This window comes from Streptomyces sp. NPDC088350, from assembly GCF_044753545.1.
In the GTDB taxonomy this organism is placed as follows: domain Bacteria; phylum Actinomycetota; class Actinomycetes; order Streptomycetales; family Streptomycetaceae; genus Streptomyces.
Genome location: NZ_JBIVNL010000001.1, coordinates 439,989 through 894,474 on the forward strand (window position 1 = coordinate 439,989; position 454,486 = coordinate 894,474).

Sequence of the window (454,486 nt, forward strand, 5' to 3'; positions counted from 1 at the left end):
GACCTGCGCGCCAACACCCGCCTCGCCACAGCGCAACTGCTGGCCGCAGGCCTGGACCCGGACCGCTGCACGCTCTTCGTGCAGAGCCATGTCCCCGAGATCGCCCAGCTCGCCTGGATCATGAACTGCCTGACCGGTTTCGGCGAGGCGTCCCGCATGACCCAGTTCAAGGACAAGTCCGCCAAGCAGGGCGCCGACCGTGCCTCCGTCGGCCTCTTCACGTACCCGATCCTCCAGATCGCCGACATCCTGCTGTACCAGGCGCACGAGGTGCCGGTCGGCGAGGACCAGCGCCAGCACGTCGAGCTGACCCGCGACCTCGCCGAGCGCTTCAACAGCCGCTTCGGCGAGACCTTCACGATCCCGAAGCCGTACATCCTCAAGGAGACGGCGAAGATCTACGACCTTCAGGACCCGTCGATCAAGATGAGCAAGTCGGCGTCGACGCCGAAGGGTCTCATCAACCTGCTCGACGACCCGAAGGCGACCGCGAAGAAGGTCAGGAGCGCGGTCACCGACACGGACACCGTGATCCGCTACGACGCCGAGCACAAGCCGGGCATCAGCAACCTCCTCACCATCTACTCCACCCTCACCGGCAAGTCGGTCGCCGAGCTGGAGCAGGAGTACGAGGGCAAGATGTACGGCGCGCTCAAGACGGACCTCGCCGAGGTCATCGTCGAGTTCGTGACGCCGTTCCGGGAGCGCACCCAGCAGTACCTGGACGACCCGGAGACGCTGGACTCGATCCTGGCCAAGGGCGCGGAGAAGGCGCGCGCCGTCGGGGCCGAGACCCTGGCGCAGGCGTACGACCGGGTGGGTTTCCTGCCCGCCAAGCACTGAGGCGTACGACCGCACCGAAGTACCACTGGACAGAGCGCTGCACATCACTACGGTTGCGCCTGCCCACAACTCGGGTGTGGCCGTACAGTCGATAGCCGAGTGGCCGCGCGCGGGGCGCCCCGCTCACCATCAGGACCGTCATCAGGACCACCGACAGGACGACAGGAGACGACGTGGGGACCGTAACGATCGGTGTGTCGATCGCGGTCCCGGAGCCTCACGGCAGCCTGCTCCAGGAGCGGCGCGCGGGCTTCGGCGACGTCGCGGCTCACGGTATCCCCACGCACGTCACGCTGTTGCCGCCGACCGAGGTGGACTCCTCGGAGCTGCCCGCGATCGAGGCCCATCTCGTCGAGGTCGCCGCCTCCGGTCGCCCCTTCCCGATGCGGCTGTCCGGCACCGGCACGTTCCGGCCGCTGTCCCCGGTCGTCTACGTCCAGGTCGTCGAGGGCGGCGAGGTCTGCACCTGGCTGCAGAAGCGGGTCCGTGACGCCTCCGGGCCGGTGGCACGTGAGCTGCACTTTCCGTACCACCCGCACGTCACCGTCGCGCACGGCATCGACGACGAGTTGCTGGACCGCGCCTTCGCGGCGCTCGCCGACTACCGTGCCGAGTGGCCCTGCACCGGCTTCGCGCTCTACGAGCAGGGTGCCGACGGCGTCTGGCGCAAGCTGCGCGAGTTCACCTTCGGCGGCGCGGTCGTGCCGCCCCAGGCGGCCCACACCGAGCGCGGCACGATCCCCAGTCACTGACTCCCTGACCGACTCCCTGACCAACTCCCCTCACCGCGAGGCGGTGGACAGGGCAGGACAGGGCAGAATCGGATCATGGACTGGCTGAAGAAGCTCCCCTTCATCGGGCCGCTGTGGGTGCGCCTGACGGCCACGCACGTGTGGCGGTCGTACGAGCGCCTGGACCGGGTGAAGTGGTCGCAGCTGTCCGCCGCCATGACGTTCATCAGCTTCATCGCGCTGTTCCCGCTGCTGACCGTGGCCGCCGCGATCGCCGCCGCCACTCTCAGCACCGACCAGCAGCACGAACTGCAGGACAGGATCGCCGAGCAGGTCCCCGGCATCTCCGACCAGCTCAACATCGGTTCCCTGGTGGACAACGCGGGCACTGTCGGTCTCATCGCCGGTGCCGTCCTGCTGTTCACCGGCATCGGCTGGGTCGGCTCGATGCGGGAGTGCCTGCGCGCGGTGTGGGAGCTGCCCGACCGTGACGAGAACCCCCTCTGGCGCAAGCTGATCGACACCGGTGTGCTGGTCGGTTTCGGCGGCGCCGTCCTCGCGACGATCGCCATCTCGACCGTCGCCTCCGCCCTGGTCGACTGGATCAGCCGCGAACTGGGCCTGGTGCAGGGCGGCTGGGGCGGCATCCTGCTGCGGATCGCCGCGTTCGCCGTCGCCGTACTCGCCGACTTCCTGCTCCTGCTCTACGTCCTGACCCTGCTGCCCGGCGTCGAACCCCCGCGCCGCCGCCTCTTCGTGGCCGCGCTGATCGGCGCGGTCGGCTTCGAACTGCTGAAGCTGCTCCTCAGCGGCTACATCCAGGGCGTGGCCGCGAAGAGCATGTACGGCGCGTTCGGCGTCCCCGTCGCCCTGCTGCTGTGGATGAACTTCACCTCGAAGCTGGTCCTGTTCTGCGCCGCCTGGACGGCGACGCCGAGCAGACCCGAGGACGACGACGACTACGTCCCGGCCGACGACACCGGGAACCCGAAGGTCAGGGACGAGGGCGACGGCGGACCAGATCCGGCAGCGGCCAGCGCCGGTTGACCAGGAAGACGGCACCGGCGAGCAGCACCAGCAGCCCGCCGACGATCGCGAGCGCGATCCCGACCCCGCTCGAACCGTCCTCCTCGGCGGCCACAGGGGTGGAGGACGCGGCAGGCTTCGTGCCCGCCGTGTCCCCGCCCGCCTCCCCGCTGGCCGTAGCGCCCGGCTGTGCGCTCGACTGCGCCGCGTTCCTCGGCGCGACCAGCTCACCCACCGGCCGTACCTTGCCGGACGCCTGGAAGCCCCAGTCGAGGATCTTGGCGGCCTCCTTGTAGACCTCGTTGTGCTCGTCCTTCTCCGGGTTCATGACCGTCACCAGCAGCACCTTGCCGTTGCGCTCGGCGACCCCGGTGAAGGTGGCGCCGGCGTTGGTGGTGTTGCCGTTCTTGACACCCGCGATGCCCGGGTACACGGAGACGTCCGAGTCGCCGCTCAGCAGCCGGTTGGTGTTCTGGATCTCGAAGGTCCCGCGGACCGACTTGCCCTTCTTCTTCGTCGTCCCGCCCGGGAACTTCGCGCTCACCGTCGAGCAGTACTCGCGGAAGTCCTTCTTCTGCAGCCCGGAACGCGCGAACAGCGTCAGGTCGTACGCCGAAGAGACCTGCCCCGCCTCGTCGTAGCCGTCCGGTGTCACCACGTGCGTGTCCAGCGCCTGGAGGTCCTGGGCGTGCGCGTTCATGTCGGCGACGGTCCGGTCGACGCCGCCGTTCATGTGGGACAGGACGTGCACGGCGTCGTTGCCGGACCGCAGGAAGACACCGAGCCACAGATCGTGGACCGTGTAGCTCTCGCCCTCCTTTATCCCGACCAGGCTGGAACCGGTACCCATCCCGGCCAGGTCGGACGCGACGACCTTGTGCTCGGTCGTCTTCGGGAACTTCGGCAGCACGGTGTCGGCGAACAGCATCTTCAGGGTGCTCGCCGGAGGCAGCCGCCAGTGCGCGTTGTGCGCGGCCAGCACATCGCCGGACTCGGCGTCGGTCACGATCCACGACCGCGCGGTCAGGTCCTTCGGCAGTACCGGCACGCCGGCCGCCTGATTGACCTGCGTCCCCGCCAGGGCGAGCCGGGTGCCGCCCACCGACGACATGTTCGCCGGGGGAGTGGCCGTAGGACTCGTCGACGGGGTCGGAGTCGAGGCCGGGGTCGGACTCGGGGCCGCGAGGGCGACGGGCGCGGTGAGCGCGAGGGACGACAGGGCGGCGGAAAGCACCAGCAGGGATCGCCTGATGGTCTGCTGTGGAGCGGGCACGGACGAGAACGTACATGCCCGGCGACCCGAAGTCCCGTCACCGTCCCCACCCCGGACACGGGCCCCCGGGGACGACGGCGATACTGGACTCATGAAGCTCAGCCGCCCCGTCTCCTGGTTCCTGCTCGCCTTCGGGGTGTGGAGCTGGGTCATCTGGGTCACTTTCGTCAAGAATCTCGTTCAGGACAGCAGCGGGCAGGCCTTCGACGACGGCCGGCCGACGGCGTTCTTCTGGGTGCATCTGACGCTCGCCGTCGTGTCCTTCGTATTGGGGACGGTCATCGGGGGCCTCGGGTTGCGTGGACTGCGCGCACTGCGCGAGACGTCATAGAGAAGTGGCCATCGTCGTCATCGCCCTCGTCGCCCTGGTCGCGATAGCCGTCCTGGGCGGTGCGCACTGGTACGTCTGGCGTCGCCTGGTCCGCGACACCACGCGCGCGTGGGGCCCGGCCCGAGTCACCGGCACGGTCGTGTTCATCGCCGGTCCGGTCCTGATGATCGCGGCCCTGGTCGCCGAGCGAGGCGGCGCCCCCTTCTGGCTCCAGCGCGCCCTGGGCCGGCCCGGTTTCCTCTGGATGGCCCTGGCGGTCTACCTGCTGCTGGCCGTCCTCGCGGGCGAGGTCCTACGGCCGCTGCTGCGCCGGCTCGTCGAACGGCGTGGGGACGCCGGGACGGTCGTGGAAGAGACCGAGCCCCCGGCCCCCGAAGCGGCCCCCTCCCGCCGGCTCTTCGTCTCGCGGGTCGTCGGGGGCGCGGCTGCCGCCGCCGCTGTGGGGACCGTCGGGTACGGGACCTACGGTGTGCTGCGCGGGCCCGGCGTCAAGCGGGTCACCGTGCCGTTGGCCAGGCTGCCGCGGTCCGCGCACGGATACAGGATCGCGGTCGTCAGTGACATCCATCTGGGGCCGGTCCTGGGGCGGGGGTTCGCGCAGAAGGTCGTCGACACGATCAACGCGACGCAGCCCGATCTGATCGCGGTCGTCGGCGACCTGGTCGACGGGAGCGTGAAGAACCTGGGGCCCGCGGCGGCTCCGCTGGCCCGACTGCGGGCGCGGCACGGGTCGTTCTTCGTCACCGGCAATCACGAGTACTTCTCCGGCGCCCAACAGTGGCTGGAAGAGGTCCGCACGCTCGGGATCCACACCCTGGAGAACGCCCGTACCGAACTGCCCTGGTTCGACCTCGCCGGGGTCAACGACCTCCAGGGCGAGAGCGAGGGCCAGGGGCCCGACTTCGGGAAGGCGCTCGGCGACCGGGACACCACGCGCGCGTGCGTGCTCCTCGCCCATCAGCCGGCGCAGATCCACGAGGCCGTCCAGCACGGCGTCGACCTCCAGCTCTCCGGGCACACCCACGGCGGCCAGCTGTGGCCGGGCAACTTCATCGCGGCGGCGGCCAATCCGACGGTCGCCGGCCTGGAGCGCTACGGCGACACCGAGCTGTACGTCAGCAGGGGTGCGGGCGCGTGGGGACCGCCGACGCGGGTGGGGGCGCCGTCGGACATCACGGTCGTCGAACTGGCGTCGAAGCAGGCCTAGTTGGTGGTCTGCGGGCAGGTCCGCGAAGTGGCTGGGAGTCGCCTGTGAAACCGGTGGTTAACACCCGTCGGTAAGTTCTTTCTCATCTCGGCAGAACTCTCTTCCCCCGGATGAAACTCCTGTGGTTAGGTGATCCGCGCCACTAGGGGAGTGGCATATGCGCAGGGGCCCGGGAGGGTCCTGGGGAGGGCATACCGATGCGGTCGGTTCGCATACGGATTCTCGCGACGCTGCTGGTTCTGGCCGCCGTGGGAGTGGGCGGCTGGCAGTTGCTGCCGTCGAACGGGAACAAGGACAAGACGATCACGGTGGGCACGACGGACGCCGTCACGTCGCTCGACCCGGCCGCCGCCTACGACGCCGGTTCCTGGGCGTTGTACAGCAACGTCTTCCAGACACTGATGACGTTCGGCTCGGGCGGGACGACACCCGTGCCGGACGCGGCCAAGAGCTGCGCGTTCGTGGGCGGGGGGCTGAAGACGTACCGCTGTGTGGTGCGCGAGGGGCTCACCTTCCCGAGCGGGCGCGCGATGACCGCCGCGGACGTGAAGTACTCCTTCGACCGGGTCAAGAAGATCAACTCGGATGTCGGCCCGTCGTCCCTGTTCTCCACGCTCGGCTCGGTCACCGCCTCCGGGATGACCGTCACCTTCCACCTGTCGTCGCCGGACGCCACGTTCCCGTTCAAGGTGGCCACCGGCGCCGGTGCGATCGTGGACAGCACCAAGTACCCGAAGGACGCCCCGCGCAACGGCTACCGGGCCGACGGCACCGGGCCGTACACCCTGTCGACGTATACGAAGGACAAGAAGGCGGTCCTGACGCCCAACACCCACTACAAGGGCGCGATCAAGAAGACCGGGAGCCCGGTCGAGCTGTTGTACTACGCCGACTCGGACGCGCTGCAGAAGGCGTACGAGGCGAAGCAGGTCGAGGTCGCCACCCGCCAGCTGCCGCCGAAGATGCTCTCCGGGCTCTCCGCGAGCGACCCCAGCCAGCGGGTGTCCGAGGCCGACAGCTCCGAGACCCGCAACCTGTACCTCAACACCCACAAGGGCACACCCCTGCACGACGTCCTCGTCCGGCAGGCCATGGCCTGGCTGATCAACCGCGAACAGCTGGCCGCCACGGTGTACGACGACACCGTCGACCCGCTGTACTCGCTGATCCCCACCGGCATCCTCGGCCACACGACGTCCTTCTTCGACGCCTACCCCACCCAGAGCGCCAAGAAGGCCAAGGCCCTCCTCGAAGAGGCCGGTGTCTCCATCCCGGTCCACTTCACCTACGGCTACGGCATCGGGCACGGCTCCGGCGCCGAGGAGGCCGCCGAGCTGAAGAGGCAGCTGGAGGCGAGCGGCCTGTTCAAGGTGGACGTCAAGGGCTACGAGTGGACCGACTTCCAGAAGCGCTGGGCCACCGGCAAGATGGACGCGTACGCGGTCGGCTGGGTCGCCGACTACCCCGACCCGGACACCTTCGGCTCCCCGCTCGTCGGCACCGGTTCCACCATGAACACCGGCTACAGCAACAAGCTCGTCGATCAACTGATCCTCAACAGCCAGCAGTTCGCCGACCGCAGCCGCGTCGACCAGGACTTCCGCGATCTGCAGGTGGACGTGGCCCAGGACGTGCCGCTGATCCCGCTGTGGCAGCGCAAGGAGTACGTCGTGAGCAGCGAGGACGTCGGCGGGATCTCCTATCTCTCGGACGGCACCGGCGTGTTCCGGCTGTGGGCCCTGGACTGGATCTGACCGGCCCGTGTCGTTGACCTTTGTTCGAGCTTTGTCCGAGTGACACCGGACGGCTCTCGCACGCAGCACCATGTGACGGAGGCGTGCGCGGGGTGAGGAGCCGACGTGGTCAGACGCAACTCCTTCCGGCTGCCCCGGCACCCGGCGTCCGTGGGTCTCGCCCGGCGCCGGGTCCGGGACCACCTGGCGGACTGGGGGCACGGGAGCGACGATCCGGCGCTCCAGGACGCGGTGCTGCTCGTGTCCGAGCTGGCGACCAACGTCGTACGCCACGGGCCGCTCCTGGAGCGGGAGTTCGAGGTGGCGGTGACGGCCCTCGCGGACGGCTCCTGCCTCATCGAGGTGTCGGACGAGGGCCGGCTGGAGCCCCGGCTGCGGGTCGTCACGGACGTCGAGGAGGCCGGTCGCGGACTCCTCCTCGTGGAGGGCATCGCGGCGGCCTGGGGCGTGTGGAGCCGAGGCGTGCACGGCAAGACGGTGTGGGCACTCGTCCTGCCCGACACCCCGTGAGACCCCGGCTGTCCTACGACGGCACGGGCGTCCGTGTCGGCAGGGTCACCGTCACCGCGAGCCCCTCGCCCGGCGCCGTCCGCACCGCCACGTCGCCGCCGTGCGCCTGGACGACGCCCTGCACGATCGCCAGCCCCAGACCGCTGCCCGCACCGCCGCCCGCCCGGAAGAACCGGTCGAAGATGCGCGCCGCGTCGTCCTGGCAGAGCCCCGGACCCTGGTCCGCGACACACAGCCGTACGACCCCGTCCTCGCGCTCCAGACCGAGCCGCACGGGCACGTCGGCGGGGGTGTGGGTGCGCACGTTGGTGACCAGGTTGCCGAGTATCTGGCGCAGGCCCGACTCGTCGGCCCGCACCAGCAGGGAGCCGTCGGCGCCGACCGTGACGGGCCGTTCCGGCTGCTGCACGCGCAGGTCCTCGGCGGCGTCGCGCACCAGGCGGCTCAGGTCGACGTTCCGGAAGCGCAGTTCGGGCCGCTGGTCGAGGCGGGCCAGGGTGAGCAGTTCGTCGACGAGGCGGCCCATGCGGTCCGCCTCCGCGTTCATCCGGTCCCAGGCCCGTCTGCGCTCCTCGGGCTCGGTCAGCATGCCCTTGTCGTACAGCTGGAGGTAGCCGCGTATCGCAGACAGCGGCGTGCGCAGCTCGTGCGAGGCGTCGGCGACGAAGCGGCGCAGCTGGGCCGCCGTACGCTCGCGCGTGCGGTACGCCGACTCCACCTGGTGGAGCATGGAGTTGAGGGCGACCCGCAGCTGCTCGACCTCCTGTGTCGGATGGTGGCTGGAGGGCACGCGCCGGGTCAGATCGCCCTCGGCGATCGCCGACGAGGTCTCCACCATGTCCTCCAGGGGCAGCAGCCGGCGCCGCACGCTGAGCATCGTCAGACAGGCCAGCAGCACGATCAGCAGGCTGCCGAAGGCCAGGTCCAGCTTGAGGGCCTTGGCCATGCCGTTGTGGAAGCTGCCGGTGGAGGCGGCGATGAGGATGTACGTGCCGTCGGCGAGCCGGATCCCGGTCGCCCGGTAGGGGGCGCTGAGCAGCGAGATGTCGCGCGGTGTGCTGTCCCGGGCGAGGGCGGCCGGGTCGGGGAAGGCGTCGGCGAGCGCCCGTTGGCTGTTGGTCGGGGCGTATCCGGCGATCGTGAGCACCCGGCCCCGGCGGTCGATCGCCGCGAACACCGTGTCCGGCTTCGGGGAGCCGCTGCTCTGCTGCGGCATCAGCCGGTCGCCGATGCCGGCCAGGGAGCTCAGCACGTTGATCTGCCGCATGGTGAGCTTCGAATCGCTCAGCGAGTCACGGGACTTGGTCAGTTCGGCGTCGACCTGGGCGAGCAGATAGTGCCGCATGCCCATCAGGCTGACGGCGGTGGCCATGACGATGCCGAGCGCCAGCAGCGCCACGTTCGCCAGGGTCAGCTTGGCGCGCAGGGAGTGGACCCCGCGCTCGCAGTTCGGGAGGTGCAGTTTCCTCATGCGAGCCCGTATCCGACACCCCGCCGGGTGGTGATCACCGGCGCTCCCAGGGTGTCCAGCTTGCGCCGCAGATAGCTGATGTAGGTCTCGACGACGGTCGACTCCGGCGGGGTGTGCTCGTACTGCCAGACGTGGCGCAGGAGTTGCTCCTTGGGCACGATCCGGCCGCCGTTGCGCACCAGGAAGCGCAGCAGGGCGTACTCGGTGGGGGTCAGCTCGACCGAGTTGCCCGCGCGGTGCACCGAGTACGTCGTCTCGTCCAGCTCCAGGTCGCCGTAGCGCAGCGGCGGGCGCTGGGGGAGGACGTCGTCCGGGCGGGTGCGGCGCAGGACCGCCGTGATGCGGGCGACGACCACGTCGATGTCGAACGGCTTGGTGATGTAGTCGTCGCCGAAGCCGAGGGCGCCGACGATCTCCGCCGGCGCGTCCCGCGCGGTGAGGAAGACGAGCGCCAGGTCCGGCCTGCGGGCGCGCAGTTCGTGGCCCAGGGCGCGGCCGTCGCCGTCCGGGAGCATCACGTCGAGCAGCGCGCAGTCCGGGCGGGTGCGCTCGGCGAGGGCGAGCGCCTCGCGCACGGTGCCGGCGGTCATCACCTCGAAGCGGTGGTAGCGCAGCGCGATGGCGAGGACGTCCGCGATGCTCGGTTCGTCCTCCACCACCAGCACGGTTCCTGGAGCCGTCATGCCCCCAGTATCGGCCGGGGCACTGACAGCGGGGCCGGTTCGGTCTTTGGAGTTCCTTGAGAGTCATGCCCGGAACATGTCCACGCGTGCGTGCCGCCGCCAATTCTGTTGCCCAGGACCTGGGGGACCAACCGACCGACAGACCGATTCGGCACCGGCTCGACTCGGTTTCGATTAAGGAGCGTTGAGCGTGGCGGCATTGGCACGGTGGTGCTATCGGCACCGGCTGGTGGTCCTGTTGCTGTGGGTGGGGGCACTGTTCGGTTTGGGCTTCTCGGCCTCCACGGCGGGCACGGACTACGCGAACGTGTTCTCCCTCCCGGACACGGACTCCAAGAGCGCGTACGACCTGATGCAGAAGGCGTTCCCGAACAGCTCGGGCGACACCGACACGGTGGTCTGGAAGGTCGACTCGGGCTCGGTGAAGGACCAGTCCGTACAGACCCGCATCCAGCCCGCTCTCGACAAGATCGGCGCCATGAAGGGCGTCGGCGGGGTCACCGGCCCCTACTCGGGCGCCCGGGGCGCGACCCAGATCAGCTCCGACGGGACGATCGCGTACGCGCAGATCACCTTCGCCGAGCAGGCCAACGCCGTCCCCAAGGACCTCGTCCAGAAGGTCGTCGACACCGCACAGGCCGCCAAGCGCGACGGCCTCCACGTCGAACTGGGCGGCCAGGCCGTCCAGCGGGTCGAGGAACCGCCGGGCGGCATAGCCGAGGGCGTCGGCATCCTCGCGGCGGCCGTCGTCCTGTTCCTGGCCTTCGGCTCGTTCTACGCGGCCCTGCTCCCGATCGGCATCGCGATCTTCGGCGTCGGCACGGGCCTGTTCTCCACCCAGCTGCTCAGCCACGCCACCGACATCCCCGACCTGGCGCCCCTGCTGGCCACCCTGATCGGCCTCGGCGTCGGCATCGACTACGCCCTGTTCATCGTCACCCGGCACCGGCGCGGCCTGCAACGCGGCCTCGATCCCGAGGAGTCGGCGGTCATCGCCCTCAACACCTCGGGCCGCGCGGTGCTGTTCGCGGGCGGCACGGTGTGCATCGCGCTCGCCGGCATGCTGGTGACGAACCTGCGCTTCCTGGACGGCGTGGTCGTCGGCACCTCGCTCACGGTCGTCCTGAGCGTCCTCGCGGCCACGACCCTGCTGCCCGCCCTGCTCGGCTTCCTGGGCCCGCGCGTCCTCAGCCGCAAGCAGCGCCGCAAGCTGGAGAACGGCCCCGAGCCGGAGCGCACCGACAACCTCGCGGTCCGCTGGTCGGCCGCCGTGCAGAAGCGTCCGCGCCGGATCGCCGCCTTCGCCCTCGTCGTCATGGCCGTCCTCGCCTTTCCCGTGCTGTCGCTGCGCCTCGGCGCCACCGACCAGGGCAACGACAACGCCTCGACGACCACCAGGAAGGCGTACGACCTCCTGGCCGACGGTTTCGGCCCCGGCTTCAACGGCCCTCTCCAGGTGGTCACTTCGAGCGGTGACACGACCACTCTCGTCAAGGACATCCAGGGGACGAAGGACGTGGCCCAGGTCGCCGCGCTGCCGCCCGCGGGCGGCGTGACGGTGATCCAGGTCGTCCCGAAGACCTCACCGCAGTCCGTGCAGACGGACGACCTGATCGACACCCTGCGGGACAAGGTGATCCCCGGGGCCGGCGCGACCGGACACGTCGGCGGGGTGACGGCGATCTCGAAGGACTTCGCGTCCGTCACCGGTGACCGCCTCCCGCTCTTCGTCGCGACGATCATCGGCCTGAGCTTCCTGCTCCTGCTGCTCGCGTTCCGTTCCCTGGTGGTGCCGTTGACGGCCGCCCTGATGAACCTCATCGCGGCGGCGGCCTCCTTCGGTGTCCTGGTGGCGATCTTCCAGTGGGGCTGGGGCCTGGACATGCTCGGCCTCGGCAAGGAGGGCCCGATCAACGCCTTCCTGCCGGTCATCATGCTGTCCCTGCTGTTCGGCCTCTCCATGGACTACCAGGTGTTCCTGGTCAGCCGGATGCACGAGGAGTGGGTCCACACCAAGGACAACGCCCGCGCGGTCCGCGTCGGCCTCGCGGAGACCAGCCGCGTCATCAACAGCGCGGCCCTGATCATGGTCTGCGTCTTCCTGGCCTTCGTCCTGAGCGGCAACTCCGGCGCGGCGACGGCGGGCGTCGGCCTGGCCGCCGCGGTGGCCCTCGACGCCTTCATCCTCCGTACGGCCCTGGTACCGGCCGCGATGCACCTCCTGGGCGACTCCAACTGGTGGCTGCCGGCCTGGCTCGACAAGAGCCTGCCGCACCTCGCCGTGGAACCCGCGGAGGAGCCCGCACCGGCCCCCGTGGAGGGCCCGGCCTCGGCCGTCCACGGCTTCGTCCGTACGACCGAGGGCGACCCGGTGGAGGGTGCGTCCGTCACGCTGCTGTCGAAGGGCGGACGCCAGCTGGACCGCGTCGAGTCCCTCGCGGACGGCTCGTACATCGTGTCGGTCCCGGCGCCGGGGACCTACCTCCTGGCGACGACGGCGACGTCGTACGGCTCGACCGCCCGGCACGTGGTCGTGACGGACGGTCCGCTGGTTCACGACGTGGAGCTCGCGGAGGGCGAGGTGGACGCCGTCAACTGACCGAAGAGCTCAGGGGCGTTCGTCGTCGGCGGACGCCCCACGCTTCTCCTTGCCCTCCGCCTTCTCCTTCTTCTTGGCCGGGTCGGGCAGCGCGTTGGTCATGCCGGGCAGGAAGTCCGTGAACAGTTCGTGCACCTCCAGGACGAGGGGCCGCAGCACCCGGAAGCGCGCGAGGGACACACCGCGCGCGGTGAGGCGGGCGCCGCGCTCGGCGAGCCGGTAACTGCGCTCGCGTCCCTCGGTCCGGTCGAACACCCAGTACAGGACGAGCCCCATCTGGGAGAGCCACATCAACTCGGGGAGCACGTCCCGCAGTTCGGGCGCCACCTTGGTCTTCGCCCCGAACAGCACCTCCTTGTGGACGCTGATGGCCTGCACGCGCGCGTGCTCGCTCTCCGGGGAGAACGGGCTGAGCGGGCTGTCCGGGTCGGCGGCGTTCTTGAAGAACTGCACCGCGAACTCGTGGTAGGGCGTCGCGATGTCCAGCCACACCCGCAGCACGCCCGCGAGCCGCGCCTCCAGATCGGTCTCCCGGTCCAGCACCTCGCGGACCGCGAGCCGGTGCTCCTCGGCGATACGGTCGTAGAAGCCCTGGATCAGGTGCTCCTTGCCGGCGAAGTAGTAGTACGCGTTGCCGACCGAGACGCCCGCCTCCTTGGCGATCGCCCGCATCGTCGTCTTGTCGTACCCGTGCTCCTGGAACAGCCGCATGGCCGTCTCCAGGATCAGCGCACGGGTCTGCTCGGACTTGCTGGGGGTGGCGCCGTCGTCGGGGCCGTCGTTGTTCGCGGGCACGGAACCAGAGCCTAACCACTGGCACAGGTGCCGCTGTCGCAGCCCGGCGCGGTGTAGGTCCACCCCTGGTGCGGGTCGTACGACCACCCGTCGCCCCGCCGATACACCCGCCCGCCCCACTGCCGGGCGTTCGACCGCCCGGCGCCCCACTGCGCCCCGCGCCACTTGGCGGCGGTGAGCGCGGCGCCCCTGGCGATCCTGGCCCCGGCCGGAGTGCTCAACCGGTGGGCCAGCGGCCGGTGTTCGCGCAGGGCCCACAGGGTGACGATCCAGGCGGCGGCGCCCTGGTAGACCTGCCCCGAGTCGCCGACGACGGTGATCTCGTCGAGGGTGGCGCGATGGTCGAGACCGGGGAAGCGCTGCCGCGCCTCTTCGGAGGACGCCGGTACCAGCTCCAGGGGCACCAACTGCGACTGCCGTACGAGCCAGTCACGCAGGAAGGCGCACAGGGCGCAGTCGGCGTCGTACAGGACGGTGAGCCGGCGGACCGGGACGGCCCGGTCCGCCGGGGCGGCTGCCACCGTGCTCACGCCCCGACCCAGTCCTGCGGCGCGACGGGCGGCACCTGCTCCCGCTCCATGACCCCCCGGCGCCGGATCTTGTTGAGCACGTACACGTTGCCCAGGTGCATGACTCCGAGCACCAGCAGCACCACACCCACCTTCGTGGACAGGGCCTCGAAGATCCCCCGGGTGTCGTCGATGGTGCCGTCCCCGCTGAGATAGAGCGCGACGAACCCGAGGTTGACGAGGTAGAAGCCGACCACCAGGAGGTGGTTCACGGCCTCGGCGAGCTTCTCGTTCCCTCGCAGCACATCCGCGAGGAAGATCCGCCCGTTGCGGCTGAGCGTCCGTGCCACCCAGATGGTGAGCCCGATGCTGACGATCAGATAGATGACGTAGGCGACGACCGTGCGGTCCATGCGCCTCCCCCTTCTTGAACGCGTTCAAAAACGCTGACAGGGGAAACTGTAGGGCTGTTTTTGAACGCGTTCAACTCACTCCTGCTGGGACCTGCGTCACACCCGCCGCGCCAGCTCCGGCCGCTTCGAGTAGTCCGTGAGCCCGATGACGTTGCCCCAGGGATCGGCGATCTCGACGGTCCACCCGGTCGCCACGGAGAAGGGCGGATCGAGCAGCGCGATACCGGCGGCGCCGAGACGCCGGGCGGCCTTCCGCGCGTCCGGCACCTCCAGCCACACGCGCGGCGAGGGCCAGGGCGGCGGCCGGTGCCCCAGCCCGTCTTCCTGCCGCAGCAGAACACCCGGCGTCTCGCCGCCGACCTTCAGGATCGCGATCCCGGCCTCGTCGAGCCGGAACCCGACGGTGAACCCGGCGCGCTCGTAGAAGGGGACGGCCTCGGCGAGGTCCCCGACGGGGAGGAGGAGGTTGTCGAAACCGAGCAGTTCGTACGACTCTTCGTCTGACATTCCGTCAGGTTAGGGTGATGATCGGCGCGGGCCCGGGATTGGCGAGGGTGCGGGATTGTCAGTGCCGCCTCGTACTGTCGGAGGCATGGGAATCGTGACGTTCGTCGACGGGACGATCAGGCGGAGCGCTACCAGGAGACGGTGGACGATCTGGATCCTATGATCCTCAGCCGGCTGTGGGAGGGCGCCTTCAGTACCCTTCAGGCTGATCGCGGGGAGGAGGGGCCGGTGGGCCGTTTGCGCACAGCCTTCGGGCTGCTGGTGGTGATCGTCGGCATGGTCTGGCTGGTGGGCGGAGTGCCGGCCGTCCGATCGGGCGGGCGATGGGCGTTGTCGGCGTTGCCGTACGTGCTGGCGGTGCTGGGACTGCTGCTCATACTCCGTGCTGCCGTGCCCAGAGGGCTCCTGGTGGGTCCCGTGGTCCTGGTCGCGGGCGGCGGCTTGTGGGCCGCGTACAACGCGGGCGTCTTCGAAGGGGAGACGGCCGACCGCATCTGGCCGTCCGCTGTGATCGCCCTGGGAGTGGCGTTGTCCCTGGGGGTACGGACGGATCCCGGGGGTCGTGACGCGGAGCAACCGCTGCGGCAGTACCGGAGCGTGTTGGTTCCCGTGGACCGACGCGTGGTCACGTCGTCCGTGCCGCTGCAGAACCTGACGGTGGGGTCGTACTTCGGGAACGCCGTCATAGACCTGTCCGGTGCGCGGTTCACAGAGGACTCCGCGCCCAACGACCGCCTGGGGGTCGTCTACGTCGACGTCACGGTGTTCTTCGGGCGGGTCGAAATCATCGTTGGGCCGAACTGCGCGGTGGTGAAGGGAAACGTGGAGAGCACACGTGCCGTGCGCTTCGCAGACCAGGTCGTCGTGTACGCCGACGTGGACGAGTACCTCCGGGTCGACAGCGGCGGCCCGCGCCGGACTCACCGGATGGTCCTGAACGTCCTAGGTCTCGGCGGGGCCGTTGCTGTTCGCTCGATGTAGGGCGTCATCACTCTCGGGCGGGTGTTCCAGCGGCCGGTCGTCCATCTCCTCGTCGAGCCGGGCCGTGTCCTGGGTGATGAAGTCCGAGATCTTCTTGTTCAGGACGGTCAACTGCTCGGCGGATCGGGGCAACTTGTAGTGGAATGCCTTGGCCAGGTCGAAACGGTGTACGTCGAAGACCGTGGCCAGGAGTGTGCCGTGGAAGTCGGCAGCCGCTGTCGCGCCCCGGTAGGCGAGGACGGTCAGGATCGCCGGAGCCAAGGGAAGCACCGACCAGACATCCCAGCGAAGCAGCAGGGGGAGCATCGCCAGAGTCGTGATCCCGAGGGACACGGCAAGCGATGCGGTGGCGGCGATGAGGCTGAGCTGCTGGGTGACGGCGCTCTCCAACCGCGGAGCGATGAAAGGGTAGATCCGCGGATAGACCACCATCATGTCGAGTCCGTAGCGGTCGCCCGAGAGCCGTTCAGCCCTCCGCAGCATGTTTCCCAGCGTTGTCGGCATGAGTTCTCCGTCAGGATCCCGTTCGTCCCCCGGTACCTCCGGACGCACTTCGGTGGGGTATACGGAACGGACGCGCTCCGCCTGCTCGGCGACTCGACGCCGGCGGGCCGCGCGGCGGTCCCGATCGACGAGTTCACTCAATGAAACCGACCCGGCGGGGGGCCGGTTGCCCGTCGGAAGGGACGCGGCCTGCCGTTCCGCCTGAGCTACCTCCTCGGAGTGCTGGATCACGATCTGAGCCCGGTCCCTGCGGCGCCGGTGACGCTCGACCGCTGCCCCACGCAGGGGCGCCAGTGGCGAGGGCCTCTCCCAGTAGCCCTCCAGCAACTGGACGACAGCGGCCTCGAAGGGGCGCAGAAGCACGCCGACCACGAAGGCGAAGAAGACGAAGAGGGCTACGGCCGAGACGTCTTGCCCACGTGGCGCTACGTCGGAGAAGTCCGGCTTCGCTCCGACGTCGTACAGCCCCGCACGGGCTACGGCGGTGATGACGGTCACCAGCAGAACGCCGGGCATGACGCTGGTCAGGCTGAAACGGGCGCCACCGATCGCCTTGCCGCCGGCATCGGCGAGTGCTCTGAGCATTCCTCAGCCTCCGGAGCGTTTTTCGGCGTAGAGCTTGAAGACATGGCCCGCAGTTCTCTGCCGGGGCGGAGGCGGGTCCGCGTCGCGTTCCGGAGGTTCCTCGCACCGTACGCACACCCAGATGTTGTCGTCCTGATCCGGGATGGGGAGGAAAGCCGATCCCACCTGCTCGTTGCAGAGCACGCGGTAGGTGCCGCAACACCGGATGCTGGTATCGCGATTCACGGAATGGAGACGACGGATCTTCGCGGAGCAGCCCGGCCGGGTGCAGACGTAGACGTACGTCTTCTGTGGACGTCTGGAGGACGTTTTACCGAAGGAACCGCGCGGCGGTGGCGAGGGCCGGCCCGGAAGCACCCACCCCAGGGCCAGCAAGCGCCACCCGAACCTCACTCCGCCGAACCGCAATCTCGCCATCCGTGCCCCCAATTCGGTGGATCGAGTATGCCGTCAACTCCCTTTCCCGCACAGCATGTTCACGGCGAGAGCCCGATACGGCGGCTGTGCGGGTGGGTCGGGGGGACGGGCGGCGGCGACGGTGTGGAGGGCTACCTCGCCGTGGTGGCGTCCGGCTCGGGTCTGAAGGCGGATATCAGTGCGGCGAGTTGGCAGGGGCTGGTGGTGAGGGTGGTTTGTGTCCGGTCGTCGGATTCGCGGAGGAGGATCGCTCCGGTGGGGGCGGTGGCGACGTACACGCAGGAGGAGGCTTCCTCGCTGTAGGTCGACTTCTGCCAGTTGAGTGGGGTCACGACTCGGCTCTCAGGTGTCTTGGGTGATGCGGTGGATGAGGTCACGGGATGCGGCGGGTTCCAGGGTGGCCTCCTCCATGCGGTCCAGGATCAGTCGGTACTTGGTCAACTGTGCGGCAGCGTCGATGAGTTCGCTGCCGTGCGCGGCGTCGAGCTGGGCCGTGTCGAGGGCGGGCACCGGCCCGTGGGCGTAGTCCAGGCCATGTCCGACCGTGGGGAACGCGGTGCCGTCGAAGGGAATCACCCGGACCGTGACGTGCGGCTGTTCGCTCGTCCTGCCGAGGTGCTCCAGCTGGGCGCGAGCCACCTCGCTGCCGCCGAACCTCATGCGGAGCGCGGCTTCGTGAATGATCGCCGTGTACTGCGGCGGCCGCTCCCGGTGAAGGATGGCCTGGCGCTTGATGCGATGCGAGATGCGGTACTCGATCTCGTGCGGGCGGAGCGCCGGGACCGCCTGGCGGAAGAGGGTCCGTGCGTGTTCCGGGGTCTGGAGCAGCCCGGGGATGTTGATGACCTGGGCCACGCGTAGCGCGACGGCGTGGTGCTCCATTTCCGCGACGTCCAGGAAGCGGGGCGGGAGTGTGTCCCGGTACTCCTCCCACCAGCCGCGCTCGCGGTGCGCCGTCATGTCCACGAGCGCGTCGACCAGGGCTTCGTCGGTGCAGTCGTAGTTCTGGGCGAGGGTACGGACGCGTTGTTCGCTGAGACCGAAGCGGCCCGTCTCGATGTTGCTGATCCGCGCCTGGTTGGCGCCGAGCATCTCGCCGGCCTCGCGAGCGGTGAGGCCCGCGTGCTCACGCAGTTTCCGCAGCTCGGCGCCCAGGCGGATCTGGCGTGCCGTGGGTGTCTGCCGTGGTGGCATGCTCTTCCGCTCCCTCGTCCTGTGGTCACCCACACGAGTGGACCGTCGGATGTATTCGCAGTTTCCGTAGAAACTATTCTACGTGGGCGTACGCCCTCCAACTGCCCCACGATCCCCGCGCCGCACGCATCGCCCGCGCCACCGTCCGTGCCGTACTCGTCAGCAACGCCTATCGCCACGCGGGCGCCGCCGCCACCCTCCGCCTGCGGTGCCTCGACTCCCGGCGCCTCCGTGTGAGCGTCTGGGACGCCAACCCGGACATCCCGCCGCCGTTCGACAAGCGGTCCGGTCCCCTTCGTCCGGTTCCGGTCGACGCCGATGGCGGGCGGGGGCTGTTCCTCGTCAGTCACTACGCCGTGGCGTGGGGCGGGTATCCGCTCGGGGACGATCTCTTCGGGATGGGCGGGAAGTCGCTGTGGTGCGAGTTGGCGGCGGCCTGAGCCTCAATCGCCCTTCGGCTGACCTGCCTTGAGGATCTCCGCGACGTCCAGGGTGACCTTGGCGCCGATGGACTTGGGTAGGGTGACCACTTCGCCGGGGGAGTGCGGGCGGTGGCTCTCGTAATCGTCCCCGGTGGGGTTGGTCAGGACGTGGAGGCGCTGATGCTTGCGGTCGATGATCACGTAAACCGGGATCTTGGCGGCGGCGTACGCCTTCACCTTGTCTCGCAGGTCCGTCCGATAGTTGCTGGAGGTGACCTCCAGGACCAGGCGGAAGCAGACAGGGTCGTAGCAGTTGTTCTCGACGTAGTGATCCCGGTAGTCGGCGTCGACCACCAAAAGGTCGGGGATCGCGTAGTCCTCGGTCCCGGTCGGTAGCCAGAGGCCGACGCCTTGGAGCACCTTCGATTCCGTCCCGTGGAGACCGGAAGCCATGAAGGGCAGCATGAGGTCGGTCAAGGCCTCGGCGTGCGGGCCGTCCGGTGGCGGGGACACGAGGATCTGGCCTCCGATGATCTCGACGCGGTAGCCCGGGAGGCGATCCATGATCCGGTTCGCCTCCGCGATCAACGGACGGTCCTCATGCGGCCGCTCAACCGCTGCTGCGGACATCAGGTGCCTCCTGTGGGCCGGTGTCGAGAGCATCATCGTAGGCCGGACAGCGCCGGTACGTCCTTGACGATCACGTTCACCCAAACGGGGTGCCGCACGCCAGAAGGCCCCGCTCCCAACCGGAAACGGGGCCCTCGCAGCCGTACAGAAAACAACCTCAGAAGCGGCGCGTGATCAGCGCCCGCTTGACTTCCTGGATCGCCTTCGTGACCTCGATGCCTCGCGGGCAGGCGTCCGTGCAGTTGAAGGTGGTGCGGCAACGCCACACGCCGTCGCGGTCGTTGAGGATCTCCAGGCGCTGTTCGCCCGCCTCGTCACGCGAGTCGAAGATGAAGCGGTGGGCGTTGACGATGGCGGCCGGGCCGAAGTACTGGCCGTCGTTCCAGAAGACCGGGCACGAGGACGTGCAGGCCGCGCAGAGGATGCACTTCGTGGTGTCGTCGAAGCGCTCGCGGTCCTCGGCCGACTGGAGGCGTTCCCGGGTCGGCTCGTTCGTGTCCTTCGTGATGAGGAAGGGCATGACGTCGCGGTACGCCTGGAAGAACGGGTCCATGTCGACGACCAGGTCCTTCAGGACCGTCAGACCCTTGATCGGCTCGACCGTGATCGGCTTCTCGGGGTTGAGGTCCTTGATCAGGGTCTTGCAGGCGAGACGGTTCTTGCCGTTGATCCGCATCGCGTCCGAGCCGCAGATGCCGTGCGCGCACGAGCGGCGGAAGGTCAGCGTGCCGTCGATGTCCCACTTGATCTTGTGGAGGCCGTCGAGGACGCGCTCCTTGGGGTCGATCTCCAGCTGGAAGTCCTCCCACGTCGCTTCCGCCGAGACCTCGGAGTTGAAGCGGCGGACGCGGAAGGTGACCGTGATGTACGGGGAGTCGGCGAAGCCGGGCTCGGGCTGGCCGGCCGCTTCCGCCTTGTCCAGAACAGGGGTAGCCATCAGTACTTACGCTCCATCGGCTGGTAGCGGGTCTGGACGACCGGCTTGTAGTCGAGACGGATGGACTCGGTGCCGTCGTCGCCGACCTCGCGGTACGCCATGGTGTGGCGCATGAAGTTGACGTCGTCGCGGTTCGGGTAGTCCTCGCGGTAGTGACCGCCGCGGGACTCCTTGCGGGCGAGCGCGGAGACCGCCATGACCTCGGCGAGGTCGAGCAGGTTGCCCAGCTCGATGGCCTCAAGGAGGTCCGTGTTGAAACGGCGGCCCTTGTCCTGGATCGAGACGTTCCGGTAGCGCTCGCGCAGCTCCGCGATCTTCTCGACCGCCGTCTTGATCGTCTGCTCGGTGCGGAACACCATGACGTTCGCGTCCATGGTCTCCTGAAGCTCGCGCCGGATGACCGCCACGCGCTCGGTGCCCGTGGAGTCGCGCAGGTGCTCGACCTGGTCGATGACCTGCTGCGCCGGGTTCTCCGGCAGCTCGACGTACGACGCCTTCTGGCTGTACTCCGCCGCCGCGATGCCCGCCCGGCGCCCGAACACGTTGATGTCCAGGAGCGAGTTGGTGCCGAGGCGGTTGGCGCCGTGGACCGACACGCACGCGACCTCGCCGGCCGCGTACAGGCCCGGGACCACCGTGGTGTTGTCCGTGAGGACCTCACCCTCGACGTTCGTCGGGATGCCGCCCATGGCGTAGTGCGCGGTGGGCTGGATCGGGATCGGGTCCGTGTACGGCTCGATACCGAGGTACGTGCGCGCGAACTCCGTGATGTCGGGCAGCTTGGCGTCCAGCTGCTCCGGCGGGAGGTGGGTGAGGTCCAGGTACACGTGGTCGCCCTCGGGACCGCAGCCGCGGCCCTCCCGGATCTCCGTGTAGATCGAGCGGGAGACGACGTCCCGGCTCGCCAGGTCCTTCATCACCGGCGCGTACTTCTCCATGAAGCGCTCGCCGTCCTTGTTGCGCAGGATGCCGCCCTCACCGCGGGCGCCCTCCGTCAGCAGGATGCCCATGCGCCAGATGCCGGTCGGGTGGAACTGGAAGAACTCCATGTCCTCCAGCGGCAGACCCCGGCGGTACACGGCGGCCTGGCCGTCGCCCGTCAGCGTGTGCGCGTTCGACGTCACCTTGAAGAACTTGCCGCAGCCGCCGGACGCGTAGATCACGGCCTTCGCCTGGAAGACGTGGATCTCGCCGGTCGCCAGCTCGTACGCGACCACACCCGCCGACGTCTTGACGCCGTCGACCTCGGTGATCAGCTGGTCGAGGACGTAGAACTCGTTGAAGAACTCCACGCCCTCCTTCACGCAGTTCTGGTACAGCGTCTGGAGGATCATGTGGCCGGTGCGGTCGGCCGCGTAGCAGGACCGGCGGACGGGCGCTTCACCGTGATTGCGGGAGTGGCCGCCAAAACGCCGCTGGTCGATCGTGCCGTCCGGCGTGCGGTTGAACGGCAGGCCCATCTTCTCCAGGTCGAGGACCGAGTCGATGGCCTCCTTCGCCAGGATCTCGGCGGCGTCCTGGTCGACCAGGTAGTCGCCGCCCTTGATCGTGTCGAAGGTGTGCCACTCCCAGTTGTCCTCCTCCACGTTGGCGAGCGCGGCGGCCATACCGCCCTGCGCGGCGCCCGTGTGGGAGCGGGTGGGGTAGAGCTTCGTCAGGACCGCGGTGCGGCTGCGCTTCGTCGACTCGATCGCGGCGCGCATACCGGCGCCGCCGGCGCCGACGATGACGGTGTCGTATTTGTGGATCTTCATCAGAATTCCTCAGTCCCTCAGCCCGGTGGCCTAGCGGATGTTCGGGTCGAAGGTGAAGATCACCAGCGTGCCCAGCAGGATGGTGAACACCGTGGCGGTGTAGAGCAGGCCCTTGAGCCACAGCCGGGTGTTCGCGCGCTCCGCGTAGTCGTTGATGACCGTGCGCAGGCCGTTGGCGCCGTGCAGCATCGCCAGCCAGAGCATCAGCAGGTCCCAGACCTGCCAGAACGGCGAGGCCCAGCGGCCGGCCACGAAGGCGAAGCCGATCTTGGAGACGCCGCCGTCGAGGACGAGCTGGATCAGCAGGTGGCCGAGGACCAGGACGACCAGCACGACGCCGGACAGGCGCATGAAGAGCCAGCCGTACATCTCGAAATTGCCCCGGGTCGACTTCGGGGTCTTCTTGGTGCGCTTGCGGGGGGCCTCGATGAGGGGCGCGGGGTTGTCCACGGTGTAGACGGACGCGCTCTCCACGGGGCCGATGCCCGACGCTGCGGTTTCAGTCGTAGACATCTGTGTCAGCTCCCGAAGAGAACACGAGCGGCGTGGCCGAGCACGGGGTAGATCGCCCCGAGCATGAGCACGACCCACAGGCCGACGACGGACCAGAGCATCTGCTTCTGGTAGCGCGGGCCCTTCGACCAGAAGTCGACGGCGATGACGCGCAGGCCGTTGAGGGCGTGGAAGAGGATCGCGGCGACGAGGCCGTACTCCAGCAGTGCGACGATCGGCGTCTTGTAGGTGGCTACGACCTTGTCGTAGTCCTCGGGGGAGACACGCACAAGAGCGGTGTCCAGCACGTGTACGAACAGGAAGAAGAAGATGAGGACGCCGGTGACTCGATGAGCCACCCAGGACCACATTCCTTCCCGGCCGCGGTACAGCGTTCCAGCCGGCACGGAAGAACCCTCCGGGAGCGGGGATTTAGGGCCGCGCCGGCTTCTCTGTCGGTCGGGCCCGGCCGGGTACGGTCCTCCGGCCCTCAGCATCGTAGCGAGGCGCTGACGTGAGCCTTACGGCGGGCCTGTCTGTGTGATCAAACTGGCACGCAAAGGGGCACGTACGGGCTAGCGGTGGGTGGGTTTGTGTGGATTGCCGGGTGCGGCGCCGTCGTGGCTGGTCGCGCAGTTCCCCGCGCCCCTAAAAGCAAAAGACCCCGGCGAGCCGTCCTCTTGCCAGGCGCCGCAACTCTTCCGCAACCACAACCCGTTCCTCCTCCGGATCGTTCGTCAAACGTGATCGGATGCCTGCCAATACGTGGTCCAGGACCTCGTTCTGGGGGAGGCCGTCCACGCAGATGACGAACACGTGGCCGAAGCGGGCCTCGTAGGCGGCGTGTGCCGCGTCCAACGCCATGTGGGCCGCCTCGTACGTGTCGTCCGGCAGGACCGGGAGGGACTCGCCCGCCAAGGCCTCCGCCAGGTCTCCCGCCGTGAGGTCGTACGCCGCCTCGTCGGACGCGGCGAGCAGGGCGTCCAGGTCGGGGTAGGGGCGGTGGTCGGTGAGGCGGCGGGACCAGCGGAGGCTGTGGAGGCAGGTGAGGAGGGTGTGCCGGGCCTCGTCGGTGGGCGCGGTGTTGAACGCGTCCAGTGTTTTCGGGGACGGTGAGGTGCGGGACTGCTCGGGCAGCGCCGGTATGGCCACTCGGCCGGGGAGGTGGGGAAGGCGGTGCGCAGGCAGTGTGGATCCTCGCGTCACGGACGGTGCGGCAGGGGATGCGGTGAGAGGTGCGTCACCACGTTATCGGGAGTGGTCAGGACCTGTCCGAGGGATGCCCGAATTTCACCCGGACGGGAGAGTTTCGGAACGCGTGGTGGACACCTGCGGTCCGCCGGGGGCCGTAGGTTGGCGCCGTGAGCCAGCACAGGCGCCGCTCGTCGGCGAAGCAGGTGAAGCAGCGCAGGCAGCGGTGGGGGCTGATCGCCGTCGCCGCGGCCACCGCCGTGGTCGGGGCCGGCGTGGGCCTCGGACTGTGGGCGGGGTCCGGGGACGACGGGAGTCCCGTGGGCGCGGCGCTGAGCCCCGCCGACGGCACCTCCTCGTCCTCCCGGGCCGCCGCCGCACGGACCCCCACCCCCACACCGAGTCCGACCCGCGTCTATCCGCTGTCGCGGACACCCCGCACCATTCCCGCCGTCCGCGCGCACACCCCCGCGCGCGGCCCCGGCTGGCGGCCCGCCAAGGGGTACCGGGTCGTCGTCGACGACGCCGACCTCGTCGACGAAGGGCGGCTGATCGCCGGGGAGTTGGGGCTGACGTACGCCGGCGAGGCGAGTGACGTGCGCGCCGGGGACGTACGGCTGGCGCTGAACGACGACGAGGGCGCGAACCCGGAGTCGTACGCGATGACCGTGCGCGGCGGGCGGGTCAGCATCAGCGGGCCCTCGGACTCCGGTGTGTTCTACGGCACCCGCACGCTCAAGCAGGAAGTGCACGGCGGCGGTACGGCGCCGGAGGGCGTCGTGCACGACCAACCGGCCAAGCCGCGGCGCGGGTTCATGCTGGACATCGCGCGCAAGCCGTTCACCGCGTCCTGGATCGAGGACCGGGTACGGGAGTTGGGCGACCTCAAGTTCAACGAACTCGGGCTGCACTTCTCGGACGACCAGGGGTTCCGGATCGAGTCCACCAGCCATCCCGAGGTCGTCTCCGCAAACCATCTGACCAAGGCCCAGGTGAAGGCGATCGTCGATCTCGCCGCCAGTCGCCACATCACCGTCGTGCCCGAGATCGACTCGCCGGGGCATCTGGGCGCGGTGCTCGCGGCCCATCCGGATCTGCAGCTGCGGAATGCGGCGGGTGTCGCCAGGCGCGGTGCGATCGACATCTCCAAGGACGCGTCCGCCGCGATCGTCGACGAACTCCTCGACGAGTACGCCGGGTTGTTCACCGGCGACCAGTGGCACCTCGGCGGCGACGAGTACCAGGCGCTGACCGTCGCCAACCCCCAGGCGTCCTTCCCGCAGTTGGCCGCCGCCGCGACGAAGGCCTACGGCTCCGGCGGCACCGTCGCCGACCTCACCACCGGCTGGCTCAACGACCGCGCGGACACGGTCCGCAACCACGAGCGGACGATGCGGGTGTGGAACGACGGCTTCTTCGCGGGGACGTCCGTGCAGGCCGCCAAGGACCTCCAAGTGGCGTACTGGACGGGCAAGGAGATCGGCGCCCGGCAGCCCGTCGCCTATCTGAGCGCGGGGCGCAAGGTCCTCAACTACAACGACGAGTACCTGTATTACGTCCTCGGCGAGCCGCAGACCTTCGTCTATCCGACGGGACGGCGGATCTACGAGCAGTGGAACCCGCGCGTGCTGCGCGGCACGCAGGCCGTCCCGGCGAAGTACGACGGCCAGATCCTCGGCGGCTCCTTCGCGGTCTGGTGCGACCTGGCCAACTCGCAGACGCAGGCGCAGGTCGCGGCCGGCATCCGGATGCCGCTGCGGGCCACCGTCCAGAAGCTGTGGGACCCGGGGACACCGGCGCTGACCTGGACGCAGTTCAAGTCCCTTGCGGACAAGGTGGGTTGAGGTGGAGGCCGACATGTCCGCATCCATAGCGACGTCATGGGCGGCGCGGGCGGCGAGGCGGTGGTCCGGCGGGTGTACGCGGCGCATTCGCTCTACTCGGTGTCCGGTGGTCTCCGGACGGGCTCGCTGGTCGTGTGTGTGATCGGATACCTGTGCTGGTTTGTGCGGGTGCGGGCCAATGCCGGGGGTTCGATCCGGGCGAGCAGAGCATGCAGGCATGGTGGGCGGTCGTCGGCTGGCTCGGAGACCTGCGCTACGAGAGCGACGTCACGCCCGCCGACAACGGCGCCGTCCTCCTGCTGTCGCTGCTCGCCGACACCGTCGAGATCGTGGCGGCTGTTCTTGCGATCCTCGTCGTGCTGCGACTGACCCGCATGCAGCACGCGAAGGTCCTGGCGGGGCCGGGCATGCCGCTCGCGGTCTGACCACTGATTGGCCGGAAATCTCTTCTTCCGCTTTCTCGACCTGATCGGGGCCGTCCCGTGTGACACTCCCGGGGTGTAGCACGCCGTCAGGGGAAACGCGGGCTCCGTAGGGGAGGGGTCCCGCCGAGGGAGGTTCGGATGAGTCTGGTGGAACTGATCGCGCAGGCCGACGAACGCGCACTGGCCGTCAGTGCGCTGGCTTGTTTGGATCGGTGCGTGCCGTTGCTCGGCGGCGACGACGAGGTGCTGCGGCCCCTGTGGGCCGGCCTGGCGGACGGGGCCGACGGGGAGACGTGGGGCGAGTGTCTGGAGCAGGCGCGGGCCAAGCTGCCCGCCCTCTTCGACGAACCCGGCGAGGACCGGGCCGTACGGCTGGCCCGCACGATGCTCGCGACCGCGCCGGCCGTTCCCGTCGGCACTGCGGTACGGGAGTGGGCCGATACCTGCTCGCTCGCCTCGCTGCGGATCCACCGGCTCCTGGAGGTCGTGGCCCCCGCCGACGACGCGGACACGGACGCGGACACGGACGCGGTCGACTCGCGCCGTGCAGGTCGTACGGACGGCATGTCGCCCCTCGTCGCCGCCGAACTGCGGCGCCAGATCACCGTCCTCGAACTCCTCGCCGGAACCGGCCCGGGCGGACTGCGCCGGGTGCTGGCGGTGTCGACGGAGGGGCGCCGGGTACTGCGCGCGGTGGTGTCGCGCCGGGCGCGCGGGCGGGTCTGAGAGCGGGGTCTGTGACCCGCCTGCGGGGGAGGTGGGGCGGAGGCGGGTCGGTCCCGCGCCGGTCGGGGGAAATGCCCGGATCGGGGTGCACCGGGACGCGGCGAACGGCAAAATCGCCGTAATAAGAGACGGTGGCGTTCCCAAGAGGTGAGGGCGGGAGGACGATGAGAGCGACCGCCGGACCCGGGGAGGATCCATGGCCGACAACCGTCGTTGGTGGGCGCTCGTCGTCATCGCGCTCGCGCAGTTGATGGTCGTTCTCGACATGACCATCGTCAACATCGCCCTGCCGTCCGCCCAGACCGACCTCGGTATGTCGGACGGGAACCGGCAGTGGGTCATCACCGCCTACACGCTCGCCTTCGGCGGACTGCTGCTGCTCGGTGGCCGGATCGCCGACCTCGCCGGGCGCAAGAACACGTTCATGATCGGGCTGATCGGCTTCGCCGCCGCGTCCGCGCTCGGCGGCGCCGCCGCCAACCAGGGGATGCTGTTCGGCGCCCGCGCCCTCCAGGGCGTCTTCGCCGCGCTGCTCGCCCCCTCCGCGCTGTCGCTGCTCACGACGACGTTCACCGACCCCAAGGACCGCAGCAAGGCCTTCGGCGTGTTCGGCGCGATCGTCGGCGCGGGCGCGGCGGTCGGCCTGCTCGCGGGCGGCTTCCTCACCGAGTACCTGAACTGGCGCTGGTGCCTCTACGTCAACGTGCCCATCGCGCTGGTCGCGTTCGCCGGCGCCTGGATCCTGCTCAGCGACAGCTCCCGGCACCCGGACGCCCATCTCGACATCCCCGGCGCACTCCTCGGCTCCCTCGGCATGCTCACCCTGGTGTACGGCTTCTCCGAGGCGGAGTCCCGGAGTTGGGGCGACGGCCTGGTGCTGACCCTGCTCGCCGCCGGGGTCGCCCTGCTGGCCGCCTTCGGGTTCTGGCAGACCCGGGCGCGCGTCCCGCTGCTGCCGATGACCGTGGTGAAGGACCGTCAGCGGGTCGGGGCGTTCCTGACCATCCTGTTCGTCACCATCGGCATGTTCGGTGTGTTCCTCTTCCTCACCTACTACATGCAGCGCGTCCTCGGATACTCGCCGGTCAAGACGGGCGTCGCCTATCTCCCCATCACCGTCGGCATGATCACCGGCTCCACGCAGATCGCGGCCCGGTTCCTCAACCGGGTTCCGCCACGCGCCCTGATGGTCCCGGGCCTGCTGGTCGCGGCGGGCGCGCTCGCGCTGATCGCCCAGGTCGGCGTGGAGCCCGCGTACGCCACGTACATCCTGCCCGGCATGCTGATGCTCGGCCTCGGCATGGGTACGGCGATGATGACCTCGGTGTCCCTGGCCACCGGAGGCGTCGCCCCGCGCGACTCCGGCGCGGCCTCCGCCACCTTCAACACGGCCCAGCAGGTGGGCGGTTCGATCGGTACGGCCCTGCTGAACACGATCGCCGCCACGGTCACCGCGCGCTACGCCACCGCCCACGCCGGCCCCGGCGCGAACAAGCAACTCCTTGCGGCCAAGGCCGCGGTGCACGGCTTCAACGTCGCCACCTGGTGGGCGATGGGCTCGATCCTGCTCGCCGCGCTCATCGCCGGCGTCCTGGTGAACACGGACCGGGTGCCCACACCGGCCGCCGCCCCGACGGAGACTCCCCAACAGCCGGTGGACACCACCATTTAGGGTCTACGGCTACGGCCATTTACGGGCTGTGGATGGATGGCTACGGCGTCTGGCCGCGATGGCTACGGTGTCTGGCCGCGCTCGAAATAGGCGACCAACTCCGGGTCCAGGGGCGGCACCTCGCGCGGGGTGCCGCCGTCCCGCAGCGACTCCGTCGCCCCCGCCCCGGCGGCCACCGCCATCCGCGCGGCGACCGGCGAGGTGTCGGTGCGCCCGCCGTGCCGTGCGAACCGCAGGAACTCGTCGATCAACAGCGGGTCGGCGCCGCCGTGTTCGCCGTCCCGCTCGGCGGCGATGTCCGGCACCGCGTACTCGGCGTCGGGCCGCTCCCGGTACCCCGAACGCCGGCTGTTCCAGACCCGCACCACCGCGCCCGGCCCGTCGCCGAAGTTCTCCAGCCGGCCCGCGTCGCCGACGACGGTGTAGTTGCGCCAGTAGTCGGGGGTGAAGTGGCACTGCTGGTAGGCGGCCAACACCCCGTTGTCCAGGCGCATGTTGACCAACGACACGTCCTCGACGTCGATGACCGGGTTGAGCGCCCGCTGGGTGTGCGGCGGCCAGTGTCCGTCCTCGGTGTACCAGTCGGCGGTCTTCGGCTCGCCCGGCGCCCGCCGGTGCGGACTGCCGCCGTAGACCATGAGGTCGCCGAACGCCTGCACGCGCCGCGTGTATCCGCCGGCCAGCCAGTGCACCACGTCCAGGTCGTGGGCGGCCTTCTGCAGCAACAGGCCTGTGCTGTAACGGCGTTCGGCGTGCCAGTCCTTGAAGTACCAGTCACCGCCGAACCCGACGAAGTGCCGTACCCACACCGTCTTCACCGTGCCGACCGCACCGCCCTCGACGAGGTCCCGCATCAGGCGGATCACCGGCATGTGGCGCATGTTGTGGCCGACGTACAGCCGGGTGCCGGTCTCGTGGGCGGTGCGCAGGACACGGTCGCAGCGCTCCACGGTGATGTCGAGCGGCTTCTCGACGAGGACCGGCTTGCCCGCGCGCAGCGCCTCGCAGGCGAGGTCGGCATGGGTGTGGTCGGGGGTGAGGACGAGGACCGCGTCGATGTCCGGATCGTCAATGACGGTACGGTGCACGGCAGTTGCCGCCACACCCGGGAAGTCCCCGGCCGCCGCCGCACGGGCCGCCGGGTCGGGGTCCGCGAGCGCGGCGACCCGGGAACCCGCGCCGGGACGATGGGCGACCCGGGCGAGGCTGCCGCGCAGGCCGTAACCGAGGACACCGATACGGAGGTCGGACATGGGTCTCCTTCAATCACGGTGATTTCACGGCGAGTTGAAGGAGCGTGCCCCCGGGGACACGCTGTGACACTTCTGTGGGGCCCGGCGCTGATGGCCATGGGGGGTGCGGGGGACCGCCGCGCCCGGTACGGATTCTTCGCGAACTCGGTACGGACGAGGACAGTCCTTGGGCCAGACAGGCGAGCCCCGCCGCGGGCACGCGCACGACGGGGAACTCGGCGCGGCCGTCACGCGGGCCCAGGAGGGCGACGACAGCGCTTTCGCGGTCGCGTACCGGATCGTGCAGCCAGGGCTGCTCGGATACCTGCGCGGCCTCGTCGGCGACGAGGCCGAGGACGTGGCGTCCGACGCCTGGCTGGAGATCGCCCGCGACCTCGGCCGGTTCCGCGGCGACGGGGCGGGCTTCCGCGGCTGGACGGCGACCATCGCCCGGCACCGGGCACTCGACCACCTGCGCAGACAGCGGGTGCGTCCCCGGTCGGCGACGCTCGAACAGGACGTACTCGAACTCCCCGCCCCGCACAACACCCACGACCAGGCCCTGGAGTCCCTCTCCACCGAGTACGCCCTCGACCTGGTCCGCGGCCTCCCCCGCGAACAGGCAGAAGCCGTACTGCTCCGCGTGGTCGTAGGCCTCGACGGCCCCGCCGCGGCCCGCGTCCTCGGCAAACGCCCCGGCGCGGTACGCACGGCCGCCTACCGGGGGCTGAAGCGGCTCGCGCGTGAACTGGGCGGCGGCGAGGGTGTGACGGATACCGGGCCCGGGACGCTGGGGGAGTCGGACGACGGTTCGCACACGGATGGACACGGGCATGGCTGAGCGGCAGAACGGCGGCGAGTTTCCTGCCCTGCTCGGCGCGGCCTTGCGCGGAGTCGTCGTAGACGACGAGGCGGAGCGAAAGGCGGTGGCCGCGTTCAGACTGGCCAGAGATTCCGGCACTCACGCGACAAGGCCCCGGCGCGAAGACGACTGGCGCCCCGGGGCAGCGCCCCCGTAAGGGGCGCGGGGCAGTGTCCATATGCGGCTCCGCCGCGTGGGCGCGACAACCCCCCACCGGGCCCGCACCAAAAATCCGCCCAACCAGCGGAGCGTCGTGGTGCCCCGGCAACGACCGGAGCCGCCACCCCCCACAGGAGAGGCCCCGGCCGTCGCGCGGCACGGGCCGCGCGGCGGCCCGTACTTTTTACAGCGCCATGAGTGCGTTTTCTGTCACACCGCACCCCCGAACCAAGTAGTTGAGCCTTGTACGGACATGGACGAGGAACAGTTTCAGGTCGTAACGTGCTTTTCGCGCCGGAGTGAGGCCGCGACCATCAAATTCGAGGGACCACGTGCTGGGGGACGACGCGGAGCTGACCGCCGCGGTGCTTGCGGCACAGGACGGGGACGAGACCGCGTTCCGGACTGTGTACCGCACGGTGCACCCACGGTTGCTCGGATACGTACGGACGCTGGTCGGCGATCCGGACGCCGAGGACGTCACGTCCGAGGCCTGGCTGCAGATCGCCCGTGACCTGGACCGGTTCAGCGGGGACGCGGACCGGTTCCGCGGCTGGGCGGCCAGGATCGCCCGCAACCGCGCCCTGGACCACATACGGATGCGCGGACGCCGCCCCGCGATAGGCGGCGACGAGACCGAACTGACCGGCCGTGCCGCCGAGTCCGACACGGCCGGCGAGGCCATCGAGGCGCTGGCCACCGACAACACCCTCTCCCTCATCGCGCAGCTGCCGCAGGACCAGGCCGAGGCCGTCGTCCTGCGGGTCGTCATGGGCCTCGACGCCAAGACCGCCGCGGAGACCCTCGGCAAGCGGCCCGGCGCCGTCCGTACGGCCGCGCACCGCGGGCTGAAACGGCTCGCGGAGCTGCTCGGCGGGGACCCGGAATCGGCGGCGGCGCTCGGCGCCCTGCCGCCCCAGCGAGAGCCGCGCGACCGCGCGGTGACGTCCGCCACTGTGACGGATACGCGCACGCGGACGCAGAAGGACATGTGATGGCCGACGAGCGCTGTGCTTTTCCGGGGGACACCGAATCCGCCGGCGGCTCCGCCGCGGGCCGCTCCCCCGGCCGATGGCTGGACCGCGAGACCGCCGAGCTTCTACTGCGCGGCGAGTCCCTCGAAGCCGTCGACCCGGCCGTCCGCGACCAGGCCGAGCGGCTCGCCAAGACCCTCGGCGCGCTGTCCGTGGAACACCCGCTGGGCACCGCCGAACTCCCGGGCGAGGAAGCCGCGTTGGCCGCTTTCCGGGCCGCGCGGGCCGACGCCGGGGCCGCGCGGGCCGCCCCCGGCGGGCGCGGCCGGGCGCAGTCCTCCGACGCCGGTCTCGTCCGTATCGGACGGCCCGGCCCGAGCGCCGAGGGTTCCCGCTGGGGCAGACCCGTACGGCTCGGGCTGACCGCCGCGCTCGCCGCCGGCATGCTCGGCGGGGTCGCGGTCGCGGCCGGTACCGGCGTGCTGCCGACGCCGTTCCACGACGACCCGGCGCCCGCCGCCTCGATCTCCGCCGCCGCGACGCCCGACCGCCCCCTGATCTCGCCCCCGCCGAGCGGCACCGACGGCTCGGGTACGCCCTCAGCGGGCGGCGGTTCCGACGACTCCTCCGGCGAGGCCGCCGGGAGCGGCACCGGTCCCACGTCCTCCGCCGGCGCCGGTGACGACAAGACCGTCGGCTCCCGCGGCTGGTGGAGCGGTGTCACCTCGTCCTGCCGCGCCGTGCGCGACGGCAAGCCCCTGGACTCCGGCCGCGAGCGCACCCTGGAGGGCGCGGCGGGCGGTACGTCCTACGTGTGGACGTACTGCAAGGGCCTCCTCCAGCGCGGCGGCGCCGGCACGGACGGCAAGGGCGACACGGGCACCGGTACGGGTACCGGCACCGGCAAGAGCGGTGGCGGTCAGGGCGGCGACCAGAAGGGCGGCCAGGGCGGCAGCACGGGCGCCGCCGACGACGGCCACATAAGCCCGATCGCCCCGGGCGGCGGCAGCGGTGGCAGCGGCAACAGTGGTGGCAGCGGTGGTGGCGGTGGCGGCGGGCACAAGGACAACGGTGCCGCCGCCAGTCCAGCCCCCTCCGTCTTCGCCCCGATCGCCCAGCGCGGGTCGTCGTCGACCCCGTCCCCGGCGCCCACCGAGACCCTCCGGACACCGGACCCGAGTCCGACGTACACCGCGCTCTGAACTCGCCGCACCCCGCTGACCTGCGCTTCCACAACTCGTGGAACTTTTTTCGCGCGGGGTGTGACGTTTCCGGCCGCCGTGGCGCAGTACTGAGTGAGCCGACTGGTCATCGGCCATCGCACAGAGCCGGGGGTTCCCCCCGTACCTACGGCTCGTGCACATGGCGCGGGCGGGACACGTTCCCCCGGTCCCGCCCGCGCCTCGCACATCACCCCTCGCGTGTCACTCCTCACTCCTCGCACCTCACCAGTGGACGACGACCTTGTCGCCGGTCCGCACCTGCGCGAAGAGGCTCGCGATCGCCGCCTCGTCCCGTACGTTGACGCAGCCGTGCGAGCCGCCCGCGTACCCCCGGGCCGAGAAGTCGTACGAGAAGTGCACCGCCTGGCCGCCGCTGAAGAACATCGCGTACGGCATGGGGGAGTGGTAGAGCGTGGACACCCACTTCCGCGACTTCCAGTAGACGTGGAACACACCGTCGCGGGTCGGGGTGTACTGCGCGCCGAACCGTACCGACATCGTCGACACCGTCCGCCCGTCGATCATCCAGCGCAGGGTGCGGGTCGTCTTGTCGATGCACAGCACCCGGCCGGTCAGACAGCGAGGGTCGGGCGCGCCGGCCGGCTGGCCGCCCATCAGATACAGGTCCCACTTGCCCGGCGCGTGCGTCATCCTCAGCAGCCGCCGCCAGGTGACGGTGTCGGTCTCGCCGGTCTTCGGCAGCCCGCGCTTGCCCTGGAAGCCGGCGACGGCCTGCTCGGTGAGATCGTCGTAGGTCCCGGTCGGCCCGTCGAACAACCAGTCGACCTGCCGCAGCCGCGCCTGCAACTCCCGCACGTCCGTACCGCTGTCACCGCGCGACCAGAGGACGCCGGCGCCGGAGGCGGTGCTCGGAACGGCGGAAGCCTTGCTGTCACCGCTACTGCCACTGCCACTGCCACTGGTACCGCTACCGCTGCTGTCGCTGCCGGGAAGCTTGATGTGCACGGGCAGATGGTGTTTGCCGTCCGAGTCCGCGCTCTGCACAGTGCAGCCGGACACCGCCACCAGAGCCGACAGGGCCGCCGCGGCGGCGATCGCTCTCCCCATGCCCGTACTACGCATCGCGGACCCCCGTCGTCTCACCAACGTCACCGGCCTCGTACCCCGGAGACGTACCCCCGGATGACGGGCCGCGAACGGCGCGGCATGGTGGTGACCGGAGGTGCACACCATGGTGCGCGAGTCGAGCAGTGTTCGATCCACCGAGAGTGGTACACCGATCGAACCCGTCTACGGTCCAGAGGCCCTCGCCGGCTGGGACCCGGCCGAGCGGCTGGGCGAGCCGGGGACGTACCCCTTCACGCGGGGCGTGTATCCGTCGATGTACACGGGTCGGCCGTGGACGATGCGCCAGTACGCCGGTTTCGGCACGGCGAGCGAGTCCAACGCCCGCTACCGGCAGCTGATCGCCCACGGCACCACAGGCCTGTCCGTCGCCTTCGACCTGCCCACCCAGATGGGCCACGACTCCGACGCGGTCGTCGCGCACGGCGAGGTCGGCAAGGTCGGGGTCGCGATCGACTCGGTGGACGACATGCGGGTGCTGTTCGACGGCATCCCGCTCGACCAGGTCTCCACCTCGATGACGATCAACGCCCCCGCCGCCCTCCTCCTGCTGATGTACCAGCTCGTCGGCGAGGAACAGGGCGTACCGGCAGGGCAGTTGACGGGCACGGTCCAGAACGACGTACTGAAGGAGTACATCGCGCGCGGGACGTACATCTTCCCGCCGAAGCCCTCCCTGCGGCTGACCGCCGACATCTTCAAGTACTGCGGGGCCGAGATCCCGAAGTGGAACACCATCTCGATCTCCGGCTACCACATGGCCGAGGCCGGCGCCTCGCCCGCGCAGGAGATCGCCTTCACACTCGCCGACGGCATCGCGTACGTCCGTACGGCGGTCGCGGCCGGCATGGACGTCGACGACTTCGCGCCCCGGCTGTCGTTCTTCTTCGTGGCGCGCACGACGATCCTCGAAGAGGTCGCCAAGTTCCGTGCGGCGCGCAGGATGTGGGCGCGGGTGATGCGGGACGAGTTCGGCGCGAAGAACCCCAAGTCGCTCATGCTGCGCTTCCACACCCAGACCGCCGGCGTCCAACTCACCGCCCAGCAGCCGGAGGTGAACCTCGTCCGGGTCGCCGTCCAGGGACTGGCCGCGGTGCTCGGCGGCACCCAGTCCCTGCACACCAACTCCTTCGACGAGGCGATCGCGCTGCCGACGGACAAGAGCGCGCGCCTCGCGCTGCGCACGCAGCAGGTGTTGGCGTACGAGACGGACGTGACCGCGACCGTCGATCCCTTCGCGGGTTCGTACGTCGTCGAGTCGATGACGGACGACGTGGAAGGGGCCGCCGTCGAACTGATGCGGCGGGTCGAGGAGTTGGGCGGCGCGGTCGGCGCCATCGAACACGGCTTCCAGAAGGGCGAGATCGAGCGCAGCGCCTACCGCGTCGCCCAGGAGACCGACTCCGGCGAGCGGGTCGTCGTCGGCGTCAACCGGTTCCGCCTCGACACGGAGGAACCGTACGAGCCCCTCCGCGTCGACCCGACCATCGAGGCCCAGCAGGCGCAGCGCCTCGCGAGACTCCGCGCCGAACGGGACCAGAAGGCGGTGGACTCGGCACTGGGCGCGCTGCGGGAGGCGGCGGAGGGTACGGCCAACGTGCTGTATCCGATGAAGGAGGCGCTGCGGGCGCGGGCGACGGTGGGGGAGGTGTGCGGGGCACTTCGGGAGGTGTGGGGGACGTATGTGCCGGTGGACGTGTTCTGAGCTACGCCGTCGTCCAGAAGGACTGCTACGCCCCGAACGTCTTCCGTCTGGTCGTCGAAGTGACCTCGTCGAACTGGGCCGACGACCTCCACGTCAAGGTCGAGTGCTACGCCCAGGCAGGCATCCCCGCGTACCTCGTCGCCGACCGCAAACACGGCGAGGTGCTTCTCTGCACCGACCCGGTCGACGGCAGGTATCCCGACCCGCAGGTCTACAAGCGGGGCCAGGGCGTCCCGGTCCCGGAGTCCGTCGGTGTCTCCCTCGACGGCGAGGACTGGCTGTCGTACCCCCGTGGGACACTCGATTCCATGTTCGGTGTCATCGATCTCCCCACCTACCTGGCCGGCCTGGTCCTGATCGTCCTGCTGCCCGGTCCCAATTCGTTGTACGTCCTCTCGGTCGCCGCCCGGCGCGGCACCCGTGCCGGGTACACGGCCGCCGCCGGTGTGTGGTGCGGGGACACCGTGCTGATGACGCTCTCCGCGGCCGGGGTCGCCTCGCTGTTGCAGGCCAACGCCGTGCTGTTCGGGATCGTGAAGTACGCCGGGGCCGGATATCTGACCTGGCTGGCGTTCGGGATGCTCCGGGCCGCGTGGGCGATGTGGCGCAGCCGCAAGGAGCGGGCGGCCACGGAGCCGGGTCCCGCCGCGGAGGCCGCCGACGAGCGGCCGTACCGCCGTGCCTTCGTCGTGAGTCTCTTCAACCCGAAGGCGATCCTGTTTTTCGTCGCCTTCTTCGTTCAGTTCGTGTCGGAGTCCAACCCGGTCATGGGCTTCGTGACTCTGGGCGTACTCGCCCAGGCGGCAAGCGTGTTGTACCTCTCTGCGCTCATCTTCGGCGGGTCTCGTCTGGCTGCTGCGTTCCGTCGTCGGAGGACGCTCAGCGCAGGTGCCACCACGGCCGCCGGGGTGCTCTTCCTGGGGTTCGCCGTCAAGCTGTCTCTGGCAAGCGTGTAGGGGCTGGCATGTCTCAACTTGACGATGCTGCGGCCCTGTTCGCCCGCATGAGCCTCCAAGAGCAGCAAGAGGCACTGGGAGCCCTCGGCGTGCCCGAGAGACTCCCGAAGGAGTCCCAGGAGCCCTCCGAGGTCACCCCGTTCTCGGCCCTTGTCAGCACGCCCAGCAGGCGAAAGCGACAGCCACTCACCGTCAAGGCAGTGAGTAGCCCCGAAACGTCCTGAGGTTCTCAGGCCGCAGGATGTATGTACCCGTGCCTTTCCGGGACCGTGTGAGCCCCTGCGCGTCCACCTGCCCGTACCCGACAACGCGAATATTGGCGATGCCGCATAGACGACCCTGAGCGACCCCCGTACGGTCGTGTTCAAGGGCCCCAACTGGGGCCGGACACAAGGGGGTTTCGGCATGGCCCGCGAAGAACTGACCCGCCTTACCGGCAACGGCAACGGTGAGTGCAATCAGAACGACTGCCCCAACGTGTACCGAACCGCAAGCGGCTCCATCATCGTCCAGGGCGACCTGTCCGAGGCTTTCAGGCCCCCGCAGGGTGAGGCCCTGGTAGAGATCCCGGAATCGGTACTCAGGGAGGCTGTTCGTGCTCTTGGATGGTGAAGCGTGGCAAGCCAAGTTCCGGGACTTTCAAAGCGAGGCATGGCGACTTGAGACCCTGCCCGAATACAGGGTCCCTCAGGAAGAAGAAGAGATCCGGGCCTTTCTGGCGGGCGATCGCATCGACCCCCACACGCACTCGAACTCGTACACAGAAGACCTCAAGAGGGTAAGTCGAGAAGGAAAGAGCAAGGGGCGCGTACACATCGTGACTCGCCCCCTGTCGGCATACCTCCGGTACGAGTTCATGTATTACCGACCGCATGTATGGGCCGGAGAAGACATCCGAATCTTGGATGTGACCGATCGGGAAAATCCTCTGGCGGGCGTCCAGGACTTCTGGATGTTCGACAAAACAGAAGTCGTCCTCATGAACTATGGGGACGACGGCACACAGATCGACCGGGCAGTGTACGAGGGTGACGTGGCGCGGTACGTCGAATATCAGCGCATTGCGCTTGCCGCGTCGGTGCCTTTTGAGGAGTACGTGAAGGGCCTTGACGTTTGAGCCAGAGGAGATGGGGCAGTCCAAGGCGGACCTGGCCGAAACTCTCAAGATGCTCCGAAAGCGAGCCGGGATCACACAGACCCGGCTCGCTCGGCTATGCAACATGAGTCAGACGAAGATCAGTAATATCGAAGGAGGGAAGCTGACTCCCACCCTAGTTGATGTTGAGCTAATCCTTAGAGCACTGGACGCGCCTCCGGAACTCGTTTCGCGAGTCGCGGCCCTGGCGCGTAACGCAAACAGCGAATGGCAAGATGTTTGGAACCAGCGTCGAACAGGTCTGGAGAAGAAGCAGAACGAGCTAGCCGGGTTCGAGCAGTCGTCTACAGAGTTCCGATACTTCCTGTTGTCGATGATTACCGGGCTGCTGGCGACGCCCGAGTATGTGAGAGCAAGTCTCGCCCACATCCCTGGAGACCACAGTAAGGCGATTGCCAAGAAACTAGAGCGACAGGCCGTTCTCTACGATACGTCGAAACGGTTCACATTCATTCTCACCGAGCAAGCCGTTAGATGGCCATTCCTGCCCCCGGCAGCCATGGCCATGCAGGTTGACCGACTGGCATCGATTTCCTTGCTGCCAAACATCCGTCTCGGAGTCATCCCGCTTGAAGGTCATGTGCCCGTGGGGCCGCTGAATACATTCACCGTATATGACACGCGGATTGTGACCGTCGAGACGCAAACGGGTGCCATGGTTTTCAAGGACCACCGGGATGTATCGGCGTACCTAGATGAGTTTGCCGTATATGAAGGCTTGGCCCTGTTCGGGGACCAATGCAGGGAACGGCTGTCCGAGTGGGCTGATAGGTTCCGCTCATGATTCCTACCCGACAACGCGAATAAAACTCGTTCGACTGCACGCTTCGCGGCACCATTACGTGACAGACATGGAGCCGAGGGGCGATCGATGCTGGACGACAAATCGCACGCTGAATCCCGTTCCGGACCGGTAGTTAAGACCCTTCCCGGCCTGGAACCCGTGGGAGCCGAGGGATGCATGACGTGTGTCGCACTCTCTCATTCTCGCGAAATGGCCCGTGAAGCAAGCGTGCCGGAAGCTGTGGCGAGTGCCAATCGAGAGATCAGTAACCATCCCCATAGCGCCGTTGGTCAGGGGAGAACGCTTCCTGTCGCGACGGTGTGGGGAGTGGCTGTATGAGCCCGCCGACCTATCCGGGCGAAGCCGTCGACCTGCCCCTAGACGATTGGCTGTACGAAGCCAAACCGCGCGATGGGTGCCAGCAGTGCGCGGACGCCCTTGCGGAATTGAAGGCGGCCAAGGAGTCCGGGAATGCCTCCGCGCGCTTCGAAGCGGCCCGTAGGATTCGGCAATGCCCTCACGGAGGTTAGGCCGTGGCTACGGCTCCCGAAAGGCCGAGAGCGGGCCGCCGGGGATACGACAACGGCCGCCCTTCCCTTATCGAGTGGCTGAACGGCGTAGCCACGATCTGCGGAGAATGCTTCGGGAGTGGCGAAGTCTGGTGCCCTGAATGCTGCGGGTTCGGCGGGTGCAACACCTGCAATAACCGGGAAAAGGTTCTCTGCTCATTGTGTGCTGGCGGGCATCTTTTGCCCCGTGCGTGGTGAGTGGACTCGACATCTGCAAGGAGTCTTGCAATGAGTGTTGCCGAAAACCCGTTGAAGTTCGCGTGGTTGGAAGTCACGGGACTGTGCAATGAGTTCTGCACCCACTGTTACGCGGACTCGTCGCCGAAGGGCACGCACGGAACCCTGACCGTGCAGGACTGGCTACGCATCATCAGTGAACTGTCGGAAAATTGATCCACCACGCCCACGAACTCGGGCTCACAGTCGAAGTGTTCTCCATCTGCCCATCGGCGTCCGGCCAAACGGGGAGTCGGATGAACGACAGACCAATTCCTGTGCGTCACTTGTGCGAGTGGGTGGAGTCGGGGTGCGGAGCGGAGCGTCCAGGTGTCTCCCGGATGCCCCGCTTCCGCCCGAGGGTTTTACCTCGGGTATTGGGTCACGAGTAGAAAGTCCACAGCTGGCTGGAGTCCGTGGTGCACGTCCATTGGATGACTTCGGTTCCGTTGGTCGTGCTGGCGTTGGGGATGGCGAGGCACTTGCCGCTGCTTCTGTTCTTGCAGACATCCGTCGGACGCGTGGTTCCTGATGATCTGAGGGACGCCGTCCTCCGCGTTGGCCGGGGTCGAAAGGGCCAGTACGGATACGGCCGTCACGGCGACCGCGAAGAGTCGCGTGATCGCTTTGTTCCGAGTGTGTTTTCTCGATGATGCGAGCCTGAGGCCTACAGATCATTGGGAAATGAACAATGAACAATGAGCAATGAATGAAGATGGAACAGGCGAAGACTCTTTGTCGGCCGTGGCGGGAATCGGCAGCCGTACGGATGGAGCCCCGGCGAACCGTCAGCCGCGTGGAGTCGACAGCAGCGAGCGCAGCCGTGGGGTCAGCCGGTTCTCGACGAAACGGTTCAACAGCCATGCCAGGACGAGCATCGTGATGACGGTCAGGAGGAGCGTCGCGTACGACGGGATGCCCAGGGTCCGGTGGTACGCCTTGATGACGACCCAGCCCAGGTGTTCGTGGACGAGGTAGAACGGATACGTCAGCGCGCCCGCGACCGTCAGCCAGCGCCAGTTCGCCCAGCGCAGCCAGCCGAGGGCGATCGCTGCGACGGCGACGTAGCCCAAGGTGACGACCAGGACGATGCCCCAGACGGAGCGGTTGGAGAAGGCCGCCGGGTCGGGCGCGTGCCACAGCTTGGCCACCGCGTAGTGCTGGCCGATCAGCCAGCTGACGGCGACGATGCCCCAGGCGTAGGCGTCCTTGCGGTCGCGGTGCACGAGGTAGAGGCCGACGCCGCCGATGAAGTACGGCGCGTACTCGGGCATCAGGACGATGTCGAGCAGCGGTGACTTCGCGCCCTGCGTGATCGCCGCCGCGAGCGTCCAGCCGGCGCAGAACAGGATCACGCGGCGCCGGTTCGCGCCGGGCAGCACGATGCACAGGGCGAAGAGGGCGTAGAAGCGGATCTCCGCCCACAGGGTCCAGCACACGCCCAGCACCCGGTCGACACCCAGCGGCTGCTGAAGCATGGTCAGGTTGACCAGGGCGTCACTCGGCGCGACCGCCTTGTACGCCACCATCGGCAGGGCGAAGACGGCCGTCACGAGGATGACCGCCGCCCAGTACGCGGGCAGCAGCCGGGAGGCGCGGGAGGCGAAGAAGGAGCGCAGCGGGCGGCCCCAGCCGCTCATGCAGATGACGAAGCCGCTGATCACGAAGAACACCTGCACGCCCAGGCAGCCGTACGAGAACAGCGAGTGCAGGGTGGGGAACTGCTCCTTCGGTGAGGTGCCCCACGCTTTTTCGACCTCGCCGCCGCGTCCGCCGTAGTGGTAGCCCGCCACCATCAGCGCGGCGACCAGGCGCAGCCCGTCCAGCGCGCGCAGGCGGCTTTCCCGGGGCTTGGGCGGCGTCGGCGGGCCGGACGGGGGAAGCGTGTCGGCTGTCGGCGGCGGGACGTCGCGGACCACGGTGCCCGTCGGGTTTCCCCGGGTGTCCGCGGGCGTGTCGATCACAGGTTTCCCCTCGGTCTGGCTCAGGTGGGTCACAGCACACTAGTCCGACATCCGGGCGGGTTTGCGCTCCGGCCGAGACCCTTCGTCACCCCGTCCGCGGCCGTTCACCCAGGCTTCGCCTCCGCGTACGCAACCTCGGGGGTCCACCGCAACGGCCTGCGTGTACGGAGCTCCGCCGGCGCCGGCAGGCAGTGCGGGCCGGCCCACGAGGAGCCGGCCCGTCGGGAGTCGCGTCGTCAGCCGGTCACGGTCCGCTTCAGCAGGCGCGCGCGGCGGGCGACACGCCGCACGGTCGCATTGCGCGGGATGAACGCCAGCTGGGCCGGGACCGCGCCGGGCAGGGCCAGCGAGGTGAGGCGCTTGCGCTTGAAGTAGCGCCAGGTGTGGGTGCTCAGGTGCCGGGTCAGATAGTCCTCGGCGGCCGTCCGCAACTCCGGGTAGATCTTCGGCTGCATCGCGTAACCCACCGCGCGGACAAGGGAGTTGAGGGCCTTCACCTCCATGCCTGGACGCTGCGTCTCCACTGCCTGGCGGTCGGACAGCTCCGGCAGCAGCGCGTCGACGATCGTCACCGGCACCCGGTTGCTGTTCTCGTACGGCGTCAGCCGGTCCAGGAGCGTGCCGGTGCCGACACGGGCGACGGGCAGGCCGTAGAGCGCGGAGGCGGTCAGGAGGGCCGTGGAGAAGCAGCCGACGACCAGGGCGGGCCGCATCCGCTGGTAGAGGACCTCGGCGAGGACCGGGGTGTCGAGGACCGTGAGGTCGACGCCCAGCTTCTCCGCCTCCTTCTCCAGCGCGCGCGACCAGCGGGCCGGCGCCGAGGGGTGCGGCTTGAACACCGCACGCCGGTGGCCGAGTTGGACCACGCCCTTCAGCATCCGGACGTGCAGGTCCTCCTCCTCCTCGGCGGTGAGGATGCCGAGCGCGGAGAGGTACTGGCCGAGCAGCAGCGCCCCTTCGTCGGGGAGGGCGGGCAACTCGTCGCCGGTGTCGAGGAGTTCGCCGAGCACCTTCACGAAGGCGTCCGTCGGGACGAGCTCCGGCGCGACCCCGAACTCGGTGAGCAGCAGCGGGGTGAGGTCCGGGACCAGGTCCAGGTGGAGCAGCCGGTCCACCCGGGTGCCGACCAGCGGGTCGATCTTGTTGCGGGTCGGGCCGTAGCTCATCAGGCCGTCCGCGTAGACGGTGACCGGGGCGCCGGTGAAGATCTGGGCGATGCCGAGCGCCGGGTTGACCTGGATGGACTCGACGGTGAGTTCCACCGGGTCCTCGCCCAGCTGCCACAGCAGCCGCAGGTGCCGCTCCCACAGCGGGGCGTCGTCCGGGCGTGGGGCCCAACCGCCCGGGTGGAAGGGGGAGATGGTCTCGTTCCACGACACCACGTCGTCGAAGCGTTGGCGCAGTCGCTCGAAGCCGGGCATTTCGTCGAGGCCCGGGGTCGTCTCCGGTGTCGCCGCGTTGTTGCAGACCAGCAGGATGCGCCGGTCGGCCGGGGTGAAGGCGGCCGAGTCGAGGGCGGCGGCCAGGGTGGCGACGCCGTACAGCGTCGACGCCTGGAAGATCTGGGTCGTCACGCGGCGACCCCCGCGCCGGCGGGACGGCGGCGCAGCCGGCGCAGCCTCGTCGCACGCTGTATGTCCATGGAGTCGAGCGCCTCGTCCAGCACGTCCTGCGGCATGCGCCGCAGGGCGACGGCGCTCATCGACTTCAGTTTTCTCGCCACCGCCGGCTCGAACCTTTCGATGGATCCCAAATGGTGGGAAATGATTGCGCAATAGGTGCGAACAGCCTTGGGGAGTAGTTTCGCCGCGTCCCGGTCCTGCGCGGTTTCCTCGATGACCTGGTCGAACGCGCGAATGAAATCGAGTTGGCGTACGTCACCGATCTGGGTGAGTGAGGAGGCGACCCCGCGCCGGTAGAACACGCCGAGCAGGCTGACCGCGGCGAACGATTCCGCCTCCCGGTGCAGCTTCCAGATCCACGGCCGGTCCTCGGCCGTGCGCAGCCCGTCGGTGAAGTGGAGCAGGCCGCGGTCGACCAGCCGGCGGTGGTAGACCCCCGCCCAGGCGTACGCGTAGTCGACGGAGGTGGACCGGTCGGTGGGCAGGATCGCCTCGCGCGGGTTCATCACGACCCCGCGCCGGCCGTGCGGCACCCGGTGGATCGTGCGGGCCCGCGCGGTGCACTGGACATGGTCCGTGCGCACGAAGTCGCAGCCCAACTCCTCGATGGCGTCCACCAGTTGGGGGTAGTAGCCAGGGGAGAGCCAGTCGTCCCCGTCGAGGAACGTCAGATACTCCCCCCGGGCCTTGTCGATCCCGGTGTTGCGCGCGGTCGCCAGTCCTCCGTTCTTCTCGTGTCTGACATACACCGCACCTGGCAACTCGCGCTCCGCGCGCGCGAGAATGTCGGGTGTCTCGTCGCGAGAGCAGTCGTCGACGAGAATGAATTCGAAGTCCGCGTGCGCGTTCGCTCGCAGACTCTTCAGGGTGTCTGGCGCGTATTGCTGCACGTTGTAGAACGGCACGATGACGGAGAGCTTGACCACGAGAGCGACGTTAGGCGGCGGCCCGGCATCCGTCTTTACTGTCACCTTGATTTTGGGTGAACGACGCATGGCGAACCTATGTACCAGGCTTTTTTGAGGGCTGTTCCTGCGCGGGTTCGCCATTCGGCGTTGTGGTGTTAACCGTTTGTTGCCTTCGGGTTGGGCCGCCCAACCCAATCGCTTCCTAGCGTCTTCGGTGTGCCAGCAAGTGCAACGCAGACCCTGCGAGTCGCCGTTCTCGCGGATTCCGACACCCGGTGGAAATGGGGTTCGCTCACCGCGAACCGCATCGCTCCGCCGCATTCGGACATCTCTTTGGACGGATATCTCCTGCGGGGCCGTGCCACCCCAACAGCCCGCCAGCTGACGGAAGTCGGCGTCACCGCGGACTCCCTCCGCGAGGTGACCGCCGTCGAGTTCCTGCGCGCCATGGAGAAGGAGTCCTACGACGTCCTGATCCTCTCCCTCGTCGGCGGCGGGGTCCAGGCGATGCTGCACGGTCTGGCCCGGGTCTGGGACGGGCGGACCAAGCGGCCCGTCGTCGTCACCGGCTATGTCGGCGTCGTCTACGAGAAGCTCACCGACGGCCTCCTGCTGCGCCACGGCGCGGACCTCGTCCTCGCCAACTCCCGCCAGGACGCGGACCGTTTCAAGGCGGTCTACGACGGCGTCGGCGCCGACTCCTCGTCGGTGACCGAGGTCGCCCTGCCGTTCCTCGGCGGGGACACCTACACCGGCGAGCACGACCCCTACACGGTCGTCTTCGCGGTGCAGCCCTCGGTGCCCGACAACCGCAGGGACCGCAACTACCTGCTCGACAGGGCGATCCAGCACGCCCGGTTCCACCCGAACCGCGAGGTCCTCCTCAAGCTGCGCTCCAAGCCCGGCGAACACACCACGCACATCGAGGAGTTGCCCTACCAGAAGCTGGTCCAGGGCAAGGACCTCCCCGCCAACTTCCGCCTGGTGTACGGGCACATGGGCGAGGTGCTCGACCGCACCGACCTCCTGGTGACCATCAGCTCCACGGCCGCCCTGGAGTCCCTGCACCGTCGTATCCCCACCGTCGTGCTGACCGACCTCGGCGTGCGCGAGGGGCTCGGCAACCACCACTTCGTGGGCTCCGGGTGCCTCGCCTCCTGGGAGCAGCTCGACGCCGGGTACCGGCCGGTGCCGGACGCGGAGTGGGTGGCCCGGCAGGGGGTGCTCGCCGACGGGTCGTACGAGACGGCCTTCGACGCGGCCCGGGAGCGCATCGCCAAGCTGCTGGCCGGGGGCGACTTGCCCGCCCTGAAGCCGTACTACACGCCCGAGACCGCCCCCGGCTATCTGCCCGGCATCCTCGCCCGCCACCACCTCGGCCCCGACGGCACCCCGCTGCCGGGCGCCCCGGCCGCGGACAAGGAGCCCGGTCCCGTCCGGCAGATCGTGCGCCGGGCCGCGCGCGGCGCCTACCGCCACGGCGTGCAGCGCGTGGCGCCCGTCATCCGCCGGATGGGGGAGCTGTGAACGCCAGAGCCGCGAACGCCAGAGCCGCGAACGCCGAGATTCCCGCTCAAGGAGCACATTCCATGGGAGTAGAGCCCATGTCCAACTCGCAAGCAGGCCAAGGCGCTTCGCTGCGCCGGGTGCTCGCGGTGATCCCCGCGCGGGGCGGTTCCAAGGGCGTCCCCGCCAAGAACCTCGCGCCCGTCGGCGGAGTGCCGCTGGTGGCCCGCGCCGTCCGCGAGTGCCGCGCCAGCAGGCTGGTGACGGACGTGGTCGTCTCCACCGACGACCAGGCCATCGCCGCCGCCGCCCGCCTGGCCGGCGCCGAGGTCGTGCTGCGGCCCGCCGCCATCGCCGGTGACACCGCGACCTCCGAGGCCGCCGTCCTGCACGCCATGGACGCCCACGAGGCGCTGCACGGCTCCGCGGTCGACGTCGTCCTCCTGGTGCAGTGCACCAGCCCCTTCATCGTCCGCGAGGACGTCGACGGCATCGTCGACGCGATCGTCGCGAACGGCGCCGACACCGCCCACACCGTCGCCCCCTTCCACGGCTTCGTGTGGCGCGACGCCGACGACGAGGCGACCACGGTCGTCGAGCCGACCCGTACCGGCGAGCTGGGCGGCGCCACGAAGGTCGCCAACCCGCCTGTCACCAGCGGCGGTTACGGCGTCAACCACGACAAGTCGTTCCGCCCGCGCCGCCAGGACCGCCCCCAGGACTTCCTGGAGACCGGCGCCGTCTACGGCATGGACGCGGCCGGCTTCCGCAAGGCCGGCCACCGCTTCTTCGGCCGCACGGAACTCGTACGGACCGACCCCGCCCGCGTGTTGGAGATCGACGACCCCCACGAGCTGGCCAGGGCACGGGCGTTGGCCCCGCTGTTCGACGCGGACCGCCCCGGCTCGCTCCCGACCGCCGACGACATCGACGCGGTCGTACTCGACTTCGACGGCACCCAGACCGACGACAGGGTGCTGATCGATTCCGACGGACGGGAGTTCGTCTCCGTGCACCGCGGCGACGGACTCGGCATCGCGGCGCTGCGCAAGAGCGGCCTGAAGATGCTGATCCTGTCCTCGGAGCAGAACCCGGTCGTCGCCGCCCGGGCCCGGAAGCTCCAGCTCCCGGTCCTGCACGGCATCGACCGGAAGGACCTCGCACTCAAGCAGTGGTGCGAGGAGCAGGGCATCGCGCCGGAGCGCGTGCTCTACGTCGGCAACGACGTCAACGACCTCCCGTGCTTCGCCCTCGTGGGCTGGCCCGTGGCGGTCGCGAGCGCCCACGACGTCGTACGCGGCGCCGCACGCGCGGTCACCACCGTGGCCGGTGGCGACGGCGCTGTCCGAGAGATCGCCAGCTGGATCCTCGGCCCCTCTCTCGATTCCCTCACCAAGTAAGGAAACCCGCTGTCATGAGCAACAACTCCCGTCTGCGCCAGTTCGGTTCGAAGACCGCAGGTCCCGGCCACCCCGTGTACGTCGTCGGCGAGATCGGCATCAACCACAACGGTGAGCTGGAGAACGCCTTCAAGCTGATCGACGCCGCCGCCGAAGCCGGCTGCGACGCCGTCAAGTTCCAGAAGCGCACCCCGGAGATCTGCACCCCGCGCGACCAGTGGGACATCGAGCGCGACACCCCCTGGGGCCGCATGACCTACATCGACTACCGCCACCGCGTGGAGTTCGGCGAGGACGAGTACCGCCAGATCGACGACTACGCCAAGTCCAAGAACATCGACTGGTTCGCCTCCCCGTGGGACACCGAGGCCGTCGCCTTCCTGGAGAAGTTCGACGTCCCGGCCCACAAGGTCGCCTCCGCCTCCCTGACGGACGACGAGCTGCTCCGCTCCCTCCGCGCGACCGGCCGTACGGTCATCCTCTCCACCGGCATGTCGACCCCGAAGCAGATCCGCCACGCGGTAGAGGTCCTCGGCTCGGACAACATCCTGATGTGCCACGCCACTTCGACCTACCCGGCGGTGGCCGAGGAGCTCAACCTCCGCGTCATCAACACCCTCCAGGCCGAGTACCCCAACGTCCCGATCGGCTACTCCGGCCACGAGACGGGCCTGCAGACCACCCTCGCCGCGGTCGCGCTGGGCGCCACCTTCGTCGAGCGCCACATCACCCTCGACCGCGCCATGTGGGGCTCGGACCAGGCCGCCTCCGTCGAGCCGCAGGGCCTGACCCGCCTCGTCCGCGACATCCGCACCATCGAGGCCTCCCTCGGCGACGGCGTCAAGAAGGTCTACGACTCGGAGCTCGGCCCGATGAAGAAGCTGCGCCGCGTCAACGGCGTGATCGCCGAGGCGGAGATCGCGGCGGCGGCGGGCGAGCCGGTAGCGGTCTGAGTTTGAGTCATTGAGCGCCAGCGCCACTCACGGTCACGGGACGGTCGTACGACGATGAGCCCCCACGCCGGCACCGCCGGCTTCACCCCCCACACTCTCGCGTTCGTGGAGAGTCCGGTACAGCTTCTGAACGTGCTGGAGTGGGCGCACCTCGGTGCGCTCCGAGCCGAGGAGGCACCCGGCGGGGGGCTCACCCTCGTGGTCCTGTCGCCGACCGACCCGATGACCCGTGGCCAGCTGCGCCGCATGGCCGACCTCGCCCGCGACGAGGGCCACACCGTGCGCTGGGAGGAGGCGCGGGGCGGACCCCTGGCCCCCTTCCAGACCATCGGCGGCCTCACCCGGCTCCTCCGCAAGGCGGACCGGATCGTCATGGGCGACCCGTTCTCGCGATACGTCCAGTTGTTGCTGACGATCACCAGGGCCCGCGACCTCGTCGTGGTCGACGACGGCACCGCCACGATGGAGTTCGTCGCCCAACTCGCCAGCGGCGAACGCCTGGTGCGCTGGCACCGCAAGGGCGGCCGACCCGGCCCCCGCGACCTGATCTTCGCCCCGGTGTCGTCGGCGGCCCGCCGCCGCCTGACCCCGGGCAAGCGCCGCAAGGTCGAGGTCTTCTCCTCCATGCCGATCGAGACCACCCCCGAGGGCGTCACGATCACGGCGAACGAGTTCACCTGGACCCGCGCCACCTTCGGCCCGCCGCGCATCACGAAGGGCGCGGACATGGTCGGAACGTCGTTGGTGGAGACGGGAGTTGTGGACAACGACCGCTACCTGGAGGCGGTCGCCGCCCTCGCCAAGACCCACGGCGCGACCCGCTACTTCGCCCACCGCCGCGAATCCACGGAGAAACTCCACCGGCTGGCGGTCGAGACGGGCCTGGAGATCGTCCGCCCGGACCTCCCCCTGGAGTTGATCGCCCGCCGCGGCCCCATCGGCCGCACGATCCTCAGCTTCCCGTCGACGGTGGTCCACACCCTGCCGTTGGCACTGGTGGGCACGGAGGTCCGGGTCGCCGTGTGCGACATCGACCCGGCCTGGCTTACGGAGAACGCCTCGCCCCGGGCGCAGGGGTTCCTGTCGGGGGTCACGGGGACGGCGAAGGATGTGCATCGGTTGTCGGCGGTGAGCGCGGTCTGACGTTCCGCTTGCGTGAGGCCGGCGCTTCCCGCCCACGGCGAACCGAACCCGTACGCCGGTGACACACGGTCACATCGCCGCGCTCCCGGCCGGCGGGTGAGGGCTGGATCGAGGAGCTGTCCCCGCGTCCGGAAAGCGGTACGCGTGGAGCGATTGGTGCTGGTAGAAGGCGTGTTGTGTGGAGTGGCGCCCTCCGCGACGAGCGAGATTGAGCCTGCCCGGGATGAGGGACACCGCTGCCTTGACCTGTCCCGCACGGTGACGAAGGGTGGAGGCCACCCAACCCGCCGTCATCGGTCTCCGTGCACCCGGCGGATCCCGATGGGCCGGGCCCGCACGTCCGAACCGTCGCGGAAGGAACAGCCATGGCCACAGCACCGAACCCCGGCGTCCAGAACCAGATGGACCCGCTGCCCAACGGCACCCGGATACGGCTTCAGAACGGCACCAAGACGGTCCTGGATCACCGCTACCACGGCCCGGACAAGGTGCTGCAGTACCTGGTCGACAAGCAGACAGGGGACTGGCAGTCGGCCAGGTTCTGTACCCGCGTCCAGCCCGAAGTCACCGCGCCGGCCGTCGTGCCGCAACCTCCGCAGCAGGCCCAACCGCTGCCCGGCGGGCGGCTGGTGGCCCAGACGACCAAGCACGTCATCGCCACCGACGCCGACCACCCGAGCGTCAGCGACCAGCAGATCTACCGCACCCCCGGCGGACTGCGGGCGATCCAGTCAGCCGACCGGACCCGCCTCTTCGGGCCCAACGTCGCCGACCATCCGCAGATCCTCAACCCCATCACCGCCACCGATCCCGGCTTCACCAGCCAGGCGCGGCTGACCATCGGCGACTACCAGCAGAACGACAACGGCCTGCGCGTCAATGTGCTGATCGAGGGCGTACTCGACATGGTCGCGGACCCGTACGACCTGATCGAGATCGTGCTCACCAAGCCCCTGCTGATCCCGACCAAGCCGACCGAGGACACCGCGCTGGAGACCATGCTGGTGCTGACCCCGCCGGTCAACGAGAACCGGATCCAGTTCGACGCCTTCTACACCTGGGCGCAGCTGGCCAGGCTGCTGGGCCTGCCGACCGCCGGAGGCGACCTGCGCCACAGGGTGTGCACGGCCTTCCCGCAGTTGGGCGTCGAGGCCCGCTGGTACGACCGGCTCGCCTCCGGCGCCAACGGTGTGCTCCACACCAGCGGCGGCAACAAGCTCAAGGACGGCTCGGGACAGATCGCCATGCGGCCGATCACCCAGGACGACCGCAGGGACTCGGAGGTGGTCCGCAACACCGACTGGAACCTGAGCGAGGTCCTGCGCGCCTCCCGTCCCGTCTACGTGACCTACAGGGACCTGCTCCAGCCGGGCAAGGAGATGGCCACCACCCTGGAGGCCGAGTCCGAGTTCCTGGTCGGCGCCGGCCAGTATCAGCTCGTACTGAGCAGGCTGACCGAACTGCTGCACACCCCCGGCCTGTGGCACAAGCTCGGTATCACCGACCTGAAGTGCGACGACCTCGACAAGGAGACCAGGGAGGTGGAGCCGCGGGTCTCGAAGGACTCCTACTTCGACGTCCCGGGGCTCCCGCTGCTCACCGAAGGAGTGGTGCTGCGCCGGCGCGAGGTGCCCAAGAAGGACAAGCCCGGGGTGTACCTGTTCGCGGTCAAGGGCCGTACGGTCTCGCTCGGGAAGGAGCGGATCAGGCTGGCGTCCCAGGTGCACCTGATCGAGCCCGTCCAGCAGCAGCTGCTGGAGAAGTTCCTGGCGGACACCTCGGTCGACAACGCGTTCGCCCGGGTGCTGAACGACGCCCTGCCCGGTTTCGATCCCAAGGGCGTGGTGGTCCAACTGATCGTCAACTCGAAGCGGGTGAAGTACACCTTCACCCTGGAGAACAGCACGACGGTCGAGTTCAGCGCGGACGAGGCGACCGCCACCTTCAAGGACCATTCCAAGACGCTGTACTGCATCGAGTTCGGCGTCGGGCACCCGGGCCTGTTCATCGGCCAGGAATCCGGGGCACAGGGCTCCGGCGCCCGGGCGTCCGCCGTTCCGGCGCAGCAGCAGCCCCTGGTCGGTACGCCGCTGATCATGCGGCCTTACCACGTGCCGGAAGACCTGGACAACCCGGAGCTGTTCAAGAAGCGGGACTACCAGCAGTACCAGATACTGCGGGGCACCATGCTGAACTACCTGTTCGGGACCCCCGAGCCGGGGCTTGAACCGGCCGGCAACAAGGCGCAGCGGCTGGCCAACCTGCTGGGGATGACCAAGGAGAAGTAGGCCGGCCTGTGGGCTGCGGCGCTCCGTTGCACTCAGCCGCAGTGCCTCGGGCCGCTGACCTCTCAGCCGACGACGCCTACGGTCATCACCTGCGCCGAGCGCACCCGGACCGGCACCATTCCGGGTGCGCCGTTGCGTTCGGCCGACTGCGCTGTCGGCCGTCATGCCGATCGGCCGATGCTCAGGACCGGTCGGGCCGAGGACCGCTCTCCGGAATCTCGACGTCCTCCACGGACAGGTCCTCCGCCCGCTCGACCGTGCGGAAACGCTCCAGCCAGGCGTCCATGCGGTCGAGGTCCGTGCAGGCGGTGATCCGCTCACGCACGCTGTCCGGTACGGGGATGCCGCGGACCTCCAGCACGGACAGAATGCCCTTGGCCTCGCCCGCGGCCCTGCCTTCTGCCCTGCCTGCGGCTTCGCCCTCGGCCTTGCCTTCCAGGTAGATGGTCTCTCGGACGGTTCCCCGGCCGGGGAAGCAGATGACGACCGACCGGCAGGTTGTCCGGCCCGGCGACGAGCGGATACGTCCGCAGGGCCGTCCATTCGCTCGTGCCGCATTCGAAGGGGCCGACCGCCCACTTGGCCGTGGCCCGGTCCTGGCAGACCACGAGGAGCAGCACGGGCAGCCGGTACTTGGCCTGGAGGTAGGCGATGTAGTACGCCCAACTCGCCGCTTTCGCCTCCTTCTTGTCCGACTGCGCCTCAATGGCGAGCAGGAAGTCCTCACCGTCGATTCCCTTCGACCTGAACGGCTTTGGCGGGGCGGGGAGTGCCATGGTGTACGCGGGTGGCCCTGTCTCCACGATGGACACCGTGGTGCGCGACGGCCCCAACGGCCCCGTTTTCATTGACTCCGAGGCCCAGCTCAACCGCTACCGAGCGCTCTTCCGCAGGGCGCCTGCGTAGAGGTCGTCCATCGGCACCCCTGCATATCCGGCCGGGACTCCAAAGTCCCGGCCGGCGCCCTCCTTACCGTCCCCGCCGCAGCCTTTTCTGCCTTCGTCGACGCCCTGAAAGGCGACCGCTACCCCGCAACCTCCACCGGCTTGTGAGCCAGCGCGAAAGCCCGCCCCCACCTCTGAGCCCCCCGCGGCTCCACCCGCACCTGCGCGTCCAGCGTCAGCCCCGCCTCCGTGAGGAACCCGGCGACCTCTCCCGGAGTCCGGAAGTAGTAGTCGAGGGAGATGTCCAGGCCGTAGCGCTCCGTCATGTGGATGTGCTCGCCGTCCGAGGCCTGGAAGGCGAGGAGTACGTGGCCGCCGGGACGCAGGACCCGGAGGAACTCGGCGAAGACGCCGGGCAGGCGGTCGTCCGGGATGTGGATCGTCGAGTAGAGGGCGAGCACGCCGCCGAGGGTCTCGTCCGGTATGTCCAGGGCCGTCATCGAGCCCACCTGGAACCGGAGTCGGGGATGCGCCTCGCGGGCCAGCGCCACCATGTGCGGGGAGATGTCGATGCCGAAGGCCGGGAGGCCGAGGGCGTTCAGGCGCGCCGTCACATATCCGGGGCCGCTGCCCACGTCGGCCACCGGTGCCGTGCCCGACGCCGTACGGACGAGTTCCGCGAAGGCGTTCAGCAGGGCGCTTTCGAGAGGGCCGTCGCCCAGGCCGTCGGGGTGCTCGGCGCTGTACGCGGGCGCGATCGCGTCGTAGGAGGAACGGGTGGTCTCGATGAAGTCCGCGGCGAGATCCGCGTTCGGGTCGGTCACGGCGGCGGACCTTAGCAAGGGCTCGCGGGTCGAGGGGCCGCTTCCCGCCAGTATCAGATCCGGACACGCTGTGTAGCCGTACCGTCGCGTGGCCGTGAGGATTCCGGGATGCGGACGGTGCAGGCTGGACTGTGGTGGGGCGTGGTATTCCAGAAGGAGCGGGAAGTTTACCCATCTCAGCATGCGGCTATGCGGTCGGCGGTCAGATTTTCTTCGACTAACGGGTTGAACTTTTGTTGATCGAGGGTCAGTTGACCACCCGGGCGCCCTACCCTTCAGAGGGTGAAGCAATTGATGTCACCAGAGTCCGAGGCAGAGTCCGAGGGCGAATCCGCCGGGAATGTGCTCCCGGGCACCCTGCCCGAGGCCCTGCGTGCCGAACTCGTCGCGTTCCGGCGCGACTTGCACATGCATCCCGAGCTGGGCAACCAGGAGTTCCGGACCACCGCCGCGATCAAGGCACGGCTGGAGCAGGCCGGTCTCGCGCCGCGCGTCCTCGCCATCGGCACCGGGCTCGTCTGTGACATCGGACCCCGCGACACGGGCGTACCCGTGCTCGCGCTGCGCGCCGACATCGACGCGCTGCCCATCCCGGACACGAAGAGTGAGTGCGCGTACCGCTCCACCGTGCCCGACCGCGCCCACGCCTGCGGTCACGACATCCACACCACCGTGGTGCTCGGCGCCGGTCTCGTGCTCGCCCGGCTGCACGAGCAGGGGCTGCTGCCCCGGCCGGTACGGCTGCTCTTCCAGCCCGCCGAGGAGGTCCTGCCCGGCGGTGCCACCGACGCCATCGAGTGCGGGGTGCTGGAGGGGGTCGGGCGGATCATCGCCGTGCACTGCGACCCCAAGGTGGACAGCGGGAGGATCGGGTTGCGGGTGGGGCCCATCACCTCCGCCTGCGACCGGCTGGAGGTCTCCCTGGACGGGCCCGGCGGGCACACCGCCCGGCCGCACCTCACCACCGACCTGGTCACCGCCGCCGCCCGGGTCGCCACCGACGTACCCGCGCTCGTCTCGCGCCGCATGGACGCGCGGAGCGGGGTCTCCGTGACCTGGGGCCGGATCGAGTCGGGCCACGCCCCCAACGTGATCCCGCAGCACGCCGAGCTGTCGGGCACCGTACGGTGTCTCGATCTCGACGCCTGGCGGCAGGCGCCCGACATCGTGCACGCGGCGATCGACGAGGTCGCCGGGATGTACCGGGCCAAGTCCGAGATCAACTACGTGCGCGGGGTGCCGCCCGTGGTCAACGACGCGCTCGTCACCGAGCTGCTGCGGGACGCCATGGTGGCGCGCCGCGGGCCGCTCTCCGTCGAGGACACCGCGCAGAGCCTGGGCGGCGAGGACTTCTCCTGGTACCTGGAGCACGTGCCCGGCGCCATGGCCCGGCTGGGCGTGCGGACCCCGGGGGAGCGGACCGTGCGCGACCTCCACCAGGGCGACTTCGACGCCGACGAGTCCGCGATCACCGTCGGCGTGGAGCTGTTCACCGCCGCCGCGCTGATCGACGCGGCGCTCTGACCGGAACGCGTCGGCCCGGGCGGTCGTAGGGGTGCCCGTTCGGTACCCCTACGTCCCCCTGTGTCACCCGGGTGTAACCGCTGGCGAGTGAACGTAACGCGGCGGCGGCACGATCCGGTAACGGCGCGGAGAAACCCCGTTCCCCTCCCCGTCTACGCGCGTTACTGTGCGCGGAAATCGCCACCAGAGGCGGCGCGTTGGGGAACGGTCCGGTGACGGTGCCGTGGGGACGAAGGAGTGCTTGCTGTGCGTCAGACATCTCGGAGGACGAAGTTCTCCCAAGCAGCGGTGGCCGTCACTGTCATCGCCCTCGCCGCTACCGCGTGCGGTAGTTCCAGCAAGGATGCCAACAAGGCCAGTGGCAGTTCGTCGTCCTCGTCCGGCAAGTACACCGGCAAGGGCATCGGCCTCGCCTACGACGTCGGCGGCAAGGGCGACCAGTCCTTCAACGACGCGGCCTACGCCGGTTTCCAGAAGGCCGAGAAGGAGTTCAACCTCACCGGCCGTGACATCGAGCCGCAGGACAACGAGTCCGACGCGGACAAGGTGCAGCGCCTGGAGAGCCTCGCGCAGGCCGGCTACAACCCGGTGATAGGCGTCGGCTTCGCCTACGCGCCCGCCGTCAAGGAGGCCGCCGCGAAGTTCCCGAACATCACGTTCGGGATCATCGACGACGAGCAGGACCAGGCCGCCAACGTGGCCGACCTCGTCTTCCACGAGGAGCAGTCCTCGTACCTCGCGGGCGTCGCCGCGGCCAAGGCGACCAAGAAGAACCACATCGGGTTCATCGGCGGCGTGGACGTACCGCTGATCCACAAGTTCGAGGCCGGTTTCGACCAGGGCGCCAAGTCCGTCAACCCGAAGATCAAGATCGAGTCGCAGTACCTGACGCAGACCGCGGCCCAGGGCGGTTTCTCCAGCCCCGACAAGGGCAAGGACGCCGCGAGCGGCCAGATCGACGCGGGCGCGGACGTCCTGTACGCCGCCGCCGGTCTGTCCGGCCAGGGCGTCATCTCCGAGGCCTCCGCCAAGGGCGTCTGGGCCATCGGTGTGGACTCCGACCAGTACCAGCAGGCGGCGCTCGCCAAGTACAAGGACGCCATCCTCGGCTCGGCGCTCAAGAACGTCGGCGGCGCGGTCTACGACCTGGTGAAGTCGGTCTACGAGGGCAAGCCCAAGACCGGCGTCATCCGCTACGGCCTCTCCAACGACGGCGTCGGCTTCTCCGACACCAACCCGAAGTACAAGGCCATGACCGCCGCCGTCGCCGCGGTGAACAAGGCCAAGCAGGACATCATCGACGGCAAGATCACCGTCAACACCAAGTAGGACTACGCCCTTAGGGCATCGTTCCAGCGGTACGCCCCTTGCCTCCCGCAAGGGGCGTACCGCTGTCCGTAGTCTGGCCACCATCTGTGGCCACAGCTCTATAACGGACCGGACAGATGGGGTTTTCCGTCTGGTCTACGCGCGTTACGCTGCGGCGGAACCAGCGCCTGGTTTGGGCGCTTGCACGAAGGAGTCTCGTTCCATGCGCCGGGTGTCCCGAATCGCGGTTGCAGGCGTTGCAACCGCAGCTCTTGCAGTAACCGTCTCCGCCTGCGGCAGCTCGTCCAGCGAGTCCAGCTCCAGCAGCAGCTCCTCCGGCACGTCCAAGGGCATCGGCCTTGCCTACGACGTCGGCGGCAAGGGCGACCAGTCCTTCAACGACGCGGCCTACGCGGGTCTGCAGAAGGCCGAGAAGGACTTCGGCGTCAGCGGCCGTGACGTCGAGCCGCAGGACAACGAGTCCGACGCGGACAAGGTGCAGCGCCTGGAGACCCTCGCCAGGTCCGGCTACAACCCGGTGATCGGTGTCGGCTTCGCCTACGCCCCCGCCGTCAAGGAAGCCGCCGCGAAGTTCCCGAAGATCACCTTCGGCATCATCGACGACAACACCATCACGGCCTCCAACGTCGCCGACATGGTCTTCCACGAGGAGCAGTCCTCGTACCTGGCCGGCGTCACCGCCGCGCTGACCACCAAGTCGAACACCGTCGGCTTCATCGGCGGCGTGGACGTCCCGCTGATCCACAAGTTCGAGGCGGGCTTCGAGCAGGGCGTCAAGGACACCAAGAAGGGCGTCACGGTCAAGGCGCAGTACCTGACCCAGACCGCCGCGCAGGGTGGCTTCTCCAGCCCCGACAAGGGCGAGGCCGCCGCCGACGGTCAGATCGAGGCCGGCGCGGACGTCGTCTTCGCGGCCGCCGGTCTCTCCGGCCAGGGCGTCATCAAGTCCGCCGCCGCGCACAAGGTGTGGGCGATCGGCGTGGACTCCGACCAGTACAACCAGGCGGCGCTGGCGAAGTACAAGCCGTACATCCTCACCTCGGCGCTGAAGAACGTCGCGGGCGCGGTCTACGACCTCTCCAAGTCCGTCATCAAGGACAAGAAGCCGCTGAGCGGCGAGATCCGCGGCTCGCTGAGCAACGGTGCGGTCGGCCTGGCCGACTCCAACCCGACCTTCAAGAACAACGCCACCCTCCAGGCCGCGCTCAAGAAGGCCGAGGCGGGCATCAAGGACGGTTCGATCACGGTCAAGACCTCTTGATCCGAGGGTCTTAGGCCAGTCACGACCATGGCCAAAAGAGCGCTGTAATGACAGCGTTACGGCCACGGAACGGGGTGTGGGGAGGATGTCTCCCCGCGCCCCGTTCGCGCGGCAGAATGCTCGGAACGGATCGGATGCCGAACAGAGCCGATCAGGTCCGGGCACTATTTAAAGCAGGGGCGCTACGCGCGTAGAGAGGCCCCTTTCCACGAGGAGAGTTCGCCATCGACGCGTCCAGCAGCCCTCCGCTCACCGCACAGTCGACCGCGGTCGAGCTGGCCGGGATCACCAAGCGCTTCCCCGGCGTCGTGGCCAACCACGACATCCACCTCAGTGTCCGAAAAGGCACCGTGCACGCCCTCGTCGGCGAGAACGGCGCCGGCAAGTCGACCCTGATGAAGATCCTGTACGGCATGCAGAAGCCGGACGAGGGAACCATCGCCGTCGACGGCGAGCACGTCACCTTCTCCTCCCCGGCCGACGCCATCGCCCGCGGTATCGGCATGGTCCACCAGCACTTCATGCTCGCCGACAACCTCACCGTCCTGGAGAACGTCGTCCTGGGCAGCGAGAAGCTGCACGGCATCGGCGGCGGCGCCCGCAAGAAGATCAAGGAGATCTCCGACCGCTACGGCCTGAACGTCCGCCCGGACGTCCTCGTCGAGAGCCTCGGCGTCGCCGAGCGCCAGCGCGTCGAGATCCTCAAGGTCCTCTTCCGCGGCGCCCGCACCCTGATCCTGGACGAGCCCACCGCCGTCCTGGTCCCGCAGGAGGTCGACGCCCTCTTCAGCAACCTGCGCGAACTGAAGTCCGAGGGCCTCGCGGTCATCTTCATCTCGCACAAGCTGGGCGAGGTGCTCTCCGTCGCCGACGAGATCACCGTCATCCGGCGCGGCACGACCGTCGGCACGGCCGTCCCCTCCGCGACGACCCCCCGCCAGCTCGCCGAGATGATGGTCGGCAGCGAACTCCCCACCCCGGAGACCGCCGAGTCGACGGTCACCGACAAGCCCGTCATCGAGGTCAACGGCCTCACCGTGTACGCCGCCGGCGCCTCCCTCGGTGCCGAGTCCGAGCCCGCGGGCGGCGGACTGCTCGGCGACCTCGCCGTCGGCGGCGCCGCCAAGCGCGTCCTGGACGACGTCACCTTCACCATCCACGCCGGTGAGGTCATGGGCATCGCCGGCGTCGAGGGCAACGGCCAGACCGAGCTGATCGACGCGCTGATCGGCCTGAAGAACGCCGACTCCGGCAGCATCGGCTTCCTCGGCGAGGACATCACGCCCTGGGCCACTCGCAAGCGCCGCGAAAAGGGCATCGGCTACATCCCCGAGGACCGCCACCGCCACGGCCTCCTCCTGGAAGCCCCCCTCTGGGAGAACCGCATCCTCGGCCACGTCACCGAGAAGCCGAATGCGAAGGGCATCTGGCTCGACATCAAGGGCGCCCAGGACGACACCCGCCGGATCGTCGAGGAGTACGACGTCCGCACCCCCGGCATCGACGTCACCGCCGCCTCCCTGTCCGGCGGCAACCAGCAGAAGCTGATCGTCGGCCGCGAGATGAGCCACAAGCCGAAGTTCCTGATCGCCGCCCACCCCACCCGCGGTGTGGACGTCGGCGCGCAGGCCGCGATCTGGGACCAGATCCGCGAGGCCCGCCGCGAGGGCCTGGCCGTACTGCTGATCTCCGCCGACCTGGACGAGCTGATCGGCCTGTCGGACACCCTGCGCGTGATCTACGACGGCAGGCTGGTCGCCGACGCCGACCCGGCCACCGTCACACCGGAGGAGCTCGGCTCGGCCATGACCGGCGCCGCGTCCGGTCACCTCGAACACGTCGAAGAGTCCGCAGAAGACGGCGCCGACGACACCGCCCCGGAGGACGAGGCCCGATGAAGAAGTTCGACAAGGAGCGCGTGCTCCTCGCCGTGGCCGGCCCGGTCATGGCGCTTGTCGCGGCGATCCTGCTGACCTCGGTCGTGCTGCTCGCCTCGGGCAAGAACCCGATCGAGCCGTACAACCTGATGCTCCAGCAGATCGGGTACTCGGACGTCCAGGTGCTGATCATCAACCAGGCGTCGATGTACTACATCGCCGCCCTGGCGGTCGCCCTCGGCTTCCGGATGAACCTGTTCAACATCGGCGTCGACGGCCAGTACCGCCTCGGCGCCGTGATGACCGCGGTCGTCGGCGCGCACGTGGGCCTGCCGGCCGTCCTCCAGGTGCCGCTGCTGCTGCTCGTCGCGATCCTCACCGGCGCCTTCTGGGCCGGGATCGCGGGTCTCCTCAAGGTCACCCGGGGCGTCAGCGAGGTCGTCGCCACGATCATGCTCAACGCGATCGCGACCAGCCTGATCCTCTACCTCACGCAGACCAACACGTGGGGCGTCCAGGTCGGCAACAACATGACGACCGGCATCATGAAGAAGTCCGGCTGGATCCCCGGCATCAACCTGGGCTCGGACGTGGGCGAGATCTACGGCCTGGTCTTCCTCGCCGTGATCATCGGCGTCCTGTACTGGCTCGTCCTCAACCGCACCCGCTTCGGCTTCGACCTGCGCGCCACCGGCGAGTCCGAGTCCGCCGCCGCGGCCTCCGGCGTCGACGCCAAGCGCATGACGCTCACCGCGATGCTGATCTCCGGCGGTGTCGCCGGCCTCGCCGGTCTGCCGCTGCTGCTCGGCGACAGCCACACCTACAGCCTCACCTTCCCCGAGGGCCTGGGCTTCACCGCGATCGGCATCGCCCTCCTCGGTCGCAACAACCCCGGCGGCATCGCACTCGCCGCCCTCCTCTGGGCCTTCCTCGACAAGGCGTCTCCCGCCCTGGACTACGCGACCCCGGTCGCGTACCAGAAGGAGATCGCGACGATCATGCAGGGCCTGATCGTCTTCGCGGTCGTCATCTCGTACGAGGTCGTCCGCACCTGGGGTCTGCGCCGCCAGCAGAAGCGCGTCGGTGAGGAACTCGCCGCCGCCGCGATCGACAACTCCGAGAAGAAGGAGGTGGCGGCCTGATGTCCACCGCGACCATCGCCAAGCCCCAGGCGCAGCAGCCCGGGAAGGGCGGGCGCCGTTTCTCGCTCCCCGTGCTCCTGCTGATCATCGCGGGCGCGCTGATCCTCACGTCGGTCGTCCGCCTGATCACGGGCGCGGACGGCATCACGTCCACCGGCCAGATGTCCACCGCCCTGCGGGCCGCCGTGCCGATCGGCCTCGCCGGTCTCGGCGGGCTGTGGGCCGAGCGCGCGGGCGTCGTCAACATCGGCCTCGAAGGCATGATGATCCTCGGCACCTGGTTCGGCGCCTGGGCCGGCTACCAGTGGGGCCCGTGGACCGGTGTCGTCTTCGGCATCATCGGCGGCTGCCTCGGCGCGCTGCTGCACGCCGTCGCCACGGTGACGTTCAACGTCAACCACATCGTCTCCGGTGTCGCCATCAACATCCTGGCGCTCGGCACCACCCGCTATCTGTCGAAGTTCACCTTCGCCAACACCGAGCAGGGCTCCGCCAAGCAGTCCCCGCCGATCGACTCGCTGGGCACCTTCGACATCCCCGGCCTGTCCACCTGGCTGGACAAGCTCAACGAGAAGCACTGGTTCCTGCTCTCGGACCTCGCGGGCCTCATCGGCGGTCTCATCACCGACCTCTCCCCGCTCACCGTCGTCGCGGTGGCCCTCGTACCGGCCACCTGGTGGGTCCTGTGGCGCACGGCCTTCGGCCTGCGCCTCCGCTCCTGCGGCGAGAACCCGGTGGCCGCCGAGTCGTTGGGCGTCAACGTCTACAAGTACAAGTACATCGCCGTGATCATCTCCGGCGGCTTCGCCGGCCTCGGCGGCGCCTTCCTGTCGATCGTCGCCTCGAACGTCTACCTCGACGGCCAGACCGGCGGACGCGGCTACATCGGCCTCGCCTCGATGATCTTCGGCAACTGGATGCCGGGCGGACTCGCCCTCGGCGCGGGCCTGTTCGGCTACACCGACAGCCTCAACCTGCGCGGCGGCTCCACCAACGTCCACGCGCTGATCCTGCTGCTCGGCTTCCTGCTGGTCGCGGGCTGCGCCTACATGGTCTGGAAGAAGCGGTACGTCCCGGCCGGCATCACCGCCGTCCTCGCGGCCCTGATGTTCGTCTGGTACGCCACCACCGACTCCGTCCCGGCCCAACTGGTCGGCGCCAGCCCGTACATCGTCACCCTGCTGGTGCTCTCGCTGTCCGCGCAGCATCTGCGGATGCCGAAGGCGGACGGCCTGCCGTACCGGAAGGGACAGGGCAAGTGACCTCGCCCGCCGCCGAGTTGGCCGTCGACTGGGACGAACTGCGCGCCGAGGCACGGGAGGCGATGTCCCACGCCTACGCGCCGTACTCGGGCTACCCCGTCGGGGTCGCCGCCCGCGTCGACGACGGCCGCACGGTCTCCGGCTGCAACGTCGAGAACGCGTCCTACGGCCTCGGCCTGTGCGCCGAGTGCGGGCTCGTGTCCGACCTCCAGCGCACCGGAGGCGGCCGGCTGACGCACTTCACCTGTGTCGACGGCAAGGGCGACATCCTCGTCCCGTGCGGCCGTTGTCGCCAACTGCTGTACGAGTTCGGCGGCCCGGGTCTGCTGGTGGAGACACCGGCGGGCGTCCTGCCGCTCTCGGAGATGCTCCCGCAGGCCTTCGGGCCGGACCATCTCACCAGGTAACTCCCGTGCGGCCCCTCTGAGTTGTCCTGTGTGACGCGCTCAGGGGGGCCGCGCACTTTCTGAACGTCCGGAAGGAAATCCAAGCCATGGCCATGGACGCCATCTCCGTCATCCGTACCAAGCGGGACCGCGGTGAACTGAGCGACGAGCAGATCGACTGGGTCATCGACGCGTACACCCGGGGGGAGGTGGCCGACTACCAGATGGCCGCCCTCAACATGGCGATCCTCCTCAACGGCATGAACCGCCGGGAGATCGCCACCTGGACCGCCGCGATGATCGCCTCCGGCGAGCGCATGGACTTCTCGTCCCTGTCCCGCCCGACGGCCGACAAGCACTCCACGGGCGGCGTGGGCGACAAGATCACGCTCCCCCTGGCGCCCCTGGTGGCAGCCTGCGGCGCGGCCGTCCCCCAGCTCTCCGGCCGCGGCCTCGGCCACACCGGCGGCACCCTCGACAAGCTGGAGTCGATCCCCGGCTGGCGCGCCCTGCTCTCCAACGAGGAGATGCTGTCCGTACTGGAGGGCACCGGCGCGGTCATCTGCGCGGCGGGCGACGGCCTGGCCCCGGCGGACAAGAAGCTGTACGCACTCCGGGACGTGACGGGAACGGTGGAGGCGATCCCGCTGATCGCCTCGTCCATCATGTCGAAGAAGATCGCCGAGGGCACGGGCTCCCTGGTCCTGGACGTGAAGGTCGGCACGGGCGCGTTCATGAAGACGATCGAGGACGCGCGGGAGCTGGCGTCCACGATGGTGGGCCTGGGCACGGACCACGGCGTGAAGACGGTGGCGCTCCTGACGGACATGTCGACCCCCCTGGGCCTCACGGCGGGCAACGCCCTCGAAGTCCGGGAATCCGTCGAGGTGTTGGCGGGCGGCGGCCCGTCGGACGTGGTCGAGCTGACCATCGCCCTGGCCCGCGAGATGCTCGACGCGGCCGGCGTGAAGGACGCCGACCCGGCGAAGGCCCTGGCCGACGGTTCCGCGATGGACGTGTGGCGCCGGATGATCGCGGCCCAGGGCGGCGACCCGGACGCGAAGCTGCCCGTGGCACGCGAGCAGCACGTCGTGACGGCCCCGACCTCCGGCGTCCTCACCCGCCTCGACGCCTACGACATCGGCATCGCCGCCTGGCGCCTCGGCGCGGGGCGTGCGCGCAAGGAGGACCCGGTGCAGGCGGGCGCGGGAGTGGAAATGCACGCCAAGCCGGGAGACACGGTGACAGCGGGCCAGCCCCTCCTGACCCTCCACACGGACACGCCGGAGCGCTTCGAGTACGCCCTGGAGGCGACAGAGGGCTCCTACGACATCGCCGCCACGGGAACGTCGTTCACGGCGTCGCCGGTGGTGCTGGAGCGCATCGCCTGACCGGTGGTTGGGGTGGGACAGGGGGCTGGGTTGTTGATCCCGGCCCCCTTACTGCCCTTGGGGGCGCGGGGAACTGCGCGCCCAGCCACAACGCACCCGCAGCCAAAAAACGACCGCACCTACCCAAGCAGCGCAGCCACCACCACCAACACCGGCACCGACAGCACCGTGGACAGCAACACCGAGTCCCGAGCCAACCCCTCCCCCACGCGATAACGACTCGCGTACGTGTACAGGTTCTGCGCAGCCGGCAGCGCCGAGGTCACGACCACATCGAGCAGCCGCGCCCCGTGCAGGCCAAAGACACCCGCGGCCAGCACCCACGCCACGGCCGGCTGCCCCACCGACTTGAGGGCGACCGACAGCAGCACCGGCCCCCGATCCGCACCGCGCCCCGGCATCGCGCTGCCGCACAGGGAGATCCCGAACGCCAGCAGAACCGCCGGTACCGACATGTTCCCGATCAGCGTCAACGGGTCCATGACCGGATCCGGTACGTGTACACCGCTCGCCGACACCGCCACCCCGGCGAGCGAGCCGAGGGCGACCGGGTTGCGCAGCGGCGTGAGGAGCCGTAGCCAGAGGGGGCCCTTCTCGCCCCCGCCGGACAGGTCGAGGATCGTGAGCGCGAGCGGCGTGACCCCGATGAGCTGGAACAACAGCACCGGCGCGACCAGGGACGCGTCACCCAGCACGTACACCGCGATCGGGATGCCGAGGTTGCCCGAGTTGACGTAACTGGAGCAGAGCGCGCCGATCGTCGTCCTGCCCACACCCCAGCTGCGGACGACGCCCACCGCGACGAAGACGCCCGCCACCGCGGCCGTGCTCATCGCGGTGACCAGGAGACGGCTGGAGAAGACCACCGACAGATCGGCCCGCGCGAGGGTCGTGAACAGCAACGCCGGGGACGCGACATTGAAGGCCAGCTTCGTCAGGACGTCCCGCCCGTGTTCGCCGAGGGAACCGCGCAGCCCGATCACATACCCGACCGCGATGACCACACCGATGACCGCGAACCCGGTCAACACCCCTTGCACGGCACCCCCTCGGCGGCTGCCGTAGCGCGCGGGAGGCCGTCGGGTATCCAGGGCGGAGCTGATCCGTGGGGCATACAGCAAACCTAGGCGGTCGCCCCCGATGAGTTACGCCCACCCACCCGGTCTACCGATTGTGGACGCCAAGACACCCGCTGTACTCGTGCCGGCCCGCCCCGTCACCCCTGACGAGGCGGCGGGGCTGTGTGCCGAGGCGCGGGCGCTGCTGGCGGCGACCGGTGCGGGAGTGGTTCTCGTCGAGGTCGTGGGGCCGGGGCCGCCCACGCTCGGCACCGTCGACGTCCTGGCCCGCCTCGAACTCACCGCCCGGCGGGCCGGCGGCCGGATCCGGCTCCGCGAGCCCGCCCCCGGACTAGGCGCCCTCCTCGACCTGGTCGGAATCCGCTTCGAGATGGAGGGGCAGGTCGAACAGCGGGAACCAGCGCTTGGTGTCCAGGAAGAAGTGGAACCCGGTGAGCCGGCCGTCTGAGATCTCCAGCACCTGGACCGACCAGGGGCTGAAGCCGCCCGCCTCCGGGTCCGGCTTGTACTGGGCGAAGCCCGGCAGACCGTTCACCCGCACCGGGATCAGGCGCGAGCCCTCGCAGGCGGCGCCGAGCGTCGTCATGAAGCCCGTGATGTCCGCGTGGCCGGTCAGCCACAGGTCGAACGGCGGCATCGTCATGATGGCGTCCTCGTGCAGCAGCGCCGTCAGCGCCGCCATGTCGTAGCCCTCGAAGGCCGCGACGTACCGCTCCAGGAGTTTCCGCTGCTCCTCGTCGAGCGGGTCGGACACGGCCGCGTCGGCCGCCTTCTCGTGCCGCTCGGCGAGGGTCGCGCGGGCCCGCTGCAAGGCGCTGTTGACCGACGCGACCGAGGTGTCGAGCAGTTCGGCCACCTCGGTCGCCCGCCAGGCCAGCACCTCGCGCAGGATCAGCACCGCCCGCTGCTTGGGCGGCAGTTGCTGCAGGGCGGCCATGAACGCGAGCCGCACCGACTCCTTGGCGACCGCGGCCTCCGCCGGGTCCTCGACGGTCGGCAGCACGCGCGCGTCCGGCATCGGCTCCAGCCATGTGTTGTCCGGCCGGGGCGACAGCGCGGCCTGCGCCAGCGGGGTGGAGTCGCTCAGGTCGACGGGGCGCGCCCGCTTGTTGCCGGCGGACAGCATGTCCAGGCACACGTTCGTGGCGATCCGGTACAGCCACGAACGCAGACTGGACCGTCCCTCGAACTTCTCGTAGTTCCGCCAGGCGCGGACCATCGTGTCCTGCACCGCGTCCTCGGCCTCGAAGGAGGAGCCGAGCATGCGATAGCAGTACCCGGTCAGCTCGACGCGGTGCTTCTCCAGCCTGATGTCGAGGTCCGTCGTCGTAGCAGTGCCGTCACTCATGGTCTCGCCCACCCACCCCTGTGGCCGTTGTTCCCTTGTCCCGAAACGTAGCGCAGCCCACTGACAATGGCGCGAGGAGTGGATGAAAGTGCAGGTCAGGGTGTTTACAGGTCACCCGGTACGGGTGCGGGCGTCCTCTGGGGGCTCCGCCCCCAGACCCCCGATCGGCCCCGAAAGGGCCTCGTCCTCAAACGCCGGACGGGCTGGAGTGCCGCGCCCTGTACCGGACAGCGCCCGGTACGACAGACCCCTCAGGCCGCCGCCCCCTCCAGCCCCCGCCGCTCCACCCCGGCCGCCCGCGACCCCAGCACAGTGATCGTCACGACTCCCAGCACCGCCAGGACCCCCACGCCCACCGTCCCGGCCCAGCCGCCCGCGTGGAACGCCAGCGCGCCGACCGTACTGCCGGTGCTGGACCCGATGTAGTACGCGGACTGGTAGAGCGCCGACGCCTGCGCACGCCCCGTCGTCGCCGTCTTGCTGACCGCCGAGGACGCGACCGCGTGCCCCGCGAAGAAACCGGCCGTGATCAGCACCAGGCCGAGCAGCACCAGGGGCAGCGAGTCGGAGAGGGAGACCAGGAGGCCTGTCGCCGTCGTACCGCCCGCAAGGTACAGGGCGCCACGTCGCCCCAGCCGACCCACCAACCGGCCCGCCGTGGACGCGGACACCGTCCCCACCAGATACACCAGGAAGATCGAGCCGACGATGCCCTGGGGGAGGGAGAAAGGGGCCTCGGTGAGGCGGTAGCCGATCACCGTGTAGACGCCGCCGAAGACCGTCATGAACAGGGCGCCGATCGCGTACAGGCGGCGCAGCAGGGGGTTCGCGAGGTGGTCGCGGACCGTGCGGGCCAGGACGCGCGGGCGCAGCGAGCCCGGGGTGAAGTGCTTCGGGGCGGGGAGCAGGAGGCGGAAGGCGACCGCGCAGCCGACCGCGATCACGCCGATCACCGCCACGGCGGCCCGCCAGCCCCATTCCTGCGCGACCCAGCCGGTGATGACCCGGCCGCTCATCCCGCCGACGCTGTTGCCGGCCACGAACAGGCCGATCGCCGTGACCAGCGCCTTCGGCCGGACCTCCTCCGCCAGATACGCCGTAGCGGAGGCGGGCAGCCCCGCCAGCGCGGCCCCCTGGAGGAACCGCAACGCCACCAGCGCGCCCAGCGAAGGCGCGAAGGGGACGAGGACCCCGATACTCACCGCGACGACCAGCGACCCGGTCATGACCGTACGACGTCCGAAACGCTCCGACAGCGCGCTCATCGGGAGGACGAACAGCGCGAGTCCGCCGGTCGCCGCCGCCACCGTCCAGCTGGCCGCGCTCGCGCTCACGCCGAAACCGGAGGAGATCAGCGGCAGCAGGGCCTGCGTGGAGTAGAGGAGCGCGAAGGTCGCCACGCCCGCGAGGAACAGCGCGAAGCTCATCCGGCGGTAGCCGGGACCACCCGGTGTCAGCCGTGAGTCGGAGGCGGGGACGGGGGTCGTGGCGGCCACGAGGGTGGACGCCCCGGTATCGGCGGGAGACATGTTTCGAAGCTACGTACGCTCCCGTTGATCCGTCCAATGCACGGAAACGCCATAATCGTTCCCATGGTGCATCAGTACAGCTCACAGGCCCGACTGTCGCCGTCCGGTGACACAGAAGACATCGTCGCGCTGCTCGCGCCCCGCCTCGCGTACTTCGCCGGCGTCGCCCGCACCGAACACGTCACCCGGGCCGCGCAGGAGATGCAGGTTCCGCAGTCCACCCTGTCGCGCGCGATGGTCCGCCTCGAACAGGACCTGGGCGTGGACCTGTTCGCCCGCATCGGCCGCACGGTCTCCCTGACTCCCGCCGGCCGCACCTTCCTCACCTCCGTCGAACGCGCCCTCGCCGAGATCGAGAAGGCCGCCGACGAGGTCCGCGCCGACGCCGACCCCACCACCGGCAAGGTCGCCTTCGGCTTCCTCCACACCCTCGGCTCGGAAACCGTCCCCGGCCTCATCCGCGCCTTCCGCGCCGACCACCCCCGCGTCCGCTTCAGCCTCGTCCAGAACTACGGCGAGGCCATGCTGGAGCGGCTCCGCGCGGGCGAGCTGGACCTCTGCCTGACCTCCCCGGTCCCCGACGCCCCCGACCTGGTCGCCCGCCGCCTCGACGAACAGAAACTCCGCCTGGTCGTCCCCGCCGACCACCGCCTCGCGACGAGAAGGAGAATCCGCCTCGCAGAAGCAGCCGACGAAACCTTCGTCACCCTGGAACCGGGCTACGGCCTCCGCCGCATCACCGACGACGTCTGCAAGGAGGCCGGCTTCAAGCCCCGGGTGGCCTTCGAGGGGGAGGAGGCCGAGACCCTGCGGGGCTTGGTGGCAGCGGGCCTGGGCGTAGCCCTCCTACCCCCACCAGCCGTACCCCGCCCGGGAGTTGCAGAACTGACGGTCACGGCTCCGAGGGCCGTAAGAGAGATCGGAGTGGCATGGCTGGACGGCCACCCGGACACACCCCCGGTGGCAGCTTTCAAGCAGTTCCTGTTGTCAAGAAGGGGCAACTTGCTACCCACGTAGGCGCATCCCCCCTAGGGGCGCGGGGCTGTATCTATTTGCGGCTCCGCCGCGTGGGCGCGCCCAGCCCCACGCACCCGCACCCCGCAACGAACCCTCAACCCCTACGAAGCGACCGCCCAAACCCCGCAGCCAAGGGCATCCTCAACCCCAAAGGCGGCGGAGCCTGAAGCGCATCCTCAACGGGACGGGAAAACGCCCGCCCGAACAACGCCCCCATCACGAAGTCCTCAGCCAGCGCATGCACTTCCTGCCGGTGCTGATGCAACCCGTGCCCATCGGAATGCACTTCGAACCGGCAGATGTCCCGGTTCGCCTTCTTCGCCCGCGCCGCCAGCCGGAACGACAGTTCGGGATCGGTCCGTTCGTCGTTCGTGCCGTGCACGATCAGCACCCGCCGCCCCGCGAGCTGTTTCACCGGTTCGGGTGGCGCGGCCACATCCTGTTCGGGCAGCCAAGGAGCCAGCGCCACCACGGAGTTGACCGCCTCGTGCCCGGCGGAACGCAGTGCGGCACGGCCGCCCATGTCGACCCCGGTGAGACACACGGGCACGTCCCCGTACCGTCGTACGACCTCGTCGACCGCCCAGGTCGCGTCGTGCGCGAGATACGCCTCGCTGCCGTTCCAGCCGCGCACGCGGTAGTGGACGACATGCGCGGCGAGCCCGTCGTCCGCGCCCGCACGGGCCAGCCGGCGCCCCAACGTCCGTACGGAGGCCGTCGCCATCATGGGGGACGGCCGGCGCGCGGAGACCTCGTCACCGCCGGGAAGCAGCAGCACCACGCCGCTCACCGAGGTCGGTTCGGGGCCGAGCGCCCTCCCCAGCCGGGCCGTCCTGACCGGCGTCGCTTGCTGTGCCATGACAGAACAGTGTCAGAAGAGAGCGTGTACGCCACCCTTCCGCGCGGTCACCGTTACGTATCGGCGGATTCGTACAACGGGTGATCTACGCGCGTAGGAGTTAGAGTGCGGAAATGACGAGCCAGAGCACCCCGAACACCCCGACGCCGGACCAGATCCGCCGGGCGCCGAAGGTTCTGCTGCACGACCACCTCGACGGCGGTCTCCGCCCGGGGACGATCGTCGAACTCGCCCGGGACGCCGGGTACACCGAACTCCCCGAGACCGACCCGGACAAGCTCGGCGTGTGGTTCGCCGAGGCCGCCGACTCCGGTTCGCTGGAACGGTACTTGGAGACCTTCTCGCACACCGTCGGCGTGCTGCAGACCCGGGACGCGCTGATCCGGGTCGCCCGCGAGTGCGCCGAGGACCTCGCCGAGGACGGCGTCGTCTACGCCGAGGTGCGGTACGCGCCCGAGCAGCACCTCGAAGGCGGGCTGAGCCTCGAAGACGTCGTCGAGGCGGTCAACGAGGGCTTCCGGCAAGGGGAGTCGCTGGCGCGGGAGAACGGCCGTCGCATTCGCGTCGGGGCCCTGCTCACCGCCATGCGGCACGCGGCCCGCGCCCTGGAGATCGCCGAACTCGCCAACCGCTACCGCGACTTGGGCGTCGTCGGCTTCGACATCGCGGGCGCGGAGGCCGGGTTCCCGCCCACCCGGCACCTGGACGCCTTCGAGTATCTGAAGCGCGAGAACAACCACTTCACGATCCACGCCGGTGAGGCCTTCGGGCTGCCGTCGATCTGGCAGGCGCTCCAGTGGTGCGGCGCCGACCGGCTCGGACACGGGGTGCGCATCATCGACGACATCCAGGTCCAGGAGGACGGCTCGGTCAAGCTCGGCCGGCTCGCCTCCTACGTCCGGGACAAGCGCATCCCGCTGGAGCTGTGCCCCAGCTCCAACCTCCAGACCGGTGCCGCCGACTCCTATGCCGAGCACCCCATCGGGCTGCTGCGCCGGCTGCACTTCCGGGCGACGGTCAACACCGACAACCGTCTGATGTCCCACACCAGCATGAGCCGGGAATTCGAGCACCTTGTCGAGGCGTTCGGTTATTCGCTCGACGACATGCAGTGGTTCTCCGTCAATGCTATGAAGTCAGCATTCATTCCTTTCGATGAACGACTCGCCATGATCAATGACGTGATCAAGCCCGGATATGCCGAGCTGAAATCCGAATGGCTGTTCCGGCAGACCGCTTCCACCAGCGGTTCTTTGGCCGAAGAGGGCTGAACGGGGCGGAGCGGAAGGCGGGAAATGCGGGCGGGTGTTCACAATCCGTCCGCATTTCGATGTTTGCGGCGGGCGCCCTCGCGTGTTTACGGTCTTGGACCGCTCACATCCCCGTCATCCCATTCAAGGACGCATTCACCATGAAGCAGTCTGCTGCCAAGACCCTCGGTGTCGCCGCCCTCGGTGCCGCCTTCGCCGCCGTCGGCGCGGGTGCCGCGAGCGCGGCGCCGTCGGTGCCGGACGCCACCCAGGCGCTGGGCTCCGTGACCCACACGCTGCCCGCGGAGAACGTCACCAAGGCGCTGCCCGGTGCCGGCGAGGCGCTGAGCCAGGCGCAGCCCGCCCTCGCGGGTGGTCTGTCCGCCGTGCAGCCGGCCGCCGAGAAGCTCCTCTCCGACGGCCCGACCGCGCCCGTCGCCGGACTGCTGGGCGGCCTCCCGCTGTCGCAGACGGGCCTGCCCACGCACGGCCTGCCGGTGAACGGCATCCCGCTGGGCTGAGCCCGCCCCCGAACGCGCCGACGGGGCGCACCCCTGGACAAGGGGTGCGCCCCATCGGCGTACGCGGGCGGTGTGCGGAGGCGGGGGCCGGAGCCTCACCAGGCCTCGGTGCGCACCTTGTCCTCGGACGGGAACAGGATCCACAGCGCGATGTAGAGCAGGAACTGCGGCCCGGGCAGCAGACACGAGAGCAGGAAGATCACCCGCATCGTGGTCGCGGAGGTACCGAAGCGCCGCGCCAGCGCTGCGCACACTCCGCCGATCATGCGGCCTTGGGTGGGGCGGGCAATGGCGGCCATGGGTGGCTCCTTCGTGAGCGTCTCTCCGAGGCCTCCCCTGCGGCTGCCTCATCTGTCCTCAACGGTACGGAGCCGCAGGCCGCCCGGCGTCGCTCTACGGTGCGATGCCGACCCTGGGAATCGTCGGGGTCCGTCCCTGAGCCGCTTCCTCCTGGAGGACGGCTGCGGGGCGCCCGCTCTCGCCCCTGCGGCGGAGCCGGGCGCGGGCCGCCGGGACGATCGCGGCGTGCGCGAGGGCCACGCCGACCGTGTTCATGAGCAGCGAGTCGATGTCCACGACCTGGCCGGGCACCCCGGTCTGGAGCAGTTCGATGCCCAGGGAGATCAGGGCGCCCGCGGCGACCGTACGGACGAAGGACGCGAGCGGGGAGACATGGAGTCGGCCGCTGACCGTCGGGAGCAGGACACCCAGCGGGGCCAGCAGCGCGAGGCCCTCACCGATCCGCTTCGACGCCTCCGGCCAGCCCATGGCCAGATCGGCTCTGATGCTGGCCAGCGGGTGCAGATTCGGGGGCATCACCCAGGGGACGTCCCTTGGTCGCAGCGTGACCCAGGCGACGAGCACGAGATGTGCGACGAGGAGGACACCTCCTGCCACACGGACGCGAATCGCGGCACTGCCGCCGATGGAGCCTTGACGCTGCACGCCCCACAAGACGCCCCCTCCGGCACGATCGGTTCCGGGTGACGGCCAAGCACCGGGGTGAGGCTTCCGCCACATCGCCCTTTTGCGGCTCGTTCACCCCCGGGGCGCTTTCAGCCGCCCGTCACCTCGCTGGAAGGCGGTGTCTTGGTGCCCGGGTCGGAGCGGACGTCGTCCGTGCACTCGTAGCGGCGCAGGGGGGTGGTGTCCGGGCCGCCGAGGATCACCGAACCGTCGCCCTCGGCCGCGGCCGAGTCGGAGAACGTGCAGACGATCTGGGCGAGCGCGTACGACGTCAGGTCGGCCGGTGCGTTGCTCAGCCGCAGCGCGTCCTTGGGGTCCTTGGGGCGCGGTCCGCTGACCGTCATGCCGCCCCGCACGTCGGTCGTGTACCGGGCGTCCTTCTCGCCCGGCGACGGCGACTGCGCGAGCTGGTCCAGCAGCCCCTGCGCCACGATCACCCGCCGCTGCACGTCCGCCGTGCCGTCCGGCACCTGTACGGCCCGGTCGACGGTCACCAGCGACGACCCGCACAGCAGGAACACCTGCACGGGAACCCCGTGCGCGGCCTGCGGCGACACGTCCGGCTCGGTGAGCGTGCAGGGCACCATCGAGGGCGCGGCCCCGAAGTCGGTCGGCACCTCCGTGGCCCGGATCCCGCACCCCGCCAGCAGCAGCCCGAGCAGGGGGAGAGCCGTCAACCGGCGTACGGCTGCGGCCCGTTCCCCGGGCCGAGTCGTCAACTGTCGTACGGTCATGGCGTGTTCCCCTTGGAGCCGTCCGAGCCGTCGCCCTCGCCCTTGTCGGTCTCCTCCATGAGCGCGGAGGCGTCCCTGGGCAGCCGCAGCGTGAACACCGCGCCGCCCTCGGGGGAGTTGGCGGCGGTGATCTCGCCGCCGTGGATGTGGGCGTTCTCCAGGGCGATGGAGAGGCCGAGGCCACTGCCCTCGGAGCGCGGCCGGGAGGCGCTCGCCTTGTAGAAGCGGTCGAAGACGTGCGGCAGGACGTCCTCGGGGATGCCGGGGCCGTGGTCGCGGACCGCGATGACGAGGTCGTCGTCCTCAAGGCGGACCGACACCCTGACCGGCGAGCCGCCGTGCTTGAGGGCGTTGCCGATGAGGTTGGCGAGGATGACGTCGAGGCGCCGCGGGTCGAGCCGGGAGTGGATGCCGCGCTCGGCGTCCAGGTCCACGGCGTCCAGCCAGGCGCGGGCGTCGATGCACGCGGTGATCTGGTCGGCGAGGTCGACGTCGTCCAGGACGAGCCGGGCGGTGCCCGCGTCGAAGCGGGTGACCTCCATCAGGTTCTCGACGAGATCGCCGAGCCGCTTGGTCTCGCTGACGACGAGCCGTACGGCGGGCTCGATCATCGGGTCCACGCTGCCGGTCTCGGCGTCGAGTTCCTCCTCCAGCACCTCCACCACGGCGGTGATGGCGGTCAGCGGAGTGCGCAGCTCGTGGGACATGTCGGCGACGAAACGGCGCGAGGCGTCGTCCCGGGCCGCCATGTCGGCGACCCGTTTCTCCAGCGCCTCGGCGGTCTGGTTGAACGTCCGTGACAGTTCGGCGAGTTCGTCGGTCCCGGAGACCCGGAGCCGGGTGTCGAGCTTGCCCTCGCCGAGCCGGCGCGCGGCGATGCCGAGCCGGTGCACGGGCTTGAGGACGGTCGTCGCGGCGGCCTGCGCGAGCAGCGCGGAACCGATCAGCGCCAGCCCGGTGGCGATACCCAGCGACCAGGCAAGGGAGTTGAGGTCCTTGGCCTCCGGCTCAAGGGACTTGAGCATGTAGCCGGTCGGACCGCCGCCGATCATCCGCGTACCGGCCACCAGGAACGGTGTGCCGTGCTCGGTGACCCGCTGCCAGTACAGGTGGTACGGCTCCTTGTTGCCGTCGGTCACCGACTGCTGCTTGTTCACCGCCGTGCGCAGCGACTTGGGCACGTCCTCCAGTGAAAAGCCGTTCAGGCCGCCGGAGTTGCCGTAGACCGTCTTGTTGTTCGCGTCCTCGGCGACCAGCAGGACGCTGAAGCGCTGGCTGCTGTTGGCCATCTGGCCCGCGGTGCGCAGCAGTTCGTCCTGGGTGGGGTGGGCGGGGAGGGCGCCCGCGCGGTTCTGCATCTCCTGGCGGAAGTCGCGCAGTACGGCGTCCTGGGCGCGGGTGAGGACGGCCTCGCGGTTGAGCCAGTAGGCGATGCCGGACGCGGAGACGGCGGCGGTCAGCGCGACCAGACCGAACACGACGACCAGCCTGAGGCGCAGGCTGGTGAACCGCAGCCGCCACAGAACTCCCTTACGACCCGGGCGCCAGCCGCGGATCCCCCCTGGTGCGTCGGTCACTGAGGTGAGTCCAGGCGGTAGCCGACGCCGCGCACGGTACGGATGAGGGTCGGGGACGAGGGGATGTCCTCGACCTTGGCGCGCAGCCGCTGGACACAGGCGTCCACCAGGCGCGAGTCGCCGAGGTAGTCGTGCTCCCACACCAGCCGCAGCAACTGCTGCCGGGACAGGGCCTGTCCGGGCCGCCGGCTCAGCTCCAGGAGCAACCGCAGCTCGGTGGGCGTGAGTTGGAGGTCCTCGCCGTTCTTCGTGACGGTCATCGCGGCGCGGTCGATGACGAGCGAACCGAAGGTCGCCGCGTCGTTGGCCTCGCGCTCGCCGCGCCGCAGCACGGCCCGGATACGGGCGTCCAGCACGCGCCCCTGCACGGGTTTGACCACGTAGTCGTCGGCGCCGGACTCCAGTCCGACGACGATGTCGATGTCGTCGCTGCGCGCGGTGAGCAGAATGATCGGCAGCTGGTCCGTGCGCCGGATGCGGCGGCACACCTCGAAGCCGTCGATGCCGGGCAGCATCACATCCAGCACGATCAGGTCCGGCCGCTGCTCACGCAGCAGTTTCAGACCGTCCTCGCCGCTGGCAGCGGTGGCTACCCGGTGTCCCTGGCGCGTCAGCGAGAGCTCCAGGGCCGTCCGGATGGCGTCGTCGTCCTCGATCAGCAACAGGGAAGGCACGGGGCTCATTCTGGCCCATGGCGGGGTGCGGTTTCGACACCCCGCACGGGTGGGCCCCGTAGCGTCCCTTTCTGTGACCGGACTGTCCCTTTTCTGAGGGCAGCCGCAGAGACCCACCCCTGTGACAGGTCTGTGACAGTCGGGGGACACGTCCATGAAGTGGCCCCGGCAGGATTTTCGGCACAGGCAAGGAACCACGAAGGAACCGAGCCGGAAGATCCGAACACCGGGCAAGTCCACTACGGGGGGCGCGAGATGAACACGCTGCACAGCACCAGCAACAACGCAGTCATCACGCGTCTGCACGACGTCACCCGGGGTTCAGAGAAGTCCGGCGCTGATGGGGGTCCCTCCCGCGCGAGTGGGTTCGAGCGTGGGGGAGGGCGGGGGTGCGTTCGCGGTGCCGGGCGTCAGCACACCGGTTACATGACGGTGGTTGACGCGCACACGGGGGAAGCGCACGGGGGAAGCGCGTACAGGGAGGACACGGGGGAGCGTCGCTCGCTGTCGGAGGCGGAGTTCACCGCCTACGTCCAGGAGCGCCGCGCCTCCCTGTACGCCACCGCGTACCACCTGACCGGTGACCGCTTCGAGGCCGAGGACCTGCTGCAGAGCGCGCTGTTCTCGACGTACAAGGCGTGGGACCGGATCAGTGACAAGGCCGCGGTCGGGGGCTACCTCCGCCGCACCATGACGAACCTGCACATCAGCGCGTGGCGCCGCCGCAAGCTGAACGAGTACCCGACCGAGGAACTGCCGGAGACGCCCGGCGACACGGACGCGATGCGCGGCACCGAACTGCGCGCGGTCCTGTGGCAGGCGCTGACCCGGCTGCCGGAACTCCAGCGCACCATGCTGGTCCTCCGCTACTACGAGGGCCGCACGGACCCGGAGATCGCGGAGATCCTCGACATCAGTGTCGGCACGGTGAAGTCCAGCATCTGGCGGTCACTCCGCCGCATGCGCGAGGACGAGGTCCTCAGCTTCGGCCGTGACGAGGAGGACGCCTTCGGGGAGCTCGTCGCCTGAGGGTCGGGGGGGAAGTAGGTAACGGGGGAAGCACAAAGGGGACCACGGGGGATCGGTACCGGGGGGTGCCGACGGGGTCACGGGGGATACGGGGGGACACGGGGGAAGCACCACGGGGGAAAAGGGGAGAGCGGGACTGGAGGGCCGGGGGGTCCGTCCAGTCCCGCTTTTCCGTGTGCGCTCAGCGGACCGCCCGGTGGAACCTCATGAGCGTCGCTTCGGCAGGCGCGTCACCGACGGCGATGGCGACGTCCGGGTCCATCCCCTTGACCGCGTAGGCGGTGATCTTCCCTTGCGGTACGGCGACCTCGGCGTCGTCCGGGGTGTCGTCGCACTCCGGGACGGTGGCGGTCCCCAGCCGCTCGCCCACGGCGAAGTCCTCGTCCTCGGCGCCGAGATAGCTGCGGTCCCCGTACGTCACCAGATACGCGCAGGAGGCCGCCGAGGGCCCCTCGTCCGAGCATCCGACAGCGGCGGCGAGCAGCGCGGTCGTCACGATCAGCCGTCGGCCGGTCTGGAGGGCGGTCGTCATCGGCGTCCTTTCCGTCAGCAGGTCCTGGACCTACGACGGAGTGGGCGCCGGATTCGTTCGGGCCGGGCGCCGGCCGACCGCCGCCGCGGCGAGTCGGCCCAGGGCCTCGTCCTTGTCGCAGGCGTGTGCGCCGAGGCCGGTCTGGCGGGCCACGATCGAGCGCTCCAGCCGCATCAGCCGCCAGCCGCGCCGCAGCAGGAAGGGCACGGACTTGCGGCCCTCCTTGAGATCCCGCAGGAAACGGCGGCGGAAGGTGCGCACCGGGCCGCGGCTCAGGCACAGCGCGTCGGCGAGGACACCCAGTTCCTGGCAGCGGGTGATGACCTCGGCGGCGAAGATGCCCTCCGCTATGAACAACGGGGTCCGCCCGACGTCGACCGCCTCCGTACCCGTACGGGCGCTGAGCGAGATGTCGTAGACCGGCACGTCCGTACGGCCCGTGCGGCACAGCTCCACGATCGCGGCGACCGCGATGTCCGCGTCCCAGGAGTCGGGGTGGTCCCAGTCGATGTCCGAACTCCCCGCCACCAGCGGCAGCGTCGGGTCGTCGCCCTCTTTGTAGAAGTCGTCGAGCCGCAGCACGGGCAGACCGGACCGGGCGGAGACGAGGGACTTGCCGGAACCCGAGGGGCCGCACAGCAGCACGACACGGGCCGGTGACGGGGAAAGGATGCTCACGGGACACCAGTTTGACGCATTCCGTACGTCCTGCCGACCCCGCGGGTCGGCATTGGAACGCGCATCACACGTCAACTACCCTTCGTGCTGACCTGATTACCCTGCGCACCAGAAGGTGGCACCAGCAATGGCACGACACACGTCCCCCCAGCACCCGACCGCCCAGCGCGCCCTGGTCGCCCTCGCGACCGCCGGAGTAGCCCTGGGCGCGGGCGCGGCGAGCGCCGCCGCGGACACCGCGCCGGTCGTCGACGTGATGCGGACGCGGCCCACCTCGCTCGGCAAGATCGACCCCGCGGCGGGTCTTGGCGCCCTCACCGGCACGGTCGGCTATGTCACCGGGCCGGTTGCGGGGCTCAAGCCCAACCCGCTCGCGGGGACGGGTGTCGACCCGCTCGACAACGGGGTCGCCACCCAGCTCGCGGACTTTCAGCCGTTGGCCTCGCGGGCGTTGACGGGGCCGGTGGCGGAGGCGGAGTCGATCGGGAGCATGCCGGTGGTCGGGCAGGTGACGGGGTTGTTGGGGGGCTGAGCGAGTGCGGGGGAGGGGCGGGGAGCTGCGGTCTCGTTGCCGGGTGCGGGTCCGGTGGTGGCTGGTCGCGCAGTTCCCCGCGCCCCTACTGAGCGGCCTGCGGCCGGCTCAGTAGGACGAGCCGCCGGCTCCTAGAGAACCCGTGGGATGCCAGACCGTCTTTGTCTCCAGGAAGGCCGTCAGGCGGTTGATGCCCGGGGGCTCCGTGTAATCCACAGGCTGTGGACGGAGGACTCGCTTGAGGTTGTCGGCCGCCGCGATTTCCAGGTCCTTCGCCAGTACTTCGTCCGCGCCGGCCAAGTCGATCGCGTTGACGTCCTGGTGCGCGGCGAGGGGGGCCGCGATCTCCGCCGTCCTGCCGGAGAGGACGTTGACGACACCGCCGGGCAGGTCGGAGGTGGCCAGGACCTCGCCCAACGACAGTGCGGGGAGCGGGGAGTTCTCGCTCGCGATGACGACGACCGTGTTGCCGGTCGCGATGACCGGGGCGACGACCGAGATCAGGCCCAGGAAGGAGGACTCCTGGGGCGCCAGGACGGTGACCACTCCCGTCGGTTCGGGCGAGGAGAGGTTGAAGTACGGGCCCGCTACCGGGTTCGCGCCGCCGACCACCTGCGCGATCTTGTCGGTCCAGCCCGCGTACCAGACCCAGCGGTCGATCGCCGCGTCGACGACTGCGGCTGCCTTGGACTTCGACAGGCCCTCCGCGTCGGCCACTTCGCGGACGAACTGGTCCTTGCGGCCCTCCAGCATCTCGGCGATGCGGTAGAGGATCTGGCCCCGGTTGTACGCCGTCGCGCCGGACCAGCCGCCGAACGCCTTGCGGGCGGCCACGACCGCGTCACGGGCGTCCTTGCGGGAGGAAAGGGGCGCGTTCGCGAGCCACTTGCCCTTGGAGTCCGTCACCTCGTACACCCGGCCGCTCTCGCTACGGGGGAACTTGCCCCCGACGTACAGCTTGTAGGTCTTGAAGACGTTCAAACGGTCAGACATCGAGGTACGCCTCCAGGCCGTGGCGACCGCCCTCGCGGCCGAAGCCCGACTCCTTGTAACCGCCGAACGGCGAGGTCGGGTCGAACTTGTTGAACGTGTTGGACCAGATGACACCCGCGCGCAGCTTGCTCGCGACCGCGAGGATGCGGGAGCCCTTCTCCGTCCAGATGCCGGCGGAGAGGCCGTACTGGCTGTTGTTGGCCTTCGCGACCGCCTCCTCGGGCGTGCGGAAGGTCAGCACGGACAGCACCGGGCCGAAGATCTCGTCGCGGGCGACGGTGTGCGCCTGGGTGACGTTCGTGAAGAGCGTCGGGGCGAACCAGTAGCCGGAGGACGGGAGTTCGCAGGACGGGGACCAGCGCTCGGCGCCTTCCGCCTCGCCCTGTTCCACGAGGGTGGTGATCCGCGCGAGCTGCTCGGCGGAGTTGATCGCGCCGATGTCCGTGTTCTTGTCGAGCGGGTCGCCGAGGCGGAGGGTGGAGAGCCTGCGCTTCAGGGAGTCCAACAGCTCGTCCTGGATGGACTCCTGGACGAGCAGACGGCTGCCCGCGCAGCAGACCTGGCCCTGGTTGAAGAAGATGCCGGTGACGATCCCCTCCACCGCCTGGTCGATGGGGGCGTCGTCGAAGACGATGTTCGCGCCCTTGCCGCCGAGTTCGAGGGTGACCTTCTTGGTCGTGCCGGCCACCTGGCGGGCGATCGCCTTGCCGACCGCCGTGGAGCCGGTGAAGGCGACCTTGTCGACGTCCGGGTGCGCGACGAGCGCGGCGCCCGAATCGCCGTATCCCGGAAGGATGTTGACGACCCCCTTGGGGAGGCCGGCCTGGCGGCAGATGTCCGCGAAGAAGAGCGCGGAGAGAGGGGTCGTCTCCGCGGGCTTCAACACCACCGTGTTGCCGGTGGCGAGCGCCGGGGCGATCTTCCACGCCAGCATCAGGAGCGGGAAGTTCCAGGGGATGACCTGGCCCGCGACACCGAGGGGCTGCGGGTTCGTACCGAAGCCCGCGTGGCCCAACTTGTCGGCCCAGCCCGCGTAGTAGAAGAAGTGCGCGGCGACCAGGGGGAGGTCGGCGTCCCTCGTCTCCTTGATGGGCTTGCCGTTGTCCAGGGTCTCCAGGACGGCCAGTTCGCGGCTGCGCTCCTGGATGATCCGGGCGATACGGAACAGGTACTTGGCGCGCTCGGAGCCGGGCAGCGCCGACCACTTCTCGAAGGCCTTGCGGGCGGCCTTCACCGCGCGGTCGACGTCCGCCTCGCCCGCCTGGGCGATCTCGGAGAGGACCTCTTCGGTGGAGGGGGAGACGGTCTTGAAGACCTTGCCGTCGGCGGCCTCGGTGAACTCGCCGTCGATGAACAGGCCGTAGGAAGGCGCGATGTCGACGACCGAGCGGGACTCGGGGGCCGGTGCGTAGTCAAAGGCAGTCATGGGGGATCAGTCCACCGTCACGTAGTCGGGGCCGGAGTAGCGGCCGGTGGCCAGCTTCTGACGCTGCATCAGCAGGTCGTTCAGGAGCGAGGACGCGCCGAAGCGGAACCAGTGGTTGTCCAGCCAGTCCTCGCCCGCCGTCTCGTTGACGATGACCAGGAACTTGACGGCGTCCTTGGAGGTGCGGATACCGCCCGCGGGCTTCACGCCGACCTGTACGCCGGTCTGCGCGCGGAAGTCGCGCACCGCCTCCAGCATCAACAGGGTGTTCGCGGGCGTGGCGTTGACGGCGACCTTGCCCGTCGACGTCTTGATGAAGTCCGCGCCGGCCAGCATGCCGAGCCAGCTCGCGCGGCGGATGTTGTCGTACGTCGACAGCTCGCCGGTCTCGAAGATGACCTTCAGGCGGGCGGCGCCCGAGGCCTCCTTCACGGCGACGATCTCGTCGTGGACCTTCATGTACTTGCCCGCGAGGAACGCCCCGCGGTCGATGACCATGTCGATCTCGTCGGCGCCGGCGGCGACCGCGTCGCGCACGTCGGCCAGCTTCACGTCGAGCGCGGCGCGGCCGGCCGGGAACGCGGTGGCGACGGAGGCGACCTTCACGGAGGAACCGGCGACGGCCTCCTTGGCGGTGGCCACCATGTCGGGATAGACGCAGACGGCCGCGGTCGAGGGGCTCGTCCGGTCGGTCGGGTCGGGGCGGACCGCCTTGGCGCCGAGCGCCCGGACCTTGCCGGGGGTGTCCGCGCCTTCCAGCGTCGTCAGGTCGACCATCGAGATGGCGAGGTCGATGGCGTACGCCTTCGCGGTGGTCTTGATGGAACGGGTGCCGAGCGAGGCGGCGCGCGCCTCCAGGCCGACCGCGTCGACGCCGGGCAGCCCGTGGAGGAAACGGCGCAGCGTGCTGTCGGACGCGGTGACGTCACCGAGAGCGTGTGCGGTGGGTGCAGTGGTGGGCATGGTCACCAGACGAGCATATCTACGCGCGTAGCAGCTGTACACCCCGGGCGAGATGTGCGCCCCAAAGGGGCGCGGGGCTGTACCTGTGTGCGGCTCCGCCGCGTGGGCGCGAGCAACCACAACGCACCCGCAGTCGCGAACGCACACAACCCCGACGGCGACCAGGCGCACCTCTGAGGCAGAATCGGCACCATGACGACCCCGCCCCCCGACACCAAAGACCGGATCTACCGCTCACCCGCGGGCCTCGCCGGCGGGGTCCTGCTGCTGGCCATCGCCGGCTGGCTCGGCGTCGACGCCCTCGTGACCGGCCACGGCCGCACCCCGTGGCTCGCACTGGCGGGCCTGATCCTCGTCGTACCGGTGATCGTGGCGTTCACGCTCCGCCCGGCGGTGTACGCCAACCCGGACCGGCTGCGGATCCGCAACCCGTTCCGGATCGTCGTCCTGCCGTGGGGCGAGCTGGCCGCGCTGCGGTCCGGCTACTCGAACGAGGCTCTCACGAACGCGGGCGCCAAGTTCCAGCTGTGGGCCGTGCCGGTCTCGCTGCGCGCCCGCAAGAAGGCCGCGCGGCGCGAGGCGCGGGCCACGGCGGAGGCGGCGGGCGCGCAGCGCGGCGGCGGCAGGTCCGGGTCGTTCGGCAGGGCCGGCAGCTTCGGCTTCGGCGCCGGTGGCGGAACCGTACCGGGTGGGTCCACGCGCGCGGAGTCCGACCAGATCATGGCCGACCTGCGCGAACTGCTGGAGAACCGGGAGCGGGCGGAGTCGGCGCAGGGCGAGGTCACGGTGCGCTGGGCGTACGAGGTGATCGCGCCGGCGGTCACGGGTGCCGTACTCCTGGCGATCCTGCTGGCGGTGGGGTAGCGAAGTAGGGGAGTGTGTCGAAGGCCAGGTGGTGAGAGTTGCTGAACGGGTGGCCGTGGCATGTCACCCGAGCGGACAGGGCAATGCCGACGCCGCCCGGTTCGGGGCACATGTCACCACAGCGAGATGCAGGAACGACGGTTGTTCGAGGTAGAAGCCGTACGACACGTCGGCACTCGAGTGCAGTTGTTCGGCTGCGCTGCTCATCAGTCGGGCCAGCCGAGAGGCATCCTGGTCCCGCTCCGATGCGAACCGGGGCGCGTACTCGGCCAGTCGCTCACCGAGCCATGACGCGGCCTCCTTCGCATCCTGCCACGTGCCACGAACCAGCGAATCCGGCTTGAGCAGCCAGTATGCCGTTTCCAGGGGCGGCAGATCGGAAGTGGGGAATTCTGCGGCCACTTCGCGGTACCGCTGAATCAGTTCTGGTCTGCTTCCCGCCGGGGGCGGCTCGGGGTGCGGGGGCCGTCGTAGCGCTTCCTGGTCGAAGCGCTCTTTCGGGCCGGCCCACAGATAGCCGTGGTGGTGCACGCGTCGTTCCCGTTCGGAGAGGTGTCGACCGGGCGCGGACCCGAGGTCGGGTCATGGACCTCGCCCGGCCGACGGAGGGGAGGATCAGACGTTCAGGCCGAAGCGCGCCGGGTCGATCCCGGCCGCGTCGAGTTCCTCCCTGGTGAACCGCAGCGGCTGTGCGTCGGGCCGCTTGCTGTCGTTCAGGGCCCAGACACCGTCGCCGATCCGAGCCAGGGTCACGCAACCCTCCGTGCAGGGGCCACCGCACGCCTTCACGAACGAGGCCCCGCTGATGTCGAGCTTGTACAGATCATTTCCGTCCAGCACGACTGCGCCTTCCTGCTCGGCTGACTCATCTGATCGCGGCCATGGCTGACCGCCGCCGCCCATGTCGGGCGGGAGTTATGGGATTCCGCTACTGGAGCGGGGCTCTACTCGGCGCGAACGACCATGGCGAACGAGGTCCTGACGCGCCGGAAACCGGCGTGACCGGACCGACCCGTGTGGCTCATGCACTTCAGGTCGACTGCCGCCGGGGCATCGGCAGGAATGGCTTTCCAGCCGCAGTGCAGACACTCGGCCGCGAATGTCACATCCGTGTCGGGATGCTCCGTGATCCGGTTGAGCACGAACCGCATGGCTGCTCTGATACTCACAACACCCCTTTGCGGCTCCGTGCGTTGGCCTCGGCGACCTTGCTCGTCAGTTCCTCTGGCGGACTGATCGGAGGGGGCTTGTAGTCAGGACACTTCGGGCTGCCGCACTCACATCGGGGCCAGTGCAAAGCTGAACGGGGAGCCAGGTCGGCGCCTTCGTGATCAGCCGAATCGGTGTCCTGTGCCTTGCCTTCACCCGCCACGCCGCGCCCTCTCGATCGGTTCCGTGTGGATGCGACGACCGTAGGAAAGAGGGAATGCCGTGCTCTACGAACTTGCATGAGCTTGCGCGTCGAGGCGCGGCCCAAAAGCGGCGATCAACCGATGGAGTCGATGGCGGCGGTGATGATCGACCGGGCCTGCGCGCCGTACACGGCGATCGTGGACAGTTCTGAGAACGCCTTCGCATACTCGGCGATCTCGCTGGGTTGGGTGACGGTCAGGTGCGCGGAGACAAGTTCCACGTTGACCTGTGCGTCGTCGTACATGGTGAACGACTCGACGGGCCATCCGGCGCCGCGCGGTGTACCGAGAGGGATGACACCCAGGCTGACGGACGGGAGCGATGCGACAGAGATCAGGTGGCCCAGAGCTCCGGCCATCGTGTCGTTGTCGCCGATGACCGTGCGCAGTACCCATTCCTCGATGAGCATGGCGAACCGGTGGTCCCCGGAGTACAGGATGCGCTGCCGGTCCATGCGGACGGCCATGGCGTCGTCGATGTCGTCCGGCACGTCTCGCAGGCGTGCCACTGTGCTCAACACCGCGCGGGTGTAGGCCGGTGACTGGAGCAGGCCGGGAATCACCCAGGACTGGTAGACGCGGAAGCGGCGGGTGCGTTCGAAGAGCGGCGCCACGGACTGCTGGACGCGTCGCAGGCCGGCTCGTTCCATGCGCCGCCACTGGATGTACGCGCCCTCTATCCCGCGTGCCGTGGCGATCAGGTCGGCGGTCTGGTTCTGGGCGTCGCAGAGTGCGGTGTACGTCCGGATGTCGGCGTCGGACGGGAGTATCCGCCCGTTCTCAAGCCGCGAGCACTTCGACTCGTGCCAGTGGGCGCGCCTGGCCAGTTCCCGGGCCGTCAGGCCGACGTCCTTGCGGATCTCGCGAAGACGTCGGCCGAGGGCCTGGCGTGCCTGTTGAACACTGGAAGCGGTCACGCCGGGAATCGTGGTTCAGACGAGCCGATAGTCCGCGTGCGGTACAGCCCGGGCCCAGACGGCCTCGAACGCGTCCGCGCACAGATTCACGACCGTCGGAGCGTTGCTGTACTCCTCGTCATCAGGGGCGAGTTCGCCGTCGCCCGCGAAATGGTGGAAGACGACCGAGTCGTGGTCGAAGAGCCAGAAGTCGTTGCCGGGCAGAGCCAGTCCGGATGCGTGGCGGCGAGGCAGCCAGCGGACCTGTTCGCCCGCTTTCAGAGTGGGGTCGGTCAGGTGATGCTCGAACCGGATGTAGTCCGACACTGGTTCCGACACGATCCTGGCCCTGCGAACCTCGACGCCTTGTGCGACGAGATCGGTGATGAGCCGTAGCCAGGGCCGACGTTCAGGATCGCTGTCGGCGGGATCGTCCCGTACGCCGTTCCGCCAGGCGACGAACCGAGGATCGGAGCGCATGTACTCGTCGCGCATCTCCAGATGGACGGCGGAACGGACGCAGCGTCGCAGTCGCTCCTCAAGAGTCGGTGCCGACACCGTTCCTCACCTCCGGGAAGAACCGCACCATGCGCTTCGGAATCTCGATCACGTCCTCGTGGCCGGGAAGATCGAGCTGCGAACGCCTGGCTTCGTCGGCCACCTTCCAACCCTGCACCAGGTACGTGTCCTTCTCGTCGTCGAGGTAGATCGTGGGTGACTTGCCGTCCGGGCTTTCGGGATCCTGGCCGAGCTTGATCAAGGTCATTGCTGTCTCCCCTGTCGTTGGACGCCTGTGCTTGATCTTGTGGCCAACGCCGGTAGGAGGACAGGAACTTGCGGGAACTTGCGTGGGTATCAGTGTCTTTGGACGGCCGTTTGTGAGATGAAGACCGTCCAGGTTGTGGGCTGGACGGTGAGGTGGGGGCTGGAGGTGTTCTTGGAGTCCCGGACGTGGATGGTGGCCGGGGTGCGGGCTATCTCGACGCAGGCGGAGCCTTGTTCGCTGTACGTCGACTTCTGCCAGGTCAGTTCGGTCATAGTCGTCTCTCAGATGTCTTGGGCGACGCGGTGGATGAGGTCGAGCGAAAGAGCCGGTTTCAGGGCGACGGTCTCCATGCGGTCCAGCACGAGCCGGTACATCTCCAATCGTCCTGCTGCGTCGACGAGTTCGCTGCCGTGCGCGGTGTCCACCTCGACGGTGTCGAGGGTGGGTACCGGGCCGTGGAAGTAGTCGATGGCGTGGCCGGTGGTAGGGAACGAGGTGCCGTCGAAGGGAATCACACGGAGGCTGACAGCTGGGTGTTCGCTGATCTCGGTGAGGTGGTGCAGTTGGGCTCTGGCCACTTCGCGCCCGCCGAACTGCATGCGCAGAGCGGCCTCGTGGACGACGGCCGTGTACGGCGGTGGCTGCTCGCGGTAGAGGATGGCCTGACGCTTGATGCGGTGGGAGATGCGGTACTCGATCTCGTGGGGGCGCAGGGCCGGAACGGCTTCGCGGAACAGTGCTCGGGCGTGTTCCGGCGTCTGAAGCAGGCCGGGGATGTTGATGACCTGGGTCACTCGGAGTCCTGTGGAGTGGTGTTCCAGCTCGGCCAGGTCGAGGAGACGGGGTGGCAGGGCGTCGCGGTACTCCTCCCACCAGCCGCGCGTCCGGTCGGCTGCCATGGTGGCGAGGGCGTCGACCAGAAGCTGGTCCGTACAGCCGTAGATATGGGCGAGCGCGTGTACTCGATCCGCGTTGATGCCGAAGCGGTTGGCCTCGATATTGCTGATCTGGGCCGGGGTTGTACCCAGCGACCTGGCGGCCTCGACAGCGGTCATGCCGGCGCGTTCCCGCAGGCGGCGCAGTTCGATGCCGACTCGAAGTCGGCGTGCTGTGGGGATCGGCCGCGCTGTCATGCCTTCACTCCGTTTCGTACGCCTGGCGTGGGGGTCGCCCACACGAAGGATGCTGCTGAGTATTTTGCGGATTGGTGCAAAACATTCAGCACGAGAAGTCTATGGTGAACCACAAGCCGCTCAACCCCGGCCGGTAAGCCGGAAGCGCACCGCGCCGTCATGTCCGCGCGCGGCACTGCCACCGCCCGACCGGACATCGAGTGAGTCAAATCCCTCCACCGCAGGAGCCGTTCATGGTCACCGTATCCCCGTCCGACACCTGGACGTACGCCCTCCGCCTGCCCCATGACCCCCGCGCGGCACGGGTCGCACGCATGACCGTACGGACCGTGCTCGACACCCACGGCAGACATGAAGTCCTGGACGCCGTCGAGCTGTTGACGTCCGAATTGGTCACCAATACCTACCTGCACGCCACCGGCCCCGCCTCCCTCCGCCTGACCGCCCTCGCTGACGGACGTCTACGCGTCGGAGTCCGGGACAGCCACCCGCGCATCCCCGCCCCCTTCGGCGGGCCGCCCCGGGACAGCGTCCCGCGCGCGCCGACGGACGCGGAAGGCGGACGGGGGCTGCGCCTCGTGCAGGAGTACGCCGACTGCTGGGGCGGCTGGTCCCTCGGCGACAACCTGCTGGATCGCGGTGCCGGGAAGCTGCTGTGGTTCGAGGTGGGCCGGGGAAGGGGCAGTTCCTAGCGAGCGTATTGTTGGCCGACCCGCCGGTGCCGGGCACATCCCCGGAGGTGAAGCCGAGCCACGCCGACCACAGCCGTGGTCCAAGCCTCTGGGAAGTCATGGACACGATCCTTCAGCACCCGCTGCGGCTGCCCCCGGCCGCGATACCCGACGGCTGCGTCACCTGGGACGAGGAGGGGACGCGCGCGTGGGCGCGGGCGGGAGCCTCGTGGTGGGTGCCGGTCCGGCCGCGGCTGTGGCTGCTCGAACAGTCGGCGGTGCTCGCCCTGATCGTCGCCTTCTGTCTGCTGACCCTGACGGACCTGCCCCAGTATCTGATCGCGCTGCTGCCGCTTCAGGCCGTCTGGGGTGTGTGGCGGCCCGAGGTCGTACGGTTCTCCGTCCCGGTCGTGGTCGTGGTGCTGGCGGTGGTGGTCGGGGTGAGCGAGGTGGCGTGGCCGGCGCCCGTGTGTGCCGCTGCGCTGCTCGTCGCCTCCGTGACAGCCACCGAACTGCGGGCACGCGCGCGTGCCCGGCAACGGAGGATCGCCCTGGCGGCGGCCGGCGGGGTCACGGCCGTGCTGCCCGTGGCGGACGCGCCGGTGCGGCGGGGCCGGTTCCTCCTCGGATTCGGCACCGTCGTGGCCGTACCCGCACTCGCGATGCTCGTCGCCTCCGCGCTGTCGCGTGACGCGGAGGACCGCCAAGGGGCGGCCGGGGCGGGCCTGTTCCTGCTCGGGCTGGCGTTCACCGTGCTGCTCTCCGGAGTCCTCGGCAGGCGGCGGGCCCGCGCGTTGCGCCGGGCACCCGCGCCGGTGCTGCGCGTCCTCGTCCGCAAGGACGGTCACGGGGACGCCGTGGTCTTCGCGGCGGACGACACGACGGGGGCCCGGCCCCTGTTCACGGTCCCGGTGATGACACAGGCCGTCGACGAGGACGAGGACGAGGAGGAAGAGAGCGACGAGGAAGAGGAGCTGGACGAACTCCTCGACGGGCTCAAGGACGAGGAACGCGGTCCCCTGCACGAGGCCGTTCTCTACGGCACGCCCTGCGACGGCGCCGAGGTCCTGCTCGTCGGTGCCGCCCCGAAGCCGGGCGAGCCGCCGCTGACCGAGTGGTCGACGGGTCCGGTACGGCCGCTGTCGGAGCGCGGCCTGCGCTCGCGGCTCGCCCGCGAGGAGCGGGCGGCGGTCCGGGCGGCGCGTGCCGAGGCGGAGCGCGCGGAACTGGTCGAGGCCGCGCGGACCATGACCGTCGTACCGGTACGACGCTGGCGGGCGGGGCCGGTGGACCTGCTGTCGGCCTTCCTGGTGGTGCAGTGGGGCGTCTGGCTCTGTGTGATCGGGTTCGACGGCGTTTTCTGGCACCGGGCCCTGCTGCTCGCCGTCGGTCTGATGGGCGCCCTCACCGTCCCGGTGAAGCTGCGCTGGCGCCTCACGGCCGACCGCACCGGCATCTGGCTGAACCGGCTGCGCGCCCCCCGCCACATCCCCTGGGACGACCTGCGCGCGGCGCGCCGGGAGTCGTTCGAGTTGCAGCTGCGGGTCCGTGGCGGCGACAACTGGGCGGTGTCCGCGCCCCGTTGGCCCTGGTTTCAGCGCAGGCGCGGACTGACTCACCCTTACGACACCCTCGCCGCCGAACTCTCCGCGATGATCGCCGACCCCGCCCTGCGCCCCACGGGCGAGAGCGGTGAGAAGGAGCGCGGGCGCCCGCTGTGGCCGTTCGCCGTGGTCCTCGGTGTCGCCTGGATCGCGGCGCTCGTCACCCGCTGGATGTCCTGACCGCTGTGCGGGGCGGTGCCCCCATGCCGACGCTTCCGTCCCCTTATTGGCAACGTTGTCCAAAGCGCGGCGTGAGCTCTTTCCCTGTGCCTGTCCTAGGGGTTACCTAGGGGATACTTCGACATGAAGCGTGTGCCCGGCAGTCACTTTTGTCTCGTGCCGTTCATCTCCGCCTCAGTAGATTGCTGATGCCGTCCATAGCGCCGTACCTGCGGGTTTTACTCATCAATGGGCGGCAAGGGGTGGGGACATGGAGCGGTCCGGCGAGGCGGCAAGACCTGTCGTCGCGGTGATGGGCATGAGATGTCAGATCGACATCGACGGCCGGGGCGGGTTCGGCTGGCGGCTGGTCGCCCCCAACGGGCGGTCGGTGGCGGTGTCGTTGACCTCGCACGACAGCCATGAGCGATGTCGTGCGGCCTTCGCGAGGCTGTGTTCGCGGCATGCGGAGATGGGCGGTGGCATCCAGCACAGCACCGGGGGCGGTGGCTGGGTGTGGGTGGTGTGGGAGACGTCCGGGCGGCATCTGGCCGGGGCGGCGCGGACGTACGAACGGCACGCCACGTGTCGTGCCGCCTACGACCGCTTCCGCGCGATGCTGCCCGAACTGGTGGGTGCGGGGCCTGAGTTATTCGGGGACAGTAGCTGACTTCCAGTCAACTTGCCTGTCCCTGCGGCGAGTTCGTCAACTGATACTGCCCCTGGGCGAGTTGGTCCATGGTGGTGCGAGTGCCCCGCGCAACGGTTGTTGCCCCCAGGGCACCTCTCGTTCACACCTCGGGGCGAGCATGTCAATCGTGGCCCCGGAGCGTCGGCACCGTGCCTGTGCCGAGACGAACCAGACAGCCGCAGCCCGTGACCGCTCTCGCGGCCGGGCCCCTCGATGACGACGCGCCGAGACGCCTGTACCCCGACCCGGGTCTGCCCGACCGGGTGTTCCGCGCGGTGCTGCGTTCCGGCGGCACCTTCGTGCTGGCCGTCATGCTGCTCGTGGGCGGCTTCCTGCTCTACCGGGCGTGGCTGGCGCTGGACAAGGCCGGCTGGTCGTTCCTGACCACCGCTCAATGGGCCCCGGACCAGGGCGACTTCGGCATCGCGGCCGTGCTTGTCGGGACCGTGCTGATCGCGATCGTCGCCGTCCTGGTCGCCGTACCGCTGGCCACCGGCGCGGCGCTGTACATCTCGGAGTACGCGCCGCCGCGGCTGCGGCAGACGCTGATCAGCGTCGTCGACCTGATGGCCGCGGTGCCGTCCGTGGTCTACGGACTGTGGGGCGTGTTCTTCCTCCAGGACAAGGTGCTGCCGGTCGCCCGCTGGATCTCCACCTACTTCGGGTGGATCCCGGTCTTCGACGTGCGGGGCGCCGACCCGGCCGACCCGCTGGCGCCCGAGAGCCTCTACACGTCCTCGACGTTCATCGCGGGCCTTGTCGTCGGCATGATGATCGCGCCGATCGTCTGCTCGATCATGCGCGAGGTCTTCTCCCAGGCCCCCGCCGGTGAGCGCGAGGGCGCCTACGCGCTCGGCGCCACCCGCTGGGGCATGATCCGCAGCGTCGTCCTGCCCTTCGGGCGCGGCGGGATGATCGGCGGCACGATGCTCGGGCTCGGCCGGGCGCTCGGCGAGACCATCGCCATCTTCATGATCATCTCGGTGACCTTCGACATCCAGTGGCACGTCCTGCAGTCCGGGACCAGCTCGATCGCCTCGCTGATCGCGCTGCACTACGGCGAGGCCAGCGAGTTCGGCATGTCCGCGCTGATGGCGGCCGGCTTCGCGCTGTTCCTCATGACGCTGATCGTCAACTTCGCCGCCTCCTCCATCGTCGCCCGCTCGCGCTCGGGCGCGACGAGCGACGCCTGACCACGCCCCCCGTCCAACTCCCCGGCGCCCGCAGCCCCTTACGCCATACAGGAATGAGCGACCATGACCGTTGCCCCTGAAGCGCCCGGCGCGCGTCAGGCGACCGGCCGCCCGCGCACCACGCTGCCGGGCCCCGCGCGCACCGCCGAGCCGGGCGGGGAGCGCCGCCGCGCCCTGACCCGGCTGCGCGCCACCGACACGTACGCCGTCGTCGGCGCCTCCGCCTCCGCGCTGTCGCTGACCTGGCTGCTGTTCGCCTGGCTGCTCCCCTTCAACGGCGCGGTCGGCTTCGTCGTCCTGGCCTACGGCCTCTTCCTGCTGATCTACGCCCTGCTGGTCTCCTTCGACGAGGACGGGCCGGCCATCGTCGACCGGATCGCGGCGGCGGTCGTCCGGTCGATGGGCGTGCTGCTGGTCGTGATCCTCGCGTTCGTCGTCGTGTACGCGCTCGTCGAGGGCCGCAAGGCGCTGACGCACCTGAACTTCTTCACCCAGGACATGAAGCTGGCCGGCCCGCTGGAGCCGCTCAGTGTGGGCGGGGCGCTGCACGCGGCGGCCGGCACCCTCATCATGATCACCATCGCGCTGCTGATCACCGTGCCGGCCGGGCTGCTCTGCGCGGTGTTCCTCACCGAAGTGCCCGGCGGCTACGCCCGGTTCGTGCGCACCATCGTCGAGGCGATGACGGCGCTGCCGTCGATCGTCGCCGGCCTGTTCATCTACGCCACCGTGATCCTCGGCCTCGGCCTGGGCCAGTCCGGCCTCGCCGCCGGTCTCGCCCTCTCGGTGATGATGCTGCCGATCATCATCCGCGCCGCCGACGTCGTCATCCGGCTGGTGCCCGGCACCCTGCGCGAGGCCAGCTACGCGATGGGGACGAGCCGTTGGCGCACGGTGTGGCACGTCGTCCTGCCGACCTGCCGCTCGGGTCTGACCACCGCCGTGATCCTCGGCACCGCGCGCGGCATCGGCGAGACCTCGCCGGTGCTGCTGACCGCGGGCTACACCAACGACCTCAACCTCAATCCGCTGCACGACCCGATGGTCTCGCTGCCGCTCGTCACCTTCGAGTTCGTCAAGTCGCCCGAGCCGAACATGATTTCGCGCGGTTTCGGTACGGCGGCGCTGCTGATGACGCTGGTGCTGCTGCTGTTCGTCGCCGCGCGCGTCGTCGGCGGCCGTGGACCAGGGCAGTTGACGCGCCGTCAGGAACACCGGCGCGTCCTCGCGTCGGGACGTGACGCGCGTCGCTTCGCCGGGCGCCCGGCCGCCCCCGCTTCCACCCCGAGCCTCAACGCCCTTACCGACAAGGGGAGTTCGTCGTGAAACCCGCCACTCGTTTCCGTCTGGCGGCCACCGTGCTGTCGTTGCTGTGCGCCTTGTTCGCCGTCCAGACGCCGTCCGCCGCAGCCGCCTCCTACGCGAAGATCACCGGCTCCGGCTCGACCTGGAGCTCCAACGCGGTCCAGCAGTGGGTCCGCAACGTCAAGGCCAACTACGGCATGACGGTGAACTTCTCGGCCAACGGCTCCTCGCAGGGCCGTCAGCAGTTCAAGAACGACACCGTCGACTTCGCGGTCTCCGAGATCCCCTACGGCCTCAAGGAGCAGGGCGTCACGGAGGTCCCGCCGAGCCGCGGCTACGCCTACATGCCGATCGTGGCCGGCGGTACGGCGTTCATGTACAACCTCAAGATCAACGGCAAGATGGTCACCAACCTGCGGCTGTCCGGCGAGGTGGTCACCAGGATCTTCACCGGGAGGATCACCCGCTGGAACGATCCCGCGATCGCCGCCGACAACCCGGGCCTGACCATGCCGGCCCGCGCGATCGTCCCCGTCGTCCGCTCCGACGGCTCGGGCACCAGCGCGCAGTTCACCACCTGGATGTCCAAGGAGTACCCCGCCCTGTGGAGCGACTACTGCTCCCGTACCGGGCGCGGCAGCGGCAACTGCGGCATGACCTCCTTCTACCCGCTGCTCAGCGGCTCCACGATGGTCTCCAAGTCCGGCTCGCTCGGCGTCTCCGGCCATGTCCGCCAGCCCTCCGGCGAGGGCGCGATCACCTACGTCGAGTACTCCTACGCCAAGAACACCGGCTTCCCGGTGGCCAAGGTCCTCAACAAGGACAACTACTACGTCGAGCCGACCGCGGCGAGCGTGGCGGTGGCCCTGACCAAGGCCGAGATCAACCAGAACAAGCAGTCCTCGAACTACCTGACGCAGATCCTCGACGGGGTCTACACCAACGCGGACGCCCGCACCTACCCGCTCTCCAGCTACAGCTACATGATCCTGCCGACGAAGGTGGAGGCGGGCTTCACCGAGGCCAAGGGCAACTCCCTGGGCACGTTCGCCCGTTACTTCCTGTGCGACGGACAGCAGCAGGCGGACGACCTGGGCTACTCGCCGCTGCCGAAGAACCTCGTCGAGGCGGGCTTCGAACAGATCCGCCGGGTCCCGGGCGCTCCCACGAGCACGATCAACATCAACGACTGCCGCAACCCCACCTTCTCCGGGGGCGTCAACACCCTGATCAAGAACGCCCCTTACCCCAAGGCCTGCGACAAGAAGGGGACGGCGCAGTGCACCACAGGGACGGCCGGCGCGGCGGGCACCGACACCCCGGTGAAGCCCTCCGCGAACGGCGGTAGCACCTCGGGCGGCGCCAACTCCTCGGCCGGCGGCTCGACTTCCGGCGGTTCCTCCGCCACGGGCGGCACCGGCGGCACGGACACCAACGGCGACGGCACGCCCGACGGCACCGCGAGCGCCGCCGCCGGCGGCACCACCGGGGGCACCGTCGACCCCGACACCGGTCAGGTGGTCAGCGGCGACGGGACCGGCACCGGCACCGGCGACACGTCGGTCGTCGCCAACCCGGTGGCCCTCGCCTCCGACAACGGCCTCGGGATGCGCGGCGCCCTGATGGCCCTGTCGGCCGTCCTGCTGCTCGCGGTGGTCGTCGGACCACCGCTCACCGCCCGGATGCTGGCGGCCCGTTCGCGCCGCAAGAGGGAGTTCTGATGAGACGCCTGACGGTACGGAGGCCGGTCGGCCGGCGGCGGGTGGCCGCGGGCGTGGGCTGCCTGGTGTCCGCCCTGGCGCTGGCGGTGCTGCCGCTGCCCCGGGGCGCGGACCAGGCGCGGGCCGCGACCACCGAGAGTTCCGCGGTGACCGAGAGCGGGGCGAAAGGGACGTACGGCGACGACTTCTCGAAGCTCAAGGTCACCGTGCACCAGACGAAGGACCTGACCGGGCAGGGCGTGCGGGTGACCTGGACGGGCGGGGAGCCGTCCGCCAACGACCAGACGAACTTCCTGTCGGTCATGCAGTGCTGGGGGGACCAGGCGACCGGACCGGACCGTACGCAGTGCGAGTTCGGGCTGGCGGCGGGCGCGCAGGCAGGCAACGGCCGGTCCGTGTACCAGGGTTCCTCCTCCGTCGGCGACCCGCTGGAGACCGCGTCCTCGACCCCGGTCGACCGGAACGGCGACCACTACGTGCCGTTCCGGCCGGTCGAGGGCCAGGGCGCCGCCACCACCAGCGGCACGGACACCACGTACTTCACCGACGGGGACACCAACGCCGTCGCGTTCCTGCCGAACGACGGTGACGGCGGCGGCGACATGTCGTTCGAGCTGAAGTCGGCCGTGGAACAGCCCGCCCTGGGCTGCGGCGCCCGCACCACCTCGGCCGGCGCGATCGAGCCGTGCTGGCTGGTGGTGGTGCCGCGCGGCACCCACGACCCCGGCGGGCAGCAGCACCAGCCGGGCAGCCAGGTCTCCTCCGCGCTCAGCCAGTCGAACTGGGACCAGCGCATCGTGTTCCGGCTCGGCTTCGCGCAGGTCACGGACAACTGCGACGCGGACAAGCCCGAGCGCGGGATCATGGGTTCCGAACTGGCCACCGATGTCGTCACGTCGTGGCAGAGCGCGCTGTGCAGGACCGGGACCTACCGGTTCAACTACACCCAGTCCGGTGAGCAGCAGGCGCGGGACGCCGTGACCTCGGGCGACTCGGAGGCGGGGCTCGCCATGACGGTGGATCCCGTCGAACCGGTCGACGGGGCGCCCCAGGTGGTGCACGCGCCGGTCGCGGTCACCGGGCTGACGATCGGGTTCGTCTGGATGTACGACGCGACGGGCGGCAGCCGCCCGCTGCCCGAACTCAAGCTCAACCAGAGACTGCTGGCCAAGGTGCTCACGCAGTCCTACCCCCTCAGCCTGGTCAAACCGGGCGACAAGGTGCCCGACGACCTCTCCGGCAACCCGGACTCCCTCGTCAAGGACCCCGAGTTCCTCGCGCTCAATCCCGGTCTCGCGGGTCAGGCGGCCGGCAACGCCCCCCTGGGTCTGGCCGTCACCCAGGCCAACACCGACTCCGCCCGCATGGTGTGGAAATACATTCTGGCGAACACCGATGCGCGCGAGTTCATCGGAGGGAAAAAGGATCCCTGGGGAATGAAGGTCAACCCCGCGTACGCGGACGGGGTGATCTCGGATTCCCTGGATTTCTTCCCCAAGACCGATATCACGCCCACCACGACCGACTGCGGCGGCGGCAACACCACCACCATCACGTACACCGGGATGGACGTGGTCCCCTATGTCAACGACATGCACGACGGGGCACTGAAGGTACGCCGTGGTGACATCGGCACCGCCTATCAGTGCGTGCTCAGCGACAACGTGCCGAAACTGACACCGGTGGGCCGGCCGATTCCGACGAACCAGCGCCAGTTCGGCCTGGTGGACAACGCGTCCGCGGTGCGTTACCTGCTGGGCGCCGCCTCCCTCCGGAACGCGGACGGCGCGTACGTCAAGCCGACGGACGCGTCCCTGCTCACGGCGGTCGGCGAGATGCCCGACTCGGACGTGGCCGGCGTCAAGGCGCCCGATCCCGGCAGGATGAGGGACGGCGCCTATCCGCTGACCGCCGTGGTCTACGCGGCGGCCTCGCTGGACCAGGCCAAGGACGCCCGGCTCGACTACGCCAAGGTGATGCGCTACGCCGCCGGCGACGGCCAGACCCAGGGCACCGCGAAGGGCCAACTGCCGTACGGATACGCCCCGTTGCCCACCGCGCTGCGCACACAGGCGCGGCAGGCGGCGGACCGGCTGGAGAAGGGCGTGCCGGACGTGGCCGAGTCCTCCACCGGCACGTCCTCGGGCGGCGGCGACCTGAGCGGCACCGGCAGCGGCGGCACGACGGCCGGCGGCGCGACCGGCGGCAGCGGCGGCACCGGGTCCACCGGCACGCCGGGCGCCACCGCCGACGCGTCGGACACCGCCCACCCCTCCACCGCCCCGACGGAGACCGACCCGGCCAAGCAGAACGTGGCCCAGTCCGGCGGATACACCCCGTCCGAGGTACTCGGGATCGTCCGCTGGGTACTGCTCGGTGTCCTCGTCGCCGGCGGCCTGGCCGCCCTCGCCGGCCCGGTCGCGCTGCGCCTCTCCGTGCGCCGGGGGGCGGCCGGCGGCTGAGCAATTCGAGAGGTCCGGATTCCCGGGGCGCATCAGTGCCCCGGGAAATCCGCACACCGTCGAGTGAATTCCCTTGGAGTCACTTAGGAAAGGGAGTCGTAACCTGATGACCGGCTGGAATTGGTGGCCTCAGGACACGATTCTGCGGAATTGTTCTGGGTGGCCGGTCGACGGGCCGGCGGCGAAAGAAATCCGGATTTCTCTTGCACGTCTTCCGCTTGTACGTCTTCCGCTTGTACGTCCTTTGCCCGATCCGTTTCCACGGAGGAGAACCCAAGTGAACGTCAAGTCCCGCCTGCGTATCGGTGCCGGTGTCGGTGCGGTCGCCCTGGGCCTCGGTGCCCTGGCCGCCCCCGCCTACGCGGACCCCAGCCCGGCCACCGACTACCGCCAGCTCGCCGGTGTCGGTTCCGACACGACCCAGGACGTCATGAACGCCCTCGGCGACACGATCACGAACTCCAGCGGCAAGGTCATCGCTTCCTGGAACGCCACCGCCACCAGCACCAACCCGATCAAGACCAAGGCGACCGGCTGTCAGATCGCCCGCCCCGACGGCTCGGGCGCCGGCATCACGGCCCTCAACACCGCCGTGGACGGCTCCACCGGCTGTGTGGACTTCGCCCGTTCCTCGCGCGGCCCGAACAACACCACCACCACGGACCTGACCTTCATCCCGTACGCGAAGGACGCGGTGTCCTGGGTCAAGCAGGACGGCAGCACGCTGCCCGACAACCTGACGACCGCCCAGCTCAAGGCGATCTACGAGTGCACCCTGACCTCGCTCAACGGGATCACGCTCACCCCGATCCTGCCGCAGTCGGCCTCGGGCACCCGCGCCTTCTTCCTCAACTCCATCGGGGTGACGACCCCCGGCTCCTGCGTCACGTCGAACTCCACGATCCAGGAGAACGACGGCTCGGCGATCGACAGCCCCGGCGACATCTTCCCGTACTCGGTGGCCCAGTACACCGCCCAGGAGAGCTTCGTCGTGGACGACCGCCGCGGCGACGCCGTACTCGGCTCCGTGAACGGGGTGGGCGCCCGCAACGACGACCTGACGCTGAACCTGAGCTTCCCCTACCTGCGGAACGTCTACAACGTCGTCCCGACCGCCAAGCTGTCGGACTCCCTGATCGCCGCCACCTTCGTGGGCACCGGCTCGGCGGTGTGCCAGAACACCTCCGTGATCACCACCTACGGCTTCGGCGCCCTCGCCGGCGACTGCGGCAGCACGACCCTCAAGGGCGAGAGCTGATCACCGTCCAGTAGCCGCGCACCGGCCGGGCACCCACGTGGTGCCCGGCCCTGTCGGCGTATTCATCCACGACCCGAACCCCGTGGGGGGACCACCACATGACTCACCGTCTCGCACAACTCAGATCACCGGTAGCGCTGTTGACCTGCTGCGCGCTGCTGTTCGCCGCGCTGGCCGGGGTGCTCGCCTTCTCGGGTCGGGCCAGCGCCGCCACCGATCTCGGCAAGCTCACGGTCGCCCCGGCATCGGGGAACATCGCCGACATCCCCATGACCACGTCCGTCACCACGAGCTCCGGCTGCAACGCGACCACCGCGCAGACCGTCGTGCTCCGGCTGGTGAACCCGACGACCCCGACCTCGTCCCTGCCGCTCGCCCAGTCGTCGACGAAGACCGGTGTCGGCGCGGACCCGTTCACCGTGGCCCTCCAGGCGACGGCGGCCAAGCCGAGCCTGCAGTCGGTGCTGACCTCGTCCGGGGTCTCCGCACCCTACGACGGCACGTACACGGTGATCCTGACCTGCGGCACCAGCGCCACCGCCGACCGCTTCCTCGCCAAGATCCGGGTCACGGGCACCACCTGGGCCCTGCTCGAACAGCAGGCGACGACCCTCGCCGTGAGCGCGGCCTCCGGAGTCTCCGTGGGCGCCGACCTCAAGCTCACCGCCACGGTGACGCCCGCCTCGGCGGCCGGTTCGGTCGAGTTCAAGAACGGCGACACCTCGCTCGGCACCGCACAGGTCACGAACGGCACGGCCGAACTCACCGTCAAGGCACCCGCGATCGGCGGCCCCCTGCCGTTCACCGCCGTGTTCACCCCCACCGACGCCGACGCCTACTCCGGCGCCGAGGCCACCGGCAGCGCGGACATCGGCTACGTCGTCTCCGCCAAGGACGCCGACGGCAACGCCCTCGCCGCCGATCCCACGCTGTACATCGGCCAGAAGACCAAGGTCACCGTCAAGGGCTTCACCCCGGCGGCCACCGTGCACGTGAGCCTCGCCAACTCCACCGCGACCTACGCCGACCTGACCGCGAACGCCGACGGGGCCGTCGCCGACTACGCGTTCACCGTGCCGGACCAGCTGCCCAACGGCGACCACACCCTTCAGTTCTCCGAGAAGACGGGCATCTACGCGTCCCTGCCGTTCGTCAGCACCGACGCGACCCCCTCCGGCAGTCCCACCCCCACCGAGGACCCCGACCTCACCGTGACCGACGCGGACGGCAAGACCCTCGGCACCGACCCCGCCCTCATCCCCGGCCAGAAGGTGACGATCACCGCCCGCGGCTACACCGCGAGCGCCGCGGTCAAGGTCACCCTCGCCGACAGCGACGCGGCCTTCGCGGACGCCAAGGCCAACTCCGCCGGGACCGTGGACAGTTACGCGTTCACCGTGCCGAGCGGCATCGCGGACGGCGACCACACGCTGACCCTCGCCGAGGACAAGGCCGACGGGCACAGCGTCTCCTTCGCGTTCACGACCGGCACCGACTCCAGCGGATCCCCCTCGCCCAGCCCCTCCGACACGGACTCCGGTGCCACGCCCACCGACGGTTCCACCACCGGCGGTTCGGACACGGGCGGTACTACCGGCGGCGACAACGGCACCGGCACGGGCACCGGCTCCATGGCGGCCACCGGTACCCAGATCGGCGCGATCGGCCTGGCCTCCCTCGCGTTCCTGGCCGCCGGTTCGGCGCTCGTCCTCCACATGCGCCGCAAGGGTCTGCTGACCTTCGGCGGCGACGACACCCCGCAGCACCGCTGACCGGCCGGACGGCTCCGGGGGCGCACGCCGACGCGCCCCCGGACCCGCCCGACCGCCGCACGAGACACGCCGTGCACAGCGGCGTCGCACGAAGGAAACCGTCCCGCTTCGAGGAGCGCACCCCGTGACCACGCTCGCCCCGCCGCCGGCCGACGCGTCGGCGCCGACCGACGGCCCGCCACCGCCCCCGCCGACCACGAAGCCGCGGCAGGAGACCCCGCGGCCCCCCGCCCGCCCCGGGCTCGCGCTCGCCGGGGCGGCCCTGTGCGTCCTGGCCGCCGTGCTCCTCGGCTTCGCCGCGAACCTCACGGTCGTCGGCCACCTCCAGCACGCCCGCGACCAGCGGACCGCCTACGACGAACTCCGCAAGGAACTCGCCCTCGGCACCGCCCCCGTGGGCCAACGCGACTACGAGGGAAGGATGTTGAAGCCGGGCGCGCCTGTCGCGCTCCTGCGCATCCCCGTCCTCGGCATCAAGGAGGTCGTCGCCGAGGGCACCACCTCCGAGGTGCTGATGTCGGGGCCGGGCCACCGCCGGGACACCCCGCTGCCCGGCCAGGCCGGCACCTCGGTGATCATGGGCCGCCAGTGGGGCTACGGCAGTCCCTTCCTCGACCTGCACAACCTGCCCGTCGGCGCCCGCGTCGAACTGACCACAGGCCAGACCAAGGCCGTCTACAAGGTCACCGGCATCCGCCGCGCGGGCGACCCGCTGCCCGCCCCCATCGGCCAGGGCAAGGGCCGGCTCACCCTGATCACCGCCACCGGAGGCCCGTACACCCCGAGCGGTGTGCTGCGCGTGGACGCCGAGCTGATCACGCCCGTGCAGGCCAACCCGCCGCGCGAGCTGCGCCCCGGCTGGATCGCGGCCTCCGAGGAGGCGCTGGGCGGCGACGACGGCGCCTGGCTCCGCGTCTTCCTGTGGTCCCAGGGCCTGTTGCTCGCCTCACTGCTCGCGGTGGTCGCCCACCGCGTCTGGGGCCGCTGGCAGACCTGGATCTGCGCCGGCCCCCTGCTGCTCGCCCTGGGCCTCGCCGACTCCGGGGCCATCGTGTCCCTGCTGCCGAACCTGCTCTGAACCACCCGACCCCGTACGGGAGTTGACCTCACCACCATGTCCACCGACCTCACCGGGAACGCCCCCTCGGACGCGCACCCCGACCTCACCGACACCCTCCTCCAGCCGCCGCTCACCGGCACCGGACAGGGTCCCGCGAGCCTGCGCGCCGACTCCGTCTCCGCCTGGTTCGCCGACCACAAGGTCCTCGACCGGGTCTCGCTCACCATGCCCGCCCGCGAGGTCACCGCGCTCATCGGCCCCTCCGGCTGCGGCAAGTCGACCTTCCTGCGCATCCTCAACCGCATGCACGAACTGATCGGCTCCGCCTCACTGGCCGGCCGCGTCCTCCTCGACGACGAGGACATCTACGACCGGGGCCGCCGCATCACCCACGCCCGCCGCCAGATCGGCATGGTCTTCCAGAAGCCGAACCCCTTCCCCGCCATGTCGATCTACGACAACGTCCTCGCCGGCCTCAAGCTCAACGCCATCCGGGCGAGCCGCGACGGCAAGGACGACCTGGTCGAGGAGTGCCTGGTCAAGGCGGGCCTGTGGAAGGAGGTCAAGGACCGCCTCCGCCAGCCCGGCGGCGCCCTCTCCGGCGGACAGCAGCAACGCCTGTGCATCGCGCGGTCGTTGGCGGTACGACCCCGGGTCCTGCTGATGGACGAACCCTGCTCGGCGCTCGACCCGACCTCCACCCGGCGGATCGAGGAGACCATCGCAGAACTCAAGTCGGAGGTGACCATCGTCATCGTCACCCACAACATGCAGCAGGCCGCCCGCGTCTCGGACAGCTGCGCCTTCTTCCTCGCCTCGCAGAACACCCCGGGCGTGATCGTCGAGCACGGCGACACCCAGGCGATGTTCAACTCGCCGCAGGACGAACGGACTTCGGACTACGTGAACGGACGGTTCGGATGACGCGGTGGCCGGGCACGGTCGCGGGCGCGGGTGTGTTCGCGGCGGTCCTGCTCCTCGCCGGCTGCGGGTCCGGGGTGCGGGCCACGCACACCGCGGCCGGACCGACGGCCGCGACGACGTCCGCTCCGGCCGTTGCTCCCGCTCCTTCGCCGTCACGGCCGGTCGCAGCCGCCCCGACGGCCTCCCCGGCAGCTCCACCGCGCCGGGCACCGGCATCAGCCCCGGCCCCGGCCCGTCCCTCGCCGGGCGCCTCCGACGGCCGGGTGCCCGGCCCGGACCTGTCCCGGCCGGTGCCCGTCGCCTCTCCCCGCCGCACCCGCTCCGCCGCGCCGGCCACCGACACGGCGACGACCGGCCGCCCCACGTCCACCACGATCCGTATCGGCACCTGGTCCTCGACCGTCGTCCGGGGCGATCAGGCAGAGGTCGACGCCTGCCGCGACGCCGTGCAGTGGACGGGCCCCAATATCGGCACCGAGGACGGCTACGAGCTGCGCACGGTGGTGATCGTCGGCCACGACTACTGCGGCTTCGACCGGTTCGCCACGCTCGGCGTCGGCACCAAGGTCACCATCAGCACCCCGCGCGGCACCTGGAGATACACGGTCTACGCCCACTACGTCACCCCCGGCCGGGGCGTCCCCGCCGCCGGCCTCTACTGGGGTGACCTCACCCTCCAGTCCTGCGTGGGACCGGACACGGGGTTCAGTTACCTGGTGCGTGACTGAACCCCGTGCACGGGTTGTACGCGGACGGCGGCCCGCCGGTGCAAAGGGGGCTGGCGGGCCGCCGTCCCGCGGATGTCCCCAAGGGGGGGTATGGAGCACATCCGAACTGCCGTTCAAGGATGGGTCGAACGCGGCACGAGAGGGCGGCCGGGGAGCATGCGACAGCCCAACTCCCGGTGAATCAGAGCACGTTCACCCGACCGGTCAGATACCGGCCGCCGCCGACAGGTCCCGCTTGATCTCCGCGAGCGTCTCGGCCGCCCGCGCACGGGCCGCCGGAAGACCGGCGTGCGCGGCGACGGGGACCACGACCTCCAGATAGCACTTCAGTTTGGGCTCGGTACCGCTGGGCCGGACGATGACGCGGGCACCGTCGAGCGTGTAGCGCAGCCCGTCGGTGGGCGGCAGCTTCTCCGTACCCTCGGTCAGGTCCTCGGCCTTCGTAACGGACAGGCCTGCGAGGCGAGTTGGCGGCTGCTCGCGCAGCCGCCGCATGGCGTCCGCGATGACGGTCAAGTCCTCGACCCGCACCGACAGCTGATCGGTGGCGTGCAGACCGTGCTCCACGGCGAGATCGTCGAGGAGGTCGAGCAGATCGCGCCCCTCCTGCTTCAGCTCGGACGCCAGCTCGGTGATGAGCAGGGCGGCCGTGATGCCGTCCTTGTCGCGCACACCATCGGGGTCGACGCAGTAGCCGAGGGCTTCCTCATAGCCGTAGCGGAGGCCGTCCACGCGGGCGATCCACTTGAAGCCGGTGAGGGTCTCCTCGTAGGGCAGGCCCGCCTTCTCGGCGATACGGCCGAGGAGGGACGAGGAGACGATCGACTCGGCGAAGGTGCCCCGGGCGCCGCGCCGCACGAGGTGCGCGGCGAGCAGGGAGCCGACCTCGTCGCCGCGCAGCATGCGCCAGTCGCCGTCCGCCTTCACTGCCACGGCGCAGCGGTCGGCGTCGGGGTCGTTGGCGATGATCAGGTCGGGGTCCGTGGCGCGGGCCCGTGCGAAGGCGAGGTCCATCGCGCCGGGCTCCTCCGGGTTGGGGAACGCGACGGTCGGGAAGTCCGGGTCGGGCTCGGCCTGTTCGGCGACGAGCACGGGCTCGGGGAAGCCGGCGCGGGCGAACGCGGCCAGCAGCACGTCCTTGCCGACGCCGTGCATCGCCGTGTAGACGGTCCGGGCGGTGCGGGGGGAGCCGGGGGCGAGGACGGCGTCGGTGCGGGCGAGATAGGCGTCGAGGACGCTGTCGTCGAGGGTTTCCCAGCCGGTGTCCGGACGGGCCACGTCGTGCAGGGAGTCGACGGCGTCGATCTCGGCGGCGATCGCCGCGTCGGCCGGGGGCACGATCTGGGAGCCGTCGCCGAGGTAGACCTTGTAGCCGTTGTCCCGGGGCGGATTGTGGCTGGCGGTGACCTCCACGCCGGCGACCGCGCCCAAGTGCCTTATGGCGAAGGCGAGTACGGGGGTGGGGAGCGGGCGGGGCAGTACGGCGGCCCTCAGTCCCGCGCCGACCATCACGGCGGCGGTGTCGCGGGCGAAGTCGGCGGACTTGTGCCGGGCGTCGTAGCCGATGACGACGGTTCCGTCGGTCGCGCCGTTCTTCTTGAGGTACGCGGCGAGACCGGCGGCGGCCCGGATGACGACGGCACGGTTCATCCGCATGGGCCCGGCGCCGAGTTCGCCCCGCAGGCCGGCGGTGCCGAACTGCAGGGTGCCGCGGAAGCGCTCCGCGAGCTCCGTGACGTCCCCGGCGTCGATGAGCCTGCCGAGTTCCTCGCGCGTGTCCGCGTCGGGGTCCTCACCGAGCCAGGTCCTGGCCCGTGCGATGAGTTCGTCGTCGTGCACGTCCGGTCAACCTCTCGTGTGGTGGTACGCCAGCTTCCTGGCGGGCGGTGAACGGGTGGGTCGGGTGGGAAACTTCCGGGGGTTCCAGGGGGCGGGAGCCCCCTGGGGGACGGCGCCTACAACCGCCCGAGCACCTGGGCCAGCAGCGACCCCATCTGCGTAGCGGAGTCCCTGCCCGCCTGGAGAACCTCCTCGTGGTTCAGCGGCTCACCGGTCATCCCCGCGGCAAGGTTCGTCACCAGCGAAATACCCAGCACCTCCGCACCCGCCTCACGCGCCGCGATCGCTTCCAGCACCGTCGACATCCCCACCAGGTCCGCCCCGATCACCCGGGCCATGCGGATCTCGGCCGGAGTCTCGTAGTGCGGCCCGGGGAACTGGGCGTAGACACCCTCCTCCAGCGCCGGGTCGATCTCCTTGCACAGGGCGCGCAGCCGAGGCGAGTACAGATCGGTCAGGTCGACGAAGTTCGCGCCGACGATCGGGGAGGTCGCCGTGAGGTTGATGTGGTCGCTGATCAGCACCGGCTGCCCGGGACGCATGCCCTCGCGGAGCCCCCCGCAGCCGTTGGTCAGTACGACGGTCTTGCAGCCGGCGGCGACGGCGGTACGGACGCCGTGCGCGACGGCGGCGACACCGCGGCCCTCGTAGTAGTGGGTACGGCCGAGGAAGACCAGCGCGCGCTTGTCGCCGATCTTGTACGAGCGGACCCGGCCCCCGTGTCCCTCGACGGCCGGCGGCGGGAAGCCGGGCAGCTCGGTGACGGGGAAGTCGGCCTCGGACACGCCGAGCGCGTCGACGGCCGGTCCCCAGCCGGAGCCCATCACGAGGGCGACGTCGTGGGTCTCGGCGCCCGTCAGTTCGCGCAGGCGCGTGGCGGCGGCGTCAGCGGCGGCGTGGGGGTCGCCCTGGATGTCGTCCGGAAGAAGAGATGCGTTCACGCGGATGAGCGTAGCTGGTCTGGGCCTACGCGCGTAGATGACAGAGCTCACGGGATGGCGATCGTTGTCTTGTCGTTTCCAACGAGAGCGGTGACGGGCGTTATGTGTGGGAAGCGCTCAGCGCCGCCGTGAGAAATCCTCAGCAGGGCCGCTTCGCCGCCGTGGGGAATCCTCAGCAGGGCCGCTTCCGCAGCTCCATCACGTAGTCGTGCGGCGCGCCCGCGGACTCGGCGGCGTCGGCGAGTTCACCGAGATACCGCGCCGAGGGCAGCCCGCCCTCGTAGCCATTCAGCACATACACCCAGGCGGGTTCCTCACCCTCCAGGGTGTGCACCCGGACCCGCATGCGCCGGTAGACGTCGAGGCCGACGCCCTCCCAGCGGTCCATGGACTCCTCGTCGGGCGGCGCGATCTCGTACAGCGCGACGAACACCTGGGAGCGCGGCGCCTCCACGATCGTCGCGAGCGCGCCCTCCCAGCCCATGTGCTCACCGCCGAAGGTCAGCCGCCATCCGTTCAGCCAGCCCGTGGCGCGCAACGGCGAGTGCGGGGCGCGGCGGGTCATCAGCCGCGCGTCGAGATTGCCGGCGTACGCGGCGTAGAGCGACATGGTTCGAGAGTACGGCAGCGGACCCGCCTGTCACTCCCGTAACGGGGGCACCCGCAGTCGCCTCCCGCCGCCCCGGGCGGAAGCACCTTGAAGCGTGCGGGACAATGGGGTACGTGACTCGGATCGTGATCATCGGTGGCGGACCCGGCGGCTATGAAGCGGCGCTGGTGGCAGCGCAGCTCGGCGCGGAGGTGACCGTCGTCGACTGCGACGGTCTGGGCGGGGCGTCGGTGCTGACCGACTGCGTGCCGTCGAAGACCCTTATCGCCACGGCCGAGGTGATGACCACCTTCGACTCGTCGTACGAGGAACTCGGCATCATCGTCGCCGATGACACTCCACCCCTGGAGCAGGCCGCCAGGGTCGTAGGGGTCGACCTCGGCAAGGTCAACCGGCGTGTGAAGCGTCTCGCGCTCGCCCAGTCGCACGACATCACCGCGTCCGTGACCCGGGCCGGCGCCCGTGTCATGCGCGGCCGGGGGCGGCTCGACGGCATGCAGGCGATCGACGGTTCCCGCAAGGTGATCGTGAAGGCGGCCGACGGCACCGAGGAGACCCTCGTCGCCGACGCCGTCCTCATCGCGACCGGCGGTCACCCCCGCGAGCTGGACGACGCCCGCCCCGACGGCGAGCGCATCCTGAACTGGACCCAGGTCTACGACCTCACCGAACTCCCCGACGAGCTGATCGTGGTCGGCTCCGGTGTCACCGGTGCCGAGTTCGCCGGTGCCTACCAGGCCCTCGGCTCCAAGGTCACCCTCGTCTCCTCCCGCGACCGCGTCCTGCCCGGCGAGGACCCGGACGCCGCCGCCGTCCTGGAGGACGTCTTCCGGCGCCGCGGCATGAACGTCATGGCCCGCTCCCGCGCCCAGTCCGCCAAGCGCGTCGGCGACAAGGTCGAGGTCGTCCTCGCCGACGGCCGCGTCATCACCGGCTCGCACTGCCTCATGGCCGTCGGCGCCATCCCGAACTCCGAGGGCATGGGCCTGGAGGAGGCGGGCGTCAAGCTGCACGACTCGGGCCACATCTGGACCGACAAGGTGTCCCGGACGACGGCTCCCGGCGTGTACGCGGCCGGTGACGTCACCGGCGTCTTCGCGCTCGCCTCGGTGGCCGCGATGCAGGGCCGTATCGCCATGTACCACTTCCTCGGCGACGCGGTGGCCCCGCTGAACCTGAAGACGGTGTCGTCGAACGTCTTCACCGACCCGGAGATCGCCACGGTCGGCTACAGCCAGGCCGACGTCGACGGCGGCAAGATCGACGCCCGCGTCGTCAAGCTCCCCCTCCTGCGCAACCCGCGCGCGAAGATGCAGGGCATCCGGGACGGCTTCGTCAAGATCTTCTGCCGTCCGGGCACCGGGATCATCGTCGGCGGTGTGGTCGTCGCGCCCCGCGCCTCGGAACTGATCCACCCCATCTCGATCGCCGTCGACAACAATCTGACGGTCGAACAGATCGCGAACGCCTTCACCGTGTACCCGTCCCTTTCGGGCTCGATCGCCGAGGTGGCCCGGCAGCTGCACACACGGAAGGCGACGGGCGAAGCCTGAGGCCGTACCGACTCCCCGCTGGTCACGGGGAGTTGCCGCCCATTCGTACGGCATAGGCGCAGGGACTACCCCCTATACCACTTCTCGCCCTCCTGTGCGAACAACTTCTGCTATTCACCGCAAACAGCTGAAAGCAGACGGTCGTTGGGGTTACTGTCAGTTTCGTGTTCGCTGCAGAACGTCGCCAATTGATCCTCGAAATGGTGCGAGCGAATGGGGCCGTATCGCTCCGTGAGCTCGCCCGCGTCGTCCAGACCTCCGAAGTGACCGTACGGCGGGACGTGCGCGCACTGGAGGCAGAAGGACTCCTCGACCGCCGGCACGGCGGTGCGGTATTGCCGGGCGGGTTCACGCGGGAGTCCGGCTTTCCGCAGAAATCGCATCTCGCGACCGCCGAGAAGACGGCCATCGCCGATCTCGCCGCCAGCTTCGTCGAAGAGGGCGAGGCCATCGTGGTGGGGGCGGGTACCACCACCCAGGAGCTGGCCCGCCGGCTCGCAAGGGTGCCCGGACTGACCGTCGTCACCAACTCCCTGCTGGTGGCCCAGGCGTTGGCCCATGCCAACCGCGTGGAGGTCGTGATGACCGGCGGCACCCTGCGCGGCTCCAACTACGCGCTGGTGGGCAGCGGGGCCGAGCAGTCCCTCCAGGGTCTGCGCGTCTCCCGGGCCTTCCTCTCCGGAAGCGGGCTCACCGCCGAGCGCGGCCTGTCCACGTCCAACATGCTCTCGGCCTCCGTCGACCGGGCCCTCGTCCAGGCCGCCGCCGAGGTCGTCGTCCTCGCCGACCACACCAAGCTCGGCGCGGACACCATGTTCCAGACCGTGCCGACGGACGTGATCACCCGCCTCGTCACCGACGAGCCCCCGGGCCACGACGACCGCGCCGCCACGGAGTTGCAGGCGCTGGCCGATCAGGGGGTGCAGATCGCCGTGGCCGGCGGTTCCGGAAGCCAGGGGGGTGAACAGACCCCGACGCGGGACCAACGCCGCCGGGACGTACCCCTTCCGGCTCCGCGACGGGGTCAAGTACCGGGCCCGGGTTTGAGGGCGGCGGGTGTGCTGGGCGGGGAGTCTCCTGAGCGGGAGCGTGCGGCGAGGGTGGCGGATTTGCGCAGGCGTTGAGCGGTGCGGATTTCGGCTGCGGCGCCGTCGTGGCTGGTCGCGCAGTTCCCCGCGCCCCTAAAAGCCGGACCAGCGCAGGCGCTTTTAAGGGGCGCGGGGCTGTGTCGATATGCGGCTCCGCCGCGTGGGCGCGACCAGCCACGACGGCGCAGCAGACGAAGTACTACGGCTTCAACCCCCGCAACGTCAACGTCAGCAACCTGTCAGCCAGTTCAGGATCCCCGGGATTGCCCTCAGCCGCGAGAGCGATCGCATGGGTCAACTGAAGCAGGTCGCCGATCTCCACATCACCCCGCACGTCACCGGCTTCCTGCGCCCGGAACAGCAACGCACCCCCCGCTTCCCGGATGGGACCACTGCACCGGGCCAGCGCCGACGTCTCGTCCTGGCCCGCCGCCATCAACGCCCGAGCCAGCCCCCGGTACTCACTCGCGTGCGCCACCATCTCCCGCAACCAGCTCACCAGCGCCGCACACGGCTGCGCCGAGTCCCGCAACTCCCGTGAGCGCGCGAGGAGTTCACCCACCGCGTCCTCGAAGACCGCGCTCATCAGGGACTGCCGGTTCGGGAAGTGGCGATACAGCGTGCCGATACCGACGCCCGCGCGCCGGGCCACGTCCTCCAGGGACGCGTCCGTGCCGTGCGCGGCGAAGGCCACGCGGGCCTCGGCCAGCAGCCGCTCGTAGTTGCGGCGGGCGTCGGCACGCAGGCCCGCCGGCGGCTTGGCTGCGCTGGCCATGGGTCCCACCTGCCCTCCTCGGCTCGTTTCCGTCAGCATGCCAGGCGTTGATGACAGAAGTGCCCGGCGGAGACAGGCTGTTCCTGTCCGCCGGGCACCTCGCGACGTGCGGTGGGGTCAGTCCTTGATCTCGCAGATCGCGGCGCCGGACGTGATGGACGCGCCGACTTCCGCGCCGAGGCCCTTGATCGTGCCGGACTTGTGGGCGTTCAGCGGCTGTTCCATCTTCATCGCTTCGAGGACGACGATGAGGTCGCCCTCCTTGACCTCCTGGCCCTCCTCGACCGCGACCTTGACGATCGTGCCCTGCATGGGCGAGGCGAGGGTGTCGCCGGAGGCGACCGGCCCGGACTTCTTGGCCGCCCGGCGCTTCGGCTTGGCCCCGGCGGCGAGACCGGTGCGGGCCAGCGACATGCCGAGCGAGACCGGGAGGGAGACCTCCAGGCGCTTGCCGCCGACCTCGACGACGATCGTCTCGCGGTCGGTGTCCTCGTCCGCCTCGGCGTCCGTGGGAGCCGCGAAGGGCTTGATCTCGTTGACGAACTCGGTCTCGATCCAACGCGTGTGGACCGTGAACGGGTCTGCGGAGCCGGTGAGTTCGGGGGCGAACGCCGGGTCCGTGACGACCGCGCGGTGGAACGGGATCGCGGTGGCCATGCCCTCGACCTGGAACTCCTCCAGCGCCCGCGCCGCACGCTGGAGCGCCTGCTCGCGGGTCGCGCCGGTGACGATCAGCTTGGCCAGCAGCGAGTCCCACGCCGGGCCGATGACCGAGCCGGACTCGACACCGGCGTCCAGACGGACACCCGGGCCCGACGGCGGGGCGAACGTGGTGACGGTGCCGGGCGCGGGCAGGAAGCCGCGGCCCGGGTCCTCGCCGTTGATGCGGAACTCGAAGGAGTGGCCGCGCAGTTCGGGGTCGCCGTAGCCGAGTTCCTCGCCGTCGGCGATGCGGAACATCTCGCGGACGAGGTCGATGCCGGCGACCTCCTCGGTGACCGGGTGCTCCACCTGGAGACGGGTGTTGACCTCCAGGAAGGAGATCGTGCCGTCCTGGCCGACGAGGAACTCGACGGTCCCGGCGCCGACATAGCCGGCCTCCTTGAGGATCGCCTTGGACGACGCGTACAGCTCGGCGACCTGGGCGTCGGAGAGGAACGGCGCGGGTGCCTCCTCGACGAGCTTCTGGTGGCGGCGCTGGAGGGAGCAGTCACGCGTCGACACGACGACCACGTTGCCGTGGGAGTCGGCCAGGCACTGGGTCTCCACGTGCCGGGGCTTGTCCAGGTAGCGCTCGACGAAGCACTCGCCGCGACCGAAGGCGGCGACGGCCTCGCGGACCGCGGAGTCGTACAGCTCGGGAACCTCTTCGAGCGTGCGGGCCACCTTCAGACCGCGACCGCCGCCACCGAAGGCGGCCTTGATCGCGATGGGCAGCCCGTGCTGCTCGGCGAACGCGACGACCTCGTCCGAGCCCGACACCGGGTCCGGGGTGCCGGCCACCAGCGGGGCACCGGCGCGCTGGGCGATGTGCCGGGCGGCGACCTTGTCACCGAGGTCCCGGATCGCCTGCGGCGGCGGACCGATCCAGATCAGGTCCGCATCCAACACCGCCTGGGCGAACTCGGCGTTCTCGGACAGGAATCCGTAGCCGGGGTGGATGGCGTCGGCACCGGACTCGCGCGCCGCGTTGAGGACCTTGGTGATGTCCAGATAACTGCTCGCCGGTGTGTCACCGCCCAGGGCGAACGCCTCATCCGCGGCGCGGACATGCAGAGCGTCCCGGTCCGGGTCGGCGTATACGGCCACGCTCGCGATCCCGGCGTCCCGGCAGGCCCGGGCTACGCGGACAGCGATTTCGCCACGATTGGCGATGAGCACCTTGCGCACGATTGAGGCTCCCTCCTTGAAACAAGCCGAGTTTAGGGACTGCCGACACGACGCATCGACCCGTCCCCAGTGGTGAGCTTGCCCACACGGAGCGTGATGCGAGGCCCGCTCGACCCGCGAAATCCCTTGTCGCACCTCGGTACGCAGGACTCCTCCGTAAAACCCTAGCCCTCCTGTGTGGTCAAGGTCTCTGTGAGAGCGTGCCGCGCGCCACGCCGTTTCTTTGTGGAGTCCCTACGAATGGCCCAATGATTCTTTGCCCCCATCACAACCCTTGTCCCGCGGTTTACCCGTTAGTAGCGTTCGGGATGTCTCGAACGTACGTGGGGTAACGGCGGAAGTGGGTGGGGGCCGGTGGTCCGCAGGCCGGTGGCATGGATCTTGGCGATCGTCCTCTTCGTGGAGGCACTCGGCGTGGCGGCGCTGAACTGGTTCCTGGGGATCGTCGTCGACCGCCAGGACATGTCCCTGGCGGGCCTCGACCCGGACGCGATGTCCGTGTCCTCGAAGGCCGGCGGAGTCGTCTTCGGCCTCTACTTCGCGCTGTGCGGCCTGGTCGCCCTGCTCGTCGCCCTGCGCGACCGGGCCCCGGCCGGCTTCGGCCGCATCCTGCTGATCAGCGTGGCCGTCGTGCACGCGCTGCTGGGCGCGTTCGCGTGGGGCCTGGTGGGCCCGGGAGCCTTCGTGTTCATGGTGGTGGTCCTCGGCCTCGTCGTCCTGCTCCTGATGACCTACGACCGCCAGGAGGGCCCCTCGGACGCGGCTCCGGCGGACAGCGGCCCGAAGGAGCCCGAGGGCGGTGAGGGTGGCGACGGCGGCAAGGGCCCGGCCCCGATCATCCCGCCGGCGGCTCCCAGCCCCTCCTGATCAGCTCTCCCGGGGCGTCCACAACTCCGTGATGCCGACGCCCAGTTCGGCCAGCAGGCGCCGAACGAGCGGCAGGCTGATGCCGATCACGTTGCCGTGGTCGCCGTCGATGCCCTCGATGAACGGCGCCGAACGGCCGTCGAGCGTGAACGCCCCGGCGACGTAAAGGGGTTCGCCCGAGGCGACGTACGCGGCGATCTCGGCGTCGGTCGGCTCGCCGAAGCGGACCACGGTGGACGCGGTCGCCGAGACGTACCGGCCGCTCGTCGTGTCGTAGACGCAGTGGCCGGTCTGGAGCGTGCCCGCCCGGCCGCGCATCGACTTCCAGCGGGCGGTGGCCTCCTCGGCGTCGGCGGGCTTGCCGAGGGCCTCGCCGTCCAGGTCGAGCACCGAGTCGCAGCCGATCACCAGCGCGCCCCTGACCTCCGGCTTCGCGGCCACGACGGAGGCCTTCGCCTCGGCGAGGGCGAGCGCGAGATCGGCCGGGGTGGGGGCGCGGACGGCGTCCTCGTCCACCCCGCTCACGATCACCTCGGGGTCGAGTCCGGCCTGGCGCAGCAGGCCCAGCCGGGCGGGGGACTGGGAGGCGAGCACGAGTCGGCGGCGCGGCTGATCTGTCATGCGCCCAGGGTATCGGCGCGGCCTCGGCGGCTCACGTCAGCCCGAGCACGATCATCGCCACGACCATCGCGAGTGCCATGAGAATCCCGAGCCGCCGCAACATGACCTGCATCTCCCGCAGTTCCTCGGGAGGTTCGTTGTCGGGGTCGGACCACAGCATGCTTCCGAGCTTGCGGTGTTCTGGGCGGGGGCGCCTGAGTACGCGTACTCAACTCTTCCAAAAGGGTCTGGGGTTCCGTTAACCTAATGGGATCGAGGTTCCTTTTGGAAGGTGTGCCATGTTCACCACTGCCTGGACCGCTTCACCCCAGCTCCCCAGCGAGGGCTTCACCCCGAACTGGTCCCGCGAGGGCTTCTGGCGCCAGTCCGTGCGGCAGTTCGTGCGGCTGACGGCGGGCGGGGAGAGGATGCGGGTGCGGTTCTCGAACGCGTACGGGACCTCGCCGGTGCGGATCGCGGCCGGGGCCGTGGCTCGCGAAGACGCCCTCGCCCGGCTGACCTTCGGGGGTGCGGCGGAGGGGGAGATACCGGCGCGGGGGGAGTTGGTGAGCGACGGGGTCCCACTCGCCGTAGCGGCCGGGGAGTCGGTGGTGGTCACCCTGTACTTCGACGCGGCGACCGGGCCGGCGACCTTCCACGCGCAGGCGTTCGCGACCAGTTACCGGGGTGCGGGGTGTCTGCTGGAAGGGGAAGGGTTCACGGAGTCCAGTGAGTCCTGGTACTTCCTGTCCGCCGTGGAGACCGACTCCGGGCGTACGGACGGGATCGCGCTCTTCGGCGACTCCATCACCGACGGGTTCGGGTCCACGCCGGGGGCCGATCGACGGTGGTCGGACGCGTTGGCCGAGCGGACGGGGCGGCCGGTGCTGAACGCGGGGATCGGGGGGAATCTGCTGCTCAACGACTCCGCGTGGTACGGGGAGAGGGGCGTGCGCAGGCTTCGGCGGGATGTGCTGGGGCTGGCCGGGGTGGACACGGTCGTCGTGTTGCTGGGGCTGAACGACATCGGGTTCAGTGAGACGGACGCGCAGCCTACGTACAAGCCGGCGCCGGTGGTTTCCGCGGGTGAAGTCATCGCCGGGTACCGGGAGTTGATACGGCAGGCTCGTGGACTCACCGTGATCGGGGGGACCTTGCTGCCGTTCGGGGGGTCGGATCACTGGGGGGAGCGGGCGGCGAAGGTAAGCCATGAGGTCAACGAGTGGGTGCGGTGTTCTGGGGAGTTCGACGGGGTCGTAGATCTGAATCGGGTGATGGCCGATCCGGGGGATTCGGATCGGCTGCACCCGGCGTATGACTTCGGGGATCAGCTGCACCCCAATGACGAGGGGTACGAGGTGATGGCCGAGGCTGTGTCGCGTTGTTTGTAGCTGCGGGTCCGTGGGGGCTGGGCGCGCCCACGCGGCGGAGCCGCAAATTGGTACAGCCCCACGCCCCTGAGCAGCTCTCCCTAGCCGGGCCAGTAAGTGCGGGTCCATGCAGTGGGCCCTGGGTGGGGCAGCCGGGCGGAAGCAATACGTGACGGGTCGGACCACGCGTCCCGTTGTCTCGGTGCGCCGGGCGGTGTTGCTGCCGCCGCCGCGGCGCGGGCCCTGACCACCGCCAGGGTGGCGGCCAGCTCCTCGGGGGTGGGGTTGCCCCTGACTACCTTGATGTTCATGGCGGCTCCCGTGGGCTAGAGGGGGATGTTGCCGTGCTTCTTCGGGGGCAGGGACTCGCGCTTGGTGCGGAGTTGGCGCAGGCCCCGGACTACGTGGCGGCGGGTGTCGGAGGGGAGGACCACCGCGTCGATGTAGCCGCGCTCGGCCGCGATGTAGGGGTTGAGGAGGGCGTCCTCGTACTCCTGGATCAGGCGGGCCCGGGTCGCGTCGAGGTCGCCGGCGGCCTCCGCCTCGGCGATGGTGCGGCGGTGCAGGATGTTGACCGCGCCCTGGGCGCCCATGACGGCGATCTGGGCGGTCGGCCAGGCGAGGTTGAGGTCGGCGCCGAGGTGCTTGGAGCCCATGACGTCGTAGGCGCCGCCGAAGGCCTTGCGGGTGATCACCGTGATCAGGGGGACTGTTGCCTCCGCGTACGCGTAGATCAGCTTCGCGCCCCTGCGGATGATGCCCGTGTGCTCCTGGTCGACGCCCGGGAGGAAGCCGGGGACGTCCACGAAGGTGATGACCGGGACGTTGAACGCGTCGCAGGTGCGGACGAAGCGGGCCGCCTTCTCGGACGCGTCGATGTCGAGGCAACCCGCGAACTGCATGGGCTGGTTGGCGACGATGCCTACCGGGCGGCCCTCGACCCGGCCGAAACCGGTGAGGATGTTCGGCGCGAAGAGTGGTTGGGTCTCGAAGAACTCCGCGTCGTCCAGGATGTGTTCGATCACCGTGTGCATGTCGTACGGCTGGTTCGCGCTGTCCGGGACCAGGGTGTCCAGCTCGCGGTCCTCGTCCGTGACGGTGAGGTCCGCCTCCTCGGGGAACGCCGGGGGCTCGGACAGGTTGTTGGAGGGCAGGTACGACAGCAGCTGCTTGACGTACTCGATCGCGTCCTTCTCGTCGCCCGCCATGTGGTGGGCCACGCCCGACACCGAGTTGTGGGTGCGCGCGCCGCCCAGTTCCTCGAAGCCGACGTCCTCGCCGGTGACCGTCTTGATGACGTCAGGGCCGGTGATGAACATGTGCGAGGTCTGGTCGACCATCACCGTGAAGTCGGTGATCGCGGGGGAGTACACCGCGCCGCCCGCACACGGGCCGACGACCAGGCTGATCTGCGGGATCACACCGCTCGCGTGCGTGTTGCGGCGGAAGATCTCGCCGTACGCGCCCAGCGAGGCCACGCCCTCCTGGATGCGGGCGCCGCCGGAGTCGTTGATGCCGATGACCGGACAGCCGGTCTTCAGCGCGAAGTCCATCACCTTGACGATCTTCTGGCCGTAGACCTCGCCCAGGGCGCCGCCGAAGACCGTGAAGTCCTGGGAGAAGACGGCGATCGGGCGGCCGTCGACCGTGCCGTAGCCGGAGACGACTCCGTCGCCGTAGGGGCGGTTCTTCTCCAGGCCGAAGTCCGTGGACCGGTGCCGGGTCAGCTCGTCGAACTCGACGAAGGACCCCTCGTCGAGGAGCAGGTCGATCCGCTCACGGGCCGTCAACTTGCCCTTGGCGTGCTGCTTTTCGACCGCACGTGCCGAGCCGGCGTGCGTCGCCTCCTGGATGCGGCGCTGAAGATCCGCGATCTTCCCGGCGGTCGTGTGAATGTCGATCTCTTGAGGCGCTTCCGGCTCGGACATCGGGATTGCGGCTCCCTGCCTGCTCAAAAGGGGGACGGGTTACTCATCCGTAGAGTAGTGGCGGGCCTACCGATCGGCAGTGCGGCGTACAACACACCTTGAGTGGCTTGCACGACACACACCTAGGGTGGCTTGCATGACGCCGCGAGATGCATCAGACGCGAACAGCAGCCGGTGGTCCGATCTGGAACGGCCTCCCCTCAACCCCGACGCGTTGCGCCGCGGACTCGTGCGGGAGGGCGGGCTGTGGACCGGTGTGGAGGTCGTGCAGCGGACCGGTTCCACCAACTCCGACCTCGTCGCCCTGGCCGCCGTCGGCAAGGCCGCCGAGGGTGCCGTGCTCGTCGCCGAGGAGCAGACCTCCGGGCGCGGGCGCCTCGACCGGCAGTGGACGGCGCCGGCCCGCTCGGGACTTTTCTTCTCCGTGCTGCTGGAGCCGGCCGACGTCCCCGTGGCCCGCTGGGGCTGGCTTCCGCTGCTCACCGGGGTCGCCGTCGCGACGGGCCTGTCCCGCTCGGCCGGCGTCGACACGGCACTCAAGTGGCCCAACGACCTCCTGGTGACTGTCGGTGGCGAGGAACGCAAGGCCGGCGGCATCCTCGCCGAGCGCGCCGGGGACGACGCCGTGATCATCGGTGTCGGCATCAACGTCACCCTCCGCGACGACGAGCTGCCCGTGCCCCAGGCGGGCTCCCTGGCCCTGGCCGGGGCGGTCACCACCGACCGCGACCCGCTGCTGCGGGCCGTACTGCGGTCCCTGGAGCAGTGGTACGACAAGTGGCGCACGGCGGGCGGGGACCCGGTGGCGAGCGGCCTCCAGGAGACCTACGCGGCCGGCTGCGCCACGCTCGGCCGGGTCGTACGGGCCGAACTGCCCGGGGACCGGTCGGTCACCGGGGAGGCCGTCGCGATCGACGGGGACGGGCGACTCGTGCTCGCCACGGAGGACGGTGTGCAGGAGCCCGTGGGGGCGGGAGACATCGTCCACCTGCGCCCCGCGTGACCCCGACCGCCCTTGCGGCCACGATGTCCGTGTGACTCACGGAGTGAGCTGGCCCACACCTGCCGTAGCATTGGGCCCGGTCGATACCTGACCGTGGCAGATCGGAAGGGCAGCAGGCGTGACCGTCGACGACACGGGCTCCGGCGCGGACGCGGACGGCCGGGTGGCTCCCGATGCCGCAGATACCGGCGAAGACCCCCTCGCGCTGCGCCTCGAAGGGCTCATTCTGGGCGCCGAGCGCCGCTACACCCCGTTTCAGGCGGCCCGCACCGCCGGCGTCTCCATGGAGCTGGCCACGCGCTTCTGGCGGGCCATGGGCTTCGCCGACGTGGGCCAGGCCAAGGCGTTCACCGAGGCGGACGTCCTCGCGCTGCGGCGCCTGGCCGGTCTCGTCGAGGCGGGGCTGCTGAGCGAGGCGATGGCGGTGCAGGTGGCCCGCTCCACCGGGCAGACCACCGCCCGGCTGGCCGGCTGGCAGATGGACTCGTTCCTGGAGGGCCTCACCGAGCCTCCGGAACCGGGCATGTCCCGCACCGAGGTGACGTACCCGATCATCGAGCTGCTGCTCCCCGAACTGGAGGAGTTCCTCGTCTACGTCTGGCGGCGCCAGCTCGCCGCCTCGGCCGGCCGGGTCGTCCAGGCCGGCGACGACGAGGAGATGGTCGACCGGCGCCTCGCCGTCGGCTTCGCCGACCTCGTCGGTTTCACCCGCCTCACCCGCCGCATGGAGGAGGAGGAACTCGGCGAACTCGTCGAGGCCTTCGAGACCACCGCCGCCGACCTGGTCGCCGCGCGCGGCGGCCGGCTCATCAAGACCCTGGGCGACGAGGTCCTCTTCTCCGCCGACGACGCCGGAGTCGCCGCCGAGATCGCCCTGCTCCTGATCGAGACCATGGCCAACGACGAGACCATGCCCGAACTCCGCGTCGGCATGGCCTTCGGCACGGTCACGACCCGCATGGGCGACGTCTTCGGCACCACCGTCAACCTCGCCTCCCGCCTCACCTCGATAGCTCCCCGCGACGCCGTCCTCGTCGACAGCGCCTTCGCCGAGGAACTCATCCGCAGCGGCGAGGCCCCCGCCTCCGAGGCGGAGGCCGCCGAAGCCGCGGCCACCGCCGAGAAGGAGGGCGAGGAACCCCCCACGTACCGCTTCGCCCTCCAGCCGATGTGGCAGCGGCCGGTGCGGGGGCTGGGCGTGGTGGAGCCTTGGCTGCTGACGGGCCGGGGCGGTTCGACACCGGCCTCCTGAACGGGAGCGCGCGGGCCAGGGTGATGAGGGCGGCGGACTCGCGCAGGCGTCAAGCGCCCTGAAGGGGCGCGGGGAACTGCGCGACCAGCCACGACGGCGCCGCAGCACACGTACCCTGTCCCGCCCGGCTGTTCGTGCCCCCTCAGCGGCCCCCCACGCACAGCCCGATGATCGGCACGCACAGACCCGGTCGACTCGGAGCCGGGGCAGGGGAGTTGGCGGTGCGGCTCGGTGTGGGCGCAGGTGTGGGCGTGGCCGCGGGAGCCGGTGCGGACGTGGGCGTCTGTGTCTGTGTCGGTGTCGAGCGTGCGGCCGGTGCCTGGGGGTGTGGCGTGTCCGGTGCCGTCGTCGTCTCGGGGATGGTCGTCGGGGTCGTGGCCCCGGGTGCCTGCGCTGCCGTCGCGTACGGAGTCGGTACGACGCCGGAGGCCGTGGTCGGAGTCGGGGTCGCGCCGCCCATCACCGAGGTCGCGGAGGGGATCGGGAACGCCGTCGGGTCGGCGCTGATCGTGGCGGCGGCGTTGGCCGGGCGGTCGGAGGCCTCGCCGGTGCCGGTGCCGGTGCCGGTGTCCGGGCGGGGGTCCGCCTCCGCCGTGCCCACGCCGCCGACTCCCGACTCGGGCGTCAGCCGTACGAGGCTCAGCACACCCGCGGCCACGGCGAGCCCGCCGAACGCGAGCAGGACCTTGCGGGGGCGGGGACGGCGGTGCCGGCCGCGGGGAGCCCTGGGGCGGAGCGGCGCCATGTCCACGTCCACGTCCACATCCACGTTCGTGTCCACGTCCGTGGTCTCTTCCGCCCGCTCCATCGTCGTGGTGGTCATGACGATCCCTCCCCGATGCACTGTCGCCCCCTGTGCCGTGGCGGACGCACGTTATGCGCTTCTACGGGCGGTGCGGCGGGAGTTGGGCGGGATGTCACCCGAACGGGGAAGGCCCGTGCGATGATCGGGGCGAGTTCTGTTAACCCACGTTAACCAGGAGGGTGTCATGAGCGAGGAGCTGTCCGAGACGCGGTTCGGGGAGTTCGTGCTGGTGCGTCGGCACGGGCAGGTCGCGGAACTCGTCCTGGACCGGCCCAAGGCCATGAACGCCGTCTCCACCGCGATGGCCGGGTCCATCGCCGCGGCCTGTACGGCGCTGGCGGCCGACCGGGACGTCCGCGTGACCGTGGTGACCTCGTCGCACGAGCGGGCGTTCTGCGTCGGGGCGGATCTGAAGGAACGCAACTCGTTGAGTGACGCGGAGCTCGTACGGCAGCGGCCGGTCGCGCGTGGGGCCTACACCGGCGTCCTGGAACTCCCCATGCCGGCGATCGCCGCCGTACACGGCTTCGCGCTGGGCGGCGGCTTCGAACTGGCCCTGTCCTGCGACCTGATCGTGGCGGACCGTACGGCCGTGGTCGGCTTGCCGGAAGTGTCGGTGGGCGTGATTCCGGGGGGCGGCGGTACGCAGTTGCTGCCCCGTCGGGTGGGCGCGGCCCGGGCGGCCGAACTGATCTTCACCGCACGGCGGTTGGAGGCGGAAGAGGCGGCGGGGCTGGGCCTGGTGGACGTCCTGGTCGAGGCCGGCCGGGACCGCGAGGAGGCCCTGGCCCTGGGCTCGCGCATCGCCGCGAACTCGCCCGTCGGGCTGCGCGCGGCCAAGCGGGCGCTGCGGCTGGGGCACGGGCTGGATCTGCGTACCGGGCTCGAAGTCGAGGACGCGGCGTGGCGGGCGGTGGCGTTCTCGGGGGACCGGGCGGAGGGCGTGGCGGCGTTCAACGAGAAGCGGAAGCCCGAGTGGCCCGGCGAGTAAGTGCTGGGTGCTGGGTGCTGGCTGCGAGGTGCTACGTGGTGAGTGGTCTGTTTGTTGGCGTTCATGCGCTCATGACACCTGTTCGCCGCATCAATGTACCTCTATGTCCTAAATCTCCCTAGCCTGGAGTGATGGGTGAGGACAGGCGGCTGGCGGCCGTGGTGGAGCTGGCGCAGGGGATGGCGGCGGCGCACACCCCGCGCGAGTCCTGGCGGGCGGCGGCGGTGGGCGCGTGCCGGGCGCTGGACGGGAGTTTCGCCGCGCTGTCGGTGTGGGAGCGGGACCTGGGGCGGCTGCGGGTCCTGGTGAACGTGGGGGAGCGGGCCGCGGGCGAGGAGGAGTTCCCGGACGGCGAGACCTATCCCGTGCACCAGTTCCCCGAGATCACCGAGTTCCTGCACGAGCGGTGGGCCGGCGGCGGCGAGCCCAACGCCTGGGTCGAGACCGCCGAGGGCCCGGCCGCGGGCAGTCCCGGCTACTGCCACCAGCGCGTGGCGGCGCTACGGCGTCGTAGGCGCGGATGCTGTGTGGTCGCCCCGATCGTGCTGCACGGGCGGGCGTGGGGTGAGCTGTATGTGGCGCGGCCGGTCGGGGCGGACGTGTTCGACCGGGGGGACGCCGATTTCGCGACCGTGCTGGCCTCCGTCGTCGCGGCCGGGATCGCGCAGACCGAGCGGCTGGAGGAGGCGCGGCGGCTGGCCTTCACGGACGCGCTCACCGGGCTCGCCAACCGGCGGGCCGTGGATGTACGGCTCGACGAGGCGGTCGAGCGGCATCGGCGCGACGGGGTCGTCGTCAGCCTTGTCGTCTGTGACCTCAACGGGCTCAAGCGCGTCAACGACACCCGGGGGCATGCGGTCGGGGACCGGCTTCTTGAGCGGTTCGGGTCGGTGCTGTCGCTGTGCGGGGCGATGCTGCCGGGTGCGCTCGCCGCGCGGCTCGGCGGGGACGAGTTCTGTCTGCTCGCGGTCGGGCCGCCTGCTGATGAGGTGGTCGACGCTGCGGGTGAACTGTGCCGCCGTGCCGCCGAGTTGGAGCTGGGGGAAGGGGTCGCCTGTGGTGTTGCGTCTACTGAGGATCCGATCGGGGTGGTGCGGTCCGGCCGTCGGTTGTTCCGGCTTGCGGACGCTGCCCAGTATCGGGCGAAGGCGCTGCGTGCGGACCTGCCGGTGGTTGCCGGGCGCGACGGTCCGGACGATCCGGTGGTGCGGCTTGCCGACTCTCCTACGCCGGAGATGCCTGCCGAGCGGCGGCGGTTCCGGGGGCGGCGGGCGTGATGGGTGGGGGTGCGTGGTGGGCCGCCGGGCCTTCGTTGTGGGTCGGTGCCGCGTCGGGGGGTATCCGTCCTCGGAACGGCGCGGAATCGGTCCCTCAAGAATGTGGCGGTGTTGACGCGCCAACCGCTGCGGGCGGACACCCCCCGACACGTCATCTTCGCGCCGTACGCGGCCGACAGCGCGCTCCGCCCGGTGACCTATCTGTAAGGGTCTCACCGGCTACCCGGTAGTGACATCACTGCATTCAATGCGTACGCTCCTGAATATGGATATGCACACTGTGGTGGTGGGGACGTCCGGGGTCACCGCGTCCGACGTCCTCGCCGTGGCGCGTGGGGGCGCCCGGATCGAGCTTTCGAGCGAGGCGCTCGCGGCGCTCGCGGCGGCGCGGGAGATCGTGGACGCGCTGGCGGCCAAGCCGGAGCCCGTGTACGGCGTGAGTACCGGCTTCGGGGCGTTGGCGTCCCGGCACATCAGTCCGGAACTGCGGGCACAGCTTCAGCGCAACATCGTTCGTTCGCATGCCGCCGGGATGGGGCCGCGGGTGGAGCGGGAGGTCGTGCGGGCGCTCATGTTCCTGCGGCTCAAGACCGTCTGCTCGGGGCACACCGGTGTGCGGCCCGAGGTCGCGCAGACCATGGCCGATGTGCTGAACGCCGGGATCACGCCCGTCGTCCACGAGTACGGCTCCCTGGGCTGCTCCGGTGACCTCGCGCCGCTCTCGCACTGCGCGCTGACGCTCATGGGCGAGGGGGACGCCGAGGGGCCGGACGGGGTCGTGAAGCCTGCCGGTGAGTTGCTCGCCGAGGCCGGTATCGCGCCCGTCGAGCTGCGTGAGAAGGAGGGTCTCGCCCTTCTCAACGGCACCGACGGCATGCTCGGCATGCTGGTCATGGCCCTCGCCGATCTCGACATGCTCTACAAGTCCGCCGATGTTACGGCGGCGCTGAGTCTGGAGGCGCTGCTCGGTACCGACAAGGTGCTCGCGCCCGAGTTGCACGCCATCCGCCCGCACCCGGGGCAGGGTGCCAGTGCCGCCAACATGCTTGCCGTGCTTGCCGGTTCGGAGCTCACCGGGCATCACCAGGACGACGCGCCGCGCGTCCAGGACGCGTACTCGGTGCGGTGTGCTCCGCAGGTCGCCGGTGCCGGGCGGGACACCATCGCGCACGCCCGGCTGGTCGCGGAAAGGGAGTTGGCGTCCGCCGTCGACAACCCCGTTGTGCTGCCCGACGGCCGGGTCGAGTCCAACGGCAACTTCCATGGGGCGCCGGTGGCTTACGTCCTCGACTTCCTCGCCATCGCCGCCGCCGACCTCGGGTCGATCGCCGAGCGCCGTACCGACCGGCTGCTCGACAAGAACCGCTCGCACGGACTGCCGCCGTTCCTCGCGGACGACGCCGGTGTCGACTCCGGGCTGATGATCGCCCAGTACACGCAGGCCGCGCTGGTGAGTGAGATGAAGCGGCTCGCCGTGCCTGCCTCCGCCGACTCGATTCCGTCCTCCGCGATGCAGGAGGATCATGTTTCGATGGGGTGGTCGGCCGCGCGCAAGCTGCGTACCGCCGTCGACAACCTCACCCGCGTCATCGCCGTCGAGCTGTATGCCGCCACGCGCGCCGTCGAGCTGCGCGAGGGTCTGGCCGCTGCGCCGGCCTCGCGGGCGGTCATCGACGCCGTACGGGCGGCGGGTGTCGAGGGTCCTGGTCCGGACCGGTTCCTGTCACCGGACCTTGCTGCTGCCGACGCGTTCGTGCGTGGCGGGCATGTGGTCGAGGCCGTGGAGAAGGTCACCGGGCCGTTGCGGTGAGGCAGTTGGGGCCCTGTCGCGTCTGCGGCAGGGCCTCGTGGGTCACTTCAGCTTGGCGGACTGCGCGGTGATCACCGCGGCGGGCACGGTGTAGTCCTTGCCGGCCATCATCGCGCCGATGTTCATCGTGTAGTATGTCGCGACGGTGTTCCCATGGCGTACGACCTCGGCGTGCACGGTGGACGTCTGCCCGTCCGTGTCATCCATCTCTCCGTTCGCGGCGAAGGCCACCGACTCGTCACCGGTTCCCGAGCCCTTCTCGGCGGTGACCTTGGTGAACTTCTGCTCGTCGCCGCCCGCAGCGCTCGCGAAGCCGCCCGCGCAGCCGGAGACCGCGTCCGAGACCGACTTGACGGCCTTCTCGGCGCCGTCGCCGTCGTACGACGAGAGCGCGACCACCGTGACGTTGACGGTCATCGAGTCGGTGAGCGTCTTCTCGATGTCGGAGTCGGTCATGTCCTCAAGGGACTTGGAGGCGGCGTCCGAGGGCTTCTTCTCCTCGGTGGCCGTGCGGTTGGTGTACGCCACCGCGTCGCCCGGCGCGAGGCCGCTCATGACGTAGAGGAGCGGCTTGCACTTCTCGTCGGCCTTGATGGCGCTCTTGCCGGCCGGATACGTCTTGGCCACCGCGGCGACCTTGTAGCCGGCGGCATCGCCCTGGGCGATGATCAGCTTCTTCAACTCGGCGGCGGTGAGCGCCTTGGCGGTGCCTTTGGCCGAGCCTGTGGTGGAACTCTTCGCGGAGTCCTTCGCGGAGTCTTTCGCGTTGTCCGAACCGCCGTCGGAGCACGCGGTGATGAGGGACAGCGACAGTGCGCCCACCGCGACGGTGACGCACAGCCGTATGCCCGATGATCTCTTCATGAGCGGACTATGAAGCTTAAGTCAAGGAAGCGTCAAGCGAGTTAAAAGCCGAGCCGTTCCCGTCGTACCGAATACGCCACGAAACAGGCGCCGATGCCGAGGAACACCGTGCCTCCGAAGATGTACGGAGTGGTGTTCGGGCTGCCGGTGTCGGCGAGTTGGGTGTCGTCCGAGTAGGTCGTGACACCCGTGGCCGTGTCGGTCGAGGTGGCCCGCGCCTGCTGGGTGACCTGGGAGGTCGGTGTCGCCGAAGTCTCCACTCTGGGCTGGTCGGTCACCGTCGCGTTGGCGGAGGGGACGAACCACAGGGCGCCCAGCAGGGTGCCCGCGGCGGTGGCGGTCAGCATCGTTCGGCGAGCGGTTGACACGGAATATCGATCCCCTTGTGGCGCTGGCGAATTGGCCGTGTGGAGCGATGCTAATGAACAGTGCGGGTCGCGGGAAAGTCACGGTGCCTGTGGGTCGTACGCTCCCGTCATGAGCACCCCAGAGACATCACGTTTTGTACGCCTTCGTGTCGAACTCGTTCTTGAAGTCGAGAACGAGGACGCCGTGACCAAGGCCGCGTTGGCCAAGATCGCCGAGGATCCGGAGCTGCCCGGCGACGAACGGGCGCACGCCGAGAGCGCTGTGACGGAAGACACCGCCGAGGCGCTCGCCTATCTCGTGGACCCGTTCGACCTGGTCAGTGAGATGCCGGGGGTCGAACTGGCCCAGGCCTCGTGGAGCAGTGAGGAGATCGACTACGACCCGGATTCGCCGGATTGGGACCTCGACGAGGATGATGTCGACGGCGATGAGGAAGCAGACGGGACGGCAGTGGTCGGCTGAGCCGTGCTCGGGAGCGCGTGACCCCGGGCGGCGACCGTCGTCCGGGGTTTCGTCGTCCCAGCGGTTCCGGGCGTCACAGAGGACGTGGTGTGCCCCACACATAGTGGGTAGGCGGAACGGGGTGCACCAGTCGTAGCGTTGGATTCTTAAGAAGTGTTTAACGGGGCGCTCGGGTGTTTGGTGATTCGGCAACGATGGAGAAGCGTGTGATGACGGACAGTAAGCGGCGCAAGAGCCTCATGGCTGCGTCCGCACTGCTCGGCGGTGTGCTCGTGCTCACGGCGTGTTCCGGCAGCGACGACAAGTCGTCCGGCAGCGACGCGAGCCGGAGTTCACAGTCCAAGGCCGACGAGGCGGCGGCGAAGAAGTCCTCCGAGGCGCTGATCAAGATCACGCCGGCGGACGGTTCGGACAACGCCTCCATCAACAACTCGGCCGCTGTCACCGTCAGCAAGGGCACGCTCACGGCCGTAACGATGACGACCGCGGACGGCAAGGCCGTCGCGGGCACCATCGCCGCCGACAAGCTCAGCTGGAAGCCCAGCGCCCAGCTGGACCGCTCCACCACGTACAAGGTCGCGGCCACCGCCAAGGACTCCGCCGGTCTCGCCGCCCACGAGAACGCCTCCTTCACCACGGTCTCCCCGGCCAACAGCTTCATAGGGAACTTCACGCCCGAGGACGGCTCGACGGTCGGCGTCGGCATGCCGGTGTCGATCAACTTCAACAAGGCGATCACCAACAAGGCCGCCGTCCAGAAGGGCGTCACCGTCACGTCCACCAGCGGCCAGGAAGTCGTCTGCCACTGGTTCAACACCCAGCGCATGGACTGCCGCCCCGAGGACTACTGGAAGGAGAACTCCACCGTCACGCTGAAGCTCGCGCTCGACGGCGTCGAGGGCGCCTCCGGTGTCTACGGCGTGCAGCAGAAGACGGTCACCTTCCACATCGGCCGCAACCAGGTCTCGTACGTCGACGCGAAGTCGAAGCAGATGAAGGTCGAGCAGGACGGCAAGGTCGTCAAGACCATCCCGATCTCTGCCGGTTCGCCCGAACACACCACGTACAACGGCCAGATGGTGATGTCCGAGAAGTTCACGCAGACCCGTATGAACGGTGCGACGGTCGGTTTCACGGACGACGACGGCAAGGGCGAGTACGACATCAAGGACGTCCCGCACGCCATCCGCCTCACCAGCTCCGGCACGTTCATCCACGGCAACTACTGGGGTTCGCCTTCGGTGTTCGGCAGCGTCAACACCAGCCACGGGTGTGTCGGCCTGCAGGACGTGAAGGGCGCGGGCGACAAGAACATGCCGGCGGCCTGGTTCTACAACAACTCGATGGTGGGTGACGTCGTCGTCATCTCCCACACGGGCGACAAGACGGTGGCTCCGGACAACGGCCTCAACGGCTGGAACATGGACTGGGCGCAGTGGAAGGCGGGGTCGGCGGTCTGATCCGACCCGACCGGCCAACTCCGGTTCGCTTGAAGGCGGTTGCCCCTGGGTGGGGGTGGCCGCCTTTCGCGTTGCGGAACTGAAGTGGCGTGTGGGGGCGGAGAGTTGGCGGTAGTATACGGAACGTGACGTACCTCGGGTGCGCCTCCCTTGTTCCGGGCCCCTCTCCTCGGGGCCCGGCCCGAAGCGGGGCGGTTCCGGGTAAAGAAAAAAGGCCGCCTCCCTATGGAAAGGGAGGCGCACCCTGTGGGACGTCATGCCAAGCCGAAACCGACTCTCGTGTGTCGGCTCACCCGGTTGCTGCCGGAGAAGTGGGCCAAGCATGTGAGGCGGTGGTGGCTCAGCAGGTAGCGGGAGACCCCTCGCAGTACTAGGGGCCTCCCACCAAGCTCCTGGGTGAGCTGGAGCCCCTGTCACGGAAATTCACCGGAACCGTGGCGGGGGCTCGTTTTCTTCTACGACGACGATACCGGCTACGGCGCCCGCAGCAACCCCGACTCGTCAACAGGGGTCTTGAGCGCGGTGATGAACGGGGCCCAGGCGTCGGCGTTGAGGACGAGGGCGGCGCGGTGGGGGGCTTTTGAGTCGCGTACGGGGACGAGGCCGGGGAGGTTGGCGGCGACCTCTACGCAGTTGCCGCCGTCGCCGTTGCTGTAGCTCGACTTGCGCCAGATGGCGGCGCCGGGGAAGTCGCTGGCGATCTCTACGCAGTCCCCGCCGCTTTCGTTGCTGTAGCTGCTCTTGAACCAGAGAGCGTCACTCAAGTCGATCCGGTTGCTTGCCATTTCGATAATCCTCTGCCGCTGCCTTGATCATGGCGAGGGACGTGTCTGGTGACAGCGCGACGGCCCTGAGCTGATCGTATGCCTTACGGTACTGATCCACGAGAGCCGGATCGTCAATGGTGTCCCCGCTGTAGGACGCCTCGGTGTACACGAGCGGTGGGGCATCCGGGAACTTCATGGTCATGATGGAGGCGGTCATCAGTGGGTACGCCCTCTGCTTCCGCGGAACGATCTGCGGAGTGATCCGGCGCCGGTCTGCCAGCTCCGCGATACGGTCGAGCTGTACCGCCATGTCCCGGTCCGCCAGGAGTGGTTCGGTGAACAGGCGCTCGTGCAGGATGACCCAGTACTCCGGTGTGTGGTGGTCCGTCTCGAAGAGGTCGGCGCGAGTCATTCGGGCGCTGACTTTCTCCTCCACCTCGGCATCGAGGGACAGTGGGAGACCTGCCAGGATGACGGCCCGTGCGTAGACGGGGGTTTGCAGCAGCCCTGGGAAGAGTGTCGGGCACCAAGCCTCGATGGTCGTGGCGTGCTTCTCCGCCTCCAGGACCTTCTCGAAGTACTCGGCGTGCCCTGACCTACGAGCCTTCCGCACCGACTCACAGTTCCGCTCGAAGAACCCGTCCGTCCCCAACTTTCGATCCGCGTGCTGAGCCAGATCCAGCGGCATCCTCCGCTCGCCGTGCTCAATATCGCTCAGGTACGTCTTGCCGTAGAAGCTGCCCTCCAGGAAGGCCTCCAACGACAGCCCCGCCTCCTCCCGCTTCCACCTCAACTCCTTGCCGTAGAAGGTCGGAACGCTCATCGAGCCGTCGATGTCCTTGCCCCGTGCCACCACTTACCCTCCTCCGCTGACCCGGTCGCGAACGCGAAACCTCTTTTACGGTAGCCAGCGAAACGCCAGCCTGTGAGGTGTTCGTCACAGAGCGCACAGGAGGCACCCGTTCATGTCCGACCCCTACGACACGACCCTCTGCGTCGAGGAACTCCGCGAGGCCCTCGACCTGCACGGCATCACGCTGCCCTCCCTCGGCATGGACATCCTGTACGCCGGCCTCGTCGCGCTCGGGAACTGCAACACCGCCACGGCCCGTGAACTCGCCGCCGCACTGCGGAAGGCGGCGGAACGGTGACCTTCGAACTCAGGCTGCTGGCCACGCCCAAAGCCGTACCGGAACTCCGCCATCACCTCCGACACCACGACTACGATGTCCGGCTCTGCGCAACGGAGTTGGTGACCAACGTGATCGACCATGTCGGGGAGGGGACACCGGTGACCGTGCGAGTCCTCGGTACGGATGACGGCCTCACGCGGGTCGAGGTCACCGATCCGGATCCGCGGGCGCTGCCTGTGCTGCTCCGGGCGACGGCGACGGACGAGCACGGCCGGGGGATGGCACTTCTCGACGCGCTGGCGATGAGGTGGGGCGTGGAGCAGGGGGTGGAGTGCAAGACGGTGTGGTGCGAGCTGGGCAGTTTCGTCGAGAGGGGATGTACCGGAGTCAGGGATTGATGCTGGAAGCCCACTCGTCGGTTCTTGCCAAGGTCGGCCCGCTGATTTCGTCGGCGCCCGAAGTGAATGCGAGCCATCGAAGCTCGTCACAGGCGAAGAAGGACTCACCCCAGGTGTCGACCCAGATGCGAACCCGCCCGTCGCCGAGAGGCGTGAGATCCCACCAGGCCCACCCTCGGAATTCGGAATCGGGATCGAATTGGTAGAGCCATTCCTGAAGCTTCCAGGCTCCTCCGTCGATCGCCGAGATGTACCGTTGTGCGCCGCTCCGAGCGGAATCCGGAACCGGTAATGAGGTGTCGCCACTCACTCCGGCAAACCATTCCGGAATCCTGGATACGGAGAGGTCGTCTCCATCAAGAGACTCAGAAAGCGCCAACTCTAGCGTGATGTGCAGTACGGATTTTATCCTTGCCTGGTACTCGGCGACGTCACCTTTTACCGCCACATCGAACGCGCACAACATCGGTGGTGCCGCAGCGAGTGATGGCCTGTCGGAGATTCGATGCAACTCCTGCTCAATGTCGTCGATTTCGTGAATCACGTCAATGCGCCCCTTGTCAGCCTTCCTGTGTCATCCGTACAGATCGTCCGCCATGGTCGGATCAGGGAGGGATGCGTCGTCTTCAGATGATCAAGTGCAGTGATCTGGACGTGACGGCGACAGTGAGGAAGGGGTAAGCGCCTTCAACATGAAGTGTCCCCTGCCGGTTACCGAATGTCAGGGAGTGGCATTGCAAGAAACGCCTCAACTTCGGTTTTCACATATCGGGAAAGATTCTTCAACCCTGCCACGATCTCTTTGAGGTCACGAGCAAGTGCAGGGAAATGGCCCCAGGCATCTGCGCCCCTGGTGACTACAGCGTACAGAAGATCGTCGTCGTACCAGTCGCCGTCGGCCTGGTTCGCTGCGGTATCCCGCAGGATTTCGACCGCAAGGGGAAGAAGCCAGTGAAGGCCAACGTTTTGCCCGACAAGCCGGGCCAGCTCGTGTGCTTGCAGCTCGCCAAGAGGTCGGCGTCGCAACTCGTGGACATTCTTGACCATGGAGGTCGTGTCTTCGGGTGGGTCCGGCCAGCGCTGACCTTCGAGCTGTTCGAGTGAAAGGCTGCGGTCGACAGGCATGGGCATTATTTGGTTCCTATCCGTTGGCATGACCCAGTGTAACTTGCCGTCGCTACCGATGGCCGATGGAGTGCATGAATCCGTTTATGCGGTCGAGTTCCGATATGGCATCTTTTCGCTTCCTCTCCAATACTTCAATTCCTCGATCCGTGATCGTGTCCGGTGGGTTCTGAAGCTCCTTCTCCAATATTCTACGAATGTTGTCGAGGCCGTTCCTGGCCTGCTTGAGATCGGTGATGTGATCGAATGGTGTGCCGTCGGGCTTCCTGGCGACCACTTCTCCGCCCGCTTCACGTCGCGCAGCATTGTAGTGATTGTGATTCGGCTGAGAATTGATTGACCCTATGGGGTCTTTCTTGATGTTCTCAAGCCGTTCGATCGCTCTTTGCGCGTCCTCGCGCAAGCCCAGTTCACGGCAAGGCGTGAGTCCGAGCGGGTCAGCCCATGTGTGCGGATTGTTGACATAGATTCCAGGGTTCGGCGACGGGAGCAGGCCGAGGGGGTCGGAGGTGAGGTAACGGGCGGTTTCCGGGTCGTAATGCCGGAAGTAGTTGTAATGCAGTCCCGTTTCGGGGTCGAAGTACTGCCCCGGGAAGCGGAGCGGTGTGTAAGCGGTGCTGTCTGTCGCCCAGGCTGTTGTGCCCCACAGGGTGCTGCGGGTGTGCCAGGCGATGTCGCCCTGTTCGTCGATGAGTTCGGTGGGGGTGCCCACCAGGTCCGTGATGATGGCGAAGAAGCGGGAGTCGATCTCCTGTTGGGGGGCGTCCGCAATCGTGATGCGTTCTGTCTGGGCTATGGGGCTCAGGCCTTGGTGGTCCCAGGTGAGGATCACCGGGTTGGGGAGGTCCACGGACGCGGTGGTCTGTTCGCACAGGGTGGTGCCGTCCCAGGTGAACACCACGCGCTCCACGACCGTTCCGCCGTCTGCGGCCAGGCGGAACTTCGCCGTGCGCCGGCCGAGTGCGTCGTAGGTGTAACCCCACCGTGTGCCGTCCGGAGTCGTCACCGACATCAGGCGGTCTTCCGCGTCCCACTCGTAGCGCCACGTGTCCGGTTTGCGGGACAGGCGGGTCTTCTGCCTCAGGGTGATGCGGCCGAGGGCGTCGTGTTCGTAGCGGACGTTGCCCGCGCGGGTGATGCGGGTGCCTGTGTAGGAGCGGTCGCCCGTTGCCTCCTGGCCCGGGTGGTTCGTTGGCCAGTGCGCCTGGGTCTGGTTGCCTGCCTCGTCGTACACGTATGTCTCGGTCCAGTTCGCCGCGTGGACCGCTGTTACTCGGCCTGTCGCGTCCAGGTCGAAGCGGCGGGTGCCGGAGAGCTGGTCGTCGATCGCGGTCAGGTTGCCGTCGGCTCGGTAGGCGTAAGCGCGGTGCTGGAGTGAGTTGCCCGTTGCGCCCATGACCGACTGGGCGGTCAGGCGGCCCAGTCGGTCGAAGGTGTGCTCAAGAGTGAGCGTTTCGCCGACTTGGCGGGTGACTTCACGGCCTGACTCGTCGTACTCGAAGTCGATGGAACGGCCCGAAGCCACCAGCCCCGTGCGGCGGCTCGTGCTGTCGTACGTCCAGGTCGTGGTTGCGCCGGTCGGGGTCGTGCGGCCGGTTCGGCGGCCGAATTCGTCGTAGGTGTACGTCAGTTCCCTGCCGTCGACCGTCTCCGAGCGAACGCGGCCGTAGCGATCGCGCAGCACGGTCAGTGTGGTGTTGGGGCCGGTTGCCTGGGCCAGTCCGTCCGTCATGTCGTATGCGTACGTGGTGACTCGGCCGGCCGCGTTCTTGTGGATCACCTGGCCCAGTTCGTTGCGTTCGAAGGCCACGACCTGGCCGAGGGCGTTGGTGCGGGTCGTCAGGCGGCCTGTCGCGTCGTGGGTGTAGGTGAGAGTGCGGTCGTCGAAGTCCGTCTCCGCGATCAGGCGGCCTGCCGCGTCGTAGGCGTAACTCCAGGTCAGGCCTTGTGGGTTGGTGACCTGGGTGAGGTTCAGTTCCTTGTCATGGGTGAACTCGTGGCGTACGCCGTCCGGGCCGGTGCGGGCCGTGAGGAGGTCGAAGTGGGTGTACTCGAAGTGGGATACGCCACCCAACGGGTCTGTGTGGCTTGTGCAGTTGCCCTCGCCGTCGTGGGTCCAGGACTCGGTTGTGCCGTCCGGTGCTGTGCGGCGGGACAGATGGCCCTCGATTGTCCACTCCAGGCGAGTGGTGGCACCCACCGCATCTGAAATTGTGACAGTTCTGCCCAGACTGTCACGTTCACAGCGGGTGACCCCGCCGAGCGGGTCCGTGATCTCCAGCGGGAGACCGGTGCGGTCGCAGCGGACGGTAGTGGTCAGGCCGAGTGGGTCGGTCACCGTCGTGAGGCGGCCCGCGTCGTCGTAGGCGAAGTGGGTGGTGTGGCCGGTCGGATCGGTCACCGATGTGCGGTTGCCGCGGTCGTCGTACGTCTGGCGGATCACCGTGCCGTCCGGGTTCACCAGCCTTACCGGCAGGCCGAGTTCGTTGTACTCGGCCCTCGTCGCCCGCCCGTCGGGGCGAGTGACCGTGAGCAGGTTGCCGGACTCGTCGTAGCGGAAAGCGGTGGTGTGGCCGAGCGCGTCGGTCTGGGACAGGAGCCGGTTGCGACGGTCCCGGCGGTACCGGGTGACCGCCCCGGTCCCGTCGATCTCGGCGGTCACCTGTGCGCGGTCGTTGACCAGGTACCGGGCCGTGTGGCCGAACGAGTCGGTGATGGCGGTGACCCGTTGACCTGTTTCAGGGTCGGTCGTGTCGTAGGTGAAGGTCGAGCTCAGGTGGCCGGCGGCGCCGGACTGGGAGGTGCAGCGGTCCCGGTCGTCGTAGACGTAGTCGAAGCGGCTGCCGTTGGTGTCCGTCCAGGACGTGATGCGGCCGTGTTCGTCGCAGCCGAAGTGCAGAGGGCGTCCCGATGAGTTGGTCACCTCGGTGAGGTGGCCGTCGGTGTAGCCGTAGCGCAGGATCTCCTGGTCCGAGCCGTTGCTCGCCGCCCCGGCCAGGGTCAGGGCGGTCACCCGCCCGCCCGCAGTGCCCAGCTTCAGGTGGTAGCCGCCGCTGTGGACGATTGCGAGCGGGGTGCCCTCGGCGTCGTACTCGAAAGTGATCCAGTTGCCGTTGCGGTCGTCGATCTGTTCCAGGACCGCCGAGTCGTCGCCCTCGTCGGCGAAGTGCCACACTCGGCCGGAATCCGGGTCCGTGATCGTGTAGCCGCCGTCCTCGCGGTTCAGCGGCCAACGCGGGCCGTGGCCGGGGAGGGTGGGCAGACCCGGGGCGGGGTGCGGGTAGGCCAGCAGCAGGCCGTCCTCGGCGATGAAGACGACGCCCTCGGAGTCGATCTCCAGACGTTGGTCCACCGTCGACGACCACGTGGGACCGAACCAACGGCCTGAACGACAGGCCGAGTTGAACGAGCGCTTGAGGACCAGCGGCAGTGAGCCCGGCAAGGAGAGGTCGGTCTGGGGCAGCACCATGTGGCCCGTGGCGACATCGACGGGGTCCTTTTCGCAGACCGTTTCGTCCGGTCGCCGACTGGTGCCCTCGGGGTTCTCCGTCGCGCCCTTGCGTCCGGCACCCGCCGACTCCCCGGCCGCGTCCTTGGCCGACCGCTGGATCCCCGTCTCGACCGCACTCTCCATGCCGTCCTTGAGCGCGGCCCGGCCGAACGCCGCCTCCAGTCCCGCCCCGTCCCCCGCCAGGTTCGGCAGCAGCCGCCCCAGCCCCTCCGACGGGTCCTTCATGAAGTCGTCCAGCATCGTCTTCGCGGCCCGTTCCGGATGCGCGCCGGTGGAGACGAGGCCCGCCAGGGTCATGTTGACGTTCTGGACGTACGCGGCCGGGTGGGTCAGGTTGTACGGGTCCGTCGGGTTGAGGCCGCGGGCGAAGTTCAGGATGCCCGCCGTGCCTTTCACCACCCCGCCGCCGAAGTGCAGGATCTCCGTGTTGACGGCCTGGTGGCCGTCGGCCGCGTCCGCCTTCAACTGGGCCAGCGGGGGCGGTTCGGCGGGGGCGTGGGCCAACGCCTTGCGGACCGCGCTCGCCGCCGTACGACCCGCCTCGTCGCGTTGGCGGCGGGCCTCGTTCAGGATCTCGTGGGCGCGGTCCATGCCGGCCTTGCCCGGGTCCGTCGACGGCTGCTCCGGCTTCTCCTTCTTGTCATCGGCCGCAGACGCCTTCAGCTCCGCCTTGTACGCGTCCGACGCCCGCTTCCCCGGTCCGTACAGGTCGATCGCGTCCCGTGCCTGCCCCTGCGCCCACTCCACCGTGTCCGCGTACGACGACAGCGCCCCGCCCGCCGTGTCGCAGGCGTCGGCCGCCCGGAGCCACTTCGTGGGATGCATCGCGAACTTCTCGCGGAAGGCGTTCGCCGCCTCGCCCTGCCAGGACGACGAGTCCAGCCCGCGCATGCCGTCGCCGACCTTGTCGAACGCCGTGGAGAAGTCGGTGAGGTGCTTGGCCGCCGCCCTGATCGCCTTGGGGTCGCCGTGGACCAGGTCGGACGCCAGGTCGGTGTCGCCGAGTTGTCTCTCGTCCGGTGTGGCGCCGAGCCGGGAGGCGATCCTGTCGCCGGCGTTCTCCACCACGTCGGCGTAGCGGTGGGCGCCGACGTGGTCCAGGCCCTCCCCGATGAGATCGGTGCCTTTGTCGACCCCCTCGCCGACCAGCTTCTTGCCCGCGTCGACCACGTCGCCGACCTTGCCCAGACCGGAGTTGACCAGATCGTCGAACCCCATCAGCCCGCGTCCCCGCCCTGCCCGGACCGTTCCCGCGCCGCCTCCGCCGCCTTCGCCCGCTCCTCCGGTGACGGGCCCAACGGTCCGTCGAGGATGTCGTTGTACTCGTCCCCGCTGAGCCCGGCCGCCATCGCCACGTTCGCCGGGTTGACGCCCAACGGGCCGATCGTGTGCGAGGTCATCACATCAGCACATCACGCACCGCAACGCGCACACGCCGACACCCTCCCGACACGCTCCCGACGGCTGCGCAAACACCGCAAAACCGCCGCCCCGCACCCCCGTTGACAGCCCCGCGCATGCTCATTCCTTGGCCACGGACAGCCTTCTCATCGTTCTCTTATGTCGGCCTTATGGCATCATCACGCGCTGTACCTAGCTTGCGGGCCATGTTCTTCACCTACCTGAGGCGCGAGTTGCGCCGCCGCAGAAAAGCGGCCCTCGTCGTCGCCTCCGGCCTCGCCCTGGGCATCGCGCTGGTCATCGTGGTCAACTCCGTGTCCTCCGGCATGGGCAAGGCACAGGACAAGGTCCTCCAGTCGCTGTACGGACTCGGTACGGACATGACCGTCACGAAGGCGGCCACGCCCACCGCGAGCGGCTCGCAGCAGCCGCGGTTCCAGTTCGACGCGAACAACAACGGCGACAGCAAGACGCAGAGCAGCGACCGCGTCATGGTCCAGGGCTTCACCACGCTGGCCTCCACCACCGTCACCAAGGTGGCGGGGCAGAAGGGCGTCTCCGACGCCGTCGGCGGCCTGAGCCTCAACGTGGTCAAGGTCGACGGGCAGTTCACCCGCGGCCAGTTCCAGCAGAACCAGGGCAGCGGCAACGCGGAGGGCGGCAACCGCGGCGGCACCGGCACCGGCCAGCCGCAGGGCCAAGTCACCGGTGGCGGCGCCAACTTCAACATCAACGCGTACACGGTCTACGGCACGGACGTCACCAAACCCGCGCTCGGCCCGCTGACCTCCTCGAAGATCACCAGCGGCCGTACCTTCACCACCGCCGAGACCAACGCGAAGGTCGTCGTCGCCGACTCGGCGTACGCCAAGGAGAAGAAGCTCAAGGTCGGCTCGACCGTCACCATCAAGAGCGTCAAGTACAAGGTCATCGGCATCGCCACGGCCACCAGCGGTGACGCGGCGGCCAACCTGTACATCCCGCTGACGCAGGCGCAGACCCTGAGCGGTGACAAGAACAAGGTCACCACGATCTACGTCAAGGCGACCGACTCCAAGCAGATCTCGGCGGTCAAGAAGACCATCACGAGCAATGTCTCCGGTACGACGGTCACCACCTCCGCCGACCTCGCCGACACCGTCTCCGGGTCCCTGTCCACCGCCTCCTCCCTCGCCACCAGCGTCGGCAAGTGGCTCTCGATCGCGGTGCTCGTGGCCGCGTTCCTGGTCGCCGGGCTGCTCACCTCCTCGGCGGTCTCCCGCCGGGTGCGCGAGTTCGGCACGCTGAAGGCGCTCGGCTGGAAGTCGGGCCGGGTGACCCGGCAGGTGGTCGGCGAGGCCGTCGTCAACGGCCTGGTCGGCGGTGTCCTCGGCATCGCGCTCGGCCTGGCGGGCGCGTACGTCGTGACCGCGATCAGCCCGACCCTGTCGGCCTCCCTCGGCAGCACGGGCGGCGGGGGCCGGGCGGGCGGTCCCGGCGGTGGCGGCGGCTTCGGCGGTCCCGGCCGGCAGGCGGCGGCCAAGACGCTCGACGTCGCCCTCACCGCACCCGTCAACGCCACCACCATCGCCCTCGCGGTCGGCCTCGCCATCACCGGCGGCCTGATCGCCGGCGCCTTCGGCGGCTGGCGAGCCTCCCGACTCCGCCCGGCGGACGCTCTACGGCGGGTCGAGTAGCGGGTACGTGGTCAATTCCGTTCACTGCAGCGCGCCCCAAAGGGGCGCGGGGAACTGCGCGACCAGCCACAACGAACCTGCAGACGACCGATGGCGCCCAACCCCCCTTACTTCCCCAGGAGTTACCCCATGTACGAACTAAGAGGCGTCACCAAGCTCTACTCCCGCGGCAAGGAAACCGTCCATGCCCTCGACGGCATCGACCTCACCATCGGCGACGGCGACCGCCTGGTCATCCAAGGGCCGACCGGCGGCGGCAAGTCCACCCTGCTCCAGATGATCGGCGCCCTGGACCGCCCCACCGCAGGTGAAATCGTCCTGGACGGCGTCGACTTGGCGAAACTGTCCGAGGCCAAGCTCACCAAGGTCCGCAGCGAGAACATCGGCTTCGTGTTCCAGTCCTTCAACCTGATCCCGACGCTCACCGCACAGGAGAACGTCGAGACCGCCCTCGTCCCGCTGGGCACCAAGGCGAAGGAGCGCCGCGAACGGGCCGCCGAGGCACTGAAGTCGGTCGGTCTGGGCGAGCGCCTCGGCCACCTCCCCGGCGAGATGTCCGGAGGACAGCAGCAGCGCGTCGCCATCGCCCGCGCGCTGGTCAAGCAGCCCAAGGTGCTGCTGGCCGACGAGCCGACCGGCAACCTCGACGAGTCGATGCGCGACGAGATCATGGACGTACTGGAGAGCATGTGGAAGGAGCACGGGCTGACCTTCATCATGGTCACCCACGACTCCGCCATCGCGAAGAAGGCCCCGCGCCTCGCCACCATCCGCAAGGGGAAGATCACGGTGAAGGAGAACGCCGGGGCCTGAGCAACTCTACGGCTGTACAAGGGAGTTGGGCGGTCCGCTGGAGTGACTCGGCGGCTACTTACCGGAGTTCCCGCCGGCTTCACCCGGCGACTGCGTAACGGAGTCCGTGCGGGCGCGTAACAGTCTGCGGACGCGCTTTCTTACCCCCCTCTCATCTCTTGAGCGGTTGATCACCCCTCGGCATACTTCGTGTTCCGGGGGGTGTACGCGCAGGTGTGCGAGCTTTCCCCCGGCCGGGTGAATGGGGAATTCGCCCGGTACCTCAGCTCCAGGGGGAGTTTTGCGCAGACAAGTGAAGAGAGCGTGCGCGGCCACCGTCGCCACGGCCGCGGCCGTCGCCCTCGCCGCCGGTATGACCAGCCCGGCGTCGGCGAAGCCCGAGCAGCGCGCGGCGACCGGTGCCGCACAGGCCCGGCTCGCGGGCAACCAGCACATCACCCTGATCACCGGCGACCGCGTCACCGTCGACGCCAAGGGCCGGGTCGTGGGTCTCCAGGCGGCGAAGGGCCGTGAACACATACCTGTTCAGGTCCGCAGGCTCGACGGGCACACGCTCGTCATACCCGCCGACGCGGCCCAACTGGTCGCCTCCGGCAAGCTCGACCAGCGGCTGTTCGACGTCACCGAACTCAACAAGTCGGCGGAGCGGGCCTCCCAGAAGGCCGGCCTGAAGGTCATCGTCGGCTACAAGGGCGCCGCCACCGCCACCAGGGCCGACGTACGGGACGCGGGCAAGCTGCGCCGGTCCCTGAAGACGCTGAACGCCGACGCCGTCCAGACCCCGCAGAAGGACACGCCCGAGCTGTGGGCCGCCGTCACCAACGGCGACAGGACGGCCTCCGGCATCGCGCACGTCTGGCTCGACGGCGTCCGCAAGGCCAGCCTCGACAAGTCCGTGCCGCAGATCGGCGCCCCGAAGGCGTGGGCGGCCGGCTACGACGGCAAGGGCGTCAAGATCGCCGTACTGGACACCGGAGTCGACGCCGACCACCCGGACCTGAAGACCCAGGTGATCGAGTCCAAGAACTTCTCCACGGCCGCCGACGCCAACGACCACTTCGGTCACGGCACGCACGTCGCGTCCATCGCGGCGGGCACCGGCGCCATGTCGCACGGCAAGTACAAGGGTGTCGCGCCCGGCGCGAAGATCCTCAACGGCAAGGTCCTCGACGACACCGGTTCCGGTGACGACTCCGGCATCCTCGCCGGCATGGAGTGGGCGGCCGCGGAGGGCGCCGACATCGTCAACCTGAGCCTGGGCGGCCAGGACACCCCGGAGATCGACCCGTTGGAGGCGGAGGTCAACAAGCTCTCCGCCGAGAAGGGGATCCTGTTCGCGATCGCCGCGGGCAACGAGGGCCCGCAGTCGATCGGTTCGCCCGGCAGCGCGGACGCGGCCATCACGGTCGGCGCGGTCGACGGCAACGACAAGCTCGCCGACTTCTCCTCCACCGGCCCGCGCGTCGGCGACGGCGCCATCAAGCCGGACGTCACCGCACCCGGCGTCGACATCACCGCCGCCGCGGCTCCGGGCAGCGTCATCGACCAGGAGGTCGGCGAGAACCCGCCCGGCTACCTGACCATTTCGGGTACGTCGATGGCGACCCCGCATGTCGCCGGTGCCGCCGCGATCCTCAAGCAGGAGCACCCCACGTGGGGGTACGCCGAGCTGAAGGGCGCGCTGACCGGCTCCGCGAAGGGCGGCAAGTACACGCCGTTCCAGCAGGGTTCGGGCCGTATCGCCGTCGACAAGGCCATCAAGCAGACGGTGATCACCGACCCGGTGTCGGAGAGCTTCGGCATCCAGCAGTGGCCGCACACCGACGACACCCCGGTCACCAAGCAGGTCACCTACCGCAACCTCGGCACCGCGGCCGTCACCCTCAAGCTCACCGTGGCAGCCACCAACCCCAAGGGCCAGGCGGCTCCTTCGGGCTTCTTCAAGCTCGCCAAGACCTCGGTGACCGTCCCGGCCGGCGGCACCGCCTCGGTCGGCCTGACCGTCGACACCAGGCTGGGCGGCACGCTCGACGGGGCGTACTCCGCGTATGTCACGGCGACGGGCGGCGGGCAGAGCGTCCGTACGGCCGCGGCCGTGGTGCGCGAAGTGCAGTCGTACGACGTCACGTTGAAGTTCGTCAACCGTGACGGCGCCCCCGCCAAGTACTACACCGCTTCGCTGGACGGCGTCTCCGGCCTCGCCGCCGGCGGCTCCTTCAGCCCGCACGACGCCTCGGGCACCGTCAAGGTCCGTGTCCCCAAGGGCGGTTACGTCCTCGACACCGGAATCTTCGGGGACCCGGAGGACGCCTCCAAGGGCATCGACTGGCTCGCCCGGCCCAAGCTGGACATCGCCAAGGACACCTCGCTCACCATCGACGCCCGCACGGCCAAGCCGGTCGACATCACGGTGCCGGACACCGGCGTCAAGTCGGCCTTCGCGTCACCGGGTTACACGATCTCGACGCCGGACGGGGGCAGCTCCTACGGCTGGCTGCTGGAGACGTACGACAACTTCCGCACCGCGCACCTCGGTCCGCAGATCACCGACGGTTCGCTCTCCGAGCAGTGGGACGCGCACTTCACCAAGGGCGACACCGAGCAGTACGACACCACGACCGCCGCCAAGGTCAAGCAGCTCGCCACCGGTTACACCAAGCACTACAAGGCGAGTGAACTCGCCACGGTGAACGCCCGCATGGGTGCCGCGGCGAGCGGCAAGACCGGGTCGGTCATGGCCTTCGGCTACCTCCCCGACAGCTTCGGCGGCTCCGCCATCGGCATCCAGCAGAAGCTGCCCGGCACCCGCACGCTGCACGTCTCGACGATCAACGGGGTGCAGTGGGAGCTGGACTTCGAGCAGGACAGCGGGGTCGACGCGGACGGCATCCCGGTCACGGAGGCGTACTACACACTGGACGGCCTGCAGAACTTCAAGGGCGGCCACACCTACTCCAGGACCTTCAACACGGCGGTCTTCGGCCCGCACCTCAGCGCCGACTACGGCGTGTTCCGCAGCGGCAACCAGATCCTCGGAATGCTGCCGCTGTTCGCCGACTCCCAGAAGAGCCCGGGCTCGTCGCTGTTCACCTCGGTGAAGACGACCCTGTACCGCAACGGCACCAAGGTCGGCTCCAACGCCGACCCGCTGTTCGGCGGGGAGGCGTTCAAGGTCCCGGCCGCCAACGCCTCGTACAAGCTGACCACTTCGGTCATCCGCAGCGTCAAGGTCGCCGCCGCCTCCACCCGGATCGACGCGAGCTGGACGTTCTCCTCGAAGAAGCCGACCGGCTCCACCCTCGCCCAACTCCCGGTCTCCACCGCCCGCTTCAACGCGGTCACCGGCCTCGACAGCCGCGTGGAGGCCGGCAAGAAGGTCACCTTCCCGGTCACCGTCGAGGGCGCGGCAGCCGGCCGCAACCTCAAGTCGCTGGGCGTGTGGGTGTCGTACGACTACGGCCAGACCTGGAAGAAGGTCCCCGTGGTCAACGGCAGGATCACCGTGACCAACCCGGCCAAGGGCAAGGCCATCTCCTTCCACGCGAAGATCGCCGACAAGAAGGGCAACAAGTCGACGGTCTCGATCTACAACGCGTACTACGGCAAGTAGGTCCCGAGGTCCGCTGAGCGGACGGCCCGTCGGAAGCGCGGCTTCCGGCGGGCCGTCCGTGTTTTCCTGACTCCATGACCACCGCCGTGACCGCCATGATCACCGCCGTCGTCGGCGTGCTCGGTACGCTCTTCGCGCCCGTCCTCAGCCAGCGCCTCACCGCACGGCAGCGTGCCGAGGAGACCCAAGTCGCCGAGCGCAGGCGGCGGTTCGAGGAGCGGCGGGACGCCTACACGGCGATGAACCGATCCTCCCGACAGTTCCACACGCTGCTCAAGGACGCCCTGCACCGCCTCCGTGACGGCGTCTACACCGAGCTGGAGCGCGACCAGTTGGAGGAGGCGCGCCGGGACCACCGGGACCGTTACGCGGAGGCGCAGATGGTCGTGCCCGAGCGTGTGTTGGACGCCTCGCGTGCGGTCAACGAGGTCCTCGCGGACGTCGACGCCGCCGTCAAACGGCTCGACCGGGGACTGGCCAGGGACGGTGAGAGTGCCGGGCAGGTTCTGCTCGACCTGAAGGAGGCCGAGCCCCGGCTGGCCGCGATGCGGCGGCTGATGCGGGCGGACCTGGGTGTCACGGAGTGAGCCCGGGTCTCACGGAGTGAGCCCGGGACGGGGGGCGGACGAGCCCGCGCGGGTCGCGTCCGTGCCCCAACTGGCCAGCAGGCGCAGGGCGTCGGCCGACGGGGAGCCGGGCTCCGCGTGGTAGGTGATCAGGGACTGCTCGGCGTCGTCGGCGAGGCGGAACGTCTCGAAGTTCAGGGTCAGGTCGCCGACCAGCGGATGGTGGAGGAGCTTGACGCCGTAGCTCTTCTCCTTGACGTCGTGCGTGGCCCACAGCCGGCGGAACTCCTCGCTCTTGACGGAGAGTTCACCCACCAGGGCGGACAGGCGCGGATCGTCGGGGTGGCAACCGGCGTCCATCCGGAGGTACATGACGATGTCGTTGGCCTTCTGCTCCCAGTCCACGAACAGGTCCCGGTACTCGGGCCGCAGGAACACCAGCCGCGCCCAGTTCCGGTCCTGCGGCGGGAGTGCGGACCAGTCGCCGAAGACGGCCGCGGCCATCCGGTTCCACACCAGGATGTCCGTGCGGCGGCCCGAGACGTACGCCGGGACCGTGTCGATCGTGTCGATCAGCTGCCGCAGCGGACCCCGCACCTGCTGGGACGGCGACGACTGCCTCTTCTTGTGCTGCTTCGGCTTCGCCAGGTGCGTGAGGTGCGCGGACTCGGCGTCGGTCAGCCGCAGCGCGCGGGCGATCGCGTCGAGGACCTCCGACGACACGTTCCGCCCGTTGCCCTGCTCCAGACGGGTGTAGTACGCCACCGACACCCCGGCCAGCTGCGCCAGCTCCTCGCGCCGCAGCCCAGGCACCCTGCGGTGCCGCCCGAAGTCCGGCAGACCGACGTCCTGGGGCTGTAGCCGCGCCCGCCGGGTGCGCAGGAACTCGCTCAGCTCGGCACGCCGGTCCAGCGGCCGGCCGGTGTCCAGGGGCTCGGCGGTGGATTCGGGCTGTTCGTCCATACGGTCCATTATTCCCGGTCGTACGACCATGAGCCTGACCTCGCTGGTGGTAGGCACAGCGGACGTACGCAGAGGCGTGGTCTGGGTAGACGTAGGACTTTCGGGCAGGCTGTTCCCCGTGCCCGGTCGGAAGGCAGCCGGGCGCACATCCCCCCTAGGAGAGTTCCGGCATGACCACAGTCGCTGCGTACGCCGCCCCCGCCGCCAAGGCTCCGCTGGAGCGCACCACCATCGAGCGCCGGGCCGTCCGCGAGTTCGACATCCTGATCGACATCAAGTTCGCCGGTATCTGCCACTCGGACATCCACCAGGCCCGCGAGGGCTGGGGCGAGGCCATCTTCCCGATGGTGCCCGGCCACGAGATCGCCGGCATCGTCTCCGAGGTCGGCTCCGGCGTCACGAAGTTCCAGGTCGGCGACCGGGTGGGCGTCGGCTGTCTGGTCGACTCCTGCCGCGAGTGCGACAACTGCAAGGCCGGTCTGGAGCAGTACTGCACCGGTGGCAGCGTCGGCACGTACAACGCCGTCGGCAAGGACGGCGAGCCCACCTACGGCGGCTACTCCGAGAAGATCGTCGTCGACGAGAACTTCGTCGTCGGCATCCCCGAGGGCATCGCCCTCGACGAGGCCGCGCCGCTGCTCTGCGCCGGCATCACCCTGTACTCGCCCCTGAAGCACTGGAACGCGGGCCCCGGCAAGAAGGTCGCGATCGTCGGCCTGGGTGGCCTCGGTCACATGGGCGTCAAGATCGCGCACGCGCTCGGCGCGGAGGTCACGGTCCTCTCGCAGTCCCTGCGCAAGCAGGAGGACGGCCTGAAGCTGGGCGCCGACCACTACTACGCGACCAGCGACCCGAAGACCTTCGAGGAACTGCGGGGCACCCTCGACCTCATCGTCTCCACGGTGTCGGCCCCGCTCGACCTCGGCGCGTACCTCTCGCTGCTGAAGACGGACGGCGCGCTGGTGAACGTGGGCGCCCCCGAGGAGCCCGTCTCCCTCAACCTGTTCTCCGTGATCGCCGGCCGCAAGACCCTCGCCGGTTCCGGCATCGGCGGCATCCAGGAGACCCAGGAGATGCTGGACTTCTGCGCCGAGCACGGCTTCGGCGCCGAGATCGAGCTGATCTCGGCCGAGCAGATCAACGAGGCGTACGAGCGGGTGCTGGCCAGTGACGTCCGCTACCGGTTCGTGATCGACACGGCCACGATCTGACCGCGTCGCTAAATCCGGGTCACGGCGCGCTGTCGAGTGCGGGTGCGTCGTGGCTGGTCGCGCAGTTCCCCGCGCCCCTGGGTAGGGGCAGGCCAGGCGTCTTTAGGGGCGCGGGGAACTGCGCGACCAGCCCCCACCGACCCGCAGCCGCCGACGAACCTCAGCCCCCCACTCTGTTCCGCCCCAACAGCCACAACAGGTACGGCCCCCCTACCAACGAGGTGAGCGCCCCCACCGGAACTTCCAGCGGAGGAAGCACCGTGCGGGCAGCGAGATCGGCCGCCACAAGAATCACCGCACCCGTCAACGCCGAACAGACCAACGGCAGTTGAGGCGTACGCGTGAGCCGCCGGGCCAACTGCGGCGCGGTCAGCGCGACGAACCCGATCGGCCCGGCCGCCCCGGTCGCCGTGGCGGCCAGCACCACCCCGAGCACGGTCAGCGCGAGCCGCGTCCGGTCCACCCGGACCCCGAGCGAGGCCGCCGTGTCACCGTCGAGCCCGAGCGGCCGCACGGCCCGCCCCGCCCACACCAACGCGGGCAGCGACAGCAGCAGTACGACGGCCAACGGCCCCGCCTGCTCCCAGCCCCGCCCGTTGAGCGACCCGGTCAGCCACAGCTTGACCTGCTCGGCGGCCTCCAGCTCACTGTCCGCGAGATACAGCTGCACCACGGCCGACAGCGCGACCCCGATACCGACTCCCGTCAGCACGAACCGACTCGGCTGCATCCCGTGCCGCCACGCCAGCACGTACACGAGCGCGGCAGCCGCGAGTCCGCCCACGACGGAGACGAGGGGCAGGGCACTGGGCGAGTTGACGAACCCGAAGGACAACGCGAGCACCGTCGCGGCGGCGGCGCCGTGCCCGACACCGATCACGTCCGGACTGGCCAGCGGATTCCGGGTCACGGTCTGCACGAGCGCCCCCGCGAGCCCGAGCGCCACCCCGACCAGCGCGCCCAGCACGATCCTCGGCACCCGCAACTCGTTGACGACGAGGTCGTACTGCCCCGCACCGGTACGGAGCGTGTGCCACACCTCGGCGGGCGAGATGTACGTCTGCCCGATACAGGCGGCAGCGGTCATCGCAACGGCGAGGAGAAGCAGGAGAGTTGCGGCGACGGCGGCCGAACGCCGGTGCAGGAGAAGGGAGATGGCGGGGCGGGGGCGGAACACGGTCACACCGGCGGGGCGGAAGACCTCGGTCCCGGTGACCCGGTCGGGATCAGGGGGAGGACGTGTCCCGTTTATGCGGTCGGGCTCGGAGGGAGGGCGCGTTTCGGTCGCGCGGTCGGGCTCGGAGGGAGGGCGTGTCCCGGTCGCGCGGTCGGGCTCGCGGGGCCTTGCCGTGCTGTTCATACGGCCGTTGCCTTCCGCCGTACGAGCACCACCAGCACCGGCACGCCCACCAACGCGGTCATCACCCCGGCCGGCACCTCGGCGGGAGCCCGCACGACCCGCCCCGCGACATCCGCGCCGACCAGCAGCGCGGCGCCGAGCAACGCGGACAGCGGGAGCAGGCTGCGGTGCCCGCCGGAGATGAGGCGCCGGGCCAGGTGCGGGACGGCGAGTCCGACGAACGCGATCGGCCCGGCGGCGGCCACCGAGGACGCCACCAGCAGGGTCGCCCCGAGCGCCGCACACACCCGTACGACACCCACCCGATGCCCCAGCGCCCGCGCCGTCTCGTCCCCGAGGGCCAGCGCGTCCAGCCCGCGCGCACAGGCGAGCACCAGCAGTGCGCCCGCCACGAGAAACGGCAGCATCCGTACGACGGTGTCCGCGTCCCGCCCGCTCAGCGAGCCCACCTGCCAGAACCGGAACTGGTCCAGCGTGGCCGAGCTGGAGGTCAGGACCACGGTCGTACCCCCGGCGGTCATCGCGGACAACGCCGTACCGGCGAGGGCGAGTTTCACCGGCGACGCCCCGCCCCGGCCGCGCGCGGCGATGCCGTAGACCAGGCAGGCGGCGAGGACGGCGCCGGCGAAGGCGTACCAGACGTAGCCGCTGAAACCGTTCGCGAGTCCGGTCGCGATGGCGAGGACGACGCCGGCCGCCGCGCCCTGGCTCAGTCCGAGGATGCCCGGGTCGGCGAGCGGATTGCGGGTGACGGCCTGGAGTGCCGCGCCCGCCACGCCGAGCGCCGCGCCCGCCGTCAGTCCGATCTCGGTGCGGGGCAGCCGCAGCGACCGTACGACGAGCGCATCCGGTGAACTCCCGCCGTGCAGAAGGGCGTTGAGCACCTCGGACGGCGGTACCGGCCGGGTGCCGACGGCGAGGCTGAGCAGCGCGGCGGCGGCCACCGCGAGGGTGGCCGCCGGCCAGGCGAGGTGTTTGACGCTCACTTCTCTTCCGCTGTTTGTCTCGTGCCCGTCCCTCTACTTGCTGATGTCCTCGGCGAGTTGGAGGACGACGAGGCGTGCGGCGGTGGGGCCCGCGTTGAGGTACCAGGGGTCGTCGTCGACCTTGACCGCGTGCCCCGCCTTGACCGCCTTCATCGACTTCCACAGCGGACCGGCCAGTACGCTCGCCGCGTCGGTCTTGCCGGCGTCGCCCTGCACCGAGTAGAAGATCCAGTCGCCGTCGGCCTTGTCGATGCTCTCGGCGCCGATGTCCTCCGAAATCGCCTTGAACTGCTGCGACTTGGGCCGGTCGAGCCCCATGTCGACGGCGATGGAACCGGTGAAGGACGAGACGCCGAACATGCGGGTGCGGCCCGGCGTGAACCGCAGCATCGACACGGACGTCTTCGACAGCGCCTCGCCCTTCTCGTGGGCGTCCTCGACGATCCCGTCGAGCAGCTTCTGCGCCTGCTGCCCCTTGCCGATCGCCTCGCCGACGAGCAGCAGGTCGCGCTTCCAGTTGACGCCGTTGCCGGCCGTGACGACGGTCGGCGCGATCTTCGACAGCTTGGGGTAGAGGTCGCCGAGCGAGTCGTTGGCGAGGATCAGGTCGGGCTTCGCGGCGGCGAGGGTCTCCAGGTTGGGCGCCTGGCGCGTGCCCGCGTCCGTCATCGCGGCGAGCTTCGCCTTGTCCGCGGGGAAGGCGTCCGCGAGGTATGCGGGGACGAGTCCGGCGTTGTCTGCGCGGGTGGTGGCCGTCGGGACGGTGCCGAGGGAGAGCAGGTCGTCGAGCTGTCCGGTGCTCAGCACGGCGATCTTCGTGGGCTTCGACTTGATCGTCGTCTTCCCCTCGAAGTGCGTGACGGTCCGGGGAAAGGTCCCGTCGGTGTCCGTGTCCGCGCCCATACCGGTCGCGAGGGTGCTCGGCGCGGCGGACGGCCCCTCCGAGGCGCCGATCACCTTGTTCTGGGAGCCTTCGCCCGTCTTCTCGGCATCGTTGTCAGCGGTGGACGACGAGCACCCGGCCAGCAGTCCCCCGACGACGGACACGGCGGCCACCGCCGTGACAGCCTTCCTCTTGAACACACGCACTGTCACTGTCTCTCCGATCAAAACTGGCCAGGTAAGGCTTACCTTAGCTTGTCGTCGGAGTAGCTTGGGCGTGAGGAGGCCCACACGATGACCGTGCAGCTGAACCACACCATCGTCGCCGCGCACGACAAACACACGTCGGCCCGATTCCTCGCCGACATCCTCGGACTCCAAGTGAGCCCGCAGTACGGCCCGTTCATCCCGGTCGCGATTCCCAACGGGGTGACCCTGGACTTCATGGACCACCCCGGCCCGGGATCCGGTCCGGGCGCGATCGCCCCGCAGCACTACGCGTTCCTGGTCTCGGAGGACGACTTCGACGCGATCTTCGGCCGGATCCGGGCGGCGGGGCTCATCTACTGGGCGGACCCGTTCCACCGGCGCGAGGGCGAGATCAACACGAACGACGGCGGCCGGGGCGCGTATTTCGAGGACCCGAACGGCCACAACCTGGAGATCCTCACGAGGCCGTACGGCAGCGGGGGTTGATTCAGGCTCAGGCTGCGGTGCGGCAGCGGGGGTTGATTCAGGCTCAGGCTGCGGTGCGGCAGCGGGGGTTGATTCAAGCGGCGGTGCGGCAGACGGGGTGGACTCAGGCGCAGGTGCGGCAGACGGGGTGGACCCAGGCGCCGGCGCGGAACGACTCGCCCGCGCCGTAGGGCCCCGTAGGGCCGTACGAGCACGCCACCGTCCGCGGACGGCCGTACGGAGTGCGCGCGCCCCAGGCCGGAGACATGGGCGAGACCGTCCGCCGCCGCCTCGACCACCGTGTTCCCGTCGATGGCGACACCGTGCGGGAGCCGGTGACGGCCGGCGGCGGTGATCAGCCGGGCCGGCGTCCCCCACTGCGCCGCGTGCGCGTCCACGGCGAAGGAAAACGAGCCCGAGCCCTTCCCGTACGTCGATTTCGTCCTCGCCGATGATCACGCAGGCGATGCGGGGGTGGAGCGGTCGGAGGGGGTTGCCGCGCGGAGGAAGGGTTCGTGGACGACGGGGGTGGCCCAGCCGCCGATCAGGAAGGTACTGGGGTTGGCAGGCTCGCTCGGCTCGTTCACAGGGGAATCACAGCTGAACTGGGACGCGCTGTCGTAACCGACCGCGAAGCCGACGTCGGCGACGTCCTCCGCGCGGAAGTGCCGGTGGAAGGGGGAGGCGCCCATCCCGGCCAGCCGGGCCAGGTCCTCGATGCGGAGCGTCTCCGTGTGGTGGTCGCGGATCCAGCGAATGGCCCTGCCGATATGGGTGAGTTGACTGTCGGCGAGCCCGATCTGCCGTACGAGCGCGCCCTGTTCACCGGTGATCAGGCGCCACAGGATCGCTGTTGGTGGCGAGCGGGGTGCGGGGTGCGGTGTGCCCAAAAGCCGTTACCCGCGCGGGACTCGAAGACTCCCGATGTACCGGTCGACGCCGGTCCTCGTGTTCTGGACCCGGGCACCCCCCTGTCCTCCCGTGTCCGCCCCCAGCCGCCACACGCGGAGCCGGTAGTCGGTCCGCGGATCGATGGCGTACGGGAGTCTGCGACTCAGGCGCGTCCCCTCGCCGCGGAAGACCCCGCGCACGCTTCCCCGGCCGGCGCTCGCGTTCCACGGGGAGAAGATCGCCGTCTCGCCGGTCGTGCGGTCGGATGCCGTGGCATGGACGGCCGTCGGGGTCAGGCCCCCAGGCCCTTCAGGCCGTCGTAGACGGACATGATGATCTCCATCCCCCGGTTGTCGGCCGCGGGTTCGCGCATCTGGTTCGTCACGTACGCCACCGCCATCCGGGCCGCGGGATCGATCATGACCAGCGAGCCGCCCCAGCCGCCCCACCCGTAGGTGCCGCCGAACCGCCCATAGCCCAGGCCGTAGCTCACCGGCATGCCCAGCCGCAGGTCGTCCCCGCTGAACTGTTCACTCCACGCACGGTCACAGCCGGCCTCCGACAGCAACCGCACACCGGACACCGTGCCCCCGCCCGCCATCACCGACTGCACCCGGGCGACCGAACGGGCGTTGCCGAAGCCGCTCGCCGCCGGGATCTGCGCGCGCCGCCAGGCCACGCTGTTCCCGTCGCGGATCCGCAACGCGGTCACGCCGGCCGGGTTCGCGTCGCCGGCGGCAGCGCTCGCGGCGTAGTCCTCGTCCTTGCCGGGCGGCGGGATCGTGAGCGCCACCCGGTGGTCGTGCTCGGCGGCCAGCCCGAGGTGGAAGTCCGCGCCCAGCGGCCCGGCGACCTCGGTGGCGAAGAACTCGCCCACGCTCCGGCCGGTGATCCGGCGTACGACCTCGCCCACGAGGAAACCCTGGGTGAGCGAGTGGTAGCCGGCCGCGCTGCCCGGTTCCCACACCGGCGCCTGCGCCGCCAGCCGGGCCGTGGCGGCCGTCCAGTCGTAGATCTCCTCGACACCCCCGACCCAGTCGGGCAGGCCCGCCGTGTGCGACAGCAGCTGCCGTACCAGCACCCCGTCCTTGCCCGCGGCCGCGAACTCGGGCCAGTACCGTGCGACCGGCGCGTCCACGTCGAGCTCGCCGCGATCGGCCAGGATCAGCGCGCACAGCGCCGTCATCGTCTTGGTGACCGAATAGACGTTGACGATCGTGTCCCGCTCCCACGGAACCGTACGTTCCGCGTCGACGAACCCACCCCACACGTCCACCACGGGCTCGCCGTCCACGAAGACCGCCACGGAGGCGCCCACGTCCCCGTCGTCGAGCGTCACGCCCAGCGCCTCGGGCACGGCGGTGAACAGATCGTCGTACGAGCCCCGAATACGAGTCATGTGAGGCATTAGCCCGCATCGGGCGGCGCGGGGCAACCTGATTTCCGGCGGCCGGAACGGAGCGGGTCCGCAGGCGCGGGGACGGGCACGGAATCGCCCGGAACCCTCATGCGTTGAGGACACTGGGCAGAGGATGCCGGCGGTGTGCGAGCCGAGCAGCCCGGGCAACCGAACCGACGCACGACTGACAGATACAGATATGGGAGGGTCGCAATGGCTGCGCAGACGCAGAGGGCCGTACTGGCGGGCGGATGCTTCTGGGGGATGGAGGAGCTGATCCGTCGACTGCCGGGCGTGACGGCGACCCGGGTCGGATACACCGGCGGTGACGTCCCGAACGCGACGTACCGCAACCACGGCACGCACGCGGAGGCCATCGAGATCCTGTTCGACCCCGAGAAGACCGACTACCGCGCGCTCCTGGAGTTCTTCTTCCAGATCCACGACCCGAGCACCAAGAACCGCCAGGGCAACGACATCGGCCTCAGCTACCGCTCGGCGATCTACTACGTCGACGACGAGCAGAAGCGCGTCGCCGAGGACACCATCGCGGACGTCGACGCCTCCGGCCTGTGGCCCGGCAAGGTCGTCACCGAGGTGGAGCCGGTCGGCCCCTTCTGGGAGGCCGAACCCGAGCACCAGGACTACCTCCAGCGCTACCCGGACGGCTACACCTGCCACTTCCCCCGCCCGGACTGGCACCTGCCGACCCGCACGGAGAGCTGACCACGACAGGGTCGGCCCGGCAATAGGCGAAGGCCCACCGGCCGACGCCCGACAGCCGGGCCGCCCTTGTGCCTGCGAGGCGCCGGGCCCGCCGGAGCGCCGCGAGCGGTGTCGACGTGACGTCAGTGTCCGTGCTCATCCGTCGGCCTCGGCGATACCGATCAGGTCGGTCGGCCGCTCCGCCGTGGTGGAGTAGGGAGTCTCCCGGGGCAGCAACCGTGCCGCCGAGTCGAGGTCTCCGCCGCCGACGAGCGCGTGGATCTCGTGGGCGAGCGGGGTCACGTCACGGATGGCGACCGTCCACTCGTCCGCGTAGCGTCGTACGGCCTCACCGGACAGACCGAGCTGCAGGGAGCGGTACGGCAGGGGCTGGAGGCGCAGGTCCCGCTCGGGGTCCCACTGCACGCGGGTGGGCGCGCGCTTCAACTGGCGCTGCCAGGTGGCACGGTCGGGGTGCACCCCGCGCGCGTAACTCGAAAGGCACGCGTGACGCAGCGCCCACTCGAACCCGTCGCGGGTGATCTCGACGGCCAGGACGGTCTCCTGCCCCTCCTTCGTGGCCCAGCCGCAGCGGTACATCATCCACAGGAAGGACGGCTTGATCCACGTCATCCGGTCCCGTTTCCAAGCGGCGGGGAAACGGCCCTCGCGCACGGCGGGCAGGCCGATTTCCGGGGCGTACGCCTGGTAGACGGTGATCGTGGATTCCGCGTAGGTCGCGCGGATCTCGCGTTGGCGTTCTTCCATGGCAGACAGCGTGGGACCCTCCGGGTCCGGGCGGCCACTGATTTTCGACCGCCGCGTACTCGATCAGCGCTCGCGCCTTCGGCTATTTCTCCGCTGCCTCCGGCGCCTTTGGTGCCTGAGCGATGCCCGTCGGGCACGACGCTCCCGAGTTGGTCTCGAACGGGGTACTCAGCTTGACCCCCGTCCCGCCGATCCCGCAGTACCCCGCCGGATTCTTGTCGAGGTACTGCTGGTGGTACCCCTCCGCCGGATAGAACACCCGCCCCTCCGCCGGCAGTATCTCCGTGCTGATCGTGCCGAAGCCCGAGCCCGTGAGGACCCGCTGGTAGGCCGTGCGGGAGGCTTCCGCTGCGGCTGTCTGTTCGGGGGTGCGGGGGTAGATAGCCGAACGGTACTGGGTGCCGACGTCGTTGCCCTGGCGGAAGCCCTGGGTCGGATTGTGGGACTCCCAGAACGTCTTCAGCAGCTTCTCGTACGAGATCAGCTTCGGGTCGTAGACCACGCGAACCGCCTCCGTGTGGCCGGTCAGGCCCGAACAGACCTCCTCGTAGGCGGGGTTCTCGGTGTAGCCGCCCTGGTAGCCGACCAGGGTCGTCCACACGCCCACCGGGAGCTGCCAGAACTTGCGCTCGGCGCCCCAGAAGCAGCCCAGACCGAAGTCGGCGATCTCCAGGTGCCCGGGGTAGGGGCCGAGCAGCGGGGTGCCGAGGACGGTGTGGCGGTCGGGGACCGTGAACATCGGCTCCGGCCGGCCCTGCAGAGCCTGCTCGCGGGTCGGCAGCTGGGGCGTACGACTGTGCAGGAACATGCGGTCTCCCATCGGGCCTCTGTGCGGCTCCGCACTGACAACGGGCGAGGCTCTCCGGGAATTCCGCTCCGCCGTACGGAGGGCAGTCGCGCGCGGGGCCGCCGTGATGACGGCCCCTGTGATGACGGCCCTTGTGATGACGGCCGCCGTGATGACAGCCTCCGTGCGTATGGCCGGCCGTGCGCGTGGCCGCCTCGTCCACGGCGGCACCGTGGACCCCATGCGCGCGGTCGCCCCGCGCCCACCCCGCCACCGCCGCCGTGCTCAGTGCGGCAGGCTCGCCGGGCTTCCGCCGTTCGCCTCGTAGCCCGCCACCGCCAGTGCGCGGTAGACCGCGAACTCGGCCGCCGGGTCGGCGGAGAGGGTCCAGGGGAGGGCTCCGACGTGGCCGTCGATGTGTATGAGCTGGTTCATCGCCTCGGACCAGCGTTCCGCGCGGACCAGGAAGAAGACCAGCAGATGGCGGACGTGCGCCAGCATCGGGTCGTCGGGGCGGACCGCGTGGACGGCGAAGAGGGCGCCGTGGATCGCCTTTTCGACGACCTCGCTCTGGTAGAAGCTGCTGACCAGGTTCACCTCGGGGAGGTGCTCGAACACCGCGAAGAGCGGCATCGCGGCCAGGAGGGAACCCTGAGGGGCACGGGCTGCCGCCGCCTCCGCGAACGCGTTCGCCAGTTCGCGTGAACCGTGCCACTTCTCGCACCAGTAGTGCAGGGCCGCCAGATGCGCCCCCATGTGGGCCGGCGCGCGGTCCAGGATCTTCAGCCACAGCTGCTCGAACTCCGGCTGCGCGTACGTCAGTCCGCGGGCCACCGACAGCTCGACGATGTACGGGACCGGGTCACCGGGGGAGAGGAGCGCCGCCTGTCCGCAGGCGTCCTTCGCCTCCTCCATGATGATCCGGAACTCGTCCGTCCCCCGGGTCGACGTACGCCACGCCTGCTGCACCAGGAACTCCGCGTGCACGGCCGCGCCGCCCGCGTCCTTCGGGTTCTCGGCGCGCCACACCCGCAGCCACTGTCCGCCCGGCGTCTCGCTCACCCCGCCGGGCCGCTGCTGCAGCTCCAGCGACGCGGCGCCCGCGAAGGCCTGCACGCGCTGCCAGCGCAGCTCGCCCGTGATCTCGGTGCCGGCCAGCAACTGCATCGCCGCGCGGTAGTCCTGCGTGCGCTGTACCAGGTCGAGGACGTCCAGCAGGTCCTGGTCGGGGCCGGGCATGCGGATGTCCAGCTCCTCCTCGCGCACGAAGCCGTAGGTCGCCGGGTCCGCGGCGTCCGGGTGGCCCGGCGAGACCTGCTCGATCGCCCCGCGCCTGCGCCGCAGGAACGGGATCAGCACGAAGCCCATCATGAGCAGCGCCATCAGGACCCAGAGAATCTCCATGCCTCAAGCGAACCAGACGGGTCCGACAATTGGCCAACCCGGCCCACCACCCTGTGGAAATCCACGGTCACCGCGTCCCACGCCCTTGTGGAAAACCGCCGTCACCTCGTCCCACGCCCTCGTGGGCAACCGCCGTCACCCCGTCCCACGCCCCTGTGGAAAGTCACCGCCGCCCCGTCCCGAACCCTTGTGCGAAATCGCCGCCGCCCTGCCCCGAGCCCCCGCGGAAAACCCCCGCCACCCCACCCCGCGCCCCTGTGAAAACCTCCGGATCGTCGTCCACCCCGCGAGCGCACTACGCTCGGCCCCATGAGCGACAGGCACATCAGTCAGCACTTCGAGACCCTCGCGATCCACGCGGGCAACACCGCCGATCCCCTCACCGGCGCGGTGGTCCCGCCGATCTACCAGGTCTCGACCTACAAGCAGGACGGCGTCGGCGGCCTGCGCGGCGGCTACGAGTACAGCCGTAGCGCCAACCCCACCAGGACCGCCCTGGAAGAGAACCTCGCCGCCCTGGAGGGCGGGCGCCGCGGCCTCGCGTTCGCGTCCGGACTGGCGGCCGAGGACTGCCTGTTGCGTACGCTGCTCAGCCCGGGCGATCACGTCGTCATCCCGAACGACGCGTACGGCGGCACGTTCCGGCTGTTCGCGAAGGTCGTCTCCCGGTGGGGCGTCGAGTGGTCGGTCGCCGACACCAGCGACCCGGCGGCGGTACGGGCCGCCATCACCCCGAAGACGAAGCTCGTCTGGGTGGAGACCCCCTCGAACCCGCTGCTCGGCATCACCGACATCGCCGTCGTCGCGCAGATCGCGCGGGACGCGGGCGCGAGGCTCGTCGTCGACAACACCTTCGCCACCCCCTATCTCCAGCAGCCGCTCGCCCTCGGCGCGGACGTCGTCGTGCACTCCCTGACGAAGTACATGGGCGGTCACTCGGACGTCGTCGGCGGTGCGCTGATCGCGGCCGACGAGGCGCTCGGCGAGGAACTGGCGTACCACCAGAACGCGATGGGCGCGGTCGCCGGGCCCTTCGACTCCTGGCTGGTGCTGCGCGGCGCCAAGACGCTGTCGGTGCGCATGGACCGGCACAGCGAGAACGCCACCAAGGTCGCCGACATGCTCACCCGGCACGCACGCGTGACGCGCGTTCTCTACCCCGGTCTCCCGGAGCACCCCGGTCACGAGGTCGCCGCCAAGCAGATGCGGGCCTTCGGCGGCATGGTCTCCTTCCAGGTCGAGGGCGGCGAGGAGGCGGCCGTCGAGGTCTGCAACCGCGCCAAGGTGTTCACGCTCGGCGAGTCCCTGGGCGGTGTCGAGTCGCTGATCGAGCACCCGGGGCGCATGACGCACGCGTCGGTCGCCGGCTCGGCCCTGGAGGTCCCCGGCGACCTCGTACGCCTCTCCGTGGGTATCGAGAACGTGCAGGACCTCCTGGAGGACCTGCAGCAGGCCCTGGGCTAGGACCTCGGTCTCACCAGTCTCACCAACCCGTCAGCGGTGGAGTCGTCTCCGACGGCGGCTCCACCCAGGGATGGACCATCGCCGCCCACACGGTGAACGCCACGACCGCCGTCCACAGCAGCAGCCACATCAGCCGCCGGGCGGTCCTCCTGCGGCGCAGCATGCGGCCGCCGCGGCGCACGACGTCCGCGTACAGCTCCGGCGGCACCTGCGGCGGAGCAGTCTCCATGATCCGCCGTACGGCCGCCTCCCGCTCGGGCCTGTTCACGCGCGCGTACCCCCGCCCCACGGCCTCATGAAGGCGCCACCTCGGCCTTAGTCACCTGCGGTACCGGACCGCGCGGCGGATGCAGCAGCGTCGCCGTCGCCCGGTCGCAGATCGTCCGGACCCGTTCCGTCGGGAGGCCGAGCAGTGCGGCGGCCTGTTCCTCGGCGACCCCCTCGTACAACCTGAGGACGACGATCAGCCGCTCCTGGGGCGCGAGGGAACCCAGTGCGCTGCCCGGGTGGGGGCGCGCCCGGCCGAGGCCGCCGTACTGGTGCCAGGCCCCGCGGGCGAAACGGGCGGCCAGGCACTGGCGGGCGTGGTCGTACGGGTCCTCACCGCGCAGCCGGTCCCAGCACGCGTACGTGTGCGCCAGGGACAGCGTCAACAGGCGTCGCGCGCGCGGGTTGTCGTCCGGGTCCTCCGCCGTGAGCAGTGTGGCGGCATGCAGCAGCCGCCCTGCCGCGCCCGCGACGAACGCCTCGAACTCCCGGGCCCGGCGGGCGCCTTGGGACGCCTGCCGTTCTCGCACCGCGCCTCCCGCCTCAACGACCCTGTTTCATCTGAGGCCAGGTCCGTCGCGAGGTCAAGAGTTCGGGACGAAAGGCGGGAGTCGGACACCACGCGAGTCGGACCACTATGCGAGTCGGAGACGCCACGCGCGTCGGAAACACCACGCGCGCGTGCGGGCACCCTTCGGGAACCCGTGCCCGTCAGGAGTCCGACGGATTCTCCGCTCCACCCGGCACCGCCATCCGCGCGGAGAGGGCGCTGTTGAAGCGTGTGAGGAGCGTGCAGAACGCCTCGCGCTCCTCCGGCGCCCAGTCGTGTGTCAGCTCGTCCATCAACTGACGCCTGGACGACCGTACTTCCTCCAGCCGCGACTGCCCGCGCGGGGACAGCTGCAGCACCACCGCACGGCCGTCCTCGGGGTGCGAAGTGCGCTTGACGAGACCGGTGTCGACGAGCGGGGCGACCTGCCGGGTGACCGTCGACGAGTCGATCCCCATGCTCGCGGCGAGCGCCTTGACGCCCATCGGGCCTTCCTTGTCGAGGCGGTTGAGCAGCAGATACGCGGCGCGGTCCATGGAGTTGCGCACCTGTCCGACTCCGCCGAGCCGGGTCTGTTCGGCACGGCGGGCGAACACCGCCACCTCGTGCTGCAGCGTGTCGAGGAGACCGGATTCACCGACGGTCGTCATGTCCATCGACATTTCAGGTGTTGTGGGCATGGCCGGGGGCTCGCTTCATGAAGGGGTGCTGGGTTGGGGGACAGGGTACGCGGCCGGAAGGCGGCCCGTACCGGCGCTGCGCAAACCAGTCTCGGAGCTTGGTCACAGCCGCGACGCGCCCCTGTGAACTGCGATGCTTGAGTCATGAGCTACAGCACGGCTGACTCCTTGCGACCCGTCACGCTCGACGATGTGCGCGGCGCTCAGAAGATGCTCACGGGCGTGGCGCGGGTGACCGCGATGGAGGGCAGCAGGCACCTGACCCAGCTCGTCGGCTCACCGGTGCACTTCAAGTGCGAGAACCTCCAGCGAACCGGTTCCTTCAAACTGCGCGGCGCCTACGTCCGTATCGCCGGACTGCTCCCCGAGGAGCGCGCCGCCGGTGTCGTCGCCGCGAGCGCCGGCAACCACGCCCAGGGTGTCGCCCTCGCCTCCGCGCTCCTGGGCGTGCGCTCCACGGTGTTCATGCCCCAGGGCGCACCCCTGCCGAAGATCAGCGCCACCAAGGAGTACGGCGCGGAGGTGCGCCTGCACGGCCAGGTGGTCGACGAGACCCTGGCCGCCGCGCAGGAGTACGCCCACGAGACGGGCGCGGTGTTCATCCACCCCTTCGACCACCCCGACATCATCGCGGGCCAGGGCACGGTCGGCCTGGAGATCCTGGACCAGTGCCCCGAGGTGGGCACGATCGTCGTCGGGATCGGCGGCGGAGGGCTCGCGGCCGGTGTCGCGGTCGCCGTGAAGGCGCTGCGGCCCGACGTACGGATCGTGGGCGTGCAGGCGGCCGGCGCCGCCGCCTTTCCGCCCTCGCTGGCGGCCGGCCGGCCAGTGTCGATCCGGCACCCGGCGACGATGGCCGACGGCATCAAGGTCGGGCGCCCCGGCGACGTGCCGTTCGGGATCGTCGCCGAACTGGTGGACGAGGTCCGCACGGTCACCGAGGACGAACTGTCCGCCGCCCTGCTGCTGTGCCTGGAGCGGGCCAAGCTGGTCGTCGAGCCGGCCGGCGCCAGCCCGGTCGCCGCGCTGCTGAGCGACCCGCGGGGATTCGAGGGACCGGTCGTCGCGCTGCTGTCCGGCGGGAACGTCGACCCGCTGCTGCTCCAGCGCATCCTGCGCCACGGCATGTCCGCGCAGGGCCGCTACCTGGCCGTACGGCTGCGGCTGACGGACCGGCCGGGAGCCCTCGCGACGCTTCTGGGGGTGTTGTCAGTGGTCGACGCTAACGTCCTCGATGTGAGCCACGTCCGGACCGATCCTCGGCTCGGGCTCACGGAGGCGGAGGTCGAGCTGCATCTGGAGACGAAGGGTCCGGTGCACTGCGCCGAGGTCGGCCACGCCCTGCGCGACGCCGGGTACACGGTCATCGACTGAGGTCGGAGCCCGTTCGCCCCTCGTCCCGTCACCTGTCCTGTCACTCGTTCGAGAAAATCCGTTGAGAGACGCGATACATCGCGTTATGGTGTGTCTCGTGCTCGCTCATCCTGCATGAAAAACAGCACAAACCTAGGCTTCTCGAAGAATCCCCGACGACGTGGAGACTGATATGCCAGGCGCCATCTATGCCGAAGGCCTGGTGAAAACCTTCGGCGATGTGAAAGCTCTGGACGGCGTCGACCTCGATGTCCCCGAGGGCACCGTGCTGGGCCTGCTCGGGCCCAACGGCGCGGGCAAGACGACGGCCGTCCGCTGTCTGACCACCCTGCTGCGCCCCGACAGCGGCAAGCTGGTCGTCGCCGGCCTCGACGTGCTCAAGCAGCCCAACGAGGTACGGCGGTCCATCGGCCTCTCCGGCCAGTTCGCCGCGGTCGACGAATACCTGACCGGCAGGGAGAACCTGCAGATGGTCGGCCAGCTCTACCAGATGAAGGCCAAGGCCGCGAAGGCCCGGGCCGAGGAGCTGCTCGACCAGTTCAACCTCGTGGACGCCGCCGACCGCACCGCCAAGACCTACTCCGGAGGCATGCGCCGCCGGCTCGACCTGGCGGCGGCGCTCGTCGTCTCCCCGCCCGTGATGTTCATGGACGAGCCGACCACCGGCCTGGACCCGCGCAACCGCCAGATGCTGTGGGAGGTCATCAAACAGCTCGTCGCGGGCGGTACGACGCTGCTGCTGACCACGCAGTACCTGGAGGAGGCCGACCATCTCGCGCACGACATCGCGGTGGTCGACCACGGCCGCGTCATCGCCCGCGGCACCTCCGACCAGCTCAAGGCCCGCACCGGAGGCGAGCGCGTCGAGGTCGTCGTCCACGAGCGCGACCACATCCCGATCGCCTCCGCCCTCCTGGACAAATACAGCCTCCGCGGCTCCGGCAAGGGCGACACCGCCGTCGAGGAGCACATCCGCAAGATCACCACGCCCGTCTCCGGCGGGGCCAAGCTCCTCGCCGAAATCATCCGCGAGCTGGACACCCAGGGCATCGAGATAGACGACATCGGCCTCCGCCGCCCCACCCTCGACGACGTGTTCCTCTCCCTGACGGGCCACCTGGCCGAGGAGAAGGACGAGGAGAACGGCACGGACGCCGCCCCGGACACCAAGGACCGCAAACACAAGAAGGAGGCCGCGAAGTGAGTGCCGTCACCGATGCCGCACCGATCGCGGCGCCGAGCAGCGCGCTCGGCCAGTCCGTGCACGACTCGCTGGTCGTCGCCAAGCGTAATTTGATCAGGATGTCCCGAATTCCCGAAATGGTAATTTTCGGGCTCATTCAACCCATCATGTTCGTGGTGCTGTTCACCTACGTCTTCGGCGGTTCCATGCAGATCGGCGGCAGCACCAGCGCCACCGACTACAAGAACTTCCTGATGGCGGGCATCTTCGCGCAGACCGTCACGTTCGCGACCGCCAGCTCCGGCGCGGGCATCGCCGACGACATGCACAAGGGGCTCATCGACCGGTTCCGCTCGCTGCCCATGGCGCGCGGTGCGGTGCTGACCGGGCGGACGCTCGCCGACCTCGTGCAGACCGCGCTGACGTTGCTGGTCCTCGCGATAGTCGCCCTGCTGGTGGGCTGGCGGGTCGGCTCGGACGGGGGCACCAACGCAGGCAAGGTCCTCGGCGCGTTCGGGCTGCTGCTTCTGCTCGGTTACGCGTTCACCTGGATCGGCGCCCTGATCGGGCTCACCGTCCGGACGCCCGAGGCGGCCACCTCCGGCGGGCTGATCTGGCTCTTCCCGGTGACCTTCATCTCGAACGCGTTCGTGGACACCAGCCACATGACCCCGTGGCTGCGCCACATCGCCGAGTGGAACCCGTTCAGCGCGACCGTGCAGGCCTGCCGGGTGCTGTTCGCCAACCCGGGACAGTCGCCCTCGGACGCCTGGCCCATGGTGCACCCGGTGTGGGCGTCACTGATCTACTCGCTGCTGATCATCGTCATATTCCGGACCCTGGCGGTGCGCAAGTACCGCTCGGCCACGGCCTGAGGAGACACACGGCCTGAGGAGCACGCAAGGCGGCGACCCGAGCAGGACGCATGACGAAACCCCCGGCGCCGCAAGGCCGCCGGGGGCTCGTCGAGGGCGAAGGACTGGGACCGGTCCCGTGGGTCAGCCGTTGTACGGCTCGGCCTTGAGGATCGTCACCGAGGCCTTCTTGCCGTTGGGCAGCTCGTACTGCGCCACCTCGCCGACCTTGTGGCCGAGCACGCCGGAGCCCAGCGGGGACTGCGGCGAGTAGGTCTCGATGTCGGCGCTGGCGTACTCGCGTGAGGCGAGCAGGAAGGTCGTGGTGTCGTCCTCGTCGCCGTCGAAGGCGATCGTGACGACCATGCCGGGCGCGACCGCGCCGTCCGTCGACGCCGGGGCCTCGCCGACCTTGGCCTTCTCCAAGAGCTGGGTCAGCTGGCGGATGCGGAGCTCCTGCTTGCCCTGCTCCTCCTTGGCCGCGTGGTACCCGCCGTTCTCGCGCAGGTCGCCCTCCTCGCGTGCGGCCGCGATCTTCACGGTGATCTCGGCGCGCGCGGGACCAGACAGGTACTCCAGCTCGTCCTTGAGCTTGGTGTACGCCTCCTGCGTGAGCCAGGTGACGTCTTCGCTGGTCTGGGTCACAGGTGCTCCTCGTAGGTACTGGGAATACAAAGCATCGCCCTACCCAGAAGAATGTTCCTTCATGGAAGGGCGAAACCACGAGCCTAACAATTCAACGGCCCAAGGGGGAGGACATAAGCCGTCAGAAATACGTCAACGCAGGTCAAGGCATACGTAACGAGGGTGACGTCAGTCGGAGTGGCAGCCGAGCAGCTCGGCCGTGGTGCCCCTGGCCGTGGTGCGCAGGGTGACGACCTTGTCGATGCGGGTCGCGGAGCCGCCGAAGCGGAAGTCGGCGCGGCCCACCTCGGACTGGTCGGCGGCCTGGGAGCGCAGGGTGCAGTAGCCGGTGGTCCCGGAGTCCTTGTGGACCTCCAGATGCACCTTGACCTCGTTGCCCGAGGCCTGGAAGGTGATCACCTCGGCGCTGATCTTGGCCTCGACGACGTAGTGGTAGGCGAAGTACCCGACGAGGGCGAGCACGGCCGCCGCGAAGACGGCACCGGCGATCTTGAGCTTGTGGTCGGCACGCTCGTCCGACGAGCGGCCGTAGCGGCCCTCGGGCAGTCGCGTGCTCGCCGTACTCATGATCGTCCTCCCGGCAAGGGGCTCAAGGGGCCTCCGAAACCGGCCCCCGGAATTATTCGCCTCCCGATTCGGTCACTATAGAAGCGCCGATCGCACCCCAGGACACCGGGGCGCCGACTTACTGAGGATTGAGTCTTGACTGACCAGCTGCGACTGATGGCCGTCCACGCGCACCCCGACGACGAGTCGAGCAAGGGCGCGGCCACCATGGCGAAGTACGTGTCCGAGGGGGTGGACGTGCTGGTCGTGACCTGCACGGGCGGGGAGCGCGGCTCCATCCTCAATCCGAAGCTCCAGGGCGACAAGTACATCGAGGAGCACATCCACGAGGTACGCAAGAAGGAGATGGACGAGGCCCGCGAGATCCTCGGCGTCAAGCAGGAGTGGCTCGGCTTCGTCGACTCGGGCCTGCCCGAGGGCGACCCGCTGCCGCCGCTGCCCGACGGGTGCTTCGCGCTGGAGGACGTCGACAAGGCGGCCGGCGAGCTGGTGAGGCAGATCCGCTCCTTCCGTCCGCAGGTGATCACCACCTACGACGAGAACGGCGGCTACCCGCACCCCGACCACATCATGACCCACAAGATCTCGATGGTGGCGTTCGAGGGCGCGGCGGACACCGAGAAGTACCCGGAGGGGGAGTACGGCCCGGCGTACCAGGCGCAGAAGCTGTACTACAACCAGGGCTTCAACCGGCAGCGCACCGAGGCGCTGCACAACGCGCTGCTCGACCGGGGCCTGGAGTCGCCGTACGGGGACTGGCTGAAGCGGTGGGACGAGTCCGGGACGATGCGGGAGCGCACGCTCACCACGCACATTCCGTGCGCCGAGTTCTTCGAGATCCGGGACAAGGCGCTGATCGCGCACGCCACGCAGATCGACCCCGACGGCGGCTGGTTCCGGGTCCCGATGGAGATCCAGAAGGAGGTCTGGCCGACCGAGGAGTACGAGCTCGCGAAGTCCCTCGTCGATACCTCCCTCCCCGAGGACGACCTCTTTGCGGGCATCCGCGACAATGCCTGACATGAGCTCAAGCGCAGCCCTGGCAATGACGCACCTGGTCCCCCTCGCCGAGGTCGACGAGAACAAGGTCACCCCCGGCGTCCTCGGCTTCATCGTGTTCGCGGTGATGGCCCTGGCCGTGTGGGGACTGATGAAGTCCATGAGCAAGCAGATGAACCGGGTCGACTTCAAGGAGGCCCCGGATCCGAAGGCGGAGTCCGAGGCCGCCCCGGTCGAACCCAAGGCCAAGCAGGGCTGACCGGGCGGGGCCCGTACGGGGGTGTTCAGGGCCGGTCCGGCACCGCCACCCCCATCACCTCGCGGGCGTGCCGGCTCGGCACCATGCCGAGCCGCCAGGCCTGCCAGCCCGCCTCCAGGCTGACGCCCCGCTCCAGCAGCAGCCGGTACGCCTGCACGTAGTCGTCGAGTTTCTCGTCGCGGTGCGGGTGGCCGGCGCGGGAGAGCTGGGCGAGTTCCTCCTGCGCGACCGCCGTGCCGACCTCGACGCCGCCGGGGGCCGCGTACGGCAGGAGCGTGGAGCGCAGGAAGTGGGCCCAGTCCTCGCCGCGGTGATCGCCGTAGGAGGTGAACAGGCCCAGTGCCTCGTCGCACAGTGTCAGGGCCTGTTGGGTACGGGCGTTGCCCGCGTCGACCACCGCGAGTTCCAGGCAGGTCCACGCCTCGCCGTGGGCGACGCCGATGCGCTGGAAGTCGGCGCGGGCGTCGACGAGGAGCTGGCGGGCGAAGCCGGAGTTGCGCAGGGAGCCGGTCTGGGCGGCGCGCTGGTCGCGGGTGACGCGGGCCGAGTGGTGCCGGGCGCAGGCCAGGCCGTAGACGTCGCGCATGCGGGAGAACATCGTCCGGGAGCGTTCCAGCTCGCGCACCGCAAGGTCGAGGTTGCCCGTCTCCTCCAGGGCCTGGCCCAGGTAGTAGATCGTCCAGGCCTCGCCGCGCGCGTCCTCGTTCTCGCGGTGCCGGGCGGCTGCCTGGCGCAGGCCGTCCACGGCCGGGGCCGGGTCGCCGGCGACGAGTCGGGCGCGGGCCAGCTGGGTCAGGGCCCAGGCCTCGCCGCGGGCGTCGCGGGTACGGCCGTAGAGGCCGAGGGCGGTGGTCAGTTCGGACTCGGCGCGCGGTATGTCGCCCATGCGCAGGCCGAGTTGGCCGAGCTGGAAGTGGGCCCACGCCTCGCCGTGCACGGACTCGCCCGCGCGGTGCAGGACCAGGGAGTCGGTCAACAGCCGCATGGCTTCGGGGAGTCGGGCGCGGTCGCGTTCGACGGCGGCCAGGGCGTGCATCGTCCAGGCGCGGTCGGTGGCCAGCTCGGGCGGGGCCTGGAGGTCCAGTGCCTCGCGGAGTTTCGCCGCCGCCTCGGTGAGGTTGCCCTGGTGGTGGAGGGTGATGCCGAGCGAGCACAGGGCGCGCGCGGCGCCCGCGTCCTGGTGGGCCTCCCTGTAGAGGTCGACGACGGAGGCGAGGGTGGTGCGCGCCTTGTCGAGTTCGCCGAGCTGCCGGGCCGCGATACCCGTACGCCACTGCACCGAGCGGACAAGGAGGCCCTGGTCGACGGCCTGCGCCAACTCGCTGATCTCACCGAGGCGGTAGAGGTCGCCGCGCAGCAGGCAGTAGTCGCAGAGCGCGCCGAGGAGATTCAGTACGGCGCCCTGGTCGACGCCGTCCGCGTGCCGCAGCGTCGAGGTGATGAAGCTCGACTCGTCGTCCAGCCAGCGCAGTGCCTCGTCGAGGGAGGTGAAGCCGTGCGGGCCGAACCGGTCCGAGCGCGTCGACATGTTGCCGTCGACCAACCGCAGTACGGAGTCGGCGAGTTCGGCGTAGTTCACGATCAGCCGTTCCTGTGCCGCCGTACGCTCCGACGGTTCCTCCTCGTCGAGGAGGCGGGCCTGGGCGAAGGCGCGGACCAGGTCGTGCAGCCGGTAACGGGTGCCGCGGACGTGGTCGATGAGGCCCGCCCGGGACAGGGCCACCAGGTGACGGGTCGCCTCCGTCTCGTCCGTGCCCAGCAGGGCCGCCGCCGCAGCCGCGCCCAGTGAGGCCCGGCCGGCCAGTGCCAGTCGGCGCAGCAGCCTGCGGGCCGGGTCCGACTGGTCGGTGTAGCGCAGCCACAGCACCCGCTCGACCGGCTCCACCGGGCCGTACGCGCCGAGATCCGTGGCGAGTTGGCGCGGTGAACGCGGGCCGAGGGACGAACCCGCGATCCGCAGCGCCAGCGGCAGCCCGCCGCACAACTCCCTGATCCGGTCGGCGGATTCGGCGTCGTAGGGTCCCGAACCGTCCTGTGCCGCCGCGCCCAGCAGCTCCTCGGCGCCCGCCGCGTCCAGCGACTCGACCGGCAACTGGTGTACCCGGGCGGCGAGTTCGGCGGGCAGGTCGAGAGGCTTGCGGGCGGTGACCACGACCAGGCTGTCCGAGCGCTCGGGGAGCAGGGTGGCCACCTGCGCGACATCGGAGGCGTCGTCGAGGACGATCGTCACCGGCAGGCCGGTCAGGTGCTGGTGGTACAACTCGCCCAGCCGCTTGACCTGTTGGTCGGGGGAGGAGCGTTCACGGAAGAGCAGTTGCTCGCGGGGTGCACCGAGCCGGTTCAGCAGGTGCAGCAGCGCGTCGCGGGTCGGCAGCGGGGACTCGCCGGGGCTGTCGCCGCGCAGGTCCACCACGCAGGCACCGCGGAAGTGGTCCCGCAGATCGTGCGCCGCACGCACCGCGAGGGTGGTGCGCCCCGAGCCGGGAGCGCCGTGCAGGACGACCACCGTCGGCCGGGTCTCCGTGCTCGCGCGGGCCGCCCGCACCAGCTGCCGGATCCGGGCCAGCTCCGCCCGACGGCCGGCGAACACGCCCACCGGGTCCGGGAGTTGACCGAAGGACTGCTCCAGCACACTCCGCCGGCGGGCCGCCGCGCTCTTGTCCGCGCCGCGCAGCTGCGGCCCCGGCTTCTTCGTCGGCCCCGTGGAGGCGGCGAGCACCCGCTGCTGGTCCAGGAACGGACGGATGCCCCGCACCTCCAGCGCCGTCAGCCACTGCAACCGCAACTGCTCGGGGCCGCCGGGCTGGCTCGCGGCCCCGGCACGGTGATGCGCGGCGGGCAGATGGGAGGCGGTCACCTTCACCACCGTCGCCGCCGCGCCCACCACACCGACGGCAGCGCCGGCGCCGAACGCCGTGCCCGCGCCGGTGCCGAGCGCCAGGTCGGCCGCCACCGCCGCGACCGCTCCAACGGCCGCCACCAGCAAGGGAGTTGACCCGCCCTCCTTGGCGTAGCGCTGTCCGAAGGTGAGCTGTCCGGCCGACGCCTCGTCGAGAGCCCGTGTGTACGCCTCGTACTCCTCGGCCGCCGTCTGGGCCATGGCGTCCAGAGCGGCCCGGGACCGCGTCAGCAGCACCTGCCCGTCGGTACGCCCGCCGGAGCGCCGCACCTCCTCCTCCACGGCCCGGGCCAACAGCCGTTCGGCGTCGCTCCGATGGCTGTCCCGCATGTCGCGTCCCCCTCCGACGGCAACTCCTTGGCCTATGAGTGTCCTTCGGGGGAGGCGTGAGCGCGAGAGGGCGACGATCACCTGTTCGCCGTGCGAGAGGGGCGGGCCGTCCTGCGGCTACCGGCTCCGGTCAGGCGCGCTGGAGGCAGCCGCTGGCCCCTGGGCGCCCCCGTATCTGCGACGCCGTAGCGTTGTGACCGAGGTCGGCGTGTGTGGCGGCTTCCTTCCGGCGGTCTCCTGACGCGCGGCGGTAGCGGAGGGATTCGCTGTGTGTCGCGGCAGCGATGTGCTCCGGCACCAGCCAGGGACTCTCTGCGCGGCGCCCTCGGAGAGCTGCGCCCTGATGGCTTGCTGTTCCTGGGTTCGACCGACGAACCGTGCCCGATCTCCGTCGGCCTGTGCCAACCGTTGACGATGCCGCCGAAGGGAACGCCGGTCGTCAGATGGATCCGAGGTCGACGGTGACGGAGAAAGGCACGGTGGCCTTGATCACGCCGGTGAACATCTCGCCGTCCCTGTAGGTCTTGGTGGCGGGGTCGAGAACGTAGGTGCAGACGATCGGGACACCGGTCGCGGCCTGTTCGATACGCCAGTAGAAGGGGATGCAGGACTTGGCGTACTGGTCCACCTTCGCGATCCGGTCGGTGGTCTCCGAGCCGGGCGACACGACCTCGACGACCAGGAGTACGTGTTCGGGGCGGGTGGGCGTGAGATCGATGGTCTCTGCCCGGTACACGGCGACATCCGGACGCCGGTTGGTGAGCGGAGCGTCCTGCGGGCGGACATCGAAGTCCGTGTCGGCGTTCCAGTCGGGGCCTGCGGCGGCCTCCAGGGCATTGGCCAGGATCCGGGCCAGCCGGTTGTGCCGCTTGGACGCACTCGGGCTCACCACGACCATGCCGTCCACGATCTCAATGCCGGCGCACTGCTCCTCGGACCAGGAGTCTTACTGCTCCGCGCTGATCTGCGTGTGCATCCAGGCGGGCGCGACCATCTCGGCGGTCATGGCGTACCTCCTTCGAGGATGCTCCACAGTTCCGATACCGCTCGGCTCAGCGTACTGTCCTGTGCCGCCAGGGCGCCCGACCGCAGATGGAGAGCCGTGGGGGCCGGAGGCCGCCGTGGGACCGGCCGCTTTTCGGGCGCGGGCCGCCGGGCCGCCGGGCCGCTGGGAAGTGACGTGAGAGGGCGAGGGTCGTGAACCGACTGGCCCATGAGACATCCCCGTATCTGCTCCAGCACGCCGACAACCCCGTCGACTGGTGGCCCTGGTCGACCGAGGCCTTCGACGAGGCCCGGAAGTCGAACAGACCCGTCCTGCTGAGCGTTGGATACAGCAGCTGGCACCGGTGCCAGTGACGGAACACAACCAGGTAAGTCATGACCTGGGATGCTTGCGGGGAGTGCCTGCGGGGACACGTACGATGAGTGGCTGGGCAGGACATAGGCGCCTGGGCCGAAGACCGGCTGGCCAGTTCGCCCGAGTGGGCGCCCGAGCAGTACGCCGGCATTCGCCAGCGCTTGGAGGTACACCTCCGCCGCTGCCGCCCATGAATACGACGCCACCCCGGGCGGCACTCCCGTAGTGGACCCCGCGGGGGACCGCGGCCCCATATTCTGAGAGGCGAGAGGAAGGAGCCGTTGATGGGCGTCGACGCGGTCATGCACACCGAGTTCCCCGCTGGGTACGTGGTCTTCTTCGGTACCGACGGGAAAGTGGTCATGACCCCGCGGAGCTTTGAGCACTCCAGCACGATCAAGTCGATGCAGATCGACTCGCTCTCGCTCGGCCGGCACGCGAAGACCGCATCCGACGTGTACCTGGACTTCCCGGCCGACGAGAACTCGGCCCCGGACTTCGCGATCCTGCGGGAGGACGCGCAGCGGCAGGGCAAGCGCTACGGCTTCGAGGACGTGCTGCTGATCGCCGAGGTGGTATCGGTCTCCTCCGCGCGCGAGGACTACGACGACTGCACCGCGAAGTACGGCCGCTACGGCATTCCGGTCTACGTGGTGGTGGACCCGTACGCCGCCGAGGTCGTCGTCCACACCCAGCCCACCGGCTCCGGCTACATCGCGGCGCACACGCACAGCTACGGTTCGGGCAAGCTGCCCATCGAGCTGGCCGATGGGCGGACCTACACCCTCGACCTGGATGAGCTGCCCCGGCCCGAGGCCGACGCCCGCTGACGGCACCGGCTCGTTCACCGTCCGGCTCGTCGAGCTTCATTGCCTGACGCTCCGGTGCCGTACGGCGCGCGGAGGCGCCAACTGCTGTCTGCTCAGGTGGTGTTCAATGACGGTTGCGGCGGTTGCGGATCAGGCGGACGACGTAGACGGGACCGCCGATGGCGGCGCCGACGATGAGGGCCCAGAACGCGAAGTAGGCGGGGCCGGGGTGGAAGCCGGTGGTGGTGTTGGCGGCGGCCACGACGGCGGTGAGCGGCTGGTGGGACACCTGCTGGTCCTTGGGCGTTGGCGGAGCTGGGTCAGATGGCGCGGAGGTTGGGGCTGGTGTGCTGGGCCCGCTCCGGGGCGCTGTCGTGCATCAGGGCGATGTATCCGTCCTCGACGGTGGCGCTGACGCGCTCCGCGTCCGGGGCGGGGGTGCCAGCACTGATGACCCGGTAGGTGGTGCCGGCCAGGCTGGGGGTGACGTTGACGGTGGGCAGGTCTGGCACAGCGGTGGTCGCCGGCTGGGTGACGTGCCACACCATGCCCTCGGCGCGGGTGGCGAGGTCGTCGATGGCGCCCTGGAAGGCGACGTGCCCGCGCTCGATCACCACGACGTTCGGGCAGGTCTGCACGATGTCGTCGACGAAGTGGGTGGAGAGCAGCACCGTCCGGTCGCCGGCCAGCCTGGCGAGCAGGCCGCGGAACCGCAGCCGCTCCTCGGGGTCCAGTCCCGCGGTGGGCTCGTCGACGATCAGCAGCCGGGGGTCGTTCAGGATGGCCTGGGCGATGCCCACGCGGCGCTTCATGCCGCCCGAGTAGCCCTTCACCTTCCGGTTGGCGACATCGCTGAGCGAGACCAGTTCGAGGACCTCCTTGACGCGGGCGCGGCGGGCGCGCCGGTCGGTGATGCCCTTGAGCAGCGCCATGTAGTCGAGGAACTGGCTGGCCGTCAAGTCCGGGTACAGGCCGAGTTCCTGGGGGAGGTAGCCGGTGGTGGACTTGACCTCTCGGCGCTGGCTGCGCGATGTCAGGTCGATGCCGTCCACCGCGACGGTGCCCGAGGTCGGCAGCAGCACCCCGGTCAGGACCCGCATGAAGGTGGTCTTGCCGGCTCCGTTGGGGCCGAGCAGACCGACCATGCCGACGGGCAGGCGCAGGCTGATGCCGTCGAGGGCGCGGACCTCGCCGCGCCGGAAGGTGACGGTCAGCTCGGTGATGGCCACGTTGGGCGCGGTCATGACGGGCTCCTCCTGGTGAGCACGAGCTGGGTAATCACGAGGGCGGCGAGCCCCACGAGCAGCGGGAAGGTGATGCTGAGGACGGCCTCGCCGCCGGTCGGGGTGATTCCCCGCTGCCTGGCGTCGAACAGGGTGCCGTGGAACCAGGCACCGGCCGGGTACTCGCCGATGGCTTCGAACGGCGTGCCGGCGGGGGTGGGGATCCCGTAGCGTGGGCCGACCATGTTGCCCCAGATCCAGTAGCCGAACAGACCCAGCCGGTACAGCACGGGCCCGGTCCGGTACGGGACGGTGACCGAGCAGGCCACGACGAAGACCAGCCCGGGCAGGATGATGGCGGCGAACGCCGCGAGGCCGACCGGGATCACCCCGGCTCCGCGCTGGGCGCTCAGGTAGCCGAGCAGGCCCACCCAGGCGACGAAGACCGGTGTGATGGTCGCCGCGCCGGCGCCGATGGCCTTGCCCCACAGGCGTGGGCCGATGCCGGTGGGCGTCGAGGTCAGGAGGTCGCTCAGCCCCAGTCGGGACTCCCGCCGGACGCGGTCGGCGAGGACGGCGCCGACGCCGATCGGGCACAGCATGATGAAGTTGAACGCCCAGTCCGCGACCAGCGTGGCGTGGTCCGTGGTGCTGGTGAAGCCGGGCGGGAAGGGCGATGTGCAGCGCAGCCCGATCAGCGCGAGCACGACCACCCAGACCGCCGGGCGGCGGACCTGCATCAGGTACTCGTAGCGGGAGGCCGCGACGGTCTTCGCCCACCAGCCGCGAGCTGCCGTCGGCGGGGCGGTTCGCTGAAGGACGGTGGTCATGCGGCATCGCTCCCCACGAATCGTTCGGGACGCCCCAGCAGCAGGCCGGCCGCGACGATGGCGGCGACGCCGACGGCGGGCAGGGCGATCCGGTTGACGGTCCATTCGTGCGCCGGGACCTTCGCGGCGACGCCCATGAACATGTACTGCGCCCGCAGAACTGTGCTGTCCAGGATGGTGGGCCGCATCAGGTACTGGGCCAGCCAGATGCCCCCGATCAGGCCGCTTGCGGCGGCCGGGCCGCGCAGCCCGATCGCGATGAGCATCGCCAGTGCGACCAGCCAGAGCATCGGCGGGGCCCACACCAGGACGTAAGCGCCGGTGCCCTGCCCCACGGGCCAGTCGTGCAAGGCGCGGAACACGACGGCGTCCACCAGCGTGACCAGGGCCGCCGGGGCCACCACCAGGCCGACACGCAGGAACAGCACCCGGCGGTAGACGGTAGTGGTCATGACCAGCTCGGCGCCGATATCACGCCCCACGATCGAGGAGGCCGCGACGGCGGTGCCGAGCGGGGCGAAGCCCGCCAGGACCGCGCCGGCGGCGAGGTCGAGGTGCTCCGCGCCGGCCCCGCCGGCATGCATGACGATCACCAGGATCGCGCCACCCAGCGTTGCCGCCAGTGCCGTCACCGGCGGGGCGATGCCGATGACCCGCAGCTCCAATCGGAGGCGGGCCCAGATGGACCGGTTCACGTCCACCTGCCGGCTCGTGCGGGCCCCGCGTCGCCGCAGGGTGTCTCAAGGTCTCGTTGCATGCCGTCAAGCCTGCTCATGCCGACCGCGGCCCGTACCGGCCGAAAGTACTGATCGGGCGGATCGGAGCGGTCCCTTTGGCCGGTACATCGGCGGCGACCGGTTCCGTAGTCTGAGCGCCGTGAGGGTGAGGGAACGGTTGGCCGCACTGGGCGCACTGGCCGCCAGACGAACCGACGTCCTGCTCGGGCTCGCCTTCGCGGCGGTGCTGGCCGCGACGGCCTACCAGCATGCCGACGCGGGCCGCCGGGGCTGGTTGCTCGACTGCGGCATCAGCGCGGTGGTGTGTGTCGCGGCGCTGCTCCGGGGGCGCGACCGGCTGGTCGCCGCGGCCGTCGGCCTGTCCGTCGCGGCTGCCGCCGTCCTCGCCGCCGGCATGGGGTACCTGACCGGCCAGCCCGGCATTGCCGCGTCCTTGGCGCTGGCCGTCCTCGCCGGGTCCGCGGTCCGGGTGCTGCCGCCCGGGCGAGCCGCCGCAGTCGCCGCGGCCGGGCTCGCGGTCACGGCAGTCGGCCGGCTCGTCACCACCTCAGCTGCCGTCGGCTCGTTCCACGAGGGCGTCCAGGGCTGGTTGCTCGGCCTCGGTGCGGGGCTCGTCCTGCGCTTCCTGGAGCATCGCCGCCAGGCCACCGTCGAGGCGGTGCGGCGAGACGAACGCCTGGCCCTGGCACGGGAGTTGCACGATGTCGTCGCTCACCACGTCTCCGGCATCGTGATGCACACCCACGCCGCCCAGATAATGCTCCGCAAGCAGCCCGACCACCTCGGCACCGCCCTGGCGGACATCGAGCGCTCGGGCACCGACGCCATGGACGCCATGCGACGGGTGGTCGCCCTGCTCCGCGACGCGGAGGACGGCGCCGCCGTCACTGCGGGACCGGAGCAACTCGTCGACCTGGTCCGCCGGTTCGAGGAGCACGGACCGGCCGTCGACCTCCGGCTGCCCACCGGGGCTCCGACCTGGCCGCCCGTGGTCACCACCACCGTGTACCGGGTCGTCCAGGAATCCTTGACCAACATCGTCCGCCACGCCCGCGGCGTCCGCGCGGCCACCGTCACCATCGCCCAGGACCGCACGGACATCATCGTCGAGATCGGTGACGATGCTCCGCCGCACCCCCCGATCCGCGCCTCCCCGCGGGGCGGCTACGGCCTGGTCGGCATGCGCGAGCGCGTCGAGGCACTGGGCGGTACGCTCGACGCCGGTCCGCGGCCCGGTACCGGCTGGTCGGTCCGCGCCACTGTGCCCCTGCAAGCCGGAGACCACCGATGAGCATCAGCGTGCTGGTCGCCGACGACCAGGCCATGATCCGCACCAGCCTGCGCCTCATCCTGGAGGACGAGCCCGACATCACCGTCGTCGCGGAAGCACGCGACGGTGCCGAGGCCGTCGCCCTCGCCCGCCACCTGCGGCCCGACGTCTGCCTCATCGACATCCGCATGCCCCGCCTCGACGGCATCGACGTCACCCGCGCACTCGCCGGCCCGGGCATCGCCGACCCGCTCCGGGTCGTCATCGTCACCACCTTCGGACTCGACGAGTACGTCTACGGCGCCCTCCAGGCCGGAGCCCTCGGATTCGTCCTCAAGGACGGCGACCCCACCTTGTTCACCGCCGCCGTGCGGGCCGCCAGTGTCGGGGACGCCCTGATCTCCCCGTCGGTCACCCGGCGCCTGCTCCGCAACCTCGCCCCCGTCACAACCCCTTCCGCCCTCCAGCCCAACACCCCGCTCACCGACCGGGAAACCGACGTCATCCGCGCTGTCGCCCGGGGCCGCACCAACCAGGAGATCGCCGCCGCCCTCTTCATCTCCGTCAGCACCGTGAAGGGCCACCTCACCGCGATCCAGAACAAACTCGGAGCCCGCAACCGCAGCGAGATCACCGCCTGGGCCTGGGAGTCCCATCTCATGCCGGGCAGCCCGGATCGACGGAGCAGCAGTCGATAGCACCAGCGGGTTCCGCCGTGGGGTTGGGTGCTGTGAGAGGCTGGGCCGCATGAACCGGCTGGCTGGTGTGACCTCGCCTTATCTGCTTCAGCACGCTGACAACCCGGTCGACTGGTGGCCCTGGGTGCCGGAGGCTTTCGAGGAAGCACGACGTCGTGACGTACCTGTGCTGCTGTCGGTCGGCTACTCAGCGTGCCACTGGTGCCACGTCATGGCCCACGAGTCCTTCGAGGACCACCCCACCGCCGACTACCTCAACGCGCACTTCGTCAGCATCAAGGTCGACCGCGAGGAACGCCCCGACGTCGACGCCGTCTACATGGAGGCCGTGCAGGCGGCCACCGGCCAGGGCGGCTGGCCCATGACCGTGTTCCTCACTCCGGAGGCCGAACCCTTCTACTTCGGTACCTATTTCCCGCCGGCCCCGCGCCACGGCATGCCCTCCTTCCGGCAGGTCCTCGAAGGTGTGCGCAGCGCCTGGAGCGACCGGCGGGACGAGGTCGCCGAGGTCGCCGGGAAGATCACCCGGGACCTGTCCCGGCGCGAGATCGACTACGGCGGCACCGAGGCCCCCGGCAAGGAGGAGCTGTCGCAGGCGCTCCTCGGGCTCACGCGGGAGTACGACCCGCAGCGCGGCGGATTCGGCGGCGCGCCCAAGTTCCCGCCGTCCATGGCGCTCGAGTTCCTGCTGCGCCACCACGCCCGCACCGGTTCCGAGGGCGCCCTGGAGATGGCGCGGGACACCTGCGAGCGGATGGCACGCGGCGGTATCTACGACCAGCTCGCGGGCGGGTTCGCGCGGTACTCCGTCGACCGCGAGTGGATCGTCCCGCACTTCGAGAAGATGCTCTACGACAACGCCCTGCTGTGTCGTGTGTACGCGCACCTGTGGCGCAGCACCGGCTCCGAGCTGGCGCGCCGTGTCGCCGTCGAGACCGCCGACTTCATGGTCCGCGAACTCCGCACCAACGAGGGCGGGTTCGCCTCCGCGCTCGACGCCGACAGCGACGACGGGACAGGCAAGCACGTCGAGGGCGCCTACTACGTCTGGACGCCCGAGCAGCTCACCGGGGTCCTCGGCGCAGAGGATGCCCAACTCGCCGCCCACTACTTCGGTGTGACCGACGAGGGCACCTTCGAAGAAGGGCAGTCCGTCCTCCAACTCCCGCAGGACGAGGGCGTGTTCGACGCCGAGAAGATCGCGTCGATCAGGGGGCGGCTGCTCGCCGCTCGCGCCGAGCGCCCCGCGCCCGGCCGTGACGACAAGGTGGTCGCCGCCTGGAACGGGCTCGCGATCGCCGCGCTGGCCGAGACCGGCGCCTACTTCGACCGCCCCGACCTGGTCGAGGCCGCCGTCTCCGCCGCCGATCTCCTCGTACGGCTGCACCTGGACGAGCACGCCAGGCTGGCCCGTACCAGCAAGGACGGTCAAGTCGGTGCGAACACCGGGGTGTTGGAGGACTACGCCGATGTGGCGGAGGGCTTCCTCGCGCTGGCGTCGGTGACGGGGGAGGGGGTCTGGCTGGAGTTCGCCGGGTTCCTCCTCGATCATGTGCTCGCCGGGTTCGTGGACGAGTCGGGGGCGCTCTACGACACCGCCTCCGATGCCGAGCGGCTGATTCGCCGGCCGCAGGACCCGACCGACAACGCCACCCCGTCCGGGTGGACCGCCGCCGCCGGTGCCCTGCTGGGATATGCCGCGCAGACCGGTGCCGAGCCCCACCGCACCGCCGCCGAACGGGCGTTGGGGGTCGTGAAGGCGCTCGGGCCGCGCGTGCCCCGCTTCATCGGGTGGGGGCTGGCCGTCGCCGAGGCGTATCTCGACGGTCCGCGCGAGGTCGCCGTCGTAGGACCGTCGTTCGGCGACGAGGCCACAAGGGCCTTGCACCGTACGGCACTTCTGGGGACCGCGCCCGGTGCGGTGGTCGCCTTCGGGGTCGCGGGGAGTGACGAGTTGCCGTTGCTCGCCGACCGGCCGTTGGTCGAGGGCGGGCCGGCCGCGTATGTCTGCCGTAACTTCACCTGTGACGCGCCGACGACCGATCCGGAGCGGCTGCGCACGGCCTTGAACAGGTGAAATGTCAGAGTCGTAACCGCCTCAAACGAGACCAGTGCGAGAAATGCTCACGCGCGCGCCTCATTGTGATGAAACACGCTCTTCACCGAAGGCACCTGTCCGCTTCACAGATCGCCCATAGTCTCTGCCTCGTGACGCGACGGATGTAACTCACCGTCGCGCCAGGGGGTATTGGGATCTGGGGGGATCTGTTTTGCTGACGTCTGTTCTCATCGCCGCTGTTTCGCTTGCCCTGTTCTGGATGGCGGCCTTCACGCTGTGGTGGCAGATGCACGCGTGGCGTACGCCCGAAGTGCTCGCCTCCACCCGATTCAGCAGTCCGGACGGGGACGAGCACGTCTCGTTCTCGTTGCTGCTGCCGGCCCGGCACGAACAGGCCGTGCTGGACCACACCATCCAGCGGCTGCTGGAGTCCACGCACACCGACTTCGAGATCATCGTGATCGTGGGGCACGACGACCCCGAGACCGCGGCGGTGGCCGACAGCGCCGCCGAGCGCGACCCGCGCGTCCGCGTCGTCGTCGACACGCACGACAAGAAGAACAAGCCGAAGGCCATGAACACGGCGCTGCCGCACTGCCGCGGCGATGTCGTCGGGGTCTTCGACGCCGAGGACCAGGTCCATCCGGAGCTGCTCGCCCACGTCGACCACGCGTTCCGGACCACCGGCGCGGACGTCGTCCAAGGGGGCGTCCAGCTCATCAACTTCCACTCCAGCTGGTACAGCCTGCGCAACTGCCTGGAGTACTTCTTCTGGTTCCGGTCCCGGCTGCATCTGCACGCGCAGAAGGGGTTCATCCCGCTGGGCGGCAACACAGTCTTCGTACGCACCGACACCCTGAGGGAAGCCGGCGGCTGGGACCCCAACTGCCTCGCCGAGGACTGCGACTTGGGCGTCCGGCTGTCCAGTGTCGGCAAGAAGGTCGTCGTCGCCTACGACTCCGACATGGTGACCCGGGAGGAGACCCCGGGCTCCCTGATGTCGTTGCTGAAGCAGCGAACCCGCTGGAACCAGGGCTTCCTTCAGGTCTACCGGAAGAAGGACTGGAAGCAACTCCCGGGATTCGGGCAGCGGTTGCTCGCCCGCTACACCCTGATGACGCCGTTCCTGCAGGCCTTCTCCGGTGTCGTCATCCCGCTGAACGCGGCGGTCGCGCTGTTCCTGGACGTGCCGGTCGGCATCGCCTTCCTCACCTTCCTGCCGCTGGTCACCGCCGCGGTCACCTTCGTCTTCGAGGTCGTCGGACTGCACGACTTCGGCAAGCAGTACGGACTCCGCGTCCGCGCCGTCCACTATCTGAAGCTCGTCGTCGGCGGCCCCTTCTATCAGGTCCTCCTGGCCGGAGCCGCGATCCGCGCCGTGTGGCGTGAGCAACGTGGCCGGAACGACTGGGAGTTGACGTCCCATGTCGGCGCGCACCTCACCGAAACCGCAGTGATCCGAGAGGACGTTCCTGCGTGACCTCCACACTTCCCGCGGTGACCACCACGGTCCCCGCGCAGCGGCAGCCTGCGCCTGAAACCGGTTCGGCGGGCCGAACGGCGCCGCCGAGCAGACTCCGTTCCTCCCGCTCCGACCTGCTCCTCTGCGGTCTGCTCCTCGTCGCGATCCTCGTCGTGCAGGGCTGGAACATCGCCGACTACCCGACGCTCAGCGACGACGAGGGCACCTACCTCGCCCAGGCCTGGGCCGTCCAGCAGGGCACCGGCCTGGCCCACTACACCTACTGGTACGACCACCCGCCGCTCGGCTGGATCCAGATCGCGCTGCTCACCTGGATACCGGCGCACTTCAGCCCCGGCTCGATGACCGTCGGCACCATGCGTCTCGCGATGCTGGTGATCAGCGCGATCAGCGCGATCCTCGTCTACGTCCTCGCCCGCCGGCTGTCCCTGCCCCGCTGGGCGGGCGGGCTCGCCATGCTGCTCTTCGGACTCTCCCCGCTGTCCGTGATCCTCCAGCGGGAGATCTTCCTCGACAACATCGCCGTGATGTGGATGCTGGTCGCGTTCTGCCTGGCCGCCTCGCCAAGTCGCCACCTCTGGCACCACTTCGGCGCCGGACTGGCAGCCGCCGCCTCGGTCCTCACCAAGGAGACGATGGTCCTCGTCCTGCCCGCGGTGCTGGTCACCATGTGGCGCCACGGACACCGCGACACACGGAAGTTCGCCCTCACCGGCGCCATCACCGCCTGCGCCCTGATCGGCTTCTCGTACCCCCTCTTCGCCCTGCTCAAGGGCGAGTTGCTGCCGGGCAGCGGCCATGTCTCCCTGTGGGACGGCCTCAAGTACCAGATGACCAGGCCCGGTTCGGGCTTCGTCCTCGACCAGGGGTCGGGCTCGTACGGCGTCCTCCACTCCTGGCTGTACTACGACCGTGTCCTGCCGCTGGGCGGGCTCGCCGGGGCGCTGCTCCTGCTGGTCACCTGGCGCTGGTCGGTCACCGCCCGCTCGCTCGCCGGACCCGCTCTGACCGTGGCGATCCTCGCCCTGGTCGCGATGCGCCCCAACGGCTACCTGCCCGCCATGTACGTCATCGGCGCGCTGCCCTTCCTCGCGCTCGTCCTCGCCGGGGGCACCGCCTCCGTCGCCCACGCGGTGCTGCGCAGATGGCGGCACGAGGGGGAGAAACGGTACGTCACCGGCGGCCGGTACGCCCTCGCCGCCGTCCTCGCGCTCGCCGCCGGCGCCTATGTCGTACCGCACTGGTACGACGGCGACCACACCGCCGTGACCGCGGATGCCAACGCCCCCTACCGGGCAGCCTCCCAGTGGCTGTCCACCGAGGTGAAGGACCCGAAGGACACCCGGGTCCTCGTCGACGACGCGCTCTGGCTGGACCTGGTGCACGCCGGGTACCGGCCCGGGCTCGGGGTCATCTGGTTCTACAAGGCCGACCTCGACCCCGCCGTCACCAAGACGCTGCCCCACGGCTGGAAGGACATCGACTACGTGGTGGCCTCCCCGACGGTACGGCGCGACGCGGTCGACCTGCCCAACGTCAAGGCGGCGATCCAGCACTCCACCCCCGTCGCCACCTTCGGCACCGGCGCCGACCGCATCGAGATCCGGCAGATCCAGCGCGAGACCGTGGGAGCCGAGTGATGAGCCAAGAGTCCATCGTCCCCGGAGAGTTGGGTGACCCGGCCGTACGTGGCGCGGAGTTGGCCGAGCCCGGTGCCGTCACCATCGTGGTACCGACCTTCAACGAGTCCGCGAACGTACGGGAGTTGCTGCACCGGATCACCGAATCCGTGCCGACCCGGCTGCCCTGCGAGGTCGTCTTCGTCGACGACTCGACCGACGACACCCCCGAGGTCATCTTCGAGGCGGCACAGGACTGCCCGTTCCCGGTGACCGTGCTGCACCGGGACGAACCGGTCGGCGGGCTCGGCGGCGCCGTCGTCGAGGGGATCAAGGCCGCGTCGTCCGACTGGATCGTCGTCATGGACGGCGATCTCCAGCATCCGCCGTCCCTGGTACCGGAGTTGGTCGGCACCGGCGAGCGCGCGAACGCCGGGCTCGTCGTCGCCTCCCGGTACATCAAGGGCGGCAGCCGCGAAGGACTCGCCGGCGGATACCGCATCGCCGTGTCCCGCGGGGCGACATGGCTGACCAAGACGCTCTTCCCGCGCAGACTCCGCGGTATCAGCGACCCGATGAGCGGCTTCTTCGCGATCCGCCGCAGCGCGGTGACGGCGGAGGCGCTCAAGCCGCTCGGCTACAAGATCCTGCTCGAACTCGCCGTACGCGGCCGTCCGCGCGAGGTCACCGAGGTGCCGTTCGTCTTCCAGGACCGGTTCGCCGGAGAGTCCAAGTCGACCGCGCGGGAAGGCTTCCGCTTCCTGCGACACCTGCTCGGCCTGCGCACCGCCTCGCCGGTCGCGCGCATGATCGTGTTCGGCCTGATCGGCGCCACCGGCTTCATCCCCAACCTGGTCGGCCTGTGGGCGCTCACCAAGACCGGCATGCACTACGTCCCCGCTGAGATCCTCGCCAACCAGCTCGGCGTGGCCTGGAACTTCTACCTCATCGAGCACCTGCTGTTCCGCGACCGGCGCCGGCACCGCAACTGGTGGGACCGCGCGGGCCGGTTCGCGCTGCTCGCCAACGCCGACCTGGTGCTGCGCATCCCGCTGATCGCCCTGTTCGTCCACAAGTTCGACATGGGCGCCGTCTCGGCGACCGCACTCGCACTGGTCATGACGTTCGTCCTGCGCTTCGTCGGCACCGAGGCGTTGGTCTACCTCCCTCGCCGTAAGGGGAGTCGTACAGCCGCAAGGAGAGCCGTGTGAACAAGTACCGCAGAAGAACCGCGTTCCTCGGGGTGGGAACGCTGACCGCCGGACTGCTGCTCGCCGTGCCGCAGTCCGCCGAGGCCGCGAACCTCGTCCTCAACCCGGGCTTCGAGACCGACGGCGGCGACGGGATGCCGTACTGCTGGGAGAAGTCCGGCTGGGGCGACAACGACTTCAGTTTCGATACGACGTCGGACGCGCACTCCGGTGCGAAGGCCATGAAGGTCACCGTGACGCGACGGGTCGACGGTGACCGGAAGGCGATGATCACCGAGTCGACGGCCTGCGCGCCGGTGGCGACGGCGGGCAAGCAGTACGACCTCGGGCTCTGGTACAAGACGACCACGCCGGACGCGAACATCACCCTGTTCCGGCACGACACCACGGCCGGCTGGCAGTACTGGACCGACCTCAAGACCCTGGACATGAGCGCGAGTTGGGCGCAGGCGAGCGTCCGTACGCCCGAGATCCCGGCCGGTACCGACCGGATCACCTGGGGTGTCTCGGTCTACGGCACCGGGTCCGCGACCACCGACGACTACACGATGGACCAGGTCCCCGACACGCTCCCGCCGGCGACCTGCACGGCGACCGCCGAGGAGTGCGCGAACGGCCGTTGGGACGTGCTCCCGACGCAGAACCCCGTCCGCTCGATGCACTCCGTCGTCCTCAACAACGGCAAGGTGCTGCTGATCGCGGGCTCCGGCAACAGCGCGGAGAACTTCGCGGCGGGCTCGTTCACCAGCGCCGTGTACGACCCGGTCGCGGGCACGTACAAGGTGATCCCGACGCCGAAGGACATGTTCTGCTCGGGGCACATCCAGTTGCAGGACGGCCGGGTGCTGGTGCTGAGCGGCAACAAGGCGTTCCCGGCGGCGGACGGTTCGCACGGCTACGAGGGCTACAAGGACTCGTACATCTTCGACCCGGTGACCGAGACGTACAGCAAGACGAACGACCTCAACGACGGTCACTGGTACCCGTCGGCGACCGAACTCGGCAACGGTGACGTCGTCTCCTTCGGTGGGCTGCGCGAGGACTCGACGGGTTCGGTGACCGCCGAGTACTGGTCGGACGCCCAGCAGAAGTGGTTGCCGTTGTCGCAGGTCAACCAGACCTGGTCGTACTGGGGTCTGTACCCGTCGATGATCCTGATGCAGGACGGCCGGCTCTTCTACACGGGCAGCCATGTCTTCGGCAACAACATCCCGGGCACGGGCAGCGCGATCTACGACTACGGCGCGAACACGATCACTTCGGTGTCGGGGCTGCAGAACAAGGACCAACGCGACCAGTCGGCAAGCGTGTTGCTGCCCCCGGCGCAGGACCAGAAGGTCCTCACCCTCGGCGGCGGCAACATCGACTCCAACCCGGACGCCAACCGGCTGACCGACATCATCGACCTCAAGGCCGCGAACCCGGCGTACACGGTGGGTCCCCAAATCCCGCAGGGGACCGTCGACTTGGGGAACGGTCCGGTGGCCGAGACCGGCGCGCAGGGCAAGATGTACGTGTCCGCCGTACTCCTGCCGGACGGCACGGTGCTGGAGACGGGCGGCGCGCTGCACAACCGGGCCAACCCGGTGTACGAGGCGTCGATCTTCGACCCGACGACCACGACGTTCGACCCGGTGGCCGCCGACCCGGAGGCGCGCGGCTACCACTCCTCATCCTTCCTCCTGCCGGACGGCCGGGTGATGTCGACCGGTGACAACCCGGGCAACGGCACCTGGAACCACAACGTGTCGATCTACACCCCGCCGTATCTCCTCAAGGGGACGCGGCCGACGATCACTTCGGTGATCGACAACGAGTGGGAGTACGGCGACACCCAGACGATCACCGTCGACCGGCCCATCGCCAAGGCGGAGTTGATCCGCCCGGCGGCGGTCACGCACTCCTCGGACCCCAACCAGCGGTTCGTGGACCTGCCGTTGTCGGTGGACGGCAACAACGTCGACCTGAACGTGACGAGCAACCCCAACCTGGCGCCGCCCGGCTGGTACATGCTCTTCGCGGTCGATGCCAACGGCGTGCCGTCGGTCGCCAAGTGGGTCCATCTGCAAGGCCCTTCGGCCCTGACCGCGGACACGGCCTCGGCCCACGTCCACTCCTTCGCCGACTCCCTGACGGGCAAGGTCACCGAGCCCGGCAAGAAACGCACCTCGCAGAAGGTCTCCGTGACCATCTCGGGCTGCGACCGCCACTACGGCACGATCAACGTCTGCGTCCCGACGGTCTTCCCGGCCGAGGTCAACAAGACGACTGCCGCCCGCTGTTCATGGCTCCGGCAGAACTCCTACGGCCGCCTGAAGGTCAACGGCAAGGACGACCCGCTGGGCCTCGACCCGAACAAGGACGGGGTGGCTTGCGGGAAGGGGGACGTGAAGAAGCGTTAGCGCGTGAACCCGGTGAGGGTGCCCCTGTCGGGGCCCTCACCGGGTTCCATGCCGGGCTCACTCGGAAAGCCCGTGCTCCAGCACATTCAGCGTGCGGTCCACCAGGTCCTTGAAATCGTCCCGGTGGCCGTTCTCCGCCCAGTACAGGGACGTCTCCATCAGGCCGCCGATGATCGACATGGCGTAGACCCGTACCTCCAGGCTGTCCTGGTCCCGGCCGGTGCGCTCGGCGATGGCCTCGCAGAGCATGGTGCCGGTGAGCGACATGCTCTCCATCATGCGTGAGCGCACCGCGGGGACCTGGACCATCAGATGGGTGCGCAGCCGGGAGACCTCCTCGTCCTCCTTCAGGCCGAGGCGGACGGCCTTCTGCATCACGTAGCGGAGGGTGTCCATCCACGGCTCGTCGGCCGGACGGGCCCGGAGTTCCTCCATGATGAGCGGGTCGAACTCGTCCGTGAGGACGATGTCCTCCTTGGTGGGGAAGTAGCGGAAGACGGTCGACGGCGACACCTCGGCGCGCTCGGCGATCTGCTCGATCGTCGTCGCGTCGTACCCCTGTTCCCTGACCAGTGCGTACGTCGCGGTGCGGATCGCCTCGCGCGTCTTGATCTTCTTGCGCTCGCGGAGGCCCAGTTGGGGGCGGTCGGCGGGGCTGAAGGGGGAGGGTGCGGCCGTCATGGTGTTCATTGTCCGGCATCCGCCGAAGCGATGGCCACGGCAGCGCCGGTGTCCTCGTCGTCGTCCTTGTCCTTGTCCTCGTCCTCCTTCGTGGCCGCCACCGGGGTGTTCGGCAGGAACGCCGCCGCCAGCAGCGCGGTGACGAGGGCCGCGGCGCCGCACACCAGCAGGACCAGGCCCATGCCGTGGACGTACGCGCTGTTCGCGGAGGCCAGCAGATCGGCCGAGCCCGTCTTCTGGGCGACGATGTGCGCCGCGACCACGGAGTTCCCTGCGGTGTCGGCCGCCTTCGCCGGCAGCCCGGTGACGTCGAGGCGGTCGCGGAACGTGCTCGCGAGCAGGCTGCCGAGCAGGGCGATGCCGATCGCGGCGCCGACCTGGCGCATCGTCATGAGGAGCCCGGAGCCGCTGCCGGCCCGGTCGCGGGGCAGCGCGCCGAGGGCGCCGTCCATCGCGGGGACGATCGCGAAGCCGAAGCCGAAGCCGGTGATGGACAGCCACAGCGCGGTGAAGCCGTAGCCGGAGTCGACCGTCGTACGGCTGCCGAGCAGGGCGGCGAAGGCCAGCACCACCAGGCCCGCAGTGACCACCGCGCGGGAACCGAACCTGGCGACGACCGGCTGCGCGGCCCGGGCCGCGACGATCAGGCCGCCCATCATGGGCAGCAGCCGGACGCCGGTGCCGAGCGCGTCGTTGCCGAGCACCGCCTGGAGGTACTGCGGCAGCACGAACAGCAGGCCGGACAGGACGAACATCACCAGGGTCGCGGCGAGGGTGTTGAAGAGGAAGCCGCGGTGGGTGAGCAGGGACATGTCGAGCATGGGGCGTTCCATGCGCCGCTCGCGCAGCACGAGCGCGGCGATCAGGATCGCGGCTCCGATGAGCATGCCCACGATCAGCGGGTCGCCCCAACCCCGGCCCGGCGCCTCGATGATCGCGTAGATGAGCGCGCCGAGGCCGGCCGCGGTGAGCGCGGTGGAGAGGACGTCGACCTTGGGGGAGGCGGGGTCGCGGGTCTCGGGCAGCAGGAAGACACAGGCGGCGATGCCGAGGGCGGCCATGGGCACGTTGACCAGGAAGACCGAGCCCCACCAGAAGTGGTTGAGCAGCCAGCCGCCGATGATCGGGCCGAGCGGCAGCCCGAGCGACGAGGCGGCGGAGATGATGCCGACGGCCTTGGTGCGCTCGTCGGGGCCGAACAGCGAGGGCAGTACGGACAGGGCGAGCGGCATGACCAGGGCGGCGCCGAGGCCCATCAGTGTGCGGGCCGCGATGACCCAGTCGACGTCGTCGGCCAGGGCGCCGGCCACGGAACCGGCGAGGAAGACGCCGAGCCCGACGACCAGCATCCGGCGCCGTCCGAAGCGGTCGCCGAGCAGTCCCGCCGGGAGCATCAGCGCGGCGAAGACGATCACGTACGCGTCCGCCATCCACTGCTGCTGGCCGGTGCTCGCGCCGAGTTGGCCCGCCATCGTGGGCAGGGCGACGTTGAGGATCGTCGTGTCGAAGCCGAGCGTGAGCATGCTCGCGACCAGGGCCCCGAGGGCCCACCAGCGGCGCGGGTCGCGTCGCACGTCGTTCTCCTGAGCGTCAGTGACAGTAGCCATGAAATGAGAGTAGCTCTCAAAAGATGGTTGATGTCAATGGGGATCGGCTGTCGGGACATGAAAAATGGCCACGGCTCGCAAGCCGTGGCCATGAAGGGGGAGTGCCCCGCGTGCTACCCGTGCTGGTACGCCACCAGCGAGATCCCCACGTAGTGCACGAGGAAGGCCGCCACCGTGAGGGAGTGGAAGACCTCGTGGAAGCCGAACCAGCGCGGTGACGGGTTCGGGCGCTTGATCCCGTAGATCACGCCGCCCGCGCTGTAGAGCAGTCCGCCGACGATCACCAGGACCAGGACGGCGATGCCGCCGGTGCGCATGAAGTCGGGCAGGAAGAAGACGGCCGCCCAGCCCATCGCGATGTAGCACGGGGTGTAGAGCCAGCGCGGGGCGCCGACCCAGAAGACCCGGAAGGCGATGCCTGCCGCCGCCGCGGCCCAGATGCTCCACAGCAGCCACTGCCCCTTGGCGCCCGGCAGCAGCAGCATCGTCAGCGGTGTGTAGGTGCCCGCGATGATCAGGAAGATGTTGGCGTGGTCGAGTCTGCGCAGGACGCCGTCCATGCGCGGGCTCCAGTTGCCCCGGTGGTACAGCGCGCTGACCCCGAAGAGCAGGCAGGCCGTCAGGGCGAAGATCCCGCAGGCGATACGGCCCCGGGGGGAGTCGGCGAGGGCGGTGAGTACCAGGCCGGAGATGAGTACGGCCGGGAACATGCCGAGGTGCAGCCAGCCGCGCAGCTTCGGCTTGACATGGTCGGGGAGGGAGAGCGCGGCGGGACCGTGGCCATCAGCCGTCGTGTCCGTGGGCGCGTCGGGGACGGACGCAGTCATGCGCGCAATCGTACCTACGGAACCGTAAGTTACGTGTCAGTGCGGCGAGATGAGGGTCCAGAAGTGGCCACTCTCTCATATCCCCCCATGCCTACCCGACGTCCGGGTACTCGCGGTGAAGCGATGGTGACGCACGGAAAACATGTCGGTGAGTGGCGGATGAGTGGCGATCCTCACGTCGCTCGTCTGTGAGGCCCTCTGGACATATGGGCGGGTGCGTCGGATGATCAAATGAGTGCGGTCGGCACCGGATGAGCGCCAAGATCGACCATCGTGAAGCATCCGGGTCGCGGCCCCCACGGGGCAACCAGGACAAAATCCCTCACCATAGGAGCAATCGTGGCGCGCGACATCGCGGCTCCCCCCGTCATCCCCACCGAACACAAGGAACTGGTCTCGTGGGTGAACGAGATCGCAGAACTGACCCAGCCGGACAGCGTGGTCTGGTGTGACGGATCCGAAGCGGAGTACGACCGGCTGAGCGAGGAGCTCGTCCGAAAGGGCACCTTCAAGAAGCTCGACCCGATCAAGCGCCCCAACTCCTACTACGCCGCCTCCGACCCGACCGATGTCGCCCGGGTCGAGGACAGGACGTTCATCTGCTCCGAGCAGGAGCAGGACGCGGGCCCGACCAACCACTGGAAGGCGCCCGCCGAGATGCGGGCCATCTTCGCGGGAGAAAAGGGCATCTTCCGCGGCTCCATGAAGGGCCGGACGATGTACGTCGTCCCGTTCTGCATGGGCCCCCTCGGTTCGGACCTCTCCGCGATCGGCGTCGAGATCACCGACTCCGCCTACGTCGCCGTCTCCATGCGCACCATGACCCGCATGGGACAGCCCGTCCTCGACGAACTCGGTACCGACGGCTTCTTCGTGCGTGCTGTGCACACGCTCGGAGCACCGCTGGCCGAGGGCGAGGCGGACGTGCCGTGGCCGTGCAACTCCACCAAGTACATCTCGCACTTCCCCGAGAGCCGCGAGATCTGGTCCTACGGCTCCGGCTACGGCGGCAACGCGCTGCTGGGCAAGAAGTGCTACGCCCTGCGCATCGCCTCCGTGATGGCGCGGGACGAGGGCTGGCTCGCCGAGCACATGCTGATCCTGAAGCTGACCCCGCCGCAGGGGGAGTCCAAGTACGTGGCGGCGGCCTTCCCTTCGGCCTGCGGCAAGACCAACCTCGCGATGCTGGAGCCCACCGTCTCCGGCTGGACCGTCGAGACCATCGGTGACGACATCGCCTGGATGCGGTTCGGCGAGGACGGCCGGCTCTACGCGATCAACCCGGAGGCCGGTTTCTTCGGCGTCGCGCCCGGCACCGGCGAGCACACCAACGCCAACGCGATGAAGACGCTGTGGGGCAACTCCGTCTTCACCAATGTGGCGTTGACCGACGACAACGACATCTGGTGGGAGGGCATGACGGAGGAGACCCCGGCCCACCTCACCGACTGGAAGGGCAACTCCTGGACACCGGAGTCCACTTCGCCCGCCGCGCACCCCAACGCCCGCTTCACCGTGCCCGCTTCGCAGTGCCCGATCATCGCGCCCGAGTGGGAGGACCCCAGGGGCGTGCCGATCTCGGCGATCCTCTTCGGCGGCCGGCGCGCCTCCGCCGTACCGCTGGTGACGGAGTCCTTCGACTGGAACCACGGTGTCTTCCTCGGCGCCAACGTGGCCTCCGAGAAGACCGCCGCCGCCGAGGGCAAGGTCGGCGAACTGCGCCGCGACCCCTTCGCCATGCTGCCGTTCTGCGGCTACAACATGGGTGACTACATGGGCCATTGGGTCGACGTCGCCAAGGGCAGGGACCAGGCGAAGCTCCCGAAGATCTACTACGTGAACTGGTTCCGCAAGAACGACGCGGGCAAGTTCGTGTGGCCCGGCTTCGGCGAGAACAGCCGGGTCCTGAAGTGGATCGTGGACCGCCTCGACGGCCGCGCCGAGGGCGTCGAGACCCCGATCGGCGTGCTGCCGGCCAAGGGCGCCCTCGACACCAAGGGCCTCGACCTGTCCGAGGCCGACCTGGACTTCCTGCTCACCGTCGACAAGGACGTCTGGCGCGAGGAGGCCGCCCTGGTCCCCGACCACCTCAACACCTTCGGCGACCACACCCCGAAGGAACTGTGGGACGAGTACCGCGCGCTGGTGGAGCGCCTCGGCTAGTCCCTCGTAAGACTCCGCGGCCGGTCTCCGATTGTGCCCTGACCAGCAATGTCGTCACGGGCCGGCCGCGGTGGCAGCACAACGGGCAGGGCCCCGCACAACGGCGTGCGGGGCTCTGCCCGTTGCTCATACACCACCGGGGCGCCACGGCGTAGTCCTGACCTCCATTTCGCGCATCTCCCCTGCCCAGGACGGGATTTCGGGGGACACTCGGGACAACCTGCAACGAACCCCGAAGTGAGGTGAGCGGGGTGCGCACTCCGGTCAGCGATCCCCTGAGCGTGGGGCCGTACCGGATCACCGGGCGGCTCGGCTCCGGCGGGATGGGATGGGTGTACCTCGGCCGCTCGCCGGCCGGCCGCGAGGTCGCGGTGAAGGTCGTACGTCCCGAACTGGCCGCCGAGCGCGAGTTCCGCGAGCGCTTCGCGCGCGAGGTCGCCGCCGCCCGGCTGGTCAGCGGCGCCTACACGGCGGCCGTCGTCGACGCGGACACCGAGGCCGAACTCCCCTGGCTGGCAACGATGTACGTGCCCGGACCCTCCCTCGCCGAGGCCGTCCGCACCGACGGACCGCTGCCCGAGGCCCAGGTGCGCAGGCTCGGCGCGTTCCTCGTCGAGGCGCTCCAGGCGATCCACGCCGCCAACCTGGTCCACCGCGACCTCAAGCCGGCCAACGTCCTGCTCGCCTCCGACGGCCCCCGCGTCATCGACTTCGGCATCTCCCGCGTCGAGGGCGCCCCCAGCCTCACCCAGGCCGGAATCGTCGTCGGCACCCCGCCGTTCATGTCGCCGGAGCAGATGACCGCGGCACCGGTCGGCCCGCCCAGCGACGTGTTCTCCCTCGGCGGCGTCCTCGTCTACGCGCTGACCGGCCGCCCGCCGTACGGCTCGGGGGAGGCGGTGAGCCTGCGGGTCGTGCACGGCGAGCCCGACCTGGACGGCGTACCGGCGGGGATACGGCCGCTGATCGCACGGTGTCTCGCCAAGCGGCCCGGGGACCGGCCCCAACTGGATCTGCTCCTCGCCGAGTTGCTGGCCCAGCCGCGCGCCGCGGTGTGGCCGCCGCCCGCCGTGGCCCGCACCATCGAGGTCCGCCGCGGCGAACTGGCCGCCCGGCGCGGGGGCGGCACCAGCCTGCCGGTGCCGTCCTGTCTGCTGCTGCACGCGCAGGCCCTGCTCGACGCGGGCCTCACCGACGACATGATCACGCAGGCGGTGGCCCGTGGCGACGCCTGAGGCCTCGATCCCGCCCGGCCGGGACTACGACATCGGTTCGTCCTGGCGGCAGTTGGTGCACAACTGGGGAGCCCGCCGGAATTACCACGTCGAGAGCGATGTCGATTCCGTCTCCCTGCAATTCGATCTAGAGGCGTCCGGGCGGACGCTCACCGTGCGTTTCATGACCACGAAAAGACTCCTTGTCGCCTTTGTCACCGACGGTCATTCTCTGCGCAAGGATCAATTGGCGATCGCCGCCGCCGCGTCGAACGCGTGGAACACCGAACAGCTGAATCCCATGCTGTCCGTGTGGGACGTACGCGGACCAGGACCGTGCCTCGCCGGGGTCTGCGACCTGCCGCTGACCTGCCGGATCTCGCAGGCCGATTTTGATGTTCTGGCCAGTGATTGGGTGGAACGGGCGCGACAGATGTTCACCCGTTGTCATCAGGTTTTCCAGCTGTAGAAGTGAATTGAGCATTCTCAGTCAACCCCTTTCGGCCACGGGTCTGTTGCCTCCACTATGGGCGCCAACGGGGGGTTGTCATGAGACGTACGTTCTTCACCGCCTTGCTGTTCGGTCTGTTGATCGCGGTGATTCCGGCGGGGCCCGCGGCTGCCGCCGGTGACACCTGTGGCAAGGACTTTCCGGCCCAGCTGAACTGCTGGACGGCCGTACTCGGCGACGGGGCGGCCGTCACGGTCACCCTGAACAAGTCCCTTGACTTCGACACGAGTCAGCCGGTCGGCCAGACCGCTGTTCGCCGGGACTTCAAGAACCTCCAGGTGCAGGTACCGGCCGGTGTCCGCACCGGCCAGGGCGGCACCGCGCTGTTCATCCTGGCCGGCCACCGGCTCGTCGCCCGGGACGCCCGGATCGACCGGCTGGACCCCGGGACGCTGAACGCCCTCGGCGGCTGCGGCGACGACGACGTGTGCAACGCGCTCAAGAATTCCTCGCAGACCGGCCGCCAACTGATCGAGAGGCAGGGCGTCGCCGAACTCGGCGCGCACAAGTCCACGGGCTACCTGGAACCTCTGCTGTACGCCCTGACCGCCGCACTCCTTCTGCTGCTCCTCGCCCTCTTCCTCGCCGTCCGCCGCTCCCGCGCCCCCGCGACGGCCGCGGCGGGCGGGACGGAGGTCCGGTCCGAGGAGACCACCGCCAGACTCCGGCCCGTCCCGCCCGCCCCCGCACCGACCCCGTCCCCCGGCCGGCGCGTCGGCCCCCGTACCGGCCCGTCCCGAACCGCCGTCGTCCGTACGGCACTTCACCCGCAGGGCTACGTCGAACTCGACCGCGTCCTGTACCGCGCGGTGTGGGCCGAACCGGAGCGGACGCCGCCCGTGCCCGGCGCGCACGTCGAGGTCACCGACGCCCGCGAACCCGACTCCGACGTCCTGTACGCCTTCCCGCCCGCCGCCCGGCATCACGCGCGCGGCAGTTCGTGACCCCCGTACTCCCGTACCGCTCGGCCGACCAGGAGAAGCCATGCACAGCGAATACCCGCCCACGCTGCCGGCGGAGTACGCCGACATCGAGTTCGAGAACAACGCGCAACGGCTGCCGCTCGTGCTGTGCCTCGACACGTCGAGTTCCATGGCGGGAGCGCCCATTCAGTCGCTGAACGACGCGCTCGCCGAGTGGACCCGGGAACTGCACGACGACGTCTCCCTGAGCTACAGCGTCGAGGTCGCCGTGATCACCTTCGGCGGCCGGGGCGTCGGCGCCTGGCGCGGGCCCCAACTCCTCGACCCGCGCACCCCGGTGAGCCCGTTCGTGCCCGCGCACGCCTTCCAGGCACCCCGGTTCACCGCGTCCGGCGTGACCCTGATGACCGAGGCGCTGGAACTGGCCATGCACGTGGTCGCCGCCCGCAAGGCGGAGCTGCGCGCCTCCGGACTCCAGTACTACCGCCCGCAGATCTGCCTGGTCACCGACGGCCTCCCCACCGACGGCACCGGCCACATGACCGACTCCTGGCACCGGCTGCTGCCCGTCCTCGCCGAGGAGCAACAGGCCCGCCGCTTCCGGCTCTACGCGATCGGCGTCGGCGGCATCACCGACCGCGGCGAACAGGTGTTGCAGGCGTTCGCGCCGAAGTTCAACGCGCGCATCCAGGGCTTCCCGTTCCGCGAGCTGCTCCAGATGATGTCGGCGAGCGCGAACGCCGAGCAGAAGGGCGCGGGCGACGAGGTCTTCGAGAAGATCTTCAGCCAGTTCAAGACGCAGCGCCCGGCCTGGGAGAGCTGACCGGTGGCCGACTCGCCCTGGCGCATCCACGGCCTGAGCGTCGAGGGCTACCGCCACCGCCGCACCGGCACCCCCTGCCAGGACGCCTGCACGTACACGGTGTCCGGGCCGGTGGCCGTCCTCGCCGTCGCGGACGGCGCGGGCAGCCGCCCACACTCCGACCAAGGGGCCCTGCACGCCGTCGAGTTGGCGGCCGAGCACTTCCGGCGCCGGGCCGCCGCCGCGTCCGGCTGCCCGCCGGGCGACGAGGTCCATGACCTGCTCGCCGACGCCTTCCACGACGTGTCCAAGATCTTCCTCGACACCTACGGCGCCGCCGCCCCCGACTACGCCACCACCCTCACCGTCGTGGTCCTCACCCCCGGCTGGCTCGGCCATCTCAGCGTCGGCGACGGCTTCGTCGTCGTACGCGCCGGAACGGAGGACGGGGAACGGCAGTTCCATCTCCTGCCGCAGCCGCCCGCCGTCAGCGAGTACAGCAACGAGACCGTCTTCCTCACCTCGCCCGACGCGCCCCGCCGACTGCGCACCGACTGTGTGGCCGACCCGGGCGTCGACGGGGTGCTGCTGTCCACGGACGGCCTCGCCCAGGCCGCGCTCTCCACCCCCGGCGGTGGCCCGCCGCAGCCCAACACCTCTTTCGTGGAAGCCGTGTTGCGCTCCCTGGACACCCCGGGGCCGGTGACCGACAGCGCGAGCGAGAACATCGCCGCGCTGCTGCGCTCCGACCGGCTGACCAGCCTCAACGGCGACGACAAGACCCTGCTGCGGGCCGTGCGCGCGGTGGCACCGTGACCGGCCGCACCGTCCACCTGGACGGCAAGCAGGTCACCCTCGCCGAACTCCCGCTCAAGGGCGGCGGCCAGGCGGCCGTCTTCCCCGTCGAGGGCGACGACACGATCGTCGTCAAGCTCTACCGCGACCGCCCCGGCCCGGACCTGGAGCGCCGCCTCGCCCGCATGCTCACGATGTCCCCCCTGACCGCGCGCCCCACCGACGCCAACCAGCCACCCGAACTCGCCTGGCCCACCGCCATGGCCCGCAGCCCCGAGGGCGAGTTCCTCGGCTACGCCATGCGCCGCTTCGGCGAACCCCAACACGTCCAGCTGGTGGGCCTGTTCACCCGCGCCCAGCGCCTGCGCCTCTTCGGCGACCGCGCGGACTGGCGCTTCCTGCTCGGCGTCGCCTGGAACCTCGCCTTCATGACGGCCCGCATGCACTACGACCACCTCGTCATCGGCGACTTCTCCAGCAGCAACGTCGTCGTCGACGCCAACGGCTTCGTCACCTTCCTCGACTGCGACTCCATCGCCTTCACCGACCCCGTCACCGGCGAGCACTTCCCGTGCCTGATGCACACCACCGACTACTCCTCACCGGAACGCCAGTCGGGCGCGGCGGCCACCCCGGAGAGCGACAACTTCGCGCTGGCGGTGCTCATTTACCAGCTCCTCACGGCCGGCAACCACCCCTTCGGCGGCGTCCCGCACGACAGCACCCCCGAGTCCACCGTCAAGGACAACATCGCCGCCAGCGTCTCCTACGTCGTCCGCCCCGAGGCGGTCGTCATCCCGCGCGGCACCGTCGACCCCTCGGTGCTCCCGCCCGGCCTCCTCACCCTGGCCCACGCGGCCTTCGGCGCGGGCGTCCACACCCCCGCCGCCCGCCCCAGCCCGGAAGTCTGGCTCCGAGCCCTCGACCAGGAGCGTTCCCGAGTCCAGGTCTGTCAGGCCCGCCCCCTGCACGCCTACGGCTCCCACCTCCCGACCTGCCCGTGGTGCACCAGGGCAGCGGTGACGGGACACGACGTGTTCAACCCACCTGTACGGCCCACGATCCCGGTGCCGCCACCGCCGCCGGCGGACGCGCAGGGCTCCCGGTTCGGCCCCCTGAAGGTGGTGGGCGTGCTGTTCCTGCTCGTCCTGCTGCTCATCGTGCTGTCCGCGCTGAACCACGGGCACTGATCAGGTCAGTGGGAACGCCCCCGGTCCTCCAGATACCGCGTGTGCGACTCCTGCCGCCGCGCCTCCGCCTCGCGCAGGCTCCCCGCCAGCCCCTGCGCCTCCTCGTGCAGCACCGCCAACTGCCGCTCCAGATGCCGCTCGGGCGGTTCGGTCCCCGGCGCCAGCCGCGTCCACCACCGCGTCCGTACGAACGTGTCGACCGCCTCCGGTACGTCCTGCCGGATCGCCCGCGACAGGATGTGCACCCCCTCCGGATCCTGCGCGAGGTCCTGCGTGACCCGCGGATCGAGGAGCCCGGCGAGCAGCTGGTTCAGCTCGGTGAGCCGGCCCGCGGCGGCGGGCGGCAGTTCGACGCCGCCGAGATAGCCGCCCAGCTTCTCGAAGTCGTCCCGCAGTTCCTCCAGTTGGGCCGACGGATCCGGGAAGTCCGGCACCACCGGCCGCTCCGGCGGCGCGACCAGCGCACCCGCGCCGTACAGCCCCACGACCACGACCGGCCAGTACGGCCCCGCCACGCCCACGAACGTCAGCACCAGCCCGACGAGCCCGCACGCGCTGCCGGTGAGGTTCTTGCGGGACTCCAAGTAGCCCAGGAACTTACTGATAGCCACGGATCTCCTTGAAGGCGCCGTCCAGCGAGCCCTGTTGGGCGTCGAAGAGCCGGCCGCCGGTCAGGTCGGCGATGTGCTGGAGCTCCGCCTTGTCCGAGTCGCCGAAGAGGATGGGGAAGACGGGGATCTCCCGCTGGGCCGCGGGCAGTTGACGGTAGAACCCGTCGAACTCCGCAGCCTTGGCGCCGGTCGTGTTCTCGCCGTCGGTCATCAGCACGATCGACGTGAACGTGTCGGCCCCGGTGCCGAGATGCTCGTACGCCTTCTCCAGCGAGGTGTAGATCGCGGTGTTTCCGTCGGCACTGAGCGACTCGGTGTCCGCGCGGATCGCGTCGAGCCCGGCCTGCGGATCACCCGGACTCACCACATGCGTCCGCACGCTCTTCACGGCCGACCCGAACGGCATCAGCGTGACCTCCTCACGCTGCCGGAAGTCACCGGTCAGATCGGAGAGCGCCTTCTTCAGCCGGGACAGCCGGTCGCCCGCCATCGACCCCGAGGTGTCGAGCACGTACACGGTCCGCGACGGCCGGCGCAGCTTGTTCTCGTACGAGTCGAGGAGCCCGTCGGCGACGGACCGGGTACCGGGGAACGGGAGTTCACGCCGTCGGCTCGTGTCGAGGCCCGACGCGGGCGGCACGGAGGCGACGACCGGGCGGCGGTGCGTGCGGGTGGTGATCAGCCGCTGGAGCGCGTCCGTGCGCAGGTCCGTCGTCACCCGGCGGACGTTCTCGCGGGTCGTGGCGCTCGTCGAGGCGAGCGAGGTCAACGGGTAGTCGGCGGTGACGACCCCGTCGCTCGGGCGGATCACGGTCAGGCCCGGGATGCCCTTGAGGACGGACTCGTAGTTGAGCAACGCGTCCACGTTCCCCCGGCGTTGATACGCCTGGGCCAGCCAGCCCGAGGAACCCGACGTCAGCTTCTGCCCCTTGAAGAACTCCTTCAGCCGGGGAGTGGCTTTGGCGACGTCCGCGTCCGTGAGCGCCGACTGGGCGCCGGAGAGGGCGGAGGCCACCGAAATGAGGGTCGAGAAACCGGAGTTGGAGCGCGCAGGGTCCGTCATGCCGTAGGTCAGCCTGCCGTCCTGCACGGCCTGTTCGATCTGCGACCAGGTGACCTTGTCGGGCTGCCAGCCCAGGGACCGGACGGTGGCCGCCCTGACGCCGATCGCGACCGGGCTGGACATGATCGGCGTCTCGGACACGACCTTCTTCGCCGCGTCGGGCCGTAGCCGCAGAGAGTCGTTCGACGACAGCCACAGCGCGTCGTACCGCCCGTCGGCCCCGCCCTTCGCCAGCAGGTCCACCGCGTCCAGGGTGCCCATGTAGGTGGGGCGGATCGTGATGCCGGTGTCCTGGTGGATCCGGTCGAACACCGGGGTCATGTCGCTGAGTTCGCTGGAGGCGAGGACGCGGAGGGTCCCGGGGCGGGGAGCGTTGCCGGTCGCGGGCTGCTTGGACTGTGAGGTGCAGGCGGTCAGCAGTGCGACCGTGCCGAGCGCGAGGGCGAGGAGGCGTCTCATCCGAGACCACCCTCCAGCGCACTCTGCGACCGGCTCCGCTCCAAGTACGAGCTGGCGTTCTGGAGTTCGGAGGTCAGGGACTCGACCGTCGCCGCCATCACCTCGGTCGCCTGGACCTTGTACGTGTCGATCGCGTCGAGCGTGCGGTAGATCTGCTGGAAGGCCGTGCGGAGTGTCTCCGCGCCCACCGCCGGGTCGGCCGCGATGCGCTGGATCTCGCCGCTCTGGGTGGAGAGCATCTCCGCGTTGCCCCGGATGAGGTCCTCGGTCGTCCCGCGCAGCGCGTTGACCTGGTCGACGACCTTGCGCTGGTTCTCCAGGGCCGAGGCGAGCATGACCGAGATACGGAGGGCGGAGACGGTCGTGGTCGCCGCCCGGTCCACGCCCTTGATCAGCTCGTCGTTGTTGCGCCGTACGACATCCATCGCCAAGTAGCCCTGCGCGCACACCGCGAGCTGGGTCAGCAGGTCCTGGTGCTTCTGCCGGACCGGGAAGAGGACGTCCGCGCGCAGGGTGTCGGCCTGGCTGGGGTCGGTGGAACCGACGCCGGCGATGTGGTGCTCGACGGCCGTGTCGAGGGCCTGGGTGAGGACCACGTACTCCTGGAGCTTGCCCATGGTCTCCCAGAGGCGGACCCGCTCGGTCTGCAACGCCGCGTTGTCGCGCCGGAGTTCGTCCTGGCCGCCGCGCAGCGAACCCACGATCTTGTTCAAGGTGCCCTGCGCGGAGGCGTACTTGGCGACGTGGTCGCGCAGCTTGTTGCCGCCGGGCAGCCGGGACAGGAACTTCCGCCCCTTGGAGGCGGGAAGGTCACGGGGATCCAAGTCCTCCACGACCCGCCGGAGTTCGACGAGCGAGCCCGCCACCTGCGACTGGGCGTCCCCGCCCTTCGAGGGCAGACTGCGGACCGTCCGCTCCAGCATCCGGTTGGACTGCGCGGTGGCGCTGCGCATCTCGCCGGCACCGAGCGCGGTGATCTCCCCGACCTTGCCCGCGAACTCGGGCGACCGGGCGTCGAGTGCGGCGAGCCCCTCCACATAGGCGGAGGCCTTGCGCTCCATGTCCGTACGGACGGAGTCGTCGACCGGGACGAGCCCGCCTGCCTTCTCTCTCGGCACGGGCTTCACGGCCTCCGGCGGAGTAAGAGTGAAGACGTCGTCACCGCTGAGGGTGTGCTCACTGCTGTTCTGACTGGTGTTGAAACTGCTGCTCATGTGGTCCCCCCGGTCAACCGCGCGCCCGGCGCGCCATGTCGTGCAGCACCTTCGAGGTGGGCACGGGCGCCTGCCGGACGCCGGTCAGCGTCTGGTTGAGGTAGCTGGAGTGGGCGGCGGTGGCCGCGACGAACTCGGCGGTGTCGCCCTGCGGCCGGAACCCGTGGCGCACGGCGAGCCCGCGCAACGTCGCGTCACTGCTGAGGAGTTCACCGAACGCGCGGCCCTCCGCGGTGAGCGGTACGACGGTGTGGTCGCTGTTGGCCGTGGTGTCCGGGTAGAGGACGACGAGGTCACCGACCGGCTGCTTGTCCAGGAGCAGCGAGGCCACCTGGGACTCGTACACCAGGACCAGAGGATTGCCGGCGCCGCTGATGAAGTCCCTGAACGGCGCGTCCGAGCTGGACTGTTGGGCCCCCTGCACGCTGATCAGCTTGCGCATCAGGGGCGCGGTGCGATCGACATCGGCGCTACTGGCCGCCACCCGCCCGCCGTTGGCGACGTAGGAAGCCGCGGCGAGATACAGAGCACCCGAGTTGGAGGTCTCCGGATCGGTGCTGGCGATGTAGAGGGTCCCGGTCAACTCCCCGTGTTTCGAGGCCCCCTTGAGCTGCTGCCAGGTCAGATCCCGCTTGGCCGCGTCGAGATAGGCAGCCATCTTCAATGTGCCGCGATCCTGGCTCTTGTCCAGCGTGGCGAGCCCGTTGGCCGCGAGCACCCGGGCGGCGCTGCGATGGGCCACGACGACGAGCGGCGAGTAGAAGGGCCGCGGCAACGGCTGCCGCACCTTGTACTTGCCGGCGAGCGCGTCGGCCGGCGCCTGGCTGGAGGGGAAGGCGAAGTCGTACCCCTTGAGGTCGAGCCCTTCCATGGCCCAGGACCCGGAAGTCTCCGTCTTCACGGTGAACCCCTTGGCGGCAAGGGCCTTCACCACATCGGGATCGGCGAAGAAGTCCGCCTTCTCCGAACCGATCACACCCCGCACGGTCTTCGTTGCCGTGCCCTTGTCCCCACTGTCCCGGCCCGCTACGACGGCTGCCACCACTCCGCCGATCAGCAACACCGCGAGGACGATTCCCGCGATACGTCTCACAGGATGCAGCGTCCTCGCGGAACCCAACATTCCCCACGGAAAGGGATGAACGGCAGGTGTCGTCCGGGTCCCGGATCAACACGGGAGGTGAAATGCCGTAAAGGGGCGCGGGGCTGTATCGATATGCGGCTCCGCCGCGTGAGCGCGACCAGCCACGACGGATCCGCACCCGCAAAACGACAAGGCACCCCACGACGATTAGGCGCCCCCCGCTCAAGCCAACCCAGTGCATGGCACCCGGTCCGCGCGTCGCTGCGGGTGCACGCGGACCGGGGCCGTTCAGGGAGCCGTCATACGGCTCAGCGCGCGGCCAGCTCGCGCGGCTCCGCCGCCTCCGCGTGCGCGTCCATCCGCTGCGCGGACAGAATCGCCGCAGCCGTGTCCGCACGAGAGGCGGCGACGACGAGCGCCCGCCCGGCAAGGGCATGCGCCCGCTGATGCAGGGCGTCCAGGTGAGACATGGGCGGGGTCGCGGACGCGCGACTCGGCGTCACGCCACCACGCAACCGGCTCAGCTGCGCCGCAAGCCGCTCGGCCGCCGCGTCCAGGTCGTCGGACGGCGCCAGCACGCGCAACTCGTCGGTGACCGCGAGCAGCGCGGCGAGGTGACCCGCGAGCTGGATGTCCAGCTCCTCCTCGCGCGACCGGTGGGGGAAGTCGGAGGAAGGGGTGCGGGCCAGCGTGCTGTGGACCGACTTGGTGCGGATCGGTTCGTACATGGCATGGTCTCCTGTGCTCTGACAGGAAACCATCCTAGCTTAGATTTCGTCTAAAGTTGTGCGGACCGAAAAACAGAGGCGAAGAAACCCCAAGAAAATCGGCCCGCGAGGTTTAAGGGCTTTGGGGCCCGTCCGCCCTACGGCTGGCTGTACCCGTCCAGGAAGTTCCCGATCCGGGTCACCGCGTCGCGCAGATCCCCGACCGTCGGCAGGGTCACGACCCGGAAGTGGTCGGGCTCGGACCAGTTGAACCCGGTGCCCTGGACGACCATGATCTTCTCCTGGCGCAGCAGGTCGAGGACCATCTTCCGGTCGTCCTTGACCTTGAAGACCTGCGGATCGAGTCGCGGGAAGAGATACAGCGCGCCCTTCGGCTTGACGCAGGTCACGCCCGGGATCTGGGTCAGCAGCTCGTACGCGACATCCCGCTGTTCCTTGAGCCGCCCGCCCGGAAGCACCAGGTCGTTGATGGTCTGCCGCCCGCTGAGCGCGGCGACCACCCCGTGCTGGCCGGGCATGTTGGCGCAGAGCCGCATGTTGGCCAGGATCGTCAGACCCTCGATGTACGACTCGGCGTGCGCGCGCGGCCCGGAGATCGACATCCACCCGACGCGGTAACCGGCCACCCGGTACGCCTTCGACATCCCGTTGAAGGTGAGGGTGAGCAGGTCCGGGGCGATCTTCGCGGTCGGGGTGTGCGTGGCGCCGTCGTAGAGGATCTTGTCGTAGATCTCGTCGGAGCAGACCAGGAGGTTGTGGCGGCGGGCGATGTCGGTCAGGCCGCGCAGCATCGCCTCGTCGTAGACGGCGCCGGTCGGGTTGTTCGGGTTGATGATGACGAGCGCCTTGGTGCGGTCGGTGATCTTCCGCTCCACGTCGGCGAGGTCGGGCATCCAGTCGGACTGCTCGTCGCAGCGGTAGTGGACGGCGGTGCCGCCGGAGAGCGAGACGGCGGCGGTCCACAGGGGGTAGTCCGGGGACGGTACGAGGACCTCGTCGCCGTCGTCGAGGAGGCCCTGCATCGCCATGACGATCAGCTCGGAGACGCCGTTGCCGATGAAGACGTGCTCGACGTCCGTCTCGATGCCCAGGGTCTGGTTGTGCATGACGACCGCGCGACGGGCGGCCAGCAGCCCCTTGGCGTCGCCGTACCCGTGCGCCGACGACACGTTCCGGAGGATGTCCTCCAGGATCTCGGGCGGGCACTCGAACCCGAACGCGGCCGGGTTGCCCGTGTTCAGCTTCAGGATGCGGTGGCCTGCCGCCTCCAGACGCATCGCCTCTTCGAGGACCGGGCCCCGGATCTCGTAACAGACGTTGGAGAGCTTGGTCGACTGGATCACCTGCATGTCGGTGAGCTTACGGCCCGGTAACGCCTCTCGCGCCGTGTTTTCCACCACGTGGGCTTCTTGCGGCGACCCCCTGTTGTCGTGAGAATGTGCATGACAATGACGTGAGGGCGACCGGAAGATCTCCGGTCGCTCGCGTCTGTAAGAGGGGACCCCCACATGAACAAGCCTCTCCTTGCCGCGCTCTCCACCCTGGCCATCGCCGGGGCGGGCGTGGCACCCGCGGTCGCCGCACCCCAGGCGGCACCGAAGGCGGCTGCCGTGGCCGTCGACTTCGCCGGCACCGTCTCGCTCAGCAACTGCTCCGGCTCTGTCATCCGCTTCCCGAACTCGACCGACACCTCCCCGGCGCTCGTGCTGACCAACGGCCACTGCCTGGAGACCGGGTTCCCGGCGGCCGGTGAGGTCATCACCGGCCAGTCCTCCAGCCGTACCTTCGGGCTGCTGAACTCGGCCGGCACCAGGGTCGCCACGCTCCGCGCCAACCAGGTCCTCTACTCGACGATGACCGACACGGACGTGACGATCTACCGCACCACCACCACGTACGCGGCGATCAAGAGCGCGTACGGCATCAGCCCGCTCACCGTGAGCGCCACGCACCCGACCGCCGGCACCGCCATCAAGGTCGTCTCCGGCTACTGGAAGACGATCTACAGCTGCAACATCGACGGGTTCGTGTACCGGCTGAAGGAGGGCGACTGGACCTGGAAGGACTCGGTCCGCTACACCTCCGCCTGCAACACCATCGGCGGCACGTCCGGTTCCCCGGTGGTCGACACCAGCACCGGGCAGGTCGTCGCCGTCAACAACACGGGCAACGAGGACGGGGAGACCTGCACGGTCGACAATCCGTGTGAGGTCGACGAGAACGGCACGGTGACTGTTCGCGAGGGGATCAACTACGCCGAGGAGACTTACAACATCCCGGCGTGCTTCACCTCGGCGAATGTGCTGAGCCTGAGCGCGTCGGGTTGCACCCTGCCTAAGCCGTAACGCTCCGCTGGGTGCGCCGTCTTTGTCTGCGGGTGCGTTGTCGCTGGTCGCGCCCACGCGGCGGAGCCGCACATGTCGCAGCCCCGCGCCCCGAAAGACAAAAGCAGGGCGTTTACGGGGTCCGGCGTACGGATCTCCCCGCCAGTTCGTTCGTTCGGCGGCCGTCTTCGATCACGAAGCGGCCGTCGATCAGGACGTGGGGGATGCCGGTCGGCAGTGTGCGCGGCTGCTCGAAGGTCGAACCCGCCGCCACCGTCTCGGGGTCGAACAGGACCAGGTCCGCGCGGTAGCCCTCCTTGACCAGGCCCCGGTCGGGCAGGCGCAGGCGCGCCGCCGGGCGGGACGTGAGGTGGGCGACGCACTCCTCCAGGGACAGGAGTCCCAACTCCCGTACGTAGTGGCCGAGATAGCGCGGGAACGTGCCGTACGCCCGGGGATGCGGCTTCGCGCCCTGGAGGATGCCGTCCGAGCCGCCGGTGTGGACGCGGTGCCGCATGATCTGCCGGACGTTCTCCTCGTGGCCCACGTGCTGGAGGATCGACGGGGCGAGCCGGTCGGCGAGGAGGAGGTGGCGGGCGGTGGTCCAGCTGTCCAAGCGGCGGCCTGCGTACTCCGCCAGCGCGGGATCCGTGACCCCCGAGATCTCGATCGTGTCCCACTCCATCGGTACGCCGTGGCAGCCGTCCGAGCCGATCACCTCCAGGTGGTGGCGGATGCGGTCGGCGGTCTCGTCGTCCGCCAGCCGCTTCAGGATCTCCTCCGGGCCGCCCTCACTCGCCCAACTCGGCAGCATCGCCACAAGAGTTGTGCAGCCGGGCGTGTAGGGGTAGGTGTCCAGGCTGATGTCCGCGCCGGTCGCCAACGCCTCGTCCAGGAGCGTCAACAGCTCAGGTGCCCGGCCCTTGTTCACGCCGAAGTTCATGGTCGCGTGGGCCAGGTGCAGGGAGCAGCCCGCCTCCCTCGCCAGCTCCACCATTTCCTCGTAGGCCTCCAGCGCGCCCGCGCCGTACGAGCGGTGGTGCGGGCAGTAGTAGCCGTCGTACGACGCCACCACCCGGCAGAGTTCGGTGAGTTCGGCGTCCTTGGCGTACATGCCGGGGGTGTAGGTGAGCCCGGACGACATGCCGACCGCGCCCTGTTCCATGCCCTCGGCGACCAACTGCCGCATCCGGTCCAGCTCCTGGGGTGTCGCCTCCCGGTCCTCCCAGCCGACGGCGAGCATGCGGACCGTGCCCTGGGGGATCAAGTAGGCCGCGTTGACGGCGATCCCGCGATCCAGCCGGTCCAAGTACTCGCCCACCGAACGCCAGTCGAAGTCGATGTCGTCGCCGTACCCGTTCCATCCGGTGATCGTCCGGCGCACCTCGGCGAGTGTGCGGTCGTCGACGGGGGCGTACGACAGCCCGTCCTGGCCGATGACTTCGAGGGTCACCCCCTGCGCGGCCTTGGCGCTGTGGTCCGGGTCGCGCAGCAACGCCAGGTCGCTGTGGGCGTGCATGTCGATGAAACCGGGGGAGAGGACCAGCCCCTCGGCGTCCAACTCCTGCCTTGCCCTGGGGCGTTGACAGCCCGCCGCCGCGGCCTCCTGGACGATCGAGACGATCCGTCCGCCGTCGACCACCACATCGGCGCGGTAGGACGGCCCACCGCTGCCGTCGACGACATCCGCGTCCCGGATGACGAGTTCTTCCATGCGCCGTTCTTCCATGCGCCGTTCTTCCATGACACGCCTCCCAGGGGCCTTTAGAAGAAGGTGCGGATGTAGTCGACGACCGTGCCGTCCGCCTCCGCCACCGGGATCAACTGCCACTTGTCGAAGGACGTACAGGGGTGCGACAGGCCCAGGCCGATCCAGTCACCCACCTCCACGTCCGCCTCGGGTGCCGTGCGCAGCCAGGCGTGCTGGTCGGACAGGCCGGTCACCTCGATGCCCGTCGCCGGGCGCTCGGTGCCGTCCCGGCGGACGACCTGGGCGAAGGGAAGGTCCAGGTCGTAGGCCGCGTCCCGCTTGCCCGCGTTGGCGAAGGCCTGCTCGGGGGAGGGGCGGGAGACGACCTGCGCCCAGAGCCGGAACGCGGGCTCCAGGGCGCCCTCCTCGGGGATGCGGGTGAAGGGGGTGACCTCGCTGTAGTGGCCGTCGTCGTGCGAGACGTAGGCGCCCGAGCGCAGCAACTTCAGCGCGGGGAGCGAGAGTTCGGGCAGCTCGGCGAAGACGTCGGCCACCGCGTCGAACCACGCGCTGCCACCCGCGCTGACGACGATCTCGTCGAGCCCGGATCCAGCGAACCGCCCCGCCTTGTCGAACTCGACGGCGAGCGCGGTCAGTCGGCGCAGCCACGCGTGCACCCGCTCCGGGTCGGCCTGGGGTACCTCGCCCTCGTACCCCGCGACCCCGACCAGCCGCAGTGTGTCTACGGCGGCCACCGCGTCCGCGACCGCCGCGCACTCGGCCTCCGTGCGCACGCCGGTGCGGGCGCCCTCGCCCGCGGCCAGTTCGACGACGACGTCCAGCGGGCGGGCGGCGCCGCGCAGGGCCGCGTCCATCGACTCGACCCCGCGCACGGAATCGACGTAGCAGATGAAACGGAAGTCCTCGTCTGTGTCCAGCTGGGAGGAGATCCACTTCAGGGCCGCCGGGTCGACCAGTTCGTTCGCCAGGAAGATGCGGTCGATGCCGAACTCCCTTGCCACGCGCACCTGGTGGGGGACCGCGAGGGTGATGCCCCAGGCGCCGTGGGCGAGTTGGCGGTGGAAGAGCTGGGGGGCCATGGAGGTCTTGCCGTGCGGGGCGAAGGCGAGGTGGTGGCGGGTCGCGTAGGTCTCCATGAGCCGGAGGTTGTGCTCCAGGCGTTCGGCGGAGAGGGCGAGGACGGGGGTGGTGAAGCCGCCGGTGAAGAGGTTGCGGCGCTGGGCGGACAGTTCGGTGACTGTGAGGCCGTCGGCGTCCGGGGGGAGGCCCTTGAAACGGTGGTCGACGCGTTCCCCGGCGAGCCGGGCGAGCGCTTCGGTACCGGTGTCGCGGACCATGGGGCCTCCCTGAACTGGACTGTTGCATTCTCTGCAACCTTCATTGCGTATATCGCTTACCGCTGTCTAACATCTCGCCCAACACCGGGTCAACGGAGCCGCCGCCCCCGGCGCACGGACGAGGAGCCACCACCATCGTGACCGCCGACGGACAGTCCACCGCCGCCCGTGACGTCGTGGACGTCGTAGCGCTGGGCGAGTCCATGGTCACGTTCCTACCCAGCCGGCCCGGCCGCCTCGCCGATGTGCCGTCCTTCGACCGTGCCATCGGCGGCGCCGAGTCGAATGTCGCCTGCGTCCTCGCTGCCGCCGGGCACACCGTCCGGTGGGTCAGCCGGGTCGGGGCGGACGGGTTCGGCGACCACCTCGTCGAGACCATCGGCGCGTACGGGGTCGACGTCTCGGCCGTACGGCGTGATCCGGCGCGGCCGACCGGCGTCTACTTCCGCACCGCCGGGGACCGGGCCACCGACGCGCACGAGGTGGCGTACTACCGGGCCGGGTCCGCCGCCTCCGCGATGGCCGTGGCGAACATGGACCTGGCCGCCGTACGGGCCGGGCGTGTCCTGCATCTGTCCGGGATCACCCCGATGCTCTCCGCCGACTGCCTCGGCCTGGTCCGTGAGCTGACCGCGATCCGGGCCGGTCGTCCGCTGATCTCGTTCGACGTCAACCACCGTCCCGCGCTGGGGCGTTCGGCCGACGGACCGAGCGTGCTGCTGGAGCTGGCGCGCGGCGCGGACCTCGTGTTCGTCGGGGAGGACGAGGCCGCCGAGGTCTGGGGGCTCGTCGGGGCCGATGCCGTACGGGCCGCGTTCCCCGACCCCGAGACGCTTGTCGTCAAGCAGGGCGGGCGCGGGGCCACCGTCTTCCACCGGGGCGACGGCACCTTCGCGCCCGCGCCGCACGTCGACGTCGTCGCCGAGGTGGGCGCCGGGGACGCCTTCGCCGCCGGGTTCCTCTCCGCGACCCTGCGGGGACTTCCCGTACGGGACCGGCTCCGGCACGGGCACCTCACGGCCGCCGCCGCCCTCACCGTCCCCGGCGACCTCGCCACGCCCCCGGTCCGCGACCACGCCGATCGCCTGGTCGCCCTCGACGACCGGGCGTGGGGGAGACTTCGACTCGGCCCCGGCTGGACCGACGCCGCCGACTGGGCCGACGAGGAGGTATGTACGCCATGAGTCAGACCGTCGACCGCGCGCTCAGCATCCTGCCGCTGCTCGCCGAGGGCCCCGCCGACCTCGGCCAGGTCGCCGAGCGCCTCGACGTCCACAAGTCGACGGCCCTGCGTCTTCTGCGCACCCTGCACGAACACGGCCTCGTCTACCGCCAGTCCGACCAGCGCTACCGCCTCGGCGCCCGCCTCATCGCCCTCGCCCAGGAGGCGATGGAGAACCTCGACATCCGCGAGATCGCCCACCCCCATCTCGTACGGCTGAACGAGCAGTGCGGTCACACCGTCCACCTCGCGGTGTACGAGGAGAACGAGGTCCTCTACATCGACAAGGTGGAGAGCCGCTACCCGGTCCGCATGTACTCGCGGATCGGCAAGCCCGTCGCCATCACCGTCGCCGCCGTCGCGAAGCTGCTGCTCGCCGATCTCCCGGAGAGCGAGCGGCGGGTGCTCGCCGACAAGCTCGAATACCCCATGTACACCGCCCGTTCCACCCCCAACGCCCCTGCTTTCGTACGGGAGTTGGAGAAGGTGCGGGAACAGGGCTGGGCCACCGACCTTGGCGGCCACGAAGAGTCCATCAACTGCGTCGCCGCGCCGATCCGGGGCGCCGACGGACGCGTGGTCGCCGCGATGTCGGTCTCCGCGCCCAACGTCGTCGTCACCGCCGACGAACTCCTCACCCTGCTCCCGCTGGTCCGTCGCACGGCGGACGCCATCAGTGGGGAGTACTCCGGCAGGACCCCAGTGACTTCAGCAAAGGACTCGCATGACTGACAAGATCGCGCTCACGCCCAAGACCCACACGACACCGCCCGCCAAGTTCTCGCACGGCGTCCGCAAGGGGAACATCCTCCAGGTCGCCGGCCAGGTCGGCTTCCTCCCCGCCGAGGAGGGCAAGCCGCCCACCCCTGCCGGGCCCACCCTGCGCGAACAGACCCTCCAGACGCTCGCCAACGTCAAGGCGATCCTGGAGGAGGGCGGGGCGAGTTGGGAGGACGTGATGATGATTCGCGTCTATCTGACGGACGTTGATCACTTCGCCGAGATGAACGCGCTCTACAACGCGTATTTCGAGGGCCTCGTGGAGGTCCCGGCAGCGCGCACGACGGTCTACGTCGGCCTGCCCGCAGGGCTGTTGATCGAGATCGACGCGCTGGCCGTCCTCGGCTGACCGGGCCGGCGCTGCCCCAACTCCCGCACACCGTACGACGGTTCGGCACCCTCCCGGGTGCCGCGCCGCGATCCCCCCTGCCCGAAAGTCCGATGTACCTACCCAGAGGACCCCCAATGTCCTATCCGCTCGCCCCCACCCCCACCCCCACCCCCACACCCCCACCCCACACAGGAGGCCTGCTCCTCCTGCTCGACGGCACGGCAGGCCTGTTGACGGTCGCCGCCCTCGGGATCGCGCTGCTCCTCTTCCTGATCATCAAGGTCCGACTCCAGCCCTTCGTGGCCCTCCTCGCCGTCTCCATAACCGTCGGCCTGCTGTCCGGTCTGTCGGTCACCGAACTCTTCGGCACGGTCCAGCGTTCGGACGCCGTCTCCACCATCGAGTCCGGCATGGGCGGCATCCTCGGCCATGTCGCGATCATCATCGGCCTGGGCACGATGCTCGGCGCGATCCTCGAAGTCAGCGGCGGCGCCGAGGTGTTGGCGTCCCGGCTGCTGAACCTCTTCGGCGAGAAGAGAGCCCCGCTCGCCATGGGTCTGACCGGCCTGATCTTCGGCATCCCGGTCTTCTTCGACGTCGGCATCTTTGTCCTCGCACCGATCGTCTACGCCGCCGCCAAGCGCGGCGGCAAGTCGATCCTGCTGTACTGCCTGCCGCTGCTCGCGGGCCTGTCGATGACCCACGCGTTCCTGCCGCCGCACCCCGGCCCGGTGGCGGCGGCCGGCCTCCTGCACGTCCAGCTCGGCTGGGTCATCCTCATGGGCATCGTCTGCGGCATCCCGGCGGTGCTCGCCGCGTGGGCCTACGCGGCCTGGATCGGCAAGCGGATCTTCGTGGCCGTACCGCAGGACATGGTCGAGGCGGCGGCGGAGGCCAGGCAGGCGGTCATCGAGGAACAGCGCGCGTCCGGCGTCGAACCGCAGGAGAAGCCGGTACCGCTGGCCACGGTCCTCGCGATCATCGGTACGCCCCTGGTGCTGATCCTCGCGGCCACCTTCTCGTCGATCGCCTTCGACCCGTCGACCGGCCGCTCGGTACTGGCCTTCTTCGGCAGCCCCTTCGTCGCCCTGACGATCGCCCTACTCCTCGCGTACTACCTCCTGGGGCTGAGGCGCGGCTGGTCCCGCAAGTCCCTGGAGACCGTCTCCACCGCGTCCCTCAAGCCGGTCGGCAACATCCTGCTCGTCGTCGGCGCGGGCGGGATCTTCGGCGCCGTCCTCAAGGCAAGCGGCGTCGCCCAGGCCCTCTCGGACACCTTCCACGACGTGGGCCTGCCGGTGCTCGTCCTGTCGTACCTGATCTCGCTGGTACTACGGGTCGCACAGGGCTCGGCGACGGTGGCGATCGTCACGACGGCGGGCATCGTGGCCCCGCTGCTCGCCGAGGGCGACCACTCGCAGGCCTTCGTCGCCCTCGTCATCATGGCGATCTCGGCGGGCTCGATCTTCGCCTCGCACGTCAACGACGGGGGCTTCTGGATGGTGGCGAAGTACTTCGGGATCAGCGAGCGGGACACGCTGAAGACGTGGACCGTGCTGGAGTCGGTGCTGTCCGTGGCGGGGTTCGCCGTGGCCGCTGTGCTCAGTGTGTTCGTGTAAGCCGCTTGTAGGCGTCTGATAACAAAGTTGGGGCTGGCTGTGTGCGGCACAGGATCGTCGACCATACTGCCCGCTGTGGAGCAGCGCATAGGTTCGAGCAGCCAGCCCCTGGAGGGCGAGCCCGTGAAGGGTGCCGGATTCGACCCGGCCTTCATTCCCGGGCTCACCGCACCCGCCGTGTCCTCCGACGCACCGGAGGACAAGAAGGCGGAGGTCGTGGAGACCGAGGCGGAGGAGCCGGAGGTCGAGGCGTCCCAGGGCCAGGAGCCCGAGGGCGAGAAGTCGCCGGCCGGGGAGGCGGAGGCCGAGAAGGCGGACGTCAAGAAGACGGACGTCAAGAAGGCCGTCGCCGATGACTCCGACGCCGATGACTCCGGCGCGGACGACTCCGCCGAGGCCGCGGCCGACGGTGACTCTGACGCCGACGGCGAGTCCGAAGGGCCCGTCTTCGAGGCTTCCGACCGGCGGGCCGAGATCGTCGCCGACGCGAAGGGCGTACGACTGCGCCTCGACGACCAGGCGTGCGAGTTCCGCTGGGACGAGATCGGTGCCGTCGAGACCGAGACCCCGCGCTTCGGCAAGCGGTTCACGATCACGGTGCACACTCCTGACCGCCGCTGGTACCCGATCGAGATCGAGGCGGCGGCCAGGAGCCGGTTCAGCGAGTGGGAGACGCAGCTCGACGCGGTTCTCGACGCGTACTTCGACGACGACGCCGAGGACGCGGACGACGAGTCCGCCGAGGTCGACGAAGCCGCGCTCGCCGAGGCCGAGGCCGAGGTCCGCAAGGACTAGCCGGCCAGACAGATGGCTAGCTGCAGTACTGGGCCTGCTTGCCTATGGACCGGTACATGCAGTCCGCGTTCTCCAGCAGTTGGAACACCGCGTCCCGGTTCCGGGAGGTCTCCCGCTCGATGACCTCGTCGGGCGGGTAGAACCCACCCCCGGAACTGGACGTCGGATACATCTCGAAGGTGTAGTCGAAGATCTTCTGGCTGCCCCAGAGGTAGTCGTCGATCGAACCGTCCGTGATGTACAGGTCGCTGGACTGCTCGGCCGTGTAGCCGTTGCTCGCGCCCATCTTCTGCCCGACGGCCTTGAACGCGGCGGCGTCGTCCGCGGTCATCCCGGTGGCGGTGTCGGAGTACGTGTACCCGAAGGGCCACAGCACCAGTTCGCTGTACCTGTGGAAGTCGATGCCCGCGGTGATCTGCTGCTTCCCGCCGACGACCCGGCTGCGTACGAAGTCCGCGACCACCTTCACCTCGGGCGCCGACTCGGCGGACGCGCCCCGGTAGGTCTCGGACGAGGTCGAGCCCGAAGAGCCGCCGCAGCAGCCCCAGTTGTAGTTCCAGTTCCGGTTGAGGTCCGTACCGACGTAACTGGAACCGGAGTTGGGCTGGCGGTTCTTGCGCCAGGACCGGTAGGCGCCGGTCGCGATGTCGTACTCGCCGCCGTCCGGGTTGAGATCGGGCACGATCCAGATCTCGCGGCTGTTGACGATGTTCGTGACGCGGGAGTCGGTGCCGTAGCCCGCGCCCAGCTCGCGCAGCAGGTACAACGCCATCTCCACCGTGAGGTGTTCGCGCGCGTGCTGGTGGAAGGTGAAGAGGACCTCGGGCTCGTTCTCGTCGGTGGCCACGTTGTCGCTGACCTTGATGGCGACGATGTCCCGGCCCTGGTACGACTTGCCGATCACCTTCTTGCTCATGATGCCCGGGTAGGCGGCGAGCCGCTGGTCGATCTCCGCGTTCGCCTCGGCGTAGTTGTGGTACTTCGAGTCGGCCGAGGGGAAGTCGAGGAGCCGTGCGGTGTCCGCGGCCGTGGAGCGGTCGGGTGCCGAGCCCAACAGCGAGACGTCGTAGCCCTGTTGGCGCAGTTGCTTGATCTGGGCTGCGCGGCCGGAGACGACCACGGTCTCCTCGTCGGACTCGTCCACGGTGACGCCGGCCGCCGCGATGGCCGTACGCGTGACCGGGGTGTTGTGGTCGACGTGGATCTCGTACTGGCGGATGTCGTCCGCGGCCGGGGATGCCTGGTGCGCGCTGTCGGCGGTGGCCTTCGCGGCCGTGGCCGTCTCCGCGACGGGGGCGGCGAGGGCGAGGGCCATCAGGGCGGCGAGCGCGGCGGTACGTCTGCCGCTTCGGGCGCCTGAGCCGCGTGTACGAAGTCGCATGAAATCTCCTTGCTGGAGTTGGGGGGTGTTTCAGTGCGACGTGCGTGAAGTACCGCGTGCGGGTGGGGTGTTCCTGTGCGTGTTCTCGGGCGGGTTCCTCCGGGTGTTCCTGTGTGGCGCCTATGGTGATGTGTTGGCATGGTCAGGTCAAGGGTGTCAAAAGTCGGTGGCCGGATTACCACCACGTCGGACTCAGGGCGATCTCCCGGAGCTGCTTCACGGACAGGGCCGGGGCCTTGCGGGTCGCGGCGGTGTCCTGGGCGCCGGAGTTGAAGGCGCTGATGACGACGCGCCTTCCGTCGGTCCGGATGGTGTCGACGGTCCACATGACGACACCCGCGCCGCCCTTCTCGCCGGGCCCCTGGTGCGTGGCGACCTTCGTACCGTCGGACAGGACCTCCGCGCCGGAACCGAACAGGTCGCCCTCGACGTCCGACATGTCGGCCTGGACGTTGACCTGTACGAAGCTCCTGCCCTTGCCGTCGTCGACGACGAGATAGCCGTACCCGGTGTCGTCGCCGCTGCTCTCGGACACCGTGAGCCCCTTCGGCAGCAGGGTCCGCAGGGTCGGGGCGACGGGGGCGCCGACGGCCGTGTCGCTCGGTTCGGCGCTCGGTGCCGCCGAGTCCGCCGGCATCGCGTCGACCGCCTCCCGCCACGCGGCCGAGGCGGCGAGCTTCCTCAACTGCGCCGGAGACAGCGGCGGTTGGGGCCTGCTGACCGGCGCGTCCTTCTCGGCGGCGGCGTTCCACTCGCTCACGCTCACGTGCTGCCCCTGCGGGGTGACGAGTTCGGCGCTCCACCACTTGGTGTCCACCCGGCGGTCCGGATACTCGTGCCCCTGAAGCACCATGACCACCGACCCGTCCGCCAGCCGGCTCGTGCCGCACGCGTCGTAGTGCGCGAGCGCCTTCCCCGGGCACGTGGTGACCTGACGCGCCTCGTCGCTCCCCGGCCGGATCCGGCCGAGCCCGACGTCGACGGCCGCCGCGCCCTTCCCGTCGTCGAAGACGACATGGACGTACGGCGCCGGTCCCTCGTCCGTGCCCCGGGCCACGGCCTTCGAGAACGTGCCGAACCTGCCGTTGGCGAGGAGGTGTTCCAGCGTACGGATCAGGGCGTCGCCGGAGACGGGGGTGGGGGTGGGGGCGGCGGAGGCGCGGGTGGATGTGGCCGCGGAGCCCTGTGGTCGGGCGGGGTCGCCGCTCGGCAGGAGCAGGGCGCCCCCGATGCCCACGAGGGCGATACCGGCGGCGCCGCCCATCACGGCGGCGTTCCGGCGTCGTAGCAGACGCCGTCGTCCCTTGAGGGCGCCGGCGGTGACGAGTGCGGCGCGGTCGGTCTCGAAGACGTCGCCCGCGTGCCGCAGACCGGCGGTGAGCCGTTCCTCGAAGGGGTCGAGGGGGTCGCTGTGCTGGATGTCGGGCATGGCGGACCACCGTTTCGCGTAAGGGGAGTTGAGGGGGCGATGAACTGGGGCGTTCAGGGACGCGCGTACTCGTCGAGGTTCTCGCCGAGCAGTTCGCGCAGCCGGCCGAGCGCGCGGACGCAGCGGGTGCGTACGGCGGCGGAGCTGACGTGCATGACGTCGGCGGTCTCCTCGACGGACCGGTCCTCCCAGTAGCGCAGGACGACCACGGCACGGTCCTTGGCGGGCAGCCGGGACAGCGCCTGGAGCAGGGTCAGCCGCAACGGGGTGTCCCCGCCGGAGCCGCCGGGGTCGGGCAGGTCGGGCAGGACGTCGGTGGCGCGCTCGGTGCTGCTGCGGCGCCGCTGATGGGTGAGGAAGGTACGGGTGAGGACGGTCTGGGCGTACCCGGCGGGGTTGCCGACCCTGGACATCCGTCCCCAGCCGACGTACAGCCGGCCGAGGGTCTCCTGCACCAGATCCTCGGCGAGATGCGTGTCCCCGGCGGTCAGCAGACAGGCGGACCGATAGAGATGCCCGGCGCGCGCCGCGGCGAACTCCTCGTACGCATCGGCACGTCCCTGTCGTCGTCTCATACCTGTTCCCCCGGCCCCCGTGGGCTGTTGACCGCACCGCCCTCACTTGTACTGACGCGGTGGGCCTACGGAAATGTTTCGGGGAACGGGGACGAGGACGCGATTTTTCCGGCGGCGCCCGCCGGGTCATACCGCACGGCCCGCTGAAACGAGACATCTGCGCCCCGAACGCGCCCGTCCCGCACCCCCGCCCGCCGGGGCATCCACGTCCGGGCCACCTTGTTCTCCAACGCCCGCTGTGAGGACCATGTCCCTGACCGGGTAAGCCCGTTGAGGCGAGGGAGAACTGTCGTGTTCGACAACCTGCGGGATCTGGGCAAGCTGAAGGACAAGGCCGAGGAGATCGCCGAGGAGCACGGGGACAAGATCTCCGACGGGCTGGAGAAGGCCGGTGATCTCGTCGACGAGAAGACGGGCGGGAAGCACAGCGAGCTGATCGACACCGCCGTCGAGAAGGCGCAGGGGTTGGTGGAGAAGCTCGCGGAGGGTGCTGGGGGTGCCGAGAATTCCGAGAAGGCGGGCTGAACTCTCAGGTCACCGGGTCGAGTTCACTCCCCACCGGCAGCCTCCGCATCGTACGCAGCGGCGACAGCACGTTCGGCAGGACACTCGCCGTCATGCCCGCCGCGCCGATCCACAGGGTTGCCGTAGCCCCGAACGCAGAACCCGACGCTCCGCCCAGCAGCCCGCCCAGCGGAATTCCGCCCCAGGACACGAACCGGGCCGTCGCGCTCACGCGGCCCAGGAGGTGGTCCGGGGTGAGGGCCTGTTGGAAGCTCGACTGGGTCACGACGCGGACGACTCCGCCCAGGGAGAGCGAGGCGAGTCCTACCGCCGCCACGCAGACGCTCCACCCCGGCCGGGACAACGGCATCAGGGCGGTCAGCGGGCACGTCACCAGTGACGCGAGCCAGATGACCCGGCCCTGGCCGACCCGGCGCGCGACCCTGGTCGCCAGCAGCGCGCCCAGCAACGCACCGCAGCCCATCCCCGAGAGGATGAGGCCGATGGCGGAGGAATCGAGTCCCAACTCCCTCTCCAGGAACACCAGCAGCATGGTCTGGTACATCACCAGGAAGAGGTTGAAGATCGCGTCGCTCAGCATGATCGCGCGCAGGGCGGGGTACTTGAGGACGAACCTCAGGCCCTCCTTGATGTCGCGCCACAGGCGGGGTTGCCCACCCGGCTTCAACTCCCGTTGCTGCGAGCCCGGTTCGCGCTTGCGGATGCTGATCGCCAGCAGCCCCGACATGGCCATCCCGGCCACGCTCACCAACAGCGTCGCGGGCGCGCCCACCCAGCCGACCAGCGGACCGGCCACCCCCGGCCCGCTGATACTCGTCACCGAACGGATCGCGGAGAGCTTCGAGTTGCCCTCGACGAGGTTGTCGCGGCCCACCAGGTGCGGGAGATAGCTGACGTACGCGACATCGAAGAAGACGGTCAGCACCCCGTGGACCAACGCGACCGCGTAGAGCCACCAGATGGTGAGCAGGCCCGCCCACCACGCCACCGGTACCGTCACGAGTACGACCGCCCGTGCGAGGTCGGTGCCGATCAGCACCGACCGTTTCCGCATCCGGTCCACCCACGCGCCCGCCGGCAGCCCGACCAGCAGCGAACCCGCCGTCGTCATCGCGGTCAACAGTCCGACCTGGAACTCGTCCGCGTCCAGAGCCACGATGGCGACCAGGGGCAACGCCAGGAAGATGACGCGATCGCCCAACTGACCGAGCGCGGTGGCGGCGAACAGCCGCCCGAAGTCCGGATCGCGGAGGAGTCCGAGCCGGGAGGGTAAGGGCATGCGGGGTACCTGCCGGGGGGTTGACGTAATGGACGGTCGTGTCAACCTAACCGAGCGCCGTTGTTGAAGTTCTGCCATTGACTTGCTCTCCCTGCTGAAGCGGGGAGATTCCGGCCTTCCGGTCCGGTGCTCTGCCGCCTACGCGGTACGGGCTCCGGACCGGATTCCGTGGCTTCCTGCTTCTTCGCGCTGTGCCGGAACCGAGGGTTCTGGTCCTACCTGCGCTCGACAGGCTGTCACCGCCGGTCCGGCGGCCTGTTTGACGTTCTTCGCGGCATTGTGATCGCGGTCGTGGACGGTGCCACACGCGCCGCACGTCCAGGTGCGTACGTGCAGGAGGAACGGGTCTTCCCCTGAGGGCCCAAACGCGCACCCGACCTCGATCAGCTGCTCGACCTGCCCCGTTTTGGCGTGTTGTGCGCGATGACGGTTGCGGCACAGCTGCACAAACGCTGTTCTCCGGTAACAGGGGCGTGGTTACAGTGCTGAGGTAGTCACGCAATGAAGTCGACTCGGTGTGCCGGAGTGATGCCGGTGTGCCGACAGGCGTGAAACGGGGAGCTGCGCGTGCCAACTGCCATTGCCGTGACCAGTGCCGACATGGCGCTGCCAGCACAGGACGAACGGACCTTGCCCGCCGTCGTCCTGCGGGACCTGGATCAACGACCGCTGGACGAGGCGCTGTCGGAGATGCAGGCCCTCATCGACCAGCACGGGCATGTCGTCGTCGTGTCCTCGCAGGCCGTCTCCGAGGGTGTGGACCGGCGACTGCACACCATCCGGTCCATCCTGGAGAGCGACCGGATCGCCCTGTTCCGTCCGAATCTCCCCCCGCTCGGACTCGCCGTTCTGGCCCGCCAGTTGAGGCAGCTCGCGACCTGCGACCTCAGCCCGGGGGTGCTCGCCTCGGCCGGCCGGCTGCTCACGCACTACATCCACGCCGGCGCGCTCCTCGGCTCGGTCACCAAACTGGACCGGGTCCCGGTCGGCCTCAAGTCGCACGCCAAGTCCTGGGTGCCCGGCAGCCAGTTCGCGGTGATCGCCCACCCCGAGCCGCAGCTCGTCCGGGTCGCCTCCGGAGTCACCCTCGACGGCCCGGAGTTCGGCACCTGGATGCTGGTCGCCAAGGGGCAGCTGCAGTCCGACTGGATCGGCACCACCCTCGCCCCGGCGTGGAACGCGATGGGGCTGCGCGAGGCCACCCTGCCCGCCGAGTCGGTGAGTTGGTGGGGTACGAACAAGATGATCGAGTTCTGTACGTATCTGCCCGATCTGTCGGTGCTGTACCAACTGGTCGCCTCTGTGCGGCAGTCCGTGTGCCACTGGTGCGGTATCGACGTCATCGGCGACCGTTGTGTCTTCTGCTCGGCCACACCGCCCGTTCACGAGAACCAAACGTCGACCGGATAAGTCCTCCACTCACAGGACACGCTTACAGCACACGATCCGTTCGATCAGCTCCACCCGGCCCGATCCCGCTTGATCCCGCTCGATCCGCTCATTTCCGCTCGACCGATATCCCCAATGAGGTTGTACGGTTCATGAACTCCCGTCAGCGCCGCGGCGTGATACTCCTGCTCCTGTCGGTCCTCTGCGCCCTCGGCGCGTTCGCCGGCGTCCTCTCCGTCATCAGTGACGTGAAGTCCAAGGTCGGCCCCGAGGTCACGGCTTACCAGCTGAAGGCCGACGTGGCGCCCTACACCACCCTCTCCACCGCCCAGTTCAAGAAGATCAGGATGCCCAAGCGGTGGCTGTCGGGCAACGCCGTGACCGATCTCCGCCAGATCGAGGGCAAGATCGCGGTGACCACCCTGCGCGAGGGCTCCCTGCTGCAGACCGACATGATCGTGAACCAGCCGGCCCTCCAGCCCGGGCAGCAGGAGGTCGCCATCATGATCGACGCGGCCACCGGCGTCGCCGGCAAGATCACACCGGGTTCCACGGTCAACGTGTACGCCACCTTCGCGGGCGCGAAACAGGGCGACCCCGACCAGTCGAAGATCATCGTGACGAACGCGAAGGTCATCGACGTCGGCCACATCACCGCCCTCGACCCGGGCAGCAACAGCGACAAGAACCAGCAGCAGACCACCAACGCCGTCCCGATCACCTTCGCGCTCTCCACACTCGACGCCCAACGCATCACCTACGCCGAGTCGTTCGCCGAGCGGGTGCGGCTCGCGCTGGTGGCGCCGGGCAGCGCTACGACCGTGCCCGAGCAGGACCGGACGTACGAACTCGCGAAGGACAAGTGAGAGGCCCGCATGCCCACCAGGATTCTTCCGGCGGTCGGCGACGCGGATGCCATCCGCGCCATCACGACCCTGCTCAGCCAGCTCCCGGACGCCGACCCGGTGGCCCCGGTGGCCGACTCGACGCAGCTCATCGACACCCTGGCCCGGCTCGCCGCCGAGTCCGTCGACGAGCTGCCCGAGGTCGTGGTGGTGCATGAACGCATCGGGCCCGTCCCCGCGTTGGAGCTGGTCCGCGAGGTCGCGCTGCGCTTCCCGGCGGTCGGCGTCATCCTCGTCACCACCGACGCCAGCCCCGGCCTCTTCCAGGCCGCCATGGACTCCGGCGCCCGCGGCCTGATCGCCCTGCCGCTGAGCTACGAGGAGTTGGCCACCCGCGTCCAGGCCGTCGCCGCCTGGTCCGTGGGCGTACGGCGCCATCTGGGCCACGGCGGTGACGTGTTCACCGGCGTCGGCGGCACCGTCCTCACGGTCAGCGGGGCCAAGGGCGGCGTCGGCGCCACCCTCGCCGCGATCCAACTCGCCCTCGCCGCCCAGGTGTCGGGCCGTAGCGTCGCGCTCGTCGACATGGACCTCCAGACCGGGGACATCGCCTCCTACCTGGACGTCCAGTTCCGCCGCTCGGTCGTCGACCTCGCCGCGATCACCGACATCTCGCCCCGGGTCCTGGCCGACGCCGTGTTCCGGCACGACACCGGGATGGCACTGCTGCTCGCCCCCGGCGAGGGCGAGCGCGGCGAGGAGGTCACCGACCGGGCCGCCCGCCAGATCGTCAGCGCGCTGCGCTCCCGCTACGAGGTCGTCGTCGTCGACTGCGGCGCCCAGATGAGCGGCGCGAGCGCGGCGGCCGTCGAAATGGCCGACACGGCACTGCTGTTCACCACCCCGGACGTGGTCGCCGTACGCGCCGCGAAGCGCACCGTCCGCATGTGGGACCGGCTGCAGATCCGCAAGGCCGAGGAGACGACCATCGTCGTCAACCGGTACACGCGCGGTACGGAGATCCAGCCCGCGCTGATCCAGCGGATCACCGGTACGACGGTCGCCGCGACCGCGATCCCCGCCAACTTCAAGGAACTCCAGGGCGCGGTGGACGCCGGCCGGCTCCACGAACTCGACAACAAGAGCGTGGTGAAACAGGCCCTTTGGGGTCTCGCGGGCGAACTGGGACTGGTCAAGGTCCCCGAAGTCGCCCAGCGGGGCGGCCGGTCGCGCGGCGGCGACCGCGGCTCGGTGAGCTTCCGGCGCCGGAGAGAGTGAGGGGGACGGGTATGCGCGCGAAGGGGCGGGACCGGGGCCAGGTCACCATCGAGTTCCTCGGCATGACACCGCTGATCATCCTGACACTGGTGCTGATGTGGCAGTTCGTGCTGGTGGGGTACACGTACACGCTCGCGGGGAATGCTGCCGACGAGGCGGTGCGGGCGGGCACGGCCGCCACACGCGGTGCGCGGCAGGCCGCCTGCGAACAGGCGGGCCTCAGCAAGCTGTCCGCCGCGTGGAGGGGGGACGCCGAAGTGAGGTGCGGGGGCACGGGGTTCGTCACGGCCGACGTCACGCTCAAGGTGCCCGTCCTCTTCCCGGGCTCGATCGCCTTCCCCTTCACGGTGCACGCCCACGCGGGCGCCGTGGAGGAGGTGACCAACTGACATGACCCACGGCCTCCGAGCGCGCGACCGCGGACAAGTCGCCATCGAATACCTCGGGTTCATCCCGATCCTGATCCTCGTCACCCTGGCGGCGGTCCAGCTCGGGCTGATCGCCTACACCGCGGAGCAGGCGGGGACGGCGGCCAGGGCGGGGGCACGCAGCGCCTCGCTCCGGCAGGGCGCCCAGCCGGCGTGCAGCGACGCGGTCAGCGCCAGGCTCTCGGTCACCGGCTGCGCGGCCACGTTCGGCAGTGACACGGTCACCGTCACCGCGTCCATCCACATCCCGTCCGTCATCCCCGGCTACGACGGCTTCGGGGACGCCAGCAAGACCGCCACCATGCCGCTCGACCACTGAACGCGGAGCAAGGAGCAAGGACTCATGGGTCTGCGGGAACGAGTCAACCATCCCGAGGAGAACGGCCATCGGGGCGAGGACGGCCACATGGTCGCCTCCTACCGCGCCAAACTCCTGGAGGAGATCGACCTCGCGGAGATGAGCGCGCTGGCCGCCGCCGAGCGACGGGCCCGTCTGGAGCGGGTGCTCGGGCACATCATCAGCCGTGAGGGCCCGGTCCTCTCGACGGTCGAGCGCGCGCAGCTGATCCGCCGGGTCGTCGACGAGGCGCTGGGCCTGGGCATCCTCGAACCGCTCCTCGAAGACGCGTCGATCACCGAGATCATGGTGAACGGCCCGGACGCGATCTTCGTCGAACGCGGCGGCCGGGTCGAGCAGTTGCCGCTCCGCTTCCCCTCCCACGACCAGCTGATGCAGACCATCGAGCGCATCGTGTCGACGGTCAACCGCCGGGTGGACGAGTCGAATCCGATGGTCGACGCGCGGCTGCCGTCCGGCGAGCGCGTCAACGTCATCATCCCGCCGCTGTCGTTGACGGGCGCCACGCTCACCATCCGCCGCTTCCCGCGCTCCTTCACCCTCCAGGAGATGGTCGGCTTCGGCTCCCTGGACGAGCACATGCTGTATCTCCTCGCGGGCCTGGTGCACGCGAAGTTCAACATCATCGTCTCGGGCGCCACGGGCACCGGGAAGACCACCCTCCTCAACGCGCTCTCCGGCCTCATCCCGGAGACCGAGCGCATCATCACCATCGAGGACTCGGCCGAACTCCAGCTCCAGCAGTCGCACGTGATCCGCCTGGAGGCACGCCCCCCGAACGTGGAGGGCAACGGCCAGGTCACCATCCGCGACCTGGTCCGCAACTCGCTGCGTATGCGCCCCGACCGCATCGTCGTCGGTGAGGTCCGCGGCGGCGAATCCCTCGACATGCTCCAGGCGATGTCCACGGGCCACGACGGCTCCCTCGCCACCGTCCACGCCAACAGTGCCGAGGACGCGCTGATGCGCCTGAAGACCCTGGCCTCCATGTCGGAGGTCGAGATCCCCTTCGAGGCCCTGCACGACCAGATCAACAGCGCCGTCGACGTCATCATCCAGCTCACCCGCTTCGCCGACGGCGCCCGCCGCATCACCGAGATAGCCCTCCTCGACAGCCACGGCAGCGAGCCGTACCGGCTGGCGACGGTGGCCCGCTTCAGCCCCCAGCCCATCTCCGCCGACGGCCGGGTCTACGGCACCTTCGAGTACTTCCCGCTCTCACGCCGTACCGCCGACCGTCTCTACATGGCGAGCCAGCCCCTGCCGCAGGCCTTCGGCGTCGCCCACACCGCAGAACAGCTAGCCCTCCGAGAAGCCAGTAGGTAGGGACCGACCCCATGGATCTCCAGACGATCGTCACGCTCACCACCGGCATCACCCTGCTGACCTGTGTCCTGGGTGTCGTCGGCGTGCACGCCTACGCCACCGGCAAGGCGCAGCGCGCGGCCCTGGTCGACCGGCTGTCGTCGACCGGCCAGATCCCGCTCGGCCGCCCCCGCCGCTTCCGCAACCTGGACCGCCGGCTGCGCCGCACGCGGCTGGGCCGGAAGCTCGAACTGCGGCTGGCGGCAACGGGCCTGGACATGACCCCGGGCGAGTTCTTCGTCTACATGCTGGCCACGGTCGCGGCCCTCTGGCTGATCGGCCAGGCCTCCCTGGCCCCCTTCTTCGGCCCGATCGCCGGGCTGTTGGGCATCGGGGTGGCGATCCAGTTCCTCAACTGGCAGCGCCAGAAGCGCATCGAGCGGTTCATCAGCCAACTCCCCGAACTGGCCCGCATCATGGCCAACGCCACCCACGCCGGCCTCGCGCTGCGCACCGCGATCAGCATGGCGGCGGAGGAGCTGGAGGCACCGGCCGGGGAGGAACTCGCCAAGGTGGCCAACCAGTTGGCGGTGGGCGCCTCCATGGACGACGCGCTGGGCGAGCTGGCGGACCGCCTCCCCTCCCGCGAACTCGTCGTCCTGGTCACCACCTTGGTCCTCTCCAACCGGGCGGGCGGCCAGGTCGTCAGCGCCCTGCGCAACCTCACGGAGACCCTGGACGAACGCAAGGAGACCCGCCGCGAGGTCCGCACCCAGCTCTCCCAGGTCAACATGACGTCGTACGCCGTTCCGGTGATGGGCGTGGGCGCCCTCTTCCTGATGAACGGCGTCAAACCCGGTGCCCTGGAACGGATGACGGGCTCCCCGATCGGCCAGGCCTGCGTGATCATCGCGTTCGGGCTGTACGCGGTGGGCTTCATCCTCATCCGCCGCCTGTCCCGCATCGACGTCTGAGAGGGGGAGATCTGATGACGGCACTCGTACTCGCACTGGTCATGGGCCTCAGCGTGTGGGGCATCTTCGCCGGCGTCCGCATGTACCGCGCGGACGTGAAGCTGCCGAGCGACCTGGTCCTGGCCCTGGAGGTCGGATCGACCCGCACCGGCGCGGTCGACTCCCTCGTCGACCGCATGGGCATGCGCTACGCCCCGGCGGTCCTGCGCCTGATGGGCCCCAAGCTGGTCGCCAGGTACCGCCGCAGGATAGACCTCGCGGGCAACCCCGGCGGCCTGACCATCGACCGCTACGCGGCCCGCCGCGCGGTCTACGGCTTCCTCGGCGGCTTCGGCGGCCTGGTGTTCCTGATGAAGGGGAACTACCTCCTCGCCCTGATCCTGTTCGCCTTCGGCGCGTTCTGGACGGAGGTCGGCATCTGGTCGGCGATCCGCATCCGCAGGGACGTGATCGAACGGACCCTGCCCGACTTCCTCGACGTCCTCGCCGTGGTGGTCAGCGCGGGCCTGGGCTTCCGCCAGGCGCTCGACCGCGTCGCGTCGAAGTACGAGGGCCCGTGGGCGGACGAACTCCGCATCACGCTACGGCAGATGGACCTCGGCATGAGCCGCCGCGCGGCCTTCGCGGAACTGCGACGCCGGAACGACAGCGAGCAAGTCGCCATGTTCGTCACGGCGTTGCAGCAGGGCGAGGAACTGGGCGCGCCGATCGTGGACACCCTCGTCTCCCTCGCGAAGGACATGCGCCGCACGGACGCGCAGAACGCGCGGAGGAAGGCGGCCAGAGCGGTCCCCAAGGCCACCATGATGATCACCACGTTCATGGTCCCGGCCACGATGCTCCTCCTCGGCGCGGGCCTCCTCCTCGGCTCCGGCACGGACTTCAGCACGATCACGGGCAAGTAGGGACGGGGGCGACGGAAGAGATGGCCACGACGGAGGAACGGGAACGCACGGGCCTGCTGCGCCGGCGCCCCAAACCGGCGGAGATCACGACACCGCCCGCCGGCACCGTGCTGCCGGACCATGTCCGGTCGGGGGCGTCGGACATCCCGGTGACATCGGTGACGCCGGCGCTGCCGCCGGGGTGGGTGCGGGCGGGGGGTACGGGGGCGACGCTGCCGGGGGTACCGGCGCAGCCGGGCGTGGGGCGGACAGCCGCCGATGGCGAAGGCCCCCCACAGGGGCCACAGGGGCCACCCGCACCCGACAACGAAAGCAGCACGGGCAGCACGGGCGGTGCAGGTGGGGGGAAAACGATCCAGGCCGAAGGCCGGATCGCCCTGCCCATCCAGGTAAGCGCGCTGCAAGCGATGTGCAGGCAGGTCTTCGGCTTCCGCCTCGCCATGATCGCCCTCGCCGCCCCCTCCGCCCTCGTCCACGCCAACCCCGGCGTAGCCACCCGCCTCGTGGGCGCGGCCGTAGTGGTCACCTTCATGGCCTCCTACGTCCTGTTCAGAGACTGGGAACGCTTCGGCCCCCTCCTGCTCCGCCACCCCTCCCTCCTGGCCCTGGACACCCTCTTCGGCTCCCTCCTCCTGATCTCGGCAGGGCCCACCAGCACGCTCGCCTACGTCAGCGTCTGCACCCCCCTGCTCGCCGGCATCGTCTACGGCTGGCGAGGCGCGGGCTGTTTCGCGAGCCTCCAGGCCGTGATCCTGCTCCTGGCCCAGACCGTGGCGGCGGACGCCCACAAAGGCGTGGCGGAAGCATCCCTGCTCCCCGGCCTGTGCGTGATCGCCGGCGCGGTGGGAGTGACCCTGCGCAACCTGATGCTCCGCTTCGGCGAAGCCACGACCGCCCTGACGACGGTCCAGGCCCGTCTCGCCGTAACAGAGGCGGTAGGGGCCGAACGGGCCCGCCTGGCACGCGAGTTGCACGACTCGGTGGCGAAGACCCTGCACGGCGTGGCACTCGCGGCGGACGGCCTGGCGGGTTCGGCGGGCGCGGACCGCATGGACCCGACCCTGGTCAGACAGCAGGCGGAACTGGTGGCCCGCTCGGCGCGCAGGGCGGCGGCGGAATCCCGCGAACTCCTGGCAGACCTGCGGCGCGAGTCCGACCCGGACGAGGGCACCGACGTACTCGTCGAACTGGCCGCCCGCACAAGGGACTTCCACACCAGGACCGGCCTGCCCACGACGTACCGCCCGACGGGCGAACACGGCGTACCGCCGGTCCCGCCCGCCGTGGCCCGCCAACTCCTCACCATCGCCGCGGAAGCGATGGAGAACGCCCACCGCCACGCGACCCCCACCAAGGTCGACGTACGGGCAGGGGTCCACGACAACCTCCTCCGCATCAGCGTCTACGACGACGGCCGCGGCCTGCCTCCCGGCACGACCCTCGAACAGCTGCGCAGAGCGGGCCACTTCGGCCTGGTCGGCATGGTCGAACGGGCGGCGTCGGTGGGCGCCCGCATCCGCATCGGCAGAGGCGGCCACGACACGGGCACGGAGGTCCGCCTGGAACTCCCCCTGGGAGCGCTGACGAACTGACCACAGAGAAGACGCAGCGAACACTCCAGCTCCCCCCACCCCTTCCCACCCCTTCCCACCCCTTCCCACCCCTTCCCATCCCCCCACACCGACGACCCGAGAGGAGGCAGCCATGCCGGACCAGACGACGCCCCACCCCGGCGCGCCGCAGCCGCCACCGCCGACCCCGTTCCCGAACTTCCCTACGCCGACGCCGACTTCGCTCCTCCGGGTCGTGGTGGCCGACGACAACCCGGTGGTCCGAGCCGGCTTGACGGCCCTGTTGTCGGGCCGCGCGGACATCACGGTCGTGGCGGAGGCGAAGGACGGCCGGGAGGCGTACGAGGCGGCGCACCTGCACCGCCCCGACGTGGTCCTCCTGGACGTACGGATGCCGGGCGTGGACGGCATCTCGGCGCTTCCGTACCTGGTGCGGATCGCGCCGGTCGTGATGCTCACGTACAGCAGGGAGTCGGAGATCGTCCAGGAGGCGCTGCGGCGCGGGGCGGGCGGTTACCTGGTCCACGGCGAGTTCACGGCGGACGAACTGGTGACCGCCGTAAGGGACATCAAGCTGGGCAGGGCCCACTTCACGCCGTCGGCGGCGGGCGCGCTGCTGGCGCAGCTGCGGCAGGAGCAGGCGGGTACGGGCGCGTCACTGCCGGAGGGTCTGGGCTCCTACGAGTCTCAACTAAGTGCAAGTGCACACGGAATGACGTCTTCTATCCCCACCCCCACGCTAAGTTCTTCGGAAAACCTTTCGCAACTGCAACCGGATGTGGGACAGTTGGCGTCGGGATGGGGGAGTGGCCGTCAACCCACGGCGCCGCCGCCCACTCCGGACAGGTCACGGTTCCAACTGAGCGCGAGGGAGGCGGAGATCATGGACCACATCGCGTCCGGCATGACCAACCAGCAGATCGCCGCCACCTGCTTCATCTCCGAGAAGACCGTCAAGAACCACATCAACCGCATCTTCGCCAAACTCCACAGCACCAGCCGCTCCGAGGCCGCCGCCAAGTGGCTCGGTACGGCGCCGGGTTCGGCACGAGGGTTGGGGTGACCTGTGATGACGCGACGGCGCACCCCACTCCTGGGCCTACGGGCCCGGCTCGGCGACGGCCGGGTCCAGCGCGACGGCCGGGACTCCGATTGGGCCCGGGATTGGGCCCTGGGGCCCTCTTGCGGACCGGGTGTTCCGGAATACCGTTCTCATGTCGAAAGCGGCACCGGCGACGAGGAAGCCGGTAACGCGTCACTCGGAGGGGAACACCATGAGCGACCTGATGCTGAAGACCGCCGTCGCGACCAAGGTCCGCGTGAACGGCTGGAAGAACACGACCGTCGCGGCCGTCCAGCGCCGGGCCGGCGACAAGGGGCAGACCGCGGTGGAGTACCTGGGGATCATCGCGGTGGTGGTGGCGATCGTGCTGGCGATCACGGGCACGAACATCGGTCAGACGATTCTCGGCAAGATCGAGGCGCAGGTCGCCAAGGTCGCTCCCTGACGCGACTTCGCCGGTACGGCGATGCAGGGCAGGCCTTCCCCATCTACATCACGGTGGTGGGGGGCCTGCTCTTCCTTGCGTTCGCCTACTTTGCGGTCGGCCAGGCCGCGGTGGATCGGAACGGTGCCCAGACAGCCGCCGACGCGGCTGCGCTCGCGGCGGCGCAGGACACCCGAAAACAACTCGCGGACGAGTGGGTGCAGGACGTACTCGACCCGACCAAGTGGCAGGACATCTTCGACGGCCTGGGAGCGGGCAACTCCTGCTGGCGTGCCGATCAACTCGCCGCGCAGAACGATGCGCACAGAACCGGTTGCGACCAGGGCGTCCTGGACTACAAGGTCGAGGTCCAGACCGACAAGCCCGTCGGAAAGTCCCTTGTCCCCGGCACGGAGCGCCGATACGCGCACGCGACCGCCAGAGCCGTGATCGAGCCGCTCTGTACGTTCCAGCTCCCGGGTGGGGGTACCGGGAACAACGTACTACCGCAGCTCACCTGCAGGGACGGGAGGAAATGGGACCTGAACCCGACTGATCTCACCCATCTCCCCGAACCCCAGGACCTGTTCGACGTCCATCTGGCCGACTGACAAGCGAATGACGAGTGGTGAAGGAAGCAGAGTGATGAGCATTCGGTTCACTGCGAAGGTCCGCAGGGGGATGGTCGCGTTGACCGTCGCGGCCGGGCTGGCCGTCGGGCTGGCCGGCTGCGGCGGTGGCGGTGGCGGTGGCGACAAGAAGCCGGACACGTCGGCATCGGCGTCCAAGGGCAGTGGATCCCAGCCGAGTGCTCAGGAGGGGCAATCGGAAGCGCCCTTGGCCGAACTCCAGGGCGCGGACGGTCTGTTGCTCCAAGTCACCTCTGCCAAACGCGACTCGGGCGGCTTTGTCACCGTGAGTGGCACGCTGAAGAACGACGGGGCCAAGTCGGTCGTCGTTCCCCCTCAGACGAGTGGTAACGAGACCGAGATCATCGCGCATGGCCCCTCGCTCGGCGGTGCCACCCTGGTGGACTCCCAGGGCAAGAAGCGCTACTACGTCCTGCGCGACACCGACGGGCGCCCACTGACGACGACCGGTCTTTCGACCCTCGAAGCGGGACAGACCCTTCCGGTCTTCATGCAGTTCCCGGCCCCGCCGACGACCACGACCGAGGTCGCTTTGCAGATCCCGACCTTCGCCAGCGGCACCATCAAGATCTCCGGGTGAGGCCACAGTGACCACCACTCCCCGTCTCGCCCTCGTCGTCACCGCCGCCACGATCATGGTCGCCGCGAACATCGTCGGCGCGGTCGCGGCCCACGCCGACGACACCCCGAGCCCCAGCGTCCCCCCGGGCACCGAGGTCTCGGCCTCCGCCCCGGTGAAGGTCGACCCGAACGACCCGGACCTGAAACTCCCCGAGGGCGCGACCCTCGCCGCCCCCAAGGTCCTGGACATCAAGTCGGTCGTCGAGGACCAGGGCGGTGAGGAACGCCGTGAGGACACCAACTCGGACGTCACCTTCGCCCTCCAGGCCGAGGTCCTCTTCGGCAAGGACAGCTCCAAGCTGAGCGCCGCGGCGAAGTCCCGTATCGACGCGATCGCCCAGGAGATCAAGAAGCAGAACGCGACAACGGTCCGCGTCTTCGGCTTCACCGACAACCTCGGCTCGTCCGCACACGGCGACGTCCTCTCCAAACAGCGCGCCGACGCCGTACAGGCCGTCCTGGACTCGGACTTGAACGACCCGAACATCACCTTCGAGGTACGCGGCTACGGCGAGCAGTACCCGATCGCCGACAACTCCACGGAAGCGGGCCGCAAGAAGAACCGAAGGGTCGAGGTGACGTTCCCGCGCACGGGGGGCTGACTCACGTCTACAACAGATGGTCCGCTTTCCCCGCCTTGATGTCCCGGATGAGGGTACGGAGCGCATCGCGGCTGTCGGTGAGGTACTGGTCTTCCTGCCCGGCGACCGCGATGTAGGCGTTGCCGTTGTCGTCGGTGCCTATGCGGAAGCAGTTGTTGCCCTCCCCGCAGTACGGGGCTTCCCAGTTGATGCCGGTCATGGTGGCCTCCTCAGAGTTCGCGGGCGGCGTTGCGGATGAGGTCGCGCGAGGCCGCCTGGGACGGCGCCGCGTTGTCCATCCAGTCCAAGTGGGCACGGTACTTGGCGAGTTGAGCCTCCGCACCGGTGAATTCCGGCCCGTGCGCGGAGTCCAGCTGCACGGTGTCGAGTTGGGGCACGGCCCCGTCCGCGTACAACAGCGCGTGCCCCGCCCCCGGGAAGCCGCCGACGCTGGTGGGGATGATCCGTACGTCGACGGAGTCACGCTCGGACTGTGCGGCCAGGTGCTCCAGTTGCTGCCGAGTCGCCTCGGCGCCGCCGTACGGCATGCGCAACGCGGCTTCATGGACGTAGGCGACGTACGGAAGGGGTTCGGGCCGGTCGAAGACCTGCTGGCGTTCCATGCGATGGGCTACTCGCAGTTCGACCTCCAGCCGGCTCAACGGCGGGAGTACGGCGGCGAATACGGCGCGCGCGTACTCCTCGGTCTGGAGGAGTCCGGGTACGTGCATGACCTGCGCGGTCCGCACGCGCGCGCCGTGCCACTCCAACTCGGCGATGTCCAGCAGTCCTGCGGACAGGGTGCCCCGGTACCGCTCCCACCACCCGCGTTCCTTGCCCTCGGCCATGAGCGCCAGGGCCTCGACGTAACTCTCGTCCGTGCAGCCGTAGTTGCAGGCGAGCGTACGGATGCGCTCGGCCGAGAAGGGGCGAATGCCCGACTCCATGTTGGACAGCCGGGTGCGGTCGATTCCGAGCAGCCCGGCGGCGTACTCCGTGGTGGCCTCCGCCGTGAGGCGCATCCTCCGCAACTCGGCACCCAGTCGCTTCTGCCGCTCCGTCGGCGTACTTCTTGTCGCCATGCCGCCCTTCTCCCGCTGAGGTGCAGTCAGTCTGCCAGCAGATGAGTGATGGGGGTAATTATCTCCAATCAGGTGGACACTGTGACTCCACTGCCTCTACATTCAGTGACGGGTCGACTACGACCCCTCCGCCGAACCGGAAGCGCATCGCGCGTGCCCGCCCGCATCTCCTCCCCTGGGAGGGGTGGGCCCGTGTCAGGGAGACAGGCCACCGCGCGGAGCGTCAACCCGCCCTCCGACCAAGGGAGTTGCCATGCCCGGAACGATGACCTCCTGCCAGACCCCACCCCTCACCGACGTACCCCACGCCCCTCCGACCCCCGAAACCCTCACCTACGGCCTCACGCTCCCCGCGGCCCCGCCGAGTCCCGCGATCGCCCGCACCGCGACCCGTTCGATCCTCCAGGCGCACGGCCTCGCCGACATGGCGGACGCGGCCGTACAGAGAGTGAGCGAACTGGCCGCCTGCGCCTGCCGTCTCACCCCCGCCGCCGAGGTCTACGTATCGCTCCGCTACCGCGACGGCGCCCTCCGGGTGATCCTCTACGACGCCCACCCCCGCCACACCAACCCCCGCCTCGCGGCGGCCTGCGACTCCCGCCGCCGGGCCACGTTGCGGGTCCTGTCCTGTGTGGTCCGGGCCTGCGCCGGCGACTGGGGCTTCGGCGAGGCACGCGAACCGGGCGGCGGGACCCGGATGTGGGCGGTGCTGCCGCGGGCGGGCGCGCGGGGTTACCTGGCCGATGGACGCACATATGAGTGACGGCGCTCAGGAATCCGGCTCCTCGCCTTGCGTGCCCCGTTACGTTCGCGCAGTGACCGAGCTGTACGTGATCGAACTGGAGCCGGAAGTGAGGGCCTGGCTGGAGGCCCTGCCTCCACAGCACTACCGCCAGGCGGAGGAGAAGGCTGAGCTGTTGGCCGGATCTCCGACGACCCTGAGTGAGCCGCACTCTCGTAACCTGGGAGAGGGCGTGCGGGAACTGCGCTTCATGCTGGGCGGCAACGCCATGCGGGTTGCTTACTGGCTGGCGCCCGGTCGCCGGATCGTCCTGCTCACAGTGTTCCGCAAGACAAGAATGCGGGAAGAAGCGGAGGTCAAGCGCGCCATGCTGGCGAAGGAGCTGTGCGAAGCTGAGCACGGACCCGCGCATGACGAGTTCACCCGTGAGTTCCGGGAGGTGCTGTGAACCACACCCGCTGGAAGCTGTCGCGGGAACGGCGAGTCGCGGAAGGCTATGTCGAACCCCCTGAAGTGGTCGCCGAGCGTGAGCAGATCCGGCTTGCTCACGAACTGGGGCAACTGGTCTACGACCGTCGTAAGGCCCTGGGGCTTACTCAAGTGGCCTTGGGTGAGCGGCTCGGCATGAGTGCGGACTCCGTGGAGGCCGTCGAGTTGGGTGGCATGCTCCCCCTTACCGCGGATCTGCTGGTCCGGCTTTCCACGGCGCTCGATGTCGCGGTGGACCTGCACGTGGTCGCGGAGGGTCACAACAAGGTTGTGTTCGACGATCACGCGGCGTGACTGACGGGGCGTGGCCCCTGCTGTCGCGGAGCGATGATCGGCTGGATGGTGAGTGAGGGGCCACGTATCCGTGTCACTCTCACTCCCCAGCCGGTCAAGGCCAGGGCCGACCGCACACACGTCCTGCCGGCCGAACAGTTCGGGCACTACGTGGCGGACGAGAACTCCGCAGCGATGCGCCGCACAATGCGTGAGGCGTCTGCCTCGTACCGATTTGCTCGCATACGGGGTGTAGCAGCTCTGCCTCTCGGCCCGGCCGCCTCAGCACCTGGCGCAGGAGAACCGTGACCTTCCGGGTAGGTCTTGAGCCAAGGGGCCCACCCGGGACTTGGGTACCGATTTGGGCCCACGGACCCATCTCGGGCACTCACCCTCTCTCTAACCTCTGGAAGTTCTGGCGGTGTTGAGCGAAATCGGGGGACGGGGGAGACATGGCCTCGATCGGGGGAGTCGGCGGGCGCGGTGGGCCGAGCGGGCGTCGGGAGATGCCGGTGCCGCTCGCCACCGCGCTGGTGCTGGTGCACACACTCTTCGCGGTCACCGTCGTCGGCGGGCTCGGTCTGCTGATGACCGCCGCGTCGTACGACGCCCTCGACGGCCAGGTCGTCGCCCTCGTCGCCTACGCCGCCGCGCCCGGCGTCCTCGGCTGGTGGCTGGCCCGGCGGAGCGGGGAGGGCGGGACCCGGGTCCGGCGTGGACTCGTCGCCGTACAGGCCTGGTTGATCCTCGGCGGTGTCGTCAACCTCGCCTCCGGCTCCGCGCGCGGCGGCCTGCAACTCCTCCTCCCGATCCTCGTCCTCTTCTTCCTGTTCCGCCCGGAGAGCCGCCAGTGGTACGGCCTCACCGCACCGGAACGCGTCGAGCGCCGCCCGTTCTCCCTGTCCCGGCTGATCCGCTGGCGCCGGGACGAGGGGCAGACGGCGGTTGAGTACGCCGGGTTCATCGCCATCGTCGCCGCCATCATCACCGCCCTGCTCGTCAGCGGCCTCGGCACCCAGATCTTCACCGGCATCCAGTCGGAGATCTGCAAGGTCACGGGCATGTCCTGCCCGGCTCAGGCCGGCGGCAACACGGACGTGACCGCGCAAAACGGCAACGGGAACGGCAACGGCAACGGCAACGGCAATACCGACGGCGGCACCGGCACCACAGGCGGCACCGGCACGACTACCACCACCACCGACCCGACCGACGACAAGAAGACAACCCCCGCCGACGGCAAGAAGGACGACGGCTGCTTCTCCGGCGTCGGCGCCTTCTTCGGCTGCGCCGGCAACCAGATCAAACAAGTCGGCCAGGGCCTCTTCGTCGACGGCATCTGGGGCGACCTGACCGGTATCTACGACATGGTCCGCCACCCGATCGACACCGTGAAGGGCATCGGCGACTACGGCAAGCAACTCGGCGACGACTGGTCGAAGAACTCCAAGGACGCCGGCAAGAAGTGGTCCGACGGCGACTACGGCGGCGCCCTGTGGGACTGGGGCAGCGCCTCGGTGAAGACGGGCGGCAAGGTCCTCTACGACGTGTTCATCGGCGACGAGGTCGCCAAGGACTGGAACAACGGCGACAAGACCCGAGCCGTCACCCACGTCATCTGGAACATCGGCTCCCTCTTCATCCCGGGCTACGACATCGGCAAGGTCGGCGAGAAGATCGGCGACCTCGGCAAGATCGGCAAGCTGGGCAAACTCGGCAAGTTCGCCGAGAAGGCGGCCGAGGCGGCGGAGGAGGCGAAGAGGGCGGCCAAGGCAGGGGACGTCGCCGGTGCCGAGAAGGCCGCCAAGGAGGCCGACGAGGCGGCGGCGGAAGCGGAGAAGAAGGCCCGGCAGACCGGCTGCCTGGTCGGCGCGCCCAACCGCCGGATCCCGTACGACGACACCGCCCCGGACACCCCCGGTACCCTCACCGGCTCCTCCGGCACCGGCACCACGGTCCTGGCCGCCGGCGGCTCCCCGTACGTCGTACTCGCCCAAGGCGGCGGCTGCGACGGAGACGCCGAGAAGGAGGCCGAGGACGCCCGCAAGAAGGCGGACGAGGCCGACGCGGCGGCCCGCACCGCCGAGCTGCAACACGCTGCGGACGAGGCGAAGAAGGCCATCACGGACGCCAAGGACAAGCAGAAGACGCCCAAGGGCGACCGGTTCACGCTCGACGAGAAGAAGATCGACGACCTCGTCGCCAAGGCCAAGGACAACCCGGACCTGAGCAAGGGGGAGATCGGGAAGGCCGAACTGACCCAGTCCCTCAAGGACTTGGCGGACATGCTGAAGAACACGGCCATCGACAGCCAGAGCCGCGGTTCGCTCGGCGGCACCGTGCTCAGGGCCGGCGACCGCTACCAACTGGCCGAAGCCATGGCCGAGGTCAAGGCCGCGACGCGTGCCGCGGACGATGCCGCCGAGGGCACCAAGGTCTATGCCGGCGTCGGCGCGAAGAAGGGCCGCCAGACCGTGGACATGGGCGACGGCACCACCGCCGATCTCAGCGGCATCGACGACGCCGACGTGGTCTACAAGGGCAAGGACGGCACCCTCAACGTCGTGGAGGTCAAGAACACGGGGCAGGCCGCAACCCAGGCCTCGATCCGTGCCCAGGCGCAGAAACTGGCCGACTGGCAGAAGGCGAACCCCGGTCGGAAGGCCCGCTACGAGATCGAGACGCAGGACGGCTGGGACAAGGTGTTCGACGGCTTCCAGAAGGACAAGAAGACCGGCACCGTCCCGGACGGCACGCCCGCGCAGACCCTCGCCGACAACGGCCTCGACCTGCGCGTCGCCGGACAGGACATCTCGGCGCAGCAGCTCAAGGCGATGAACGACGCGTGGAGCAGGAAGACTCCGGCCGAACGGCAGGCGGCCCGGGACTCGGGCAAGATGAAGGACCCGAAGACCGCCATGCAGTACCTGGGTGTCTCCTGATGCGGAGTGGACGTGGCGGACGACGAGAGGAACGGAGGGACCGGACCGTGACCGCACATCACCTGCTGCCCGCGGCCATGCGCCGGCTCCCACCCCCGTGGAACGACCTGACCCCGGAACGCGGGCAGCGCCTCCACGACCTTCCCCACACGGAGGCGAACGAGCGTGCCGCTCTCGACGCACTGACCGCCGCGCTCTCCGACCCGCCACCGTCGCTCGCGCCGCGCGCCTGGAGCGAGGAGTCATGGGAGTTCTACGACCGCATCCGCCAAGAGGCCGGGCACCGGCTGGCCCAAGTCATGCCGACGGCAGGCCAGTTCACCCGTGAGGGCGTGAGCGACGTACTCGGGGAGTGGGCGGCCACGGCACGGCCATCGGTACCGGCCTGGTGGCTGGAGAACCAACTCGATCTGATCGCGGACGCGTTGACCCACTCCATGCTGTCGGCCTGGACCCACGACGTGCTGCACTGGCTCCAGCGGCATCCCCACGACGAGGCAGACATCGCGGCGGTCGCGGAACGATGCGCGGTGAACGGCCTCGCCGCCCACGACGCCGTGAGTCTCCTACGGCACCTCGGCACGCCCCACGGCGAGCGGGCCCTGCTCGGTCTCGTGCGGGACGACAGAGTGGGCGACGAGAGCACTCGCGCCTGGGCGAGGGACTCCCTGATGCTGCTGCGCCGCCCCGGCTACGAGGCCCGCGCGCGCCAACCGGCGCAGGGAGAACACCCCTTGCTGCCTCCCGCCGTGCGCGAACTCCCCTACAGCTGGGCCGCCGGCTTCCAGTGGCCCGCCGAACTCCCGGAAACCGCGGACAACATCGCCCGCGCCCGCGCGATCCTCCAGGCCTGCGCGCCGACCGCACCCCTACCAGAAGCCGTCCCCGGCCCCGACCCCGACCGGACCGGCGACGAGGACGACGAGCAGCAGCCCGCCTGGCTCGAAATCCGCAGGGTGATGCGGGAGTTCATGCCGTACGCGAACCTGGTCACAGAGGAACGGATGACGGAGGCGACGCGCGAGTGCGCCCTGCTCGACATCCCCGGCGTACCGCCCGACCCGAACAGCGAGGAGGCCGCCCACTTCGCCCGGCGCTGGGTGACATGGATCAGCGGCTGGATCGCCGGCGAGGTCTTCACCTGGCTCGGCATGTACGTCGACGACGACACCCTCGTCACCCCGTGGGCGATGGAACTCGCCGAGCGGTACGCCCGGTTCGGCTTCGTCCCCGACCAGGCCGTGGCGATGCTGCGCTGGCACGACACCGTGCCCCGCAGCCGTGAGGCACTGGCCCGACTGACGGCCGACGGCACGCTGCCGCAGTGACCCCCCGCCCACCTGCCCCTCACACCCCTACTCCGTCTCCACCCCCACTCGGTCCCCCACCCCCACCCCCCACTCCGCCATAACCCCCGCCTCCGCCTCCAGCACATGCCGGGACCGGAACCGCGGCAGCCCCAGCCGCCCCGGTTTCATCGTGTGGACGGCGACGACCTCCAGGTTCCGGTCCAGGTACGCCACGTCGATCGGGAAGCGCATCCGGAACGTGTGCACACTGCTCGCCGGTGAGAGCAGCATCGCCCCGTCGATCCCGTCCCGGCCGAGCAGCCCCTTCGTCCGGGCCCGGTACGAGGTCGCGAGCTCCAGCCGGACCGCGACCGCCCCCGCGGCCCCCCGCACGATCAGCTTGCCCCGCCCGTCATTCCAGCGTCGCCCCATGTCAGGTCACCTTCCTGCGCCACAACGGATCCGGTGTCAACCGACCGTATCCACCCGGGAGTAGGCCCTACATGGGCCCACGGACCCATGTCCCCGCCCGCCGTATCCGGATATCGTCCCGGCGTGCGCCTGATTCTGATCCTCGTGGGTGCCCTGTGGGGCGCGTGGTCGGGCCTCCTGCTGCCCCGCGCAGCCCACCGCCTCTCCGTGGACCCCGAGGAACCCTGGAACGGCGAGTGCCCCGACGGCCACCCCATCAAGGGCACGCTCGACGGCTGGCTCGGCCGCGCCCACTGCACCGGCACGACCGGCACTACCGATACCACCGGCACTACCGATACCACCGGCACGACCGGCACGACCGGCACGACCGGCACGACCGGCACGACCGGCACGACCGATACCACCGGCACTACCGATACGACCGGCACCCCCGAAACCCCCGGCACGACCGGCGCGACCGATACGACCGGCGCGACCGATACCCCCGGCACCCCCGAAACCCCCGGCATCCCCGAGACCACCAACACCACCAACCCGCACGCCCCGACACCACCCCCGGCCCACACCCCCTGCGGCCCCTACGGCCCCCGCACCCCCGCCGTATCCACCGCGACCGCCCTCATCTGCGCCACCCTCGCCGCGGCCACCGGCCCCCGCCCTGAACTCGTCGTCTGGCTGCTCGGCGCCCCCGTCGCCGTCCTCCTCGCGCTGGTCGACCACCGCGTCCACCGCCTCCCCGACGTCCTCACCCTCCCCCTCGCCGCGGCCACCCTCGCCCTCCTCGGCATCGCGGCCGTGCTTCCCGCCGACGCCGGTTCCTGGTTCACCGCGCTGCTCGGCGGACTCGCGCTCGGTGCCACGTACTTCGTGCTGTACGTCATCAACCCGGCCGGCATGGGCTTCGGCGATGTGAAACTCGCCCTCGGCCTCGGAATCGCCCTCGGCTGGTACGGCTGGCCGGTGCTCGTCGCGGGCGGCTTCGCGGGAGTGCTGTACGGCGCGGTGTACGGCCTCGGCATGGTCGCCCTGCGCCGGGCGGGCCGTAGGACGGCGATCCCGCTGGGGCCGTTCATGCTCGGCGGCGCGTTCACGGGTCTGCTGCTGGGCGCGTTCGCGGCGGCGTGAGACGGTGACGAGCCCCGAACCGGTGAGGAGCCCCGAACCGGTGACGATCGATCCCGCCGACGCGTAAAGCTGTTGTCCGCCCCGCCCCCGCCGGGTAGGAAGAACCCATGACTGGACTCGGCGCTGTGTTCCGGCCCCAACTTCCCCCCGAGCGACTGCGAGCGGTGGTCCAACTCGCCGATACCGCCGGGCTCGAGGAACTCTGGCTCTGGGAGGACTGCTTCCGCGAGGGCGGCATCTCGGCCGCCGCAGCCGCGCTCGCGTGGAGCGAGCGGGTGCGGATCGGGGTGGGACTGCTGCCCGTGCCGTTGCGGAACGTCGCCATCACCGCGATGGAGGCCGCCACGCTGCACCGGCTGTTCCCGGGGCGCGCCGTCCTCGGCGTCGGCCACGGCGTACAGGACTGGATGGGACAGGTCGGGGCGCGCGTCGAGTCCCCGGTGACCCTGCTGCGCGAGCATCTCGACGCGCTGCGCGCCCTGTTGCGCGGGGAGCGGCTCACGACCGCCGGACGCTACGTCACGCTCGACGACGTCGGCCTCGACTGGCCGCCGGACGGTCCCGTCGAGATCCTCGCCGGCGCCACCGGCCCCCGCACCCTCCGCCTCTCCGGCGCTGCGGCCGACGGCACGATCCTCACCGCGAGCACCGCACCGGACGGCGTCCGCCGGGCCCGTCAACTCATCGACGAGGGACGGGAGTCGGCCGGCCGCACCGAGCCGCACAGGGTGGTCGTCTATCTCCTCACCGCCACCGGTCCCGACGCCGCCGCCCGACTGCGCGCCGAACTCGCCGACGAGGGCCTGGAGTCGGTCCCCGACCTCGGCGTCGCCGGCGACGCGGGCACCGTCGCGAAGGCCGTCCAGCGTCTCGCGGAGGCCGGCGCCGACACGGTCGTCCTCCAGCCCACCGGCGACGAACCCGACCCGGAGGGCTTCGTACGCTTCGCGGCGGAGGAGGTCAGGGCACTCGTCCCCTGAACACCGCCTCCGTCCCCTGCACGCCGCCTCCGTCCCCCCGCCGACCACCACCCGTCGGCTACGACGGCCGATGGTCCCCGGCCGCCCCGTCGATCAGTTCCCGCACGATGTCCATGTGCCCCGCGTGTCTCGCCGTCTCCTCGATGAGATCGACCAGCACCCAGCGCAGCGACACCGAGTGCTGCCGCCACGGAGGCCGGCCGACCGCGTCCAGCGGCAGTTCCGTGATCACGCGGTCGGCGGCGGCGCGCGCACGGCCGTAGAAGGCGACGATCTGTTCCGTCGTCTCGTCCGGGCCCGCGCGCATGTCCTCGCCTTTGTACGGGTCGAACCACAGCGGCTCCACCTCGCGGCCGAAGCTCTCCACGAACCAGCCGTACTCCACCGAGGCCAGATGCTTCACCAGCCCGAGAAGGCTCGTGCCCGAGGGTGTCATCGGGCGTCTGGCCTGCTCCTCGTCCAGCCCGTCGAGCTTCCACAGCACCGCGTCCCGGACCCGGTCCAGGCTCGCGTGCAGCGTCGCCTTCTCGTCGCCGTGGTACGGCAGGCCCGCATCCGTGTCGCCCCTGTTGTCGTCCCCGTCGTTCACCATGCTTCGGAAACTAGCAGCGCCCACTGACAACGCCCTGCGACCATCGCCCCATGGACAACAGCAGGAGCTTCGAGGCCCTCGTCGCGGAAGGCGTCGCCGTTCCCACCGAGGGCTGGGACTTCTCCTGGTTCGAGGGCCGGGCCACCGAGGCACGCCCCTCATGGGAATACGCGCGCACCGCAGGGGACCGTCTCACCTGGGCGAACACCGTCCTGGACGTCCAGACCGGGGGAGGGGAGGTCTTCGACTTCGCCCTGAGCCGGGCCGCCGCACAGCCCCCCATGCTCGCCGCCGCCACCGAGGGCTGGCCGCCGAACGTCGCCCAGGCCACCGCGCTGCTCCGCTCGCGCGGTGTCGTGGTGGTCGCCGCGCCCGCCGACGCCCCGCTGCCCTTCGCCGACGCCGCCTTCGACCTCGTCCTGAGCCGCCATCCGGTCCGCGCCAACTGGCCCGAGATCGCCCGCGTCCTGCGCCCCGGCGGCACCTACTTCGCCCAGCACGTGGGCCCCCGCAGCGCCTTCGAACTCGTCGAGCACTTCCTCGGCCCGCAGCCGGAAGCGGTGAGCGGCGCCCGCGACCCCGAGCGCGAACGGGCCGACGCCGAGGCCGCGGGCCTGGAGATCGTCGCACTGCGCGCCGAGCGGCTGCGCATGGAGTTCTACGACATCGCGGCCGTCGTCCACTTCCTCCGCAAGGTGATCTGGATGGTCCCCGACTTCACGGTCGAGGCCTACGAGCCCGAACTCCGCGCTCTGCACGAGCGGATCGAGGCCACGGGCCCGTTCGTGGCCCACAGCACCCGCCACCTCTTCGACGCCCGCAAGCCGCACGCGCGCCGCACGTAGATTGCCCCCGGCCCAACTTCCCGGCGCCGCAGGCCATTTGGCGAAATCCAGCGGGTCACCGGGCCGTAGCCGTGCGGGCTCGTGCACGTGACTTTGCTGCCGTGGTTCGGACCGAAGCGCGGGGCACCGCACGTCCTCCCCACGCGCACGGGGTTTTCACATCGTTATCGAGATCGACTCGCCTCCCGCCCACCTCCTCACGTAAGTTCGGACCAAGGTAATTCGCGTGAGCAAAGCTGCGCGGTCGGCGCCGCGCGGTGGAGGGGGCCGCGCGGTGCCCCTGCCCGTCAAGCGGGCGTTCGCTGACGCCGTCACCCGTGCGGGCGACACGCCGCGGTCGGCGGAAAACCTCCACGTTCTCCCCGGAATCCGCTGTGAACCGGCCATGATCAGGGCCGGAATCGGGACTTCCACGGCCCTCGACATGTTGTCGGCCGACTTCGGAGAGTAGTTGTGGCACGCCGATGCACGCAGCATCACTTACGAAGGGTTATGGTGGAAACCCCCCCCTCGGGCCGGTCCGTATCCCCCCCACGGACCGGCCCGATTTTTTTGTGCCGTGCGGCGGCGACCCCCGCACCCCCCCCGCACCCTCCTCGTACTCCCCCTCGCACCCCCTGGCACCCCCTCGCACCCGCCGAAGGCGACCCGAGCCCGACCTTCGTGTCGAACCGGGATGAGCCCAGACACCCCTTGGGGGAACGGCGCCGTTGCGGGGGTAGGCTTCGCAGCCGGGGACTGCCATCCATGGAGGGGCTGACAACACGTGAACCTGCGCGACACCCTGCGCCGCCTGCTGGTCAGGTTCTACGTACGCAGGGTGGGAGGCCATCTCGACCACACCCAGGTGCCCAAGCACATCGGCGTCATCATGGACGGCAACCGGCGCTGGGCGAAGGCGGCGGGCTCCACCACCGTCCAGGGACACCAGGCCGGCGGCGACAAGATCGAGGAGTTCCTCGGCTGGTGCAGCGAGACGGACGTCGAGGTCGTCACCCTGTGGCTGCTGTCGACGGACAACTTCGACCGCCCCCAGGAAGAACTCGGCCCGCTGCTCGGCATCATCGAGAACGTCGTCAGTTCCCTCGCCGCGGACGGCCGTTGGCGCGTGCACCACGTCGGCACCCTCGACCTGCTGCCCTCGGGCATGCAGTCCGTCCTCAAGGAGGCGCAGGAGTCCACCGCGCACGTCGACGGGATACTCGTCAACGTCGCCATCGGCTACGGCGGTCGCCAGGAGATCGCCGACGCGGTCCGCTCGATGATCCTGGACGCCGCCGACAAGGGCACCTCGATGGAGGAGCTCGCCGAGCACGTGGACGTCGACCTCATCGGCAAGCACCTCTACACCGGCGACCAGCCCGACCCCGACCTGGTGATCCGCACCAGCGGCGAGCAGCGGCTGTCCGGCTTCATGCTCTGGCAGACGGCCCACTCCGAGTACTACTTCTGCGAAGTCTTCTGGCCGGCCTTCCGCAAGGTGGACTTCCTGCGCGCCATGCGTGACTACGCGGCGCGACACCGGCGTTACGGCGGATGACGGGCAAGTCGCCGCGAGTACCCCGATTGGTGCAGAAGTAACAAGGAGTTCACCGGGGCGCCGTCATATGCCGTGGCATGGCGGCGCATGTTCGAGGGCATAAGCCAAGCAGGTCGACGCCCGAACCACGGGTGTCGTATCTCAGCGGACGGCACGGGGCCGTCCGCCCGGGAGGCCCTTTGCACCAGTTCGACCGTGCGGTCAGTACGGGCGAGACGGAGGGCCGGTCTCCGGCCCGCGCATCGCGGCCTGGACCGGTCCAGCTCCTCTCCGTCGCTCCCCGACCTCTTCCGAGGGGGTACGTCCTTCCGTGGTGACCAGCACAAAGCGCCGTATGCCTGACCGGCGCACCTATGTTCTCGACACCAGCGTTCTGCTGGCCGACCCGAACGCGCTGAACCGCTTCGACGAGCACGAAGTCGTGCTGCCGATCGTCGTGGTCACAGAGTTGGAGGCCAAGCGGCACCATCCCGAGCTCGGCTACTTCGCCCGGCAGGCCCTGCGCCTGCTCGACGAGTTCCGGGTCCGGCACGGTCGCCTCGACGCCCCCATCCCGATCGGGGAACTCGGCGGCACCGTCAGGGTCGAGCTCAACCACTCGGACCCCAGCGTGCTGCCCAGCGGCTACCGCCTGGGGGACAACGACTCCCGCATCCTCGCGGTCGCCCGCAACCTGCAGGCCGAGGGGTACGACGTCACAGTCGTGTCGAAGGACCTTCCGCTCAGGATCAAGGCCTCGTCCGTCGGGCTCCTCGCCGAGGAGTACCGCGCGGAACTGGCCATCACGGGCTCCTCCGGCTGGACCGGAATGTCCGAACTGACCCTGCCGGGCGAACAGGTGGACATCCTCTTCGAGGAAGGACGTGTCTACGTCCCCGACGCCGCCGACCTTCCCGTCCACACCGGTCTCACCATCCAGTCCGAGCGCGGCAAGGCGCTGGGCCGGGTCACGGCCGACGGCAACGTCCGTCTCGTGCGCGGCGACCGGGAGGCGTTCGGCATCAAGGGCCGCAGCGCGGAGCAGCGCATCGCGCTGGATCTGCTGCTCGACCCGGACATCGGGATCCTGTCCATGGGAGGCCGGGCCGGCACCGGCAAGTCCGCGCTCGCGCTCTGCGCGGGCCTGGAGGCGGTCCTGGAGCGCCGCCAGCACAAGAAGGTGATGGTCTTCCGGCCGCTGTACGCGGTGGGCGGACAGGAACTGGGCTATCTGCCCGGCTCCGAGGCCGACAAGATGGGCCCGTGGGCCCAGGCGGTCTTCGACACGCTGTCCGCGGTCACCAGCCGCGAGGTCATCGAGGAGGTCACCGCCCGCGGGATGCTGGAGGTCCTGCCGCTCACCCACATCCGCGGCCGCTCGCTGCACGACGCGTTCGTGATCGTGGACGAGGCACAGTCCCTGGAGCGGAACGTCCTGCTGACCGTGCTGTCCCGCATCGGCGCCAATTCACGGGTGGTCCTCACCCATGACGTGGCCCAGCGGGACAACCTGAGGGTCGGTCGCTACGACGGTGTCGTCGCCGTGGTGGAGAAGCTGAAGGGCCACCCGCTCTTCGCGCATGTGACCCTGACGAGGTCCGAGAGGTCCCAGATCGCGGCGCTTGTGACCGAAATGCTGGAGGACGGCCAGATCTGAGGTAATTGAGGCCGTATTCAGGCCAGTTGGCGCCGTCCCGAAAAGCCGATGAGCTTAGCGGGGCGGCGCTTCGGCGTCCCGCTGTTTCTCCAAATCCCCTGGGGCAAACGGGATGTGAGCTTTCACACGCAACTCGGAATTGCCACCCGGCGTCCGGTTACGGCAGAGTCTCGTTCCTGTCAGGCCCCGCATACGACACACGTGTACCCCCAGCGGTACGCACCACATGAGCATCACCGTCAACTCCACAGCGAAGTCGTATGCCGCCCGCTCTCCACGCGGCGCTCCCCTCGCGGGAGTTGCCCACCGGGCCCGTGCCTCCCGTGACCCCGCAGTTGGGAGGCCAGCGTTCAGGGGCACGATTGCGTCCGCCAGGGTCACCGAAGCGGACGATGCTGGAAGGAAACCGTGTGAGCCGGATTTCGGTCCGGGGATTCGCAGTGGCCTCGGCCACCGCGGTCACCGCCGTCGGAAGCGTCGTAGGCGTTGCCTCGGGCAGCGTCGCACAGGCGCAGAACAATGACGCCGAGACGACGGCAGCCGACACCACGCTCCTGGCGGACATCCCCACGGGCCAGCAGGCCCAGGTCCAGACCGCCTCCTTGACGCAGCAGGCCGACGCCCAGGCGATCCAGGCCGACGCGAGCGCCAAGAAGGACGCGGAGGAGTCGGCCCGCCTGGCCGCCGCCAAGACAGCGGTCGCCAAGAAGGCCGCCGCCGAGAAGGCGGAGAAGCTGGCCAAGGAGAAGGCCCAGGCGAAGAAGGCCGCCGCCAACGCGAGCAGCTCCTCGTCGAGCTACCCGCAGCAGGGCTCCTACACGGTCTCCGAGATCCAGTCGATGGCCGCCTCGATGGTGCCCAGCGGCCAGTTCCAGTGCTTCAGCAACATCGTGGACCACGAGTCCAGCTGGAACTACCGCGCGGTCAACGCCTCGTCCGGCGCCTACGGCCTCTTCCAGGCCCTGCCCGGCTCCAAGATGTCGTCCGTCGGTTCCGACTGGCAGACGAACCCGGCCACGCAGATCAAGTGGGGCCTCCAGTACATGAACGAGCGCTACGGCAGTCCCTGTGACGCCTGGACGTTCTGGCAGGCCAACCACTACTACTAGGCCCGGCCCGCGCGTCGACAGCTCAACCTTCCGAAGCCTCTCCCCGTCCTATGGGGAGGGGCTTCGGCCATGTACGGTCGGACACGCAACGGGCTCCAGGGGGAGGAGTGGTGGGGACGGACGGGGGAAGAGGGCGGATCATGTCGCGAGTGCCAGGGTGGCTCGGCCGGCTCGGCAACGGGCTGAGCGAGATGGGGGAGCGCTTGGACGAGCGGCGCGCCGAGGTGGAGAAGGAACACACGGAGGCGGACCCCGATCCCGACTCCGACCCCAAGCCAGAACCCGAGCGGTCCCCCGAGACCCCCCACTTCACGGAACCCGTACCGGTACCCGTACCCGTCACCATCGCCCGTGACCGTCCCGACCCCGCGCTCGCCGTGCCGTGGGGTGTGCGGGTGGCCGCCGAGGCGGGCTGGCGACTGCTGATCCTGGCCGGCACCGTCTGGGTGCTGATGCGGGTCATCAGCGCCGTCCAGCTGGTGGTGCTCGCCTTCGTCGCCGCTCTGCTCATCACGGCCCTGCTCCAGCCGACGGTGGCCCGCCTGATCCGCTACGGCTTTCCGCGCGGGGTGGCCACGGCGCTCACCGCGATCCTCGGCTTCGTCGTGATGGGGCTGATCGGCTGGTTCGTGACCTGGCAGGTCATGGCGAACATCGACAACCTCTCCAACCAGGTCCAGAACGGCGTCGACGACCTGCGCAACTGGCTGCTGAAGGGCCCGTTCCACGTCACCGAGAAGCAGATCAACCAGATCGCGAAGAACCTCCGCGAGGCCATCGGCGCCAACACCGACCAGATCACCTCGGCCGGCCTGGAGGGCGTCCAGGTGATCGTGGAAGCCCTGACCGGCATCCTCCTGACAGTCTTCTCCACCCTCTTCCTCCTCTACGACGGCCCGCGCATCTGGCAGTGGGCGCTGAAGCTGGTGCCCGCGGCGGCCCGGCCGGCGATGGCGGGCGCGGGTCCGCGCGCCTGGCGCACGCTGACGGCCTACGTCCGCGGCACGGTGATAGTGGCGTTCATCGACGCGGTCTGCATCGGCATCGGCATCTACTTCCTCGGTGTGCCGATGGCCGTGCCGCTCGCCGTCTTCATCTTCCTGTTCTCGTTCATCCCGCTGGTCGGCGCGGTGGCCTCCGGCGCGCTGGCGGTCGTCGTCGCGCTCGTCACCCAGGGTGTGTTCACGGCCCTGATGACCCTGGCCGTCGTCCTCGCCGTCCAGCAGATCGAGGGCCACATCCTCCAGCCGTTCATCCTGGGCCGCGCGGTCCGCGTCCACCCGCTCGCGGTGGTCCTCTCGGTCGCGGCGGGCGGCATGATCGCGGGGATCGGCGGGGCGGTGGTGGCGGTGCCGCTGGTGGCGGTACTGAACTCGGTCGTCGGCTACCTCAAGTCGTACTCCCAGGATCCACCCCCGAGCCAGTCGCCGAAGCCGAGAGGCGCTACGGCCGTGTCCTCGACGCCTGTCGACCCCCCACCGCCGGACCAGGCCCCGTAACTGACTCCCGTTTCCACCCACCCACCCGTTCACCGACAGCCGAAGTCACTCCGCCAGTACGGCCCCGATCCCCCTCCAACGTGCATTGATTGCGGGAATAGCTACACTGGGGCACGTTGATCGGAGGCGGTTATCAGTGACCGTTGGTAACACGAGTAAGCGGCGCCAGCCCAGCCTGGCCCAGCTGCGCGCCTTCTCCGCGGTCGCCGAGCACCTCCACTTCCGGGACGCCGCGACCGCGATCGGCATGAGCCAGCCCGCCCTCTCCGGCGCCGTCGCCGCGCTGGAGGAGACCCTCGGCGTCACCCTCCTGGAGCGCACCACCCGCAAGGTGCTGCTCTCGCCCGCCGGCGAGCGGCTCGCCGTACGGGCGCGGGCCGTGCTGGAGGAGGTCGGGGCGCTGATGGCGGAGGCGGAGGCCGTGCGCGCGCCGTTCACCGGGGCGCTGCGCCTCGGGGTCATCCCGACCGTAGCGCCGTATCTGCTGCCGACCGTGCTGGGGCTGGTGCACGACCGGTACCCGGACCTCGACCTCCAGGTGCACGAGGAGCAGACCGCGAACCTGTTGGAGGGGCTGACCACCGGACGCCTCGACCTGCTGCTGCTCGCCGTGCCCCTCGGGATGCCCGGAGTCGTCGAACTCCCCCTGTTCGACGAGGACTTCGTGCTCGTCACCCCGCTCGGCCACGACCTCGGCGGCCGGTCCGGCATCCCGCGCGAGGCGCTGCGCGAGCTGAACCTGCTGCTCCTCGACGAGGGGCACTGCCTGCGCGACCAGGCGCTCGACATCTGCCGGGAGGCGGGGCGGGAGGACGCCCCGGTCACCACGACCGCGGCCGGACTCTCCACCCTGGTGCAGCTGGTCGCCGGCGGGCTCGGGGTCACGCTGCTGCCGCGCACCGCTGTACGGGTCGAGGCGACCCGCAGCGACCAACTCCTCACCGGGTACTTCGCGGAGCCCGCCCCGACCCGCCGGATCGCCCTCGTGATGCGCACCGGAGCGGCCCGCCGCGCCGAGTACCAGGAGCTGGCCGCAGCCCTTCGGGAAGCCCTGCGGCCGTTGCCCGTAAGGGTGTGGGGCACCGGCAACTGACCCGTCCCCGTTCGGTCAAATGAGCGCCGTACAAAGGAAATCGAACGGCGGGAATTCTCAACTTCCGTCAGCCGCAGGCAGGTAGGAAGAACCCGTCCGGAATATGCGCCCGGACTGATACACCTTCACCCCTCAGCGCTACACGTCAGTTGCGTGTACGAAAAGCCTAGGGGAGTGATGTCGGGCATTCGGGATTCCCTCGGCCGGGTCGGTCACGACCTGCTCGCGGCGGCTCTCTCGGCCTGTGGGTGCGAGGAGTTCACCGGGGGACTGCGGGTGTCCGGCAGACCCGGCGGGATCTTCCATCTGCGCGGCGGGCTCGTCGTCGCCGTGGAGAGCCCCGGCGCCCCCGGCCCGGAGGCGCTGCTGCTGCGCTCGGGCCGGATCGGCGGCGAGCAATGGGCCGATCTGGTACGGGAGTCGGGCGGCTCGCGCTGGCCGCTGGCCGGGCTGATCGCCCACGGGTACGCGGGCGCCGCCCAGTTGCGGATTGTCTGTGTGCTGGCCCTCCACGACGCGGCCTTCGCGGTCGCCGCCGGAGACGTCGACGACTGCGAACGCGCCCCGGACGCCCGGCCGTTGGCCCCGGTCGGCCTCGGCGAGCCATCGGCCCGGCTGCTCCAGGACGCGACCCGGAAACTCGCCGCGATCGCCGCGCTGCCGTATCCCGTACGCCCCGACCGGGAACGCCCCCGGCCCCCGGCGCACGCTCTCGACGAGGCCGGACTCGGCTTCCTGCAACGGGAGTTGCTCACCCATGCCGACGGCCGCCGTACCGCCCGCGATCTCGCGTTCCGTACCGGGCGCGGGGTCTACACCGTCACCGCCGAGGTCGCGCGGATGCTCGCCGAGGGGCTGCTGGAGTGCGCCGACACCCCCGTGCCGATCGCGGTCCGGGTGCCGCCCGAGGCGCCTGTCGTACGCCGTCGTGAACCGGCGCCCGCGCCACCGCAGTTCACCGCGCCGACCGCCCTGCCCCGGCGGAATCCGGGTGCCAGCGGCATCACCGAAACTCTCGTCCCCGAAAAGAGCGGGGCGGGTTGGAAAGGGTTCTTCCGGCTGCGGAACGGAACCCCGAAATGAACACGACGGACAAAAGCGATCAGTTTTAGGGGAGTTGAGTAAGTGGATCACAAAGCCCTGACATTGGAAATGCGCACCTTGCGGGAACAGGTGACCGGAATCACCGACACCGCGCTGACGGCGGCCGACGGACTGCTCATCGCGGCCGACACCGCCGACTCGATCGACCCGGAGGCCCTGGCCGCGCTCGCCGCGGCCGGCCTGGGCCTGGCCCGGCGCACCGCCGAGGCCACCGACCGCGGCACGCTGCGCCAGACGGTGACGTACGGCAGTCACGGCTGCGCCGCGACCTACGCCGTCGGCGACACCGCCCTGATGGTGGTGCTCGGCGACGAGGGGATGGACGTGGACCGGCTGCATCTCGCGGCCCGGCCGACGCTCGACCGCATCGAGTCGATCCTCACTGAGAAGGCATCAGAAGGAGTGTGAAGGGATGGCGACGAAACGTATGACCCCAGGATTCTCCGACCAGGTGATGGGCCTGGTCAAAACCCTCCGCACCGACGCCCCCGACTGTGTGGCCTCGGGCGTGGTCGACATGTCCACCGGCATGCTCCTGTCGTACGAGACCATCGACAACCACCCGCCAGAGGTCCTCGACCTGCTGGCGGGTGCGACCCTCGACCTGTTCCAGGGCCGTACGGTCGTGATGATCGAGGACGTCTTCAAGGAGCGTCGCGGGATCACCAGTGACCACCACTTCTTCCAGGAGATCCTCGTCAACAGCGAGAACCTCACCCATCTGTTCGTCCGGATGACCGAGCAGCAGGACGTCGTCGCCGTGGTCGTCTGCCGCAAGTCGGTCAACGTGGGCATGCTCTTCGCCCAAGTACGGCGCGTGGTGCGGGAGTACGGGCTCTGAGACCGGCGGGCGGACGGGTTGCGGACGGGCTACTCCGTGCGCAACCCGTCCGGCCGCATCATCCGCAGCAGCGGCGGCAGGCTGAGCAGGGTCACCGCCAGGACGACCGCCGCACCGATCCCGGACATCGCCAGCACGCTCGACCAGTCGATGCGCACCGAGGTGGCCGTCATCTTCAGCAGCACCGCGCCCAGCGTCAGTCCCACCACGGTGGCCAGGGCCACGCCGAGGCCGATCGGGATCGCCGTCTGCCACAGCACCGACAGGCTCAGCGTGCGCCGCCGGGTACCGAAGGCGACCAGCGCCGACAGCAGCTTCTTGCGCTCGCGCAGCTGCTCCAGCTGCGACACCAGCAGGCTCGCCCCGATGAGGAACAGCACACAGGTGGCGCCGACGAACAGCCCGGTACGGATCGACCTGAACTGCAGCGACTGCCTGGTGGACGTCAACATGAACACGTCCGCCAGCGGGTCCATCCGCGCGGTCGTGTTGCGCACGTAGTCGCCGGCGTCCGCCACCGACGGGTCGAGCGAGACGAAGACGTGCTGGTCCAGGCCCTTCACCGCGTTCGAGGGCAGCGCGCCCGACGTGATCAGCAGACCGTTGCGGGCGTAACCGGTCGGGTCCTCGCGCGGCTGCGCCGTCTTCACGCCCGCGGGCACCTTCCAGGGCGTCGGGGCCACGGTGCTCGGCGACTCGTCGTACGCCGGGTTGAAGTACACCGTGTGGCCCGCCGTGGCCAACTGCTTCGTCCTGTCGTCGTAGTCGCCGTTGACGACCCGGAAGATGTCACCGTCGCGGCAGGACGTCAGGCTCGCCACCTCGCGCAGTTCGGCACAGCTGCCGACGGAGACCTCCAGCTCGTTGTTCGGATTCCTCGCCCGCTCGCCGAAATAGGACTGCGAGATGGCCGACGTGCGGCGCACGCCCTTGGTCCGCGCGAGCAGCTGTCCGGCCTGGGCCAGCGGGGTGCCGCTGCCGACGGTGACCTCCATCTGGGCCCGGTTGACGTCGTTGCCGGTCTCCTTGGTGTAGTCCCCCTCGACGCCGGCGAACAGCATCTGCAGCGCGATCGCCCCGGCCACCGCGACCGCGATGCCGTTGACCATCCGGGCGGCCGTACCACTGCTCAACTGGAGCCTGCGGACGGCGAGTTGCCAGGACACCGAGCCGGAGTTCAGCCGGGCCACCGTCGCCTCGACGATCCAGGGCAGCAGAGCGGTGATGCCGACGAGAAGCAGGACCGTGCCACCGATGACCAGGTACTGGTTGAAGTTCCCGTTGCTGTTGCCCTGCCCGATCATCGGGTAGAGCATCGCGAGGCCGGCCAGCGGCAGCAGCAGCCGCCACCACAGCCGGCGGCGCGGCGGCTTCGCCTTGCGGACCACGCCGAGCGGTTCGATGACGACCCCGCGCAGCGCGAGCAGCGTCACCAGGACGGCCGCGGCGGGCACGGCGACGGCGACGAGCAGGGCGAGCAGGGGCGACGGGTTGAGATCGCTGGAGAACACGCTGATGTCCCGCACGTCCAGCCGGGTCGCCAACTGCCGCCCGATCAGGAAGAACCCGGTGCCGAAGACGAGCCCGAGGAGCGCCCCCGCGAGCGCCTCGCCGCCCGCGATCCGGCGCGCCATCCGCCCGTCCGCCCCGACCAGCCGCAGTGCCGCGAGCCGCCGGTCCCGGCGTTCGCCGCCGAAGCGCACGGCCGCGGCGATGAACACGGCGACCGGCAGCAGCAGCACGACGAAGACGATCAGGATCAGCAGCAGCAGGATCGGGTCGAGCTTGTCCGGCTGGGCGTGGGGGGAGGGCCCGAAGTAGTCGATGCGTTCGATCTGGTTGCTGGAGTGGTGCTGGAGCAGTTCCTTTCCGCCCGCGTAGTAGGCGAGTTCGGCGGGCCCGATGAGCCCGTGCTGCGCGATGGTGCCGGTGATCCGGTAGGGCAGCCGCTCGCGCAGCAGCTTCCCGGAGTCGGACGTGAGGAGCTTCTTCAGCGCGGGGGAGACGATCATCTCGTCCAGCGCGGGGAACTTCGCGACGCCCGGCGGCAGCGGCGCCCTGGCGCCCTCGGGCTCCAGCAGCCGGCCCCGCACGTCCTTGTCGCGGAACGTGGTGTCCGTGTCGGCGACGACGACCGTGTCGTCCGCCTTCGCCAGGTGCTTCCCGCTGTACGTGAAGTCCTGCCGGGCGTTGCCGCGGTCGCTGCGCTGCGACAGCGCGTTCGGCAACGCGGTGGTGAGCAGCAGCAGCGCCACCCCGAGCCCGACCCCGACGGCCGTCAGCCCGGCCCGGACCCAGCCCTCACGCCCGCCGCCGAACGCGAACCGCACCCCCATGGCCAGGTCTCTGGCCCTCCCCCACGCTCGGCTTCGCTCGCGCGGGAGGTGCCCCCATCGCACGTTCATACGATGCGCTCCATGTCCCTGGACTTCCCGTCCCGTACGACGATCTCGCGGTCCGAGTACGCGGCCACCCGCGCCTCGTGCGTGACCAGCACGACGGCCGCGTTCGTCGACCGGGCGGCCTCCGTCAGCAGCTCCATCACCCGCTCGCCGTTGAGCGAGTCGAGCGCGCCGGTCGGCTCGTCGGCGAACAGCACCCGCGGGCTGGTGACCAGCGAACGGGCCACGGCGACGCGCTGCCCCTGACCGCCGGAGACCTCACCGGGCCGCTTCTTCGCGAGGTCGTCGACCTCAAGGCGCTCCATCCACAGGAGCGAGGCGCGCTCGGCCTCCTTGCGGGAGGTGCCGTTCAGCCGCAGCGGCAGCGCCACGTTCTCGACACAGGTCAGCTCGGGCACCAACTGGCCGAACTGGAACACGAACCCGAACTCCGAGCGGCGCAGCGCACTGCGCTGGGCGTCGCTCATCGTCGCCATCTCCTGCCCGTTGTACATGATCGAGCCCGAGTCGGGCGGCACGATCCCGGCGAGACAGTGCAGCAGCGTCGACTTCCCGGACCCGGAGGGCCCCATCACGGCGACGACCTCACCGGGATGGATGGAGAACTCGGCGCCGTCGAGCGCGGTGGTCGGCCCGTAGGCCTTGCGCAGCTCCTGGGCCGCGAGCAGGGAACCAGCGGGATGTGTCGTCACTTGGCAACCACCTCGGCGAGTTTGTCGAGGCGCGCGGCGGTGAGCTCCAGCCACCGCAGGTCGGCCTCCAGATGGAAGAGGGCGTGATCGCAGATCAACTGGTCCGCGAGATCGCCCCTGCGCTTGCGGTCGGTCAGGATCCGCATGCTGCGCAGATGCTCGGAGCGCTGCACATCGAGGATCTCCGCCGCGTCGCGGTGCGTCAGCAGCGCGAGGACGACCTTGGTGTAGAGGGTCGACTGCAGATACGGCTCGGGCTTCTCCGGCGTCGCGAGCCACTTCTGTACGTCGGTGATCCCGGCGTCGGTGATCGCGTACCGCTTGCGCTCGGGACCGCCGCCCGCCTCGATCCCGTCGACCTCGACGAGACCGTTCTTCAGCAGCCGGGACATCGTCGAGTAGACCTGGCCGTAGTGCAGCGGCCGGTCGTGACCGAACTTCTCGTCGAAGGCCCGCTTCAGGTCGTAACCGTGACGCGGGCCGGACTCCAGGAGCCCTAGGAGGGTGTGACCGATGGACATGCGGAGCACTGTACACACGGGGTATACGTCGTGTGTATACGCACGGTGTGTAGCTCGTGGCGGGGGGTGCGGGTGTGCAGGTCGGGGCCGATTGTCACGGTTCTGCTACACGCTGGGATCCTCTGCCGGGGCCGCGCGCCATCAGTCTGTCGGGGGTCTGGGGGCGGAGCCCCCAGGAGGCCGGCCACGACGAGGCAGCGGTCCGGCCTCACCGGGAAGCCGTCCTGCCTCCGCCAACGCCCGCCGCAACAGAAACTCGATCTGCGCGTTCGCGGACCGCAGCTCGTCCCCGGCCCACCGCGCGACCGCCTCGTACACGGACGGGTCCAACCGCAGCAGCACCTGCTTGCGCTGCTGCGGCTGACGCTGAGGGGATGAACCCCCGGAGGGAACCGTCACTGGTACAGGGTCCCCGTGTTCAGCACGGGCTGCGGTGCCCGGTCCCCGCAGAGCACCACCAGCAGGTTGGACACCATCGCCGCCTTGCGCTCGTTGTCCAGCTCCACGATGTCCTGCTCGGTGATCCGGGCCAGCGCGGCCTCGACCATGCCCACCGCGCCGTCCACGATCTGCCGGCGGGCCGCGACGACCGCTCCGGCCTGCTGCCGCTGGAGCATCGCCGAGGCGATCTCGGGCGCGTACGCGAGATGCGTGAACCGGGACTCGATGATCCGGACGCCGGCCGCCTCGACGCGGGCGCTCAGTTCGACGGCGAGCTTCTCGGTGATCTCCTCGGCGTTGCCGCGCAGCGAGAGCCCGCCCTCGTCGTGGGCGTCGTAGGGGTACTCGATGGCGATGTGCCGTACGGCGGTCTCGGTCTGGGTGGCGACGAACTCGGTGTAGTCGTCCACCTCGAAGGTCGCCTGCGCGGTGTCGCGGACCTTCCACACCACGACCGCGGCCAGCTCGATCGGGTTGCCGTAGGCGTCGTTGACCTTGAGGACCGCGGTCTCGTGGTTGCGGACGCGGGTCGAGATCCTCGTACGCGAGGTGAAGGGGTTGACCCAGCGCAGCCCGTCCTGCCGGATCGTCCCCCGGTACCGCCCGAAGAGCTGCACGACCCGCGCCTCGCCGGGCGCCACCGTGTTCAGCCCGCGCATCGCGATGAACGCGGCGAGGAGGACGAGGACGCCCCCGATGACCAGCGCGGCCTTGGCGCCCGACGCGTGGACCGCGCTCGCCCCGACGAGCAGCGCGACGGAGCCGAACAGCCCGATGAGGCCGAGGACGAGCGCGAGCCCGCCGCCGATGCTGTGCGCGGCGAACTCGCGCACGCGCGGGGCGGGCATGTCGGGTACGTCTGCGGGTACTTCGGTGGTCATGATGTTCCCCCATATCGATGTTCTAGCAATCTGATATCAAATTACCCCCTCATGGCAACCCTCGACCCCTCTCGTACGTCGGTTCCATAAGGACGGGTGCTGATTGTCACGTCCGTAATGGACCGGATCGACGACCCTTTGTCACAACTCCTGGTGTTAGCTTTCTGAGCTGACTTGACGGGCGAACCTGTGTGACACCAGAGCACAAGAGAGCGAAGCGGAGCGGAACGGACTCATGGGACGAGCGGAAGAGAGACGAGCGCGCCAACGCGGTGGCCACCGCGCGGCGCCCAAGACCCGCCGCTCGTCGGGGGCGGACACCACGGGTGCCACCGGTGCCACGGGTGGCAAGGAAGCCAAGGACGCCAAGGGCGGCAAGAGCTTCATACGCAGGCTGTTCACCTGGAAGAAGATCCTCGGCGCGTTCCTCGGGTTCTGCCTGCTCGGGATCGGCGCGTTCATCGTGCTCTACATGATGATCAGCATCCCCGCGGGCAACGCCGACGCCAAGCTCCAGAGCAACGTCTACAAGTACAGCGACGGCTCGATCCTGACCCGCAAGGGCACGGTCAACCGCGAGAACGTGGACCTCTCACAGGTGCCCAAGGACGTCCAGGAGACGTTCGTCGCCGCCGAGAACAAGACCTTCTACAAGGACGCCGGCGTCGACCTCAGGGGCACCGCCCGCGGCCTGCTCAACACGCTGTCCGGCAAGGGCGCGCAGGGCGGCTCCACGATCACCCAGCAGTACGTCAAGAACTACTACCTGACGCAGGACCAGACCGTCACGCGCAAGCTGAAGGAAATGGTCATCTCGCTGAAGCTGGACCGCGAGAAGTCCAAGGACTACATCCTCGCCGGGTACATCAACACCAGCTACTACGGCCGCGGCGCCTACGGCATCCAGGCCGCCGCGCAGGCCTACTACCGGGTCGACGCCAAGGACCTCTCGGTCGAGCAGGGCGCCTATCTCGCCGCGCTGCTCCAGGCGCCGAACCAGTACGACTGGGCCATCGCGACCGACACCGGCAAGAAACTGGTACAGGCACGCTGGAACTACGTCCTGGACAACATGGTCGGGCAGGGCTGGCTGAGTTCCACCAAGCGCCAGGCCATGACCTTCCCGACCCCCAAGCCGCCCAAGGCCGAGGCCGGCATGGCGGGCCAGATCGGCTACCTGGTGACCGAGGCCGACGCGGCGCTGGAGAAGCAGCTGATCTCCAGTGGCCAGGCCGCCAACACCAAGGAGGCCGAGGCGCTGGTCAGCGCGGGCGGCTGGACGATCACGCTCAACATCGACAAGAAGAAGCAGGCCCAGCTGGAGAAGTCCGTCAAGTCCCAGCTGACCAGCAAGCTCAACGGCAAGAAGCGCAAGGTCGACGCCAACGTCCAGCCCGGCGCGGTGTCCGTGAACCCCAAGACGGGCGCGGTCGTGGCGATGTACGGCGGCGTGGACTATCTGAAGCACTTCACGAACAACGCGACCCGCACCGACTACCAGCCCGCCTCCACCTTCAAGCCGGTGATCCTGGCCGCGGCCCTGGCCGACCAGGCCAAGACGCAGTCCGGCAAGACGATCACCACCGACACCCGCTACGACGGCACGAGCAAGCGCCCGGTCGTGGGCAGCGACATCGCGTTCGCGCCGCAGAACGAGGACGACCAGAACTACGGCAAGGTCACCGTCCAGACGGCGATGAACAAGTCGATCAACTCCGTCTTCGCGCAGCTCGGTGTCGACGTCGGCATGGACAAGGTGATGAAGACCGCGGGCGAGCTGGGCATGGACACCGGCGACCTGAAGGCCGTACCGGCGCAGACCCTGGGCACCATGGGCGCGAGCCCGATGGAGATGGCCGGCGTCTACGCCACCTTCGACAACCACGGCAGGAAGGTCACCCCGGCGATCATCAAGTCGGTCTCGCACAACACGCGCACGGTCACCATGCCGAACCCGATCGGCGCCCAGGTCATCCCCGTCCAGGCCGCCGACACGGTGACCTCGGTGCTGACCGGTGTGGTCGACGACGGTACGGCGAAGACGTCCGTGCGGGACAACTCCAAGCGTGACGGGCAGCAGGTCGCGGGCAAGACGGGTACGTCCGACAACAACAAGTCGGCCTGGTTCACCGGCTACACGCCCGACCTGGTCACCTCGGTGGGCCTGTTCGGCGAGAAGGCCGGAAGCGGTGCGCAGGTGCCGCTGACCGGCGCCACCGGTCTCATCCCGTACCCGGGCCGTATCAACGGTGGTGGCTACCCGGCGCAGATCTGGGCGACGTACATGTTCGGAGTGACCAAGGCGAACAACAAGTTCGACCTGAACACCGACCAGGGCGCGGCGGTCGAGCCGAGCTACACGCCCTCGCCGACCGCGACGCCGTCGGAGACCCCGTCGAAGACGCCGAAGCCTTCGGAGACACCGTCCGAGACGCCTTCGGAGACGCCTTCGGAGACGCCGTCCCAGACGCCGTCGCAGACACCCATCGAGACGCCGACGACCACTCCGCCGACGACACCGACCGGCAGTATCACCGACCAGCCGCTCGACCAGTTCGGCCAGTAGCCGGGTCACACGAACGAAAGGGCGCCCGGCTTCGTGCCGGGCGCCCTTTCGCCTCACGGACAACTTCTGGACGGGGCCTAACTCCGGTTCAGTTCGAACCAGACCACCTTCCCGGTGCTGAGCCGGGTGGCTCCCCACCGACGGGCCAGTCTGTTGACCAGGTAGAGCCCGCGCCCGCCCTCGTCCGTGGCCCGCGCCTGCCGCAGCCGGGGCAGCTGGGGCACGTCGTCGCCGACCTCGCAGCGCAGCACGTCGGTCCGCAGCAGCCGCAGGGTGACCGGCCGGGAGGCGTATCGCACGGCGTTCGTGACGACCTCGCTGACCAGCAGCTCGACCGAGTCGCTCATGTCCTCCATGCCCCAGCGGGCCAGCGCGCGCCGGGCCAGCCTGCGGGCCTGGCCGGGCGCCGTTTCCTCCGGGTCGAGGAACCAGTACGCCACGTCGCTCGGCGCGATCCCGTCGAAGCGGGCGGCGAGCAGCGCGATGTCGTCGTCCCGGTCGCCCGGGCCGAGCATGTCGAGCACCTCGTCGCACAGGGCTTCCAGGGGCGGCGGATGGTCGGGTCCGGTGAGCTGCGCGACCGCGGCGAGCTTCTCGCGCAGCTGCTCTATCCCGGTCCACACGTCCCGCAGCCGCGACTCGACCAGCCCGTCCGTGTACAGGAGCAGCGTCGCCCCGGCGGGCGCGTCCAGCTCTACGGCCTCGAAGTCCACCCCGCCCACGCCGATCGGGGCGCCGGGCGGTACCCGCAGGACCTCGGCCCGGCCGCCCAGGTGCAGCAGCACCGGCGGCGGGTGTCCCGCGTTGGCGATGGTGATGCGGTGCGCGACCGGGTCGTAGACCGCGTACAGGCAGGTCGCCATGCGGTCGGTGCCCAGGCGCTGGGCCTGTTCGTCGAGGTGGTGCAGGACCTCCTGCGGGGGCAGGTCGAGACCGGCCAACGTCTGTGCGGTGGTGCGGAGTTGGCCCATGATCGCGGCCGAGGTCATGGAGTGGCCCATGACGTCACCGACGACCAGGGCGACGCGGCTGCCGGGCAGCGGGATCGCGTCGTACCAGTCGCCGCCGACGCGGGCCGTCTCGGCGGCGGGCAGATACCGGGACGCCAGCCGCACGCCGGTCGGGCGGGGGAGGGTCTCGGGGAGCATGGTGCGCTGGAGCTCGTCGGCGATGTACGCCTCACGGCCGTAGAGGACCGCCTTGTCGATGCCCAGGGCGCTGTGCGTGGCGAGTTGGGCGGCGACCAGGAGGTCGTCGGCCTCGAACGCCATGCGCTCCGGGCGGCGCAGGAAGAGCGCCGCGCCGATCACCCGGCGCCGGCCGCGCAGCGGGGCGAGGATCGCGCGCTGGCCGGTGGGGACGATCAACTCGCCGCCCTCGCCGAGCAGTTCCGGCAGCGCGGCACGGGCGGCGGGAGAGTCGGCGAACACGGGACGTACGCCGCGCAGCACCTCGTTCAGCGCGCCGCCGGGCCGCACCTCGCACAACTCGGCGGTGACCGCCGACAGTTCGGACGGCTGCTCCGGCTGGATCGCGGGCATGAAGCCGTTCTCCGTGTCCCGCTCCTCCGGGATCCGGTCGGTACGGCGCAGCCGCAGCACGACGGGACCCGTGGGCCGCTCGTCGCCGACCGGCAGCGGGTCGCGCAGATAGACCAGGATCGCGTCCGAGAAGGTCGGCACGGTCGCCCGGCACAGCCCCATCACGATCTCGTCCAGGTCGATGCCGCGGGCGATCCGCCGGGTCGCGGCGCCCACGAAGCGCAGCCGGTCCCCGTCCCGCCGCATCGGCATGGGACCGCCCGGAGGCAGCCCCTGTCCCGTACGGCGCTCCTTGGCGGCGGCGTCGGAGATCTCGCCGCCCGGCTGGGCCGGGATGCCGTCGGGCACGGGACGCGGGCGGTGGGCGTCGGGTTCGGCGGCCGAGGGCTGGGAGTGCTCGGAGCCACCTGCGGTGTCGGGCTTCACAGGGGTACCTGCCGGGTCCTTCCCCTTGGCGCGGGACGTGCTCGTACCCGGCGCCGAGGACGGCTCACCGGTGCGTGCCTGGGCCGGTAAACCGGCGGCACCGGACGGCCTGGGCGGTGGCGTCGAGGTACGCAGAAGCGCCCCACGGGGGTCCGTGGGGTCGGCGCCCTGGGGGCGCTCGAAAGAGGTGGGGTGCTCCGTCACGCGTGTCGAATCCGTCCGTCCGGGACCGCGCGCCGTACGCGCGGATCGTCCCGCCGAAATGCCGATACCCGGAATACATGCCCCAGGAACGGAATTCCCGCGTGGTCAGAGGCTGTTCCTGTGTCACCGGTGGACCGACGGCCCGGACCGGTGTTGCCCTCGTACCCCTCGCTCACGTCCTGCCGCCCCTCGGTGACGTCTGGTCAGTCCCGGTACATGCCCCGGGAGTTGTGCGGTGCCCTTGCGGAGGACGATCCTACGGTTGCGCACCGGGGGCGCATCAAGGGTCTCATGTGGACATGTGCGCGGGGGTGCGGTCCCAGTCCTCCGGAAGTGAAGGTACAGCCCAGGACGGATCCGGGCGCCAGTGCTGCCAACCATCCGAGAACGGCGGACCCCACGCGCGGATCGTCTCCACCGCCGACCAGCCCGCTTTCCGTACCCGCTCGGCGAGTTGGGGATCCATCAGTCCGTCCCGCTGGGCCTGCGCGAACTCGTCCTCGTCGCGCCACTGCCAACTCCGGTCCGGATCAACGGTGATGTCCAGGAAGTGATCCTCCGAGTCGACGCCGCCGTCCCAACGGGCCAGCGGTTCCTCAAGGTTCACGTACCAGTTCTTGAACTGCCATCCGGGCTCCCAGAAAAGCCACACCGACCACGGCTCACCGGGCCGCGCCAGCTTCAGCACACCCGTCCCGAACCAGCGGTCCAACTGCACCGTGCGCGGCTTCGTGTACCGGGTCTCCAACGGCTCCCCGTGCACCGACGTACCGTCCGCGAGCACCGGCTTCACGCACTCGGTGCCGGGCGCCATCCAGACGGCGAGCACCTCCTCGTCGTCCCGGACGACCGTGACGGGGCGGGCGATGTGGAAGCGCTCGCCGGCGTTCTCCCGGTAGCGCCACAGGATCTGACTCCCGGGCGCCCAGAAGGCCGTAGACGTACCCGCTTCCACCGCTCGTACCGCTCCACCGTCTGCCATGGACAGATATTAGGTGCCCCGGGCATACGACGCTGCGGCGCGCGTCACGGTTCTCGCCATGGCGACGATTGGTTACGGACGCGTCATCCGCAGGACATCGAGGGCCTCGTCGAGCTGCGCGACGGTCAGGTCACCGCGCTCCACATAGCCGTTCTCCAGCACGACTTGGCGGATCGTCTTCCGTTCCGCCAGTGCCTTCTTGGCCACCTTGGCGGCCTCTTCGTACCCGATGTACTTGTTCAGCGGGGTGACGACGGACGGCGACGACTCGGCGTACTCCCGTGCGCGCTCCCGGTGCGCGACGATCCCGTCCACGGTCCGGTCGGCGAGCAGCCGCGACACATTGGCGAGCAGCCTGATCGACTCCAGGACATTCTTGGCGATCACCGGCAGCATCACATTGAGCTCGAAGTTGCCCGCGGCCCCGGCGGTGGCGACGGTCGCGTCATTGCCCACGACCTGCGCGGCGACCATGAGCACGGCCTCCGGAATGACCGGATTGACCTTGCCGGGCATGATCGACGACCCCGGCTGCAGATCGGGCAGCGAGATCTCCGACAGCCCGGTGCGCGGCCCGGACGCCATCCACCGCAGATCGTTCGCGATCTTCGTCAGCCCTACGGCGATGGTCCGCAACTGCCCGCTGGTCTCGACGATCCCGTCCCGGGCGCCCTGCGCCTCGAAGTGGTCCCGCGCCTCGGTCAACGGCAGCCCGGTGACCAGGGCGACCTCGGCGATCACGGCGGCGGAGAATCCGGGCGGGGTGTTGATCCCGGTGCCCACGGCGGTACCCCCGAGCGGCAGTTCGGCCAGCCGGGGCAGCGAGGCCTGCAACCGCTCGACGCCGTAGCGCACCTGCGCCGCGTACCCGCCGAACTCCTGCCCCAGCGTCACCGGCGTCGCGTCCATCAGGTGGGTCCGCCCGGACTTCACCACATCGGCGAACTCGACGGACTTGCGCGACAGCGCGCCCGCGAGATGCTCCAGCGCGGGGATCAGGTCGTGGATGACGGCACCGGTGGCCGCGATGTGGATGGAGGAGGGGAAGACGTCGTTGGACGACTGAGAGGCGTTGACATGATCATTGGGATGAACGTCACGCCCGAGCCGCTCGGTCGCGAGGGTGGCGATCACCTCGTTGGTGTTCATGTTGGACGAGGTACCGGACCCGGTCTGGAACACGTCGATGGGAAAGTGCTCGTCCCACTTCCCGTCGGCGACCTCACGGGCCGCCTCCTGCACGGCCTCCGCGATGTCCTTGTCCAGCACGCCCAGGTCGGCGTTCACCTTGGCGGCGGCACCCTTGATCCGGGCCAGCGCCTCGATGTGGGCCCGTTCGATGCGCTGCCCCGAGATCGGGAAGTTCTCCACCGCCCGCTGGGTCTGCGCCCGCCACTTCGCGTCGACCGGAACCCGCACCTCCCCCATCGAATCGTGCTCGATGCGGAACGCGCCCTCTGCCTGACCGTCGGCCATCGCCGATCACCTCCTGTGGGGACAGCATCGCGGACACCTCCCGTGTTCCCACCGCAGCGGAGGGAAACGGAGTGTCCCGAGGCGTTCCGAGGCGTTCCGATGGGTTCCGACGTTCCGGGTCAGCGGTGCGGGCCGGTGCACACCGCCTTCCCGCCCACTTCGGCACACGCCTGAGCCCCGCGCGGATCGGCGGCGGCCAGCATCGGACTGCTGTAACCGTCCGACCGGTGCCCCGGGTACTCGGCGGACAGCTCGTCCTGCCCCGCCCTGATGGAGATCTCCCGCGCTCCCGCGACCCGGGTGCGCACCTCCGACCAGACGGCCGCGCAGGACGGCGAGTACCGCAGCAGCACGACCTGCGCGGCCCGCGCGACGACACTCTCCGTACGGGCGTCCCGGGCACAGGTCCCGGAGGACGGCAGCTCCCCCTGACAGCCGCCGCCACGACAGGAGGCGGCGGCACGCATCTCCGCCCCGGCGTCGTGGTCGAGGACATCGGCGGCACCGGCGGTGACCGCGACGGTGGTGGCCATCGCGGCGAGGGCGACGAGGGCGCGGACGGGGGCGCGCAGCCGACGGGGCGGTACGGACGGGACCGGCATGGGGATCTGGAGGGGGATCGGGGGCTTTGCCGGGGGAGGAACGGGCCCGGACTGCTTCTGGACCGCCGCGTCCCACAGGGCGAGCAGGGCGCGCAGCGCGCCGGGGTCGGTGTGCGCGAGCCGGGCGAGTGCCTCGACGGCCGCGCGGGGCGGGAGTTGGTCGCCGTTCAGATACCGATGCCAGGTCGACTTGCTGAACGGGGTGACGGAGGCCAGCGCGGCCAGGCTGAGCCCGGTCCGCTGCTTGAGGAGGCGGAGCCGTTCCGTCAGGAGCCCTGCGTCGTCGTACGGGCCGGGCAGCGGCTGCCTCTCGACCGTCACGTGGCTTTCCATCCTGCTCCCTCGCCGTACCGGGGTGACCGCGGTGATCTGTTCCCGGGGGCGGTGCCGGGCCACACCCGGATGGCCGGAATATGAAGGGGTGTTGACCTGGCACCACCCGACGGGACGCACTGGGCCGTCCCGTCGGGTGGTGCCGTGGCTCAGCCGAGGGTCAGCCGAGGGTCAGCACCAGCGGACGGCGCTGCGGTCGCGGACGTAGTGCGCGGAGACGTAGCCCTCGTGGTGCGGGAGCTTGTACCAGCGGTGGTTGCCGAAGACGCCGGAACCGCGCGTCTCGCAGACGATGGACAGCGTCCGCCCGACCGGCCGCGTACCGACGACGCGGTAGCCGGTGCCGGGGCCGGAGCGGACGTTCAGACGGGTGTAGTGGTGGGTCGTGACGCGGCCCCAGGTGCGGGCGGCGAGGTGGTGCCGGGTGTGACGCGTCACACGGTGGTATCCGGCGGGCGTCAGGACGTGGCGCCGGGCGTGGGTCGCCGTCCGGTGACGGCATACGTGGGTGGCCGGGTGCTTCCGCACGTGGTGCTTGGGGGCCTTGTGGTGCTTCGGAGCCGCCGGCGGGGTGTTCCAGCCCGGTACGGAGATGCTCGCGGGAGTGGCCGGGGCGGTGGTGGAGGCGACGGCTGTCACGGGGAAGACGGCGACGGCTGCGAGCGCGGCCACGAGGCCGTTGCGCAGAGTGCGTCGGATCATGGGGGGTTCCTCCGAGTCGACCGAGGACCACGGGCTGTGATCCAGTCAGCACGGAGCTTTTCCGGCAAAGCACGCAAAGATGCCGTCCCGCACGTTCCTGGGATGAAGTGGGACGGTTTCCTTCGTCCCGCTCGACATCCCCCAGCCTGTCCGGCGTTTGAGGACGAGGCCCTTTCGGGGCCGATCGGGGGTCCAGGGGGCGGAGCCCCTTGGCGGGGCCGAGGGGGCGGAGCCCCTGGGGACGGGACGGGTAGGGGCGGCGGGGGCGAAGACAATTGCCGCCACCCCCACCGCCCCGAAGCCCCTACGCCAGCCCAGGCCCCCGCACCGGAATCGTCGTGAACGTCGGCGCCGGCGCCGGATCCTGGAAGAAGTCGTTGCCCTTGTCGTCGACGACCACGAACGCCGGGAAGTCCTCGACCTCGATCTTCCAGACCGCCTCCATGCCGAGCTCCTCGTACTCGACGACCTCGACCTTCTTGATGCAGTCCTGGGCGAGCCGCGCCGCAGGCCCACCGATCGACCCGAGGTAGAAGCCGCCGTGCGCGTCACACGCGTCCGTGACCTGCTTGCTCCGGTTCCCCTTGGCGAGCATCACCCTGGACCCGCCCGCCGCCTGGAACTGCTCGACGTACGAGTCCATGCGACCGGCCGTCGTGGGCCCGAAGGACCCGGACGCGTAACCCTCGGGAGTCTTCGCGGGCCCCGCGTAGTACACCGGGTGGTCCTTCAGGTACTGCGGCATCTCCTCGCCCGCGTCGAGCCGCTCCTTGATCTTGGCGTGGGCGATGTCACGCGCCACGACGAGCGGCCCGGAGAGCGAGAGCCGGGTCTTCACGGGGTACTTGGTCAGCTCGGCGAGGATGTCGTCCATGGGCTGGTTGAGGTCGATCCGCACCACGTCCTCCTCACCGGAGTCCAGATGCTCATCGGTGGTCTCGGGCAGGAACCGCGCCGGATCCGTCTCCAACTGCTCCAGGAAGACGCCCTCGGCGGTGATCTTCGCGACGGCCTGCCGGTCGGCCGAGCAGGACACGGCGATGGCGACGGGGCACGAGGCTCCGTGCCGGGGCAGCCGCACCACGCGCACGTCGTGGCAGAAGTACTTGCCGCCGAACTGCGCCCCGATGCCGATCCGCTGCGTCAGCTCGAAGACCTTCTGCTCCAGGTCCTTGTCCCGGAAGCCGTGCCCCAGCTCCGAGCCCTCCGCCGGGATCTCGTCCAGGTAGTGCGCGGAGGCGTACTTCGCGGTCTTCAGCGCGTACTCGGCGCTCGTGCCGCCGACCACGATCGCCAGGTGGTACGGCGGGCAGGCCGCCGTACCCAGCGAACGGATCTTCTCCTCAAGGAACTTCATCATGGAGCCCTCGTTGAGGACCGCCTTCGTCTCCTGGTAGAGGAACGACTTGTTGGCCGAGCCGCCGCCCTTCGCCATGAACAGGAACTTGTAGGCGCCGCCGTCGGTCGCGTACAGCTCGATCTGGGCGGGCAGGTTCGACCCGGTGTTCTTCTCGTCCCACATGGTCAGCGGGGCCATCTGCGAGTACCGCAGATTGAGGTTCAGATAGGCGTCGTAGATGCCCTTGCTGAGCGCCGCCTCGTCCTCACCTTCGGTGAGGACGTTCTGTCCGCGCTTGCCCATGACGATGGCCGTACCGGTGTCCTGGCACATGGGCAGCACACCGGCCGCCGCGATGTTCGCGTTCTTCAGGAGGTCCAGCGCCACGAACTTGTCGTTGTTCGACGCCTCGGGGTCGTCGATGATCCGGCGCAGCTGCGCGAGGTGGGCCGGCCGCAGATAGTGCTGGATGTCGTGGATCGCCTCGGCGGCGAGCTTGCGCAGCGCCTCGGGCTCGACCTTGAGGAACGTCCGCCCGTCGGCCTCGAAGGTGGAGACACCCTCGGAGGTCACCAGCCGGTACGGGGTGGTGTCCTCTCCCATGGGGAGCAGATCGGTGTACGCGAACTCAGGCATTCTCGCCCATTCCTCACTCGACAGACAGCACGGCCGGCCGCCATTGGCAGGCGGTCACCAGCGTAGAACCTGCCACCGACAGCGAGCCTGTGAGGTAAGGCTCAGTTGGCGGCATGCCGGGTTGTCCCCACCCCTAGTCGCGATCTATCGCGTTTGGGTACTCTGCTGTCGTGGACCTTCAGAAGCAGCCCTCGCCCGCGCCCACGGCCCCCCGGCCCGCGCCCGCCGCGACCGCGCTGCGCGCCTCGGACGCCGACCGTGACCGCATCGCCGACATCCTGCGCGATGCCCTGGCCGAGGGGCGCCTGACCGCAGAGGAGCACGCCGAGCGCGTCGAGGGGGTGCTGAGCGCCAAGACGGTCGGCGAGCTGGAGGTCTTCATCCAGGACCTGCCGGCCGCCCACGGACACCGGGCGACGGCGTCGTCGTACAGCCCGGCCCCGAACCGCCCGACGGAGGGCGCGATCCCGGCCGAGGCCGACGGACACGTGGTGGCGGTGTTCAGCACCGCCATGCGCAAGGGCCGCTGGCGCGCGGGCCGCCGTATGCACGCGTACGCCGTGTTCGGCAGCGTCGAGATCGACCTCAGCGAGGCGATCTTCGAGTACCAGCAGGTCGTCATCAAGGCGATCTCGGTGTTCGGCAACGTCGAGATCCGCGTCCCTGAGAACGTGTCGCTGCGCGGCACTGGTGGCGGCATCCTCGGCAACTTCGAGGTGGACACGCTGGATTCACTGGAGCCGGACGCGCCCGTGGTCTATGTCGACGGGTGGGCCGTACTCGGGAACATCGAGGCAAAACCCAAGCGGGGCAAGCTCGTTGCGGACATTCTCGATCGGGTCCAGCGCAAGGTCGACAAGAATTTGCGCAGGCACCTGGACCGTTGACGGATGTGAATCGGGACACATGCGGAGCTGATCGGTCCGTGCCGGTCCGTCCCTGACATCGCGCAGAAGCGCCCGAAAACCAGCGCTTCGGAACTCAGTGCATAGGCGCGCGCACAGCGGGTAGGCCTTGCTGCATCGTCTCTCGCTCGCGAAGCCGTCGTCAGGAGTAGACCGTGCTGCAACCGCCGCATTCGTCCCTGCAGGTAGCTGCTGTTCCGGCTCAGCGGGTGCCTGCGCGAGACAGGGACCAAGACGCTCCATGGCACACCGAAGCGGTGTGCCGGCGCGACGAGGCAGGCCTGTTCTTCGCACCCTCCAAGGAACCCACCGCCGCCCGACTCTCCCGCGAGGACGCCGCCAAACGCGTCTGCGCCCGCTGTCCGGTCATGGTCGAGTGCCGGGAGCACGCCCTTCTGCAACCCGAGCCGTACGGCGTCTGGGGCGGCCTCACCGCCGCCGAACGCCGAGTGGTCCTGGCCAGGCGCCGCCGTCGCGATCTGGAACTCCAGAAGGCCCGCGCGGCGGGCCGCATAGCGGCGGCAGGCTGACCGACGTAGAAGAGGCGCCCCCACCGCACCGGGGGCGCCTCTTTCACACTGGGAGGGGTGCCTTTTCATCGCCGACCAGGGCACTCCCCAAGGGGCGCGGGGCTGTGACATCTGCGGCTCCGCCGCGTGGGCGCGACCAGCCACAGCGCACCTGAAGCCGCCAGCGATCCGCAGAGCCCCTCTCCTGGGCGCGTTACTTGGCCCGATCAAAATCAATCGCGCTGTACGCCCGCAACTTGCTCAACCGGTGCTCCGAGTCGATCCGCCGCACCGTCCCGGACTTCGACCGCATCACGATCGAGTCGGTGGTCGCGGTCTCCGCGCGATACCGCACGCCCCGCAGCAGCTCCCCGTCCGTGATCCCGGTCGCGACGAAGAACACGTTCTCGCCGGACACCAGGTCGTCGGTGGTGAGCACCCGGTCCAGATCGTGCCCCGCGTCCAACGCCCGCTGCCGCTCGGCGTCGTCCTTCGGCCACAACTTGCCCTGGATCACGCCACCCAGGCACTTCACGGCACAGGCCGAGATGATGCCCTCGGGCGTGCCGCCGATACCGAGCAGCAGGTCCACGCCGGTGCCTTCGCGCAGCGCCAGGATCGACCCGGCGACATCGCCGTCGGAGATCAGCTTGATCCGCGCACCGGTCTCCCGGATCTCCTTGATGATCCCGTCGTGCCGCGGCCGGTCCAGGACGACGACGGTGACGTCCTCGGGCGTGACCCGCTTCGCCTTCGCGACCCGGCGGATGTTCACCGAGATCGGGGCCTCGATGTCGACGAACTCGGCGGCCTCGGGCCCGGCGACGAGCTTGTCCATGTAGAAGACCGCGGACGGGTCGAACATCGAACCCCGGTCCGCGGCGGCCAGCACGGCGATCGCGTTCGGCATGCCCTTGGCGTTGAGCGTGGTCCCGTCGATCGGGTCGACGGCGATGTCGCACTCCGGCCCGGTCCCGTCACCGACGCGCTCGCCGTTGAAGAGCATCGGCGCCTCGTCCTTCTCGCCCTCACCGATGACGACGACGCCGTTCATCGAGACGGTGGAGACGAGGGTCCGCATGGCACGCACGGCGGCACCGTCGGCGCCGTTCTTGTCGCCGCGCCCGACCCAGCGGCCCGCGGCCATCGCGGCGGCTTCGGTCACCCGGACGAGTTCCAGGGCGAGGTTGCGGTCGGGGGCCTCGGAGGGGACTTCGAGTTCGGACGGCAGATGATGATGCTCGGTCATCGGAGCGCACCTTTCTGATACGACGACGGCCGGATGAGGGTATGGCCCCGACTCTATCGCCAGGCAGACAAAATGAGCAGGGGGCCCCACGGATGAGCGGACCGGGGCACCTGCGACGATAGGGACGTGGCAGGTTCGAACGGCAAGCAGAAGACGGTCCGGGACATGATTCTCTCCCTGGGCCTGATCGGGATCGCGGCGGCGATCGTCTATATCTTCATCCCGCACAGCGACCACGCTCCGGACGTCAAGCGGGTCGACTACCGCGTGGAGCTGCTCACGGCACGCCGCGCGGCGCCGTACCCGGTGGCGGCGCCGGAGGGCCTGTCCACGAGCTGGAAGGCGACCTCGGTCCGCTACGACGGCGCCGCGTTCGACGCCTGGCACCTCGGGTTCAGTGCCCCCGGCGGTCAGTACGTGCAGATAGAGCAGTCGACTCAGAAGCCCTCCGACTTCGTCGACGCCGCTAGCCAGGGCGGCGCCGCGACGAAGACCACCCAGACCATCGACGGCCGGACCTGGACCCGCTACACCGGCGGTCGCTACGACGCCCTCGTGCTCGCGGACAAGGGCTCGACGACGGTCGTGGCGGGCACGGGCTCCTTCACCCAGCTGACCGAGATGGCTCGGGCGCTGCGGACGAAGTGAGCCGACGGATGTGACGAAGGCCCCCGGCGCCGAGTGCGCCGGGGGCCTTCTGTGCGTCATGGGTGTCATGCGTCTCAGACGGTGGTGACGACCTCGTCGTACGCCAGGCGCGGGGAGCGCGGGAACCAGGCGTCCTCGCCCGGCTTGCCGATGTTGATGACGACGAACGGGGTGTGGTCGCCGTCCAGGAACTCCTTCTGGACGCCCGCGAAGTCGAGACCGGTCATCGGTCCTGCGGCGAGGCCGGCGGCGCGGATGCCGATGATGAAGTAGGCGGCCTGGAGGGCGGCGTTCAGCGCGGCGTTGCCCTCGCGGACCGAGCGCTCGGCGAAGACGGCGTCCTTGGCCTGCGGGAAGTGCGGGAACAGGTTCGGCAGTTCCTCGTGGAACTCGTTGTCCGCGGAGAGGATCGCGACCAGCGGGGCGGCGGCGGTCTTCTTCTGGTTGCCCTCGGAGAGGTGCTTCACGAGGCGCTCGCGGGCCTCGGGGGAGCGGACCAGGGTGATGCGCAGCGGCGACTGGTTCATCGAGGTCGGGCCGTACTTGACCAGGTCGTAGATCGCCTGCACCTGCTCGTCCGTCACCGGCTCGTCGGTGAAGGTGTTCGCGGTGCGGGCCTCGCGGAACAGCAGGTCCTGAGCGGCGGGGTCAAGTACGAGAGACATGCGTGAACTTCCTCGGGGGGCCGGAAGCGGATATCCGGACCGAGGTCCGGATAGGCTGACGAGGCCGACCGTACGCGACGGGAGGTTCAACATTCAACCAAAATCGGGGTATGGTGATCCGCCTCACAGCAGATCGCCCTCGGTGCTACTCGCGGCCCTCTTCTTCGGCCTCTTCCTCCGCCAGCGCCGCGTCCAGCCGCGCCCGCGCACCGTCCAGCCAGCGCCGGCACACCTTGGCCAGCTCCTCACCCCGCTCCCAGAGCGCGAGCGACTCCTCCAGCGTCGTACCGCCCGCCTCCAACCGCCGTACGACCTCGATCAGTTCGTCGCGCGCCTGCTCGTACCCGAGCGACTCTTCCGTCACCTTGCTGGTCATCCGCCCACCCTATGCATCAACAGGAACTACGCCTCGACCCGAACCGTGAACTCACCCTCGGCGACCCGCGCGCGCAGCACCTCGTCCGCCGTCACCTCTTCCGGGTCCCGGACGACATGCCCGTCGGCCTTCTGCAGCACCGCGTACCCCCGCTTCAGGGTCGCGGCCGGGGAAAGGGCCACCACGCGCGCGTGCGTGTGGGTCAGCTCCGAGTCGGCGCGGTCCAGGAGATGCCCGAGCGTGCGCCGGCCCCGGCCGAGGAGCGCGGCGACATGATCCGCCCGCTCGTCGATCATCCGGTGCGGATCCTGTATCGACGGCCGCGACAACGCCTGCGCCAGCCCGCGCTCCTCCCGGTCCACGAACGCCCCCACACACCGCCGCGCCCGGTCGCGCAGCTGCCGTACGCGCTCGTACTCCTCGCCGACGTCCGGTACGACCTTCTTCGCGGCGTCGGTGGGGGTGGAGGCGCGCAGGTCCGCCACGTAGTCCAGGAGCGGGTTGTCGGGCTCGTGGCCGATCGCGGACACCACGGGCGTACGACAGGCCGACACGGCCCGTACGAGCTGTTCGTCCGAGAACGGCAGCAGGTCCTCCACGCTGCCGCCGCCCCGCGCCACGATGATCACGTCCACGCCGTCGAGCGCGTCCAGCTCCTTCACGGCCTGCACGACCTGCGGCACGGCGTGCACACCCTGCACGGGCACGTTGCGCACCTCGAAACGGACGGCGGGCCAGCGGTGCCGCGCGTTCTCCAGGACGTCCCGCTCGGCGGCCGAGGCCCGCCCGCAGACCAGCCCGATCAACTGCGGCAGAAAGGGCAACGGCTTCTTCCGCTCGGCCGCGAACAGCCCCTCCGCGGCCAGCGACTTCTTCAACTGCTCCAGCCGCGCGAGGAGTTCACCCACCCCGACCGGCCTTATCTCCGTGGCCCGCAACGACAACTGCCCGCGCGGCGCGTACCACTCCGGCTTCGCGAGGACGACCACCCGCGCGCCCTCGCTGACCACATCGGCGACCTCGTCGAACACCTGCCGGAAGCAGGTCACGCTCACCGAGATGTTGTACGACGGGTCGCGCAGGGTCAGGAACACGACACCGGCACCCGGGCGCCGCGACAACTCGGTGATCTGCCCCTCGACCCACACCGCCCCGAGCCGGTCGATCCACCCGCCGATCAGCCGGGAGACCTCACCGACGGGGAGCGGGGCGTCCGGAGCCGTGTTGAGAGCCATGCGCCCGAGAGTAACGGCCGCCTGTGACAACGCGGCCGAGGTGAGGAGCGTGTGACCGTCAACCGGTCTCCGCGTCGGCCTTGTTCCGGTTGCCCTGCACCACGAGCACCACCAGCCCGACCGCCAGCCAGATCGCGCCCACCACCTGTGCCGTACCGGACGCCTCCACGATCACCGCGACGGTGATCGCCGCCCCCAGCACCGGCACCAGGACGTGTCGCCACCACACCACCGGCCCGCCCCGGCGGCGTACCGCGAACCAGCCCACCACGCTCGCGTGCAGCAGCGTGAAGGCGGTGAGGGCGCCGATGTCGACGACCGACACCAGGTGGTCGAGTCCGTCGTCGCGCCGTGCCGCCCAGACCGCGGCGATCAGGGTGATGACCGCCGCGCTGAGCAGGGCGATCCGCGGCACCCCGGAGTCCGTCTTCGACAGGGCGCGCGGGAGTCGCCGGTCGCGGGCCATCGCGAACACCAGGCGGGCCGCCGCGGCCTGCCCGACCAGCGCCGCGAACGCCGCGCCGATCGCCTTGCTGACGGCCACCAGGTTGTGCAGCCAGTTGCCGACCGAGACGTCGACCGCGTCGTAGAACGCCGATCCCTGCTTGCCGGCGTCGGCGGCGAGCTGTGCGGATGTCGTCGGCTCCAGGAGGGCGACCAGGTACGTCTGGGCGATGAACAGCACGCCGGCCAGGGCGAGGCAGAACAGCAGCGCTCTGGCGACCTTCTCGGAGCCGCCGGTGACCTCCTCCGCGAAGGTGGCGACCGCGTCGAAGCCCAGGTAGGAGAGGACGGCGACCGAGACCGCGCCGATCACCGCCGACAGCGCGAACGAGCCCTGCGTGCCGTCCCCGGAGAGCGGTGACAGCCAGCCCCGTTCGGCGCCGTCGCGCGCGAGGACGACGATCGCCGACACGACGAAGACGACGAGGACCACGATCTCCATGGCGAGGACCAGGAAGCCCACACGCGCGGCGGCCCGCACCCCCCAGAGGTTGAGGCAGGTGGTGACGACGACGGCCAGCGCGGTCCACACCCACCGCGAGACCTCCGGGACCAGCGCGTTCATGGCGATCCCGGAGAAGAGATAGGCGACGGCGGGGATCAGGACGTAGTCCAGCATCGCCATCCAGCCGGCGATGAACCCGGCCTCCCTGCCGAGCCCCACGCGCGCGTAGGCGAACACGGACCCCGCCTGGGGGACGACCCGCACCATCTGCGCGTAGCTGAAAGCGGTGAACGCCATCGCGACCGTGGCGACGACATAGACCAGCGCGACGGCGCCGTGCGACTTGGCGTCCAGGGTGCCGAACACGCCGACCGGCGCCATGGGGGCGATGAACAGCAGCCCGTAGACGACGAGATCCCGGAAACCGAGACTGCGCCGCAGCCCCGGCCCGTCGTCGGCCGTGCTCGTCGCGTCCGCATCCGTGCCCGTGTCGGCCATCTCGCGTCTCCCGTACGTCGTGTCCGGCCCCCACGCCTCCCGCTCCACGGCCAGTCTCCTCAAGGACGCGATCTTTGACCCGTCGAGCGCGGCCTTACGATGGGACGCATGACTGCTTCGCCTGGCCGCCGTGTCCTGCTCGCCGCCCCCCGTGGCTACTGCGCGGGTGTGGACCGCGCCGTGATCGCCGTCGAGAAAGCCCTGGAGCAGTACGGGGCTCCGATCTACGTCCGGCACGAGATCGTGCACAACAAGTACGTCGTGCAGACCCTGGAGAAGAAGGGCGCCGTCTTCGTCGAGCGGACCGAGGAGGTCCCCGAGGGGAACATCGTGATGTTCTCCGCGCACGGCGTGGCGCCCGTCGTCCACGACGAGGCCAAGCAGGGCCGGCTGGCCACCATCGACGCGACCTGCCCCCTGGTGACCAAGGTCCACAAGGAAGCCGTCCGCTTCGCGAACGAGGACTTCGACATCCTCCTCATCGGGCACGAGGGCCACGAGGAGGTCATCGGCACCTCCGGGGAGGCCCCCGACCACATCACCCTGGTCGACGGCCCGTCCGACGTCTCCAAGGTCGAGGTCCGGGATCCGTCCAGGGTCGTATGGCTGTCCCAGACGACCCTCTCGGTCGACGAGACCATGGAGACGGTGGACGCGCTGAAGGAGAAGTTCCCGCAGCTCATCTCCCCGCCCAGCGACGACATCTGCTACGCCACGCAGAACCGCCAGCTCGCCGTGAAGCAGATGGGCGAGGAGGCCGACCTGGTGATCGTGGTCGGCTCGAAGAACTCCTCCAACTCCGTACGGCTCGTCGAGGTCGCCAAGCTGGCCGGCGCCCGCGCCGCCCACCTGGTGGACTTCGCCGACGAGATCGAGGAGGCCTGGCTGGAGGGCGTGACCACGGTCGGCGTCACCTCGGGCGCATCCGTGCCGGAGATCCTGGTCGAGCAGGTCCTGGAGTGGCTGTCCGCGCGCGGCTTCGAGGACGTCGAACTCGTCAAGGCGGCCGAGGAGTCCATCACGTTCTCGCTGCCCAAGGAACTCCGCCGCGACCTGCGCGAAGAGGCGGCGGCACTGGTCGCCGAGCGCACGGGTTCGGACCGTTCGACCCCCTCCGGGCAGTGACTGTCAGTCGTTCGTCGTAGCGTGGAGCCATGCAGATCTTCGGCGTGGACATCGGTGGATCCGGGATCAAGGGCGCCCCTGTGGACCTGGACAAGGGCGATTTGACCCAGGAGCGGTACAAAGTGCTCACCCCGCACCCGGCGACGCCGGACGGGGTGGCCGACGGCGTGAAGGAAGTCGTCGAGCACTTCGGCTGGACGGGACCGGTCGGGCTCACGTTTCCGGGCGTGGTCACCGGCGGTGCCACGATCCGTACGGCGGCGAACGTCGACAAGAGCTGGATCGACATGGACGCGGGCGCGCTGTTCAGGGACAGACTGGGCGGCCTCCCGGTGACCGTCGTCAACGACGCGGACGCGGCGGGCGTCGCCGAGACGCACTTCGGCGCCGGCCGGGGCCGCAAGGGCACGGTGATCCTGCTGACCTTCGGCACGGGCATCGGCAGCGCCCTGTTCGTCAACGGCGTCCTCGTCCCGAACACGGAGCTGGGCCACCTGGAGCTGAACGGCCACGACGCCGAGAAGAAGGCCTCCAGCAAGGCCAAGGAGGACGGCGAGCTGACCTGGGAGCACTGGGCCCACCGCGTCCAGAAGTACCTCGCCCACGTCGAGATGCTGTTCTCGCCCGAGCTGTTCATCATCGGCGGCGGGGTCAGCCGCAAGGCCGACAAGTTCCTGCACTTCATCGAGGGCATCAAGGCGGAGATCGTCCCGGCGCAGCTGCAGAACAACGCGGGGATCGTGGGGGCGGCGATGCATGCGGCGGGGGACGACTGAGGGGTGTCGTTCAGCGGTCCGGCAGGGGGTTGTTCAGCGGGGCTGCCGGGCGCGGGCTGTCGGACGGGGGCTGCCCGATGGGGGCTGTCGGACGGGGGCTGCCCGGCGGGGGCGGGTCGCAGGACAGTCGGCGCCGGTGCTTCATCGGGCCCGTGTCTGAGGCGTGATCCGCGGGACACCCCCCCCGCGAGGAGTGCAAGCCAAGTCAGGGCAAGCGTCAAGGCGTGAAGCGTCACCTGCGGAGTGTCAAGTCCGACGGCGCCGGTTCAGCAGGCGGATTCTGCGGACCGTGGCGATGAGCCCCGCGACGAGCGTGCCGCCGTAGAGCCAGCCGGCCTGGGTCGCGAGGCCGGTGAACAGGCCCATCAGGCGGTTGACGAGCCCGCCGCTGCCGTCGGCCATCGGGAGCAGGCCGACGGCGAAGGCGATCGGTACGACGACCGGCGCGGTCAGCAGGTCGCCCCGCCGGATCCAGACCGCGGTCAGCACGCACACCGGCAGGAACAGCACGCCGTACACGGTGAGAGACGCCCCGAACAGCAGCTGGTCGAGAAGCCCGAGCGCGAACATCACGGCCGCGCAGAACAGGCCGCCGCCGAGCCCGGTGAGCCGGGGGTTCGGCAGCTGGCGTGCGGTCGGGGCCGCCGTAGGACCCGGGCGTCGTACGGACGCCGGACGGCGTTGTGCGGTGCCGCGGGCCGGCGGGTCCGGGCGGGGTGTGCGGGCCGGGCCGCCGTTCGGGCCCCGGCCCGCCTGCGGGGGCAGGGGCGGGGCCCCGCGTCTTGCGCCGGGCTGTGGGGGTCGTGTCCTGTGTTGCTCCACTGGACCAACTTAGGTCGGTTTATGTGCCGAATAGGTCCTCAGACACGCCGATGGGCAGACCTTGGCCACGTGTTCGACGCGAAGCCGGGAGGGCGCGGCTCACGCCGTAGACTGGTGGATCGGCCCCGGGCCGCAGCCCCGCAGGTCCCCTCCATCGCTCTCACGCCTCTCACGTACGGGAAGTCGCAACGTGTCGCTCACGATCGGAATCGTCGGTCTGCCGAATGTCGGCAAGTCGACCCTGTTCAACGCCCTGACCAAGAACGACGTGCTGGCGGCCAACTACCCGTTCGCCACGATCGAGCCGAACGTCGGCGTGGTCGGTGTCCCCGACGCGCGCCTGACCAAGCTGGCCGAGATCTTCTCCTCGCAGAAGATCCTCCCGGCGACCGTCGACTTCGTCGACATCGCGGGCATCGTGAAGGGCGCGTCGGAGGGCGAGGGCCTGGGCAACAAGTTCCTCGCGAACATCCGTGAGTCCGACGCGATCTGCCAGGTCATCCGCGCCTTCAAGGACGAGAACGTCGTCCACGTCGACGGCAAGGTCTCGCCCAAGGACGACATCGAGACGATCAACACCGAGCTGATCCTCGCCGACCTGCAGACCATCGAGAAGGTCCTCCCGCGCCTCCAGAAGGACTCGCGCATCAAGAAGGACGTCGTTCCGAAGGTCGCGGCGGTCGAGGCGGCGAAGGAGATCCTGGAGAAGGGCGACACCCTCTTCTCCCAGGGCATCGTCCAGGGCTCGGGCAAGGAGGAACTCCTCCACGACCTGCACCTGTTGACGACGAAGCCCTTCCTCTACGTCTTCAACGTCGACGAGGACGAGCTGGTGGACGAGGACTTCAAGACCGAACAGCGTGCCCTGGTCGCCCCCGCCGAGGCGATCTTCCTCAACGCCAAGCTGGAGCAGGACCTCGCCGAGCTCGACGAGGAGGACGCGATGGAGCTCCTGGAGTCGGTCGGCGCCGAGGAGCCCGGCCTCGCCACCCTCGCCCGCGTCGGCTTCGACACCCTCGGCCTGCAGACCTACCTCACGGCAGGCCCCAAGGAATCCCGCGCCTGGACCATCAAGAAGGGCGCCACCGCCCCCGAGGCCGCCGGCGTCATCCACACCGACTTCCAGAAGGGCTTCATCAAGGCGGAGGTCATCTCCTTCGCCGACCTGGTGGAGACGGGCTCGGTCGCGGAGGCCCGGGCCAAGGGGAAGGCGCGGATGGAGGGCAAGGAGTATGTGATGCAGGACGGGGATGTGGTGGAGTTCCGGTTCAATGTTTAGTTGAAAGTTAAACCGCTTTCTGGGGTTTCGGAAAGTGCAGGTCAGAGGGGGTCTACCTTTTAGGGGGACCCCTTTTCTGGCGATCGGAAGGCGCTTAGGTGGGTTGAAGCTTCGAGCGCTGGTTGAGGGGTGCGATTACGGCACCTATTGGCACGTGTCGTCACCTCTGGAATTCCGTACGGTGCTGGATCTCCAGGGTTACGTTGCAAGGTGACGCCAAATCGCCCGTCAGGTCATTCGTTGAGAATCTCGAGTGCCTCGTCGAGGTCCTTGATGAAATCCTGCCATGATGGCAAGCAAGTCACTGACCCCTCGGGATCCAGGAGTTCGAGCATGCGCAGCCGGTGTTGCGCGAAACGCTTCTGGAACTGGGCGAGGCGGCGCCCTTTGTACTCGCTTGCCCGCGCGAGTGAGTCCTTGAGGAGTTGCTTAGGGTCGGCGATTCTTTCCGCCGCAGCTCCCTTAGGGAGGTCGAGGTTGACGTAGCCGCGCGGGTTCTCGGCAACCTGGCGCAGACATGCCTCATCAAGAAGCAGCCAGGCTTCCAGCATGCGGACCGGTACCACGGCGACGTGCCGAAGACCGGGCCACTCGGCACGCACTGCGTCCTCGATCTCGTCCCTGCGGTCCTGGGTGGGACCGCGGTCGGCGTCTCGTTGCACCACCGCCAGGTCGTAGGTCCCTCCTAGTGTGCGGGCTGCCCGCAGTTTGTCCGGGACTGAATGGCCGGTCGGTGGGCGGAGCAGGCCGAAATCGGGGACGGTGATCGAGATGTCGAGTCCCTTGCGTGCGGCAATGGACTCGATGTGCGGTACGAGTCCGTTGTCGCTGCTGCCCTCGCCAATGAACAGAATGCGAGCGGTCACGCGGCCCCCCAGTCCAGCGTGAGCTGCGCTCCCACGGGTGTGGTGAGATACGGCAGGACGTCGGCCTTAGTCACAAAGTCGCCGCCGGCCCTCGTGGCGCGCCACGTCTCGGCGAGTGGACGCAGACGTAGTGCTCGGTTCAGGGAGCCGTTCTCGGACTTGTGGACCGCGGTGTCCGCGAACAAGAGGTCTTCAGGGTTGACGAGTTGCACGACTCCGGGTGAGTGCGTGTTGATCAGCACCTGGCGGAATGGATTGTCCGTCCCAGGTTGCTCGGTCGGGTCGACGGCGAGGTCCTGGACAAGGGCGACCATGGCATTGAGGTTCGCGGGATGGATACCGTTCTCGGGTTCCTCCATACAGATCAGACCGCGAACGGATGTGTCCTCAAGTAGGACGCACAAGGCGAGGAAGCGCAGGGTGCCTTCGGAGAGGCTGCGTGCGGGCAGCGTCATGCCGGCCACCTCGCGCACGTTGACTGTGAGGAGCTGCCGTACCTCGTCCTGATCGACATCTAGATCGCGGATATGGATACCGGTCAAGTCTGTGAGACGCCCAGCCACTCTGGCGTAGACCTGGCTGGCATCCGCGCCGGGAGTGTCGTGGGCCACACGGAAGAGTGTCGCGGGCAGGTGGGAGCCATCGGCGCCCATCACCTGCGGGTCGACGTACCGGTCGGATCTGCGCAGTGCCGACGGCTCAAGAGCGAGCCGTCGCCAGGACTGCATCTCACGACGAGCCGCGAGGATGGTGGGGTCATCGCTGCTGGTGATAGTGGAGACGACGGTTGCGGGTGCCCGGGAGGCTGCGGCCGGTTTGGGCTGACCTCGGCTGCCTCCATCCTGGTGGATCTTAACGACAGATTCGCCAGATTCCGTCGTCGTTGAGATGAAGGGGGCACCGCTGCGGTGGCCCTGAATGACGATGTTGCGGAACTCCTTCGCCCGGTGGGGGAAGAGGAGGTGCCGGGGGGCCTTGCCCTTGGTGATGTGGCTCAGCGTCTCGTGGAGCAGGGTGAGGCGGCCGAAACGGTCAAGTCCGGATGGCTCCTGGTAGCCAATTTCAAGCTCGTACCGCAGAAACGTGGTCGTGGCCTTCGCGGCTCGGCCGAAGTCGTCTTGCGAGTTGAGCGGGACGATCATCTCGGCGGCGAACCACATCCGGTGACGGCCAGGCTCGAAGCCCTTCCAGAAAAGGTCACGGGGGTCCCCATGGCGCTCGCCGTGTACGCCCCGGACCTCTTGGGCCGCCTCCATCATCGACTGGTCGGCGAGCAGGGAGAGGAACTGGATTGCGTCAAAAACATTCGACTTGCCGGTGCCGTTCGCCCCTGCGATGCAGGTGAAGGGGCCGAAGTCGATAGACAGGTTCAGGAGGTTCTTGAACCCGTGGACTTCGAGGCGGGTCAGCATGCTGTCTCCGGAGGGTTCGCCGGGCGGATCCGCCAAGCCTACTGGTGAGGAACGTCGTTATCCCGCGTGCGCGTTGGCGGCATTCGTGCTTGATGACCGTGCGCGCCGCCCTTTCTTCCCTGGCGAGCTGGCCTGGAGCTTGTGTCGGCCCGGGATCGGCGTCCTCCTTGCCCGCTACTCTGGCGCAGCGCCGAGAAGCAGCCGTGCGAACAGCGGTGTCGCGACAGTGAGCTGCCCGAGCGGATCAGGGAGAGCCACGCCGCTGGCACCGCTTCACCAGCCGCCTACGGCCCTCGACTCAGGGGCGCATTCACGTGGGGCACTCGTCGCCCGCTCGAAGTCGGACGACGGCAGGCGCGACACCTGTCGTGCGCGCCTGCCGCATTGCGGCCTTTCAGCCCCGCGGTGCGACGCGGATACGGTTCCCGTCAGGATCGGCTGCGAGGAACGTCAGCCCGAACCCCGCGTCATGAGGCTCGCGCAGGATCGTGACCCCCTTGGACTTCCACTGCTCAAAGATCGCGTTGAGCTCGTCGGGTCCACCGCCGATGGCCAGGCAGACCTCGCTGGTGCGCGGGACGTCCGGTGACAGATCCTCGAACTGGCCGGACCACACGCCGAGATCAGCGCCCGGCCCGAGGTCGAAGGTGATGTATCCCGACGTCTCGAACGAGGGGCTCATGCCGAGGAGGTCGCCGTAGAAACGAGCCGCGGCGGGAGCGTCGTTCACGTAGACAATGGACACGACGGATGTGGTCATGGGTTTTCCTTCTCACAGGTCGTAGGTGGGTACGCATCCGCCAGCCTGACCGGGATATGCGCCGCATCGCGTCGCAATTCCTGAAAAAATCGGTGGGTGACCCCAGACCGCTTCTTCACCCTGATGCTGCTCCTCACATCGAGGGATGCCGTGACCACACAGGAACTCGCCTCAGCGCTCGGGGTGTCCCTTCGAACCATCACCCGGGACCTGAACTGGCTCCGCGACGCCGGTCTGCCGGTGACCGCACACCGTGGCCGCCTCGGCGGCGTGACCATGCTGCCCGGGTCCGGGCCCGACCTCACGCGGCTCACACCGGGCGAGCGTGATCATCTGTCGCTCGCCGGGCTGGACGAGAAGCAACGTGCGGAGCTCGACGTATCGGCCGAAAACCGGCGCGCGCTCTCCAAGATCGCCGCCGCACAGCCGCGTCGAGTCGATGAGCTCCTGCCACTCACCGACGTGGTGCACGTGGACAGCCGACCCTGGCGTCAGGCACGAGTTTCCGGCACGACTCCGGCTTCGCTGATCGGCCCGGTGCGGCGAGGTCACCGGCTACGGATCGAGTACGACAGCCCACGCGAGTCATGCCCACGCGACTTGGTCGTGGATCCCTACGGGCTGTTCGCCAAGGCCGGCATCTGGTACCTCGTCGCCGACTGCGCCCGAGTGCCACGGATGTACCGACTCGAACGGATCACGACGTGGAAAGAAGTCGACCGGCCACGACGGATCCGCGAGAGCCAGACCCTGGCCACCGTCGCCGCAGCGCTCATCGATCAGTGGGAGCACAACCACGCGATCGAGGTCAGCGCCACCATCGACCAGGCCCAGATCGAGCGAGCGCAACGGATCTTCGGCCTACGACTCGTCCCGGACGACCAAGAAGAATCCGCCACCGGCCAAAAGGTGACGATCCGCTTCCCGCATCTGGAGGACGTGCGAGCACTACTGCCGTTCGGGAGCGCCATCACCGTGCACGGCCCCACCGAAGCCAGGGCACACCTCCGCGACCTCGCCACCCATCTTGCCCACCACTATGCGCCGTCACCAACCTCCTGACCCGCAACAACTAGACGGTGCGGATGACAGGGGCGGGTTTGATGTCCTGGGCGTCGATGAGGGTGCGGATGTCGTCCGGGTCCGAGGTCCAGATGATGGCGCCGAGGCTGGCTGCCATGGTCACGACGGTAGCGTCGACGATGTCGGAGGTGCCGGCCTTGCCGCAGAGGATGCCTGCGGTTTTGGCGGTTTCGAGGCCGACGGGTACGACGTGGCACCCGGCGAGGAACTTGCCGAGTCTGACCTGGCGGCGGGAGTCCCGCCATGCCTGGCTGACGACGACGGACGGGACGTGGATGTCCCGGCCGTCTTCCAGGGCCAGGCTGTGGCGGGCCCACATGCGCCGGTCGTCGTTGTCGATGGCGATGAGCACCCCGGCGTCGTACAGGTAGGGGATGTTCACGCGGCCGAGGCTCCCGAGCTACTGAGGTACTCGGCGTCGGCGGCGGCCAGATCCGCTCGGGCAGCGGCGAGGTCTTCCGGGGTGAAGGCGCCGTGCTCGGCCTGCCACTCCTGGATGACGGCGCGGCTGGCGCGCAGGCGCAGCTCGCGTTCTGCTGCTCCGGCGACGAGGCGGGAAAGCGGGATGCCTTCTTCCTCGGCGGCTCCGGCCAGAGCTTCGACCAGGGCTTCGTCGAGAGTGATAGTCACCTTCTTGGTAGCCATACATCAACCATAGCGCGGTATGGCCTTCGGCGCTGATGAGCGGGTCGCGCGACGGGGGGGTGAGGAGGGCCTTGCCGACGCGGTGGCCGCGGAAGCCAAGAGATCCCACAATCCCCCCAATGGCCCGCCTGACGGGCCTGGCGGCGTCCATCCTGGCTCTGTCGAGCCCCACCCTTTCGTCATCACTGTGCTGGATGGGTGCTGGATATTCTGACGTGGGGTCAGCGGCGATCAGGTCTCGTAAACAGTGGACCGGTGTCCCACGTGAACTACCCAGACCACCAACTCTCCGTTGTCAATCGTGTAGACGACGCGGTAGTCCCCCACGCGTAGGCGACGCCGTTCGGGCTGGGATACAAGGGCTGTGGTGTTGAAGCCCAACGGATCACTTTCCAGCTCAGTCAGCTTGGCCAGGATGCGGAGGGCCATATCCCGAGGGATCTTGCGCAGCTCTGCTTGCGCTTCCGGCCGGAAAACCGTGCGGTACTCACTCACTGCGCGCCAGCGTCTCCCTCATGATGTCCTCGATCGGGATTCCGGCCGCCGGGCTCGCCATGCGCTCGTCGATGATTCGGTTGATCTCGCGCTCTTCCCATTCCTGGTACTTCCGCAGCACCTCGATGGACACCACGGCCGCTACCTCCTTGCCTCGGCGCGTGATCACCGTGGGCACATCGTCACGGTCGGCCCGTTCCACGACCTCGGCCAGGTGCGCCCGGACAACGCGGATGGACTCTATGGGTAGTGGCTGCGTCATGCGCCCAAGAGTACCGAGTGTTCTATGTGTACACAACGGTGCCGGTTGCTCGGGGCGTGCTGGATGAACCGCCCTCGTGCTGGATGCGTGCTGGATGGGATCTTCAGAATCGACGTTCCCGCAGTTCGCAGGGCTGTGCTCAACGTTCCGGTTCAACGTGTAGTCGCGCAGCTGTCGCACGTGACATGTCTTGTTGAGCGTGCAGGTCGGAAGGGGTCGGGCTCCAGCGAGTCCGCCCTCTTCGTCGTCGCCGTGCTGGATGGGTGTTGGACAGTGCGTGGATTCCGGTACGGGCCGCCGCAGCGGTAGGACGCGAGCTGATTTCAGGAGTGTGTCTTCTGTGCGAACGCGTGGCCGGATTCGCCGCTTCGGTCTGACGTTCGGCAGCTCGGCGGCTACTGTCCTGGACCGTGGAGGAAACTGGACCAGAGACACTCCGGTTCTCCCTGCTCGGCCCGCTGCGTGCCTGGCGGGGTTCCGTCGAATTGGCGCTCGGCTCCCCTCAGCAGCGTGCCGTGCTGGCGATGCTGCTGCTGAGCCGGGGGCGGGTGGTCGGGGTGGCCGAACTCGTGGACGGGATCTGGGGTGCGCAGCCGCCTCGGGGTGCTGTCGCGATGGTGCGCACCTATGTCTCCCGGCTCCGCAAGCTGCTCGAGCCCGAGCGGACGCCGGGGCAGCCGTCCGCGCTCCTGGTCTCCATCGGGGACGGATACGCCCTGCGGACCTACCGGGTCTCCAGTGACCTGGCCGAGTTCGAGGAGGCGGTGACGCAGGCCGGGCGCCGTCGGGCCGCCGGTGACAGCACCGGCGCGGTCCGGTCGCTGCGTACTGTGCTGGCCGCCGGGGACGGTGCGGCACTGGCCGGTGTGCCCGGTCCGTTCGCCGAAGCCGCGCGGGCCGATCTGGCCGAACGGCGGCTGGGCGCCCTGGAGTTGGGGCTGTCCATGGAGCTGGAGCTGGGCCGGCACGAGGCGGTGGTGCCGGAACTGCTGGCACTGCGCGACGCGCATCCCCTGCGGGAGGCCCTGAGCGAGCTGCTGCTGACCGCCCTGTACCGGTGCGGGCGGCAGGCCGAGGCGCTGGAGGCCTACGCGAGGACACGCCGCACGCTGGTCGACGAACTCGGCATCGAGCCGGGCCCGTCCCTACGTGCCGTACACGCACGACTCCTGGCCGGAGACCCCGAGCTCGCTCGGCCCGTACTCCACGAACCGACCGGTGAGACGCCTGCCCCGTACAGCAGCCCCGGTGCTGCCGGATCTCCTCCGGAACCTGACGCCTACGCCGCCTACAGTCCCGGCTCCGGGTCTCGTCCGGAACCGGACGCCTACGCCTCGCACAGCCCCGTTGCCTGGCCGCTTCCGCAAGCGGACCCTCACGTCCCGCGCGGTCCCGGTGTCGGTCCTCGTCCGGAACGGGACACCTACGCCTCGCACAGCCCCGTTGCCTGGCCGCTTCCGCAAGCGGCCCCTCACGCCCCGCTCAGTCCCGGCGTCGAGTCCCGTCCGGGACGGGACACCCATGCCCCGCACGGCCCCGGCGCCGGGCATCCTCCGGAACCGGACACCTACGCCCCGCTCAGTCCCGGCGTTGAGTCCCGTCCGGAACCGGACACTCGCACCCCGTACCGGCCCGGCGTTGAGTCCCGTCCGGAACCGGACAGCCGCGCCCCGTACCGACCCGGCGCCGGGGCTCCTCCGGGACGGGGCATCCATGCCCCGCGCAGCCCCGTTGCCAAGCTTTCTCCGGAACCGGACACCCGCACCACCGACACCCCCCGCAGCCTCGTCGCCGAGCCCCCTCCGGAAGCGGACTCTCCCTCACCGACCCGCCGTGCCAGACCCATAAGCCCCGCTCAACTCCCCGCCGACCTCCCCCTGTTCACCGGTCGTCGTACCGAACTCGACTACGTCGCCGCCCTGTTCCCGGAGGGGGGTGGGCCGCCCGGGACCGCTGTCGTCGGGGTCGTCGACGGGATGGCGGGGACCGGGAAGACGACTCTCGCCGTGCACTGGGCCCACCGGATCGCGCACCGCTTTCCCGACGGGAGTCTCTACGTCAACCTTCGTGGCTACGATCCGCACGCCTCCCGGATGCTTCCCGGTTCGGCGATCGAGATGTTTCTCGTGGCGCTCGGTGTGGCTCCGCAGGCCGTCCCGGAGGGGCTCGACGCGCAGGCCGCTCTCTATCGGAGTGTGCTCGCCGAGCGGCGGGTCCTGATCGTGCTGGACAACGCGCGGGACGCCGAGCAGGTGCGGCCGTTGCTGCCCGGTACGCCCGGCAGCCTCGTCATCGTCACCAGCCGGAGCCGGCTCGGCGGGCTGGTCGCCGGGCACGGGGCGCATCCGCTCACGCTGGGCCTGTTGAGTGCCGGGGAATCGTACGAGTTACTGTCCCGGCGGCTGGGCGGCGCCCGCGTCGACGCCGAACCGGAGGCCGTCGCCGCGATCACCGAGCTGTGCGCCCGGCTGCCGCTGGCCCTGGCCATCGTGGCGGCCCGCGCCGCCCACCACCCGGGCTTCCGGCTCGCCGACATCGCGCAGGAGCTCCGGTACCACCACGGCAGCCTCGACGCGTTCGTCGGCGACGACGCCGGTACCGACGCCCGTGCCGTGTTCTCCTGGTCGTATCAGGCGCTGTCGCCCGAGGCGGCAGGACTCTTCCGCCGTCTCGCCCTGCATCCCGGCCCCGACATCACCACCGCCGCGGCCACCGCGCTGACCGGCGCACCACCACGGGCAGTCCGCGCCCTGCTGTCCGAACTCACCGGGGCGAGCCTGCTCATCGAACGCGCCCCGGGCCGGTTCGTCTTCCACGACCTGCTGCGCGCCTACTCCGGCGAACTCGCCGAGGTCGAGGACAGCGCGAGCACCCGCGGCGCGGCGCTGCTGAGAATGCACGACCACTTCCTGCGCACCGCCCACAACGCCTCCTCGGTCCTGGATCCGTTCCGCGAAACGATCGCCCTGCCACCGAGCACAACGGGCAGCGAGCCGCTCCGGTTCAACGACCGGGCACAGGCGACCGCGTGGCTGCGCACGGAGCGGTACGTCCTGCGGGCGATCGTCGAACACGCCGCCGCCCACGGCTACGACGAACACGCCTGGCGCACCGCCGCGGACCTGGACGTCTACTTCAACCGGCTCGGTTTCTGGCACGACCTCCTGAAGATCAACAGCGCGGCGCTGGGAGCGGCGCAGAAACTCGGTGATCCCCTCGGACAGGCGTACTCCCTGTGCGGACTGGGTGTGGCCCACTCCCAACTCAACCACGCGGAGCCCGCGTTGGAGTGCCTCGAACGCGCGCTGGAGCTGTTCCGCGACGCCGGCGACCCGTTCGGCCAGGCCCGGGTCCACCGTGGCCTCGCCTACCTGGGCAACCGGACGGACCGGCGCGCCGCCGCCCTCGACCACTACGCGCAGGCCCGCGCGCTGTTCCGGGCCGAGGGCGACCGTAACGGCGAAGCGGGTGTGCTCAACCAGGTCGCCTGGACGTACATCCTGATCGGCGACCACGCGAAGGCCCTCGACTGCTGTCGGGAGAGCCTCGTCCTCTACGACGCGATGGGCGACCCCTACGGAGCGGCCTCGACGCAGGACACCATCGGGTACGCCTATCACCACCTCGGCCGGTACGCGGAGGCCGTCGAGCGGTTCGAGCGGTCGGCGCGGCTGTTCGCCGCGATCGGCGACCGCTATCTCGAAGCGGACGTCCTGCGTCACCTCGCCGACGCCCACCGCGCCACCGGTGACCGGGACGCGGCCCGCGAGGCGCTGCGGTCGGCGCTCGCGCTGCTGGAGGAGATGGGCCACCCGGACGCCGAGGACGTGGGCGCGATCCTGCGCGCACTGGACACCGACGAGCCGGAGTCGGAGGCGGAGGCGGAGGCAGAGGCGGAGGCGGAGGCGGAGGCGCCGCCCGGCGGTTGACGCCTGATCGATGGACCTGCCCCTCCCTGCCCCTGTCCCTGTCGCCGTCCCTGTCCCTGTCGCCGTCGCCGTCAACACGCCACGTCCGTCTCCTCCTCCCGCCCGTTCCCCCGCATGTCCTCGCGCACGTCCTCCACGACCTCTTCCACCACGACCCCGGTTTCCCGCAGGGCGAGGCGGAGGCTGCGCAGGGCGTAGTACACCCGGGACTTCACGGTGCCCCGGGGAATCCCCAGGTAGTCCGCGGCCTGCTGGGTGGTGCGGTCCGCGAAGAACGTCGCCCGGAGCACCTCGCGGTGCGCGGGCGTGAGCATCTGCAGGGCCTTGTGCAGCACCATGGACGACAGCATCCGTTCGATGTCGTCCACCTCGGCGCACATGTCGCCCAGCCAGTTGGTGCCGCTGATCTCCAACGGGCGCGCCAGCCGGGTCCGGTGCGCGTCGATGACGAGGTTCCGGGCGACCCGGAACATCCAGGGGCGTACGGCCATCCCCTCGTCGTCGGTCAGGTTCCCGTTGTTCCAGCAGCGCAGCAACGTCTCCTGGAGGACGTCCTCCGCGCGGTGCGTGTCCCCGTCCAGCATGCGCAGCACGTACGAGTAGAGGGCCGGCCCGTGTTCCAGATAGAGGTCGCGCAGCGCCCGTTCCTCGGGCGAGACCGCGCTCGCCGATCCGATGGCCGTCACGTTCATGGAAGTGCTCCTGCTCCTCGGCGTGACCTGCTCCGGCCGCTTGCTGGCCGGAGCCGGGTCTCCTGGGGAAGGGAGTGTTCCGAGGGACGGTCCACGTCTGGTTGACGCCTGTTGTACGAGGCGATTGACGGACCGGTCAGTGCCGGTGCGCGGGGCGTACGCGGGAGGGCACTGGAGGGCGCACGGGGGGTTCAGGCGTACGCCGCCTCCAACGCCGTCACGTATCTGTGGACCTGTTCGGCGAGTTCGACGTGGCCGGGCGGCAGCGGACCGCGACGGTTCAACACGTCCCACATGTGCAGCAGTTCGCGTCCGTGGGCGACGGCGGCCTGGGAGTCGTCGAGCTGTTGCCAGGCCGCCGCAGCCCGCGCCACCTCCGTGGGCGCCCGCTCGTCCCCGGCCCCGCACCGGATCCGGGCCACGGCCAACGCCAGTACGACGGCCTCGCGGTGGTCGCCGCGCAGGTGCGCGAGGTACGCCTCCACGGCCCGTGCCTCCACCGCGTGCGGATGCTCGGCGCCCACCGAACCGGTCAGGCTCTCGCGCAACGCGGTCGCGTCGGCGAACGCCTCGTCGAGCCTGCCGCTGGTCGCCAACGCGTTGATGCGGCTGATCTCTTGGGCGAGTTCGCCGGGCGGCAGGCCGACGCCGGGGGCGGGTTCCCGCACGGCGGTACCGGCGGCGCTACGGGCGGCGGCCGTGGCGCGGGCACGGGCGACCGCGGTGGCGATGGCGGAGGCGGCCACGGAGGGGGCGGCGGGCAGGGTGACGGAGGGCGCGGTGGCGGAAGGGCCGGTGAGGGAAGGGCCAGTGGAGGGCGCGGTGACGGCGGGCGCGGTGACAGAAGGGCCAGTGACGGAAGGGGTGGTGCAGGGCGCGGTGACGGAAGGGCCAGTGACGGAAGGGGTGGTGGAGGGCGCGGTAGCGGAGGGGGTGGTGACAGAAGGGCTGGCGACGGCGGGCGCGGTGATGGAGGGCGCGGCGACGCCGGGCGCGGTGACGGAGGGAGTGGTGACGGAGGGAGTGGCGGAAGAGATGGTGACGGAGGGGCCGACGACGCCGTGCGCGGTGACGGCGGCAGCGGTGGTGGGCGCGGCGACGCCGTGCGCGGTGACGGCGGTGACGGCGGGGCCGGTGGAGGGCGGGGGAGCGACGTCGTAGGCCGGTGCGTAGGCAGGTTCGGATGCCGGTGCGTAGGCAGGTTCGGATGCCGGTTCGGATGCCGGCCCCGGCTCCGGTCGGGACGCCGGCTGCCGTTCGGCTTCCGGTGCCTCCTCGGCGTCGGCGTCGGCGTCGGCATCGGCATCGGTGTCGGCATCGGCGTCCGCGTCGTACGCGAGGACGTGGCTGGAGCCGTCCGGGAGTACCTGGAGGACGAAGTGGGCGGCGCCGGGGCCGTCCTTGACCGTCGCCCCGACGGGGGCGTCGCGCTCCTCCGCGTGCCGCTGCAACCGGTCCAGCACGGCCTCGTGCACGGACTGGTCCGGTGCGGGGACGAGCGGTTCGCCGTCGATCTCGGCGAGACCTTCCTCGGAGATGTACACCTCGAAGTGGTCCATTGCTGTCCTCCTCATGCGGCGGGTGCGCCGGTCTCGGTGAAGCTGGGAGTGACGCCGGGGGTGGCGCCCGTGGGCGGGGCGGCGATGCCCTGGTACTTGGCGAACTGGGCGCGGATGGCGAGGACGTAGCTCAGGGCGTCGTTCGACTGCGGGACGCCCTTGGCCGCCTTCACGGCGTCCATCCCGATGGCGTAGCCGGCCAGGGCGAGGTCCAGGACGCTGTTGGTGGTGTTGCCGTCCTTGTCGGTGGTCTTCACGACCGTGCCGTCGTCGAGCAACTTCTGTCCCTGGCTTGCCAGATCGCACATGTAGCGGCCCTGGGCCATGATCGAGTCCGCGTTGTCCGTCGCCTGGGTCTTGCCGTTGTTGTCGTCGTCCTTGCCGTACTGCTTGAAGATGTCCGGAGGCAGCTGCGAGATGCCCACCTCGCCCTGGGGGCCGACCAGGGCCGAGTTGAAGCCGGACGCCTTCTCCACCTGGGAGGCGATGACGATCGGGCCGATCGCGTCGCACAGCTTGCCGGCCTTCTGGATGGGGTCCACCAGGTCGGCGGGGACGGTGGAGGTGTCCAACTCGCCCTTGCCGTCGCCCTGGAGGACGGTCAGCATCTGGTTCGCGGTGTCGTTGTCGCTGCTGTAGTCGTCGGCGCTGCCGCCGCCTCCTCCGAAGAGCAGGATCAGCGCGATGAGCGGGGCCAGCAGGACACCGAGCCCGCCGAAGACGATGATCAGCGGCACGGCGCCCGCCACGGCGAGCGGGATCATCATGCAGCCGCCGACACCGGCGCCGGCCACGCCGTACATGACGGCCTTCGAGCCGGCGCCCTCTTCGCCCTCTCCCGCACCCATCTTCGTCCGCCTTCTTCTCATCTCGTCTTGAACCGCTGTGGCCGCACGGCCCGTTGTGCTGTCCGAACGGCCCCGGCAGATCGAAACGGGCCGCGCGGCAAAAAAGTTCAAACCAGTGGAAATCCGGATGAGTCAGAGCAGCGGAAGTACGAGCCAAGAGAGCCAAGAGGGGGGCGGGAAGAACACCATGGGCACTCCTTCGGCAACACCGCCGGGCCGGCAGGCATGGGTACGGGGACCGAAGGTCACGCGGTCGGCGCCGCCGGCGCCCCCGGCGACGGACGGTGCCGCGGCCGAACCCGTCGGACCTCCCGCACCCGTCGGACCTCCCGCACCCGTCGGACCTCCCGCACCCGTCGGACCTTCCGCACCGGCCGGATACGAGGCGCGTGCCGGGCAGTCGGCGTACTCACCGCAGCACGGCTTCGGCGGCGGGCTGCCGTCGGCACCCGTGCGGCAGACGGTTCCGGCACCTCAGGCGCAGGCCGTCGTACAGCCCGCGCCGCGGCCGGTGGCGCCTGCCGCTCCTCGGCCCGCGGCCCCCGGCCCGTCGCCGGCCGTCGCCCCCCGGACCGCGGCGCCCGCCCCGCGGCAGGCCGCCCCCCGGTCCGCCGCCCCCGCACGCAAGGCCGCTCCGGCCCGCGCGGCGGAGGCCGGCTGGGGGCAGCCGAAGCGGCCCGGGGCGGCGGCGCGGGGCAGGTCGCGGGAGGACGTCGGATGGGTCAAGGCGCACGGCGGGTCCGGCGCGACCTCGCTGGTCGAGGTCCTCGGCGGAGTGGACGTGGGCGCCCGCTGGCCGGAGCCCGCGCGCGGCGAGCCGTACCGGATCGTGCTGGTCGGCAGGACGAGCGCGGCCGGACTGCGGGCCGTCTCCCAGGCGCTCGGCGCGCTCAAGGACGGCAAGGCCCCGCAGGGGCTCGAACTGCTGGCCGTGGTCCTCCTCGCCGACGCCCCCGGGCGGCTGCCGCTCGGTCTGCTGCGGCGGATCCGGGTCCTGCGCTCCGTCGCCCGCGTGCACCGCGTGCCGTGGATCCCGGCGTGGCGCACGGGCGACCACCCGAAGTACGTGCCCAGGCAACTCGTCACGCTCTCCCGGCTGGTGGGCGGCGAGCTCTACGGCGAGGGAGCCCTGTCGTGAGCCAACTCCTGTCCGGCGGGCTCTACTTGGCCGCCACCGGTCCGCGGTACTACTCCCCGTCCCCGGAAGCCCACACGATCATCAACACCCTCTGCTGGGGCGCCTCGGCCTGTGGCGTCGCCGGACTGATCATCGTCGGCATGCAGATGGCGCTCCAGCTCCGCCGCGGCGACCCCGGCGAGGGCGGTGAGCACTTCCGCGGTGTCTTCTACGTCGTCCTCGCCTGCGTGGTCGCCTCCACGGCCGGCCCGCTCGTCTCGTTCCTCGGCGACCTGACCCTTCAGGGTCCTTAGGGCCAACAGGCCTTCCCGTACCGCAGGTTCACCCTCTCGCCCACCGCTCAGGCCGGGCGCCTACTCCTCGGAGAATCCCCATGTCCGCACTGCTCGAAGCCACCCACTTCCTCGCCGCCGCGGTTCCGAATCCGGCCACCGGCGGCACCGGCGACGTTCCCCAGCCGACGAGCAACGCCCCCTCCCAGCTGACCGACAAGGTCAACCTCGTCCTCGGCATCCTCGCCTGGGCCGGCACCGCGGCCGGTGTCTGCGGTGTGCTGGTCACCGGCGCGATGATGGCCATCTCCGTCAAGCGGGGTGAGAGCTCGGAGCACATGAGCCGCCTCGGCATGGTGCTCGGCGGCTGTGTCCTGGTGGCCACGGCCGGCCCGCTCGTCAAGTTCGTCTTCTGATGGGGCGGGCGGTCGGTCTGTTCCGGCGCGGAGAACGGCGGTCCGAGGACACCGGGCCGTACTGGAAACAGCGCGGTTGGCAGGCATCGGCGGGGTTCCTCGGGCTGGTCGTCGTACTGGGCGGGGTCACCGCGCTGACGTCCGGCTCGGGCAGCGGCGGCGACCGTGTCAAGGCGTCGGCGTCCAACGGCCCGCTCTCCGGTACCCCCAAGAAGGACGGCCGCCCGGCCGGCTGCCGTACCGACGACAGCGCGGGCGACGCGATACCCCCGTCCGTGCCCAAGGACATCAGCTGGCGCACGCTCGACGTCGGGCGGGTCCCGGTCTCCGCCTCGGAGGGGCCGACCAGGATCCAGGGCGCCGTGTGGTGGTGCTTCGCGCACACGCCCATGGGTGCCGCGCTGGCCGCCACCGTGATCCCCACCCAGATGAGCGGATCCCAGTGGCGCACCGTCACCGACCAGCAGGTGGTCGCCGGGCAGGGACGTCGGCTGTTCGTGTTCCAGCGCACCGCCGTGCCGGACACGGACGGTGCGCACAGCGCCCCGGTCACCTCGTCGTACGCCGGGTTCCAGGTGACCTCGTACACGAGCGGGGCGGCGACCGTCGCGCTGTTGATCAAGAGCACGCAGGGCTATGCCTCGACCAGCGTCGACGTGCGCTGGAGCGGCGGCGACTGGAAGATCCAGCCCGACGGAAGCGGCGGACTGTACTCGCAGCTGGCCTCCGCGCAGAGCGCCGTCGGCTACACACTCTGGGGGGTCTGACGTGGCGGCCTGCAGCAACGGCAATCCGCTCGCCGACGCGATCACCGGTTTCTTCAGCTTTCTCGGCGACCCCGTCGGGACGGTCATCGGTCTGATCGCGAAGACCATCCTCGCCGCCGCGATCGCGGTGTTCGCGGGGGTGGCCGAGAGCGTTCCGACCCTGGAGGACACGACCACCTCGCACGATCTCAGCGACAAGACATCGTGGATCGTGGTCTATCTGGCCGTCGGTTCGCTGTTGTTCGCGGCCGGCAAGATGGCGATCGAGCGCAGGGGAACCGCGGGTGTCACCGCGCTCAAGGGCATCATGCGCGTCGTCCTCGTGTCGGGCGCCGCCACCACCATCTGCCTGGCCGCCGCGAAGGTCGCGGACGACTACTCCACCTACCTGTTCAACAACTCCGTGCAGAAGGCGCTGGACAACATCGGCGCCTGCGGGGACAACAGCAGCATCCAGTCCTTCCTGCTGCTGATCCTCGCCTTCCTGCTGCTGCTCGCGGGCATCCTCCACATGATCCTGATGTACATCCGGCTCGGCGTCATGATGATCATGCTCGGCACCCTTCCGATGGCCGCCGCGGCCTCGATGACGGACTGGGGGGCCGGCTGGTGGCGCAAGCACATCGGCTGGATGGTCTCGTGGCTGCTCTACAAGCCCGCGGTCGCTCTCGTGCTGAACGCCGGCATGGCGATGATCACCGCGGGCCAGACCAGCAAGGCGGGCGCCAACGTCAACACCCGCATCGCCGGTATCGGCGTGATGCTCCTCTCCGCCGTCGCGCTTCCCGCGCTGCTGAAACTCATCGTGCCCGCCGCCGCGGCCATGGGCACCGGCAACCCGATGGCCGCCATGGGCCAGGCGGGCAGCCAACTGGCCAGCGGTGCCGTGCAGGTCGGCGCCATGAGCGGCTCGTCCGGCGGTGGCGGACAGGAGGGCCCGAGCGGCGCGAGCGGCAGCGGCGGCGCCAGCGGCTCGTCCGGTGCGGGGGGTTCGTCCGGCGCGGGTGGCTCGTCCGGTTCCAGTGGCTCGGACGGTGCTGGCGGATCGTCCGGTTCATCGGGTTCCTCCGGTTCCTCCGGTTCGGGCGGTGGCGGCGAGGCCGCGAAGGGCGCGGGCAAGGAAGCCGCGGCGATGGGCGGCCCGGCGGGTGTCGCGATCCTCGCGGCCGTGGCCGCGGCCCAGGTCGCGGGTTCGACCGTGTCCGGAGCCGTCGAGGGCGCCGACGGCGAACTCGGCAACAACAAGTGAGCCCGGGGGAGGCGACGACACCAGGGCCGCGCGCCCGTCGCCGCCGCCCCCGACGAACGGCCGCCGGGTTCCCTTCCCCCAGGGGGCCCGGCGGTCTCCCCATCGCCCCCAACCCACGCCGTAACCACGTCACTTCACGAAAGGAACCGGTCACATGTCCACGGAAGCCGTCTCCCATCCGACCTACGGGAACTGGCGCAGGCCGAGACGGGCGGGGCTCGGATCGCTCGGGCTCCTCGGCACCTTCGTGATCTTCGGCGGACTCGTCGCCACCCTGCTGGCGTCGCTGATCTCGCTGTACGCGGCGGTGGTCGTGTTCGTGCCGGTCGTCCTGTTCCTCGTCCCGCTCGCCATCCGCACCCAGGACGGCCGCAACGTCTACCAGTTGTTCGCCCTGCGCGTCGGCTGGTGGCGCCGGAAGGCCGCGGGCGCGCACCTCTACGTCTCCGGCCCGCTGTCCGCGCGGCCCGGCGGCCGGTACCGCCCGCCGGGGCTGCTCAACAAGGTCACCGCGACCGAGGGGCGGGACGCCTACGACCGCCCCTTCGGCGTCCTGCACCACCCGCAGCGCGACCTGTACACCATCGTCCTGGGCTGCGACCCCGACGGCGGTTCGCTCATCGACCCCGACCAGGTCGACGTCTGGGTCGCGCTGTGGGGCGAGTGGCTGGCCCGGCTCTCCCACGAACCCGGGCTGAAGGGCGCCACCGTGATCGTGGAGACCGCCCCCGACCCCGGCACCCGGCTCGCCCACGAGGTGCTGCCCCGCATCCACCCCGACGCGCCGCCCGCCGCCCGCGCCGTCATGGAGGAGGTCGTCCGGCGCTACCCGAGCGCCTCCTCCGAGATGCACACCTACGTCACCCTCACCTACGGCAACCCGGCGGGCCAGAAGCGCCGGAAGGAGGACGTGATCACCGAACTCGCCATCCGTATCCCGGGCCTGCTCAGCGGCCTGGTGGCGGCCGGCGGCGGCGCCGCCTACCCGCTGTCGTCCGAACGGATCGCCGAGGTCGTCCGGGTCGCCTACGACCCCGCCGTCGCCGCCGACGTCCTCAACGCCCGTGCCCTGGAAGGCGGAACGGGCCTGGAGTGGGACGACGCCGGACCCGCCGCCGCCGTGGAGACGGTGAACGCCTACCAGCACGACTCGGGTGTCTCCCGCACCTGGATGCTGACCCTGGCGCCGCGCGGCACCATCCGCTCCTCGGTGCTGCGCGGCATGCTGGAGGCGGCCCCCGGGACCCGGCGCAAGCGGGTCGCCCTGGTCTACCGGGCCATCGACCCCGCCACCTCGGCCCGGATCGTCGAGGCCGACCGGCGCAGCGCCCAGTTCATGGCGACGTCCGGCAAGGGCATGGTGCAGGCGCGCGCGGCCTCCGAGGTGCGGGCGGCCGAGCAGACCGCCAACGAGGAGGCGTCCGGCGCCGGCCTCGTCGAGTTCTCGCTGATGCTGACGGTCACCGTCGACAGCATGGCGGAACTGGACGACGCCAGCGTCACCGTACGCAACCTGACCGCGGCCTCCCGGGTGCTGATGCGCCCCGCCGACCGGATGCAGGCGGCGGCCTTCAGCTGCACCCTGCCCGCCGGGATCCTTCCGTGGGAGCAGACCCTCGTCCCGCACGAACTGCAGGAGGCGCTGTGAGCCGCCGTAGCGAACAGAAGCAGGCCGAGCGGGAGGACCGCCTGGCCGAGGAACGGTCGCTCGGGGAACCGGACGGCGGGCCGGTCCTGTTCGGCCCGGACGTGTTCGGGGCGCGGACCTCCGGGAAGAAGTCCGCGCAGGCCAAGGCCGCCTCCGACGCCAAGCGCGGCGGCAAGGGGAAGACCCCGGCCAAGCCCAGGGAGCTGTACGTCCCGGCCCGCGGCTGGCCCGGCGCCGGCGGTGGACGCGTCGGCTACATGGATCCGCCCACCATGTGGCGGGCCACCACCGTGCAGGCCTGCGGTATGTGGCCGTTCGCCGCCGGTTCGGGCTCGCCCATGACCGGAGTGCCGCTCGGACAGCACCTGTTCACCGGCGCCACGGTCTGCGGCGACCCGCTGAACTGGTTCACCCGGGCCCGTTACATCTCCAACCCCTCCCTGTTCATGCTCGGCATGCCGGGCCTGGGCAAGTCCACCCTCATCAACCGGATGCTGATCGGGCTCGCCGCGACCGGTGTCGTCCCGCTGGTCCTCGGCGACCTCAAGCCCGACTACGCCGACACCGTCCGCGCCCTGGGCGGCCAGGTCATCTCCATCGGCCGCGGCCGGGGCGGCATCAACGTCCTCGACCCGGGCGCCATGGGCGAGGCCGCCGCGAAGATCGGCGGCGAGGCGGGCGAGGTCCTCAAGGCCGAGGCCCACGGCCGGGTCCTGAACATGGTCGCCGCCCTCGTCACCATCGTGCGCGGCCGTCCGATGGACGACCACGAGCAGTCCGTACTCTCCGCCGTCCTGCACCACCTGCGCGAACGCACCCTTCCCGGCCGTACGGTGCTGCTGCCGGACGTGCTGCGCGTCCTCACCGAGGGCCCCGCCCGGGTCCGCGCGGTCACCCTCGACCGGGGCGACGACGCCCGCTACCGGGACGCCGTCGACCCGCTGCACCGCTCCCTGCTCGGCATCCTCGACGGCCCGCTCGGCGACACCTTCGCCTCCGAGACGTCCACCCGGATCGACGCGAACGCGTCCGCCGTGTGCATCGACATCTCCGGCATCGGCGAGGCCGACACCCAGCTCACCGCCGCCGCGATGCTCGCCGCCTGGTCCGACGGGCTGGGCACGGTGGCCGCCTCGCACGCCCTCGCGGACGCCGGACTCGCGCCCCGGCGCTGGTTCTTCACCGTGCTCGACGAGCTGTGGCGCCCGCTGCGCGCCGCCTCCGGCATCGTCGACCGCATCGACGCCCTCACCCGCCTCAACCGCTCCCTCGGCCTCGGCGACGCCAAGATCACCCACACCCTCAAGGACGCCGAGGCACTCGGCACCGACGCCGACCGCGCCAAGGCGCGCGGCTTCGTCGAGCGGGCCGGGATGGTGGTGTGCGCCGGTCTGCCGAAGACCGAGATGATCGACCTCGGCAAGGTGGTCGGACTGTCCCGGCGCGAGATCGAACTCGTGTCGTCCTGGTCCTCGCCCCCGGGCTGGGGCGTCCGGGGCGAGGACGAGGAACCCCCGGGCCGGGGCCGCTTCCTCATCAAGGTCGGCGGTCGCCCCGGCATCCCCATCAAGGTCGCCATCACCGACGCGGAACGCGAACTGCACAACACCAACACCCGCTGGACGACCAACGAGGCGGCCATCGAACAGGCCGCGACCCGCGCCGCCGCGGAGGTCGCGCGGCTCGCGCAGGAAGGGCCCCCGGCACTCCCCGGCGCCCCGGGATTCCCCGCCGTCGAGGCGTCGGCCGGGGGGTGGACCGCATGAGCGGACCCCGCAGCGGCGACCTCGGTGAGCAACTCCCGTGGGCCATCACCGCCGTCGCCGGCACCGGCCTCCTCGCGTTCACCCTCGCCTGGGCCGGCGGCACCTGCGGCGCCGGCCTCTCCGGCCACGGCTGGGACGCCCCGCCGTTCAGCAGGTCCAGCATCGCCACCCTGGTCGTCCACGGACCGGCCGCGCTGTGGCCCGGCACACCGGCCGCCGTGCTCTACGCCGGCATGTTCGGCGTGCTGGCGCTCGTCGCGGTGCCCGCCGCCCTCGCCGTCACCTTCTTCATGGACCGCGGCAGAGGGCACAAGGGCCTCGCCGGACGGCGTGAACTCGCCGCCATGTGCCCCAAGGGCATCGAGGCCCGCGCCCGCGAACTGCGCCCCACCCTCAAGGGCCGCGAACAGCTCCACCCCGACGAGACCGGCAACCTCCTCGGCGAACTCGACCCCAAGGGCCCCGAACTGCGCAGCAGTTACGAGGACGTGGAGCTCGACCTGATGGCACCCCGCGCCGGCAAGTCCACCGGCATCGCCGTCCCCCGGGTGCTGCGCGCCCAGGGCGCGGTCCTGCTGACCTCCAACAAGTCCGACGTGTACGCCGTCACCCGCGCCCAGCGCGAGAAGGCGGGCACGGTCTGGACGTTCGACCCGCAGGGCATCGCCCACGCCCCCCGTGCCATGTGGTGGAACATCCTCGGCGAGTGCCACACCATCGAGGGCGCCCGCCGGATGGCCGGCCACTTCGTCGCGTCCGTCAACGACGACACCGCGAAGAAGGACTTCTGGATCTCGGCCGCCCAGAACACCCTGACCGCCCTCTTCCTGGCCGCCGCCCGTGGCAGGGCCCCGCTGCACGAGCTCCTCGCCTGGCTCGCCGACCCCGCCGACCGCACCCCGATCGACCTGCTCCGCGAGGTCGGACTCGTCGCGATGGCCGACCAGTTGCAGGGCACCGTACGCGGCGCGGTGGAGACCCGGGACGGCATCTACGAGACCGCCCGCCAGACCGCCTCCTGCCTCCTGGACCCCGACATCCTCGCCTGGGTCACGCCCGACCCCGAACTCCCGGAGTTCCGCCCCGACTTGCACGTGCTCGGCACCGACACCCTCTACCTGTTGTCCAAGGACGGCGGCGGTTCGGCGGCGGGCGTCATCGCGGGGCTCGCCGACGCGACGATGCGGGCCGGCGTCGTCGCCGCCGAACGCATGGGCGGCCGGCTCGACCCGCCGCTGACCGCGGTCCTCGACGAGGCCGCCAACGTCTGCCGCATCTCCGATCTCCCCGACCTCTACTCGCACTTCGGCTCGCGCGGCATCAACGTCGTGACCCTGCTGCAGAGTTACCGCCAGGGCGCCCGCGTGTGGGGCGAGGTCGGCATGGACGCGCTGTGGAGCGCGGCGACGATCAAACTCCTCGGCGCGGGCCTGGACGACGCCGACTTCGTCCAGAAGATCTCCACGCTCGTCGGCCAGCACGACGTGAAGACCCCGAGCATCTCCCGCAGCAAGGACGGCACTTCACGCTCGTACTCCTACCGCCAGGAGTCCGTCCTGCCGCCCGACAGGATCCGCGCCCTCCCCAAGGGCACCGCCCTGCTCCTCGCCACCGGCGTCAAGCCGGCCCTGATCCGGCTGCGCCCCTGGTACAAGGAGCCCGGCGCCGGCGAGATCGCGGCGGCGGCGAAGGCGGAGACGGCGGCCATCACGGAACGCGCCGCGGCTCGTCTGCTGCCGGGGCTGACCCTGGAGAAGGAGAACGCCGTGGAGAGCCACCGGGACATCGCCCGAGCGTGACGGTCCGCAGCACCAGCTCGGCCGGCGCGTACCGCACCCGCCCCATCAGCCATGCACCGAGGGCGAGTTGGGCGCCGTACAGCACCAGGCACCCGGCGAGGACGACAGCGGTGCCGACCCGGTCGTAGAGACCGAAGCCGTAACCGGTGAAGACGAGCGCGAGGACCAGCGACTGTGAGAGGTACTGAGTGAGGGCCATGCGCCCGGAGGCGGCGAGGACGCGGGCCGCCGCCGGGCGCGCGGCGCCGGTCAGCAGGAGCAGCCCGCAGGCGTAGGACGCCGTGAGCGCGGGCGCGGTCAGCAGTGACACCGCGTGTCCGACCAGGAACCACCGGCTGTCCAGCGGCCCGTCCGCACAGCACGCGGTGACCACCCCGCCGGCCAGACCGACCGGCAGCCACCGTACGACGACCCCGCGCAGCCACAGCCGGTCCCGCCCGCGCCGCTCCACCAGCCCCGCCTTGGCCGCCGCGAGGCCGGCCAGGAACGCGGCCAGCATGTCGGGGGTGTACGTCAGGTTCGCGCCGAGAGCCGTCGGCAGTTCGCGCAGATGGGCCCCGACCACCGACAGGAAACCGCCGCGACAGGCGGCCACGGCGCGCGCGGCCTCCGGGGCGTACTGGGCCGGGGTGACCGGCTCGGTGAAGGCGACGGTCAGCAGCCCGTACCCGAGCAGCAGCGCGGCGAGACCCGCCACGAGACAGACCGCGACCCGCACGGCGGCCCGGGGGCTCAGGCCGCGCAGCCCGTACAGGACCAGCCCGAGGGCGGCGTACGTCATCAGGATGTCGCCGGGATAGAGCAGCACGGCGTGGACCAGACCGAGGCCGAACAGCCCTGCGGTACGCCGGAGATGGTGTAGGGCGGACGGGCTTCCCGACTCCCGGGCGGAGCGCTCCTGGAGGACGAAGCTGTAGCCGAAGAGGAAGGAGAACAGCTGGTAGAGGCTGGTGGTCGCGGTCACCGCCCAGGCCGCCGCCCGGTCGACGGCCGAGGCGTCGGGACCGCCGCCGAACGCCGTGTAAGGACCCGCCATCAGCTGGGCGTTGACGAGCAGGATGCCGAACAGGGCGAACCCGCGCAGCACATCGACGTCCTGGACCCGCCCGGGACGGACCGCCCCGCGCTCCCTCACCGTGTCACCATGGTGGTCCCGCTGGCGAAGGCCGCGGTCGACGACAGGAACCACCCGAGCGCCGGTGACAGCAGATACCGCGGGGTCCACAACTTGGCCGCCGCCGGCCGGGCACGCGGATAGACCACGGGCACGCTCCCGCCGGCCGGCGGCAGTCCGCTCAGCGACCCGTACGCGCCCGGGTCGATGACGTGGACCCGCCCCAAGTGGTCGGTGAACACCACGAGTCCGGTCCGCCGGCGGTCGCCCGGCACCCGCGGGGTCACGACACCCGTCACGAGCACTCCGCGTGCCCACAGCCGCGCCATGGTCACCAACTGCCGGACGGCGAGCAGGAGAAACCCGAGTCCGAGCCCCGTGCTCAGGGCAAGCAGCAGCAGCTTGGCGTTCATTCAGTCCCCTTCACCGGCCCGTACACCTCTTCTCGCGCACAACGGATGCCGCGGTGCCACTGGTTCACGGCCCCCTTGAACCGCCGGACGGGTCGCCCCCGTTGTGCGGAGGGACCCCGCGTTCCCACCCCGACCGACGCGTACGAAGGGAGCTTCGGCCCAGATGAGACGGCCCCCGCGCATCCACGGCCACCGGGCGGCGGCAGCGCTCGCGCTGGCCTGCGCACTGACGGCGGCGACCCAACAGGGCGCCCAGGCCGACCCCCGGACCCTCACCGAGGTACAGAACAAGCTGGAGAGCCTGTACCACCAGGCGGAGGTGGCGACCGACAAGTACAACGCGGCCGACGGCAAGGTGACGGCACAGAAGAAGCGGGTCGCTTCACTCAACTCCCAGATCCGCACGACCGAGGCGAAACTGACCCGCCTCAACTCCCTTGCCGGAGCGACGGCCAGGGCCCAGTACCGCGGCGGCGGCATACCCGCCGAGCTGCAGTTCGCCCTGGCCAGCGACCCCGGACGGGCCCTGGACAACGCGGGGTTGGCGCTCCAGGCCCAGCAGAACACGCAGAACCTGCTGACCGACCTGAAGACGACGAAGTCGGCGCTGCGCACCCGCACGGACGAGGCGGCGGCCGAACTGCGGCGGTTGCGGGCGAGCCGCCGCGCGATGGCGACGCAGCGCAGGACGATCGAGCAACACATCGCCGAGGCCAAGACGCTGGAGTCCTCGCTGGCGGCCAAGGAGCGTGCCCGCCTCGCCGACCTGGAGAAGAGGGAGTCCCACCAGGCCCAGGCGAAGTGGGAGAGCACGGGCATCCTCAAGAAGGTCGGCACCGACGCGACCGCCGCCGGCCGGAAGGCCATCGCCTACGCCACCCGCCAACTCGGCAAGCCCTACGTCTGGGGCGCCGAGGGCCCCGACTCCTTCGACTGCTCCGGCCTCACGTCCCAGGCGTGGCTGGCGGCGGGCGTCACCATCCCCCGCACGTCGGAGATGCAGTGGGCCCAGCTGAAGCACGTCCCGGTCGAGGAGATGCGGCCCGGTGACCTCATCATCTACTTCTCCGACGCGAGCCATGTGGCGATCTACGTCGGGGGCGGGAACATCATCTCGGCGCCAAGGCCGGGGCGGTACGTGTACGAGTCGCCGGCGGCGTCGATGCAGATCCTCGGGGTGGTGCGGCCGGACGCGTGAACTCCCTTGGCGCGGACGGTGTTCGAGCCCTCGGCCCGGCACCGTGTGAACCATCGGCGCGTACGGCACGGAGAAGCAGAGTGGGGCGACGGAGCCCGAAGGCCCGCCGCCCCGCACAAGGACACGCTCAGCGTCGCCGTACCCCGCTTCCGGAACCGGTCGTGGGTCCGGTCCCGGGCGCGGTCATCGACCGGCTCGCCCTCGCCGCCACGTCCCTGGCGCGCTCCGTGGGTTCCGGCCCTTCCGGGGACGGCTGCCGGGGCAACGTCATGGCGGCCATCGCGGTGCGGAGCATCGATTGTTTCCTGAACAGCTTGCCGACAGCAGTTCCAATGCTTTTGGCAAGCGTCCGAAGTGACTGCCTTCTTTTCACACGGTGAATCTGACGGCCTGCAACCACAGGGAGTCGTCCTGCGTGCCGCCCCAGATCCAGTTGCCGGGTGCCTGGCCGGTGGGCTGGTCGCAGGCGAGGCCGCCCCACTGGCCGTTGACGGCCGCGTTCTGGCAGATCGCGCCGTCGCCCACGTTGGTGACGAAGCCCAGGACGTACGGGTAGTCGGCCTTGGTCGATCCGATGTAGTTGTCGACGCCGTCGACCGCGCCGCTCCAGGGGGTCTTCCACTGCTCGACGTGGACCCAGGCGTTGGCGGCCGTACCCTTCGTGCCGGCCGTCGCCATGTTGATCGACTTGATCTTCTGGGACCCGCCCACGCGTCCAGCCGTGCCGCCGTCGCACGCGGGCTTCTGCCAGCCGTCCCTGTCCAGGTACACGCGGTAGCAGATGTGCCGCCCGGGGCTGCTCGCCGCCAGCAGCGCGACGGCCTCCCCGGCGGTCTGCCGGTGCGGCTTGGGCTTGGGCTTGGGCGCCGCCCGGGGTACGACGCCGCTTCCCTTCGTCGCGGTGGACGAACCGCCGCCGACCGTGCTCCGGGGCTTGGCCGTCGCCGACGGGCTGGTGGTCACCAGGCCGGTCAACGGCGGCCCGGCCGTCGCCGACTCCGTGACCGAGGGCAGGTTCGTGATCACCGGTGCAACCGTTACCCTGCCCGGGGCTCTCGGTGCCGAGGGCCTGGTGGAGTTCTTGCCCATGTTCAGGGTCTGATCCTGCCCGCCGCTGCCCGAACCGCTGCCGAGCACGATCAGCGGAACGACCACGAGGAACGCCGTGATGCCGCCCGCCACCCCGATGCCGACGGGGCTCCTGAAGAACCCCGGCGATTTGTACTCGTCGTCCGACTGACGCACACCCTTCCCGCGACCGGGCCGCTGCGGGTCGCGGGCCGAGCCGGCGGCAGGGGCGGAGCTGACCAGGGGCGGCGGCGTGAGCTCAGACGCCCAGTCATCGCCGTCATCGCCGTCATCGTCGTCGTCGTATTCGGCGCCGAAGTCAAAGTCGGTGTCGTCGTCATCAATGTCGACGTCAACGTCAACGTCGCCCGACGGCCTGGCAGGCTCGGCGAGCCCGCCGAAGGGAGCCGCGTCCTCGTACTGCCGTTGTTCCAGGAGCCGACTGGCGCCGTCGGGTTCGACCTCGACGAGCACCACCAGTTCCGCCGAGGGGTCCGAGATCGCCGCCGTGACGGAGGCGTTCCGGCTGCGTGCGAGTTCGTGCAGCGAGTCCAGGATCGCGTCGTTGACCTCGGCCTCCCCCGTCACCGGCACACCGTTGATGACGGCGGACCCGTCGGCGGAGATCACGACGGGAATGGGGGAAGCCGACGCCGGCACCTCCTCCGCGCTCGACCCGTCCGCTCCACCCGACGTCATACGTTCCCCTTCCTGGTGTTGTCACCCACTGCACTCGTCACGACCTCTTCTTGGCCTGTGCCGGCTTTATATTGAAAAACTTTGCCAGAGCTTCATGCCTGGACTTTCCCTGCCCCTGGGCGTTCTCTTTTCCCTTGCTGTTACTTGATGACGCCGCGGTCTGACTGGCGGCCCATTGGTCGGCGGAATGCTTGTCGAACGGTTCCCACATGGGTGCCACCTCGCTGTTGCCGAAGGTGAATACTCCGAGAGTTCCGTCCTGGGAATTCTTGTAGGCGTAGTACTCAAGGCCTTTCTCATCCGTCCCATGCATGAGATAGTTGTATTCGACCCCTTTGTGTAGGATCTTGCTGTAATCCGATGTGTACCCCAGTCCGTTGTCGTCATAGTGAAACGACGAACCGGTGTGGGCTTCGGTCCGATCGAGGGGGGCGCCGACGCCCTCGTCACTCGATGTCGAGTACTGGGAGTATGCGGATGTATTGAGCCCGTCCATATTCGTGGGCGAGTATCCGTCGGAGTTCGAGTACGAGGATCCATATGTCCCCACTTGCGTGTTCACCGGGGCCAGCGGAGCACCGAGGCTGAGGCTCGTCATGGACCGGTCGAGCCCGCGCTGGCTGCCAGTGGAAGCGCTTCCCTGCCGCTGACCCTGCGCATACGCCAGGACCGCGAGCTTCTGGTCCAACATCTCCGTCAGGCCGAATTTCTGCGCATTGCTGGATGCCTGGCTCGCCCTCCGTGAGATCGACTTCGGGCTTTCCGTCAGCTCGACGTGCGGGGCGTCCGGGTGCGACAGCACGTAGTAGACGCGTGTGCTCTTGGAAGATCCTTTGGATGAGGACGCCTTGGACGAGGATGCTCCGAATCCGGGGAGCGAGTTCTGCAATCCGCGCATGTTGTAGAGCTTTCGCCGCTCCTCCTTCCCTTCCGTGTACAGCTGGTTCTGTTGTGCTACGTAGGACGGTGTCCTTTCGGACCGCGGAACCTTGTCGAAGGATTCCTGCGAATGCACGATGAAATGCCGTTTCGTCTCCAGTTCCCCGTTGGAGTTCATGTGAACCTCGTTGATGCGTATGTGGGGGACGTCCTCGCCGTTTTCGATCCTTCTCAGGATCTCGGGTATTTCGATGTCGGCCAGTACGCTGGGCTGTGCTATCCCTCGGAATGTATTGACATTAACCACTCCGTGGAAGTCTCCCACGTAGTACTTCGAATACTCGTCCCAGAGTCTTTTCAGGGTGGGGGGATAGCTGGGATAGCCGTCGGTGCCGTAGTGAATCTCGTTGCTCACCACTGCTGGAGGCGCCTGCTCCAGGATCATCCCACCCTCTGCTTCGGCAATTTTTTCAGCCGCCATCGGGCCCGTCCGTCCCCATAGGTGGCCATGTTCGCGAGCGTAATCCGCCTTTTCTGCGACCTGCTGGGCGAATTCATCCCGGCCATACTGTCCCTGTGTTTCGACCCACCACATGGCCGGTGCGTGAAAGGCGTTCCTGTTGTACAGCTCACCGACAAGGGGATCAACTACGTCGCGCAGACCATCGGCTGTATTTTGCGCGATGATCTGCGCGTCCGAATACCCCAGGTTCTGCAACTCCACCTCGTACCGGATTTGCTGGTGGAACGCCTTGTAGGCGGCCACAACCGCAGGATCGTCCCCCAGCCCCCCGTACCGGCTCAGGCGCCACTCGGCCCTGGCTTGATCAGCGTCGAAGTCATCGAGGTCTACCGGCATGTCGGGGTCCTCTCGCTGCATGGTGGCTACCTGATCGCCGGATCAAGTGATGCTGTCGTACGGGCGGATCGTGTCGGTCCACTCATCTCGACGAACCACAACGGGTAGTACGGCTGTGCGGTTCAGCCGCTCCTGAAGGCGACGCCGCCTTTGGCGCCGAGCGTTCGGTCGCTGCCTCGGCAGGGGGTCAGGAAGTGCGGCATCCGTTGAACCCAGCGCCGCGTACGCGCGTTCTGCTCCTCATACGAGACCGGAAGGAACATGGCAGTGGACGCCGACAGCGCCAGGCAAGAGGCCGCAGCACCCGAAACCCCCGAAACGTCCCGGAGGCCCCCCTCCCTGCCTCCCGCTCCCCCCACCGCACCGCGCTTCATCCTCTACCTGGAGGGGACCAAGTACCGCCAGACCTTGCGTCAGTTGACCCTCTGGGCGCACCACGTACTGCTGCCGGTCTACGCCAGGGAGGTCACCTCCAACGCCCCCTGGTGCTCGCGCTGGTGGGAGCACCCCGAAGCGGTCGCCCAACTCCACGGCCTGTGGATGGCCTGGGGAGAACTGACGGGCCCCGGCTCGGAGATGACCGGGCCCGCTATCTGGCACCGCGACCATCTGGCGCCGGTGATGGCCAACCTGCGGGATCCGATGGGCCCCTTCGCCGGCTGCAAGCCCGGTGTCCACCGCTCGAAGGAGGCCCCTCCCGTCGACGCCGTCGACCCGTTCGGCGACTGAACGAAGCCCCACAACCGGCCGTTGAACCGTTCGCCCCGCAGCACAACCCGGCACATCACCATGAAGGCTGCTCCTCGTCATGCGCACGAAGCTCGATGCCGTCTCCATCGCCGCCGTACTCATTCGGCCGGCCGGAGGCGTCGCGGTGACAGCCGGCTGAACCCGGGTCGACTGAACCCGGGCCGTCCGGGGCCGGGGCGTTCTTGGGGGCCGCGGGGCTGTCGGCCTGTCGCCCCTCTCGGCCCACAGCTGACGGAGGACTCCGATGCCGGTTGCCGCCGTCGGCTCGACCGTCTGCTCTCCGGGCTGGCGGTGCTGAACCCCCGGGCGTGCGCGAGCCGTTGTGCCTTTCGAACCGGCGTCGGTGTTCAGTCGACAGATCGCAGCCGGCAAGGTCGGGGAGGTACGCACATGCCTGCTACCCATACGTGGCGGTTCGCGCCGCGTGGTCTGATGCGGCGGCGTCGGTCCGTGTCGGACGCGGATGGATGTTATTCCCGTCAGGACCTGCCGCGACCGGTCGGTAGTGCCCCGCGGCTTCCCGAGTCCCCGCTGCCTTCTGGCCTGCCGGCGTTGCCGACGGGATTCGAGCCGGCGACTACGACGAGTCGGGCCCGCCCGTTCCTCGACACCGTGGCTGCCGGGCGTTGAACCGTTCTCCCCGAGCGGCCCGTTGTCGCTGGGACAGCACCTCCGACCTGAATGCATCGCGGCCGGGTGGGGTGTCATGGGCGATGATCTCGATCATCGCCCAGTGGTAGTGGCGATCGCCCTTGGTGCCGTGTCCGGTCCGCAGCCGCTGCCGGGCCCCGCAGGGCGGCTTCGCCAGGACGAAGGCGCAGTTCGCGGCCACCGTAGACCTCATCGGCCGCGACCCAGCGGGCCGGGAAACCGGCAGCGCGGGCGTGAGCGAGCATCACCGCAGCCTGCTGCGGCTTGGTCGTGAAGAGGCAACTCGTCGGGCACTCCGGCCAGCCGGCGGCGCTCGTCGGTGGCGGCCCAGTCTCGCGTCAGGTACAGAACGGGTCGATCAACGCGTTCCCGGCGGCGCTCGCACAGCTGAGATGCACGGCGACCTGGCACAGACCGACTCCGCGCAGCGTTCCGGAATCCCGGATCCAAGCGGTTCTCCCAGCGCAAACGCGCTGAAGGGAAATCCCGCAAGCAAGCCGTCCTGACGCTTGCCCGGCGCCGTCTCAATGTTCTCTGGCCCTCATCCGGGATCACAGGCTCTTCGGGACCGTCTTTGCCCGCGCCGATGCCACAACGACATGACGCCTTCACCCGCATGTCACCACAGCCACTTGACAACCTGATTCCGTGGCTCGGTGTGCCGTCACCAGTAATTCGCCGTCGGCCGACGCGGCGGCCGAATCCACTGGACGTTGCCACCGGGACGCCCCGCCAGTACCACCGAGGCGGCGCACCGCGTTTGTGTGAGTCCCGAGGACGACTCGCTCCGCTTTGGATCGTCCACTGAGATCACCGCAACCCGGGGGCAACCTCCAGTGTGTCCGGGCTGGTCAGCGCCTTGAACCTCCCCTGCTTGAACTGGCGTGCCCACTGCTCGGGCCGCCGTGCTCCCGCCTTGCGGCAGAGGTCATTTGGTCAGTGCTGATTCGGGCCTGAACGGGTTGGATCTCACCCTGACCTGAGATACGAGCGGGGCGTATCTGCTCGTTGAGTCTGGTCAGATACCTATAGGTCGGGCTGTCCCTGTACGACCGGGGATTGCTGTGCTTGATCTCGGTCTTCAGTTCGGCGATCACCGACACGTACTCGGCGTGAGCGAGTGCTTGAGCATAACCGACCCCGCCGGAGGCGTTCCGCTCAAGGAATTCTCTCGCGGGCTGGCCCACGATCTCCCGAGTTCGGCTTGAGATCTTTCCGTCGATGGAGGCCAGATATCCCACGTTCTGCATGTTGCTCGTCACCGCCGCCATCTGCCTGGCGGCGGATTCTTGGAAGGCGGTGTCGTCGCGCGGTAGGTTCATGTTGCTGAAATCGCCGACATGGTTGTCGAAAGAGTTCGTCACGCCGCCATGGGTGGCCTCGTGTACCGCGACCGATTGAGCTGATCCCAGGGTCCGTGAACCGCCGGGCGCGCCGTAACCGCCCTCGAATGTCGAGGGGTCGTAGTCGATGGAGTCTCCCTCCTCCCTCTGTACGTATGTGGGCCGGGTTCCGTTGTCGACCTGATTCAGCCTCACCCCGTCCAGAGATGACTCTGCGAAGTCGCGGACATCTGCTGTGTCGCTGCTGGATGTCGATCCCGGCGAATACCGTCCGCCGAACGCCTCCGTCGCGTCACGGAGCCGTTGCCGTTCGGGTCGTTGATGCCTGGCCTCTTCGTTTCCCAATGGGTCCATGCCGTCTCTCCTCTCGGATACAGTCCGGTAGGCGGTGACCACCTCCCGGCGTCGACACAACGGCTACCGACTCACGTTGGTTCAATGCCATGAATGAACCTCCCGGCCTCGCTGCACGTTGTGATCACACCGACCCGCAGCCGAGAACGATCGGGATGAGATGCCGCTGTGACATCCGCAACGTCTCACGACGACGACCACCAGGAACCACGCTTCATTCTCTACTTGCAAGGCGCTGCGTATCAGACGGCGATCCGGCACCTGGCTGAGTGGGTCCACTTCGCGCTCCTCCCGCTCTACGGGAAGGAGGAAACTCCGTCCTCGCCGTGGTGCCCCCTGTGGTGGAAGCATCCCGAAGCCGTGGCCAGGCTGCACGGGCTGTTCATGGCCTGGCACGATCTCACCAGCGAAACGTACGAACGGAGCGGACCATCGAGCTGGCATCGGGACCACCTGGGCACCACGATGGAGGAACTACGTGATCCGAGAGGCACACTTGCAGGATGCAAGGCAGGCCGGCACCAGGCAAAAGAAGCTCCCCTGACGGAGGAGTACACCACGCCGCCGAAGTCGACGGCTGATTCCACGAGGCGCACGACACCAGAGTTCATCTTCTACTTGGAAGATGACGGCTACAACGCAGAACTGCAGAAGCTGACATCCTGGGTCCGGTATTTGATCATGCCGTACTACGGCCGTGAGAGAAGCTCCGATGCACCTTGGTGCTCCCGGTGGTGGGAACACCCGGAGGCCGTCGGCCGGTTCCACGCCCTTTGGATGGCCTGGGACGACCTCACTGGCTGGGACACGGACCTGACGGGACCGTCAGTCTGGCATCGGGACCACCTTGGCCCCGTGTTGAGGGCGCTGAGGCACCCCGCCGGCCCCTTCGCGGGATGCCGGCCTGGTTACCATCGTGCCCTGGCTCCGCCCCGAGTTGAGCCATTTCCCCGTGACGCACCGCCACCGTTCACGCCCGCCCCGACCGGCTACCTGCCGGATGGTCAAGGCGCGTTCGCCCAACGGCACTATCCGCCTCCATTGCGGCAGTGAACTCTTTCAGCGTGGCCACCGATCAGGTGAAGGCTTCCGTGGCCGCAACGCACGAGGCTCGCGTGCCGTCGGGGGAGGTGTTCGACCGTCTTCGTCACCCAACCGAGCCGCTGGGCACGGAACGGACGGATCACCAAAACCCGCAGAGGGGCCTACACCCTCCTGCCCGACGCGCCACAACCGCTGCCAGAAAGCAGGTTGACCTGCGGAGGAAAGCCGTAACTTCGCGGCATTGGCACAGGAACTGAGTCGGTTGCGTGACCGAGCGGAATCCCCCAAGGCCCTCGCCCCGGACGCGAAGCGCTGAACCAACGCGCGCACATCTCCTACGAGCCCTACGAGGTCAGGTATTCGTCGCCGGCCACCGGCGCCGCACGGTTCGCGGCGCGGGGTCTGTTGGAGCGGCGCCGGTCCGCGTCGGACGCGGACGGGTGTTATTCCCGTCAGGACCTGCCGCGACCGGTCGGCAGTGCCCCGCTACCTTCCGAGTCTCCGCTGCCCCCCGGCCTGCTGCCGTTGCCGGCGGGATTCGAGTGGGCGGCGAGGACGAGTCGGGCCCGTCTGTTCCTCGACACGGTGGTTGCGGGGCGTTGAACTGTTCGTCCCCGGCGGCCCGTTGTCGCTCATGACGGCACCTCCGACCCGATGCGGGGCCAGGCGCGGAAGCCTGATCGCGGTCCGTCGCGCGGTGGTTGAGCGTCCGGCGTTGAACCGCCCTGCTCCGACGGCCCGTTGTGCCTCACGTCAGCACCTCCGACCCGAAAGAGGGGCACCGTGGCCGACGACAATGCGGCGTCCGCAAGCCGGAAACGGCTGACGAAGAGTCCCGAGCCCAAGCCCACGCGCGCGGTTCAGTTGGCGCAGGCCTTGCTCAAGGACGAGCGTCGGCTGCGGGGTTGGCATCGCCGCAACGGAGCGCGTCTGACCGGCGCGGGCCCCTTGGAGGAGATGTGGGACACGCTCCGTGAGCTCCTGGACCGCGTCCTGGGGCGAACGCGGGGAGCGCGGGGCGGAGGGGCCGGGCCCGGAAGCGGACAGGAGGCCGGAGCGCCCGGCGGTGGACAGGGGTTCGGCCCGTCCGGTGGCGGGCAGGAGGCCGCGCCCGGTGGGGCTCCCCTGCCGGACTCGGGCGGCCGGACTCGGGCGACGACGGCCGAGCCGCCGTACATGTCCTCATCGGAGATGTCCGCGTTCGAGCGGCTGGGAGAGCTCGAAGCGACCGTGAAGAACCTTCCGATACTCGAACGGGAGGCCTTCGAGAACGAGATTCTGCGCCTGATCGGTGAGGACGCCGAGCCGAACAAGTGGAAGACGGCATACGACAAATCGCCTGGGCGCATGCCGCTTGTCACGGAGTACGCCAACAACGCCTATATGAGGAAGCTCCGGGACGAAGGGCCTCCGGACATCGACCCGGAGACGCAGGCACTCCGGGACCGCTGGGAGCGCCCGGCGTCATCCAGAAGCCCCTCGACGCGGGGGGCGGCTTTCCAGGATCCGAGCGAGGAACGCCTCTCCGACGGCAATGCCTTCCTCGCGGCCCGCCGGAGGGAGGAACTGGGACACGGCACCGAGCCGTCCGCTCCGCCGAGTCCCACGCTCTCGGCATCCGACAGAGACGTCGAGCCGCTCTCGCCCGGCGAGGTGTCGCCCGTGCTCGGCCCTGTGGGGCTGGCGCTCATCAACGACCCCTCGCTCCCTTACCGCCCTTCGCCGCGTTCCGGTGCCACTGAGACGGCGGCGACGAAGGCTGTTCGGTCGGACAGCGACGGGCACGCTCGGCCGATGGGACGACGGTAAGACATCCCCCGCCCGCTGAACCATCCACCACCCCCATCCGTCGTGCCAGCGGCGGCGACACCTGATCGTCGCGCCCCCGCGCGCAAGCCCGACGGAGAGGCACGCTCCATGCGCAGACGCACGTCATTCCTGCTCGCCCTGCTGCTGGTCATCGTCGGAGTCTCCGGCACCGCCATAGCGATCCAGACCCACCGCTCCAGCGGCACGGACCTCAAGGGAACGCCGGCCGCCGACGTAGGCACCGCCGACCACACCGTCACCCTGCGGAACAACACGGACAGCCGGATCTGGGTCGGCAGCGAGGTCAACGCCGACGGCTCGGCCGCGCTCACCGGGCTGCCGGCGCTGGACCCGGGGCAGTCCGCCACCCTGACCGTCCCGGAGCACGAGGGTGCCGGGCACTGGCGCGGCACCTTCTTCGCCCGCCAGGGATGCAGTGGTGAGGACGGCAGCACGTTCCACTGCGCCGTCGGCGACTGCGGACCCTACGCCGACCACTGCAGTGTCGGTCAACAGCCCACCGGACTGGCCGAGTTCAACTTCGACCCGGCCGACTCCCTGGCCCCCTGGTACGACGTCAGCTACGTCGACGCCGTCGCCGCGCCCGTCACCATCACGCCGAACGACGTGACGCCGCCGCAGAGCGGTGAGTGCGCGGTGGCCGGGTGCGCCGAGGATCTGCTGTCCGCCTGCCCGGCCGACGACCTGACCAAGGACCCGGGTACCGGGCGGTCGCTGGTGTGCGTCAATCCGAACCGGGACGCGAAGACCCCGTACAGCGACATGATCAACCAGAAGTGCCCGACGGCGTACGCCTGGTCCAAGCAGGACGCCGAGCCGGGCAACAAGGTCATGTACCAGTGCACCAAGTGCAGCGGTCTGACCGTCGCCTTCGGAACCGGCACCCCCGCCCCGGCCGACCCCGGGACCGTCGCCCAGCCCGCACCCGCCACCCAGCCCGTCACCACCGCCGCCCCGACCCGCAAGGGCGTCAGCCTCAACGCCGTCGACGGTGCCTCCCAGGCGCTCGCCGACTCGGGCGCGTCCTGGTACTTCAACTGGGCCTCCTCCACCGGCGCGGTCACCAAGCCGGACGGTGTCGACTTCGTCCCGATGATCTGGGGCCCCGGCTCGGTCACCGACGCCGAACTGGGCGCGGCCGTCCAGAACGGCAGCAAGGAACTCCTCGGCTTCAACGAGCCCGACAACGCGGGGCAGTCCAACATGACGCCCGAGCAGGCCCTGGACCTGTGGCCCCGGCTGGAGTCCACCGGACTGCGGCTGGGCGCGCCCGCGGTGGCCTCCGGCGCCGCCGACGACGGCGGCTGGCTGGACCGCTTCATGAAGGGGGCGGGCGACCGCGGTCTGCGCGTCGACTTCATCCCCGTGCACTGGTACGGCTCCGACTTCGGCCCCGACGCCGCCAACCAGCTGCGCGGCTATCTGCAAGCCGTCTGGGACCGCTACCACAAGCCGGTCTGGCTGACCGAGTACGGCCTCATCGACTTCTCCCAGGGCACCCCTCGCTATCCCAGCGAGCAGGAGCAGACCGACTTCATCAGGTCGTCGACACAGATGCTGGACAGCCTGAGCTTCGTGGAGCGCTACGCGTGGTTCACGCTCTCCACGCAGACCAGCCCGACCGGCCTCTACGACGGGACGACCGCCAACGCCAGCGGCCGTGTCTACCACGACGCGAACTGACCCGGAAGGTGAACCATCCTCAACTCCCGCCCGTTGTACGGGTGCAGCCTGGCCGTGTCCTCGCCCTCCGGGGCCACGGCCAGGTCTTGACGGACAGGAGGTTCTGGTCAGGCGGCCCACTCTGACGCGGCGTCCTGCGTGCCGGCATCAGGCGAACCGTTCTGCAGCCGGTCGAGGCGGTAGCGGACCTTCCCGGCGTCCCGGTGGTCGAACTCCTCGAAGATCGCCAGTGCCTGCCGCCAGCTGTCACGGGCGGCCTCCGGTTCACCGGCGGCCAGTCGGGTGTCACCGAGGTTGCCCAGGGTGTGGCCCTCTCCCCACCGGTTGCCGATGTCCCGGTGCGCCTTGAGGGCCTGGTGGTAGTACTCGACGGCGTCGTCGTAGCGATGGAGGCGGCTGTGGACCGTACCGAGGATGTCGAGGGTGACGCCTTCGACCCAGCGGTTGCCGCTGGCGCGCAGGACGGTCAACGCCTGCTCCAGGCAGTCGACGGCCTCGTCGAACCGGCCGAGCCGCTGGTAGGCGTCGCCCAGGTTGGCCAGGGAGATTCCCTCGCCCCAGGCGCTGCCGACGACCCGTTCCATGGCCAGCCCTCTGCGGATGTACTCGACCGCCTTGCCGAGTTGGCCGGACTGGAGATACGCGTCTCCCAGATTGGTCACGGCCGACCCCCTGGCGTCCGCGTCCCCGAGCTCCCGGTAGGCGACCATCGCCTCGCGGAAGTGGTCGACGGCGTCGATGAGCCGGCCCGAACCGCGCAGCGCGGCGGCCAGGTCCGCGAGGCCCTGCGCCTCGCCCCAGCGGTCGTCGTCGGCGCGGGCGGCGGCCAGGCCCGCCCGCGCGGTGTCGACCCAGTCGTGCGTATGGCTGCGGAGGTAGAAGAACCCCCACAGGACGGCGGGCAGCCGCCACGCGACACCCGGCAGGCCGGAACCGGCCGCCTGGTGCACCGCGGTGACCAGGTTGGCCCGCTCGGTCTCGCACCAGTCCAACGCCTGGTCGTGCGTCGTGAACTCCAGGGGACGGCACAGGGGCGGCGGCGGTTCGAGGGAGATCCGGCGACGCTGCGGCGTGATGTGCGGATAGGCGGCGTCGGCGGTGTGCAGATACCAGGCGAGCAGCCGCTCCACGGCCCACTCCCGCTCCTGCGGCGCTTCCACGGCCTGGACGCGCTCGGTGGCGTAGACGCGCAGAAGGTCGTGCAGGGTGTAGCGGCCCGGGAAGTGTTCGGTGAGCAGGTGGGCGCGGGTGAGTTCGACGAGCAGGCCGCGCGCCTCCCGCAGGGGGAGCCCGGCGAGGGCGGCCGCCGCGGGCGCGGAGATGTCGGGTCCCGAGTGCAGGCCCAGCAGGTGGAACATGCGCGCGGCCGGCGCGGACACCGCGTTGTACGACCAGGAGAAGACGGCCCGTACGTCGGTGGTGATGTCGTCGCCGGACGCGAAGGCGTCGAGGCTGCCGTGGCTGGCGCGCAGTTCCTCGGCGATGGCACTGAGCGGGAAGCCGGGATGGGCGACGGCATGGGCGGCGACGATGGCCAGCGCCAGCGGCAGCCGGGCGCACCGCGTGATGATCTCGTCCGTCGCCCGCGGTTCCGCCGCCGGTCGGGCGGTGCCGAGACGGCGTGTCAGGAGGTCGTGTGCCTCGGCGGGCGTCAGCTGGTCCAGCGTCAGCGGATGCGCCCCTTCCCCGGCGACCAGGCCGGTGAGCCGGTTGCGGCTGGTGACGATGACCAGGCAGCCGGGGGAGCCGGGCAGCAGCGGGCGGACCTGGTCGGCGTCACGGGCGTTGTCCAGGAGGACCAGCATCCGTCGCCGGGCGAGCATGCTGCGGTACAGCGCCGTCTGGGCGTCGAGGCCGGCGGGGATCCGCATCGGGGGGACGCCGAGCGCCCCGAGGAAGGCGCGGATCGCCTCGTCCGCCGTCACGAGCGAGCCGGTCGGATCGAAGCCGCGCAGGTTGACGTAGAGCTGCCCGTCGGGGAAGCGGCCGGCGATCTCGTGCGCCCAGTGCACGGCCAGGGTGGTCTTGCCTATGCCGGCCATGCCGCCGATCGCGCTGATCACCACCGTGGGCGGGGCGTCGCCGTCCTCGGGCCACAGGGCTCGGACCTGGTCGAGTGCGGCGCTTCGACCGACGAACGTCGGCAGATCGGCGGGCAGTTGAGCCGGGCGGGCCGCGTGCATGACGACCGGGGCGGCCGGGGGCGCCGGGGAAGCCGGCTCCGTCGGCTCCTTCGGCTGAGGTGTCGTCCGCTCGGGCGGGCCGGGGTCCAGGGTCGCGTCGGCCGCCAGTATGCGGTCGTGCAGGTCCCGCAGCGCCGCACCGGGTTCGATGCCCAGCTCGGCCACCAGGGTGCTCCGTGCGCCGCGGTAGGCCGCCAGCGCCTCGGCCTGCCTCCCGGAGCGGTAGAGCGCCAGCATCAGCAGCCGGCACAGCTGTTCCCGCAGCGGGTGCTTGCCGGTCAACGAGATCAGCTGGGCGATCACCTCGCCGTGCCGTCCGCTTTCGACCTCGATGTCCAGCCAGGTCTCCAGCGCGGCCAGTCGCTCCTCGTCCAGCCGGGAGCCCTCGGACTCGGCCAGGGGGCCGGAGAGACCGGCCAGCGCCGCTCCCTGCCAGCCGCCGAGCGCGGCGCGCAGCAGTTCCGCGGCGGCGGACGACCGCCCGGTGGCGCGCAGCGTCTTCGCCTCCGCGACGCGCTGCTCGAACACGGCGAGATCCAGGCCGTCCTCCGGCAGCCGGACCAGGTATCCGTCCCCGACCGACACGACCACCTGTGGCGGTTCGGCCGCCTTCCGGCCCGGCTCCAGGACCTTGCGGAGGCGCGACACGTAGGTCCGCAGGACGGACACGGCGGCCGACGGCTGCTCCTCGCCCCAGACCGCGTCGAGGAGTTCGCCGAGTGCGACAGACCGGCCCCGCCGTAACAGCAGCGCGGCCAGGACCGACCGCTGCTGTGGCGAACCGAGGTCCAGTTCCTGTTCACCCCGCCATGCCCGGACCGGACCCAGCACGGCGAAACGCAGGGAGTCTTCGTATCCGTTCACCCCCCGGACTGTACTCAACAGCCTTGCCGCACAAGGCACCTGACGGAGTGTGGCTCGTCCCGTCCGGCCGACACGGGCCCGTGGCCGAGGAATTGAACCGTTCCTCCACGGCGCCCGTTGCGCTACCCGGGGACTGTCACGCCGTTCCCGACCGGGGCCGTTTCGGCCGGGAAGCGTCAGAAAGGAAGAGTCATGAGCCGGGGTGAAGAGACGGACGAGCCGATCACGGGGGACGATCAGGCCGTGTCCGGGGAACCGGTGGATCTCGGCAAACCGGAATCCGCCGAGGAGCCGTCCGCGCCGGCGCCGCGCCACTCGGTGGTCATCTCCGGAGACGGCTCGGCCGCGATCGACGGCGAACCCGTACCGCTGGCGGAGGGAGAGGCGGTCGACGCCGCGATCCTCGACAGACTGCACGGATTCGCCCGTGACCGGAACACCACCGTGACGGCGACCATCTCCGATCCCACCGCGGGTTACGTGGCGTTCGTCGAGGTCGCCCCCGACGGTTCGAGCAGCCTTCTGGAACAGCAGCAACAGGAGCAGCAACAAGAGCAGCAACAGGAGCGGGAACACCGGGAGTTGCCGCCCGAGCCCGCCGAACTCGCGCTGGGCGTCGAGCCGTTCGGACCCGTTGCGGGAGCCGGAGCCGGCCCTGCCGAAACCGCCGACGACGATCTCGATGACGACGACGAAGCCGCCGATGAAGACGGCAACGAAGACCGTGACGAAGACGATGAAGAGGACGACCGCGACGAAGTCTTCGACGTCGACGCGTACGCACGGGAGCAGCAGCGGCAGCGCCGGCTCACCGGGCCGCCCCCGCCCGTCGCCCGCCCGAGTTCGAAGGTCGCCACGGGGAACGGGTCGCGTCAGTCGGACGACGAGTACGGGTCGCCCGGTCTGCTCCACAAGCCCCTGGTCGTCGGGCCGGTGGCCGTCGGCGTGGCCGCTCTCATCATCGTTCCGCTGGTGATCCTGGGCAGCGGCGCACCGAGCGACGGAGGCCGCCAGAAGCAGACCGCCCGTTCGAGCACCGAGACGAGCGGGGCTCCGCAGGCGAAGGAGACGGCGCCGACCGCCTCCTCGACCGCGAGCACACCGCCCCCACTGCCCAGCGCGACGGCCACCTCGGCGTCGGCCAAGCCGAAGGCATCGAAGGGCGCGAAGACCCCGAAGAGCGGCGGCGGGGGCGCAGGGGGCGGCGGAGGCGGAGGAACGGGAGGCGTGACAGGGGTCACCGTCACCGTGACCGCCAAGCCACCCCGGGCCACCGTGACCGCGAAGCCCGCGCAGGACACCGCCGCCACCGCGGTGACACGGCTCCACCGGAGCGACCCGTCCGGGCGGCACATCTGCTACCGCGCGTACCTCTCCGGGCAGGGCTGGCAGAAGCCCGTCTGCGACGGCACGCTCGCCGGAACGACGAGCGGGACCCATCCGATCAAGGCCCTCAACATCGCGGTGTACGGCGGCGGCGGCTCGGCCGCCAACGCCTTCGTGCACGACCCCAAGTCGACCAGTGGCCAGGGCAAATGGGAACCGCAGTGGACGGCCGTCATCGGCGACGGCAAGAACAACTACATCGGCAGCACGAAGTCGAGCGCCCCCTACATGACGGGCTTCGCCATCAACATCGGCAGCGGCCAGATCTGCCGGACCGCCAAATCCCACGGCTACGACTGGGGCAGTTCGGACTGCACCCAGCCACGCCCCGGCTTCATCTTCGGCGGCACCCTGGAGAACACGCGCTGGCTCCAAGCCGTCAAGCTCTGGGTGTGAAGTCCTCTGCACCAGGTGGTGAGCAGCTCGTCGAGTTCGCGGTGCGGCGCCGGGGCGGCCCTGTCGTCCGACGCGGCGGCCTGGCGGGCGAGCGGTCCCCAGGAGTCGGCGACCATGTCGTAGAGGCCTTCGGCCATCCACTCCAGCACGCGCCGGAGCGGGTCGTCCTCGGGCGGCGGCAGGAAGCCGCGTGCCTTGTCGAGTACGGCGGTCATCTTGCGTCCGCCGTCCAGGAAGGTCGGCCAGGTCGCGCAGGGCGTGTTCGGCATCCGGGCAAGGGGACAGGTCCTCGGCCGAGTCGCTTGCCCACATGGGGACTTCGACGATCGCGGTGACACCGCCGTAGCGCAGGGGTGCGCACCAGGTGGACGCGCCGATGTCCTCCGAACCGGCGGCCAGGCGGTCGGTGCGGTCCGGCGGGGGCAGGACGTGGACGGCGGGACTGGGGTTCTCCCAGTACAGGGCGTCGTACGTGCCGTGCTGGAGCGGGATGCCCAGTTCGGCGGCGGACGTCCGGAAAGGCGCGGCCAGTTCGGGGAGGCCGGAACGGCCGTAGTTCGTCGATCAGTTGGAAGAGGGTGCGGCTCTCGGGGAGCGGGTTCGCGATGATCGGCGCCGTCCGGATCGGGGCAGCACGGCCGGAAGATCGGTGGATTTCTCGAAACATTCGATCGAAACATTCGGAATTCAGATCTTGAGCCTTCGCCATTTTCTTTACCTCTCCCGCCGTGAATCGTTCAAGGTGCTGCGTGAGCTGCGCATTCTCGGTAAGTCTCTTCCCTGATAGGTCGGCGAATATTTCGCACTCAACACCGAAACCATTGACAGTTGACAGGGACGTACCAACACTGACGCCGCATGGAGAACACACCCGCACGCACGACAAAACGCTTCAGGCTGTTGGTCAGCGGCGCCTGCGCTCTGCTGCTGGCCCTCCTCGCGGCGATGACCCTGCCCGGCACCGCCAGCGCCGACACGGTCGTCACCACGAACCAGACCGGCACCAACAACGGCTACTACTACTCGTTCTGGACCGACACCCAGGGGTCGGTCTCCATGAACCTCGGCTCCGGCGGCAGCTACGGCACCACGTGGCGCAACACCGGCAACTTCGTGGCCGGCAAGGGCTGGAGCACCGGTGGCCGCCGCAGCGTGACGTACTCGGGGACCTTCAACCCGTCCGGCAACGGCTATCTGTCGGTGTACGGATGGACGTCGAACCCGCTCGTCGAGTACTACGTCGTCGACAACTGGGGCACCTACCGGCCCACCGGAACGTACATGGGCACCGTCACCAGTGACGGCGGCACGTACGACATCTACAAGACCACGCGGTACAACGCCCCTTCCGTGGAAGGCACGAAGACCTTCAACCAGTACTGGAGCGTCCGGCAGACGAAGCGCACCGGCGGCACCATCACCACCGGCAACCACTTCGACGCCTGGGCCCGCGCCGGAATGCCGCTGGGCAGCTTCAAGTACTACATGATCCTCGCGACCGAGGGCTATCAGAGCAGCGGGAACTCCACCATCACCGTCCGGTGACCACCCAACTCCCGATGCCGGAGGACCACTTCACATGAAAGCCGCACCGCGCACAGCACCGCACCTCTCGTTACGCTCTCTGGTCGCCGGGCCGGCCGTCGTCGCCCTGGTTGCCGCGGGCACCCTCGCCGTTGGCCTGAACACCCCGGCGCTTGCCGCCACTTGCTCCGGCTACGTCGGGCTCACCTTCGACGACGGCCCGTCCGGCAACACGCCCAGCCTGCTCAACTCGCTGAAGCAGAACGGTCTTCGGGCCACGACGTTCAACGAGGGCAGGTACGCCGCTGCGTACCCCGCACAGGTCAGGGCGGAGGTCGCCGCCGGTATGTGGGTCGGCAACCACAGCTACACCCACCCGCACCTGACACAGCAGACCCAGGCGACGATCGACTCGGAGATCTCCCGGACCCAGCAGGCCATCGCGGCGGCGGGCGGCGGCACGCCCAGGCTGTTCCGGCCGCCGTACGGCGAGACCAACGCCACGGTGAAGGCCGTAGAGGCCAAGTACGGTCTGAAAGAGATCATTTGGGACGTCGACTCGCAGGACTGGAACGGCGCGAGCACCGACGCGATCGTCCAGGCGGCGGGCCGGCTCACCAACGGCCAGATCATCCTCATGCACGACTGGCCGGCCAACACGGTCGCGGCGATCCCGCGGATCGCCCAGGGCCTCGCCGCCCGCCATCTGTGCGCCGGAATGATCTCCCCGCAGACCGGCCGCGCCGTCGCTCCTGGATAGTCGCTCCCGGACAGGGACGGCAACGGCGTCCACGCGGCGCGGCGACGAAGGCCGCCGCGCCGCGTGTACCACCCGCCGCACGCCCCTGACCAGGGGATCCGCCGTCGCTTTCAGGTTGTGTTCAGGCTCGGACGGGCCTCGGGAAACTCATGCACCGGAAGGTCCAAAGCTCTGGCAAAGAGGTCTGGGGCAATGGCCGAAGGCCATGTCATCGTGGCTGACATGACGACTGATCACCTCACTCACGACAGGCCTTCGCGCCGCATTCGGCACGCGGCGAGCAAGGTGCCGGAGGTGACCGTCTACTTCTGGATCATCAAGGTGCTGACGACCGGCATGGGTGAGACGGCCTCCGACTTCCTGGCCCACGCGTTGGGCCCGATCCCCGCCGTCGGTCTCGGCGGTGTCGCCCTGGTGGCCGCCCTGGCGGTGCAGTTCGCGGTGCGGCGGTACGTGGCCTGGATCTACTGGACCGCGATCGTCATGGTCAGCGTGTTCGGCACGATGGCCGCCGACGTCCTGCACGTCGGCCTCGGCGTCCCGTACGCGATCTCCACACCGTTCTTCATGGTCGTACTGACCGCCGTCTTCGTCCTCTGGTACCGCAGCGAAGGCACCCTGTCGATCCACAGCATCCACACCCGGCGCCGCGAGGGCTTCTACTGGGCCGCCGTGCTCGCCACGTTCGCGCTGGGCACGGCCTGCGGGGACCTCACCGCCACGATCGGCCTCGGCTATCTGGGCTCCGCCGTCCTGTACGGCGTCGCGATCGCGGTACCGGCCATCGCGCACCGGTGGGGCAGCCTGAACGCGGTGGGCGCGTTCTGGGCGGCGTACGTCCTCACCCGCCCGCTCGGCGCGTCCGTCGCCGACTGGATGGCCCTCAGCCACCAACGGGGCGGTCTCGCCTGGGGACTCGGTCCGGTCACGCTGGCCTGGACGGCGGCCATCCTCGGCTTCGTCGGCTACCTCGCCGTCTCCCGCAAGGACGTCGGGCAAGACGCCCTGGCGTGACGGTCCGGCGTTCGGTGCGTGGTCATCCGGTGCGTGGTCGTCCGGTCGGCAGGCTGACCACGCACCGTGCTCCTGGGGCGTGCCCGGAGTCGTAGGTCACCTCGCCGCCCGCCGAGCGGGCCAGACGGCGTGCCGGCGGCGGCCCGAGGCCCGCGCCGTCGTGGCCGTCGCCGGGATCCGCACGCCGGCCGGGCTCGAAGAGCCGCGCGGCGAACGAGGCCGGTACGCCGGGGCCGTCGTCCATGACACCGACGCGTACGCCGTCGGGGGCGCGGTACGCGCGCACGGTGACGGCCGAGTCGGCGTAGCGGCGGGCGCTGGTGAGCCAGCCGGCGGAGGGCGGCGGTGGCGGTGGCCTGCGCCGGGTGGTGGGTGTCGCTCATGAGGGGTGGTTGCCGATCGGGCGGGGTGGCAGGCGGCGGAGGGGCGCGGTGACGGTGGCCTGCGCCGGGTGGTGGGTGTCGCTCATGAGGGGTGGTTGCGGATCCGGCGGGGTGGCAGGTCGTGGAAGGCGGCGGTCACGGGGTCTGCGGCCGGTGTCGGGCGCCGCTCGTGCCGGGGTCGGCGATCCTGCGGGGTGGCAGGTGGTGGAGGGTCCTGGTGGCGGCGGTCATGGGGGCGGGCCTGCGGCCGGTGTCGGGAACCGCTCGTGAGAGGTGGCCGCCGATGCTGCGGGCGTGCGGGCGTGCGGGCGTGCGGGCGGGACGGTAGGTGGTGACTGGGGACGGTCAGGGCGGCCCGCTGTTCGTGTCGGGTGTCGCTCATGACGGGGTCGCCGGCCCGGCCCGGCGCGTCGCGTTGGACACCAAGCGATCCTCACGGCGTCCACCGCTGCCCGCGGCCGGCGCCGGATGCCGCTCATGACAACCGGTGCCCGACCCCGCGGGCCGTCCCGATCGTCCGGGCGCTGCCCGCCTCCCGGAGTTTGCGGCGCAGGCGGGTCAGGTACTGGTCGAGGGTGTTGTTGTGGACCCGGGCGCCTTCGGGCCAGCCCGCGCGGATCAGCTCGCGGCGGCTGACGATGCCGCCGGAGGCCGCCATCAGCGCGGCCAGGAGGCGGAACTCGGTCGGCGTCAGGTCGACCCGGGTGTCCCGGACGTCCACCGTGTGCCGGACGGCGTCCAGCACCAGGTCTCCCGCCGTGGCGGTCGGCGGTGGCGCCGCCCGCTTCAGGGCGGCCCGCAGCCGCGCCGCGAGTTCGGCGAGATGGAACGGCTTGGGCAGATAGTCGTCGCCCCCGGCCGAGAACCCGGACAGCCGGTCGGGCAGCCGGTGATGCGCGCTGAGGAAGATCACCGGCGAGAGGAACCCGTTCGCCCGCATCGCCTGGCACACGTCCCGCCCGTCCGCGTCGGGCAGCCCGATGTCGAGCACGGCGGCGGAGACGTCGGCGGTGGCCAGGCGCAGGGCGGTGGCGCCGTCCGGCGCGGGGACGGGGTCGTAGTCCTCGTCGCGCAGTCCGCGCATCAGCACGCCCCGCAGGGCGTGATCGTCCTCGACGACCAGGATGGTCCGACGCATGATCCTCCCTGACTACAATCCTGTAGACGGTCTACGGAACTGTAGACGATGCGGGGACGGGAGTGCGCCGCGAGCCGGTCAGGATGCGTTCAGGTGGCCCGCCTGCCGCACTGCGCAGGTCGCTCGTCGCTCCCGAGGCCGGCGTCCTGAAGAAGCGCACCGAGGCCGCGCCCGCCCTAGGCGGGGAGCTCCGGCAGCCGGATTCCGGCGTCGGCCAGCAGTCGTCGTTCCGCCGCGGTGAACGTCGGCGCTTCGAGCTGGGGCCGCAGTGGCCCGATCAGCGCCGCCGCGAGGACGCCGGGCCGGAGCAGGGCCGTGCCCGGGGACTGGAGGGTGAGTACCTTCGTCATCGCGGTCGCCACGCGGTACGAGCCGGTGGCGGTGTGGGACAGCCGGCTGACGTACCGCTGGAGGAGCCGGTCGGCCGGGCCCGCGTTCCTGCCCTTTGTCGTCCTGTAGTGGATGTCCTGTCCTACGGCGAGACTCCAGGCGAGTTCGACGGGACGGGCGATGGCACGCTGCGCCGCGCGGGACAGGCCGTCGGCGAGGCCCAGGGACGCAAGTCGGGTGCGGAGCGCGACCGCGCCGATGGCCGCCACCGACATGCCGTGCCCGTACACGGGGTTGAACGCGGCGACCGAGTCACCGAGCGCGACCAGCCCTTCGGGCCAGGACGTGAGGCGTTCGTAGGAGAAGCGGCGGTTGACCGTGCTGTGGGTCAGGGCGACATCGGTGAGCGGCTCGGCGTGGGCCAGGAGGTCGGCGATCACGGGGTGGCGGAGAGTACGTGCGTACGGCTCGAACTCGGCCGCCTCGCGGGTGGGTTGGGCGCCCGGGGTGCCGATCAGGCTGACGTGCCAGCGGCCGTCCTCGATCGGCACGATGCCGCCGGTCCGGCCGGGTTCGCCCCGCCGCGGGTCGGCCTGCACGCTGATCACGGGCCAGTTCCGGGTGGAGACGGGGGCGCGGTAGATCCGGCTGGCGTACGCGAAACCGGAGTCGATGCGCTCCTCGGCCGCGCCGGAGACGCCCAACTCGGCCAGCCACTGCGGAGTCCGGGCCGCCTTTCCGGAGGCGTCGACGACCAGATCCGCGGTCAGTTCGGACTCGGTACCGTCCGCCGCGCGCAGCCGTACGCCGGTGACGCGGCGCGAACTCCCCAGCAGGGCGGTGACTTTGGTGTGCGGGCGCACGCTGACGCGCGGGTCCTTCAGCACTTGCCGGCGGACGACGGAGTCGGTGAGGTCGCGGCTCGCGGCGATCAGGAAGTGGGTGTCCCGCTGCCAGCGGCGGTACCAGCCCTCGGGCGAGTAGATCATCATGTTCGTCGTCATGGGCACGCGGTGGGCGCCCGCGCCCAGCAACTCCTCGACCGTGCCCGGCAGCAGGTCCTCGATCGCGTTCGCCCCACCCGACAACAGGACGTGGAAATGCGCCGCCTGGGGAACACCCGGGCGTGACCCGGGCCCCTCGGGCAGTCCGTGCGCCTCGATGATCTCGACGCTGTCGACATGGTCCTTGACCGCGGCGGCGGCGAGCATGCCGGCGAGGCTGCCTCCGACGACGACGGCACGGGTGGACATCCGGGATCCCCGGGACACTCGGGATACTCGGGACGCCTGGGGTGGCCGCTGCGGCGATTCACTCATGGGGGGAAGATAACAAGCCCAATTGACCTGCCACAGAGGGCAGTTGCTCCCCTGTCCGGCCCCTGTCCGCCCCCCTGTCCGACCCTCGTGTCACGCGCCGTCGAGCAGCGAGGCGAGTCCGCGGTCGAGGGACGGTTCCAGGGCCTCCCGGCCCGGTTCGGTCACCCGGTAGGTGCGGCGCAGGAAGTGGTGGAGGGCGACCGTGTCGAAGCGGATCATCGCGATGCCCTCCGGCGAGTGGAACTCGACGGCCGTGTGGGCGGGGCCGTACGGCCTGATGTGCACGTTGCCCATCCCGGCGGGGATCCCGAGACCCTCCTCCAGGAGCGCCCGCGCGAAGGTCCACGTCACCTTCTTGCCGTCGAGCGATATCCAGGCGGGGAAGAGGAGTTGGACGGCGAAGGGGTCGCCGGAGGAGTAGCGAAGGGTGACCGTCACCGCCAGCTCGTGGTCGTCGTCGGCGATCAGACGGGCGTTGGTGGGCTGTTCCAGGGTGAGATGGCGCATGGGCGGTCTCCGATTCGGGTGGGGCGGCGGCCGTTGTGCCGACACCCTCCTTGATCACGTGGAGGGGCCTTTGATTACGCCATCACGCAAGCCAATTCATGTGACCTGTGTCACCTTGCGGAACGACTGCAACTTTAATTGAAATTTTTGCCATCTAGGCTTACAAATCCTTCCCCGCCCCACTGGCAACTGGAGCGTTGCTGCCATGAACGACGGTCCCACCGCCGCGTACGCCCGGATCTACGAGGAGCAGCAGCCGCGCCTCGTCGCCTACGCCCGCTCGCTCACCCGGAACGCCTGGGTCGCCGAAGACCTCGTCGCCGAGGCGCACTTCAGGGTGTGGCGCAGGCTGTCCGCCGGGCACGAGATCGAGAACGTACCGGCGTACCTCATGACCACGGTGAAGCATCTCGCGACCGCGGCGGGCAGCGCCGCACGCGAGACGCCGCACGATCCGCAGGCCGACGAGCGGGCCGGCGCCGCCCCTGTGCACGCCCACGGGGGCGACCCGGCCGAACAGGTGTCGTCCACCGACCTGTTGGTGCGGGTGCTGGAGCAACTGCCCGAGCGCTGGGTGAAGGCGCTGTGGCTGGCCGAGGCGGAGGGCCTGCCGCTGGCCGCGATAGGCCCCCAACTCGGCACCAAGCAGGGCGCGACGGCCGTACTGCTGCACCGCGCGCGGGAGGGCATGCGGCAGGCGTTCCTGCGCGCCCAGACCGGCGCCCCGGACGATCCCGCCTGCCAGGTCCACTGGGCCCGTATGCCCGCGTACGTGCGCGGCGGCGCCACCGAGCGGCAGTCCGAACGGCTCCTCGGCCACGTCGACGCGTGCGACGACTGCCGCGCCCGGCTCGCGGCCCTGATGCGCGCCAACGACCGGCTGCCCGCGCTCGTGGCACCGGCCCTGCTGGTGTTCGTGCTCGGCGGCGCGGGCAAGTTCCTGCTCGCGTTCGGCGCGGGATCCGCCGGCGCGGCCACCGCCGCGGCCGGCGGTCATGGCGGCGGCTTGCTGCACGGCGTACGGCACGCGGCAGCCGGTGCGTCGAAGACGCAGATGGCGGCGGCGGTCGGCACGGCCGTCGCGGGCGCCGTCGCGGTGGTCGCCCTCCTCGGCGGCGCCGACGCCACCGAGGTCCCGGTCGCCAAGGGCCCGGTGGCCGAAGTCCCGGTGTCCCAGGCGCCGGTGGCGTCCGAGCCGCGGACGGGGAAGCCCTCGAAGGCGCCGCGCGCCCGCGGCCGTTCCGCGGCACCCGCGCCGGACGGGGCCAGAAGTGCCGTGTCTCCGGCCTCCCTTGGCACGACCGGCGACCGGTCGACCGGGACACCGGTGGGCAGCGGTGGCGGAACACCCGTTCCTACGGCTCCTGTTGCGACGCCTCCGGTGACCAGCGAGCCGGTTCCGATTCCCGTTCCGACCGCGCCTCCGACCGAGCCTCCCGTTCCACCGGTGACCCCGGAGCCGGAACCGACGCCGACTCCCACGCCGCCGGTGGTCACACCGCCGGTGGTCACGGAGCCGACCCCGGAACCGGCGCCTGTGTACCCGACGCCGACGGAACCGGCTCCCACGCCTCCCGTGAGCGAGGAGCCGACGCCGGAGCCGAGCGCTCCCGTGCAGGAGACCCCGGAGCCGGTCACTCCGGAGCCGACGACCCCGTACGAGCCGCCGGCACCGTCGCCGTCGCCCACGCCCGAGCCGTCGGTGGAAGCTCCAACCCCCGCCGATCCCACACCCGTTGAGCCCCCGGTCGGTGACCCGCCCTGTGGCCCGACGGTCGAGGAGGATCAGCCGATCGCGTAGGCGCGGTAGACCGTCTCCACCGAGGTGCCGCCGGTGGAGTCGGTCACCTGCGAGCGCAGGGCGACCGCGCCGGAGGCGGGGTTGTGCACGGCGGCCTTCCAGGAGGACCCGGAACGCGTGACGGAGACGGCCTTCCAGGTCCTGCCGCCGTCCGAAGACGCCCAGACCTTCAGGGACTTGACCGTCGACTTGGTGAACTTCGTGTCCGGGCCCTGGGAGCCGCGGCCGGCGCTGACGGTGACCGTCGTGGTGCTGTTCGCCGCCGCCTGGTTGTGGCTGTTGAGGCCGGCCGGCAGGAACCGTGTCATGAAGACGGGCGCGACCCTGCCCGACTTGGTCGGGTCGGCCTTGAACCGCCAGTCGAGGGTGATGCGCGACGACAGCATGCCGGACGGGAAGGTGATGCCCGGGTGGTAGCGGTGGGCGTCCACGGTCAGCCGGTAGGTGCCGACCGAGTGGACGGCGGCGGAGAACTCGGCGTCGGAGGTACCCCAGTTCGTCAGGGTCTGCTTCTTCACGGTGGTGTTCCCCTTGGACAGGACCACCGTCTCCTTCGTCGTGTCGGCCCCCCAGATGCCCACGTCGGGGTCGCCGATCAGGGCGTCCGGGATGAACGTCAGGGACTTGTCGCCGACGATGGGCAGGTAGTGCATGGGGCTCCACACGGCCCGCCCGAACGACTGGGTGAAGCTCTGCCCCGCCTTCAGCGTCCTGGTCGCCGGGTAACCGCCGGAGACACTGTCGCCGTTGCTCGCGACGATGTCGTCGCTCGGCTGCCAACTCCCGGGAGTCACATGGAAGGTGGCGCTGTAGGGCGCGCTCTCGTTGAGGACGTCTGCCTTCAGGCCGGTCGTGCAGTCGTCGACCTTCGGCGCGGCCTGGAGCATGGTGTAGTTGTCGCTGCCCACCTGCGTCCCGCTGCGCACCGAGAACCGCATCGTCGCCAGCTTGGACCGCTTGAACGAACCGCCGGGCGCGGCCGGGATACCGGTCGTCTTCTTGACCGCGACATAGCTGTCGTCGCCCGACCACTGCGCCATGTACGCGAACTGGAGCAGCTTGGAGGAGTTGGGGATGGCGTAGAGGGCCCCCGCGTTGTTCCAGCCGCCCGCGCTGTACGCCGAGGGCATGTCCATACTGGCGGCACACACCTGCGCGCTGATCCGGGCAGGCTCCGTCACATCGGCCGGCGTGTCCAGTGACACCTGCACGGCCTTGCCCTTACGGGCGTCCAGCGTCACGGACTTGGCCCCCGACACCGACACGACCTGCGCGCCGATGGTGTCGGTGCCCAGACCGTCCGTGGCGCTCTCGTAGATGTCCGTCATCGCGAGGTACCTGCCCGACGGCAGGCTGAGCTTCTTGCCGGACTTGACGGTGCGCGTCTCACCGGACGTCGCGTTGACGACGGTCACCGTCGTCGCCACCTTCGCGCCGTGCCGCCCCAGCGTGGTGACGGTCAGCGAGTTCGACGCCGCCTGCGCGGAAGCGGCGGGAACGAGCAGCGGCGCGAGCATGGCCACGCCGACGAAGGCGAACGGTATGCGTCTCGTACGTCCGACACGGTCTGCGTTCATGACTACCCCCTAAGGACACCGACTCCCCAAAGCCGACTCATAGTAGCCACGCGTCTCACCCCCCGCTCATGACCCCCCGGCAGGCCTCCGCGTACGCCCCCACCAGAGGCCGACCGCCGTCTTCCCCTTGTCACGCCAGGGCGTAACGGCTCGGCCCCGTTGTGAGTGCCGCGTGCCACGATGGGCGGGCAGGGAGACGGATGGGGAGCGGGGGGTGACATGGAGGGCGGGTTTCCGCGGGCCGGCCGACGGGCCAGGGAGCTGTGCGCGCGAGGCACGCGGTGGTACGACGTGGCGCGCGCCCTGCGTGACGACCACACCCGCGCCCTCGACACCGTCCGCTCCGCACTGGAGCCGCTGCGGGCCGAACTCGTCGCCCAGGAGCTGGAGTCCATCCCGGTCGCCCGGCTGAAGGACGTCACCGAGGGGCGGCTGCGGCTCGGGGCCGTGGAGGCGGCGGGGCTGACCTCCGTGCGCGCGGTGCACGAGGCGAGCCGGTACGAGCTGCGGCAACTGCCCGGCGTAGGACAGCAGACCGCCGACCGGGCCCTCGCCGCCGCCCGGCAGATCGCCCGCGCCGTCGCCGAGACCGTCTCCGTCCGCATCGACGTCGACCACCCGGAACCGCGCACCACCACCCTGGTCATCGCTCTCCAACGGCTCGTCGAGGCGGGCCCCGAGCTGCGCCGCGCCCGGGACGCCGCCACCCGGCTCGACGAGCGGCTCGGCGCGCTGCTGCCCGTGGCCCGGCGTGCTCGCGGCAGTGGAACAGGCCCTGGAGAAAGGGGTGTTCGGGCCCATCTCCGGAAGCGTCCCGGCCGCCCGCCGACAACAACTGGTCGACGACTTCACCCGGGCCCCCGGCCACGCCGTGCCGCTCTCGCAGATCGAGGCGGGCGGGGTCGGCCTCAACCTCCAGGCCGCCTCCCTGGTCATCCTCTGCGAACCCCAGGTCAAGCCCACCGTCGAGCACCAGGCCGTGGCCCGCGTCCACCGCATGGGCCAGATACGTACGGTCCAGGTGCACCGCATGCTCGCCACCGACAGCGTGGACGACCGGCTCCTGACCATCCTCAAGAACAAGGACCGCCTCTTCGACGCGTTCGCCCGGCGCAGCGCCCTGGCGGACGCCACCCCGGACGCGACCGACATCTCCGACGCCACGCTGGCCCGCCGGATCGTGGAGGAGGAGCAGCGGAGACTGGCGGCGGAGGCCGACTGACCCTGCCCCCAAGGGTGTTCGGCAGCCGTCACGAGCGCACGTCGAGTTCGGCGAGAGCGGCGCCCGAGCCGTGGACGACGACCCGGACGTACCGGGCGAGTGTCCCGTCCGGTACGTGCCACGTGTGCCCGTCCGCCGAGACACCGACCGTGTACGCCCCCGGCCGCTTCGTCCACGTGGGCCGCACCGTCCCGACGCGCACCGGCCGCCCCAGGCCGACGGTGAGCGAGGCACGGTCGGTGGCCGGGGACCAGCTGGTCGCGGGGCTGCCGTCCACGGCGGCCTCCGGGTAGCGGCCGGACTCCGAGGAGGTCGCCGTCGCGGACCGGCAGCGGGCCAGGTCGGTGGTGGGGGTGAGATCGGGGCGCCGGGTCTTCAGGGTGACCGTGCCGGAGAGCGTGCGCCGCCCCTCGGGGGTGTCCAGCGCGAAGGGCGCTCCGGACCGCAGCCGTACCGTCGTCGTCCTCGCCCCGATGGCGATGTCGTACGTACGACCGCGCCAGCGCAGCTCCGACAGGCGTACGCCGTCGGCGAGTTGGGGCGGCAGGCTCGGGTCGAGGTGGAGGGCGTCGGGGCGCAGGCGCAGCCCGGTGAGGCCGTGGGTGAAGACCTGGAGGAAGCCGCCCTTGCCGGTGAGGAAGTCCTGCGCGGGGGAGCCCGCGAGGGGGTCGGACGCGCCCGCCTTGTTGCCGCGTGACTCAGAGAAGAGGGCGAACGGGCCGCGCGCGAACGGCTGGTAGGCCCGCCGCAGGAAGGTGTACGCGGCGCAGCCCGGCTCGCCGATCGCCGCCGCGTCGATCGCGTGGACGGCGTCGGTCATGGCCGGGCCGTCCGGGTCGGTGCGCTGGGCGTAGTAGTCGAGGGTGGCGGTGGCGGCACCGGCCGGCATCGGCCACTCCAGCGGGTAGATCAGCAGCACGGTGTCGGCCTGCTTGATCCGCGAGCCGCCGTAGCCGTCGTACTGGAGGAAGATCCTGCGCTTCGGGTCGTAGGGGATGCGCAGGCGGTTCGCGAGGGTGAGCCAGTCGGCGGGGGCGGTCGTGCCCAGGGTGCGGGCCGCGTCGGCGGCGGCGCGCAGGGCGGTGCCGGCGACGGCGTTGGTGTAGACGGCGTCGTTCACGCCGTTGCTGTACTCGTCGGGGCCTGCGACCTCCTTGACGGAGTACGAGCCGTCGGCGTTCTTCGTGACCCGCGAAGTCCAGTACTGGGCAAGGCCGTTGAGGAGAGGCCAGCCCTCGGTGCGGAGCCAGGTGCGGTCGCCGGTGGCGAGGTAGTACTGCCAGGCGGCGAGGGCGATGTCGCCCTGGAGGTGGTTCTGGGTGAGGCAGTGCGGCGGGAACCAGCTCTGGCACTCGTTCCACAGCAGACCGCGGCTCGCGCTCGTCCAGGGGAAGAACAGGCCCTTCACCGAGGTCTTCGCCGCGTTCTCGGCGGCGGCCGTGCGGGTGCGGTAGCGGTAGTCGAGGACCGGGCGGGCGAGGTCGGGGTGGGTGGCGAGCAGCGAGGGGAACATCCAGGTCTCGGCGTCCCAGAAGACCATGCCCGCGTAGTTGTCACTGGTCAGGCCGACGGGCGCGATGCTGTTCCGGGCGCCGGGACGCAGCGCGGACAGCAGCCCGTACTGGGCGGAGCGGACCCAGAGTTGCAGGTCCGGGTGGCCCGGCACCTCGATGTCGGACGACCACAGCGCCCGCCACGCGGCGGTGTGCGAGGCGAGCAGCGCGTCCCACCCGCGCCGCGCGGCCTGCCCGGCGGCGTCCCGCGCGGCGGAACGGGGGTCGCGGGCGGTGAGCGCGGTGTCGACGCCGACGTACTTGGTGGCGGTGTAGGAGCGACCGGAACGGACGGAGAGGACGGCCGTCTGACGTGCGCTCAACTTCCCTGCACGGAGGGTGCGTTGGGAGTGCTTCCCGGGCACGTCCAGCACCGACGCCACGGCCCCGTCGACCCCCGTCCCGTCCGTGCGGAACGCCACGCCGATGGTGTGGTCGCCGGCGGGCCCGCCGCCTGCCTGCGTGACGCGCCGGGCGCCACGGCCGTCGAGGCGGTCGGTGAGGGTGAGTTCGCCGTCCCAGTGCGGGGTCACGCGCAGGTGTACGGCGCCGGTGTGCGGGGAGTCGCGGGCGGCGAGGACGTCGTAGACGAGGTCGGTGCGGCGGCCGTCCTTGGTGGTCCAGGTGAGGGACGTACGGACGTAGCCGCAGCGGAGGTTCAGGGTCTGGCGGTACCGCGTGATCCGGCTGCCGCTGCCGTATGTCTCCGCGCCCGCCGTCACATCGAGGCCGGTCCAGGTCGGGAGGGCGGCGAGGGCCTCGCGGCCTGCGGTGTTCGCGGGGCCTCGGGCGTAGAGGCCGGAGACGAACGCGCCGTCGTAGCGCGGGGTGTAGAGCGGCCAGCCGGTCTTCTCGCCGGACGCCGCGTAGCCGGCGCCGACGGGCGGGACGCGGGCGCCGAGGTAACCGTTGCCGACGTACGGGTGGTACGTGTCGGCCGGGTCGATCCGGGTGGCCGAGGGGGCCCAGCCGCGCGCCCCGCAGTCGTCACGGGGGCGCGGGGCGGCGGACGCCGGGGGCAGGGGGAGGAGCAGGGCGGCGGCGAGGAGGGGGAGGAGCAGGCGGGTCGGCTTGGTCACCGTTCGACGATGGGGTGCCCTGCGCGGCGGGTGCGGGAAGCGCGCGGGGGATTACCACGTACGGGGCGCACCCGGTCCTGAGCCCTCTACCCCCGGTACGGCGTCGGATCGGTGACCCAGCCCGCCGTCAGGATCAGGCGGGACTCCCGGTGCACGGCCAGGAAGCCGAAGGGGCGGTCGAAGCGGGCCGTGACGACGGTGGTCGTGTGGCGGAGGTCGGGCAGCGCGCCTGCGGGGGTCGGAGCGACGGCGGTCACCGCGCCCGCGCGGAAACCGGGCGCGCCGAACTGCGCCACCGCGGACTGCTCGGCCTTCCCGACCGCCAGCGGGAGCGGGCTGATGCCGGGGAAGTGGCCGTCGCCGGTGTCCCTCGCCGTCGTGAGCCCGAACAGGCCGTGCAGCGCGAGGAGATCGTGCCGCGTCCGCATGTCGTACGCCACCGTCGTCACGGTCAGCTCCGGCGGTCGCGGTGTGCCGCACGGCTGTTGCTCCACACGCAGGCCGGGACCCACGTCACCGTAGGGGAGTTGGCCGCTCGGTACCACGGGGAGGCGACGCCCCAGGATGTCCACGCCCGTGCCGAGCACCTGGCCCGGGGTCATGCGCTGCTCGCCGAGTAGGAGACGGACGTCGATGCCGTTGTCGCCCGGGACTTTCAACTCGGTGACGTAGCCGTGCGGGCCGCTCGTCACACCGACCCGGTCGAGGCGGACGCCGGTGCGGCGCAGACCGGCCAACCGCCGCCCCTGCCAAGGCCCGGCCTCCGGCCGAAGGGGCAACTCGTCGAAGGGGCGCGGCCATTCGGTGCGGAGCGCCAGCGCGCTCGCCAGCACCATCGTCACGTCCTCGTCCCACGCGACCGGCATCCGCTCGACCAACCCGCCCGTCCGCTCGGCGGCCCAGGAGTCCCACACCTGCTGACAGACCCGGGGATCCCCGGCGAGCACCCCGTGCGTGTCCGCCGGCAACCCGGCCAACCACTCCTCCCGTACGGTCAGTTCGGGCCCGGTCCACAGTCCGAGCGCGGAGCTCAGCCCGCGCATGGCCCCCATCGCGCCCAGCAACTCCCGTGCGGCAGCGGCAGCTTGGTCGGCGGGCATCCCCACCGCGTCCTCAAGTTCCGCCCGCGCGGCCCCCGCCGCCCCGTCGGCCAGGAACGCGAGCAACGGCCACACCCCGGCCGCCGAGAAGACCGCCCCGCCGGCCACCGTGTCCGCCCACCGCGCCGCCAGCCGATTGACCGCGTCGACCGTCACCCCGACAGCCGCACCCTGAACCGCCGTCCCCTGGACCGCTCCCAATTCCGCCCCCGTGAGTCCCGTAACGCAAGATCGCGCACGGGAAGGCTATCGTCGGCGACCCGGCGCCGGATGATCAGCCCCGGCGGTCGTCAGCCACTCACCTCACGCTTAACATGCGCGAGTCGTAGGTCCGTTCCGCGTCTGTCGTAGGTCCGTTCCGCATCTGAAGATCCCCGCCTGAACCAGGAGCACGGTACCCGTGTCCATACCCCCGCCCACCCAGGGTCCCGAAGGTCCCCAGGACCAGCCCCCGGGCCACGCTCCCCTCCCGCAGGCGCCCTCCACCCCGTACAACCCCTACGCCCCGCCGGCACAGGACCCGTACGCCCCGCCCCCGCAGACCCCCTACGGCACCGCGCCCCAACCCCCGTACGGCACACAGCCGCAGACCCCGTACGCCCCGTACCCCCAAGGTCCCCCGCCCCCGCCGGGCCTCCCGTCCCCCTACGGGCCCCAGCCCTACCAGACCTGGTCCCAGGGCTACACCCCGTACAACAACCCCGCGCCCCTCAACGGCATGTCCGTCGCCGCCCTGGTGCTCGGCATCCTGTGCTGCATACCGGGTGTCGGGCTCGTCCTCGGGCTGATCGCGCTGAACCAGATCAAGAAGCGGGGGGAGCGCGGGCGGAGCATGGCGGCGGCCGGGATGGTGCTCTCGGCGTTCGGGCTGATGGTGTGGGTGCTCGGGGCGACCGGTGCGGCGACCGGGTTCTGGGACGACGTCAAGGACAGCGCGCGGAACAACTCCAGCGCCTCCCCGGTGAAGGGCGAGTGCTTCGACGCGCCCAGCGGCTCGCTGGAGGGGATGGCGTACGACTTCGACGTGGTGCCCTGCGGCGGCGAGCACGACGGCGAGGTGTTCGCCGTGGTGCGGATGAGCGGCGACTCGTATCCCGGGGACAAGAAGGTCACCGCCACCGCGGACGACCGGTGCTACGCGCTGCAGGACTCCTACGCGATGGACGGCTGGGCCGTGCCCGACGACGTGGACATCTACTACGTCACGCCGACCGAGCAGAGCTGGAGCCTCGGGGACCGCGAGATCACCTGCGTGTTCGGCGACACGGACGCGGAGACGAGCCTGCCCGGCGGTTCGCTGCGCAACGACGCCACGACTCTCGGCCCGGACCAGGTCGCGTATCTGAAGGCGGCCCACGTCCTGAACGCGGCGCTGGACTCGGCGCCCGACGCGCAGTACGTCGAGGACGACCTGCCGGGGCACAAGGCCTGGGCGGGCCGGGTCTCGGCCGCGCTGACCGAGCAGGCCGACCTGCTGGACGCCCACGCGTGGTCCGGCGGCTCCGGCAAGCCGGTCGCGGCCCTGGTCAAGGACCTGCGCGCGGCACAGCAGGAGTGGGCGAAGGCGGCGCGGGCCTCCGACGCCGACGCGTTCTACGCGCACTACGACAAGGGCGCCGCCCTCATCGACCCGCAGAAGTCGGTCACCGCCCGCAAGGCTCTGGGGCTCGCCACGACCCCTCCGTCGTACGACGGGAACGGCGGCGGCGGGGACAGCCGCGGAGGTGACACCGGCCTGGAGGTGTGAGGGCTCCTATAGCGGGGAGAAAGTGCCTGGGTAAAGCCCACGCCGGGCATAAGTCATCACATCGAGTGATTCTCTGGCCTTTGCTTGCATGGCACAACCCACGGTTGCCAGGCTGTTGCTGTCTGTACAACCTGATGGGAGCGGCCAGTGACATTCGGTGAGCAGCCGGCGTATCTGCGCGTCGCGGGTGATCTCCGCAAGAAGATCGTCGACGGCCAGCTGCCCCCGCACACCCGGCTGCCCTCGCAGGCCAGGATCCGCGAGGAGTACGGGGTTTCCGACACGGTCGCGCTCGAAGCGCGCAAGGTGCTGATGGCCGAGGGGCTGGTCGAGGGCCGTTCCGGTTCGGGGACGTATGTGCGCGAGCGTCCCGTGCCGCGGCGGGTCTCCCGCTCCGGGTTCCGGCCGCCCACCGGCGCGACCCCGTTCCGGCAGGAGCAGGCCGAGGGCGAGGCGCGCGGCACCTGGGAGTCCAGCAGCGAGCAGGCCGAGGCCGGCGGCACGATCGCCGAGCGGCTCGCCCTCCAGCCCGGCGAGCGCGTGATGTGCACGAAGTACGTGTTCCGGGACGCCGGCGAGACGATGATGCTCTCCACGTCCTGGGAGCCCCTCGCGGTGACCGGCCGTACGCCCGTGATGCTGCCCGAGGAGGGCCCGCTCGGCGGCATGGGGGTCGTCGAGCGGATGCGCGCCATCGACGTCGTGGTGGACAACGTCACGGAGGAGGTCGGCGCCCGGCCCGGTCTTGCCGAGGAGCTGCTCGCCCTGGGCGGAGTCCCCGGGCATGTCGTCCTGGTCATCCAGCGCACGTACTACGCCTCGGGCCGCCCGGTGGAGACGGCCGACGTGGTCGTCCCGGCCGACCGCTACCGGATCGCCTACCACTTGCCGGTCAAGTAGCGCATTGCCGGTCAAGTAGCGCGCGCCTCCCGGCACTTGTCGCCGGAACCGGTCAATCCGCCCTGTCCCGCGGGCCGTTGGATTCCGGTCTTTCTCGCAGGTCGTTCACGGCGCCTGTACCCTTCCTCCGACCGGATGCATCGAGGTGCGCCAACGGCGCGTTCGTCATCGTGCGCCCCCTCCGTCTTGGCTGGTTGCGTACCTCTTTGTGAAAACCCGTATTCGCTGCGTGAAGGTTAGGCGTAGGCTCGGGCATATGCGGATTGCGGTTTCCTTATGGGGTGGGGCACGGCACGAACCGCGAGCGGGAAGCGGAGGGGCGCGATGAACGACGGCACGATCACTCTTCCCTGGCTCGTGATACGGCAGGACGACAACGGCAATCGCTACCGCGTGGGCAGGTACGCCACCCGCGCCGAGGCCCAGAAGATCGCGGACAGCCTCGACGACCGTGGACACAGGCAGCTCTACTGGGTCGAGCGGATCGGGCAGAACGGGGACGCCACCCGCAACTGACCGCACCCCGTAGCATCCGGCGCATGAACGAACGGATTGTGGTGGTCGGGGCCGCCCTGTTCGACGGCGACGGCGGCGACGCCCGGCTGCTCGCCGCCCGCCGCAGCGCGCCCCCCGAACTGGCCGGACGCTGGGAACTCCCCGGCGGCAAGGTCGAGCCCGGCGAGAGCCCCGACGCCGCGCTGGTGCGCGAACTGCGCGAGGAGCTCGGCGTCGACGCCGAGACCGTCGAGCGCGTCCCGGGGGAGTGGCCGCTGAGGCCGCCGTACGTCCTCCAGGTCTGGACGGCCCGGCTGCTGCCCGCCTCGCCCCGGCCGAAGCCCCTCCAGGACCACGACGAGCTGCGCTGGCTGGCCCCCGCCGACGTCTGGACCGTCGACTGGCTGGACCAGGACGTGCCCGCCGTACGGGAGACGCTCGCGCACATCGATATCCGGGCGCACTGAGCCCGTCCTGGGGCGGGACGGCGGAGCGTGCCGGGCTCGGCGTACGCCGTTCGTGCCACAGTGCGCCCTCGGGGACGGTACCGGGCCCTGTATATCGGGTATGTGCCCATTAACCCCATGAAATCGGACATGGGTGAGCTGGCTGGCCCGGGATGTGATCGGCTTGATCGACACCGAAGGCGACTGCGCCGAGTGGACCTTCCCCGCGGACCCCGGAGCCGTCCGCACCGCACGCTCCGCCGTCCGCGGCCAGCTGCGCCGCTGGGACCTCGACGGCCTCGCCGACATCGCGGCACTGCTGGTCAGCGAGCTGGTGACCAACGCGCTCCGGCACGCCACCGGCCCCATCGGCGTCCGGCTGGTCCGCCCCGTCGGCCCCCGGGGCGTGCTGCTCGTCGAGGTCTCCGACCCGCTGCCCGACCTGCCCCGCGAGCGCGTCGCCCGCCCCGAGGACGAGAGCGGCCGGGGCCTCCAGTTGGTCGCCGGCGCCTGCGTCCGCTGGGGCACCAGACCCGGGGAGAGCGGCAAGACGGTGTGGTTCGAGCTGGCCGTGCCGGGGTGAATCGGGGCCGCGGGAGGCTGTACGAACCGGACAGCGGTGTCCATCGACGGGTTCAGGCCTGTGACGGTTGTCGATTCGCGTGGTTCGACTGCGTGTCCGCTGGTTAGAAGACTGGAAGTGTTGTCGCAGGCCGGTCCGAAATGCATCGGGATTGTCCTGTGATCGTGAACACCGTGTTGTGGGGCGCCGTAGTGCTGGATACTGCGGGCAGCCGCCCCCGGTGACCGGTGCCGGACGCGGTGAGCTGGAGGGGACGGTTCGCGTGAGCGGGATACCAGCGAAGGCCACGGAGTCCGAGGACCCGTCGGGCGGCGCGAGGGCTGAGGCCGCGGGTTTCGCCGACGTGCCCGCCGACGCCCTGCGGGTCGCCGACGGCATGTCCGAGGGCGACGCGATGTCCGTGGGCGACGCCATGTGGCAGAGCAGTCCACCCGGCTCGATCTACGACTACATCAAGGTCGCCTCCTTCTCCATCGGCCCCGACGGGCTCGTCGACCAGTGGAGTCTCCGGGCCGAGCAGCTCTTCGGCATCCCCACGGAGCGTGCGGTGGGCATGGATCCCATCGAGGCGTTCGTCGACCCCGAACTGCATGAGCGGGGCCAGCGGAAGATGGCCGAGATCCTGGACGGCCGGGAGTGGACCGGAGTGGTCCCCTTCCGGGTGGCGGAGACCGCGGAGGGCGAGCCGGTCAAGGAGGGACTCGCCGAGGTCTATGTGATGCCGACCCGGACCGAGGAGGGCGAGCGGGCCGCCGTCTGCATCGTTGTCGACGTCCGCATCCTGCGTCGCATCGAGACCGATCTCGCCGCCTCGCAGGCGATATTCGGTCAATCTCCGTTCGGGTTCCTGCTGATCGACCCCGACCTGCGGGTCAGGCGCGCCAACCAGCAGATCGCCAACACCTTCGGCGGCACCCCCGACGACCACCGCGGCCGGGGCGTCCAGGACTATCTGCAGAGCCCCGAGGCCGAGCGGGTCAGCGCGACCCTGCGCCGCGTCCTGGAGACCGGCAACTCCATCACGGACATGCACGTCACCGGGCTCGTGCCGGGCTCCGAGGAGCGCCGCCACTGGTCCATCAACCTCTATCGCGTGCACAGCGGCAGCGGCCGGCCCATCGGCATCGCCTGGCTCGGCACCGACGTCACCGCCCGCCGCGCCGCCGCCCGCGAGGCCGCCTCCGCGCGGCGCAATCTCGCCCTTCTGAACGAGGCCGGCGCCCGCATCGGGAACTCCCTCGACCTGGAGACCACGGCCCGCGAACTCCTCGACGTCGTCGTCCCCGGCTTCTGCGACCTCGCGACCGTCGACCTCTACCAGGGCCTCCTGGCCGGCGACGAGACCCCGCCGGGCCGTTCCGACGGCAGCGCCGAACTGCGCCGGGTGGCCTTCGCCAGCGCCGTCTCCGACGCCCCCTTCGCCGGCGGCGGCGCACCCGTCACGGTCGGCGCGGTCCACCACTACCCCTTCAACTCGCCCTGCGCGGACGCCCTGCGCACCGCCCGCCCGCAGTACGTCCCCGCCGAGGAGGGCGGCCCCGTCCAGTCCACGCTGGCCGTCCCGATGGTCGCCCACGACACGGTCGTAGGACTGGTGCAGTTCGCCCGTACGAAGGGCAGCGAGCCGTTCGGCGACCGGGACCGGGACCTGGCGGTGGAGCTGGCGGCGCGGGCCGCCGTCTGTATCGACAACGCGCGCCTGTACCGGCGCGAGCACGAGCGGGCGTTGATACTGCAACGGTCGCTCCTCCCGCCCGGCGACCCGGAGGCCTCCGGCCTCGACATCGCCTGCCGCTACCTGCCGGGGAACGCGGCGACGGAGGTCGGCGGCGACTGGTTCGACGTCATCGAACTCCCCGGCCACCGCACGGCCTTGGTCGTCGGAGACGTCATGGGCCGCGGGCTGCGCGCGGCGGTGGCGATGGGCGAACTCCGCACGGCGGTACGGACATTGGCGCTGCTGGATCTGGAACCCGCCGAAGTCCTCTCCGCGTTGGACGAGATCGCCCGCGGCCTCGGCACCCCGGGCGGGGTCCAGCAGGCCACCCGCGCCGCTCGCCGCCCCCGCGAGGCCGACCTCTCCGAGGTGTACCTCGCGACCTGCATCTACGCGGTCTACGACTCGGTGACCAGGCGCTGCACCTTCGCCAACGCGGGCCATCTCCCGCCGGTCCTGGTGGAACCGGGCGAGGCGGCCCTGATGCTCGACGTCCCGCCGGGCATGCCGCTCGGCGTCGGCGGCGAGCCCTTCGAGGAGGTGGAGGTCGAACTGCCCGAAGGCGCGCTGCTGGCGCTCTACACGGACGGACTGGTCGAATCCCGCGACCACCCCCTCGACGAGGGCCTCCAGGCCTTCGTGGGCGCCCTCACCGACCCGGCCAGCCTCTCGTCCGACGGCCACCCGCCCACCACGGCGGCACTGAACGCCGAGACCCACCGCGACCTGGAGGACGTCTGCGACCACGTCCTCAACACCCTCGACACCCACCACGGCGAGGACGACATCGCCCTCCTCATGGCACGCGTCCAGGGCCTGCCCGCCGACTCGGTCGGCGACTGGACCCTGCCCCGCGAACCCCGCAGCGTGGGCCGCGCCCGCGAGTACGCGCGCGCCCGACTCCAGTCCTGGGGCCTCGAACCCCTCGTCGACACGGCCGAGTTGCTGGTCAGCGAACTGGTGACGAACGCCCTGCGCTACGGCGAGGACGAGATCAGGCTGAGGCTGCTGCTGGACCGCACCCTGGTGTGCGAGGTCTGGGACGCGGGCCTGGTCCAGCCCCGCCGCCGCCGCGCCCGCGACACGGACGAGGGCGGCCGGGGCCTCCAACTCGTCGGCCTCCTCTCAGCGGCCTGGGGCTCCCGCCGCACACCCCGAGGCAAGACGGTGTGGTTCGAACTCCCGCTGCCGGACGGGGAGAACGGGATGGTGGATCCGGCGGAGGCGTTGCTGAGTCTGTTCTGACGGGTTCGGGGGAGGGGCTGGTGTGGGGCGCTGCGCGGCCTGTTCTGGCGGGTTCGGGGAGGGGCCGGTGGGGCGCTGCGCGGCCTGTCCTGGCGGGTTCGGGGGCCGGCGAGCTGCTGGTCGGGCTCTTCCCATGGGGTCCGGGTCCGCGGAGGTGCTGGTCAGGCTGTTCTGATGGTTTCCGGGTCCGCGGAGGTGTTGGTCAGGCTGTTCCGGTGGTTCCGGGTCCGCGGACGTGCTGGTCAGGCTGTTCCGGTGGTTTCCGGGTCCGGCGGTGGAAGGCCGCGCCGTTTCCGGGTGTCCGGCCCGCCGAAGGCGACCGGCGGTCCGCCGTCCGGGTCCTCGCCGAGGAGGACCCCGCCGAGGACGGCCCCGCCGACCCCGCTCGTGTGCTCGGCGGCGCCGGCGTACGGGTTCCCGTGCACGCGGACGTCCTGCTCGGCCAACTCCCGGGCCTCCAGGGCGAGTACGTCGGCCGCGGCGGGATCGGGAGGATCGGTATCGAGCAGTCGCTCCGCCTCGGCGAGCCGGGTGCGGGCGTCCGCGCCCACCGCGCCCCCGTGCGTCGCGACGAAGCCGCCCGCCGCGCGGACGTCACCCCGCCCGACGAGCCACGCGGCGGCACCGAGCACACCGTCCCGCCCGGCGCCCAGCGGCGACATGGCCCGCACGATGCGGCGCAGGGCGGCGAGGGGGTCGTAGGGGCCGTCGCCGGTCAGTTCCTCTCGTACGGCGGCGAGGGCGGCGTCGGCGTCGGCCGCCGGCCCGGGGGTCCCGGGCGGTACCGCTCTCGCGATCTCCGCCTCCGCGCCGGTGAGCGCGGCCGGGACCAACTCGGCGGCGGCGGCGAGGGCATGGGCGAGCCGGTCGACAGCGGTCAGGAAGGTGTCGGCCTGGCTGATGGCGCCCTCGGCGGCGCGGAGGTCGCGTATCGCCGTGTCGGTGTGTCCCAAGTCGGCCGCCTGGCGGGACCGGTTGAGATGAGTGGTCGCGAACACGAGCCGGTCCTTGGCCTGTTCGACGTATCCGGTCACTGACGTGGTGGTGGTCGCGGTCGTGGCCGTGGTCGCCGGGTAGCGCGTGTTCAGGTCGGCGAGGGTGGCTTCTACGGCGCCGGTACGGCCGGCGAGTTCGCGGAACCGCCCCTCCGCGACCTCCAGCGCGGGGCCGATCTCCCGCTCCAACGCCCGGAGTTGATCGAACCCGGGTGCCTCCGCGTCCAGTCGCCGCCCGGCCTCGGCACACCGTCCGACGATCCCGGCGAGGGCCTGGCGCCGGGCGGTCTCCTCCTCCGGGACCCCTTGGCCGTAGCGCAGGCGTATCGCGAACGCGGCGGACAGTTCGCGCTCGGCCTCCCGCAGGGCCCGCACGAACGGTTCGACGGCGGTCGCCCCGAACCGGGCCCCGGCGAAGGCGAGTTCCTCCCGGCTGGTGCGTATGCAGGCGTCGGCCTGGACGAGGGAGGCACCGGCCTGCCGTTCCAGTACGGGGAGCGGGGTCACGGGGGGCTGGGGCGACACCACACCGGGAGTCGTACGGGTACGGGCCCTACGGGTACGGCGTACGTACCCGTACCCCGCGAGTACCCCCACCCCGCCGACGGCGACGAGCGGCAGCACGAGATCGGCGGCGGACGTCGACCCCTCGGCACCCCGCTCGCCGTGCTCGGCGGCGACGGGCCCACCCCGGGCGGCCGCAACCGGAACCTCCGCGTTGATCGTCATCACCGGCAACACCAGCCACACGACCCCGGCCGCCCCGCCGACCACGGCATGCGCCACCCGCACGGATATGTGAGAGGCCCCGCGCCGCGGCCGGCCCCGTATCAAGGATGACGTCACATTTCGGAGCGTATGAGCAGGAATGCGGGCGCGCGACCGGGACGGGGCGAGGGTGGCAGCGGGGGACGGGTGAGGTGCGACGTGTACGGCTACGGGGAGGGGAGAGGCGGGGATGGGGAACACGGGAGGTACGGAGACGGGGGCAGGAACGGACGCGGGCGTGGGGGAGGGGGAGGGGAAGAGGGAGAGGGAGAGGGAGAGGAATGCGGCGCCGCTACCGGAGGCCGGAGCTGAGCCGAGCGGATCGGATACTGGGAAGCGAGGCGGAAGCGGAGCGACCGGCGTGCCTGAGGTGACCGGCGTGCCTGAGGTGACCGGCGTGCCTGAGGTGACCGGCGTGCCTGAGGTGACCGGCGTGCCTGCGGCGACCGATCCGCCCGCGGCCGCCGACGGTGCTGTGCCCCCACAGGGGCCACCCGCACCCGGCGACGAAAGTAGTACGGGTGGTGCGGGTGGGAAAAAGAAGTGGGTCCGGTGGGCCCGCCGTAGCGCCCTGGGCCTTGTCCTCGCGCTGCTCCTCCCCACCCTCGCCGCCGAGATCGCCCTCCGCGTGAACTACACCGGCGACCCCTCCGACGGCACGCACACCAGGAACCGGGACGCGATCTGGCTCGGCCACGCCTGGGTGGACGGTCGTAAGAGCGACGTGGACGTGACCGCACTGGCCCGCCGTATCAAAGGCACCGGTATCCGCGACCTGTACGTCCATTCGGGCCCCCTGGAGCACGACGGCACCCTCCCGGAGTCGGACTACCCCAAGGCGGCCTGGCTGATCGAGTCGGTGCACCGGGAACTCCCCGGCGTGAGGGTCCAGGCCTGGCTGGGTGACAAGCTCGCCACCGAGACCCCCGACGGCCTGCGCCTGCGACCCGCGGCGACCCGCACCGCGATCGTCGCCTCGACCCGTCAGATCCTCGCCGCCGGCTTCGAGGGCGCCCACTTCGACCTGGAACCCCTCCACTCCGGCGACGCCGACTACCTAGACCTCCTCGACAGACTCCACGAGGTGACGCAGGCCCACCACGCCCTCCTCTCCGTCGCCGCCCACCAGATCGACCCGCTCCCCGCCTTCCACTCCTTCTGGGGCACCCTCACCAACCACCCCAAGTGGTGGTCGCAGGCGTACTTCGGCCAGGTCGCCCGCCGCGTCGACCAGATCGCCGTCATGTCGTACGACACGATGCAGCCCTTGCAGAGCGTCTACGGCGGCTACGTCGCCCAGCAGACCTCGCTCGCCCTGGAGGTCACCCCGGACTCCACCGGCCTCCTCATGGGCCTGCCCTTCTTCCACGAGAACCGCTTCGGCCACCGAGGCGCCGCCGAGACCGTCCCCGCCGCCGTACGCGGCGTGCGCCTCGGCCTGTCCCGTACGGACGCGCACCGTACGAACTTCGGTGTCGCCCTGTACGTCGACTTCGCGGCGACGGAGGCGGACTGGACGGCGTACCGGGAGGACTGGGTGCACTGAGCCCGCGTTCAAGTTCCGTGAAAACACAGTGCTGTTCACGGCTCGGGGTGCGATGATCTGCCACGTCTGACGGGGGTGGACGATGGTGTGGACGGGGCTGGCCGCGATGGCCTGTCTGCTGGTGGCCGTGAGCGGAGTCGTCGCGGTGACGACCGGCCGGATGCTGCCGACGCTGCAAGGCCGGGTCGTACGGCCGGAGTTGTGGGGATACGGGCAGCTGGTCTTCGCGCTGGGCATGGCGACGGGGATCTCCCTGCGCTGGTGGGCGGGTTCCCTGGCCGTGGGCGACGCGGGCGCAGCGACGGCGCTCGCCCTGATCGTCCTCGGCTGTGCACTGCAATGGCGTGCGCAGCGCCCCGCAGTCCGATGACCGCCACCCGCGAACCCCTCACCCGCGCCGACCTGACCCCTTTGGCCCGCGCCGCCCTCAACCGCACCCCGACGGCGGTCACCCGCATCCTGGGCGGCTCGAAGAAGGGCGTCTACCGCCTCACCTTCGACGACGGTCCTGTGCCGACCGCCGTCGCCTACGTCTGGTCGCCCGAAGAGGACCTCTGGGACGCCGGCCCCGGCGACCCCCGTGACCCCTTCTCCCACGCCTCCGGCCTCACCCTCTTCACCGCGGCGGCCGACCGCCTCGCCGCAGCCGGTGTCCGCGCGCCCCGGCTCCTCCACGCCGACCCCACGCACACCCACCTCCCGGCGGACGCGGCGCTCGTCGAGGACCTCCCCGGCGGCACCCTGGAGGATCTGCTGGACGGCGACCCGGCCGCCGTACCGGAGGCGCTGGAGCGGATGGCGGCCCTGCTCGCCACCCTCCACTCCTGTACGGGCCCGCGCTTCGGGAAGGTCGCGCTGGTCGACAACGGCGGTTCCTCGTACGGGAGTTCATGTGAGCAACTCGTTGTCGCACGCGCCCTGAGTGACCTCGACGAGCTACCGGCACGCGATCCACGAGCCGCCGCCGCACACCCCCAACTGGCCGCCGAGATAAGGGCCTTGGCCGCCCGGGTACGCCCCCGTACCGGACCCGCCACCCTCATCCACGGCGAACTCGGCCCCGACCACGTCCGCGTGACCCCCGACGGCGACCTCGCCCTCATCGACATCGAGGGCCTGATGTACTTCGACGTCGAATGGGAGCACGTCTTCCTCCAGCTGCGCTTCGGCCACCACTACGCGGCCCTGCGCCCCGAGGGCCTGGACGAGGACCGGCTCCGCCTCTACCGCCTGGCGTCGCACCTCTCCCTGGTGGCGGGCCCCCTGCGCCTCCTCGACGTGGGCGCCTTCCACGACCCGGAGTTCATGCGGGGCATCGCCGAGCACCACCTCGGTGAGGCGCTCAGCCTTCTGAAGACCGCCTCCTGATCTTCGACCCCAGCCACACCAGCGGGTCGTACTTGCGGTCAACCGCCCGTTCCTTCAAGGGAATCAGCGCGTTGTCCGTGATGTGGATGCCCTCGGGGCACACCTCGGTGCAGCACTTGGTGATGTTGCAGTAGCCGAGGCCGTGTTCGTCCTGGGCGGTCTTCTTCCGGTCCAGGCCGGTCTCGGCGGCCGCGTCCAACGGGTGCATGTCCAACTCCGCGACCCGCATGAGGAATCGGGGACCGGCGAACGCCGTCTTGTTCTCCTCGTGGTCGCGGACGACATGGCAGGTGTCCTGGCACAGGAAGCACTCGATGCACTTGCGGAACTCCTGCGAGCGGTCGACGTCCTCCTGCATCATCCGGTACTCGCCAAGACCCACACCCTCCGGCGGCACGAACGCCGGAACCTCCCTGGCCTTCTGGTAGTTGAAGCCGACGTCGGTCACCAGGTCCCGTACGACGGGGAAGGCACGCAAGGGCGTGACCGTGATCGTCTCCTCGCGGGTGAACACCGACATGCGGGTCATGCACATCAGCCGCGGGCGCCCGTTGATCTCCGCCGAGCACGAACCGCACTTGCCCGCCTTGCAGTTCCAGCGCACGGCGAGGTCGGAGGCCTGGGTGGCCTGGATGCGGTGGATGATGTCGAGGATCACCTCGCCGTCGTTGACCTCGACCTCGAAGTCCTCCAGGCCGCCGCCCTTGACGTCCCCCCGCCACACCTTGAAGCGGGCCTCGTAGCTGCTCACTCGTACAGCTCCTCTTCGGCGAGGTACTTGACCAGCTCTTCCTTCTCGAAGAGGGCGAGCAGGTCGGCGCGGATGGGGTCGGTGGTCTCGCGGGTCAGGCCGATCTGGGCGGCCACCGGGTCCGTGGCCCCCAACCCGCCTGTCGGGTCGGTGAGTTGGCAGATCAGGTTGACGCGGCGCCAGTCGCGGTTCATGCCGGGGTGGTCCTCGCGGGTGTGCCCGCCGCGCGACTCGGTGCGCTCCAGCGCGGCCCGCGCCACGCACTCGCTGACCAGCAGCATGTTCCGGAGGTCGAGCGCGAGGTGCCAGCCCGGGTTGAACTGCCGGTGGCCCTCAACTCCCGCCCGCCGTGCCCGTACCCGCAGGTCGGCCAGTTTCTCCAGCGCCTGCTCCATCTCGCCCTCGCGGCGGATGATGCCGACGAGGTCGTTCATGGTCTGCTGGAGTTCCTGGTGGAGGGTGTACGGGTTCTCGGGTGGACGCCCGTTCTCCTTGCCGGGTTCGGGGCCCTCCGCCGAGAAGGGGCGCAGTGCCTCCGCCGCCGCCAGGTCCACCTCGGTGTCGTCGACCAGCGGGCGGCTGTCCGCGAGGTCGGCCGCGTGGTCCGCCGCGTGCCAGCCCGCCCGGCGGCCGAACACCAGCAGGTCGGAGAGGGAGTTGCCGCCCAGCCGGTTCGATCCGTGCATGCCGCCGGCCACCTCACCGGCCGCGAACAGCCCCGGTACCCCGCGTGCCGCCGCCGTGTCCGACTCGACCGCGATGCCGCCCATCACGTAGTGACAGGTCGGCCCGACCTCCATCGCCTCCGCGGTGATGTCGACGTCGGCCAGCTCCTTGAACTGGTGGTACATGGACGGGAGTCGGCGCCGGATCACCTCCGCCGGCATACGCGTCGACACGTCCAGGAAGACCCCGCCGTGCGGTGAGCCGCGGCCCGCCTTCACCTCGGAGTTGATGGCGCGGGCGACCTCGTCGCGGGGGAGCAGTTCGGGGGGACGGCGGTTGTGGTCCGGGTCCTCGTACCAGCGGTCGCCCTCCGCCTCCGACTCGGCGTACTTCTCCTTGAAGACGTCGGGGACGTAGTCGAACATGAAGCGTTTGCCCTCGGAGTTGCGCAGCACTCCGCCGTCGCCGCGCACCGACTCCGTGACCAGGATGCCCTTCACGGAGGGCGGCCAGACCATGCCCGTCGGGTGGAACTGCACGAACTCCATGTTGAGCAGCGGCGCCCCGGCGAGCAGCGCCAGCGCGTGGCCGTCGCCCGTGTACTCCCACGAGTTGGACGTCACCTTGAAGGACTTGCCGATGCCGCCGGTCGCGATCACCACGGAGGGCGCTTCGAGGACCAGGAAACGACCCGTCTCGCGCTCGTAGGCGAAGACCCCCGAGACCCGGCTCCCGTCCTTCAACACCCTTGTGACGGTGCACTCCTGATAGACCTTCAGGCGGGACTCGTAGTCGCCGGTCTCCTTCTTGTCCTCCTGCTGGAGCGACACGATCTTCTGCTGGAGCGTGCGGATCAGTTCGAGTCCCGTACGGTCGCCGACGTGCGCCAGGCGCGGGTACTCGTGGCCGCCGAAGTTGCGCTGGGAGATCTTGCCGTCCTTCGTGCGGTCGAAGAGGGCGCCCCAGGTCTCCAACTCCCAGACCCGGTCCGGGGCTTCCTTCGCGTGCAGCTCGGACATGCGCCACTGGTTGAGGAACTTGCCGCCGCGCAGGGTGTCGCGGAAGTGGACCTGCCAGTTGTCGTGCTCGTTGACGTTGGCCATCGCCGCCGCGATGCCGCCCTCGGCCATCACCGTGTGGGCCTTGCCGAACAGCGACTTGCAGATCACCGCCGTACGGGCACCGCGCTCGCGCGCCTCGATGGCGGCGCGCAGGCCGGCGCCACCGGCACCGACCACGACGACGTCCCACTCCTGTCGCTCGACCACGGACATCAGAAGGCCCCTGCCAATCTAAAAGAAGCGCGGATCATTGAAGGCTCCAGAGGCGACCAGGTACACGTAGAAGTCGGCGGCGGCCACGCTGATCAACGATGCCCAGGCGAGCTGCATATGACGGTTGTTCAGCTGCCCCACGAACTTCCACGCCTTGTAGCGCACGGGATGCTTGGAGAAGTGCTTGAGCTTGCCGCCGACGATGTGCCGGCAGGAGTGGCAGGAGAGGGTGTACGCCCAGATCAGCACGATGTTGGCCACGAAGACGAGGGTGCCGAGGCCCATGTGGCCCCAGTGGTAGTGCTCGTCGCGGAAGGTCAGCACGGTGTCGTAGGTCAGCGTGCCCGCCACCAGGAGCGCCGCGTAGAAGAAGTACCGGTGGACGTTCTGCAGGATCAGCGGGAAGCGGGTCTCGCCGGTGTACTTCTTGTGCGGCTCGGCCACCGCGCAGGCCGGGGGCGAGGCCCAGAAGCCGCGGTAGTAGGCCTTGCGGTAGTAGTAGCAGGTCAGGCGGAAGCCGAGCGGGAAGATCAGGATGATGATGGCGGGCGAGATGCCCCACCAGCTCCCGAAGAGATCGGCGTTCGGGCCCGCGTGCATGGTGCTGCACCGCTCGGCCAGACAGGGCGAGTAGAACGGCGAGACGTACGGCGCCGAGTAGTAGTTCGAGTCCGCGAAGGCCCGCCACGTCGAATAGACGACGAAGGCCAGCAGTCCGGCGGCGGTGCCGGCCGGGGCCAGCCACCAGCGGTCGGTCCGCAGATGCGGGGCGTCGATGGCGGCGCGCGTACCGGTGTGTACGCCGCCGCTGTTCGGATGGGGTTCCGTACCAGTGGCCAAGTCAGGACTCCGGTCGGTTCAGGGTGCGTGGCGGTCGCGGGCGCCGAGTCCTTCGTCGTCCGAGTCCGTCCACAGCGTGTTGTCGTAGGGGGTGTCGGGGATGGAGACGAGATCGGGGCGCCGGGGGCGCTCGATCCCTGGTGCGGCGTCGCGCAGCAGTGCGACGCTCTCGCGCAGCCGGTCGGCGTCGGCCTTGACCCTGCGCATCTCCAGGCCGCCGCTGCCGAATTGGTTCTCCAGCCGCCCCACCGACCTGAACAGGTCGTCGAGACAGCGCTGGACTGACGTCAGTTCGTCGTGCACGGACATGACGTGACCTCACTTCCGCGGGCGTCGGCCCTGGACGGCAACGTTCATGCGCCTGCGAGTGTTGCGCGCCACACCTCCCGGTGGGAAGCGGTGTGCACGGATTGGCCGGGGTGCGTTGGTGTGTACGGGGGCAGATTCGAACATTGCGCCGCACGGGTGGGCTTCCCGGCGCCCCTCGCCGTGTCGCCCTTCCTGGCCGAACCGTTTCCTCTTCAGTGGCCGCAAAGATCTGATCAGCTCCATATACCGCCAAAAGTGATCAGAAGCCCCGCGGCTTACCGGAGGTAGCAGTGATGTCCCACGACGGCGTCAGACTGCGCGCGGTCATGCGCTCGGTCGCCTTCCTCACCGCGGGCGCGCTCGCGGTGCCCACCCTCGCGGCGTGCGGTTCCGACGACGAGTCGGGCAAGCCGCTCGCCGGACAGGACATCGCCCCGGTCGGCCGTGCCCTGGTCGCCGACGGCGGCACCCTGAACTGGGCCGTCGACGACGTACCGGAGACCCTCAACACGTTCCAGTCGGACGCCGACGACACCACCACCCGCGTCGCCCAGGCCGTCCTGCCCGCCATGTTCCGGCTCGACGCCCAGGGCCGGCCGCAGCGCGACGCCGACTTCCTGGAGTCCGCGAAGGTCGTCGACACCTCGCCCAAGCAGGTCGTCCTCTACAAGCTCGACCAGCAGGCCGTGTGGAGCGACGGCCGCGAGATCGGCGCCGCCGACTTCGCCGCCCAGTGGCGCGCCCTGTCCGGCAAGGACTCCGCGTACTGGACCGCGCGCAACGCCGGCTACGACCGCATCGAGAAGATCGAGCGCGGCGCCAGCAACCTGGAGGTCAAGGTCACCTTCAGCAGGCCGTACGCCGACTGGAAGTCCTTGTTCTCGCCGCTGTACCCCAAGGACGTCATGGGCACCCCGGACGCCTTCAACGACGGCGCCCGCCGCAAACTGAAGGTCACCGCCGGCGCCTTCGGGGTGCGGAAGATCGACCGCAAGGACAAGGAGATCGTCCTCGCCCGCAACCCGCACTGGTGGGGCAGGCCCGCGAAGCTCTCCGAGATCGTGCTGCACGCCGTACCCCTGGACAAGCGGGCCGCCGCGCTCGCCGACGGCACAGTCGACCTGGCCGAGATCGACCCCGCCGACGCGAGCCGCATCGCCCTCGCGGGACGCGCGAAGGGCACCGGCACCCCGCTCCAGGGCGCGAGCGCGAGCCCCACCGCCGGGGACGAGAGCAAGAACGAGAGCCCGAAGGAGAAGAAGAAGCTCGGCAAGAAGGCCCGCAAGGCGCTCGCCGCCTACCTGCGCCAGCAGGACGCGCTGCGCGCCTTCACCGTCCGCCGCTCCTTCGAGCCCGCCTACACCCAGCTCGCCCTCAACGGCTCCGAAGGCCCCCTCGCCGACGAACGCGTCCGGCGTGCCGTGGCCCGCGCGCTCGACCGGGAGGCGCTCGCCAAGGTCGTCCTCACCCCGCTGGGCCTGCCCGCCATGCCGGTCGGCAGCCACCTCGCCCTCTCCGGCCAGGCCGCGTACGCCGACAACAGCGGCGCCCTCGGCGACCACGACACCGCGGAGGCGCAGGCGCTGCTCGCCGACGCCGGATGGGTGCCCGGCGGACCGGTCAAGGACAAGGGCGACAAGGCGGCCGGCTCCGAGGGCAGGAAGAGCGGGAAGGCCGACGGCGAGTCCGAGTCCGAGGGCGGCTCCGACGGGCAGTACATCGTCGGCGAGGACAACAAGGACCCCCGCGACCACACCGAGAAGCACGACAAGGCTTCCGGGCACGGCGGCGACGAGGGCTCCAAGCACCTCGCCGACGGCAAGCAGTACGACGGCCGCAAGGTGAAGCAGGGCGGGGCCCCCGGCGCGTACGCCCCCAAGGGCACGGCCGCCCCCGCCGGCGCGAAGACCGGGACGCTCGCCAAGGACGGCAAGCCGCTCACCCTCCGCTTCGTGCTCCCCTCCGGGACCGGCTCGGAGTCGCTGCGCGCGGTCGCCGACAGCATCTCCCGGATGCTGGAGAAGGTCGGCATCCGCACCGAGATCACCAAGGTCTCCGACGACAGCTACTTCAAGGACCACATCGCGTCCGGCCAGTACGACCTCGCCCTCTACTCCTGGCCCGCGTCCGCCTTCCCCGCCACCGACGCCCGCCCGATCTTCGCCAAGCCGGTCCCGGCCGCGGACGGCTCCCTGAACGTCGAGCAGAACTACACCCGCGTCGGCACCGACCAGGTCGACCAGCTCTTCGACCAGGCCGCCTCGACCCTCGACGAGGACGAGTCCGCCGCCCTCGTCCGCAAGGCCGACGCCCGCATCTGGGCGGCGGCCGGCTCCATCCCCCTCTACCAGCGCCCCCAGCTCACCGCCGCCCGCAGGACGATCGTCAACGCCGGCTCCTTCGGCTTCCAGACGCCGGTGTACGAGGACATGGGCTTCCTGAAGAAGGGGGCGCATCCGTCGGCGAGCCCGACCAAGGACTAGGGATTGACATCACCCGGACATCACGAGCACGGCCGCCGTCCCGCAGCGACTTGCGGGGCGGCGGTTGTCGTACGGGGGTGGGTTGTGCGGGGCCATGTGCTGACCTGGGAGACGGCCGGGGTGGGGTTCCTGCCCTGCTCCCAGCCCTCCGACGACGAAGCGGGGCGCACCGCGGGACTGCGGCTGTGCCCGGCCGGAACGCCCGCGCGGGAGCCCGCCTGACCCCTCCCGCTCCCGCCCGTAAGGCCCTGCGGAGGCCCCTTCCCCGTACGCCACGTACGATGGGGTAAGGCCGTGGCGTGTCCAGCCCGGCAGGGTCCGCGTAACACAGACGTACGCGCAGGCCTTCCTCACTCTCCGGGAGTACGCCGCAATATGGCCACGCGCCACGACATCCGCAACGTCGCCATCGTCGCCCACGTCGACCACGGGAAGACGACCCTCGTCGACGCCATGCTGAAGCAGGCCGGTGCCTTCGCCGCGCACGCCGCCGAGTCGCTCGACGACCGCATGATGGACTCGAACGATCTGGAGCGTGAGAAGGGCATCACGATCCTGGCCAAGAACACGGCCGTCAAGTACCACCCCAAGGATGGCGGCGACGTCATCACCATCAACATCATCGACACCCCGGGCCACGCCGACTTCGGTGGCGAGGTCGAGCGCGGTCTGTCGATGGTGGACGCGGTGGTGCTGCTCGTCGACGCCTCCGAGGGCCCGCTGCCCCAGACCCGTTTCGTGCTCCGCAAGGCGCTCCAGCAGCGCCTGCCCGTCATCCTCTGCATCAACAAGACGGACCGCCCGGACTCCCGGATCGACGAGGTCGTCAACGAGACGTACGACCTGTTCCTGGACCTGGACGCGGACGAGGAGCAGATCGAGTTCCCCATCGTCTACGCGTGTGCACGCGACGGTGTGGCCTCGCTGACCAAGCCCGAGAACGGCACCGTCCCGCAGGACAGCGACAGCCTGGAGCCCTTCTTCTCCACGATCCTGTCGCACGTCCCGGCCCCCGAGTACGACGAGGCCGCCCCGCTCCAGGCGCACGTCACCAACCTGGACGCGGACAACTTCCTCGGCCGTATCGCGCTGCTCCGCGTCGAGCAGGGCGAGCTGCGCAAGGGCCAGACCGTCACGTGGATCAAGCGCGACGGCACCATGTCCAACGTGCGCATCACCGAGCTGCTGATGACCGAGGCGCTCACCCGCAAGCCGGCCGAGATGGCGGGCCCGGGTGACATCTGCGCGGTCGCCGGTATCCCGGACATCATGATCGGCGAGACCCTCGCCGACCCGGAGAACCCGATCGCGCTGCCGCTCATCACGGTCGACGAGCCGGCGATCTCCATGACCATCGGTACGAACACCTCGCCGCTGGTCGGCCGCGGCGGCACCGGCAAGGGCGCCACCGCGAAGGCCGCGGTCAAGGACCGCAAGGTCACCGCCCGTCAGGTCAAGGACCGCCTGGACCGCGAGCTGATCGGTAACGTCTCGCTGCGCGTCCTCGACACCGAGCGTCCCGACGCCTGGGAGGTGCAGGGCCGCGGTGAGCTGGCGCTGGCCATCCTGGTCGAGCAGATGCGCCGCGAGGGCTTCGAGCTGACCATCGGCAAGCCGCAGGTCGTCACGCAGATCATCGACGGCAAGGTGCACGAGCCGGTCGAGCGCATGACGATCGACGTGCCCGAGGAGCACATGGGCGCGGTCACACAGCTCATGGGTGTCCGCAAGGGCCGGATGGACAACATGTCCAACCACGGCTCGGGCTGGGTCCGCCTGGAGTTCGTCGTCCCGTCCCGCGGTCTCATCGGCTTCCGTACCGAGTTCCTGACCGGTACGCGCGGCACGGGCATCGCCCACTCCATCCACGAGGGCCACGAGCCGTGGTTCGGCGTGCTGACGACCCGGAACAACGGTTCGCTGGTGGCCGACCGTGCGGGCGCCGTCACCGCGTTCGCGATGACGAACCTCCAGGAGCGCGGTGTGCTGTTCACCGACCCCGGCACCGAGGTGTACGAGGGCATGATCGTCGGCGAGAACTCGCGCGCCGACGACATGGACGTGAACATCACCAAGGAGAAGAAGCTCACCAACATGCGCTCGGCCGCCGCCGACTCGTTCGAGGCGATCGTGCCGCCGCGCAAGCTCTCCCTGGAGCAGTCCCTGGAGTTCTGCCGCGACGACGAGTGCGTCGAGGTGACCCCGGAGTCCGTTCGCATCCGCAAGGTCGTCCTCGACCAGAAGGAGCGCGGTCGCTCCGCGAGCCGCGCCAAGCACGGCTGATGCATGCAATGCGCCGCGATCTGAGGCGCTGATACCGGCCAACTGAGCCCGGGTGCCCCCGTCTTGGGGGCACCCGGGCTTTTTGCAACTGGTTTTGAGCCCGCGGGGCCCCGCCCCCTGGGGCGGTGTGTCCGTAATGCGGAGATCCTCGCCCGATACCCATGTAACAAGTCCGTTTCGTGGCCTTCTCTCGTCGAACAGTTTGTCCATGTTTTGGAAGATGTACGTGTCAGCTGTGACTGAATTGAGATTTAAAGACAGTGGTCGGCACCTGGCACATGGCAGATAGTTAGCCGCGTAACGCTCGGGTCAATGGGTCACCGCGCCGTGGGGACGGCGCCGACTCGCGAGCACCAGGGGGTGTCTGATCCTCCGTCAGGGGTGACGGAGGGAAGACGTGGACCCCCTCCTGTTGGTGAACACGTGGAGTCATGAGGAGGAGCCCCATGCGTGGTGTCACGAACGCCAGGTGGGACACGCCGTCCGTCAGTAGCAACTTCGCTCGCCCATACGGAGATTGGCTCTGAAGGAGTCGGCCGGCGGCTCAGTGCCGCCGTTCAACTACGCGCGTCCGGCTGCGGGATCTCCCGCCACACCCGGGCGCTCCGAACCTCTCTCCTAGATCCGGCCGGTGATCCGCGCACACCCTGCGCGGATCGCCCGCTCGGCACACCCACACCTGTGAAATGGGCGAACAGTGACAAGTCCTATCGACATTGAGGACGGCGGAACCTCGGTCGTCGTCGACGGCGAACCAGGGCCGCAGACCGAACCCGAGGTGAAGAAGCTGGAGGGCCGGTCGCCCGGCCAGCTGATGTGGATCCGCTTCAAGCGCGACCGCACCGGCGTCTTCTCGGCGTTCGTCGTGCTCTTCTTCTTCGTCATCGCGGCGGCGGCGCCGCTGATCTCGAAGTTGTACGGTAAGGACCCCTACACCATCTACGCCGACGAGCGCCCGGAGCTCTTCGACAGCGCGGGTGTGCCGGTGCAGCCCAACGGCGGTATCAGCAGCGACTTCTGGTTCGGACTCGAACCGGGCAACGGCTACGACGTGTTCACCAAGCTGATCTACGGCATCCGGACCTCACTGACGATCTCCGTGGCCGTCACCCTCGCGGTGGTCGTGACCGGCATCCTGCTCGGCATCACGGCGGGCTACCTCGGTGGCAAGACCGACTACGCCATCGGCCGGTTCATCGACTTCCTGCTCGCCTTCCCCTCACAGCTGTTCTTCATCGCCAGCATGCCCGTCGTGGTCTCGCTGTTCGTCAGCCCCCGGGACGAGACGCCGACGTATGTGCGCGTGGTCGCGCTGATCGTCGTGCAGTGGGTGCTCGGCTGGATGAGCCTCGCGCGCATCCTGCGCGGCACGACACTCGCCCTGCGGGAGCGGGAGTTCATCGAGGCGGCGAAGGTGAGCGGTGCCTCGCCCTGGCGGATCATCCGCAAGGAGATCCTGCCGAACGTGGTGACCCCGCTGCTGGTGCAGACCACGTACATGCTCCCCAGTTTCGTCACGATCGAGGCGGGCCTGTCGTTCCTCGGTGTCGGCATTGTCGAGCCCACGCCCGACTGGGGACAGATGTTCTCCAAAGCGTCGACCGAGCTCGTGCTGCAGAACGACATCACCTACATGTTCTTCCCCGGCGTCTCGATGGTCATCTTCGTCGTTGCGTTCAACCTGCTCGGGGACTCGGTCCGGGACGCCTTCGATCCCAAGACGGCTCGCTGACCGAGAGTTCGTGGGCGTCCTCGCCCGGATACGCACAGCCATTTCTTCGCATAAGGCGACACACAGATGGGTGGAGACTTCAGTGATGAGTAGGGGCGGACGCCGTACATACGCCGCACTGTCGGTGCTGGCGGCGGGGGCACTCGTGCTCTCCGGCTGCAGCAAGGGCGGCAGCAATGCCAGCGACAACCAGAAGAAGGACGAGCAGAACGCCAAGCGGCAGCAGGCGTCCATCAAGTTCGGTGGCGCGGCGGACTCCCAGGGTCCGGCCACGGCCGTGCCGGGCGCCAAGAAGGGCGGCACCCTCGAAGTGCTGCAGCGGGACTCGTACGCACACCTGGATCCCGGGCAGATCTATGTCTCGGACGAGGGCTCACTCGCCACGCTGATCCACAGAGGTCTCACCGGCTACAAGGCGACCAGCAACGACGGCAGCAAGCACGAGGTCGTCGGCGACCTCGCCACCGACTCCGGCACCACTACGGACGGCGGCAAGACCTGGAAGTACACGCTCAAGGACGGCATCAAGTTCTCCGACGGGACGCCGATCACGTCCGCGGACTTCCGGCAGACCTTCGAGCGGCTCTTCGCGTCGTTCATCAACCAGGGCCCCACCTACATACAGCAGTGGATGGCCGACACCTCGGGCTCCGACTACCGTTCGCTGCTGCCGGACGGCCCCTACAAGGGCAAGCACCTGCCGAGCAGCGTTCTCGAGACGCCCGACGCCAAAACCGTCATCTTCCACTTCAAGACGGCACACCCCGACCTGCCGTACGCGCTGGCCATGGCGGGCTACGACGTCGTCTCCGCCAAGGGTGACACCAAGGAGAAGTACGACAAGTCCCCGCTGACGACCGGCCCGTACAAGATCCAGTCGTTCAAGTCCGGCAAGTCGATGGTGCTGGTCAAGAACCCCAACTGGGACGCGACGACGGACCCGATCCGCAGCCAGTACGTGGACCAGATGAACTTCACGTTCAACGTCCAGTACGAGGACTCCACCAAGTCGCTCCTCGCCAACACCGGCGCCGACCAGACCGGCATCAGCTTCAACAACTCGGTGGACGCGGGCAACATCTCCGCGGTCCTCGGCGGCGACGCGGCCGTCAAGGCCCGCACGGTCGCCGGCTACCAGCCCTACGTCGGCCAGGTCAACATCAACCAGTCGCACGCGGCGCTCAAGGACAAGGCGGTCCGTGAGGCCATCGCCTACGCCCTGCCGATCACCCCGATGGTCCGCGCGTTCGGCGGCAGCTCCGCCGCGGAGGTCGCCGGCGGCTTCATCAGCCCGACCGTCAGCGGCTACGACGCCTCCTTCGACCCGTGGGGCAAGAAGAAGAACCCCGGCGGTGACGCGGTCAAGGCCAAGGCGCTGCTGAAGAAGGCCGGCAAGCTCGGCATGAAGCTGACCTACGGCTACATCAACACCCCTGAGGGCCAGCAGTACTCCGCCGCCATCGCCGCCGCACTGGACAAGGCCGGCTTCAACGTCCAGCGCCAGGACATCCCCGCCGAGACGTTCTACGACCAGATCGGCAAGGTCAACAACACCTACGACATCTACCACTCCGCGTGGGGCGCCGACTGGCCGTCCGCCTCGACCGTGATCCCGCCGCTGTTCGACGGCCGCGCGGTCGCCGACGGCTCGCCCAACTACTCGCACATCAACGACCCCAAGGTGAACGCGGACATCGACGCCGCCAACAAGATCACCGACCCGGTCAAGTCGGCTGCCGCGTGGGAGAAGATCGACCAGTACCTGGCCAAGGACGTCGTCAACGCCGTCCCGACCATCTACTACAAGCAGGTCCAGATCGCCGGCTCCAAGGTCGGCGGCCTCGTCTACGACGACGTGATCGGCGGCATCGACCCGCGTCGTCTGTACATCAAGTAACCCCACCTGTCCGACCGGTACCCGGTGCGTGAGTCCGCCCAGAGCGGCAGCGCACCGGGTACCGCCCGGCCCGCCGACGTCAGAAAGCCCCTCGCATGCTGCGCTTCCTCGTCCGCCGGATCCTCGGTGCCATTGTCATCCTGTTCCTGCTGAGCATCGTGACGTTCCTGCTGTTCTTCGGGATGCCGCGTGACCCGGCGCTGCTGATGTGCGGCAAGACGTGCAACCCGCAGAGCCTCGCGAACATCCACCATGTGCTCGGCCTCGACAAGTCGATCCCCGAGCAGTACGGGATCTTCCTGCACAACCTGCTCTTCGGCAGCAACCAGTTCGCCCAAGGGCCCTGCCCCGCCCCCTGCTTCGGGTACTCGTACCACACCAACGACCAGGTCTGGGCCACGATGATGGACCGCCTGCCCACCACGCTCTCGCTGACTCTCGGTGCCGCGGTGGTCTTCCTGATCGCCGGTCTTGGCACCGGAATGGTCGCCGCGTGGAAGCGCGGAACACTGCTGGACAAGACGGTCACCGCCGGATCCATGGTGATCAGTTCGCTGCAGATCTACTTCCTCGGACCGCTGGCCCTCGCCGCCCTCGTCTACCAGTCGCACATCTTCGCCAAGCCCGCGTACAACAACTTCACCGCGAATCCGGTCACCTGGTTCACCGGGCTGATCATCCCGTGGGTGGTGCTGTCCACGATCTTCGCCTCGCAGTACACCCGTATGGCGCGCTCGTCGATGATCGAGCAGCTCCAGGAGGAGCACGTACGTACCGCCCGCGCCAAGGGAATGTCCCGCAAGTACGTCTTCTTCCGCTACGCCTGGCGCGGCTCGCTCATCCCGATCGTCACCATCTTCGGTATCGACCTCGGTGCGCTGCTGGGCGGTGCCATCATCACGGAGTACACCTTCGGACTGCCCGGCCTCGGCCGACTCGCGGTGGAGTCCGTGCAGTTCAGCGATCTGCCGCTGCTGCTGGGCGTGATGATCTTCTCCGCCTCCATGATCCTGCTGTGCAACATCATCGTCGACGCCTGCTACGCCTTCATCGACCCGCGCGTGCGGCTGGCCTAGGAGCACTCGTGACCACATTGACCAAGGAAGCCGGAGCTCCCTCGCCGGCCGACGCGGGTGCCTTTCTCTCCGTGCGGGACCTGCACGTCAGCTTCAAGACCGAGGACGGCATCGTGCGCGCCGTCGACGGTCTCTCCTTCGACGTCGAACGCGGCAAGACCCTCGGCATCGTGGGGGAGTCGGGCTCCGGCAAGTCGGTCACCAACCTGACGATCCTCGGCCTGCACAACCCGATGTTCACCACCGTCGAGGGCGAGATCCTGCTCGACGGCCAGGAGTTGACCACGGCCCGCGAGTCGGACCTGGAGAAGCTGCGCGGCAACAAGGTCGCCATGATCTTCCAGGACCCGCTGACCGCCCTCTCCCCGTACTACACGGTGGGCCGCCAGATCGCCGAGCCGTACATGAAGCACATGGGCGCCTCGAAGAAGGTGGCGTGGGCGCGCGCGGTGGAGATGCTCGGCAAGGTCGGCATCCCCAACCCCAAGGAACGGGCGAAGGACTACCCGCACCAGTTCTCCGGCGGTATGCGCCAACGCGCGATGATCGCGATGGCGCTGATCTGCGACCCGGACCTGCTGATCGCCGACGAGCCGACAACGGCCCTCGACGTCACGGTCCAGGCCCAGATCCTCGACCTCCTGAAGGACCTCCAGCAGGAGTTCGGCTCCGGGATCATCTTCATCACCCACGACCTGGGCGTGATCGCCGACATGGCCGACGACATCATGGTGATGTACGCGGGCAGCGCGGTGGAACGCGGCACGACGAACGAAGTCCTCCGCTCCCCCCAACACCCCTACACCTGGGGCCTGTTGAATTCCATGCCCCGCCTGGACTCGGACCTGGGCGAGTCGCTGGCCCCCATCCCCGGCGCCCCGCCCTCGCTCCTCAACCCCCCGTCGGGCTGCCGCTTCCACCCCCGCTGCACCTTCCAGGACCGGGTCGGTGGCACCCGGTGCGTCACCGAACGCCCGCTGCTCGCCCCCGACCGCGCCTCGGCATGCCACCTCACGGCTGACCAGAAGCGGTCCATCTTCATCGAAGAGATCAAGCCCCGACTGGGCTAGGAGGAGACGTCATGACAGAGGACCTCGTCCTGCCCGCCCCGCGCGACACGGCCCCGGAAGACTCCCGGGACCCGCTCCTGGTGGTGCAGGGCCTGACCAAACACTTCCCGGTGAAGGGCGGTTTCCCGATCCGCCGTACGGTGGGCGCGGTCCAGGCCGTCGACGGCATCGACCTGACCGTGCACGTGGGGGAGAGCTTCGGCCTGGTGGGCGAGTCGGGCTGCGGTAAGTCGACGACGGGCCGGCTGATCACCCGCCTGCTGGAGCCGAGCGCGGGCAGAATCACCTACCGCGGCCAGGACATCTCACACGCCTCCCGCAAGCAGCTGGCCCCGATCCGCTCCGAGATCCAGATGATCTTCCAGGACCCGTACGCCTCGCTGAACCCGCGCCAGACGGTCGGCAAGATCATCTCGGGCCCGATGGAGATCAATGACATCAACCCGGCCGGCGGTCGCGAGGCCCGTGTCCGTGAGTTGCTGGAGATCGTCGGCCTGAACCCGGAGCACTACAACCGCTTCCCGCACGAGTTCTCCGGGGGCCAGCGCCAACGCATCGGTGTCGCCCGCGCGTTGGCCCTGGAACCGAAGCTGATCGTCGCGGACGAACCGGTCTCCGCCCTGGACGTCTCGATCCAGGCCCAGGTAGTGAACCTGTTGCAGAAGGTCCAGAAGGAACTCGGCATCGCGTTCCTCTTCATTGCCCACGACCTGGCAGTGGTACGGCACTTCTCGCACCGGCTCGCGGTGATGTACCTCGGCAAGATCATCGAGGTGGGCGATCGCGACTCCATCTACACCCGCCCCCGGCACCCGTACACACACGCCTTGCTGTCCGCTGTGCCCGAGGTGAACCTGCGCGACGACGAAACGGTGGGCCGCGAACGCATCCGCCTCGCCGGCGACGTCCCCTCCCCGATCTCTCCCCCCTCCGGCTGCCGCTTCCGTACCCGCTGCTGGAAGGCCCAGGACAAGTGCGCGACTGAGGAACCGCCCCTGATCCAGATCTCCGGCAACCTCTCGGGCCACCTGACGGCCTGCCACTTCCCGGAGGAACCGACGATCGAGGCCAGGGACGAGGACATCGTGCTGGACCCGGGGTTGGCGGCGCTGGAGGAGTAGGGGTCGGCCATCTCGACGGCATGGAGAAGTGGGCGTTGGGCCGCCCGCTTCTTTGTCAGTGTCGGGATTGCGTGAGCCGAGTAAAGGGCGCTCCGCTGCGCTGCGCGTCGGCTGCGCCGATTCCGCTGCGCTCCACCCTTGACTCGTCTCACGCAATCCCGGTGGAGAAGCGAGCGGGCGGCCCGGAGGGATGGGTGGCCAGGCAGGTGTCCCGTGGGGTGGGCTGTGCTGCGGGCCGGGGTGGCGGGGGCGCGCTCGCGTCTCGCCTGCACGCCGGGCAGGCTCAGCGGCCAACCCCCGGTCCGGACTTACCTAGCGGTGGGCGTGGGTGGGTGACGGCTGACGGGGAGCGGCGGGGTGTCGCTCTGGCTGGTGGCCCGCACCTGCCCATGGCCCATGACCGCTCCCTGGGGCTTACTTTGCAGCTGGCTCCGTACCCCTACCCTCTGGAGGCTGGGGTCATTTCTAACTATTCACGTGACATGTGAGCGGTTAGTCTGGGACCCAGCTTCTGAGACCCCCCCACCGGGCGTTGGCCGCTGAGACGGCCCGGCGTGCCGGCGAGACGCGAGCGCGCCCCCGCCGCACCGGTCCGGGACGCAGCTCAGGCAAGGGGATACAGGCCCGGGCCCCCGTTCTTCCGGGCCGCTCGCTCGCTTCTCCAACGGGCTGGAGCGGGCCGGGTCAAGGGTGGAGCGCAGCGGAATCGGCGTAGCCGACGCGACCGCAGGGAGCGCCCTTGACGCGGACCGTGGAAGCCCGACACTGGCAAGGAAGCGAGTGGCCCAACGGCCACTTCGGAAACGCCTCAGCTGCATCGCCCCACAGTCTCCGCCACGGTGATGATCTCAGGGCTGGCAGAGAAGGCGAACGGCTCACGCCCCCAGTCGCCGTACCTCTCGACCACGGCAAACCCGGCCTCGCGAAGGAAGCAGTCCAGGGTGTCGGTGCCGAGGAACCGCAGGGTGGTCCGGTCGACCTGCGGCCGTTCCCAACGAGCCCCTCCGAAGGTCTCGGTGAACGTCACATACTCCCGGCCCCCACTCGCACCCCCACCCCCACCCCTACCCACCGTCACGGACTCCACCTCGTGCCACACGCGTACGACCCCACCCCGCCCGTCGGAGACCTCCCGCACCCCGTCCGGCGTCCACGTCTCCCACGCCCGGGCCCCCGGATTCCGCGTCTCGAACACGAACTGCCCGCCGGGCGCGAGGGCGGCGCGTACGGCGCGCAGGGCGAGGCGCAACTCCTCGTCGCCGAGCAGTACTTGGAAGGCATGCCCGGTCATGACGGCGAGATCGAACTCGCCGCGCCACTCCCGTGTCCGTAGATCCCCGAGCACCCACTCGACCCCGGGTTCATGAGCCCGCGCCTGCACAAGCATCGCGGCGGCGGGATCGAGGCCCATGAGCCGCCCACGATGCCCCTCCCGCCGGGCCCGCCCGAGCAATCGCCCGGTACCGCACCCGATATCGAGCACGGCGCCGGCGGACATCACCAGCCCGAGATAGAAGTCGTCGCCGGGCCCCCAAGGGTTGAGGGTGTCGTACAGCGCGGCGAGCGAAAGATCCGCGAACGAACGATCAACCACCGCGGCAGTTTGTCACACGGGGAGAGGCTGGACAGGGGGCTCGTTCATTTCTTGCAGACTTCCGAACTGCCGCTGAATGCAAGGAGACTGGCCCGGACGCCCTCGCCACGGCGGTCCGATAACCGGTCGACATCGCCGCCACCCTCCGGGATGCTCGCCGCGATGACAGGAACCGACACGCCTTCCGCCGACGAAAGTTGCGCCTTGAACCCCACCATCCGCACCCTCACCTTCGACTGCACCGGCGATCCCTACGAACTCGGCTTGTTCTGGAGCGAGTTGCTGGGGCGCCCGCTGGCCGACGACGACAAGCCCGGCGATCCGGAGGCGGTGATCGCAGACCCGGCCGGTGGCCCGACGCTGCTCTTCGTGCGCGTACCCGAGTCCAAGGCGGCCAAGAACCGCATCCACCTGGACCTGCAGCCGCAGGGCCGGACCCGCAGCCAGGAGGTCGAGCGGGCGCTGCGGTTGGGCGCCACGAAAATCGCCGACCACACTCGGCCGGACGGCGGTGGCTGGGTCGTTCTCGCCGATCCCGAGGGCAATGAATTCTGCGTGGAGCGGGGAGAGTCGGACTGAGCCCCAGGGAATGGCGAAGGCCCGCGCCTGGGTGGGCGCGGACCTTCGTCCCCTGGAACCGGACGTTCATGGGCTCGGGTCAATGGGCCGGTGAAAGTCCGTTCCTGAAGGGGGCGGCTGACTAAAGGGGTGTGTCAGGCCGCCGCCTCGGGGTCTTTGGAGAGACGGGGTGCCGGAACGGTGTCCGCCGTCTCGGGGTAGTGGCATGCGGTCAGGTGGCCGGGCTTGTTGCCCTCGACCTGCACCAGCGGTGGGGCTTCCGCCGCGCACTTCTCCGTCGCCTTCCAGCAGCGGGTGCGGAAGCGGCAGCCGGTGGGCGGGTTGATCGGCGACGGCACGTCACCGACCAGCCGGATGCGCTCCCGTGCAGGCGTCTCGTCCACCGTGGCCTCGGGCACGGCGGACAACAGGGCCCGCGTATAGGGGTGGCGCGGGTTGCCGTACAGGTCGTCGCGGTCGGCGATCTCCACGATCTTGCCCAGGTACATTACCGCGACCCGCTGTGAGAAGTGCCGGACGATCGCCAGGTCGTGGGCGATGAACACGAACGCGATGCCGAGTTCCTTCTGGACCTTCTGCAACAGGTTCACTACCTGGGCCTGGATCGAGACGTCCAGGGCGGAGACCGGTTCGTCCGCGACGATCAGCTTCGGTTCCAGGGCCAACGCGCGGGCGACACCGATGCGTTGGCGCTGGCCCCCGGAGAACTCGTGCGGGAAGCGGTTGTAGTGCTCCGGGTTCAGGCCGACGATCTCCAGCAACTCACGGACACGGGCCTCGCGACCGCCGGCTGGGTTGATGTCGTTGATCTCCATCGGCCCGGACACGATCTTGCCGACCGTCTGGCGCGGGTTCAGCGAGGCATACGGGTCCTGGAAGATCATCTGGATCTCGGACCGGATCGGCGCGAGCGCCTTGCGGCCCGCGTGGGTGATGTCCTGGCCGCGGTAGGTGACTTTGCCGCCGGTCGGCTCCAGGAGCCGGGTGATCAGCCGGCCCGTCGTCGACTTGCCACAGCCGGACTCGCCGACCAGGCCCAGACTCTCGCCCTCACCGACCTGGAAGTCGAGGCCGTCGACCGCCTGCACGGCACCGACCGTACGCCGGATCGGGAAGCCGCCCCTGATCGGGAAGTGTTTGGTCAGGCCGCTGACGTCCAGGAGGGGGGTGGTGCTGCTCATGATGGTGAAGTCCCGTCTCTTGTACGTCAGTTGGTCCGCGCCGTGGCGTAGTCGGCGAAGAGCTCGCGCTTCTGCTCCGACGTCAGGTGACACGCCGCGCCGCGCCCGTCCCCGATCTGCAGGACCGGCTGCTCGTCCGAGCAGCGCTCGCCGGAGACCTTCTCCGTGAAGGTGCACCGGGGGTGGAAGCGACAGCCGGACGGCGGGTTGAGCAGTGAGGGGGGCGAGCCCGGGATCGGGGAGAGCGGCACGTCGACCGGCCCGTCCAGGGTCGGCATCGAACTGAGGAGACCGAGGGTGTAGGGATGCTCCGGCGTGCGCAGCACCTCCTGCTTGGTGCCCCGCTCCACACACCGGCCGCCGTACATCACCAGCACGTCGTCGGCGATGTCGGCGATGACACCCAGGTCGTGCGTGATGAAGATGATCGCGGTGCCGAACTCCTGCTGGAGGTCCTTCAACAGGTCCATGATCTGGGCCTGGACCGTCACGTCCAGCGCGGTGGTCGGCTCGTCGGCGATCACCAGCTCCGGGTCGCAGACCAGGGCCATGGCGATCATCGCGCGCTGGCGCATACCGCCGGAGAACTGGTGCGGGTATTCGTCCACACGGACGTCCGGCTGCGGGATGCCCACCCGGCGCAGCATCTCGATCGACCGCGCCCGGGCCTCCTTCTTGGAGGCGCCGGTGTGCTTGCGGTACGTCTCGCCGATCTGCGCGCCGATGGTGTGGTAAGGAGACAGGGAGGCCAGCGCGTCCTGGAAGATCATGGACATCTTGTTACCGCGCAGCTGCTCCAGCTCCCGCTCGGAGGCTGTGATCAGCTCTTTTCCGTCGAGCAGGATCTCACCGTCCATCACGGTGTTGCGCGGGTCGTGCAGGCGCAGGATCGCCATGTTGGTCACGGACTTACCCGAGCCGGACTCGCCGACGATGCCGAGGGTCTTGCCGCGTTCGACGTCGAAGGAGAGTCCGTCGACGGCCTTGACGACGCCGTCGTGGGTGGCGAAGTGCACCTTGAGGTCGCGCACGGAGAGGAAGGGGTTGCTCATGGCTCTCCTTAAGCGAGGCGCACGCGCGGGTCGATGAGGGCGTAGACGGCGTCGACGATGATGTTGAAGATGACGATCGCGGCCGCCGAGACCAGGACGACGCCGAGCAGCATCGGCAGGTCGTTGGTGCCGACCGCCTTCACCGAGAGCATGCCGAGGCCTTGCAGGCTGAAGGTCGACTCGGTGATGATGGCGCCGCCGAGGAGCGTGCCGAGGTCGAGGCCGAAGATGGTGATGATCGGGCCCATGGCACCGCGCCAGGCGAAGCGGAAGAACACCGTGCGGGCGGAGAGGCCCTTGGCGCGGGCCGTACGGACGTAGTCCTCGCTGAGGGACTCGACCATCTGCGAGCGCGTCATACGCGTGTAGTTGGCAGTCCAGATCAGCGAGAGCACCAGCCACGGCACCAGCAGACCCTGCGCCCACTGGGCCGGGTTGTCCGTGAACGGCGTGTAGCTCGCGCGGTCCAGCAGATGCCACTGGTCGACCAGCAGGTAGGTGGCCAGCACGCCGATGACGTAGATCTGCATCGAGGACGCGATCAGCGATGCCGAGCTGGCGACCTTGTCCACGGCCTTGCCCTGCTTGACGGCGGCCAGCATGCCGGTGCCTATACCGAAGATCAGGAAGACCGCGGAGCTGCCGAGGGCCAGCGAGATCGTGGTCGGAAAGCGGTCCAGGATGGTGGCCGTCACCGGCTCACGGCTCTGGAACGAGTAGCCGAGGCACGGTGCGTCGCAGTGCCCGAAGGAGGAGTAGTCACGCCCCACGAACAGAGCCTTGAGCCAGTCCCAGTACTGCACCGGTACCGAGTGGTCGATCCCGAGGTTCTTCTTCACCAGAGCCAGAGTCTCCGGGGTGCAGACCTTGCCGCAGGCGATACGGGCGGGGTCGCGCGGAGCGGCGTAGAACAGGACGAACACCAGGGCGCTGATGATCAGCAGGATCACAGCTGCGCCGAGGGTGCGGCGGACAAGGAAGCGGAACATGGCAGTTGGGTATTCCTGACGGATGCCGTAGGGGGGTGAGAAGGCGGGGCGGCCGACAGCCGCCCCGCCGGGGGCCTAACGTCAGGCCTTCACGAACGTCTTGTAGAGCAGCGTCGCGGAGAAGTTCGGGTCGAACTGGGCACCGCCGACCTTGGAACCGTAGACGTAGTAGCGCCGCGAGAACGTCTCGGGGATGATCGGCGCGACCTCCTCCATGATCCGCTTGTCCAGCGCGGCCCAGGCCTTGCCCGCCGTCGCCTGGTCGGCGATGACCGCGTTCTTCTTGATGCCGTCGTTGATCCAGCTGATGTTGGTCTGCGAGATGTTGTTCATGCCGTTGCCGATGGCACCGCCGTCGAACAGCGGCTGGATCACGGTGTAGGCGGTCGGCCAGTCCGGGGACCAGCCGAACCACGTCACGTCGTAGCTGTTGTCGATCTGCTGGATCTGGTCGTAGTACGACGTGGAGTCGACCGCCTTGATGACCGGGGTGAAGCCGGCCGCCTTGAGCGCGTTCTCGATGACGACCTTGGTCTTGTCGTAGGTCGGGTCCTTCGGGTACGCGTAGACGATCTTCATACCCTCCTTGCCGGCCGCCTTCAGCAGCGCCTTGGCCTTGGCCGGGTCGCCCTGCGGAGTCTTCAGCTTGCCGTAGGCGTCGTACTTCTCGTACCCGATGATGTCGGGGCTGAGGATCGAGGTGGCGATGTCACCGGCGGACGGGCCGCCGTAGATCTGCCGGATCTGCTGCAGCGGCCAGGCGTGGTTGAGGGCCTGGCGGACCTTCAGGTCGGTGACGCGCTTGGTGTTGATCGCGTAGTAGTAGACACCGGTGAGGAGGCCGTTGAAGCTGCGCTTCTTCAGCGCGGGGTCGGTGAGCACCTTCTGGATGCGCTCGGCCGGGACGCCCTTGTAGATCGACACGGCGTACTGGTCGTTGCCCTGGTCCGCGATGAGGCGGTCGGTGGAGTCGAGGGTCTGGATGCCGAAGTCGAACTCGAAGCCGTCCGGGTAGGCGTTGCGGATGGAGTCGGTCGCCGCGTCCCAGTTCTTGTTCCGGATCAGGACCATCGACTTGTCGGTCGTGTGGGCCTTGATCTTGTAGGGACCGCAGGCGGCCGGCTTCTTGTCGTACTTCTCCTTGGTGTCCAGCTTCGGGGACACCGCGGCGTAGGAGTGCATCGCCAGCGTGAAGTTGAAGTCCGGCTTGGCCTCGGCCAGCTTGAACGTGATCGTCTTCTTCGCCTTGTCGGTGACGATCGAGGACAGGTGCTTGCCGCCGTACGGGCCCGCGTACGCGTCACGCCACTTGCCGCCCTTGCCGGTCAGCGCGGACTGGACGTAGTTGGCGCCCTCGGTGATGAAGGAGGCCCAGGAGCGCTCGATGCCGTGGCGCACGTCCTCGACGGTCAGCTCAGTGCCGTCCTCCCACTTCAGACCGTCCTTCAGGGTGAAGGTCCAGGTCTTGTTGTCCGCGGAGGGGGTGCCGGTGTCCGTGGCGAGGTCGCCGACCAGCTTCTGGTGGCCGGAGGAGTCGATCTTGTACCCGGTCAGGCAGCGGTGCAGGAGCAGCGCGACGGTCGAGTTGTACGCGAAGTAGATGCGCTGCGGGTCCAGGTGGGAGAAGTCGTCGGGCGCGAGGCCGTAGATCGTGCCGCCCTTCTTCGCGCCGGCGATCTCCGGGGCCGGGCCGGTCGAGTCGGCCTTGGTGCCGACGGTGACCTTGGCGCCGGTGTACGAGGTGGCGCCGTCGCTCGGAGTGGTTCCGCTGCCGCCTCCCGCGTTGCCGCTGCTGCACGCGGACAGCAGCGTCGAGCCTGCGGCCGCGACAGTTGTGGCTATGACGAAGTTTCTGCGGGAGAGAGACATGGCTGACCCGTTCTCGTAGAGGAAGGTGGTACTGGATCCCGGCCGGGGCCCCGTCGCTCCGGCCGGGGCGGGGCTCAGCGCTTGGTCTTCGGGTCCAGTGCGTCGCGGACCGAGTCGCCGAGCAGGTTGAAGGCGACGACGAAGATCACCATCGACAGACCTGGGAAGAGCATGAACGTGATGTCGTCCTGGTAGTACTTGGCGCCGTTCTGGATCATCACGCCCCAGTCGGGCGTGGGATCCGAGAGGCCGACGCCGAGAAAGGCGAGACCCGCCTCGGCCGTGACATAGGCCGGAAGCAGGAGCGTCGACTGGATCAGGATCGGCGTCCACAGGTTGGGCAGGAGTTCCTTGAAGATGATCCGGGCCGGTGAGGCTCCGGTGACCTTGGCGGCCTCCACGAACTCGCGCTCGCGCAGGGCGAGTACCTCGCCGCGCAGCAGTCGGGCGATGGAGGCCCAGCCGAAGGCCGTCATCACCAGGATCAGGCTCGTGACGGTCAGCCAGACCGGGGTGTTCTCCTCCGGCGACACGAAGATCGCCAGTGCCACCGGCCAGAACGCGATGAAGAACAGGGTCTGGGGGAAGGCCAGCAGGATGTCGATCACGCGGCCGACCAGGTAGTCCGTCTTGCCGCCGAGGTAGCCCGCGGTGATGCCGATGACGACACCGAGCAGGGTCGTCAGCAGGGTGGCGATGGCCGCGATCATGAGCGAGTTGCGGATGCCGTACAGCAGGAAGGTGAAGACGTCCCGGCCGAGCTGCGGCTCGATGCCGAACCAGAAGTCGGAGCTGATGCCGCCGTTGGCCTTGATCGGGAAGTTGAACTCGTTGAGCAGGCCAGGGATGTTCATGCCGTACGTGGTGTACGGGTCCTTGCCGTAGAGCTTCGCGATCACCGGAGCGCCGATGCCGATGACGAAGAAGAAGATCACTACATAGGCGGATATGACCCCCGTCCGGTCGCGCTTGAAACGACTCCAGGCGAGCCGTCCCGGTGAGCGGCTCTCGTCGCCCTTGAGGGGCGAGTGCTTCGCCGGTGTCGCGTTGTCTTCTTCGGTCACCTCGAGCGGGGCGGCCGGTGAAGGGGTTGGGGGGGTCATGACGCTCCGTGCCCTGTGGGTCAAGGACTCCGCAGGGCGCTCCCTACGGGCTACGCCGGACTTTTTCAACGCAATTCATGCAAGGTCAATAAAATCTAGGTCGACTTGACTTTCTCTTTGCGTTCTTTACCTTTCTTTGACTAATCCGTAGCTACGCGGGTAGCGCGCCGTGATCGATCCGTGCTTTATGTCGGGCCAACTGCGCGAAACGGGCAATGAGTTCGTTATGCGGACGCCTGCGTATCGGAATGCGTACATCGGGGCGTCGCAATCCAACGGTTCCGCATCGCTTCGCGGTGATCCATTGTGCTCCATGTCGACGATCGACCGAACAGGGGCCGGAGGTCCCCCGAACGGGTGGGCCCGCAGGCGATGTGCTCCTTTTGAGCCGATATTGACCGGTAACGGATCGGCATGGATCGGCTTTCCTGAGGAGGCACTCGATGCGTGGAGCCACGCACGCCAAATGGGCCGCTTGCGCGGCGGCGGTAGCCCTCGCGGCGACCGCCTGTGGGGGCGGCGGGAGCAGTAGCGGCGGCGGTGGTGGCAGCGGTGCGGTGCTCAGCGCCTCCTGGGGAGACCCGCAGAACCCGCTGGAGCCGGCCAACACCAACGAGGTGCAGGGCGGCAAGGTCCTCGACATGGTCTTCCGCGGTCTGAAGCGGTACGACCCGAAGACCGGCAAGGCCACGGACATGCTCGCCGACAAGATCGAGACCACGGATTCGCAGAACTTCACGGTCACGGTGAAGAGCGGCTGGAAGTTCAGCAACGGCGAGGCGGTGACCGCCAAGTCCTTCGTCGACGCGTGGAACTACGGCGCCAGCCTCAAGAACAACCAGAAGAACGCGTACTTCTTCGGGTACATCGAGGGCTACGACAAGGTCCACCCCGACAGCGGCTCACAGTCCGCCGCCACCCTCAGCGGCCTCAAGGTGACGGGCACCGACACCTTCACCATCAAGCTCACCCAGAAGTTCTCGACCTTCCCGGACACCCTCGGCTACGCGGCCTACTCCCCGCTGCCGTCGACGTTCTTCTCCGACCACGCCGGCTGGCTGAAGAAGCCGGTCGGGAACGGGCCGTACACCATCCAGTCGTACACCAAGGGCTCGCAGATGCAGCTCAAGAAGTGGGACGGCTACACCGGTGCGGACAAGGCGCAGAACGGTGGCGTGACCCTCAAGGTCTACACCGACAACAACACCGCCTACACCGACCTGATGGCCGGCAACCTCGACCTCGTCGACGACATCCCCGCCTCGCAGCTCAAGAACGTCAAGAGCGACCTCGGCGGCCGGTACATCAACACGCCCGCCGGCATCATCCAGACCCTCGCGTTCCCGTACTACGACAAGAACTGGAACAAGAGCGGCTCGGACAAGGTCCGCCAGGGGCTGTCCATGGCCATCAACCGGGACCAGATCACCAGCACGATCTTCCAGAAGACCCGCACCCCGGCCACCGACTGGACCTCCCCGGTGCTCGGCACCGCGGGCGGCTTCCAGGACGGGCTGTGCGGGGACTCCTGCAAGTACAACCCGACCGAGGCGAAGAAGCTGGTCCAGGAGGGCGGCGGGATTCCCGGCGGGCAGGTCAAGATCACGTACAACGCGGACACGGGCTCGCACAAGGAGTGGGTGGACGCCGTGTGCAACTCCATCAACAACGCGCTCGGCAACGACAAGGCGTGTGTCGGGAATCCGGTGGGCACCTTCGCGGACTTCCGCAACCAGATCGGCCAGCACAAGATGACCGGGCCGTTCCGGGCGGGGTGGCAGATGGACTATCCCCTCATCCAGAACTTCCTCCAGCCGCTCTACTACACCAACGCCTCCTCCAACGACGGCCAGTGGTCCAACAAGGATTTCGACAAGCTCGTCGACCAGGCCAACGCGGAGACGGACACGGGCAAGGCGATCAAGCTCTTCCAGCAGGCCGAGGGCGTCGTACGGGACAACATGGCCGCCATCCCGCTCTGGTACCAGAACGGCAGCGCGGGCTACTCCGACCGGCTCTCCAACGTGGCGCTCAACCCGTTCAGCGTCCCCGTGTACAACGAGATCAAGGTCGGCTGAGCCCGCGATGGGGCGGTACGTCGTCCGGCGTCTGCTGCAGATGGTCCCGGTCTTCATCGGCGCCACCCTGCTGATCTTCCTGATGGTGAACGTGATGGGCGACCCCATCGCGGGCCTCTGCGGCGACCGGCAGTGCGACCCGGCGACGGCCGCCCAGCTGAAGCGCGAGTTCGGGCTCGACAAGCCCGTGTGGCAGCAATACCTGACCTACATGGGGAACGTCTTCACCGGTGACTTCGGTACGGCGTTCAACGGCCAGAAGGTCACCGAGCTGATGTCGACCGCGTTCCCGGTCACCATCCGGCTGACCGTCGTGGCGATCGTCATCGAGGTCGTCGTCGGCATCGCGCTCGGTGTGGTCACCGGCCTCAGGCGCGGACGCCCGATCGACACCACGGTCCTCCTGCTCACCCTCGTCGTGATCTCCATCCCGACCTTCGTCACCGGTCTGCTGCTGCAACTCCTGCTGGGTGTCGAGTGGGGCTGGATCAAACCGTCCGTCTCCTCGGACGCGACCTTCAGCGAGCTGATCGTCCCCGGGCTCGTCCTCGCCTCGGTCTCGCTCGCGTACGTGACCCGGCTGACCCGGACGTCCATCGCGGAGAACCGGCGCTCCGACTACGTCCGTACGGCCGTGGCGAAGGGCCTCCCGAGGCGCCGGGTGGTCATCCGCCACCTCCTGCGCAACTCCCTGATCCCCGTGGTCACCTTCATCGGCACCGACATCGGCGCCCTGATGGGCGGCGCGATCGTCACCGAGCGGATCTTCAACATCCACGGCGTCGGCTTCCAGCTCTACCAGGGGATCGTGCGCCAGAACACGCAGACCGTCGTCGGTTTCGTGACCGTCCTCGTCCTCGTCTTCCTGGTCGCCAACCTGCTCGTCGACCTCCTGTACGCCGTACTCGACCCGAGGATCCGCTATGCCTGAGCAGCCGTTCGAGCCGGATCGCGCCATTGCGGGGACCGGCATGGGCGCGACGATGGACCTCGCGACGAGCGAGGCGGAGACGCTGGAGAAGACTCCCGGGGGACCGGAGGGCACAGGCCCCCAGGAGCGGCCCCGCAGCCTCTGGTCCGACGCCTGGCGCGACCTGCGCCGCAACCCCGTCTTCATCCTCTCCGCGCTGGTCATCCTCTTCCTGGTCGTCATCTCCCTCTGGCCGTCACTGATCGCCTCCGGCAACCCTCTCAAGTGCAACCTCGCAAAGGCCCAGGAAGGCTCCCAGCCCGGCCATCCCTTCGGCTACGACGGCCAGGGCTGCGACGTCTACACGCGCACGGTCTACGGCACCCGTACGTCGGTGACGGTCGGCGTGCTGGCCACGCTGGGCGTCGCCATCTTCGGATCGGTGCTGGGCGGACTCGCCGGCTTCTTCGGCGGGATCTGGGACTCGCTCCTGTCCCGCCTCACGGACATCTTCTTCGCGATCCCGGTCGTCCTCGGCGGTCTGGTCCTCCTGTCCGTGGTGACCAGCAACACGGTCTGGCCGGTCATCGGGTTCATGGTGCTGCTCGGCTGGCCGCAGATCTCCCGCATCGCGCGCGGCTCGGTCATCACCGCCAAGCAGAACGACTACGTCCAGGCCGCGAGGGCACTCGGCGCCTCCAACTCCCGCCTCCTGCTACGGCACATCACCCCGAACGCGGTCGCACCCGTGATCGTCGTCGCCACCATCGCGCTCGGCACCTACATCTCGCTGGAGGCGACCCTGTCGTACCTCGGCGTGGGCCTGAAGCCGCCCACGGTCAGCTGGGGCATCGACATCTCCTCGGCGTCCCAGTACATCCGCAACGCCCCCCACATGCTCCTCTGGCCGGCCGGAGCCCTGGCGATCACCGTCCTCGCGTTCATCATGCTCGGCGACGCGGTGCGCGACGCCCTCGATCCGAAGTTGAGGTGAGGCGGCGTCATGCTGCTCGAAGTGCGGGATCTGCACGTGGAGTTCAGGACCAGGGACGGGGTCGCCAAGGCCGTCAACGGGGTCAGCTACAGCGTGGACGAGGGGGAGACCCTCGCCGTGCTGGGGGAGTCGGGGTCCGGGAAGTCCGTGACCGCGCAGGCCGTGATGGGGATTCTCGATGTGCCGCCGGGGAAGATCACCGGCGGGGAGATCCTGTTCCGGGGCAAGGATCTGCTGAAGTTCAGGGAAGAGGAACGGCGCAAGGTGCGCGGCGCCGAGATGGCGATGATCTTCCAGGACGCGCTGTCCTCGCTCAACCCCGTGCTCTCCGTGGGCGACCAGCTCGGCGAGATGTTCGTCGTGCACCGGGGAATGTCCCGCAAGGACGCCCGCGCCAAGGCGATCGAACTGATGGAGCGCGTACGGATCCCGGGCGCGGCCCAGCGCGTCCGCGACTACCCGCACCAGTTCTCCGGCGGTATGCGCCAGCGCATCATGATCGCGATGGCGCTCGCCCTCGAACCGGCGCTGATCATCGCCGACGAACCGACCACCGCCCTCGACGTCACCGTCCAGGCACAAGTCATGGACCTGCTGGCCGAGTTGCAGCGCGAACTGCACATGGGGCTCATCCTCATCACCCACGACCTCGGAGTCGTCGCCGACGTCGCGGACAAGATCGCCGTGATGTACGCCGGCCGGATCGTCGAGTCGGCCCCCGTCCACGACATCTACAAGGCACCGGCCCACCCGTACACGCGCGGCCTGCTGGACTCCATCCCGCGCCTGGACCAGAAGGGCCAGGAGCTCTACGCCATCAAGGGCCTGCCGCCGAACCTCATGCACATCCCGCCCGGCTGCGCCTTCAACCCCCGCTGCCCGATGGCCCAGGACGTGTGCCGGACCGACGAACCCGAGCTGTACGAGGTGGACGAACACCGGGGCAGCGCCTGCCACTTCTGGAGGGAGTGCCTCAATGGCTGAGCCGATCCTGGAAGTCGCCGGACTCGTCAAGCACTACCCGCTGACCCAGGGCATCCTCTTCAAGAAACAGGTCGGTGCCGTCAAGGCGGTCGACGGTGTGGACTTCACGCTCGCCAGAGGAGAGACCCTCGGCATCGTCGGGGAGTCCGGCTGCGGCAAGTCGACCGTCGCCAAGATGCTGGTCAACCTGGAGCGCCCGACGGCCGGTTCGATCAAGTTCAAGGGCGAGGACATCAGCAAGATGTCCGGCCGCGCCCTGAAGGCCGCCCGGCGCAACATCCAGATGGTGTTCCAGGACCCGTACACCTCCCTCAACCCCCGTATGACGGTGGGCGACATCATCGGGGAGCCGTACGAGATCCACCCCGAGGTCGCGCCAAAAGGCGACCGGCGCAAGCGGGTTCAGGATCTGCTCGACGTCGTCGGGCTCAACCCCGAGTACATCAACCGCTATCCGCACCAGTTCTCCGGCGGCCAGCGCCAACGCATCGGCATCGCACGGGGGTTGGCGCTGCGCCCCGAGGTCATCGTCGCCGACGAACCCGTCTCCGCGCTCGACGTCTCCGTGCAGGCCCAGGTCATCAACCTCCTCGACCGGCTCCAGGGCGAGTTCGACCTGTCGTACGTCTTCATCGCGCACGACCTGTCGATCGTCCGGCACATCTCGGACCGGGTCGGGGTCATGTACCTCGGCCGGATCGTGGAGATCGGCAAGGACGCGGAGATCTACGACCACCCGACGCACCCGTACACCCAGGCGCTGCTGTCCGCCGTGCCCGTGCCCGACCCGGACGCGCGGGAGCACCGGGAGCGGATCATCCTGTCGGGGGACGTGCCGTCGCCGACGAACATCCCGTCCGGATGCCGCTTCCGCACCCGCTGCTGGAAGGCGCGGGAGCGGTGCTCGCTGGAGGTGCCGCTGCTCGCGGTACCCGCCGAGTTCCGGCTCGCGAGCGGCCCCGCGGCGCACGACTCGGCCTGTCACTTCGCGGAGGAGAAGACGGTCGTACCGCAGGAGGAGACCCCCGAAGCGACCCCGGACGATCTTGCGGATGGGGCGGAATAACACCACAAACAGGTATCAACCGCGTTAACACGCAGGCAACTCGGCCGACCCGGTCCCGATATACGGACGCGTCAACCTGAACAACGTACGGCCGTGCGGGTGCCGTAAACGGACCGGGGCGCGCCATGTCGCCCCGGTCCGTTGCCCGTTGTCAGCGGGGGAGCCCCAACGAACGCCGCAGGAAGTCCAGTTGGAGCAGCAGCAGGTTCTCCGCCACCGTCTCCTGCGGGGTCATGTGCGTCACCCCGGACAGGGGGAGCACCTCGTGCGGGCGGCCCGCCGCGAGCAGCGCGGAGGACAGGCGCAGGGAGTGGGCGACCACCACGTTGTCGTCCGCCAGGCCGTGGATGATCAGCATCGGGCGGTGCGGCTCGGCCGCGTCCACCAGGCCCGCGTCGTCGATCACGGAGTTGCGGCGGTAGACCTCGGGCTGCTCGGCGGGGTGCCCGATGTACCGCTCCTGGTAGTGGGTGTCGTACAGGCGCAGGTCGGTGACCGGCGCCCCGACCACCGCCGCGTGGAAGACGTCGGGGCAGCGCAGCGCGGCGAGTGCGGCCAGATAGCCGCCGAACGACCAGCCCCGGATCGCGACCCGGCCGAGGTCGAGCGGGAAGTCGGCCGCGAGCGCCTGGAGCGCGTCCACCTGGTCCTCCAGGACGACTGCCGCGAGGTCGTCCCTGATCGCCTTCTCCCAGGCCGGTGAGCGGCCGGGCGTGCCCCGGCCGTCCGCGACGACCACCGCGAAACCCTGGTCCGCGAACCACTGCGAGGTGAGGTGCGCGTTGTGCGCGGCGACCACGCGCTGACCGTGCGGACCGCCGTAGGGGTCGAGCAGAACCGGGAGCGGGCCGCTGCCGTCGTAGTCCCGTGGCATAAGCAGGGCGCACGGTACACGTCGTGCGCCCCCCTCGGTGAACGTGATGCGCGGGGTCGTACCGGGATCTTCGGCGTACGACGTGACGGTCGCCGTCTTCTTGCCCTCGCGCAGCACCTGTACCCGCGTGCCCGGCCGGTCCGGCACCGCCGACAGCAGTACGGTCACGCCCCCGGCGCGCACCGCCGAGTGCACTCCGGGCTGTTGCGAGAGACGCTCCAGGCCGAGCTCGTTGACGCGATAGACGTGCACCTCGCCGGTCTCCGGGGCGGGCGCGTCCTCGCCCGCCGACGCCGAGACCAGCACGCTGTCGTCGGAGACGTCCAGCACCGCGCGGATGTGCAACTGCGGTCCCGTGAGCAGGCGTTCACCGACCGCGAGCACCCGGGCACCGCCCTCGTCGGCGATCCGCACGAGCTGCCCGGAGGGGCTCCAGCAGGGCACGCCAGGGAAAAGATCAAGCCAAACTGGATCTTCGTCGGCGTGCACCATCCGGGTCGCCCCGGAGTCCGGCTCGACGGCGAGGAACAGCTGGCTGCGCTGGTCCCGGGCCTGTACCAGCAGCAGTGGCGCACCCGCCGCTGACCAGTGCACTCGCGCCAGATACGGGTACCGCGCCCGGTCCCAGACGACCTCCGTGCGCACCCCGTCCAGACCGATCACGTACAGCCGCACGTCCGCGTTGGCCGTGCCCGCCGCCGGATACGCGACCCGCTGCGGCTCGCGCTCCGGGTGGGCCGGGTCGGCGATCCACCAGCGCTGGACCGGCGTGTCGTCCGCGCGGGCGACCAGCAGCCGGTCCGAGTCCGGCGACCACCAGAAGCCGCGCGTACGGCTCATCTCCTCGGCCGCGATGAACTCGGCCAGCCCGTAGGTGACTTGCTCCGACTCCGGCTCGGCGAGCGCCCGGTCGCCGTCGCCCTCGGCTCCCACGACGCGCAGGGCGCCGCCGGCGACGTAGGCGATGTGCCGTCCGTCGGGGGCGGGGCGCGGGTCGATCACCGGTCCGGGGACGGTGAGTTCACGTGCCGTGCCGGCTCGCAGCTCGGCCGCGAAAAGCCGCCCTGACAAGGCGAAAGACGCCAACTCGGCCTCGCTGTCGGTGGCGTAGCCGACGATCCCCGCGCCGCCCTCGCGGCTGCGTTCGCGGCGCGCCCGCTCCTCGCGGGAGAGGTGCTCCGTTGCGCCGCCGAGGAGGGCGCGCGGGTCGGCCGCCACCCGCTCCCCGCCGTCCGCCGGATCGAGGACCCACAGCGCGTTCACCCGGTCCGTGCCGGAGGAGGAACGCAGGAACACGACCCGGGAACCGTCGGGCGCCACGGTGAACGCGCGCGGCGCGCCGAGCGTGAACCGCTGGGTACGGGCGTGCCGTCGGGGGAAGGAGTCAGCCTCGGTCGTCATGCCCCGACCATATTGGCCATGCGCCCCCTTGTGCGGCTGTGCGCCGAGCGATGCGCGAGCGCGGATAGTTATGATCACTGGCGCTGGGTGGGTATGAACCTGCTGGCTGCTGTATGGATTTGCTGTACGGGTCCACGCCATGGATCCATTTGCCCCCATAGTCCGACCCCCCTAGTCCCTGGGATCATTGGAGGTGAGCCGCCGTGGCACTCTCGATTTCGGCGGTGGTGCTGCTGGCGATCGTCGTCTTCCTTCTGGTCAAGAAGTCAGGGCTGAAGGGCGGTCATGCGGTCGTCTGCATCCTCCTGGGGTTCTATCTGGCCTCCTCGACGATCGCGCCCACGATCAGCGATCTCACGACGAACATCGCCAGCATGATCGGCAGCATCAAGTTCTGACGGGTCCCCTTTAGGGTGGGCCCATGACGGAACTGCCCGGCCGTCGTCTGCTGCTCGTGCACGCGCACCCGGACGACGAGTCGATCAACAACGGCGCGACCATGGCCAAGTACGCGGCCGAGGGTGCCCACGTGACCTTGGTGACGTGCACCCTCGGCGAGCACGGCGAGGTCATCCCGCCGGAATTGCGGCATCTGTCGGGTTCCGCGCTGGCCGAGGAGCGGGAGCGCGAACTCACGGCCGCCATGAAGGCGCTCGGCGTCGCCGACCACGGAATCCTGGGGGGCCGCGGCCGGTACCAGGACTCCGGGATGATGGGCACCCCGGACAACGACGACCCCGCCTGCTTCTGGCAGGCCGACGTCGACGAGGCCGCCGGACACCTCGTCGAGGTGATCCGCGAGGTACGCCCCCAGGTCCTGGTCACCTACGACCCCGACGGTGGCTACGGCCACCCGGACCACATCCAGGCCCACCGCGTCGCCATGCGCGCCGCCGAACTCGCCGCCGACGCCGGGCATCCGGTCGCCAAGGTCTACTGGAACCGCGTACCCCGGACCGTCGTCGAGGAGGGCTTCGCGCGGCTCCGTGCCGTACTGCCGGAGCTTCCCTTCGCCGCGACGGCCGCCGTGGACGACGTACCGGGTGTCGTGGACGACGAGCGGATCACCGCCGCGATCGACGGCACCGCGTACGCCGCCGCCAAGACCGCGGCGATGCGCGCGCACGCCACGCAGATCGAAGTGGCCCCGGACGAGCCGTACTTCGTGCTGTCGAACGAACTCGCGCAGCCCGTGTTCACCACCGAGTACTACGAGTTGGCGCGTTCTTCCGTGAGCGGGGTACCCGGTGGGGCGCCCGAGACCGACCTCTTCGAAGGGCTGGGCCCGTGATGAGCGCCACCAACGGCGGGAGCCTGCTCGCCCAGCCGCTGCAACGGCCGTCCGCCCTGCGCGTGTTGGCCTACCTGGGACTCTTCGTGCTCGGCGCGGTCGTCGGGGCGGCGGGGGCGCTGGTGCAGGCCGCCTGGTTCCCGGGCGGACTGCTGCTCGCGCTCGCCGGAGCGGGCGGACTGTTCCTCGGCGGAGCGAGAGCCGCCGACGGCCGGGGCGGGGCCGTGGCACCCGCGGCCGGCTGGATGGTCGCCGTCGTCCTGCTCACCGCCAGCCGACCGGAAGGCGACTTCCTCTTCGGCGCGGGAGTCGGTTCCTATTTCTTCCTGCTCGGCGGGATGGCCGTGGCTGTGATGTGCGCCACGTTGGGTTTGGGGCGGCAACCAAGCAGCCCTGACGTCCGACTTGGCAAGTGACGTACCACTTCGCGGTGACGCACGCGTGCGAGTCCGGTGTGGGTTTCCCCAGCGGTCGTGGGATACCGCCAAGAAGTGGCCAGTATGGTGGTGCGCGCCGCCGAGTCGCCCGTGGGTGTCGGGCGGCGGAGCCAACCGGGAGAACCTGCCTTGAGTCGTGAAACTGACACTCCGTCCTCCGGGCCCGACGGGCGCGGCGGAGCCGCATACCCCTCGGGAACCCCGCCGTACGGGACGCCCGCGGCTTCCGACGACCGTACGGATGCGGGGCGTTCGGCCGCGCAGCCGGAGGAACGCAAGACCGAGACGACGCTGACGACCCGGATCCGGATCAACATCCCCGGTTCGCGGCCCATTCCGCCGGTCGTCGTGCGGACGCCCGTCGCGGACACCGAGTTCGCGGACGCGTCCACGACCGCCGAGGTGCAGTTGCCGAGTTCCGCGCTGCCCGCGGGCGTCGTCGAGCCGACCGGTGAACTCGCGCTGCCCGGCGCCGAGGAGAAGACGAGCGACTGGTTCGCACCCCGCAAGTCCGGCCCCGCGAAGGGCGGTCAGGGCGGTGGCGGCACCAACGGGGCGGGAATTCCCGGCGGTTCGGCCGCGGGTACCCCGACTCCCGGTGCCTCCTCGGGTACACCCGCCGGTGCACGGCCGACGGGCGCCCGCCCCGGTGGTGTGGTCGGCGCCATGGGCCTGCCGAGCGCTTCCCGGCCGGCCGGCGCGAACGGCGGTACGAACGGCGCCGGACTCGGCGGCGCCACCGGTTCCGGACCCGTCGCCCCCGGACACAGTGGCGGCACGGGCTCCTTCGACGTGACCGAGGCACTGGCGGCGGGCCCGCTGGGCAACGGCTCGCGCCCGAACGGCGGCGGACCGGGCGGACCCGGCGGACCGGGCGAACCGCGCCGCGACGACCTGCCGTACTTCTCGGGGAACGGGCAGGGCGGTTTCCCCGGCCCCAACGGCCAGGGCGGGCAGGGCGGTTATCCCGAGGTCCATGGCCAGGGTGAGCAGAGTGGTTTCCCCGGCCCCAACGGTCAGAGCGCACAGGGCGGTTTCCCTGGACCCAACGCCCACGGCGACCAGGGTGGCTATCCCGGACCCGACGGCCAGGACGAGCTGGGAGGTTTCCCCGGGGCCAACGGCCACGGCGGGCGCGCCGAGCAGTTCCCCGGGCCCGGCGGCCAGGGCAGGGGTCCCGGGGGCACCGGTGGTCCCGGCGGCCAGGGCGGTCCCGGTGGACCCAGTGGTTTCAACGGCCCGAACGGACGCGGCGGTCAGAGCGGCCCGGAGGGTCCCGCGGGCCCGACCGGCGGTCCGGTCACCGGAAACGGCCTGATGCTGCCGCCCGGCCCCATGGGCGGAGCACAGGGCGCGCCGGTGGGCTACGCCGACGGACAGGGCGGCACGAACGGCGCCGGTGGTCCCGGCGCTCCCGGTGGACTCGCCGGTCCGGGGGGCCAGGGCGGTCCCGGCGGCCCGGGCGCGTCCTCCGGCCGACACGGCGCTCGCGGCAGGGGCCCGGGTGGTCCGGGTGGTCCTGGCGGTCCTGGCGCGGGCCTCCGTGGTCCCGGCACAGGTCCCGGTGGTCCCGGCACAGGTCCCGGCGGTCCTGGCGCTGGCCCCGGTGGGTCTGGAATGGGCCCCGGCGGCCCCGGAATGGGCTCTGGCTCCGGCGCGCACGGCGGCGCGGCTCTCCCCGGCATGATCCCCGGCGGCGGTCTCAGCGACGACACCGCGATCCTCACCCCCCAGAAGCCGGCCCCCGAACCCGGCATGCCCGGCTACGGCGCCCCCGCCGACCAGGTCTCCGGACACACCGTCACCAGCGGTATGCCGGTCGTCCCGGGCACGGGGAACTCGCCGTTCGGTCCGGGCACCCACCCCGACGGACCGCTCCCGCACACGCCCGCGAAGGTGCCCGAGCCCGGCTCGACGCAGAGCACGCCGGCCGCCAAGAACGCGGGCAAGAGCGCGGCGAAGAAAAAGAAGAAGGGCCGCAGCAAGCTGGTCCTGCTCGTCGTCGGCGCGTTCGTCCTCGCGGGCGGTGCCTACGGCGCCGGGCTGCTGATGAACCACACCGACGTGCCCAAGGGCACCACCGTGCTCGGTGTCGACATCGGCGGCGGCACCCGCGACGACGCCGTCAAGAAGCTCGACGACGCGTTCGGCGACCGGGTGAACAAGCCGCTGAAGCTGTCGGTCGGCGGCAAGACGGTCTCGCTCAAGCCGGACCAGGCGGGGCTGCAGTTCGACTTCGCGTCCACGGTCGCCTCGGCCGCCACGAGCGACTACAACCCGGTCTCCGTGATCGGCTCCCTCTTCGGCCGGCACCGGGTCGTCGAGCCCGACATGCCGACCGACGAGGAAAAGCTCCAGGCCGCCCTCTCCGACCTCGGCGGCGGCTCCGGCTCCGGCGCGGTGACCGAGGGCACGATCCAGTTCAAGGCGGGCAAGGCGGTCGCCGTCTACGGCAAGGCGGGCAAGGCCATCGACGGGGCCGGCTCCACCGCGGCCGTGGAGGCGGCGTACCGCACCGAGGTGGAGACCGGCACGGCCGGCGCGGTGACGGTCCCGACCACCACCAAGCAGCCGGCGGTCACGAACGCCGAGGTCGACCGTGAGATGAAGGCCTTCGCGGAACCGGCGATGTCCGGGTTCGTCACGGTCAAGACGGACACCGGGGTCCAGCTGAAGCTGAGCCCGCAGAACTCCCTCTGGAAGTTCCTCGGTGTGAAGGCGGTGAACGGCAAGCTCACCGACAGCCCCGACCTGACCGCCCTCAAGACGCTCTACGGCAGCACCTTCGACAGCGTCAAGATCACCCGGGCGACCGGCCAGAAGACCGCCGTCACCCCGCAGGACGTGTACCTCGCCCTGCGCAAGGCACTGGTCAGCACGACCGACCGGGTGGGGATCATCGACACGACCCCCAGCTAGCGGCACAGCCCGGACGAACGACGAGAGGGCCACCCGGCACAGGCGCCGGGTGGCCCTCTCGTCGTAGGACACCGCCCCCGGCATGACATCTGTCATGCGGCACACCGGACCGCCGACACTGCCGGGAACCGGTCCCCGGCGGCCACGATGGGTGCATGACGACAACAGCGGCGACGGCCACCCCGGTGGTCGGGTTCGATCAGGTGAGCAAGAGTTACGGCAGCGTGCGGGCCGTCGACGGGCTGTCGCTCGCGTTGCACGCGGGGGAGACGGTGGCCCTGCTGGGGCCGAACGGGGCCGGGAAGTCGACCGCCCTGGACCTGCTGCTGGGCCTCAAGCAGGCCGACACCGGCAAGGTCGAGGTCTTCGGCACCAGCCCCCGCGAGGCCATCGTCGCCGGGCGGGTGGGCGCGATGCTGCAGAGCGGCGGGCTGATGGACGAGGTCACGGTCGGCGAGCTGGTCAAGCTGGCCTGCGCCCTGCACCCGAAGCCGTACAGGGTCGCCGACGTGATCACCCGCGCGGGCATCGCCCAGATCGCCGACCGCAAGGTCAACAAGCTCTCCGGCGGGCAGGCCCAGCGCGTCCGCTTCGCCCTCGCCACCGCGGGCGACAGCGACCTGATCGTCCTCGACGAGCCGACCACCGGCATGGACGTCTCCGCCCGCCAGGCCTTCTGGGCCACCATGCGCGAACAGGCCGACCAGGGCCGTACGGTCCTCTTCGCCACCCACTACCTCGAAGAGGCCGACGCCATCGCGGACCGCGTCCTGGTCCTGCACCGCGGCCGGCTGCTCGCCGACGGCACGTCCGCCGAGATCAAGGCGAAGGCGGGCGCCCGGAGGATCGCCTTCGACCTGGACGGCGAGATCGACGAGCCGCCGATCCGGGCCCTCCCGTTCCTCACCACCATCGACATTTCGGGCCAGACGATCCGCATCCAGTCCACCGACGCCGACGCGACCGTCCACGCGCTCTACGGCCTCGGCGTCTACCCCCGCAACCTCGAAGTCGCCGGGCTCGGCCTGGAGCAGGCCTTTGTCGCCATCACCGCCGCCGAGGAGGCCAAGCAGTCATGAACAGCCTGATCAAACTGGAACTCACCCGCGCCCTGCGCAACCGCAAGTTCCTGTTCTTCTCGGTGATCTACCCCTCGGTCATCTTCCTGCTCGTCTCCAACCAGACCGGCAACGTCGACGGCACCGGCCTGAGCGTCGCGAAGTACGTCATGGTCTCCATGGCCTCCTTCGGCGCCCTGACCGCCGTCCTGATGGGCAACAGCGAGCGCATCGCCAAGGAGCGCGAGAACGGCTGGGTACGGCAGCTCCGGCTGACCACGCTGCCCGGACGCGGCTACGTCCTCGCCAAGACCGCCAGCGCCGCCGTCGTCAGCCTGCCGTCCATCGTGGTCGTGTTCGTCGTCGCCGCCGCGGTGAAGGACGTACGGCTGGACGCCTGGCAGTGGCTCGCGCTGACCGGCGCGATCTGGGCCGGCAGCCTCGTCTTCGCCGCGCTCGGCGTGGCCATCGGGTACCTCGCGAGCGGGGACGCGGTCCGCCCGATCACGATGATCATCTACTTCGGTCTGTCGATCCTCGGCGGCCTGTGGTTCCCGTCCTCGACCTTCCCGGCGTGGCTCCAGGACATCGCGAAGTGGCTGCCCACGCACGCGTACGCTGCCCTGGGGCAGGCCATCGAGCAGAGCCAGTCGCCCCACGCCAAGGACGTCACCCTCCTCGTCGTCTACTTCGCCCTGTTCGCGGGCGGGGCGGCGTGGCTGTACCGGAAGGACACGCTGAAGGCGTGAGCGCGATGACGGACGACGGGAAGCCCGCGGAGCACGCGATCCGGGTCGGCCAGGAACCCCGCAACCGGGCCGAGGCGGCGCGCAAGCTGGTCTGGATCCTGCCCTGGCTGATCTTCCTCGGTTCACCGGTGCAGGACCTGACCTCGGGCCGGCACTCGACGGCCGCGGTCACGCTCGGCTGGCTGGCCCTGGTCTCCTTCACCGGCGTCTATCTGACCCTGGTCTTCCGGAACATGGGCCGGGCCTTCTCCGGACGGATCGTCGGGGCCCTCGTCCTGCTGCTCGGCATGATCGCCGTGGCCCTGTGCCTCACCCTGGGCAAGCCCTGGACGGGCCTCTTCGTGTACGTCTCCGTCACCTGCGGCGCGGCCCTGCCGCAGCGGATCGCGTACGGGGCGATCGGCACGAACACCCTGGCCATGCTCCTGGTCGGCCTGTACGTCGGTGAGGACGACTGGAGCCTGCTCCTGGTGGTGCTGCTCCTCGGCTTCGCGATGATGGGCGTGAAGCAACTCGTGCGTACGACGGTCGAGTTGCGCAAGGCCCGCGCCACCGTCGCCCAACTCGCCGCCAACGAGGAGCGGTTGCGCCTGGCCCGAGACCTGCACGACCTGTTGGGCCACTCCCTCTCCCTGATCACGCTGAAGAGCGAACTCGCCGGCCGCATGCTCCCCGACCACCCCGACAAGGCGGCCCAGCAGGTCGCCGACATCGAACAGGTCAGCCGCCAGGCCCTGGTGGACGTCCGCGAGGCGGTCACCGGTTACCGCCGCCCCCGCCTCCCCGGCGAACTCGCGGGCGCCCAGGTCGCGTTGACGGCCGCCGGAGTAACGGCCGACCTCCCCACCGACCCCGACCTCACCGACACCCCCGAACCCAGCGAGTCCGCCCTCGCCTGGGCCCTGCGCGAGGCGATCACCAACGTCGTACGGCACAGCGGCGCCCGCCGCTGCGTGGTCGAACTGGTCCGCCGCCAGACCCTGGACGGCCCCGTCCTCGAACTGTCCGTCGAGGACGACGGCACCGGCGGCTCGGGCAAGGGCCCCGGCAACGGTCTGACGGGTCTCGGCGAGCGCCTGGAGAAGGTCGGCGGCTGCCTGGAGGCGACCCGCCTCAAACACGGCTTCCGGCTGGTCGCACGGGTGCCGGCCGGAGCTCCGGTCTCCTCGCCGGACGTAGGATCGCCCGCATGAGCCGTACGATCAAGGTCCTCCTCGCCGAGGACCAGTCGATGGTCCGCGAGGCACTGGCCGCACTCCTCGGCCTGGAGGACGACATCGAGGTCGTCGCCCAAGTCGCGCGCGGCGACGAGGTGTTGGCGGCGCTACGGCGGCACGCCGTGGACGTGGCCCTCCTCGACATCGAGATGCCGGGCTGCACGGGCATCGAGGCGGCGGCCCAGGTCCACAAGGAACTCCCCGCCGTGAAACTGGTCGTCCTCACCACCTTCGGCCGCCCCGGCTACCTGCGCAGCGCGATGGAAGCGGGCGCCGACGCGTTCCTCGTCAAGGACGCCCCGGCGGCCCAACTGGCGGAAGCGGTAAGGAAAGTCCTGGCGGGCGAGCGAGTAATCGACCCCACCCTGGCGGCAGCGGCCCTGGCCGAGGGCGCCAACCCGTTGACCGACCGAGAGCGTGAGGTCTTGAGGGCGGCGGCGGACGGTTCGACGAACGCCGAACTCGCCAAGACCCTCCACCTGTCCCAGGGCACGGTCCGCAACTACCTGTCGACGGCCATTCAGAAGTTGGCGGTACGGAACAGGGCGGAGGCGGTGAGGATCGCAAGGGAGAAGGGCTGGTTGTAATCACAGGCCAGGGTTGGCGCCCCGATAGGGGCGCGGGGAACTGCGCGACCAGCCACAACGCACCCGCACCCGCAAGACGACCAAAGCTCAACGGCGCATAGGCGAACGTCAGTTCAACATGGCCCGAGCCGATCGCGCCTGCCCCCGCACCCGCTCAGCCGCAGCCTCATCCACCACAGCCACCACCTCCGCATACGCCTCCAGCTCATCCGCCCCCGTGAGGAAATCCCCCCGCTCAACCAACAGTTGAGCCCGCTCGTACCGCAACCGAGCCGAATGCGAAGGCAACAGCAACGCCAACTCCACACCCCACAAGGCAACATCCGACCGCTCCGGCCGAGCCGCGGCCCACGCCCGGATGTTGTTCAGGACGCGAGACACCACCTCCAGCGGCGCCGCAGGCACAAGCATCGAGGGGTGCAGCGCCGCCCCGGTAGCCCCCGCCACCAGCAACTCCGCGTCGCCCCCCGACAACACCCGCCCCCCGTCGAACGGATCGGCCAGCACCTGATCCTCCGCCGGCCCGAACCCCACCACGAAGTGCCCCGGCAAAGCGACCCCGTACACCGGCGCCCCCGCCCGCCAGGCCACCTCCATCCACACCACGGACAGCAGGATCGGCAACCCGCGCCGCCGCCGCAGCACCGCGTGCAGCAACGAGGACTCCAGCCGCTGATAGTCACCGGGCGAGCCCCGGAACTCGAAACGCACGCCGAGGAGTTGACGCAGCGCGCCGGCCCAGGCCGACGGCCCCCCGGGCCGGTACGGCAACTGCCCCGCCAGCCGGTCGAGTTCCATCTGCGCGGAGTCGATCCCGGTGTCGTCCAACGCCCCGTCCGCCGAGGCCCCCACCAGCAGACACAGCGTCGCGAGATCGGGCCGCTCGGACCGAGCCTCCTCGGCGAACCGGCGACGCACTGCCGCCGACCGCTCGGGCGACGGGGGACAGGGAGCAGGCATGGCGAACTCGTACCCCCTCACGACGATCCGAGGCGGCCGGCGCCACTGTGGGCCACCGGCTCGCGATAGTGGTGGTAGGCGTGATGCGCCCCGAACCCCATCCCGGTGTACAGCGCCCGCGCCCCCGCGTTGTCCGCCTCGACCTGCAACCACGCGGCCGACGCCCCCTCGTCCAGCGCCCGCGAGGCCAACGCGGCCATCACGAGGGAGGCCAGCCCCCGCCGCCGTAGGGCCGGATCGACCTCGACGGCGCCGAAACCGGCCCACCGCCCGTCGACCACGCACCGCCCGATCGCGGCGGGAGCCACGCCCGCCCCCTCGCCGGGCACCGTCGCGAACCACACCGAAGGCCCTCCCCCCAGCACCTTCAGGGCCACCTCGCTCACCCCCTTGCGCTGGTAGCGGGCCAGCCACGCCTCGTCGGCCGACCGGGACAGGACGACACCGGACACCTCGGCCCGGTCGGCGACCGGAGCCAGCGCCCCGACCCACAACTCGGCCGTGACCTCACGGGTCCAGCCGCGCCGTTCCAACTCGGCGCAGAGCAGTTCCTGCGTGCCCTCGGCACCGGTCGCGGTCTGGACGTACGCGGGCAGGCCCCGGTCGCCGTACCACCGTCGTACGGCGGTGAGGGCCTCGTCGAGGGGCAGGCCGGGATCGCCGAGCGGGAGCACGGAGTTGGCGCGGCGGGTGAACCCGGCGGCGGCGCGCAGTTCCCACTCGCCGAGCCGTTCGCTCTCCACCGGGCGCCAGGCACGGGAGGAGACGCGGGCGAGTTCGGCGTAGGAAGCGGAAGGTCCCCTTCGGCGGGCCGGAGCGGCCGGGACGACCTTGCCCGCCACCAGCGAGGATTCCGAAATACGGACGGACTCCCCACCCTTCCGTGTGATCGTCAGCACACCGCTGTCCCATGATGTGAGAACACCCACCGTGTCGGTGAACTTCTCCGCCGTGTCTTCAGTACCTGTCAAGCGCCTGACGGACACCCGTTTGCCCACGTCAGCAGCGGTGATGCGGACCTCAAGCCGTCCAGCCGCAGAGATTTCCACAGGTCAGTTCACCCCTCCTGTATGGATCACGCCCCGGAACGGAGATACTAGGTGCGGGCATGGACGACGCCGCGCTCCAGCGCGCCTGGCGGCGGAGCCTACGGAGGCCCGCCAGCGCCCTATCGAGGAGGAACGACAGCGTGACCTACGTCATCGCGCAGCCTTGTGTCGACGTCAAGGACAAGGCGTGCATCGAGGAGTGCCCGGTCGACTGCATCTACGAGGGCTCCCGGTCCTTGTACATCCACCCGGACGAATGCGTCGACTGCGGAGCCTGTGAGCCGGTGTGCCCGGTCGAGGCGATCTTCTACGAGGACGACACTCCCGAGGAGTGGAAGGACTACTACAAGGCGAACGTCGAGTTCTTCGACGAGCTCGGCTCCCCGGGCGGTGCCAGCAAGCTGGGCCTGATCGAGCGCGACCACCCCTTCGTCGCCGCGCTGCCGCCGCAGAACCAGTAGGAGCGGCCCGCGCAGACGCGCCGCCTCGGTCCCGTACGGCCTGATCACGCCCGATCAGCGCCCTACGGGGCCGAGGCGTTTGCCGTACCGGTCGTACCGAAGAAAGTGAGCCAGAAATCGTGTCCGCAGTCTCCGACCTGCTGCCCACCTTCCCCTGGGACAAGCTGGAGCCGTACAAGAAGACGGCGACGGCACACCCGGACGGCATCGTCGACCTGTCGGTCGGCACGCCGGTGGACCCGGTCCCCGACCTGATCCAGAAGGCCCTGATCGACGCGGCCGACTCGCCCGGCTACCCCACGGTCTGGGGCACCCCGGCCCTGCGCGACGCGATCACCGGCTGGGTCGAGCGCCGCCTCGGCGCCCGGGACGTCACCCACCGCCACGTCCTCCCCATTGTCGGCTCCAAGGAACTCGTCGCCTGGCTCCCCACCCAGCTGGGCCTGGGCCCGGGCGACCGCGTGGCCTACCCCCGCCTGGCCTACCCGACGTACGAGGTGGGCGCCCGCCTGGCCCGCGCCGAGTACGAGGTCTACGACGACCCGACGACCCTGAACCCGGAAGGCCTGAAGCTCCTCTGGCTCAACTCGCCCTCGAACCCGACCGGCAAGGTCCTGTCCAAGGACGAGCTGAAGAGGGCCGTCGCCTGGGCCCGCGAGCACGACATCCTGGTCTTCTCCGACGAGTGCTACCTCGAACTGGGCTGGGCGGCCGACCCGGTCTCGGTCCTGCACCCCGATGTCAACGGCGGTTCCTACGACGGCATCGTCGCGGTCCACTCCCTCTCCAAGCGCTCGAACCTCGCCGGTTACCGCGCGGCTTTCCTGGCCGGCGACCCGGCCGTCCTCGCCCCGCTCCTGGAGATCCGCAAGCACGGCGGCATGATGACCTCGGCCCCGACGCAGGCGGCCGTGGTAGCGGCTCTGGGCGACGACACCCACGTCCAGGAACAGCGTGAGCGGTACAAGGCCCGCCGGTCGCTGTTGCGCGAGGCCCTCGTGTCCCACGGCTTCCGCATCGAACACAGCGAGGCAAGCCTCTACCTGTGGGCAACGAGGGACGAGTCCTGCTGGGACACGGTGTCCCACCTGGCGGACCTGGGCATCCTGGTGGCGCCCGGCGACTTCTACGGAGACGCGGGCGCGAACTTCGTACGAGTGGCGTTGACGGCGACGGACGAGCGAGTCCGGGCAGCTGTAAACAGGCTGAGCTGAAAGGTCTTTTGCTTTTAGGGGCGCGGGGCTGTGTCGATGTGCGGCTCCGCCGCGTGGGCGCGACCAGCCCCCACCGGCCGCAAGCCGACAAACAACGCAGAAAAGGGGCCCAGGGAACTCCCTGGACCCCTTCAGCTCAGGCGAACTAGCCGAGCGGCAGCCCCTTGAGCGGCAGCTCCTGCGCAGACGGCAACCCACCCTTGGTGACCGCATCCGTCGGCAACCCACCACCGGCGGTAGCGGTCTTCGCCGTCTCGCCGAGCAGGCCTCCCGCCTGCCCCGCCGTGTCCCCGGCAACATGCTGCGCGGCCGGAGCCACCGTCTTGGCAACCTTCCCGCCGGTCTTGCCTGCGGCCGGCACCGCCTTCTCCAGCGTCTGGCCACCGGACTTGCCGGCGACCCCCGTGACGTTCTGGCTCGCGCCGTCGACCGTGTTGCCGACGCTCGCCCCGTCCAGGGCGGTCAGCGCGCCCAGGTTCGGGGTGGCCGGCAGGGAGGGGGCCGCACTGGCGGAGCCGGCCGCACCGACCCCGGCTGCCGCTCCCGCTGCGACGAGCAGCGCGGCACGGGCGATCCGGCGGGTCAGGGGGAGGGACATGATGCTCCTTGTGTTGATCTCCGGGCTCGGACGCAGTGACTACCGCTCGAAGCGCGCGAAGGTTGCGGAGCGCCAACGTAAAGAGTTCGCAATGCGTCGCATTATCAGCTACGGATAAAAACGGACAAAGAGCGCCCGGTCCGAAAGTCTGCCGAATGCGTGCAGCCCTTTGTCCTCAAGGGTTTCGCCGAATGCGGGGGTCACCGAGCGAAGACCCGGGCAAGCCCGGACCCGGATCGACCGTGCGGAACCCCTACGGGTGAGGACTCGTACTACTGCCCGGCCTGCCGTTCGGTCACGATGCGGACCCCGCCGGCGGCCTTCGTGCCGGTGGAGTGCCACGGGTCGTCCGCGCTGCCGGCGGCCCACTCGCGGCCGGCGTACGACACGCGCTCGATGTGCAGCACCGAGGAGTTGGCCACCGCCCAGTGCGCGAGCTGCCAGCCGGTCTTCGTGCTGCCGGACCGCACCGGCAGGGTCACGGTGCTGCTCCCGCCCGTGGCACTCGCGCCGGGAGCGGGCGTGGACTTGGAGGTGGACTTGGTCCTCGACGTGTCCTTGGACGTCGAGTCCCCGGTCACCTCCGCGCCGGTCTTCTTCAGGATCGTGCGCCCGAAGTCCCGTACCAGCGCGGCCCGTACGGCGTCCGGGCCGGTGGCGGTCACGGTGGTGTCCGGGAGACCCTGGCAGGTCAGGGTGGCGGCGGCCTGTCCGGTGAGGGCGGCGGACAGCAGCGCGGCGTCGGGCTCGTGCTTGGCGTACGCCTCCGGGTAACCGCTGCGCTGCACGCGCTGCGCGGCGACCGTGAGGGGGAGCTTCTGGTAGTCGTTCACCTTGGCCAGGTGCTCGTAGAAGACGCCCGCCGCGTACGTCGGGTCCAGGATCTGCTTCTTGGTGCCCCAGCCCTGCGAGGGCCGCTGCTGGAACAGGCCGAGCGAATCCAGGTCGCCGTGCTGGATGTTGACGAGCTGCGACTCCTGGAGCGCGGTCGCGAGCGCGATCGTCACGGCCCGCGCGGGCATCCCGCGCCCGGTGCCGACGGCCGCGATCGTCGCCGCGTTCATCGCCTGTTCCTGTGTGAACTCGTACTCCTGGCCGTCGTCCTTGCCGGAGACCACCTTGCAGCCGGGCCCGCCCCGACCGCCGGTGACGTACTGGACGACGAGGTAACCCGCGACGGCGAGCAGCACCACGAGGGCGGCTGAGAACCGGAAGAGGCGGCCGCGTCGACGCTTCTTGGGAGTGGGGGACTGCTCAGGCATCCCCACAAGGTACTGGAGGCTCCTGTTACCGATGCGCCGGGTGTGGACAACCGGCGCCCCAGCCGTTCGCGTTAGGGTCGAGGACATGGCCGACACCCCACTTGACCTCACGCAGGACGCCGCACGGCTCACCGCACAGCTCGTCGACCTCCCCTCGGAGAGCGGTGGCGAGAAGCCCCTCGCGGACGCGATCGAGACCGCGCTGCGCGCCCTGCCGCACCTGACGGTCGACCGGTACGGCAACAACGTCGTCGCCCGCACCACCCTCGGGCGCACGGAACGCGTCATCCTGGCCGGCCACATCGACACGGTCCCGATCGCCGACAACGTCCCCTCGCGCCTCGACGAGAACGGCGTCCTGTGGGGCTGCGGCACCTGCGACATGAAGTCCGGCGTGGCGGTCCAACTCCGCATCGCGGCAACGGTCCCGGCCCCCAACCGCGACCTCACCTTCGTCTTCTACGACAACGAAGAGGTCGCCGCCCACCTCAACGGCCTCAAGCACGTCTCCGAAGCGCATCCCGAGTGGCTGGAGGGCGACTTCGCGGTCCTCCTGGAGCCGACGGACGGCCAGGTCGAGGGCGGCTGCCAGGGCACGCTCAGGGTGTTCCTGAAGTTCACGGGTGAACGAGCGCACTCCGCGCGCGCGTGGATGGGCTCCAACGCGATCCACGCCGCCTCGCGCGCGCTGGCCAGGCTCGCCGCGTACGAGCCCCGCAAGCCCTTCGTGGACGGCCTCCAGTACCACGAGGGCCTCAACGCGGTGCGTGTGGAAGGGGGCGTGGCCACCAACGTCATCCCCGACGCGTGCACCCTGGTCGTCAACTTCCGTTACGCGCCCGACCGCAGCGAGGCGGAGGCGGAGGCCTTCGTGCGCGAGTACTTCGCCGACTGCGGGGTCGACGAGTTCGTCGTCGACGACCACACCGGCGGCGCCCGCCCCGGCCTGACCCACCCGGCGGCGGCGGCCTTCATGGCGGCCGTCGGCGGCGAGGCCCGCCCCAAGTTCGGCTGGACCGACGTCGCCCGCTTCAGCGCCCTCGGCGTGCCCGCGGTGAACTACGGCCCGGGCGCCCAACTCCTCGCCCACAAGGTCGACGAGCGGGTCGAGGCGGCCCTGATCCCCGAGGCCGAACGGCGGCTCGTGGACTGGCTGACCGGCTGACATCCGTACGTCCCCCCGCTGTAACCCGCGTAGACCTACGCTGAGGTACGAAACACCTGCAAGTGGAGGGAGCGCACATGGCTACAGGCAACCCCGAGGGCAAGCAGCAGCCACCGGAGGAGCAGCGCCTGGGACCGGTCCTCCGGCGGCGCGGCCAGGTGACCGCGAGCACGACCGACCAGCGCCTCCTGGACGCGGGCGGCCCCTCGGACTGGGTCCACACCGACCCGTGGCGTGTCCTGCGCATCCAGTCGGAGTTCATCGAGGGCTTCGGCACGCTGGCCGAACTGCCGCCCGCGATCAGCGTGTTCGGCTCGGCCCGCACCAAGCCGGACTCACCGGAGTACGAAGCGGGCGTACGGCTCGGACACGCCCTCGTGGAGGCCGGGTGGGCCGTGATCACCGGCGGCGGCCCCGGAGCCATGGAGGCGGCCAACAAGGGCGCCCTGGAGGCCAAGGGCATCTCCGTCGGCCTCGGCATCGAGCTGCCCTTCGAGCAGGGGCTCAACGCCTACGTCGACATCGGGCTGAACTTCCGTTACTTCTTCGTCCGCAAGATGATGTTCGTCAAGTACGCCCAGGGCTTCGTGGTCCTCCCCGGCGGCCTCGGCACCCTCGACGAACTCTTCGAGGCCCTCACCCTGGTGCAGACCCAGAAGGTCACCCGCTTCCCGATCGTCCTCTTCGGAAGCGAGTACTGGGGCGGCCTGGTCGACTGGCTGAAGAACACGCTGATCGCCCAGGGCAAGGCATCCGAGAAGGACCTCCTCCTGTTCCACGTCACGGACGACGTGGACGAGGCGGTAGCGCTGGTGTCCAAGGAAGCGGGCCGGTAGCAAATAGCCCGTCCGGCGTTTGAGGACGAGGCCGTCCAGGCCGAAGCGGGGGTCCGGGGGCGGCAGCCCCCAGGGAGGGGACGGGCAGGGGCGGCGGGGGCGAAAAACCCTTACGCCAGCCCCCGCCTGCCCACCGCCGGAGGCCGATGCCCGGCGATCGACGCCACCATGTCCAACACCTGCCGCGTCTCCGCGACTTCATGCACCCGATACACCTGCGCCCCCAGCCACGCCGACACCGCCGTCGTCGCGAGCGTCCCGACAACCCGCTCCTTCACCGGCTTGTCGAGCGTCTCGCCCACGAAGTCCTTGTTGGACAGCGACACCAGCACAGGCCACCCCGTGGCGACCATCTCGCCGAGCCGCCGCGTCGCCTCCAGGCTGTGCCGGCTGTTCTTCCCGAAGTCGTGCCCGGGATCGATCAGCACCGACTCCCTCGGCACCCCCAGCGCCACCGCCCGCTCGGCAAGCCCCAGGGTCACGCGCAGGATGTCGGCCATGACGTCGTCGTACGCCACCCGGTGCGGCCGGGTACGCGGCTGCGCACCGCCCGCGTGCGTGCACACCAGCCCCACGCCGTACCGCGCGGCGACCTCCGCGAGCCGGGGATCGACGCCGCCCCACGCGTCGTTCAGGAGATCCGCCCCGGCCTCGCAGACGGCCTCGCCGACCTCGTGCCGCCAGGTGTCGACGCTGATGACCACGTCAGGGAAGCGGCGCCGCACCTCGGCCACGAAACCGACCGTGCGCCGCGCCTCCTCCTCGGCGGTCACCTCCTCGCCGGGACCGGCCTTGACCCCGCCGATGTCGATGATCGCGGCGCCCTCGGCGACGGCCTGCTCCACGCGCGCGAGGGCGGGCTCGTCGCGGAACGTCGCCCCCTGGTCGTAGAAGGAGTCCGGGGTCCGGTTCACGATCGCCATGATCACCGGCTCGTGCGCGTCGAATTCACGCCTGCCCAGCCTGAGCATCCCCTGTGACCTCTCCTAGTACGTACCGGTCTTCAGCCGCCTGTGACCCTAACTGTCAGCGTCGCATGGCACGATCGGACCCTGACACATTCGGCTTCGGCACGTCCGACCTCGACGCCCGTGGAGACCCCAGCGATGTTCATGTTCCTGTTCCTGGTCGTCGCGCTCGCCGTCGTGGTCGGCGCCGTGACCCTCTCGGTGATCGGCGGCGGCGACAGCGCCCCGCTGCCCGACGCCGCGCCCGAGCGTCTCGACGACCCGCTGCCCCTGGACCGGCCGGTCAACCACGTCGACGTGGAGACCCTCCGCTTCCCGCTCGCCGCGCGGGGCTACCGCATGGCCGAGGTGGACGACGCGCTGAGCCGTATCGCCGCGGAACTCGCCGAGCGCGACGCCCGGATCGCCGACCTGGAGTCCGCGCTGGCGGGTGCCCGGGCCACCGTCCACGTCTCCATGGAGAAGCCCGCGGAAGGCGACCAGCGGTGAGCGACGCCGTCACCGGTGCGGACGGCGCCCTGCGCTGCCCCTGGGCGCTGTCCACCGAGGACTACGTCACGTACCACGACGAGGAGTGGGGCCGCCCGGTCCACGGCGACGACGCGCTCTACGAGAGGCTCTCCCTGGAGGCCTTCCAGTCCGGCCTCTCCTGGATCACGATCCTGCGCCGCCGCGAGGGCTTCCGCGCGGCCTTCGCGGGCTTCCGGATCGCCGAGGTGGCCACCTTCACGGACGCCGACCGCGAACGGCTCCTCGCCGACACCGGCATCATCCGCAACCGCGCGAAGATCGACGCGACGATCGCCAACGCGCGCGTGCTGGACGACTGGGCGCCGGGTGAGCTGGACGAGTTCATCTGGTCCCACGCCCCGACGCCGGGCCCGGCCCCGAAGACACTCGGAGACGTCCCGGCGGTCACGGACGAGTCGACGGCCCTGTCGAAGGCCCTGAAGAAGCGGGGCCTGAGATTCGTCGGCCCGACGACGGCGTACGCGCTGATGCAGGCGTGCGGGCTGGTCGACGACCACCTGGTGGACTGTGTGTCCCGCCGTTCCTGAGCCGGCTCAGCGACCCAAGTACTTCGGCTTCTCCTTGTTGACGAAGGCCTGCACGGCGATCGCGTGGTCCTCCGACGCGCCCGCGCGGGACTGGAGTTCGTCTTCTTTTTCCAGCGTCTCTTCAAGGGTGTGCGAGAGGCCGTAGGCGACGGCCTCCTTCAGCGCCGCATACGCCACGGTCGGACCGTCGGCCAAGGCCCGCGCCACCTTCTCGGCCTCCGCGTGCAACTCGCCCGCGGGGACGAGCCGGTTGGCGATCCCCAGGTCGTACGCCTCCTGCGCGGTGATCGTGCGCGGGAACAGCAGCAGGTCGGAGGCGCGCCCGGGTCCGACGACCCTGGGCAGCGTCCAGGAGATGCCGGAGTCCGCGGTCAGTGCCACGCCCGCGAAGGAGGTGTTGAAGCCGGCGGTGTCCGCCACGACGCGGTAGTCCGCGGCCAGCGCGAGCCCGAAACCGGCTCCCGCAGCGACCCCGTTGACCCCCGCGACCACGGGCTTCGCCATGCCGGCCAGCGCGCGCACGATGGGGTTGTAGTGCTCTTTCACCGTGGTCATGGTGACCCCGGTCCCGGCCTCCCGGTCGGAGGCCAGCAGCGTGATGTGCTCCTTGAGGTCCTGGCCCACACAGAACGCCCGCTCCCCGGCCGCGGTCAGCAGCACCGCGCGGACGGCACTGTCGTCCGCGGCGGTCCGTACCGCCTCCCGGAGGGCGACCTTGGTCGCGATGTTCAGCGCGTTCATCGCCTCGGGGCGGTTGAGCGTGATCGTCGCGAGTCCGTCGCTCACCTCGTAGAGCACGGTGTCGGCCATGATGTGTCCCCTCCGGTGTCGCGGCTGCGGCGTACCGGTCGGTACCCGTACGTCCGTAGGACAGCATGGCGGAGATCACCGTCCGCGCACCGGACCCGACGTGTGACCTGCGTCAAAGAATTCCGCTCCGGATTCGGTCGGCGGGGGTCCGTGCGGCGGCGAAGTATCGCAGTCGCGTCGGCGAATTGAGTGGTTTTGCTCGCGCGCGTTGCCCAAGCGATGCCGACTGATGTTGGTCATCGGGTCCTGAGATGCGGGATAATGGCTTGGAAGCAATGTGTTCGATGCCGGTGACGCGTGTCTCATTAGGGGCCGCGCGTGCCCTCCATGGGGCCGTCGGCGACGATGAGCTGGTTTCAGGAAGGGGAACGAGCATGGCGGCCATGAAGCCGCGGACGGGCGATGGCCCGCTCGAGGTGACCAAGGAGGGGCGGGGCATCGTCATGCGCGTTCCGCTCGAAGGCGGCGGTCGGCTCGTCGTCGAGCTGACCCCTGACGAGGCCGACGCGCTGGGCGACGCCCTCAAGAAGGTCGTCGGCTGACGCGGCGGAACGCGACCATACCCCTTCAGCTGCCCCGGCACCCGAGACGGTGCCGGGGTCGCTGCTTTCCGGGGTCCTACGGGCTGTGGGGACCCGTCCGGCGGATCGCGCCGAAGACGCGGGGCCTGGTTCGCACACCTGCGGCGTTGTCGTCGCCGACGCGCTGCCTCCGCGTCGTCCGCGGTGGTGGCCCCCCCGATGTCACACGTTTCCTCCGCCTTACGGCTGACGTGCCACGCGCCGCTCACCGGCGCACATCGGACACCGCCGATGTCCCGCGACCTGATCCGCCGGAGGCCTCAGCGCTTGACGGCGCACAGCAGCCCGTCGCCCACCGGGAGCAGCGACGGCACCAGCTCGGGGCTCTCGCGCACGGCGCGCAGCAGCTCGCGCAGCCGCAGTACCTCGGTGGGCTGAGGGCCCGAGTCGACCGTGCGGCCGTTGGCGAAGACGCCCTCGAAGACCACCAGGCCACCCGGACGCAGCAGGCGCAACGATTCAGCGAGATAGTCCAGGAACTCCTGCCGGTCACCGTCGCAGAACACGAGGTCGTAGCCGGCGTCCGCGAGCCGGGGCAGCACGTCCAGGGCGCGGCCCGGGATGAAGCGGGCCCGGTTGCTGGCGAAGCCGCAGGCGCGGAAGGCCTGGCGGGCGAACTGCTGGTGGTCCGGCTCCGGGTCGACGGTGGTCAGTACCCCGTCCGGCCGCATGCCGTACAGAAGATGCATCCCGGAGACGCCGGTCCCGGTGCCGATCTCCGCCACCGCCTTCGCGTCCACGGTGGCGGCGAGCATCCGCAGCGCGGCGCCCGTGCCGGGCGACACCGAGCGCAGCCCTGCCTCGCGGGCCCGGTCACGGGCCCAGCGCAGTGCTTCGTCCTCGGCGACATAGGCGTCGGCGAACGCCCAGCTCGTCTGCCGGTTGCCGGTAATGACCCTCTCCTGTCCCCGTGGTTGCCTGGGCGTGACTGTATCCGTTGGTGCCGGGAACCTGCTGATGGGACCGGGCGTTTAGAGGGGGAGGAATGCACTGGGGGACGCGGCCGGAGGGAAGAGCGGGGGATGAGGATGGATCAGTACGTCGGGCAGAGGCGCGAGCAAGGCCATGAGCAACGGCTCGCTCCACCGCGAGGTCGGTATGAGCGTGTATCAAATTCTCGTAAAACCGCTTATCCGGAGCTAACGGGCGAGGTGGCTATGGTAGGGGCTCCACTGGACACCACCAGAGCCGACAGGGGAGGTGCGGCTGTACCTGTGGATCGGGGAGGAGTGCTCCGGCGCTTTCTCGGATCGGCGGGCAGGCCGAAATCCGTGAACGACACCGCTGCTGACCACAGCCACGCCGCTGACCATGCCCAGACCGCGACCTTCTCCACCGACGCGGACGGGCAGGCGTGGACTCCGCCCACCTGGGAGGAGATCGTCAGCACCCACAGCGGCCGTGTGTACCGGCTCGCGTACCGACTGACGGGGAACCAGCACGACGCCGAGGACCTGACGCAAGAGGTCTTCGTCCGAGTCTTCCGTTCGCTGTCGACGTACACGCCCGGCACCTTCGAGGGCTGGCTGCACCGCATCACCACCAACCTCTTCCTGGACATGGTCCGCCGCAAGCAGCGCATCCGTTTCGACGCGCTGGGGGAGGACGCGGCCGAGCGCCTGCCCAGCCGCGAGCCGTCGCCCCAGCAGGTCTTCAACGACGCGCACTTCGACGCCGACGTCCAGCAGGCCCTGGACACCCTCGCCCCGGAGTTCCGGGCCGCGGTCGTCCTGTGCGACATCGAGGGACTCTCGTACGAGGAGATCGCCGCGACCCTGGGCGTCAAGCTCGGCACGGTCCGTTCCCGGATCCACCGCGGCCGCTCCCAGCTCCGCAAGGCCCTCGCGCACCGCTCGCCGGAAGCACGGGCCGAGCGCCGCTCCTTCGTGGCGCGTGTGCCCGCGCTGGGGGGAGGGGGCGCGACCGCGTGAGTGGATCACGTCCTACGCCTGCGGAGCAGCACCTGGGAGACCGACTTTCCGCCCTGGTGGACGGAGAGCTCGGTCATGAGTCGCGCGATCGCGTACTGGCACACCTGGCCACCTGTACGAAGTGCAAGGCCGAGGCCGACGCGCAGCGCCGACTGAAGAACGTGTTCGCGGAAATGGCCCCACCGCCCCCTTCCGAGAGCTTCCTGGCCCGTCTCCAGGGGCTTCCCGGGGGAGGCGGCGACACCGACGACGAGGAGCCGCCCGGCGGGGGACTCTTCGCCGGAGTCGGCCTGTTCGGCGTGCGGAGGGACGGCCCGCTCGACGCGTTCGAGTTCGGCTACGTCCCTGCGGCCCCGCACGCCTCCACGGCCCTGGCCCCTTCCGCACCCTCCGCACGCGAGGGTTTCCGCATCCATGACGTCAGCCGGCACGACACCGACCGCTCCGCCTCGCGCGGGATGCGGTTCGCGTTCGTCGCCGCCGGCGCGGTGTCGCTGGCCGCGATCGCACTGGGCGGGGTGGCCACGGTCACGCCGGGCGACACGGCCGCCGAGGCGCGCGGCGGTGCGGGTGTGACTCCCGCGCGTACACAGGGCACGGGCGCCGCGACTTCCGACGCGGGGCGTCGCCGCGGTGTCGGGCCCCTACTCGCCCAGGGTACGAACCAGCGGTCGATGCTCGGCGACACCTCGGTGGCACCGACGTCCGTCTCCGCGCCGCTGCTGCCCGGGGTGCCGTCCCCGGCGGTCGCCCAGGGCGACGAGGTCATGCACACGCTGAGCGCGCCGGTGATGGCCGGTGCGGCGGTCATGTCCCCGCTGATACGCCCGCTGATCGCGACCCCGCCCATCGCCCTCACGTCCTGGTCCACGGCCCCCGAGGTCATGGCCCCCGGTCTGCTGCGCACCCCCACCCCCACCCCCCACACCACCTCTTCCCCCACTCCCACCCCCACCACCTCCTTCCGCCCCCTGCCCTGACCGGCCCCTGCACCGCGCCCCGCGAACCTGGTTGAATCCGGGGAGTACGGGGTGGCACGGCCGGTGGTTGGGGAGCACATGAACGACGGGACACCGAATCCGAGGCCCACGAAGTCGACGTGGTGGGGCCGGGGCCGGGCAGCGGATTCCCGGGCGGCGACACCGGGTGCGGACGTGGTCGACGTCGACGCCGACACCGGCGGGGACTTCACGCTGTGGCCGCCGGACGCGGTGCGGGACGGAGCATCACGGGCGACCGGCGACGACGGCTTCGAGTCGCGTGCGGTCGGCGAGGGACTGAGCGGCGAAGCGGCTTCCGGCGAGGGCGACTTCGAGTTGGCCCGCCCTGTGCCGGAGGCGTCGAGCGCCGGTGTGGTCGCGGATGCCGACGGTGGTCCGGAGTCGGGCCGTCCCGGGTCGGAGTTCCTGGCCGGCGGTGCGGGTGCGGGTGCCGTCGCGGGTACGGGCGGCGACTCTGCGCCGGTCCGTCCTGCGGCCGGGTCTCCAACCGGCGGTGTGGCTGCGGACGTTGACGGTGGTGACGTTGACGTCGAACCGACCTCTCCCGCCCCCGCCCCCGCCCACCGCCCCAAGCCCCTGCACGACCCCGACCCCTACGGCACCCCGCCGTACGGTCAGCCGGGTCCCTGGGCGCCCGCGCCGCCCGTCCAGCATCCGGTGGTCACCGCTGGGCACGACACGGCGCCACAGATGCCTACAGCGGCCCCTGGTGCCCCTGGTGCCCCAACTCCACCGTCACCGGCACCGTCCGACTCCAGCTCACCGAGTCCCTCAGTGCCCCGCCCTGCCTCCACCGACCCGCACCCCGCCTCGGCGGCCCCGGTCGCGGCCTCCGAGCCCCCCGGTACTTCCGATCAGCCCTTCCCCGAACCGGAACCCGACCCCGGCCTCCCCGCCACCGACCCCTGGCACCGCTACGACCCCTGGGCATCCCCCGCCCCCCTCCAGCAGACCGGCGCCCCTGCCCCCGCCCACCAGCAGCACCACAACCGCGCCCGGAAACGCCTCGCCGCCTCCGCGCTGGGTATCGCGCTGCTCTCCGGGGGCGTCGGAGGTGTCGTAGGGGCGTATGTCGAGCGGGACGGGCTGGGCGGGGACATCGTGTTGACGCAGGCCGGGGGAGAGGACACCGGGCGGGCGCCCGGGAGTGTGGCCGGGATCGCCGCTCGGGCGCTGCCCAGTGTGGTGACGCTGCATGTGACCGGTGACGAGGAGTCGGGGACCGGTACCGGGGTCGTGCTGGACACGCGGGGGCACATCCTCACCAACAACCATGTGGTGCAGCCCGCCGGGAGCGACGGTGAGATATCCGTGCGCTTCAGTGGGGGACAGACCGTCAAGGCCAAGGTGGTCGGGCACGACGCCGGATACGACCTCGCCGTCGTACAGGTGAGCGGTGTGCGGGGGCTCAGGCCGATGCCGCTCGGCAATTCCGACAACGTGCGGGTCGGCGACCCCGTCGTGGCGATCGGGGCGCCCTTCGACCTCGACAACACCGTGACGTCCGGGATCATCAGCGCCAAGGACCGGCCCATCACGGCCGGCGGCGACGCGGCGGACGGGAGCGACGTCTCGTACGTCGACGCCCTGCAGACCGACGCGCCCATCAACCCGGGCAACTCCGGCGGCCCCCTGCTGGACTCGCGGGCGCGGCTCGTGGGGATCAACTCGGCGATCCGTTCCGCCGACAACGGGCTCGATACCGGAGACGGTCAGGCCGGTTCCATAGGGCTCGGTTTCGCCATCCCCGTCAACCAGGCCAAGCGCGTCGCCGAGGAGCTGATCAACACCGGGAAGGCCACGCACCCGGTCATCGGCGTCACCCTCGACATGAACTACACCGGGGACGGAGCCCGTGTCGCCGCGAAGGGGAGCGGGGACGGCCCCGCGGTCAGCGCCGGCGGCCCCGGTGCCAAGGCCGGTCTCCAGGCGGGCGACGTCATCACCGAGGTCGACGGCGAGCGCGTCCACTCCGGCGACGAACTCATCGTCAGGACCCGTGCCCACCGCCCCGGCGACCAGCTGCGCCTGACCCTCCGGCGGGACGGCAAGGACATGACCGTGTCACTCGTCCTCGGCTCCTCGACCGGCGGCTGAGCCGGTGATTGACAGAAACGTCACAGGTGAGAGCCGCGCGCCCGCTCCCACTAGGCAAACAACCCGGAAAACCGGTCGTGTACACCCACTCGTAGCCCCCGGGACAGTACCGGTCGGGTGGGATCGCCGGGTACCGTGGACCCGGCCCGGACCACGGAAGACCCGCACAGACCCCGAGGGCCGAGGACCGAGGACATCGCAAGGAGCTTCAGGTGTTCAATGACATAGGACCGCTCGAGCTGGTGACGATCATTGTGCTCGCCGTGCTCGTCTTCGGTCCGGACAAGCTCCCGAAGGTCATCCAGGACGTCATGCGGACGATCCGGAAGATCCGAGAGTTCTCGGAGAGCGCCAAGGCGGACATCCGCGAGGAGCTGGGCCCGGAGTTCAAGGACTTCGACTTCGAGGACCTCAACCCCAAGACGTTCCTGCGCAAGCAGCTGGACAACGACGAACTGGGGCTCAAGGAGATCCGCAACGGCTTCGACCTGAAGAAGGAGATGGCCGAGGTCACGGAGGCGGTCCAGAGCGCGGACACCCCCTCCTCTTCCTCGTCGTCCTCCTCCTTGTCCGGTGGTCGTCTCGACATGACCAAGAAGCCCGAGGACCCCGAGAAGGACGAGCGCCCGCCCTTCGACGCGGACGCCACCTGAGCACGTCGTAGGCGAGCTGTACGTGCGTCATACGTGACGCGTTTCATACGTCCCCGACGTCTTCCACGCCTCCGTACGGCCTGAACACGGCCCCCGTGCGCCTCACGCGCCGGGCGCTTTCCGGGCTGCTTCCCACGAGGTGGCTATGCTGCCGAGTTGTTGTGCGGACCGGGCGAGTCGCCCGAAGGGGGGCGGGCCGCCCCGGTCCGACGAGAGCGAGGAGGCGTCCGGAGCATGGAGACGACGAGTCGGGTAGGCGCGCAGGCGCCGGCCGCGGAGGGTGGACAACAGGTCCCCTCCGCCCGGCGCACGGTCGACAGCTACCTGCTGGCGCCCTTCCCGTGGTACGGCCTCGACGAGGCCTTCACGGGGCCGCGCTGGCTGATGCAGGTGGGCATGGCGGCGGACGGAGCCGTCGAGCACGGCTCGATCGGGCACGGCGACGAGCCCTCCGTACGCAACGAAGGCACCGAGGACAAGGAGAAGTTCGCGGTGGTCGTCACCGTCGCGGGCAACCCCGCGCGGCGCACCGCGGACGGCACGGGGCTCCTGGAGGCCACGTCGGTGTCCTCTGCGGCCTGGCTCGCCGGGGTGGGGCTGCTGTCCTTCACCTGGCCGGGGCAGATGGACCACACCCTGCGGGACGACTGGCTGGAGCAGCAGACGGAGACGGCGTGGGTGCTGGCGGACGACCTCGCCGGTGACGACTGGTCGACGCTGTCCCTGCCGGTGGACGGGGTGCCGACGCCGTTCCACTACCGCGAGTCCGAGTTCGGCTGGGTGCTTGCCGGGTCTACGCAGGAGGGTGTGCACGTGGGGGCGTACGGGAGGGGCATGAGTGCGTATGGGCTCGGCTTCGCCATGATCAAGGACATCGGCGCGTACGCCTAGCGGCGGGCTGGGGCGAAGGGGAGCGGCCAGCCGTTGTGGCTGGTCGCGCCCACGCGGCGGAGCCGCACATCGATACAGCCCCGTGCCCCTGGCCGAGCTGCCCCTCAGGGCATCAAGAATTAGAACTTGTTCCTGGGAGTGATCCCCAAGGACAGTCCCGACAAGCCCCGCTGTCGTCCCCCGAGCTTTCCCGCGATCGCTCGCAGCGCCGCGCCCGCCGGGGAGTCGGGGTCGGTCAGGACGACCGGCTTGCCCTCGTCGCCGCCCTCGCGGAGGCGGACGTCGATCGGGATGGAACCCAGGACCGGGACCGAGGCACCGGTCGTGCGGGTCAGGCCGTCCGCCACCGACTGGCCGCCGCCCGTGCCGAAGACGTCGACCATCTCGCCGCAGTGCGGGCACGGCAGGCCCGCCATGTTCTCGACGACGCCGACGATCTTCTGGTGGGTCTGTACGGCGATGGAGCCCGCGCGCTCGGCGACCTCGGCCGCCGCCTGCTGAGGGGTCGTCACGACCAGGATCTCGGCGTTCGGGACGAGTTGGGCGACGGAGATGGCGATGTCGCCCGTCCCGGGCGGCAGATCAAGAAGAAGTACATCCAGATCGCCCCAGTAGACGTCCGCCAGGAACTGCTGGAGAGCCCGGTGGAGCATCGGCCCGCGCCACACCACCGGTGTGTTGCCCGGCGTGAACATGCCGATGGAGATGACCTTCACGCCGTGTGCCGACGGGGGCATGATCATGTTCTCGACCTGGGTGGGACTGCCGTCCGCGCCCAGCATGCGCGGCACGCTGTGGCCGTAGATGTCGGCGTCGACGACCCCGACCTTCAGCCCGTCGGCCGCCATCGCCACCGCGAGATTGACCGTCACCGAGGACTTGCCTACGCCGCCCTTGCCGGAGGCGACCGCGTACACGCGCGTGAGGGAGCCGGGCTGCGCGAAGGGGACCTCGCGCTCGGCCTTGCCACCGCGCAGGGCGGTCGCGAGTTCCTTGCGCTGCTCGTCGCTCATGACGTCGAGCGTCACGTCGACGCGGCTGACACCGTCGACCGCGGAGACCGCATCGGTCACGCGTTGCGTGATCGTCTCCCTCATCGGGCAGCCGGAGACCGTCAGGTACACGGTGACCGCGACCGCTCCGTCCGCGCCGATCTCCACCGACTTGACCATCCCCAGCTCGGTGATGGGTCGGTTGATCTCGGGGTCGTTCACCGTCGACAGCGCTTCACGCACCGCGTCTTCCGTAGCCATAGGGACGATGGTACGGCGCCGCACAGGGCCCCCGGTAAGCCCGTCAGCGGTCGTCTACGTCACGTGCCCGGGACCGTTCTGCCCGGACTGTCGGGAATACCGTGTGCCCGTCGTGCCGTTCGTCGAGTTCCTTCACCAGGTCCTGCAGCTCGGAGCGGATCCAGTCCCGGGTCGCCACCTCGCCGAGACCGATGCGCAGGGAGGCGATCTCGCGGGTGAGGTACTCGGTGTCGGCGATCGACCGCTCGTTCTGCTTGCGGTCCTGTTCGAGGTTGACCTTGTCGCGGTCGTCCTGCCGGTTCTGCGCGAGCAGGATCAGCGGGGCCGCGTAGGAGGCCTGGAGCGACAGCATCAGGGTGAGGAAGATGAACGGGTAGTTGTCGAAGCGCACATCGCGCGGGGCGAAGATGTTCCACAGCACCCACGCGATGATGACGATCGTCATCCAGACGATGAACCGCCCGGTCCCGAGGAACCGCGCGATCCGCTCCGACAGCCGCCCGAAGGCCTCCGGGTCGTACTCGGGCACGAGCCGGCGCCGGGGCGCGCGCGGCTGGTCGAGCCGGGTCCGGGTCCGGCTGGTGGCGGTCGCGCCCGCCGGTGTCCGCTCGCGTGTGGTCTCGCGCTCAGGAGTCATGAGCCGCCACCTCCTCCTCGTCGTCCTCGTCGCGCTCGGCGCCCTCGTCCAGATGGAACTCGGTCTCCCGCCAGTCCTCGGGCAGCATGTGGTCCAGGACGTCGTCCACCGTCACCGCGCCGAGCAGCGACCCGGTCTCGTCGACCACGGGCGCCGCGACCATGTCGTACGTCGCGAAGAACCCGGCGATGAGCTGGAGCGTCGCGTCCGGGTCGAGCGGCTGGAGGTCGTCGTCGATGATCGCGCTGACCAGGGTGTACGGCGGGTCGCGCAGCAGCCGCTGGAAGTGGACCGTGCCGAGGTACTTGCCGGTCGGGGTGTCGTCGGGCGGGCGGCACACGTAGACCTGCGCGGCGAGGGCCGGCGAGAGGTCGGCGCTGCGGACGCGGGCGAGCGCGTCGGCGACGGTCGCGTCGGGCCGTAGGACGATCGGTTCGGTGGTCATGAGGCCGCCGGCCGTGTGTTCCTCGTACGACATCAGGCGGCGTACGTCGGCCGCTTCGGAGGGCTGCATCAGGTTCAGCAGGCGCTCCTTGTCGTCCTCGGGGAGTTCGGAGAGGAGGTCGGCCGCGTCGTCCGGGTCCATCGCCTCCAGGACGTCCGCCGCGCGCTCCTCCTTCAGCTTGCCGAGGATCTCGATCTGGTCGTCCTCCGGGAGCTCTTCGAGGACGTCGGCGAGGCGGTCGTCGTCGAGGGCGGCGGCGACCTCGGCGCGCCGCTTGGGGGAGAGGTGGTGCAGGACGTTGGCGAGGTCGGCGGGGCGCAGCTGCTCGAAGGTGGCCAGGAGGCTCTCCGCGCCCTGTCCCTGCTCCTCCAGGGAGAAACCGGTGACGGCGGACCACTCCACGGTCAGCGTCTCGCCCTTGGCCCTCCTGAAGGCTCCGCCGCTCCTGCCCTTCCGTACGAAGACGCGGTCGATCTCCCAGTCCCGGCGGGCCGGCAGATGCTGCACCGACAGGTCGAGGACGGTGACCTCCTCGCCGGTCTCGACGAGCGTGACGCGCCGGTCCAGGAGTTCGCCGAACACCAGCCGCTCGGTGGGCCGTTGCTCGAAGCGGCGGACGTTCAGCACGCCGGTGGTGATGACCTGGCCGGACTCGATGCCCGTGACCCTGGTCATCGGGAGGAAGATGCGGCGCCGCGTGGAGAGTTCGACGACGAGGCCGAGCAGCCGTGGTGGCCGCTGGCCGACGCGCAGCATGACGATCAGGTCGCGTACGCGGCCCACCTGGTCGCCGTTCGGATCGAACACGGCGACACCGGAGAGGTGCGAGACGAAGACCCGAGGGGCGCCCCCTGCCATGGCCGCACCTCCATTCTTTTCGTGGTTCCCGGCATGCTTTTCATGGTTTCCGGATGGTCCGAATTGCCCGCTCGGACGGGCTTCAGGCTAGCCCGTCCGTTTGCGATCCGCGCAGGTGGGCGGTGCGGACGGACTGGCTCCGCCGCCGACCGCCGACCCCGGTACGCTGCCGTACGCCATCGCCCCCCGCCGCACGAAAGGCCCCCCACCTGTGACTGCGATCCCCCTGCTCCGAAACCGTCGCGCGGCGCTGCTCGGCGCGGTGTGTGCCCTGGTCGTGACGGGGCTTGCGGGGTGCAGTGGTGAGGATCCGGACGCGGGGACCAACGGGGTCGGCAAGCTGGCCGCCGACAAGATCCAGTCGACGTCGGTGACGGCCGCGGGCGCCGCCGACGCGGTACGGCTGTCCGGGACCGTCGTCACCAGCGGGCGGACGTACAGGCTCGACATGCGGCTGAAGTCCGACGGCGGCAGCGGGTCGGTCACCTCGAAGGGGTCGACCTTCGGGCTGCTGAGGGTCGGCGAGCAGCTGTACCTGAAGGCCGACGCGGACTTCTGGAACAGCAGCGGGGACTCGGGCGCCGGCGACTCGCTGCACGGCAAGTACGTGAAGGTGCCGCAGGGCGACCCTTCGTACGAGAAGTTCAGTGGCTTCACGGACAAGGACGTGCTCCTCTCCAGTCTGCTGACTCTGCACGGCACACTCGCGACGGACGGACACCACGACCAGAACGGCGTCCGCACCATCCGGATCACCGGTGACGACGGCTCCGGCGGCACCCTGGACGTCTCCCTGGAGGGCAAGCCGTATCCCCTCCGCCTGGTCCGCGCGGGCGGCGCGGGCACCCTCACCTTCTCGGACTGGGGTAAGAGTTTCGCCGTGACGGAACCGGCGGACGACGACACTGTCGACTACGGCAGGCAACTGCCGTCTTCCTAGCGGCTGTTACCCGCGTTTGCGTCTCTTCAGGAGCAGCCTCGGCAGGCTCGCCGGGATCGGCTGGCGGGTCGTCGCCGGGGTCGGCAGCGGAGGCTCCGCCAGCGAACCCTCCGGCAGTTCGGCCGTCGCTCCCGTCGGTTCCAGGCGCAGCACCCGGCACTCGCGTGCCCAGCGCTCCGTCATCGCCTCGCCGTCGGGGGCGTTGAGCCGCTTGCCCTTCAGCTCGGCGACGGCCGCCTGCCAGGCCTCGGAGCCCGGTGCCAGCTCCACGACCTTCGCCGTCCAGGAGACCAGCCGGCCGCCCTTGTCCTTGCTGCGGACCGTGACCTCGGCGGTGGAGCCGTCGGCCAGCCCCGGCAGCGGCTGCTCGCCCGGACCGTCGCCGATCAGGCAGACCGCGCCCTCGTGCCAGACGTGCCACAGGGCGCGGGCCGGGACGCCCGGACCGTTGACCCAGACGAGACCGGACTTCTTCGTGGCCTCCTCGACGAGGGCCTGGTCGAGCAGCTCGCTTGTCATGGCGCCCAGCCTATCCAGGCCGCTCACAGCCAGCCGTTGCGCTTCAGGATGCGGTGGATCGACAGACAGACGGTCACGGTGAAGGTGAGCACCAGCGCATAGCCGTACTTCCAGTGCAGCTCCGGCATGTTGTCGAAGTTCATGCCGTACACCCCCGTGACCATCGTCGGTACGGCGATGATCGCGGCCCATGCGGTGATCTTCCGCATGTCCTCGTTCTGCGCGACGGACGCCTGCGCGAGATTGGCCTGGAGGATCGAGTTGAGCAGCTCGTCGAAGCCGATGACCTGCTCCTGGACCCGGGCGAGGTGGTCGGCGACGTCCCGGAAGTACTTCTGGATGTCGGGGTCGATCAGCCGCATCGGCCGCTCGCTCAGCAGCTGCATGGGACGCAGCAGCGGTGACACCGCGCGCTTGAACTCCAGTACCTCGCGCTTGAGTTGGTAGATCCGCGCCGAGTCGACACCGCGCGAGACCCCGCCCTTGCGGCCCGGCGTGAACACCTCGGTCTCGACCTCGTCGATGTCGTCCTGCACCGCGTCCGCGACCGCGACATAGCCGTCGACGACATGGTCGGCGATCGCGTGCAGCACCGCCGAGGGACCGCGGGCGAGCAGCTCGGGGTCGTCCTGGAGCCGGTACCGCAGCGCCCGCAGCGAGCCCTGGCCGCCGTGCCGGACGGTGATGAAGAAGTCCCGGCCGGTGAAGCACATGACCTCGCCGGTCTCGACGACCTCGCTGTTGGCGGTGAGCTGGTCGTGCTCGACGTAGTGGATGGTCTTGAAGACGGTGAAGAGAGAGTCGTCGTAACGCTCCAGCTTGGGCCGCTGGTGGGCCTGCACGGCGTCCTCGACGGCGAGCGGGTGCAGGCCGAACTCCCGGGCGATACCGGCGAATTCGGCCTCGGTCGGCTCGTGCAGGCCGATCCACACGAAGCCCCCGTCGCGGCGCACCAGGCGCATCGCCTCGTGCGGGGTCAGCGGCTTGCCGGTGTCGACGCGGGCGCCGTCGCGGTAGACGGCGCAGTCGACGACGGCCGAGGGGGTACCGGGGTCACGCGTGGTGTCGTACGCGCCGCCGTCCTTGCGTAGGGAGGGACGGGACGGGCGGACCACGGCACGCAGGTCGCGGATCATCGACATGGCGGGCTCCTTCGCGACGAGCAACGAAAGGCGCCAACGACGGTTGGAACTGCCCGGAATGGGGACGTCCTGAGTGCGGATGTTTGGCACGTCCACAAAGCGGGGAGCACCGCACCGTCACGGTGGCGAACTTCGCTGCTGATACAGGCACTGACTTACAGGCACCGGCCGACTGAGAGCTGCCTTCGGAACAGGCAGACCACAGACAGGGCCGGACAGATCAGGTAAAGAAACGAAGTGCTCTTCCGCGACGGTGAAGACGTGCGAGCGGCGACAGCCGGCTGGAGGCCAGAACCAGAGCTACGACATCAGCGGCCGGAAGAGCGGGTGGTACTGCCAGGTCGACTTCGGTCCATTGCAGCCCCACCTCCTCCGGCCGGTCCCCCGTAGGGGAGTCTCAACGGCGTCGGGACTTGACCGCGACGCTTCTGCGTGCTGCCCGAACGACCGGCCCAGACTATCAGCCGGCCGAAGTGTCAAGGCGCTGCTTTGCCCGGTACTGACGAGTTCTATGCTCCCCGCATGGTTGATGTTCTTGCTCTGGTCGAGGCCCGGTTGCGTACCGCGCTGGGCGAACCGGACGCGCGCGCGGCGGTCACCTTCCTGGGCACGGACCGCGTCGAGGTGCTGCGTTTCCAGGACGACGACCAGGAGGGTCCGATCGTCCGCTACGCCACGCTCGGCATGTCCGCGCAGCCGATGAGCGACCCCACGGCGATGCTCGCCGACCCGGTCGCGGGACCGCGCGCCGAACTGGTCCTGTCCGTGCGCGGCGGCCACGCCGACACCGACAAGGTGCTCCGCCCGCTCGCCGTGCTCGCCGCGTCCCCGCAGGTCGAGGGCGTGGTCGTGGCCCCCGGCGCCTCCCTCGACGTGGGCGAACCGCTGTGGCCCGGCGCCCCGTTCACCTCGGTACTGGTCGCCGAGCCCGGCGGTCTGGTCGAGGACCTCGAACTCGACGAGCCGCTCGACCCGGTGCGCTTCCTGCCGCTGCTCCCGATGACCCCGAACGAGGCCGCCTGGAAACGCGTCCACGGCGCGCCGGCCCTCCAGGAGCGCTGGCTGACGAACGGGACGGACCTACGGGATCCGTCCCGCAAGTCCGTCCCGCTCGACTGACAGCCCGAGCGACAGCCGGAGTGAGCAAGCTCACCAACGGCAGCCGCGAATCGGCTAGTTGGCGAACACCGCGACACCGTCCTCGGCCGCGTGCCTCGGCTCCAGCTCTTCGGCTTCGTGAGTGAGCGCGTTCCGGCGCACGAGGACCACCAGCGCGCCCAGCGCCGCGGTGACCGCCGCGACCACGAACGGGATGTGGATGTTGCTCCACCCCTCGATCCGCGGCGCGAAGAACGGCGCGGCGGCGGCGGCGAACCAGCGGACGAAGTTGTAGCCCGCGCTCGCCACCGGGCGCGGCGCGTCCGACACGCCGAGGGCCAGCTCGGTGTAGACGGTGTTGTTCACGCCGATGAAGGCGCCGGACAGGACCGTGCAGACGACGGCGGTGGTGTGGCTGCCGTAGCCGAGGACGAGTACGTCGACGGCGAGGAGCACGAGTGAGCCGCCGAGGACCTTCAGGGAGCCGAACCGGGCCTGCAGGCGTGGGGCGACGAGGACCGAGAAGGCGGCGAGCAGCACACCCCAGGCGAAGAACACGGCACCGGACTTGTACGGGGTCATGTCGAGCACGAACGGGGTGAAGGCCAGCACGGTGAAGAACGTGTAGTTGTAGAAGAAGGACGAGACGGCGGCCGAGGCGAGTCCGCCGTGGCCGAGGGCCTTGATCGGGTCGAGGAGCGATGTCTTGCGGGCGGGCTTCGGCTGCTCCTTCAGGAACACCGTGATGCACAGGAAGCCGATCGCCATCAGGAACGCGGTGCCGAAGAAGGGGTAGCGCCAGCTCTGGTTGCCCAGCAGGGCGCCGAGCAGCGGGCCGCAGGCCATGCCGAGGCCCAGGGCGGACTCGTAGAGCAGGATCGCCGCGGCGCTGCCGCCGGCCGCCGCGCCGACGATGACGGCGAGGGCCGTCGAGACGAACAGCGCGTTGCCGAGGCCCCAGCCGGCGCGGAAGCCGACGAGTTCGGCGACCGAGTTCGAGGTGCCGGCGAGGCCGGCGAAGACCACGACGAGGGCGAGGCCGAGCAGCAGGGTCTTCTTGCCGCCGATCCGGCTGGAGACGAAGCCGGTCACCAGCATCGCGAGGGCGGTGATCAGGAAGTACGAGGTGAAGAGCAGGGAGACCTGGCCGGCCGTGGCGTCCAGGCCCTTGGCGATCGACGGCAGGATCGGGTCGACGAGTCCGATGCCCATGAAGGCGACGACCGAGGCGCCGGCGGTGGCCCATACGGCCTTCGGCTGCCGCAGAAGGCTGCCGGCGTCGGCACCCGCGTCGAATGGGTCGTCCGTGCCGTCCATGCTTCCTCCCAAGTAGTTGGTATATGCACATAGTAAGTTAGGCGGGGTAATAAATGCAAGGTGCATCTAGTTTCGTTCCGTGAGTGGTCCCGGCCGGACGGGTGATCGTCCTTGACGTGGGGGAGTGAGGGTAGGACCGTGGGGCCCTATGAGGGGCGAACCCAGTTGCCCGAAGTGTGGTGGCCGGGTCAGGGCTCCCGGACTCTTCGCCGATTCCTGGCAGTGCGACGTCCACGGGACCGTGCATCCGCTGCAGCCCGTGATCCCGCCCAGCGTCGAGGCGCTCAGTGTCGTGGTGCATCGGACGAAGGTGCCGGTGTGGATGCCGTGGCCGTTGCCGGTCGGATGGCTGTTCACCGGTGTGGCCTGTGCGGGGGACGACCGTAGTGGCGGGCGGGCGACCGCTGTGGCGTGTTCCGGGCCCGGGCCGCTCGGCGGTATGGGGGAACTGATTCTCGTCGCCGAGGAGCTCGGTGTCGGGCTCGGGGCGCGGTATGCGGGGATCGACGGGCCGGATCCCGGTCCCTACATCAACGTCGAGAAGCCTCCTCAGGCGAAGCTGCTTGCCGCGGGGCGGCCTACGCCGTTGTGGCATGTCGCGTCCGCGCCGGATGACCGGGCGGTGTTCGCGGGGGAGGCGTTGGGGTTGTGGCTGTGGGCGGTTGTCTGGCCTGAGCAGTCGGGGTTGTTGATGTATGACGAGTTGGTGCTCACGGATTTGCGGGATGCGGGGGCGGAAGTTGATTTGGTGCCGTGTGGGGCGCTTTCGCCGCGCTTGCTTGAGCCGTAGCGCCTAGCGGGGTGCCGGGTTCCGTTTCGGGGCGGGTGCGGGTGCGTTGTGGCTGGTCGCGCAGTTCCTCGCGCCCCTTAAGGGCAAGATACCTGGGGCGTTTATGGGGTCCCTGGGTTGCCGTTACCCTTGAGTGGTCCCTTGTTAATCGTTGCCGTTTGGAGTCTGCGCGTGCGTGTTGATCTGCACACCCACTCCACGGCCTCCGATGGGACGGACTCGCCCGCTGAGCTGGTGCGGAATGCTGCCGCTGCCGGGTTGGATGTCGTGGCGTTGACGGATCACGACACCAGTCGGGGGTATGCCGAGGCGATCGACGCGTTGCCCGCGGGCCTCACGCTGGTCACCGGGGCCGAGATGTCCTGTCGGATCGACGGGGTGTCCATGCACATGCTGGCTTATCTCTTTGATCCCGAGGAGCCGGCTCTGCTCGCCGAGCGGGAGTTGGTGCGGGACGATCGGGTGCCTCGGGCCCGGGCCATGGTGGGGCGGCTTCAGGAGTTGGGCGTGCCGGTGACCTGGGAGCAGGTCGCGCGGATCGCCGGTGACGGGTCGGTCGGGCGGCCGCATGTCGCCACCGCGCTGGTCGAGCTGGGTGTCGTACCGAGTGTGAACGACGCCTTCACCGTGGACTGGCTCGCCGACGGGGGGCGGGCCCATGTGGCCAAGCACGAGACCGATCCCTTCGAGGCGATCCGGCTCGTCAAGGCCGCGGGAGGCGTGACCGTGTTCGCGCATCCGGGGGCCAGCAAGCGCGGGCACACCGTGCCGGAGGCCGCGATCGCCGAGATGGCGTCGGCCGGGCTCGACGGTATCGAGGTCGAGCACATGGACCACGACGCCGAGACGCGCGTACGGCTGCGGGGGCTCGCCAAGGAACTCGGGCTGCTCGTCACCGGGTCCAGCGACTATCACGGCAGCCGCAAGACCGTGCAGCTCGGTGAGTACACGACCGATCCCGAGGTCTACGGCGAGATCACGCGGCGCGCCACCGGGGCGTTCCCGGTGCCGGGGGCCGGCGGAGTCTGACCCCGCCTCCGACCGACCGTCTCCGCTCACCCTCACCTGCAAGGCTTGTGGCTCACCCATGTTCGACCTCGCCGTCTTCGGCTCCCTCTTCCTGACCCTTTTCGTCATCATGGATCCCCCTGGGATCACCCCGATCTTCCTCGCGCTGACCTCCGGACGACCGTCCAAGGTGCAGAAGCGGATGGCCTTCCAGGCCGTGTGTGTCGCGGGTGGTGTGATCACCGTCTTCGGGCTGCTCGGGCACCAGATCCTCGACTACCTGCATGTCTCCGTGCCCGCGCTGATGATCGCGGGCGGGCTGCTGCTTCTGCTGATCGCGCTCGACCTGCTCACCGGCAAGACCGACGAGCCGAAGCAGACCAAGGACGTCAACGTCGCCCTCGTACCGCTGGGCATGCCGTTGCTCGCCGGGCCCGGTGCGATCGTGTCCGTCATCCTCGCCGTGCAGAAGGCCGACAGCGTGGCCACACAGGTGTCGGTGTGGACGGCGATCCTCGCGATCCATGTCGTGCTGTGGGTGGTGATGCGGTACTCGCTGCTGATCATCCGGGTCATCAAGGACGGTGGGGTGGTACTGGTGACGCGGCTCGCGGGGATGATGCTGTCCGCCATCGCCGTGCAGCAGATCATCAACGGGATCACCCAGGTGGTCCGGGCGAGCTGAGAAGGGCCGGACACGCGGAACCCCCGCACGGCGTCGGTGCCGTACGGGGGTTCTGAAGTCCGGCGGAGATCCGCGGGAATGTCGTCGGTGTGACGAGGCTGGTGTTACGAGGCTTTGGTCTCGGCGGGGCGGATCCACAGGCGCTGTCCTATGGCGGCGGCCTGTTGCACGATCCGATTGACGGAGGCGGCGTCCACGACGGTGCTGTCCACGGTGGTGCCGTCGACCTCGTCGAGACGCATGATTTCGAAGCGCATGGCTTCTCCCTTCGTCTGGTCATCCTCCTGAGGAGAACTACTTGGTTACTGATGTAGTCAACGGGATGCGTGTTACAAACATTCCCTACGCTAAGGAAATTTTTCGCACGCCTAATTACTGACCGGTAAGAGATCGACGCGAGACTGACCGGGACCGGTTGTGTTCGCAGCGTGACCGCCGGGACAATGGAGGCGATGAACGACGACCTCGCGGCCCTCAGCGCCCGCATCGACCGCACGAACGAGCTGCTGCAGCGCATGCTCGCCGAAGTGGCGAAGACGCCCTCGACGCATGCGATCTTCGTCGACGCCGGGTATTTGTATGCAGCCGCGGGGCGACTCGTCTCCGGGACCGAGGACCGACGCACCTTCGACCTCGACACCGAGGGCCTCATCGAGGCGCTCATCGACAAGGCCCGCACGATCTTCGCGGACAGCCGGCTGCTGCGGGTCTACTGGTACGACGGCGCCCGGCGCCGCATCCACACCTCCGAGCAGCAGGCCATCGCCGAACTCCCGGACGTGAAGGTGCGGTTGGGCAACCTCAACGCCAACAACCAGCAGAAGGGCGTCGATTCACTCATCCGCTCCGACCTGGAGTCCCTCGCCCGGCACCGCGCCATCAGCGACGCGGCCCTCATCGGCGGCGACGAGGACCTGGTCTCGGCGGTCGAGGCGGCCCAAGGGTACGGCGCCCGCGTCCACTTGTGGGGCATCGAGGCCCCCGAGGGGCGCAACCAGGCCGAGCCCCTCCTCTGGGAGGTCGACAGCCAGCGCACCTTCGACCTCGACTTCTTCAAGCCGTACGTCTCCCGGCGCGCGTCCGCCGTCTACGAGGCCGCCGCCACCCGGCCCACCCGCGACGACGTCCGGTTCGTGGGCGCGCAGATCGCGGCGAAGTGGCTCTCGGCGCGCGGGCGGGAGGCGCTGGTGGAGCTGCTGCCCGGGCATCCGTATCTGCCGGGATCGGTCGACCAGGACCTGCTGGTGGAGGCGGAGGGGCTGCTCCAGTACTCCCTGCGCGGCCAGGCCGACCTGCGGCGGGCACTCCGGGACGGGTTCTGGGAGCACCTGCAGACGCAGTACTGATCTTCAGGGCGCGGTGCTGTCCCAGAAGTCGGCGATGGCCTTGGCCGTCGCGGCCGGCTGGTCCGTGTTCGGTGAGTGCTCGGCCCGCGCGATGACCGTCCGCCGCGCCTTCAGCCGTACGGCCATGTCGTCGAGGAGCGGCACCGGCCAGGTGTCGTCGCGCGAACCCGACAGGACGTGGAAGGGGAGCGGTACCGCGGCCAGTTCGGCGACCCGGTCCGGCTCGACGCACAACTGGTGTCCCGCCGCGAGGAGTTGGGCCGGCTTGGTGCCCAGCCAGCGGCGGCGCAGGTCGGCCCGGTCGTCGAGCCCCTCGTCCAGCGCACCGCCGGTCTCGGTCTCCTCGGGGGCCTCCATCGCCTGGATCGCGTCCCACACCTCGGCCATCGACATCACGGCGAGCGCGTCCCGCAACAGCTTCACGCGCTCCTGCTGCGAGGCGGAGATCTGCGCCGGCCCCGACGCCATGAGAGTCAGCGACACGAACGGCGAGTCGTCGAGGATCACGGCGGCCCGTGCGACCTGCCCGCCGAAGGAGTGCCCGAGCAGCTGCACCGGCGCGCCGACCGCCTCGGCCAGCGCGAGCACGTCCCGCGCCAACTCGCCCTGGGCGTAGGCGGATTCGTCCTCCGCCGGCCCGTCCGTCTCGTACTGCCCGCGCCCGTCCACGGCGACGGTCCGATACCCGCGCGCCCCGAACGCCTCGTGCAACGGGTTGAAGTCCTCCTTGCTCCCGGTGAACCCCGGCAGCAACAGCGCGACCCCCTTCGGCTCGACACCGTCGGCCACGGCCGAGTCCACGACGGCGAACTCACCGCGAGCCGTCCGCAGCGGGTACGCGCGAGCACCGGGGGGCGGGGTGAAGGAGGGGGGCCTACTCATGGGGCGAGGTTATCCGGCGGGGCTGAGCGGGACGGAGACGGGAGGGTGTAAACGGGGTTAACGGGGGAGTGGGGAACGCCGACGGCCCGGCCCACTTCACGCGGGCCGGGCCGTCCGGTACTGCCTTGCCTTTGTCGACCTTCGGGGGCGGATCAGCCCTCGGTGGCCTCCACTGCCGGGGTCGCCGCGGTCTTGCGGGGACGGCGCACCCTCGGCTTCGCCTCCGGTACCTCCGCCGACTCCGCGACGACGGCGGCCGTCTTACGGGTGCGACGCGGCTTGGCCTCCGCCTCCTCGGTCACCTGCGCCGGGATCTCGGCGGTGGTCGCCTTGCGGGTCGCGACACGGCGACGCGGCTTGGCCTCCACGCCCTCGGCCGTGTCGACAGCGGCTTCGGCGGCGACGGCCGCGGTCTTCCGGGTGCGACGCGGCTTCACCTCTACGGCGGCCTCGGCCTCCGGTGCCTCGGCGGCGACCGCTGCCTTGCGGGTGCGACGGGGCTTCGCCTCGACGGCCTCGGCCGTGTCCACGGCGGCGACAGCTGCCTTACGGGTACGGCGCGGCTTGGTCTCCACGACCTCCGGCGCCTCCGTGACCACGGCGGCAGCGGCCGTCTTGCGCGTACGGCGCGGCTTGGCCTCGACGGCCTCGGCGGTGTCCACGGCGGCGACCTCGGCCACAGCCGCGGTCTTCCGGGTCCGACGGGGCGTGGCCTCTGCCGCGACCGGCGTCTCGGCGACGACCGGAGCCTCGGCGACCTTGCGTGTCGTACGGCGACGGGGCTTCGCCTCCGTACCCTCCGCGGAGTCGAGCGACACCTCGGCGGCACCGCCCTGCTCCTCGGCCGCCTGCGCTGGGATGCCGGCGACGGCGGCCTTGCGGGTCCGGCGACGCGGCGCGGCCTCGACGACCTCGGGGGTCTCCACGGCGGTGACCTCGGCCGGGGCCGCGGCCTTGCGGGTCCGGGTGCGGCGCGGCTTGGTCTCGACGGCCTCGGCCGTGTCGACCGCGGCCACGGCAGCCGTCTCCGGCGCGGCCTCGACGACCTCGGGGGTCTCCACGGCGGCGACCTCGGCCGGGGCCGCGGCCTTCCGGGTCCGGGTGCGGCGCGGCGCGGTCTCGACGGCCTCGGCGGTGTCCACGGCGGTGACCTCGGCCGGGGCCGCGGCCTTGCGGGTCCGGGTGCGGCGCGGCTTGGTCTCGACGGCCTCGGCCGTGTCGACCGCGGCCACGGCAGCTGTCTCCGGCGCGGCCTCGACCGGCTCCGCGGTCTGTACGGCCTTACGGGTCCGGCGACGCGGCTGCGTCTCCGCGACGACCGGAGTCTCGACGACCGGAGTCTCGGCGACCACGGCCTCGGCCGTGGGCGTCACGATCTCGGCCTCGGCCGACTTGCGGGTACGGCGGCGGCGCGAGGGTGCGGGGGCGTCCAGGGTCGAGCCCTCCGACGTGGCCACCGCGCTCTCCGCGGCCTCGGGCGCGACTGTCGTGGCCGGCAGCTGCTCTCCCGTCGCTCCGGTGCGGGTGCGGCGACGACGGCGCGGGGTGCGGGTCGCGGTGTCCTCGGAGGCGGCCACCGCGGTCTCCTCCGGAGTGGACGACGTCACGGCCGGAGCCGCCGAAGTCCCGTCCATCGGGGCGCCGTTGCGCGTACGACGGCGGCGACGCGGGGTGCGCGCCGCGCGCTCGGTGTCGGCGGAGCGGGACTCGTCCCGGCTGTTGTCCCGGCCGCTGTCGCGACCGCCCCTGCCACCATCGCGACCGCCCCTGCCACCATCGCGACCGCCCCTGCCACCATCGCGACCACTGTCACGGCCGCCGTCGCGACCACCACGACCGCCCCGGCCGCGCGGACCGCCGCGACCGCCGGTCTCGCCGAGGTCCTCGACCTCCTCCGCGGCCAGCCCGGCGCGCGTGCGCTCCGAGCGGGGCAGGACACCCTTGGTGCCCGCGGGGATGTTCATCTCCTCGAAGAAGTGCGGGGAGGTGGAGTACGTCTCCGGCGGGTTCGGGAAGCCGAGGTCCAGCGCCTTGTTGATGAGCTGCCAGCGCGGGATGTCGTCCCAGTCGACGAGGGTGACCGCGATGCCCTTGGCGCCCGCGCGACCGGTACGGCCGATGCGGTGCAGGTAGGTCTTCTCGTCCTCGGGGGACTGGTAGTTGATGACGTGCGTGACGCCCTCGACGTCGATACCGCGGGCGGCGACGTCGGTGCAGACGAGCACGTCGACCTTGCCGTTGCGGAACGCGCGCAGCGCCTGCTCACGGGCGCCCTGGCCGAGGTCGCCGTGGACCGCGCCGGAGGCGAAACCGCGCTGCTGGAGCTGGTCGGCGAGGTCGGCCGCAGTGCGCTTCGTACGGCAGAAGACCATGACCAGGCCACGGCCCTCGGCCTGCAGGATGCGGGCGACCAGCTCGGGCTTGTCCATGTTGTGCGCGCGGTAGACGAACTGCGCGGTGTTCGCGACCGTCGCGCCCTCGTCGTCCGGCGAGGTGGCGCGGATGTGCGTGGGCTGCGTCATGTAGCGGCGCGCGAGACCGATGACCGCGCCCGGCATGGTCGCCGAGAACAGCATCGTCTGGCGGCGGGCCGGCAGGAAGTTGATGATCTTCTCGACGTCGGGCAGGAAGCCCAGGTCGAGCATCTCGTCGGCCTCGTCGAGGACGAGCGACCGGATGTGCTTGAGGTCGAGCTTCTTCTGGCCCGCCAGGTCCAGCAGCCGGCCCGGGGTGCCGACGACGACGTCGACGCCCTTGCGGAGCGCCTCGACCTGCGGCTCGTAGGCCCGGCCGCCGTAGATGGCGAGGACGCGCACGTTGCGCACCTTGCCCGCGGTCAGCAGGTCGTTCGTGACCTGCGTGCACAGCTCGCGCGTGGGGACCACGACGAGCGCCTGCGGGGCGTCGGTCAGCTGCTCGGGCTTGGCGCGGCCGGCCTCGACGTCGGCGGGGACGGTGACGCGCTCCAGGAGCGGGAGGCCGAAGCCCAGCGTCTTGCCGGTGCCGGTCTTGGCCTGGCCGATGACGTCCGTGCCGGAAAGGGCGACGGGGAGCGTCATCTCCTGGATCGGGAAGGGGGAGACGATACCTACGGCCTCAAGGGCCTCAGCGGTCTCGGGAAGGATTCCGAGCTCTCGGAAAGTAGTCAGGGTGCTGCCTCTTCTGTGTGCGCGGTGCGAGGCGAGCGCGGGGGTCGTGTCAGGACCGTGCCGGGGACGTCGGCTGCCTTACGGACAACCCGTGAGGGCAAGCCGTACTGCACGGGACCACTGCCGACGCTCTAGCGCTCGAACCGCTGAGGGTCCCCCTCCGAACTTCGTACGCAACGTGCCGTACGGGCGAGGAGGGCTGTCGGGTCGGAGCCGATCGGGCCACCGACCGGGCATCCTCATTCGTGCGGCCCGGCGAATACTCGGCGGGCGCATTACCACCATACCCCGGAATCGCGCACATGCGTTGGCCGATTTGGTCACGTAGTCGTCGTCACACTGATTGACCAGGGACTTCCGCCGCGCGGTGAGCGGGCTATTGTGCGCTTCATGACGACCGCTGACAACGCCTCCGACGCGCCCGCCGAACCCACCGGAGTCGCCGCCCAGGACTGGGCCACGGCCTCCGTCGAACCGCAGTACCGCAACGCGGTCGTCGACCTGCTCGGCGCGCTCGCGTACGGCGAGCTGGCGGCGTTCGAGCGGCTCGCGGAGGACGCCAAGCTGGCGCCGACGCTCGCGGACAAGGCGGAGCTGGCGAAGATGGCGTCGGCCGAGTTCCACCACTTCGAGCGGCTCAGGGACCGGCTCGCGGAGATCGGGGCCGAGCCGACACAGGCGATGCAGCCGTTCGTCGCCGCGCTCGACGGCTTCCACAAGCAGACGGCGCCCTCGGACTGGCTGGAAGGGCTCGTCAAGGCGTACGTCGGCGACTCGATCGCCAGCGACTTCTACCGCGAGGTCGCCGCCCGCCTCGACGGGGACTCCCGCTCGCTCGTTCTCGGGGTTCTCGACGACACCGGCCACGCCAGTTTCGCCGTAGAAAAGGTACGCGCTGCGATCGACGCGGACCCGCGCGTGGGGGGCCGACTCGCCCTGTGGGCGCGGCGGTTGATGGGGGAGGCGCTGTCGCAGTCCCAGCGGGTGGTCGCCGACCGGGACGCGCTGTCGACGATGCTCGTGGGCGGTGTCGCGGACGGGTTCGACCTCGCCGAGGTCGGCCGGATGTTCTCCCGGATCACCGAGGCGCACACCAAGCGGATGGCGGCCCTGGGGCTCGCGGCTTAGCCGTGCGCTCGGTCATGCCGGTGCGGATCGTCCCCGGAACCGTCGGGCGGGTCGAAGAAGCAGCGAGAGCGACGCGGCCGAGACGACCGCCGCGCCGAGCAGACTCGGCAGACCGCTGCCGGGGCCCAGCGCGCTGTGGGTGACGAAGTCACCGAAAAGGGCTCCGGCGACACCCGTGGAGAACACCAGGGCGCGGGCCGGCAGACGGTGGGCGAGCCGGTGGGTGGCCGCCCACGCGAGCAGCAGACCCAGCACAGCGGAGCCGAGCGCTTCCAGGATCATCACGGGGGTCCCTCCCACGGTCGGCCTGTGTACTGCGGTCGTAGCCGGTCATACCCGTGACCTGCGGAATGCAATCCTCCTCTGTGGGGGACTTGTGCTCCATCTGTGCTGGAACTCCAGTGGGAACACCTGGGGAAACGCTGAGGGAAACGCGAGGGGCCCGGTGACCTTCTCGGTCACCGGGCCCCTCGTCCGTTCGTGGCTACAGCGCGCCGAAGCCCACCTTGCGCGGGGCCGCCTCGCCGAGCTCGACATAGGCGAGCCGGTCGGCGGGGACGAGGACCTTGCGGCCGTGCTCGTCCACGAGGCTCAGCAGCGGAGCCTTCCCGGTCAGTGCCTCGGCCACGGCCTGCTCGACCTCCTCGGCGCTCTGACCGGTCTCCAGAACGATCTCGCGAGGCGTGTGCAGCACGCCGATCTTGACCTCCACGCTATGTCCCTCCGACGGTCAGCAAAGTGCGCGATCTTCCGCGCCGTACCCAGCACACATTAGCCCGGTGAGGGGACGTACATGCTCCGCGCCGGGAACGCCAGGAGCGAACAACGGACGGGAACAAAAAAGGGAGCCCGGCCGTCAGTGGTGCTGTTCGTTTCCGTGCAGCGGGAAACCGGCGATGCCGCGCCACGCCAGCGAGGCCAGCAGCTGGACCGCCTGGTCGCGCGGGACGCTGCGGTCGCTGTGCAGCCAGGAGCGGGCGACGACCTGGGCGAGGCCGCCCAGACCGGAGGCCAGCAGCATCGACTCGGCCCGCGACAGACCGGTGTCCTCGGCGATGACGTCGCAGATCGCCTCGGCGCACTCGTTCGTCACCTTGTCGACGCGCTCGCGCACGGCGGGCTCGTTCGTCAGGTCCGACTCGAAGACCAGCCGGAAGGCGCCGCCGTCGTCCTCGACGTAGGCGAAGTACGCGTCCATCGTCGCCCGGACGCGCTGCTTGTTGTCGGAGGTCGACGCGAGCGCGGTCCGCACCGCCTGGATCAGCGACTCGCAGTGCTGGTCGAGGAGGGCGAGGTAGAGGTCGAGCTTGCCCGGGAAGTGCTGGTAGAGCACCGGCTTGCTGACGCCGGCGCGCTCGGCGATGTCGTCCATAGCGGCCGAGTGGTATCCCTGCGCGACGAAAACCTCCTGGGCGGCGCCCAGCAACTGGTTCCGTCGGGCACGGCGCGGCAGGCGTGTGCCCCGCGGGCGCGCCGCCTCTGTCTGCTCGATGGCTGTCACGCCGCCTCCCAAATGTCGTCCTCATGCGGTGAGCGCCGCGCCGCCATCGTACTTTTCGGTAACCGTGGTGTGCGCGGTGCGAGCGCAGAATTTCACGGACCGGACGGCGGCGATAGCGGCGCAAAGTGTTTCGAAGGGGGATGGAGTGGGCAGGGGCGGGCGGTTCGGAGCCTGTTTCTTACCCGCCGAGGACGGTGGTGACGAGGGCATTGGTGACGGGGACTGTGGTGACGGGGACTGTGGTGACGGGGACAGTGGTGACAGGGGGCCGTCAGCGATAGTCGTCCTCGTCGAGGGAGACGACCCGGGCCTGTTCGATGACGTCGGCTTCGTTCGCGGAGTCCGGATCCAGCGCCGTCAGCGGGTCGTCGCGGTCCGGTGTCAGGTCCGTCAGCTGCTCGGCGGCGTCGTTCTCTGGTGCTTCGACGTCGAGTTCGGCGTCGTCGTTCTCGACCTCGAAGGTGTCGGGATCGGTGGGGTCGACGGCCATTGCGGACTCCCTTCCTGGTACGAGCCTAGGACCCACCCGATCGGGACGCCATGCGGTGAGCGGGTCCATGCGCGTACCCATGGGTGTGTCTGTGACTGCGAACACACGAACTACTGCGTGATCGTCTCGTAACATTGCCGCATGTCTTCGACAGAGCTGCCCTCCGTGTCGGCCGCCAGTGTGCTCCCCAAGGTGGCGCCCGTCAGGGTCGGCGAAGGGGAGCGGCTCCGGTCGGTCGGGCTGCCGGGCATCACCCTCACGGTGCGGTCGAGACCGCCGGCGCGCGAAGGACTGCCGCCCGCGCTCTACGTCCACGGGCTCGGCGGTTCCTCGCAGAACTGGTCGCAGCTCATGGCCGAACTCGACGGCCTGGTCGACAGCGAGGCCCTGGACCTGCCGGGCTTCGGCGACTCCCCGCCCCCGGACGACGGCGACTACTCCGTCACCGGGCACGCGCGCGCGTGCATCCGTTACCTCGATGCCGCCGGGCGCGGCCCGGTGCACCTCTTCGGCAACTCGCTGGGCGGCGCGATCGCGACCCGCGTGGCCGCCGTGCGCCCGGACCTGGTCCGCACGCTCACGCTGATCTCCCCGGCCCTGCCGGAGATCCGCGTCCAGCGCTCGGCGGTGCCGACGGCGCTGCTGGGCGTACCGGGAATCGCGGCCCTGTTCACCCGCATCAGCAGGGACTGGACGGCCGAACAGCGCGTCCGCGGGGTCCTGGGCCTCTGCTACGGCGACCCCGGCCAGGTGACCCCCGAGGCGTTCCGCCACGCCGTCGAGGAACTGGAACGGCGCCTGCAACTGCCGTACTTCTGGGACGCGATGGCCCGTTCCTCCCGGGGCATCGTCAACGCGTACACCCTGGGTGGCCAACACGGCCTCTGGCGCCAGGCCGAGCGCGTCCTCGCCCCCACCCTCCTCGTCTACGGCGGCCGCGACCAACTGGTCGGCTACCGCATGGCCCAGCGAGCCGCCCGCACCTTCCGCGACTCCCGCCTGCTGTCCCTCCCGGACGCCGGGCATGTCGCGATGATGGAGTACCCGGAGACGGTGGCGGCGGCGTTCCGCGAACTCCTCGCGGATGCGGGGGAGTTGGTCTCCGTCGCTGATGAGCGTGCGGGCGCCGCGAGGGATCGCCGTGCGGTGGGGGCGGAAGGTTTCGGCCGAGGGGGCGGGAGCGGTGCGCGGGGGTCCCGTGACGCCGGTTCGGTGCGTACGGTGAGTGATGCCGACGGCGCCGGAGCGAGCGCGGGGTCCGGTGCCGGGGGCGATGCCAAGCCCGACGATACGAACGCGGGGAGCTGAGGGGCCGACGTGGGACGCCATAGTCGCCGCAGGTCCGCCGCCAAGGGTGACTCCGCGGACATAGGCAACCCCGGCAACACGGGCAGGGGAGCCGGCAAGGGCGCTCGCAGCGCTCAGGAGGCCCAGGGTTCTGAGCGGGGTCTGGAGGCTCGGGGTTCTGAGCGGGGTCAGAGGGGCGAGGGGGGTTGGTCCGGGGCCGACACCGGGCCCCTGCGCGGGGCGCGTCCTGGGGCGGACGGGGTACGGGACGGTAGCCGGGCGGAGCAGCGTGTCGTGGCGCCGGGGCGTTCGGTGCCGGGTGCGGGTGCGGGTGCGGGTGCGGGTGCGGGTACCGGTGGCGGTGCGGGTGGCGGTGCGGCTTCAGGTGCGGGTGCGGGATCAGGTGGAGGGGGCGGGCAGAGGCGGCCCGGGCCTGGGGTGATACCGGGTCGGCGGCAGGCTTCGGCCGGCGGGAATCCGGGGTACGGGGCGTCGCCATTCCCTGAGGGGACGCCGGCTCATGGAGTGCCGCATGTGGGAGACGGCACGCCTGGGCGGGGGGTACCGCGTTTCCAGGGGGCGCCGCCCGGACAGGGTGCGCCGCGATTTGCGGACGGGACCCCGGCTCAGGGGGTGCCGCATTTTCAGGGTGGGCCGCCTGGTCATGAGGGGCGACGGCTTCCGGACGGGACTCCGGCTCACGGAATACCCGGCATGGCGGACGGCACTCCCGCGCACGGTGTCCCGAGGTTGCCCGATGGCACTCCCGCGCGCGGTGTCCCCCGTCTCCCCGACGGCACGCCTGCTCACGGCACCCCCCAAGCCCGTGCCGGTCACCCCCAGCAGCCTGAATCCGGCGGTGGCTGGGGTGAGTTGAGGGGACACACCGGCGCGGGACACGGCGTGCCGTACAGCCCCCTCGGCACTGCTCAAGGCCCGCCCGGTCTGCCGTACCCGCCCGGTGTGCCTGGTGCAACTGGTACCCCTGTTACGCCCTCCGCCCCCGCCGCCATGCCCTCCACCCCCGACCCGGCACTCTCCATCCCCCGGCAGCGCCAAGCCCCTCAGCCCGGCCCCCGGCGACGCGGTCAGGCCGGTCGTGGTCCCCGGCAGGACTACGTCGACGCCTTCGAAGCGGGCGACGACGACGTCTTCGCACCCCGGACAGCCGTCGCGACGCACCCCGCCGACCCGTACGGCTCCGTCAGTACCTGGACCCCTGAGGGCGACGTCGACACCGACGACGCGCCTTCCACCGACCCTGACCAGCCGGGCTCCCCACCCGCCCCCGCCAGGGGCGGCAAGGGGCGCGCCTACACCGGCATCGCTGCCGCCGCCGTCACCACCGTGCTGGCCGTCATCGTGGCCGGACAGGTAGCCAGGGACGGTGGCAAAGACGGTGTGCGGTCGCAGGCGGCCACCGACCAGGCCCGCGACGTACGGGGCACCGCCTCCCCGCAGTCCAGCCCGTCCGCCTCTCCCCGCGCGGTGACCCTGACGTACGCCCAGAAGATGGACAAGAAGTACCCGCTCAGCGCCACGCTCAAGGGACCGGACACGTTCGACGCGGTGCCCGGTGTCGACAAGGCGCCCGGCAAGGGGCGCAAGTACACGTACCGCGTGGACGTGGAGCAGGGGCTCGGGCTCGACGGGGCGCTCTTCGCCGAGGCCGTGCAGAAGACGCTCAACGACGACCGGAGCTGGGCCCACAACGGTGCCCGTACCTTCGAGCGGATCTACTCCGGCAAACCGGACTTCGTGATCACCCTCGCGAGCCCTGGTACCACCGCCAAGTGGTGTGCCAAGTCCGGGCTCGACACGACTCAGGACAACGTGTCGTGCGACTCGGCCTCCACCGAACGCGTGATGATCAATGCGTATCGATGGGCGCAGGGGTCGTCAACATATGGGGACAAGATGTACGCGTATCGACAGATGTTGATCAACCATGAAGTTGGTCATCGTCTCGGCTACGGGCACGTCACCTGCGACAAGGACGGCGAGTTGGCCCCCGTCATGCAGCAGCAGACCAAGTTCCTCGACCATGACGGAATCCACTGCCTGGCGAACCCCTGGCCGTATCCGGCCAGTTGACGGGCGGCGCTTATGTCACATTGACACGAGCCGCAACTTCCTTCATATTTTTGGGCATGTGGTCTAGTCATGTCGCGCACCGCGCCGCCATCGAGCTGGCGCTCATCGGCGTGACCCCGCTCTGCGTGGCCGACATCCTCTGTCGCTGAACACCGCCCCTGGCGTTCGTGTCGCGACCCGCACCATCTCGCCCTTGCCCGTGTGACTTCGGCAGGGCGTTTCCGACGACCTGACGCCGGGGCAGACGCCTGTTCACTTCCGTCTCACCCCTCGTCCATCCGTCTCGCTATTCGAGAACTCCCTGAGAGTCCCTCGAGAATCCCCCCGAGAGGTCGTCATTCCGATGCGTCAACCGTCCGTCATAGCCCGGCGCGTGGCCGTGGCATCCGTCAGCCTGGCCGTGGCAGCGGGCGCCGCCGCCTGCGGGCCGAAGGACAACGATGCCAAGGGCTCCGGTGGCGACTCCACGCCGCACAAGGGCGGCACGCTCACGGTCCTGAACTCCAACCCCCAGGAGGACTTCGACCCGGCGCGCCTGTACACCTCCGGCGGCGGCAACGTCCCGTCCCTCGTCTTCCGCACCCTTACCACCCGCAACCGCGAGAACGGCGCGGCCGGCGCCAAGGTCGTCCCGGACCTCGCCACCGACACCGGGCGCCCCAACAAGGACGCGACCGTGTGGACGTACACCCTGAAGAAGGGCCTCAAGTACGAGGACGGCACCGCGATCACCTCGGCCGACATCAAGTACGGCATCGAGCGCTCCTTCGCCCCCGAACTCTCCGGCGGCGCGCCCTACTTGAGGGACTGGCTGGTCGGCGCGGCCGATTACCAGGGGCCGTACAAGGACAAGAAGGGGCTCTCCGCGATCGAGACGCCCGACAGCCGGACCATCGTCTTCCATCTCGACAAGCCCGAGGGCGAGTTCCCCTACCTCGCCACGCAGACGCAGTTCACACCCGTTCCGAAGGCGAAGGACACGGGGACGAAGTACGAGCAGCACCCGATCTCCTCGGGGCCGTACAAGGTCGTCAGCAACCAGAACGACGGCGAGACGCTCGTCCTGGAGCGCAACACTTACTGGTCCACGGCCACGGACGCCGAGCGCAAGGCCTACCCGGACAAGATCGACGTGAAGTCGGGGCTCGACTCGTCCGTGATCAACCAGCGGCTGTCGTCGTCCCAGGGGGCGGACGCCGCCGCCGTCACCACGGACACCAACCTCGGGCCGGCCGAGCTGGCCAAGGTGACCGGCGACAAGGAGCTGGCGGCGCGCGTCGGCACCGGGCACTTCGGTTACACGAACTACATCGCGTTCAACCCGACGGTCGCGCCGTTCGACAACGTCAAGGTGCGGCAGGCGATCTCGTACGCCGTCGACCGTTCGTCGGTGGTCAACGCGGCCGGCGGTTCGTCGCTGGCCGAGGCCGCGACCACCTTCCTGCCGAACCAGAAGTCCTTCGGCTACGACCCCTACGACCTCTTCCCGGCGGGCGCGTCCGGCAACGCGGCGAAGGCCAAGGAGCTGCTGAAGGAGGCCGGTTACCCGAAGGGGATCACCGTCACCCTGACGCACTCCAACGACAAGGACTTCGAGACCAGCCCGGAGATCGCGACCGCGCTCCAGGACGCGCTCAAGAAGGCCGGCATCACCGTCAAGCTGCAGGGCCTGGAGATCAACGACTACAAGGACAAGATCCACAGCGTCAAGACCGAGCCGGGCTTCTTCCTCGCCCACTGGGGTGCCGACTGGCCCTCCGGCGGCCCCTTCCTCGCCCCGATCTTCGACGGCCGCCAGATCGTCAAGGACGGCGCGAACTTCAACACCGGCCTGCTCAATGACAAGTCGGTCAATGCCGAGATTGACGCGATCAACAAGTTGACGAATCTTGACCAGGCCGCCAAGAGGTGGGGTGCACTGGACAAGAAGATCGGCGAGCAGGCCCTGACCGTGCCGCTGTTCCACCCCGTCTACAAGCGACTGGTCGGCAAGGACATCAAGAACGTCGTGATCAGCGACTGGACCGGCGTCCTGGACATCTCCCAGGTCGCGGTCAAGTAACCCCATGAGCGAGGCACTTGCCGCCTCCCAGCCCGCCGGGACGGACGTCTCCGTCCCGGCGGGCTCGGGGGCCCGTCAGTTCTGGCGGCGGCTGCGAGCGCAGCGCGCCGCCCTCGTCGCGGCGGTCGTCGTCGCCCTGCTCGTTCTGGTCGCGCTCGCCGCGCCGCTGCTCACCGCGATCGAGGGCCAGGACCCCTTCACCTACCACCCCTCGCTCATCGACTCCGCGCGCGGAGGTGTGCCGACCGGCTCCTTCGGGGGCATCACCGCCGACCACTGGCTCGGCGTCGAACCGCAGACCGGCCGCGACCTCTTCGCCCGCCTCGCGTACGGCGCCCGGGTCTCGCTCGGCGTCGCCCTGGGGGCGACCGTCGTACAGGTCACCATCGGGGTCGTGATCGGCGTCGCCGCCGCCCTCGGCAGTCGATGGGTTGATCAACTGTTGAGCCGGATCACCGACATCATCGTGGCGATGCCGTTGATGATCATGTCGTTGGCGCTGCTCGCGATCGTGCCCAGCAGCTTCCCGCGCCCCCTGCTCGTCGCGCTCGTCATCGGGCTCATCGCCTGGGGCAACATCGCGAAGATCGTGCGCGCCCAGACGCTCACCCTCAAGGAACTCGACTACGTCTCCGCCGCCCGGCTCAGCGGCTGGGGCACCTGGCGCATCGCCCGCCGCGAACTGCTGCCCGGACTGGCCGCGCCCGTCATCACCTACGCGGCACTCCTCGTACCGATCAACATCAGTACCGAAGCCGCACTGTCCTTCCTCGGCGTCGGGGTGAAGCCCCCGACGCCCTCCTGGGGGCAGATGCTCACCGCCGCCGACGTCTGGTACCAGGCGGCCCCGCAGTACCTGCTGCTGCCCGCCGGCGCCCTCTTCGTCACCGTCCTCGCGCTGACCGTCCTGGGCGACGGCATCCGTACGGCCCTCGACCCGCGCGCGGCCTCCCGCCTGCGCATCGGCACCGGCCGCAAGCGCGAGGCCAAGGCGGACGCGAGCACGAAGAAGTCCGCGGCCGACGCGAGCACCAAGGAGGCCACCTCATGAGCGGCTTCGGAGGATTCGTCCTGCGCCGCGGTATCGGCACCGCGATCACCCTGTTCGCCATCTCGGTGATCGTCTACGTCGTCTTCTTCGTCACCCCCGGCAACGTCGCCCAGATCACCTGCGGCCCGCGCTGCTCCCCGGAGCAAGTGCACCAGGTGGCACAGCAGTTGAGGCTCGACGACCCGCTGTACCTCCGCTACTGGCACTTCCTCCAGGGCATCCTCGTCGGCCAGGACTACTCCACGGGCACCTCCGTGGAGCACTGCTCGGCGCCCTGCCTCGGGCTGTCGTACCAGGGCGACCGGCAGGTCACCCAGCTGATCCTGGCGAAGCTGCCGGTCAGCCTGTCCCTCGTGTTCGGCGCGATGGTGCTGTGGCTGATCCTCGGCGTCGGCACCGGCGTCCTGTCGGCGTGGCGGCGCGGCCGGTTCACCGAGCGCCTGCTGACCGGCATCACGCTCGCGGGCGTCGCCACCCCGGTGTTCGTGATCGGCCTGGTGCTGATGATCGTCGTCTGCGGGCAGCTCCAACTGCTGCCCTTCCCGCAGTACGTCGGCCTCACCGACGATCCCGAACAGTGGGCCTGGAACCTGCTCCTGCCCTGGCTCTCCCTGGCCCTCATCGAGGCCGCCGCGTTCGCCCGGCTCACCCGGGCGTCGATGCTGGAGACGCTCGCCGAGGACCACATCCGCACGTTCCGCGCGTACGGCGTCGGCGAGCGGTCGATCATCGGGCGGCACGCGCTGCGGGGGGCGTTCGCGCCGATCATCGCGCTCAACGCCAACAACGTCGGCTCGGCGGTCGGCGGCGCGGTGCTCACCGAGACGCTCTTCGGACTGCCCGGCATCGGACAGGAACTCGTCCATGCCGTCAATGTCGTCGACCTCCCTGTGGTCGTCGGCATGGTCCTGGTCATCGGCTTCTTCGTGGTCATCGCCAACGCCGTCGCGGACGTGTTGTACGCGGTGGCCGACCGACGGGTGGTGCTCGCATGAGTTCGGCGGATGGCACGGCGGAGGTCCTGGTGGACAGCGCTGCGGACGTCTTGGTGGAAGTCACCGACCTGACCGTCGGGTTCGGCTCCCTGCGCGCCGTGGACGGCCTCTCCTTCCGGCTGGAGAAGGGCGCCGCGCTGGGCCTGGTCGGCGAATCCGGCTCGGGCAAGTCCACGGTCGCCTCGGCCCTGTTGGGGCTGCACAGGGGCACGGGGGCCGACGTCGGCGGCTCGGTGCGGGTGGCCGGCATCGACGTACAGGAGGCCTCCGACGCGGACCTGCGGCGGCTGCGCGGCGGCAAGGCCGCGATGGTCTTCCAGGACCCGCTGTCGTCCCTGGACCCGTACTACGCGATCGGCGACCAGATAGCCGAGGTGTACCGGGTGCACACGCGCGTGTCGCGTCGGGCTGCACGCGCGCGTGCCGTCGACGTACTGGACCGGGTCGGCATTCCGGACGCGGCACGCCGGTCCCGTTCGCGCCCGCACGAGTTCAGCGGCGGCATGCGGCAACGCGCCCTGATCGCCATGGCGTTGGCCTGCGAACCGGACCTGCTGATCGCCGACGAGCCCACGACCGCGCTCGACGTGACCGTCCAGGCGCAGATCCTCGACCTGCTGCACACGCTGCGCGAGGAGACCGGCCTGGGGCTGCTGCTCGTCACGCACGACGTGGGCGTCGCCGCCGAGAGCGTCGACGAGATCCTGGTCATGCGGCACGGGCGGGCCGTCGAACACGGGCCGGTGGGCACCGTGCTCGGGACGCCGACCGAGCCGTACACCCGGGATCTGCTCGGCGCGGTCCCGCGCGTGGACGCCCCGCGCGCGCCCTCCGAGGCGTCTCTGGCGGACGCGGAGGTCGTCTTGGAGGCGACGGGCCTGCGGCGTGAATTCGGGCGCGGGAAGCGGGCGTTCGCGGCCGTGGACGACGTGTCGCTGACGATCCACCGGGGCGAGACCCTCGGCATCGTGGGCGAGAGCGGCAGCGGCAAGACGACGCTGGGCCGGATGCTGGTCGGGCTGCTCGAGCCGACGTCCGGCGAGATCAAGCCCGGCGGCGGGGTACGCCCGGACGTCCAGATGGTCTTCCAGGACCCCGTCTCCTCCCTCAACCCTCGCCGCAGCGTGGGCGAGTCGATCGCCGACCCGCTCCGCGCGCGTGGCGAACGCGACGAGGGGCGCATCCGGGGGCGCGTCCGCGAACTGCTGGAGCGCGTGGGGCTCGAAGGGGCGCACTACGACCGCTACCCGCACGAGTTCAGCGGCGGCCAGCGCCAGCGTGTGGGCATCGCACGGGCGCTCGCGGCGGACCCGCGCGTGATCGTGTGCGACGAACCGGTCTCCGCTCTCGATGTCACCACACAGGCCCAGGTCGTCGCCCTGCTCGGCGAACTCCAGCGCGAACTCGGCCTCGCGCTCGTGTTCGTCGCCCACGACCTCGCCGTCGTACGCCAGGTCAGCGACCGGGTCGCGGTGATGCGACGCGGGAGGATCGTTGAACAAGGCCCCGCCGACGAGGTCTACGACTCCCCGCAGGACCCGTACACGAAGCAGCTCCTGGCCGCCGTACCGGCCCTCGATCCCCAGGTCGCGGCCCGGCGCAGGGCGGTGCGACGGGAGTTGGCGACGGCCTGAGGATCGTTGAACGATCCGCTTCCTGATGGTCGTTCAGTGATCCCGTAGTGATCCCTTAGCGCGAGCGAACGCGACCCGCACGGGAAAGTTACGACCGTTCACCCCTTTTGGTGGCGCGATGGACAACCGTCCATCGCGCCACCGCCTTGTCCGCATACGTTCGTCCCGCTGCGAGCCGCCGGGTCAACGGCGGCTCCCCATATGGGAGATCGGGGGTGTGCCCGTGCGCATAGGACTGCTTACGGAGGGTGGCTATCCGTATGTGAGCGGTGACGCCAGACTCTGGTGCGACCGGCTCGTACGCGGGCTCGGGCAGCACGAGTTCGACGTCTACGCGCTCAGCCGCAGCGAGCGGCAGGAGGGCGAGGGCTGGCTCGAACTGCCGCCCCAGGTCAGCCGGGTGCGTACCGCGCCGCTGTGGAGCGCCGAGGACGACGGGGTGGTGCTCGGGCGCCGCGCGCGCCGGCGGTTCGGCGAGTGCTACGAGGAGCTGGCGGCCGTGCTGTGCGCGGGGGACGGGCAGGCTTCCGACACCGCCGCCACGGGGCCCACGGAGCTTGCGGCGGCGGCCTCCGCCGATGTGGCGGACCGTTTCGCCAACGCGCTGTACGGGCTCGCGGAACTCGCCCGCGACGAGGGCGGCCTCGTATCCGCGCTGCGCTCCGAACGCGCCGTACGCGCACTCGAACGCGCCTGTCGTGCGCCCGGCGCACTCCGCACGGTACGCGAGGCGCGCGTACCCGAACTCCTCACCGTCGCCGCGCACGTGGAACGCGCCCTGCGCCCCCTCTCGCTCGACTGGTACGAGGACGACGCCCTCGGCTCCGTGGACCTCTGCCATGCCACGGCCGGCGGCACCGCGGCCCTGCCCGGGCTGCTCGCCCGGCACTTCGCCGGCGTACCGCTGCTGGTGACCGAGTACGGCGTGCCACTGCGGACGCACTACCTGGCCTCCGCGGACGCGCCGCCCGCCGTACGGGCACTGCTCGCCGCCTTCCACGGCAGGCTCGCCGCCGAGATCTACCGGCGGGCCGCGCTGATCACCCCCGGCAACACGCACACCCGCCGCTGGCAGGAACGCTGCGGCGCCGACCGTACGAGAATCCGCACGGTCTACCCGGGCATGGAGGCGTCCCGCTTCGCGGAGGTGGGCGAGGCGCCCGACCGCGCCGACACGGACACGCTGGTGTGGGTCGGCCGTATCGAACCCGCGAAGGACCTGATCTCCCTGCTCCACGCCTTCGCGGAGATCCGCAAGGAGGAGCCCAAGGCGCGCCTGCGGATCGTCGGCGCGGCGTCCGGTGCCGAGGGCGAGGCCTACCTGGGCCACTGCCGGGCGCTGGCCGCACAGCTCTTCCCCGACGAGGCCGAGGGCGTGCACGCGGTCGGCGACAACCCGGTGTCCTTCGAGGAGATCGGCGGCCCGGAAGCCCCCACACTCGCCGACGCGTACGCGGCCGGCACGGTGATCGTCCTGTCGAGCGTCGTCGAGGGCTTCCCGGTCGGCCTGGTCGAAGCCATGTTCTGCGGCCGGGCCACCGTGTCCACCGACGTCGGCGCGGTGGTCGAGGTCATCGGCGGTACGGGGCTCGTCGTGCCCCCGCGCAATCCGCGGGCGCTCGCCGAGGCGTGCGTGAGCCTGTTGCACGACCCCGAGCGCCGCGAGCGCCTCGGCGCCGCCGCGCGCGCCCGCGCACTCGAACTGTTCACCGTCGAGCAGAACATCGCGGCATTTCACGGCATTTACCTGGAGATCGTCTCGCACTCCCCGGTACGCCGGGTCGTCCTGAACGAGGCAGGTGAACCCCTCCCCTTCGCGGCCCCCGCCGAGGCGCATGTCCCCGGCCGCTGGACCGACCCCATGGCCCGCGTCGTCGCCCGCGGCGGCCCGACCTGGGCGACGGGAACGCCGGTCCGCGCGACGACTCCCTTGCCGACGACGGAGGCGGCCCGATGAGCGGCCTCGGCGAACTCGACCGCCCCGGGAGGCCCGGCGGGGCGGGGGCGTGGGATGCGCGGTCGGAGGAGTGGCTTGGCGGGCGGGAGGAGTTGGAGGCGGAGGGAGAGGCGGAGACCGAGGCAGTGCCGGGCGGGGAAGGCGCGCGTGTGGTGCTGGGCGCGCGGGTGTTGGGGGAGGGGGGCCCGGCGGCCCTCCGTCAAGTCGCCGACGACGTCCGTGACATGGCCGACCGCGACGAGCCCGGACCGGTTGCCGGCCAAGTCGCCGACGCCGCCCCGCCAGTCGCCGACGCCGCCCCGCCAGTCGCCGACCAGGCCACCTGTGACGCCTGTGTCCCCGCCGCCCTCGCCCCGCTTCCCACCCCACACGCCACCCACCCCCACAGAGCCCCTCACCCCGAAGGCGACGCCAGGCCCGCAACCCCCCGCACACCACCCGGACAGACCCCCCGCACGACCGACCGCAAACCCGCCCCCACCCGGCGCGGCGCAGCCGACCCCGTGAAGGCGCTGATGCACCGGCACCGTGAGTTGTGCGAGCGTGCCGTCGACCCGTTGGAGATCGCGGCGGGTCTGGAGGCGCACGGTGTCACCGATCGGACCGCCGCCCGTTTCCGGCACCGGGACGTCTTCGCGCTCGCCGAGGAGATGTACGCACGCGTGCCCCGCGACGACGCGGCGACCCCGCCCCCCGACGCCGTGGCCGCGCAGCCCGCCCGCGCCGGCTGGGCCGTACTCGCCCTCCTGCCCGGAGTCCTCTGCGCCGCGACCGTGACCGGCCTGCGTCTCACGGACGGTCGGCTGCGGCTGACCGTGGCCGCCGTCGGTGTCCTCGCCGTGGCGCTCGGCGTGCGCGCGATACTCGGGCGCGGCCCGCTGAGCACGCTGCCCGGCACGCACGCGTGGCGCACGCCGCCCGGTACGCGCCTGTGGACGTACTGGCTGCTCGCCTACGCCCTCCTCGGCGACGGCCTGCTCCGCGCGGCGGACGCGGGCGGGCCCGACGGCCTGCCGACCGGCACCACGGGCGGACCCTGGTCCCTGGCCACCGCACCCGTCCTGGCCCTCGCCCTGGCCTGCGCCCCCGCGGCCTGGTGCGCCCACCACTTCGCCGTACGCGCCCGGCGCAAGCTCGCGACCAGCCGCGCCCTGGAGGACTTCGCCGGCTCCGTGCAGCCGCTGCTGCTCGGCACGTTCGCCCTGTTCCTGTGTGCCCTCACCGCCCTCCTCGCCCTCTGCGGCGCGGTCCTGGGCGAGCCCGCCGCGTACGCGCAGGCCGTCACCCTGGGCGCCCTGTTGCTGCTCGCCCGCCTCCTCACCGTCCACGGCTTCACCCACGCCCCGGCCCTCGCCCTCGGCGCGGCGGCCACGACCGAGGCGACGGCCCTGTCCCTGGACTTCATCGGCCGGCTCCCCGGCTGCGGCTTCCTGGCCGTCTCCGTCGACACCCTCATGGACTCCTGGGGTCCGGGCAGCGTCCCCGCCCTGGCCTGCGGAGTCGCCGCCCTGACCCTCCTGTTCCACACCACCCGCACGCTGACCAGAGCCTCGGCGCACGCGCCGGCGGACGAGCCGCGGTGACACCGGCACGGCCCCGTACCGGCCGACCCCGTCACCCGGCCGCAGGCGCCCGGCCCCACCGCCGGAGGCAACCGCATCACCTTGTGAAGGAGAACACCAGATGATCACCTCCCGATCCGGAGAGTCGGCCCCGGGAGCCGTCCGATGAGGGTCCTGCTGATCGGAGCCAACGGCTACCTCGGCCGCTTCGTCGCCGACCGCCTGCTCGCCGACCCGGCCGTCCAGCTCACCGCGCTCGGCCGCGGCGACGACGCCGACGTCCGCTTCGACCTCGCGTCCGGCAGCCCCGGCGCGCTCACCCGGTTCCTGGACGCCGTCCACCCCGGAGTCGTCATCAACTGCGCCGGTGCCACCAGAGGCGGCGCCCGCGAACTCACCCGGCACAACACCGTCGCCGTAGCCACCGTCTGCGAGGCCCTGCGCCGCAGCGGCTGCGGCGCCCGGCTCGTGCAGATCGGCTGCGGCGCCGAGTACGGCCCCAGCCAGCCCGGTTCCTCCACGGCCGAGGACGCCGTACCCCGCCCCGGCGGCCCGTACGGCGTCAGCAAACTCGCCGCCACCGAACTGGTCCTCGGGTCCGGCCTGGACGCCGTAGTGCTGCGCGTCTTCTCACCCGCCGGACCCGGCACGCCCGCCGGTTCCCCGCTCGGCCGGCTCGCCGAGGCCATGCGCCGGGCCATGCAGTCCGGCGACGGCGAACTCAAACTCGGCGGCCTGGGCGCGCAACGCGACTTCGTCGACGTACGGGACGTGGCCCGCGCCGTCCACGCCGCCTCGCTCTCCGCAGCGCAGGGCGTCATCAACATCGGCTCGGGCCGCGCGGTCCGACTGCGCGACGCCGCTTCCGTCCTCGCCCGCGTCGCCGGATACGGCGGCGCGCTGCACGAACTCGACGGCCCGCCCGGACCGTTGCGGGCCGCCATCGGCCACCCCCGCAGCGACCCCGACCACGCGGCCCCGGTCGCGTACCCGTACCCGGACGGCTGCGGCAGCTGGCAGCAGGCCGATGTGCGCACCGCGCGCGACCGGCTCGGCTGGCGGCCCCGGATCAACCTGGAGGAGTCCCTCGCCGACATCTGGATGGAGGCGGCATGCCGCATCTGACCAGCGCACCCCCGGGCACGGCGAGCACGGGCGTCCGCACCGGCTTCGGAGTCCCCGGCTACGCCCACCCCCTCGTCGCCCCCACGGAATGGGGCGAACTCGCCCGCCCCGGCACCCCCTTGCACTGGGTCGTCCTCAATGTCTCCTCCGGCCCGGGGGCCCGCCCCGACCCGCACTGCCTGGAGGCGGTCGGCCGGCTCCGCAACACCGGCGTCCGAGTCCTTGGCCACCTGGACGCCGCGAACGGCGCCCGGGCCTTCGGCGACCTGATCTCCGAGGCGCACCGCTATCGCGACTGGTACCGGGTCGACGGCTTCCTCCTGGACCGCTGCCCCGCCGAACGCGCCGCGCTCCCCGAGGTCCGCCGCACGGTCACCGCGCTCCGTGAGATCCGCGACGGCGCCCACCTCGTCCTGGGGCACGGCACCCACCCCTACCCCGGATACGCCGAGTGCGCCGACCAGTTGGTGACCTTCTCCGGCCCCTGGAGCGCCTACCGCTGGTCGCAGGTCGCCGAGTGGACCGCCGACCACCCGCCCGAACGCTTCTGCCACTTCGTGCACGGCGTCCCGCGCGGTCATCTCGACGAGGCGCTGCGCATCGCCCGCTGGCAGGGCGCCTCGACCATCTACTTCACGGACCGCACCGATCGCGGTGGCCGCACCGACCCCTGGGAGACGATGCCCGGCTACTGGGACGAGCTCGTCTCGCGGATCGGAACGGGTGTCTCGGAATGAAGAAGGGCATGGCAGTGTTACGGAGAGAACAACTGTAGTGATTGACCGACCAACGGAGTCCCCGTGTCGCTGCCACCCCTGGTCGAGCCGGCTGCCGAGCTCACCGTAGACGAGGTCCGCAGGTACTCCCGCCACCTGATCATCCCCGACGTGGGCATGGACGGGCAGAAGCGGCTGAAGAACGCCAAGGTGCTCTGTGTGGGCGCCGGCGGTCTGGGTTCGCCGGCGCTGATGTACCTGGCCGCGGCGGGCGTGGGCACGCTCGGCATCGTGGAGTTCGACGAGGTCGACGAGTCGAACCTGCAGCGCCAGATCATCCACAGCCAGGCCGACATCGGCCGCTCCAAGGCGGAGTCCGCCCGCGACTCCGTGCTGGGCATCAACCCGTACGTGAACGTGGTCCTGCACGAGGAGCGGCTTGAAGCCGAGAACGTGCTGGACATCTTCCGCGAGTACGACCTGATCGTCGACGGCACGGACAACTTCGCGACCCGCTACCTGGTCAACGACGCCGCCGTACTGCTGAACAAGCCGTACGTGTGGGGTTCGATCTACCGCTTCGACGGCCAGGCCTCCGTCTTCTGGTCCGAGCACGGCCCCTGCTACCGCTGCCTCTACCCGGAGCCCCCGCCCCCCGGCATGGTCCCCTCCTGCGCCGAGGGCGGCGTCCTGGGCGTGCTCTGCGCGTCCATCGGCTCCATCCAGGTCACCGAGGCGATCAAGGTCCTCACCGGTGTCGGCGACCCGCTCGTCGGCCGCCTGATGATCTACGACGCCCTGGAGATGCAGTACCGCCAGGTCAAGGTCCGCAAGGACCCCGACTGCGCGGTCTGCGGCGAGAACCCGACCGTCACCGAGCTCATCGACTACGAGGCCTTCTGCGGCGTCGTCTCCGAGGAGGCCCAGCAGGCGGCCGCCGGCTCGACGATCACTCCCAAGCAGCTCAAGGAGTGGATCGACGACGGCGAGAACATCGAGATCATCGACGTCCGCGAGGTCAACGAGTACGAGATCGTCTCGATCCCCGGCGCCAAGCTGATCCCGAAGAACGAGTTCCTCATGGGCACCGCCCTGGCGACCCTCCCGCAGGACAAGAAGATCGTCCTGCACTGCAAGACGGGTGTCCGCAGTGCGGAGGTCCTCGCCGTCCTCAAGTCCGCCGGCTTCGCGGACGCGGTCCACGTCGGCGGCGGCGTGATCGGCTGGGTCAACCAGATCGAGCCCGACAAGCCCGTCTACTAGACGCACACCTTCCCAGGAGGGGCTCGGCACCACGGGTGCCGGGCCCCTTTCCGCTGCTCGGGCAGAGATTCGGGCAGTGGTCCAGGCGGACGTAGGCGCTACTAGGCGCAGACCTTGCCGTCCTCGGGCACCGTCCCCTTCAGCAGATACGCGTTCACCGTCGAGTCGACACAGTCGCTCCCACTGCCGTACGCCCCATGGCCCTCGCCCTTCCAGGTCAGCTCCACACCGACGCCCTTGCCCAGCTCGTCGACCATCTTCCGGGCGCCCTCGTACGGCGTCGCCGGGTCCCCGGTGTTGCCGACCACCAGGATCGGCGCCGCGCCGGGCGCGCCGACCTCCGGAGTGTCGTACTGCCCGGCCACCGGCCAGTCGTGACACCACCCGGCCGTGTCCCAGCCCATGAACTCGCCGAACACCGGGGAGACCTTCTCGAACTCGGGCAGCAGCTTCTGCATCTGCGCGGGCGTCGGCCGCTGCTTGTCGTCCAAGCACGATATGACCCGTTGGGAATGGGTCGTCGTGCCGTAGTGCCCCGCGCTGTCACGGTCGTTGTAGCCGTCGGCGAGCGCCAGCAGCTCCGAGCCGTCCCCTTGCTCCGCCGAGTCCAGGGCACTGGTCAGCGTCGGCCAGCTCTCCTTGCTGTACAGCGGGAGGACGATGCCGGTCAGCGCGAGCGTCTGGGTCAGCTTCCGCCCGGAGGTGGTCGCCAGCGGTGTGGAGTCGAGCCGCTTCAGCAGGGCCGCGATCTTCTGCGAGCCCTGGTCCGGGTCCTGCCCCGTCGACTTGAGGTAGTCGTCCAGCGCCCGCTGGAAGCCCCTCGTCTGGTTCAGGGCGTGGCCCACCGAGTCGGCGCTCGGGTCGACGACCGCGTCCAGGATCAGCCGCCCCACCTTCTTCGGGAACAAGTGGGCGTAGACACCGCCGAGTTCGGTGCCGTACGAGATGCCGAAGTAGTGCATCTTCGCGTCGCCCAGCACCTGGCGCATCAGGTCCATGTCGCGGGCCGTGTCGGTCGTCGACACATGCGCCAGCAGCTTCCCGGCGGCCTTCTCGCAGCCCTTGCCGAAGGCGACGGCGTCCTGGAAGTACGCCTTCTCCTCGGCCGGCGTGTCCGGCGTGGCGTCGATGTCCTCGGCGGCCTGGATCGCCTTGTCGCTGCGGCAGCGGACGCCCTCGCTTGCGGCGACCCCGCGCGGGTCCCAGCTCACCAGGTCGTAGCGCTCGTGCAGCGCGGACACGGTGGTGGAGTACGACGGCATGTAGTCGACGCCCGAGCCGCCGGGACCGCCGAAGTTGAACAGCAGCGAGCCGATGCGGTCGCCGCCGGTCGCCCTGGAGCGGATCAGCGCGAGCCCGATCGTGGAGCCGCCCGGCTTCGTCCAGTCCAGCGGCACCTTCAGCGTCGCGCACTGCCAGTCGCTGCTCGGCGCGGCCGAGTCGCCGGTGGCCTTGCAGCGCCCCCAATCCGGCTTCTGCGCGGTCAGCGAGGCGGGCAACGCGGACGTAGAGGTGGAGTCGCCCGTCGACGGATCGGCGGCGCTCGTCCCCGCGCCGCCCTTGTCGTCGTCCGCCGAGCCGCTGCTACAGCCGGCCGTCAGCAGTGCGGCGGCGGCCAACAGGGCCGTCCACCGTACGAATCGCGCCATGTGCATTTCCCCCCTCGCGGGCCGTCCGCGTCACGCCGCGGATGGCGGTCAGGCCATAGTAGGCGGCGCGGGCCGAGCCCGTGACGGCCTGTGGATAACCGTTTGACCTGCGCTTTTGCTCGGATTTCGGGGGTGAGGTCAGGAGCAGACGGTGCCGGCCGCCGGGACTTTCCCGTTCAGGAGATAGCCGTTCACCGCGCTCTGCACGCACTTGTTCTTGCTGTCGTACGCCCCGTGCCCCTGGCCCTTGTACGTCAGCTCGACCGCGACGCCTTTGCCGAGCGCGTCGACCATCTTCTTCGCGCCCTCGTACGGGGTGGCCGGGTCCCCGGTGTTGCCCACGACGAGGATCGGCGCCGACCCGGCCGCGCTTACGTCGGGATGATCGGCGGCGCCTGCCACGGCCCAGTCGGTACAGGTGACCATGGACCAGGCCAGGAAGTCGCCGAAGAGGGGGGAGGCGGCCCGGAACTCGGGCAGCTTCCGCTCCACGTAGTCGGCGGTGTACCGCGGTTTGTCGTCGGCGCAGTTGATGGCGACGTTCGCCGCGGTGATGTTGCTGTACTCGCCGTTCTCGCTGCGCCCGTTCATCGAGTCGGACAGCAGCATGAGGACCTTGCCGTCACCGCTGTAGGCCTGTTCGAGCCCTTCGGTGAGGTACTCCCAGAAGTCCTTGGAGTACAGCGCCTGCGCGATGCCGTTGGTCGCGGCGGTCTGCGTCAACTGGCGGGGGAAGATGCCCGGGATCGGCTTGCTGTCGAGGCTCTTGAGCAGCTTGGCGATGCGGTCCTTGACGTCCTGCGCGGTATTGCCGACCGGGCAGTCCGTGGTCTTCGACGTGCAGTCGTCGGCGAAGTTGTCGAGCGCGAGCTGGAAGCCCTTGGCCTGTCCCAGGGAGCCCTGTTCGGAGTTCTGCGTGGGGTCGACGACCGCGTCGAAGACGGCTCGCCCCACGTGCTTGGGGAACAAGTGGGCGTAGACACCGCCGAGTTCGGTGCCGTAGGAGATGCCGAAGTAGTGCAGCTTGTCGTCGCCGAGGACCTGGCGCATCAGGTCCATGTCGCGGGCCGCGTCCGTGGTGCGCACCTGGGGGAGCATCTTCTTGGAGTTCTTCTCGCAGGCCGCGTTGAACTGCTTGGTGTTGGCCAGGAGCTTGGTGCGCTCGGCCGAGGTGTCCGGGGTCGCGTCCTGCTGGAAGTACTGGTCGAGCTGGGAGTCGCTCTCGCACGTGACGCCGGCGCTGCGGCCGACCCCGCGCGGGTCGAAGCTCACCAGGTCGTAGCGGGTGCGCAGGGTCGCGTAGTCCGTGCCGAACGCGGGCAGCGTGGTGACGCCCGAGCCCCCGGGGCCGCCGAAGTTGAAGACCAGCGAACCGATCCTCTTGTTCGCGGGACCGCTGGCCTTCGCCCGGACCAGCGCGAGCCCGATCGTGTCGCCCTTGGGCTTGCTCCAGTCGAGCGGTGCCTTCATGGTGGCGCACTGCCACTTGCCGCCGTTCGGCAGCGGTGACGGCGCGGTGCCGCCGCCCTCGGACTCGGACGGGGCCGGGCAGTCCTTCCAGCTCAGCTTCTGGGCCGTCGGATCCTCGTCCTTGGAGTCGCCGCCGCAGCCCGCCAGTGTGGCGGACAGCAGGACGACGGTGGCGGTCAGGGCAGCGGCACGCAGCCGGGAAGGGTTCGGCATGAACCCATCCTGAGGTCGTACACGGCACGGCGCTCGGGGCACGGGCCGTACGAGGTACGCACGCGTGCGTGCCGTATGCGCGTACGCGTGCGTGCTCTACAGGGCGCCCTTGCGGGACAGGTGGTTGAAGAACAGCCAGCCCGGCAGCACCGGAATCCACAGCGTCAGCAGCCGGTACAGCAGCACCGCCGGAGCGGCCACCTCCTTGGGGAGGCCGACGGCGATCAGACCCAGGGTCAGGCTCGCCTCGACGGCGCCCACACCGCCCGGGGTCGGGGCCGCGGAACCGAGCGCGTTGCCCGCGAGGAAGACGACGGCGACGCTGGCCAGGCTGAGCGACGTCGACTGGTCGCCGAACGCCCGGATCGACGCGTCCAGGCACATCACGAAGCAGGCCGTCAGCAGCAGCATGCCGCCGATGCCGGTGACCAGCTTCTGTGGCCGCTGCAGCACGTCGAGCATGCGCGGGATGACGCCCGCGAACAGCGACCGCACGCGCGTGACGAGGAACTTCCGCAGGAACGGCACCGAGGTCACCACGAGCACCAGCACTGCCACCGTCAACAGACCGGCGATGACCGTCCTGGACGGCGACAGGGACGGCGTCTTCTCGGTGCCGGTCAGATAGCCGAACGACAGCAGCATCAGGATGTGGCAGCCGAGACCGAACAGTTGCGACGCGCCGACACTCGCCACCGCGAGCCCCGGCCGCACCCCGGCACGCTGCAGGAAGCGCGTGTTCAGGGCGACACCGCCGACCGCGGCCGGTGCCACGATCTTCACGAACGACCCGGCGACCTGCGCCGCCACGGCCCGCAGGAACGGCACCCGCTCCGGCACGAACCCCAGGAGCGCCATCGCCGCCGCGAAGTAGCTCAGCGCGGAGAACAGCACGGCCGCGGCCACCCAGCCCCACTGGGCGTTGGCGACGAGCGGACCGAACTCGATGTGCGTGAGCTGCGTCAGCAGGAAGTAGGCACCGATCGCGCCCGCCATGAAACTGATCAGCGTGCGCGGCCGCACCCGCTCCAGACGGGCCGGTTCGACGTGCGCCTGAGGCCTGATCAGCAGTACCTGGTGACGGATCTGGGTGAGCAGATCCTCCTCGCGCGCCTCGTCCAACGCCTCGTCGATGGCCCGCTTCTCGGCCCGCTGCTCCGCGCGTACAGCCTTCTTGTCGGGCTTCTCGAGTACGGGCGTGGAACCTTCCGGGGTCTCCTCCGCGCGGGCCAGCCGGGTCTGCCGGGACGCCTCGAGAATCGCGTCGCGCTCCCGCTGGGCCCGCTCCCGGGACAGCCGACGCAGCGTCGCGCGCGTGGAGCGCGTCAGGGCGATGGGCTGGAGCATCGGCAGACAGTCGGCCACGGCGTCGGGGCCGAGGACATCGACCGCCGAGGCCACCGCGCGCTCGGCGCCCACCCGCAGGCCGATCGTCGTCACCAACTGGGCGACGTCCATGCGCAGCAGCAGTTCACCGGCCGCGATCTCGCCGCCCCGCAGGTCCGTGAGGATCACCGTGCCGGAACGATCCACCAGAATCGCGTCACCCGCGAGTCTGCGGTGGGCGATGCGCCGCGACTGCAGCGCCTGCACCTGGTGCCAGGTGTTGCGCAGCAGCTCGTCGGTGATCTCCTCGTCCGCGAGCGAGTCGAGGGTGCGTCCGCCGGTGTGCTCGTAGACGAGCATCACCGCGTCGGGGCCGAGTTCCGAGGTCGCGATCAGCTTCGGGGCGTTGGCCCCGGCGGCGATCGCCGCGTACGCGAGCAGGGCCTCCTGCTCCAGCGCCTGGCGCAGCGACTGGAGGCTGCTGCGGGTCGCGAAGCCGCGCAGCGTCAGATTGCGCCACGCGCGGTAGAAGAAGCCCTGGGCCTGCTGTTCCCGGTCGACCACGGTGACGTCCAGCGGTGGACCGTCCTCCAGGGTGACGAAGTAGCGTCGGCCGCGGTCGCCGTTCTCCGTGTCGACGGCCTCCTCGCGGGCCGCGCCCACGGGATGGAAGCCGACCGTCCGCAGGCCCGCCATCAGCGTCCGGCCGGTGGGCCTGACGTTCGGCGAGCCCACCGCGTACAGCGTCCCGTAGGCCACGGTCCAGCCGATCAGCACCGTCAGGATGATCGAGAACGGTGTCGTGTACCCGGTGACCAGCATCGAGAAGGCGTCGAGCAGCAGCACGATCCACAGCACGGAGCGCCAGCGCGGCCTCCGGGACATGCCTACGGCCGTCATGTAGGCGATGACGGGCGCCAGATAGCCGTGCACCGGATCGGTGAGGGCGTGGATGTCGCCGGGGGAGGGCTGGGTGAGCGCCTCCTGGATCGAGCCCGGGGCGGCCTTGGCGACCCACAGGTCCGTGGCGAGGGTCACGCCGTGCGCGAGGACCGCCGCGAGCACGCCGTCGGCGATGCGCAGCCCGTCCCGCTTGATCAGCCGCTCGATCGCGAAGGCGACCGGCACCAGCAGAATGGCGATGCTGGAGGCCAGCCCCGCGATCTTGATCAGCAGGTCGGGCGCCTGCCCGGTGCCCTTGTTGATGTCCTGTTCGAGCCCCGAGGTCGTGCCGTGCGCGAACGCGGCGATCGCCAGCAGTACGACGATCGCGAGAAAACCCACCAGGAGGCGCATGAGATCGGAGGGGCGGTGCACGCGCGCGGGGAGCAGCGGTTCGTCGCCCTCGACCTCTTCGGCGTGTGTGTCGTCGTCGCAGTCGTCGAGACCGGGGGCCGCCGCTTCGGTGGGCCCCTCCGTGGCGTCCTGCTCGTTGGCGTCGGCGGTGTCCGGGCGCGACGCAGCGTCAGAGGTGCCCTCCGCGTCCTCGGGATGCACACCCTGCTGCTTCATCGTCTCTTCTTGATCTCGTATCACCGGTCACCGCCCGCACGATGGTGGCATGCCCCACCGACACACGGGGGCATCAGGGTGCAAATGCGGGGGCGCACAGTCTGCCGCACGCGCCGCTCCAGGGCGAGGGATACCCATGGTCGCCAGCGCGTCGCATTGTCGGTGGGGTGCGGCAGGATGGGGCGGATGAGCGAGGAGAGCCTTCCGAACGGTGTCGGCCCGGAGCACGACGACGCGCTGCCCGAGTACGCGGAGCGGGTCCTCGACGTGGCCGAACGGATTCCGCCCGGGCGCGTCATGACGTACGGCGACGTCGCCGAGTGGCTGGAGGAGGGCGGTCCGCGCCAGGTCGGCCGCGTGATGGCCCTCTACGGAGGAGTCGTTCCGTGGTGGCGGGTCGTCCGCGCGGACGGCGTGCTGCTCCCCGGCCACGAACTGGAGGCGCTCGACCACTACCGCGCGGAGGGCACCCCCCTGAAGGAGGCCGGCAGGGCCGCCGAGGGCCACCTGCCCCGTGTCGACATGAAACGGGCGCGATGGGACGGCGGCGAGCGCACGGACGGTCACACCTGACAGCTTCCGCCATCGGACGCGCCCCGGGGCGACCTGTGGCCCGTACGGGGGAAACCCGGCACGTGCGTGGCATGCCGTACGTTCGAGGGGCGAGGGACGCGAGGGTCGCGCGAGCCGTGAGGGAAGAAGGGGAAGCCCTGCTTCCGTACGGCCCGTCGGCGTAGCGTCGGCGGCACGTGTCCCCCTCACCCCGCGACCACCGCCCTCCACGCGCGATGGTCCAGCAACCAGCACACCCACCAGGACCGGCGAACCACGTGAGCTCCTCTTCCTCCACCAGGCGCCTGTCGCACCCCCAGGTGCGACAGGGGAACCGTGGCGCTTACCGACTGGTGCGTACCCCGCCGACCCGACCGGCTCCCCCCCACCTGGACGCGCCACAGCGCTCGGTGGTTGACCACGAGACCGGTCCACTCCTCGTCCTCGCAGGTCCGGGCACCGGCAAGACCACCACACTCGTGGAGTCCGTCGCGGCACGGATCGCCCGGGGAGGTGACCCCGCGCGCATCCTCGTGCTGACGTTCAGCCGCAAGGCGGCCGTCGAACTGCGCGACCGCATGGCGCTGCGCATCGGAGCCGCCCGCGCGCCCCGCGCGACCACCTTCCACTCGTTCTGCTACGCCCTGGTCCGCGCCCACCAGGACAGCGACCTGTTCGTCGAGCCCCTACGGCTGCTGTCCGGCCCCGAACAGGACGTCGCCGTACGCGGACTGCTCGCCGGCCAGCCCGACCTGGAGCGGCTCGGCCTCGCCCATGTGCGCTGGCCGGACGAACTGCGGGCCTGCCTCACCACCCGCGGCTTCGCCGACGAGGTCCGCGCGGTCCTCGCCCGCAGCCGCGAACTGGGCCTGGACCCCCGCGCCCTGGACGCCTTCGCCCGCCGTATCGGCCGCCCCGACTGGCGAGCCGCCGCCGCGTTCCTCGCCGAGTACCTCGACGTACTCGACCTCCAAGGAGTGCTCGACTACGCCGAACTCGTCCACCGCGCGGTGCTCCTCGCGCACCGCCCCGAAGTCGCGGAACGGCTCGCCGCGCAGTACGACGCCGTGTTCGTGGACGAGTACCAGGACACCGACCCGGCGCAGGTACGCCTGCTGCACGCCCTCGCCGGCGGTGGCCGCACCCTCGTCGCCTTCGGCGATCCCGACCAGTCGATCTACACGTTCCGGGGAGCCGACGTGAACGGCATCCTGGACTTCCCGAGCGCATTCCCGCGCGCGGACGGCAGTCCGGCCCCCGTGGAGGTACTCCGGACCTCCCGTCGCTCCGCCGCCGCCGTGCTGACCGCCACCCGGCTGCTGACCCAGCGCATGCCCCTGACCCGGCTCCCCGCACAGAAGGTGCGCGCCCACCGTGAGCTGTCCCCAGTACGGGACGGTGGCCGCGTCGAGGTGTACACGTACCCGACCCCCGGCACGGAACTCGACAACATCGCCGACATCCTCCGCAGGGCACACCTGGAGGACGGCGTCCCCTGGAGCGACATGGCCGTCCTGGTGCGCGCCGGCTCCCGGACGATCCCCACGGTCCGACGCGCCCTCACGGCGGCCGGCGTCCCCCTGGACATCGACGGCGACGACCTGCCCCTGCGCCACGAACCGGCGGTGGCACCGCTGCTGACGGCACTGCGAGCGGTGGCGACAGCGGAAGCCGTGGCACGGCCCGAGGCCGACACCGAAGCCCTGCGAGCCGCCGGGGAGGCCGACGACGTAGACGCGGTCGGGGAAGCCGGCGTTGAACAGGCCGTGGCGGAATCCGACGACGCAGACGCGGTGGCGGAAGCCGGCGAAGAACAGGCCACGGCGGAAGCCGATTCCGAGGAACCCGCTCGCCCCGCCTGGCTCGACACCGAAACCGCCCTCGCCCTGCTCGCCTCCCCCCTCGCCGCCATGGACGCAGCCGACCTGCGCCGCCTGGGCCGGGCGCTGCGCGAGGAGGAGCGCGCCGGTGGCAACGCCGTGCCGCCGCCCTCGGACGAGCTGCTCGCGCGGGCGCTGGCCGAGCCGGAGCGGCTGGTCGCGCACGACCCCACATACGCGCGTGGAGCCCAGCGCCTGGGGGCGCTGCTGCGCAAGGCACGAGAGCGCCTGGCGGGCGGCGGTACGGCCGAGGAGGCGCTGTGGGACCTCTGGCAGGGCACGCCGTGGCCCGGGCGCCTGGAGCGGTCCGCCCGGCGCGGCGGCGCGGCCGGGCGCAACGCGGACCGAGACCTGGACGCCGTCTGCGCGCTGTTCGCGACCGCGGCCCGCGCGGAGGAGCGCACCGGAGGCCGCGGCGCCCTCAACTTCCTGGAGGAGATCGACGCCGAGGACATCGCCGCCGACACGCTCACGCGACGCGCCGTACGCCCCGACGCCGTACGCCTGATGACCGCGCACCGCTCCAAGGGTCTGGAGTGGCGCCTGGTCGTCGTGGCCGGTGTCCAGGAGGGCCTGTGGCCGGACCTGCGCCGACGCGGCTCGCTCCTGGAGGCCGACCGCATCGGCCGCGACGGACTCGCCGAACCCCTCACCCCGGGCGCCCTGCTCGCCGAGGAGCGCCGCCTGTTCTACGTCGCCGCCACGCGCGCGCGTGAACGCCTCGTCGTCACCGCCGTGAAGGCACCCGCGGACGACGGCGACCAGCCGTCCCGCTTCCTCACGGAACTCGGCGTCGAGCCCAAGGACGTCACCGGCCGCCCGCGCCGCCCGCTGTCGGTCGCCGCGCTGGTCGCCGAACTGCGCGCCACGACCGTCGACCCGCGCGTGTCCGACACCCTCAGGGAGGCCGCCGCGCGAAGGCTGGCCAGGCTGGCCGCGCTCGCCGACGAGGACGGCCGCCCGCTGGTCCCCTCCGCGCACCCGTACCGCTGGTGGGGCATGTTCGAGCCGACCGAGAGCAAGGTGCCGCTGCGCGACCGCGACCAGCCCGTCGTGCTCTCCGGAAGCGCCCTCGACCAGCTCGCCAACACCTGCGCCCTGCAATGGTTCCTGGGCCGCGAGGTGAAGGCCGACGCGCCCGCGACCGCCGCCCAGGGCTTCGGCAACGTGGTGCACGTCCTCGCCGACGAGGTCGCCTCCGGACGCACCCCCGCCGACCTGGCCGTCCTCATGGAGCGCCTCGACACCGTGTGGAACGCGCTCGCCTTCGACGCCCCCTGGAAGTCGGCGCAGGAGAAGGACAACGCGCGCGTGGCGCTTGAACGCTTCCTGAAGTGGCACGTCGACTCCAATGGTGTCCGCACCGGTCGTACGCCGGTCGCCAGTGAGCACGACTTCGACGTCACCCTCGAAGCGGGCGACTACGAAGTGCGCATCCGAGGCTCCATGGACCGCGTCGAGACGGACGGCGAAGGACGCGCCTACGTCGTCGACTTCAAGACCGGCAAGCAGACGCCGACCGCCCGCGAGGTGGAGCGCCATCCCCAGCTCGCTGTCTACCAACTCGCCGTCCAGGAAGGCGCCGTGGACGAGGCCTTCGACGGCGTGCGCCCCGAACCGGGCGGCGCGGAACTCGTCCAGCTGCGCCAGGGCGCCGCGCAACGGGACGGCGGCGAGACCCTGCCCAAGGTGCAGGCCCAGGAGCCCCTGGAGGGGGAGTGGGCCGGTGAACTCCTCGCCACGGCCGCGGGCAAGGTCCTCGACGAACGGTTCACGCCCACGGCCGGCCAGCACTGCGCGCACTGCGCGTTCCGGGCCTCGTGCAGCGCCCGGCCCGAAGGACGGCACGTGGTCGAGTAACCCGCGTGACGTATCGCACCACATGTGCTGACCTGCGCTTCTTCTTCCCCTGAGGGCGATTGGTCCTCGACTGTCAGTGGCCGCCGCTAGCCTCTCCGACATGCCCGCCCGTATCACCGATCCCGATCAGCTCAAGGAGCTCCTCGGCATCCCGTTCACCCCGGAGCAGACGGCCTGCATCGTCGCGCCGCCCGCCCCGCAGGTGATCGTGGCCGGAGCCGGGTCGGGCAAGACGACGGTGATGGCCGCCCGCGTGGTGTGGCTGGTCGGCACCGGCCAGGTCGCCCCCGAGCAGGTCCTCGGCCTGACGTTCACCAACAAGGCCGCCGGTGAACTCGCCGAGCGCGTCCGCAAGGCGCTGATCAAGGCGGGCGTCACCGACCCCGACGTCATCGACCCGGACAACCCCCCGGGCGAGCCGGTGATCTCGACGTACCACGCCTTCGCGGGCCGCCTCCTGACCGACCACGGCCTGCGCATCGGCCTCGAACCGACGTCCCGCCTGCTCGCCGACGCCACCCGCTTCCAGCTCGCCGCGCGCGTGCTGCGCGAAGCCCCCGGCCCCTATCCGGCGCTCACCCGCTCCTTCCCGGACCTCGTCAGTGACCTCCTCACCCTTGACGGCGAGCTGTCCGAACACCTCGTAAACCCTGAGAAGTTGCGCGCCTACGACGCCGAGCTGCTGCGCGCGCTGGAAGGCCGCAAGCTCAGCAACGCCGAGCTGCGCAAGGTTCCCGAGGCGGCCGCCGCCCGCCGTGAACTCACCGAGCTGGTGAGCCGCTACCGGGCCGCCAAGCGCGAGCGCGACCTGCTCGACTTCGGTGACCAGATCGCCCTCTCCGCGACCCTGGCCCGCACCCGGCCCGAGGTCGGCGAGATCCTGCGCGACGAGTTCCGGGTGGTGCTGCTCGACGAGTACCAGGACACCTCGGTCGCCCAACGCATCCTCCTGGCAGGCCTGTTCGGCGCCGGCACGGGCCACCCGGTGACCGCCGTCGGCGACCCCTGCCAGGCGATCTACGGCTGGCGCGGCGCGTCCGTCGCCAACCTCGACGACTTCCCCGAGCACTTCGCCCACGCCGACGGCCACCTCGCCGCCCGCCAGGCGCTCAGCGAGAACCGCCGCAGCGGTGGCCGCCTCCTCGACCTGGCCAACGGCCTCGCGGAACCCCTGCGCGCCATGCACGCGGGCGTGGAGGCCCTCCGCCCGGCCCCCGGCGCCGAGCGCGACGGCATGGTGCGCTGCGCGCTGCTGCCCACCCACGCCGAGGAGACCGCCTGGCTCGCCGACTCCATCGCCCACCTCGTACGGACCGGTAAGGCGCCCGGCGAGATCGCCGTCCTGTGCCGGACGGCCACCGACTTCGCCGAGATCCAGGGCGCCCTCGTGGCCCGCGACATCCCGGTCGAGGTGGTCGGGCTCTCCGGGCTGCTGCACCTCCCCGAGGTCGCCGACCTCGTCGCCGTCTGCGAAGTCCTTCAGGACCCCGGCGCCAACGCCTCCCTGGTCCGGCTGCTGACGGGCCCGCGCTGGCGCATCGGCCCCCGCGACCTCGCCCTGCTGGGACGGCGCGCCCGGCTCCTCGTGGCGCACACACGCGTGGGGGCCGACGACGACCCGGACCGCCGACTCGCCGAGGCCGTCGAGGGGGTCGACCCCTCCGAGGTGATATCGCTCGCCGACGCCCTCGACACGTTCCTGGAGACACCCCTCTACGGCAGCGACGGCCACGGGGACGACGACGGGCTGCCCTTCTCGCCGGACGCGCGCGTGCGCTTCGCCCGCCTGGCCACCGAACTGCGTGACCTGCGCCGTTCCTTGTCCGACCCCTTGATGGACGTCCTGCACCGCGTCCTCGCCGTCACCGGCCTGGAGGTCGAACTGGCGGCGTCACCGCACGCCCTGGCCGCCCGCCGCCGCGAGACCCTGTCGAACTTCCTGGACGTCGCCGCCTCCTTCGCCGCGGGCGACGGCGAGGCGACCCTGCTCGCCTTCCTCGGCTTCCTGCGGACCGCCGCCCAGTACGAGAAGGGCCTCGACAACGCCCTCCCGGGTGGCGAGAACACCGTCAAGGTCCTCACCGCGCACAAGTCCAAGGGCCTGGAGTGGGACGTCGTGGCCGTCCCCGGCCTGGTCACCGGGACCTTCCCCAGCAGCCAGGGCCGCGAGAAATGGACCGCCCAGGGCAAGGTCCTGCCGCACGCACTGCGCGGCGACACCGCCACCCTGCCGGACGTGGCCTCCTGGGACTCCAAGGGCCTGAAGGCCTTCCACGAGGCAATGAAGGACCACCAGCACACCGAGGAACTCCGCCTCGGCTACGTCACCTTCACCCGCCCCCGCTCCCTGCTGCTCGGCTCCGGCCACTGGTGGGGACCCACCCAGAAGAAGCCCCGCGGCCCCTCCGACTTCCTCCAGGCCCTGTACGACCACTGCGCGGCCGGACACGGCGAGATCGAGGCCTGGGCGGACCAGCCCGAGGAGGGCGAGGAGAACCCGGCCCTGCACGCGGCCACCGCCGACCAGGCCTGGCCACTGCCCCTGGACGACACGGCGATGGCCCATCGCCACCAGGCCGCCAAGATGGTCATGGACCACCTGGAGTACCTCGCCTCCCACGACGAAGGCCACCCTGCGGCGACACACGACCCGAACACCCACGACGACCAGGACTGGCCCCCACCCCCGGAGGACGACGAACCGCCCTACGACGAGCCTCCTTATGAAGAAGTCCCCCTCGATGCCCAAGACGGCCTCCCGGAGGACGACCCCGCCGACTGGGACGCCTGGACCACGGACCGCCCGACCGTCCCGCACCAGGCGACGGCCCCCCACCCGGCCGAACACTCCAGTGCGCCAGGGGGCGCACTCCCGCACCCCGCGGAACCGCCCGGCACGCCCCTCACCCCCGAGGAAGCCCGCGCCATCGCCTCCTGGGACCGCGACCTCGACGCCCTCACCGGCGAACTCCTGCGCGCCCGCCGGAGCGTCACCGACGTACCCCTGCCCGCTTCGCTGACCGCCACCCAGCTGCTCCTCCTCGCGGCCGACCCCGACGGGCTCGCGCAGGAACTCGCGCGCCCCATGCCGCACCCCCCACAACCCGCCGCACGTCGGGGCACCCGCTTCCACGCCTGGGTGGAATCACGCTTCGAAGCGCTGACCCTGCCCATGCTGGAGCCCGAGGAACTGCCCGGCAGCGACGCCGAGATCGCCGACGAACGTGACCTGGAGGCCCTCAAGGACGCCTTCGAGCGCACCGAGTACGCCCGGCGCACGCCCTACCGAGTCGAGAGCCCCTTCGAGCTCGCGATCGCCGGCCGCGTCGTACGGGGCCGTATCGACGCCGTCTACAAGCAGGGCGACGGCGACGCGGCGACGTACGAGATCCTCGACTGGAAGACCAGCCGCACCCGCACCGCCGACCCGCTCCAGCTCGCGATCTACCGGGTGGCCTGGGCCGAGCGGCAGGGTGTGCCCCTGGAGGCGGTCACGGCCGCGTTCCTGTATGTGCGCGGCGGCGAGGTCGTCCGTCCGGAAGGCCTCCCGGACCGGGCCGCACTGGAGCGGCTGCTGCTGGAGGAGCCGGGCGCGCAAGCAAACTGTGAGGAACCGCCCACCGAGGATGTCAGTGCGGGCCGATAGGCTCGTGACCATGAGCCACACCGTTGACAGTGCCGTCAGCGCGGTCCGCACGTACATCGAGCAGCACTGCGGGGTCTTCCTCGACGACCTCGCCGAGTGGCTGAGCATCCCGTCCGTGTCGGCCCAGCCCGAGCACGCGCCCGACGTCCGACGCAGCGCGGACTGGCTCGCCGCCGCACTTCGGAAGACAGGCTTCCCGACCGTCGAGGTCTGGCCGACCCCCGGCGCCCCCGCCGTCTTCGCCGAGTGGCCCTCAGACGACCCCGAGGCACCCACGGTCCTCGTCTACGGCCATCACGACGTCCAGCCCGCCGCCCGCGAGGACGGCTGGGACAGCGAGCCCTTCGAGCCCGTCGTCCGCGAGAACCGCCTCTACGCGCGCGGGGCCGCCGACGACAAGGGCCAGGTGTTCTTCCACACGCTCGGCGTCCGCGCCCACCTCGCCGCCACCGGCCGCACCACCCCGGCCGTCCACCTGAAGCTGCTCGTCGAGGGCGAGGAGGAGTCCGGCTCCCCGCACTTCCGGGCGCTCGTCGAGGAGCACGCCGACCGGCTCACCGCCGACGCCGTGATCGTCTCCGACACCGGCATGTGGGCCGAGGACACCCCCACGGTGTGCACCGGCATGCGCGGCCTCGCCGAGTGCGAGATCCGGCTGCACGGCCCCGACCAGGACATCCACTCCGGCTCCTTCGGCGGCGCAGTGCCCAACCCGGCGACCGCCGCCGCCCGCCTCGTGGCCGCACTCCACGACGAGCACGCACGCGTGGCGGTCCCCGGCTTCTACGACGGCATCGTCGAACTCACCGACCAGGAGCGCGAACTCTTCGCCGCACTGCCCTTCGACGAGAAGGAGTGGCTGCGCACCGCCAAGTCGCACGCCACCCACGGAGAGGCCGGACACACCACCCTGGAGCGCCTCTGGGCCCGCCCCACCGCCGAGGTCAACGGCATCGGCGGTGGCTACCAAGGCCCGGGCAGCAAGACGATCGTCCCGTCCTCGGCCATGGTGAAGCTCTCCTTCCGGCTGGTCGCGGGACAGGACCCCGACCACATCGAGAACGTCGTCCGAGCCTGGGCCGCCCAGCAGGTGCCCGCAGGAATCCGCCAGGAGATCACGTTCAGCGCGGCCACGCGCCCGTGCCTGACGCCCCTGGACCACCCGGCCCTGCAGTCCGTCGTCCGCGCCATGGGCCGCGCTTTCGAGAAGCCGGTCCTCTTCACCCGCGAGGGCGGCTCCGGACCGGCCGCCGACCTCCAGGAAGTCCTCGCAGCACCCGTCCTCTTCCTGGGCATCTCCGTCCCCTCCGACGGCTGGCACGCCCCGAACGAGAAGGTCGAACTCGACCTTCTCCTGAAGGGCGTCGAAACCACCGCCCACCTGTGGGGGGACCTGGCCGACACCTGGCGCCGTGCGCCCTGACGATCCCGCGCGATCCGGACCGGCAACACGCACGGGGCACACTGGAACAACCGCCCCGCCCACCCCGTCCCCGCCGGAACCCGGTCGCCTCCTGCCGAACGTCCCGCTGAACCGCCCGCCGAAACAATCCGCATTGCCGGGGGAGTTGGAAGCACCCGTGACCACCTGGACCGACCACACAGCCGACCGACCCATCTCGCTCACCGCCCCGAGCGGCATCGACCGAGCCGCCCACCACCGGCTCGACGAGGCCTGGCTCGCGGCGGCGTGGAGCCACCCCACCACCCGCTGCTTCGTGGTCTCCGGCGGCCAGGCCCTCATCGACGAGACACCCGACGGCAAGACCGAACTCGTCATGACGCCCTCTTTCGAAGCCCCCCTCACGGAGGCGCACCGCTACTTCCTGGGCACCGACGACGACGGCGTCAGCTACTTCGCCCTCCAGAAGGACGCCCTCCCCGGCCGCATCGACCAGTCGGCACGCCCCGCGGGCCTGCGCGAGGCCGGCCTCCTGCTGTCGCCCCGGGACGTGGGCCTGATGGTGCACGCGGTCGCCCTGGAGAACTGGCAGCGCCTGCACCGCTTCTGCTCCCGCTGCGGCGAGCGCACGGTGATCGCGGCGGCCGGCCACATCCGCCGCTGCCCGGCCTGCGGCGCCGAACACTACCCGCGCACCGACCCCGCCGTGATCATGGCCGTCACCGACGAGGAGGACCGCATCCTGCTCGGCCGCCAGGTCCACTGGCCCGAGGGCCGCTTCTCGACACTCGCCGGCTTCGTGGAGCCCGGCGAGTCCATCGAGCAGTCGGTGCGCCGCGAGGTCTTCGAGGAGGCAGGCATCACCGTCGGCCACGTCGAGTACGTCGCCAGCCAGCCCTGGCCCTTCCCGTCCAGCCTCATGCTGGGCTTCATGGCCCGTGCCACCTCGACCGACATCAACGTCGACGGCGACGAGATCCACGAGGCCCGCTGGTTCTCCCGGGAGGAACTGCGCGCCGCCTTCGAGTCCGAAGAGGTACTGCCCCCGTACGGCATCTCGATCGCGGCCCGACTGATCGAGCTCTGGTACGGCAAGCCGCTGCCGACGCGAACCTTCGTCTGAGGCGACCAGGGGGCACGGATGCGGGACCCGTACTGGAACCACAACGTCCACTACCACCCCGTGGTGGTCGACGCCGTGCCCGACGGCTGCCGCGCCGCCCTGGACGCCGGCTGCGGAGACGGCCTGCTCGCCCGCAAGCTGGCGAGCAGGGCCGGATCCGTGACGGGCGTCGACCGCTCCCCGCAGATGATCCGGCTCGCCCGCACGGACGTACCGGAGAACGTCACCTTCTTGGAGGCGGACTACCTCGACGGCACCTCACTCGACGACGGCAAGTACGACTTCGTCAGCGCGGTCGCCGTCGTCCACCACACGGAGTTCGAGGACGCCGTAGGACGGCTGGTCAGTCTGCTCGCACCCGGCGGCCGACTGGTGATCGTCGGCCTGGCGTACAACCGGACGTTCCTGGACTGGGTGATCAGCGGCTGCGGGCTGCCCGTCAGCCGGTTCCTGGCGCGCCGGAACGGCGGGAAACGCGGACCCGTCGGCATGCCCGTCGAGGACTCGGCCATGTGCTGGGGAGAGGCCAGGGAAGCCGTTCGGCGCCTGCTGCCCGGCGCCCGGTTCCGGCGACGGCTCCTGTGGCGCTATGTGGCCGTGTGGGACAAGCCGGTCGCGTGCGGCGGACGAGGTGTCACGAACGACAAGAAGACGGCCCCTGACATCAGGGACCGCCTTCTGCGGAGCTGCGCGCGCCGACCGTCGTTCAGGCGCCGATCTTCTGCTTGACCTGGGCCAACGAAGGGTTCGTGAGCGTCGAACCGTCCGCGAACAGTACGGTGGGCACCGTCTGGTTTCCGCCATTCGCCTTCTCGACGAACGCCGCGGAAGCCGGGTCCTGCTCGATGTTGATCTCGTTGTACGTGATTCCCTCGCGGTCCATCTGGCTCTTCAGCCGGCGGCAGTAACCGCACCACGTGGTGCTGTACATCGTCACAGTGCCCGACATCTTCTCGCGCTCCTCAACAGCTCGGGGGATGGGTGCTCGCTGTGGGGGAAACGTACGCGACACGGCCGCCATTCCCGCCGGGGGTATCCCGCAGGACGTGACGCCTGCCGCATTAGTACGACTGCGGGTGCCTCCCTGTGGACAACCGGCTCACCCGTCTCCGGCGACCTGGCAGCATGGCCGTGTGACAGCAGCAACGCACTCCTCCCTGTTCCCGCAGGTACCGGACTCGGCCGACGCGGTGCTCGAAGGGCTCGACCCCGAGCAACGCGAGGTGGCGACCGCCCTGCGCGGTCCGGTGTGCGTGCTGGCGGGTGCCGGCACGGGCAAGACACGGGCGATCACCCACCGGATCGCCTACGGAGTGCGCGCCGGAGTCCTCCAGCCGTCCAGCGTGCTGGCCGTCACCTTCACCAACCGGGCGGCCGGCGAGATGCGCGGCCGGCTCCGCCAGCTCGGCGCCACCGGCGTCCAGGCACGTACGTTCCACTCGGCCGCGCTGCGTCAGCTCCAGTACTTCTGGCCGAAAGCGATCGGCGGCAGCATGCCCCGGCTCGTCGACCGCAAGATCCAGCTCGTCGCCGACGCGGCGGCGGCCTGCCGCATCCGCCTGGACCGCGGCGAACTGCGCGACGTCACCGCGGAGATCGAGTGGTCCAAGGTCACCCAGACCGTTCCCTCCGACTACGCCGCCGCGGCGGCCAAGGCAGGCCGCGACATCCCCCGTGCCCCCGCCGAGATCGCCCAGCTCTACTCCGCCTACGAGGAGGTCAAACGTGACCGCGCGGTCATCGACTTCGAGGACGTCCTGCTGCTGACCGTCGCCGTCCTCCAGGACCGGCACGACATCGCCGAACAGGTCCGCTCGCAGTACCAGCACTTCGTGGTCGACGAGTACCAGGACGTCAGCCCGCTCCAGCAGCGCCTCCTGGAGCTGTGGCTGGGCGACCGCGACAACCTGTGCGTCGTCGGCGACGCCAGCCAGACGATCTACTCCTTCACCGGAGCCACCCCCGACCACCTTCTCGACTTCCGCACCCGCCACCCCGGCGCCACCGTCGTCAAGCTGGTCCGCGACTACCGCTCCACACCTCAGGTCGTCCACCTCGCCAACGGCCTGCTCTCCCAGGCGCACGGCCGTGCCGCCGACCATAGGCTGGAGCTGATCTCCCAGCGCGCTGCGGGCCCCGAGCCCGTCTACGCCGAGTACACCGACGAACCCGCCGAGGCCGAGGGTGCCGCCCGCCGCATCCGAGACCTCACGGACGCGGGAGTCCCGGCGAGCGAGATCGCGATCCTGTTCCGTACGAACTCCCAGTCCGAGACCTACGAACAGGCCCTCGCCGACGCCGGAGTCCCCTACCAACTGCGCGGCGCCGAGCGGTTCTTCGACCGCCCCGAGGTGCGCAAGGCCGGTGTGGCCCTGCGCGGCGCGGCCCGCTTCGGGGGCAACGACTCGCTGCTCGACGACGTCATCGACCTGCCCTCGCAGGTCCGTGCCGTCCTCTCGGGCGAGGGGTGGACCTCGGAGCCCCCGGCCGGCTCCGGCGCCGTCAGAGAGCGCTGGGAGTCGCTCGCGGCCCTGGTCAATCTCGCCCAGGACTTCGCCGCGGCCAAACCCGGAGCCACCCTCGCCGACCTGGTCGCCGAACTCGACGAGAGGGCCAACGCCCAGCACGCCCCGACCGTCCAGGGCGTCACTCTCGCCTCCCTGCACTCGGCCAAGGGCCTGGAGTGGGACGTCGTGTTCCTGGTCGGTGTCGCCGAGGGCATGATGCCGATCACCTACGCCAAGACGGACGAGCAGATCGAGGAGGAGCGCCGCCTCCTCTACGTCGGAGTCACTCGCGCCAGGGAACGGCTCCACGTCTCCTGGGCCCTGTCCCGCTCGCCCGGAGGCCGCCCCAGCCGCCGCCCCAGCCGCTTCCTGGACGGTCTGCGCCCCGGCTCGACCGGCGCCGCGGGCAGACCGGGCACGGTCGCCCCCGGGGGCATCGAGCGCGGCTACCAGGGCAGCGGTCCCAAAGCCGTCCCGCGGCGGACGCAGCGCACCCCGGCCCGCTGCCGCGTCTGCGGCCGCACGCTCACGGATGCCGGCGAGATGAAGCTGATGCGCTGCGAGGACTGCCCCTCGGACATGGACGAGGGTCTCTACGAGCGGTTGCGGGAGTGGCGGGAGGTGCAGGCGAAGCGCAGCGGTCAGCCCGCCTTCTGCGTCTTCACCGACAAGACGCTGATGGCGATCGCCGAGACCGTCCCCGACGACGACGGCGAGCTCGCCCGGATCCCCGGCGTCGGCGCGCGCAAACTCAACCGCTACGGGGCCGATGTCCTGGCCATCTGCGGCGGTCAGGAGCCTGCGGAGGGTGTCGCGGGGGACTGAGGGAAACTCGTCGAGAAAATAGTTTGCGCATGCCCCAGCAATCCCCATAGGTTCTTAGGCACGGGAACAGGGGGCCTTCTCGAAGGCCCTGATTCCGTGCTGTACTTACATATCCGAAGGACCGGTCTCACCCCCGGTCCCCCGAGACGCCGAGAGGAGGCGATTCCAGTGATCAGCATCAACACCAGCTCCGTCAGCACCGTGAAAATGACCGATCCCTCGGTCGTCTCCCTGTGCATGCTCGGCGTTTCGAACCTGGGCACCGGTCTGTCCGGCATTCCTGCCGCCCGTCCGGCGTCCGCCCTGTCTCTCGCGGTGCTTCCCATCCGTGAGCGCAATGAGCGACCGACCAAGGCACTGGAAGCAGTAGCGGCACAGGCGCAGGCCTATGCCTTTGCGGCCGGTGCCGGAGGCCGGAAGCAGACGACGACGCAGCACCACCAGATGTGGGCCTTCCGTGGGCCAGAACCCTGGAGTGATCCAGCCTGATCGATCAGGCCGGCGCCTTCAGGGCCGCGGAACCCCACCCGGGATCCGCGGCCCTTCTGTTTTCCCCGAACGGGGAGGACGGAGCGAAGGGGCCTCGGGACAAGAAAAGAACCCGGTACCAGCCGACACCCGGCCCAACAGGGCCGGACCGACCAGACGAGGAAGAACAACCGTGCAACTCGAAGCGCACGCCCCGTCCGTACCGCCTTCCGAAACGATCCCCCCGCCCGGCCTCACGGAGGACTCCACCTTGACTCCCCTCACTGCGCTCACCGCGCTCGACGACGCCATCGAGAACCTCGGCGTACCCGTCCCCTGCCGTTCCTACGACCCGGAGGTCTTCTTCGCCGAGTCGCCGGCCGATGTCGAGTACGCCAAGTCCCTCTGCCGCACCTGCCCGCTGATCGAGGCCTGCCTCGCCGGTGCCAAGGAGCGGCGTGAGCCCTGGGGCGTCTGGGGTGGCGAGCTCTTCGTCCAGGGTGTCGTCGTGGCCCGCAAGCGGCCCCGTGGCCGTCCGCGCAAGAACCCGGTCACGGCATGAACACCTTCGGAACGATCGACCGCCCCCTCACGCACGACCCCAAGAAGCAGGCCCCGATGAAGCCGTCCACGCCCAGCGAGCCCGCGGGCTCCGCGATCCCAGACTTCACCACCCCGGGTGCGACCGAGTCGCGCCAGAACAGGACCCGAGAGATGCAACTCATCCCAGAAGCCCTGGCCCGTGCGCATATGCACGAGCGCCTGCACGAGGCCGAGCGGGAACGCCGGGCCGTGCGCCTGGTGACCGCCCGCCGGATGCAGCGCCGGGCCGAGCGCGCCTCGATGCGTGCCCGCCGTGCGCTCGCCATGGCGGTCATGCAGTAACCGATCACACCTGAAGCGGTGGCCTCCCTACCCCGGGAGGCGAATGCTCCCCGCGGGGGCCGGTCCGTCCGAACGGACCGGCCCCCGCGGTGCGTTCTGCCCGCCGATCCCCGGGCACGGCGATATGGTCGCCGCGTGACGAGTCTTCCCGGAGGCAGTGACACCAGTGCCTCCACCGCGGAGCCCCAGCCCCTCGTGTGCGCCCGCTGCGGCACTCGTTCCGAAGGCCCGCAGCTCACCTGGACCTGCTCCGTGGAGAACGGAACCCGCCACTACCTCTGCGACACCTGCGCCAGGGAGAACCTCAGGGCGATCGAGGGACGGCTGGACTCGGCCTGGTGGTAGGGCCGCGGGGCACTCGCGGTTCGGCTCACGCCTCCGCCGCGGGTGCCTCCTCGTACTCGTCCGGGTCCTCCGGCACGAACCCCGGCAGCCACTCCTCCAACTCGTCGCGCAGCCGTACCGTCGCGCCCAACTGGCACAGGACACCGATTGTGCTCAATGTCACTCGGTGTATCAGGAGGTACGCCGGAGGCAGGTTGAGCTGCTTGCCCAACTGGTGCGCGGGGGAGCGCGGGTCGGCGATGCGGGCGGCCTGGCTGCGCATCCAGCCGCGACTGAAGGTGAACTCGTCGGCCTGCGCCGGCTCGATGATCGGCACGAGGTAGTCCAGGACGGCGTCCGGGTCCAGCTCTATCGACTCCTTGACGAAGCCCTCCGTGCACAGCAGCTCGTAGACCGCCTCGGCGTCGCCGTCGAGCGTCATGCGCAGGGAGTTCCCGATGGGAGTCGGCAGACCGCCGGGGAGGCGGTCGACCGTGCCGAAGTCCAGGACACCCAGGCGCCAGTCGCCCTTGCCGTCCGGGTCGGCGGGCAGCAGACGGAAGTTGCCCGGATGCGGGTCCGCGTGCAGGAGACCGGTGCGGGCCGGGCCGGAGAAGAGGAAGCGGGCCAGGAGCTGGCCTGCCCGGTCGCGCTGCTCCTTAGTACCGTCGGCGATCACCTCCGACAGCGGAATCCCGTCGATCCACTCCGTGACCAGGACCTGGTCGCACTGGTGGACCACGGCGGGCACCACGACATCCGGGTCGTCCTCGAACTCCTCCGCGTGGACCCGCTGGGCCTGTGCCTCCAGGCCGTAGTCCAGCTCCTCGGAGACCCGGTCGCGGAGTTCGGCGATGAGGGGCTTGATGTCCATCCCGGGGATGAGCGGGCCCAACAGGCGGGCGAAACGGCTCAGTTGGGTGAGGTCGGACAGCAGGGCCTCGCCGGCGCCCGGGTACTGCACCTTGACCGCGACCTCGCGGCCGTCGTGCCACACGGCCCGGTGCACCTGGCCGATCGACGCGGCGGCCGACGGTTTGTCCTCGAACTCCAGGAACAGCTCACGCCAGTCCTCGCCGAGCCGCTCCTGGAGCACCCCGTGCACGGTGCGCGTCGGCATCGGCGGCGCCGCCTCCTGGAGCTTGGTCAGCGCGGCACGGTAGGGACCGGCGACCTCCTCGGGCAGCGCCGACTCGAAGACGGACAGCGCCTGCCCGAACTTCATCGCACCGCCCTTGAGCTCGCCGAGCACCTTGAACAGCTGCTCCGCCGTGCGCTGTTGCAGTTCACGGCCGACGATCTCCGCGGACTCGCCCACGATCCGTTTCCCGAGCCCCCACGTCGCTCTCCCGGCGAAGCCGAGCGGGAGCGCGGCGAGCTTGGCGGTACGGGTGACCGCCTTGCGGGGAAGATCAGACATGCGCCCTCCAAGTCCCGGCCGGCCGGGCCGAGTCTGCCTTACGGCGCACATCCCTCGACGGCCGGTTCCCTGCCATTGTCGCGTGTCGATCCTCGTCCGTAGAGGTGTGTCCCTCCTTACCTTTCTCCGCGGCTCCGCACGGGCACGCGGAATGCGCCCAGACCGGTCGTGCGTGCCAGTGCAGAGCGGGGAGCGAGACCTCCCACCGAGCGCCCGCGCTCGACGGCGACTGCCCGTCCAGGAAGACGAGCGCGTGCGAGGCCGCCAGCCCGGCGACGGTCGTGGCCAGCGCAAGATCGCAGGGCCGCACCTGGGGCTGTCTTCCGGAGCGCCATTGCGCGACCAGACGCGGCCAGGTCGGATCCCGGTCGGTGCGGGCGTGGTGCAGGCAGCCCGCGCAGGCCGTCTCACCCGGTAGCACCAGCGGGCCCACGATTCCTGTGCCCTCCACGACACCGGCGTACAGATGCGGTGTCCCCGAGGCGATCAGGTCCTCGGCGGCGGCCGGGTCGGGCGCGTGCACGGCGACGTCGTCGCGCGGGGCGAGGATCACCAGGGAGTAACCCGGGTCGCTCTTCTCCGGCGCGGAGTGCGAGGTGCGGCGCGGTGGACGTCCCGGTGCCGCCCGGCGTACCGCGCGCCGCGCCGCCTCGTCCCTGCGCTCGCCGACGGCCTCGGCGGGCAGCCCGCCCGGAGCGACGTCCCAGGGCTCGGTGTGCCCGCCGTCGCGCACGTCGACCCCGCCGACGCCCGCACCCGACAACAGCGCCGCCAGCACCGCGCCCACCCGGCCCGCGCCTCTCACCTGCACGCGCAGTCCGCGCCGTGCCGCCAGACGGCCCATCGCCGCGCCCGGCTCGCCGGTGACCAGGGAGAGCGACGCGAGGTCCGGGCGCAGCCGGTCGAGGACGTCCTTCTTTGCGCGGAGCGCATCGGCCGCAGGACCGCCCCCTTTCGCGTCGTCGAGCAGGCCCGCGTGCGTGAGCCGCTCCACCAGTTGGTCGACATGCCCCTCGGACAGATCCATCCGCCGGCCTTCTTCGCGCAGGAGCGGCAGGCCGCGCGTGCCGTTGAGCAGGTCGAGGAAACTACCTGTCGCCGTGTCCATCGGGCCCAGCGTCATCGCGTGCGCCGGTGTCATCCCGAACTGCACGGTGTTGAGATCGCGCCAGCCGCGCCGCAGCGCGGGCTTCACCATCGGATGCATGACAGGCCCCCGTA

General features: G+C 70.0%; 413 protein-coding genes and 7 pseudogenes (1 of these 420 running past the window's edge). 237 read left to right on the forward strand and 183 right to left on the reverse strand.

Features of this window, described 5'->3' with window-relative positions:
• The 3 genes from trpS to ACIQBL_RS02025 all read left to right on the forward strand — a co-directional run.
• Positions 1-843, forward strand: partial view of a tryptophan--tRNA ligase gene (gene trpS, locus ACIQBL_RS02015; RefSeq protein ID WP_401935725.1) — the 3' portion only. 171 nt of this gene lie to the left of the window's left edge; only the last 843 of its 1,014 coding nucleotides appear in the window; its start codon lies beyond the left edge, outside the window; it ends in the stop codon at positions 841-843.
• 173 nt (positions 844-1,016) lie between these two features.
• The gene (locus tag ACIQBL_RS02020) at positions 1,017-1,595 is read left to right on the forward strand and encodes a 2'-5' RNA ligase family protein (protein ID WP_401935727.1); all 579 of its coding nucleotides are present in this window, start codon (positions 1,017-1,019) and stop codon (positions 1,593-1,595) included.
• Positions 1,596-1,670: 75 nt separating this feature from the next.
• Positions 1,671-2,621, forward strand: coding sequence for a YihY/virulence factor BrkB family protein (locus ACIQBL_RS02025; RefSeq protein WP_401935729.1), 951 nt, complete (start codon positions 1,671-1,673; stop codon positions 2,619-2,621).
• Here the strand turns inward: ACIQBL_RS02025 and ACIQBL_RS02030 are convergent.
• Positions 2,569-3,873: a D-alanyl-D-alanine carboxypeptidase family protein gene (locus tag ACIQBL_RS02030; RefSeq protein WP_401935731.1), complete on the reverse strand. Its 1,305-nt coding sequence runs from the start codon at positions 3,871-3,873 to the stop codon at positions 2,569-2,571. The two genes, ACIQBL_RS02025 and ACIQBL_RS02030, sit on opposite strands and share 53 nt — an antisense overlap.
• A gap of 91 nt (positions 3,874-3,964) precedes the next feature.
• Here ACIQBL_RS02030 and ACIQBL_RS02035 point away from each other — a divergent pair, with 91 nt between their 5' ends.
• The 4 genes from ACIQBL_RS02035 to ACIQBL_RS02050 all read left to right on the forward strand — a co-directional run bounded on the left by ACIQBL_RS02035 (position 3,965) and on the right by ACIQBL_RS02050 (position 7,675).
• Positions 3,965-4,204, forward strand: coding sequence for an SCO4848 family membrane protein (locus ACIQBL_RS02035; RefSeq protein ID WP_401935732.1), 240 nt, complete (start codon positions 3,965-3,967; stop codon positions 4,202-4,204).
• Positions 4,205-4,208: 4 nt separating this feature from the next.
• Positions 4,209-5,411, forward strand: a complete 1,203-nt coding sequence (locus tag ACIQBL_RS02040) for a metallophosphoesterase (RefSeq protein WP_401935734.1) — start codon at positions 4,209-4,211, stop codon at positions 5,409-5,411.
• Between the two features lie 197 nt (positions 5,412-5,608).
• The gene (locus tag ACIQBL_RS02045) at positions 5,609-7,165 is read left to right on the forward strand and encodes an ABC transporter substrate-binding protein (protein WP_401935735.1); all 1,557 of its coding nucleotides are present in this window, start codon (positions 5,609-5,611) and stop codon (positions 7,163-7,165) included.
• A gap of 105 nt (positions 7,166-7,270) precedes the next feature.
• Entirely contained in the window at positions 7,271-7,675 is a 405-nt protein-coding gene (locus ACIQBL_RS02050) for an ATP-binding protein (protein ID WP_401935736.1), read from the forward strand.
• 13 nt (positions 7,676-7,688) lie between these two features.
• Here the strand turns inward: ACIQBL_RS02050 and ACIQBL_RS02055 are convergent, their stop codons facing one another.
• Together ACIQBL_RS02055 and ACIQBL_RS02060 are read right to left on the reverse strand one after the other, a co-directional pair.
• Positions 7,689-9,146, reverse strand: a complete 1,458-nt coding sequence (locus ACIQBL_RS02055; protein WP_401935738.1) for a sensor histidine kinase — start codon at positions 9,144-9,146, stop codon at positions 7,689-7,691.
• Positions 9,143-9,829, reverse strand: coding sequence for a response regulator transcription factor (locus ACIQBL_RS02060; protein WP_401935740.1), 687 nt, complete (start codon positions 9,827-9,829; stop codon positions 9,143-9,145). The genes ACIQBL_RS02055 and ACIQBL_RS02060 overlap by 4 nt, the downstream gene beginning before the upstream one ends.
• 199 nt (positions 9,830-10,028) lie before the next feature.
• On the opposite strand from ACIQBL_RS02060, the gene ACIQBL_RS02065 reads away from it, so the two are divergent.
• The gene (locus ACIQBL_RS02065) at positions 10,029-12,428 is read left to right on the forward strand and encodes an MMPL family transporter (protein ID WP_401936991.1); all 2,400 of its coding nucleotides are present in this window, start codon (positions 10,029-10,031) and stop codon (positions 12,426-12,428) included.
• Between the two features lie 9 nt (positions 12,429-12,437).
• Here the strand turns inward: ACIQBL_RS02065 and ACIQBL_RS02070 are convergent, their stop codons facing one another.
• The 4 genes from ACIQBL_RS02070 to ACIQBL_RS02085 form a co-directional block, all read right to left on the reverse strand.
• The gene (locus ACIQBL_RS02070; RefSeq protein WP_401935742.1) at positions 12,438-13,223 is read right to left on the reverse strand and encodes a TetR family transcriptional regulator; all 786 of its coding nucleotides are present in this window, start codon (positions 13,221-13,223) and stop codon (positions 12,438-12,440) included.
• An 11-nt stretch (positions 13,224-13,234) separates the two neighbouring features.
• Positions 13,235-13,753, reverse strand: coding sequence for a thiol-disulfide oxidoreductase DCC family protein (locus ACIQBL_RS02075; RefSeq protein WP_401935743.1), 519 nt, complete (start codon positions 13,751-13,753; stop codon positions 13,235-13,237).
• Positions 13,750-14,145, reverse strand: coding sequence for a hypothetical protein (locus ACIQBL_RS02080; RefSeq protein WP_401935745.1), 396 nt, complete (start codon positions 14,143-14,145; stop codon positions 13,750-13,752). The genes ACIQBL_RS02075 and ACIQBL_RS02080 overlap by 4 nt, the downstream gene beginning before the upstream one ends.
• 96 nt (positions 14,146-14,241) lie before the next feature.
• Positions 14,242-14,652, reverse strand: coding sequence for a VOC family protein (locus ACIQBL_RS02085; RefSeq protein ID WP_401935747.1), 411 nt, complete (start codon positions 14,650-14,652; stop codon positions 14,242-14,244).
• 228 nt (positions 14,653-14,880) lie between these two features.
• Between ACIQBL_RS02085 and ACIQBL_RS02090 the strand changes: the two genes are divergently transcribed.
• Positions 14,881-15,633, forward strand: a complete 753-nt coding sequence (locus tag ACIQBL_RS02090) for a hypothetical protein (RefSeq protein WP_401935748.1) — start codon at positions 14,881-14,883, stop codon at positions 15,631-15,633.
• Here the strand turns inward: ACIQBL_RS02090 and ACIQBL_RS02095 are convergent.
• From ACIQBL_RS02095 to ACIQBL_RS02105, 3 genes are all read right to left on the reverse strand, one after another.
• The gene (locus tag ACIQBL_RS02095; RefSeq protein ID WP_401935749.1) at positions 15,595-16,722 is read right to left on the reverse strand and encodes a hypothetical protein; all 1,128 of its coding nucleotides are present in this window, start codon (positions 16,720-16,722) and stop codon (positions 15,595-15,597) included. The genes ACIQBL_RS02090 and ACIQBL_RS02095 overlap by 39 nt on opposite strands.
• Positions 16,723-17,270: 548 nt before the next feature.
• On the reverse strand, positions 17,271-17,471 hold the full coding sequence (locus ACIQBL_RS02100; RefSeq protein WP_401935751.1) for a DUF397 domain-containing protein: 201 nt from the start codon (positions 17,469-17,471) through the stop codon (positions 17,271-17,273).
• A gap of 10 nt (positions 17,472-17,481) precedes the next feature.
• Positions 17,482-18,333, reverse strand: a complete 852-nt coding sequence (locus tag ACIQBL_RS02105; protein WP_401935753.1) for a helix-turn-helix domain-containing protein — start codon at positions 18,331-18,333, stop codon at positions 17,482-17,484.
• 233 nt (positions 18,334-18,566) lie between these two features.
• Here ACIQBL_RS02105 and ACIQBL_RS02110 point away from each other — a divergent pair, with 233 nt between their 5' ends.
• Positions 18,567-18,773, forward strand: a complete 207-nt coding sequence (locus tag ACIQBL_RS02110) for a hypothetical protein (RefSeq protein WP_401935755.1) — start codon at positions 18,567-18,569, stop codon at positions 18,771-18,773.
• A 3-nt stretch (positions 18,774-18,776) separates the two neighbouring features.
• Here the strand turns inward: ACIQBL_RS02110 and ACIQBL_RS02115 are convergent, their stop codons facing one another.
• The 6 genes from ACIQBL_RS02115 to ACIQBL_RS02140 form a co-directional block, all read right to left on the reverse strand.
• On the reverse strand, positions 18,777-19,385 hold the full coding sequence (locus tag ACIQBL_RS02115) for a Uma2 family endonuclease (protein WP_401935757.1): 609 nt from the start codon (positions 19,383-19,385) through the stop codon (positions 18,777-18,779).
• A 157-nt stretch (positions 19,386-19,542) separates the two neighbouring features.
• Positions 19,543-20,322, reverse strand: coding sequence for a succinate dehydrogenase iron-sulfur subunit (locus tag ACIQBL_RS02120; RefSeq protein ID WP_401935759.1), 780 nt, complete (start codon positions 20,320-20,322; stop codon positions 19,543-19,545).
• Positions 20,322-22,076 carry a succinate dehydrogenase flavoprotein subunit gene (sdhA, locus tag ACIQBL_RS02125; RefSeq protein WP_401935761.1) on the reverse strand — a complete coding sequence of 585 codons (1,755 nt, stop codon included), beginning with the start codon at positions 22,074-22,076 and terminating at the stop codon, positions 20,322-20,324. The genes ACIQBL_RS02120 and sdhA overlap by 1 nt, the downstream gene beginning before the upstream one ends.
• Positions 22,077-22,106: 30 nt before the next feature.
• Entirely contained in the window at positions 22,107-22,589 is a 483-nt protein-coding gene (locus ACIQBL_RS02130) for a succinate dehydrogenase hydrophobic membrane anchor subunit (RefSeq protein ID WP_026150201.1), read from the reverse strand.
• Between the two features lie 5 nt (positions 22,590-22,594).
• On the reverse strand, positions 22,595-22,975 hold the full coding sequence (sdhC, locus tag ACIQBL_RS02135; protein ID WP_037750247.1) for a succinate dehydrogenase, cytochrome b556 subunit: 381 nt from the start codon (positions 22,973-22,975) through the stop codon (positions 22,595-22,597).
• 241 nt (positions 22,976-23,216) lie between these two features.
• The gene (locus tag ACIQBL_RS02140) at positions 23,217-23,774 is read right to left on the reverse strand and encodes a 2-oxo-4-hydroxy-4-carboxy-5-ureidoimidazoline decarboxylase (protein ID WP_401935763.1); all 558 of its coding nucleotides are present in this window, start codon (positions 23,772-23,774) and stop codon (positions 23,217-23,219) included.
• A gap of 191 nt (positions 23,775-23,965) precedes the next feature.
• Here ACIQBL_RS02140 and ACIQBL_RS02145 point away from each other — a divergent pair, with 191 nt between their 5' ends.
• From ACIQBL_RS02145 to ACIQBL_RS02160, 4 genes are all read left to right on the forward strand, one after another.
• Positions 23,966-25,603: a glycoside hydrolase family 20 protein gene (locus ACIQBL_RS02145; protein WP_401936993.1), complete on the forward strand. Its 1,638-nt coding sequence runs from the start codon at positions 23,966-23,968 to the stop codon at positions 25,601-25,603.
• Between the two features lie 209 nt (positions 25,604-25,812).
• A complete protein-coding gene (locus ACIQBL_RS02150; RefSeq protein ID WP_401935765.1) occupies positions 25,813-26,028 on the forward strand; it encodes a hypothetical protein in 216 nt (71 codons plus the stop codon).
• A 138-nt stretch (positions 26,029-26,166) separates the two neighbouring features.
• A complete protein-coding gene (locus ACIQBL_RS02155; RefSeq protein ID WP_401935767.1) occupies positions 26,167-26,754 on the forward strand; it encodes a hypothetical protein in 588 nt (195 codons plus the stop codon).
• A 196-nt stretch (positions 26,755-26,950) separates the two neighbouring features.
• Positions 26,951-28,426 carry an MFS transporter gene (locus ACIQBL_RS02160; RefSeq protein ID WP_401935769.1) on the forward strand — a complete coding sequence of 492 codons (1,476 nt, stop codon included), beginning with the start codon at positions 26,951-26,953 and terminating at the stop codon, positions 28,424-28,426.
• 62 nt (positions 28,427-28,488) lie between these two features.
• Here ACIQBL_RS02160 and ACIQBL_RS02165 read toward each other — a convergent pair whose 3' ends face one another.
• On the reverse strand, positions 28,489-29,679 hold the full coding sequence (locus ACIQBL_RS02165; RefSeq protein ID WP_401935770.1) for a Gfo/Idh/MocA family protein: 1,191 nt from the start codon (positions 29,677-29,679) through the stop codon (positions 28,489-28,491).
• Between the two features lie 166 nt (positions 29,680-29,845).
• Between ACIQBL_RS02165 and ACIQBL_RS02170 the strand changes: the two genes are divergently transcribed.
• The 3 genes from ACIQBL_RS02170 to ACIQBL_RS02180 all read left to right on the forward strand — a co-directional run bounded on the left by ACIQBL_RS02170 (position 29,846) and on the right by ACIQBL_RS02180 (position 32,855).
• The gene (locus tag ACIQBL_RS02170; protein WP_401935772.1) at positions 29,846-30,499 is read left to right on the forward strand and encodes an RNA polymerase sigma factor; all 654 of its coding nucleotides are present in this window, start codon (positions 29,846-29,848) and stop codon (positions 30,497-30,499) included.
• A gap of 512 nt (positions 30,500-31,011) precedes the next feature.
• Entirely contained in the window at positions 31,012-31,674 is a 663-nt protein-coding gene (locus ACIQBL_RS02175) for an RNA polymerase sigma factor (RefSeq protein ID WP_401935774.1), read from the forward strand.
• Positions 31,674-32,855: a hypothetical protein gene (locus ACIQBL_RS02180; RefSeq protein ID WP_401935775.1), complete on the forward strand. Its 1,182-nt coding sequence runs from the start codon at positions 31,674-31,676 to the stop codon at positions 32,853-32,855. The genes ACIQBL_RS02175 and ACIQBL_RS02180 overlap by 1 nt, the downstream gene beginning before the upstream one ends.
• Positions 32,856-33,098: 243 nt before the next feature.
• On the opposite strand, the gene ACIQBL_RS02185 is transcribed toward ACIQBL_RS02180, so the two are convergent.
• Positions 33,099-33,944 (reverse strand): L,D-transpeptidase family protein, encoded by an 846-nt coding sequence (locus tag ACIQBL_RS02185; RefSeq protein WP_401935777.1) that lies wholly within the window; start codon positions 33,942-33,944, stop codon positions 33,099-33,101.
• 124 nt (positions 33,945-34,068) lie between these two features.
• On the opposite strand from ACIQBL_RS02185, the gene ACIQBL_RS02190 reads away from it, so the two are divergent.
• The 7 genes and pseudogenes from ACIQBL_RS02190 to ACIQBL_RS02220 all read left to right on the forward strand — a co-directional run bounded on the left by ACIQBL_RS02190 (position 34,069) and on the right by ACIQBL_RS02220 (position 39,525).
• Positions 34,069-35,667, forward strand: coding sequence for a methylmalonyl-CoA mutase (locus ACIQBL_RS02190; protein WP_401935779.1), 1,599 nt, complete (start codon positions 34,069-34,071; stop codon positions 35,665-35,667).
• Positions 35,634-35,918 (forward strand): annotated as a pseudogene (locus tag ACIQBL_RS02195) (Uma2 family endonuclease); the annotation flags it as partial. The gene ACIQBL_RS02190 and the pseudogene ACIQBL_RS02195, both read left to right, overlap by 34 nt.
• Before the next feature lie 57 nt (positions 35,919-35,975).
• On the forward strand, positions 35,976-36,623 hold the full coding sequence (leuE, locus tag ACIQBL_RS02200; protein WP_401936996.1) for a leucine efflux protein LeuE: 648 nt from the start codon (positions 35,976-35,978) through the stop codon (positions 36,621-36,623).
• A gap of 405 nt (positions 36,624-37,028) precedes the next feature.
• Positions 37,029-37,235, forward strand: coding sequence for a hypothetical protein (locus tag ACIQBL_RS02205; protein WP_401935781.1), 207 nt, complete (start codon positions 37,029-37,031; stop codon positions 37,233-37,235).
• The gene (locus ACIQBL_RS02210) at positions 37,219-37,740 is read left to right on the forward strand and encodes a DUF6879 family protein (RefSeq protein ID WP_401935783.1); all 522 of its coding nucleotides are present in this window, start codon (positions 37,219-37,221) and stop codon (positions 37,738-37,740) included. Before ACIQBL_RS02205 ends, ACIQBL_RS02210 begins: the two co-directional genes overlap by 17 nt.
• A complete protein-coding gene (locus tag ACIQBL_RS02215; RefSeq protein ID WP_401935784.1) occupies positions 37,730-38,563 on the forward strand; it encodes a helix-turn-helix domain-containing protein in 834 nt (277 codons plus the stop codon). The genes ACIQBL_RS02210 and ACIQBL_RS02215 overlap by 11 nt, the downstream gene beginning before the upstream one ends.
• Before the next feature lie 797 nt (positions 38,564-39,360).
• Positions 39,361-39,525, forward strand: coding sequence for a hypothetical protein (locus tag ACIQBL_RS02220; RefSeq protein WP_401935786.1), 165 nt, complete (start codon positions 39,361-39,363; stop codon positions 39,523-39,525).
• A gap of 205 nt (positions 39,526-39,730) precedes the next feature.
• Here the strand turns inward: ACIQBL_RS02220 and ACIQBL_RS02225 are convergent.
• The 4 genes and pseudogenes from ACIQBL_RS02225 to ACIQBL_RS02240 all read right to left on the reverse strand — a co-directional run.
• Positions 39,731-39,838, reverse strand: a pseudogene (locus tag ACIQBL_RS02225) (RICIN domain-containing protein); the annotation flags it as partial.
• 298 nt (positions 39,839-40,136) lie between these two features.
• Positions 40,137-41,312, reverse strand: coding sequence for an acyltransferase family protein (locus ACIQBL_RS02230; protein ID WP_401935787.1), 1,176 nt, complete (start codon positions 41,310-41,312; stop codon positions 40,137-40,139).
• A gap of 236 nt (positions 41,313-41,548) precedes the next feature.
• Complete coding sequence (locus ACIQBL_RS02235; protein ID WP_401935789.1) at positions 41,549-42,886, reverse strand: polysialyltransferase family glycosyltransferase; 1,338 nt, start codon at positions 42,884-42,886, stop codon at positions 41,549-41,551.
• The gene (locus ACIQBL_RS02240) at positions 42,883-43,860 is read right to left on the reverse strand and encodes a glycosyltransferase family 2 protein (RefSeq protein WP_401935791.1); all 978 of its coding nucleotides are present in this window, start codon (positions 43,858-43,860) and stop codon (positions 42,883-42,885) included. Before ACIQBL_RS02240 ends, ACIQBL_RS02235 begins: the two co-directional genes overlap by 4 nt.
• 198 nt (positions 43,861-44,058) lie before the next feature.
• Here ACIQBL_RS02240 and ACIQBL_RS02245 point away from each other — a divergent pair, with 198 nt between their 5' ends.
• From ACIQBL_RS02245 to ACIQBL_RS02265, 5 genes are all read left to right on the forward strand, one after another.
• A complete protein-coding gene (locus ACIQBL_RS02245; RefSeq protein WP_401935792.1) occupies positions 44,059-45,369 on the forward strand; it encodes a DUF6716 putative glycosyltransferase in 1,311 nt (436 codons plus the stop codon).
• Between the two features lie 77 nt (positions 45,370-45,446).
• Positions 45,447-46,748: a cytidylyltransferase domain-containing protein gene (locus tag ACIQBL_RS02250; RefSeq protein ID WP_401936999.1), complete on the forward strand. Its 1,302-nt coding sequence runs from the start codon at positions 45,447-45,449 to the stop codon at positions 46,746-46,748.
• Positions 46,749-46,762: 14 nt separating this feature from the next.
• On the forward strand, positions 46,763-47,701 hold the full coding sequence (locus ACIQBL_RS02255; protein ID WP_401935794.1) for an N-acetylneuraminate synthase family protein: 939 nt from the start codon (positions 46,763-46,765) through the stop codon (positions 47,699-47,701).
• Positions 47,702-47,755: 54 nt separating this feature from the next.
• Positions 47,756-48,844 carry a hypothetical protein gene (locus tag ACIQBL_RS02260; RefSeq protein WP_401935795.1) on the forward strand — a complete coding sequence of 363 codons (1,089 nt, stop codon included), beginning with the start codon at positions 47,756-47,758 and terminating at the stop codon, positions 48,842-48,844.
• A gap of 365 nt (positions 48,845-49,209) precedes the next feature.
• Positions 49,210-51,132, forward strand: a complete 1,923-nt coding sequence (locus ACIQBL_RS02265; protein WP_401935796.1) for a hypothetical protein — start codon at positions 49,210-49,212, stop codon at positions 51,130-51,132.
• Between the two features lie 181 nt (positions 51,133-51,313).
• Here the strand turns inward: ACIQBL_RS02265 and ACIQBL_RS02270 are convergent, their stop codons facing one another.
• Positions 51,314-51,493 (reverse strand): hypothetical protein, encoded by a 180-nt coding sequence (locus ACIQBL_RS02270; RefSeq protein WP_401935797.1) that lies wholly within the window; start codon positions 51,491-51,493, stop codon positions 51,314-51,316.
• A 568-nt stretch (positions 51,494-52,061) separates the two neighbouring features.
• On the opposite strand from ACIQBL_RS02270, the gene ACIQBL_RS02275 reads away from it, so the two are divergent.
• A complete protein-coding gene (locus tag ACIQBL_RS02275; RefSeq protein ID WP_401937002.1) occupies positions 52,062-52,184 on the forward strand; it encodes a DUF397 domain-containing protein in 123 nt (40 codons plus the stop codon).
• Here ACIQBL_RS02275 and ACIQBL_RS02280 read toward each other — a convergent pair.
• Complete coding sequence (locus ACIQBL_RS02280; protein WP_401935799.1) at positions 52,157-52,840, reverse strand: methyltransferase domain-containing protein; 684 nt, start codon at positions 52,838-52,840, stop codon at positions 52,157-52,159. The genes ACIQBL_RS02275 and ACIQBL_RS02280 overlap by 28 nt on opposite strands.
• 294 nt (positions 52,841-53,134) lie before the next feature.
• Between ACIQBL_RS02280 and ACIQBL_RS02285 the strand changes: the two genes are divergently transcribed.
• The 8 genes from ACIQBL_RS02285 (at position 53,135) to ACIQBL_RS02320 (ending at position 63,012) form a co-directional block, all read left to right on the forward strand.
• Complete coding sequence (locus ACIQBL_RS02285) at positions 53,135-54,364, forward strand: M20 family metallopeptidase (protein ID WP_401935801.1); 1,230 nt, start codon at positions 53,135-53,137, stop codon at positions 54,362-54,364.
• Between the two features lie 288 nt (positions 54,365-54,652).
• Positions 54,653-55,693 carry a BMP family protein gene (locus ACIQBL_RS02290; RefSeq protein WP_401937005.1) on the forward strand — a complete coding sequence of 347 codons (1,041 nt, stop codon included), beginning with the start codon at positions 54,653-54,655 and terminating at the stop codon, positions 55,691-55,693.
• Positions 55,694-55,895: 202 nt separating this feature from the next.
• A complete protein-coding gene (locus tag ACIQBL_RS02295) occupies positions 55,896-56,954 on the forward strand; it encodes a BMP family protein (RefSeq protein WP_401935803.1) in 1,059 nt (352 codons plus the stop codon).
• A 224-nt stretch (positions 56,955-57,178) separates the two neighbouring features.
• Positions 57,179-58,852: an ABC transporter ATP-binding protein gene (locus ACIQBL_RS02300; protein WP_401937006.1), complete on the forward strand. Its 1,674-nt coding sequence runs from the start codon at positions 57,179-57,181 to the stop codon at positions 58,850-58,852.
• A complete protein-coding gene (locus ACIQBL_RS02305) occupies positions 58,849-59,973 on the forward strand; it encodes an ABC transporter permease (protein WP_401935805.1) in 1,125 nt (374 codons plus the stop codon). Before ACIQBL_RS02300 ends, ACIQBL_RS02305 begins: the two co-directional genes overlap by 4 nt.
• Positions 59,973-61,235 carry an ABC transporter permease gene (locus ACIQBL_RS02310; RefSeq protein WP_401935806.1) on the forward strand — a complete coding sequence of 421 codons (1,263 nt, stop codon included), beginning with the start codon at positions 59,973-59,975 and terminating at the stop codon, positions 61,233-61,235. The genes ACIQBL_RS02305 and ACIQBL_RS02310 overlap by 1 nt, the downstream gene beginning before the upstream one ends.
• A complete protein-coding gene (locus tag ACIQBL_RS02315) occupies positions 61,232-61,642 on the forward strand; it encodes a cytidine deaminase (RefSeq protein ID WP_200712802.1) in 411 nt (136 codons plus the stop codon). The genes ACIQBL_RS02310 and ACIQBL_RS02315 overlap by 4 nt, the downstream gene beginning before the upstream one ends.
• Positions 61,643-61,728: 86 nt before the next feature.
• Positions 61,729-63,012 (forward strand): thymidine phosphorylase, encoded by a 1,284-nt coding sequence (locus ACIQBL_RS02320; protein ID WP_401935808.1) that lies wholly within the window; start codon positions 61,729-61,731, stop codon positions 63,010-63,012.
• 119 nt (positions 63,013-63,131) lie between these two features.
• On the opposite strand, the gene ACIQBL_RS02325 is transcribed toward ACIQBL_RS02320, so the two are convergent.
• Positions 63,132-64,052, reverse strand: a complete 921-nt coding sequence (locus ACIQBL_RS02325) for an AEC family transporter (protein WP_401935809.1) — start codon at positions 64,050-64,052, stop codon at positions 63,132-63,134.
• Positions 64,053-64,152: 100 nt separating this feature from the next.
• Here ACIQBL_RS02325 and ACIQBL_RS02330 point away from each other — a divergent pair, with 100 nt between their 5' ends.
• The gene (locus ACIQBL_RS02330; RefSeq protein WP_401935811.1) at positions 64,153-64,539 is read left to right on the forward strand and encodes a hypothetical protein; all 387 of its coding nucleotides are present in this window, start codon (positions 64,153-64,155) and stop codon (positions 64,537-64,539) included.
• On the opposite strand, the gene ACIQBL_RS02335 is transcribed toward ACIQBL_RS02330, so the two are convergent.
• Together ACIQBL_RS02335 and ACIQBL_RS02340 are read right to left on the reverse strand one after the other, a co-directional pair.
• Complete coding sequence (locus ACIQBL_RS02335) at positions 64,423-65,439, reverse strand: sigma-70 family RNA polymerase sigma factor (protein WP_401935812.1); 1,017 nt, start codon at positions 65,437-65,439, stop codon at positions 64,423-64,425. The genes ACIQBL_RS02330 and ACIQBL_RS02335 overlap by 117 nt on opposite strands.
• Positions 65,440-65,690: 251 nt before the next feature.
• Positions 65,691-66,968 carry an MFS transporter gene (locus ACIQBL_RS02340; protein WP_401935814.1) on the reverse strand — a complete coding sequence of 426 codons (1,278 nt, stop codon included), beginning with the start codon at positions 66,966-66,968 and terminating at the stop codon, positions 65,691-65,693.
• Between the two features lie 63 nt (positions 66,969-67,031).
• On the opposite strand from ACIQBL_RS02340, the gene ACIQBL_RS02345 reads away from it, so the two are divergent.
• Entirely contained in the window at positions 67,032-67,985 is a 954-nt protein-coding gene (locus ACIQBL_RS02345; protein ID WP_401935815.1) for a LysR substrate-binding domain-containing protein, read from the forward strand.
• Positions 67,986-68,079: 94 nt separating this feature from the next.
• Here ACIQBL_RS02345 and ACIQBL_RS02350 read toward each other — a convergent pair whose 3' ends face one another.
• Positions 68,080-68,844 carry a prolyl oligopeptidase family serine peptidase gene (locus tag ACIQBL_RS02350; protein ID WP_401935816.1) on the reverse strand — a complete coding sequence of 255 codons (765 nt, stop codon included), beginning with the start codon at positions 68,842-68,844 and terminating at the stop codon, positions 68,080-68,082.
• A gap of 113 nt (positions 68,845-68,957) precedes the next feature.
• Between ACIQBL_RS02350 and ACIQBL_RS02355 the strand changes: the two genes are divergently transcribed.
• Together ACIQBL_RS02355 and ACIQBL_RS02360 are read left to right on the forward strand one after the other, a co-directional pair.
• On the forward strand, positions 68,958-70,115 hold the full coding sequence (locus tag ACIQBL_RS02355; RefSeq protein ID WP_401935818.1) for an adenosine deaminase: 1,158 nt from the start codon (positions 68,958-68,960) through the stop codon (positions 70,113-70,115).
• Between the two features lie 140 nt (positions 70,116-70,255).
• The gene (locus ACIQBL_RS02360) at positions 70,256-70,615 is read left to right on the forward strand and encodes an ATP-binding protein (protein ID WP_401935819.1); all 360 of its coding nucleotides are present in this window, start codon (positions 70,256-70,258) and stop codon (positions 70,613-70,615) included.
• 95 nt (positions 70,616-70,710) lie between these two features.
• Here the strand turns inward: ACIQBL_RS02360 and ACIQBL_RS02365 are convergent, their stop codons facing one another.
• The 5 genes from ACIQBL_RS02365 to afsQ1 form a co-directional block, all read right to left on the reverse strand.
• A complete protein-coding gene (locus ACIQBL_RS02365; RefSeq protein ID WP_019055767.1) occupies positions 70,711-70,914 on the reverse strand; it encodes a PspC domain-containing protein in 204 nt (67 codons plus the stop codon).
• A 94-nt stretch (positions 70,915-71,008) separates the two neighbouring features.
• Positions 71,009-71,560 carry a VanZ family protein gene (locus ACIQBL_RS02370; RefSeq protein WP_401935820.1) on the reverse strand — a complete coding sequence of 184 codons (552 nt, stop codon included), beginning with the start codon at positions 71,558-71,560 and terminating at the stop codon, positions 71,009-71,011.
• 110 nt (positions 71,561-71,670) lie between these two features.
• Positions 71,671-72,315: a hypothetical protein gene (locus tag ACIQBL_RS02375; protein ID WP_401935822.1), complete on the reverse strand. Its 645-nt coding sequence runs from the start codon at positions 72,313-72,315 to the stop codon at positions 71,671-71,673.
• Positions 72,312-73,892, reverse strand: a complete 1,581-nt coding sequence (locus ACIQBL_RS02380; protein WP_401935823.1) for an ATP-binding protein — start codon at positions 73,890-73,892, stop codon at positions 72,312-72,314. Before ACIQBL_RS02380 ends, ACIQBL_RS02375 begins: the two co-directional genes overlap by 4 nt.
• Positions 73,889-74,566, reverse strand: a complete 678-nt coding sequence (gene afsQ1 / locus ACIQBL_RS02385) for a two-component system response regulator AfsQ1 (protein ID WP_033280216.1) — start codon at positions 74,564-74,566, stop codon at positions 73,889-73,891. Before afsQ1 ends, ACIQBL_RS02380 begins: the two co-directional genes overlap by 4 nt.
• A 255-nt stretch (positions 74,567-74,821) precedes the next feature.
• Between afsQ1 and ACIQBL_RS02390 the strand changes: the two genes are divergently transcribed.
• A complete protein-coding gene (locus tag ACIQBL_RS02390; protein WP_401935825.1) occupies positions 74,822-75,595 on the forward strand; it encodes a SigE family RNA polymerase sigma factor in 774 nt (257 codons plus the stop codon).
• Positions 75,596-75,776: 181 nt separating this feature from the next.
• On the opposite strand, the gene ACIQBL_RS02395 is transcribed toward ACIQBL_RS02390, so the two are convergent.
• Entirely contained in the window at positions 75,777-76,127 is a 351-nt protein-coding gene (locus tag ACIQBL_RS02395) for a DUF6281 family protein (RefSeq protein WP_401935827.1), read from the reverse strand.
• Between the two features lie 30 nt (positions 76,128-76,157).
• Positions 76,158-76,805, reverse strand: coding sequence for a uridine kinase (locus tag ACIQBL_RS02400; RefSeq protein ID WP_401935828.1), 648 nt, complete (start codon positions 76,803-76,805; stop codon positions 76,158-76,160).
• Positions 76,806-76,932: 127 nt separating this feature from the next.
• Here ACIQBL_RS02400 and ACIQBL_RS02405 point away from each other — a divergent pair, with 127 nt between their 5' ends.
• Positions 76,933-77,337 carry a hypothetical protein gene (locus ACIQBL_RS02405; RefSeq protein ID WP_401935830.1) on the forward strand — a complete coding sequence of 135 codons (405 nt, stop codon included), beginning with the start codon at positions 76,933-76,935 and terminating at the stop codon, positions 77,335-77,337.
• 108 nt (positions 77,338-77,445) lie between these two features.
• On the opposite strand, the gene ACIQBL_RS02410 is transcribed toward ACIQBL_RS02405, so the two are convergent.
• The 3 genes from ACIQBL_RS02410 to deoC are packed head-to-tail and all read right to left on the reverse strand — an operon-like array spanning position 77,446 to position 80,719.
• Positions 77,446-78,330: an aldehyde dehydrogenase family protein gene (locus ACIQBL_RS02410; protein WP_401935832.1), complete on the reverse strand. Its 885-nt coding sequence runs from the start codon at positions 78,328-78,330 to the stop codon at positions 77,446-77,448.
• The gene (locus ACIQBL_RS02415) at positions 78,323-79,756 is read right to left on the reverse strand and encodes an aldehyde dehydrogenase family protein (RefSeq protein WP_401935833.1); all 1,434 of its coding nucleotides are present in this window, start codon (positions 79,754-79,756) and stop codon (positions 78,323-78,325) included. Before ACIQBL_RS02415 ends, ACIQBL_RS02410 begins: the two co-directional genes overlap by 8 nt.
• Before the next feature lie 6 nt (positions 79,757-79,762).
• On the reverse strand, positions 79,763-80,719 hold the full coding sequence (deoC, locus tag ACIQBL_RS02420) for a deoxyribose-phosphate aldolase (RefSeq protein ID WP_401935835.1): 957 nt from the start codon (positions 80,717-80,719) through the stop codon (positions 79,763-79,765).
• Between the two features lie 192 nt (positions 80,720-80,911).
• Here deoC and ACIQBL_RS02425 point away from each other — a divergent pair, with 192 nt between their 5' ends.
• A complete protein-coding gene (locus ACIQBL_RS02425) occupies positions 80,912-81,583 on the forward strand; it encodes a PH domain-containing protein (RefSeq protein WP_401935837.1) in 672 nt (223 codons plus the stop codon).
• A 63-nt stretch (positions 81,584-81,646) separates the two neighbouring features.
• Here the strand turns inward: ACIQBL_RS02425 and ACIQBL_RS02430 are convergent, their stop codons facing one another.
• From ACIQBL_RS02430 to ACIQBL_RS02465, 8 genes are all read right to left on the reverse strand, one after another.
• Complete coding sequence (locus ACIQBL_RS02430; RefSeq protein WP_401935839.1) at positions 81,647-82,114, reverse strand: hypothetical protein; 468 nt, start codon at positions 82,112-82,114, stop codon at positions 81,647-81,649.
• Positions 82,115-82,198: 84 nt separating this feature from the next.
• On the reverse strand, positions 82,199-82,423 hold the full coding sequence (locus ACIQBL_RS02435) for a DUF397 domain-containing protein (RefSeq protein WP_401935841.1): 225 nt from the start codon (positions 82,421-82,423) through the stop codon (positions 82,199-82,201).
• Positions 82,424-82,527: 104 nt separating this feature from the next.
• Positions 82,528-82,734, reverse strand: a complete 207-nt coding sequence (locus ACIQBL_RS02440; protein WP_401935843.1) for a hypothetical protein — start codon at positions 82,732-82,734, stop codon at positions 82,528-82,530.
• Between the two features lie 335 nt (positions 82,735-83,069).
• The gene (locus ACIQBL_RS02445) at positions 83,070-83,921 is read right to left on the reverse strand and encodes a helix-turn-helix domain-containing protein (protein WP_401937009.1); all 852 of its coding nucleotides are present in this window, start codon (positions 83,919-83,921) and stop codon (positions 83,070-83,072) included.
• A gap of 6 nt (positions 83,922-83,927) precedes the next feature.
• A complete protein-coding gene (locus tag ACIQBL_RS02450) occupies positions 83,928-84,386 on the reverse strand; it encodes a DUF6879 family protein (RefSeq protein ID WP_401937012.1) in 459 nt (152 codons plus the stop codon).
• Between the two features lie 43 nt (positions 84,387-84,429).
• Positions 84,430-84,657 carry a hypothetical protein gene (locus ACIQBL_RS02455; RefSeq protein ID WP_401935845.1) on the reverse strand — a complete coding sequence of 76 codons (228 nt, stop codon included), beginning with the start codon at positions 84,655-84,657 and terminating at the stop codon, positions 84,430-84,432.
• An 89-nt stretch (positions 84,658-84,746) separates the two neighbouring features.
• Entirely contained in the window at positions 84,747-84,929 is a 183-nt protein-coding gene (locus tag ACIQBL_RS02460) for a DUF397 domain-containing protein (protein WP_401935846.1), read from the reverse strand.
• 9 nt (positions 84,930-84,938) lie between these two features.
• A complete protein-coding gene (locus ACIQBL_RS02465; RefSeq protein WP_401935848.1) occupies positions 84,939-85,790 on the reverse strand; it encodes a helix-turn-helix domain-containing protein in 852 nt (283 codons plus the stop codon).
• A gap of 233 nt (positions 85,791-86,023) precedes the next feature.
• On the opposite strand from ACIQBL_RS02465, the gene ACIQBL_RS02470 reads away from it, so the two are divergent.
• The 12 genes from ACIQBL_RS02470 (at position 86,024) to ACIQBL_RS02525 (ending at position 101,338) form a co-directional block, all read left to right on the forward strand.
• On the forward strand, positions 86,024-86,482 hold the full coding sequence (locus ACIQBL_RS02470; protein WP_401935850.1) for an ATP-binding protein: 459 nt from the start codon (positions 86,024-86,026) through the stop codon (positions 86,480-86,482).
• Between the two features lie 98 nt (positions 86,483-86,580).
• Complete coding sequence (locus ACIQBL_RS02475; protein WP_401935851.1) at positions 86,581-88,245, forward strand: hypothetical protein; 1,665 nt, start codon at positions 86,581-86,583, stop codon at positions 88,243-88,245.
• Between the two features lie 250 nt (positions 88,246-88,495).
• The gene (locus ACIQBL_RS02480) at positions 88,496-88,894 is read left to right on the forward strand and encodes a hypothetical protein (RefSeq protein WP_401935853.1); all 399 of its coding nucleotides are present in this window, start codon (positions 88,496-88,498) and stop codon (positions 88,892-88,894) included.
• Positions 88,895-89,100: 206 nt separating this feature from the next.
• Positions 89,101-90,108, forward strand: a complete 1,008-nt coding sequence (gene pstC / locus ACIQBL_RS02485) for a phosphate ABC transporter permease subunit PstC (protein ID WP_401935855.1) — start codon at positions 89,101-89,103, stop codon at positions 90,106-90,108.
• A gap of 63 nt (positions 90,109-90,171) precedes the next feature.
• Positions 90,172-91,434 carry a phosphate ABC transporter permease PstA gene (gene pstA, locus ACIQBL_RS02490; RefSeq protein WP_401935857.1) on the forward strand — a complete coding sequence of 421 codons (1,263 nt, stop codon included), beginning with the start codon at positions 90,172-90,174 and terminating at the stop codon, positions 91,432-91,434.
• On the forward strand, positions 91,431-93,134 hold the full coding sequence (pstS, locus tag ACIQBL_RS02495) for a phosphate ABC transporter substrate-binding protein PstS (RefSeq protein ID WP_401935859.1): 1,704 nt from the start codon (positions 91,431-91,433) through the stop codon (positions 93,132-93,134). Before pstA ends, pstS begins: the two co-directional genes overlap by 4 nt.
• Complete coding sequence (locus ACIQBL_RS02500; RefSeq protein WP_401935861.1) at positions 93,134-95,596, forward strand: hypothetical protein; 2,463 nt, start codon at positions 93,134-93,136, stop codon at positions 95,594-95,596. The genes pstS and ACIQBL_RS02500 overlap by 1 nt, the downstream gene beginning before the upstream one ends.
• Before the next feature lie 277 nt (positions 95,597-95,873).
• The gene (locus tag ACIQBL_RS02505; RefSeq protein ID WP_401935862.1) at positions 95,874-96,854 is read left to right on the forward strand and encodes a hypothetical protein; all 981 of its coding nucleotides are present in this window, start codon (positions 95,874-95,876) and stop codon (positions 96,852-96,854) included.
• A 98-nt stretch (positions 96,855-96,952) separates the two neighbouring features.
• Positions 96,953-98,626 carry a hypothetical protein gene (locus tag ACIQBL_RS02510; protein ID WP_401935864.1) on the forward strand — a complete coding sequence of 558 codons (1,674 nt, stop codon included), beginning with the start codon at positions 96,953-96,955 and terminating at the stop codon, positions 98,624-98,626.
• A gap of 124 nt (positions 98,627-98,750) precedes the next feature.
• Entirely contained in the window at positions 98,751-99,704 is a 954-nt protein-coding gene (locus ACIQBL_RS02515) for a sortase (RefSeq protein ID WP_401935865.1), read from the forward strand.
• A gap of 36 nt (positions 99,705-99,740) precedes the next feature.
• On the forward strand, positions 99,741-100,610 hold the full coding sequence (locus tag ACIQBL_RS02520) for a phosphate ABC transporter ATP-binding protein (protein ID WP_401935867.1): 870 nt from the start codon (positions 99,741-99,743) through the stop codon (positions 100,608-100,610).
• Positions 100,607-101,338 carry a hypothetical protein gene (locus ACIQBL_RS02525; RefSeq protein ID WP_401935868.1) on the forward strand — a complete coding sequence of 244 codons (732 nt, stop codon included), beginning with the start codon at positions 100,607-100,609 and terminating at the stop codon, positions 101,336-101,338. The genes ACIQBL_RS02520 and ACIQBL_RS02525 overlap by 4 nt, the downstream gene beginning before the upstream one ends.
• A 204-nt stretch (positions 101,339-101,542) precedes the next feature.
• On the opposite strand, the gene ACIQBL_RS02530 is transcribed toward ACIQBL_RS02525, so the two are convergent.
• The 3 genes from ACIQBL_RS02530 to ACIQBL_RS02540 all read right to left on the reverse strand — a co-directional run bounded on the left by ACIQBL_RS02530 (position 101,543) and on the right by ACIQBL_RS02540 (position 104,728).
• Positions 101,543-103,177, reverse strand: coding sequence for a phospho-sugar mutase (locus ACIQBL_RS02530; RefSeq protein ID WP_401935870.1), 1,635 nt, complete (start codon positions 103,175-103,177; stop codon positions 101,543-101,545).
• Positions 103,178-103,293: 116 nt separating this feature from the next.
• Positions 103,294-104,118, reverse strand: a complete 825-nt coding sequence (locus ACIQBL_RS02535) for a purine-nucleoside phosphorylase (RefSeq protein WP_401935872.1) — start codon at positions 104,116-104,118, stop codon at positions 103,294-103,296.
• A gap of 172 nt (positions 104,119-104,290) precedes the next feature.
• Positions 104,291-104,728, reverse strand: a complete 438-nt coding sequence (locus tag ACIQBL_RS02540) for a gamma-glutamylcyclotransferase (RefSeq protein ID WP_363100254.1) — start codon at positions 104,726-104,728, stop codon at positions 104,291-104,293.
• A 104-nt stretch (positions 104,729-104,832) separates the two neighbouring features.
• Between ACIQBL_RS02540 and ACIQBL_RS02545 the strand changes: the two genes are divergently transcribed.
• On the forward strand, positions 104,833-106,281 hold the full coding sequence (locus tag ACIQBL_RS02545; protein WP_401935874.1) for an NAD(P)H-quinone dehydrogenase: 1,449 nt from the start codon (positions 104,833-104,835) through the stop codon (positions 106,279-106,281).
• Between the two features lie 164 nt (positions 106,282-106,445).
• The gene (locus tag ACIQBL_RS02550; RefSeq protein WP_401935876.1) at positions 106,446-107,405 is read left to right on the forward strand and encodes a DeoR/GlpR family DNA-binding transcription regulator; all 960 of its coding nucleotides are present in this window, start codon (positions 106,446-106,448) and stop codon (positions 107,403-107,405) included.
• Positions 107,406-107,568: 163 nt separating this feature from the next.
• Here the strand turns inward: ACIQBL_RS02550 and ACIQBL_RS02555 are convergent, their stop codons facing one another.
• Positions 107,569-108,144, reverse strand: a complete 576-nt coding sequence (locus ACIQBL_RS02555) for a TetR/AcrR family transcriptional regulator (protein WP_401935877.1) — start codon at positions 108,142-108,144, stop codon at positions 107,569-107,571.
• Positions 108,145-108,261: 117 nt separating this feature from the next.
• On the reverse strand, positions 108,262-110,034 hold the full coding sequence (locus ACIQBL_RS02560) for an acetyl/propionyl/methylcrotonyl-CoA carboxylase subunit alpha (RefSeq protein ID WP_401935879.1): 1,773 nt from the start codon (positions 110,032-110,034) through the stop codon (positions 108,262-108,264).
• Positions 110,035-110,403: 369 nt separating this feature from the next.
• Between ACIQBL_RS02560 and ACIQBL_RS02565 the strand changes: the two genes are divergently transcribed.
• Positions 110,404-110,901 carry a hypothetical protein gene (locus ACIQBL_RS02565; protein WP_401935881.1) on the forward strand — a complete coding sequence of 166 codons (498 nt, stop codon included), beginning with the start codon at positions 110,404-110,406 and terminating at the stop codon, positions 110,899-110,901.
• Here ACIQBL_RS02565 and ACIQBL_RS02570 read toward each other — a convergent pair whose 3' ends face one another.
• Positions 110,902-111,522, reverse strand: a complete 621-nt coding sequence (locus ACIQBL_RS02570; protein WP_401935882.1) for a Maf family protein — start codon at positions 111,520-111,522, stop codon at positions 110,902-110,904.
• A gap of 31 nt (positions 111,523-111,553) precedes the next feature.
• A complete protein-coding gene (gene mmpB / locus ACIQBL_RS02575; protein WP_401935884.1) occupies positions 111,554-111,682 on the reverse strand; it encodes a morphogenic membrane protein MmpB in 129 nt (42 codons plus the stop codon).
• Between the two features lie 118 nt (positions 111,683-111,800).
• On the opposite strand from mmpB, the gene ACIQBL_RS02580 reads away from it, so the two are divergent.
• Positions 111,801-112,892 (forward strand): SGNH/GDSL hydrolase family protein, encoded by a 1,092-nt coding sequence (locus tag ACIQBL_RS02580; RefSeq protein ID WP_401935886.1) that lies wholly within the window; start codon positions 111,801-111,803, stop codon positions 112,890-112,892.
• Positions 112,893-112,972: 80 nt separating this feature from the next.
• Here the strand turns inward: ACIQBL_RS02580 and ACIQBL_RS02585 are convergent, their stop codons facing one another.
• Together ACIQBL_RS02585 and ACIQBL_RS02590 are read right to left on the reverse strand one after the other, a co-directional pair.
• Positions 112,973-113,182, reverse strand: coding sequence for an acyl-CoA carboxylase subunit epsilon (locus ACIQBL_RS02585; protein WP_401935887.1), 210 nt, complete (start codon positions 113,180-113,182; stop codon positions 112,973-112,975).
• A 15-nt stretch (positions 113,183-113,197) separates the two neighbouring features.
• Entirely contained in the window at positions 113,198-114,799 is a 1,602-nt protein-coding gene (locus ACIQBL_RS02590; RefSeq protein ID WP_401935889.1) for an acyl-CoA carboxylase subunit beta, read from the reverse strand.
• 136 nt (positions 114,800-114,935) lie between these two features.
• Here ACIQBL_RS02590 and ACIQBL_RS02595 point away from each other — a divergent pair, with 136 nt between their 5' ends.
• Positions 114,936-115,802 (forward strand): biotin--[acetyl-CoA-carboxylase] ligase, encoded by an 867-nt coding sequence (locus ACIQBL_RS02595; protein WP_401935890.1) that lies wholly within the window; start codon positions 114,936-114,938, stop codon positions 115,800-115,802.
• Positions 115,803-115,920: 118 nt separating this feature from the next.
• Positions 115,921-117,054 carry an adenylate/guanylate cyclase domain-containing protein gene (locus ACIQBL_RS02600; protein WP_401935891.1) on the forward strand — a complete coding sequence of 378 codons (1,134 nt, stop codon included), beginning with the start codon at positions 115,921-115,923 and terminating at the stop codon, positions 117,052-117,054.
• A 142-nt stretch (positions 117,055-117,196) separates the two neighbouring features.
• Here the strand turns inward: ACIQBL_RS02600 and ACIQBL_RS02605 are convergent, their stop codons facing one another.
• Positions 117,197-117,877, reverse strand: coding sequence for a hypothetical protein (locus tag ACIQBL_RS02605; RefSeq protein ID WP_401935893.1), 681 nt, complete (start codon positions 117,875-117,877; stop codon positions 117,197-117,199).
• A 166-nt stretch (positions 117,878-118,043) separates the two neighbouring features.
• On the opposite strand from ACIQBL_RS02605, the gene ACIQBL_RS02610 reads away from it, so the two are divergent.
• From ACIQBL_RS02610 to hutH, 3 genes are all read left to right on the forward strand, one after another.
• On the forward strand, positions 118,044-118,850 hold the full coding sequence (locus ACIQBL_RS02610) for an enoyl-CoA hydratase/isomerase family protein (protein ID WP_401935895.1): 807 nt from the start codon (positions 118,044-118,046) through the stop codon (positions 118,848-118,850).
• 131 nt (positions 118,851-118,981) lie between these two features.
• Positions 118,982-120,127 carry a diguanylate cyclase domain-containing protein gene (locus tag ACIQBL_RS02615; protein ID WP_401935896.1) on the forward strand — a complete coding sequence of 382 codons (1,146 nt, stop codon included), beginning with the start codon at positions 118,982-118,984 and terminating at the stop codon, positions 120,125-120,127.
• Positions 120,128-120,398: 271 nt separating this feature from the next.
• On the forward strand, positions 120,399-121,937 hold the full coding sequence (gene hutH, locus ACIQBL_RS02620) for a histidine ammonia-lyase (protein ID WP_401937015.1): 1,539 nt from the start codon (positions 120,399-120,401) through the stop codon (positions 121,935-121,937).
• Between the two features lie 42 nt (positions 121,938-121,979).
• Here the strand turns inward: hutH and ACIQBL_RS02625 are convergent, their stop codons facing one another.
• The gene (locus tag ACIQBL_RS02625; protein WP_401935898.1) at positions 121,980-122,801 is read right to left on the reverse strand and encodes a hypothetical protein; all 822 of its coding nucleotides are present in this window, start codon (positions 122,799-122,801) and stop codon (positions 121,980-121,982) included.
• Positions 122,802-122,842: 41 nt separating this feature from the next.
• Positions 122,843-123,148 carry a hypothetical protein gene (locus ACIQBL_RS02630; RefSeq protein ID WP_401937018.1) on the reverse strand — a complete coding sequence of 102 codons (306 nt, stop codon included), beginning with the start codon at positions 123,146-123,148 and terminating at the stop codon, positions 122,843-122,845.
• Between the two features lie 130 nt (positions 123,149-123,278).
• On the opposite strand from ACIQBL_RS02630, the gene ACIQBL_RS02635 reads away from it, so the two are divergent.
• Together ACIQBL_RS02635 and ACIQBL_RS02640 are read left to right on the forward strand one after the other, a co-directional pair.
• Positions 123,279-123,632: a hypothetical protein gene (locus ACIQBL_RS02635; RefSeq protein WP_401935900.1), complete on the forward strand. Its 354-nt coding sequence runs from the start codon at positions 123,279-123,281 to the stop codon at positions 123,630-123,632.
• A gap of 209 nt (positions 123,633-123,841) precedes the next feature.
• Positions 123,842-125,092, forward strand: a complete 1,251-nt coding sequence (locus ACIQBL_RS02640) for an Ig-like domain-containing protein (RefSeq protein ID WP_401935901.1) — start codon at positions 123,842-123,844, stop codon at positions 125,090-125,092.
• Positions 125,093-125,565: 473 nt separating this feature from the next.
• On the opposite strand, the gene ACIQBL_RS02645 is transcribed toward ACIQBL_RS02640, so the two are convergent.
• On the reverse strand, positions 125,566-125,877 hold the full coding sequence (locus ACIQBL_RS02645; protein ID WP_401935903.1) for a DUF397 domain-containing protein: 312 nt from the start codon (positions 125,875-125,877) through the stop codon (positions 125,566-125,568).
• Positions 125,849-126,712, reverse strand: coding sequence for a helix-turn-helix transcriptional regulator (locus tag ACIQBL_RS02650; protein WP_401935905.1), 864 nt, complete (start codon positions 126,710-126,712; stop codon positions 125,849-125,851). Before ACIQBL_RS02650 ends, ACIQBL_RS02645 begins: the two co-directional genes overlap by 29 nt.
• Before the next feature lie 112 nt (positions 126,713-126,824).
• On the opposite strand from ACIQBL_RS02650, the gene ACIQBL_RS02655 reads away from it, so the two are divergent.
• Together ACIQBL_RS02655 and ACIQBL_RS02660 are read left to right on the forward strand one after the other, a co-directional pair.
• The gene (locus tag ACIQBL_RS02655; RefSeq protein ID WP_401935907.1) at positions 126,825-127,010 is read left to right on the forward strand and encodes a hypothetical protein; all 186 of its coding nucleotides are present in this window, start codon (positions 126,825-126,827) and stop codon (positions 127,008-127,010) included.
• Positions 127,007-127,390: an ATP-binding protein gene (locus ACIQBL_RS02660; RefSeq protein ID WP_401935908.1), complete on the forward strand. Its 384-nt coding sequence runs from the start codon at positions 127,007-127,009 to the stop codon at positions 127,388-127,390. The genes ACIQBL_RS02655 and ACIQBL_RS02660 overlap by 4 nt, the downstream gene beginning before the upstream one ends.
• On the opposite strand, the gene ACIQBL_RS02665 is transcribed toward ACIQBL_RS02660, so the two are convergent.
• The 4 genes from ACIQBL_RS02665 to ACIQBL_RS02680 form a co-directional block, all read right to left on the reverse strand.
• Positions 127,380-127,934 (reverse strand): hypothetical protein, encoded by a 555-nt coding sequence (locus ACIQBL_RS02665; RefSeq protein ID WP_401935910.1) that lies wholly within the window; start codon positions 127,932-127,934, stop codon positions 127,380-127,382. The genes ACIQBL_RS02660 and ACIQBL_RS02665 overlap by 11 nt on opposite strands.
• A gap of 167 nt (positions 127,935-128,101) precedes the next feature.
• A complete protein-coding gene (locus ACIQBL_RS02670; RefSeq protein ID WP_401935912.1) occupies positions 128,102-128,515 on the reverse strand; it encodes a contact-dependent growth inhibition system immunity protein in 414 nt (137 codons plus the stop codon).
• 52 nt (positions 128,516-128,567) lie between these two features.
• Complete coding sequence (locus tag ACIQBL_RS02675) at positions 128,568-133,244, reverse strand: putative T7SS-secreted protein (RefSeq protein WP_401935914.1); 4,677 nt, start codon at positions 133,242-133,244, stop codon at positions 128,568-128,570.
• Complete coding sequence (locus tag ACIQBL_RS02680) at positions 133,244-133,426, reverse strand: hypothetical protein (protein ID WP_401935915.1); 183 nt, start codon at positions 133,424-133,426, stop codon at positions 133,244-133,246. Before ACIQBL_RS02680 ends, ACIQBL_RS02675 begins: the two co-directional genes overlap by 1 nt.
• Positions 133,427-133,633: 207 nt before the next feature.
• Between ACIQBL_RS02680 and ACIQBL_RS02685 the strand changes: the two genes are divergently transcribed.
• From ACIQBL_RS02685 to ACIQBL_RS02700, 4 genes are all read left to right on the forward strand, one after another.
• Complete coding sequence (locus tag ACIQBL_RS02685) at positions 133,634-135,103, forward strand: ABC transporter permease (RefSeq protein WP_401935917.1); 1,470 nt, start codon at positions 133,634-133,636, stop codon at positions 135,101-135,103.
• Between the two features lie 129 nt (positions 135,104-135,232).
• Positions 135,233-135,916, forward strand: a complete 684-nt coding sequence (locus ACIQBL_RS02690; RefSeq protein ID WP_401935919.1) for an ABC transporter ATP-binding protein — start codon at positions 135,233-135,235, stop codon at positions 135,914-135,916.
• Positions 135,917-136,208: 292 nt separating this feature from the next.
• Positions 136,209-139,526 (forward strand): S8 family peptidase, encoded by a 3,318-nt coding sequence (locus tag ACIQBL_RS02695; RefSeq protein ID WP_401935921.1) that lies wholly within the window; start codon positions 136,209-136,211, stop codon positions 139,524-139,526.
• 74 nt (positions 139,527-139,600) lie between these two features.
• Positions 139,601-140,113: a hypothetical protein gene (locus ACIQBL_RS02700; RefSeq protein ID WP_401935922.1), complete on the forward strand. Its 513-nt coding sequence runs from the start codon at positions 139,601-139,603 to the stop codon at positions 140,111-140,113.
• Positions 140,114-140,122: 9 nt separating this feature from the next.
• On the opposite strand, the gene ACIQBL_RS02705 is transcribed toward ACIQBL_RS02700, so the two are convergent.
• Positions 140,123-141,055: a helix-turn-helix domain-containing protein gene (locus ACIQBL_RS02705; RefSeq protein WP_401935924.1), complete on the reverse strand. Its 933-nt coding sequence runs from the start codon at positions 141,053-141,055 to the stop codon at positions 140,123-140,125.
• 170 nt (positions 141,056-141,225) lie between these two features.
• Between ACIQBL_RS02705 and ACIQBL_RS02710 the strand changes: the two genes are divergently transcribed.
• Positions 141,226-142,266: an NAD(P)-dependent alcohol dehydrogenase gene (locus ACIQBL_RS02710; protein ID WP_401935926.1), complete on the forward strand. Its 1,041-nt coding sequence runs from the start codon at positions 141,226-141,228 to the stop codon at positions 142,264-142,266.
• A 160-nt stretch (positions 142,267-142,426) separates the two neighbouring features.
• Here the strand turns inward: ACIQBL_RS02710 and ACIQBL_RS02715 are convergent, their stop codons facing one another.
• The 3 genes from ACIQBL_RS02715 to ACIQBL_RS02725 form a co-directional block, all read right to left on the reverse strand.
• Positions 142,427-143,443 (reverse strand): FecCD family ABC transporter permease, encoded by a 1,017-nt coding sequence (locus tag ACIQBL_RS02715; RefSeq protein ID WP_401935928.1) that lies wholly within the window; start codon positions 143,441-143,443, stop codon positions 142,427-142,429.
• A gap of 179 nt (positions 143,444-143,622) precedes the next feature.
• Positions 143,623-144,612 carry a FecCD family ABC transporter permease gene (locus ACIQBL_RS02720; protein WP_401935930.1) on the reverse strand — a complete coding sequence of 330 codons (990 nt, stop codon included), beginning with the start codon at positions 144,610-144,612 and terminating at the stop codon, positions 143,623-143,625.
• Positions 144,613-144,645: 33 nt separating this feature from the next.
• Positions 144,646-145,701 (reverse strand): ABC transporter substrate-binding protein, encoded by a 1,056-nt coding sequence (locus ACIQBL_RS02725; protein ID WP_401937020.1) that lies wholly within the window; start codon positions 145,699-145,701, stop codon positions 144,646-144,648.
• Positions 145,702-145,788: 87 nt separating this feature from the next.
• Between ACIQBL_RS02725 and ACIQBL_RS02730 the strand changes: the two genes are divergently transcribed.
• On the forward strand, positions 145,789-146,190 hold the full coding sequence (locus tag ACIQBL_RS02730) for a VOC family protein (protein WP_401935932.1): 402 nt from the start codon (positions 145,789-145,791) through the stop codon (positions 146,188-146,190).
• A gap of 434 nt (positions 146,191-146,624) precedes the next feature.
• Here ACIQBL_RS02730 and ACIQBL_RS02735 read toward each other — a convergent pair.
• Together ACIQBL_RS02735 and ACIQBL_RS02740 are read right to left on the reverse strand one after the other, a co-directional pair.
• Positions 146,625-147,065: pseudogene (locus tag ACIQBL_RS02735) on the reverse strand (hypothetical protein); the annotation flags it as partial.
• Between the two features lie 287 nt (positions 147,066-147,352).
• On the reverse strand, positions 147,353-148,459 hold the full coding sequence (locus tag ACIQBL_RS02740) for a serine hydrolase domain-containing protein (RefSeq protein WP_401935933.1): 1,107 nt from the start codon (positions 148,457-148,459) through the stop codon (positions 147,353-147,355).
• 213 nt (positions 148,460-148,672) lie between these two features.
• On the opposite strand from ACIQBL_RS02740, the gene msrA (ACIQBL_RS02745) reads away from it, so the two are divergent.
• Positions 148,673-149,185 (forward strand): peptide-methionine (S)-S-oxide reductase MsrA, encoded by a 513-nt coding sequence (msrA, locus tag ACIQBL_RS02745; RefSeq protein WP_401935935.1) that lies wholly within the window; start codon positions 148,673-148,675, stop codon positions 149,183-149,185.
• 135 nt (positions 149,186-149,320) lie between these two features.
• Here msrA (ACIQBL_RS02745) and ACIQBL_RS02750 read toward each other — a convergent pair whose 3' ends face one another.
• From ACIQBL_RS02750 to ACIQBL_RS02760, 3 genes are all read right to left on the reverse strand, one after another.
• Positions 149,321-149,932, reverse strand: coding sequence for a DUF4291 domain-containing protein (locus tag ACIQBL_RS02750; protein WP_401935937.1), 612 nt, complete (start codon positions 149,930-149,932; stop codon positions 149,321-149,323).
• An 82-nt stretch (positions 149,933-150,014) separates the two neighbouring features.
• Positions 150,015-150,740, reverse strand: coding sequence for a peptide-methionine (S)-S-oxide reductase MsrA (gene msrA, locus ACIQBL_RS02755; RefSeq protein WP_401937022.1), 726 nt, complete (start codon positions 150,738-150,740; stop codon positions 150,015-150,017).
• 264 nt (positions 150,741-151,004) lie between these two features.
• The gene (locus ACIQBL_RS02760; protein WP_401935939.1) at positions 151,005-152,123 is read right to left on the reverse strand and encodes a hypothetical protein; all 1,119 of its coding nucleotides are present in this window, start codon (positions 152,121-152,123) and stop codon (positions 151,005-151,007) included.
• Positions 152,124-152,432: 309 nt separating this feature from the next.
• On the opposite strand from ACIQBL_RS02760, the gene ACIQBL_RS02765 reads away from it, so the two are divergent.
• Entirely contained in the window at positions 152,433-153,587 is a 1,155-nt protein-coding gene (locus tag ACIQBL_RS02765; RefSeq protein WP_401935940.1) for a cystathionine gamma-synthase, read from the forward strand.
• Between the two features lie 19 nt (positions 153,588-153,606).
• On the opposite strand, the gene ACIQBL_RS02770 is transcribed toward ACIQBL_RS02765, so the two are convergent.
• The 3 genes from ACIQBL_RS02770 to ACIQBL_RS02780 all read right to left on the reverse strand — a co-directional run bounded on the left by ACIQBL_RS02770 (position 153,607) and on the right by ACIQBL_RS02780 (position 155,066).
• Positions 153,607-153,855 carry a hypothetical protein gene (locus ACIQBL_RS02770; protein ID WP_401935942.1) on the reverse strand — a complete coding sequence of 83 codons (249 nt, stop codon included), beginning with the start codon at positions 153,853-153,855 and terminating at the stop codon, positions 153,607-153,609.
• A 25-nt stretch (positions 153,856-153,880) separates the two neighbouring features.
• Positions 153,881-154,384 carry a sigma factor-like helix-turn-helix DNA-binding protein gene (locus ACIQBL_RS02775; RefSeq protein ID WP_401935944.1) on the reverse strand — a complete coding sequence of 168 codons (504 nt, stop codon included), beginning with the start codon at positions 154,382-154,384 and terminating at the stop codon, positions 153,881-153,883.
• A 181-nt stretch (positions 154,385-154,565) separates the two neighbouring features.
• Positions 154,566-155,066, reverse strand: coding sequence for a MarR family winged helix-turn-helix transcriptional regulator (locus ACIQBL_RS02780; protein ID WP_401935945.1), 501 nt, complete (start codon positions 155,064-155,066; stop codon positions 154,566-154,568).
• A gap of 162 nt (positions 155,067-155,228) precedes the next feature.
• Between ACIQBL_RS02780 and ilvA the strand changes: the two genes are divergently transcribed.
• The 3 genes from ilvA (at position 155,229) to ACIQBL_RS02795 (ending at position 158,516) form a co-directional block, all read left to right on the forward strand.
• On the forward strand, positions 155,229-156,458 hold the full coding sequence (gene ilvA, locus ACIQBL_RS02785) for a threonine ammonia-lyase (protein ID WP_401935946.1): 1,230 nt from the start codon (positions 155,229-155,231) through the stop codon (positions 156,456-156,458).
• A 172-nt stretch (positions 156,459-156,630) separates the two neighbouring features.
• The gene (locus ACIQBL_RS02790; protein WP_401935948.1) at positions 156,631-157,662 is read left to right on the forward strand and encodes an ATP-binding cassette domain-containing protein; all 1,032 of its coding nucleotides are present in this window, start codon (positions 156,631-156,633) and stop codon (positions 157,660-157,662) included.
• Positions 157,659-158,516 carry an ABC transporter permease gene (locus tag ACIQBL_RS02795; RefSeq protein WP_401935950.1) on the forward strand — a complete coding sequence of 286 codons (858 nt, stop codon included), beginning with the start codon at positions 157,659-157,661 and terminating at the stop codon, positions 158,514-158,516. The genes ACIQBL_RS02790 and ACIQBL_RS02795 overlap by 4 nt, the downstream gene beginning before the upstream one ends.
• Positions 158,517-158,639: 123 nt before the next feature.
• On the opposite strand, the gene greA is transcribed toward ACIQBL_RS02795, so the two are convergent.
• Complete coding sequence (greA, locus tag ACIQBL_RS02800; protein WP_043679814.1) at positions 158,640-159,140, reverse strand: transcription elongation factor GreA; 501 nt, start codon at positions 159,138-159,140, stop codon at positions 158,640-158,642.
• Between the two features lie 168 nt (positions 159,141-159,308).
• On the reverse strand, positions 159,309-159,707 hold the full coding sequence (locus ACIQBL_RS02805) for a DUF4307 domain-containing protein (protein ID WP_401935952.1): 399 nt from the start codon (positions 159,705-159,707) through the stop codon (positions 159,309-159,311).
• A gap of 156 nt (positions 159,708-159,863) precedes the next feature.
• Here ACIQBL_RS02805 and mca point away from each other — a divergent pair, with 156 nt between their 5' ends.
• A complete protein-coding gene (gene mca, locus ACIQBL_RS02810) occupies positions 159,864-160,727 on the forward strand; it encodes a mycothiol conjugate amidase Mca (protein WP_401937025.1) in 864 nt (287 codons plus the stop codon).
• A complete protein-coding gene (locus tag ACIQBL_RS02815; RefSeq protein ID WP_401935953.1) occupies positions 160,720-160,965 on the forward strand; it encodes a hypothetical protein in 246 nt (81 codons plus the stop codon). The genes mca and ACIQBL_RS02815 overlap by 8 nt, the downstream gene beginning before the upstream one ends.
• 25 nt (positions 160,966-160,990) lie before the next feature.
• Here the strand turns inward: ACIQBL_RS02815 and ACIQBL_RS02820 are convergent, their stop codons facing one another.
• Together ACIQBL_RS02820 and ACIQBL_RS02825 are read right to left on the reverse strand one after the other, a co-directional pair.
• The gene (locus ACIQBL_RS02820; RefSeq protein ID WP_401935955.1) at positions 160,991-164,194 is read right to left on the reverse strand and encodes a tetratricopeptide repeat protein; all 3,204 of its coding nucleotides are present in this window, start codon (positions 164,192-164,194) and stop codon (positions 160,991-160,993) included.
• A 439-nt stretch (positions 164,195-164,633) separates the two neighbouring features.
• Positions 164,634-165,200: pseudogene (locus tag ACIQBL_RS02825) on the reverse strand (Uma2 family endonuclease).
• 191 nt (positions 165,201-165,391) lie between these two features.
• On the opposite strand from ACIQBL_RS02825, the pseudogene ACIQBL_RS02830 reads away from it, so the two are divergent.
• Together ACIQBL_RS02830 and ACIQBL_RS02835 are read left to right on the forward strand one after the other, a co-directional pair.
• Positions 165,392-165,547, forward strand: a pseudogene (locus ACIQBL_RS02830) (DUF255 domain-containing protein); the annotation flags it as partial.
• Between the two features lie 291 nt (positions 165,548-165,838).
• On the forward strand, positions 165,839-166,384 hold the full coding sequence (locus ACIQBL_RS02835; protein WP_401935957.1) for a Uma2 family endonuclease: 546 nt from the start codon (positions 165,839-165,841) through the stop codon (positions 166,382-166,384).
• A gap of 103 nt (positions 166,385-166,487) precedes the next feature.
• On the opposite strand, the gene ACIQBL_RS02840 is transcribed toward ACIQBL_RS02835, so the two are convergent.
• The 4 genes from ACIQBL_RS02840 to ACIQBL_RS02855 are packed head-to-tail and all read right to left on the reverse strand — an operon-like array spanning position 166,488 to position 169,111.
• Positions 166,488-166,652, reverse strand: coding sequence for a hypothetical protein (locus tag ACIQBL_RS02840; RefSeq protein WP_401935959.1), 165 nt, complete (start codon positions 166,650-166,652; stop codon positions 166,488-166,490).
• A 31-nt stretch (positions 166,653-166,683) separates the two neighbouring features.
• Positions 166,684-167,607, reverse strand: a complete 924-nt coding sequence (locus ACIQBL_RS02845) for an ABC transporter ATP-binding protein (protein ID WP_401935961.1) — start codon at positions 167,605-167,607, stop codon at positions 166,684-166,686.
• On the reverse strand, positions 167,604-168,416 hold the full coding sequence (locus ACIQBL_RS02850) for a hypothetical protein (protein WP_401935964.1): 813 nt from the start codon (positions 168,414-168,416) through the stop codon (positions 167,604-167,606). The genes ACIQBL_RS02845 and ACIQBL_RS02850 overlap by 4 nt, the downstream gene beginning before the upstream one ends.
• Positions 168,413-169,111: a hypothetical protein gene (locus tag ACIQBL_RS02855; protein ID WP_401935966.1), complete on the reverse strand. Its 699-nt coding sequence runs from the start codon at positions 169,109-169,111 to the stop codon at positions 168,413-168,415. Before ACIQBL_RS02855 ends, ACIQBL_RS02850 begins: the two co-directional genes overlap by 4 nt.
• A gap of 181 nt (positions 169,112-169,292) precedes the next feature.
• Here ACIQBL_RS02855 and ACIQBL_RS02860 point away from each other — a divergent pair, with 181 nt between their 5' ends.
• The 7 genes from ACIQBL_RS02860 to ACIQBL_RS02890 all read left to right on the forward strand — a co-directional run bounded on the left by ACIQBL_RS02860 (position 169,293) and on the right by ACIQBL_RS02890 (position 179,895).
• Positions 169,293-170,444, forward strand: coding sequence for a sensor histidine kinase (locus ACIQBL_RS02860; RefSeq protein WP_401935969.1), 1,152 nt, complete (start codon positions 169,293-169,295; stop codon positions 170,442-170,444).
• Positions 170,441-171,121: a response regulator gene (locus tag ACIQBL_RS02865; protein WP_401935971.1), complete on the forward strand. Its 681-nt coding sequence runs from the start codon at positions 170,441-170,443 to the stop codon at positions 171,119-171,121. The genes ACIQBL_RS02860 and ACIQBL_RS02865 overlap by 4 nt, the downstream gene beginning before the upstream one ends.
• A gap of 49 nt (positions 171,122-171,170) precedes the next feature.
• Complete coding sequence (locus tag ACIQBL_RS02870; protein WP_401935973.1) at positions 171,171-173,198, forward strand: thioredoxin domain-containing protein; 2,028 nt, start codon at positions 171,171-171,173, stop codon at positions 173,196-173,198.
• A 193-nt stretch (positions 173,199-173,391) separates the two neighbouring features.
• Positions 173,392-174,660, forward strand: coding sequence for a glycosyltransferase (locus ACIQBL_RS02875; protein WP_401935975.1), 1,269 nt, complete (start codon positions 173,392-173,394; stop codon positions 174,658-174,660).
• Complete coding sequence (locus ACIQBL_RS02880; protein WP_401935977.1) at positions 174,657-176,303, forward strand: ArnT family glycosyltransferase; 1,647 nt, start codon at positions 174,657-174,659, stop codon at positions 176,301-176,303. The genes ACIQBL_RS02875 and ACIQBL_RS02880 overlap by 4 nt, the downstream gene beginning before the upstream one ends.
• A complete protein-coding gene (locus ACIQBL_RS02885) occupies positions 176,303-177,493 on the forward strand; it encodes a glycosyltransferase (protein WP_401935978.1) in 1,191 nt (396 codons plus the stop codon). Before ACIQBL_RS02880 ends, ACIQBL_RS02885 begins: the two co-directional genes overlap by 1 nt.
• The gene (locus ACIQBL_RS02890) at positions 177,490-179,895 is read left to right on the forward strand and encodes a galactose oxidase-like domain-containing protein (RefSeq protein ID WP_401935981.1); all 2,406 of its coding nucleotides are present in this window, start codon (positions 177,490-177,492) and stop codon (positions 179,893-179,895) included. Before ACIQBL_RS02885 ends, ACIQBL_RS02890 begins: the two co-directional genes overlap by 4 nt.
• A 57-nt stretch (positions 179,896-179,952) precedes the next feature.
• Here the strand turns inward: ACIQBL_RS02890 and ACIQBL_RS02895 are convergent, their stop codons facing one another.
• The 3 genes from ACIQBL_RS02895 to ACIQBL_RS02905 all read right to left on the reverse strand — a co-directional run bounded on the left by ACIQBL_RS02895 (position 179,953) and on the right by ACIQBL_RS02905 (position 183,010).
• On the reverse strand, positions 179,953-180,585 hold the full coding sequence (locus ACIQBL_RS02895; RefSeq protein ID WP_401935982.1) for a TetR/AcrR family transcriptional regulator: 633 nt from the start codon (positions 180,583-180,585) through the stop codon (positions 179,953-179,955).
• Positions 180,582-182,183: a DHA2 family efflux MFS transporter permease subunit gene (locus tag ACIQBL_RS02900; protein WP_401935983.1), complete on the reverse strand. Its 1,602-nt coding sequence runs from the start codon at positions 182,181-182,183 to the stop codon at positions 180,582-180,584. The genes ACIQBL_RS02895 and ACIQBL_RS02900 overlap by 4 nt, the downstream gene beginning before the upstream one ends.
• Positions 182,184-182,296: 113 nt before the next feature.
• Positions 182,297-183,010, reverse strand: coding sequence for a hemolysin III family protein (locus tag ACIQBL_RS02905; RefSeq protein ID WP_401935984.1), 714 nt, complete (start codon positions 183,008-183,010; stop codon positions 182,297-182,299).
• A gap of 339 nt (positions 183,011-183,349) precedes the next feature.
• Here ACIQBL_RS02905 and ACIQBL_RS02910 point away from each other — a divergent pair, with 339 nt between their 5' ends.
• From ACIQBL_RS02910 to ACIQBL_RS02940, 7 genes are all read left to right on the forward strand, one after another.
• Complete coding sequence (locus tag ACIQBL_RS02910; protein ID WP_401935986.1) at positions 183,350-185,173, forward strand: phosphoenolpyruvate carboxykinase (GTP); 1,824 nt, start codon at positions 183,350-183,352, stop codon at positions 185,171-185,173.
• A gap of 251 nt (positions 185,174-185,424) precedes the next feature.
• A complete protein-coding gene (locus ACIQBL_RS02915; protein ID WP_401935987.1) occupies positions 185,425-186,408 on the forward strand; it encodes a serine/threonine-protein kinase in 984 nt (327 codons plus the stop codon).
• Positions 186,395-186,856 (forward strand): hypothetical protein, encoded by a 462-nt coding sequence (locus ACIQBL_RS02920; RefSeq protein WP_401935989.1) that lies wholly within the window; start codon positions 186,395-186,397, stop codon positions 186,854-186,856. The genes ACIQBL_RS02915 and ACIQBL_RS02920 overlap by 14 nt, the downstream gene beginning before the upstream one ends.
• A gap of 80 nt (positions 186,857-186,936) precedes the next feature.
• Complete coding sequence (locus tag ACIQBL_RS02925; protein ID WP_401935991.1) at positions 186,937-187,842, forward strand: hypothetical protein; 906 nt, start codon at positions 186,937-186,939, stop codon at positions 187,840-187,842.
• A gap of 40 nt (positions 187,843-187,882) precedes the next feature.
• Complete coding sequence (locus tag ACIQBL_RS02930; RefSeq protein ID WP_200717559.1) at positions 187,883-188,644, forward strand: VWA domain-containing protein; 762 nt, start codon at positions 187,883-187,885, stop codon at positions 188,642-188,644.
• A 3-nt stretch (positions 188,645-188,647) separates the two neighbouring features.
• Entirely contained in the window at positions 188,648-189,439 is a 792-nt protein-coding gene (locus tag ACIQBL_RS02935; RefSeq protein ID WP_401935994.1) for a PP2C family serine/threonine-protein phosphatase, read from the forward strand.
• Complete coding sequence (locus ACIQBL_RS02940) at positions 189,436-190,608, forward strand: hypothetical protein (protein ID WP_401935996.1); 1,173 nt, start codon at positions 189,436-189,438, stop codon at positions 190,606-190,608. The genes ACIQBL_RS02935 and ACIQBL_RS02940 overlap by 4 nt, the downstream gene beginning before the upstream one ends.
• Before the next feature lie 5 nt (positions 190,609-190,613).
• On the opposite strand, the gene ACIQBL_RS02945 is transcribed toward ACIQBL_RS02940, so the two are convergent.
• The 6 genes from ACIQBL_RS02945 to ACIQBL_RS02970 form a co-directional block, all read right to left on the reverse strand.
• Positions 190,614-191,219: a hypothetical protein gene (locus ACIQBL_RS02945; protein WP_401935998.1), complete on the reverse strand. Its 606-nt coding sequence runs from the start codon at positions 191,217-191,219 to the stop codon at positions 190,614-190,616.
• Positions 191,206-192,741 (reverse strand): substrate-binding domain-containing protein, encoded by a 1,536-nt coding sequence (locus tag ACIQBL_RS02950; protein WP_401936000.1) that lies wholly within the window; start codon positions 192,739-192,741, stop codon positions 191,206-191,208. The genes ACIQBL_RS02945 and ACIQBL_RS02950 overlap by 14 nt, the downstream gene beginning before the upstream one ends.
• Entirely contained in the window at positions 192,738-193,955 is a 1,218-nt protein-coding gene (locus ACIQBL_RS02955) for a toxic anion resistance protein (protein WP_401936002.1), read from the reverse strand. The genes ACIQBL_RS02950 and ACIQBL_RS02955 overlap by 4 nt, the downstream gene beginning before the upstream one ends.
• 13 nt (positions 193,956-193,968) lie before the next feature.
• The gene (locus ACIQBL_RS02960; RefSeq protein WP_401936005.1) at positions 193,969-195,048 is read right to left on the reverse strand and encodes a hypothetical protein; all 1,080 of its coding nucleotides are present in this window, start codon (positions 195,046-195,048) and stop codon (positions 193,969-193,971) included.
• A gap of 299 nt (positions 195,049-195,347) precedes the next feature.
• Positions 195,348-195,767: a hypothetical protein gene (locus ACIQBL_RS02965; protein WP_401936007.1), complete on the reverse strand. Its 420-nt coding sequence runs from the start codon at positions 195,765-195,767 to the stop codon at positions 195,348-195,350.
• Positions 195,768-195,904: 137 nt separating this feature from the next.
• Positions 195,905-197,116: a pyridoxal phosphate-dependent aminotransferase gene (locus tag ACIQBL_RS02970; protein WP_401936010.1), complete on the reverse strand. Its 1,212-nt coding sequence runs from the start codon at positions 197,114-197,116 to the stop codon at positions 195,905-195,907.
• Between the two features lie 159 nt (positions 197,117-197,275).
• Between ACIQBL_RS02970 and ACIQBL_RS02975 the strand changes: the two genes are divergently transcribed.
• Entirely contained in the window at positions 197,276-198,112 is an 837-nt protein-coding gene (locus ACIQBL_RS02975) for a trypsin-like serine peptidase (protein WP_401936012.1), read from the forward strand.
• Positions 198,113-198,224: 112 nt separating this feature from the next.
• On the opposite strand, the gene ACIQBL_RS02980 is transcribed toward ACIQBL_RS02975, so the two are convergent.
• A complete protein-coding gene (locus ACIQBL_RS02980) occupies positions 198,225-199,805 on the reverse strand; it encodes an amidohydrolase family protein (protein ID WP_401937026.1) in 1,581 nt (526 codons plus the stop codon).
• Between the two features lie 50 nt (positions 199,806-199,855).
• Positions 199,856-201,139, reverse strand: a complete 1,284-nt coding sequence (locus ACIQBL_RS02985; protein WP_401936015.1) for an amino acid deaminase — start codon at positions 201,137-201,139, stop codon at positions 199,856-199,858.
• A gap of 137 nt (positions 201,140-201,276) precedes the next feature.
• Here ACIQBL_RS02985 and ACIQBL_RS02990 point away from each other — a divergent pair, with 137 nt between their 5' ends.
• From ACIQBL_RS02990 to ACIQBL_RS03010, 5 genes are all read left to right on the forward strand, one after another.
• Positions 201,277-202,323 (forward strand): sugar kinase, encoded by a 1,047-nt coding sequence (locus tag ACIQBL_RS02990; RefSeq protein WP_401936018.1) that lies wholly within the window; start codon positions 201,277-201,279, stop codon positions 202,321-202,323.
• A complete protein-coding gene (locus tag ACIQBL_RS02995; RefSeq protein WP_401936020.1) occupies positions 202,320-203,093 on the forward strand; it encodes an IclR family transcriptional regulator in 774 nt (257 codons plus the stop codon). The genes ACIQBL_RS02990 and ACIQBL_RS02995 overlap by 4 nt, the downstream gene beginning before the upstream one ends.
• Entirely contained in the window at positions 203,086-203,490 is a 405-nt protein-coding gene (locus ACIQBL_RS03000) for a RidA family protein (protein WP_401936023.1), read from the forward strand. Before ACIQBL_RS02995 ends, ACIQBL_RS03000 begins: the two co-directional genes overlap by 8 nt.
• 116 nt (positions 203,491-203,606) lie before the next feature.
• Positions 203,607-205,091 carry a GntP family permease gene (locus tag ACIQBL_RS03005; protein ID WP_401936025.1) on the forward strand — a complete coding sequence of 495 codons (1,485 nt, stop codon included), beginning with the start codon at positions 203,607-203,609 and terminating at the stop codon, positions 205,089-205,091.
• A 75-nt stretch (positions 205,092-205,166) separates the two neighbouring features.
• Positions 205,167-205,886, forward strand: coding sequence for a hypothetical protein (locus tag ACIQBL_RS03010; protein ID WP_401936027.1), 720 nt, complete (start codon positions 205,167-205,169; stop codon positions 205,884-205,886).
• Between the two features lie 16 nt (positions 205,887-205,902).
• On the opposite strand, the gene ACIQBL_RS03015 is transcribed toward ACIQBL_RS03010, so the two are convergent.
• The 3 genes from ACIQBL_RS03015 to ACIQBL_RS03025 all read right to left on the reverse strand — a co-directional run bounded on the left by ACIQBL_RS03015 (position 205,903) and on the right by ACIQBL_RS03025 (position 209,271).
• Entirely contained in the window at positions 205,903-207,267 is a 1,365-nt protein-coding gene (locus ACIQBL_RS03015; RefSeq protein ID WP_401936030.1) for a M14 family metallopeptidase, read from the reverse strand.
• Between the two features lie 175 nt (positions 207,268-207,442).
• Positions 207,443-208,696 (reverse strand): hypothetical protein, encoded by a 1,254-nt coding sequence (locus ACIQBL_RS03020; protein WP_401936032.1) that lies wholly within the window; start codon positions 208,694-208,696, stop codon positions 207,443-207,445.
• Positions 208,697-208,749: 53 nt separating this feature from the next.
• On the reverse strand, positions 208,750-209,271 hold the full coding sequence (locus ACIQBL_RS03025; RefSeq protein ID WP_401936034.1) for a SigE family RNA polymerase sigma factor: 522 nt from the start codon (positions 209,269-209,271) through the stop codon (positions 208,750-208,752).
• A gap of 291 nt (positions 209,272-209,562) precedes the next feature.
• Here ACIQBL_RS03025 and ACIQBL_RS03030 point away from each other — a divergent pair, with 291 nt between their 5' ends.
• Entirely contained in the window at positions 209,563-209,796 is a 234-nt protein-coding gene (locus ACIQBL_RS03030) for an antitoxin (RefSeq protein WP_401936036.1), read from the forward strand.
• A 4-nt stretch (positions 209,797-209,800) separates the two neighbouring features.
• Here the strand turns inward: ACIQBL_RS03030 and ACIQBL_RS03035 are convergent, their stop codons facing one another.
• Positions 209,801-211,075, reverse strand: coding sequence for an MFS transporter (locus ACIQBL_RS03035; protein ID WP_401936037.1), 1,275 nt, complete (start codon positions 211,073-211,075; stop codon positions 209,801-209,803).
• Positions 211,076-211,213: 138 nt separating this feature from the next.
• Entirely contained in the window at positions 211,214-211,522 is a 309-nt protein-coding gene (locus tag ACIQBL_RS03040; RefSeq protein WP_401936040.1) for a zinc ribbon domain-containing protein, read from the reverse strand.
• A 120-nt stretch (positions 211,523-211,642) separates the two neighbouring features.
• Between ACIQBL_RS03040 and ACIQBL_RS03045 the strand changes: the two genes are divergently transcribed.
• From ACIQBL_RS03045 to ACIQBL_RS03110, 14 genes are all read left to right on the forward strand, one after another.
• On the forward strand, positions 211,643-212,485 hold the full coding sequence (locus tag ACIQBL_RS03045; protein WP_401936041.1) for a hypothetical protein: 843 nt from the start codon (positions 211,643-211,645) through the stop codon (positions 212,483-212,485).
• Positions 212,486-212,616: 131 nt separating this feature from the next.
• Positions 212,617-213,330 (forward strand): Flp pilus assembly protein CpaB, encoded by a 714-nt coding sequence (cpaB, locus tag ACIQBL_RS03050; protein WP_401936044.1) that lies wholly within the window; start codon positions 212,617-212,619, stop codon positions 213,328-213,330.
• Between the two features lie 9 nt (positions 213,331-213,339).
• Entirely contained in the window at positions 213,340-214,587 is a 1,248-nt protein-coding gene (locus ACIQBL_RS03055) for a CpaE family protein (protein ID WP_401936046.1), read from the forward strand.
• Positions 214,588-214,598: 11 nt separating this feature from the next.
• Positions 214,599-214,976: a TadE/TadG family type IV pilus assembly protein gene (locus ACIQBL_RS03060; RefSeq protein WP_401936049.1), complete on the forward strand. Its 378-nt coding sequence runs from the start codon at positions 214,599-214,601 to the stop codon at positions 214,974-214,976.
• A 1-nt stretch (position 214,977) separates the two neighbouring features.
• The gene (locus tag ACIQBL_RS03065) at positions 214,978-215,334 is read left to right on the forward strand and encodes a TadE/TadG family type IV pilus assembly protein (RefSeq protein ID WP_401936052.1); all 357 of its coding nucleotides are present in this window, start codon (positions 214,978-214,980) and stop codon (positions 215,332-215,334) included.
• 24 nt (positions 215,335-215,358) lie between these two features.
• Complete coding sequence (locus ACIQBL_RS03070; protein ID WP_401936054.1) at positions 215,359-216,699, forward strand: CpaF family protein; 1,341 nt, start codon at positions 215,359-215,361, stop codon at positions 216,697-216,699.
• A gap of 11 nt (positions 216,700-216,710) precedes the next feature.
• Positions 216,711-217,652 carry a type II secretion system F family protein gene (locus ACIQBL_RS03075; RefSeq protein ID WP_401936056.1) on the forward strand — a complete coding sequence of 314 codons (942 nt, stop codon included), beginning with the start codon at positions 216,711-216,713 and terminating at the stop codon, positions 217,650-217,652.
• Positions 217,653-217,666: 14 nt separating this feature from the next.
• Entirely contained in the window at positions 217,667-218,557 is an 891-nt protein-coding gene (locus ACIQBL_RS03080) for a DUF5936 domain-containing protein (protein ID WP_401936058.1), read from the forward strand.
• Positions 218,558-218,577: 20 nt separating this feature from the next.
• Complete coding sequence (locus ACIQBL_RS03085; RefSeq protein WP_401936061.1) at positions 218,578-220,149, forward strand: sensor histidine kinase; 1,572 nt, start codon at positions 218,578-218,580, stop codon at positions 220,147-220,149.
• Positions 220,150-220,261: 112 nt separating this feature from the next.
• Positions 220,262-221,191 (forward strand): response regulator, encoded by a 930-nt coding sequence (locus ACIQBL_RS03090; RefSeq protein WP_401936063.1) that lies wholly within the window; start codon positions 220,262-220,264, stop codon positions 221,189-221,191.
• Between the two features lie 211 nt (positions 221,192-221,402).
• Positions 221,403-221,636, forward strand: a complete 234-nt coding sequence (locus tag ACIQBL_RS03095; RefSeq protein WP_401936066.1) for a hypothetical protein — start codon at positions 221,403-221,405, stop codon at positions 221,634-221,636.
• Positions 221,633-222,226 carry a pilus assembly protein TadG-related protein gene (locus ACIQBL_RS03100; protein WP_401937029.1) on the forward strand — a complete coding sequence of 198 codons (594 nt, stop codon included), beginning with the start codon at positions 221,633-221,635 and terminating at the stop codon, positions 222,224-222,226. The genes ACIQBL_RS03095 and ACIQBL_RS03100 overlap by 4 nt, the downstream gene beginning before the upstream one ends.
• 34 nt (positions 222,227-222,260) lie before the next feature.
• Positions 222,261-222,845, forward strand: coding sequence for a hypothetical protein (locus ACIQBL_RS03105; RefSeq protein ID WP_401936068.1), 585 nt, complete (start codon positions 222,261-222,263; stop codon positions 222,843-222,845).
• A gap of 7 nt (positions 222,846-222,852) precedes the next feature.
• A complete protein-coding gene (locus tag ACIQBL_RS03110) occupies positions 222,853-223,488 on the forward strand; it encodes an OmpA family protein (protein ID WP_401936071.1) in 636 nt (211 codons plus the stop codon).
• Positions 223,489-223,495: 7 nt separating this feature from the next.
• On the opposite strand, the gene ACIQBL_RS03115 is transcribed toward ACIQBL_RS03110, so the two are convergent.
• Entirely contained in the window at positions 223,496-223,687 is a 192-nt protein-coding gene (locus tag ACIQBL_RS03115) for a hypothetical protein (RefSeq protein ID WP_401936073.1), read from the reverse strand.
• 10 nt (positions 223,688-223,697) lie between these two features.
• A complete protein-coding gene (locus ACIQBL_RS03120; RefSeq protein WP_401936075.1) occupies positions 223,698-224,549 on the reverse strand; it encodes a helix-turn-helix domain-containing protein in 852 nt (283 codons plus the stop codon).
• A 253-nt stretch (positions 224,550-224,802) separates the two neighbouring features.
• On the opposite strand from ACIQBL_RS03120, the gene ACIQBL_RS03125 reads away from it, so the two are divergent.
• From ACIQBL_RS03125 to ACIQBL_RS03145, 5 genes are all read left to right on the forward strand, one after another.
• The gene (locus ACIQBL_RS03125; protein ID WP_401936077.1) at positions 224,803-225,312 is read left to right on the forward strand and encodes an ATP-binding protein; all 510 of its coding nucleotides are present in this window, start codon (positions 224,803-224,805) and stop codon (positions 225,310-225,312) included.
• A 52-nt stretch (positions 225,313-225,364) separates the two neighbouring features.
• A complete protein-coding gene (locus tag ACIQBL_RS03130; protein WP_401936080.1) occupies positions 225,365-225,739 on the forward strand; it encodes a type II toxin-antitoxin system RelE/ParE family toxin in 375 nt (124 codons plus the stop codon).
• Positions 225,736-226,074: a helix-turn-helix domain-containing protein gene (locus ACIQBL_RS03135; RefSeq protein ID WP_401936082.1), complete on the forward strand. Its 339-nt coding sequence runs from the start codon at positions 225,736-225,738 to the stop codon at positions 226,072-226,074. The genes ACIQBL_RS03130 and ACIQBL_RS03135 overlap by 4 nt, the downstream gene beginning before the upstream one ends.
• 431 nt (positions 226,075-226,505) lie before the next feature.
• The gene (locus ACIQBL_RS03140) at positions 226,506-228,995 is read left to right on the forward strand and encodes a hypothetical protein (protein WP_401936085.1); all 2,490 of its coding nucleotides are present in this window, start codon (positions 226,506-226,508) and stop codon (positions 228,993-228,995) included.
• A gap of 47 nt (positions 228,996-229,042) precedes the next feature.
• Entirely contained in the window at positions 229,043-230,323 is a 1,281-nt protein-coding gene (locus ACIQBL_RS03145; RefSeq protein WP_401936087.1) for a hypothetical protein, read from the forward strand.
• A gap of 27 nt (positions 230,324-230,350) precedes the next feature.
• Here ACIQBL_RS03145 and ACIQBL_RS03150 read toward each other — a convergent pair whose 3' ends face one another.
• Complete coding sequence (locus ACIQBL_RS03150) at positions 230,351-230,716, reverse strand: DUF192 domain-containing protein (protein WP_401936089.1); 366 nt, start codon at positions 230,714-230,716, stop codon at positions 230,351-230,353.
• 123 nt (positions 230,717-230,839) lie between these two features.
• Between ACIQBL_RS03150 and ACIQBL_RS03155 the strand changes: the two genes are divergently transcribed.
• Together ACIQBL_RS03155 and ACIQBL_RS03160 are read left to right on the forward strand one after the other, a co-directional pair.
• Positions 230,840-231,844 (forward strand): prepilin peptidase, encoded by a 1,005-nt coding sequence (locus tag ACIQBL_RS03155; protein WP_401936092.1) that lies wholly within the window; start codon positions 230,840-230,842, stop codon positions 231,842-231,844.
• 107 nt (positions 231,845-231,951) lie between these two features.
• Complete coding sequence (locus ACIQBL_RS03160) at positions 231,952-232,824, forward strand: LLM class flavin-dependent oxidoreductase (protein WP_401936093.1); 873 nt, start codon at positions 231,952-231,954, stop codon at positions 232,822-232,824.
• 58 nt (positions 232,825-232,882) lie between these two features.
• On the opposite strand, the gene ACIQBL_RS03165 is transcribed toward ACIQBL_RS03160, so the two are convergent.
• Positions 232,883-233,416: a DinB family protein gene (locus tag ACIQBL_RS03165; protein ID WP_401936095.1), complete on the reverse strand. Its 534-nt coding sequence runs from the start codon at positions 233,414-233,416 to the stop codon at positions 232,883-232,885.
• A gap of 50 nt (positions 233,417-233,466) precedes the next feature.
• Here ACIQBL_RS03165 and ACIQBL_RS03170 point away from each other — a divergent pair, with 50 nt between their 5' ends.
• The 9 genes from ACIQBL_RS03170 to ACIQBL_RS03210 all read left to right on the forward strand — a co-directional run bounded on the left by ACIQBL_RS03170 (position 233,467) and on the right by ACIQBL_RS03210 (position 243,083).
• Positions 233,467-234,261 (forward strand): methyltransferase domain-containing protein, encoded by a 795-nt coding sequence (locus ACIQBL_RS03170; protein WP_401936097.1) that lies wholly within the window; start codon positions 233,467-233,469, stop codon positions 234,259-234,261.
• 766 nt (positions 234,262-235,027) lie between these two features.
• A complete protein-coding gene (locus ACIQBL_RS03175) occupies positions 235,028-235,801 on the forward strand; it encodes an isoprenyl transferase (RefSeq protein ID WP_401936099.1) in 774 nt (257 codons plus the stop codon).
• A 310-nt stretch (positions 235,802-236,111) separates the two neighbouring features.
• Positions 236,112-237,437 carry a PhoH family protein gene (locus ACIQBL_RS03180; protein WP_401936101.1) on the forward strand — a complete coding sequence of 442 codons (1,326 nt, stop codon included), beginning with the start codon at positions 236,112-236,114 and terminating at the stop codon, positions 237,435-237,437.
• 392 nt (positions 237,438-237,829) lie between these two features.
• Positions 237,830-238,546 (forward strand): lytic transglycosylase domain-containing protein, encoded by a 717-nt coding sequence (locus tag ACIQBL_RS03185; protein WP_401936103.1) that lies wholly within the window; start codon positions 237,830-237,832, stop codon positions 238,544-238,546.
• 140 nt (positions 238,547-238,686) lie between these two features.
• Complete coding sequence (locus ACIQBL_RS03190; RefSeq protein WP_401936105.1) at positions 238,687-240,045, forward strand: AI-2E family transporter; 1,359 nt, start codon at positions 238,687-238,689, stop codon at positions 240,043-240,045.
• A gap of 136 nt (positions 240,046-240,181) precedes the next feature.
• A complete protein-coding gene (locus ACIQBL_RS03195) occupies positions 240,182-241,138 on the forward strand; it encodes a LysR substrate-binding domain-containing protein (RefSeq protein WP_401936107.1) in 957 nt (318 codons plus the stop codon).
• 177 nt (positions 241,139-241,315) lie between these two features.
• The gene (locus ACIQBL_RS03200) at positions 241,316-242,221 is read left to right on the forward strand and encodes a MarR family transcriptional regulator (protein WP_401936110.1); all 906 of its coding nucleotides are present in this window, start codon (positions 241,316-241,318) and stop codon (positions 242,219-242,221) included.
• Positions 242,222-242,290: 69 nt separating this feature from the next.
• A complete protein-coding gene (locus ACIQBL_RS03205; protein WP_043684600.1) occupies positions 242,291-242,650 on the forward strand; it encodes a roadblock/LC7 domain-containing protein in 360 nt (119 codons plus the stop codon).
• Positions 242,651-242,654: 4 nt separating this feature from the next.
• Complete coding sequence (locus ACIQBL_RS03210) at positions 242,655-243,083, forward strand: hypothetical protein (protein WP_019072752.1); 429 nt, start codon at positions 242,655-242,657, stop codon at positions 243,081-243,083.
• 29 nt (positions 243,084-243,112) lie between these two features.
• Here ACIQBL_RS03210 and ACIQBL_RS03215 read toward each other — a convergent pair whose 3' ends face one another.
• The 5 genes from ACIQBL_RS03215 to ACIQBL_RS03235 form a co-directional block, all read right to left on the reverse strand.
• A complete protein-coding gene (locus tag ACIQBL_RS03215) occupies positions 243,113-245,419 on the reverse strand; it encodes an ABC transporter permease (RefSeq protein WP_401936112.1) in 2,307 nt (768 codons plus the stop codon).
• Between the two features lie 65 nt (positions 245,420-245,484).
• A complete protein-coding gene (locus tag ACIQBL_RS03220) occupies positions 245,485-246,177 on the reverse strand; it encodes an ABC transporter ATP-binding protein (RefSeq protein ID WP_401936115.1) in 693 nt (230 codons plus the stop codon).
• The gene (locus ACIQBL_RS03225; protein ID WP_401936118.1) at positions 246,174-246,698 is read right to left on the reverse strand and encodes a PadR family transcriptional regulator; all 525 of its coding nucleotides are present in this window, start codon (positions 246,696-246,698) and stop codon (positions 246,174-246,176) included. The genes ACIQBL_RS03220 and ACIQBL_RS03225 overlap by 4 nt, the downstream gene beginning before the upstream one ends.
• Before the next feature lie 141 nt (positions 246,699-246,839).
• Positions 246,840-247,097: a hypothetical protein gene (locus ACIQBL_RS03230; protein WP_401936120.1), complete on the reverse strand. Its 258-nt coding sequence runs from the start codon at positions 247,095-247,097 to the stop codon at positions 246,840-246,842.
• On the reverse strand, positions 247,094-248,020 hold the full coding sequence (locus tag ACIQBL_RS03235; protein ID WP_401936123.1) for an SPFH domain-containing protein: 927 nt from the start codon (positions 248,018-248,020) through the stop codon (positions 247,094-247,096). The genes ACIQBL_RS03230 and ACIQBL_RS03235 overlap by 4 nt, the downstream gene beginning before the upstream one ends.
• Before the next feature lie 235 nt (positions 248,021-248,255).
• On the opposite strand from ACIQBL_RS03235, the gene ACIQBL_RS03240 reads away from it, so the two are divergent.
• Positions 248,256-250,586 carry a transglycosylase domain-containing protein gene (locus ACIQBL_RS03240; protein ID WP_401936125.1) on the forward strand — a complete coding sequence of 777 codons (2,331 nt, stop codon included), beginning with the start codon at positions 248,256-248,258 and terminating at the stop codon, positions 250,584-250,586.
• Positions 250,587-250,663: 77 nt separating this feature from the next.
• On the opposite strand, the gene ACIQBL_RS03245 is transcribed toward ACIQBL_RS03240, so the two are convergent.
• The 6 genes from ACIQBL_RS03245 to ACIQBL_RS03270 form a co-directional block, all read right to left on the reverse strand.
• The gene (locus ACIQBL_RS03245; RefSeq protein WP_401936128.1) at positions 250,664-252,757 is read right to left on the reverse strand and encodes a SpoIIE family protein phosphatase; all 2,094 of its coding nucleotides are present in this window, start codon (positions 252,755-252,757) and stop codon (positions 250,664-250,666) included.
• A gap of 289 nt (positions 252,758-253,046) precedes the next feature.
• Entirely contained in the window at positions 253,047-253,739 is a 693-nt protein-coding gene (locus ACIQBL_RS03250) for a DUF402 domain-containing protein (protein ID WP_401936129.1), read from the reverse strand.
• Between the two features lie 72 nt (positions 253,740-253,811).
• Positions 253,812-255,215 carry a class II fumarate hydratase gene (locus ACIQBL_RS03255; RefSeq protein ID WP_401936132.1) on the reverse strand — a complete coding sequence of 468 codons (1,404 nt, stop codon included), beginning with the start codon at positions 255,213-255,215 and terminating at the stop codon, positions 253,812-253,814.
• 119 nt (positions 255,216-255,334) lie between these two features.
• Entirely contained in the window at positions 255,335-256,138 is an 804-nt protein-coding gene (locus tag ACIQBL_RS03260; RefSeq protein WP_401936135.1) for a DUF2690 domain-containing protein, read from the reverse strand.
• Between the two features lie 183 nt (positions 256,139-256,321).
• Positions 256,322-256,852 (reverse strand): SH3 domain-containing protein, encoded by a 531-nt coding sequence (locus ACIQBL_RS03265; protein ID WP_401936138.1) that lies wholly within the window; start codon positions 256,850-256,852, stop codon positions 256,322-256,324.
• 304 nt (positions 256,853-257,156) lie between these two features.
• Positions 257,157-258,827 (reverse strand): fumarate hydratase, encoded by a 1,671-nt coding sequence (locus ACIQBL_RS03270; RefSeq protein WP_401936141.1) that lies wholly within the window; start codon positions 258,825-258,827, stop codon positions 257,157-257,159.
• A gap of 170 nt (positions 258,828-258,997) precedes the next feature.
• Between ACIQBL_RS03270 and ACIQBL_RS03275 the strand changes: the two genes are divergently transcribed.
• Positions 258,998-259,714, forward strand: a complete 717-nt coding sequence (locus ACIQBL_RS03275) for a DUF1707 domain-containing protein (protein WP_401936144.1) — start codon at positions 258,998-259,000, stop codon at positions 259,712-259,714.
• A 173-nt stretch (positions 259,715-259,887) separates the two neighbouring features.
• The gene (locus ACIQBL_RS03280) at positions 259,888-260,262 is read left to right on the forward strand and encodes a WhiB family transcriptional regulator (protein ID WP_026150672.1); all 375 of its coding nucleotides are present in this window, start codon (positions 259,888-259,890) and stop codon (positions 260,260-260,262) included.
• 193 nt (positions 260,263-260,455) lie between these two features.
• Here the strand turns inward: ACIQBL_RS03280 and glpX are convergent, their stop codons facing one another.
• Positions 260,456-261,490, reverse strand: coding sequence for a class II fructose-bisphosphatase (gene glpX / locus ACIQBL_RS03285; protein WP_317883320.1), 1,035 nt, complete (start codon positions 261,488-261,490; stop codon positions 260,456-260,458).
• A gap of 126 nt (positions 261,491-261,616) precedes the next feature.
• Between glpX and ACIQBL_RS03290 the strand changes: the two genes are divergently transcribed.
• Complete coding sequence (locus tag ACIQBL_RS03290; RefSeq protein ID WP_401936147.1) at positions 261,617-262,138, forward strand: DUF4245 domain-containing protein; 522 nt, start codon at positions 261,617-261,619, stop codon at positions 262,136-262,138.
• Between the two features lie 74 nt (positions 262,139-262,212).
• Here ACIQBL_RS03290 and ACIQBL_RS03295 read toward each other — a convergent pair whose 3' ends face one another.
• The 4 genes from ACIQBL_RS03295 to ACIQBL_RS03310 all read right to left on the reverse strand — a co-directional run bounded on the left by ACIQBL_RS03295 (position 262,213) and on the right by ACIQBL_RS03310 (position 265,861).
• On the reverse strand, positions 262,213-262,803 hold the full coding sequence (locus ACIQBL_RS03295) for a malonic semialdehyde reductase (RefSeq protein WP_401936149.1): 591 nt from the start codon (positions 262,801-262,803) through the stop codon (positions 262,213-262,215).
• A 145-nt stretch (positions 262,804-262,948) separates the two neighbouring features.
• Complete coding sequence (locus tag ACIQBL_RS03300; protein WP_401936151.1) at positions 262,949-263,179, reverse strand: exodeoxyribonuclease VII small subunit; 231 nt, start codon at positions 263,177-263,179, stop codon at positions 262,949-262,951.
• A gap of 26 nt (positions 263,180-263,205) precedes the next feature.
• Positions 263,206-264,414: an exodeoxyribonuclease VII large subunit gene (gene xseA, locus ACIQBL_RS03305; protein WP_401936154.1), complete on the reverse strand. Its 1,209-nt coding sequence runs from the start codon at positions 264,412-264,414 to the stop codon at positions 263,206-263,208.
• A gap of 58 nt (positions 264,415-264,472) precedes the next feature.
• Positions 264,473-265,861, reverse strand: coding sequence for an APC family permease (locus ACIQBL_RS03310; protein WP_401937031.1), 1,389 nt, complete (start codon positions 265,859-265,861; stop codon positions 264,473-264,475).
• Positions 265,862-265,960: 99 nt separating this feature from the next.
• Between ACIQBL_RS03310 and ACIQBL_RS03315 the strand changes: the two genes are divergently transcribed.
• Both ACIQBL_RS03315 and ppgK read left to right on the forward strand, forming a co-directional pair.
• Positions 265,961-266,986, forward strand: a complete 1,026-nt coding sequence (locus ACIQBL_RS03315) for a 4-hydroxy-3-methylbut-2-enyl diphosphate reductase (RefSeq protein WP_401936157.1) — start codon at positions 265,961-265,963, stop codon at positions 266,984-266,986.
• 29 nt (positions 266,987-267,015) lie between these two features.
• Positions 267,016-267,762 carry a polyphosphate--glucose phosphotransferase gene (gene ppgK / locus ACIQBL_RS03320; RefSeq protein WP_401936159.1) on the forward strand — a complete coding sequence of 249 codons (747 nt, stop codon included), beginning with the start codon at positions 267,016-267,018 and terminating at the stop codon, positions 267,760-267,762.
• 246 nt (positions 267,763-268,008) lie between these two features.
• Here ppgK and ACIQBL_RS03325 read toward each other — a convergent pair whose 3' ends face one another.
• Positions 268,009-268,584, reverse strand: coding sequence for a DUF6542 domain-containing protein (locus ACIQBL_RS03325; protein WP_401936162.1), 576 nt, complete (start codon positions 268,582-268,584; stop codon positions 268,009-268,011).
• Positions 268,585-268,774: 190 nt separating this feature from the next.
• Between ACIQBL_RS03325 and ychF the strand changes: the two genes are divergently transcribed.
• Positions 268,775-269,863, forward strand: a complete 1,089-nt coding sequence (gene ychF, locus ACIQBL_RS03330) for a redox-regulated ATPase YchF (RefSeq protein WP_401936164.1) — start codon at positions 268,775-268,777, stop codon at positions 269,861-269,863.
• 233 nt (positions 269,864-270,096) lie between these two features.
• Here the strand turns inward: ychF and ACIQBL_RS03335 are convergent, their stop codons facing one another.
• From ACIQBL_RS03335 to ACIQBL_RS03345, 3 genes are all read right to left on the reverse strand, one after another.
• Positions 270,097-270,729 carry a hypothetical protein gene (locus ACIQBL_RS03335; protein WP_401936167.1) on the reverse strand — a complete coding sequence of 211 codons (633 nt, stop codon included), beginning with the start codon at positions 270,727-270,729 and terminating at the stop codon, positions 270,097-270,099.
• Positions 270,726-272,141: an AAA family ATPase gene (locus ACIQBL_RS03340; RefSeq protein ID WP_401936169.1), complete on the reverse strand. Its 1,416-nt coding sequence runs from the start codon at positions 272,139-272,141 to the stop codon at positions 270,726-270,728. Before ACIQBL_RS03340 ends, ACIQBL_RS03335 begins: the two co-directional genes overlap by 4 nt.
• A gap of 394 nt (positions 272,142-272,535) precedes the next feature.
• Complete coding sequence (locus ACIQBL_RS03345) at positions 272,536-272,901, reverse strand: VOC family protein (RefSeq protein WP_401936171.1); 366 nt, start codon at positions 272,899-272,901, stop codon at positions 272,536-272,538.
• A gap of 96 nt (positions 272,902-272,997) precedes the next feature.
• Here ACIQBL_RS03345 and ACIQBL_RS03350 point away from each other — a divergent pair, with 96 nt between their 5' ends.
• Positions 272,998-273,963, forward strand: a complete 966-nt coding sequence (locus ACIQBL_RS03350) for a helix-turn-helix transcriptional regulator (RefSeq protein WP_401936173.1) — start codon at positions 272,998-273,000, stop codon at positions 273,961-273,963.
• 10 nt (positions 273,964-273,973) lie between these two features.
• Here ACIQBL_RS03350 and ACIQBL_RS03355 read toward each other — a convergent pair whose 3' ends face one another.
• From ACIQBL_RS03355 to ACIQBL_RS03370, 4 genes are all read right to left on the reverse strand, one after another.
• Positions 273,974-274,366, reverse strand: a complete 393-nt coding sequence (locus ACIQBL_RS03355) for a PIN domain-containing protein (RefSeq protein WP_007446968.1) — start codon at positions 274,364-274,366, stop codon at positions 273,974-273,976.
• Entirely contained in the window at positions 274,363-274,629 is a 267-nt protein-coding gene (locus tag ACIQBL_RS03360) for a hypothetical protein (protein ID WP_401936175.1), read from the reverse strand. Before ACIQBL_RS03360 ends, ACIQBL_RS03355 begins: the two co-directional genes overlap by 4 nt.
• Positions 274,630-274,860: 231 nt before the next feature.
• A complete protein-coding gene (locus ACIQBL_RS03365) occupies positions 274,861-275,124 on the reverse strand; it encodes a type II toxin-antitoxin system RelE/ParE family toxin (protein ID WP_099889685.1) in 264 nt (87 codons plus the stop codon).
• Positions 275,117-275,386, reverse strand: coding sequence for a type II toxin-antitoxin system Phd/YefM family antitoxin (locus ACIQBL_RS03370; protein ID WP_401936178.1), 270 nt, complete (start codon positions 275,384-275,386; stop codon positions 275,117-275,119). Before ACIQBL_RS03370 ends, ACIQBL_RS03365 begins: the two co-directional genes overlap by 8 nt.
• 410 nt (positions 275,387-275,796) lie before the next feature.
• Between ACIQBL_RS03370 and ACIQBL_RS03375 the strand changes: the two genes are divergently transcribed.
• The gene (locus ACIQBL_RS03375) at positions 275,797-279,315 is read left to right on the forward strand and encodes a BTAD domain-containing putative transcriptional regulator (RefSeq protein ID WP_401936181.1); all 3,519 of its coding nucleotides are present in this window, start codon (positions 275,797-275,799) and stop codon (positions 279,313-279,315) included.
• Positions 279,316-279,386: 71 nt separating this feature from the next.
• On the opposite strand, the gene ACIQBL_RS03380 is transcribed toward ACIQBL_RS03375, so the two are convergent.
• The 3 genes from ACIQBL_RS03380 to ACIQBL_RS03390 form a co-directional block, all read right to left on the reverse strand.
• On the reverse strand, positions 279,387-280,007 hold the full coding sequence (locus ACIQBL_RS03380; protein ID WP_401936184.1) for a sigma-70 family RNA polymerase sigma factor: 621 nt from the start codon (positions 280,005-280,007) through the stop codon (positions 279,387-279,389).
• Between the two features lie 191 nt (positions 280,008-280,198).
• A complete protein-coding gene (locus ACIQBL_RS03385) occupies positions 280,199-281,566 on the reverse strand; it encodes a hypothetical protein (protein ID WP_401936186.1) in 1,368 nt (455 codons plus the stop codon).
• An 11-nt stretch (positions 281,567-281,577) separates the two neighbouring features.
• Positions 281,578-282,414 (reverse strand): lytic transglycosylase domain-containing protein, encoded by an 837-nt coding sequence (locus ACIQBL_RS03390; protein WP_401936188.1) that lies wholly within the window; start codon positions 282,412-282,414, stop codon positions 281,578-281,580.
• A 451-nt stretch (positions 282,415-282,865) separates the two neighbouring features.
• Between ACIQBL_RS03390 and ACIQBL_RS03395 the strand changes: the two genes are divergently transcribed.
• The 8 genes from ACIQBL_RS03395 (at position 282,866) to ACIQBL_RS03430 (ending at position 291,469) form a co-directional block, all read left to right on the forward strand.
• Positions 282,866-283,552, forward strand: a complete 687-nt coding sequence (locus ACIQBL_RS03395) for a hypothetical protein (protein ID WP_401936191.1) — start codon at positions 282,866-282,868, stop codon at positions 283,550-283,552.
• Positions 283,549-283,845, forward strand: a complete 297-nt coding sequence (locus ACIQBL_RS03400) for a hypothetical protein (protein WP_401936193.1) — start codon at positions 283,549-283,551, stop codon at positions 283,843-283,845. The genes ACIQBL_RS03395 and ACIQBL_RS03400 overlap by 4 nt, the downstream gene beginning before the upstream one ends.
• A gap of 80 nt (positions 283,846-283,925) precedes the next feature.
• Positions 283,926-284,240 carry a hypothetical protein gene (locus ACIQBL_RS03405; protein ID WP_401936196.1) on the forward strand — a complete coding sequence of 105 codons (315 nt, stop codon included), beginning with the start codon at positions 283,926-283,928 and terminating at the stop codon, positions 284,238-284,240.
• The gene (locus ACIQBL_RS03410) at positions 284,240-285,007 is read left to right on the forward strand and encodes a hypothetical protein (RefSeq protein ID WP_401936199.1); all 768 of its coding nucleotides are present in this window, start codon (positions 284,240-284,242) and stop codon (positions 285,005-285,007) included. The genes ACIQBL_RS03405 and ACIQBL_RS03410 overlap by 1 nt, the downstream gene beginning before the upstream one ends.
• Position 285,008: 1 nt before the next feature.
• Positions 285,009-286,256: a hypothetical protein gene (locus ACIQBL_RS03415; protein ID WP_401936201.1), complete on the forward strand. Its 1,248-nt coding sequence runs from the start codon at positions 285,009-285,011 to the stop codon at positions 286,254-286,256.
• Between the two features lie 154 nt (positions 286,257-286,410).
• A complete protein-coding gene (locus ACIQBL_RS03420; RefSeq protein ID WP_401936204.1) occupies positions 286,411-287,904 on the forward strand; it encodes an SCO6880 family protein in 1,494 nt (497 codons plus the stop codon).
• Complete coding sequence (locus ACIQBL_RS03425; protein ID WP_401936206.1) at positions 287,901-289,670, forward strand: ATP/GTP-binding protein; 1,770 nt, start codon at positions 287,901-287,903, stop codon at positions 289,668-289,670. Before ACIQBL_RS03420 ends, ACIQBL_RS03425 begins: the two co-directional genes overlap by 4 nt.
• The gene (locus tag ACIQBL_RS03430; protein WP_401936208.1) at positions 289,667-291,469 is read left to right on the forward strand and encodes a type IV secretory system conjugative DNA transfer family protein; all 1,803 of its coding nucleotides are present in this window, start codon (positions 289,667-289,669) and stop codon (positions 291,467-291,469) included. Before ACIQBL_RS03425 ends, ACIQBL_RS03430 begins: the two co-directional genes overlap by 4 nt.
• Here the strand turns inward: ACIQBL_RS03430 and ACIQBL_RS03435 are convergent.
• Together ACIQBL_RS03435 and ACIQBL_RS03440 are read right to left on the reverse strand one after the other, a co-directional pair.
• Positions 291,378-292,604 carry a DUF418 domain-containing protein gene (locus ACIQBL_RS03435; RefSeq protein ID WP_401936210.1) on the reverse strand — a complete coding sequence of 409 codons (1,227 nt, stop codon included), beginning with the start codon at positions 292,602-292,604 and terminating at the stop codon, positions 291,378-291,380. The genes ACIQBL_RS03430 and ACIQBL_RS03435 overlap by 92 nt on opposite strands.
• Positions 292,601-292,996 carry a hypothetical protein gene (locus ACIQBL_RS03440; protein WP_401936212.1) on the reverse strand — a complete coding sequence of 132 codons (396 nt, stop codon included), beginning with the start codon at positions 292,994-292,996 and terminating at the stop codon, positions 292,601-292,603. The genes ACIQBL_RS03435 and ACIQBL_RS03440 overlap by 4 nt, the downstream gene beginning before the upstream one ends.
• A 163-nt stretch (positions 292,997-293,159) precedes the next feature.
• Here ACIQBL_RS03440 and ACIQBL_RS03445 point away from each other — a divergent pair, with 163 nt between their 5' ends.
• On the forward strand, positions 293,160-294,194 hold the full coding sequence (locus ACIQBL_RS03445) for an NlpC/P60 family protein (protein ID WP_401936214.1): 1,035 nt from the start codon (positions 293,160-293,162) through the stop codon (positions 294,192-294,194).
• A gap of 369 nt (positions 294,195-294,563) precedes the next feature.
• Here the strand turns inward: ACIQBL_RS03445 and ACIQBL_RS03450 are convergent, their stop codons facing one another.
• Together ACIQBL_RS03450 and ACIQBL_RS03455 are read right to left on the reverse strand one after the other, a co-directional pair.
• The gene (locus ACIQBL_RS03450) at positions 294,564-295,961 is read right to left on the reverse strand and encodes a hypothetical protein (RefSeq protein WP_401936216.1); all 1,398 of its coding nucleotides are present in this window, start codon (positions 295,959-295,961) and stop codon (positions 294,564-294,566) included.
• Positions 295,962-295,998: 37 nt separating this feature from the next.
• Positions 295,999-297,720: a hypothetical protein gene (locus ACIQBL_RS03455; protein WP_401936219.1), complete on the reverse strand. Its 1,722-nt coding sequence runs from the start codon at positions 297,718-297,720 to the stop codon at positions 295,999-296,001.
• Positions 297,721-297,960: 240 nt separating this feature from the next.
• Between ACIQBL_RS03455 and ACIQBL_RS03460 the strand changes: the two genes are divergently transcribed.
• Entirely contained in the window at positions 297,961-298,428 is a 468-nt protein-coding gene (locus ACIQBL_RS03460; protein WP_401936222.1) for a DUF4913 domain-containing protein, read from the forward strand.
• Positions 298,429-299,951: 1,523 nt separating this feature from the next.
• Here ACIQBL_RS03460 and ACIQBL_RS03465 read toward each other — a convergent pair.
• A complete protein-coding gene (locus tag ACIQBL_RS03465; protein WP_401936224.1) occupies positions 299,952-300,797 on the reverse strand; it encodes a hypothetical protein in 846 nt (281 codons plus the stop codon).
• Between the two features lie 168 nt (positions 300,798-300,965).
• Between ACIQBL_RS03465 and ACIQBL_RS03470 the strand changes: the two genes are divergently transcribed.
• The 3 genes from ACIQBL_RS03470 (at position 300,966) to ACIQBL_RS03480 (ending at position 305,354) form a co-directional block, all read left to right on the forward strand.
• Entirely contained in the window at positions 300,966-301,850 is an 885-nt protein-coding gene (locus tag ACIQBL_RS03470; RefSeq protein ID WP_401936225.1) for a DUF4913 domain-containing protein, read from the forward strand.
• A 1,182-nt stretch (positions 301,851-303,032) separates the two neighbouring features.
• The gene (locus tag ACIQBL_RS03475; RefSeq protein WP_401936228.1) at positions 303,033-303,650 is read left to right on the forward strand and encodes a hypothetical protein; all 618 of its coding nucleotides are present in this window, start codon (positions 303,033-303,035) and stop codon (positions 303,648-303,650) included.
• Positions 303,651-303,758: 108 nt separating this feature from the next.
• On the forward strand, positions 303,759-305,354 hold the full coding sequence (locus ACIQBL_RS03480; RefSeq protein WP_401936231.1) for a glycosyl hydrolase: 1,596 nt from the start codon (positions 303,759-303,761) through the stop codon (positions 305,352-305,354).
• Positions 305,355-305,461: 107 nt separating this feature from the next.
• On the opposite strand, the gene ACIQBL_RS03485 is transcribed toward ACIQBL_RS03480, so the two are convergent.
• On the reverse strand, positions 305,462-308,401 hold the full coding sequence (locus ACIQBL_RS03485) for an AfsR/SARP family transcriptional regulator (protein ID WP_401936233.1): 2,940 nt from the start codon (positions 308,399-308,401) through the stop codon (positions 305,462-305,464).
• Positions 308,402-308,593: 192 nt separating this feature from the next.
• Here ACIQBL_RS03485 and ACIQBL_RS03490 point away from each other — a divergent pair, with 192 nt between their 5' ends.
• Positions 308,594-310,183, forward strand: coding sequence for a hypothetical protein (locus tag ACIQBL_RS03490; protein WP_401936235.1), 1,590 nt, complete (start codon positions 308,594-308,596; stop codon positions 310,181-310,183).
• On the opposite strand, the gene ACIQBL_RS03495 is transcribed toward ACIQBL_RS03490, so the two are convergent.
• Positions 310,078-310,452, reverse strand: a complete 375-nt coding sequence (locus ACIQBL_RS03495; RefSeq protein ID WP_401936237.1) for a hypothetical protein — start codon at positions 310,450-310,452, stop codon at positions 310,078-310,080. The two genes, ACIQBL_RS03490 and ACIQBL_RS03495, sit on opposite strands and share 106 nt — an antisense overlap.
• 589 nt (positions 310,453-311,041) lie before the next feature.
• Here ACIQBL_RS03495 and ACIQBL_RS03500 point away from each other — a divergent pair.
• From ACIQBL_RS03500 to ACIQBL_RS03510, 3 genes are all read left to right on the forward strand, one after another.
• Positions 311,042-311,728 carry a glycoside hydrolase family 11 protein gene (locus ACIQBL_RS03500; protein WP_401936239.1) on the forward strand — a complete coding sequence of 229 codons (687 nt, stop codon included), beginning with the start codon at positions 311,042-311,044 and terminating at the stop codon, positions 311,726-311,728.
• A gap of 34 nt (positions 311,729-311,762) precedes the next feature.
• Positions 311,763-312,467: a polysaccharide deacetylase family protein gene (locus tag ACIQBL_RS03505; RefSeq protein WP_401936242.1), complete on the forward strand. Its 705-nt coding sequence runs from the start codon at positions 311,763-311,765 to the stop codon at positions 312,465-312,467.
• A 222-nt stretch (positions 312,468-312,689) separates the two neighbouring features.
• Positions 312,690-313,481, forward strand: a complete 792-nt coding sequence (locus ACIQBL_RS03510; protein WP_401936244.1) for a hypothetical protein — start codon at positions 312,690-312,692, stop codon at positions 313,479-313,481.
• Between the two features lie 22 nt (positions 313,482-313,503).
• Here ACIQBL_RS03510 and ACIQBL_RS03515 read toward each other — a convergent pair.
• From ACIQBL_RS03515 to ACIQBL_RS03530, 4 genes and pseudogenes are all read right to left on the reverse strand, one after another.
• A pseudogene (locus tag ACIQBL_RS03515) lies at positions 313,504-313,806 on the reverse strand (sensor histidine kinase); the annotation flags it as partial.
• 533 nt (positions 313,807-314,339) lie between these two features.
• Complete coding sequence (locus ACIQBL_RS03520; protein WP_401936246.1) at positions 314,340-315,002, reverse strand: response regulator transcription factor; 663 nt, start codon at positions 315,000-315,002, stop codon at positions 314,340-314,342.
• Positions 315,003-315,178: 176 nt separating this feature from the next.
• Positions 315,179-316,585 (reverse strand): NAD(P)/FAD-dependent oxidoreductase, encoded by a 1,407-nt coding sequence (locus tag ACIQBL_RS03525; protein WP_401936248.1) that lies wholly within the window; start codon positions 316,583-316,585, stop codon positions 315,179-315,181.
• A gap of 156 nt (positions 316,586-316,741) precedes the next feature.
• Positions 316,742-317,158, reverse strand: coding sequence for an SsgA family sporulation/cell division regulator (locus tag ACIQBL_RS03530; protein WP_401936250.1), 417 nt, complete (start codon positions 317,156-317,158; stop codon positions 316,742-316,744).
• A gap of 205 nt (positions 317,159-317,363) precedes the next feature.
• On the opposite strand from ACIQBL_RS03530, the gene ACIQBL_RS03535 reads away from it, so the two are divergent.
• Positions 317,364-318,959, forward strand: a complete 1,596-nt coding sequence (locus ACIQBL_RS03535) for a sigma-70 family RNA polymerase sigma factor (RefSeq protein ID WP_401936253.1) — start codon at positions 317,364-317,366, stop codon at positions 318,957-318,959.
• On the opposite strand, the gene ACIQBL_RS03540 is transcribed toward ACIQBL_RS03535, so the two are convergent.
• Positions 318,944-320,536, reverse strand: coding sequence for a hypothetical protein (locus ACIQBL_RS03540; protein WP_401936255.1), 1,593 nt, complete (start codon positions 320,534-320,536; stop codon positions 318,944-318,946). The genes ACIQBL_RS03535 and ACIQBL_RS03540 overlap by 16 nt on opposite strands.
• A 219-nt stretch (positions 320,537-320,755) precedes the next feature.
• Between ACIQBL_RS03540 and ACIQBL_RS03545 the strand changes: the two are divergent.
• A pseudogene (locus ACIQBL_RS03545) lies at positions 320,756-321,758 on the forward strand (C-terminal helicase domain-containing protein).
• A gap of 28 nt (positions 321,759-321,786) precedes the next feature.
• On the opposite strand, the gene ACIQBL_RS03550 reads toward ACIQBL_RS03545, so the two are convergent.
• Entirely contained in the window at positions 321,787-324,390 is a 2,604-nt protein-coding gene (locus ACIQBL_RS03550; RefSeq protein WP_401936257.1) for a discoidin domain-containing protein, read from the reverse strand.
• Positions 324,391-324,476: 86 nt separating this feature from the next.
• Entirely contained in the window at positions 324,477-325,646 is a 1,170-nt protein-coding gene (locus tag ACIQBL_RS03555) for a serpin family protein (RefSeq protein WP_401936260.1), read from the reverse strand.
• 244 nt (positions 325,647-325,890) lie between these two features.
• On the opposite strand from ACIQBL_RS03555, the gene ACIQBL_RS03560 reads away from it, so the two are divergent.
• The 6 genes from ACIQBL_RS03560 to ACIQBL_RS03585 all read left to right on the forward strand — a co-directional run bounded on the left by ACIQBL_RS03560 (position 325,891) and on the right by ACIQBL_RS03585 (position 332,623).
• A complete protein-coding gene (locus tag ACIQBL_RS03560) occupies positions 325,891-327,237 on the forward strand; it encodes a DUF4190 domain-containing protein (RefSeq protein ID WP_401936263.1) in 1,347 nt (448 codons plus the stop codon).
• 147 nt (positions 327,238-327,384) lie between these two features.
• A complete protein-coding gene (locus tag ACIQBL_RS03565; RefSeq protein ID WP_043674834.1) occupies positions 327,385-328,137 on the forward strand; it encodes a GntR family transcriptional regulator in 753 nt (250 codons plus the stop codon).
• A 324-nt stretch (positions 328,138-328,461) separates the two neighbouring features.
• On the forward strand, positions 328,462-328,653 hold the full coding sequence (locus ACIQBL_RS03570; protein WP_401936266.1) for an SPOR domain-containing protein: 192 nt from the start codon (positions 328,462-328,464) through the stop codon (positions 328,651-328,653).
• Between the two features lie 23 nt (positions 328,654-328,676).
• Positions 328,677-329,099 carry a (deoxy)nucleoside triphosphate pyrophosphohydrolase gene (locus ACIQBL_RS03575; protein WP_401936268.1) on the forward strand — a complete coding sequence of 141 codons (423 nt, stop codon included), beginning with the start codon at positions 328,677-328,679 and terminating at the stop codon, positions 329,097-329,099.
• 154 nt (positions 329,100-329,253) lie between these two features.
• Positions 329,254-329,661 carry an ATP-binding protein gene (locus ACIQBL_RS03580; RefSeq protein ID WP_401937034.1) on the forward strand — a complete coding sequence of 136 codons (408 nt, stop codon included), beginning with the start codon at positions 329,254-329,256 and terminating at the stop codon, positions 329,659-329,661.
• A gap of 262 nt (positions 329,662-329,923) precedes the next feature.
• Positions 329,924-332,623 (forward strand): SpoIIE family protein phosphatase, encoded by a 2,700-nt coding sequence (locus ACIQBL_RS03585; RefSeq protein WP_401936271.1) that lies wholly within the window; start codon positions 329,924-329,926, stop codon positions 332,621-332,623.
• Positions 332,624-332,865: 242 nt separating this feature from the next.
• Here ACIQBL_RS03585 and ACIQBL_RS03590 read toward each other — a convergent pair whose 3' ends face one another.
• Positions 332,866-334,347, reverse strand: a complete 1,482-nt coding sequence (locus ACIQBL_RS03590) for a hypothetical protein (protein WP_401937035.1) — start codon at positions 334,345-334,347, stop codon at positions 332,866-332,868.
• Between the two features lie 445 nt (positions 334,348-334,792).
• Here ACIQBL_RS03590 and ACIQBL_RS03595 point away from each other — a divergent pair, with 445 nt between their 5' ends.
• The 3 genes from ACIQBL_RS03595 to ACIQBL_RS03605 all read left to right on the forward strand — a co-directional run bounded on the left by ACIQBL_RS03595 (position 334,793) and on the right by ACIQBL_RS03605 (position 337,300).
• The gene (locus ACIQBL_RS03595; RefSeq protein WP_401937037.1) at positions 334,793-335,932 is read left to right on the forward strand and encodes a hypothetical protein; all 1,140 of its coding nucleotides are present in this window, start codon (positions 334,793-334,795) and stop codon (positions 335,930-335,932) included.
• A gap of 82 nt (positions 335,933-336,014) precedes the next feature.
• Positions 336,015-336,302, forward strand: a complete 288-nt coding sequence (locus tag ACIQBL_RS03600; RefSeq protein ID WP_401936274.1) for a hypothetical protein — start codon at positions 336,015-336,017, stop codon at positions 336,300-336,302.
• The gene (locus ACIQBL_RS03605) at positions 336,299-337,300 is read left to right on the forward strand and encodes a phosphotransferase family protein (RefSeq protein ID WP_401936276.1); all 1,002 of its coding nucleotides are present in this window, start codon (positions 336,299-336,301) and stop codon (positions 337,298-337,300) included. The genes ACIQBL_RS03600 and ACIQBL_RS03605 overlap by 4 nt, the downstream gene beginning before the upstream one ends.
• On the opposite strand, the gene ACIQBL_RS03610 is transcribed toward ACIQBL_RS03605, so the two are convergent.
• The 4 genes from ACIQBL_RS03610 to ACIQBL_RS03625 are packed head-to-tail and all read right to left on the reverse strand — an operon-like array spanning position 337,275 to position 341,140.
• Positions 337,275-338,051, reverse strand: a complete 777-nt coding sequence (locus tag ACIQBL_RS03610; protein WP_401936279.1) for a succinate dehydrogenase/fumarate reductase iron-sulfur subunit — start codon at positions 338,049-338,051, stop codon at positions 337,275-337,277. The genes ACIQBL_RS03605 and ACIQBL_RS03610 overlap by 26 nt on opposite strands.
• On the reverse strand, positions 338,048-339,991 hold the full coding sequence (locus ACIQBL_RS03615; protein WP_401936281.1) for a fumarate reductase/succinate dehydrogenase flavoprotein subunit: 1,944 nt from the start codon (positions 339,989-339,991) through the stop codon (positions 338,048-338,050). The genes ACIQBL_RS03610 and ACIQBL_RS03615 overlap by 4 nt, the downstream gene beginning before the upstream one ends.
• Before the next feature lie 18 nt (positions 339,992-340,009).
• Positions 340,010-340,831, reverse strand: coding sequence for a hypothetical protein (locus ACIQBL_RS03620; RefSeq protein ID WP_401936284.1), 822 nt, complete (start codon positions 340,829-340,831; stop codon positions 340,010-340,012).
• A gap of 18 nt (positions 340,832-340,849) precedes the next feature.
• On the reverse strand, positions 340,850-341,140 hold the full coding sequence (locus tag ACIQBL_RS03625; RefSeq protein WP_401936287.1) for a hypothetical protein: 291 nt from the start codon (positions 341,138-341,140) through the stop codon (positions 340,850-340,852).
• A 293-nt stretch (positions 341,141-341,433) separates the two neighbouring features.
• Between ACIQBL_RS03625 and ACIQBL_RS03630 the strand changes: the two genes are divergently transcribed.
• From ACIQBL_RS03630 to ACIQBL_RS03665, 8 genes are all read left to right on the forward strand, one after another.
• Entirely contained in the window at positions 341,434-343,623 is a 2,190-nt protein-coding gene (locus tag ACIQBL_RS03630) for an ABC transporter family substrate-binding protein (RefSeq protein ID WP_401936288.1), read from the forward strand.
• 84 nt (positions 343,624-343,707) lie between these two features.
• On the forward strand, positions 343,708-343,845 hold the full coding sequence (locus ACIQBL_RS03635; RefSeq protein ID WP_401936290.1) for a hypothetical protein: 138 nt from the start codon (positions 343,708-343,710) through the stop codon (positions 343,843-343,845).
• Positions 343,846-343,998: 153 nt separating this feature from the next.
• Positions 343,999-345,906 (forward strand): translational GTPase TypA, encoded by a 1,908-nt coding sequence (gene typA / locus ACIQBL_RS03640; RefSeq protein WP_401936293.1) that lies wholly within the window; start codon positions 343,999-344,001, stop codon positions 345,904-345,906.
• Positions 345,907-346,603: 697 nt separating this feature from the next.
• On the forward strand, positions 346,604-347,638 hold the full coding sequence (locus ACIQBL_RS03645; RefSeq protein WP_401936296.1) for an ABC transporter permease: 1,035 nt from the start codon (positions 346,604-346,606) through the stop codon (positions 347,636-347,638).
• Between the two features lie 85 nt (positions 347,639-347,723).
• Entirely contained in the window at positions 347,724-349,535 is a 1,812-nt protein-coding gene (locus tag ACIQBL_RS03650) for an ABC transporter substrate-binding protein (protein ID WP_401936298.1), read from the forward strand.
• Positions 349,536-349,630: 95 nt separating this feature from the next.
• Entirely contained in the window at positions 349,631-350,611 is a 981-nt protein-coding gene (locus ACIQBL_RS03655) for an ABC transporter permease (protein ID WP_401936301.1), read from the forward strand.
• Positions 350,612-350,619: 8 nt separating this feature from the next.
• Entirely contained in the window at positions 350,620-351,681 is a 1,062-nt protein-coding gene (locus ACIQBL_RS03660) for an ABC transporter ATP-binding protein (protein WP_401936304.1), read from the forward strand.
• An 11-nt stretch (positions 351,682-351,692) separates the two neighbouring features.
• Positions 351,693-352,802 (forward strand): ABC transporter ATP-binding protein, encoded by a 1,110-nt coding sequence (locus ACIQBL_RS03665; protein ID WP_401936307.1) that lies wholly within the window; start codon positions 351,693-351,695, stop codon positions 352,800-352,802.
• Between the two features lie 808 nt (positions 352,803-353,610).
• Here the strand turns inward: ACIQBL_RS03665 and ACIQBL_RS03670 are convergent.
• Positions 353,611-354,396 carry a class I SAM-dependent methyltransferase gene (locus ACIQBL_RS03670; protein WP_401936308.1) on the reverse strand — a complete coding sequence of 262 codons (786 nt, stop codon included), beginning with the start codon at positions 354,394-354,396 and terminating at the stop codon, positions 353,611-353,613.
• A gap of 204 nt (positions 354,397-354,600) precedes the next feature.
• Here ACIQBL_RS03670 and ACIQBL_RS03675 point away from each other — a divergent pair, with 204 nt between their 5' ends.
• Entirely contained in the window at positions 354,601-354,975 is a 375-nt protein-coding gene (locus ACIQBL_RS03675) for a VOC family protein (RefSeq protein WP_401936311.1), read from the forward strand.
• Positions 354,976-355,109: 134 nt separating this feature from the next.
• On the opposite strand, the gene ACIQBL_RS03680 is transcribed toward ACIQBL_RS03675, so the two are convergent.
• From ACIQBL_RS03680 to ACIQBL_RS03700, 5 genes are all read right to left on the reverse strand, one after another.
• Positions 355,110-356,156 (reverse strand): ABC transporter ATP-binding protein, encoded by a 1,047-nt coding sequence (locus tag ACIQBL_RS03680; protein WP_401936313.1) that lies wholly within the window; start codon positions 356,154-356,156, stop codon positions 355,110-355,112.
• A gap of 26 nt (positions 356,157-356,182) precedes the next feature.
• On the reverse strand, positions 356,183-357,208 hold the full coding sequence (locus tag ACIQBL_RS03685) for an ABC transporter ATP-binding protein (protein WP_401936316.1): 1,026 nt from the start codon (positions 357,206-357,208) through the stop codon (positions 356,183-356,185).
• An 8-nt stretch (positions 357,209-357,216) separates the two neighbouring features.
• Positions 357,217-358,197 (reverse strand): ABC transporter permease, encoded by a 981-nt coding sequence (locus tag ACIQBL_RS03690; RefSeq protein ID WP_401936318.1) that lies wholly within the window; start codon positions 358,195-358,197, stop codon positions 357,217-357,219.
• Positions 358,198-358,278: 81 nt separating this feature from the next.
• Positions 358,279-360,066 (reverse strand): ABC transporter substrate-binding protein, encoded by a 1,788-nt coding sequence (locus ACIQBL_RS03695; protein ID WP_401936321.1) that lies wholly within the window; start codon positions 360,064-360,066, stop codon positions 358,279-358,281.
• 74 nt (positions 360,067-360,140) lie between these two features.
• On the reverse strand, positions 360,141-361,169 hold the full coding sequence (locus ACIQBL_RS03700) for an ABC transporter permease (protein ID WP_401936324.1): 1,029 nt from the start codon (positions 361,167-361,169) through the stop codon (positions 360,141-360,143).
• Between the two features lie 443 nt (positions 361,170-361,612).
• Between ACIQBL_RS03700 and ACIQBL_RS03705 the strand changes: the two genes are divergently transcribed.
• From ACIQBL_RS03705 to ACIQBL_RS03725, 5 genes are read left to right on the forward strand one after another with little or no spacing between them, the layout of a single operon-like run.
• Positions 361,613-363,247 (forward strand): ABC transporter substrate-binding protein, encoded by a 1,635-nt coding sequence (locus ACIQBL_RS03705; protein WP_401936325.1) that lies wholly within the window; start codon positions 361,613-361,615, stop codon positions 363,245-363,247.
• A gap of 7 nt (positions 363,248-363,254) precedes the next feature.
• Complete coding sequence (locus tag ACIQBL_RS03710) at positions 363,255-364,178, forward strand: ABC transporter permease (protein ID WP_401936327.1); 924 nt, start codon at positions 363,255-363,257, stop codon at positions 364,176-364,178.
• Entirely contained in the window at positions 364,171-365,151 is a 981-nt protein-coding gene (locus ACIQBL_RS03715) for an ABC transporter permease (RefSeq protein WP_401936329.1), read from the forward strand. The genes ACIQBL_RS03710 and ACIQBL_RS03715 overlap by 8 nt, the downstream gene beginning before the upstream one ends.
• Positions 365,152-365,160: 9 nt before the next feature.
• A complete protein-coding gene (locus ACIQBL_RS03720) occupies positions 365,161-366,135 on the forward strand; it encodes an ABC transporter ATP-binding protein (RefSeq protein ID WP_401936330.1) in 975 nt (324 codons plus the stop codon).
• The gene (locus ACIQBL_RS03725; protein ID WP_401936333.1) at positions 366,128-367,201 is read left to right on the forward strand and encodes an ABC transporter ATP-binding protein; all 1,074 of its coding nucleotides are present in this window, start codon (positions 366,128-366,130) and stop codon (positions 367,199-367,201) included. The genes ACIQBL_RS03720 and ACIQBL_RS03725 overlap by 8 nt, the downstream gene beginning before the upstream one ends.
• A gap of 151 nt (positions 367,202-367,352) precedes the next feature.
• On the opposite strand, the gene ACIQBL_RS03730 is transcribed toward ACIQBL_RS03725, so the two are convergent.
• Positions 367,353-369,476: a prolyl oligopeptidase family serine peptidase gene (locus ACIQBL_RS03730; protein ID WP_401936335.1), complete on the reverse strand. Its 2,124-nt coding sequence runs from the start codon at positions 369,474-369,476 to the stop codon at positions 367,353-367,355.
• 203 nt (positions 369,477-369,679) lie between these two features.
• Between ACIQBL_RS03730 and ACIQBL_RS03735 the strand changes: the two genes are divergently transcribed.
• From ACIQBL_RS03735 to ACIQBL_RS03770, 8 genes are all read left to right on the forward strand, one after another.
• Positions 369,680-369,874 (forward strand): hypothetical protein, encoded by a 195-nt coding sequence (locus ACIQBL_RS03735; protein ID WP_362975292.1) that lies wholly within the window; start codon positions 369,680-369,682, stop codon positions 369,872-369,874.
• Between the two features lie 23 nt (positions 369,875-369,897).
• On the forward strand, positions 369,898-370,767 hold the full coding sequence (gene mshB, locus ACIQBL_RS03740) for an N-acetyl-1-D-myo-inositol-2-amino-2-deoxy-alpha-D-glucopyranoside deacetylase (protein ID WP_401936338.1): 870 nt from the start codon (positions 369,898-369,900) through the stop codon (positions 370,765-370,767).
• Positions 370,767-371,183, forward strand: a complete 417-nt coding sequence (locus ACIQBL_RS03745; RefSeq protein ID WP_401936340.1) for a DUF6113 family protein — start codon at positions 370,767-370,769, stop codon at positions 371,181-371,183. The genes mshB and ACIQBL_RS03745 overlap by 1 nt, the downstream gene beginning before the upstream one ends.
• 150 nt (positions 371,184-371,333) lie before the next feature.
• The gene (locus tag ACIQBL_RS03750) at positions 371,334-374,123 is read left to right on the forward strand and encodes a hypothetical protein (protein WP_401936343.1); all 2,790 of its coding nucleotides are present in this window, start codon (positions 371,334-371,336) and stop codon (positions 374,121-374,123) included.
• A gap of 155 nt (positions 374,124-374,278) precedes the next feature.
• Positions 374,279-375,202 (forward strand): ABC transporter ATP-binding protein, encoded by a 924-nt coding sequence (locus tag ACIQBL_RS03755; RefSeq protein ID WP_401936346.1) that lies wholly within the window; start codon positions 374,279-374,281, stop codon positions 375,200-375,202.
• On the forward strand, positions 375,199-375,930 hold the full coding sequence (locus ACIQBL_RS03760) for an ABC transporter permease (protein WP_401936349.1): 732 nt from the start codon (positions 375,199-375,201) through the stop codon (positions 375,928-375,930). Before ACIQBL_RS03755 ends, ACIQBL_RS03760 begins: the two co-directional genes overlap by 4 nt.
• Entirely contained in the window at positions 375,927-377,123 is a 1,197-nt protein-coding gene (locus ACIQBL_RS03765; protein WP_401936352.1) for a sensor histidine kinase, read from the forward strand. The genes ACIQBL_RS03760 and ACIQBL_RS03765 overlap by 4 nt, the downstream gene beginning before the upstream one ends.
• Positions 377,120-377,734 carry a response regulator transcription factor gene (locus ACIQBL_RS03770; protein WP_401936354.1) on the forward strand — a complete coding sequence of 205 codons (615 nt, stop codon included), beginning with the start codon at positions 377,120-377,122 and terminating at the stop codon, positions 377,732-377,734. Before ACIQBL_RS03765 ends, ACIQBL_RS03770 begins: the two co-directional genes overlap by 4 nt.
• Positions 377,735-377,842: 108 nt before the next feature.
• On the opposite strand, the gene ACIQBL_RS03775 is transcribed toward ACIQBL_RS03770, so the two are convergent.
• Both ACIQBL_RS03775 and ACIQBL_RS03780 read right to left on the reverse strand, forming a co-directional pair.
• Positions 377,843-378,694: a tetratricopeptide repeat protein gene (locus tag ACIQBL_RS03775; protein ID WP_401936357.1), complete on the reverse strand. Its 852-nt coding sequence runs from the start codon at positions 378,692-378,694 to the stop codon at positions 377,843-377,845.
• 17 nt (positions 378,695-378,711) lie between these two features.
• The gene (locus ACIQBL_RS03780; protein WP_401936359.1) at positions 378,712-379,743 is read right to left on the reverse strand and encodes a GNAT family N-acetyltransferase; all 1,032 of its coding nucleotides are present in this window, start codon (positions 379,741-379,743) and stop codon (positions 378,712-378,714) included.
• A gap of 140 nt (positions 379,744-379,883) precedes the next feature.
• On the opposite strand from ACIQBL_RS03780, the gene fdxA reads away from it, so the two are divergent.
• A complete protein-coding gene (fdxA, locus tag ACIQBL_RS03785; protein WP_019058397.1) occupies positions 379,884-380,204 on the forward strand; it encodes a ferredoxin in 321 nt (106 codons plus the stop codon).
• Between the two features lie 119 nt (positions 380,205-380,323).
• On the forward strand, positions 380,324-381,418 hold the full coding sequence (locus ACIQBL_RS03790; protein ID WP_401936362.1) for a bifunctional succinyldiaminopimelate transaminase/glutamate-prephenate aminotransferase: 1,095 nt from the start codon (positions 380,324-380,326) through the stop codon (positions 381,416-381,418).
• Between the two features lie 145 nt (positions 381,419-381,563).
• Here the strand turns inward: ACIQBL_RS03790 and ACIQBL_RS03795 are convergent, their stop codons facing one another.
• Together ACIQBL_RS03795 and ACIQBL_RS03800 are read right to left on the reverse strand one after the other, a co-directional pair.
• Entirely contained in the window at positions 381,564-382,016 is a 453-nt protein-coding gene (locus ACIQBL_RS03795) for an ATP-binding protein (RefSeq protein WP_401936365.1), read from the reverse strand.
• A gap of 272 nt (positions 382,017-382,288) precedes the next feature.
• Positions 382,289-383,278, reverse strand: a complete 990-nt coding sequence (locus tag ACIQBL_RS03800) for a heavy metal transporter (RefSeq protein WP_401936366.1) — start codon at positions 383,276-383,278, stop codon at positions 382,289-382,291.
• Between the two features lie 85 nt (positions 383,279-383,363).
• Between ACIQBL_RS03800 and dapE the strand changes: the two genes are divergently transcribed.
• Positions 383,364-384,443 carry a succinyl-diaminopimelate desuccinylase gene (dapE, locus tag ACIQBL_RS03805; protein WP_401936369.1) on the forward strand — a complete coding sequence of 360 codons (1,080 nt, stop codon included), beginning with the start codon at positions 383,364-383,366 and terminating at the stop codon, positions 384,441-384,443.
• 77 nt (positions 384,444-384,520) lie between these two features.
• Complete coding sequence (locus ACIQBL_RS03810) at positions 384,521-385,279, forward strand: TIGR00730 family Rossman fold protein (RefSeq protein ID WP_043674715.1); 759 nt, start codon at positions 384,521-384,523, stop codon at positions 385,277-385,279.
• A gap of 110 nt (positions 385,280-385,389) precedes the next feature.
• Here ACIQBL_RS03810 and folP read toward each other — a convergent pair whose 3' ends face one another.
• A complete protein-coding gene (folP, locus tag ACIQBL_RS03815) occupies positions 385,390-386,250 on the reverse strand; it encodes a dihydropteroate synthase (protein ID WP_401936372.1) in 861 nt (286 codons plus the stop codon).
• A 135-nt stretch (positions 386,251-386,385) separates the two neighbouring features.
• On the opposite strand from folP, the gene ACIQBL_RS03820 reads away from it, so the two are divergent.
• Both ACIQBL_RS03820 and ACIQBL_RS03825 read left to right on the forward strand, forming a co-directional pair.
• Positions 386,386-386,736 carry a DivIVA domain-containing protein gene (locus tag ACIQBL_RS03820; RefSeq protein WP_401936375.1) on the forward strand — a complete coding sequence of 117 codons (351 nt, stop codon included), beginning with the start codon at positions 386,386-386,388 and terminating at the stop codon, positions 386,734-386,736.
• The gene (locus ACIQBL_RS03825; protein WP_401936377.1) at positions 386,733-387,305 is read left to right on the forward strand and encodes a DNA-3-methyladenine glycosylase I; all 573 of its coding nucleotides are present in this window, start codon (positions 386,733-386,735) and stop codon (positions 387,303-387,305) included. Before ACIQBL_RS03820 ends, ACIQBL_RS03825 begins: the two co-directional genes overlap by 4 nt.
• A gap of 6 nt (positions 387,306-387,311) precedes the next feature.
• Here the strand turns inward: ACIQBL_RS03825 and ACIQBL_RS03830 are convergent, their stop codons facing one another.
• Positions 387,312-388,115 carry an enoyl-CoA hydratase/isomerase family protein gene (locus tag ACIQBL_RS03830; RefSeq protein WP_401936380.1) on the reverse strand — a complete coding sequence of 268 codons (804 nt, stop codon included), beginning with the start codon at positions 388,113-388,115 and terminating at the stop codon, positions 387,312-387,314.
• Between the two features lie 374 nt (positions 388,116-388,489).
• Here ACIQBL_RS03830 and ACIQBL_RS03835 point away from each other — a divergent pair, with 374 nt between their 5' ends.
• On the forward strand, positions 388,490-388,657 hold the full coding sequence (locus ACIQBL_RS03835) for a DUF3117 domain-containing protein (protein WP_003966491.1): 168 nt from the start codon (positions 388,490-388,492) through the stop codon (positions 388,655-388,657).
• 299 nt (positions 388,658-388,956) lie between these two features.
• On the opposite strand, the gene ACIQBL_RS03840 is transcribed toward ACIQBL_RS03835, so the two are convergent.
• Positions 388,957-389,655, reverse strand: coding sequence for an O-methyltransferase (locus tag ACIQBL_RS03840; RefSeq protein ID WP_078651523.1), 699 nt, complete (start codon positions 389,653-389,655; stop codon positions 388,957-388,959).
• A 270-nt stretch (positions 389,656-389,925) separates the two neighbouring features.
• Here ACIQBL_RS03840 and sigE point away from each other — a divergent pair, with 270 nt between their 5' ends.
• The 5 genes from sigE (at position 389,926) to ACIQBL_RS03865 (ending at position 395,269) form a co-directional block, all read left to right on the forward strand.
• The gene (gene sigE / locus ACIQBL_RS03845; protein ID WP_019072074.1) at positions 389,926-390,627 is read left to right on the forward strand and encodes an RNA polymerase sigma factor SigE; all 702 of its coding nucleotides are present in this window, start codon (positions 389,926-389,928) and stop codon (positions 390,625-390,627) included.
• Complete coding sequence (locus tag ACIQBL_RS03850) at positions 390,624-391,607, forward strand: anti-sigma factor family protein (RefSeq protein ID WP_401936383.1); 984 nt, start codon at positions 390,624-390,626, stop codon at positions 391,605-391,607. Before sigE ends, ACIQBL_RS03850 begins: the two co-directional genes overlap by 4 nt.
• Before the next feature lie 78 nt (positions 391,608-391,685).
• Positions 391,686-393,725, forward strand: coding sequence for a trypsin-like peptidase domain-containing protein (locus tag ACIQBL_RS03855; protein WP_401936385.1), 2,040 nt, complete (start codon positions 391,686-391,688; stop codon positions 393,723-393,725).
• 212 nt (positions 393,726-393,937) lie between these two features.
• Complete coding sequence (locus tag ACIQBL_RS03860) at positions 393,938-394,378, forward strand: sec-independent translocase (protein ID WP_401936387.1); 441 nt, start codon at positions 393,938-393,940, stop codon at positions 394,376-394,378.
• A gap of 234 nt (positions 394,379-394,612) precedes the next feature.
• Positions 394,613-395,269, forward strand: a complete 657-nt coding sequence (locus ACIQBL_RS03865) for a hypothetical protein (protein ID WP_401936389.1) — start codon at positions 394,613-394,615, stop codon at positions 395,267-395,269.
• A 119-nt stretch (positions 395,270-395,388) separates the two neighbouring features.
• Here the strand turns inward: ACIQBL_RS03865 and ACIQBL_RS03870 are convergent, their stop codons facing one another.
• Genes ACIQBL_RS03870 through ACIQBL_RS03880 form a run of 3 tightly spaced genes read right to left on the reverse strand, consistent with a single transcriptional unit; the run spans position 395,389 to position 398,462 of the window.
• Complete coding sequence (locus ACIQBL_RS03870) at positions 395,389-396,522, reverse strand: Mrp/NBP35 family ATP-binding protein (RefSeq protein ID WP_401936391.1); 1,134 nt, start codon at positions 396,520-396,522, stop codon at positions 395,389-395,391.
• 43 nt (positions 396,523-396,565) lie between these two features.
• Positions 396,566-397,159: a DUF1003 domain-containing protein gene (locus ACIQBL_RS03875; protein ID WP_401936393.1), complete on the reverse strand. Its 594-nt coding sequence runs from the start codon at positions 397,157-397,159 to the stop codon at positions 396,566-396,568.
• Positions 397,149-398,462, reverse strand: a complete 1,314-nt coding sequence (locus ACIQBL_RS03880) for a magnesium transporter MgtE N-terminal domain-containing protein (RefSeq protein WP_401936395.1) — start codon at positions 398,460-398,462, stop codon at positions 397,149-397,151. Before ACIQBL_RS03880 ends, ACIQBL_RS03875 begins: the two co-directional genes overlap by 11 nt.
• A gap of 211 nt (positions 398,463-398,673) precedes the next feature.
• Here ACIQBL_RS03880 and ACIQBL_RS03885 point away from each other — a divergent pair, with 211 nt between their 5' ends.
• Positions 398,674-399,402 carry a hypothetical protein gene (locus ACIQBL_RS03885; RefSeq protein ID WP_401936397.1) on the forward strand — a complete coding sequence of 243 codons (729 nt, stop codon included), beginning with the start codon at positions 398,674-398,676 and terminating at the stop codon, positions 399,400-399,402.
• A gap of 6 nt (positions 399,403-399,408) precedes the next feature.
• On the opposite strand, the gene ACIQBL_RS03890 is transcribed toward ACIQBL_RS03885, so the two are convergent.
• Both ACIQBL_RS03890 and ACIQBL_RS03895 read right to left on the reverse strand, forming a co-directional pair.
• Positions 399,409-399,921 (reverse strand): hypothetical protein, encoded by a 513-nt coding sequence (locus ACIQBL_RS03890; RefSeq protein ID WP_401936399.1) that lies wholly within the window; start codon positions 399,919-399,921, stop codon positions 399,409-399,411.
• Between the two features lie 23 nt (positions 399,922-399,944).
• A complete protein-coding gene (locus tag ACIQBL_RS03895) occupies positions 399,945-401,063 on the reverse strand; it encodes a magnesium and cobalt transport protein CorA (protein ID WP_401936401.1) in 1,119 nt (372 codons plus the stop codon).
• A gap of 522 nt (positions 401,064-401,585) precedes the next feature.
• Between ACIQBL_RS03895 and ACIQBL_RS03900 the strand changes: the two genes are divergently transcribed.
• Complete coding sequence (locus tag ACIQBL_RS03900; protein ID WP_401936402.1) at positions 401,586-402,182, forward strand: suppressor of fused domain protein; 597 nt, start codon at positions 401,586-401,588, stop codon at positions 402,180-402,182.
• Positions 402,183-402,236: 54 nt separating this feature from the next.
• Here ACIQBL_RS03900 and ACIQBL_RS03905 read toward each other — a convergent pair whose 3' ends face one another.
• Positions 402,237-403,478 (reverse strand): MFS transporter, encoded by a 1,242-nt coding sequence (locus tag ACIQBL_RS03905; protein ID WP_401936404.1) that lies wholly within the window; start codon positions 403,476-403,478, stop codon positions 402,237-402,239.
• 148 nt (positions 403,479-403,626) lie between these two features.
• On the opposite strand from ACIQBL_RS03905, the gene ACIQBL_RS03910 reads away from it, so the two are divergent.
• From ACIQBL_RS03910 to ACIQBL_RS03920, 3 genes are all read left to right on the forward strand, one after another.
• Positions 403,627-404,268, forward strand: a complete 642-nt coding sequence (locus tag ACIQBL_RS03910) for a DUF6758 family protein (protein ID WP_401936407.1) — start codon at positions 403,627-403,629, stop codon at positions 404,266-404,268.
• 171 nt (positions 404,269-404,439) lie between these two features.
• Positions 404,440-405,297 carry a PHP domain-containing protein gene (locus ACIQBL_RS03915; RefSeq protein ID WP_401936408.1) on the forward strand — a complete coding sequence of 286 codons (858 nt, stop codon included), beginning with the start codon at positions 404,440-404,442 and terminating at the stop codon, positions 405,295-405,297.
• Positions 405,298-405,355: 58 nt separating this feature from the next.
• Positions 405,356-405,961: a MarC family protein gene (locus ACIQBL_RS03920; RefSeq protein WP_401936411.1), complete on the forward strand. Its 606-nt coding sequence runs from the start codon at positions 405,356-405,358 to the stop codon at positions 405,959-405,961.
• Between the two features lie 104 nt (positions 405,962-406,065).
• Here the strand turns inward: ACIQBL_RS03920 and ACIQBL_RS03925 are convergent, their stop codons facing one another.
• Positions 406,066-406,218 carry a hypothetical protein gene (locus ACIQBL_RS03925; RefSeq protein WP_019058373.1) on the reverse strand — a complete coding sequence of 51 codons (153 nt, stop codon included), beginning with the start codon at positions 406,216-406,218 and terminating at the stop codon, positions 406,066-406,068.
• A 195-nt stretch (positions 406,219-406,413) separates the two neighbouring features.
• On the opposite strand from ACIQBL_RS03925, the gene ACIQBL_RS03930 reads away from it, so the two are divergent.
• Positions 406,414-407,307 (forward strand): NYN domain-containing protein, encoded by an 894-nt coding sequence (locus tag ACIQBL_RS03930; RefSeq protein WP_401936414.1) that lies wholly within the window; start codon positions 406,414-406,416, stop codon positions 407,305-407,307.
• A gap of 3 nt (positions 407,308-407,310) precedes the next feature.
• On the opposite strand, the gene ACIQBL_RS03935 is transcribed toward ACIQBL_RS03930, so the two are convergent.
• Entirely contained in the window at positions 407,311-408,189 is an 879-nt protein-coding gene (locus ACIQBL_RS03935) for an alpha/beta fold hydrolase (RefSeq protein WP_401936416.1), read from the reverse strand.
• A 152-nt stretch (positions 408,190-408,341) separates the two neighbouring features.
• A complete protein-coding gene (locus ACIQBL_RS03940; protein ID WP_401936418.1) occupies positions 408,342-411,248 on the reverse strand; it encodes a DEAD/DEAH box helicase in 2,907 nt (968 codons plus the stop codon).
• A 480-nt stretch (positions 411,249-411,728) separates the two neighbouring features.
• Here ACIQBL_RS03940 and ACIQBL_RS03945 point away from each other — a divergent pair, with 480 nt between their 5' ends.
• Positions 411,729-412,466: a ferritin-like fold-containing protein gene (locus tag ACIQBL_RS03945; protein ID WP_401936421.1), complete on the forward strand. Its 738-nt coding sequence runs from the start codon at positions 411,729-411,731 to the stop codon at positions 412,464-412,466.
• Between the two features lie 12 nt (positions 412,467-412,478).
• Here ACIQBL_RS03945 and ACIQBL_RS03950 read toward each other — a convergent pair whose 3' ends face one another.
• From ACIQBL_RS03950 to ACIQBL_RS03965, 4 genes are all read right to left on the reverse strand, one after another.
• Positions 412,479-412,748: a hypothetical protein gene (locus ACIQBL_RS03950; RefSeq protein WP_401937039.1), complete on the reverse strand. Its 270-nt coding sequence runs from the start codon at positions 412,746-412,748 to the stop codon at positions 412,479-412,481.
• A 202-nt stretch (positions 412,749-412,950) separates the two neighbouring features.
• Complete coding sequence (locus tag ACIQBL_RS03955; RefSeq protein WP_019072095.1) at positions 412,951-413,178, reverse strand: DUF3107 domain-containing protein; 228 nt, start codon at positions 413,176-413,178, stop codon at positions 412,951-412,953.
• A gap of 144 nt (positions 413,179-413,322) precedes the next feature.
• On the reverse strand, positions 413,323-413,967 hold the full coding sequence (locus ACIQBL_RS03960; protein WP_401936424.1) for a TetR/AcrR family transcriptional regulator: 645 nt from the start codon (positions 413,965-413,967) through the stop codon (positions 413,323-413,325).
• A 271-nt stretch (positions 413,968-414,238) separates the two neighbouring features.
• Entirely contained in the window at positions 414,239-414,457 is a 219-nt protein-coding gene (locus tag ACIQBL_RS03965; RefSeq protein ID WP_401936427.1) for a hypothetical protein, read from the reverse strand.
• A gap of 141 nt (positions 414,458-414,598) precedes the next feature.
• Between ACIQBL_RS03965 and ACIQBL_RS03970 the strand changes: the two genes are divergently transcribed.
• The 12 genes from ACIQBL_RS03970 (at position 414,599) to moeZ (ending at position 430,203) form a co-directional block, all read left to right on the forward strand.
• On the forward strand, positions 414,599-415,765 hold the full coding sequence (locus ACIQBL_RS03970) for an alpha/beta fold hydrolase (RefSeq protein ID WP_401936429.1): 1,167 nt from the start codon (positions 414,599-414,601) through the stop codon (positions 415,763-415,765).
• Between the two features lie 693 nt (positions 415,766-416,458).
• Complete coding sequence (locus ACIQBL_RS03975; RefSeq protein WP_401936431.1) at positions 416,459-417,838, forward strand: DUF3152 domain-containing protein; 1,380 nt, start codon at positions 416,459-416,461, stop codon at positions 417,836-417,838.
• 56 nt (positions 417,839-417,894) lie between these two features.
• Positions 417,895-417,987 carry an Ms4533A family Cys-rich leader peptide gene (locus tag ACIQBL_RS03980; protein ID WP_315986646.1) on the forward strand — a complete coding sequence of 31 codons (93 nt, stop codon included), beginning with the start codon at positions 417,895-417,897 and terminating at the stop codon, positions 417,985-417,987.
• A gap of 194 nt (positions 417,988-418,181) precedes the next feature.
• Positions 418,182-419,900 carry an ABC transporter substrate-binding protein gene (locus ACIQBL_RS03985; protein WP_401936434.1) on the forward strand — a complete coding sequence of 573 codons (1,719 nt, stop codon included), beginning with the start codon at positions 418,182-418,184 and terminating at the stop codon, positions 419,898-419,900.
• Between the two features lie 4 nt (positions 419,901-419,904).
• Positions 419,905-420,951 (forward strand): ABC transporter permease, encoded by a 1,047-nt coding sequence (locus ACIQBL_RS03990; RefSeq protein ID WP_401936437.1) that lies wholly within the window; start codon positions 419,905-419,907, stop codon positions 420,949-420,951.
• Positions 420,948-421,946 (forward strand): ABC transporter permease, encoded by a 999-nt coding sequence (locus ACIQBL_RS03995; RefSeq protein ID WP_401936440.1) that lies wholly within the window; start codon positions 420,948-420,950, stop codon positions 421,944-421,946. Before ACIQBL_RS03990 ends, ACIQBL_RS03995 begins: the two co-directional genes overlap by 4 nt.
• Positions 421,943-423,580, forward strand: a complete 1,638-nt coding sequence (locus ACIQBL_RS04000; protein WP_401936443.1) for a dipeptide ABC transporter ATP-binding protein — start codon at positions 421,943-421,945, stop codon at positions 423,578-423,580. Before ACIQBL_RS03995 ends, ACIQBL_RS04000 begins: the two co-directional genes overlap by 4 nt.
• Before the next feature lie 262 nt (positions 423,581-423,842).
• Positions 423,843-425,537, forward strand: coding sequence for a glycosyltransferase (locus ACIQBL_RS04005; RefSeq protein WP_401936446.1), 1,695 nt, complete (start codon positions 423,843-423,845; stop codon positions 425,535-425,537).
• Positions 425,534-427,120, forward strand: a complete 1,587-nt coding sequence (locus tag ACIQBL_RS04010; RefSeq protein ID WP_401936448.1) for a hypothetical protein — start codon at positions 425,534-425,536, stop codon at positions 427,118-427,120. Before ACIQBL_RS04005 ends, ACIQBL_RS04010 begins: the two co-directional genes overlap by 4 nt.
• A gap of 144 nt (positions 427,121-427,264) precedes the next feature.
• Positions 427,265-428,224, forward strand: a complete 960-nt coding sequence (locus ACIQBL_RS04015) for an NAD-dependent epimerase/dehydratase family protein (RefSeq protein WP_401936451.1) — start codon at positions 427,265-427,267, stop codon at positions 428,222-428,224.
• On the forward strand, positions 428,212-428,961 hold the full coding sequence (locus tag ACIQBL_RS04020) for a spherulation-specific family 4 protein (protein WP_401936454.1): 750 nt from the start codon (positions 428,212-428,214) through the stop codon (positions 428,959-428,961). Before ACIQBL_RS04015 ends, ACIQBL_RS04020 begins: the two co-directional genes overlap by 13 nt.
• A 63-nt stretch (positions 428,962-429,024) precedes the next feature.
• Positions 429,025-430,203 (forward strand): adenylyltransferase/sulfurtransferase MoeZ, encoded by a 1,179-nt coding sequence (gene moeZ / locus ACIQBL_RS04025; RefSeq protein WP_401936457.1) that lies wholly within the window; start codon positions 429,025-429,027, stop codon positions 430,201-430,203.
• A gap of 101 nt (positions 430,204-430,304) precedes the next feature.
• Here the strand turns inward: moeZ and ACIQBL_RS04030 are convergent, their stop codons facing one another.
• The 3 genes from ACIQBL_RS04030 to ACIQBL_RS04040 form a co-directional block, all read right to left on the reverse strand.
• Complete coding sequence (locus tag ACIQBL_RS04030; RefSeq protein ID WP_401936459.1) at positions 430,305-431,852, reverse strand: alpha/beta hydrolase; 1,548 nt, start codon at positions 431,850-431,852, stop codon at positions 430,305-430,307.
• Between the two features lie 138 nt (positions 431,853-431,990).
• Positions 431,991-433,535 carry an alpha/beta hydrolase gene (locus tag ACIQBL_RS04035; protein WP_401936461.1) on the reverse strand — a complete coding sequence of 515 codons (1,545 nt, stop codon included), beginning with the start codon at positions 433,533-433,535 and terminating at the stop codon, positions 431,991-431,993.
• Between the two features lie 96 nt (positions 433,536-433,631).
• Positions 433,632-436,373 (reverse strand): YbhN family protein, encoded by a 2,742-nt coding sequence (locus ACIQBL_RS04040; RefSeq protein WP_401936463.1) that lies wholly within the window; start codon positions 436,371-436,373, stop codon positions 433,632-433,634.
• Between the two features lie 186 nt (positions 436,374-436,559).
• Here ACIQBL_RS04040 and ACIQBL_RS04045 point away from each other — a divergent pair, with 186 nt between their 5' ends.
• From ACIQBL_RS04045 to ACIQBL_RS04070, 6 genes are all read left to right on the forward strand, one after another.
• Positions 436,560-436,946 (forward strand): MGMT family protein, encoded by a 387-nt coding sequence (locus ACIQBL_RS04045; protein WP_401936466.1) that lies wholly within the window; start codon positions 436,560-436,562, stop codon positions 436,944-436,946.
• 257 nt (positions 436,947-437,203) lie between these two features.
• On the forward strand, positions 437,204-440,665 hold the full coding sequence (locus ACIQBL_RS04050; RefSeq protein ID WP_401936469.1) for a UvrD-helicase domain-containing protein: 3,462 nt from the start codon (positions 437,204-437,206) through the stop codon (positions 440,663-440,665).
• Between the two features lie 100 nt (positions 440,666-440,765).
• Positions 440,766-444,311: a UvrD-helicase domain-containing protein gene (locus ACIQBL_RS04055; protein WP_401936472.1), complete on the forward strand. Its 3,546-nt coding sequence runs from the start codon at positions 440,766-440,768 to the stop codon at positions 444,309-444,311.
• A gap of 10 nt (positions 444,312-444,321) precedes the next feature.
• Positions 444,322-445,734 carry a dipeptidase gene (locus ACIQBL_RS04060; RefSeq protein ID WP_401936475.1) on the forward strand — a complete coding sequence of 471 codons (1,413 nt, stop codon included), beginning with the start codon at positions 444,322-444,324 and terminating at the stop codon, positions 445,732-445,734.
• A gap of 157 nt (positions 445,735-445,891) precedes the next feature.
• A complete protein-coding gene (gene nudC, locus ACIQBL_RS04065; protein WP_366433825.1) occupies positions 445,892-446,836 on the forward strand; it encodes an NAD(+) diphosphatase in 945 nt (314 codons plus the stop codon).
• A gap of 18 nt (positions 446,837-446,854) precedes the next feature.
• On the forward strand, positions 446,855-447,565 hold the full coding sequence (locus ACIQBL_RS04070; RefSeq protein ID WP_401936478.1) for a class I SAM-dependent methyltransferase: 711 nt from the start codon (positions 446,855-446,857) through the stop codon (positions 447,563-447,565).
• Here the strand turns inward: ACIQBL_RS04070 and ACIQBL_RS04075 are convergent.
• Positions 447,543-447,785, reverse strand: a complete 243-nt coding sequence (locus ACIQBL_RS04075) for a mycoredoxin (protein WP_043674592.1) — start codon at positions 447,783-447,785, stop codon at positions 447,543-447,545. The genes ACIQBL_RS04070 and ACIQBL_RS04075 overlap by 23 nt on opposite strands.
• Positions 447,786-447,969: 184 nt before the next feature.
• Between ACIQBL_RS04075 and ACIQBL_RS04080 the strand changes: the two genes are divergently transcribed.
• From ACIQBL_RS04080 to ACIQBL_RS04100, 5 genes are all read left to right on the forward strand, one after another.
• Positions 447,970-450,168: an ATP-dependent DNA helicase UvrD2 gene (locus ACIQBL_RS04080; protein WP_401936481.1), complete on the forward strand. Its 2,199-nt coding sequence runs from the start codon at positions 447,970-447,972 to the stop codon at positions 450,166-450,168.
• 168 nt (positions 450,169-450,336) lie between these two features.
• Complete coding sequence (locus tag ACIQBL_RS04085; protein WP_401936484.1) at positions 450,337-450,657, forward strand: hypothetical protein; 321 nt, start codon at positions 450,337-450,339, stop codon at positions 450,655-450,657.
• 172 nt (positions 450,658-450,829) lie between these two features.
• Complete coding sequence (locus ACIQBL_RS04090) at positions 450,830-451,198, forward strand: WhiB family transcriptional regulator (RefSeq protein WP_019072119.1); 369 nt, start codon at positions 450,830-450,832, stop codon at positions 451,196-451,198.
• Positions 451,195-451,521, forward strand: coding sequence for a hypothetical protein (locus ACIQBL_RS04095; RefSeq protein ID WP_401936487.1), 327 nt, complete (start codon positions 451,195-451,197; stop codon positions 451,519-451,521). The genes ACIQBL_RS04090 and ACIQBL_RS04095 overlap by 4 nt, the downstream gene beginning before the upstream one ends.
• Before the next feature lie 135 nt (positions 451,522-451,656).
• The gene (locus tag ACIQBL_RS04100; protein ID WP_401936490.1) at positions 451,657-451,866 is read left to right on the forward strand and encodes a hypothetical protein; all 210 of its coding nucleotides are present in this window, start codon (positions 451,657-451,659) and stop codon (positions 451,864-451,866) included.
• A gap of 25 nt (positions 451,867-451,891) precedes the next feature.
• On the opposite strand, the gene ACIQBL_RS04105 is transcribed toward ACIQBL_RS04100, so the two are convergent.
• Both ACIQBL_RS04105 and ACIQBL_RS04110 read right to left on the reverse strand, forming a co-directional pair.
• A complete protein-coding gene (locus ACIQBL_RS04105; RefSeq protein WP_401936493.1) occupies positions 451,892-453,265 on the reverse strand; it encodes an ABC1 kinase family protein in 1,374 nt (457 codons plus the stop codon).
• Complete coding sequence (locus ACIQBL_RS04110) at positions 453,258-454,472, reverse strand: TOMM precursor leader peptide-binding protein (RefSeq protein ID WP_401936496.1); 1,215 nt, start codon at positions 454,470-454,472, stop codon at positions 453,258-453,260. The genes ACIQBL_RS04105 and ACIQBL_RS04110 overlap by 8 nt, the downstream gene beginning before the upstream one ends.
• Positions 454,473-454,486: the final 14 nt, after the last annotated feature.

Coding starts and splice junctions, on each gene's coding strand:
- ACIQBL_RS03770 (WP_401936354.1), top strand. CDS start 377,120: ATGAGCCGTACGATCAAGGTCCTCCTCGCCGAGGACCAGTCGATGGTC.
- ACIQBL_RS03315 (WP_401936157.1), top strand. CDS start 265,961: ATGGGACGCATGACTGCTTCGCCTGGCCGCCGTGTCCTGCTCGCCGCC.
- ACIQBL_RS03970 (WP_401936429.1), top strand. CDS start 414,599: ATGTCTTCGACAGAGCTGCCCTCCGTGTCGGCCGCCAGTGTGCTCCCC.
- ACIQBL_RS03700 (WP_401936324.1), bottom strand. CDS start 361,169: ATGACCCCCCCAACCCCTTCACCGGCCGCCCCGCTCGAGGTGACCGAA.
- ppgK (WP_401936159.1), top strand. CDS start 267,016: ATGCAGATCTTCGGCGTGGACATCGGTGGATCCGGGATCAAGGGCGCC.
- ACIQBL_RS03525 (WP_401936248.1), bottom strand. CDS start 316,585: ATGTCCACCCGTGCCGTCGTCGTCGGAGGCAGCCTCGCCGGCATGCTC.
- ACIQBL_RS03605 (WP_401936276.1), top strand. CDS start 336,299: ATGACCGCCACCCGCGAACCCCTCACCCGCGCCGACCTGACCCCTTTG.
- ACIQBL_RS03725 (WP_401936333.1), top strand. CDS start 366,128: ATGGCTGAGCCGATCCTGGAAGTCGCCGGACTCGTCAAGCACTACCCG.
- ACIQBL_RS03730 (WP_401936335.1), bottom strand. CDS start 369,476: ATGACGACCGAGGCTGACTCCTTCCCCCGACGGCACGCCCGTACCCAG.
- ACIQBL_RS03680 (WP_401936313.1), bottom strand. CDS start 356,156: ATGAGCAGCACCACCCCCCTCCTGGACGTCAGCGGCCTGACCAAACAC.
- ACIQBL_RS02885 (WP_401935978.1), top strand. CDS start 176,303: ATGAGCCAAGAGTCCATCGTCCCCGGAGAGTTGGGTGACCCGGCCGTA.
- ACIQBL_RS02925 (WP_401935991.1), top strand. CDS start 186,937: ATGAGACGTACGTTCTTCACCGCCTTGCTGTTCGGTCTGTTGATCGCG.
- ACIQBL_RS03255 (WP_401936132.1), bottom strand. CDS start 255,215: ATGGCCGACGGTCAGGCAGAGGGCGCGTTCCGCATCGAGCACGATTCG.
- ACIQBL_RS03035 (WP_401936037.1), bottom strand. CDS start 211,075: ATGCCCTTACCCTCCCGGCTCGGACTCCTCCGCGATCCGGACTTCGGG.
- ACIQBL_RS04075 (WP_043674592.1), bottom strand. CDS start 447,785: ATGTCGGGCACTGTGACGATGTACAGCACCACGTGGTGCGGTTACTGC.
- ACIQBL_RS03820 (WP_401936375.1), top strand. CDS start 386,386: ATGTTCATGTTCCTGTTCCTGGTCGTCGCGCTCGCCGTCGTGGTCGGC.
- ACIQBL_RS02780 (WP_401935945.1), bottom strand. CDS start 155,066: ATGTCGATGGACATGACGACCGTCGGTGAATCCGGTCTCCTCGACACG.
- ACIQBL_RS02350 (WP_401935816.1), bottom strand. CDS start 68,844: ATGGCACAGCAAGCGACGCCGGTCAGGACGGCCCGGCTGGGGAGGGCG.
- ACIQBL_RS02995 (WP_401936020.1), top strand. CDS start 202,320: ATGAGTCAGACCGTCGACCGCGCGCTCAGCATCCTGCCGCTGCTCGCC.
- ACIQBL_RS02390 (WP_401935825.1), top strand. CDS start 74,822: ATGAACACGCTGCACAGCACCAGCAACAACGCAGTCATCACGCGTCTG.
- ACIQBL_RS03300 (WP_401936151.1), bottom strand. CDS start 263,179: ATGACCAGCAAGGTGACGGAAGAGTCGCTCGGGTACGAGCAGGCGCGC.
- ACIQBL_RS03695 (WP_401936321.1), bottom strand. CDS start 360,066: ATGTCTCTCTCCCGCAGAAACTTCGTCATAGCCACAACTGTCGCGGCC.
- ACIQBL_RS03165 (WP_401936095.1), bottom strand. CDS start 233,416: ATGGTGAACGACGGGGACGACAACAGGGGCGACACGGATGCGGGCCTG.
- ACIQBL_RS02540 (WP_363100254.1), bottom strand. CDS start 104,728: ATGTCGCTCTACGCCGCGTACGCCGGCAATCTCGACGCGCGGCTGATG.
- ACIQBL_RS02570 (WP_401935882.1), bottom strand. CDS start 111,522: ATGACAGATCAGCCGCGCCGCCGACTCGTGCTCGCCTCCCAGTCCCCC.
- ACIQBL_RS02765 (WP_401935940.1), top strand. CDS start 152,433: ATGAGCGACAGGCACATCAGTCAGCACTTCGAGACCCTCGCGATCCAC.
- ACIQBL_RS03385 (WP_401936186.1), bottom strand. CDS start 281,566: ATGGACCACTTCGAGGTGTACATCTCCGAGGAAGGTCTCGCCGAGATC.
- ACIQBL_RS02500 (WP_401935861.1), top strand. CDS start 93,134: ATGAGACGCCTGACGGTACGGAGGCCGGTCGGCCGGCGGCGGGTGGCC.
- ACIQBL_RS04015 (WP_401936451.1), top strand. CDS start 427,265: ATGAGGGTCCTGCTGATCGGAGCCAACGGCTACCTCGGCCGCTTCGTC.
- ACIQBL_RS03600 (WP_401936274.1), top strand. CDS start 336,015: ATGGTGTGGACGGGGCTGGCCGCGATGGCCTGTCTGCTGGTGGCCGTG.
- ACIQBL_RS02675 (WP_401935914.1), bottom strand. CDS start 133,244: ATGGGGTTCGACGATCTGGTCAACTCCGGTCTGGGCAAGGTCGGCGAC.
- ACIQBL_RS03200 (WP_401936110.1), top strand. CDS start 241,316: ATGTCGGGCATTCGGGATTCCCTCGGCCGGGTCGGTCACGACCTGCTC.
- ACIQBL_RS02265 (WP_401935796.1), top strand. CDS start 49,210: ATGGCCACAGCACCGAACCCCGGCGTCCAGAACCAGATGGACCCGCTG.
- ACIQBL_RS02335 (WP_401935812.1), bottom strand. CDS start 65,439: ATGAGTGACGGCACTGCTACGACGACGGACCTCGACATCAGGCTGGAG.
- ACIQBL_RS03710 (WP_401936327.1), top strand. CDS start 363,255: ATGGGGCGGTACGTCGTCCGGCGTCTGCTGCAGATGGTCCCGGTCTTC.
- ACIQBL_RS02965 (WP_401936007.1), bottom strand. CDS start 195,767: ATGTACGAACCGATCCGCACCAAGTCGGTCCACAGCACGCTGGCCCGC.
- ACIQBL_RS04070 (WP_401936478.1), top strand. CDS start 446,855: ATGCGGGACCCGTACTGGAACCACAACGTCCACTACCACCCCGTGGTG.
- ACIQBL_RS02375 (WP_401935822.1), bottom strand. CDS start 72,315: ATGACCGTACGACAGTTGACGACTCGGCCCGGGGAACGGGCCGCAGCC.
- ACIQBL_RS03910 (WP_401936407.1), top strand. CDS start 403,627: ATGAGGGGCGAACCCAGTTGCCCGAAGTGTGGTGGCCGGGTCAGGGCT.
- ACIQBL_RS02410 (WP_401935832.1), bottom strand. CDS start 78,330: ATGTCTGACCGTTTGAACGTCTTCAAGACCTACAAGCTGTACGTCGGG.
- ACIQBL_RS02260 (WP_401935795.1), top strand. CDS start 47,756: ATGAGCCCCCACGCCGGCACCGCCGGCTTCACCCCCCACACTCTCGCG.
- ACIQBL_RS02470 (WP_401935850.1), top strand. CDS start 86,024: ATGGTCACCGTATCCCCGTCCGACACCTGGACGTACGCCCTCCGCCTG.
- ACIQBL_RS02710 (WP_401935926.1), top strand. CDS start 141,226: ATGACCACAGTCGCTGCGTACGCCGCCCCCGCCGCCAAGGCTCCGCTG.
- ACIQBL_RS02055 (WP_401935738.1), bottom strand. CDS start 9,146: ATGAGGAAACTGCACCTCCCGAACTGCGAGCGCGGGGTCCACTCCCTG.
- ACIQBL_RS02630 (WP_401937018.1), bottom strand. CDS start 123,148: ATGCTGACCGCCACCGCCGCGGGCACCCTGCTGGGCGCCCTGTGGTTC.
- ACIQBL_RS03190 (WP_401936105.1), top strand. CDS start 238,687: ATGTCGCGAGTGCCAGGGTGGCTCGGCCGGCTCGGCAACGGGCTGAGC.
- ACIQBL_RS03900 (WP_401936402.1), top strand. CDS start 401,586: ATGGTTGATGTTCTTGCTCTGGTCGAGGCCCGGTTGCGTACCGCGCTG.
- ACIQBL_RS04020 (WP_401936454.1), top strand. CDS start 428,212: ATGCCGCATCTGACCAGCGCACCCCCGGGCACGGCGAGCACGGGCGTC.
- ACIQBL_RS03520 (WP_401936246.1), bottom strand. CDS start 315,002: ATGCGTCGGACCATCCTGGTCGTCGAGGACGATCACGCCCTGCGGGGC.
- ACIQBL_RS02615 (WP_401935896.1), top strand. CDS start 118,982: ATGGGTGAGGACAGGCGGCTGGCGGCCGTGGTGGAGCTGGCGCAGGGG.
- ACIQBL_RS03570 (WP_401936266.1), top strand. CDS start 328,462: ATGAACGACGGCACGATCACTCTTCCCTGGCTCGTGATACGGCAGGAC.
- ACIQBL_RS03210 (WP_019072752.1), top strand. CDS start 242,655: ATGGCGACGAAACGTATGACCCCAGGATTCTCCGACCAGGTGATGGGC.
- ACIQBL_RS03455 (WP_401936219.1), bottom strand. CDS start 297,720: ATGCAGCGAGAGGACCCCGACATGCCGGTAGACCTCGATGACTTCGAC.
- ACIQBL_RS02035 (WP_401935732.1), top strand. CDS start 3,965: ATGAAGCTCAGCCGCCCCGTCTCCTGGTTCCTGCTCGCCTTCGGGGTG.
- ACIQBL_RS02185 (WP_401935777.1), bottom strand. CDS start 33,944: ATGGGGAGAGCGATCGCCGCCGCGGCGGCCCTGTCGGCTCTGGTGGCG.
- mshB (WP_401936338.1), top strand. CDS start 369,898: ATGACGGAACTGCCCGGCCGTCGTCTGCTGCTCGTGCACGCGCACCCG.
- ACIQBL_RS03995 (WP_401936440.1), top strand. CDS start 420,948: ATGAGCGGCTTCGGAGGATTCGTCCTGCGCCGCGGTATCGGCACCGCG.
- ACIQBL_RS03855 (WP_401936385.1), top strand. CDS start 391,686: ATGAACGACGGGACACCGAATCCGAGGCCCACGAAGTCGACGTGGTGG.
- ACIQBL_RS02865 (WP_401935971.1), top strand. CDS start 170,441: ATGAGCATCAGCGTGCTGGTCGCCGACGACCAGGCCATGATCCGCACC.
- ACIQBL_RS02975 (WP_401936012.1), top strand. CDS start 197,276: ATGAACAAGCCTCTCCTTGCCGCGCTCTCCACCCTGGCCATCGCCGGG.
- ACIQBL_RS02555 (WP_401935877.1), bottom strand. CDS start 108,144: ATGGCCAGCGCAGCCAAGCCGCCGGCGGGCCTGCGTGCCGACGCCCGC.
- ACIQBL_RS03225 (WP_401936118.1), bottom strand. CDS start 246,698: ATGTCCATCGGTCACACCCTCCTAGGGCTCCTGGAGTCCGGCCCGCGT.
- ACIQBL_RS03000 (WP_401936023.1), top strand. CDS start 203,086: ATGACTGACAAGATCGCGCTCACGCCCAAGACCCACACGACACCGCCC.
- ACIQBL_RS03055 (WP_401936046.1), top strand. CDS start 213,340: ATGCCCACCAGGATTCTTCCGGCGGTCGGCGACGCGGATGCCATCCGC.
- ACIQBL_RS03390 (WP_401936188.1), bottom strand. CDS start 282,414: ATGGGTGCGGGAGAGGGCGAAGAGGGCGCCGGCTCGAAGGCCGTCATG.
- ACIQBL_RS02025 (WP_401935729.1), top strand. CDS start 1,671: ATGGACTGGCTGAAGAAGCTCCCCTTCATCGGGCCGCTGTGGGTGCGC.
- ACIQBL_RS04105 (WP_401936493.1), bottom strand. CDS start 453,265: ATGTCTGATCTTCCCCGCAAGGCGGTCACCCGTACCGCCAAGCTCGCC.
- ACIQBL_RS03990 (WP_401936437.1), top strand. CDS start 419,905: ATGAGCGAGGCACTTGCCGCCTCCCAGCCCGCCGGGACGGACGTCTCC.
- ACIQBL_RS03875 (WP_401936393.1), bottom strand. CDS start 397,159: ATGACTCCTGAGCGCGAGACCACACGCGAGCGGACACCGGCGGGCGCG.
- ACIQBL_RS02045 (WP_401935735.1), top strand. CDS start 5,609: ATGCGGTCGGTTCGCATACGGATTCTCGCGACGCTGCTGGTTCTGGCC.
- hutH (WP_401937015.1), top strand. CDS start 120,399: ATGCACACTGTGGTGGTGGGGACGTCCGGGGTCACCGCGTCCGACGTC.
- ACIQBL_RS03665 (WP_401936307.1), top strand. CDS start 351,693: ATGACAGAGGACCTCGTCCTGCCCGCCCCGCGCGACACGGCCCCGGAA.
- ACIQBL_RS03170 (WP_401936097.1), top strand. CDS start 233,467: ATGGACAACAGCAGGAGCTTCGAGGCCCTCGTCGCGGAAGGCGTCGCC.
- ACIQBL_RS02405 (WP_401935830.1), top strand. CDS start 76,933: ATGGCACGACACACGTCCCCCCAGCACCCGACCGCCCAGCGCGCCCTG.
- ACIQBL_RS02590 (WP_401935889.1), bottom strand. CDS start 114,799: ATGTCCGAGCCGGAAGCGCCTCAAGAGATCGACATTCACACGACCGCC.
- ACIQBL_RS03705 (WP_401936325.1), top strand. CDS start 361,613: ATGCGTGGAGCCACGCACGCCAAATGGGCCGCTTGCGCGGCGGCGGTA.
- ACIQBL_RS03630 (WP_401936288.1), top strand. CDS start 341,434: ATGTCCCACGACGGCGTCAGACTGCGCGCGGTCATGCGCTCGGTCGCC.
- ACIQBL_RS03890 (WP_401936399.1), bottom strand. CDS start 399,921: ATGACAAGCGAGCTGCTCGACCAGGCCCTCGTCGAGGAGGCCACGAAG.
- ACIQBL_RS03975 (WP_401936431.1), top strand. CDS start 416,459: ATGGCGGACGGCACTCCCGCGCACGGTGTCCCGAGGTTGCCCGATGGC.
- ACIQBL_RS03925 (WP_019058373.1), bottom strand. CDS start 406,218: ATGCGCTTCGAAATCATGCGTCTCGACGAGGTCGACGGCACCACCGTG.
- ACIQBL_RS02455 (WP_401935845.1), bottom strand. CDS start 84,657: ATGACCTTGATCAAGCTCGGCCAGGATCCCGAAAGCCCGGACGGCAAG.
- ACIQBL_RS02635 (WP_401935900.1), top strand. CDS start 123,279: ATGAGCACCCCAGAGACATCACGTTTTGTACGCCTTCGTGTCGAACTC.
- ACIQBL_RS03380 (WP_401936184.1), bottom strand. CDS start 280,007: ATGAACGTGACGGCCATCGGATCGGCGAGCGCGGTCTCGCCCGAGGAA.
- ACIQBL_RS03360 (WP_401936175.1), bottom strand. CDS start 274,629: ATGGCTACCAAGAAGGTGACTATCACTCTCGACGAAGCCCTGGTCGAA.
- deoC (WP_401935835.1), bottom strand. CDS start 80,719: ATGCCCACCACTGCACCCACCGCACACGCTCTCGGTGACGTCACCGCG.
- ACIQBL_RS02595 (WP_401935890.1), top strand. CDS start 114,936: ATGACGCCGCGAGATGCATCAGACGCGAACAGCAGCCGGTGGTCCGAT.
- ACIQBL_RS03655 (WP_401936301.1), top strand. CDS start 349,631: ATGCTGCGCTTCCTCGTCCGCCGGATCCTCGGTGCCATTGTCATCCTG.
- ACIQBL_RS02120 (WP_401935759.1), bottom strand. CDS start 20,322: ATGGCTACCCCTGTTCTGGACAAGGCGGAAGCGGCCGGCCAGCCCGAG.
- ACIQBL_RS03465 (WP_401936224.1), bottom strand. CDS start 300,797: ATGGACCCATTGGGAAACGAAGAGGCCAGGCATCAACGACCCGAACGG.
- leuE (WP_401936996.1), top strand. CDS start 35,976: ATGTTCGGTGTCATCGATCTCCCCACCTACCTGGCCGGCCTGGTCCTG.
- ACIQBL_RS03985 (WP_401936434.1), top strand. CDS start 418,182: ATGCGTCAACCGTCCGTCATAGCCCGGCGCGTGGCCGTGGCATCCGTC.
- ACIQBL_RS03685 (WP_401936316.1), bottom strand. CDS start 357,208: ATGAGCAACCCCTTCCTCTCCGTGCGCGACCTCAAGGTGCACTTCGCC.
- ACIQBL_RS03930 (WP_401936414.1), top strand. CDS start 406,414: ATGAACGACGACCTCGCGGCCCTCAGCGCCCGCATCGACCGCACGAAC.
- ACIQBL_RS03980 (WP_315986646.1), top strand. CDS start 417,895: ATGTGGTCTAGTCATGTCGCGCACCGCGCCGCCATCGAGCTGGCGCTC.
- ACIQBL_RS02340 (WP_401935814.1), bottom strand. CDS start 66,968: ATGTCTCCCGCCGATACCGGGGCGTCCACCCTCGTGGCCGCCACGACC.
- ACIQBL_RS02640 (WP_401935901.1), top strand. CDS start 123,842: ATGACGGACAGTAAGCGGCGCAAGAGCCTCATGGCTGCGTCCGCACTG.
- ACIQBL_RS03590 (WP_401937035.1), bottom strand. CDS start 334,347: ATGACGATCAACGCGGAGGTTCCGGTTGCGGCCGCCCGGGGTGGGCCC.
- ACIQBL_RS03935 (WP_401936416.1), bottom strand. CDS start 408,189: ATGAGTAGGCCCCCCTCCTTCACCCCGCCCCCCGGTGCTCGCGCGTAC.
- msrA (WP_401935935.1), top strand. CDS start 148,673: ATGGCTGCGCAGACGCAGAGGGCCGTACTGGCGGGCGGATGCTTCTGG.
- ACIQBL_RS03450 (WP_401936216.1), bottom strand. CDS start 295,961: ATGACGTCGGGTGGAGCGGACGGGTCGAGCGCGGAGGAGGTGCCGGCG.
- ACIQBL_RS03295 (WP_401936149.1), bottom strand. CDS start 262,803: ATGTCTCTCGTACTTGACCCCGCCGCTCAGGACCTGCTGTTCCGCGAG.
- ACIQBL_RS03810 (WP_043674715.1), top strand. CDS start 384,521: ATGGCTACAGGCAACCCCGAGGGCAAGCAGCAGCCACCGGAGGAGCAG.
- sdhA (WP_401935761.1), bottom strand. CDS start 22,076: ATGAAGATCCACAAATACGACACCGTCATCGTCGGCGCCGGCGGCGCC.
- ACIQBL_RS02285 (WP_401935801.1), top strand. CDS start 53,135: ATGTCACCAGAGTCCGAGGCAGAGTCCGAGGGCGAATCCGCCGGGAAT.
- ACIQBL_RS02700 (WP_401935922.1), top strand. CDS start 139,601: ATGACCACCGCCGTGACCGCCATGATCACCGCCGTCGTCGGCGTGCTC.
- ACIQBL_RS02320 (WP_401935808.1), top strand. CDS start 61,729: ATGGCCATGGACGCCATCTCCGTCATCCGTACCAAGCGGGACCGCGGT.
- ACIQBL_RS03575 (WP_401936268.1), top strand. CDS start 328,677: ATGAACGAACGGATTGTGGTGGTCGGGGCCGCCCTGTTCGACGGCGAC.
- ACIQBL_RS02305 (WP_401935805.1), top strand. CDS start 58,849: ATGAAGAAGTTCGACAAGGAGCGCGTGCTCCTCGCCGTGGCCGGCCCG.
- ACIQBL_RS04035 (WP_401936461.1), bottom strand. CDS start 433,535: ATGCCGAACCCTTCCCGGCTGCGTGCCGCTGCCCTGACCGCCACCGTC.
- glpX (WP_317883320.1), bottom strand. CDS start 261,490: ATGACCGAGCATCATCATCTGCCGTCCGAACTCGAAGTCCCCTCCGAG.
- ACIQBL_RS02760 (WP_401935939.1), bottom strand. CDS start 152,123: ATGGAGATTCTCTGGGTCCTGATGGCGCTGCTCATGATGGGCTTCGTG.
- ACIQBL_RS03460 (WP_401936222.1), top strand. CDS start 297,961: ATGGCAGTGGACGCCGACAGCGCCAGGCAAGAGGCCGCAGCACCCGAA.
- ACIQBL_RS02905 (WP_401935984.1), bottom strand. CDS start 183,010: ATGACTGCGTCCGTCCCCGACGCGCCCACGGACACGACGGCTGATGGC.
- ACIQBL_RS02425 (WP_401935837.1), top strand. CDS start 80,912: ATGACGACCCCGCCCCCCGACACCAAAGACCGGATCTACCGCTCACCC.
- ACIQBL_RS03945 (WP_401936421.1), top strand. CDS start 411,729: ATGACGACCGCTGACAACGCCTCCGACGCGCCCGCCGAACCCACCGGA.
- ACIQBL_RS02610 (WP_401935895.1), top strand. CDS start 118,044: ATGAGCGAGGAGCTGTCCGAGACGCGGTTCGGGGAGTTCGTGCTGGTG.
- ACIQBL_RS03015 (WP_401936030.1), bottom strand. CDS start 207,267: ATGCGACTTCGTACACGCGGCTCAGGCGCCCGAAGCGGCAGACGTACC.
- ACIQBL_RS03215 (WP_401936112.1), bottom strand. CDS start 245,419: ATGGGGGTGCGGTTCGCGTTCGGCGGCGGGCGTGAGGGCTGGGTCCGG.
- ACIQBL_RS02220 (WP_401935786.1), top strand. CDS start 39,361: ATGAGTGTTGCCGAAAACCCGTTGAAGTTCGCGTGGTTGGAAGTCACG.
- ACIQBL_RS02930 (WP_200717559.1), top strand. CDS start 187,883: ATGCACAGCGAATACCCGCCCACGCTGCCGGCGGAGTACGCCGACATC.
- ACIQBL_RS02845 (WP_401935961.1), bottom strand. CDS start 167,607: ATGACCGCGCCCAACGTGGCCATCACCGAGCTGACCGTCACCTTCCGG.
- ACIQBL_RS03800 (WP_401936366.1), bottom strand. CDS start 383,278: ATGCCTGAGCAGTCCCCCACTCCCAAGAAGCGTCGACGCGGCCGCCTC.
- ACIQBL_RS03535 (WP_401936253.1), top strand. CDS start 317,364: ATGAACGACGGTCCCACCGCCGCGTACGCCCGGATCTACGAGGAGCAG.
- ACIQBL_RS02645 (WP_401935903.1), bottom strand. CDS start 125,877: ATGGCAAGCAACCGGATCGACTTGAGTGACGCTCTCTGGTTCAAGAGC.
- ACIQBL_RS02330 (WP_401935811.1), top strand. CDS start 64,153: ATGAGTTACGCCCACCCACCCGGTCTACCGATTGTGGACGCCAAGACA.
- ACIQBL_RS03005 (WP_401936025.1), top strand. CDS start 203,607: ATGTCCTATCCGCTCGCCCCCACCCCCACCCCCACCCCCACACCCCCA.
- ACIQBL_RS03500 (WP_401936239.1), top strand. CDS start 311,042: ATGGAGAACACACCCGCACGCACGACAAAACGCTTCAGGCTGTTGGTC.
- ACIQBL_RS02545 (WP_401935874.1), top strand. CDS start 104,833: ATGGGGTACGTGACTCGGATCGTGATCATCGGTGGCGGACCCGGCGGC.
- ACIQBL_RS03240 (WP_401936125.1), top strand. CDS start 248,256: ATGGGACGAGCGGAAGAGAGACGAGCGCGCCAACGCGGTGGCCACCGC.
- ACIQBL_RS02355 (WP_401935818.1), top strand. CDS start 68,958: ATGACGAGCCAGAGCACCCCGAACACCCCGACGCCGGACCAGATCCGC.
- ACIQBL_RS02605 (WP_401935893.1), bottom strand. CDS start 117,877: ATGACCACCACGACGATGGAGCGGGCGGAAGAGACCACGGACGTGGAC.
- ACIQBL_RS03265 (WP_401936138.1), bottom strand. CDS start 256,852: ATGATCCGACGCACTCTGCGCAACGGCCTCGTGGCCGCGCTCGCAGCC.
- ACIQBL_RS03510 (WP_401936244.1), top strand. CDS start 312,690: ATGACGACTGATCACCTCACTCACGACAGGCCTTCGCGCCGCATTCGG.
- ACIQBL_RS02190 (WP_401935779.1), top strand. CDS start 34,069: ATGGTGCGCGAGTCGAGCAGTGTTCGATCCACCGAGAGTGGTACACCG.
- ACIQBL_RS02060 (WP_401935740.1), bottom strand. CDS start 9,829: ATGACGGCTCCAGGAACCGTGCTGGTGGTGGAGGACGAACCGAGCATC.
- ACIQBL_RS02415 (WP_401935833.1), bottom strand. CDS start 79,756: ATGACTGCCTTTGACTACGCACCGGCCCCCGAGTCCCGCTCGGTCGTC.
- ACIQBL_RS03095 (WP_401936066.1), top strand. CDS start 221,403: ATGAGCGACCTGATGCTGAAGACCGCCGTCGCGACCAAGGTCCGCGTG.
- ACIQBL_RS03080 (WP_401936058.1), top strand. CDS start 217,667: ATGACGGCACTCGTACTCGCACTGGTCATGGGCCTCAGCGTGTGGGGC.
- ACIQBL_RS04055 (WP_401936472.1), top strand. CDS start 440,766: ATGCCCGCCCGTATCACCGATCCCGATCAGCTCAAGGAGCTCCTCGGC.
- ACIQBL_RS02440 (WP_401935843.1), bottom strand. CDS start 82,734: ATGCGGTTCGTGCTCAACCGGATCACGGAGCATCCCGACACGGATGTG.
- ACIQBL_RS03140 (WP_401936085.1), top strand. CDS start 226,506: ATGGCCTCGATCGGGGGAGTCGGCGGGCGCGGTGGGCCGAGCGGGCGT.
- ACIQBL_RS02835 (WP_401935957.1), top strand. CDS start 165,839: ATGGGCGTCGACGCGGTCATGCACACCGAGTTCCCCGCTGGGTACGTG.
- ACIQBL_RS02900 (WP_401935983.1), bottom strand. CDS start 182,183: ATGGCTACTGTCACTGACGCTCAGGAGAACGACGTGCGACGCGACCCG.
- ACIQBL_RS02750 (WP_401935937.1), bottom strand. CDS start 149,932: ATGGAAGAACGCCAACGCGAGATCCGCGCGACCTACGCGGAATCCACG.
- ACIQBL_RS02080 (WP_401935745.1), bottom strand. CDS start 14,145: ATGGACCGCACGGTCGTCGCCTACGTCATCTATCTGATCGTCAGCATC.
- ACIQBL_RS03075 (WP_401936056.1), top strand. CDS start 216,711: ATGGATCTCCAGACGATCGTCACGCTCACCACCGGCATCACCCTGCTG.
- ACIQBL_RS02670 (WP_401935912.1), bottom strand. CDS start 128,515: ATGCCTGTCGACCGCAGCCTTTCACTCGAACAGCTCGAAGGTCAGCGC.
- ACIQBL_RS03965 (WP_401936427.1), bottom strand. CDS start 414,457: ATGGCCGTCGACCCCACCGATCCCGACACCTTCGAGGTCGAGAACGAC.
- ACIQBL_RS03720 (WP_401936330.1), top strand. CDS start 365,161: ATGCTGCTCGAAGTGCGGGATCTGCACGTGGAGTTCAGGACCAGGGAC.
- mca (WP_401937025.1), top strand. CDS start 159,864: ATGGCCGTCCACGCGCACCCCGACGACGAGTCGAGCAAGGGCGCGGCC.
- ACIQBL_RS03870 (WP_401936391.1), bottom strand. CDS start 396,522: ATGGCTACGGAAGACGCGGTGCGTGAAGCGCTGTCGACGGTGAACGAC.
- ACIQBL_RS03370 (WP_401936178.1), bottom strand. CDS start 275,386: ATGACGCAGCCACTACCCATAGAGTCCATCCGCGTTGTCCGGGCGCAC.
- ACIQBL_RS03530 (WP_401936250.1), bottom strand. CDS start 317,158: ATGCGCCATCTCACCCTGGAACAGCCCACCAACGCCCGTCTGATCGCC.
- ACIQBL_RS03405 (WP_401936196.1), top strand. CDS start 283,926: ATGTCCGCACTGCTCGAAGCCACCCACTTCCTCGCCGCCGCGGTTCCG.
- ACIQBL_RS03090 (WP_401936063.1), top strand. CDS start 220,262: ATGCCGGACCAGACGACGCCCCACCCCGGCGCGCCGCAGCCGCCACCG.
- ACIQBL_RS03895 (WP_401936401.1), bottom strand. CDS start 401,063: ATGTCGATGATCCGCGACCTGCGTGCCGTGGTCCGCCCGTCCCGTCCC.
- ACIQBL_RS02360 (WP_401935819.1), top strand. CDS start 70,256: ATGAAGCAGTCTGCTGCCAAGACCCTCGGTGTCGCCGCCCTCGGTGCC.
- folP (WP_401936372.1), bottom strand. CDS start 386,250: ATGCTCAGGCTGGGCAGGCGTGAATTCGACGCGCACGAGCCGGTGATC.
- ACIQBL_RS02740 (WP_401935933.1), bottom strand. CDS start 148,459: ATGACTCGTATTCGGGGCTCGTACGACGATCTGTTCACCGCCGTGCCC.
- ACIQBL_RS03065 (WP_401936052.1), top strand. CDS start 214,978: ATGACCCACGGCCTCCGAGCGCGCGACCGCGGACAAGTCGCCATCGAA.
- ACIQBL_RS03115 (WP_401936073.1), bottom strand. CDS start 223,687: ATGACCGGCATCAACTGGGAAGCCCCGTACTGCGGGGAGGGCAACAAC.
- xseA (WP_401936154.1), bottom strand. CDS start 264,414: ATGGCTCTCAACACGGCTCCGGACGCCCCGCTCCCCGTCGGTGAGGTC.
- ACIQBL_RS03775 (WP_401936357.1), bottom strand. CDS start 378,694: ATGCCTGCTCCCTGTCCCCCGTCGCCCGAGCGGTCGGCGGCAGTGCGT.
- ACIQBL_RS04045 (WP_401936466.1), top strand. CDS start 436,560: ATGAGCGAGGAGAGCCTTCCGAACGGTGTCGGCCCGGAGCACGACGAC.
- ACIQBL_RS03410 (WP_401936199.1), top strand. CDS start 284,240: ATGGGGCGGGCGGTCGGTCTGTTCCGGCGCGGAGAACGGCGGTCCGAG.
- ACIQBL_RS02520 (WP_401935867.1), top strand. CDS start 99,741: ATGTCCACCGACCTCACCGGGAACGCCCCCTCGGACGCGCACCCCGAC.
- ACIQBL_RS02525 (WP_401935868.1), top strand. CDS start 100,607: ATGACGCGGTGGCCGGGCACGGTCGCGGGCGCGGGTGTGTTCGCGGCG.
- ACIQBL_RS02820 (WP_401935955.1), bottom strand. CDS start 164,194: ATGCGGGACAGCCATCGGAGCGACGCCGAACGGCTGTTGGCCCGGGCC.
- ACIQBL_RS03505 (WP_401936242.1), top strand. CDS start 311,763: ATGAAAGCCGCACCGCGCACAGCACCGCACCTCTCGTTACGCTCTCTG.
- ACIQBL_RS03715 (WP_401936329.1), top strand. CDS start 364,171: ATGCCTGAGCAGCCGTTCGAGCCGGATCGCGCCATTGCGGGGACCGGC.
- ACIQBL_RS04010 (WP_401936448.1), top strand. CDS start 425,534: ATGAGCGGCCTCGGCGAACTCGACCGCCCCGGGAGGCCCGGCGGGGCG.
- ACIQBL_RS03150 (WP_401936089.1), bottom strand. CDS start 230,716: ATGGGGCGACGCTGGAATGACGGGCGGGGCAAGCTGATCGTGCGGGGG.
- ACIQBL_RS02395 (WP_401935827.1), bottom strand. CDS start 76,127: ATGACGACCGCCCTCCAGACCGGCCGACGGCTGATCGTGACGACCGCG.
- ACIQBL_RS03235 (WP_401936123.1), bottom strand. CDS start 248,020: ATGACCACCGAAGTACCCGCAGACGTACCCGACATGCCCGCCCCGCGC.
- ACIQBL_RS03480 (WP_401936231.1), top strand. CDS start 303,759: ATGCGCAGACGCACGTCATTCCTGCTCGCCCTGCTGCTGGTCATCGTC.
- ACIQBL_RS03420 (WP_401936204.1), top strand. CDS start 286,411: ATGTCCACGGAAGCCGTCTCCCATCCGACCTACGGGAACTGGCGCAGG.
- ACIQBL_RS03440 (WP_401936212.1), bottom strand. CDS start 292,996: ATGAACGCCAAGCTGCTGCTGCTTGCCCTGAGCACGGGGCTCGGACTC.
- ACIQBL_RS03835 (WP_003966491.1), top strand. CDS start 388,490: ATGGCGGCCATGAAGCCGCGGACGGGCGATGGCCCGCTCGAGGTGACC.
- ACIQBL_RS03345 (WP_401936171.1), bottom strand. CDS start 272,901: ATGACCACATCCGTCGTGTCCATTGTCTACGTGAACGACGCTCCCGCC.
- ACIQBL_RS03475 (WP_401936228.1), top strand. CDS start 303,033: ATGTCCGCGTTCGAGCGGCTGGGAGAGCTCGAAGCGACCGTGAAGAAC.
- ACIQBL_RS02895 (WP_401935982.1), bottom strand. CDS start 180,585: ATGAACACCATGACGGCCGCACCCTCCCCCTTCAGCCCCGCCGACCGC.
- ACIQBL_RS02510 (WP_401935864.1), top strand. CDS start 96,953: ATGACTCACCGTCTCGCACAACTCAGATCACCGGTAGCGCTGTTGACC.
- ACIQBL_RS03310 (WP_401937031.1), bottom strand. CDS start 265,861: ATGGCCGACACGGGCACGGATGCGGACGCGACGAGCACGGCCGACGAC.
- ACIQBL_RS04030 (WP_401936459.1), bottom strand. CDS start 431,852: ATGGCGCGATTCGTACGGTGGACGGCCCTGTTGGCCGCCGCCGCACTG.
- ACIQBL_RS02150 (WP_401935765.1), top strand. CDS start 25,813: ATGCAGGCATGGTGGGCGGTCGTCGGCTGGCTCGGAGACCTGCGCTAC.
- ACIQBL_RS02730 (WP_401935932.1), top strand. CDS start 145,789: ATGACCGTGCAGCTGAACCACACCATCGTCGCCGCGCACGACAAACAC.
- ACIQBL_RS03085 (WP_401936061.1), top strand. CDS start 218,578: ATGGCCACGACGGAGGAACGGGAACGCACGGGCCTGCTGCGCCGGCGC.
- ACIQBL_RS02450 (WP_401937012.1), bottom strand. CDS start 84,386: ATGCGCGACGAGTACATGCGCTCCGATCCTCGGTTCGTCGCCTGGCGG.
- ACIQBL_RS03795 (WP_401936365.1), bottom strand. CDS start 382,016: ATGTCCCTCCCCCTGACCCGCCGGATCGCCCGTGCCGCGCTGCTCGTC.
- ACIQBL_RS02850 (WP_401935964.1), bottom strand. CDS start 168,416: ATGACCACCGTCCTTCAGCGAACCGCCCCGCCGACGGCAGCTCGCGGC.
- cpaB (WP_401936044.1), top strand. CDS start 212,617: ATGAACTCCCGTCAGCGCCGCGGCGTGATACTCCTGCTCCTGTCGGTC.
- ACIQBL_RS03920 (WP_401936411.1), top strand. CDS start 405,356: ATGTTCGACCTCGCCGTCTTCGGCTCCCTCTTCCTGACCCTTTTCGTC.
- ACIQBL_RS02475 (WP_401935851.1), top strand. CDS start 86,581: ATGGACACGATCCTTCAGCACCCGCTGCGGCTGCCCCCGGCCGCGATA.
- ACIQBL_RS03950 (WP_401937039.1), bottom strand. CDS start 412,748: ATGATCCTGGAAGCGCTCGGCTCCGCTGTGCTGGGTCTGCTGCTCGCG.
- ACIQBL_RS03905 (WP_401936404.1), bottom strand. CDS start 403,478: ATGGACGGCACGGACGACCCATTCGACGCGGGTGCCGACGCCGGCAGC.
- ACIQBL_RS02105 (WP_401935753.1), bottom strand. CDS start 18,333: ATGCCACCACGGCAGACACCCACGGCACGCCAGATCCGCCTGGGCGCC.
- ACIQBL_RS04110 (WP_401936496.1), bottom strand. CDS start 454,472: ATGCATCCGATGGTGAAGCCCGCGCTGCGGCGCGGCTGGCGCGATCTC.
- ACIQBL_RS02460 (WP_401935846.1), bottom strand. CDS start 84,929: ATGACCGAACTGACCTGGCAGAAGTCGACGTACAGCGAACAAGGCTCC.
- ACIQBL_RS03650 (WP_401936298.1), top strand. CDS start 347,724: ATGAGTAGGGGCGGACGCCGTACATACGCCGCACTGTCGGTGCTGGCG.
- ACIQBL_RS02685 (WP_401935917.1), top strand. CDS start 133,634: ATGTTCTTCACCTACCTGAGGCGCGAGTTGCGCCGCCGCAGAAAAGCG.
- ACIQBL_RS03490 (WP_401936235.1), top strand. CDS start 308,594: ATGAGCCGGGGTGAAGAGACGGACGAGCCGATCACGGGGGACGATCAG.
- ACIQBL_RS02095 (WP_401935749.1), bottom strand. CDS start 16,722: ATGCTCAGAGCACTCGCCGATGCCGGCGGCAAGGCGATCGGTGGCGCC.
- ACIQBL_RS03830 (WP_401936380.1), bottom strand. CDS start 388,115: ATGGCCGACACCGTGCTCTACGAGGTGAGCGACGGACTCGCGACGATC.
- ACIQBL_RS03445 (WP_401936214.1), top strand. CDS start 293,160: ATGAGACGGCCCCCGCGCATCCACGGCCACCGGGCGGCGGCAGCGCTC.
- ACIQBL_RS02180 (WP_401935775.1), top strand. CDS start 31,674: ATGGCCGACGAGCGCTGTGCTTTTCCGGGGGACACCGAATCCGCCGGC.
- ACIQBL_RS04040 (WP_401936463.1), bottom strand. CDS start 436,373: ATGAAGCAGCAGGGTGTGCATCCCGAGGACGCGGAGGGCACCTCTGAC.
- ACIQBL_RS02655 (WP_401935907.1), top strand. CDS start 126,825: ATGTCCGACCCCTACGACACGACCCTCTGCGTCGAGGAACTCCGCGAG.
- ACIQBL_RS02250 (WP_401936999.1), top strand. CDS start 45,447: ATGTCCAACTCGCAAGCAGGCCAAGGCGCTTCGCTGCGCCGGGTGCTC.
- ACIQBL_RS02130 (WP_026150201.1), bottom strand. CDS start 22,589: ATGTCTACGACTGAAACCGCAGCGTCGGGCATCGGCCCCGTGGAGAGC.
- ACIQBL_RS03760 (WP_401936349.1), top strand. CDS start 375,199: ATGAACAGCCTGATCAAACTGGAACTCACCCGCGCCCTGCGCAACCGC.
- typA (WP_401936293.1), top strand. CDS start 343,999: ATGGCCACGCGCCACGACATCCGCAACGTCGCCATCGTCGCCCACGTC.
- ACIQBL_RS02950 (WP_401936000.1), bottom strand. CDS start 192,741: ATGAGACGCCTCCTCGCCCTCGCGCTCGGCACGGTCGCACTGCTGACC.
- ACIQBL_RS02870 (WP_401935973.1), top strand. CDS start 171,171: ATGAACCGGCTGGCTGGTGTGACCTCGCCTTATCTGCTTCAGCACGCT.
- ACIQBL_RS02815 (WP_401935953.1), top strand. CDS start 160,720: ATGCCTGACATGAGCTCAAGCGCAGCCCTGGCAATGACGCACCTGGTC.
- ACIQBL_RS03940 (WP_401936418.1), bottom strand. CDS start 411,248: ATGACGCTCCCCGTCGCCCTTTCCGGCACGGACGTCATCGGCCAGGCC.
- ACIQBL_RS02160 (WP_401935769.1), top strand. CDS start 26,951: ATGGCCGACAACCGTCGTTGGTGGGCGCTCGTCGTCATCGCGCTCGCG.
- ACIQBL_RS02805 (WP_401935952.1), bottom strand. CDS start 159,707: ATGAGTACGGCGAGCACGCGACTGCCCGAGGGCCGCTACGGCCGCTCG.
- ACIQBL_RS02970 (WP_401936010.1), bottom strand. CDS start 197,116: ATGCAGGTGATCCAGTCGACCAAGCTCTCCAACGTCTGTTACGAGATC.
- ACIQBL_RS02165 (WP_401935770.1), bottom strand. CDS start 29,679: ATGTCCGACCTCCGTATCGGTGTCCTCGGTTACGGCCTGCGCGGCAGC.
- ACIQBL_RS02585 (WP_401935887.1), bottom strand. CDS start 113,182: ATGAACATCAAGGTAGTCAGGGGCAACCCCACCCCCGAGGAGCTGGCC.
- ACIQBL_RS02690 (WP_401935919.1), top strand. CDS start 135,233: ATGTACGAACTAAGAGGCGTCACCAAGCTCTACTCCCGCGGCAAGGAA.
- ACIQBL_RS04095 (WP_401936487.1), top strand. CDS start 451,195: ATGAACACCTTCGGAACGATCGACCGCCCCCTCACGCACGACCCCAAG.
- ACIQBL_RS02955 (WP_401936002.1), bottom strand. CDS start 193,955: ATGAGCAGCAGTTTCAACACCAGTCAGAACAGCAGTGAGCACACCCTC.
- ACIQBL_RS02465 (WP_401935848.1), bottom strand. CDS start 85,790: ATGACAGCGCGGCCGATCCCCACAGCACGCCGACTTCGAGTCGGCATC.
- ACIQBL_RS02625 (WP_401935898.1), bottom strand. CDS start 122,801: ATGAAGAGATCATCGGGCATACGGCTGTGCGTCACCGTCGCGGTGGGC.
- ACIQBL_RS04000 (WP_401936443.1), top strand. CDS start 421,943: ATGAGTTCGGCGGATGGCACGGCGGAGGTCCTGGTGGACAGCGCTGCG.
- ACIQBL_RS03105 (WP_401936068.1), top strand. CDS start 222,261: ATGAGCATTCGGTTCACTGCGAAGGTCCGCAGGGGGATGGTCGCGTTG.
- ACIQBL_RS02980 (WP_401937026.1), bottom strand. CDS start 199,805: ATGGAAGAACTCGTCATCCGGGACGCGGATGTCGTCGACGGCAGCGGT.
- ACIQBL_RS02345 (WP_401935815.1), top strand. CDS start 67,032: ATGGTGCATCAGTACAGCTCACAGGCCCGACTGTCGCCGTCCGGTGAC.
- ACIQBL_RS03160 (WP_401936093.1), top strand. CDS start 231,952: ATGACTGGACTCGGCGCTGTGTTCCGGCCCCAACTTCCCCCCGAGCGA.
- ACIQBL_RS04060 (WP_401936475.1), top strand. CDS start 444,322: ATGAGCCACACCGTTGACAGTGCCGTCAGCGCGGTCCGCACGTACATC.
- ACIQBL_RS03205 (WP_043684600.1), top strand. CDS start 242,291: ATGCGCACCTTGCGGGAACAGGTGACCGGAATCACCGACACCGCGCTG.
- ACIQBL_RS02580 (WP_401935886.1), top strand. CDS start 111,801: ATGTTCACCACTGCCTGGACCGCTTCACCCCAGCTCCCCAGCGAGGGC.
- ACIQBL_RS02205 (WP_401935781.1), top strand. CDS start 37,029: ATGGCCCGCGAAGAACTGACCCGCCTTACCGGCAACGGCAACGGTGAG.
- ACIQBL_RS03755 (WP_401936346.1), top strand. CDS start 374,279: ATGACGACAACAGCGGCGACGGCCACCCCGGTGGTCGGGTTCGATCAG.
- ACIQBL_RS03865 (WP_401936389.1), top strand. CDS start 394,613: ATGGAGACGACGAGTCGGGTAGGCGCGCAGGCGCCGGCCGCGGAGGGT.
- ilvA (WP_401935946.1), top strand. CDS start 155,229: ATGAGCTACAGCACGGCTGACTCCTTGCGACCCGTCACGCTCGACGAT.
- ACIQBL_RS02365 (WP_019055767.1), bottom strand. CDS start 70,914: ATGGCCGCCATTGCCCGCCCCACCCAAGGCCGCATGATCGGCGGAGTG.
- ACIQBL_RS03495 (WP_401936237.1), bottom strand. CDS start 310,452: ATGCCGAACACGCCCTGCGCGACCTGGCCGACCTTCCTGGACGGCGGA.
- ACIQBL_RS03430 (WP_401936208.1), top strand. CDS start 289,667: ATGAGCGGACCCCGCAGCGGCGACCTCGGTGAGCAACTCCCGTGGGCC.
- ACIQBL_RS02480 (WP_401935853.1), top strand. CDS start 88,496: ATGGAGCGGTCCGGCGAGGCGGCAAGACCTGTCGTCGCGGTGATGGGC.
- ACIQBL_RS02705 (WP_401935924.1), bottom strand. CDS start 141,055: ATGGACGAACAGCCCGAATCCACCGCCGAGCCCCTGGACACCGGCCGG.
- ACIQBL_RS03625 (WP_401936287.1), bottom strand. CDS start 341,140: ATGTCCGTGCACGACGAACTGACGTCAGTCCAGCGCTGTCTCGACGAC.
- msrA (WP_401937022.1), bottom strand. CDS start 150,740: ATGTTCCTGCACAGTCGTACGCCCCAGCTGCCGACCCGCGAGCAGGCT.
- ACIQBL_RS02680 (WP_401935915.1), bottom strand. CDS start 133,426: ATGACCTCGCACACGATCGGCCCGTTGGGCGTCAACCCGGCGAACGTG.
- ACIQBL_RS03250 (WP_401936129.1), bottom strand. CDS start 253,739: ATGGCAGACGGTGGAGCGGTACGAGCGGTGGAAGCGGGTACGTCTACG.
- ACIQBL_RS03070 (WP_401936054.1), top strand. CDS start 215,359: ATGGGTCTGCGGGAACGAGTCAACCATCCCGAGGAGAACGGCCATCGG.
- ACIQBL_RS03185 (WP_401936103.1), top strand. CDS start 237,830: ATGCTGGAAGGAAACCGTGTGAGCCGGATTTCGGTCCGGGGATTCGCA.
- ACIQBL_RS02255 (WP_401935794.1), top strand. CDS start 46,763: ATGAGCAACAACTCCCGTCTGCGCCAGTTCGGTTCGAAGACCGCAGGT.
- ACIQBL_RS03020 (WP_401936032.1), bottom strand. CDS start 208,696: ATGCCCGACATCCAGCACAGCGACCCCCTCGACCCCTTCGAGGAACGG.
- ACIQBL_RS03745 (WP_401936340.1), top strand. CDS start 370,767: ATGAGCGCCACCAACGGCGGGAGCCTGCTCGCCCAGCCGCTGCAACGG.
- ACIQBL_RS03120 (WP_401936075.1), bottom strand. CDS start 224,549: ATGGCGACAAGAAGTACGCCGACGGAGCGGCAGAAGCGACTGGGTGCC.
- ACIQBL_RS02310 (WP_401935806.1), top strand. CDS start 59,973: ATGTCCACCGCGACCATCGCCAAGCCCCAGGCGCAGCAGCCCGGGAAG.
- ACIQBL_RS03270 (WP_401936141.1), bottom strand. CDS start 258,827: ATGCCTGAGTTCGCGTACACCGATCTGCTCCCCATGGGAGAGGACACC.
- ACIQBL_RS03340 (WP_401936169.1), bottom strand. CDS start 272,141: ATGCTGACCCGCCTCGAAGTCCACGGGTTCAAGAACCTCCTGAACCTG.
- ACIQBL_RS03540 (WP_401936255.1), bottom strand. CDS start 320,536: ATGAACGCAGACCGTGTCGGACGTACGAGACGCATACCGTTCGCCTTC.
- dapE (WP_401936369.1), top strand. CDS start 383,364: ATGGCCGACACCCCACTTGACCTCACGCAGGACGCCGCACGGCTCACC.
- ACIQBL_RS03690 (WP_401936318.1), bottom strand. CDS start 358,197: ATGTTCCGCTTCCTTGTCCGCCGCACCCTCGGCGCAGCTGTGATCCTG.
- pstA (WP_401935857.1), top strand. CDS start 90,172: ATGACCGTTGCCCCTGAAGCGCCCGGCGCGCGTCAGGCGACCGGCCGC.
- mmpB (WP_401935884.1), bottom strand. CDS start 111,682: ATGCTGTGGTCCGACCCCGACAACGAACCTCCCGAGGAACTGCGGGAG.
- ACIQBL_RS03025 (WP_401936034.1), bottom strand. CDS start 209,271: ATGAGACGACGACAGGGACGTGCCGATGCGTACGAGGAGTTCGCCGCG.
- ACIQBL_RS03880 (WP_401936395.1), bottom strand. CDS start 398,462: ATGGCAGGGGGCGCCCCTCGGGTCTTCGTCTCGCACCTCTCCGGTGTC.
- ACIQBL_RS02155 (WP_401935767.1), top strand. CDS start 26,167: ATGAGTCTGGTGGAACTGATCGCGCAGGCCGACGAACGCGCACTGGCC.
- ACIQBL_RS03060 (WP_401936049.1), top strand. CDS start 214,599: ATGCGCGCGAAGGGGCGGGACCGGGGCCAGGTCACCATCGAGTTCCTC.
- ACIQBL_RS02085 (WP_401935747.1), bottom strand. CDS start 14,652: ATGTCAGACGAAGAGTCGTACGAACTGCTCGGTTTCGACAACCTCCTC.
- ACIQBL_RS03615 (WP_401936281.1), bottom strand. CDS start 339,991: ATGTCCGTGGTCGAGCGACAGGAGTGGGACGTCGTCGTGGTCGGTGCC.
- ACIQBL_RS02985 (WP_401936015.1), bottom strand. CDS start 201,139: ATGGTCCGCGACACCGGTACCGAAGCGCTCGCCCGGCTCGCCGGGGAA.
- ACIQBL_RS02790 (WP_401935948.1), top strand. CDS start 156,631: ATGCCAGGCGCCATCTATGCCGAAGGCCTGGTGAAAACCTTCGGCGAT.
- ACIQBL_RS03125 (WP_401936077.1), top strand. CDS start 224,803: ATGCCCGGAACGATGACCTCCTGCCAGACCCCACCCCTCACCGACGTA.
- ACIQBL_RS02115 (WP_401935757.1), bottom strand. CDS start 19,385: ATGTCCGCAGCAGCGGTTGAGCGGCCGCATGAGGACCGTCCGTTGATC.
- ACIQBL_RS02295 (WP_401935803.1), top strand. CDS start 55,896: ATGCGCCGGGTGTCCCGAATCGCGGTTGCAGGCGTTGCAACCGCAGCT.